The sequence below is a fragment of the Qipengyuania proteolytica genome (assembly GCF_019711565.1).
Classification (GTDB): domain Bacteria; phylum Pseudomonadota; class Alphaproteobacteria; order Sphingomonadales; family Sphingomonadaceae; genus Qipengyuania; species Qipengyuania proteolytica.
Window position 1 is genome coordinate 284,476 of sequence record NZ_JAIGNN010000001.1, and the last position, 454,453, is coordinate 738,928.

439 protein-coding genes, 5 tRNA genes and 1 pseudogene (2 of these 445 running past the window's edge) are annotated in these 454,453 nt (G+C 66.0%); 209 read left to right on the plus strand and 236 right to left on the minus strand.

Annotated elements, in window-relative coordinates:
* Positions 1-2 carry a 2-nt sliver of a class II fructose-bisphosphatase gene (gene glpX / locus K3172_RS01330; RefSeq protein WP_221586680.1) on the minus strand. It extends 973 nt beyond the left edge of the window, so just 2 of its 975 coding nucleotides fall inside the window; its start codon straddles the left edge of the window (only 2 of its three bases are visible, at positions 1-2); its stop codon lies beyond the left edge, outside the window.
* Positions 3-163: 161 nt separating this feature from the next.
* On the opposite strand from glpX, the gene K3172_RS01335 reads away from it, so the two are divergent.
* Positions 164-523, plus strand: a complete 360-nt coding sequence (locus K3172_RS01335; RefSeq protein WP_221586681.1) for a hypothetical protein — start codon at positions 164-166, stop codon at positions 521-523.
* Positions 520-1,122 carry a hypothetical protein gene (locus tag K3172_RS01340; RefSeq protein ID WP_221589161.1) on the plus strand — a complete coding sequence of 201 codons (603 nt, stop codon included), beginning with the start codon at positions 520-522 and terminating at the stop codon, positions 1,120-1,122. The genes K3172_RS01335 and K3172_RS01340 overlap by 4 nt, the downstream gene beginning before the upstream one ends.
* On the opposite strand, the gene K3172_RS01345 is transcribed toward K3172_RS01340, so the two are convergent.
* From K3172_RS01345 to K3172_RS01355, 3 genes are all read right to left on the minus strand, one after another.
* Entirely contained in the window at positions 1,076-2,386 is a 1,311-nt protein-coding gene (locus K3172_RS01345; RefSeq protein ID WP_221586682.1) for a homoserine dehydrogenase, read from the minus strand. The genes K3172_RS01340 and K3172_RS01345 overlap by 47 nt on opposite strands.
* On the minus strand, positions 2,379-2,798 hold the full coding sequence (locus K3172_RS01350; protein ID WP_221586683.1) for an acyl-CoA thioesterase: 420 nt from the start codon (positions 2,796-2,798) through the stop codon (positions 2,379-2,381). The genes K3172_RS01345 and K3172_RS01350 overlap by 8 nt, the downstream gene beginning before the upstream one ends.
* A 72-nt stretch (positions 2,799-2,870) precedes the next feature.
* Positions 2,871-3,701, minus strand: a complete 831-nt coding sequence (locus K3172_RS01355) for a hypothetical protein (RefSeq protein WP_247717895.1) — start codon at positions 3,699-3,701, stop codon at positions 2,871-2,873.
* Positions 3,702-4,068: 367 nt separating this feature from the next.
* Between K3172_RS01355 and K3172_RS01360 the strand changes: the two genes are divergently transcribed.
* The 6 genes from K3172_RS01360 (at position 4,069) to K3172_RS01385 (ending at position 7,840) form a co-directional block, all read left to right on the plus strand.
* On the plus strand, positions 4,069-4,737 hold the full coding sequence (locus K3172_RS01360; protein WP_221586684.1) for a TonB family protein: 669 nt from the start codon (positions 4,069-4,071) through the stop codon (positions 4,735-4,737).
* A gap of 51 nt (positions 4,738-4,788) precedes the next feature.
* The gene (locus K3172_RS01365) at positions 4,789-5,574 is read left to right on the plus strand and encodes a MotA/TolQ/ExbB proton channel family protein (protein ID WP_221586685.1); all 786 of its coding nucleotides are present in this window, start codon (positions 4,789-4,791) and stop codon (positions 5,572-5,574) included.
* 79 nt (positions 5,575-5,653) lie between these two features.
* A complete protein-coding gene (locus K3172_RS01370) occupies positions 5,654-6,184 on the plus strand; it encodes an ExbD/TolR family protein (protein WP_221586686.1) in 531 nt (176 codons plus the stop codon).
* 38 nt (positions 6,185-6,222) lie between these two features.
* Positions 6,223-6,660, plus strand: a complete 438-nt coding sequence (locus K3172_RS01375; protein ID WP_221586687.1) for an ExbD/TolR family protein — start codon at positions 6,223-6,225, stop codon at positions 6,658-6,660.
* A gap of 180 nt (positions 6,661-6,840) precedes the next feature.
* The gene (locus K3172_RS01380; protein ID WP_247717896.1) at positions 6,841-7,269 is read left to right on the plus strand and encodes an ExbD/TolR family protein; all 429 of its coding nucleotides are present in this window, start codon (positions 6,841-6,843) and stop codon (positions 7,267-7,269) included.
* Positions 7,259-7,840, plus strand: coding sequence for an ExbD/TolR family protein (locus tag K3172_RS01385; RefSeq protein WP_221586688.1), 582 nt, complete (start codon positions 7,259-7,261; stop codon positions 7,838-7,840). Before K3172_RS01380 ends, K3172_RS01385 begins: the two co-directional genes overlap by 11 nt.
* Here K3172_RS01385 and K3172_RS01390 read toward each other — a convergent pair.
* The 6 genes from K3172_RS01390 to K3172_RS01415 all read right to left on the minus strand — a co-directional run bounded on the left by K3172_RS01390 (position 7,829) and on the right by K3172_RS01415 (position 14,044).
* Entirely contained in the window at positions 7,829-10,300 is a 2,472-nt protein-coding gene (locus K3172_RS01390; RefSeq protein WP_221588923.1) for a ligase-associated DNA damage response DEXH box helicase, read from the minus strand. The two genes, K3172_RS01385 and K3172_RS01390, sit on opposite strands and share 12 nt — an antisense overlap.
* A gap of 36 nt (positions 10,301-10,336) precedes the next feature.
* Complete coding sequence (locus K3172_RS01395; protein ID WP_221586689.1) at positions 10,337-10,648, minus strand: hypothetical protein; 312 nt, start codon at positions 10,646-10,648, stop codon at positions 10,337-10,339.
* 36 nt (positions 10,649-10,684) lie between these two features.
* Positions 10,685-11,344, minus strand: coding sequence for a hypothetical protein (locus K3172_RS01400; RefSeq protein WP_221586690.1), 660 nt, complete (start codon positions 11,342-11,344; stop codon positions 10,685-10,687).
* Between the two features lie 185 nt (positions 11,345-11,529).
* A complete protein-coding gene (gene pgmG, locus K3172_RS01405) occupies positions 11,530-12,936 on the minus strand; it encodes a phosphoglucomutase/phosphomannomutase PgmG (protein WP_221586691.1) in 1,407 nt (468 codons plus the stop codon).
* Complete coding sequence (locus K3172_RS01410) at positions 12,933-13,235, minus strand: J domain-containing protein (RefSeq protein WP_221586692.1); 303 nt, start codon at positions 13,233-13,235, stop codon at positions 12,933-12,935. Before K3172_RS01410 ends, pgmG begins: the two co-directional genes overlap by 4 nt.
* A complete protein-coding gene (locus tag K3172_RS01415; protein WP_221586693.1) occupies positions 13,232-14,044 on the minus strand; it encodes a division plane positioning ATPase MipZ in 813 nt (270 codons plus the stop codon). The genes K3172_RS01410 and K3172_RS01415 overlap by 4 nt, the downstream gene beginning before the upstream one ends.
* Before the next feature lie 226 nt (positions 14,045-14,270).
* Here K3172_RS01415 and K3172_RS01420 point away from each other — a divergent pair, with 226 nt between their 5' ends.
* Positions 14,271-15,044, plus strand: coding sequence for a CsgG/HfaB family protein (locus K3172_RS01420; RefSeq protein WP_221586694.1), 774 nt, complete (start codon positions 14,271-14,273; stop codon positions 15,042-15,044).
* 79 nt (positions 15,045-15,123) lie between these two features.
* Positions 15,124-15,972 carry a pantoate--beta-alanine ligase gene (gene panC, locus K3172_RS01425; protein ID WP_221586695.1) on the plus strand — a complete coding sequence of 283 codons (849 nt, stop codon included), beginning with the start codon at positions 15,124-15,126 and terminating at the stop codon, positions 15,970-15,972.
* Positions 15,973-15,980: 8 nt separating this feature from the next.
* Here the strand turns inward: panC and K3172_RS01430 are convergent.
* The 9 genes from K3172_RS01430 to pepN form a co-directional block, all read right to left on the minus strand.
* Positions 15,981-16,054 (minus strand) — tRNA-Gly (locus K3172_RS01430).
* 85 nt (positions 16,055-16,139) lie between these two features.
* Complete coding sequence (locus K3172_RS01435; RefSeq protein ID WP_221586696.1) at positions 16,140-16,766, minus strand: OmpA family protein; 627 nt, start codon at positions 16,764-16,766, stop codon at positions 16,140-16,142.
* Positions 16,763-18,628, minus strand: a complete 1,866-nt coding sequence (locus tag K3172_RS01440; RefSeq protein WP_221586697.1) for a cation:proton antiporter — start codon at positions 18,626-18,628, stop codon at positions 16,763-16,765. The genes K3172_RS01435 and K3172_RS01440 overlap by 4 nt, the downstream gene beginning before the upstream one ends.
* Before the next feature lie 98 nt (positions 18,629-18,726).
* Positions 18,727-19,257, minus strand: coding sequence for an adenine phosphoribosyltransferase (locus K3172_RS01445; RefSeq protein WP_221586698.1), 531 nt, complete (start codon positions 19,255-19,257; stop codon positions 18,727-18,729).
* Positions 19,258-19,336: 79 nt separating this feature from the next.
* Entirely contained in the window at positions 19,337-20,179 is an 843-nt protein-coding gene (locus tag K3172_RS01450) for a cytochrome c1 (RefSeq protein ID WP_221586699.1), read from the minus strand.
* 23 nt (positions 20,180-20,202) lie between these two features.
* Positions 20,203-21,498 carry a cytochrome b gene (locus K3172_RS01455; protein ID WP_221586700.1) on the minus strand — a complete coding sequence of 432 codons (1,296 nt, stop codon included), beginning with the start codon at positions 21,496-21,498 and terminating at the stop codon, positions 20,203-20,205.
* Between the two features lie 23 nt (positions 21,499-21,521).
* Positions 21,522-22,109 (minus strand): ubiquinol-cytochrome c reductase iron-sulfur subunit, encoded by a 588-nt coding sequence (gene petA / locus K3172_RS01460; RefSeq protein ID WP_221586701.1) that lies wholly within the window; start codon positions 22,107-22,109, stop codon positions 21,522-21,524.
* A gap of 211 nt (positions 22,110-22,320) precedes the next feature.
* Positions 22,321-22,974 carry a peptidoglycan editing factor PgeF gene (pgeF, locus tag K3172_RS01465; RefSeq protein WP_221588925.1) on the minus strand — a complete coding sequence of 218 codons (654 nt, stop codon included), beginning with the start codon at positions 22,972-22,974 and terminating at the stop codon, positions 22,321-22,323.
* 1 nt (position 22,975) lies between these two features.
* Positions 22,976-25,627 (minus strand): aminopeptidase N, encoded by a 2,652-nt coding sequence (gene pepN, locus K3172_RS01470; RefSeq protein ID WP_221586702.1) that lies wholly within the window; start codon positions 25,625-25,627, stop codon positions 22,976-22,978.
* A 152-nt stretch (positions 25,628-25,779) separates the two neighbouring features.
* On the opposite strand from pepN, the gene K3172_RS01475 reads away from it, so the two are divergent.
* Entirely contained in the window at positions 25,780-27,024 is a 1,245-nt protein-coding gene (locus tag K3172_RS01475) for a M48 family metallopeptidase (RefSeq protein WP_221586703.1), read from the plus strand.
* A complete protein-coding gene (locus K3172_RS01480; RefSeq protein WP_221586704.1) occupies positions 27,021-27,812 on the plus strand; it encodes a Rossmann-fold NAD(P)-binding domain-containing protein in 792 nt (263 codons plus the stop codon). Before K3172_RS01475 ends, K3172_RS01480 begins: the two co-directional genes overlap by 4 nt.
* Before the next feature lie 135 nt (positions 27,813-27,947).
* Here the strand turns inward: K3172_RS01480 and K3172_RS01485 are convergent, their stop codons facing one another.
* On the minus strand, positions 27,948-28,892 hold the full coding sequence (locus K3172_RS01485) for a DMT family transporter (protein ID WP_221586705.1): 945 nt from the start codon (positions 28,890-28,892) through the stop codon (positions 27,948-27,950).
* Positions 28,889-29,884, minus strand: coding sequence for a threonine aldolase family protein (locus tag K3172_RS01490; RefSeq protein ID WP_221588927.1), 996 nt, complete (start codon positions 29,882-29,884; stop codon positions 28,889-28,891). Before K3172_RS01490 ends, K3172_RS01485 begins: the two co-directional genes overlap by 4 nt.
* 50 nt (positions 29,885-29,934) lie before the next feature.
* Between K3172_RS01490 and K3172_RS01495 the strand changes: the two genes are divergently transcribed.
* Entirely contained in the window at positions 29,935-30,234 is a 300-nt protein-coding gene (locus tag K3172_RS01495; protein ID WP_221586706.1) for a GNAT family N-acetyltransferase, read from the plus strand.
* Here the strand turns inward: K3172_RS01495 and K3172_RS01500 are convergent.
* The gene (locus tag K3172_RS01500; protein WP_345725568.1) at positions 30,223-31,776 is read right to left on the minus strand and encodes a PH domain-containing protein; all 1,554 of its coding nucleotides are present in this window, start codon (positions 31,774-31,776) and stop codon (positions 30,223-30,225) included. The two genes, K3172_RS01495 and K3172_RS01500, sit on opposite strands and share 12 nt — an antisense overlap.
* A complete protein-coding gene (locus K3172_RS01505; protein WP_221586707.1) occupies positions 31,773-32,237 on the minus strand; it encodes a PH domain-containing protein in 465 nt (154 codons plus the stop codon). The genes K3172_RS01500 and K3172_RS01505 overlap by 4 nt, the downstream gene beginning before the upstream one ends.
* 89 nt (positions 32,238-32,326) lie before the next feature.
* Here K3172_RS01505 and K3172_RS01510 point away from each other — a divergent pair, with 89 nt between their 5' ends.
* On the plus strand, positions 32,327-33,298 hold the full coding sequence (locus K3172_RS01510; protein ID WP_221586708.1) for an SDR family oxidoreductase: 972 nt from the start codon (positions 32,327-32,329) through the stop codon (positions 33,296-33,298).
* A gap of 59 nt (positions 33,299-33,357) precedes the next feature.
* Here K3172_RS01510 and K3172_RS01515 read toward each other — a convergent pair whose 3' ends face one another.
* The 11 genes from K3172_RS01515 to K3172_RS01565 all read right to left on the minus strand — a co-directional run bounded on the left by K3172_RS01515 (position 33,358) and on the right by K3172_RS01565 (position 43,438).
* Positions 33,358-33,768, minus strand: coding sequence for a DUF3035 domain-containing protein (locus K3172_RS01515; RefSeq protein WP_221586709.1), 411 nt, complete (start codon positions 33,766-33,768; stop codon positions 33,358-33,360).
* Positions 33,765-34,307 carry a signal peptidase II gene (lspA, locus tag K3172_RS01520; RefSeq protein ID WP_221586710.1) on the minus strand — a complete coding sequence of 181 codons (543 nt, stop codon included), beginning with the start codon at positions 34,305-34,307 and terminating at the stop codon, positions 33,765-33,767. Before lspA ends, K3172_RS01515 begins: the two co-directional genes overlap by 4 nt.
* The gene (gene ileS, locus K3172_RS01525) at positions 34,304-37,207 is read right to left on the minus strand and encodes an isoleucine--tRNA ligase (RefSeq protein ID WP_221586711.1); all 2,904 of its coding nucleotides are present in this window, start codon (positions 37,205-37,207) and stop codon (positions 34,304-34,306) included. Before ileS ends, lspA begins: the two co-directional genes overlap by 4 nt.
* Before the next feature lie 145 nt (positions 37,208-37,352).
* Positions 37,353-38,405, minus strand: a complete 1,053-nt coding sequence (locus K3172_RS01530; RefSeq protein ID WP_221586712.1) for a glycerophosphodiester phosphodiesterase family protein — start codon at positions 38,403-38,405, stop codon at positions 37,353-37,355.
* Positions 38,402-39,328, minus strand: a complete 927-nt coding sequence (locus K3172_RS01535; RefSeq protein WP_221586713.1) for a bifunctional riboflavin kinase/FAD synthetase — start codon at positions 39,326-39,328, stop codon at positions 38,402-38,404. The genes K3172_RS01530 and K3172_RS01535 overlap by 4 nt, the downstream gene beginning before the upstream one ends.
* Entirely contained in the window at positions 39,325-40,506 is a 1,182-nt protein-coding gene (locus tag K3172_RS01540; RefSeq protein WP_221586714.1) for a dipeptidase, read from the minus strand. The genes K3172_RS01535 and K3172_RS01540 overlap by 4 nt, the downstream gene beginning before the upstream one ends.
* Positions 40,503-41,009, minus strand: a complete 507-nt coding sequence (locus K3172_RS01545) for a dihydrofolate reductase (RefSeq protein WP_221586715.1) — start codon at positions 41,007-41,009, stop codon at positions 40,503-40,505. The genes K3172_RS01540 and K3172_RS01545 overlap by 4 nt, the downstream gene beginning before the upstream one ends.
* The gene (locus K3172_RS01550) at positions 41,009-42,064 is read right to left on the minus strand and encodes a 5-(carboxyamino)imidazole ribonucleotide synthase (protein ID WP_221586716.1); all 1,056 of its coding nucleotides are present in this window, start codon (positions 42,062-42,064) and stop codon (positions 41,009-41,011) included. The genes K3172_RS01545 and K3172_RS01550 overlap by 1 nt, the downstream gene beginning before the upstream one ends.
* The gene (gene purE / locus K3172_RS01555) at positions 42,064-42,558 is read right to left on the minus strand and encodes a 5-(carboxyamino)imidazole ribonucleotide mutase (protein WP_221586717.1); all 495 of its coding nucleotides are present in this window, start codon (positions 42,556-42,558) and stop codon (positions 42,064-42,066) included. Before purE ends, K3172_RS01550 begins: the two co-directional genes overlap by 1 nt.
* Position 42,559: 1 nt before the next feature.
* Positions 42,560-43,246, minus strand: a complete 687-nt coding sequence (gene gpmA, locus K3172_RS01560; protein WP_221586718.1) for a 2,3-diphosphoglycerate-dependent phosphoglycerate mutase — start codon at positions 43,244-43,246, stop codon at positions 42,560-42,562.
* 36 nt (positions 43,247-43,282) lie between these two features.
* Positions 43,283-43,438: a hypothetical protein gene (locus K3172_RS01565; RefSeq protein ID WP_221586719.1), complete on the minus strand. Its 156-nt coding sequence runs from the start codon at positions 43,436-43,438 to the stop codon at positions 43,283-43,285.
* Positions 43,439-43,551: 113 nt separating this feature from the next.
* Between K3172_RS01565 and K3172_RS01570 the strand changes: the two genes are divergently transcribed.
* Both K3172_RS01570 and K3172_RS01575 read left to right on the plus strand, forming a co-directional pair.
* Positions 43,552-43,626: transfer RNA gene (locus tag K3172_RS01570), tRNA-Thr, on the plus strand.
* 308 nt (positions 43,627-43,934) lie between these two features.
* Complete coding sequence (locus tag K3172_RS01575) at positions 43,935-44,309, plus strand: ATP-binding domain-containing protein (protein ID WP_221586720.1); 375 nt, start codon at positions 43,935-43,937, stop codon at positions 44,307-44,309.
* 475 nt (positions 44,310-44,784) lie between these two features.
* Here K3172_RS01575 and K3172_RS01580 read toward each other — a convergent pair whose 3' ends face one another.
* The 4 genes from K3172_RS01580 to K3172_RS01595 all read right to left on the minus strand — a co-directional run bounded on the left by K3172_RS01580 (position 44,785) and on the right by K3172_RS01595 (position 51,607).
* The gene (locus K3172_RS01580; protein ID WP_221586721.1) at positions 44,785-47,466 is read right to left on the minus strand and encodes an RHS repeat-associated core domain-containing protein; all 2,682 of its coding nucleotides are present in this window, start codon (positions 47,464-47,466) and stop codon (positions 44,785-44,787) included.
* A 20-nt stretch (positions 47,467-47,486) separates the two neighbouring features.
* Positions 47,487-49,322 carry a hypothetical protein gene (locus tag K3172_RS01585; RefSeq protein WP_221586722.1) on the minus strand — a complete coding sequence of 612 codons (1,836 nt, stop codon included), beginning with the start codon at positions 49,320-49,322 and terminating at the stop codon, positions 47,487-47,489.
* A 74-nt stretch (positions 49,323-49,396) separates the two neighbouring features.
* Complete coding sequence (locus K3172_RS01590; protein WP_221586723.1) at positions 49,397-50,068, minus strand: Calx-beta domain-containing protein; 672 nt, start codon at positions 50,066-50,068, stop codon at positions 49,397-49,399.
* Between the two features lie 210 nt (positions 50,069-50,278).
* On the minus strand, positions 50,279-51,607 hold the full coding sequence (locus K3172_RS01595) for a hemolysin family protein (RefSeq protein ID WP_221586724.1): 1,329 nt from the start codon (positions 51,605-51,607) through the stop codon (positions 50,279-50,281).
* Between the two features lie 198 nt (positions 51,608-51,805).
* Between K3172_RS01595 and K3172_RS01600 the strand changes: the two genes are divergently transcribed.
* Positions 51,806-52,498, plus strand: coding sequence for a YiaD family glycine zipper/OmpA-like lipoprotein (locus K3172_RS01600; RefSeq protein WP_221586725.1), 693 nt, complete (start codon positions 51,806-51,808; stop codon positions 52,496-52,498).
* A gap of 78 nt (positions 52,499-52,576) precedes the next feature.
* Here K3172_RS01600 and K3172_RS01605 read toward each other — a convergent pair whose 3' ends face one another.
* Positions 52,577-53,356 (minus strand): 3'(2'),5'-bisphosphate nucleotidase CysQ, encoded by a 780-nt coding sequence (locus K3172_RS01605; protein WP_221586726.1) that lies wholly within the window; start codon positions 53,354-53,356, stop codon positions 52,577-52,579.
* 118 nt (positions 53,357-53,474) lie between these two features.
* On the opposite strand from K3172_RS01605, the gene sucC reads away from it, so the two are divergent.
* From sucC to K3172_RS01625, 4 genes are all read left to right on the plus strand, one after another.
* On the plus strand, positions 53,475-54,674 hold the full coding sequence (sucC, locus tag K3172_RS01610) for an ADP-forming succinate--CoA ligase subunit beta (RefSeq protein ID WP_221586727.1): 1,200 nt from the start codon (positions 53,475-53,477) through the stop codon (positions 54,672-54,674).
* A 478-nt stretch (positions 54,675-55,152) separates the two neighbouring features.
* On the plus strand, positions 55,153-55,899 hold the full coding sequence (locus tag K3172_RS01615; protein WP_221586728.1) for an electron transfer flavoprotein subunit beta/FixA family protein: 747 nt from the start codon (positions 55,153-55,155) through the stop codon (positions 55,897-55,899).
* Between the two features lie 27 nt (positions 55,900-55,926).
* Positions 55,927-56,856: an electron transfer flavoprotein subunit alpha/FixB family protein gene (locus K3172_RS01620; RefSeq protein ID WP_221586729.1), complete on the plus strand. Its 930-nt coding sequence runs from the start codon at positions 55,927-55,929 to the stop codon at positions 56,854-56,856.
* An 81-nt stretch (positions 56,857-56,937) separates the two neighbouring features.
* Positions 56,938-57,816: an energy transducer TonB gene (locus K3172_RS01625; protein ID WP_221586730.1), complete on the plus strand. Its 879-nt coding sequence runs from the start codon at positions 56,938-56,940 to the stop codon at positions 57,814-57,816.
* A gap of 6 nt (positions 57,817-57,822) precedes the next feature.
* Here K3172_RS01625 and K3172_RS01630 read toward each other — a convergent pair whose 3' ends face one another.
* Complete coding sequence (locus K3172_RS01630; protein ID WP_221588931.1) at positions 57,823-59,034, minus strand: DUF445 domain-containing protein; 1,212 nt, start codon at positions 59,032-59,034, stop codon at positions 57,823-57,825.
* 15 nt (positions 59,035-59,049) lie between these two features.
* Between K3172_RS01630 and K3172_RS01635 the strand changes: the two genes are divergently transcribed.
* Complete coding sequence (locus K3172_RS01635; protein ID WP_221586731.1) at positions 59,050-59,358, plus strand: hypothetical protein; 309 nt, start codon at positions 59,050-59,052, stop codon at positions 59,356-59,358.
* Between the two features lie 136 nt (positions 59,359-59,494).
* On the opposite strand, the gene K3172_RS01640 is transcribed toward K3172_RS01635, so the two are convergent.
* The 4 genes from K3172_RS01640 to sciP form a co-directional block, all read right to left on the minus strand.
* Positions 59,495-62,962: an efflux RND transporter permease subunit gene (locus K3172_RS01640; protein ID WP_221586732.1), complete on the minus strand. Its 3,468-nt coding sequence runs from the start codon at positions 62,960-62,962 to the stop codon at positions 59,495-59,497.
* A 13-nt stretch (positions 62,963-62,975) separates the two neighbouring features.
* The gene (locus K3172_RS01645) at positions 62,976-64,166 is read right to left on the minus strand and encodes an efflux RND transporter periplasmic adaptor subunit (RefSeq protein ID WP_221586733.1); all 1,191 of its coding nucleotides are present in this window, start codon (positions 64,164-64,166) and stop codon (positions 62,976-62,978) included.
* A gap of 247 nt (positions 64,167-64,413) precedes the next feature.
* Positions 64,414-64,680 carry a GlsB/YeaQ/YmgE family stress response membrane protein gene (locus K3172_RS01650; RefSeq protein ID WP_221586734.1) on the minus strand — a complete coding sequence of 89 codons (267 nt, stop codon included), beginning with the start codon at positions 64,678-64,680 and terminating at the stop codon, positions 64,414-64,416.
* Positions 64,681-64,816: 136 nt separating this feature from the next.
* Complete coding sequence (sciP, locus tag K3172_RS01655; protein WP_221586735.1) at positions 64,817-65,116, minus strand: CtrA inhibitor SciP; 300 nt, start codon at positions 65,114-65,116, stop codon at positions 64,817-64,819.
* A gap of 83 nt (positions 65,117-65,199) precedes the next feature.
* On the opposite strand from sciP, the gene K3172_RS01660 reads away from it, so the two are divergent.
* The 4 genes from K3172_RS01660 (at position 65,200) to K3172_RS01675 (ending at position 68,733) form a co-directional block, all read left to right on the plus strand.
* A complete protein-coding gene (locus K3172_RS01660; protein ID WP_221586736.1) occupies positions 65,200-65,433 on the plus strand; it encodes a hypothetical protein in 234 nt (77 codons plus the stop codon).
* Between the two features lie 77 nt (positions 65,434-65,510).
* Positions 65,511-66,665 carry a tRNA 2-thiouridine(34) synthase MnmA gene (gene mnmA, locus K3172_RS01665; protein WP_221588933.1) on the plus strand — a complete coding sequence of 385 codons (1,155 nt, stop codon included), beginning with the start codon at positions 65,511-65,513 and terminating at the stop codon, positions 66,663-66,665.
* 44 nt (positions 66,666-66,709) lie between these two features.
* Positions 66,710-67,795 (plus strand): GDP-mannose 4,6-dehydratase, encoded by a 1,086-nt coding sequence (gmd, locus tag K3172_RS01670; RefSeq protein WP_221586737.1) that lies wholly within the window; start codon positions 66,710-66,712, stop codon positions 67,793-67,795.
* Between the two features lie 2 nt (positions 67,796-67,797).
* Positions 67,798-68,733 carry a GDP-L-fucose synthase family protein gene (locus tag K3172_RS01675; protein WP_221586738.1) on the plus strand — a complete coding sequence of 312 codons (936 nt, stop codon included), beginning with the start codon at positions 67,798-67,800 and terminating at the stop codon, positions 68,731-68,733.
* On the opposite strand, the gene K3172_RS01680 is transcribed toward K3172_RS01675, so the two are convergent.
* The gene (locus tag K3172_RS01680; protein WP_221586739.1) at positions 68,730-69,074 is read right to left on the minus strand and encodes a hypothetical protein; all 345 of its coding nucleotides are present in this window, start codon (positions 69,072-69,074) and stop codon (positions 68,730-68,732) included. The genes K3172_RS01675 and K3172_RS01680 overlap by 4 nt on opposite strands.
* 29 nt (positions 69,075-69,103) lie before the next feature.
* Between K3172_RS01680 and K3172_RS01685 the strand changes: the two genes are divergently transcribed.
* Positions 69,104-70,234: a serine hydrolase domain-containing protein gene (locus tag K3172_RS01685; RefSeq protein WP_221586740.1), complete on the plus strand. Its 1,131-nt coding sequence runs from the start codon at positions 69,104-69,106 to the stop codon at positions 70,232-70,234.
* Here K3172_RS01685 and K3172_RS01690 read toward each other — a convergent pair.
* Genes K3172_RS01690 through pdxH form a run of 3 tightly spaced genes read right to left on the minus strand, consistent with a single transcriptional unit; the run spans position 70,231 to position 72,565 of the window.
* Positions 70,231-71,028, minus strand: a complete 798-nt coding sequence (locus K3172_RS01690) for a PhzF family phenazine biosynthesis protein (RefSeq protein WP_221586741.1) — start codon at positions 71,026-71,028, stop codon at positions 70,231-70,233. The two genes, K3172_RS01685 and K3172_RS01690, sit on opposite strands and share 4 nt — an antisense overlap.
* Positions 71,028-71,960 carry a cation diffusion facilitator family transporter gene (locus K3172_RS01695; RefSeq protein WP_221586742.1) on the minus strand — a complete coding sequence of 311 codons (933 nt, stop codon included), beginning with the start codon at positions 71,958-71,960 and terminating at the stop codon, positions 71,028-71,030. The genes K3172_RS01690 and K3172_RS01695 overlap by 1 nt, the downstream gene beginning before the upstream one ends.
* Positions 71,957-72,565 carry a pyridoxamine 5'-phosphate oxidase gene (pdxH, locus tag K3172_RS01700; RefSeq protein WP_221586743.1) on the minus strand — a complete coding sequence of 203 codons (609 nt, stop codon included), beginning with the start codon at positions 72,563-72,565 and terminating at the stop codon, positions 71,957-71,959. The genes K3172_RS01695 and pdxH overlap by 4 nt, the downstream gene beginning before the upstream one ends.
* A 201-nt stretch (positions 72,566-72,766) precedes the next feature.
* Here pdxH and K3172_RS01705 point away from each other — a divergent pair, with 201 nt between their 5' ends.
* The 3 genes from K3172_RS01705 to fabI are packed head-to-tail and all read left to right on the plus strand — an operon-like array spanning position 72,767 to position 75,553.
* Positions 72,767-73,726, plus strand: coding sequence for a DnaJ C-terminal domain-containing protein (locus K3172_RS01705; RefSeq protein WP_221586744.1), 960 nt, complete (start codon positions 72,767-72,769; stop codon positions 73,724-73,726).
* A gap of 4 nt (positions 73,727-73,730) precedes the next feature.
* A complete protein-coding gene (locus K3172_RS01710; protein ID WP_221586745.1) occupies positions 73,731-74,756 on the plus strand; it encodes a YihY/virulence factor BrkB family protein in 1,026 nt (341 codons plus the stop codon).
* Entirely contained in the window at positions 74,744-75,553 is an 810-nt protein-coding gene (gene fabI, locus K3172_RS01715; protein ID WP_221586746.1) for an enoyl-ACP reductase FabI, read from the plus strand. Before K3172_RS01710 ends, fabI begins: the two co-directional genes overlap by 13 nt.
* A 3-nt stretch (positions 75,554-75,556) precedes the next feature.
* On the opposite strand, the gene wecC is transcribed toward fabI, so the two are convergent.
* The 10 genes from wecC to K3172_RS01765 form a co-directional block, all read right to left on the minus strand.
* Positions 75,557-76,822, minus strand: coding sequence for a UDP-N-acetyl-D-mannosamine dehydrogenase (gene wecC, locus K3172_RS01720; RefSeq protein ID WP_221586747.1), 1,266 nt, complete (start codon positions 76,820-76,822; stop codon positions 75,557-75,559).
* Positions 76,823-76,896: 74 nt separating this feature from the next.
* Positions 76,897-78,018, minus strand: a complete 1,122-nt coding sequence (gene wecB, locus K3172_RS01725) for a non-hydrolyzing UDP-N-acetylglucosamine 2-epimerase (RefSeq protein WP_221586748.1) — start codon at positions 78,016-78,018, stop codon at positions 76,897-76,899.
* 43 nt (positions 78,019-78,061) lie between these two features.
* Positions 78,062-78,679, minus strand: coding sequence for a hypothetical protein (locus tag K3172_RS01730; protein ID WP_221586749.1), 618 nt, complete (start codon positions 78,677-78,679; stop codon positions 78,062-78,064).
* An 88-nt stretch (positions 78,680-78,767) separates the two neighbouring features.
* Positions 78,768-79,295: a demethoxyubiquinone hydroxylase family protein gene (locus tag K3172_RS01735; RefSeq protein WP_221586750.1), complete on the minus strand. Its 528-nt coding sequence runs from the start codon at positions 79,293-79,295 to the stop codon at positions 78,768-78,770.
* Positions 79,292-79,768, minus strand: coding sequence for a disulfide bond formation protein B (locus K3172_RS01740; RefSeq protein ID WP_221586751.1), 477 nt, complete (start codon positions 79,766-79,768; stop codon positions 79,292-79,294). Before K3172_RS01740 ends, K3172_RS01735 begins: the two co-directional genes overlap by 4 nt.
* Before the next feature lie 15 nt (positions 79,769-79,783).
* Positions 79,784-81,124: a S41 family peptidase gene (locus K3172_RS01745; RefSeq protein ID WP_221586752.1), complete on the minus strand. Its 1,341-nt coding sequence runs from the start codon at positions 81,122-81,124 to the stop codon at positions 79,784-79,786.
* A gap of 101 nt (positions 81,125-81,225) precedes the next feature.
* A complete protein-coding gene (locus tag K3172_RS01750) occupies positions 81,226-82,446 on the minus strand; it encodes a murein hydrolase activator EnvC family protein (protein ID WP_247717898.1) in 1,221 nt (406 codons plus the stop codon).
* A gap of 18 nt (positions 82,447-82,464) precedes the next feature.
* Complete coding sequence (locus K3172_RS01755; RefSeq protein ID WP_221588937.1) at positions 82,465-82,887, minus strand: 23S rRNA (pseudouridine(1915)-N(3))-methyltransferase RlmH; 423 nt, start codon at positions 82,885-82,887, stop codon at positions 82,465-82,467.
* Positions 82,888-83,052: 165 nt separating this feature from the next.
* A complete protein-coding gene (rsfS, locus tag K3172_RS01760) occupies positions 83,053-83,472 on the minus strand; it encodes a ribosome silencing factor (RefSeq protein WP_221586753.1) in 420 nt (139 codons plus the stop codon).
* A gap of 72 nt (positions 83,473-83,544) precedes the next feature.
* Entirely contained in the window at positions 83,545-84,228 is a 684-nt protein-coding gene (locus K3172_RS01765; RefSeq protein WP_425594697.1) for a nicotinate-nucleotide adenylyltransferase, read from the minus strand.
* A gap of 274 nt (positions 84,229-84,502) precedes the next feature.
* On the opposite strand from K3172_RS01765, the gene K3172_RS01770 reads away from it, so the two are divergent.
* On the plus strand, positions 84,503-85,621 hold the full coding sequence (locus K3172_RS01770) for a M23 family metallopeptidase (protein ID WP_345725569.1): 1,119 nt from the start codon (positions 84,503-84,505) through the stop codon (positions 85,619-85,621).
* 13 nt (positions 85,622-85,634) lie between these two features.
* A complete protein-coding gene (locus K3172_RS01775; protein ID WP_221586755.1) occupies positions 85,635-86,024 on the plus strand; it encodes a bactofilin family protein in 390 nt (129 codons plus the stop codon).
* Between the two features lie 88 nt (positions 86,025-86,112).
* Here K3172_RS01775 and K3172_RS01780 read toward each other — a convergent pair whose 3' ends face one another.
* The 6 genes from K3172_RS01780 to K3172_RS01805 all read right to left on the minus strand — a co-directional run bounded on the left by K3172_RS01780 (position 86,113) and on the right by K3172_RS01805 (position 92,417).
* Complete coding sequence (locus K3172_RS01780) at positions 86,113-87,783, minus strand: AMP-binding protein (RefSeq protein WP_221586756.1); 1,671 nt, start codon at positions 87,781-87,783, stop codon at positions 86,113-86,115.
* A gap of 98 nt (positions 87,784-87,881) precedes the next feature.
* The gene (locus tag K3172_RS01785; protein ID WP_221586757.1) at positions 87,882-88,619 is read right to left on the minus strand and encodes a DUF1013 domain-containing protein; all 738 of its coding nucleotides are present in this window, start codon (positions 88,617-88,619) and stop codon (positions 87,882-87,884) included.
* 103 nt (positions 88,620-88,722) lie between these two features.
* A complete protein-coding gene (locus K3172_RS01790; RefSeq protein ID WP_221588940.1) occupies positions 88,723-89,709 on the minus strand; it encodes a glycosyltransferase family 4 protein in 987 nt (328 codons plus the stop codon).
* A gap of 101 nt (positions 89,710-89,810) precedes the next feature.
* Complete coding sequence (locus K3172_RS01795) at positions 89,811-90,710, minus strand: UDP-2,3-diacylglucosamine diphosphatase (protein ID WP_221586758.1); 900 nt, start codon at positions 90,708-90,710, stop codon at positions 89,811-89,813.
* Between the two features lie 101 nt (positions 90,711-90,811).
* Positions 90,812-91,438 carry a glutathione S-transferase family protein gene (locus tag K3172_RS01800; protein WP_221586759.1) on the minus strand — a complete coding sequence of 209 codons (627 nt, stop codon included), beginning with the start codon at positions 91,436-91,438 and terminating at the stop codon, positions 90,812-90,814.
* Positions 91,431-92,417 (minus strand): NAD(P)H-quinone oxidoreductase, encoded by a 987-nt coding sequence (locus tag K3172_RS01805; RefSeq protein WP_221588942.1) that lies wholly within the window; start codon positions 92,415-92,417, stop codon positions 91,431-91,433. Before K3172_RS01805 ends, K3172_RS01800 begins: the two co-directional genes overlap by 8 nt.
* 132 nt (positions 92,418-92,549) lie before the next feature.
* On the opposite strand from K3172_RS01805, the gene K3172_RS01810 reads away from it, so the two are divergent.
* The 8 genes from K3172_RS01810 to K3172_RS01845 all read left to right on the plus strand — a co-directional run bounded on the left by K3172_RS01810 (position 92,550) and on the right by K3172_RS01845 (position 101,681).
* Positions 92,550-92,750 carry a DUF1192 domain-containing protein gene (locus tag K3172_RS01810; RefSeq protein WP_221586760.1) on the plus strand — a complete coding sequence of 67 codons (201 nt, stop codon included), beginning with the start codon at positions 92,550-92,552 and terminating at the stop codon, positions 92,748-92,750.
* A 129-nt stretch (positions 92,751-92,879) separates the two neighbouring features.
* Positions 92,880-95,267 carry an ATP-dependent Clp protease ATP-binding subunit ClpA gene (gene clpA, locus K3172_RS01815; protein WP_221586761.1) on the plus strand — a complete coding sequence of 796 codons (2,388 nt, stop codon included), beginning with the start codon at positions 92,880-92,882 and terminating at the stop codon, positions 95,265-95,267.
* Between the two features lie 122 nt (positions 95,268-95,389).
* Entirely contained in the window at positions 95,390-96,307 is a 918-nt protein-coding gene (locus tag K3172_RS01820; RefSeq protein WP_221586762.1) for an ABC transporter ATP-binding protein, read from the plus strand.
* On the plus strand, positions 96,304-97,797 hold the full coding sequence (locus tag K3172_RS01825) for an ABC transporter permease (protein WP_221586763.1): 1,494 nt from the start codon (positions 96,304-96,306) through the stop codon (positions 97,795-97,797). Before K3172_RS01820 ends, K3172_RS01825 begins: the two co-directional genes overlap by 4 nt.
* A 45-nt stretch (positions 97,798-97,842) precedes the next feature.
* Positions 97,843-98,847, plus strand: a complete 1,005-nt coding sequence (locus K3172_RS01830; RefSeq protein WP_221586764.1) for a ligase-associated DNA damage response exonuclease — start codon at positions 97,843-97,845, stop codon at positions 98,845-98,847.
* Between the two features lie 3 nt (positions 98,848-98,850).
* On the plus strand, positions 98,851-100,443 hold the full coding sequence (locus K3172_RS01835; protein ID WP_221586765.1) for a cisplatin damage response ATP-dependent DNA ligase: 1,593 nt from the start codon (positions 98,851-98,853) through the stop codon (positions 100,441-100,443).
* A gap of 31 nt (positions 100,444-100,474) precedes the next feature.
* Positions 100,475-101,140, plus strand: coding sequence for a YoaK family protein (locus K3172_RS01840; protein WP_221586766.1), 666 nt, complete (start codon positions 100,475-100,477; stop codon positions 101,138-101,140).
* A 28-nt stretch (positions 101,141-101,168) separates the two neighbouring features.
* On the plus strand, positions 101,169-101,681 hold the full coding sequence (locus K3172_RS01845) for a DUF1993 family protein (protein WP_221586767.1): 513 nt from the start codon (positions 101,169-101,171) through the stop codon (positions 101,679-101,681).
* A 3-nt stretch (positions 101,682-101,684) separates the two neighbouring features.
* Here the strand turns inward: K3172_RS01845 and K3172_RS01850 are convergent.
* The 6 genes and pseudogenes from K3172_RS01850 to K3172_RS01875 all read right to left on the minus strand — a co-directional run bounded on the left by K3172_RS01850 (position 101,685) and on the right by K3172_RS01875 (position 106,245).
* Positions 101,685-101,965, minus strand: a pseudogene (locus tag K3172_RS01850) (DUF167 domain-containing protein).
* Positions 101,946-102,518 carry a gamma carbonic anhydrase family protein gene (locus K3172_RS01855; protein ID WP_221586768.1) on the minus strand — a complete coding sequence of 191 codons (573 nt, stop codon included), beginning with the start codon at positions 102,516-102,518 and terminating at the stop codon, positions 101,946-101,948. The pseudogene K3172_RS01850 and the gene K3172_RS01855 overlap by 20 nt, the downstream one beginning before the upstream one ends.
* A complete protein-coding gene (locus K3172_RS01860) occupies positions 102,515-103,072 on the minus strand; it encodes a GNAT family N-acetyltransferase (RefSeq protein ID WP_221586769.1) in 558 nt (185 codons plus the stop codon). The genes K3172_RS01855 and K3172_RS01860 overlap by 4 nt, the downstream gene beginning before the upstream one ends.
* The gene (locus K3172_RS01865; protein ID WP_221586770.1) at positions 103,065-103,628 is read right to left on the minus strand and encodes a GNAT family N-acetyltransferase; all 564 of its coding nucleotides are present in this window, start codon (positions 103,626-103,628) and stop codon (positions 103,065-103,067) included. The genes K3172_RS01860 and K3172_RS01865 overlap by 8 nt, the downstream gene beginning before the upstream one ends.
* Entirely contained in the window at positions 103,621-104,619 is a 999-nt protein-coding gene (hemB, locus tag K3172_RS01870) for a porphobilinogen synthase (protein WP_221586771.1), read from the minus strand. The genes K3172_RS01865 and hemB overlap by 8 nt, the downstream gene beginning before the upstream one ends.
* A 48-nt stretch (positions 104,620-104,667) precedes the next feature.
* Complete coding sequence (locus tag K3172_RS01875) at positions 104,668-106,245, minus strand: M23 family metallopeptidase (protein ID WP_221588944.1); 1,578 nt, start codon at positions 106,243-106,245, stop codon at positions 104,668-104,670.
* 227 nt (positions 106,246-106,472) lie between these two features.
* On the opposite strand from K3172_RS01875, the gene K3172_RS01880 reads away from it, so the two are divergent.
* The 7 genes from K3172_RS01880 to K3172_RS01910 all read left to right on the plus strand — a co-directional run bounded on the left by K3172_RS01880 (position 106,473) and on the right by K3172_RS01910 (position 112,541).
* Positions 106,473-108,977, plus strand: coding sequence for a helicase-related protein (locus tag K3172_RS01880; RefSeq protein WP_221586772.1), 2,505 nt, complete (start codon positions 106,473-106,475; stop codon positions 108,975-108,977).
* 8 nt (positions 108,978-108,985) lie between these two features.
* Positions 108,986-109,243 carry an RNA-binding S4 domain-containing protein gene (locus tag K3172_RS01885; RefSeq protein ID WP_221586773.1) on the plus strand — a complete coding sequence of 86 codons (258 nt, stop codon included), beginning with the start codon at positions 108,986-108,988 and terminating at the stop codon, positions 109,241-109,243.
* Between the two features lie 51 nt (positions 109,244-109,294).
* Positions 109,295-109,633 carry a ferredoxin FdxA gene (gene fdxA / locus K3172_RS01890; RefSeq protein ID WP_221586774.1) on the plus strand — a complete coding sequence of 113 codons (339 nt, stop codon included), beginning with the start codon at positions 109,295-109,297 and terminating at the stop codon, positions 109,631-109,633.
* A gap of 9 nt (positions 109,634-109,642) precedes the next feature.
* Positions 109,643-110,434 carry a YihY/virulence factor BrkB family protein gene (locus tag K3172_RS01895; RefSeq protein ID WP_221586775.1) on the plus strand — a complete coding sequence of 264 codons (792 nt, stop codon included), beginning with the start codon at positions 109,643-109,645 and terminating at the stop codon, positions 110,432-110,434.
* Positions 110,435-110,650: 216 nt separating this feature from the next.
* On the plus strand, positions 110,651-111,184 hold the full coding sequence (locus tag K3172_RS01900) for a CarD family transcriptional regulator (protein WP_221586776.1): 534 nt from the start codon (positions 110,651-110,653) through the stop codon (positions 111,182-111,184).
* 136 nt (positions 111,185-111,320) lie between these two features.
* Positions 111,321-112,157 (plus strand): head GIN domain-containing protein, encoded by an 837-nt coding sequence (locus K3172_RS01905; RefSeq protein WP_221586777.1) that lies wholly within the window; start codon positions 111,321-111,323, stop codon positions 112,155-112,157.
* 54 nt (positions 112,158-112,211) lie between these two features.
* Entirely contained in the window at positions 112,212-112,541 is a 330-nt protein-coding gene (locus K3172_RS01910) for a hypothetical protein (RefSeq protein WP_221586778.1), read from the plus strand.
* Here the strand turns inward: K3172_RS01910 and K3172_RS01915 are convergent.
* Positions 112,538-113,464, minus strand: a complete 927-nt coding sequence (locus tag K3172_RS01915; RefSeq protein ID WP_221586779.1) for an L-threonylcarbamoyladenylate synthase — start codon at positions 113,462-113,464, stop codon at positions 112,538-112,540. The two genes, K3172_RS01910 and K3172_RS01915, sit on opposite strands and share 4 nt — an antisense overlap.
* A 47-nt stretch (positions 113,465-113,511) precedes the next feature.
* On the opposite strand from K3172_RS01915, the gene K3172_RS01920 reads away from it, so the two are divergent.
* Positions 113,512-115,251 carry an acyl-CoA dehydrogenase family protein gene (locus tag K3172_RS01920; protein ID WP_221586780.1) on the plus strand — a complete coding sequence of 580 codons (1,740 nt, stop codon included), beginning with the start codon at positions 113,512-113,514 and terminating at the stop codon, positions 115,249-115,251.
* 19 nt (positions 115,252-115,270) lie between these two features.
* On the opposite strand, the gene K3172_RS01925 is transcribed toward K3172_RS01920, so the two are convergent.
* Positions 115,271-116,725: a PQQ-dependent sugar dehydrogenase gene (locus tag K3172_RS01925; protein WP_221586781.1), complete on the minus strand. Its 1,455-nt coding sequence runs from the start codon at positions 116,723-116,725 to the stop codon at positions 115,271-115,273.
* Between the two features lie 77 nt (positions 116,726-116,802).
* On the opposite strand from K3172_RS01925, the gene K3172_RS01930 reads away from it, so the two are divergent.
* Positions 116,803-117,285 carry a GAF domain-containing protein gene (locus tag K3172_RS01930; protein ID WP_221586782.1) on the plus strand — a complete coding sequence of 161 codons (483 nt, stop codon included), beginning with the start codon at positions 116,803-116,805 and terminating at the stop codon, positions 117,283-117,285.
* A gap of 116 nt (positions 117,286-117,401) precedes the next feature.
* Positions 117,402-118,256: a glycine zipper 2TM domain-containing protein gene (locus K3172_RS01935; protein WP_247717900.1), complete on the plus strand. Its 855-nt coding sequence runs from the start codon at positions 117,402-117,404 to the stop codon at positions 118,254-118,256.
* A gap of 48 nt (positions 118,257-118,304) precedes the next feature.
* Here K3172_RS01935 and K3172_RS01940 read toward each other — a convergent pair whose 3' ends face one another.
* From K3172_RS01940 to K3172_RS01965, 6 genes are all read right to left on the minus strand, one after another.
* Positions 118,305-119,270 carry a ParB/RepB/Spo0J family partition protein gene (locus tag K3172_RS01940; protein WP_247717901.1) on the minus strand — a complete coding sequence of 322 codons (966 nt, stop codon included), beginning with the start codon at positions 119,268-119,270 and terminating at the stop codon, positions 118,305-118,307.
* Positions 119,267-120,046: a ParA family protein gene (locus tag K3172_RS01945; protein WP_221586783.1), complete on the minus strand. Its 780-nt coding sequence runs from the start codon at positions 120,044-120,046 to the stop codon at positions 119,267-119,269. Before K3172_RS01945 ends, K3172_RS01940 begins: the two co-directional genes overlap by 4 nt.
* Positions 120,043-120,672 carry a 16S rRNA (guanine(527)-N(7))-methyltransferase RsmG gene (rsmG, locus tag K3172_RS01950; protein WP_221586784.1) on the minus strand — a complete coding sequence of 210 codons (630 nt, stop codon included), beginning with the start codon at positions 120,670-120,672 and terminating at the stop codon, positions 120,043-120,045. The genes K3172_RS01945 and rsmG overlap by 4 nt, the downstream gene beginning before the upstream one ends.
* Positions 120,669-122,525, minus strand: a complete 1,857-nt coding sequence (mnmG, locus tag K3172_RS01955; RefSeq protein ID WP_221586785.1) for a tRNA uridine-5-carboxymethylaminomethyl(34) synthesis enzyme MnmG — start codon at positions 122,523-122,525, stop codon at positions 120,669-120,671. The genes rsmG and mnmG overlap by 4 nt, the downstream gene beginning before the upstream one ends.
* 61 nt (positions 122,526-122,586) lie before the next feature.
* A complete protein-coding gene (mnmE, locus tag K3172_RS01960) occupies positions 122,587-123,855 on the minus strand; it encodes a tRNA uridine-5-carboxymethylaminomethyl(34) synthesis GTPase MnmE (protein WP_221588951.1) in 1,269 nt (422 codons plus the stop codon).
* Positions 123,856-123,870: 15 nt separating this feature from the next.
* Positions 123,871-124,137, minus strand: a complete 267-nt coding sequence (locus K3172_RS01965) for a DUF6489 family protein (RefSeq protein ID WP_221586786.1) — start codon at positions 124,135-124,137, stop codon at positions 123,871-123,873.
* A 95-nt stretch (positions 124,138-124,232) separates the two neighbouring features.
* Between K3172_RS01965 and K3172_RS01970 the strand changes: the two genes are divergently transcribed.
* Complete coding sequence (locus K3172_RS01970; protein ID WP_221586787.1) at positions 124,233-124,931, plus strand: dienelactone hydrolase family protein; 699 nt, start codon at positions 124,233-124,235, stop codon at positions 124,929-124,931.
* 3 nt (positions 124,932-124,934) lie between these two features.
* Entirely contained in the window at positions 124,935-126,521 is a 1,587-nt protein-coding gene (locus K3172_RS01975; protein ID WP_221586788.1) for an FMN-binding glutamate synthase family protein, read from the plus strand.
* 19 nt (positions 126,522-126,540) lie between these two features.
* Here the strand turns inward: K3172_RS01975 and K3172_RS01980 are convergent, their stop codons facing one another.
* On the minus strand, positions 126,541-127,677 hold the full coding sequence (locus K3172_RS01980) for an aspartyl/asparaginyl beta-hydroxylase domain-containing protein (RefSeq protein WP_221586789.1): 1,137 nt from the start codon (positions 127,675-127,677) through the stop codon (positions 126,541-126,543).
* 75 nt (positions 127,678-127,752) lie between these two features.
* On the opposite strand from K3172_RS01980, the gene K3172_RS01985 reads away from it, so the two are divergent.
* The 3 genes from K3172_RS01985 (at position 127,753) to K3172_RS01995 (ending at position 129,928) form a co-directional block, all read left to right on the plus strand.
* Positions 127,753-128,154: a nuclear transport factor 2 family protein gene (locus K3172_RS01985; RefSeq protein ID WP_221586790.1), complete on the plus strand. Its 402-nt coding sequence runs from the start codon at positions 127,753-127,755 to the stop codon at positions 128,152-128,154.
* A gap of 69 nt (positions 128,155-128,223) precedes the next feature.
* Positions 128,224-128,991, plus strand: coding sequence for a response regulator (locus K3172_RS01990; protein WP_221586791.1), 768 nt, complete (start codon positions 128,224-128,226; stop codon positions 128,989-128,991).
* Between the two features lie 4 nt (positions 128,992-128,995).
* A complete protein-coding gene (locus K3172_RS01995; RefSeq protein ID WP_221586792.1) occupies positions 128,996-129,928 on the plus strand; it encodes an outer membrane beta-barrel protein in 933 nt (310 codons plus the stop codon).
* A gap of 102 nt (positions 129,929-130,030) precedes the next feature.
* Here the strand turns inward: K3172_RS01995 and K3172_RS02000 are convergent, their stop codons facing one another.
* From K3172_RS02000 to hemE, 9 genes are all read right to left on the minus strand, one after another.
* Positions 130,031-134,194 (minus strand): hypothetical protein, encoded by a 4,164-nt coding sequence (locus K3172_RS02000; protein WP_221586793.1) that lies wholly within the window; start codon positions 134,192-134,194, stop codon positions 130,031-130,033.
* The gene (locus K3172_RS02005; RefSeq protein ID WP_221586794.1) at positions 134,191-134,973 is read right to left on the minus strand and encodes a hypothetical protein; all 783 of its coding nucleotides are present in this window, start codon (positions 134,971-134,973) and stop codon (positions 134,191-134,193) included. The genes K3172_RS02000 and K3172_RS02005 overlap by 4 nt, the downstream gene beginning before the upstream one ends.
* Positions 134,970-135,734 (minus strand): hypothetical protein, encoded by a 765-nt coding sequence (locus tag K3172_RS02010; RefSeq protein WP_221586795.1) that lies wholly within the window; start codon positions 135,732-135,734, stop codon positions 134,970-134,972. Before K3172_RS02010 ends, K3172_RS02005 begins: the two co-directional genes overlap by 4 nt.
* Positions 135,731-138,271 carry a poly-gamma-glutamate biosynthesis protein PgsC/CapC gene (locus K3172_RS02015; RefSeq protein ID WP_221586796.1) on the minus strand — a complete coding sequence of 847 codons (2,541 nt, stop codon included), beginning with the start codon at positions 138,269-138,271 and terminating at the stop codon, positions 135,731-135,733. The genes K3172_RS02010 and K3172_RS02015 overlap by 4 nt, the downstream gene beginning before the upstream one ends.
* Complete coding sequence (locus K3172_RS02020) at positions 138,268-138,654, minus strand: response regulator (protein WP_221586797.1); 387 nt, start codon at positions 138,652-138,654, stop codon at positions 138,268-138,270. The genes K3172_RS02015 and K3172_RS02020 overlap by 4 nt, the downstream gene beginning before the upstream one ends.
* Entirely contained in the window at positions 138,651-141,230 is a 2,580-nt protein-coding gene (locus tag K3172_RS02025) for an ATP-binding protein (protein WP_221586798.1), read from the minus strand. Before K3172_RS02025 ends, K3172_RS02020 begins: the two co-directional genes overlap by 4 nt.
* A gap of 262 nt (positions 141,231-141,492) precedes the next feature.
* The gene (gene rho, locus K3172_RS02030) at positions 141,493-142,758 is read right to left on the minus strand and encodes a transcription termination factor Rho (RefSeq protein WP_221586799.1); all 1,266 of its coding nucleotides are present in this window, start codon (positions 142,756-142,758) and stop codon (positions 141,493-141,495) included.
* A 189-nt stretch (positions 142,759-142,947) separates the two neighbouring features.
* Positions 142,948-143,391, minus strand: a complete 444-nt coding sequence (locus K3172_RS02035) for a CopD family protein (RefSeq protein ID WP_221586800.1) — start codon at positions 143,389-143,391, stop codon at positions 142,948-142,950.
* Between the two features lie 33 nt (positions 143,392-143,424).
* Positions 143,425-144,450, minus strand: a complete 1,026-nt coding sequence (gene hemE / locus K3172_RS02040; protein WP_221586801.1) for a uroporphyrinogen decarboxylase — start codon at positions 144,448-144,450, stop codon at positions 143,425-143,427.
* Between the two features lie 282 nt (positions 144,451-144,732).
* On the opposite strand from hemE, the gene K3172_RS02045 reads away from it, so the two are divergent.
* The 9 genes from K3172_RS02045 to K3172_RS02080 all read left to right on the plus strand — a co-directional run bounded on the left by K3172_RS02045 (position 144,733) and on the right by K3172_RS02080 (position 150,720).
* Positions 144,733-145,611 (plus strand): pyruvate, water dikinase regulatory protein, encoded by an 879-nt coding sequence (locus tag K3172_RS02045; protein WP_221586802.1) that lies wholly within the window; start codon positions 144,733-144,735, stop codon positions 145,609-145,611.
* Positions 145,608-146,204, plus strand: a complete 597-nt coding sequence (locus tag K3172_RS15440) for a Maf family protein (protein ID WP_247717904.1) — start codon at positions 145,608-145,610, stop codon at positions 146,202-146,204. The genes K3172_RS02045 and K3172_RS15440 overlap by 4 nt, the downstream gene beginning before the upstream one ends.
* The gene (aroE, locus tag K3172_RS02050; protein WP_345725573.1) at positions 146,201-147,055 is read left to right on the plus strand and encodes a shikimate dehydrogenase; all 855 of its coding nucleotides are present in this window, start codon (positions 146,201-146,203) and stop codon (positions 147,053-147,055) included. Before K3172_RS15440 ends, aroE begins: the two co-directional genes overlap by 4 nt.
* Positions 147,052-147,657, plus strand: coding sequence for a dephospho-CoA kinase (gene coaE / locus K3172_RS02055; RefSeq protein ID WP_221586804.1), 606 nt, complete (start codon positions 147,052-147,054; stop codon positions 147,655-147,657). The genes aroE and coaE overlap by 4 nt, the downstream gene beginning before the upstream one ends.
* A 50-nt stretch (positions 147,658-147,707) precedes the next feature.
* Complete coding sequence (dnaQ, locus tag K3172_RS02060; RefSeq protein WP_221586805.1) at positions 147,708-148,403, plus strand: DNA polymerase III subunit epsilon; 696 nt, start codon at positions 147,708-147,710, stop codon at positions 148,401-148,403.
* A 70-nt stretch (positions 148,404-148,473) separates the two neighbouring features.
* Positions 148,474-149,046, plus strand: a complete 573-nt coding sequence (gene hpf, locus K3172_RS02065) for a ribosome hibernation-promoting factor, HPF/YfiA family (protein WP_221586806.1) — start codon at positions 148,474-148,476, stop codon at positions 149,044-149,046.
* Between the two features lie 9 nt (positions 149,047-149,055).
* Positions 149,056-149,523, plus strand: coding sequence for a PaaI family thioesterase (locus tag K3172_RS02070; protein ID WP_221586807.1), 468 nt, complete (start codon positions 149,056-149,058; stop codon positions 149,521-149,523).
* Between the two features lie 5 nt (positions 149,524-149,528).
* Complete coding sequence (locus K3172_RS02075) at positions 149,529-149,864, plus strand: DUF1491 family protein (protein WP_221586808.1); 336 nt, start codon at positions 149,529-149,531, stop codon at positions 149,862-149,864.
* A gap of 199 nt (positions 149,865-150,063) precedes the next feature.
* Positions 150,064-150,720 carry a cell wall hydrolase gene (locus K3172_RS02080; RefSeq protein WP_221586809.1) on the plus strand — a complete coding sequence of 219 codons (657 nt, stop codon included), beginning with the start codon at positions 150,064-150,066 and terminating at the stop codon, positions 150,718-150,720.
* A gap of 61 nt (positions 150,721-150,781) precedes the next feature.
* On the opposite strand, the gene xth (K3172_RS02085) is transcribed toward K3172_RS02080, so the two are convergent.
* From xth (K3172_RS02085) to K3172_RS02095, 3 genes are read right to left on the minus strand one after another with little or no spacing between them, the layout of a single operon-like run.
* A complete protein-coding gene (gene xth / locus K3172_RS02085; protein ID WP_221586810.1) occupies positions 150,782-151,567 on the minus strand; it encodes an exodeoxyribonuclease III in 786 nt (261 codons plus the stop codon).
* 38 nt (positions 151,568-151,605) lie between these two features.
* On the minus strand, positions 151,606-151,935 hold the full coding sequence (locus K3172_RS02090) for a HesB/IscA family protein (RefSeq protein WP_221586811.1): 330 nt from the start codon (positions 151,933-151,935) through the stop codon (positions 151,606-151,608).
* Between the two features lie 31 nt (positions 151,936-151,966).
* Positions 151,967-152,395, minus strand: coding sequence for a CBS domain-containing protein (locus K3172_RS02095; RefSeq protein WP_221586812.1), 429 nt, complete (start codon positions 152,393-152,395; stop codon positions 151,967-151,969).
* A gap of 113 nt (positions 152,396-152,508) precedes the next feature.
* On the opposite strand from K3172_RS02095, the gene K3172_RS02100 reads away from it, so the two are divergent.
* Positions 152,509-152,799 (plus strand): hypothetical protein, encoded by a 291-nt coding sequence (locus K3172_RS02100; RefSeq protein WP_221586813.1) that lies wholly within the window; start codon positions 152,509-152,511, stop codon positions 152,797-152,799.
* On the opposite strand, the gene K3172_RS02105 is transcribed toward K3172_RS02100, so the two are convergent.
* From K3172_RS02105 to K3172_RS02125, 5 genes are all read right to left on the minus strand, one after another.
* A complete protein-coding gene (locus tag K3172_RS02105) occupies positions 152,796-153,170 on the minus strand; it encodes a (2Fe-2S) ferredoxin domain-containing protein (protein WP_221586814.1) in 375 nt (124 codons plus the stop codon). The two genes, K3172_RS02100 and K3172_RS02105, sit on opposite strands and share 4 nt — an antisense overlap.
* Complete coding sequence (locus K3172_RS02110) at positions 153,167-155,296, minus strand: alpha/beta hydrolase family protein (protein ID WP_221586815.1); 2,130 nt, start codon at positions 155,294-155,296, stop codon at positions 153,167-153,169. Before K3172_RS02110 ends, K3172_RS02105 begins: the two co-directional genes overlap by 4 nt.
* A gap of 45 nt (positions 155,297-155,341) precedes the next feature.
* A complete protein-coding gene (locus K3172_RS02115) occupies positions 155,342-155,791 on the minus strand; it encodes a DUF2497 domain-containing protein (RefSeq protein ID WP_221586816.1) in 450 nt (149 codons plus the stop codon).
* Positions 155,792-155,855: 64 nt separating this feature from the next.
* On the minus strand, positions 155,856-157,325 hold the full coding sequence (locus tag K3172_RS02120; protein ID WP_221586817.1) for a TolC family outer membrane protein: 1,470 nt from the start codon (positions 157,323-157,325) through the stop codon (positions 155,856-155,858).
* Positions 157,326-157,925, minus strand: coding sequence for a protein-L-isoaspartate O-methyltransferase family protein (locus K3172_RS02125; protein WP_247717905.1), 600 nt, complete (start codon positions 157,923-157,925; stop codon positions 157,326-157,328).
* A gap of 153 nt (positions 157,926-158,078) precedes the next feature.
* On the opposite strand from K3172_RS02125, the gene K3172_RS02130 reads away from it, so the two are divergent.
* The 3 genes from K3172_RS02130 to K3172_RS02140 all read left to right on the plus strand — a co-directional run bounded on the left by K3172_RS02130 (position 158,079) and on the right by K3172_RS02140 (position 161,667).
* Positions 158,079-159,596, plus strand: a complete 1,518-nt coding sequence (locus K3172_RS02130; RefSeq protein WP_221588955.1) for a fumarate hydratase — start codon at positions 158,079-158,081, stop codon at positions 159,594-159,596.
* A gap of 99 nt (positions 159,597-159,695) precedes the next feature.
* Positions 159,696-160,925, plus strand: coding sequence for a sensor histidine kinase (locus K3172_RS02135; protein WP_221586818.1), 1,230 nt, complete (start codon positions 159,696-159,698; stop codon positions 160,923-160,925).
* Complete coding sequence (locus K3172_RS02140; RefSeq protein ID WP_221586819.1) at positions 160,918-161,667, plus strand: LytR/AlgR family response regulator transcription factor; 750 nt, start codon at positions 160,918-160,920, stop codon at positions 161,665-161,667. The genes K3172_RS02135 and K3172_RS02140 overlap by 8 nt, the downstream gene beginning before the upstream one ends.
* A 166-nt stretch (positions 161,668-161,833) precedes the next feature.
* Here the strand turns inward: K3172_RS02140 and K3172_RS02145 are convergent, their stop codons facing one another.
* Positions 161,834-162,136: a UrcA family protein gene (locus tag K3172_RS02145; RefSeq protein ID WP_221586820.1), complete on the minus strand. Its 303-nt coding sequence runs from the start codon at positions 162,134-162,136 to the stop codon at positions 161,834-161,836.
* A 202-nt stretch (positions 162,137-162,338) separates the two neighbouring features.
* Here K3172_RS02145 and K3172_RS02150 point away from each other — a divergent pair, with 202 nt between their 5' ends.
* The 4 genes from K3172_RS02150 (at position 162,339) to K3172_RS02165 (ending at position 164,615) form a co-directional block, all read left to right on the plus strand.
* The gene (locus tag K3172_RS02150; RefSeq protein WP_221586821.1) at positions 162,339-162,605 is read left to right on the plus strand and encodes a hypothetical protein; all 267 of its coding nucleotides are present in this window, start codon (positions 162,339-162,341) and stop codon (positions 162,603-162,605) included.
* A gap of 37 nt (positions 162,606-162,642) precedes the next feature.
* A complete protein-coding gene (locus tag K3172_RS02155) occupies positions 162,643-163,500 on the plus strand; it encodes a diacylglycerol/lipid kinase family protein (RefSeq protein ID WP_221586822.1) in 858 nt (285 codons plus the stop codon).
* Positions 163,490-164,350 (plus strand): metallophosphoesterase family protein, encoded by an 861-nt coding sequence (locus tag K3172_RS02160; RefSeq protein WP_221586823.1) that lies wholly within the window; start codon positions 163,490-163,492, stop codon positions 164,348-164,350. Before K3172_RS02155 ends, K3172_RS02160 begins: the two co-directional genes overlap by 11 nt.
* Before the next feature lie 67 nt (positions 164,351-164,417).
* Positions 164,418-164,615: a hypothetical protein gene (locus tag K3172_RS02165; protein WP_221586824.1), complete on the plus strand. Its 198-nt coding sequence runs from the start codon at positions 164,418-164,420 to the stop codon at positions 164,613-164,615.
* A gap of 93 nt (positions 164,616-164,708) precedes the next feature.
* Here the strand turns inward: K3172_RS02165 and rpsI are convergent, their stop codons facing one another.
* The 5 genes from rpsI to K3172_RS02190 all read right to left on the minus strand — a co-directional run bounded on the left by rpsI (position 164,709) and on the right by K3172_RS02190 (position 167,959).
* Positions 164,709-165,233, minus strand: a complete 525-nt coding sequence (gene rpsI / locus K3172_RS02170) for a 30S ribosomal protein S9 (protein ID WP_247718007.1) — start codon at positions 165,231-165,233, stop codon at positions 164,709-164,711.
* Complete coding sequence (gene rplM / locus K3172_RS02175; protein ID WP_221586825.1) at positions 165,233-165,712, minus strand: 50S ribosomal protein L13; 480 nt, start codon at positions 165,710-165,712, stop codon at positions 165,233-165,235. Before rplM ends, rpsI begins: the two co-directional genes overlap by 1 nt.
* A gap of 159 nt (positions 165,713-165,871) precedes the next feature.
* Positions 165,872-166,603, minus strand: a complete 732-nt coding sequence (locus K3172_RS02180) for a hypothetical protein (protein ID WP_221586826.1) — start codon at positions 166,601-166,603, stop codon at positions 165,872-165,874.
* A gap of 10 nt (positions 166,604-166,613) precedes the next feature.
* The gene (gene cutA / locus K3172_RS02185; RefSeq protein WP_221586827.1) at positions 166,614-166,934 is read right to left on the minus strand and encodes a divalent-cation tolerance protein CutA; all 321 of its coding nucleotides are present in this window, start codon (positions 166,932-166,934) and stop codon (positions 166,614-166,616) included.
* Positions 166,931-167,959, minus strand: a complete 1,029-nt coding sequence (locus tag K3172_RS02190; RefSeq protein WP_221586828.1) for a COX15/CtaA family protein — start codon at positions 167,957-167,959, stop codon at positions 166,931-166,933. Before K3172_RS02190 ends, cutA begins: the two co-directional genes overlap by 4 nt.
* Positions 167,960-168,103: 144 nt before the next feature.
* Between K3172_RS02190 and K3172_RS02195 the strand changes: the two genes are divergently transcribed.
* The 4 genes from K3172_RS02195 (at position 168,104) to K3172_RS02210 (ending at position 170,622) form a co-directional block, all read left to right on the plus strand.
* Positions 168,104-168,508 (plus strand): MerC domain-containing protein, encoded by a 405-nt coding sequence (locus K3172_RS02195; protein ID WP_221586829.1) that lies wholly within the window; start codon positions 168,104-168,106, stop codon positions 168,506-168,508.
* 12 nt (positions 168,509-168,520) lie between these two features.
* Positions 168,521-169,504 carry a sulfur carrier protein ThiS gene (gene thiS / locus K3172_RS02200; protein ID WP_221586830.1) on the plus strand — a complete coding sequence of 328 codons (984 nt, stop codon included), beginning with the start codon at positions 168,521-168,523 and terminating at the stop codon, positions 169,502-169,504.
* Positions 169,505-169,568: 64 nt separating this feature from the next.
* A complete protein-coding gene (locus K3172_RS02205) occupies positions 169,569-170,096 on the plus strand; it encodes a hypothetical protein (RefSeq protein WP_221586831.1) in 528 nt (175 codons plus the stop codon).
* A 34-nt stretch (positions 170,097-170,130) separates the two neighbouring features.
* The gene (locus tag K3172_RS02210; RefSeq protein WP_221586832.1) at positions 170,131-170,622 is read left to right on the plus strand and encodes a hypothetical protein; all 492 of its coding nucleotides are present in this window, start codon (positions 170,131-170,133) and stop codon (positions 170,620-170,622) included.
* Between the two features lies 1 nt (position 170,623).
* On the opposite strand, the gene K3172_RS02215 is transcribed toward K3172_RS02210, so the two are convergent.
* On the minus strand, positions 170,624-172,426 hold the full coding sequence (locus K3172_RS02215; protein WP_221586833.1) for an AMP-dependent synthetase/ligase: 1,803 nt from the start codon (positions 172,424-172,426) through the stop codon (positions 170,624-170,626).
* Between the two features lie 143 nt (positions 172,427-172,569).
* On the opposite strand from K3172_RS02215, the gene K3172_RS02220 reads away from it, so the two are divergent.
* On the plus strand, positions 172,570-174,294 hold the full coding sequence (locus K3172_RS02220) for a gamma-glutamyltransferase family protein (protein WP_221586834.1): 1,725 nt from the start codon (positions 172,570-172,572) through the stop codon (positions 174,292-174,294).
* Here the strand turns inward: K3172_RS02220 and K3172_RS02225 are convergent.
* On the minus strand, positions 174,291-175,325 hold the full coding sequence (locus tag K3172_RS02225) for a quinone-dependent dihydroorotate dehydrogenase (protein ID WP_221586835.1): 1,035 nt from the start codon (positions 175,323-175,325) through the stop codon (positions 174,291-174,293). The genes K3172_RS02220 and K3172_RS02225 overlap by 4 nt on opposite strands.
* A gap of 366 nt (positions 175,326-175,691) precedes the next feature.
* On the opposite strand from K3172_RS02225, the gene K3172_RS02230 reads away from it, so the two are divergent.
* The 11 genes from K3172_RS02230 (at position 175,692) to K3172_RS02280 (ending at position 183,254) form a co-directional block, all read left to right on the plus strand.
* Entirely contained in the window at positions 175,692-176,606 is a 915-nt protein-coding gene (locus K3172_RS02230; protein WP_221586836.1) for a helix-turn-helix transcriptional regulator, read from the plus strand.
* Between the two features lie 101 nt (positions 176,607-176,707).
* A complete protein-coding gene (locus K3172_RS02235; protein ID WP_221586837.1) occupies positions 176,708-177,118 on the plus strand; it encodes an SUF system Fe-S cluster assembly regulator in 411 nt (136 codons plus the stop codon).
* Entirely contained in the window at positions 177,115-178,596 is a 1,482-nt protein-coding gene (sufB, locus tag K3172_RS02240; protein ID WP_221586838.1) for a Fe-S cluster assembly protein SufB, read from the plus strand. The genes K3172_RS02235 and sufB overlap by 4 nt, the downstream gene beginning before the upstream one ends.
* The gene (locus tag K3172_RS02245) at positions 178,593-179,135 is read left to right on the plus strand and encodes an endonuclease domain-containing protein (RefSeq protein ID WP_221586839.1); all 543 of its coding nucleotides are present in this window, start codon (positions 178,593-178,595) and stop codon (positions 179,133-179,135) included. Before sufB ends, K3172_RS02245 begins: the two co-directional genes overlap by 4 nt.
* Positions 179,136-179,885, plus strand: coding sequence for a Fe-S cluster assembly ATPase SufC (gene sufC / locus K3172_RS02250; protein WP_221586840.1), 750 nt, complete (start codon positions 179,136-179,138; stop codon positions 179,883-179,885). It abuts the gene before it with no gap.
* Entirely contained in the window at positions 179,878-180,636 is a 759-nt protein-coding gene (locus K3172_RS02255; RefSeq protein ID WP_221586841.1) for a SufD family Fe-S cluster assembly protein, read from the plus strand. The genes sufC and K3172_RS02255 overlap by 8 nt, the downstream gene beginning before the upstream one ends.
* Positions 180,633-181,862, plus strand: coding sequence for an aminotransferase class V-fold PLP-dependent enzyme (locus tag K3172_RS02260; RefSeq protein WP_221586842.1), 1,230 nt, complete (start codon positions 180,633-180,635; stop codon positions 181,860-181,862). Before K3172_RS02255 ends, K3172_RS02260 begins: the two co-directional genes overlap by 4 nt.
* Positions 181,859-182,365, plus strand: a complete 507-nt coding sequence (locus K3172_RS02265; protein WP_221586843.1) for an SUF system Fe-S cluster assembly protein — start codon at positions 181,859-181,861, stop codon at positions 182,363-182,365. The genes K3172_RS02260 and K3172_RS02265 overlap by 4 nt, the downstream gene beginning before the upstream one ends.
* A gap of 1 nt (position 182,366) precedes the next feature.
* Entirely contained in the window at positions 182,367-182,666 is a 300-nt protein-coding gene (locus K3172_RS02270) for a hypothetical protein (RefSeq protein WP_221586844.1), read from the plus strand.
* Positions 182,663-183,010 (plus strand): HesB/IscA family protein, encoded by a 348-nt coding sequence (locus tag K3172_RS02275; protein WP_221586845.1) that lies wholly within the window; start codon positions 182,663-182,665, stop codon positions 183,008-183,010. The genes K3172_RS02270 and K3172_RS02275 overlap by 4 nt, the downstream gene beginning before the upstream one ends.
* A 7-nt stretch (positions 183,011-183,017) precedes the next feature.
* Entirely contained in the window at positions 183,018-183,254 is a 237-nt protein-coding gene (locus K3172_RS02280) for a hypothetical protein (protein WP_221586846.1), read from the plus strand.
* Here K3172_RS02280 and K3172_RS02285 read toward each other — a convergent pair whose 3' ends face one another.
* From K3172_RS02285 to K3172_RS02295, 3 genes are all read right to left on the minus strand, one after another.
* A complete protein-coding gene (locus K3172_RS02285) occupies positions 183,255-184,184 on the minus strand; it encodes a hypothetical protein (RefSeq protein WP_221586847.1) in 930 nt (309 codons plus the stop codon).
* 75 nt (positions 184,185-184,259) lie between these two features.
* A complete protein-coding gene (locus K3172_RS02290) occupies positions 184,260-184,676 on the minus strand; it encodes a hypothetical protein (RefSeq protein ID WP_221586848.1) in 417 nt (138 codons plus the stop codon).
* On the minus strand, positions 184,669-185,364 hold the full coding sequence (locus K3172_RS02295) for an EI24 domain-containing protein (RefSeq protein WP_221586849.1): 696 nt from the start codon (positions 185,362-185,364) through the stop codon (positions 184,669-184,671). The genes K3172_RS02290 and K3172_RS02295 overlap by 8 nt, the downstream gene beginning before the upstream one ends.
* A gap of 114 nt (positions 185,365-185,478) precedes the next feature.
* Here K3172_RS02295 and K3172_RS02300 point away from each other — a divergent pair, with 114 nt between their 5' ends.
* Entirely contained in the window at positions 185,479-186,474 is a 996-nt protein-coding gene (locus tag K3172_RS02300) for an adenosine kinase (protein ID WP_221586850.1), read from the plus strand.
* A gap of 9 nt (positions 186,475-186,483) precedes the next feature.
* Here the strand turns inward: K3172_RS02300 and K3172_RS02305 are convergent, their stop codons facing one another.
* Positions 186,484-186,894, minus strand: a complete 411-nt coding sequence (locus tag K3172_RS02305) for a hypothetical protein (RefSeq protein WP_221586851.1) — start codon at positions 186,892-186,894, stop codon at positions 186,484-186,486.
* Between the two features lie 314 nt (positions 186,895-187,208).
* Here K3172_RS02305 and K3172_RS02310 point away from each other — a divergent pair, with 314 nt between their 5' ends.
* Positions 187,209-187,547 carry a hypothetical protein gene (locus K3172_RS02310; RefSeq protein ID WP_221586852.1) on the plus strand — a complete coding sequence of 113 codons (339 nt, stop codon included), beginning with the start codon at positions 187,209-187,211 and terminating at the stop codon, positions 187,545-187,547.
* A gap of 53 nt (positions 187,548-187,600) precedes the next feature.
* Here K3172_RS02310 and purD read toward each other — a convergent pair whose 3' ends face one another.
* Positions 187,601-188,875: a phosphoribosylamine--glycine ligase gene (gene purD / locus K3172_RS02315; RefSeq protein WP_221586853.1), complete on the minus strand. Its 1,275-nt coding sequence runs from the start codon at positions 188,873-188,875 to the stop codon at positions 187,601-187,603.
* Here purD and xseA point away from each other — a divergent pair.
* From xseA to K3172_RS02335, 4 genes are read left to right on the plus strand one after another with little or no spacing between them, the layout of a single operon-like run.
* Positions 188,874-190,271 carry an exodeoxyribonuclease VII large subunit gene (xseA, locus tag K3172_RS02320; RefSeq protein ID WP_221586854.1) on the plus strand — a complete coding sequence of 466 codons (1,398 nt, stop codon included), beginning with the start codon at positions 188,874-188,876 and terminating at the stop codon, positions 190,269-190,271. The two genes, purD and xseA, sit on opposite strands and share 2 nt — an antisense overlap.
* A 24-nt stretch (positions 190,272-190,295) precedes the next feature.
* Entirely contained in the window at positions 190,296-190,505 is a 210-nt protein-coding gene (locus K3172_RS02325) for a DUF2093 domain-containing protein (RefSeq protein WP_221586855.1), read from the plus strand.
* Positions 190,502-191,419 carry a M23 family metallopeptidase gene (locus K3172_RS02330; RefSeq protein ID WP_425594690.1) on the plus strand — a complete coding sequence of 306 codons (918 nt, stop codon included), beginning with the start codon at positions 190,502-190,504 and terminating at the stop codon, positions 191,417-191,419. The genes K3172_RS02325 and K3172_RS02330 overlap by 4 nt, the downstream gene beginning before the upstream one ends.
* A 47-nt stretch (positions 191,420-191,466) precedes the next feature.
* Entirely contained in the window at positions 191,467-192,462 is a 996-nt protein-coding gene (locus K3172_RS02335; protein ID WP_221586856.1) for an esterase-like activity of phytase family protein, read from the plus strand.
* A gap of 52 nt (positions 192,463-192,514) precedes the next feature.
* Here the strand turns inward: K3172_RS02335 and rpmB are convergent, their stop codons facing one another.
* Positions 192,515-192,802 carry a 50S ribosomal protein L28 gene (rpmB, locus tag K3172_RS02340; RefSeq protein WP_221586857.1) on the minus strand — a complete coding sequence of 96 codons (288 nt, stop codon included), beginning with the start codon at positions 192,800-192,802 and terminating at the stop codon, positions 192,515-192,517.
* A gap of 156 nt (positions 192,803-192,958) precedes the next feature.
* On the opposite strand from rpmB, the gene K3172_RS02345 reads away from it, so the two are divergent.
* Positions 192,959-193,414 carry a nucleoside deaminase gene (locus K3172_RS02345; protein ID WP_221586858.1) on the plus strand — a complete coding sequence of 152 codons (456 nt, stop codon included), beginning with the start codon at positions 192,959-192,961 and terminating at the stop codon, positions 193,412-193,414.
* 3 nt (positions 193,415-193,417) lie between these two features.
* Here the strand turns inward: K3172_RS02345 and K3172_RS02350 are convergent, their stop codons facing one another.
* The 7 genes from K3172_RS02350 to K3172_RS02380 form a co-directional block, all read right to left on the minus strand.
* Positions 193,418-194,167 (minus strand): SpoIIAA family protein, encoded by a 750-nt coding sequence (locus K3172_RS02350; RefSeq protein ID WP_221586859.1) that lies wholly within the window; start codon positions 194,165-194,167, stop codon positions 193,418-193,420.
* A gap of 50 nt (positions 194,168-194,217) precedes the next feature.
* Positions 194,218-194,943 (minus strand): ribonuclease T2 family protein, encoded by a 726-nt coding sequence (locus tag K3172_RS02355; RefSeq protein ID WP_345725575.1) that lies wholly within the window; start codon positions 194,941-194,943, stop codon positions 194,218-194,220.
* Positions 194,912-195,352, minus strand: a complete 441-nt coding sequence (locus tag K3172_RS02360; protein ID WP_221586861.1) for a hypothetical protein — start codon at positions 195,350-195,352, stop codon at positions 194,912-194,914. Before K3172_RS02360 ends, K3172_RS02355 begins: the two co-directional genes overlap by 32 nt.
* 84 nt (positions 195,353-195,436) lie before the next feature.
* Positions 195,437-195,877 (minus strand): hypothetical protein, encoded by a 441-nt coding sequence (locus tag K3172_RS02365; RefSeq protein WP_221586862.1) that lies wholly within the window; start codon positions 195,875-195,877, stop codon positions 195,437-195,439.
* 45 nt (positions 195,878-195,922) lie between these two features.
* Positions 195,923-196,783 carry a carboxylating nicotinate-nucleotide diphosphorylase gene (gene nadC, locus K3172_RS02370; RefSeq protein ID WP_221586863.1) on the minus strand — a complete coding sequence of 287 codons (861 nt, stop codon included), beginning with the start codon at positions 196,781-196,783 and terminating at the stop codon, positions 195,923-195,925.
* A complete protein-coding gene (locus tag K3172_RS02375; protein ID WP_221586864.1) occupies positions 196,783-197,580 on the minus strand; it encodes a LytR/AlgR family response regulator transcription factor in 798 nt (265 codons plus the stop codon). The genes nadC and K3172_RS02375 overlap by 1 nt, the downstream gene beginning before the upstream one ends.
* On the minus strand, positions 197,577-198,809 hold the full coding sequence (locus K3172_RS02380; protein ID WP_221586865.1) for a sensor histidine kinase: 1,233 nt from the start codon (positions 198,807-198,809) through the stop codon (positions 197,577-197,579). The genes K3172_RS02375 and K3172_RS02380 overlap by 4 nt, the downstream gene beginning before the upstream one ends.
* A gap of 81 nt (positions 198,810-198,890) precedes the next feature.
* On the opposite strand from K3172_RS02380, the gene K3172_RS02385 reads away from it, so the two are divergent.
* Positions 198,891-199,502: an HD domain-containing protein gene (locus tag K3172_RS02385; RefSeq protein WP_221586866.1), complete on the plus strand. Its 612-nt coding sequence runs from the start codon at positions 198,891-198,893 to the stop codon at positions 199,500-199,502.
* Positions 199,503-199,505: 3 nt separating this feature from the next.
* Here K3172_RS02385 and K3172_RS02390 read toward each other — a convergent pair whose 3' ends face one another.
* The 9 genes from K3172_RS02390 to K3172_RS02430 all read right to left on the minus strand — a co-directional run bounded on the left by K3172_RS02390 (position 199,506) and on the right by K3172_RS02430 (position 207,925).
* Positions 199,506-200,189 (minus strand): DsbA family protein, encoded by a 684-nt coding sequence (locus tag K3172_RS02390; protein WP_221586867.1) that lies wholly within the window; start codon positions 200,187-200,189, stop codon positions 199,506-199,508.
* 23 nt (positions 200,190-200,212) lie between these two features.
* On the minus strand, positions 200,213-201,595 hold the full coding sequence (locus K3172_RS02395; protein WP_221586868.1) for a M48 family metalloprotease: 1,383 nt from the start codon (positions 201,593-201,595) through the stop codon (positions 200,213-200,215).
* Between the two features lie 10 nt (positions 201,596-201,605).
* Positions 201,606-202,517: an alpha/beta hydrolase gene (locus K3172_RS02400; protein WP_221586869.1), complete on the minus strand. Its 912-nt coding sequence runs from the start codon at positions 202,515-202,517 to the stop codon at positions 201,606-201,608.
* 5 nt (positions 202,518-202,522) lie between these two features.
* Positions 202,523-203,626, minus strand: a complete 1,104-nt coding sequence (locus K3172_RS02405; RefSeq protein WP_221586870.1) for a phosphatase domain-containing protein — start codon at positions 203,624-203,626, stop codon at positions 202,523-202,525.
* Between the two features lie 59 nt (positions 203,627-203,685).
* Positions 203,686-205,659, minus strand: a complete 1,974-nt coding sequence (locus K3172_RS15815; RefSeq protein WP_221586871.1) for a PAS domain-containing protein — start codon at positions 205,657-205,659, stop codon at positions 203,686-203,688.
* A 117-nt stretch (positions 205,660-205,776) separates the two neighbouring features.
* Positions 205,777-206,226, minus strand: a complete 450-nt coding sequence (locus tag K3172_RS02415; protein WP_345725577.1) for a DUF2141 domain-containing protein — start codon at positions 206,224-206,226, stop codon at positions 205,777-205,779.
* Complete coding sequence (locus tag K3172_RS02420) at positions 206,223-206,939, minus strand: sterol desaturase family protein (RefSeq protein ID WP_221586873.1); 717 nt, start codon at positions 206,937-206,939, stop codon at positions 206,223-206,225. The genes K3172_RS02415 and K3172_RS02420 overlap by 4 nt, the downstream gene beginning before the upstream one ends.
* A 50-nt stretch (positions 206,940-206,989) precedes the next feature.
* Positions 206,990-207,472 carry an MmcB family DNA repair protein gene (locus tag K3172_RS02425; protein ID WP_221586874.1) on the minus strand — a complete coding sequence of 161 codons (483 nt, stop codon included), beginning with the start codon at positions 207,470-207,472 and terminating at the stop codon, positions 206,990-206,992.
* A 54-nt stretch (positions 207,473-207,526) separates the two neighbouring features.
* Positions 207,527-207,925, minus strand: coding sequence for a hypothetical protein (locus tag K3172_RS02430; RefSeq protein ID WP_221586875.1), 399 nt, complete (start codon positions 207,923-207,925; stop codon positions 207,527-207,529).
* Between the two features lie 136 nt (positions 207,926-208,061).
* Here K3172_RS02430 and K3172_RS02435 point away from each other — a divergent pair.
* The 3 genes from K3172_RS02435 (at position 208,062) to K3172_RS02445 (ending at position 210,156) form a co-directional block, all read left to right on the plus strand.
* Positions 208,062-208,138 (plus strand) — tRNA-Arg (locus K3172_RS02435).
* 84 nt (positions 208,139-208,222) lie between these two features.
* Positions 208,223-209,263, plus strand: a complete 1,041-nt coding sequence (locus tag K3172_RS02440) for a diacylglycerol/lipid kinase family protein (RefSeq protein WP_221586876.1) — start codon at positions 208,223-208,225, stop codon at positions 209,261-209,263.
* Positions 209,260-210,156, plus strand: coding sequence for a hypothetical protein (locus K3172_RS02445; RefSeq protein WP_221586877.1), 897 nt, complete (start codon positions 209,260-209,262; stop codon positions 210,154-210,156). Before K3172_RS02440 ends, K3172_RS02445 begins: the two co-directional genes overlap by 4 nt.
* Here the strand turns inward: K3172_RS02445 and K3172_RS02450 are convergent.
* The 5 genes from K3172_RS02450 to K3172_RS02470 all read right to left on the minus strand — a co-directional run bounded on the left by K3172_RS02450 (position 210,147) and on the right by K3172_RS02470 (position 214,818).
* A complete protein-coding gene (locus tag K3172_RS02450) occupies positions 210,147-210,644 on the minus strand; it encodes a DUF2141 domain-containing protein (RefSeq protein ID WP_221586878.1) in 498 nt (165 codons plus the stop codon). The two genes, K3172_RS02445 and K3172_RS02450, sit on opposite strands and share 10 nt — an antisense overlap.
* Positions 210,645-210,761: 117 nt before the next feature.
* Positions 210,762-212,420, minus strand: coding sequence for an ATP-binding cassette domain-containing protein (locus K3172_RS02455; RefSeq protein WP_221586879.1), 1,659 nt, complete (start codon positions 212,418-212,420; stop codon positions 210,762-210,764).
* Between the two features lie 31 nt (positions 212,421-212,451).
* Positions 212,452-214,326 carry an asparagine synthase-related protein gene (locus K3172_RS02460; protein ID WP_221586880.1) on the minus strand — a complete coding sequence of 625 codons (1,875 nt, stop codon included), beginning with the start codon at positions 214,324-214,326 and terminating at the stop codon, positions 212,452-212,454.
* Between the two features lie 36 nt (positions 214,327-214,362).
* Positions 214,363-214,500, minus strand: a complete 138-nt coding sequence (locus tag K3172_RS02465; protein WP_221586881.1) for a hypothetical protein — start codon at positions 214,498-214,500, stop codon at positions 214,363-214,365.
* A 51-nt stretch (positions 214,501-214,551) separates the two neighbouring features.
* Positions 214,552-214,818, minus strand: coding sequence for a PqqD family protein (locus K3172_RS02470; protein ID WP_221586882.1), 267 nt, complete (start codon positions 214,816-214,818; stop codon positions 214,552-214,554).
* Between the two features lie 121 nt (positions 214,819-214,939).
* Here K3172_RS02470 and rpe point away from each other — a divergent pair, with 121 nt between their 5' ends.
* The 7 genes from rpe (at position 214,940) to dxs (ending at position 222,482) form a co-directional block, all read left to right on the plus strand.
* Positions 214,940-215,602: a ribulose-phosphate 3-epimerase gene (gene rpe, locus K3172_RS02475; RefSeq protein ID WP_221586883.1), complete on the plus strand. Its 663-nt coding sequence runs from the start codon at positions 214,940-214,942 to the stop codon at positions 215,600-215,602.
* Positions 215,599-217,464, plus strand: coding sequence for a heparinase II/III family protein (locus K3172_RS02480; protein WP_221586884.1), 1,866 nt, complete (start codon positions 215,599-215,601; stop codon positions 217,462-217,464). The genes rpe and K3172_RS02480 overlap by 4 nt, the downstream gene beginning before the upstream one ends.
* Before the next feature lie 7 nt (positions 217,465-217,471).
* Positions 217,472-219,058: a bifunctional phosphoribosylaminoimidazolecarboxamide formyltransferase/IMP cyclohydrolase gene (purH, locus tag K3172_RS02485; protein WP_221586885.1), complete on the plus strand. Its 1,587-nt coding sequence runs from the start codon at positions 217,472-217,474 to the stop codon at positions 219,056-219,058.
* A gap of 114 nt (positions 219,059-219,172) precedes the next feature.
* Positions 219,173-219,304, plus strand: coding sequence for a hypothetical protein (locus K3172_RS15620; RefSeq protein WP_282098586.1), 132 nt, complete (start codon positions 219,173-219,175; stop codon positions 219,302-219,304).
* Complete coding sequence (gene msrA, locus K3172_RS02490) at positions 219,304-219,984, plus strand: peptide-methionine (S)-S-oxide reductase MsrA (protein ID WP_221586886.1); 681 nt, start codon at positions 219,304-219,306, stop codon at positions 219,982-219,984. Before K3172_RS15620 ends, msrA begins: the two co-directional genes overlap by 1 nt.
* Before the next feature lie 36 nt (positions 219,985-220,020).
* Positions 220,021-220,482, plus strand: coding sequence for a Fur family transcriptional regulator (locus K3172_RS02495; RefSeq protein WP_221586887.1), 462 nt, complete (start codon positions 220,021-220,023; stop codon positions 220,480-220,482).
* A 77-nt stretch (positions 220,483-220,559) separates the two neighbouring features.
* Complete coding sequence (gene dxs / locus K3172_RS02500; protein ID WP_221586888.1) at positions 220,560-222,482, plus strand: 1-deoxy-D-xylulose-5-phosphate synthase; 1,923 nt, start codon at positions 220,560-220,562, stop codon at positions 222,480-222,482.
* Between the two features lie 29 nt (positions 222,483-222,511).
* Here the strand turns inward: dxs and K3172_RS02505 are convergent, their stop codons facing one another.
* Positions 222,512-223,750 carry a DUF4274 domain-containing protein gene (locus tag K3172_RS02505; RefSeq protein WP_221586889.1) on the minus strand — a complete coding sequence of 413 codons (1,239 nt, stop codon included), beginning with the start codon at positions 223,748-223,750 and terminating at the stop codon, positions 222,512-222,514.
* A gap of 187 nt (positions 223,751-223,937) precedes the next feature.
* On the opposite strand from K3172_RS02505, the gene K3172_RS02510 reads away from it, so the two are divergent.
* Positions 223,938-224,735 (plus strand): crotonase/enoyl-CoA hydratase family protein, encoded by a 798-nt coding sequence (locus K3172_RS02510; protein WP_221586890.1) that lies wholly within the window; start codon positions 223,938-223,940, stop codon positions 224,733-224,735.
* 4 nt (positions 224,736-224,739) lie between these two features.
* Here the strand turns inward: K3172_RS02510 and K3172_RS02515 are convergent, their stop codons facing one another.
* From K3172_RS02515 to K3172_RS02540, 6 genes are all read right to left on the minus strand, one after another.
* Entirely contained in the window at positions 224,740-226,536 is a 1,797-nt protein-coding gene (locus K3172_RS02515) for a sulfatase-like hydrolase/transferase (protein ID WP_221586891.1), read from the minus strand.
* A 10-nt stretch (positions 226,537-226,546) separates the two neighbouring features.
* Positions 226,547-227,233: an NnrU family protein gene (locus K3172_RS02520; RefSeq protein WP_221586892.1), complete on the minus strand. Its 687-nt coding sequence runs from the start codon at positions 227,231-227,233 to the stop codon at positions 226,547-226,549.
* A 75-nt stretch (positions 227,234-227,308) separates the two neighbouring features.
* Complete coding sequence (locus tag K3172_RS02525; RefSeq protein ID WP_221586893.1) at positions 227,309-227,815, minus strand: FKBP-type peptidyl-prolyl cis-trans isomerase; 507 nt, start codon at positions 227,813-227,815, stop codon at positions 227,309-227,311.
* 1 nt (position 227,816) lies between these two features.
* Entirely contained in the window at positions 227,817-229,190 is a 1,374-nt protein-coding gene (locus K3172_RS02530) for an amidohydrolase family protein (protein ID WP_221586894.1), read from the minus strand.
* Complete coding sequence (locus K3172_RS02535; RefSeq protein WP_221586895.1) at positions 229,187-230,578, minus strand: amidohydrolase; 1,392 nt, start codon at positions 230,576-230,578, stop codon at positions 229,187-229,189. Before K3172_RS02535 ends, K3172_RS02530 begins: the two co-directional genes overlap by 4 nt.
* 106 nt (positions 230,579-230,684) lie before the next feature.
* Positions 230,685-232,268: a peptide MFS transporter gene (locus K3172_RS02540; protein ID WP_221586896.1), complete on the minus strand. Its 1,584-nt coding sequence runs from the start codon at positions 232,266-232,268 to the stop codon at positions 230,685-230,687.
* Between the two features lie 241 nt (positions 232,269-232,509).
* On the opposite strand from K3172_RS02540, the gene K3172_RS02545 reads away from it, so the two are divergent.
* From K3172_RS02545 to K3172_RS02575, 7 genes are all read left to right on the plus strand, one after another.
* Positions 232,510-232,851, plus strand: coding sequence for a GntR family transcriptional regulator (locus K3172_RS02545; protein WP_221586897.1), 342 nt, complete (start codon positions 232,510-232,512; stop codon positions 232,849-232,851).
* A 158-nt stretch (positions 232,852-233,009) separates the two neighbouring features.
* Positions 233,010-233,291, plus strand: coding sequence for an integration host factor subunit beta (locus K3172_RS02550; protein WP_221586898.1), 282 nt, complete (start codon positions 233,010-233,012; stop codon positions 233,289-233,291).
* Between the two features lie 57 nt (positions 233,292-233,348).
* Positions 233,349-233,433: transfer RNA gene (locus K3172_RS02555), tRNA-Leu, on the plus strand.
* 120 nt (positions 233,434-233,553) lie between these two features.
* Positions 233,554-234,192, plus strand: coding sequence for a PilZ domain-containing protein (locus K3172_RS02560; protein WP_247717906.1), 639 nt, complete (start codon positions 233,554-233,556; stop codon positions 234,190-234,192).
* Positions 234,193-234,270: 78 nt separating this feature from the next.
* Positions 234,271-235,839 (plus strand): NAD(P)/FAD-dependent oxidoreductase, encoded by a 1,569-nt coding sequence (locus tag K3172_RS02565; RefSeq protein WP_221586899.1) that lies wholly within the window; start codon positions 234,271-234,273, stop codon positions 235,837-235,839.
* Positions 235,839-236,255 carry a GtrA family protein gene (locus K3172_RS02570; protein WP_221586900.1) on the plus strand — a complete coding sequence of 139 codons (417 nt, stop codon included), beginning with the start codon at positions 235,839-235,841 and terminating at the stop codon, positions 236,253-236,255. The genes K3172_RS02565 and K3172_RS02570 overlap by 1 nt, the downstream gene beginning before the upstream one ends.
* Positions 236,252-238,066: a hypothetical protein gene (locus K3172_RS02575; protein WP_221586901.1), complete on the plus strand. Its 1,815-nt coding sequence runs from the start codon at positions 236,252-236,254 to the stop codon at positions 238,064-238,066. Before K3172_RS02570 ends, K3172_RS02575 begins: the two co-directional genes overlap by 4 nt.
* On the opposite strand, the gene msrB is transcribed toward K3172_RS02575, so the two are convergent.
* From msrB to K3172_RS02595, 4 genes are all read right to left on the minus strand, one after another.
* Complete coding sequence (gene msrB / locus K3172_RS02580; RefSeq protein ID WP_221586902.1) at positions 238,032-238,538, minus strand: peptide-methionine (R)-S-oxide reductase MsrB; 507 nt, start codon at positions 238,536-238,538, stop codon at positions 238,032-238,034. The two genes, K3172_RS02575 and msrB, sit on opposite strands and share 35 nt — an antisense overlap.
* A gap of 59 nt (positions 238,539-238,597) precedes the next feature.
* Entirely contained in the window at positions 238,598-239,935 is a 1,338-nt protein-coding gene (locus tag K3172_RS02585; protein ID WP_221586903.1) for a cytochrome P450, read from the minus strand.
* Positions 239,936-240,085: 150 nt separating this feature from the next.
* Positions 240,086-241,297: an ABC transporter permease gene (locus K3172_RS02590; RefSeq protein WP_221586904.1), complete on the minus strand. Its 1,212-nt coding sequence runs from the start codon at positions 241,295-241,297 to the stop codon at positions 240,086-240,088.
* A complete protein-coding gene (locus K3172_RS02595; RefSeq protein WP_221588963.1) occupies positions 241,294-242,271 on the minus strand; it encodes an ABC transporter ATP-binding protein in 978 nt (325 codons plus the stop codon). The genes K3172_RS02590 and K3172_RS02595 overlap by 4 nt, the downstream gene beginning before the upstream one ends.
* A 66-nt stretch (positions 242,272-242,337) precedes the next feature.
* On the opposite strand from K3172_RS02595, the gene queG reads away from it, so the two are divergent.
* Positions 242,338-243,393 carry a tRNA epoxyqueuosine(34) reductase QueG gene (gene queG / locus K3172_RS02600; RefSeq protein WP_221586905.1) on the plus strand — a complete coding sequence of 352 codons (1,056 nt, stop codon included), beginning with the start codon at positions 242,338-242,340 and terminating at the stop codon, positions 243,391-243,393.
* Here the strand turns inward: queG and K3172_RS02605 are convergent.
* From K3172_RS02605 to K3172_RS02655, 11 genes are all read right to left on the minus strand, one after another.
* On the minus strand, positions 243,371-244,603 hold the full coding sequence (locus K3172_RS02605) for an NAD(P)/FAD-dependent oxidoreductase (RefSeq protein WP_221586906.1): 1,233 nt from the start codon (positions 244,601-244,603) through the stop codon (positions 243,371-243,373). The two genes, queG and K3172_RS02605, sit on opposite strands and share 23 nt — an antisense overlap.
* 56 nt (positions 244,604-244,659) lie before the next feature.
* Positions 244,660-249,366: an NAD-glutamate dehydrogenase domain-containing protein gene (locus tag K3172_RS02610; protein ID WP_221586907.1), complete on the minus strand. Its 4,707-nt coding sequence runs from the start codon at positions 249,364-249,366 to the stop codon at positions 244,660-244,662.
* Positions 249,367-249,543: 177 nt separating this feature from the next.
* On the minus strand, positions 249,544-250,521 hold the full coding sequence (locus tag K3172_RS02615; protein ID WP_221586908.1) for an LLM class flavin-dependent oxidoreductase: 978 nt from the start codon (positions 250,519-250,521) through the stop codon (positions 249,544-249,546).
* Positions 250,518-251,357 (minus strand): tetratricopeptide repeat protein, encoded by an 840-nt coding sequence (locus K3172_RS15715; RefSeq protein ID WP_221586909.1) that lies wholly within the window; start codon positions 251,355-251,357, stop codon positions 250,518-250,520. Before K3172_RS15715 ends, K3172_RS02615 begins: the two co-directional genes overlap by 4 nt.
* On the minus strand, positions 251,358-252,098 hold the full coding sequence (locus K3172_RS02625) for an alpha/beta hydrolase (protein ID WP_221586910.1): 741 nt from the start codon (positions 252,096-252,098) through the stop codon (positions 251,358-251,360). It abuts the gene before it with no gap.
* Positions 252,099-252,143: 45 nt separating this feature from the next.
* Positions 252,144-253,217 (minus strand): M48 family metallopeptidase, encoded by a 1,074-nt coding sequence (locus tag K3172_RS02630; protein ID WP_221586911.1) that lies wholly within the window; start codon positions 253,215-253,217, stop codon positions 252,144-252,146.
* Positions 253,218-253,221: 4 nt separating this feature from the next.
* A complete protein-coding gene (locus K3172_RS02635; protein WP_221586912.1) occupies positions 253,222-254,313 on the minus strand; it encodes a YjgN family protein in 1,092 nt (363 codons plus the stop codon).
* A gap of 78 nt (positions 254,314-254,391) precedes the next feature.
* Positions 254,392-254,586 carry a helix-turn-helix transcriptional regulator gene (locus tag K3172_RS02640; protein ID WP_221586913.1) on the minus strand — a complete coding sequence of 65 codons (195 nt, stop codon included), beginning with the start codon at positions 254,584-254,586 and terminating at the stop codon, positions 254,392-254,394.
* Positions 254,583-255,182 carry a hypothetical protein gene (locus K3172_RS02645; RefSeq protein ID WP_221586914.1) on the minus strand — a complete coding sequence of 200 codons (600 nt, stop codon included), beginning with the start codon at positions 255,180-255,182 and terminating at the stop codon, positions 254,583-254,585. Before K3172_RS02645 ends, K3172_RS02640 begins: the two co-directional genes overlap by 4 nt.
* Positions 255,183-255,242: 60 nt before the next feature.
* Positions 255,243-255,656 (minus strand): hypothetical protein, encoded by a 414-nt coding sequence (locus tag K3172_RS02650; RefSeq protein WP_221586915.1) that lies wholly within the window; start codon positions 255,654-255,656, stop codon positions 255,243-255,245.
* A gap of 1 nt (position 255,657) precedes the next feature.
* Positions 255,658-255,843, minus strand: a complete 186-nt coding sequence (locus K3172_RS02655; RefSeq protein ID WP_221586916.1) for a hypothetical protein — start codon at positions 255,841-255,843, stop codon at positions 255,658-255,660.
* Between the two features lie 158 nt (positions 255,844-256,001).
* Between K3172_RS02655 and K3172_RS02660 the strand changes: the two genes are divergently transcribed.
* From K3172_RS02660 to K3172_RS02670, 3 genes are all read left to right on the plus strand, one after another.
* The gene (locus K3172_RS02660) at positions 256,002-257,663 is read left to right on the plus strand and encodes an alkaline phosphatase D family protein (protein WP_221586917.1); all 1,662 of its coding nucleotides are present in this window, start codon (positions 256,002-256,004) and stop codon (positions 257,661-257,663) included.
* Positions 257,664-257,986: 323 nt separating this feature from the next.
* Positions 257,987-260,005: a threonine--tRNA ligase gene (thrS, locus tag K3172_RS02665; protein ID WP_221586918.1), complete on the plus strand. Its 2,019-nt coding sequence runs from the start codon at positions 257,987-257,989 to the stop codon at positions 260,003-260,005.
* 7 nt (positions 260,006-260,012) lie between these two features.
* Positions 260,013-260,759 (plus strand): sulfite exporter TauE/SafE family protein, encoded by a 747-nt coding sequence (locus K3172_RS02670; RefSeq protein ID WP_221586919.1) that lies wholly within the window; start codon positions 260,013-260,015, stop codon positions 260,757-260,759.
* 5 nt (positions 260,760-260,764) lie between these two features.
* Here the strand turns inward: K3172_RS02670 and K3172_RS15625 are convergent, their stop codons facing one another.
* From K3172_RS15625 to K3172_RS02680, 3 genes are read right to left on the minus strand one after another with little or no spacing between them, the layout of a single operon-like run.
* Positions 260,765-260,893: a hypothetical protein gene (locus tag K3172_RS15625; protein ID WP_282098587.1), complete on the minus strand. Its 129-nt coding sequence runs from the start codon at positions 260,891-260,893 to the stop codon at positions 260,765-260,767.
* Positions 260,894-260,927: 34 nt separating this feature from the next.
* Complete coding sequence (locus K3172_RS02675; RefSeq protein WP_221586920.1) at positions 260,928-261,920, minus strand: agmatine deiminase family protein; 993 nt, start codon at positions 261,918-261,920, stop codon at positions 260,928-260,930.
* Between the two features lie 26 nt (positions 261,921-261,946).
* Entirely contained in the window at positions 261,947-263,647 is a 1,701-nt protein-coding gene (locus tag K3172_RS02680) for a M28 family metallopeptidase (RefSeq protein ID WP_221586921.1), read from the minus strand.
* 104 nt (positions 263,648-263,751) lie between these two features.
* Here K3172_RS02680 and glnE point away from each other — a divergent pair, with 104 nt between their 5' ends.
* The 9 genes from glnE to K3172_RS02725 all read left to right on the plus strand — a co-directional run bounded on the left by glnE (position 263,752) and on the right by K3172_RS02725 (position 275,129).
* The gene (gene glnE / locus K3172_RS02685) at positions 263,752-266,433 is read left to right on the plus strand and encodes a bifunctional [glutamate--ammonia ligase]-adenylyl-L-tyrosine phosphorylase/[glutamate--ammonia-ligase] adenylyltransferase (protein WP_221586922.1); all 2,682 of its coding nucleotides are present in this window, start codon (positions 263,752-263,754) and stop codon (positions 266,431-266,433) included.
* On the plus strand, positions 266,430-266,900 hold the full coding sequence (locus tag K3172_RS02690) for a peroxiredoxin (protein ID WP_221586923.1): 471 nt from the start codon (positions 266,430-266,432) through the stop codon (positions 266,898-266,900). Before glnE ends, K3172_RS02690 begins: the two co-directional genes overlap by 4 nt.
* On the plus strand, positions 266,900-267,700 hold the full coding sequence (locus tag K3172_RS02695; RefSeq protein ID WP_221586924.1) for a ferritin-like domain-containing protein: 801 nt from the start codon (positions 266,900-266,902) through the stop codon (positions 267,698-267,700). Before K3172_RS02690 ends, K3172_RS02695 begins: the two co-directional genes overlap by 1 nt.
* 177 nt (positions 267,701-267,877) lie before the next feature.
* Positions 267,878-268,516, plus strand: coding sequence for a M23 family metallopeptidase (locus K3172_RS02700; RefSeq protein ID WP_247717907.1), 639 nt, complete (start codon positions 267,878-267,880; stop codon positions 268,514-268,516).
* Positions 268,517-268,673: 157 nt separating this feature from the next.
* Positions 268,674-270,224 carry an acyl-CoA synthetase gene (locus K3172_RS02705; protein ID WP_221586926.1) on the plus strand — a complete coding sequence of 517 codons (1,551 nt, stop codon included), beginning with the start codon at positions 268,674-268,676 and terminating at the stop codon, positions 270,222-270,224.
* An 8-nt stretch (positions 270,225-270,232) separates the two neighbouring features.
* The gene (locus tag K3172_RS02710; protein ID WP_221586927.1) at positions 270,233-271,525 is read left to right on the plus strand and encodes a cytochrome P450; all 1,293 of its coding nucleotides are present in this window, start codon (positions 270,233-270,235) and stop codon (positions 271,523-271,525) included.
* Between the two features lie 171 nt (positions 271,526-271,696).
* A complete protein-coding gene (locus tag K3172_RS02715; protein WP_221586928.1) occupies positions 271,697-272,317 on the plus strand; it encodes an OB-fold-containig protein in 621 nt (206 codons plus the stop codon).
* A 70-nt stretch (positions 272,318-272,387) separates the two neighbouring features.
* On the plus strand, positions 272,388-274,073 hold the full coding sequence (locus K3172_RS02720; protein WP_425594698.1) for a flotillin family protein: 1,686 nt from the start codon (positions 272,388-272,390) through the stop codon (positions 274,071-274,073).
* Positions 274,074-274,157: 84 nt separating this feature from the next.
* The gene (locus K3172_RS02725; protein ID WP_221586930.1) at positions 274,158-275,129 is read left to right on the plus strand and encodes a DUF2268 domain-containing putative Zn-dependent protease; all 972 of its coding nucleotides are present in this window, start codon (positions 274,158-274,160) and stop codon (positions 275,127-275,129) included.
* A 217-nt stretch (positions 275,130-275,346) separates the two neighbouring features.
* Here the strand turns inward: K3172_RS02725 and galU are convergent, their stop codons facing one another.
* Complete coding sequence (galU, locus tag K3172_RS02730) at positions 275,347-276,237, minus strand: UTP--glucose-1-phosphate uridylyltransferase GalU (RefSeq protein WP_221586931.1); 891 nt, start codon at positions 276,235-276,237, stop codon at positions 275,347-275,349.
* 128 nt (positions 276,238-276,365) lie between these two features.
* On the opposite strand from galU, the gene murA reads away from it, so the two are divergent.
* Positions 276,366-277,649 (plus strand): UDP-N-acetylglucosamine 1-carboxyvinyltransferase, encoded by a 1,284-nt coding sequence (murA, locus tag K3172_RS02735; protein WP_221586932.1) that lies wholly within the window; start codon positions 276,366-276,368, stop codon positions 277,647-277,649.
* A 60-nt stretch (positions 277,650-277,709) separates the two neighbouring features.
* Positions 277,710-277,934, plus strand: a complete 225-nt coding sequence (locus tag K3172_RS02740) for a hypothetical protein (RefSeq protein ID WP_221586933.1) — start codon at positions 277,710-277,712, stop codon at positions 277,932-277,934.
* A gap of 7 nt (positions 277,935-277,941) precedes the next feature.
* On the opposite strand, the gene K3172_RS02745 is transcribed toward K3172_RS02740, so the two are convergent.
* Positions 277,942-278,223, minus strand: coding sequence for a ribbon-helix-helix domain-containing protein (locus tag K3172_RS02745; RefSeq protein ID WP_221586934.1), 282 nt, complete (start codon positions 278,221-278,223; stop codon positions 277,942-277,944).
* Positions 278,224-278,308: 85 nt separating this feature from the next.
* On the opposite strand from K3172_RS02745, the gene K3172_RS02750 reads away from it, so the two are divergent.
* A complete protein-coding gene (locus K3172_RS02750; protein WP_221586935.1) occupies positions 278,309-279,043 on the plus strand; it encodes a helix-turn-helix domain-containing protein in 735 nt (244 codons plus the stop codon).
* 48 nt (positions 279,044-279,091) lie between these two features.
* On the opposite strand, the gene phbB is transcribed toward K3172_RS02750, so the two are convergent.
* The 3 genes from phbB to K3172_RS02765 all read right to left on the minus strand — a co-directional run bounded on the left by phbB (position 279,092) and on the right by K3172_RS02765 (position 281,233).
* On the minus strand, positions 279,092-279,817 hold the full coding sequence (phbB, locus tag K3172_RS02755) for an acetoacetyl-CoA reductase (protein ID WP_221586936.1): 726 nt from the start codon (positions 279,815-279,817) through the stop codon (positions 279,092-279,094).
* Positions 279,818-279,962: 145 nt separating this feature from the next.
* Positions 279,963-280,721, minus strand: a complete 759-nt coding sequence (locus K3172_RS02760) for a Rho GTPase-activating protein (protein WP_221586937.1) — start codon at positions 280,719-280,721, stop codon at positions 279,963-279,965.
* A gap of 224 nt (positions 280,722-280,945) precedes the next feature.
* A complete protein-coding gene (locus tag K3172_RS02765; RefSeq protein WP_221586938.1) occupies positions 280,946-281,233 on the minus strand; it encodes a hypothetical protein in 288 nt (95 codons plus the stop codon).
* A gap of 236 nt (positions 281,234-281,469) precedes the next feature.
* Here K3172_RS02765 and K3172_RS02770 point away from each other — a divergent pair, with 236 nt between their 5' ends.
* The 4 genes from K3172_RS02770 (at position 281,470) to holA (ending at position 286,026) form a co-directional block, all read left to right on the plus strand.
* A complete protein-coding gene (locus K3172_RS02770; RefSeq protein WP_221586939.1) occupies positions 281,470-281,916 on the plus strand; it encodes a DUF3576 domain-containing protein in 447 nt (148 codons plus the stop codon).
* A 62-nt stretch (positions 281,917-281,978) separates the two neighbouring features.
* Positions 281,979-284,495: a leucine--tRNA ligase gene (gene leuS, locus K3172_RS02775; RefSeq protein WP_221586940.1), complete on the plus strand. Its 2,517-nt coding sequence runs from the start codon at positions 281,979-281,981 to the stop codon at positions 284,493-284,495.
* Positions 284,495-284,983: an LPS assembly lipoprotein LptE gene (lptE, locus tag K3172_RS02780; RefSeq protein WP_221586941.1), complete on the plus strand. Its 489-nt coding sequence runs from the start codon at positions 284,495-284,497 to the stop codon at positions 284,981-284,983. Before leuS ends, lptE begins: the two co-directional genes overlap by 1 nt.
* On the plus strand, positions 284,980-286,026 hold the full coding sequence (holA, locus tag K3172_RS02785; RefSeq protein ID WP_221586942.1) for a DNA polymerase III subunit delta: 1,047 nt from the start codon (positions 284,980-284,982) through the stop codon (positions 286,024-286,026). The genes lptE and holA overlap by 4 nt, the downstream gene beginning before the upstream one ends.
* Here the strand turns inward: holA and K3172_RS02790 are convergent.
* The 4 genes from K3172_RS02790 to K3172_RS02805 are packed head-to-tail and all read right to left on the minus strand — an operon-like array spanning position 286,023 to position 289,046.
* Positions 286,023-287,171, minus strand: a complete 1,149-nt coding sequence (locus K3172_RS02790; protein ID WP_221586943.1) for a nucleotidyltransferase domain-containing protein — start codon at positions 287,169-287,171, stop codon at positions 286,023-286,025. The genes holA and K3172_RS02790 overlap by 4 nt on opposite strands.
* Positions 287,172-287,181: 10 nt before the next feature.
* The gene (locus K3172_RS02795; protein WP_221586944.1) at positions 287,182-287,736 is read right to left on the minus strand and encodes an LptA/OstA family protein; all 555 of its coding nucleotides are present in this window, start codon (positions 287,734-287,736) and stop codon (positions 287,182-287,184) included.
* Entirely contained in the window at positions 287,733-288,404 is a 672-nt protein-coding gene (gene lptC, locus K3172_RS02800; protein WP_221586945.1) for an LPS export ABC transporter periplasmic protein LptC, read from the minus strand. Before lptC ends, K3172_RS02795 begins: the two co-directional genes overlap by 4 nt.
* Before the next feature lie 24 nt (positions 288,405-288,428).
* Positions 288,429-289,046: a ribonuclease D gene (locus K3172_RS02805; RefSeq protein ID WP_221586946.1), complete on the minus strand. Its 618-nt coding sequence runs from the start codon at positions 289,044-289,046 to the stop codon at positions 288,429-288,431.
* A gap of 42 nt (positions 289,047-289,088) precedes the next feature.
* Here K3172_RS02805 and K3172_RS02810 point away from each other — a divergent pair, with 42 nt between their 5' ends.
* Together K3172_RS02810 and K3172_RS02815 are read left to right on the plus strand one after the other, a co-directional pair.
* Positions 289,089-289,769, plus strand: a complete 681-nt coding sequence (locus K3172_RS02810; protein WP_221586947.1) for a uracil-DNA glycosylase — start codon at positions 289,089-289,091, stop codon at positions 289,767-289,769.
* 57 nt (positions 289,770-289,826) lie between these two features.
* Entirely contained in the window at positions 289,827-291,314 is a 1,488-nt protein-coding gene (locus tag K3172_RS02815) for a serine hydrolase domain-containing protein (RefSeq protein WP_221586948.1), read from the plus strand.
* A gap of 13 nt (positions 291,315-291,327) precedes the next feature.
* On the opposite strand, the gene K3172_RS02820 is transcribed toward K3172_RS02815, so the two are convergent.
* Positions 291,328-292,107 carry an SDR family NAD(P)-dependent oxidoreductase gene (locus tag K3172_RS02820; protein WP_221586949.1) on the minus strand — a complete coding sequence of 260 codons (780 nt, stop codon included), beginning with the start codon at positions 292,105-292,107 and terminating at the stop codon, positions 291,328-291,330.
* Between the two features lie 87 nt (positions 292,108-292,194).
* Between K3172_RS02820 and K3172_RS02825 the strand changes: the two genes are divergently transcribed.
* Positions 292,195-292,977 (plus strand): enoyl-CoA hydratase, encoded by a 783-nt coding sequence (locus tag K3172_RS02825; protein WP_221586950.1) that lies wholly within the window; start codon positions 292,195-292,197, stop codon positions 292,975-292,977.
* 20 nt (positions 292,978-292,997) lie between these two features.
* Here K3172_RS02825 and K3172_RS02830 read toward each other — a convergent pair whose 3' ends face one another.
* The 5 genes from K3172_RS02830 to K3172_RS02850 all read right to left on the minus strand — a co-directional run bounded on the left by K3172_RS02830 (position 292,998) and on the right by K3172_RS02850 (position 301,999).
* A complete protein-coding gene (locus tag K3172_RS02830) occupies positions 292,998-293,507 on the minus strand; it encodes an AAA family ATPase (RefSeq protein WP_221588965.1) in 510 nt (169 codons plus the stop codon).
* A 4-nt stretch (positions 293,508-293,511) separates the two neighbouring features.
* Positions 293,512-294,948 (minus strand): glutamate synthase subunit beta, encoded by a 1,437-nt coding sequence (locus tag K3172_RS02835; RefSeq protein WP_221586951.1) that lies wholly within the window; start codon positions 294,946-294,948, stop codon positions 293,512-293,514.
* A gap of 5 nt (positions 294,949-294,953) precedes the next feature.
* The gene (gene gltB, locus K3172_RS02840) at positions 294,954-299,609 is read right to left on the minus strand and encodes a glutamate synthase large subunit (protein ID WP_221586952.1); all 4,656 of its coding nucleotides are present in this window, start codon (positions 299,607-299,609) and stop codon (positions 294,954-294,956) included.
* Between the two features lie 226 nt (positions 299,610-299,835).
* A complete protein-coding gene (locus K3172_RS02845) occupies positions 299,836-300,756 on the minus strand; it encodes a hypothetical protein (RefSeq protein WP_221586953.1) in 921 nt (306 codons plus the stop codon).
* 13 nt (positions 300,757-300,769) lie between these two features.
* Complete coding sequence (locus K3172_RS02850; RefSeq protein ID WP_221586954.1) at positions 300,770-301,999, minus strand: TIGR04063 family PEP-CTERM/XrtA system glycosyltransferase; 1,230 nt, start codon at positions 301,997-301,999, stop codon at positions 300,770-300,772.
* A gap of 81 nt (positions 302,000-302,080) precedes the next feature.
* Between K3172_RS02850 and K3172_RS02855 the strand changes: the two genes are divergently transcribed.
* The 5 genes from K3172_RS02855 to K3172_RS02875 all read left to right on the plus strand — a co-directional run bounded on the left by K3172_RS02855 (position 302,081) and on the right by K3172_RS02875 (position 306,119).
* Positions 302,081-302,272 (plus strand): hypothetical protein, encoded by a 192-nt coding sequence (locus K3172_RS02855; RefSeq protein ID WP_221586955.1) that lies wholly within the window; start codon positions 302,081-302,083, stop codon positions 302,270-302,272.
* Positions 302,265-303,647 (plus strand): DUF5935 domain-containing protein, encoded by a 1,383-nt coding sequence (locus tag K3172_RS02860; protein ID WP_221586956.1) that lies wholly within the window; start codon positions 302,265-302,267, stop codon positions 303,645-303,647. Before K3172_RS02855 ends, K3172_RS02860 begins: the two co-directional genes overlap by 8 nt.
* Positions 303,648-303,757: 110 nt before the next feature.
* Positions 303,758-304,207, plus strand: a complete 450-nt coding sequence (locus K3172_RS02865; RefSeq protein WP_221586957.1) for a MaoC family dehydratase — start codon at positions 303,758-303,760, stop codon at positions 304,205-304,207.
* A 58-nt stretch (positions 304,208-304,265) separates the two neighbouring features.
* Positions 304,266-305,444, plus strand: a complete 1,179-nt coding sequence (locus tag K3172_RS02870; protein WP_221586958.1) for an acetyl-CoA C-acyltransferase — start codon at positions 304,266-304,268, stop codon at positions 305,442-305,444.
* Positions 305,445-305,510: 66 nt separating this feature from the next.
* Entirely contained in the window at positions 305,511-306,119 is a 609-nt protein-coding gene (locus K3172_RS02875) for a DUF4126 domain-containing protein (protein WP_221586959.1), read from the plus strand.
* 18 nt (positions 306,120-306,137) lie between these two features.
* Here K3172_RS02875 and K3172_RS02880 read toward each other — a convergent pair whose 3' ends face one another.
* Positions 306,138-307,388 (minus strand): polyhydroxyalkanoate depolymerase, encoded by a 1,251-nt coding sequence (locus K3172_RS02880; RefSeq protein ID WP_221586960.1) that lies wholly within the window; start codon positions 307,386-307,388, stop codon positions 306,138-306,140.
* Between the two features lie 163 nt (positions 307,389-307,551).
* Between K3172_RS02880 and K3172_RS02885 the strand changes: the two genes are divergently transcribed.
* The 5 genes from K3172_RS02885 (at position 307,552) to K3172_RS02905 (ending at position 313,219) form a co-directional block, all read left to right on the plus strand.
* Positions 307,552-309,378 carry an ABC transporter transmembrane domain-containing protein gene (locus tag K3172_RS02885; protein WP_221586961.1) on the plus strand — a complete coding sequence of 609 codons (1,827 nt, stop codon included), beginning with the start codon at positions 307,552-307,554 and terminating at the stop codon, positions 309,376-309,378.
* A gap of 124 nt (positions 309,379-309,502) precedes the next feature.
* Positions 309,503-311,644 (plus strand): M13 family metallopeptidase, encoded by a 2,142-nt coding sequence (locus K3172_RS02890; protein WP_221586962.1) that lies wholly within the window; start codon positions 309,503-309,505, stop codon positions 311,642-311,644.
* A gap of 80 nt (positions 311,645-311,724) precedes the next feature.
* The gene (locus K3172_RS02895; protein WP_221586963.1) at positions 311,725-312,534 is read left to right on the plus strand and encodes an undecaprenyl-diphosphate phosphatase; all 810 of its coding nucleotides are present in this window, start codon (positions 311,725-311,727) and stop codon (positions 312,532-312,534) included.
* A gap of 94 nt (positions 312,535-312,628) precedes the next feature.
* Positions 312,629-312,883: a GlsB/YeaQ/YmgE family stress response membrane protein gene (locus tag K3172_RS02900; RefSeq protein ID WP_221586964.1), complete on the plus strand. Its 255-nt coding sequence runs from the start codon at positions 312,629-312,631 to the stop codon at positions 312,881-312,883.
* A gap of 72 nt (positions 312,884-312,955) precedes the next feature.
* Positions 312,956-313,219, plus strand: a complete 264-nt coding sequence (locus tag K3172_RS02905; RefSeq protein WP_221586965.1) for a hypothetical protein — start codon at positions 312,956-312,958, stop codon at positions 313,217-313,219.
* A gap of 73 nt (positions 313,220-313,292) precedes the next feature.
* Here K3172_RS02905 and phhA read toward each other — a convergent pair whose 3' ends face one another.
* Positions 313,293-314,231, minus strand: a complete 939-nt coding sequence (phhA, locus tag K3172_RS02910) for a phenylalanine 4-monooxygenase (RefSeq protein ID WP_221586966.1) — start codon at positions 314,229-314,231, stop codon at positions 313,293-313,295.
* A gap of 47 nt (positions 314,232-314,278) precedes the next feature.
* On the opposite strand from phhA, the gene ppk2 reads away from it, so the two are divergent.
* A complete protein-coding gene (gene ppk2, locus K3172_RS02915; RefSeq protein WP_221586967.1) occupies positions 314,279-315,058 on the plus strand; it encodes a polyphosphate kinase 2 in 780 nt (259 codons plus the stop codon).
* Here ppk2 and K3172_RS02920 read toward each other — a convergent pair.
* The 6 genes from K3172_RS02920 to K3172_RS02945 form a co-directional block, all read right to left on the minus strand.
* Positions 315,055-315,909, minus strand: a complete 855-nt coding sequence (locus K3172_RS02920; RefSeq protein ID WP_221586968.1) for an HTD2 family dehydratase — start codon at positions 315,907-315,909, stop codon at positions 315,055-315,057. The two genes, ppk2 and K3172_RS02920, sit on opposite strands and share 4 nt — an antisense overlap.
* Positions 315,909-317,141, minus strand: coding sequence for an acetyl-CoA C-acetyltransferase (locus tag K3172_RS02925; RefSeq protein ID WP_221586969.1), 1,233 nt, complete (start codon positions 317,139-317,141; stop codon positions 315,909-315,911). Before K3172_RS02925 ends, K3172_RS02920 begins: the two co-directional genes overlap by 1 nt.
* Positions 317,138-318,394 carry a CoA transferase gene (locus K3172_RS02930; RefSeq protein ID WP_221586970.1) on the minus strand — a complete coding sequence of 419 codons (1,257 nt, stop codon included), beginning with the start codon at positions 318,392-318,394 and terminating at the stop codon, positions 317,138-317,140. The genes K3172_RS02925 and K3172_RS02930 overlap by 4 nt, the downstream gene beginning before the upstream one ends.
* A 148-nt stretch (positions 318,395-318,542) precedes the next feature.
* Complete coding sequence (locus tag K3172_RS02935; protein WP_247717908.1) at positions 318,543-319,739, minus strand: acyl-CoA dehydrogenase family protein; 1,197 nt, start codon at positions 319,737-319,739, stop codon at positions 318,543-318,545.
* Positions 319,729-319,947, minus strand: a complete 219-nt coding sequence (locus K3172_RS02940; protein ID WP_221586971.1) for a hypothetical protein — start codon at positions 319,945-319,947, stop codon at positions 319,729-319,731. The genes K3172_RS02935 and K3172_RS02940 overlap by 11 nt, the downstream gene beginning before the upstream one ends.
* Positions 319,948-319,989: 42 nt before the next feature.
* Positions 319,990-320,283, minus strand: coding sequence for a hypothetical protein (locus tag K3172_RS02945; protein ID WP_221586972.1), 294 nt, complete (start codon positions 320,281-320,283; stop codon positions 319,990-319,992).
* Between the two features lie 122 nt (positions 320,284-320,405).
* Here K3172_RS02945 and recQ point away from each other — a divergent pair, with 122 nt between their 5' ends.
* The 7 genes from recQ to asd are packed head-to-tail and all read left to right on the plus strand — an operon-like array spanning position 320,406 to position 325,904.
* On the plus strand, positions 320,406-322,193 hold the full coding sequence (recQ, locus tag K3172_RS02950; protein WP_221586973.1) for a DNA helicase RecQ: 1,788 nt from the start codon (positions 320,406-320,408) through the stop codon (positions 322,191-322,193).
* 59 nt (positions 322,194-322,252) lie between these two features.
* Positions 322,253-323,164, plus strand: a complete 912-nt coding sequence (locus tag K3172_RS02955) for an SPFH domain-containing protein (protein WP_247717909.1) — start codon at positions 322,253-322,255, stop codon at positions 323,162-323,164.
* 25 nt (positions 323,165-323,189) lie between these two features.
* Positions 323,190-323,381: a type II toxin-antitoxin system antitoxin gene (locus K3172_RS02960; protein ID WP_221586974.1), complete on the plus strand. Its 192-nt coding sequence runs from the start codon at positions 323,190-323,192 to the stop codon at positions 323,379-323,381.
* Between the two features lies 1 nt (position 323,382).
* Positions 323,383-323,652, plus strand: a complete 270-nt coding sequence (locus K3172_RS02965; protein ID WP_221586975.1) for a hypothetical protein — start codon at positions 323,383-323,385, stop codon at positions 323,650-323,652.
* Positions 323,653-323,701: 49 nt separating this feature from the next.
* Positions 323,702-324,700: a right-handed parallel beta-helix repeat-containing protein gene (locus K3172_RS02970; RefSeq protein ID WP_247717910.1), complete on the plus strand. Its 999-nt coding sequence runs from the start codon at positions 323,702-323,704 to the stop codon at positions 324,698-324,700.
* 51 nt (positions 324,701-324,751) lie between these two features.
* Positions 324,752-325,015, plus strand: coding sequence for a DksA/TraR family C4-type zinc finger protein (locus tag K3172_RS02975; protein WP_221586976.1), 264 nt, complete (start codon positions 324,752-324,754; stop codon positions 325,013-325,015).
* 28 nt (positions 325,016-325,043) lie between these two features.
* Positions 325,044-325,904, plus strand: coding sequence for an archaetidylserine decarboxylase (asd, locus tag K3172_RS02980; RefSeq protein ID WP_221586977.1), 861 nt, complete (start codon positions 325,044-325,046; stop codon positions 325,902-325,904).
* A 12-nt stretch (positions 325,905-325,916) separates the two neighbouring features.
* Here asd and ribA read toward each other — a convergent pair whose 3' ends face one another.
* From ribA to pabB, 7 genes are all read right to left on the minus strand, one after another.
* Positions 325,917-326,939 carry a GTP cyclohydrolase II gene (gene ribA / locus K3172_RS02985; RefSeq protein WP_221586978.1) on the minus strand — a complete coding sequence of 341 codons (1,023 nt, stop codon included), beginning with the start codon at positions 326,937-326,939 and terminating at the stop codon, positions 325,917-325,919.
* Positions 326,940-326,974: 35 nt separating this feature from the next.
* Positions 326,975-327,766, minus strand: a complete 792-nt coding sequence (gene xth / locus K3172_RS02990; RefSeq protein WP_221586979.1) for an exodeoxyribonuclease III — start codon at positions 327,764-327,766, stop codon at positions 326,975-326,977.
* A gap of 391 nt (positions 327,767-328,157) precedes the next feature.
* Positions 328,158-328,820: a LolA family protein gene (locus K3172_RS02995; RefSeq protein WP_221586980.1), complete on the minus strand. Its 663-nt coding sequence runs from the start codon at positions 328,818-328,820 to the stop codon at positions 328,158-328,160.
* 68 nt (positions 328,821-328,888) lie between these two features.
* Complete coding sequence (gene rpmG, locus K3172_RS03000; RefSeq protein WP_200981879.1) at positions 328,889-329,056, minus strand: 50S ribosomal protein L33; 168 nt, start codon at positions 329,054-329,056, stop codon at positions 328,889-328,891.
* Positions 329,057-329,174: 118 nt separating this feature from the next.
* Positions 329,175-329,579 (minus strand): alternative ribosome rescue aminoacyl-tRNA hydrolase ArfB, encoded by a 405-nt coding sequence (gene arfB, locus K3172_RS03005; RefSeq protein ID WP_221586981.1) that lies wholly within the window; start codon positions 329,577-329,579, stop codon positions 329,175-329,177.
* Positions 329,579-330,241: an RluA family pseudouridine synthase gene (locus tag K3172_RS03010; RefSeq protein WP_221586982.1), complete on the minus strand. Its 663-nt coding sequence runs from the start codon at positions 330,239-330,241 to the stop codon at positions 329,579-329,581. The genes arfB and K3172_RS03010 overlap by 1 nt, the downstream gene beginning before the upstream one ends.
* Positions 330,238-332,049, minus strand: coding sequence for an aminodeoxychorismate synthase component I (pabB, locus tag K3172_RS03015; protein WP_221586983.1), 1,812 nt, complete (start codon positions 332,047-332,049; stop codon positions 330,238-330,240). Before pabB ends, K3172_RS03010 begins: the two co-directional genes overlap by 4 nt.
* 110 nt (positions 332,050-332,159) lie before the next feature.
* Here pabB and K3172_RS03020 point away from each other — a divergent pair, with 110 nt between their 5' ends.
* The gene (locus K3172_RS03020) at positions 332,160-333,686 is read left to right on the plus strand and encodes a helicase HerA-like domain-containing protein (protein ID WP_221586984.1); all 1,527 of its coding nucleotides are present in this window, start codon (positions 332,160-332,162) and stop codon (positions 333,684-333,686) included.
* Here K3172_RS03020 and K3172_RS03025 read toward each other — a convergent pair.
* The 6 genes from K3172_RS03025 to K3172_RS03050 form a co-directional block, all read right to left on the minus strand.
* Positions 333,683-335,089, minus strand: coding sequence for an ATP-binding protein (locus tag K3172_RS03025; protein WP_221586985.1), 1,407 nt, complete (start codon positions 335,087-335,089; stop codon positions 333,683-333,685). The genes K3172_RS03020 and K3172_RS03025 overlap by 4 nt on opposite strands.
* Positions 335,086-335,820, minus strand: a complete 735-nt coding sequence (locus K3172_RS03030) for a response regulator (RefSeq protein ID WP_221586986.1) — start codon at positions 335,818-335,820, stop codon at positions 335,086-335,088. The genes K3172_RS03025 and K3172_RS03030 overlap by 4 nt, the downstream gene beginning before the upstream one ends.
* A 50-nt stretch (positions 335,821-335,870) precedes the next feature.
* Positions 335,871-336,560, minus strand: a complete 690-nt coding sequence (locus K3172_RS03035) for an EF-hand domain-containing protein (RefSeq protein WP_221586987.1) — start codon at positions 336,558-336,560, stop codon at positions 335,871-335,873.
* A gap of 164 nt (positions 336,561-336,724) precedes the next feature.
* Positions 336,725-337,141, minus strand: a complete 417-nt coding sequence (locus K3172_RS03040) for a cupin (protein ID WP_221586988.1) — start codon at positions 337,139-337,141, stop codon at positions 336,725-336,727.
* Positions 337,141-337,536, minus strand: coding sequence for a VOC family protein (locus K3172_RS03045; RefSeq protein ID WP_221586989.1), 396 nt, complete (start codon positions 337,534-337,536; stop codon positions 337,141-337,143). Before K3172_RS03045 ends, K3172_RS03040 begins: the two co-directional genes overlap by 1 nt.
* Before the next feature lie 60 nt (positions 337,537-337,596).
* Complete coding sequence (locus K3172_RS03050) at positions 337,597-339,399, minus strand: aminopeptidase P family protein (protein WP_221586990.1); 1,803 nt, start codon at positions 339,397-339,399, stop codon at positions 337,597-337,599.
* A gap of 150 nt (positions 339,400-339,549) precedes the next feature.
* Between K3172_RS03050 and K3172_RS03055 the strand changes: the two genes are divergently transcribed.
* Together K3172_RS03055 and K3172_RS03060 are read left to right on the plus strand one after the other, a co-directional pair.
* The gene (locus K3172_RS03055; RefSeq protein WP_221588973.1) at positions 339,550-341,616 is read left to right on the plus strand and encodes a S9 family peptidase; all 2,067 of its coding nucleotides are present in this window, start codon (positions 339,550-339,552) and stop codon (positions 341,614-341,616) included.
* Positions 341,613-342,005, plus strand: a complete 393-nt coding sequence (locus K3172_RS03060; RefSeq protein WP_221586991.1) for an acyl-CoA thioesterase — start codon at positions 341,613-341,615, stop codon at positions 342,003-342,005. The genes K3172_RS03055 and K3172_RS03060 overlap by 4 nt, the downstream gene beginning before the upstream one ends.
* Here K3172_RS03060 and ald read toward each other — a convergent pair.
* The 7 genes from ald to K3172_RS03095 form a co-directional block, all read right to left on the minus strand.
* Complete coding sequence (ald, locus tag K3172_RS03065) at positions 342,002-343,117, minus strand: alanine dehydrogenase (RefSeq protein ID WP_221586992.1); 1,116 nt, start codon at positions 343,115-343,117, stop codon at positions 342,002-342,004. The two genes, K3172_RS03060 and ald, sit on opposite strands and share 4 nt — an antisense overlap.
* 80 nt (positions 343,118-343,197) lie before the next feature.
* Complete coding sequence (locus K3172_RS03070) at positions 343,198-344,760, minus strand: DUF389 domain-containing protein (protein ID WP_345725580.1); 1,563 nt, start codon at positions 344,758-344,760, stop codon at positions 343,198-343,200.
* Between the two features lie 55 nt (positions 344,761-344,815).
* Positions 344,816-345,322, minus strand: a complete 507-nt coding sequence (locus K3172_RS03075) for a hypothetical protein (RefSeq protein WP_221586993.1) — start codon at positions 345,320-345,322, stop codon at positions 344,816-344,818.
* A gap of 15 nt (positions 345,323-345,337) precedes the next feature.
* Complete coding sequence (locus tag K3172_RS03080) at positions 345,338-346,516, minus strand: hypothetical protein (protein ID WP_221586994.1); 1,179 nt, start codon at positions 346,514-346,516, stop codon at positions 345,338-345,340.
* A gap of 196 nt (positions 346,517-346,712) precedes the next feature.
* On the minus strand, positions 346,713-350,012 hold the full coding sequence (locus tag K3172_RS03085; RefSeq protein WP_221586995.1) for a calcium-binding protein: 3,300 nt from the start codon (positions 350,010-350,012) through the stop codon (positions 346,713-346,715).
* 132 nt (positions 350,013-350,144) lie between these two features.
* Positions 350,145-352,481 (minus strand): FtsK/SpoIIIE family DNA translocase, encoded by a 2,337-nt coding sequence (locus tag K3172_RS03090; RefSeq protein ID WP_221586996.1) that lies wholly within the window; start codon positions 352,479-352,481, stop codon positions 350,145-350,147.
* A 56-nt stretch (positions 352,482-352,537) separates the two neighbouring features.
* Complete coding sequence (locus K3172_RS03095; protein ID WP_221588978.1) at positions 352,538-353,092, minus strand: thiamine phosphate synthase; 555 nt, start codon at positions 353,090-353,092, stop codon at positions 352,538-352,540.
* Here K3172_RS03095 and K3172_RS03100 point away from each other — a divergent pair.
* Entirely contained in the window at positions 353,091-353,753 is a 663-nt protein-coding gene (locus tag K3172_RS03100; protein WP_221586997.1) for a YggS family pyridoxal phosphate-dependent enzyme, read from the plus strand. The genes K3172_RS03095 and K3172_RS03100 overlap by 2 nt on opposite strands.
* A gap of 45 nt (positions 353,754-353,798) precedes the next feature.
* On the opposite strand, the gene K3172_RS03105 is transcribed toward K3172_RS03100, so the two are convergent.
* Both K3172_RS03105 and K3172_RS03110 read right to left on the minus strand, forming a co-directional pair.
* A complete protein-coding gene (locus K3172_RS03105) occupies positions 353,799-356,558 on the minus strand; it encodes a [protein-PII] uridylyltransferase (RefSeq protein WP_221586998.1) in 2,760 nt (919 codons plus the stop codon).
* Positions 356,555-358,249 carry a class I adenylate-forming enzyme family protein gene (locus K3172_RS03110; protein WP_221586999.1) on the minus strand — a complete coding sequence of 565 codons (1,695 nt, stop codon included), beginning with the start codon at positions 358,247-358,249 and terminating at the stop codon, positions 356,555-356,557. The genes K3172_RS03105 and K3172_RS03110 overlap by 4 nt, the downstream gene beginning before the upstream one ends.
* Before the next feature lie 163 nt (positions 358,250-358,412).
* Here K3172_RS03110 and lgt point away from each other — a divergent pair, with 163 nt between their 5' ends.
* The 3 genes from lgt to K3172_RS03125 are packed head-to-tail and all read left to right on the plus strand — an operon-like array spanning position 358,413 to position 360,794.
* A complete protein-coding gene (lgt, locus tag K3172_RS03115) occupies positions 358,413-359,288 on the plus strand; it encodes a prolipoprotein diacylglyceryl transferase (RefSeq protein ID WP_221587000.1) in 876 nt (291 codons plus the stop codon).
* Positions 359,285-360,358 (plus strand): class I SAM-dependent methyltransferase, encoded by a 1,074-nt coding sequence (locus tag K3172_RS03120; RefSeq protein ID WP_221587001.1) that lies wholly within the window; start codon positions 359,285-359,287, stop codon positions 360,356-360,358. Before lgt ends, K3172_RS03120 begins: the two co-directional genes overlap by 4 nt.
* Positions 360,359-360,380: 22 nt before the next feature.
* Entirely contained in the window at positions 360,381-360,794 is a 414-nt protein-coding gene (locus K3172_RS03125) for a DUF2147 domain-containing protein (RefSeq protein ID WP_221587002.1), read from the plus strand.
* Between the two features lies 1 nt (position 360,795).
* Here the strand turns inward: K3172_RS03125 and K3172_RS03130 are convergent, their stop codons facing one another.
* The 4 genes from K3172_RS03130 to K3172_RS03140 form a co-directional block, all read right to left on the minus strand.
* Positions 360,796-362,331 carry an ABC transporter permease/substrate-binding protein gene (locus K3172_RS03130; protein ID WP_221587003.1) on the minus strand — a complete coding sequence of 512 codons (1,536 nt, stop codon included), beginning with the start codon at positions 362,329-362,331 and terminating at the stop codon, positions 360,796-360,798.
* A complete protein-coding gene (locus K3172_RS03135) occupies positions 362,328-363,095 on the minus strand; it encodes an ATP-binding cassette domain-containing protein (RefSeq protein ID WP_345725582.1) in 768 nt (255 codons plus the stop codon). The genes K3172_RS03130 and K3172_RS03135 overlap by 4 nt, the downstream gene beginning before the upstream one ends.
* Positions 363,092-363,544: a hypothetical protein gene (locus K3172_RS15460; protein WP_247717911.1), complete on the minus strand. Its 453-nt coding sequence runs from the start codon at positions 363,542-363,544 to the stop codon at positions 363,092-363,094. Before K3172_RS15460 ends, K3172_RS03135 begins: the two co-directional genes overlap by 4 nt.
* Before the next feature lie 71 nt (positions 363,545-363,615).
* The gene (locus K3172_RS03140) at positions 363,616-365,142 is read right to left on the minus strand and encodes a GAF domain-containing protein (protein WP_221587005.1); all 1,527 of its coding nucleotides are present in this window, start codon (positions 365,140-365,142) and stop codon (positions 363,616-363,618) included.
* 158 nt (positions 365,143-365,300) lie between these two features.
* Here K3172_RS03140 and K3172_RS03145 point away from each other — a divergent pair, with 158 nt between their 5' ends.
* The 9 genes from K3172_RS03145 to K3172_RS03185 all read left to right on the plus strand — a co-directional run bounded on the left by K3172_RS03145 (position 365,301) and on the right by K3172_RS03185 (position 374,271).
* Positions 365,301-366,464, plus strand: a complete 1,164-nt coding sequence (locus K3172_RS03145; protein WP_221587006.1) for an acyl-CoA dehydrogenase family protein — start codon at positions 365,301-365,303, stop codon at positions 366,462-366,464.
* On the plus strand, positions 366,461-366,763 hold the full coding sequence (locus K3172_RS03150; protein ID WP_221587007.1) for an alkylphosphonate utilization protein: 303 nt from the start codon (positions 366,461-366,463) through the stop codon (positions 366,761-366,763). Before K3172_RS03145 ends, K3172_RS03150 begins: the two co-directional genes overlap by 4 nt.
* Position 366,764: 1 nt before the next feature.
* Positions 366,765-368,372 carry a carboxyl transferase domain-containing protein gene (locus K3172_RS03155; protein ID WP_221587008.1) on the plus strand — a complete coding sequence of 536 codons (1,608 nt, stop codon included), beginning with the start codon at positions 366,765-366,767 and terminating at the stop codon, positions 368,370-368,372.
* Between the two features lie 69 nt (positions 368,373-368,441).
* The gene (locus K3172_RS03160; protein WP_221587009.1) at positions 368,442-369,068 is read left to right on the plus strand and encodes a lysophospholipid acyltransferase family protein; all 627 of its coding nucleotides are present in this window, start codon (positions 368,442-368,444) and stop codon (positions 369,066-369,068) included.
* Positions 369,065-369,865, plus strand: coding sequence for a DUF1295 domain-containing protein (locus K3172_RS03165; protein ID WP_221587010.1), 801 nt, complete (start codon positions 369,065-369,067; stop codon positions 369,863-369,865). The genes K3172_RS03160 and K3172_RS03165 overlap by 4 nt, the downstream gene beginning before the upstream one ends.
* A gap of 76 nt (positions 369,866-369,941) precedes the next feature.
* Entirely contained in the window at positions 369,942-370,568 is a 627-nt protein-coding gene (locus K3172_RS03170; RefSeq protein WP_345725583.1) for a hypothetical protein, read from the plus strand.
* Positions 370,565-371,851 (plus strand): WcaI family glycosyltransferase, encoded by a 1,287-nt coding sequence (locus K3172_RS03175; RefSeq protein ID WP_345725584.1) that lies wholly within the window; start codon positions 370,565-370,567, stop codon positions 371,849-371,851. The genes K3172_RS03170 and K3172_RS03175 overlap by 4 nt, the downstream gene beginning before the upstream one ends.
* 36 nt (positions 371,852-371,887) lie before the next feature.
* Positions 371,888-372,322 carry a hypothetical protein gene (locus K3172_RS03180; protein WP_221587011.1) on the plus strand — a complete coding sequence of 145 codons (435 nt, stop codon included), beginning with the start codon at positions 371,888-371,890 and terminating at the stop codon, positions 372,320-372,322.
* Positions 372,319-374,271, plus strand: coding sequence for a hypothetical protein (locus K3172_RS03185; RefSeq protein WP_221587012.1), 1,953 nt, complete (start codon positions 372,319-372,321; stop codon positions 374,269-374,271). Before K3172_RS03180 ends, K3172_RS03185 begins: the two co-directional genes overlap by 4 nt.
* Here K3172_RS03185 and K3172_RS03190 read toward each other — a convergent pair.
* Positions 374,268-375,335 (minus strand): AI-2E family transporter, encoded by a 1,068-nt coding sequence (locus tag K3172_RS03190; RefSeq protein ID WP_221587013.1) that lies wholly within the window; start codon positions 375,333-375,335, stop codon positions 374,268-374,270. The two genes, K3172_RS03185 and K3172_RS03190, sit on opposite strands and share 4 nt — an antisense overlap.
* Positions 375,336-375,886: 551 nt before the next feature.
* Here K3172_RS03190 and K3172_RS15720 point away from each other — a divergent pair.
* From K3172_RS15720 to K3172_RS03230, 8 genes are all read left to right on the plus strand, one after another.
* Positions 375,887-376,219, plus strand: coding sequence for a Calx-beta domain-containing protein (locus K3172_RS15720; RefSeq protein ID WP_221587014.1), 333 nt, complete (start codon positions 375,887-375,889; stop codon positions 376,217-376,219).
* A gap of 72 nt (positions 376,220-376,291) precedes the next feature.
* Complete coding sequence (locus K3172_RS03200; RefSeq protein ID WP_221587015.1) at positions 376,292-378,175, plus strand: hypothetical protein; 1,884 nt, start codon at positions 376,292-376,294, stop codon at positions 378,173-378,175.
* A gap of 41 nt (positions 378,176-378,216) precedes the next feature.
* On the plus strand, positions 378,217-380,850 hold the full coding sequence (locus K3172_RS03205; RefSeq protein WP_221587016.1) for an RHS repeat-associated core domain-containing protein: 2,634 nt from the start codon (positions 378,217-378,219) through the stop codon (positions 380,848-380,850).
* A gap of 475 nt (positions 380,851-381,325) precedes the next feature.
* Positions 381,326-381,598 carry an RHS repeat domain-containing protein gene (locus K3172_RS03210; protein WP_247717913.1) on the plus strand — a complete coding sequence of 91 codons (273 nt, stop codon included), beginning with the start codon at positions 381,326-381,328 and terminating at the stop codon, positions 381,596-381,598.
* 86 nt (positions 381,599-381,684) lie between these two features.
* Positions 381,685-387,819 carry an RHS repeat-associated core domain-containing protein gene (locus K3172_RS03215; protein WP_221587017.1) on the plus strand — a complete coding sequence of 2,045 codons (6,135 nt, stop codon included), beginning with the start codon at positions 381,685-381,687 and terminating at the stop codon, positions 387,817-387,819.
* A complete protein-coding gene (locus tag K3172_RS03220; RefSeq protein WP_221587018.1) occupies positions 387,813-388,268 on the plus strand; it encodes a hypothetical protein in 456 nt (151 codons plus the stop codon). The genes K3172_RS03215 and K3172_RS03220 overlap by 7 nt, the downstream gene beginning before the upstream one ends.
* 49 nt (positions 388,269-388,317) lie before the next feature.
* The gene (locus tag K3172_RS03225) at positions 388,318-388,854 is read left to right on the plus strand and encodes a hypothetical protein (protein ID WP_221587019.1); all 537 of its coding nucleotides are present in this window, start codon (positions 388,318-388,320) and stop codon (positions 388,852-388,854) included.
* On the plus strand, positions 388,851-389,222 hold the full coding sequence (locus tag K3172_RS03230) for a hypothetical protein (RefSeq protein WP_221587020.1): 372 nt from the start codon (positions 388,851-388,853) through the stop codon (positions 389,220-389,222). The genes K3172_RS03225 and K3172_RS03230 overlap by 4 nt, the downstream gene beginning before the upstream one ends.
* Here the strand turns inward: K3172_RS03230 and virB11 are convergent.
* From virB11 to gyrB, 9 genes are all read right to left on the minus strand, one after another.
* On the minus strand, positions 389,190-390,206 hold the full coding sequence (gene virB11 / locus K3172_RS03235) for a P-type DNA transfer ATPase VirB11 (RefSeq protein ID WP_221587021.1): 1,017 nt from the start codon (positions 390,204-390,206) through the stop codon (positions 389,190-389,192). The two genes, K3172_RS03230 and virB11, sit on opposite strands and share 33 nt — an antisense overlap.
* Positions 390,203-391,327 carry a TrbI/VirB10 family protein gene (locus K3172_RS03240; protein ID WP_221587022.1) on the minus strand — a complete coding sequence of 375 codons (1,125 nt, stop codon included), beginning with the start codon at positions 391,325-391,327 and terminating at the stop codon, positions 390,203-390,205. Before K3172_RS03240 ends, virB11 begins: the two co-directional genes overlap by 4 nt.
* Entirely contained in the window at positions 391,327-391,974 is a 648-nt protein-coding gene (locus K3172_RS03245) for a TrbG/VirB9 family P-type conjugative transfer protein (RefSeq protein ID WP_221587023.1), read from the minus strand. The genes K3172_RS03240 and K3172_RS03245 overlap by 1 nt, the downstream gene beginning before the upstream one ends.
* Positions 391,971-392,693, minus strand: a complete 723-nt coding sequence (locus K3172_RS03250; protein WP_221587024.1) for a VirB8 family type IV secretion system protein — start codon at positions 392,691-392,693, stop codon at positions 391,971-391,973. The genes K3172_RS03245 and K3172_RS03250 overlap by 4 nt, the downstream gene beginning before the upstream one ends.
* Positions 392,690-393,883: a type IV secretion system protein gene (locus K3172_RS03255; protein WP_221587025.1), complete on the minus strand. Its 1,194-nt coding sequence runs from the start codon at positions 393,881-393,883 to the stop codon at positions 392,690-392,692. Before K3172_RS03255 ends, K3172_RS03250 begins: the two co-directional genes overlap by 4 nt.
* On the minus strand, positions 393,883-396,264 hold the full coding sequence (locus K3172_RS03260) for a VirB4 family type IV secretion/conjugal transfer ATPase (RefSeq protein ID WP_221587026.1): 2,382 nt from the start codon (positions 396,262-396,264) through the stop codon (positions 393,883-393,885). Before K3172_RS03260 ends, K3172_RS03255 begins: the two co-directional genes overlap by 1 nt.
* Positions 396,261-396,545: a VirB3 family type IV secretion system protein gene (locus tag K3172_RS03265; RefSeq protein WP_221587027.1), complete on the minus strand. Its 285-nt coding sequence runs from the start codon at positions 396,543-396,545 to the stop codon at positions 396,261-396,263. Before K3172_RS03265 ends, K3172_RS03260 begins: the two co-directional genes overlap by 4 nt.
* Before the next feature lie 268 nt (positions 396,546-396,813).
* A complete protein-coding gene (locus K3172_RS03270; protein ID WP_221587028.1) occupies positions 396,814-397,164 on the minus strand; it encodes a TrbC/VirB2 family protein in 351 nt (116 codons plus the stop codon).
* A gap of 29 nt (positions 397,165-397,193) precedes the next feature.
* Positions 397,194-399,719, minus strand: coding sequence for a DNA topoisomerase (ATP-hydrolyzing) subunit B (gene gyrB, locus K3172_RS03275; RefSeq protein ID WP_221587029.1), 2,526 nt, complete (start codon positions 399,717-399,719; stop codon positions 397,194-397,196).
* 104 nt (positions 399,720-399,823) lie between these two features.
* On the opposite strand from gyrB, the gene K3172_RS03280 reads away from it, so the two are divergent.
* The 10 genes from K3172_RS03280 to K3172_RS03325 all read left to right on the plus strand — a co-directional run bounded on the left by K3172_RS03280 (position 399,824) and on the right by K3172_RS03325 (position 412,211).
* Complete coding sequence (locus tag K3172_RS03280; protein WP_221587030.1) at positions 399,824-401,251, plus strand: M20/M25/M40 family metallo-hydrolase; 1,428 nt, start codon at positions 399,824-399,826, stop codon at positions 401,249-401,251.
* A 49-nt stretch (positions 401,252-401,300) separates the two neighbouring features.
* On the plus strand, positions 401,301-402,683 hold the full coding sequence (locus tag K3172_RS03285; protein WP_221587031.1) for an L-serine ammonia-lyase: 1,383 nt from the start codon (positions 401,301-401,303) through the stop codon (positions 402,681-402,683).
* A complete protein-coding gene (locus K3172_RS03290; protein ID WP_221587032.1) occupies positions 402,677-403,381 on the plus strand; it encodes a ZIP family metal transporter in 705 nt (234 codons plus the stop codon). Before K3172_RS03285 ends, K3172_RS03290 begins: the two co-directional genes overlap by 7 nt.
* A gap of 31 nt (positions 403,382-403,412) precedes the next feature.
* Positions 403,413-404,966 (plus strand): class I adenylate-forming enzyme family protein, encoded by a 1,554-nt coding sequence (locus tag K3172_RS03295; protein WP_221587033.1) that lies wholly within the window; start codon positions 403,413-403,415, stop codon positions 404,964-404,966.
* 101 nt (positions 404,967-405,067) lie between these two features.
* Entirely contained in the window at positions 405,068-407,101 is a 2,034-nt protein-coding gene (locus K3172_RS03300; RefSeq protein ID WP_221587034.1) for a toll/interleukin-1 receptor domain-containing protein, read from the plus strand.
* 32 nt (positions 407,102-407,133) lie between these two features.
* Complete coding sequence (locus K3172_RS03305) at positions 407,134-407,661, plus strand: hypothetical protein (RefSeq protein ID WP_221587035.1); 528 nt, start codon at positions 407,134-407,136, stop codon at positions 407,659-407,661.
* Between the two features lie 393 nt (positions 407,662-408,054).
* Positions 408,055-409,644: a glutamine-hydrolyzing GMP synthase gene (gene guaA / locus K3172_RS03310; protein WP_221587036.1), complete on the plus strand. Its 1,590-nt coding sequence runs from the start codon at positions 408,055-408,057 to the stop codon at positions 409,642-409,644.
* Between the two features lies 1 nt (position 409,645).
* Positions 409,646-410,356: an endonuclease III domain-containing protein gene (locus K3172_RS03315; protein ID WP_221587037.1), complete on the plus strand. Its 711-nt coding sequence runs from the start codon at positions 409,646-409,648 to the stop codon at positions 410,354-410,356.
* Positions 410,357-410,417: 61 nt separating this feature from the next.
* Positions 410,418-411,554 carry an alkene reductase gene (locus tag K3172_RS03320; RefSeq protein WP_221587038.1) on the plus strand — a complete coding sequence of 379 codons (1,137 nt, stop codon included), beginning with the start codon at positions 410,418-410,420 and terminating at the stop codon, positions 411,552-411,554.
* Between the two features lie 3 nt (positions 411,555-411,557).
* Positions 411,558-412,211, plus strand: a complete 654-nt coding sequence (locus K3172_RS03325; protein ID WP_221587039.1) for an endonuclease III domain-containing protein — start codon at positions 411,558-411,560, stop codon at positions 412,209-412,211.
* Here K3172_RS03325 and K3172_RS03330 read toward each other — a convergent pair.
* The 4 genes from K3172_RS03330 to K3172_RS03345 all read right to left on the minus strand — a co-directional run bounded on the left by K3172_RS03330 (position 412,195) and on the right by K3172_RS03345 (position 415,459).
* Entirely contained in the window at positions 412,195-413,160 is a 966-nt protein-coding gene (locus K3172_RS03330; protein ID WP_221587040.1) for an oxidoreductase, read from the minus strand. The two genes, K3172_RS03325 and K3172_RS03330, sit on opposite strands and share 17 nt — an antisense overlap.
* Before the next feature lie 78 nt (positions 413,161-413,238).
* Positions 413,239-413,661, minus strand: coding sequence for a hypothetical protein (locus K3172_RS03335; RefSeq protein ID WP_221587041.1), 423 nt, complete (start codon positions 413,659-413,661; stop codon positions 413,239-413,241).
* A 74-nt stretch (positions 413,662-413,735) separates the two neighbouring features.
* On the minus strand, positions 413,736-415,157 hold the full coding sequence (gene tldD, locus K3172_RS03340; protein WP_221587042.1) for a metalloprotease TldD: 1,422 nt from the start codon (positions 415,155-415,157) through the stop codon (positions 413,736-413,738).
* A gap of 41 nt (positions 415,158-415,198) precedes the next feature.
* On the minus strand, positions 415,199-415,459 hold the full coding sequence (locus tag K3172_RS03345; RefSeq protein WP_221587043.1) for a zinc-finger domain-containing protein: 261 nt from the start codon (positions 415,457-415,459) through the stop codon (positions 415,199-415,201).
* A 54-nt stretch (positions 415,460-415,513) separates the two neighbouring features.
* On the opposite strand from K3172_RS03345, the gene K3172_RS03350 reads away from it, so the two are divergent.
* The gene (locus tag K3172_RS03350) at positions 415,514-416,452 is read left to right on the plus strand and encodes an ABC transporter ATP-binding protein (RefSeq protein ID WP_221587044.1); all 939 of its coding nucleotides are present in this window, start codon (positions 415,514-415,516) and stop codon (positions 416,450-416,452) included.
* A gap of 13 nt (positions 416,453-416,465) precedes the next feature.
* On the opposite strand, the gene K3172_RS03355 is transcribed toward K3172_RS03350, so the two are convergent.
* Positions 416,466-416,654, minus strand: coding sequence for a hypothetical protein (locus tag K3172_RS03355; protein WP_221587045.1), 189 nt, complete (start codon positions 416,652-416,654; stop codon positions 416,466-416,468).
* 137 nt (positions 416,655-416,791) lie between these two features.
* Between K3172_RS03355 and nadB the strand changes: the two genes are divergently transcribed.
* Both nadB and K3172_RS03365 read left to right on the plus strand, forming a co-directional pair.
* Positions 416,792-418,375 carry an L-aspartate oxidase gene (gene nadB / locus K3172_RS03360; RefSeq protein WP_221587046.1) on the plus strand — a complete coding sequence of 528 codons (1,584 nt, stop codon included), beginning with the start codon at positions 416,792-416,794 and terminating at the stop codon, positions 418,373-418,375.
* 226 nt (positions 418,376-418,601) lie between these two features.
* On the plus strand, positions 418,602-419,093 hold the full coding sequence (locus K3172_RS03365) for an energy transducer TonB family protein (protein ID WP_221587047.1): 492 nt from the start codon (positions 418,602-418,604) through the stop codon (positions 419,091-419,093).
* Between the two features lie 72 nt (positions 419,094-419,165).
* Here the strand turns inward: K3172_RS03365 and K3172_RS03370 are convergent, their stop codons facing one another.
* Positions 419,166-419,483: a PilZ domain-containing protein gene (locus tag K3172_RS03370; RefSeq protein WP_221587048.1), complete on the minus strand. Its 318-nt coding sequence runs from the start codon at positions 419,481-419,483 to the stop codon at positions 419,166-419,168.
* 200 nt (positions 419,484-419,683) lie between these two features.
* Between K3172_RS03370 and K3172_RS03375 the strand changes: the two genes are divergently transcribed.
* From K3172_RS03375 to K3172_RS03385, 3 genes are all read left to right on the plus strand, one after another.
* Positions 419,684-420,571, plus strand: coding sequence for an alpha/beta fold hydrolase (locus K3172_RS03375; protein ID WP_221587049.1), 888 nt, complete (start codon positions 419,684-419,686; stop codon positions 420,569-420,571).
* 376 nt (positions 420,572-420,947) lie between these two features.
* Positions 420,948-421,445 carry a hypothetical protein gene (locus tag K3172_RS03380; RefSeq protein ID WP_221587050.1) on the plus strand — a complete coding sequence of 166 codons (498 nt, stop codon included), beginning with the start codon at positions 420,948-420,950 and terminating at the stop codon, positions 421,443-421,445.
* A 623-nt stretch (positions 421,446-422,068) separates the two neighbouring features.
* Positions 422,069-424,093: a ribonucleoside-diphosphate reductase subunit alpha gene (locus K3172_RS03385; RefSeq protein ID WP_221587051.1), complete on the plus strand. Its 2,025-nt coding sequence runs from the start codon at positions 422,069-422,071 to the stop codon at positions 424,091-424,093.
* Between the two features lie 78 nt (positions 424,094-424,171).
* On the opposite strand, the gene K3172_RS03390 is transcribed toward K3172_RS03385, so the two are convergent.
* Together K3172_RS03390 and K3172_RS03395 are read right to left on the minus strand one after the other, a co-directional pair.
* On the minus strand, positions 424,172-425,386 hold the full coding sequence (locus K3172_RS03390; protein WP_221587052.1) for a GGDEF domain-containing protein: 1,215 nt from the start codon (positions 425,384-425,386) through the stop codon (positions 424,172-424,174).
* Between the two features lie 153 nt (positions 425,387-425,539).
* Positions 425,540-425,785, minus strand: a complete 246-nt coding sequence (locus K3172_RS03395) for a DUF2171 domain-containing protein (protein WP_221587053.1) — start codon at positions 425,783-425,785, stop codon at positions 425,540-425,542.
* A 404-nt stretch (positions 425,786-426,189) separates the two neighbouring features.
* Here K3172_RS03395 and K3172_RS03400 point away from each other — a divergent pair, with 404 nt between their 5' ends.
* The 3 genes from K3172_RS03400 to K3172_RS15470 all read left to right on the plus strand — a co-directional run bounded on the left by K3172_RS03400 (position 426,190) and on the right by K3172_RS15470 (position 429,200).
* On the plus strand, positions 426,190-427,251 hold the full coding sequence (locus K3172_RS03400; RefSeq protein WP_221587054.1) for a ribonucleotide-diphosphate reductase subunit beta: 1,062 nt from the start codon (positions 426,190-426,192) through the stop codon (positions 427,249-427,251).
* Positions 427,252-427,323: 72 nt separating this feature from the next.
* Positions 427,324-428,277 (plus strand): toll/interleukin-1 receptor domain-containing protein, encoded by a 954-nt coding sequence (locus K3172_RS03405; RefSeq protein WP_221587055.1) that lies wholly within the window; start codon positions 427,324-427,326, stop codon positions 428,275-428,277.
* Positions 428,278-428,738: 461 nt separating this feature from the next.
* Positions 428,739-429,200: a DUF1294 domain-containing protein gene (locus tag K3172_RS15470; protein WP_247718032.1), complete on the plus strand. Its 462-nt coding sequence runs from the start codon at positions 428,739-428,741 to the stop codon at positions 429,198-429,200.
* Positions 429,201-429,308: 108 nt separating this feature from the next.
* Here K3172_RS15470 and K3172_RS03420 read toward each other — a convergent pair whose 3' ends face one another.
* Together K3172_RS03420 and K3172_RS03425 are read right to left on the minus strand one after the other, a co-directional pair.
* Complete coding sequence (locus tag K3172_RS03420) at positions 429,309-429,722, minus strand: hypothetical protein (protein WP_221587056.1); 414 nt, start codon at positions 429,720-429,722, stop codon at positions 429,309-429,311.
* Between the two features lie 156 nt (positions 429,723-429,878).
* On the minus strand, positions 429,879-430,526 hold the full coding sequence (locus K3172_RS03425; protein ID WP_221587057.1) for a hypothetical protein: 648 nt from the start codon (positions 430,524-430,526) through the stop codon (positions 429,879-429,881).
* 154 nt (positions 430,527-430,680) lie between these two features.
* Here K3172_RS03425 and K3172_RS03430 point away from each other — a divergent pair, with 154 nt between their 5' ends.
* Positions 430,681-430,950, plus strand: coding sequence for a hypothetical protein (locus tag K3172_RS03430; RefSeq protein ID WP_221587058.1), 270 nt, complete (start codon positions 430,681-430,683; stop codon positions 430,948-430,950).
* Between the two features lie 192 nt (positions 430,951-431,142).
* On the opposite strand, the gene K3172_RS03435 is transcribed toward K3172_RS03430, so the two are convergent.
* Positions 431,143-431,664 (minus strand): thermonuclease family protein, encoded by a 522-nt coding sequence (locus tag K3172_RS03435; RefSeq protein WP_221587059.1) that lies wholly within the window; start codon positions 431,662-431,664, stop codon positions 431,143-431,145.
* 100 nt (positions 431,665-431,764) lie between these two features.
* Here K3172_RS03435 and argB point away from each other — a divergent pair, with 100 nt between their 5' ends.
* From argB to K3172_RS03460, 5 genes are all read left to right on the plus strand, one after another.
* On the plus strand, positions 431,765-432,670 hold the full coding sequence (argB, locus tag K3172_RS03440) for an acetylglutamate kinase (protein WP_221587060.1): 906 nt from the start codon (positions 431,765-431,767) through the stop codon (positions 432,668-432,670).
* Between the two features lie 80 nt (positions 432,671-432,750).
* A complete protein-coding gene (locus tag K3172_RS03445; protein WP_221587061.1) occupies positions 432,751-433,044 on the plus strand; it encodes a YggT family protein in 294 nt (97 codons plus the stop codon).
* On the plus strand, positions 433,041-433,940 hold the full coding sequence (folD, locus tag K3172_RS03450; RefSeq protein ID WP_221587062.1) for a bifunctional methylenetetrahydrofolate dehydrogenase/methenyltetrahydrofolate cyclohydrolase FolD: 900 nt from the start codon (positions 433,041-433,043) through the stop codon (positions 433,938-433,940). Before K3172_RS03445 ends, folD begins: the two co-directional genes overlap by 4 nt.
* Complete coding sequence (locus tag K3172_RS03455; RefSeq protein ID WP_221587063.1) at positions 433,937-434,611, plus strand: hypothetical protein; 675 nt, start codon at positions 433,937-433,939, stop codon at positions 434,609-434,611. Before folD ends, K3172_RS03455 begins: the two co-directional genes overlap by 4 nt.
* The gene (locus K3172_RS03460) at positions 434,608-435,231 is read left to right on the plus strand and encodes a MarC family protein (protein WP_221587064.1); all 624 of its coding nucleotides are present in this window, start codon (positions 434,608-434,610) and stop codon (positions 435,229-435,231) included. Before K3172_RS03455 ends, K3172_RS03460 begins: the two co-directional genes overlap by 4 nt.
* Before the next feature lie 112 nt (positions 435,232-435,343).
* On the opposite strand, the gene K3172_RS03465 is transcribed toward K3172_RS03460, so the two are convergent.
* Positions 435,344-435,955 carry an LON peptidase substrate-binding domain-containing protein gene (locus K3172_RS03465; RefSeq protein ID WP_221587065.1) on the minus strand — a complete coding sequence of 204 codons (612 nt, stop codon included), beginning with the start codon at positions 435,953-435,955 and terminating at the stop codon, positions 435,344-435,346.
* 2 nt (positions 435,956-435,957) lie between these two features.
* On the minus strand, positions 435,958-436,869 hold the full coding sequence (locus K3172_RS03470; RefSeq protein ID WP_221588987.1) for a tetratricopeptide repeat protein: 912 nt from the start codon (positions 436,867-436,869) through the stop codon (positions 435,958-435,960).
* A 196-nt stretch (positions 436,870-437,065) separates the two neighbouring features.
* On the opposite strand from K3172_RS03470, the gene K3172_RS03475 reads away from it, so the two are divergent.
* Both K3172_RS03475 and K3172_RS03480 read left to right on the plus strand, forming a co-directional pair.
* Positions 437,066-437,140: transfer RNA gene (locus K3172_RS03475), tRNA-Gly, on the plus strand.
* 124 nt (positions 437,141-437,264) lie between these two features.
* Positions 437,265-439,445, plus strand: a complete 2,181-nt coding sequence (locus K3172_RS03480) for a TonB-dependent receptor (protein WP_221587066.1) — start codon at positions 437,265-437,267, stop codon at positions 439,443-439,445.
* On the opposite strand, the gene K3172_RS03485 is transcribed toward K3172_RS03480, so the two are convergent.
* Positions 439,442-439,900, minus strand: a complete 459-nt coding sequence (locus K3172_RS03485) for a DoxX family protein (RefSeq protein ID WP_221587067.1) — start codon at positions 439,898-439,900, stop codon at positions 439,442-439,444. The genes K3172_RS03480 and K3172_RS03485 overlap by 4 nt on opposite strands.
* 52 nt (positions 439,901-439,952) lie before the next feature.
* Positions 439,953-441,128: a saccharopine dehydrogenase family protein gene (locus K3172_RS03490; RefSeq protein ID WP_221587068.1), complete on the minus strand. Its 1,176-nt coding sequence runs from the start codon at positions 441,126-441,128 to the stop codon at positions 439,953-439,955.
* A 172-nt stretch (positions 441,129-441,300) separates the two neighbouring features.
* Between K3172_RS03490 and K3172_RS03495 the strand changes: the two genes are divergently transcribed.
* A complete protein-coding gene (locus tag K3172_RS03495) occupies positions 441,301-441,972 on the plus strand; it encodes a ferredoxin reductase domain-containing protein (RefSeq protein WP_221587069.1) in 672 nt (223 codons plus the stop codon).
* 7 nt (positions 441,973-441,979) lie between these two features.
* On the opposite strand, the gene dcd is transcribed toward K3172_RS03495, so the two are convergent.
* From dcd to mtnP, 5 genes are all read right to left on the minus strand, one after another.
* A complete protein-coding gene (gene dcd, locus K3172_RS03500; RefSeq protein ID WP_221587070.1) occupies positions 441,980-442,534 on the minus strand; it encodes a dCTP deaminase in 555 nt (184 codons plus the stop codon).
* 105 nt (positions 442,535-442,639) lie between these two features.
* Positions 442,640-442,987 carry a hypothetical protein gene (locus tag K3172_RS03505; protein ID WP_221587071.1) on the minus strand — a complete coding sequence of 116 codons (348 nt, stop codon included), beginning with the start codon at positions 442,985-442,987 and terminating at the stop codon, positions 442,640-442,642.
* A 61-nt stretch (positions 442,988-443,048) separates the two neighbouring features.
* Positions 443,049-446,183: a bifunctional proline dehydrogenase/L-glutamate gamma-semialdehyde dehydrogenase PutA gene (gene putA, locus K3172_RS03510; RefSeq protein WP_221587072.1), complete on the minus strand. Its 3,135-nt coding sequence runs from the start codon at positions 446,181-446,183 to the stop codon at positions 443,049-443,051.
* A 67-nt stretch (positions 446,184-446,250) separates the two neighbouring features.
* Positions 446,251-447,759: a glycerol-3-phosphate dehydrogenase gene (glpD, locus tag K3172_RS03515; RefSeq protein ID WP_221587073.1), complete on the minus strand. Its 1,509-nt coding sequence runs from the start codon at positions 447,757-447,759 to the stop codon at positions 446,251-446,253.
* Positions 447,756-448,628, minus strand: a complete 873-nt coding sequence (gene mtnP, locus K3172_RS03520) for an S-methyl-5'-thioadenosine phosphorylase (RefSeq protein WP_221587074.1) — start codon at positions 448,626-448,628, stop codon at positions 447,756-447,758. The genes glpD and mtnP overlap by 4 nt, the downstream gene beginning before the upstream one ends.
* A gap of 180 nt (positions 448,629-448,808) precedes the next feature.
* Here mtnP and K3172_RS03525 point away from each other — a divergent pair, with 180 nt between their 5' ends.
* Positions 448,809-451,589 carry a phosphoenolpyruvate carboxylase gene (locus K3172_RS03525; RefSeq protein WP_221587075.1) on the plus strand — a complete coding sequence of 927 codons (2,781 nt, stop codon included), beginning with the start codon at positions 448,809-448,811 and terminating at the stop codon, positions 451,587-451,589.
* A 61-nt stretch (positions 451,590-451,650) separates the two neighbouring features.
* On the plus strand, positions 451,651-452,994 hold the full coding sequence (locus K3172_RS03530; RefSeq protein ID WP_221587076.1) for a patatin-like phospholipase family protein: 1,344 nt from the start codon (positions 451,651-451,653) through the stop codon (positions 452,992-452,994).
* A gap of 11 nt (positions 452,995-453,005) precedes the next feature.
* Here K3172_RS03530 and K3172_RS15630 read toward each other — a convergent pair whose 3' ends face one another.
* On the minus strand, positions 453,006-454,453 hold the 3' end of the coding sequence (locus K3172_RS15630) for a calcium-binding protein (RefSeq protein ID WP_221587077.1). Its footprint extends 3,835 nt past the window's final position; the window shows 1,448 of its 5,283 coding nt (coding positions 3,836-5,283); the start codon falls outside the window, past its right edge; it ends in the stop codon at positions 453,006-453,008.

Here is a 454,453-nt window from a genome sequence, read left to right on the forward strand (position 1 = left end):
ATAAGCGGTTCAGTCCCTAGTCGGTGTATCGGTCGGCGAAGTCGGGTGGAACTTCGGGCATGCAATCGTATGCGCGAGCGCCCGATAGACAGGGAGCCGGGCATTGTCGAGACGAGTGCTGTCGCTGGCCCCCACGCTGATAGTGTTAATCCCTTCGGCAGGTATGGCACAGACTGCCGAAAACGACGGCTTGTCGCCGGACGAACGCGACTGCCGGCGAAAGCAGGAAGCTGCCCTTATTTCCGGCGAGATCGTGGTCTGCGGCGACCGCGCGGACCATGACCGTCACCGCCTCGCGCCTCCGGGCGATGCACGCAAGCGGTTTGCGGAAGAAACGATGGACCGCGGACTGGCCCGCGCCCCCGACTTCGAACCGCCGCCCTGCGTCCCAAGCCTGCTGTCGTGGTGCTCGGGTCAGGGAAGGATCGGGGAGGACACGGTCGTCGTCGATTTCGATGCCCTTCCCGAAGCGCCCGAGGGATCCGATGCCGACCGGATCGCAAAAGGCGAAGTGCCCGAATGATCCGCTTGCTGCCGCTTGCCATGGTGCTGCTCACTGCGACGGCCGCGCCAGCCGCGGCGCAGGACGCGCTCCAGCCGCAGACCGGGCAGCCGCCCCAACGCATCGATCTGCTCGCCCCGGTCGAGGGCGACGATGCCGAGCTCGAGGACTGCAGCGCCGAACAGGAAGCCGCCTCCATCTCGGGCGAGATCGTCGTCTGCCGTAGACGGTCCGACAAGAGCGCCTTCGGATACGACGCGGAGCGCGGACAGCGCCGCTACGCGCGCGAGACGATGAACAAGGGCAACCCGCAAGCCCCCGATGTGTTCGGCATCCAGCACCAGGGCGTGACGGTCGCCACGGGCTGCTTCATCCCGCCCTGTCCGCCGCCGCCGGCCTATTACATCGATTTCAGCACGCTGCCCGATGCACCGCCCGGATCGGACGCGGATCGCATTTCCCGGGGGCTGCCGCCCCTGGGCCGCGATGCCGCCACGCCGCAGGCGGAAAGTGCGGCGCGCGCCGAACAGCTCGGGCTGCCGGAGGCGCAAGCCGCTGGCGAGGAGCCGAAGGTCAGTCCTTCAGGATCGGCATCGCCAGCGGCGGAGCCGTCAGGCTAGGCGAGCCTTCGAGCAGCGCCAGCGCCTTGGTCACGCATCGCTCCGGCCCCTCGTGGGTGACCATCGCGACCTGTACCTCGCCCCCGTCGCGGTCGCGGCCGCGCTGGATAAGGCTTTCGATCGAGACGTCGGCATCACGCATCGCCGCGGTGATTTCCGCCAGCACGCCGGGCCGGTCGGCCACCGTGAAGCGGATGTAGTCGCGTCCCACGCGCTCGCCGGGATCGGCTTCGACGCAGGCCTCGAGCTGGCCGACGGGGACCGAGAAGGGCGCGCCGACCTGGCCGCGAGCGATGTCGATGAGATCGGCGACGACCGCGCTGGCGGTCGGCTTGTCGCCCGCGCCCGCCCCCTGGAACAGCAGGCGGCCGGCAAAGTCGCCCTCGGCCACCACCGCATTGGTAGGGCCGGTGACCGCGGCGAGCGGATGGCGGAAGGGGACCAGGCACGGGCGTACGCGCTGGAGCAGGCGGTGGCTGCCGTCCGCGCGGTCTTCCAGCGTGGCCACCCCGACCAGCCGCACGACATAGCCCAGTGCATCGGCCTGGGCGATATCGGAGGCCCTTACCGTGGTGATGCCGGCGGTGCGCACGCCTTCGAAATCGATCCGCGTGCCGAAGCCGATCGCGGCGAGGATGGCGAGCTTGTGCGCGGCATCGACGCCTTCGATGTCGAATTCGGGATCGGCCTCGGCGTAGCCCTTCTCCTGTGCTTCGCGCAGCATGGCATCGAAGTCCGCGCCGGTGCGCTCCATTTCGGAGAGGATGTAATTGCAGGTGCCGTTGAGGATGCCGTAGATTCGCGTCAGCGCATTGGCGGCAGTGCCTTCGCGCAGGCCCTTCACCACCGGAATGCCGCCTGCGACCGCCGCCTCGAAGGCGAAGGCGGCCTGCTTGATCGCGGCCAGCTCCGCAAGTTCCATGCCGTGGTGCGCGACCATCGCCTTGTTGGCGGTGACGAAGCCCTTGCCCGCATCGAGCGCGGCGCGCGCCAGCGTCAGTGCCGGACCGTCGGAGCCCCCGACCAGTTCGACCACCACGTCGACATCGGCACGGGTGGCCATGGCCTGCATGTCGTCGACCCAGGCATAGGGCGCGAGGTCCACGCCGCGATCCTTGTGGCGTTCGCGCGCGTTGACCGCGACCACTTCGATTGCGCGCCCGGCGCGCCGTTCGACCATGTCGCGATTGGTTTCGAGCAGGCGGATGACGCCCGTCCCCACGGTACCGAGGCCCGAAATGGCGATGCGCAGCGGCTCAGCCATGATTGGCCTCCACCGCGACCGCGTGACCGAAAGCAGCCCGCACGGCATCGGGAATCCGTTCGGGCTTGCCGGTCGGCAAGTCGACATGGACCGCGACGAGACGGATCTCCGCGCGCAGCGATCCGTCCTCCGCCCCATGAAGCGTGATCAGCTTCTCCACGCTCGAGTTTCCGATGCGGGTCACCGTCAGGCGGCCTTCGATCAGCTCGTCGAGCCGAATCGGGGCGAGATAATCGACTTCCGCCCGGCGGACGTGAAATTCCAGGTCCCGCGGCATGCCGCACGTGTGACACTCGCGGTAGTATTCGGTGACGAGGACGTCGGCATACTCGAGATAGCGCGAATTGAAGACGACCGCTTGCGGGTCGCACTCCGCATAGCGGACGCGGAACACATGGCTGAAAGGCTTCATGCCGTGCGGGTTAGCCGAGCGGGAGCACCCGTGGGAACCAGTTTGTCTTGGCCTGCGCCAAGGCGAAGCTTCCTAGCCGCGCGTCCGCGGACACGCGCCCAGCGCCCCGATCACCAGCGCATAGTCTTCGGCTGCCAGCCGGCGCGCCTGCGGGTCGCGCGAGAGGTTGGCTTGTGTTGGCAGCGTCGCGGGGAGGAAACACGCGAGGCGGTACCATTCCAGCGAGTCGCGCCGCGGCGGGCGCGCCGCCTGGTCGACGATCTCGGTCCACGACACGCCCCAGCGCGGCGCCTGGTTGGGACGGCGGACCACGGTCACCGACACCGGCCCGTCGTTCTCGGTATCGAGGAACAGCTGCGTTTCCGATTCGCCGGTGAGCGTGCCCTCCACCGCCAGCGCATCGCGCACGCCGGTCACGCGCGGCGGCGCGTCGGGCGCGACGAGCGACGCCAGCACCGAGCGCAGGCTGGCGGCAAACGCCTCGGAATAGGCGAACTGGGCATCGGGCTCGACCAGCTGGATCTGGCCCGGCCGGCCGGGGACCGGTCGCGCGAACAGGATGACGTCCTGCTTCTTGAGCTTGGGCGCCTTGCCTTTCGCATCGAGCGGGAGGTCGACCAGATAGCGCAGCGATTCGCCCATCGGGACGTCGCCGGCGATCAGCGCGGTCGTGCGGGCCTCGACATAGAGGCGGACCCTGCCCGGAGCGAGGCCCGGCGAGCGTTCCGGCTCCACCGTGGCCTGGTCGCGGATCTCGGCGCGGACGACTAGCGGCGCCTGGTCCGCAAGGTCGACGATGTCGGCATAGGTCATCGCGGGCGCGGCTGTTTCCTGCGCCATCGCCGCCGGCCCACCGACGAGCGTGGCAGCCATGGCGAGCGGGAGCAGGGCAGTGCGGATCATGTCAAATTCCAATGCAGGGTATGGTTGCGGGTGCGCGATTCGCTCTACGAACCTTACGGCATGCGGGTTCCCTGCGGGACATCGGCGCAAGGCACTGAATCCGCGGTTAACCGACAAATGGTTTGCGGAGTGCGGGCATCGTAGCTAAGGGTCGAGCGGGCCCGGGCGATGATACAATGTTGCTTGGGGGAGAGGTCTTGGGGTTTCTTTCGGGAACTTCGGGTCTTCTGCATCGGTTGCTACCCCATGGGTCGCGCCGATGTTCTGAATTCAATACGAGGCAGCGGGTCGCATGTGTATCGCACATCCCGTTAAGCCTCTCGATCCCGGCCCCCAGCCGGGACGACCGATGGAGTGAAGCGACCGAATGGCATATGCTGACCAACAGATGAGCGGCAATCGCATTGTCGCGATCATCATTGTTGCCCTCATCCATATCGCTCTCGGTTACGCTCTCATCACCGGCCTCGCATACAATGCGGTGCAGAAGGTGGTTGAGCGTGTGACCACGATCGATATCGAGGAGCCGCCGCCGCCGGAACCGGAGGACGAACCTCCGCCGCCGCCGGAACCCGACAACGCGCCGCCGCCGCCGGTGGCACCGCCGCCGCCGATCAGCATCGCGCCGGCGCCGCCGCCGATCCGCACGCAGACGACGATCCCGCCGCCGGCACCGCCCGCGATCCGGATCCCGGCACCGGCACCGCCCGCGCCGCCGCCGGCGCCTCCCGCGGTGAACAAGGCGCGTGGCGCCTCGCCGAAGGGCCAGGCCGGCTGGGCACGCCGCATCCAGTCGAACTATCCCCGCAAGGCGGAGCGTGAAGGCACCGAAGGCAATGTGGGCGTGACCGTGACGGTCGGGGCCGACGGCCGCGTGGCAAGCTGCTCGGTCAGCAGTTCGAGCGGATCGAGCGATCTCGACGCCGCGGCCTGCGACGGCATGACCCGTTACGCACGGTTCGACCCGGCGCTCGATACGGCAGGCAACCCGATCACGGACACCTACCGCACCACGATCGTCTACCAGCTCAACTAGGCTTTTCCCGCCGGCACGGCGGACCCCAACTACTCAAGAGGACTACTCGCTATGACCTTTGAACTCCTTGCTGCCGCTGCCGATGCGGCCCCGCAGAACTCCTTCGGTTTCATGGAAGCCATGGAACAGGGCGGCATCATCGCCTGGTCGATCCTGACCGTGCTGGTGATCATGTCGGTCGGTTCGTTCTACATCCTGTTCACCAAGCTGCTCGAACAGCGCAAGGTGATGAGCCAGTATGCGAACGTCCGTAACAACTTCTGGAAGGCGAACTCGCTGCGCGAAGGCGCCACCAAGCTCGACAAGAACAGCGCCTGGCGCCAGCTCGTCGACGATGCGCTCGTTGCCGAAGACCAGCACGCCAAGATGACCGACCAGCTCGAAGCGCACGACTGGATGCACGGCTCGCTCGCGCGTTCGGAAGACGCGATCAACTCGAAGCTCGCGAGCGGCCTGCCGTTCCTCGCGACCGTCGGTGCGACCGCTCCGTTCGTCGGCCTGCTCGGAACGGTTATCGGTATCTACCGCGCCCTGATCAACATCGGCATCGCCGGTTCGGCCTCGATCGACAAGGTCGCGGGTCCGGTCGGTGAAGCGCTGATCATGACCGCCATCGGCCTGCTCGTCGCCGTGCCGGCGGTGTTCGCCTACAACTGGCTGCAGGGCCGCAACAAGAAGATCGCCGAGATGCTCAACGGTTTCTCGACCGACCTTCTGGCCAACATCAGCTCGAACGGCGCCGTGAAGCCGGTCGTCACGACCGCACCGGCCCGCACCGCTCCGGCGGCCAAGCCGGCAACGACCGCGCCGGGCGCCAGCGCTGCGATCAAGAAGTAAGCGATGTCCTGGGGGGCGGCCGGTCCGTCCCCCTTGCATCCCCGCTTCGAACCCAGAATTGAACGATAGGATTTAAGCCATGGCGATTTCGACAGGAGGAGGCGGCGACACGCCGATGTCGGACATCAACACCACGCCGCTTGTGGACGTGATGCTGGTGCTTCTGATCATCTTCCTCATCGCGGTCCCGGTCGCGATCCAGACGATCGAGAAGCTCCAGATCCCGGTTTTCGAATCGGTAGAATCGAAGGACAAGGTCGAGAATCTGCTTCTGACCGTGAGCACCACCGACGCCGCCGGCCGCAGTGCGGGCGAACCCGGCTTCGAAGGTGCGTCCCGCAACGGCGAATGCCGCGTCTATTTCAACAACATCTCGCCCGTCTCCTCGACCGAACTGTACGACCAGGCTTTCGAACGTCTCGATGCCATCGTCCAGCGCGCCGGCGGGCCGGAAGCGATCATGGAAGATCCGGAGAAGATCCCGCAGGTTCACATCCGCGGCGACGTGAACGCTCCGTGGTCCTGTGTCGCAGGCGCGATCTACAACGTCCAGGCGGCCGGCTACCCGACCGTCGGCTTCATCTCGAACCCGGTCGACCCCAACGGTTGATCGCGCGGTTCGGCAGAGAAGATTAGGAGTACACCACTATGGCAATGTCAGGCGGCAAGGATGATGGCGCGCCGATGATGGAAATGAACATGACGCCGTTGATCGACGTCCTGCTCGTGCTCCTCATCATGTTCATCATCACGATCCCGGTGGCGACCCATTCGGTCGACATCGACCTGCCCGCGCCCAGCCCGACCCCGCCCGACGTGATCGTCGAGCCGGAGAAGAACAAGCTGATCCTGACCTCGGGCGACCAGATCCTGTGGAACGGCAATGCGATCGACCAGGGCCAGCTGCGCACGCTGCTCGACCAGTCGACGCAGATGGCAGTCGAACCCGAACTGCAGTTCGAGCCCGAGGCGCAGGCCAGCTACGATCTCGCAGCCAAGGTGCTGCAGATCATCAAGGCCAGCGGCGTGACCAAGTTCGGCTTCGTCGGCAACGAGCGCTACCGGACCTTCGGCGGCGCCGGCTGATCAGGCGGGCCAATCGATACACGAGAAGGGGGCGGAGCGATCCGCCCCCTTTTTTGTGTCTTCATTCCGTATCGAGAGCTTGGTCGCGACGCTGTTGAAGAGATGAACCGAACGAATCTTCGAGGATTGCAACAGCCTCTCTGTGATGTTATGCTATCTCATTCACCGTGGGAGAGCGCCATGCCGTACACCTATCGCGCCAAGCCGGTCGCCATGCGGCCCATGTCGGAAATGAACATCACGCCGCTGATCGACGTGCTGCTCGTGCTGCTGATCATGTTCATCATGGTCATCCCGATCGCCACGCACGCGCTGCTCGTCCCCCTTCCCAATGGGCCGGGCGATTTCGAGACCCGCGCCATCAACACCGTCCGCATCGATTACGCCGACCGGCTCTACTGGAACGGCAACGAACTCGATCGCCAGCAGCTGCTGAACCAGCTTGCCGATGCGGCAGCCATGGCCGAGCAGCCGGTGATCCGCTTCGAACCCGACGCGCTGGCAAGCTACGACCGCTCGGCCAAGACCATCACGCTGATCAAGGATTCGGGCGTCGAGAAATTCGCCTTCGTCGGCAATGAGCGCTACCGGGCCTTTGGTGCCGAATAGATCGAATCTCTGGGCCCGCACCCGTCAGCGCACCCCGTTCAATCATGGCGAGCCCATTCGTCGCCCCGACAGCCTGCCGATCCTCCTTTTCATCCTCGTCCTGATCGCGACCATGCTGGCGATGGCGGGGCGCGCTAGCCATGCCCTCGTCATCGACCTGCCCGCTCCGAATCTCGAACCCGAGACGGCCCTGGGCCTCGTGATAGATCGCGTGGCGATCGATGCCGGCGACCGGATTACCTGGAATGGCGTGTCGGTAACGCCGGGCGAGCTCGAACGCATTGCAAGGGATGTCAGCTACTACCCCGGCGTTCGGCGGCTAGAATTCACCCCGGCGGGCGAGGCGTCTTACCAGACCGCGTTCGCGGTCCTCGGTATTCTCTGGCGCGCCGGACTGACGCGCGAAGGTTTCTGCTTCGGCGATCTCGCGCGGCACCGGACATGGGGTGGAACGCGCCGGGGCAGCTCCGGGCGCGAACTTCTGCCCCCCTGCCTATTCAACATGGGTCCCCACCCGATGCCGGTCAGTACCGAACGCGTCCCTCGCCGCGGTTTCTGGTCAATTCCCTAGCGCGTCGATTTCGTCCACCCGCATCGCTGCGCCCGCGAGGCTCTCCGCCTCCAAGAGCAGCTCGTCGTCGACCGAGCCCTGCGGCGTCGCCTCGCGGCCGATCATCACCATCACCGGCACCGCCAGCGGGCTCACCCGGTCGAGTTCCACATGGACCAGCTGTTCGGCCGAGCGGTCGAGCAGATCGCCCAGCCGCCCGACGTCGGTCATCCGCGTCCGCGCATCGGCCCAGGCGGCCTCCAGCAGCACATGGTCGGGCTCGTACTTGCGCAGCACGTCGTAGATCAGGTCGGTCGAGAAGGTCACCTGCTTGCCCGTCTTGCGCTTGCCCGGGTGCTGGCGCTCGACCAGCCCGCCGATCACCGCCACTTCGCGAAAGGCACGCCGCAGCAGGTGCGAATTCTGCACCCATTCGATGAACTCATCCTGCAGGATATCGGGCGAGAGCAGCGGGGCGGGATCGGTGACGGGTTTCAACCCCCATACGGCCAGCGAGTAGTCGTTGGCGACGAACCCGCCCGGCATCAGCCCGCGATCTTCCATCCGCCGCGTGATCAGCATGCCGAGGCTCTGGTTCGCGTTCCAGCCTTCGAAGGTGTAATAGACGCTGTAATGCCGCTTGGCGTGCGGGAAGCTTTCGACCAGCAGCTGGCCCGGCCCCGGCATTTGCGACCGCCAGTCCTGCACCTCCAGCCATTCGCGCACATCGTCGGGAAAGCGCGCCCAGCCCGCGCGGTCGACCAGCATTTCTCGCACGCGTTCGGCGAGATGGGTGGTCAGCGGCATGCGCTGCCCGCCATAGCTCGGGATCATGGCATTGGACTTGGCGGCCTTCACCAGCACTTCCATGTCCTGCAGCTTGACCACCTCGAGGCTCATGCCGGCAAAGGCGAAGGTGTCCCCCGGGCTGAGCGAGGCGGCGAACCGCTCCTCCACCTTGCCGAGGCTACGCCCGCCCCGCCCACGCCCGGAATTGATCCGCACCTCCAGCATCTCGCTGTCGATGATGATGCCGGCGTTCATCCGGTGTCGCGCCGCCTGCTCGGGATGGGTCAGCCGCCACACGCCCTCCTTGTCGCGCACGATGCGCCTGAACTTGTCATAGGCCTTGAGCGCGTAGCCGCCGGTGGCGACGAAGGTGAGCACGCGCTCCCACACCGCTGCGTCGACCCAGGCATAGGCGAGGCTCGAGCGGATTTCGGCGAGCAGCGCATCCTCCTGGAACGGCGCGGCGCAGGCGCAGGCCATGACATGCTGGGCGAGCACATCGAGCCCGCCGGGGCGGAAGTCCTCGCCATCGCGCTGGCCCTCGTCCACCGCCTCGCGCGCGGCGGTCGCCTCGAGGAATTCGAAGCGGTTGCCGGGCACCAGCAGCGCCCGGCTCGGCTGGTCGAGCCTATGGTTGGCGCGTCCGATACGCTGGAGCAGGCGCGAGGAGCCCTTGGGCGCCCCCATTTGGACGACGAGGTCGATGTCGCCCCAGTCGACGCCGAGGTCGAGGCTGGCTGTCGCCACCAGCGCGCGCAGCTCGCCGCGTGCCATCGCGCCTTCCACCTTGCGCCGCGCTTCCTTCGAGAGCGAGCCGTGGTGGACCCCGATCGGCAGTTTGTCCTCGTTCACGTCCCACAGGTTCTGGAAGATGTATTCGGCAAGGAAGCGCGTGTTGGTGAAGATCAGCGTCGTGCGGTTGGCGCGGATCTGCTCGTAGAGCTGCGGGATCGCCCAGGTCGCGGCATGCCCGCCCCAGGGCACGCGTTCTTCGTCCGGGAGGAGGATTTCGACCTCGGCCGGCGCGCCCTCCTCGCCCTCGACCAGCTCGACCGTGTCGATATCGCCCCAGGGCGCGAGCCATTCGCGAAACTTCTCGGGCTCGGCCACCGTGGCAGAGAGCGCCGCGCGCTGCATGGTGGGGGCGATGGCTTGCAGGCGCGCCAGCGCGAGCGCGAGCAGGTCGCCGCGCTTGCCGGTGGCGAAGGCGTGGACCTCGTCGATAACGATCCGCTTGAGGCCCGCGAACAGCTCCAGACTGTCGGGATAGCTGAGCAGGAGGGAAAGGCTCTCGGGCGTGGTCAGCAGCACATGCGGCGGCCTAGTGCGCTGGCGCTTCTTGCGATCGGACGGGGTGTCCCCGCTGCGGGTCTCGATCCGGATCGGGAGGCCCATCTCCTCGACCGGCGTCAGGAGGTTGCGCTGCACGTCATGCGCCAGCGCTTTCAATGGCGAAACATAGAGCGTGTGCAGCCCCTCCGGCGGCGCGGCACCGCCCAGGCCGGAGGGCGTGAAATCGGCCAGCGTCGGCAGGAACCCGGCGAGCGTCTTGCCCGCCCCGGTATCGGCGACCAGCAGTGCATGCCGCCCCGCATCGCTCGCAGCGAGCATTTCTGCCTGGTGCCGCCGCACGCGCCAGCCGCGCCCGGCGAACCAGTCGGCGATTTCGGGGGGGATACGGGCGGCGTCCATAGTCATGACAGCGCCACGTCCGCCGCTCCGTTCCCGCTAGAGCGCGGCAAGATCCGGCGTGGGCACGGACTCGGGATTGTCGAGAGCCGCTTCGACCAGGGCGATGAAGACGGCGCAACGGTTCGGATCGGCCTCGTCGGCAAGAGCGGAGCGGAGGTCCGGATCGTCGAGGCCGGTCCCGGCCCGGGCTTGTCCGACCAGCGAAGCGGGCAGGACCGAGGGCCGCGGCGCACCCTCCCCATAATCGAGCCGACCGCTCTCCAGCAGCCGCCGCGCGAGCGCCTGCTCGCGCCCGGCGATCTCGCCCGGCACGAAGGGGACGCCGTCGAAGAAGCTGCGCCCCGTCACCTCGCGGCATTCGCCCTGCGCCTGCGCGGATCGCAGCTATTCGAGATAGATTTCGGTGATCTCCAGCACATCCTCGCGCGGGCTCAATCGCCGCGCATTGAGGATCGCTGGCCGCAGATATTCCTGCGCCGTTGCGAGCTCGTCCGGCTCGGTGAAGATAGCCCGCGCCAGTGAAGGGTTGAGCGTGGCGACCCGGCTGGCCGACATTCCGTCTCCGAAGAGCTCCTCTGCCAGATTATCGTACTGCCCGATGTTATCCGGGCGCAGCCGCTCCGGGCCGGTCGTTACGCTTTCGGCTCCTTGCGGCTGACGGTTCGTTTGCTCGCGATCCGGGCCATCGGTGCAGAAGGCCAGCGCCAGCAGGAAGGTGAGCAACCACCAGATGCCGTATTTTTCCAGATTGTAGCGCTGCACGAACGGCGTCGGCTGCGCGTCCAGCACGATCTCGCTATTGTCGTGCCGCGCTGCTTCCGCCTCGTAGAGGGGATCGACATATGCGGGGCTCGGCTCCGCGCGAGGGCCGACGACAAGCTGCACCTGCGGCTCCGGTTCCGGTTCCGGTTCCGGTTCGGGTTCGGGTTCGGGTTCGGGTTCGGGTTCGGGTTCGGGTTCGGGTTCGGGTTCGGTAGGGGGCTCCCCCGGCCGCGCTACCTCGTCAAACCCGGCCCCGCCGGAGCGGGCGGCTTCCCGGAGCAATTCCGAGGCAAGAAACAGCGCCTTCTCCCGCGCCGCGGTGAGATCGGCGAAAGCCGAGATCGAGCCGCCGGTGCTCAGCGTCGCGCGCTGCGCCTCATAGGCCGCGCGGATCGCATCCTTGTCGTGGGTTGCGGCAATGCCCAGCGCCGACCAAGGCCAGGCCGCCGGGGCTGGATCGCTACTGCTCAGTGCCCGACACTCTCGCCGCGTTCGAGGCCGCTCAGCGCCAGCTGCTGGTCGATCTGCGCCATCAGGCGGGCGAGCCCTTCCTCGCTCTCGCTTTCGGCGCGGGCGACGAGGACGTCCTGCGTGTTGGATGCGCGCAGCAGCCACCAGCCGTCGGCATTGGTCACGCGCACGCCGTCGGTGCCATTGACCTCGTCAGGACTGTCCTTGAGCCGCTCCTTCACTTCCTCGATCGCGGCGAACTTGCGGCTTTCGTCGACCTGGAAGCGCATCTCGGGCGTGTTGATCATGTCCGGCATGGCGCCGCGCAATTCGGTGACCGACTTGCCGAGCCGCGCCGAGGCGGCAATCAGTCGGATGCCGGCATAAAGCGCGTCGTCGAAACCGTAATATTCGTCGGCGAAGAACACGTGGCCGCTCATCTCGCCAGCCAGCGGCGAACCCGTTTCCTTCATTTTGGACTTAATCAGCGAGTGGCCGGTCTTCCACATAAGCGGCTCCCCGCCGCAGGCCGCGACATGATCGTAGAGCGCCCGGCTGGCCTTCACATCGGCGATGATCACCGGCGTATCGGAGCGGCGCGCGAGCAGATCCTCGGCATAGATCATCAGCAGCTGGTCGCCCCAGATCACCCGCCCCTCGCCGTCGATCGCGCCGATCCGGTCACCGTCGCCGTCGAAAGCGACACCGAAATCGAGCGACTTGGCCGCGACAAGCGCGCGCAGGTCCTCGAGATTGGCCTCGACAGTGGGATCAGGGTGATGGTTGGGAAAGTTTCCGTCGACTTCGGTGTAGAGCAAATGGTGTTCGCCGGGCAGCTGCGCGACCAGCCGCTCGAGCGCGGGGCCGGCTGCGCCATTGCCCGCGTCCCAGCCGACGCGCATCGCAGCGAGCGTGCCGGCATCGATCCCGTCGAGGGCGGAGAGCATCTTGGCGAGATAAGCGTCCATCACGTCGCGCGTTTCGACGCTACCCATACCGTCCGCCCATTCGCCGGCAGCCGAGCGACGGCCCAGTTCCTGGATGTCCGACCCGAAGAAGGGACGCCCCTGGAATACCATCTTGAAGCCGTTGTAATTGGCGGGGTTATGGCTGCCGGTTATCTGGATGCCGCCGTCGATCTCCTCTTCCGAGGCCTCGGCATAATATAGCATCGGCGTCGGGCCCATGCCCACGCGCACCGCATCGCAGCCCGCCGCGGTCAGCCCTTCGACCAGCGCATGTTCGAGCATGGGCGAGGACACCCGCCCGTCATAGCCCACCGCCACGCGCCTGCCGCCCGCCTCGGCCAGCATCGAGCCGAAGGTGCGGCCGATCGCGCGCGCATCGTCCGGGCCGAGGGTTTCGCCGATGATCCCGCGAATGTCGTATTCGCGCAGGACGGTGGGGTCGAACGTGTGGCTCATTGGGGGTTCTCCGGATTCTCGTAAGGCAACGCGTCGAGCAGCAGGTCGCGCGCCGCATTCAGTTCCTGCATCCCGGCGTTGGTGCCGCCCCTGTCGGGGTGGATCATGGCGGTCATCCGCCGATGGGCGTCGCGGATTTCCTTCGCATCCGCCCGGGCGCTGACGCCCAGCAGCTTGCGCGCCTTGAAGATCGCCTGCGAGCGGGTGTCGGGCGCACGCAGGTACTCCCACGGCCACTTGCCGAAGATCCAGCGACACGCGACCGAGACCAGCAGCGCGATGGCGATCAGGCGGATCATGCGGCGTCCCCTCCGGCACTGGCGGCGCTGACCGACCCGGGCAGCCGCAGATTGGCGATCAGTTCGCGCAGCTCCTGCCGCGCGACCAGGTGGCTCGTGCCCAGATCGCCGAGGTGCCCCTTGTCGAGCAGCGTGAGGCCGGACGGGAACAGCTCGCGATAAATCACACGCTCCGACAGACCCTTAGCGACGCGGAAGCCGACGCGCTTGGACATTTCCGTCAAGGCCTGTTCGATGCGGGCCATGTTGCGCGCTTCCGTGTGGCCGGTGCGGTTGCGCACGACCACCCAGTCCATCTGGCGGCGGCTGCCGTCGATGCTGGCGCGGCTGCGCTTGAGGCGGGCCTCCCAGATCAGTTCGGCATAGAAGGAGAGTTTCTTGACCTTGAAGCTTTCGCCTTCGACCTGGCCGATCAGGTCGAAATCGACGAAGCTGTCGTTCATCGGCGTGACCAGCGTATCGGAAGTGGTCGCAGCATGGCGGGCGAGCGGATCGTCGCGGCCCGGCGTGTCGATCACGACGAAATCGGCACCCTTGGAATGCTCCGCGACGAAAGCCTCGAACGCGCTCTCGTCCATCCCTTCCGCCACGTGGCATTCGGCCGTCGGCAATTCGATGTGGCGCCGCGCCATGGTCTCGGCCCGGTTCTCGAAATAGCGGCACATCGTGCGCTGGCGGTGGTCGAGGTCGAAGGCGACGACATTCGCCCCGCGAAAGGCGAGCGCGACCGCGACATGGACGGCGGTGGTAGATTTGCCCGTACCGCCCTTTTCATTGGCGAGAACGATACGATGGGGCGCGGAAGACATGGAACTGCGGGATCCTGCTGGGAAGTGTTGCCCCAGTCCCTATCCAACCGGCGAACGGGCCGCAACGCGTGCGGCCCCGGCAGGCGAACTAATCCGCAGCCATGGCGCAGGTTTACAAGAATGCGACGCAACATATGTTACAAGGCGCAATCCGGGTCGCATCCCGTGGCTGCCAACGGCAAGAACCGGGCGCCTCAGACATGGATGATGAGGGGGAACTCCGATCATGAAGAATTTGGTATGTGGCGCGCTGGCGGTAGCGGTCTCGTTCGCGATGGCGGCCGAACCGGTGATGGCGCAGGGTCGCTCGTCCGGCCGCAAGGAGCAGGACCGGGCCACGATGGAAATCCCGCGCTGCACCCGCAACCTCGGCACGGTGGCGATCGTTGAGCCGGACAACCAGTGGTGGCGTGAATTCAATCTCGGCAGTCCCGAAGCGATCCTGCGCGTGTTCGTGCAGAAATCGGGCTGCTTCACGCTGGTTAATCGCGGCCGCTCGATGCAGAGCCGCGCCATGGAGCGCGCGCTGGCCGATCAGGGCGAGCTGCAGGAAGGCTCGAACCTCGGCAAGGGGCAGGTCAAGGCGGCGGATTACTTCCTCCAGCCCGACATCGTCAGCGCGAACTCGAACTCGGGCGGCGGGGGCGGCCTCCTCGGCGGGGTCGTCGGCGGGCTGTTCGGCCGGACGGCTGGCGCCCTCGCGGGCGGCATCTCGGTGAAGAAGGGCGAGGCCAATGTGACGCTGTCGATCGTCAACGCGCGCACGACGGTGGAGGAAGCGCTGGTCGAAGGCTATTTCCGCAAGAAGGATCTCGGCTGGGCCGCGGGCGGCGGGCTGTTCGGCGGGGGCGGCGGGGCTGCCGGCGGCTTCGGCAGCTACGAGAACACGGCGATCGGCCAGATCATCGTGCTGGCCTATCTCAACGCCTATAGCGACCTCGTCTACCAGCTCGGCGGGCTGCCCGGGGACGCTTCGGCGGCAGCGCCCGAAGCGCAGTAGCGCGGCGAAGTCCAAGCGGTTAGAGGGGCGGGACGGCTTCGGTCGTCCCGCCCTTTTTTCGCATGACAGGAGGCCCCCCTTGCAGACGGTGACAACGCTTGCCGAGCTTCGCCCCGCGACCGATGCCCTGCGCCGCACGGGCACGCTGGCGCTGGTGCCGACCATGGGTGCACTGCACGAGGGGCATCTGACGCTGGTCCGGCAGGCCCAGGCCGCGGCCGACCATGTCACGGTGTCGATCTTCATCAATCCGCGCCAGTTCGGGGCGAACGAGGACCTCGATGCCTATCCGCGCCAGCTCGCGCGCGACAGCGCAATGCTGGAAGCGGAAGGCGTGGCGCTGCTGTGGGCTCCACAACCGGCGGAGGTCTATCCCGAGGGCTATGCGACCAACATTTCGGTCGCGGGCGTTAGCGAGGGACTGTGCGGGGCCGACCGTCCGGGCCATTTCGACGGGGTGGCGACGGTCGTGTGCAAGCTTTTCAACCAGGTCCGGCCCGATAGGGCCTTCTTCGGCGAGAAGGACTGGCAGCAACTGGCCGTCATCCGCCGCATGGCGCGCGACCTCGACCTCACACAGCCGCATGTCGATGCGATCCACAGCGTGCCGATCGTGCGCGAGGACGATGACCTCGCGATGAGCAGTCGCAACGCCTACCTCTCGACAGAACAGCGTGCGCAGGCAGCGGCGCTTCCGCAGGCGATGCGCGAGGCGATCGGGCTGATCCGCGACGGCGCGCCGGTTTCGGAAACATTGGGCAATTTGCGCGACACGCTGCTCGCAAGCGGCTTTGCCTCGGTCGATTATGCCGAGCTGCGCGATGCCGACAGCCTCGCACCGCGCGGCGCAGACACCGGCAACGCCCGGCTCTTCGTTGCCGCACGTATCGGCGGTACGCGGCTGATCGACAACATGGCGGTCGAGTGAGAGAGAGTTGGAGCGGGTAAGGGGAATCGAACCCCTCTAGCCAGCTTGGAAGGCTGGAGCATTACCACTATGCTATACCCGCCCGGGGTACGGCCCGGCGGATGCGCGGACCGAGGCGCCCTTGCCACCAAGAGCGCGGAGTCGTCAACACGGCTTGTGCCGCAGCGTTACGATTCGGGCTCGTCCGTCCCGTTCGCCCCCTCGTCACCGAGTTCGCTCGCGAGTGTTTCGGCCAGCGTCGGTTTGTCGACCGCTTCCGGCGTCGGGCTGGTCGCGACATGGATTTCGACGCGCCTGTTCGCCGCTCGCCCTTCCCCGTTGGGTTTGCCGTCGGGCAGGGCGTTGGGCTCGATCGGGTTCTGTTCGCCGAATGCGATGATGGTGATGCGCTCTTCTGCGACTCCGGCGTCGACGAGGAAGTCGCGCACCGCCTCGGCGCGTTCGCGCGAGGAACGCAGGTTCGCTTCGTCGCTGCCGCCCGAATCGGAATGGCCGCGCAGGATGATCCGCTGCCCCTGCGCCATCTGCGGGGATTCCAGCACGGTCGCGAGTTCGGCCCGCGCGCCTTCGCTGAGTTCGACCCCTTCGGGGAAGTAGACCTGCACGTCGAGGGGGGCGGGAGGCCCGAGGGTTTCGCCACCTCCCTCCTCGCCGCCTTCGGCGAAGATGGAGCGCGGTTCGCCGCTTGCGTCCTGCGCGGGCGGCGGGGTCTGCTCGCGCTCTCCGCACGCCGAAAGGGTGAGTGCGCCCGCCAGCAGTGCGACGCCGGTCAGCGTGGCCCTGGTCCTGATCATGCCTGTGCCTCCGTTTCGCCGGCCCGCGGCTTCTTCCGCTTGGCGCGCTTGGCCGCAGCTTCCTCCGGGCTCCGCTCCTGCGGCGGAGAATAGCTGATGATGATATCGCCGGCGCGCGGTTCGGGGCGCGCCGCGTGGGTGAAGAAGCGGATGGTTCCGTTTTCGCGCACCAGCAGCAGCATATTCGCCGCTTCCGGGAGGCGTTCGCGGGCAGCTTCGAAACCGAACTCTTCGGACAGCTTGGTCCGGCGGAAGACCCAGCCGCGCGCCTGCCGGTCGTTGACGTCTTCCACCCCGAAACCCGATTCGAAGAGCGCGCGTCCGCGCAGGCCGACCGGCAGCGAATGGCGGTCGTCCCCATCGGCGGATTCACCGAGCTGGAAGACCTTGTCGCGCCCGATCTCATGCGCGAATTCATTGCAGACAAGCGCATTGTAGGCTTCGTTCTCGGTCGCCGCGACGAGGTTCTGGTAGGGGGCGAGTTCGAGATTGTGCTCGGTCGCCTCGTTGAGGATTTCGCCGTGATAGAACGGCAGGCCCTTCTGTCGCGCGAGCGCGAGCCGCTGCCAGCTGGCATCGACGATGATCACCGGCGCCTTGAGATCGCGCATCTGTTCGGCGAGCGCGATCGTCCAGGGCGTACTGCCGACGATCAGGATGCCGGGCCGGGTCACCCCTTTCACCTTCAGCCAGCGCGCAACGAGATCGATGGTGAAGCCGTGCGCGACGATCGTCACGACCACGACCGCGAAACTGAGCCCGATGAGCAGATTGCCATCGTTGAAGCCAAGTTCCGACAGGCGCAGCGCGAACAGGCCCGAAATCGCGACCAGCACGATGCCGCGCGGCGCGATCCAGGCGAGGAACAGCCGCTCGTTCCACGGGATCGAGCTGCCGAGCAGGCTGAGGAGGATGGTTGCCGGGCGCACGACAAACAGCAGGGCGACGAGGAACAGTGCGATCTGCCAGTTGATGTAGCGGACATCCGCCAGTTCGAGCGAGGCCGAGAGCAGGATGAAGATGCCCGAGACGAGCAGGATCGCGACATTCTCCTTGAACGGATGGATGCTTCGCAGGCTCGAGACGTTCATGTTGGCGAGCGCCACCCCCATGACCGTGACGGCCACCAGCCCGGCCTCGTGTTCGATCAGGTTGGAGATCACGAAAACGCAGATAACGGTGGTGAGGAGGACCGGTACCTTGAGATATTCCGGCACCGCGCCGCGCGGGAACGACCAGGCGATCGCCAGCGCCGCGACATAGCCTATCAGGCCCGCAATCACGGCGGCGAAGATCAGCGGCGGCACCACCTGGAACAGGGTCGCGTCAGGTGTCTCTGCGACCTTGCGGAAATATTCGTAGGCGATGACAGCGCACAGTGCGCCGGTCGGATCGTTGACGATCGCTTCCCACTTCAGGATCGAGGCGGGCCGGGACTTGACCGAACTCTGGCGCAGCAGCGGGATGACCACGGTTGGGCCGGTCACGACGAGAATGCCGCCGAACAGGATCGCCACTTCGGGCGCAAGGCCGGCAATGTAGATGCCCGCCAGCGCGCCGAAGAGCCAGCCCAGCGCGACTCCGACCGTCGCCAGTCGCATCACCGCGCTACCGGTGTGGCGCAATTCCCTGAAATCGAGGCTCAGGCCCCCTTCGAACAGAATCAGCGCAACGCCCACCGCGACCATCGGCTCGAGCAGGTCGCCGAAGGCATGTTCGGGATTGAACACGCCCAGCACCGGCCCGGCGAGGAAACCTGCCGCCAGCATCAGGACGATCGCCGGCCAGCCGGTGCGCCAGGCAAGCCATTGGGCGCCGATGCCCAATATGCCGACCATTGCTATGACGAGTGTCTGTTCCATGCCCCTCGCAGAATTGCGTCCCCGTGCCGGATGCCTTCAGGGCATCCCGCACCCCCTCAATGCCCGAAGCGGCGAATATATCCAAATTGCGGGGGTTTTCAGTCGCCGTCGAAGTGCATGAGCGCGTGAACGGTAACGCCCTGCTTGGCCAGAACCCGACTGCCGCCGAGGTCGGGCAAGTCGATCACGAAGGCGGCATGCGACACCTGCGCCCCGGCCTCGCGCAGCAGGGTCGTCGCGGCGATGGCCGTGCCGCCCGTCGCGAGAAGATCATCGACGATGGCGACCGGCTGGCCCGCGGTCACCGCGCCGGGATCCATTTCCAGCCGGTCGAGGCCGTATTCCAGTTCGTAATCGACGCCGATCACGGCGCAGGGCAACTTGCCCGGCTTGCGGATCGGCAAAAAGGGCAAGCGAAGGCGCGTCGCCACCGCTGCGCCGAAGATGAAGCCTCGCGCTTCCATACCGGCAATCGCGCTCGCGCCGGTCACGCGTTCGGCCAGCCAGTCGACGGAAGCGGAAAAGCCCTCGCCGTGGCCGATCAGCGTCGTGATGTCGCGAAACTGGATGCCGGTCTTGGGAAAGTCCGGGATGGTGCGGACGAGGGCCTTGAGGTCGGCGGGGGTCATTCGGTCTCTCCCGGAAACGAAAGCGCCCCTCGCATCCGCTTGGATGGAGGGGCGCCTGTCAACGTCGTGAGGAAGCGGATCAGTCGCGCTTCTTGGGTTTCACTGCGGCCCAGATCTGCTGCTTGGACAGGTAAGCCAGTACCGTCGCGAACAGCAGGAAGATCAGCACCGGCCAGCCGGTCTGCTTGCGCTTCACCAGCGTAGGCTCTGCGGTCCAGGTAAGGAAGGCTGCAACGTCCTTGCTCATCTGTTCGACCGTGGCTTCGGTGCCGTCGTCATAGGTCACCTGGCCATCGACCAGCGGGGCGGGCATCGACAGGGCGAGGTTGGGGAAATAGGGATTGTAGTACCCCGTCGCCGGAACTGCGAAGTCGGGGAATTCCGCCTTCAGTTCGGCCGGAACCTCGGTGTAGCCGGTGAGCAGCGAAACCAGATAGTTGGTGCCGTCCGGACGTGCCTTGGCGATCAGCGAAAGGTCCGGCGGGACGCCCGCGCCGGCATAGGCGACATGCGGGAAGTAGTCGGTCGGCAGGCCGGGACGGGTCACGGTCTCGCGGGTAGTGGGATCGATGTCCTGGACCTGCTTCGAGGCCGCGTAGTTCTTCACCTGGCCTTCGTCGTAGCCGATCTGCTCGAGATCGCGGAAGGCGACGAACTTCAGCCCGTGGCAGGCGGCACAAACTTCGTCGTAGACCTTGAAGCCGCGCTGGAGCTGCTGCGTGTCCCATTTGCCGAGCAGACCATCGAAGGACCAGGCATAGTCGTTCGGCTTCTTGTGGTACTCGTGCTCGACCGTAGCCTGCTTGAGCTGGCCTTCGCTGATCACGGCAACCACACCGTTGCCGAATGCCCAGAGGACGGCAAGGGTAAAGCCGAGGCCGATCAGGATGCCGATGACGCGGATGCTGAAAAACTGGCTCATTGTCTCAAGTCTCTCTTTCTCGCTCAGACCGCCGGCGTGGCGTTTTCGCCAAGCACGGCCTTCTTGTCCGAGCCGAGAACGGCTTCGGTAATGGAATAGGGGAGCGGTTCCGGCTGCTCGACCTGCGAGACGATCGGCAGGATCACCAGGAAGTGCAGGAAGTAGTAGGCCGTCGCGATCTGGCTGAGCATCACATAGGGCTCTTCCGCCGGGGCGCCGCCGCAGATGAACAGGACGATCATCGCCGGGATCAGGCCGAACCAGAAGAACTTGCGGAACAGCGGACGGTAGTGGCCGCTACGCACCGGCGACTTGTCGAGCCAGGGCAGGATGAACCACACCAGGATCGCCGCGAACATCGCCAGCACGCCCATGAGCTTCGCCGGGATGAAGAGGAAGTCGGCGGTGAAGGCGCGCAGGATCGCGTAGAACGGCCAGAAGTACCATTCCGGAACGATGTGCGCCGGGGTCGAAAGCGGATTTGCTTCGATGTAGTTGTCCGGGTGACCCAGCGCGTTCGGCAGGAAGAACACCATCGTCATGAAGAACAGCAGCGCGACGCCGAGACCGAAGCCATCCTTCACCGTGTAGTACGGGTGGAAGGGCAGCGTGTCGCTCTCGCTCTTGATCTCGACGCCGGTCGGGTTCGACGAACCCGGAATGTGCAGCGCCCAGATGTGCAGGATGACGCACCCGGCAATCACGAAGGGCAGCAGGAAGTGCAGGCTGAAGAAGCGGTTGAGCGCCGCATTGTCGGGCGCATATCCGCCGAGCAGCCAGACCTGGATCGGTTCGCCGACGAGCGGGATCGCACCAAACAAACCGGTGATCACCTTGGCACCCCAGAAGCTCATCTGGCCCCAGGGCAGGACGTAACCCATGAAGGCGGTCGCCATCATCAGCAGGAAGATCGTGACGCCGAGCAGCCAGATCATCTCGCGCGGGGCCTTGTACGAGCTGTAGTAGAAGCCGCGGAAGATATGCAGGTAGACGACGATGAAGAAGAAGCTGGCGCCGTTGGCGTGCGCATAGCGCATCAGCCAGCCCCAGTTGACGTCGCGCATGATGTGCTCGGTCGTGGCGAAGGCGACCTGCGCGTTCGCAGCATAGTGCATCGCGAGGACCACGCCGGTGACGATCTGCAGGACGAGGAAGAAACCGGCAAGAACGCCGAAGTTCCAGAAATAGCTGAGGTTGCGCGGCACGGGATAGCCCGCGCCAACCGCATTGTAGACGAGGCGCGGAAGCGGCAGCTTCTCGTCGAGGAACTTCGCGACCCCGTTGGTGGGGGTATATTCCTTGGCCCAGGGAAAGCTCATGGTTTCGTCTCTTCTCTCTAAGCTCAGCCGACGCGGATGACGGTGTCGGAAGTGAACTCGTACTCCGGCACCTCGAGATTCGTGGGTGCAGGGCCCTTACGGATCCGGCCCGCCGTGTCGTAGTGCGACCCGTGACAGGGGCAGAAATACCCGCCGAACTCGCCCTTCACCTCGCCTTCGGCGGCGCCCAGCGGGACGCAGCCGAGGTGGGTACAGACGCCCATCGTCACGAGCATGTCCTCATGCCCTTCCTTGGTGCGTTCGGCCAGCGACTGCGGATCGCGCAGCGTGCCGGCAGGAGTGGCGTTGGCTGCCTCGACTTCCGCCGGGGTCAGGCGACGCACGAACAGCGGTTGCTTGCGGAACACGGCCTTGATCGCCTGTCCGGGCTGGATCGCCGAGACGTCGACCTCGGTCGTGCTCGCGGCGAGCACGTCCTTCGACGGCGCCATCTGGCTGATCAGCGGATAGAGCACGGCGAGACCGCCGATGCCGGCAGCGCTGACCGCCGCAATGTCGAGGAAGTCCCGGCGGCGGACGCCGTCGCCGGTTTCGCCAGCCGTTTCGGGACCTGCCGTATCGGGAATTGCGGTTGCAGCCGTGTCTGCCATCAGCGCTATGCCTTGCCTGCCTGTTACTGACACCGGTCCCGGGCGGGCGACGGTGCGATCTGCGATTATCCCCGGCCGGTCCGATAGCGACCGCGCGACGTTCTTGAAGGTTGCGCGAAAGCCCCCGGAAAGCCGGTTTGGTGCGCCCTCTAGCGGCTCAACGGCACCTTGCCAACAGCCATTTTGGCAAGCGCCGTGCCGCGCCAAGCAATCATTCCGGGAGGCCGATTACGCTGAGTTGTCGGCCGCCGGTATCCTCCGCACGGTGGGTGGCCCGACGGAAGGAGAAGAACCGGCCCGGCTGCGCATAGGTGTCCTGCCCAAGGTCGTCGATGCGGTCGATTCCCGCGCACCCGAGCCGGTGCCGGACATAGGCGGGCAGGTCGAACTGCCAATGGCCTTCGCGCCCCGCACCGAAGAAGCGCGCGTCCTCGTCCCCGAACTGGCTGCGGAATGCGCCGTCGACCTCGTAACTCGGATGCGCGATCGTCGGTCCGATAGCCGCGACGGTCGCGGCCGGATCGGCACCGAGCGAGACCATCGCCGCCACCGTGTTCTCGAGCACGCCGCCATGCGCGCCGCGCCATCCGGCATGGGCCGCCGCGACGACACCGGAATGGGGATCGCACAACAGAACCGGCGCGCAGTCGGCGGTCACGATCCCGAGCAGGAGGCCGGGCTGGTCGGTGACGATCGCATCGGCGTGCGGAGCGCCGGTCATGGCCTCGGTCGCAAAGACGACATCGGCCGAGTGGACCTGCTTGACGCGCACGAGGACGCCGCCGGGCAGCACTGCGCCCGGATCGAGCGGATCGCGGGTCGAGAAGGCGTGCGGTACGCCCCCCAACACGTCGGAGCGCAGCATCTCAGCCAAGCGAGCGGCTGACCTGTTCGTGCGTGTCGCGCGACAGTTTCGGCGCGGCGGCGATCCGCTCGAGCTCGGCGCGCATGAGGGCGGCGCGCACGGGTTCGATCCTCCGCCAGCGGCCGAGCGGCGGAACGAAGCGCGCCGCAGTCTGCGGATTGATCGGGTCGAGCGCGAGGATCAGGTCGGCGACCATCCGGTAGCCCTCGCCATTCGCGGCATGGAAGGCGTGCGGATTGCCCGCGAACGCCATGTAGAGAGAGCGCACGCGGTTGGGGTTCTTGAGCGTGAAATCGGCATGGTCCCCCAGCGCCTTCACATGTTGGAGCGCCTGCGGGTGCAGCGACATCGCCTGGAGCGCGAACCACTTGTCGATCACCAGCGCATTGCCCTGATAGCGGTTGTAGAAATCGAGCAGCCGCCCGGTGCGCTCCGCACTGTCGATCCCGGCGAGCACCATCAGCGCGCCCTGCCGGTCGGTCATATTGTCGGCGCGATCATATTGGTGCGCGGCGAGTTCGACCGCCTTCGCCGGATCGCTGGCCGCGGCATAGACCAGCACCTGCGTCTTCACCTTGCGCGCACCGCGGGCGGCAAGGTCGAGCGAATAGGGAACCTGTTCGGCGCGCTCGTAGAGCGCATGGAGTTCTGACCGGAGCTGCTTGCCCAGTTCCGCCTTCAGCGCCTCGCGCTCGGCATGGATGCGGCCCGGATCGGCCACTAGCATCTGCTCCGCGATATAGGTCTGGCCCGGCAACAGCATGAGCTCGCCGCGCATCAGGTCGTCGAGCGCCGCGTCGGTCAGCACCGCCCGCAGCGCCTCGGCGATGTCGGAGACCGAGGCCTCACGCTCGGTCTCGCCCAGCTCGCCCGTCGCCGCCGCGACCAGATGGCCGGTGGTCAGCTCCTGCATCGCCTCGTAGCGCGCGAAGGGATCGTCGTCGCGCGCGGCGAGGAAGACGAGCTCCTCGCGCTCGACCGACCGCTCGATCGTGACCGGGGCGGAGAAGGTCCGGTTGATCGACAGCACCGGCTTGCTGGCGAAGCCGTCGAAGGCAAACGCCGCCTCGGCTGTGTCGAGGACGACCAGTTCCTCGCCCGCATGCGTGCCGCTCTCGCGGTCGAACAGGGCGAGCTTGAGCGGGATCGGCATGGGCTGCTTGTCGGGCTGGCCGGGAGTGGGCGGAACCACCTGCTTCAATCGCAGCGTCGCCTTGTCGCCCTGATGATCGAGCGAGACCGAGACCTTCGGGGTACCGGCCTGCGCATACCACAGGCGGAACTGCGTGAGGTCCAGCCCCGCGCCATCCTCGATCGCGGTGACGAAATCCTCGCAGGTCGCCGCTTCGCCATCATGCCGGTCGAAATAGAGATCGGTGCCTTTGCGGAACCGCTCTTCGCCCGCCATCGTCCGCATCATGCGGATCACCTCGGCCCCCTTGTTGTAGACCGTCGAGGTATAGAAGTTGTTGATCTCGCGATAGGAATCGGGCCGGATCGGGTGCGCCAGCGGCCCCGAATCCTCGGGGAACTGGACGCTGCGCAGGACCCGCACGTCCTCGATTCGCTTGACCGGCTCGCTGCCCATGTCGGCGCTGAACAGCTGGTCGCGCAGCACGGTGAAGCCTTCCTTCAGGCTCAGCTGGAACCAGTCACGGCAGGTGATGCGGTTGCCCGACCAGTTATGGAAATATTCGTGGCCGATCACACCCTCGATCCCGTCGAAATCGCCATCGGTGGCGGTATCGGGGTCGGCGAGGACGTATTTGGTGTTGAAGACGTTGAGGCCCTTGTTCTCCATCGCCCCCATGTTGAAGTCCGACACGGCGACGATGTTGAACAGGTCGAGATCGTATTCGCGGCCGAAGACCTCCTCGTCCCATTTCATCGAGCGCTTGAGGCTCTCCATGGCATGCTCGGTGCGGTCGAGGTCGCCGTCGCGGACGTAGACGTTCAGCTCGACATCGCGCCCACTCATCGTGGCGAAGCGGTCGGTCCGCGCGACGAGGTCGCCCGCGACCAGCGCGAAGAGGTAGGACGGCTTGGGCCAGGGATCGTGCCATTCGGCCCAGTGCGCCTCGCCATCCTCCCCCGTCGCCACCCGGTTGCCGTTGCACAGCAGGACCGGGAATTGCGCCTTCGCACCCCGCATGCGCACGGTGTAGGTGCTGAGCACATCGGGCCGGTCGGGGAAGAAAGTGATGCGGCGGAAACCCTCGGCTTCGCACTGGGTGCAGAGCATGCCGTTCGAGGCGTAGAGGCCCATCAGCTGCGAATTGGACGAGGGGTCGATTTCGGTGGCGATCGCGATCTCGTGCGCCTCGCCCGGCAGGGTCAGCAGCAAATTGTCGCCGTCCATGGCCCAGGCGCTGCTCGGCTCGCCATCGACCAGCACGCTGTCGGCTGTGAGGCCGTCGCCATTGAGCCGGATGACCGGCGATGGGTCGGCCTTCGGATTGCGCGCGACCGTCAGCCGTGCGGTGACCCGCGTCGATTCGAGGCCGAGGTCGAACTCGAGCCGGGTCTCAGGCACGATCCACGCGAAGGGCCGGTAATCCTCGCGCCGAATGGTGGACGGTTCGCTCGGCGCGTGGGCCGCGTCGGCCATTTCCGGGTTGCCATCGGGATTTGCGGGTGTGCGGGCGATATCCATGGGGTCCGTCGATCTCCTTCAAGCGCCTGGCTCTGTCACGTGTTTGAACGCCCGTCGAGCCTTGAGGTTCACTGGTCGGTTGGCGGATCGCCGTGGATTGACAGTTTCGCGCGATGGTCGCAGCCCGCACGACATTGGGAGGGAATGAAACGATGCTCGATCTGCTCGCCGCCGCAGGTGGCTCCTTCGATGTCGAAACCGCGACGCGCGCCTATCTGGACACGCTGCAGGGATCCGCGCGGGCCCAGTCGGACGCCTATTTCGAGGGCGGCTACTGGCTGATCCTGTGGGGAACGGTGGTGTCCGTCCTTATCGACTGGCTGTTGCTCCGCTTCCGTCTCGCCAATGCGTTTCGCAATCTAGGCGAACGGGTGAGCAAGCGCCGCTGGCTCGTCACCGGGATCACGGGTTTCCTCTACCTGCTCGCCGGCAGTCTCGCAGTGCTGCCATGGTCGATCTACGCCGATTTTTACCGCGAGAAATCCTACGACCTGCTCGACCAGTCGTTCGGCGCATGGGCGGGCGAATGGGCGATCGATCTCGCGATAACCCTGATCGTCGCCCCGCTCATCATCATCCTCGTCTATGCGGTCATCCGGCGCGCGCCGCGCACATGGTGGCTGTGGGCGACCGGCGTGATCGGGGCCTTCCTGACGGTCGGCATGATCCTCGGTCCGGTGTTCATCGCGCCGCTGTTCAACACCTATACCGAAATGGAGCAGGGCCCGCTGCGCGAGAAGATCGAGGCGGTCGCGGCGCAATACGACATCCCGGCGGAGCACATCTACGTCTTCGACCAGTCGAAGCAGCACAAGCGCATTTCGGCCAATGTCTCCGGCCTCGGCCCGACGATCCGCATTTCGCTGAACGACAATTTGCTCGAACGCACCAGCGAGGAGGAAATCCTCGCCGTGATGGGCCACGAGATGGGCCACTACAAGCTGAACCACGTGTGGTGGATCGTCGGCATCATGCTGTCGCTCTTCGCGCTCGGCCTGTTCGTCACCAGCCGCATCGCTCCCTGGCTGATCGCGCGGCACGGCCAGCGTTGGGGCGTGCGCGACATCGCCGACCCTGCGTCGCTGCCGGTCCTCGCCATCTGCATGGCAGTGTGGATGTTCCTGATGACCCCTGCCACCAACTCGCTGATCCGCTGGGCGGAGAGCCATGCCGACGCCTTCGGCCTCGACGCGGCGCGCGAGCCCGACGGGTTCGCCAAAGTCGCCATGCGCCTGTCCGAATACCGCAAGATCGAGCCCGGCCCGCTGGAGGAGGCGCTGTTCTTCGACCACCCGAGCGGCGCGACCCGCGTGCGCATGGCGATGCAGTGGAAGGCCGATCATGTGGAGAACCCGCAGGTCGTGGTTCCCGAAGCCGGCTATCTCGACTCCGAATGAGCCGCCTGCTGATCTTCGGGCTCGGCTACACCGCCTCGCGCATCGCAGACGCACTGCGCGAGGACGGGTGGCAGGTCGATGCGACGGGTAGTGCGGGCAATCTCGACTTCGCGGATCGATCCGCGGTCGAAGCGGCGGTGGCTGCGGCCAGCCATGTGCTGAGCTCGGTGCCGCCCGCCGACGACCGCGATCCGGTGCTGGACGCCTATGACAATGTGCTGGACGGCAAGTGGCTCGGCTATCTCTCCTCGACCGGCGTCTATGGCGACGCAGCGGGCGCATGGGTCGACGAGAGCACGCCGACCGGCGGCGGCAGGCGCACGGCGCGCGCCGACTGCGATGCGCGCTGGCTTGGCCTTGGCGCGCGCGTGTTTCGCCTCCCCGGCATCTACGGCCCGGGGCGCAGTGCGTTCGACCGGGTGCGCGAGGGCAAGGCGCACCGGATCGACATTCCGGGCCAGGTCTTCAGCCGGGTGCATGTCGACGATATCGTGGGGGGCGTGGTGGCGGCGGTGCGAGCCGAGGCTCCGGCGGGCGCCTACAACCTCGCCGACGATCTTCCGACCAGCCAGAACTGCGTCATCGAGGAAGCGTGCCGCCTGCTGGGTACGCAGCCCCCGCCGCTCCAGACGATGGAAGAGGCCGACCTCTCCCCGATGGCACGCGGTTTCTACGCCGAGAACCGCCGCGTGGCGAACGGCAAGGCGAAACGCGTGCTGGGCTGGGAACCGGAGTATCCTACCTACAAGGAAGGTCTGAGCAGCCTTATGGCGTCTGATGGCGGCTGACTGCGTCAACCGCTGCGCCCTGTTCCATCCCGCGCCCCCTCCCGGCCACCCATAGAATACCGTGCCGTGGGTGGCCGGGGGGGCGTGGGATGGAACAGCAAGGTCAGGACGGATGTCCAGACCGAAGGCAACACGTTAAGGCTCGGGCGTAGCGCGGCGCGGCGGCGGGGCGCTGCGGCCGCGCATCGCGACGACCATCCCGGCGATCGTGACGATAGCGCCCGCTGCGGGGAGAGGGCCCCAGACGAAGCCTTCGAACAGGGTCGAGAGGATCATCGCCACGATCGGCACCACAACCGAACTGTAGGCCGCCTGCCCCGCCCCCACCTTTCGCACGAGACCGTAGTAGAGCGGGAAGGTCACCACCGACCCGGCGAGGCCGAGATAGAGCACACCGAGGGCATACTCGGGTCGCGGATCGAACTGCGGCGGGCCGTCCATCACCAGCGCATAGGTGGCGTTAAGCCCGACGCCGCAGAGCATCGACCAGGCGAGCAGGGTCAGCAGCGGCTGGCGCTTGGCCCCTTCGGTCGCCTGCACGATGTTGGCGATACTGGCCGAGAGGATGCCACCGACGCATAGCGCCACACCGAGCAGCACCTCGCCCAGAGTGGCGGGGGTCGCACGGTATTCCTGCGCGAACAGCATCGCGACGCCGATGGCGGCAATCGAGGAGCCGAGGACGAATTCGCGCCGGATCGGCTGGCCGAGGAAAATCTTGCCGAGCACCGCATTGGGCACCACCAGCAGCGCAAAGATCACCGCGACCAGGCCCGAGGTGACATAGGCTTCGGCGCGATAGACGAAGCCGAAGTTGAGCGAGAACTGGAACACGCCCAGCGCCAGCACGAACGGCAGCGCGCCCGGCCGCAGCCAGAACGGTTCGCCGCGCAGCCGCGCCAGCGCGAACATGCCGAGCGAGGCGACGACGAAGCGATAGGCGATCGACCAGGCCGGCGGCACGGAAGAAATCTGGTCGCGGATCACCAGCCACGTCCCGCCCCAGATCAGGCTGACGAGCAGGAAGGCGCCGAAATTGCGCGGGGTGAAGAGGCTCTCGCCGCTGCTTGCCGTGCTCATAGGCTGGCGATGGCCCCGGCGAGCGCGCGGGCATCCTCCTCGCGCGTGTTCCAGGCGGTGACGAAGCGCGCGGCATCGGCGCCCCAGTCGTAGAAGCCGAAACCCTGCCCGCGCAGCGCCTCGCGTTCCGCTTCCGTGCAGCGGACGAACAACTCGTTCGCCTCTACCGGATGCATCAGCCGCTCCCCGCAGGCTCCGGCGATCTCGGCCGCGGCCGCGTTGGCGTGGCGCGCATTGGCGAGCCACACGTCGCCGTCGAGCATGGCGTGGATCTGCGCGGCGAGATAGCGGCCCTTGGACTGCAGGTGACCGGCGCGCTTGCGGCGATAGCGCGCGATATCGGCCGCCTCGTCGTCGAAGAACACGATCGCTTCCGCCGTCATCCCGCCGTTCTTCACGAACCCGAAGCTAAGCGCATCGACCGGCCCTGCCGCCTCGCCCGCAGAGCAATCGAGGAAGGCCACCGCATTGCCGAAGCGCGCACCGTCCATGTGGAAGCCGAGCCCGCGCTCCTTCGCCAGCGCGGCGATCGCCTGCACCTCTGCGGGGCGGTAGCTGCGACCGTACTCGCTCGCCTGCGTGATCGAGATCGCGTGCGGCTGGACCTGGTGGACGTCGTCGCGGATCGGGTCGATCACGGCGCGTATCCCCTCGGGCGTCAGCTTCGCGCCCTCGCCTTGCGCCAGCAGCAGCTTCGCGCCGTGGAGGTAGAAGCCGGGCGCGCCGCCCTCGTCCACCTCGATATGAGCTTCTTCATGGCACACGACCCCGCCATGCGGCTGCACCATCGTCGCGAGCGCGAGGCAATTGGCCGCAGTCCCGGTAGCGACCCAGAGCACCGCGCATTCGCGCCCGAACAGCGTGGACATCTTCTCGTCGAGCGAGGCGGAGATCGCATCCCCGTCATAAGGCGCGTCCGGATTGTCCGCCGCGCGCATCGCCTCCCACACGGCGGGATGGACGCTGGCGGCATTGTCGGACAGGAACTGCATCGGAACGCGCATAACCGTGCATGCATTGCTTGCACAGAAAGGAATTTGCGATGAGCGACAGCAACGAAATTACCGTCGAGCGCAAGGGCGACGAAACCAAGGGCGCCTATGTGGTGGACCTGCCCGGCGTCGAACGGCAGGCCGAACTGACGTGGGTCGAGCGTGGCGGGGTGCGCCATGCGAATCACACCTTCGTGCCGCCCGAAATGCGCGGCAAGGGTGTGGCCGCAAAGCTGGTCGATGCGCTGGTTTCGGACGCGCGCGAGCAGGGCTTCAGGATCGCGCCGAACTGCTCCTATGTCGAAGCGGCTTTCCGCCGGAACCCCGAATGGGCCGCGTTACGCGCCTGACTGCTCCATGTCGGGCGCGGCCCCCGATATCTCGGAAAAGTCGGTCGATGAGAGGCTCTCCAGCACCGCCTGTCGCCAAGCCTGTGCGTCTTCGAGCTCCATGCCCTCGATTTCGAACGAGCCGCCGGCAAGGCCGAAGCGCAGGTCGGCATAGCCCCTGCGGCGGGCGAGGGGCCCCTGTGCGAGCTCGACCGACTGGAGCTTGACGCGCGAGCCGATCATCATGCGCGGCGCAAGCCAGCCGTGTCGCGCATAAAGAAAGCGCCCGGACAGGGCGTGCCGGTCAAACCGGTAGAGATAGTATTGGCGCAGCGCGACGATCGCTCCCGGAACAAGCGGCAGCAGGCCGTTCCACGCATAGGGGGAAAAGACAAATACCAGTGCCGAAACCCCGAGCAGGATGCTGCCTTCGATGAGAGCGCTATCGATGCTGGCGCGCGGGCTGCGTCGCTTCCAGTCGAGCCCTTCGGGAGGAAGGGCGAAGCCGGTCGCAGCCGCGATCGGCACGATTTCCCCGATCTGAGCGAAGGGTGCGGCCTCGTGGTTCGAGGATGCCTTGTCGCTCGCAAGGCTCACGACGCTGAGCCCGTACCAGCCGAACCTGCGGCGCAGGAAGCCGGTCGTCAGCTTTAGCGCCTGCACCCGGTGTACCGGCATGACGAGGTCGGTGCGGGTTAATAGGCCGCGGCGGCGGCGCAGGCCTTTCTCCGTACGCTCCAGCCTGAAATCCCACTCGCGCAGCGCAGTGCGCACGACGCCGGTCGTCACGCCCACCCATGCCAGCGTAGCGATTGCGATGGCGATACCCGCCGCCTTCGCCAGCGGGCCAAGACCCGACAGCCATTGCCCCGGCCCCGCGAGCCGTTCCTGCCAGCCGTCGAGATCCCACAGTTCGAAGGGCAGCAGGAATTCGAGCTGCTGCGCAAGACCGCCGAGGACGGCCACGGCGGCGAGCGAGAATTCGAACAATCCGAAGGTGAAGACACGCCGCGGTGGCATGGCGAAGAGCGTTTCGCTAGCCTCTTCGGTGGGGGCCTCGGCAAGTTCGGCTGCGATGCTGCGCCCATCGCGGCGCGCTCGAATCAGCTCGCGCAGCCGGTCACCTTCCTCTTCGGCAAGATAGGCCAGCTTGAGGTCGTCGCCGCCGCCTGCGCCGGTTTCGAACTTTGCCTCGACCAGCCCGAACAGCCGCGGCAGCAACTTCTGCTCGAGGCTGACGTCCTGTATCCGCTCATAGGGAATCGAGCGCGCGGCACGGGACAGCAGCCCGCTCTCGACCCTTATGTCGTTCTCGCGCACGGCATAGGTGAGGCGCGTCCACTGGAGGTATGCGACGGCGAAATTCGCGGCGATCACGAGCAGCACAAAGGGCAGGAAATAGACCGCCAGATCGCCAAGATCGCCATCGTCGAGGATCGTCACCGAGGCGACGCCGATGGGAATGACGAGCTGGGTCAGCATCGTCGCCGCCTTTACCGCGAAGGTGCGCGGGTGGGTGCGCTGAGGCGCATCCATCGCGATTGCAGGCTGGATCGCCGTCACTGCGTGTCGCGCCGGATCGCCGCGCGGATATCCTCGCGGATCGCCACCGCATCGGCATGCGCGAGGCCGGGGAGCGAGACCGAGGCATTGTGCGTGCCCGCCGTGTGCACGGTGAGCGTGGCGAGATGGAACACCCGCTCGAGCGGTCCCTGGTTGACGTCGATATGCTGGACCCGGCCGAAGGGCACCACCGTGTCCGAGCGGAACAATATGCCGCGCACCACGCGCAGCCGTTCCTCCACCAGCGAATAACCGCGCGCGGCATAGCGGCGCATCGGCATGCGGATCAGCAGCCAGAGCGAGAACAGAATGACCGGCAGCCAAACCGCGCCGGTGTATCCGGGAATGGCGATTTCGGCCGCGGTCGCGGCTCCCAGCAGGACCAGCGCAGCGATCGCGAACTGCAGGCGGAGCATGGTGGCGTAGGCCGGGTCGAGCGGCGTGAGAGGCGTGTCGTCCATACCGTCATAGCTAGGCAATACAGCGGCGCGATTCAATCTGGTTTCGCGGCACGTGTGCGCTATGCCTTGCTGCGGAAGAGGAGAGCAGGATGGATATTTCCAAGCTGATGTACCGCGATGGGTTGATGCAGGGCGAGCGCATCCTCGTCACCGGCGGCGGAACCGGGCTGGGGCGCGAGATGGCCGAGGCTTTCGTCAGGCTGGGGGCGGAGGTGCACATCTGCGGACGGCGGCAGGGCAAGCTCGACGAGACCGCGCAGGAACTGATGGATGCGCATGGCGGCACGGTGATCGGCCACGCCTGCGACATTCGCGATCCGGAGGCGATCAGGACGATGGTGGATGCGATCTGGGAGCGCGGGCCGCTCACCGGCGTCGTCAACAACGCCGCGGGGAACTTCATCAGCCGGACCGAGGACCTGTCGGTAAACGGCTTCAATGCGATCAGCGACATCGTCTTTCGTGGGACCTTCTACGTCACGCTGGAAGTCGGCAAACGGCTGATCGCGGAAAAGCGCAAGGCGAGCTTCCTCGCGATCCTCACGACCTGGGTGTGGAACGGCAGCGCCTTCGTGGTTCCCTCGGCCATGAGCAAGGCGGGGATCAACGCCATGACCCAGAGCCTCGCGGTCGAATGGGGCCGCTACGGCCTGCGCTTCAACGCCATCGCGCCGGGCCTCTTCCCGACCAAGGGCATGAGCGCGCGGCTTTCGCCCGGCGGCAGGGGCGGCAATTCGAACGACGAGCTCAACCCGATGGGCCGCCACGGCGAGATGCACGAGCTCGCCAATCTCGCGGTGTTCCTGATGGGCCCGGGCGCGGAATGGGTGAACGGCCAGACCATCGCCATCGACGGCGCGGGTTACCAGGCGACCGGCGGCACCTTCTGGGGCGCCCTCCACGGACTGGGGGACGCGGAATGGTCAGCCATGCGCGACATGATCAAGGGCACGAATGCGAAGGACAAGGCCGAACGCTCGACCTCAGCTAAGGCCGGCCTCTCCCAGAGCACCGAGCGCAGCGAGGCAAGGCCGACCGGCCGCCCGCAGGCGCCTGACTGAGCGCAGCGAAGGAAGAATGGCGCCGAGGACGCACCGACGGAGGTCGGTGCGGAAAACTATCAGCTAGGTATAACCGCCACGGCCGTCGCGCCGTCGCCTTCGGGGGCGGCGATGATGTCGCGGGTGACCGAGCCCTTGGCGACGGTCGCGGTCGCGGGATCGCCGACGCTCGAGCGGATGCCCGGGTCGGCCGCGCCGGCGCGGTCGAGGACGCTGGTTTCGACGCTCGAGCGCGGCGCCGGGCCGCCGAACAGCGCGTCGAGCGCCTGCTCTGCGGTCGAGCCTTCCGCCGGGCGCGGCGCGCCGGGAGCGGGCGGTTCGAGGTTGAAGTCGGGCGGGACCACCAGCGGCGCCTGGCGCTGCACGGCGAACTCGTCCGGACGGTCGCGGTCGAACAGGCCGGTCCCGCCGCAGGCCGCGGTCATGGCGCCGAGCCCGGCGATGATGGCGATACGGGCGAATTTCGTCATTGGGTATTCTCCGCGGCGTCGGGCGCCTTCGTGGTCATGAGATCGTCGACCTCCTTTTCGCGCATGAACACGGCCCGCGCAAGGATGATGACAACGCCGATGGTGATAGCCGCATCGGCGACATTGAAGATGAGGAAGGGGCGGAAGTCGCCGAAATGCAGGTCGGCGAAATCGACCACATAGCCGAGGTCGAACCGGTCCTTGATATTGCCCAGCGCGCCGCCGAGGATCAGCGACAGGCCGAGGATATCGCCGAAGAGCTTCTCGCGCAGCATCCACACGGTCACCACCAGCGCGATCAGCCCGGTGACGAGCACCAGGCCCCAGCGCATTTCGGGCGAGGTCGCCTCGAACATGCCGAGCGACACGCCGAAATTGCGGGTGAAGCGCAGGTCGAAGAACGGCACGATCTCCATCGCCTTGCCGATCTCGTCGATGCCGAGCACCTTGGTGACGTAATTCTTGGACCACTGGTCTACGCCATAGATGCCCAGCGCCAGCAGGCAACCGATCAGGCGGTGCTTCATCACCGGGCTCATGCGGCGCCGTCCAGCTGGGCGACCACGTCCTCGCACCGGTCGCACAGCGCGCCGTCCTCGGGCACGCTGGGCAGATGGCGCCAGCAGCGGCCGCACTTGTTATCGCTGGTCCGGGTCACACTCACCGCGTCGCTATCGCCGCGCGTGACTGACGCGGTGATGAACAGCTCGGCGAGATCCGCGTCGGTGAAGCCTTCGGGCACCGCGCTCGCGGGCACGACCACATCGGCCTCCAGTCCCGAGCGGATGACCTTCTCGCGCCGCAGCGGCTCGATCGCTTCCATGACCTTTTCGCGCAAGTCGCGCAGCTGCTGCCACCTGGCGCCATTGGCGGTAACGCCGGGCACCTTGGGCCATTCGAGCAGGTGGACGCTGCCGCCATCAGGATACCGGCTCTGCCAGACTTCTTCCGCCGTAAACACCAGCACCGGCGCGGCATAGCGCACCAGCGCATGGAACAGCAGATCGAGCACGGTGCGATAGGCATTGCGCTTGGTGCTGTCCGGCCCATCGCAATAAAGGCTGTCCTTGCGGATATCGAAGAAGAAGGCGCTGAGGTCCTCGTTGCAGAAATCGACCAGCAGGCGCGTGTAGGCGTTGAAGTCGTAATCATCGACCGCCTGGCGCAGCTTGCCGTCGAGATCGGCCAGCATGGCGAGCACATAGAGCTCCAGCTCCGGCACCTCGCCCGCATCGCCCATGTCGCCGACGAAACCGTCGAGCGCGCCGAGCAGGTAGCGGAAGGTGTTGCGCAGCTTGCGATACTGGTCGCCGACGCCCTTGAGGATCTCGTCGCCGATACGGTGGTCCTCGGTGAAGTCGACCGAAAGCGCCCACAGGCGGATGATGTCCGCGCCGTACTGCTCCATGACCTTCAAGGGATCGATCGTGTTGCCGAGGCTCTTCGACATCTTCTTGCCCTTGGCATCCATGGTGAAGCCGTGGGTCAGGATCTCGTCGTAGGGCGCGCGGCCGCGCGTGGCGCAGCTTTCGAGCAGGCTCGACTGGAACCAGCCGCGATGCTGGTCGCTGCCTTCGAGGTAGAGGTCGGCCGGCCAGCGCATTTCCGGCCAGCGCCCGCTTTCGAGCACGAAGGCATGGGTGCAGCCCGAATCGAACCAGACGTCGAGAATGTCGGTGACCATCTCGTATTCGTCGGCATCGTAGCCCGAGCCGAGGAATTCGGCCTTGCGCGCCTCGTCCCAGGCATCGACGCCCTCTTCGGCGACGGCGGCGACGATCCGCGCGTTGACCTCGGGGTCCTGCAGATATTCGCCGGTGCCGTTCTTCACGAACAGCGTGATCGGCACACCCCAGGCGCGCTGGCGCGAGAGCACCCAGTCGGGACGACCCTCGACCATCGAGCCGATGCGGTTGCGGCCCTTCTCTGGCACGAAGCGCGTGTCGCGGATCGCGTCGAGCGCGAGTTCGCGCAGGGTCGGCGAACCGGCAGTTGCCGCCTCGTCGATCGTGTTGTCGCCGCCCTCGCCTTCCCAGCGCTGCTCGGCGCGCGAGATGGCGGGCAGATGGGCGAGGTGCTTGTCCATCGGCACGAACCATTGCGGGGTGCAGCGGAAGATGACCTTGGCCTTGGAGCGCCAGCTGTGCGGGTAGGAGTGCGCGTAATCCTCGCTCGCGGCGAGCAGCGCGCCGGCTTCGCGCAGGTCCGCACAGATCGGGCCTTCGGGCGAATTGAACGGCTTGTTGATGACGCTGCGGCGGCGCTCGTCATGCGCACCCAGCCACGGCCAGTCGTCGCGATAGCGCCCGTCACCAATGACCGCGAACTGCGGCTCGATCCCGTTCGCGCGACACAGCTCGAAATCGTCCTCGCCATGGTCGGGCGACATGTGGACGAGGCCGGTGCCGCTGTCGGTGGTGACGAACTCGCCCGGCAGGAAGGGACGCGGTTTGGCGTAGAACCCGCCGAGATGGTGCATCGGGTGGCGCGCGACGGTCCCGGCGAGGTCGGAGCCTTTGCCCGACCAAAGCTCTTCCATCCAATCCGTTGGCTGATGCTCGGGAAGAAAAAGGCGCTGCGCGATGTCCGCAATCAGCTCGCGGGCCACCAGATAGGAGCCGAGCACCTGATTACTTTCACCGCCTCGGACGCGATAAAGGACATATTCGACGTCCGGCCCATAAGCCAAAGCCTGGTTCACCGGGATCGTCCACGGCGTCGTCGTCCAGATCACCGCATGCGCGCCGACAAGTTCCTCGACCGGGCTCTCCACGATCTCGAACGCCACGTCGATCTGGGTCGAGACGATGTCCTCGTACTCCACCTCCGCCTCGGCCAGCGCCGTTTCCTCCACCGGGCTCCACATCACCGGCTTCGACCCGCGATAGAGATTGCCCGCCTCGGCAAACTTCATCAGCTCGGCAACGATGGTCGCCTCGCTGTCGAACTGCATGGTGAGATAGGGATTGTCCCAGTCGGCCATGATGCCGAGGCGCTTCAACTGTTCGCGCTGCACATCGACCCAGTGCTGCGCATAGGCGCGGCATTCGGCGCGGAATTCCTTCGCCGGGACCTGGTTCTTGTCGAGCTTCTTCTTGCGGTACTGCTCCTCGACCTTCCATTCGATCGGCAGGCCGTGGCAGTCCCACCCGGGCACGTAGGGCGCATCCTTGCCGAGCAGGTTCTGCGTGCGGCAGACCATGTCCTTCAGCACATGGTTCAGCGCATGGCCGATATGCATGTCGCCATTGGCGTAGGGCGGGCCGTCGTGGAAGATGAACTTCTGCCGCCCCTCGCGCGCTTCGCGCAGCTGCTTGTAGAGCGCCTCGTTCTCCCAGCGCGATGCAATGCCGGGCTCCTTCTGCGGAAGGCCGGCCTTCATGGGAAAATCGGTCTTGGGCAGGAAGACCGTGTCTCGATAGTCGCGCTGTTCAGACATAGGCTGCGCGCCTTAGCCGTTCGCGTGCCTACTGCAAATACTAGTCATTGCGAGCATAGCGAAGCAATCCAGGTCCTGCCCTCTCTGGATTGCCGCGTCGCCTTCGGCTCCTCGCAATGACTGCAAAGTGACGTAGAGACCTTCGTCAATCGCCCCGCCGCACACGGCGGCGTTCGAGGCCGGCTTGCAGCACTTCGAATTCTTGCGGTCGGCGGTCGTCGAAGCGGGGGAAGAGCGCGGGGATGACGGCAAGCGTGTCATCGACCATGGCATAGCCGTTGAAGCTGGCGGGAATTGCGCCGAGCTGTTCGGGCAGGTCGAGCCCGCGCGGGCGCCCCTCGCCCTGCGGGCCGAGCACCATGATGCGCGCGCCGACCGCGTCCATCCGCGCGATCATGCGGTTGGGCCAGCCCCAGAAGGCCCATTGGTAATTCAGCGGCACGAAGATCGTCCCGCCCCGACAGGCCTCGGGCACGTAGCCGCTCCAGCCGAGCGCGAGATAGGCCTTGGTGCAGGCCTTGCCCTCTTCCATGCTGAAGGCCCAGGCTTCGGGGAAATGGGTGCGGATGCGGTCGACCGGGCCTTGCGCGCCGTAGAAGGCATCGCCCTTCGCACTCGTGTCGCGCCCGGCGGCCTTGAGCGCGGCGGCGAGCAGGTCGGCCTCGGCCGGGTCCTTGCTCTTGAAATTGTAGAGCAGCCGCGCGCGGCCCGAAGCCGCCAGCGCCTCGTCCAGCGTGGGGATTGCGCCGACGCCCTTGCCGCGGAAGGGGAAGGTCTTTCCGCCATCCGCGGTGTAGCCAAAGCCCGCGTCGAGCGCCTTCAGCTGCGCGAGCGTCAGATCGCGCGTCTCGCCGCTGCCATCGGTGCGGCAGTCGACGGTCCAGTCCTGAAACACCGCGATCCTGCCGTCTTTCGTGGGCGCGATATCGACCTCGACGAACCACGCGCCGAGCTTCGCCGCGCGGGCGATCGAGCGGGTGGTGTTCTCGAGGTAATCGTGCACCGGCTGTTCGAGCCGGTCCGCGGTGCAGGTGTCGCGCCCGACCCCGGTCTTGTCATATTGCTGGTAGAGCCCGCGATGCGCGATGAGCTTCACCGAACCCGTCGGATCGGGCGCGAGCCAGCTGGCATTGACCAGCGTCAGCACGAGGAACAGCACCGCCCCGGCGAGGCCGAGGCGCTTGAGCCAGGTTTTCATCCGAGGAGGTCTCTCGCCCTGTCGCAGTCGCGGCCCATCTGTTCGATCAGGGCGTCGAGCGAATCGAACTTCGCCTCGCCGCGCAGGAAGTGGTGGAAGGCCACCTCGATTTCCTGCCCGTAGAGGTCGCCCGAGAAGTCGAAGAAATAGGGTTCGAGCAATTCCTTGGGCGGATCGAATTGCGGGCGCACGCCGATATTGGCCGCGCCCTTCAGCTCCTGCCCGGTGGACAGGATGCGCCCGGTCACCGCGTAGATGCCATATTTCGGGCGCAGGTAATGTTCGACCGGAAGGTTTGCGGTCGGATAGCCGATCTCGCGCCCGCGCTTGTCGCCATGCTGGACGACGCCGCGAATGGCGAAGGGTCGGGTGAGGAGACGCGCAGCCTCCTGCGGGTCGCCTTCGCGCAAGGCATCGCGGACGCGGCTGGAGGAGACGGGCGCGCCGTGGTCGAGGACCGGCGGCACGGCGCGGGCCGCAATGCCAACCTCGCGGCCCAGTTCGACGAGGCGCGTAAAATTCCCGCCCCGCGCCTTGCCGAAGGTGAAATCCTCGCCCGTCACCACCCCCGCCGCGCCGAGGTGTTCGGCGAGCAGCTTCTGCACGAAATCCTCCGCAGTGGTGCCGGCCAGTTCGCGATCGAAATGGAACACCAGCATCGCGGTCGCCCCGGCGGCGAGATAGAGTTCCTGTCGCTGCTCGAGCGTGGTCAGCCGGAAGGGCGGCGCATCGGGCTTGAAATGGCGGACGGGATGCGGATCGAAAGTGGCGATGATCGAGGGACGGCCCTCCTCGCGCGCCCAGCGGATCGCCTCGCCCGCCACCGCCTGGTGGCCGAGATGGAAACCGTCGAAATTGCCGAGCGCGATGATCGCGCCACGCAGGCTCTCTGGCAGCGGATCACGATGGTCGAGAAACCTCACGCCGCACCTCCTTGGGGCACCAGCCCTTCGCCGATGACGCGCAGCGCATTGCCGCCCATAGCCGCGCGGATTTCGTCCTCGCTGAAGCCTTCGTCCATCAGGGCCTGCGTCACCTGGACCAGCTGAGCGGTATCGAACCGCACGGTTGTCGCCCCGTCGTAGTCGCTGCCGAGCGCGACGTGCTCGATGCCGACTAGATCGCGGACATGCTTCATCGCCTTCGCCGCAGCCCGCGGCGAGGTATCGCAGACCGCACCCTCCCAGTAGCCGACGCCGATGATCCCGCCGGTTGCCGCGACGCCGCGGATTTCCGCGTCGGTGAGGTTGCGGTTGACCTCGCAGGTCGCCTGCACCCCGCCGTGGCTCGAGACGACAGGCCGCTGTGCCATGGCGAGAATGTCGGCGACGCACTGGTGGCTGCAATGCGCGATATCGACGATCATGCCCATGCGCTCCATCCGGCGGACGACATCGCGGCCCATGGGGGTCAGCCCGCCCTTCTCCAGCCCGTGCATCGACCCGGCGAGCGCGTTGTCGAAGAAATGCGTCAGCCCCGCCATGCGCATGCCCACGGCGTAGAGCCGGTCGAGATTGTCGGGATTGCCTTCGAGGCTCTGCAGCCCCTCTGCGCTGAACAGCGCCCCGACCGGCCTGTTCGCGTCGGTGCGGGCGCGCAGCAGCCGCTCCAGATCGGTCGGGGACCACACCTGGTAGAGTCGCTCGCGCGCGGTTTCGACCGCCGCCTCCAGCTTTTCGGCATGCCATAGCGAGCGTTCGAGCAGGCTGTTCCACGTGCGGATCGGCTGCAGCTGCGCGACGGCCAGCAGGGTGATGTTGTCGGTATCGGCGCCATTGGCGTCGTAGTTCTGCCCCTTGGGCGTCTTGGTCACGCTGGAGAACACCTGCAGCGCGACATTGCCCTGCTGCAGGCGGGGCAGGTCCATGTGTCCGCGATCCGCAGCGTCGAGCAGGTCGCGCTTCCACAGCAACGTGTCCGAATGCAGGTCGACGATGGTGAGCGTCGCATGGAGCGCCTTTGCCTCCTCGGACACTTCGATCAGCGGCTTGCCATCGATACGGTTCATGCCGCGCTCGACGATACCGGGGCCGAGAGCGAAGAACGCCCCGGCAAGGGTGAGGACGAGCACGCCCGCGCCGATAAGCAGGCGCCGCCTCATCGTGCGCGCTCGAGCGTCACGAAGCTGTAGGCGGGCAGGTCGCCCTCGGCGGCGAAATCCTCGCGCCCGACCACTTCCCATTCGGGGCCGAGCGGCGGCATGAAGGTGTCGCCTTCGAAATCTGCGTGGATTTCGGTCAGCTCCACCCGGTCGGCATGCTCCATGAACACGTCGTAGATGGCCGCCCCGCCGATGACCGCGACCTCGCCCCCGTCTTCGCCCACACCCGCCGCTGCCAGCGCTTCCTCTACCGAGCGAACGACCTCGGCACCCGCCGAATCCCAGCGCTCCCTGCGGGTCAGCACGATGTGGCGACGGCCCGGAAGCAGTCCGGGCAGGCTCTCGAACGTCTTGCGGCCCATGATCATCGGCCGCCCCTGCTTCTCTGGCCCCATGGTCAGCGCCTTGAAGCGCTTCAGGTCAGCCGGGAGATGCCACGGCAGCGCGCCGTCCTTGCCGATGCAGCCGTTCGCCGCGCGCGCATAGATCAGGAACAGGCCCATTACCGCTCCAGCCGGGTGACATGGCCCATCTTGCGGCCCTGGCGCACTTCGGCCTTGCCGTAATCGTGGAGATGCGTGTCGGGCTGGCCGAGAAAATCCTGCGCAGTCGTGATCGCATCGCCGATGATATTGGTCATCGTCACGCCCCGGGCGACCGTCGCCGTATCGCCGAGCGGCAGGCCCGCGACCGCGCGGATGTGGTTCTCGAACTGGCTGGTGACCGCGCCCTCGATCGTCCAGTGACCCGAATTGTGCACGCGCGGGGCCATTTCGTTGAAGATCGGGCCTTCCTTGGTGGCGAAGAATTCGAGCGTGAGCACGCCGACATAGCGCAGCGCATCGGCGACCTGTTCGGCCAGACTGCGCGCTTCGTCGACCTGCGCCTCGATCGCGAGTCCGGCAGGCAGGCTGGAGGTCGCGAGGATCCCGCCCTCATGCGCATTGCGGGTCGAATCCCAGACGCGCATCTCGCCGTCCTGCCCGCGCACGAGGATCACGGAGAACTCGGCTTCGAACTCGACATACCCTTCGTAGATCAGCGGCACGTCGGGCAGGCGCAGCGCGTCGGCGTCGCGGGCAGAGCCGATCCGCCACTGGCCCTTGCCGTCGTAACCGTCGCGCCGGGTCTTGAGGATCCCCGGCGCGCCCAGCCGGTCGACCGCGGCTTCGAGATCGGAGCGGGAATCGACCCGCGCATAGGCGGCAGGCCGTCCGCCGAGCCCTTCGACGAAGCGTTTCTCCGCCAGCCGGTCCTGCGCCGTTTCGAGCGCGCGCGGGTGCGGAAAGATCCGGTCGGCGGGAATGGCCTGCGCCGTGGCGACGGGCACGTTCTCGAACTCCCAGGTGACAACGTCGCACTGGGCTGCGAAGGCCGCGAGTGCCGCGGTGTCGTCCCATTTGTTCGTGAACACGTCGTCGCACACGCAGCTCACGACATTGTCGCCCTCAGGCGCATAGGCGATGCAGCGGTAGCCGAGCTCGGCGGCGCTCATCGCCATCATGCGGCCCAGCTGGCCGCCGCCGAGGATGCCGATCGTGCCCCCACGCTCCAGCATCAGTCGACCGGCCGCTCGGTCACGGCCTCGCTCCGGGCCCGGCGCCAGTCCTGCAGCCTTCGCGAGAGGGCGGGATCATGGTTGGCGAGGATCGCGGCGGCCAGCAGCCCGGCATTGGTCGCACCGGCCTTGCCGATGGCCAGCGTGCCGACCGGGACCCCGGCGGGCATCTGGACGATCGAAAGCAGGCTGTCCTCGCCCGAAAGTGCCCTGGACTGCACCGGCACGCCCAGCACGGGAAGATGCGTGAGGGCCGCGATCATGCCCGGCAGGTGCGCCGCACCGCCTGCGCCCGCAATGATGACCTCGAAGCCCGCAGCCGCGGCACCCTTGGCGAAGTCGTACATGCGATCGGGCGTGCGATGGGCGGAAACGATACGGACATCGCTGTCCACGCCCAGCTCCTCGAGCACTTCGGCGGCGCAGGTCATGGTCTCCCAGTCCGACTGGCTGCCCATGACGATCGCGACCTTGGGTGAGCTTTGGGCGCTCATCTCACGCGTCCTTCAGGTAATAGCGTTCGCCGGCCACATGGGTGCCGTCGAAGTCGTAGATGATCGGCTGGCCGGTCGGGATTTCGAGGCCGGTGATCTCCTCGTCGGAAATGTTCGACAGGTGCTTCACCAGCGCGCGCAGCGAATTGCCGTGGGCGGAGATGATGACGGTCTCGCCCTTGCCGAGCTGCGGCAGGATCGCCTCTTCCCAATAGGGCAGCACACGCTCGATCGTGAGCTTCAGGCTCTCGGTGCGCGGCACGTCGATCCCGGCGTAGCGCGGATCGTCCGACAGGTCGAACTCGCTACCCTGTTCGAGTTCGGGCGGCGGGACATCGAAGCTGCGGCGCCAGATGTGGACCTGCTCGTCGCCGTGCTTCTCGCGCGTCTGCTGCTTGTCGAGGCCGGTGAGGCCGCCATAGTGGCGCTCGTTGAGGTGCCAGTCGCGCGTCACCGGGATCCACAAGCGGTCGCAGGCTTCCAGCGCGATGTTGAGCGTCTTGATCGCGCGCTTCTGCACGCTCGTGAAGGCGGTCGTGGGGAGGACGCCCTTTGCCTTCATCAACTCGCCCGCCGCGCGCGCTTCTTCTTCGCCCTGTGCCGTCAAGTCGACGTCCCACCAGCCGGTGAAGCGGTTGGCGAGGTTCCACTCGCTCTGGCCATGGCGGACGAGGATCAGTTTCGACACAGAAGGCTCCCGTTATTCCCCTAGGAGCAAGGCGCGTTAGCTGCCCGCATCGCCCTTGGGAAGGCTTTGCGCATCCGATTCGCGCATTTCGCGCCCCAGTTCGCGTCCTTGGGCCTTCCGGCGGCGCAGGTTCTCGCGCAATTTCGCGGCCAGGCGTTCCTCGCGGCTCATCTTGTCGTTTTCGGCTGTCATCTTGCACGCTTCTTGCGAAATTCGCGCCGGGGCTCAAGCGAAGGTTGACTTATCCGTGGTCTCTGCCATTAGCGCGCGCCTCCACCCCGCGAGGTTTCCCGCGGCGGATCCGTGCTGCTGTAGCTCAGTGGTAGAGCGCACCCTTGGTAAGGGTGAGGCCGGGAGTTCAATCCTCCCCAGCAGCACCATTTTCTTCCGAGCATGTGATGGGTGGGGTGTAAGCGCCCATGCCGTCTCCACGGAGAGTGCCGCCTGCCTGGTGCGGGCACTAAGGGCTTGGGGTTCGGTGTTAAACCTCCTCTGTGATGGGCCTATCCAGACTTCTTTGGCAACACCCATCGCTTCTTAAATTGGAGCTTCAATCTGCTTGAGAAAGGGGCTCTTGCGCACCGGCAGATCTCGAAAGCTTGAAGTTCGAGTGCGGCTGCTTGCATTGGGATGCGGTGTCGGGCCACAAACTCGTAGAGGCATCGTCGACCTAGTTGGCGCGGGGCGATTGAACGGGCATACCCCCAGCGTGGTCGGGATCGATCCGCAGCGGGGCGGCATTGCCATCGAGCGCGAGGACGGCAAGCAGGAGGCGCTCGATCTCTCCCGGCTCGCCGATCGGCATATTTGGCCAGGTTGGGTCTGCACCATCCATTCCGCCCAGGGCGAAACCGCCGAGCGGGTCATGGCCCATCTGGAAAGCTTCCACGCCAACACCGTCGATGCGCACGCCGTCTATGTTGCGATCAGCAGGGCGAAGGATGCGGTCGCGCTCTATACCGATAGCCGCGCCAGGCTCACTGAGGCGCTCGGACTACGCGACGGCGCGCAGATCGGGGCGATCGACGAGGTCAGGCGGGCGGTGGGGGTGGCAATGGGATAACGGAGACATCCCGTCCGGTGCGCTATACGTAATCCGGCAGGGTCGGATCAATAAGGAGAGTGGTCAACTTGAACTCTCACGAATGATGTTTCTAATTTTGATACTGAGTATCCAGTTGTCTTAACGTATGCGCATCGTGAAGTTAGTTCCGATGCTGACACATCATTATCAAATAATATGGAAAAATATACAGTCGTTCCTTCAGTTCTGTCGGTTTCGACATCAGCAGGGTAATACATGACAGATCCTCGCGCATCGCAAGGGCCGACAGCAACGTAATATTTTCCGCTTTTAGTTAGTTGCCGGACCCCATCTTCGTTTCGAAGCGCAAATGATATTACAGCATTCTTCCCATCGAGCATGACAAGACGAGCGCTTTGAGCTTCGATCTGTGACGTGCACGAAATTGCGAGTGTAGATACCATCCCGAGGCATAGGATTCTAACAGGACCACTCCAATTGTCTCGCATAGACTTTAACATGACTCAGACAGATCAGCACGTTGACAAGGAGCAGGAGTGGTTTCTTGGGCTTCGAAAGCGCGAATGGATGTTTGGACGTTCCCGTCACGCATCATTCCGCCGAACTCATCGTGATTGCGATCGAAGGTCATATTCACATCGGCTTGTCCCGTTCCACGCGTTTTTCCCCCAATAGAAGCGATAGTGTCAGACCAATCTCTTTCTTGAGGGTTTGCCTCGATATTTATCCAATGATCGATTTGATCAGTTGGTATCGACGAAAAGTCATTACCAACGGGATCGACCGTAACGAGCAGATCAACCTTAACCCCACTACTTTCGATGGCTTTTATAGCTCTCGCACCTCCCCAGCTATGGCCGACGATAATTATTTTTTCGCCTCGGTCGGCAGCATCGCGAAGCGCCTGTCTAAAGTCGACCGCTTCGAAATGTTGAACATAGGTGCCGCGCCCCTTCGCATAGTCTTTCACGATTGAATGACCGTATCCATCACCCCCGCCGCCAACATAAAAAGTCTCTCTTCCATTCGGATCGATCGCGTTGATGGGATCATTTCCGACGTATGCGTAAAGGTTGAACTGGTCCTCGTAGCCGATCGGATCGGTTTGCATGAACCTGCCCAGCGTGGGCGAGTAGATGCGGGCCTTGTAGTAATACATGCCCAGCTCGGGCACCCACGCCTGGCCGGTGTAGCGGAACCGGCCCTTGGTCGCGATGTCGTTACCGCTCGTGGTGTCTGGTATACCGTATTCGTCGTAGGTGTTGGTCGCGGTCGCGGTGCCCTGGTAGTCGGTCACCGCGACGATCGAGCCGCGCGGATCCGCGTGGAGGTACCGGCGGCCCGCAGAGGCTACCTGGCTGCCTTCATACCAGATCAGCGGATCATCCGCTTCGACGTTCGAACCATGGACATAGCGCCGCAGCAGCGTCCCCGAACCGTTGTATTCCCCGATCAGGGCATTGCCGTCATAGGCGAAGCGCTGCGTTCCAAGTGCGCCGCCGGACACCTGGTACAGCCTGCCGGTCGGATCGTATTTGAAGGCCGCCTGCAAGGTGCCGCCATAGGCGAGCGCGGCACAATCGGTGTTGGTCTGGACCCGCTTCTGAACCAGGCGGTTCTCGATGTCGTACAGGTACACGCTGGAGCCATCGGCGGTAAGATTGCCATTGGCGTCATAGCAGAAGGCGGCGCTGCCGGCATTTTGATATTGGTTGAGGCCATTGGCGGTGTAGTTGCGCGCCAGATTGACATGTCCATCCCACGCATAGGCGTCGTTGCTCCGCGATGCGATGAGGATCTGCGAGGCGGGATTGCGCGTGTACCCCCAGCTCACATCCCTGCCTGTGCTGTTGAGGTCGATGCCGAGCGAGCTCAGCCGGCCGGCATTGTCATAACCGTAGATCGACCTGTTCGCCGAGGCCGTCGCATAGGTCCATGCGAACTGGGCCGGCAAGCCGCGATTGTTGTAGGCTGCCGTGCCGAGCACGGTGGTGCCTTGCACCAGATTGGTCTGGCGATTGAGGCCATCGTAATCGAAGGTCCAGTATTGCCCATCGGGATGGGTGACCCGGGTCCGGTTGCCGTTGGGGTCATATTGCGACGACACGGTGCGCGTGACGCCGTCGGTGTTCTGGGTCTCGGAAACCAGGCGGCCGAACCCGTCATAGGCATAGGCGACGCCGACGCCTGCCAGGCTGTCGAAGCGCGCCTCGGTCTGGATGCCGCGCAAGTCATAGGCGTAGTAGACGTCCCGCCGGTCGGACGCCGCCAAACCGGCTCTGGCGGGCAGATCCTTGACCGTCATGCGGTTGAGTGCATCGTACCGGTAGATGATCACCGACCCATCGCGCTTGCGCAAGCTCGACCGGTTGCCGTTGGCATCGTAGGCATATTGCTCGTAATCGGCCGCGTTGATCGCGCCCGAGGAAGACAAGGCAGTAGCCTGCGTGCCCGGATTGTAGTTCGATGGCCGGGTCGCCGAGGGGAATATCCACTTGGTCTGCCGGTCGAAGCCGTCATATTCCAGCTTCGCCTTGTTGCCATTGGCATCGATCACATATTCGATCTTGCCATTGCTCGTGTAGCTGTAGGTGACGTCGGCGATTTCGATTGATGTCCCCACCGCCTTGCGCAGCTGCAGCACCTGGCCAGCCGCATCGTAGAGCGTCCTGGTAATTCGATCGGGACCGTTCGATCCCGTCGTGCCCGGCGTACACGCACTGGCAGGCAGGCTGCCGTAAACAGCCGGATTCATCCGCACAGCCTGGCATTCGAGCCGCCCGAGGCCGTCATAACTGTATTGGGTGAGGCTTACCGTAGTGCCATCGGCACCCTTGATGCGATCGGTGACCTTTCGACGATGCGTATCGTAAGTCGTTTCCGCGATCGTTTGGACGCTGAATGCCGTACCCCAGCTTGCAGGCGCAATGGCCTCGCCCTTCCAGATCGACAGCTCGCCGGTTTCAACCTTGGTCGGCAATCCGCGCGCATCATAGGTCGTGCGCGTTGCCAGATACCCGAGCGGGCCCGAACCGTCGGGATCGGGCGAGATGGTGCCGGTGACACGGCCCATCGCGTCATAGCGCATGTAGCTGGTATAGGCAGACTGGGCCGCGAGCTGAACAGGGACCGCCGCCACCACGCCAGCGCCGATCACATAGGCAAATTTACGCATCTGCACCCCTCCAGCCCTGCTCACGGACAACTCGTCAAACCAGCCTTGGGCTGCGTTTCCGAGATCTTTTCGCCAAAGTAATTATAGCCATAGCAAGTGCGCTGCGTTTCCAACTGGCCGGAGCTGTTGACCGCAGTCACGGCTACGCCACGAAGCAGCAGATTGTTGGGGCCGGCGGTCGGGCCGTAATCATATTGCGTCACGACTTCATCCGATGTGCCCTGGCAGTTCTCGACCGTGCGACAGGTCGAGGTGCGCGTGAGCATGGAAACAGCGCTGCCGGCGGGAACATAGCCGCCCGTCGAATTAAGGACCATTGCCGTCCGCATCGTGTATTGATGGCGCGTTACGGGACGCGCGGCTCCGGGGGCGGGTGCCGGTTCGGTTTTGGTCAGAACCTGCCCGCGGGCGTTGTAGGTGTATTCGGTACGATTTCCGCTGGGATCGATCACCGCAGTCGGCAGGTTGCAATAGGCCTGCGTCGCCGTGGTGCAGCTTGGCGGATATTCGTAGGTTGTCGTCAAATACTGGCCGGATACTTTCGATCTGACCTGAGCCGAGATGACATTGAAACGTCCGTCAAATGTATAGGTGACGCCGTTCCCTTCGGGAAACGTTACGCTCGCGACATCCCCTTTGGCGTTATAACCATACCGTTTACCTCTCGACAGCGCATCCTGGACACCTTCCAGAATTAAACGACCTGTAGGCCAGATCGCGCCCGCTTGATACGCTTGCGAAGATTTGTGGCGATTCCCATTTATGGAAGAATCAATAAGAACTTGGAACCCCATAGTAGCGTATTGATTTATACTATAAGGATAGATTCTACTGTTGTAAGTTACAGGGACGCCATCGGCGTATAGGTTGTCGATCAGAATGTCATTGTGAGTGGTTCTATCCACTCCGTTGATACTGGGCTGCCCATGACGCCCGTATATGATGGTGACGTCGGCGGCGGTTGAGCCAGGATACCTGATTTCTGTCGGGTAGTAATATGCCGTCCCGGTGCCGCTGCACCCCCAGGATTGACCACCCCACCCATTACTTATGACGCGGCAAGGATCCCGATCGTACGCCCAGGCAGAGATGAACTTGACCTGGGTGACCTCTCCGTCGGAATTTGTCAGGGACATCGATACGGAGGCCGGCGGGCTCGCGGCGTCCCATCCGGGCGATGTGACCGAAGCAGTCCGATTTTCCGTGAAACCGGAACACGCCTGGTTGAGGTCTGGCGAACAATAATCGCGAGCCATGTTGACCGCCCGCAAGCCTCTCAACCAGAAGCCGAAATTGTTACGCATCTCACGCATGTTGGGCGCAACCGGATCAAATGTCCCGCTGGTGCTCCCGGCCCAAACTTCGCGACCGTCGGGATAGATGAGCTTCATCCCCGGGCCTTCGATAATCTTCACGCCGTACTTGTCGGTGAACGTGCTCCCGTCGAAAGTGTCGCCGGTTGCATACTCCGGCTGCCAGACGGTGGTGCCCGATTTACGACGGAACTTGCTCGCCCCACCCGGATAGCGAAAGACTTTCACATCGTAAAAATCGGGAAGATCGCCAGTCGAGAAATTCACCTGCCTCGTGTCGACGTTGAATGTCGATTGCGTGAAAAGGTATCGCCCATCCTGCGGCGCATAAGTCCACGTGAGGGCATAGGGCGCCGCACCGCCGATGGAGACCAGCGGAATGCTCAATCCGCCATAGCGGCCGGACTTGAGCTCTACCCCGAACTCGTCGACCGCTGGATTCTCGATCGGCGGCGGCAACTCCCCTTCGGCACGCGCGGCGTACGGCAGCGATGCTGCGACAAGAGCGATTGCAACAGCGGGATAATTGAGATCGCAGCGCATAGATTGACCCGTCCGATTTCCGAAAAACAACGTAGAATTGTGAAAGCCTTAAGCTGCAAGGCGGTCGCTTTTACTCAGCACACAAATTCCCCACACGTCGGCTCGCCAACATCATCGTCGTCGGTGATGGTGCCGACGCCCTGGCCGTCGGATATGGTCGCCCCGCCGGTGGGGCTCGACAGATTGAGCGTGAAGGTTTCGTTGGCCTCGACGCGTATGTCCTGCTTGCTGTAAACCGAAACCGTCTGGCTGGTTTGACCTGCCGCAAAGGACAAGGTGCCGGATGCCGGGTATATGTCTGCAGATCCCGCACTGCCGTATGCCGTAGCGTATGCGACGCCGATGCTCGAGCTGTAGGCCGAACTCAGGCTTACGGTGAAGACAAGCACGCCCCCTTCCGGCGCAGAGGCATCACCCACGGAAATCGACGGCGCAGGCGTCGGCGTTGGAGTGGGCGTGGGCGTTGGAATAGGCGAGCCCTCCCCCGTATTGACGCAACCAGAGGCGGCGCCATCGGACCTGCTCACGTAGCTCGTTCGGTTGCCTGCATCGTCGTAACACAGAGAGCGGGTCTCATTGTTGTTCACCCCGCCGCTCGTCTTTACCTCTATAAGTCTGCCCAGCGCGTCATACGTGTATGCCTCCGAACTGGATTGGGCATTAGCGAGCAGAGGAACTGCCAATGCAATAGTAGCCGCCCCCAACATAAGTCGGTGCAGGCCCTTTTCTTTGCCGAATCGCTTCATGCAACCCCTCCCTCAAGATTTTTTTGAGGGCACAATTTTTCGCTTTTCGTCAATGTGATGAAAATCATCCCTGTTGATAAGTAACAGGTCTGATCACTTCTACGAAGGAGGTCCGCATGTCATAGCGATTGGCTTCCCCGCCCGGCGCAGGAGCGGAAGGCAGCGGAATGCGTCGTGCGGGCTGATCGAGCTTGAGTGAATAGCCGGAGTTCAATTCTCTCCGGCAGCACCATCTTCCAAATCGCCGGACTCGCTCGAGACGAGCAGCTTGTCGATCCGGCGGCCGTCCATGTCGACCACCTCGAAGCGCCAGCCCTGGTCGTGGAAGTGTTCGCCTTCGGTCGGCAGGCGCTTGAGGACGTGCAGCGCGTAGCCCGCGGCCGTGCCGAATTCGCGGTCGTCGCCATACTCCAGGCCCAGCCGGTCCGCGAGCGCATCGGCGGAGAGCGAACCGGAGACGAGCAGGCTGCCGTCTTCGCGTTCGACGATGGCGGGCGCCTCGCCGTGGTCCTGGTCGCTGGCGAAGTCGCCCACCAGCGCGGTCAGCAGGTCGACCGGCGTCACGATCCCGTCGAGGTGGCCGTATTCGTCGTGGACCATGGCCATCGCGATCTCGGCCTGCTGCAGGACGCGCAGGGCATCGACCGCATCGAGCTGGTCGGGGACGACCTCCGCCTTTTTCATGAGGGCGGTGAGGTCGACGGTCTCGCCCGCCACCAGCAGCGAGAGGATTTCGCGCACCTTGACCACGCCGAGGACCTTGTCGGGCGATCCGTCGGCGACCGGCATGAGCGAATGCGGGCTGTCCTCGATCGCCGCGCGAATCGCCTCGGCGTCGGCCGTGACGTCGATCCAGTCGACTTCGGTGCGCGGCGTCATCATCTCGCGCACCGGACGCTGGGCGAGCCGCACCACGCCCTGCAGCATCTGGTGCTGTTCGTGCTCGATCACCCCGCTACGCGTCGCCTCGGCGAAGAGCATGTGCAATTCCTCCGCCGTGACCGACCCCTGACCGCCGGACCGCACGCCGAGCAGGCGGATGAGGATGCTGGACGAGGCATCGAGCAGCCACACCAGCGGCGCCGCGACCTTGGCGAGGATGGCCATCGGTCGGGCCATGACCATGGCGATCGGTGCCGCCGCGCGAAGCGCCACCTGCTTGGGAACGAGCTCGCCCACCACCAGGCTGAGATAGGTGGTCACCGCAATCACGAGGGCGAAGCCGGCCTCCTCCGCCCATTCGCCGGGAAAGCCCAGTGCAACCAGCCGCTCCGCGACCGGGCCGCCGAGGCTCGCGCCCGAATAGGCGCCGGCGATGATGCCGATCAGGGTGATGCCGATCTGCACGGTCGACAGGAACTTGCCCGGTTCGGCGGCGAGCGCGATGGCGATCTTCGCCCCGCCATTGCCCTGGTTGGCGGCGGATTTGAGCGTCGCCGTGCGCGCTGAGACGATTGCCAGCTCGCTCATGGCGAAGACGCCGTTGAGCACGATGAGCCCGGCAATGATGAGCAGGTCGGTCCAGGGAAAGGGTGTCACAGCTTCCGGCTAGCACAATTCCGCCGCCGCGCCAGCGCCTCGACCCGTTGGCCTGCACACAATTTTACCGGTGGCTCAGGAACGAGCCAGCCACGCGAAGGTTACAGGCATCATGGCGCGGGTGGGCGCGTCCCACCGCGTGCGGAGAATAATCCGGTCGGGAAGGCCGGAAACTCCGCCTTGAAGGAGGAAAAGAGAATGACAAAATCGCGTATCCTTACAGCCAGCCTTGCAGCCGTCTCGCTGATGACCGTTTCGGCCTGCGTCACCGATCCCAACACCGGTGAGCAGAAGATTTCGCGCACCGTCCTCGGCGGCGCCGGCGGCGCCATCGTCGGCGGCCTGCTCGGCGGCGTCATCGGCGGCAAGACCGGGCGCATCATCGGCGCAGTCGGTGGTGCGGCGGCAGGCGGCTATGTCGGCTACCGCATGGACCAGCAGATCAAGGAACTGAAGGAACAGACCGCCGGGTCCGGCGTGGACGTGTCCGAAGTCGACGGCGGCGATGCGATCCTCGTCAACCTGCCCGACGGCGTCACCTTCGCCACCGGCAGCTACACGATCTCGCCCGGCTTCCGCGACCTGCTCGACCGCGTCGCAACCAGCCTGCGCCAGTATCCGAGCAGCCTCGTCGACGTGTACGGCCACACCGACACGACCGGTTCGGCCGACGCCAACCAGCGCCTGTCGGAACAGCGCGCGCAGGCAGTCGCCAACTACCTGATCTCGCAGGGCGTCGCGTCCTCGCGCATCCGCTGGATGGGCTTCGGCGAAACGCAGCTCAAGGTCCAGACCGGCGACGGCGTGAACGAACCGCTCAACCGCCGCGTCGAAATCAAGATCATCCCGTTCGACCAGCAGGATATCGAAGCTGCCCAGCAGGCGCAGTGACGCGGAGCTGAACAGCGATAACAAGAGCCCTTCGGGCAATCGCACGAAAAAGGGGTCGGCCTTCGGGTCGGCCCCTTTTTACGTCCGCATGCTTTCGGCGCGCCGGGCGAGGCGCTCGACGGCGGCGGCGTGGATTTGCGGGGAGCTGGCGAGGACGCCGAAGGCCCGCGGATCGCGTTTGTTGTAGCCGAGCGTGTTGCCAAAGGCGTCGGTCACCGCCGCGCCAGCTTCACGCGCGATCAGGCCCGCGGCGGCGATGTCCCATTCGAAGCCCCAGCGCAGGGTCGCGACCAGGTCCGCCTCGTCCGCCGCGACCATCGCGATGCGCAGCGCGATCGAGTTGGGCTGGTCGACCGTGACCAGATCGGCGTCGGTCTTGGGCAGCGAGGCTGCGGGAACCCGCGAGCCGCTGAATTCGCTGCGCCTCGATGCCACGAGCGCTTCGCCATTGCGCACCGCCCCGCGCCCGGCGACCGCGCTCCACATCTCGCCGCGCGCCGGCGCGGACAGCATGGCCATCAGCGGCCGGCCTGCGCTGATCAGCGCAACCGAGACCGCCCAGCCGCTGCGTCCGCGGATGAAATCGCGCGTCCCGTCGACCGGATCGACCAGCCAGATGAGGTCCCGGCCGAGCCGCGCCGGATCGTCCGCCGTCTCTTCGGACAGCCAGCCCGCCGCAGGCAACAGGGCACCGAGCTCGCGCTTGAGGAAGGCGTCGACCGCGAGGTCCGCCTCGCACACCGGGCTGTTCGGCTCCTTTTCCCAGCTGCGCACAGAATTGCCCGCGCCCGGCCAGAGGTCGTGCGCGATGCGCCCCGCTTCGGAGACGATCGATTCGAGACGGGTACTGTCGATCATGGAGACGCCCTGCGCCCTGCACGCGAACGCAGCACTTTTCAAGCGAGCCCAGACATGCTTATGGCGCACGCGACTCCCTTTTACCCCACGCGCCAAACGCGAAGGACGAAGCTTCGACATGAACATTCACGAATATCAGGCCAAGGAACTGCTCGCGAAATACGGCATCGGCATCCCCGCCGGACACGCCGCACTCACCGTCGAAGAGGCGGTCGAAGGTGCGAAGCAGCTGCCCGGGCCGCTCTATGTCGTGAAGGCCCAGATCCACGCCGGCGGGCGCGGCAAGGGCAAGTTCAAGGAACTCGGCCCCGACGCGAAGGGCGGCGTTCGCCTCTCGAAGAGCATCGAGGATGTCGAAGCCAACGCGAAGGAAATGCTCGGCAACACGCTGGTGACGATCCAGACCGGCGATGCGGGCAAGCAGGTCAACCGTCTCTACGTGACCGACGGCGTCGACATCGCGTCGGAATACTACCTCTCCATGCTCGTCGACCGCGCCAGCGGCCGCGTCGCCATGATCGTTTCGACCGAGGGCGGCATGGATATCGAGGAAGTCGCCCACTCGACCCCTGAGAAGATCACCACCATCACGATCGACCCGGCGCAGGGCTTCATGCCGCACCACGGCCGCGCGGTGGCCTTTGCGCTCAAGCTGTCGGGCGAGCTCAACAAGCAGGCACAGAAGCTGGCGAAGCAGCTCTACACCGCCTTCATGGACCTCGATTGCGAAATGCTCGAGATCAACCCGCTGGTGGAAACCGAGGACGGCAACCTCCTCGTACTCGACACCAAGATGAGCTTCGACGGCAACGCGCTGTTCCGCCACAAGGACATCGAGGCTCTCCGTGACGAGACCGAGGAAGACCCGGCCGAAGTCGAGGCGAGCGAATACGACCTCGCCTACATCAAGCTCGACGGGAACATCGGCTGCATGGTCAACGGCGCGGGCCTTGCCATGGCGACGATGGACATCATCAAGCTGAACGGCGCCTTCCCGGCGAATTTCCTCGACGTGGGCGGCGGTGCCACCACCGAGAAGGTCACCGCGGCATTCAAGATCATCCTCAAGGACCCGGCAGTCGAAGGCATCCTCGTCAACATCTTCGGCGGCATCATGAAGTGCGACGTCATCGCCAACGGCATCGTCCAGGCGGCGAAGGACGTGAACCTTTCGGTCCCGCTGGTCGTCCGTCTCGAAGGCACCAATGTCGACGAAGGCAAGGCCATCCTCGACAATTCGGGCCTCGCCATCGTCAGCGCCGACGATCTGGGCGACGCTGCGCGCAAGATCGTGGCCGAGGTCAAGAAGGCCGCGTAACCGCAGCTTCGGAAGCAAGCCGGTTCCCCTGCGGCGTGCAGGGCGAACCGGCCTTTCCTACAGCCGCGACGATCGGCTACGGAGGAAGCGGCTCATCGCGGCAGGGCCGCCCCGGCGAAAATTTCTGAAATCGCCCCTCCTGTCGCTTTAGGCCCTCAAGACCGGCCCAAGCGTCTGGTTTTGCGCACGAAATATGAAGGCGACACCCGGTCGCCTTTGTCGCTTTGTCGCCCGCTGGGGAAACGGTGGCGCCTGGAACGAGGCAAGCCGCACTGCCGGGCCGCGCGCGCCTTCTGCACGACCAGCGAAACTTGCCCCGAATCCGGGCGTTGGTGATATGGCCCACCGCAACGTGCCCATCCCGACTGAGAAAAGGGGGAGCGCGAGGGTCCGTTGCATGATGGCGTGCCACCAACTTGACGTTTACGTAAACGCAAGCTAGGCGGGCCGTAGATTCATTCGAGAGGAAGGAAACCCGATGAAAATCCTCGTCCCCGTCAAGCGGGTGATCGACTACAACGTGAAGCCGCGCGTCAAGGCGGACGGCTCCGGCGTCGACCTCGCCAACGTCAAGATGAGCATGAACCCCTTCGACGAAATCGCCGTCGAAGAGGCCATCCGCATCAAGGAAGCGGGCAAGGCGACCGAGATCGTCGCCGTCAGCGTCGGCCCGGCCAAGGCCCAGGAAACGCTGCGCACCGCGCTCGCCATGGGTGCCGACCGCGCGATCCTCGTGCAGACCGACGACGAGGTCGAACCGCTGGCCGTCGCCAAGATCCTCAAGGCCATCGCCGACGAAGAACAGCCGGGCATCGTGATGCTCGGCAAGCAGGCGATCGACGACGATTCGAACCAGACCGGCCAGATGCTCGCCGCGCTCATGGGCCGTCCGCAGGGCACCTTCGCCAACACGGTCGAGGTCGATGGCGACAGCGTCACCGTGAAGCGCGAGATCGACGGCGGCCTGCAGACGGTGAAGCTTTCGCTCCCCGCGATCGTCACCACCGACCTGCGCCTGAACGAGCCGCGCTATGCTTCGCTGCCGAACATCATGAAGGCGAAGTCGAAGCCGCTCGATACGAAGAGCCCGGCCGATTACGGCGTCGACACCGCGCCGCGCCTCAAGACCACCAACGTGTCCGAACCGCCCGTCCGCCAGGCCGGCGAGAAGGTCGAAGACGTCGATGCACTGGTCGCCAAGATCAAAGCGCTCGGCATCGCCTGAGCCATTCGGACGAGAAGGAAGACAGCCATGAAAACCCTCGTTTGGGTCGAACACGACAACAAGACCGTCGCCGATGCGACGCTCGCCGCCGTCACCGCCGCCTCGAAGCTGGGCGAAGTCCACCTGCTGGTCGCAGGCTCGGGCTGCCGCGCGGTGGCCGATGAGGCCGCGAAGATCGCCGGCGTCGGCAAGGTCCACCTCGCCGACAATGCCGCCTACGAACATGCTCTGCCCGAGAACGTGGCGCCGCTGATCGTGGACCAGATGGGCCACCACGATGCCTTCGTCGCCCCGGCGACCACCACGGGCAAGAACATCGCCCCACGCGTCGCTGCGCTGCTCGACGTGATGCAGGTGTCGGACATCCTCTCGGTCGAAGGCGAGAAGACCTTCACCCGGCCGATCTATGCCGGCAACGCCATCGCCACGGTCGAAAGCACCGATGCGAAGCTCGTCCTGACCGTGCGCGGCACCGCGTTCGAAAAGGCCGTGGCAGAGGGCGGCTCGGGCACCGTCGAAGAGATCTCCGGTCCGGCCGATGCTGGCGTGTCCAGCTTCGTCAGCCAGGAAATCGCCAAGAGCGACCGTCCCGAACTGACCAGCGCCAAAGTGATCGTCTCGGGCGGCCGTGCGCTGAAGGACGCCGCTACTTTCGAGGAAGTTATCACCCCGCTCGCCGACAAGCTCGGCGCCGGGATCGGTGCGAGCCGCGCCGCAGTCGACGCGGGCTACGTGCCCAACGATTACCAGGTCGGCCAGACTGGCAAGATCGTGGCCCCGGAAGTCTACATCGCCATCGGCATTTCGGGTGCGATCCAGCACCTCGCCGGGATGAAGGATTCCAAGACGATCATTGCCATCAACAAGGACGAAGACGCCCCGATCTTTCAGGTCGCGGACATCGGCCTCGTCGGCGATCTCTACAAGATCGTGCCGGAGCTTACTTCCAAGCTCTGATTGATTTGTTTGCCAACTATATTAGACCCTCCCGAAATTACTGTTTCGGGAGGGTTTTCTTTGTCGTGGCGTAAAATCCTGTTGGCAGCCGCCGTTTCATCCCTGCCCCTGACTTCCGTCGAAGCTGCGGAGGAACAGGGGCCGCTGGAAATTGCTCCGTCCACGCCATGGCAGGTGGATTTCGCCGAATCGCGCTGCCGCGCGGCCAGGATCTTCGGGGAAGGCGAAGAGCAGACGATCCTGTTCTTGGAGCAATTGAGCCCGGGGGACCAGCCCCGGTGGATCGTAGCCGGCGAAGCCATCAAGGATCTCGGCCGATCGCACAGGCTGGATATCCGGTTCGGACCCGGCAACGCGTCTTTCGAGGAAGAGCTGGAAGAGAGCATAACGCTCGCCAAGTTCGGGCGGGCGTTTCGTGGGTCCCGCATTCGCGAAGACGAAGCGGATGCGGAGGAGGATGACGCCGACCGGGATAACGAACCCGGGCTCGCCCGGCTCGATATTGCCGAAGGAAAGGCGATCGAATGGGTTCAGTTGACGCGCAACAAGCGGCAGCCTCAGCGCCTGATGACCGGCAGTCTGGGTCAGTTGTTCGAAATTCTCAACACGTGCATGGACGATCTGGTCTCGACCTGGGGCCTGGACCTTGCAGCGCAAAGCCGCCGCGTAACCGCTCCCAAGCCGAAGAACATTTCCCAAGTCGCCGCGCGCATCCAGAAATACTATCCGAGCAAGGCGGAGCGCTGGGGCATTCAGGCCGATCTCAGCATTCGCGTCATGGTGGATAGCGAAGGTCGCGCCACCGAATGCAAGATCACCAACATCACCCTGGCCGAGGATTTCGACGACCGGCCGTGCACGGAATTCATGCGCATTGCCGAATTCGAACCCGCGCGTGACAGCGATGGCAACCCCATGGCATCGTATTACGTGAACTCGATCCTCTATCGGATGTTTTGAGCCCGCTCACAAAACATACACGTCGAGTGCGTGTATGGTCAGGCCGACGAGCCCGCCGACCATGGTCCCGTTGATCCGGATGAACTGGAGGTCGCGACCCACCGCGCCTTCCACCCGGTCGGTGATGGTCTGCGCGTCCCACCGGCGCACGGTTTCGGAGACGAGGCGCACGATCTGGTCGCCGTAGCGGGTCGCGATCCCTACGGCGGTGCGGCGGGCGAAGCGGTTGATCTGGCGTTGCAGGCGCTCGTCATCGCGCAGCGCCGTGCCGAGTTCGGCCAGCGTCTCGCTGACATAGCCGGAACCGAGCCCACCGGACTCGCGGATGGTGGAGATGAGATTGCCGCGCAGCCGCTCCCACACGCCCTGCCACCAGTCGGCGATCGCCGGGTTGTTGAGCAGCTCGCGCTTCAGCCGCTCGACCTTGGCCTGCAGCTCGGGATCGTCGCGCAGGCCGGTCGCGAACTCGGCGAGGCCTTCCTCGATCTTGTCGCGCAAAGGGTGGTCGGGGTCGACCAGCACTTCGGCGAGCAGCTTGTAGAGGCCATCGAGAACGGAATTCGCAAGGCGCTCGTCGAGCCCGGTGAAGCGGAGGACGGCATTGGCGCGCTTGTGCACCATGTCGCGCACCATCTCTTCGTTGTCTTCCAGGACGAGGCCCGCCCAGCGGATGATCTTGTCGATCAGCGGCTTGTGGCGGCCATCCGCGATCATGGCGGTGAGCATGCCACCGAGCAGCGGGGCGATCTCCAGCTTGTCGAGCTGCGACTTGATGCCGCTCCTGACCTGTCCGCCGAGGCGGTCGGGGTCGAGCGACTCCAGCACCTCCACCGCCAGTTCCCCGGCGCCGATGCGGATGCGCGAATCGCGCGTGGCCTGCGGGTCGGAGAGATAGGACCCGACCGCTTTTGCGAGATTCATCGAACCCATCCGGCGCCCGACCACCGCGGGAGTGAGGAAGTTTTCGCGCAGGAAGCCCGCCATAGTGTCGGCAATGCGATCCTTGTTTTCGGGAATGATCGCAGTGTGCGGTATAGGCAGGCCGAGGGGCCGCCGGAACAGGGCGGTCACCGCGAACCAGTCGGCCAACCCGCCCACCATCGCCGCTTCGCTGAAAGCATGGAGATAGCCCCAGGCAGGGTGCAGCCCGAGATAGCGGCCGGACAGCAGAAACAGCCCGGCCATCAGCACGATCAACCCGGTCGCAGTTCGCCGCATCACGATTGCGCGATCATGAAAGATGGAAGGCTCGGTCGACTTGCGATCCTTTTTCAAGAGAAACCCGATTGTGCGATTGATTTTATTGCTGGTTCGGACTTAATTAAGTTTCTGTTCCGTCACAGGAACAGTTTCGAAAATAAAGAATCCATTTGGTTAGAGGACAAATACATGAGGAAATCGACCAAACTCTTGGCAACTGCCTTCGCTCTTGCAACCGTTGGCCTTGGTGGCGTAGCGAGCGCTGGCGAGCGTTCGCCGAGTATTTGCGATATGGAACCGACCAGCTTCGAAGTCTGGTTTCTCCAGAAGTTCTATTGCTGATAGCGTCCCTGTCCGACGGGGAACGATCACCCGTGGGGCGGCGCCGCAAGACAGAGGGGCGCTGGCGCAAGCTGGCCCCCTTTTCCTTTGGGCGATTGTCTGTTGCCCGCGAACGGGATCAGTGAGCATCATCACATTACTCGGCCGGCTCGGCTCCTGACGCCGGGGTGCCGGAGGTCAACGACTCATCGCCCGGTCGATAGGTGAGCAGTCGATGCCGCATCCACGGGCCGATCCGCTTTTCGAAGCCGTCGGCGAGGCTGAAGCCTGCGGGAACGATAAGCAAGGTGAGCAAGGTCGAGAGGATCAGGCCGCCGATCACGACCGTGCCCATCGGCGCGCGCCAAGCCCCGTCACCCGAGATCGAGATCGCCGTGGGAATCATGCCCGCAGTCATTGCAACGGTGGTCATCACGATGGGCTGTGCACGCTTGTGACCGGCTTCCATGATCGCATCCAGCTTGCGCTTCCCGGTCGCCATCTCCTCGATCGCGAAGTCGATCAGCAGGATCGAGTTCTTCGACACGATGCCAAGCAACAGCAAGACGCCGATAAGGACGGGCATGGAAAGCGGCTGGCCGACCAGCCAGACGAGGAAGATCCCGCCCAGCGGAGCGAGCGCCAGCGAGCACATGTTCACTAGCGGGGACATGAAGCGCTTGTAGAGCAGGACCAGCACGGCGAAAACCAGCAGGATGCCGGAAACCAGCGCGGTCGAGAAATTCTCCGCCAATTCGGTCTGAAGCTCGTCCGAACCGACCTGATCGCGAACCACGCCGGACGGGAGGTTAGTCAGGGTCGGCAAGTTGTCGATCGCCTCCATCGCGTTGCCACGCAACACGTTCGGCGCAAGGTCGGCGCCAACGAATACGCGCCGGCTCTGATTGTAACGCTGGATCGCGGTCGGCCCGGCACCGAAGCTTATGTCGGCGACCCGGCTCAAGGGCACCGAACCGCCGTTCGCAATGGGAACCGGGAGGTTCTCGATCGTGGTCAGGTCGCGCCGGGAATCCATCGGCAACTTGACGCGAATGGGAATCTGGCGGTCGGACAGCGAGAATTTTGCGGCGTTCTGCTCGATCTCGCCCATCGTCGCGATGCGGATTGCCTGACTGAGGGCAACCGTGGTGACACCAAGTTCGGCAGCGATGTTCGGGCGCGGACGAATGATGATCTCTGGCCGGCTCACGTCGGCGCTGATCCGCGGAGCCACGATCATGTCGAGCCCCTTCATCTCTTCGACCAGTTGCGCTGCGGTCTGGTTCAGCAGGGTCGGGTCGGATCCGGCAAGCATGACGGTGATGTCGCGCCCGCTACCGCCGCCTCCCGGACCGCTCTGGCTCTGGAAGCGTACGCGGGCGTCGGGGAATTGCGCCAGGGCCGGCCCCAGCTCGCGGGTAAGCTCGAACGACTTGCGCTGCCGATCCGGCTTGAGCGATACATAAAGTGTCGCATTGCCTTCCCGCACGACCTCGAGCGCCTGCTCGACCTCCGGCTGCTCGTACATGAGATCTGCCACGCTATCGGCGACCACTTCAGTGGACTGCAGGGTCGTGCCCGGCACCATTTCGATCTCGACGCGGACGTTGTCGTCGTTGATCTCGGGATCGAACTGGAACGGGGTGTTCATGAACAGCAGGACGGTGAGCAGGAAGGAGAAATATCCGAGCGTCAGCATCCATACGCGATGGTCGTAGAAGCGGGCTTCAAGCCAACGCCAGCTTGCGTGAACAGAGCTTCGCACCCGCGTCACCAGCGATAGGAGGACGAGAACGAGGCGTGCCGCGAGAAAGCCGGTTGCGGTGACCGCAGCGAGTTCCAGAAGCAGGATGATGCGCCCGAGCAGGAACCCCGCCCCGGCGGTGGCATCGAGCCCCAGCGAAGCCGGGATCTTGTCCGGCAGGCCGATCCCCGAAATCGCGCCCCAAGCGCTGAATACCACGACTGCGGGAAGCACGATCAGGACGATGATCAGCAACACGAAAGACAAGACATAGAGCCAGCGGCGCTTGGGTCCGGACAAGCCTTCACGGCGAGCGTAGAGTTTGCCGCGATCAAGCGACCACCGCAGGACGCCCATGTAACGATCCATCCACTTGCCCTCGCCGTGCGTGGCATGTCCCTTCGCTTCGAGGAAATAGGCCGCCATCATCGGCGTGATCATGCGTGCGACGGCAAGGCTCATCAGCACCGCCACCACGACGGTCAGGCCGAAGTTGCGGAAGAACTGGCCGGTGACGCCGGGCATCAAGCCAACCGGCAGGAAGACCGCAACAATGCAGAACGAGGTCGCGACGACAGCCAGACCGATCTCGTCGGCCGCATCGATCGAGGCTTGGTAGGCAGTTTTGCCCATCCGCATGTGCCGCACGATGTTCTCGATCTCCACGATCGCGTCGTCGACCAAGACCCCGGCCACCAGCCCCAGCGCCAGAAGCGAGAGGAAGTTCAAATTGAACCCGAGCAGGTCCATGAACCAGAAGGTCGGGATTGCCGACAATGGGATGGCGACCGCACTGATCACCGTCGCACGCCAGTCACGCAGGAAGAAGAAGACCACGACCACGGCGAGGATGGCGCCTTCGATCATCGCAGCGATCGAGCTTTCGTACTGGCTTTCCGTGTATTTGACCGTGTTGAAGAGCGGGATGAAGGTGACGCCCGGATTTTCCTCTTCGATCTCCTCGATGACCCGCTTGGCTTCATCGAAAGTCGTGACGTCGGAAGCGCCCTTGGCCCGCGACATCCCGAAGTTGACGACTTCCTTATCGCGCACCTTGCTGATCGAGCTGCGCTCGGAATAACCGTCACGAACCGTGGCGATGTCGGCCAGCTTGATCGTCCGGCCACCGCCAAGCTGGAGTTGCCGCTGTGACAATTCATAGGCGGTCTCGGTGTCGCCGAGCACGCGGACGGACTGCCGCGTACCGCCCACCTCGGCCACGCCACCGCCCGCGTCGAGATTGACCTGGCGCAACAGGCCATTGACCTGTCCGGCCGTCACGCCGAGTGCCTGCATGCGAGCCGGGTCGAGCAGGACCTCGATTTCGCGATTGACCCCGCCGAAACGGTTCACTTCGGCCATCCCTTCGACTGCGAGAAGGCGCTTGGCGATCGTGTCGTCGATAAACCAGCTCAATTGCTCGATGGTCATGTCGTCGGCCTCGACGGCATAAATACCGAGGAAACCCCCGGCCGGATTGGCCTTGGTTATCTGCGGCTCCAAAATCCCATCGGGCAAACTTCCGCGAACCCCGTCGATCGCGTTCTTGACCTCCGAAACGGAGTCATTGGTATCGATTCCGACTTCGAACGAGACGAATGTATTGGAACTGCCCTCGCGCGCAGTCGAGCTGATACGCTTGACGCCGTCGATCGAACGTACGGCGGATTCGACCCGCTGGGTGATCTGGTTTTCGATTTCGGTGGGGGCGGCGCCAGGCTGAACGATGGTGATATTCACCCCGGGAAATTCGACGTCCGGGTTGTTGACCACATCCATGCGCACGAAGCTGAGTACGCCCGCGAGGAGCAGGGCCAGAAAGACGACAATCGGGATGACCGGGTTGCGGATCGACCAGGCGGAAATATTGCGAAAATTCATGCGCCTGCTCCGCTCAGCTTGCCGCCCGGACCGGCTTGACCGTCTCGCCCGGATTGAGGAAGCCGCCGGCCCGCAGGACGATACGCTCGCGTCCGCTGAGGCCGTTCTCGATGATGATACCGTCCGCCGTCACCGGACCCAGTTCGATGTCGCGGCGCTCGACCTTGTCGCCTTCGCCTACGATGTAGACATAGCTCCCCGCGTCGTCTGAGAGCACGGCGCTTTCGGGCAGGATCGGCGCATTGACGGTGCCGCTCTTGATCACGACCGTGGCAAAGCCCCCCGGACGCAGACCCGGCGCATAGGCGAGCGCAACGCGCGCGGTGCCCTGGCGATCCTGGGTGCTGATGATCGGGGACACCTGCCAGACATTGCCGACATAGGCCTTTTCCGAACCCACCGGGGTCACTTCCGCGGAAACGCCGGCCGAGACCCGTGCGAGTTCCATTTCGCCGAGCCTGGCGAGCACTTCCATCTCCCCGCCACGGGCTATCCGGAACAGCGGGGGGGATCCGGCACTCACGGTCTGACCCAGCTCGACACTGCGTTCGAGCACGAAGCCTGCCGCCGGCGCGACGACGTTGAGCCGGGCATTGCGGGCCTGGAGCTCGCGCAACTGGGCCTGCGCCACGCGGACCCGGGCGACGGCGGCGTCACGCGTTGCGGTAAGGCGATCGACATCAGCCTTGGACACGAACCCGCGCTCTACCAGCTGGAGCGAGCGATTCAGATTGGCCTGCGCGAGGCTGGCATCCGCCTGCGCGACCTGGACCTGCGCTGCGGCACTTTGTGCCTGTTGCGACTGGACCGAGCGGTCGATGACAGCGAGCACCTGGCCCTGGCGCACCCAATCGCCGGCCTCGACCGGGATGGAGATGACGCGTCCGCCTTCGCCGACGACGCCCACGGGCATCTCGCGACGGGCAGCCAGCGTGCCGGTCGCGGTGATCGTTCCTTCGACTGTGCTCTCGCCAGGGGCGATGACCGTCACCGTGGGAAGCTGCGACTCCTCGGGAGCCGCCTCTTCGCCCGCTGCGCCCGAAAGGGCGAAATAGGCGAGAACGGCCAAGGCCAGCGCGACGACAGCGATGATCGCGATCCAGCGGCGCCGGTTACCGCCCGACTGGACATCGACGGTCTCGAAATCAGCGCTTTCGGCCATCGGCTCCACTCGTTCCGCCTCAAAACCAGATTCGTAATTCATCGCCATACTGCCCCGGTACGCGTCCTCAAGGATCGCAGTGTATTATCCTGCTATGTCACTTCGCGCAAGATATAAGCTGTACCGCCGTTAGACCGGGCATCGGGCGCGAGCAATGGAACTATCGACCGGTGTGCGCCCCGAAGGGACGAACGACCAGTTCCCGCGCAGTATATCGCAAAGCGCAAAAAGTAAGAGGGCCGGCGGTCTTGCAACCGCCGGCCCTCCGGTAAGTTAGTTTTGCTATTTCTTAGCGAACGCGTCCGCGCTGCACCAGATTGGCAATCGCGAGCAGAATGATCGCGCCAAGGATGGCGATCACGAAGCCGCCGAGATTGAAGCTCTGGATGCTGCCGCCGAAGCCGAGCAGCGGAGCGAGCACGGCGTTGCCGAGAACTGCACCGATGATGCCGACGATGATGTTCCAGAAGATGCCCATCGAAGCGTCGCGCTTCATGACCATGCTTGCGAGCCAGCCGGCGACACCGCCGACGATAATTGCGATAATCCAACCCATTGCACTTCCTCCTTGATCACCCGTCTACCCGATGGACTCTGAACGGGCCCAGCGGTGCGAGGTTCCCGCTCTGACGTCGGGACAGAATGGAAATGCTTTTCGATGGAGTTCGTTTCCGCTCCTGGCGGAGACGGGCTCAATATTTCAGCTGACGCTCGTAAAGGTCACGATAGTGCTGGATCCGCGTGACCCGCAGGCCCTGCATGCCAGAGCGATCCACAGCGCGTTGCCAGGAGGCGAATTCTTCCAGGCTCAGGCTGTACCGCTCGAGCACTTCGTCGATCGACAGGAGGCCGCCGTTGACGGCCGCCACCACCTCCGCCTTGCGGCGAACGACCCAGCGCTTCGTCTTGGGCGAAGGCAGATCGTCAAGCGTCAGCGGCTCCCCGAGGGGGCCGATTACCTGCGCTGGGCGGATATCCTGGTTTTCAATCATTCCGTCTCTCGTTCGCCTGGTGCCGCATCATCTGCGGCGTCCCCAGTGCCTAAAGCGTCCTGTTTTCCATGTGCTGAAACATCATGGTTAACGGTGCCTTCACCCTTTTCGCAGCCTTCCCGACGCACATCGGCAAAGGCGGTGAAGCCCCCTTCGATACGCGCAATCTCGTCGCGAAGCTCCCGAGTCGCGGCGAGCCGTGCAACCAGATCGGTCCACCGAAAACGGCGGAGATCCGCGGCATCCGCAGTCTCGGCAATGTTCGCCCTGTTGAATTGCCCCTCGAACATGCCATTGTGGATAACGCCACATGGTGAACGAAGTGTAAAACATCGCCTGCGGCTTGCTGCGCTGCCCACTGGTGGCAAGCCCCGATGGCGTGTATGGGGCCGCCATGCCCGACAGCATCGCCCTTTCCCCGGCCGCAGCCGCCGACCTTTTCGACCTGCCGAAGCCGGCTGCCGAGAGCCGCATCGTCGTGGCGATGTCGGGCGGCGTCGATAGCTCGGTCGTCGCCGCACTCGCCGCGCGCAGTGGCGCGGAGGTGATCGGCATCACCCTGCAGCTCTACGATTACGGCGCAGCCACCGGCCGCAAGGGCGCCTGCTGTGCGGGCGACGACATCCAGGACGCGCGCGCCGTCGCTGAGCGGCTCGGCATCGCGCATTACGTGCACGACCACGAAAGCGCCTTTCGTGAAGAGGTGGTCGAAGCGTTCGCCGATTCCTATCTCGCCGGCCAGACACCGGTGCCGTGCATCCGCTGCAACATGGGGCCGAAATTCACCGACCTGTTTGCAATGGCGCGCGAACTGGGCGCAGATTGCCTTGCGACCGGCCATTACGTGCGCCGCGTCGCAGGACCTGCAGGCCCCGAACTGCACCGCGCGCTCGATCCGGCGCGCGACCAGTCCTATTTCCTTTATGCCACCACCGAGGAACAGCTCGATTTCCTGCGCTTCCCGCTCGGCGGTATGCCCAAGTCGGAAGTGCGCCAGCTGGCCGAAGAAGCAACGCTGCGCAATGCGGCCAAGCCGGACAGCCAGGACATCTGCTTCGTGCCAGATGGCGATTACGCGAAGATCGTGAAGAAGATGCGCCCCGAAGGCGTGCGCCCGGGCAATATCGTCCATGCCACTAGTGGCGAGGTTCTGGGTGCGCACAAGGGCGTCATCCATTACACCGTCGGTCAGCGGCGCGGGCTCGAAATCGGAGGCCAGCCAGAGCCGCTCTATGTTGTCGGCATCGATGCGGAGAAGGCCGAGGTTCGCGTGGGGCCGAGGCGCCTGCTGGCGGTCACGGCGGCGCGGATCGGCGAGACCAACCGGATCGGTCCGCTTCCCGATGTCCCCTTGACCGCGAAAGTCCGCAGCCTGGCCAAGCCGGTACCGGTCACGATCGAGGGATCGCTGGGCGACGGGCGGGCGGTCACGCTGCATTTCGACCAGCCCGAGTATGGCGTTGCCCCTGGCCAGGCGGCGGTCATTTATGCCGGTGAGCGCGTTGTCGGGGGCGGCTGGATCGAGTCGACCCAGCCGGTGGAAGCCTGAAAGCGGGGCAATTCCCGACTTGCGGCCTTGCACAGCGCCGGTGAATGGCCAATCCGTTTGGCAAAAGCGATAACGAGGTCGAGGTGGCGGCAAAGCGCGCATTGATAACCGGCGTCACGGGGCAGGACGGGTCCTTCCTCGCGCGGCTGCTGCTGGAGAAGGGCTATGAGGTTCATGGGGTCAAGCGCCGCTCGTCCTCCTTCAACACCGGCCGGATCGAAGACATTTACGAAGATCCGCATGCCGACGACCAGCGGATGCACCTGCACTTCGGCGACGTGACAGACGCCACCAACATCATCCGCGTCGTGCAGGAAGTGCAGCCGGACGAAATCTACAACCTCGCCGCGCAAAGTCACGTCCAGGTCAGCTTCGAGACGCCCGAATATACCGCCAATGCCGACGGGCTCGGCACGCTGCGCCTGCTCGAGGCCATCCGCATCCTCGGCATGGAGAAGACGGCCCGCTTCTTCCAGGCGTCGACCAGCGAGATGTACGGGCTCGCCCAGCAGTCTCCGCAAGACGAGACGACGCCTTTCTATCCGCGCAGCCCCTATGCGGTTGCCAAGCTCTACGCGCACTGGATCACGGTGAACTACCGCGAAGCCTATGGCTTGCACGCCAGCTGCGGAATCATGTTCAACCACGAAAGTCCTGTGCGCGGCGAGACCTTCGTCACGCGCAAGATCAGCCGCGGCGTCGCGGCGATATCGCTCGGAATCGAGGACCGGCTCTACCTCGGCAATCTCGACGCCCAGCGCGACTGGGGCCATGCCCGCGAATATGCCGTTGGCATGTGGCGCATCCTGCAGCAGGAGACACCCGGTGACTACGTCCTGGCGACCGGCGCCACCACCAGCGTGCGCGAATTCACCCGCTGGGCCTTCGAAGACATCGGCGTCGCGCTCGAATATCGCGGCGAAGGCTTGGATGAGAAGGGCTATTGCGCCGATACGGGCCGCTGCCTCGTCGAGATCGATCCGCGCTATTTTCGCCCGACCGAGGTCGACTTCCTGCTCGGCGACCCGAGCAAAGCCAAGGCGGAGCTCGGCTGGCAAGCCTCGGTACCCGTGCGCGAGCTGGCCCGCGAAATGGTGGCCGCGGACATCGCCCTGATCCAGGGCTACTGAAGATGGCGCGCTTCGCGCTCGAAGGCAGGCGCGTCTGGGTAGCGGGCCATGGCGGCATGGTCGGCAAGGCACTGTTACGCAGGCTCGAGCGCGAAGCGTGCGAAGTCCTGACAGCGCCACGATCGGTGGACCTGCGCGACCAGGCAGCGGTCGAATGCTGGTTCGGTGAAAACCGGCCCGACGGCATCATCCTGGCGGCAGCGCGGGTGGGCGGGATCATGGCCAACGCCACCCGCCCGGCGGAGTTTCTCTACGACAACCTGGCGATCGCCACGAATGTAATCGAAGCCAGCCATCGGCACGGAGCCCGTAAGCTGCTGTTCCTCGGCTCGTCCTGTATCTATCCCAAGCACGCGCCGCAGCCGATCGGTGAGGATGCGCTGCTGAGCGGACCGCTCGAACCCACGAACGAGGCCTATGCGATCGCCAAGATCGCCGGTCTCAAGCTCGCGGCTGCCTATCGCGCGCAATATGGCTGCGATTTCATCTCTGCCATGCCGACCAACCTCTACGGTCCCGGCGACAATTGGGACCCTGAGAGCAGCCATGTCGTGCCCGCCCTGATCCGCCGGGCTCACGAAGCGAAGCTTTCCGGCGCGGAGAGTGTGACCATCTGGGGCACCGGGACGCCGCGCCGCGAATTCCTGCATGTCGACGATCTCGCCGATGCCTGCGTGCTGCTCTTGCGGGACTATTCGGAACAGGCCCCCATCAACATCGGGTCGGGCGAGGACATCGCGATCGCCGATCTTGCGGCGCTGGTTGCGCGGGTCGTCGGCTTCGCAGGGCGGATCGACTGCGACCCGACGAAACCGGATGGCACGCCGCGCAAGCTGCTGGATTCGTCGCGCCTGGCCGCACTCGGCTGGTCGCCGCGCATCGAACTGGAGAAGGGCCTGCGCGAGGCCTATGCCGCCTTCCTGCGCGAGGCGGGTTAGCCCTCCCACTCCCGCAGGACACAGCCATAGCCTTCGCGATAGGTGGCCGTGTCGGACGCAATGAGCGGAACCGTGGCTGTCACGCTCTTCGCCGCCGCATCCTCGCTGAAGCGCACGAATTCCATGCCTTCCAGCTTGTCCTTCGCGCAGTCGCCCAGGCTCCGTCCGGCGACGAACCGGCAGGAGCAGGCGACATGCGCGCCATAGGCCGTTCCGGCACCGGCGGTACGGCGTATGCCGTCGCCCCAGACAGCCCAGGCGATCGCGCCGACGCCCGCAATGAGGATCGCGAGCCACAGCCAGAGGCGCAGTTTGGAGGAGCGTTTTTTGGCCGTTGCCAAGCGGGATTCCTTCGTGCGAGTGACGCCGCATGTCCTCGCGGCCCGCACCCCTTATCGCGCTTCTCCTTGCTGTCACAAGCCTTGGTTCCTGTGGCTCCCCCGGGCCCGCGGAAGAGCCGCCGCTGAGCGAGGAAGCGCTCGCCGCGATCAAGGACAACCCGGGCGCGCCGACCAATGCCCTGGCGCGCGAGACCGACCAGCTGTTCACGCTGGACGGGCTGGGCGAAACGCGCGCACTTGTGGTCGTACATGGCGGCCAGATCGCGGCCGAGCGCTATGCCGAAGGCTATGGCCCCGAAACCCGCTTCGTCAGCTGGTCGATGGCCAAGACGGTGACCTGCGTCATGATCGGCATGCTGGTGGCCGATGGCCAACTGCGGCTCGACGCCCCTGCTCCCGTGCCGCGCTGGCAACGGCCGGGCGATCCGCGCGCGGAAATCACCTTGCGCCAATTGCTCCAGATGCGCTCGGGCCTCGAGCATACCGAGGCGGGCGACCCACCTTACGAGAGTGGCGAGGTGCGCATGCTCTTCCTCGATGGGCGCGACGACATGGCCGACTACGCCACGGCGCAGCCGCTCGAGGCGGAGCCGGGCTCGAAGTTCGAATATTCCTCCAATACGACCGTGATCCTCGCCGACATCGCGGCGCGGGCGCTGACCGAGAGCCGCAATCCCGACGTCCGCCGCAAGGCCGTGTCCGACTATTTGCAGGCCCGCCTCTTCGGGCCGCTCGGCATGAGCTCGGCGGTGCCCGAGTTCGACCGATCGGGCACGCTGATCGGGGGCAGCCTGATCCACGCCACCGCCCGCGACTGGGCGAAGTTCGGCGAGATGCTGCGCAACAAGGGCTCGGTGAAGGGCGAGCAGCTGGTCCCGCGTGCATGGGTCGAGGAAATGTTGAAACCCAGCCCCAGATCGCCGCACTACGGGCTGCAGACCTGGCTCAACCGCCCGCTGCCCGATGGCGAAGAGCATCCGCTGTTTCCCGACCGCGCGCCGCACAGTGCTTTTGCCGCCATCGGCCATATGGGCCAGTACGTCTTCGTCTCGCCGAGCCAGCAGCTCACCGTCGTCCGGCTTGGCCACTCAAATGCGGAGGAGCGAAAGGCGATGCTTCAGCAACTGGCCGATGTGATCGAGCTCTACCCCGCAAACTAGGGCAGGAAGAAGCTGCCTTCGACCACGGTGACACAGGGTCCGCCGAGCCATGCCTGGTCGCCCACCCGGCGGCAGCTCGCATGGCCGCCCCGCTGCGAGGCCTGGAAGGCGGTGAAGCTGTCGCGCCCGAGCCGCTCGGTCCAGAACCACGTGAGTGCGGCATGGGCGGAACCGGTGAAGCTGTCCTCGTCTACCCCGCCGCCGGGGACGAATACGCGGCTGACCACATCGGTTTGCGTGCCGGGCGCGGTGCAGATGAACTGGTCGTTCCCCAGTGCCTTGAGGCCGCGCAGGTCGGGGTCGAGCTTGCGGACCTGCTCTTCGTTTTCGAACAGATAGATTCCGTATCGCTCGGGATTGAGCCACACCTCCTGCGGCGTCGCCCCCAGCAGCCTCACCGCTTCGTCCCACGCACCCCGCTCCGTGGGGATAAGCGGCAGGCCGAGCTCGTAGCCTGCATCGCTGCGTCGCACTTCGAGTATGCCCGCCTGACGGGTACGGAAGGTCACTCGTTCGCCGCCATCGCGTTCGAGCAGCGCATGACCGCTTGCCAACGTCGCATGACCGCACAGGCGAACCTCCTCGCTCGGCGTGAACCAGCGAAGCTCCCAATCGGCTTGGCCGCTTTCGTCGCGAATGACGAATGCCGTTTCCGCAAACATGTTCTCTTCCGCAATTGCCAGCAGCGTCGCGTCGTCGAGCCAAGTCTCCAGCGGCATCACCGCCGCCTGGTTGCCCGCGAAGGGCCGGTCGGAAAAGGCATCGACGTGCCAGTAGGGCAACTTGCGGCTCATCACTGCTTCTCCAGCTTGGCGAATTGGTCCTCTTCTACGAGCGGGTTGTCGGGCTCGTCGACGTGGCCTTCGGGATCGATGTGGATGAGCAGCTCCAGACCGGGGAACTGCCGGCACAGGTCCGCTTCGACCCGGTCGATGATGTCGTGCGCTTCCTCGACCGTCATCGTCGGCGGCATGTCGACATGGAATTGCGCGAAGTCGCGATGGCCGCTGGTGCGGGTGCGCAGATCGTGAAGGTTGGAGAGCTCGGGATGCTTCGCCACCGCCTCGACGAAGGCCAGCCGTTTCTCCTCGGGCCATTCGCGATCCATCAGGTCGTCGACCGCATCGCTCGCCCCGCGCCAAGCGCCGAAGGCGAGCCATGCGGCGATCGCGAGGCCGAACAGCGGGTCGGCCTTGGAAAGACCCGCGAACTGGTCGAGCGCCAGCGCCGCGATAACCGCCAGGTTGAGGAAGAGGTCGCTCTTGTAATGCAGGTGGTCGGTCTGGATCGCGAGGCTGCGCGTCCGGCTCATGACATAACGCTGCCAGCCGAGCAGCATGAAGGTGAGCACGATGGCGACCAGCGAGACGGCGATGCCCTCTTGCGCGGCAGCGGTCTCGACCCCGCCCGACAATTGCGTGATCGCGCGCACCGCGATGCCGAAGGCCGATAGCGCGATCAGCATGACCTGGAAGATCGCCGCCAGCGCTTCCGCCTTGCCGTGGCCGAAGCGGTGGTCCTCGTCCGCCGGTTGCGAGGCGATCCACACGCCGGTGAGCGTGGCGAGGCTGGCGATGAGGTCGAGCGCCGAATCGGCGAGGCTGCCGAGCATGGCCGTGGAGCCGGTCCGCCAGCTAGCCCAGGTCTTGAGCGAGACGAGGATCAGCGCGACGCTGATCGATGCGAAGGCTGCGGAACGGGCGAGGCGTGCGCGCTCGTCGGTCATGGGTAGAGCAGCGTGTTCGACCACGCCTCCCCTTCGCTGTCGCGGGTGAACAGGCGACGGTCGTGGAGGCGGAACTCGCGGTCGCTCCAGAACTCGATCCGGCGCGGGCTCAGGAGGAAACCGGTCCAGTGCGGCGGGCGCGGGATATCGCCTTCGGGATAGCGCTCCTCCAGTGCTGTCACGCGGTCGAGATAGACGTGCCGCGCGGGCAGCGGCCGCGACTGGTCGCTGGCGGCGGAGCCGATCTGCGAAACGCGCGGACGCGAGTGAAAATAGGCGTCGGCCTCTGCCTCGCTCACTTCGGAGAGCGGGCCTTCGATGCGGATCTGGCGGCGAAGACTCTTCCAGTGGAACAGGAGTGCCGCGCGCATGTTGGCGCGGATTTGCTCGCCTTTGCGGCTTTCGGCATTGGTGTAGAACACGAAGCCGTCCGGCCCGTGACCCTTCAGCAGCACCATCCGCACCGAGGGAAACCCGTCGGGCGAGGCTGTCCCCAGCGCCATGGCGTTGGGATCGTTCGGCTCGCTTGCCCTGGCCTCGCCATACCACACTTCGAACAGCGCGAAGGGGTCGGTCGCCGGAATGGTGCTCTGGTCGTTCTGCATCGGTTGGCCCTACAGGATCGGAGACATGGACCGCATGGACCACTGTTCAGGAGCAAAAACGTTTGCGGCCCGTTTTTGGCGCAAACCCGGGGCACAGAGGAGAAAAACGCTGGTCATCGCGCATCCCCTAACGCTTCTGCGATGTGTAGGGAACCGCCTGTGCTTGCGCGCAGGCGCTGTTGCACTTAGCTAATACGCCGAATGGCTACGAACGCATCCGATCCCTATTCCATCCTCGGTGTGGCGCGCAATGCGTCCGAGAAGGACATCAAGAGCGCCTATCGCAAGCTTGCGAAGGAGCTTCATCCCGATCGCAACACGGACAACCCCAAGGCGGCGGAGAAGTTCAGCCAGGTCACGCAGGCGTATGATCTGCTTTCGGACAAGGACAAGCGCGCCCGTTTCGACCGCGGTGAAATCGACGCCGATGGCAACCCGGCCAATCCCTTCGCCGGCATGGGTGGCGGCTACGGCGGGGCTGCCGGCGGCCAGCGCGGGTTCCGATCGCAGGACTTCGAAGGCTTCGGCAACGACGGCGTCGACCTCGGCGATATTTTCGAAGGCCTGTTCGGCGGAGGCCAGCGACGAGGGGCCGGCAGCCCGTTCGGCAACGCCGGTCGCAGACCCCCGCCCCCGCCCCGCAAGGGCGCCGACATCGCCTATCGCCTGCGAGTGTCCTTCACCGATGCGGCAACATTGAAGGACCAGCGCATCACCCTGTCCGACGGCAAGACGATCGACCTCAAGCTGCCCAAGGGCGTCGAGGACGGCACCCAGATGCGGCTCAAGGGCAAGGGCCAGCAGGGGCCCGGCGGTGCGGGGGACGGGCTGGTCACCATCGCGATCGACAAGCACAGGCTCTACAAGCGCGAGGGCGACGATGTGCGCTTTGCCCTGCCCATCACGCTCGACGAGGCGGTGAACGGCGGCAAGGTGCGCGTGCCCACGGTCGACGGACCGGTGATGATGACGATCAAGCCCGGAACGCATGGCGGAACGGTGTTGCGCCTCAAGGGCAAGGGGTTCACGCGCAAGGACGGCACCCGCGGGGACCAGCTGGTGACGCTGGAAATCCAGCTGCCGGAAGACCTTGGCGTGCTTGCCAAGCGGCTCGAAGGCTGGAAGGACGAGGGCGACCCACGCAGCAAGCTCGGGGTGTAAAGGTTTGAATCCCCAACTCCTCCCTGATGGCGGCGAGCAGGAAAAGCACCTGCTGTCGCCAGAGGTACGACGCGCCGAAGCCCGGGGACTGGGCAAGCGGGTCGTGAACCAGGTCGGTCCGGGAACGCGCGCCTGGGATGTGGTGAAGCGCACCGCGATCGGCACCTTCAACGACGGTTTCATCCACGCGGGCAACCTCGCCTATCTCGCGATGTTTTCGATCTTCCCCTTCTTCATCCTGGGCGCAGCGCTGTTCTCGCTGGTGGGCGAGGAGAGCGAGCGTGCCGCGACAATTAATGCCGTCCTCGTCGCCATGCCGCCGATGGTGGGCAATGTCATCGAACCGGTCGCGCGCGACGTGATCGAGGCGCGCAGCGGCTGGCTGCTGTGGGTCGGCGCGCTGGTCGGCCTCTGGACGGTCGGCAGCCTGGTCGAGACGATCCGCGATATCCTGCGCCGGGCCTACGGAACCCGCATGACCCGGGCGTTCTGGATGTACCGGCTGTTTTCGTCGGGCATGATCCTGGCGGCCGTGCTGCTGCTCATGCTGTCGCTGATCGCGCAGTTCGTCATCGGCGCCGCACAGGAGGTGATCCAGGCCTATTTCCCGCAACTGGTCGATCGCCTGACACAGCTGCAACTCTCGCGCATCGTGCCTGCGCTCGGCCTGTTCGGCTCGCTCTACCTGATCTTCTACACGCTCACGCCGTCGCGCTACCGCGCGCGGCGCTATCCCAAGTGGCCGGGGGTGCTGTTCACCACGCTGTGGTGGATCGTCGTCACCACCGCCATGCCGGCGGTGCTGCGGAGCTTTTTCACCTACGACCTCACCTATGGCAGCCTTGCGGGCATCATGATCGCCTTGTTCTTTTTCTGGCTTGTCGGGCTCGGGGTCGTTATCGGCGCGGAACTCAATGCGGCGCTGGCGGAATCTCCCGAAGAGGAGATGAACCGGCTGGGGCAGGAAGACGACCGGCGACGAGAGGCGCTGGCCAAGGAAATCGAAGAGGACACGGCATGGTCGGATTGATGGCAGGCAAACGCGGGCTGATCATGGGGCTCGCCAACGACAAGTCGCTCGCCTGGGGCATTGCCAAGAAGCTGGCCGAGCACGGCGCGGAATTGGCCTTTTCCTACCAAGGCGATGCGCTGAAAAAGCGCGTCGAGCCGCTCGCGGCGCAGCTCGGCAGCGACTTCGTCTTCGAATGCGACGTGTCGGACATGGCCGCGCTCGACGCCGCATTCGACACACTCAAGGCGCGCTGGGAGACGATCGATTTCGTCGTCCATGCAATCGGCTTTTCCGACAAGAACGAGCTGCGCGGGAAATATGTCGACACCAGCCTCGACAACTTCCTGATGACGATGAACATCTCGGCCTACAGCCTCGTCGCCGTGACGAAGCGCGCCGCCGAAATGATGCCGAATGGCGGCTCCATCCTTACGCTGACCTATTATGGCGCGGAAAAGGTCATCCCGCATTACAACGTGATGGGCGTGGCCAAGGCGGCACTCGAGACCTCGGTCCAGTACCTCGCCAACGACCTCGGCCCGCAGAACATCCGCGTCAACGCGATCAGCGCAGGGCCGGTGAAGACGCTCGCGGCCAGCGGGATCGGCGATTTCCGCTACATCCTCAAGTGGAACGAACTGAACTCGCCGCTGCGCCGGAACATCACGATCGAGGACGTCGGCGGCTCGGGCCTCTACTTCCTGTCTGACCTGTCATCGGGCGTGACCGGCGAGACTCATCATGTTGATGGCGGCTACCACGTCGTGGGGATGAAACAGGAAGACGCGCCCGATATCGGGCTCGACAAGGGGTAGAATTCAGGCGACGTCCGGCCAGATGCCGCGGGTGTCGTAGACGGCCTTGTTCTGGCGCTCTTCGGGCGGAATGACCTTGAAGACGTCGTGGTCAACCAGCGTGATCAGCACATCCGATTCCTCGAGCGCGGTGTCGATGTCGACCAGTTCAGCGCCGGTGCCGTCGAATTCCGCCGGCAGCTCGCCCGCATAGGGCTCGACCACCTGCACGCGGTCGCCAAACTCGCGCGCGAGGCTGGCGGCGACATAGCGCGCCGGGCTTTCGCGGAAGTCGTCGATATTCGCCTTGAAGGCGAGGCCGAGGCAGGCGACCTTGGCGCCCGGTTGCACCTCCACCAATGCCTTTGCGCGGGCGAGGACGTGGTGCATCTTGGCATCGTTGGTCTCGCGCGCCTGCCGGATGATCTTCGCTTCCTCGGGCGCGCCGTGGACGATGAACCACGGGTCGACCGCGATGCAGTGCCCGCCGACGCCCGGGCCGGGGGTGAGGATGTTCACGCGCGGATGGCGATTGGCGAGGCGGATCACCTCCCACACGTCGAGCCCCTGCCGGTCGGCGATCATCGACAGCTCGTTGGCGAAGGCGATATTGACGTCGCGGAAGCTGTTCTCGACCAGCTTGGTCATTTCGGCACTGCGCGCATCGGTGGTGACACATTCGCCCTTCACGAAGCGCTTGTAGAAGGCGAGCGCCTTGCGCGCGCAGCGCGGGGTGATGCCGCCGATCGAACGGTCGTTATGCGTCAGCTCCTCGAGGATCTTCCCGGGCAGGACGCGTTCCGGGCAATAGGCGATGCTGACGTCGGGCTGGCCGTCGGTAAGGCCCGGCATGGCGAGGTCGGGGCGCCTAGCGGCCATCGCATCGCGCATCGCCTCGGTCGTGCCGACGGGCGAGGTCGATTCGAGGATCACCACGTCGCCCTTCTTGAGCACGCCCGCCACCTTCTCGGCTGCGGCCATGACGTAGGAGGTGTCCGGCGTGTGGTTGCCGTCCTTTTCGAACGGCGTCGGCACCGCGATGACGAAGACGTCGGCGGCGCTGATCTCGGTCGAGGCGCGCAGCAGGCCGCGCTGGACCACCGCCTGCACCAGCCCGTCGAGATCGACTTCCTCGATGTGGATTTCGCCGCGATTGATCGTCTCGACAACCCTTTCCGACACGTCGAGCCCGAGCACCGGACAGCCCGCGCGCGCGATGATCGCGGCGGTGGGCAGGCCAATATAGCCGAGGCCGATGACGCAGACGTCGGGCTTGGTATCACCACGCATGAATTTTCGTGTCCCTGAACCGTGTTGAAGCCGGTCTACCGCCTGTCGGTAAATTTAACAGTAACGCTACGTTCCTAGCGAGCGAGGAGGTCGCAGATGCGCTGCGCCGACAACCCGTCGCCGAAGGGATTGTGCGCGCGGGCCATGGCGGAATAGGCCTCGGGATCGTCCAGCAGGCGCTCGGTTTCGCGCACGATCGTGTCGGCATCGGTGCCCACCAGCTTCGCGGTCCCTGCCGCAACACCCTCGGGGCGCTCGGTTGTTTCGCGCATGACGAGCACCGGCTTGCCCAGTGCGGGCGCCTCTTCCTGCACCCCGCCGCTATCTGTCAGCATGAGCTCTGCAATGTTCAGCAGACGGGCGAAATGCGGATAGTCGAGCGGTTCGATCAGCGCGACATTGTCGAGTCCTGCCAGCTGTTCGTTCATCACGGCGTGGACGTTAGGGTTGAGATGAACCGGAAAAATAACCGCAATATCTCCGCGTGAGGCAATCCGTTTAACCGCATCGGCGATATTCTGCATGCCGTCGCCGAAATTCTCGCGGCGGTGGCTGGTCATGCCGATGATGCGCTTGCCCGCAAACCTGGTCTCGAGATCGGCGAGGCCGGAGACGAGCCCCGGCTCCGCTTCCACCTTCGCGCTGACCCAGTGCAGCGCATCGATCACCGTGTTGCCCGTCACATGCACAGTGGCCGGATCGGTGTTTTCCTTGAGCAGCGCATCGCGAGCGGTATCGGTCGGCGCGCAGTGGAGCGCGGCAAAAGTTCCGACGACGCGGCGATTCACCTCCTCGGGCCAGGGGTGGTAGATGTCGCCGCTGCGCAGGCCGGCTTCGACATGGCAGACGGGAATCTGGCGGTAGTAAGCGGCGATCGCGCCCGCCATGACCGTGGTCGTATCGCCCTGTACCACAACCCAGTCGGGCGTTTCCGCGTCGAGCACCCTGCCAATCTCGACCAGCGCACGCGCCGTCAGCGCGTCGAGCGTCTGGCCGGGCGTCATCAGGTCGAGATCGTGATGCGGCACGACATCGGCAATCGCCAGCACTTGGTCGAGCATGCCGCGATGCTGCGCGGAGACACAGACGCGGCTGTCGAAGCGCGGATCGGCGTCCAGCGCGTGCACGAGTGGGAACAGCTTGATCGCTTCCGGACGGGTACCGAAAACGGTGAGAATCTTGCGGGGTTCAGCCATGAGCGCCGTAGTAAGCGCAAATGGTTAAGCGGCGATAGACGCGTTACATTTCGGGCGGCTGGACCAGATCTTCCTCGCTCGTCACGTCTTCGCTTTCCATGCCTGCGACCGTCGTGTCGTCTGCCGCGGCTTCGTCGGGCGTCTGGCCGGCGCGCTCGCGCTCGAGCCGCTCCATATAGTCACGTTCGATCATTTCGACGCGGTCCTGCTCCTCCGCAGCCTCGGCGTCGATGCCCTCGAGGCGCTCGGCGCGCGCTTCGGCAACGAGCTGGCCGAAGCGGACCTCGGAGGAATTCTCCTTGTCGGCATAAGCGTTGCGAATCAGTTCCTGCGTGCAGCCGGTGAAGCCGCCTGCGCCAACCGGCGAGCAGGACATGATGCCCGAAGCGCCCACATATTCGAGCTGTTCCACGCGCTGCGCCCAGGCCTCATTGGCCGGATTATCGGAAAAGCGCAGGCGCTCGGGGATGCGGAACCGCTCGTTCTCGTTCTTGCGCGCGCACACGACGATCTGGTCGGCCGTGCTCTCGGGGCAGGCGTCATCGCCATAGACGATGACCATGTTGTAGCTGTCGTCACCGGTCTCGACCGGAGTCTGCGCAATAGCGGGGCCAGCCAGAGCAGCGGCTGCCAGGGCGAGCAGGGGGACGGGCTTGGTCATCGGAACCTCTTCGATCTTTCTGCCCGCGCATTGAGCACGCGTGGCGGTGAACGCTTACTGAAGCGCATGACGTGGGCGGAGCGTTCCCTCAGAGCCGCTCCGACACCCGAATCGCCACGCGGCAGCCCAGCCGGATCATGCCGGAGAGCAAGGGGTAGGCCGGCGCCCGTTCGGCCCCGGCAGCAAGCGCCGCGTCACGATGTTCGCGCTCGTCCTCGCGAAACTCCTCGATCATCGCCGCCAGTTCCGGATCCTCGCCGGTTTCGAGCAATTCATCGAGCTGGCGCGAATAATGCTCGTCTATCTCGGTTTCGATCGCGGCAGTGCAGGCCATCGCCGCCTCGGGACCGATCAAGGCGGTCGCCGCGCCCAGCGCAAAACCCGCGCGATCCCACAAGGGCTGCAGCACGGTGGGCCGGACGCCGCGCCGCGCCATCAGCGCGTCGAACTTCGCGCGATGCCCGGCTTCCTGTTCGGCCATGCCGGCGATCTCCGCCGAGTCGGGCGCACGATCGCCCATGACGGCAAGCTGGCCCTCATAAATGCGCGTCGCGCCGAATTCACCGGCCTGGTCGACGCGGATCATGCGAGCGATATGGTCGGGTACCTTGCTCATGCGCGACGATCCTTGCCGAGCAGCAGCAGGATCGCAAGCCCGGACGCAGTCGAGATCAGGAAGTTGAAACCCGCGAGACTGATGCCCAGCAGCGTCCACGCAGGCTCGTCGCAGCGCACCAGCGGCGTGTTCATGATACTGTCGAGCGCGCTGCCGCCATCGTCGGCGACGATCGCGGCGCAGGAGGTGATGCCGTCCCACCACTTGTATTCGACACCCGCGTGGAACAGCCCGATCGCGCCCGAAGTGAGGATCGCGATCGCGGCAAGGCCCGTCCACAGCCGCTGCGGCGGCGCAACGAAGGCCAGCAATCCAAGTGCAACGGCCGCAAAATGCGGCCAGCGTTGCCACCAGCACATTTCGCACGGGTAGAGGCCGAAGCCGTATTGCGACACATAAGCCCCGCCCAGCAGCAGGGCGGGGATTGCCAGTGCGAGCGCCCGCGCGAGGCGCGAATGGGGAGACAGGCTCATGCCCGCCCGTTTAGCTTACTTGGCGCGCGCGGCAACCGCGTTCGGTGCGGTCCGCCGCAATGTCTCGACCGCATAATGCAGCTGGAAATCGTCGATCCCCTGCTTTTCGAGTTCCTCGGCAGTCTGCTGGAAGCGCGGGTCGTCGCGGGTGTCGCGTTCCATCGCCTCGTCGGCCATGCCCGCCTCGTTGACCAGGTGTCCGCGCAGGTCCGATTCGCGCATGGTGAACCGCGATTTCTTCGCAAGGTCGGGATCGGACAGCTGCGGCACGGCGATGTCGGGCTTGATCCCGCCTTCCTGCACCGAATGGCCCAACGGCGTGTAGTATCTCGCGGTCGTCAGCTTGAGCGCGGCATCGCGGCCGAGCGGCAGGAGCGACTGGACGCTGCCCTTCCCGAAACTGCGCTGGCCCATGACCACCGCACGGCGATGGTCCTGCAGCGCGCCGGCAACGATCTCGGAGGCCGAAGCCGAACCGGCGTCGATCAGCACGATGATCGGCAGGCCGTCGGCGATATCGCCGCGGAAGACGGTCTCTGCGTCGTAATAGATGTTCTCGCCCCGTGCGCGACCGCGCTGCGACACGATCCGTCCTTCGGTCAGGAAAAGGTCCGACAGTGCAACCGCCTCGTCGAGCGAACCGCCCGGGTTGGAGCGCAGGTCGAGCACAAGGCCGTTGAGCCTCCCGGTCGCCTTGCTGCGCAGGTCTTCCCATGCGGCGAACACATCGCTGCCGACATCGCGCGAGAACTCGTTGATCATGATGTGGCCGATATTGCCCGGCTGGAGTTCCCAGGTCACCGGCTCGAGTTCGATCACACCGCGGGTCACGGTCACATCGAATGGCTCGTCACGGCCCGGGCGGAAGATCGTGAGGCCGATCGAGGTGCCTTCGGGCCCGCGCATCTGCGCCACTGCCTCGTCGAGGCTGCCGCCGACGATCAGTTTCCCGTCGAGATGCGTGATGAAGTCGCCGGCTTTCAACCCGACCTTGTCGGCGGGACTGCCGCGGAAAGGCGAGATGATCTTTACCGCACCGTCTTCCATGATGACCGAGAGGCCGAGGCCGGAGTAGTTTCCGTCGATCATGGTCTCGAGGCGCTGGAGATCGCCGCCGTCGAGGTAGGCTGAGTGCGGGTCCAGCGAGGCGAGCATGCCGTCGATCATGCCGCGCATCAGCTTCTCGTCGTCGACCTGCTCCACATAGCTAGCCTTGATTCGCTGGTAGACCGCCATGACCTTCGCAAATTCGGGGCCGGCGCGCCCTTCGACCTGCGCGACACCGGCGGTTGTCGCGGGAATGAGCGCCACGGCGGTGACTAGGGCGGCCGAGCGAAGCAGGGCGGCAAATTTCATCGGCAATGTGTCTCCTATGCGCGCGCATTCTATCGCGCAGCAGCGCTTAACACCAGATGAGCACGACATGCCCGTCCCGAAAGGGGAAATCGACGGACCGCCTATTGCAGGTAGTCGAGGGGGTTCACTGGCGAGCCCCCTTTCCGCAATTCGAGTGTGACGGAAGGATTCTCCGCTGCGGCGAGGCCCAGCGGCGATCCTGCGACGAGGGATTGCCCGACCGCGACATCGAGCGAGCCGAGACCGGTGACGAGGCTGGTCCAGCCATTGGCATGTTCGACGATGACGATCCGGCCATAGCCGCGATAGGGCCCGGCAAAGGCCACCCGCCCCGCTCCCGGTGCAACCACTTGCGCGCGCGGCTGCGCGACCAGCTGGATGCCCGCCTCGCGCGGGCCGCCCTCCCCGCTCTCCCCGAAACCGCGCGCGACCCGGCCGGCGACGGGCAGGATATAGCGGGCCGGCGGCGCGGTCGCAGAGGGCATGGGGCGCGGTGTTTCCGAGACTCTCGCCGCTTGCGGATCGGCCGGGCGGATCAGCGGACCGGGCAGCGCGGCCAGCCTTTCGCGCAGGCTGCCGGCAGCTTCCAGTTCGCCGACTAGTGTGTCGAGATCGCGCGCCTGCTCCGCCAGGACAAGCGCTCGCTGCGCTTCGCGGTCGGCCCCGCCCGCAGCCTGTTGCGCCGTCAGCCTTTCGCGTTCGGCCGCCGCGACGAGAGCCTTGCGCCGCTCGATCAGCGCCACCTCGCTATCGCGCCGGTCCGCCAGCGCCTGCTGCGCTTCCGCTTCGAGCGCGCGCGCCCGATCGAGTTCTCCGCGCAACGCCGCGGTTCGGTTGCGCACCAACGGGATCGCGCTGTCGAGAACCGCGCGCGTATGGACGAGGTCCCTGAGCGAACCTGGTTGCAGCGCCGACAGCGTCAGCGGGCGTCGCGATATGCTTTGGAGGGCTCCGGTCAACCGGACGAGCGGTTCGCGGCGCTCGGCAAGGCGGCGATCGAGAGTCCTGCGCTGACGGCTGGCGAGCGCGAAGCGCGCTTCCGCAGCCGCGATCCCCGCCTCCGCCTGCTGCACCCGCGCGGCAAGGGCTGCGGCCTGCTGCACAGCCTTTTCCGCCGCCTCGCGCGATTGTGCGGCCTGCTGTTCGAGCCGCTCGCCCCGGGCACGGGCGTTGCGCTGTTGCTGGCGCGCCGCGTCGAGCGCATCGCGGGCTTCCGCCGTGCTCGTAAACCGTGTGGGCGCCTGCGCCTCCGCCGGGGCCAGCAAGATCCCTGCCCCCAGGAGCGCGCACAGAAGACAGATGGGGGCAAACAGCCGGATCATGGCGTCAGTCCTGCACCATCAGCCGCTGCGATGATAGGGGTGCCCGGAAAGGATGGTGGTCGCGCGGTACAATTGCTCGGCCAGCATGGCCCGCGCAAGCAGGTGCGGCCAGGTCGCCGATCCGAAGGCGAGCAGAAGATCCGCTTCGCGCCGATCCTCGTCCGAATGCCCGTCGGCCGCGCCGAGGACGAACCGGCATTCGCGCGTGCCGTTGTCGCGCCATCGCCCGAGGATGGCGGCAAACTCCTCGGACGAAAGGTCCTTGCCCCGCTCGTCGAGCAAGACCGTTTTGTGCGGGTTTTGCGGATCGGGGATGCGCCCGCCGCTTTCGGGCAGCTCGGTGAACTTCACCGGCCACGTCAGCCGCTTCTCATAGCGCGCGACCAGCTCCGCCTCGGGCGAGCGGGCGATCTTGCCGCGAGCGATGACGTGGAGAAGGATCGGAAAAGCCCCTCGAATGGCAAGGCACCGGTCCGGTTGAGGGCCGGCAAGGGCGGAAGCGAAGTCGAGGACGCCGCTGGCCAAGCACACCCGCAAGTGCTCGACCGAGCAACGCGAGGGAGAAATCGCAGAGGAGGCTCGCGCGGATGCGCGAGCGGACAGCGATTACGCCGTGCCGGCCACCGGCGGTGCGTCGCCGAAAGCCCACATGCGCTCCAGATTGTAGAAGCTGCGGACTTCCGGACGGAAGAGATGCACCACGACGTCGCCCGCATCGAGCAGGACCCAGTCGGCCGCCGGAAGCCCTTCGAGCTTCACCGGGCCGTAGCCTTCCTGCTTGATCTTCTCGGCGAGCTTCTGCGCGATCGCGGCCACCTGCCGGGTCGAGCGACCCGAGGCGATGATCATGTGATCGGCGATCGAGCTCTTGCCTTCGAGCGGAATGGCGACGACGTCCTGCGCCTGGTCGTCATCGAGCTGCTTGAGCACCAGCGCCAGCAGCGGATCGGAATCAGCCTTGGCCAAGGATATCACCTGGGCAGTCGGCTTGCCCGGCTGGGCCGGATCGGTATGCGCCTGGGTCATAGGCGGATGCGGTACTCCTGGATCGTGGGGAAGTGGTTCGCGTGCCCGGAGCCATCATAAAAACACTACGCATCATGGCGCGGTGGTTTCCCCCTGCGCCATCACGAGCCGGTGCGTCAGCTGGTCCCTCGGAGGCGGCCCGGCGAAGCGTGCGGCCCAATCGGGATCGGCGCGGCGGATGGCCGTGGCCGATCGTGGATCGGGATCGAAACGCAAAGTCACCAGTGCCGGTGCACTCCATTCACCCCCGTTTGCAAAGCTGGCGAGCGGCACGCGAAAGCGCCCGAGCCAGGCCATCGCGGGGCTTGCGACGACGGCGTCATCATAGCCGGGCCGCGCAATGACTGCAATCGGCATCGTCCGCGCTATCGTCCGCCAGTCGCGCCATAGGTGAAACTGGGCGAGATTGTCGGACCCCATCAACCAGACGAACTCCTTCTTCGGATAGCGGCGCGCAAGCGCCGCGAGCGTATCGACGGTGAAGCGCGTACCCAGCTCGCGTTCGATCGCGGTGACGCGGATCGGTGCGCGGCGGGCCAGACGGATCGCCGAGCGCATCCTTGCCGGAAGCGGCGCCATCCCCGCCTTGGGCTTGAGGGGATTGCCCGGCGACACGAGCCACCACACCTCATCGAGACCAAGTGCGCGCAGGGCGAACAGCGAAATGCGGCGATGCCCGCCGTGGGCGGGGTTGAAGCTGCCGCCAAGCAGGCCGATTCGCGCACTCATCGTGCGAGTGGCGCCTTTTCGCCTGATTTGTCGATTTTATACAATGCGTTAGGTCGCCCTGCTCCGGCCTATCAAGGAGCCCTGAGTTAACAATAACTTAAACTTTGGATCGAAGATCGGTTCCGAAATTTCCCCGAGTTGAAACGACTCGTCCCGTCCTTGCTTCGACTCATGGATTCCATGGGAACCGCGATTCGATTTTCGCGGGAACCCCTGTTAGCGACCTCGACAAGGGACGTAAGACCATAAGGGACGGGTCGTTTTGGGCAATCATATTTCCGGCAGCGGTTGGGGACACCGCGTGCGCAACTGGTTTCCGGATCGCGAGTTTTTCATGCGCTCCGAAGGCCAGGTTCGCTTCATCACAATATCCTCGAAAATCCAGATGACCGCAGCGGCGATCGCCGTTGCGGTGCTTGTCGTGTGGGCCGTGTCGATGGCCGTCGCGGGCTGGACGCAATATCGCGCCACCGCCGACCGCCTCTCGCTGCTCGACCGCGAAGCCAAGGTGGCCACGGCCGCCGAGCGCGTCGATGCCTACCGCCACAATATCGATGCCGTCGCCAGCGATCTCAAGCAGCGCCAGGACTTCATCGAGGCGATGGTCGAGACACTTCCCGACGACGTGAAGCAGGTCGAAAATGTCAGCGACTCCTCGAGCGAGGCCTCGGCCACGGTCGACAAGGTCAGCATGTCCATTCCCGAAGCGGCCGAGCTCGCCCGGATCGAGGCGCGCCAGCTCGCCTTCGTCGAAAGCCTGACCCGCTATGCCGACTGGCGCGCGCAACGCGCAGCCTCGGCTCTCAAGCAACTCGGCCTCGACCCGCGCAACATGCTCGCCAATGCCGACCGCAGCGCGATGGGTGGCCCGCTCGAGAAACTCGCCACCTCCGCCGACGGCACGATCGACCCGCGTTTCGAGCGCCTCGGCCTATCGATCGCGCGCATGTCGGCGCTCGAGAACGGCCTTGCCGGCGTACCGCAGGTGGCTCCCGCCTCGGTCGAGATGGTCACGTCGAGCTACGGTTATCGCCGTGACCCGTTCACTGGCGCCGCCGCCATGCACTCGGGCCTCGACTTCCGTGGCCCCAAGGGCGCGCCGATCTATGCCGCAGCCGCTGGCCGCGTGACCTTCGTCGGGCGCAAGTCGGGCTATGGGAACACCGTCGAGATCACCCACGGCAACGGCCTGATGACGCGCTACGCGCATATGTCGGCCTTCCGTGCCAAGATCGGCCAGAAGGTCGAGCCGGGGCAGACCATCGGCGCCATCGGCAGCACCGGCCGTTCGACCGGTCCGCACCTCCACTTCGAGGTTCGCATCAACAATCGCGCGGTCAACCCGCGCACCTTCCTGGAGACCGCCCCCCATGTTCTCGAAGAAATCCGACGAGCTCCCCAGCTCGCCCGTGCAGAATAGCGGAGGGCGCACCATGGCTACCCGGAGCAATTCGACCTTCTCCGTCCTCGGATCGGACCTCGCGATCAAGGGCGACATCAAAGCCTCGGCCGACCTGCATATCGACGGTTCGGTCGAAGGCGACATCGCCTGTTCGAGCCTCGTGCAGGGCGAAACCAGCACGGTGACCGGCGCGATCAAGGCCGAGAGCGCCCGCCTTGCGGGAACGGTGAACGGGTCGATCACCGCACGCGAGCTGGTGATCCTCAAGTCCGCCAAGATCAACGGCGACGTGTTTTACGATGCGCTGACCATCGAACAGGGTGCGCAGGTCGAAGGCCGCTTCGCCCACCGCGACGCGAAAAAGGCCGCCGCAGCGCAGCCGCAGGCGGGCAAGCCGGAGCTGCAGCAGGTCGCCAGCTGAGGCCGTCATAAAGTTTGGAGGGCCAAGTTTTTGGAGGGGATGAGGGCCGCCCGCGCAACGACGCAGGCGGCCTTCTCTTTTGCCCAGGTCAGCCGAAGAGCTCTGCGCGGAGCGCCTTGCGGTCGAGCTTGCCGATCATGGTTTTGGGCAGTTCCTCGCGCACGATCACGCTTTCGACGCGTTCGTGCTTGCCGATCCGGGCGTTAAGCCATGCAGCCAGCGCCTCGCCCGTCGCCCCGGATCCGCTGTTGAGCGTGACATAGGCGCGCGGGCGTTCGCCGAGATAGTCGTCCGGCACGCCGATCACGAGCGCTTCCTTGATCGCCTCGTTCTCGAGCAGCACATCCTCGACCTGGCTCGGGAAGACCTTGAAGCCGCCGACCGCAATCATGTCCTTGATCCGATCGACGATCTCGATGAAGCCCTCTTCGTCGACTGTCGCCACATCTCCGGTGCGCAACCAGCGCTTCCCGTCGTGTTCGACGAAGACGTCCTTCGCCGCCTCGGGCCTGTTCCAGTAGCCCTGCATCACCTGGGGACCGTGGATCGCCAGTTCACCGGGCTCGCCGTCGGGTGCGGCCCGGGTGGGGTCCTCCTTGTCGAGCAACAGGATTTCCGTACCGGCAACCACCTGCCCGATCGTGCCGGGCTTGCGCTTCCCGCGATAGGGGTTGGCGGAGACGACGCCCGAACTCTCCGTCAGGCCGTACCCCTCGACGACCCGGATACCTGTGGCCGACTCGAATTTTTCGCGCAAGGGGGCGGCAAGCGGGGCGCCACCGGAGATACAGACCTTGATGGTCGAGACGTCGGTCGTCGCAAGGTCGGGATGGTCGAGGAGCGCCTGAAACATGGTCGGCACACCGGGAAAGCCGGTCGTCTTGTAAGTCTCGATCGTCTGCAGGACCTGCTTCGTCTCGAAGCGCGGCACCATGGCGATCGATGCGCCGGTGACGACGGCATGGTTCAGTAGCGCGGTATTGGCGAAGACATGGAAGAATGGAAGCGCGCCCATGAAGCATTCGTTCTCCGGCGAACCGAACGGGCTGAGGCTGGCCGCCTGCTGCGCGTTGATCGACAGATTGGCATGGCTGAGCATGGCGCCCTTCGGGGTGCCGGTTGTGCCGCCTGTGTACTGGAGCAGCGCAAGATCCCCGGCTGCAACCGCCGGCAGTTCGGGTCCCGGCGCAGCGCCGGCCAGCAAGCGGGACCAGTCCAGCACCGAATCGCCATACGCCACCCTGGCGATCTTGCGCCGCGCGAAGAGCCGCATGGCGAGCCCCTTGACGGTCGGCAGCATGGCCGACAGGCGCGCAACCACCAGCGTCTCCAGCGCCGAGGCACCCAGCACCGCTGCGGCGGTGCCATAGAGTTCGGGCACGTCCACGGTCACCAGCAGGCGCGTGCCGCTGTCGGCGACCTGCGTGCTCAGTTCCTCCACAGTGTAGAGCGGCGAGAAATTCACCACCACTGCGCCAGCCATCATCGCGCCGTAATAGGCCGCAACATAAGTCGGGACATTGGGCAGGAAGAGGCCCACGCGATCACCCGCCGCGATCCCGTGCGCCCGGATCGCATGGGCAAAGGCCTCGGCCTCGCGATAGAGTTCGCCGTAGGAAAAGGTGCGGCCCAGGAAGTGGAGCAGCGGTGCGCCCGGATTGCGCTGCGTGGTGCGCGCAAACATGTCCGGCAGCGCCATCGCTTCGAACTTCGTATCCCACGGAACGGGATGGTGGCTGGGCAGCTTGCTTACATCCATGTCAATAGCATGGCGCTAAACCCGCGAAACGCAAGCAAAAAGGGCGGAAAAGGCACTCTGCCGATCCCGCCCTTTTCACCATTGCTTTAGAGTTCAGCCTAGAAGCCTTCATCCGAAACCGGCGTGGCTTCGCCTGCTTCTTCGGCCGCCCGCTTGGCGCGCAGCCATTCTTCGGCTTCGGCTTCTTGTGCGGCCTCGGCAGCAGCCTTCTCGTTCGCGTCGCGTTCGGCGCGCAGTTCCTCGATCAGCCTGTCGCGATCGCTCACGCCGCTGACTTCTTCGACCGGAGCCGCTTCGCCCTCTTCCTTGGCGACCTTCTTCGCCGCCTTGGCGACAACGGCGTCGAGCTCGCGCTGCGAGCACAGGCCGAGCGTCACCGGATCCTTGGGCTGGATGTTCTGGATGTTCCAGTGGCTGCGATCGCGGATCGCGCCGATGGTGTTGCGCGTCGTGCCGATCAGCTTGCCGATCTGCGCGTCCGAAATCTCCGGGTGGTTGCGCAGGATCCAGGCGATGCCGTCGGGCTTGTCCTGGCGCTTGGACACCGGCGTGTAACGCGGGCCCTTGGTGCGGCTGACCGCAACCGGCGCGCGCTGCATCTTGAGCGAATATTCGCTGTCGGCCTGGCCGCGCTCGATTTCTTCCTGCGTCAGCTCGCCTGCGTGGACGGGATCGCGCCCGGTGTACTTGCTGCCGGCAAGATCGTCCGCCATCGCCTGCACTTCGAGGATGTGGAGGCCGCAGAATTCGGCGATCTGCTCGAAGGAGAGGCCGGTGTTGTCGACGAGCCAGGTGGCGGTCGCATGCGGCATCAGCGGTTTGGGTTGGTCGGCCATGTCTATGCCTTCTCTCGGGTCTGAAAATAGAGAGGCCGCCCCTTGCGGGACGGCCGTTACCGTACGGATGTAGGCGAGGGAGGCGGATTCGGCAAGCAAATCCCTAGGCAGGGGGCAGGTCGATATCTCCGAAGGCGGCGAGGCCTGAGAGGAATTGCGCGGTTGCCGCTTCCCAGCTGAAGCTCGCACCATAGGCGGCGCAGGCCTTGCGGTCGCAGAACAGGGCAGCCGCGATCGCGCGATCGAGTCGCTCGGACAGCGCGCCCACCTCGTCGATGACGATATCCTTGGGGCCCGCCGCCGGAAAGGCGGCGACGGGCGTCCCGCAGGCAAGCGCCTCGATCATCACGAGGCCGAAGGTGTCGGTGCGGCTCGGGAACACGAACACGTCCGCCCCGGCGTAACACCCGGCAAGCTCGCGACCCGCCTTGCGGCCGAGGAAAAGCGCTTCGGGAAATCTGGTCCTGAGCGTTTCCAATTCAGGCCCGTCGCCGACCACGACCTTGCTACCGGGATAGGACCCGGAAAGAAACGCCCCGATATTCTTCTCGATCGCGACCCTTCCGACATAAAGCTGGATCGGGCGCGCGAGGTCGGCATACTCCGGTGGTGACGGGGCGTCGGGGGTAAAGCAGGCGAGGTCGACACCGCGGCCCCAGTGATGAAGCCGCTTAAGACCATGGTCGCGTAGTTCGCCGCGAATGCTCTCGGTCGCCACCAGCACCCGACTTGCCGGTCCATGGAACCAGCCGATGTAGCGCCAGAACCACGCGGCAGGCAGGTGGGTCCGCTTGGCGAGATAGTCGGGAAATTGCGTGTGATAAGCCGTGGTGAAACGAATGCCGTGTTTCGCGCAATACCGCCGTGCCGTCATGCCGAGCGGACCTTCGGTGGCGATATGGATCGCCTCGGGCGCAAAGTCGCGCAACTTGCCGGCGACCTTGCCCGGCGGGGCGAGCGCGAGCCGGATTTCGGGATAGGTGGGACAGGGCAGGCTCGCGAACTGGTCGGGCGATATAACCAGCACCTCGCGCCCCTGTTCCCGCAGCACTTCGCAGGTGGTGGCGAGCGTGCGGACCACGCCGTTCATCTGCGGTAACCAGGCGTCCGTGACGATCGCGATGCGACGCGGCGTTCCGGGGGCGTCCGCCAGATCGGCCCTGTCTCCGAGCGCGTTCAAGGGCAGTGCCGTCACGCCGCCTCCCGCTTGCTCTCGTCGGCCGGGCCGATATCTACCATGTCGCGCCGCGCGACTTCCTCGGCCCAGTGGAGAATTTCCATGCGCCCGTCACAATGTTCGACCAGCGCGTTGCAACCTTCGACCCAGTCGCCGTCGTTCCAGTATTCGACCGTGTTGCCTTCGTGCATGAATGTGCGGAATTCGGCCGTGTGGATGTGACCGCACACGACCCCGTCCACGCCGCGCTCGCCGGCGGCCCGCGCAACGACCTCTTCATACTTGGAAATGAACTCGACCGCGTTCTTGACCTTGTGCTTGGCGGCCTTGGAGATCGACCAATAGGGCAGGCCCAGCGCCTTGCGTGCGCGGGCGACCCAATTGTTGAGCTTCATCATCACGTGGTAGGCGGCGTCGCCGACGAAGGCGAGCCAGCGATGCGCAAGCATCACCGTGTCGAACTCGTCGCCGTGCAGCACCATCAATCGCCGTCCGTCGGCGGTGTCGTGGAAGGCCGCGCGGCGGATCTCGACCCCGCCGAAATTCATGCCGCAGAATGGCCGTACCATTTCGTCGTGATTGCCCGGGATATAGACGATCCGCGTGCCGCGTTTCGCGCGCTTGAGGATGCGCCAGACGATGTCGTTGTGTTCGGCCGGCCAGTAGACCTTCTTCTTCAGGCGCCAGCCGTCGATGATGTCGCCGACGAGGTACATGGTGTCGCTGTCGGTGTGGTCGAGGAAATCGATCAGCAGCTCGTGATTGCAGCCCTTGGTGCCGAGATGGACGTCGCTGATCCAGATGGTGCGAAAGCGCCGCCGCTCGCCCTTGGTGACTTCGGGCACGGCGGGCTTGATGGAGGGAAAACTGGCAACGTTGTGAAGGGCTTCGAAGCCGCTCGGCAGTTCGGTCATGGATACGATCCCCGCTGCATGATGCGGGAATCTATGGCGACAGATTGTTACGCGCTGCGCACAGAGCGGTGACCGATCGGCGACTTTGCGACAGTTCGGGGTCAGGCCATCGGGGCGTAGCCGGGCAGTCCGGCCACCCGCGCGATCCAGCGCTGGATCGCAGGATAGTCGGCGAGGCCGAAGCCGCCTTCCTCCGCGACATGGGTATAGGCATAGAGCGCGATATCCGCGAGCGTCGCACCCTCGCCGACAAACCAGTCATGCGCTTCGAGATGCCGGTCCATCAGCTTGAGCGCCTCGCAGCCGGCAATCCGCTTGGCCATCATCTGCGCCTTCTGCTGCTCGGACAGGTTCGCCTCGCCGACGAAGTGGAGCCAGAAGCGCAGCGTCGCGACATTGGGTTCGTGATTGTACTGCTCGAAGAACATCCAGCGCAGCATGTCGGCCTGCGCAAAGCGGTCCTGCGGGATCAGCGGGCTGCCGCTGGCGAGATACCAGCAGGCCGCATTGCTTTCGGGCAGGAACCGCGCCGTGTCGCCGTCCGCGATCTGCAGGACCGGAATGCGTCCATTGCCATTCACCTTGGCAAGGAATTCGGGCGTTCGCGTCTCGCCTTTCATGATATCGTATTGCTGCACCCCCAGCGGCAGGCCGAGCAGGGCGGCGGTCAGCTTGATCTTGTAGCAATTGCCGCTGCGCGGATCCTCGTGGAGCGTGAACTCAGCCATGCGCGACCTGTAGCACGATCTTGCCGATGTGGTCGCCCGCTTCCATCCGCGCATGCGCCGCCGCGACGTCGGCCAGCGGGAATGTCTCGTCCATCACCGGGCGGATCGTGCCGTCCTCGAACAGCGGCCAGGCGTGGGTGTAGATCTCGTCGGCGAGCAGCGCCTTGAACTCGTCCGAACGCGGGCGCAGGGTCGAGCCGGTCAGCACGAGCCGCTTGCGCATGATCGTCGCCATGTTGATCTCGGCCTTGAGCCCGCCGAGCACGGCAATCGTCACATGGCGCCCATCGTCGGCCAAGCATTCGATATTGCGCGCGACATAGCTGCCCGAAACCATGTCGAGCACCACGTCGACGCCCTTGCCCCCGGTGAAGTCCTTCACCGCCTCGACGAAATCGACGTCCTTGTAATTGATCGCGAGATCCGCGCCGAGATCGCGCGCGGCCTGGCATTTTTCCTCGCTCCCGGCGGTGGTAATCACGGTCATCTCGAAGGCCTTGGCCAGCATGATCGCCATGGTGCCGATGCCCGAGGTCCCGCCGTGGACCAGCAGCGTTTCCCCGTCTCGGGCGAAACCACGCTCGAACACATTGTGCCAGACCGTAAAGAGCGTTTCCGGAATGGCGGCGGCGACGTCCATCTCCATCCCCTCCGGCACGGCGAGGCAATGCGCCGAATGCGCGAGGCAGTATTCTGCATAGCCTCCTCCCGAGACGAGCGCGCAGACCCTGCGGTTGAGCATTTCGGGCGGTGCGCCCTTGCCGACGGCGACGACGGTGCCCGAAATCTCGAGCCCGGGGATCGGCGAGGCGCCCGGCGGCGGCGGATAGAAGCCTTGCCGCTGGATCACGTCGGGCCGGTTCACCCCGGCATGACTGACCCTGATAAGCACCTGGTTCTCGCCCGGCTGCGGCACGGGGAGCGTCTCGGCGCGGAAGACCTCCGGCCCGCCCGGTTCGTCGAAACCCATCGCGGTCATCGTTTCGGGAAGGTTTTCAGCCACATTCACCCCCTGTTCGCGCCTTGGCACCGTGGCGTCGCGGCCACGCAGCGGTGCATTACCGAAGCCCCCCGTTGACAGCAACCGATCAGAATTGGAGACTGCGCGGCAATGGAAGACGACGATCGTCCGCGCCCCAGAGGCGATGCCGCGAGCAAGCTCGCCGGCGAGGACCTCGGCCCCTATTCGCAGCAGGAGCTGGAGGCGCGCATCGCGCTGCTCGAAGCCGAGATTGCCCGGGTCGAAAGCCATCGCCTCAAGGCCGCCGCACACCGCGACGCGGCAGAGGCGCTGTTCGGGCGGAAGGAATAGGCGGTGAGACGGGGGCTGAAATTCTCCGCCTCCGTTCCCATATCGCTGACCTATACAGCTTTGGCTAACCAAGCAGGCCTAGGCTGCTCCCATCTCGCGCCGTGCGAGTCCCACGAAAGAGACCCCTGAATGCCCAGCTTTGCAGCAAACCTCGAAAAGACCCTCCACGCAGCGCTCAGCGACGCGGGCGAGCGTCGGCACGAATATGCCACGCTCGAGCATTTGCTGCTGGCCCTGATCGACGACGAGGATGCCGCGCAGGTGATGAATGCCTGCGGTGTCGATCTCGACGAGCTCGGCAATGTGGTGCGCCAGTATCTGGAGCAGGAATACCAGTCGCTCAAATCGGACGAGAGCGCCGACCCGCAGCCGACCGCCGGGTTCCAGCGGGTGATCCAGCGCGCGATCCTGCATGTCCAGTCGTCGGGCAAGGACACGGTGACCGGCGCCAACGTCCTGGTGGCGCTGTTTTCCGAACGCGACAGCTACGCGGTCTATTTCCTGCAGCAGCAGGACATGAGCCGCCTCGACGCGGTCAGCTTCATCAGCCACGGCATCGGCAAGGGCGGCAAGCAGATCGAGAGCCGCCCGCCGCAGGGCGCCGAGGAAGGCGAGGCGCAGGCGGAAGAGAAGGCCGACGGCAAGGGCAAGAAGGAAACCGCGCTCGACCAGTTCACCGTCAACCTCAACCAGAAGGCGGAAGACGGCAAGGTCGACCCGCTGATCGGCCGCGGCCCCGAAGTCGACCGCACGATCCAGATCCTGTGCCGCCGCAGCAAGAACAACCCGCTCTATGTGGGCGATCCCGGCGTCGGCAAGACCGCGATCGCCGAAGGCCTGGCGCGCAAGATCGTCGAGGGCGAAGTGCCCGAAGTGCTGCAGAACGCGGTGATCTACTCGCTCGACATGGGCGCGCTGCTCGCCGGCACGCGCTATCGCGGCGATTTCGAGGAGCGGCTGAAGCAGGTCGTCAACGAGCTCGAAGGCATGCCCGACGCGGTGCTCTTCATCGACGAGATCCACACGGTGATCGGGGCCGGCGCGACCAGCGGCGGGGCGATGGATGCCTCGAACCTGCTGAAGCCCGCGCTGTCTTCGGGTGCGATCCGCTGCATCGGGTCGACCACCTACAAGGAGTTCCGCAACCACTTCGAGAAGGACCGCGCGCTGCTGCGCCGGTTCCAGAAGATCGACGTGAACGAGCCGACGGTCGAGGACACCATCAAGATTTTGAAGGGCCTCAAGAGCGCCTTCGAGAACCATCACAAGGTCACCTACACGGTGGATGCGCTCAAGACCGCGGTCGAGCTGTCGGCGCGCTACATCAACGACCGTAAGCTGCCCGACAAGGCGATCGACGTGATCGACGAAGTCGGCGCGATGCAGATGCTGGTCCCGCCCAGCCGCCGCAAGAAGAAGATCACCGCCAAGGAAATCGAAGCGGTCATCGCCACCATGGCGCGCATCCCGCCCAAATCGGTATCGAGCGACGACAAGAAGGCGCTGGAAAACCTCGAACGCGACCTGAAGCATGTCGTCTTCGGCCAGGACGCGGCAGTCGAAAAACTGTCGACCGCGATGAAGCTGAGCCGTGCCGGCCTGCGCGATCCGGACAAGCCGATCGGCTCGTTCCTGTTCTCCGGCCCGACCGGCGTCGGCAAGACCGAGGTCGCGCGCCAGCTCGCCTCCATTATGGGGATCGAGCTCAAGCGCTTCGACATGTCCGAATACATGGAGCGGCATAGCGTTTCCCGCTTGATCGGTGCGCCTCCGGGCTATGTCGGGTACGACCAGGGCGGCCTGCTGACCGACGCGATCGACCAGAACCCGCATTGCGTGCTGCTGCTCGACGAAATCGAGAAGGCGCATCCGGACCTGTTTAACATCCTGCTGCAGGTGATGGATAACGGGCGCCTGACCGACCATCACGGCAAGACGGTCGACTTCCGCAATGTCGTGCTGATCATGACCACCAATGCCGGCGCGGCCGACATGGCGCGCCAGGGCATCGGCTTCGGCGACGTGAGCAAGGAGGATGCGAGCGAGGAGGCGGTGAAGCGCATGTTCACGCCGGAATTCCGTAACCGGCTCGATGCGGTGGTGCCGTTCGGCTATCTCGGCAAGGAAACCGTCGGCCGGGTGGTCGACAAGTTCATCCTCCAGCTCGAACTGCAGCTCGCCGAGCAGAACGTCGATATCCAGTTCGACAAGGAAGCGCGCGCCTGGCTGGCCGACAAGGGCTACGACCGCCTCTACGGCGCCCGCCCGATGGCGCGCCTGATCCAGGAGAAGATCAAGCAGCCGCTGGCCGAGGAACTGCTGTTCGGCAAGCTTGCCGATGGCGGCGAGGTGTCGGTGACCATGAAGGATGGCAAGCCGTCGTTCGAACTCACGCCGGCTCCGCCCAAGGCCAAGAAAAAGCCCGCAGCCAGGAAGAAGGCCGCGGCCAAGAAGAAGCCGGCGCCCGGGACGCCCGAAGCGGGTGCCGACGAGGCCAAGGACGGCACCGGCAAGTAAGCGGGTCCAAAGTTGAAATAAAAGGGAGCGGGTGCAAGTCCGCTCCCTTTTTTCTGGGCGACGCAATTCGCTTGAGTGCCCTTCCGTCCCTCTTTAGGCCATGAGCCAACAGGGAGAATTTCATGGCGGTTCTGAGGGTCGAGAACCTCACCAAGCGGTTCGGCGACGTCGTGGCGGTGGACGACCTGTCCTTCGCGGTACAGCCGGGCGAAATCTTCGGCTTCCTCGGCGGCAATGGCGCGGGCAAGACGACGACGCTGCGCATGGTGCTCGACATCATCCGGCCCACCTCGGGCACGATCGAGGTGCTCGGCGCCGCGCCGAACAAGCGCAAGGCGGATGCCATCGGTTTCCTGCCCGAAGAACGCGGCCTCTATGCGCACATGAAGGCGATCGACACGATCGTCTATTTCGGGCGGCTCAAGGACATGTCCCCCGCCGATGCGCGGCAGCACGGCATGGAACTGCTGGCTCGGTTCGACCTGGCCGACCGCGCGAAGGCGGAGATCGGCGACATGTCGAAGGGCATGGCGCAGAAGGTGCAGCTCGCCTGCGCGCTGGTGAACCGGCCTGAGCTGCTGATGCTCGACGAGCCGTTCTCGGGACTCGACCCGGTCAACCAGGGCCTGCTCGAGGACGAAATCCTGCGCGCGTCGCAGCGCGGGGCCGCGGTGATCTTCTCGACCCATGTGATGCAGCACGCCGAACGCCTGTGCGACCGGTTGCTGCTGCTCAAGAAGGGTGCCAAGCGCTTCGAAGGCACTCTGGACGAGGCGCGAGCCACCCTGCCCGCACGGATCGCCGCGGTGGCCAAAGCCGATATCGCCAGTGTTCGGGGCGTCGCAACAGCCACGCCGGTGGAAGAATTGGGCGATGGCTGGCACGCCTATGAGATTGAGCTCGCACCCGGGGTTCCGGCGTCCGCTGTACTCGAGGGATGCAGCACGCAAGGCGTCGCCCTGCGCCGGTTCGAGGAGCAGCGACCTTCGCTGCACGAGGTCTTCGTCCAGCTTGTCGGTAGCGAGGGAGTCGAGCAATGAGCCGCAATATCCTGCTCATCGCCGGGCGCGAATTCCGCCAGATCATCGCCATGAAGAGCTTCTGGCTCACCCTGCTGCTGCTGCCCGCCGCCATTGCCATCGGGCCGCTCTTCGCCAGTAGCCTGGAAGACGACGAATCGAAGCGCGTCGTGGTGATCGACCGGGCCGGTGGCGAGGTGGTCGAGGCGCTCGACAGCCGTTTCGCGCTGGAAAGCGACCGGCACGAATTGCGCGACATCTCGCGCTACGTGCGCCGCCACAAGCTCGAGGCGGCCGATCCGGATGCGCCCTGGGCGCAGCACGACCGCTGGTACAGCGATACCGATGTCGCCACCTATCGCGCTGAGGGCGGCATGGACGGCGCCCTTGCAAAAATCGAGCGCGTGCGGCCCGAAGGCACGCCCGAACTCGACACGCACGAGCCGGCCTATGCGATCCTGCGCGCAGACGAGACGCTGTCAGCTCTCCACGGTGACGCCTTGCAGGCGCGTGTCGATGCGCTGCTCTCCGCGAAAACCGAGGATGGAAAGGCGCAAGCCGATGTCGTCCTCCTCGTCGGACCGGACTATCCGCGCGATCCGGCGATCCGCCTGTGGTCGTCCGAACAGCCCGACGCTGGCTTCGTCACGACGCTGCAGGATACGTTGACCGGCGAACTGCGCCTCGGCCTGCTCGAGGCGCGCGGGATCTCGCGCACCGACGCCCAGGCCATCACCGCGGCCCGGCCCGCCTTGACCGTCACGACCCCGCCCCCGGGCGGCGGTGCGCGCGAGGCCGTGCTCATCCGCTCGATCATTCCGCTCGCGGTCGCCTATATCCTCATGCTCAGCCTGATGCTGTCGGGTAGCTGGATGCTGCAGGGCTCGGTCGAGGAACGCTCGAACAAGTTGCTCGAGGGCCTGCTCGCTTGCGTCCGGCCGGAGGAACTGATGTACGGCAAGCTGCTCGGCGCGCTTGCGGTCGGCCTGTCTATGATCGCCGTATGGGTGGTCTGCGCCGCGGTGGCGGTCTTCGTCGCCCAAGGCGCGGTGGCCGACATCATTCGGCCCGCGCTCGCCCCGTTGACTTCGCCCTTCACCGTCGCCGCGCTGATCTACTTCTTTGTGCTCGGTTATATCGCCATCTCGATCATCTTCGTCGCCATCGGCGCGCTGGCGGATTCGATGAGCGAAGCGCAGGGCTATCTCATGCCGGTGATGCTCGGAATCCTGCTGCCGATCACCTTCCTCATCCAGACGCTGGTGGCGGGCAAGGGCGGCATCCTCGTGCAGGCCCTCACCTGGATTCCCCTGTGGACGCCCTTCGCGGTCCTCGCACGACTGGGGTCGGGAATCGAGTACTGGGTGGTCATCGCCACGGGCATCCTCCTCGCCGCTTTCGTGGCGCTGGAAGTGGTTTTCCTCGGCCGGCTGTTCCGTGCGAGCTTGCTCGCGACAGGGCAGAAACCGGGGCTCAGGCAGCTGATCGAACGGTTCAAACCCGCCCAGTGACGAGAGAGGCGGGAACGTTGCGCGTGCTCCCCGCTTGAATCGGACGTGAGCGCGCCCTTCTCCTGGATCAGACCCGAACCGCACGGCATCCATATCGTTCCCGCCGATTGCTGGGTGGATCCCGCGCGCGCGGTGGACAAGGCACTGGTCACGCATGGACACGCCGACCACGCCCGCGGCGGGCACGGCCAGACGGTCGCCACGCCCGAGACGCTGGCGATCATGAAGTTGCGCTACGCAACTTCCGACGGGGCGACCCCGGTCCACTATGGCGAGACGATCCGCCTGCCCGGCGGGGTGGATGCGACCTACATCCCGGCGGGCCACGTCCTCGGCAGCGCGCAGATCCTGCTCGAACATGCAGGCGAGCGGGTGATCGTGACCGGCGATTACAAGCGGCGCGCGGACCCCACCTGTCCGCCCTTCCAAGTCACCCCTTGCGATATCTTCATCACCGAAGCGACGTTCGGCCTGCCGCTGTTCACCCATCCGCCGATCGAGGACGAGATGGCGAAGCTGCTCGATCGCCTGGCCGCCCATCCCGACCGGTGCGTGCTCGTCGGCGCCTACGCCCTGGGCAAGGCCCAGCGGGTGATCGCCGAATTGCGCCGCGCGGGCCATCACGAGCCGATCTACCTCCACGGCGCGATGGAGAAGATGTGCCGCCTCTATGAAGACCATGGCGTCGACCTCGGTGAGTTGCGGCTCGTTTCGGATTATTCCAAGGAGGACATGCGCGGCGCGATCGTGGTCTGCCCGCCCTCCGCACTCAACGACCGCTGGAGCCGCCGCCTGCCCGATCCGGTCACCGCCATGGCGAGCGGCTGGATGCGCGTGCGCCAGCGCGCCCGCCAGCGCAATGTCGAGCTGCCTCTGGTCATTTCCGACCATGCCGACTGGGGCGAGCTGACGCGCACGATCAGGGAAGTCGACGCGCAGGAAAACTGGATCACGCATGGGCGCGAGGACGCATTGCTGCGCTGGTGCCAGCTCCACCAGAGGCGCGCCCGTGCGCTCGCGCTGGTCGGCTATGACGACGAGGACGATTGAGGCGTGGAGGAATTCGCCGCCCTCATCGATGCGCTCGTTTACACCCGCTCTCGCAACGAGAAGCTGCGGCTGATCGCGGAGTATCTGCGCGCCACGCCCGATCCCGACCGAGGCTGGGCACTGGCGGCGCTCAGCGACGGGCTGGACTTTCCCGCCGTGAAGAGCTCGGCGATCCGCAACCTCATGAAGGACCGGATCGACCCGGTGCTGTGGACGCTAAGCCGCGACTTCGTCGGCGACACGGCGGAAACGGCGAGCCTGCTGTGGCCCGCGCCCGACGATCCGCCCTCCCCGCCGACAGTCGGCGAAACCGTCGACCTGCTCTCGGCCATGACCCGCAAGAGCGTACAGACCGAGCTGCCCAGATTGCTCGACCGGCTCGATGCCTCGGGCCGCTACGCTCTGCTCAAGCTGGCCACCGGCGCGATGCGCATCGGCATTTCCAGCCGTCTCGCCAAGACCGCCTTCGCGCAGGCGTTCGGCGTGTCGGTCGAGGAAGTCGAGGAATACTGGCACGGGCTCCAGCCGCCCTATGCCGAGCTGTTTGCCTGGGCCGCAGGTGGCGAGGCGCCCCCCGATATCGAGAACCTTCCGACTTTCCGCCCCTTCATGCTGGCCCACCCACTTGAGGATACGGTGGTCGATCTTGCCGACTATGCGGCCGAGTGGAAATGGGACGGTATCCGGGTGCAACTGGTCCGCGCAGGGGACGAGACGCGCATCTATTCGCGTTCCGGCGACGACATTTCGGCGACCTTTCCCGAACTGCTCGACGTCCTGCCCTTCCCCGCCGTGCTCGACGGGGAATTGCTGGTGCGCGGCAGCGTGCAGGGCGGCGAGGAAGGCGGGGCGGCGAGTTTCAATGCGCTCCAGCAGCGGCTGGGTCGCAAGACGGTGAGCAAGAAGATGCTCGCCGAATACCCGGCCTTCGTTCGGCTCTATGACGTCCTCTTGACCGAGGGCGAGGATCTGCGCGAATTGCCGTGGACCGGGCGCCGCGCGCGGCTCGAAGCACTCATGAAACGCCTGCCACAAAGCCATTTCGACATCTCACAATTGGTTCAACCGCGCGATTTCGACCACCTCGCCGAAATCCGTGGGGGTAGCCGCGACGAGGCCATCGAAGGGCTGATGCTGAAGCGCAGGGACAGCCCCTATATCGCCGGGCGGCGCGTGGGGTACTGGTACAAGTGGAAGCGCGACCCGCTGCTGGTCGATTGCGTGCTGATGTATGCCCAGCGCGGCAGCGGCAAAAGGTCGAGCTTCTATTCCGATTACACCTTCGGCTGCTGGGACGGCGACCCCGATGCCGGCGCGGACCTGCTGCCGGTGGGCAAGGCCTATTCGGGTTTCACCGACGAGGAGCTGAAGAAACTCGATCGCCACGTGCGCCAGAACACGGTCAACCGCTTCGGCCCGGTGCGTGAGACCGACAAGAGCCTGGTGTTCGAGGTCGCCTTCGACAGCGTGCACGAGAGCAAGCGCCACAAGTCGGGCCTCGCCATGCGCTTCCCGCGCATCCACCGCATACGCTGGGACAAGCCGCCGCACGAGGCGGACCGGATCGACGCGCTGCGGGCACTGATCAGGGATTGATTTCGCGCCCGGGCCAGCCATGGTCTGCTGTGTGCACCGTTACGATCCCGCCCGACAGAAGCTCGCCTTGGGTCTGGCCTTCCTTGCCGGAGCGGCCGACGCGACCGGCTTTCTCGCGAGCGGCGGCTATTTCGCATCGTTCATGTCCGGCAATACGACGAGGCTCGGCCTCGACCTCGTGCCCGATCCTGCCGTGGCGCGGGTCCCGCTCGCGATCATTGGCAGCTTCGTCGCCGGTGTGGTGATCGGCGCACTGATCGCCAACCGCTGGCCCGCCTATCGCAAGCGCGGCCTGCTTGCAGTCGTGACCCTCATGCTGGCCATTGGCGCAATACTGTCGCAGGCGGGCTCGTCTCTCGGCTTTATCGCCGCGACCGCCATGGCCATGGGCCTCGCCAACAACATCTTTTCGAGAGACGGCGAAGTGACGGTGGGCGTGACCTACATGACCGGCGCGCTGGTCCGGTTCGGACAAGGCGTGGCCGCGCGGCTGTCCGGTCGGCCCAACCATGCCATGCGCGGCTATGGCCTCCTGTGGACCGCGCTTGCGATGGGGGCTGCCGCCGGCGCCTGGGCACATGGCGCGGCGCCTACCCTTGCACCCTCTCTATTGTGCGCGATGTCGCTCGCTCTCTTGGCCGTTGCGTCGTTCATCGAGCGCGATGGAGGCGTTGAAGCGGCAAAAAGCGAGCCCTAGTTAGCGGCTGCCACAACGGGAGAGATCGATGTCCTACGCCACTGCTGCGCTTGCCACCTTCGACAACATACTCGGCACGCTCGACGGCCTTGCCGCGAAGGCGCAATCGGCTGGCGTGGGCGATGGCCTGCTGGCGGAGGCCAGGCTTGCCGAGGACATGTTCCCGCTGGAAAGCCAGTTCCGCATCGCCGTGAACCAGGTCTATCTGGCGCTCCCGCGGGTCTGGGACCTCGAGGTTGCGCTCGACGAGGCCCCGTATGCGGACTGGGCGGAGGTGCGCGAGAAGATCGCGCAGGCGCGCAGCCGGGTCGCCGCTGCCGGCGAGTACGACGCTGTTTCATCCGGGAGCGAGATCGACATGACCCTGCCCAACGGCATGCGTTTCGTGATGGCGGCGCATGAGTATCTGCGCGACTGGACGCTGCCCAATTTCTATTTCCATGCCACCACCGCCTATGCGCTGCTCCGGCGCGAGGGTTTGGCGCTGGGCAAGGTCGACTTCCTCGGGTTCATGCTGCGCTACGCCAGACCGGGCGATTGAGTTCTAGCCGAGCACGCGGAACTGCTTCTCGCGAGAAGTCGCGCCGCGCAACATTTCGACGCTGGAGGGAGCGATTTCGAGCGCCTTGGCGAGCAGTCGCCTGACGGCCTCGTTCGCGGCGCCCTCCTGCGGTTTCGCACGAACCTTCACGAGGATATGCCCATCCTCCACCGTCGGCTTTCGCTCCGCGCACCGGGCGTCACTCGCACCGCGAGACGTCCTTCGCCATCGATCAGGGCGCGCAGTGCGGCGGGATCGGGCAGGTCAGCTTTCGAACGCGCCATCGACCGCGGCGGCGTGGTGCTTCGCGTTCTCGGCATAATGCGCCACGCCCATGCGCATGCCCATGATCGCAGCCTCGTCGAGCTCGCGCATCAGCCTCGCCGGGCGCCCGCCCCACAGTTCGCGCGCGCCCATCACCTTGCCTTCGGTCAGCATCGCCCCCGCCGCTAGCATGGCGTCCGAGCCGATCACTGCTTTGTTCATCGCGATCGCCCCGAGGCCGACGAAGCCGCGGTCCTCGATCGTGCAGCCGTGGATCATCGCCATGTGGCCGACCAGCACGTCGTCGCCGATGATGCAGGGCGAGCCGTCGGGATCGCCCGGGCGTTCCGGATCGCAATGGACGACGCTGCCGTCCTGGATGTTCGAGCGTTCGCCGATCACGATCCGGCTGACATCGGCGCGCAGCACGCAATTGTACCAGATCGAGCTATCGGCCCCGATCTCGACATTGCCGATGATCGTGCAGCCGGGCGCGATGAAGGCGCTGTCATGGATGCGCGGCGTGTTGCCGTGGATCGGGATGATGGTGACGCCGGGGCGGCTCGCGGTCATTGGCTGCTCTCCCATTGCTCTCTCGTGAGCGAGTACTGGATCGTCGGATTGTCTTCGGGCGGATAGTCCGGATCGGTGAAGTCGAGATACGCGCGGCGGACCATGCCGAGTTTTTCCATCAGCCTCCAGCTGCCCTCGTTCGCTTCGCTGGTCAGCGCGACGACATGCGGCGCCCCGATGCGGGTGAAGGCCCAGTCGAGCACGGCGCGCATCGCCTCCGCCGCGTAGCCGCGCCGCCAGCGATCCTCGCGCACCAGCCAGCCGATCTCATGATCGCCCTGGTTGGGCGCGAGCGGGTGGTCGACCTTCTTCATCCCGCAATGGCCGACGAGCTCGCCGCTCGCCTTCTCCACCATCATCAGGAAGCTGAAGCCTTCGCGCGCGTAGGTCGCCATGGCCTTGGCGTGCTTGGCCTCGATCTCGTGCAGTTCCTTGACGCCGCCGAGCCGCGCCATCACCGTCGGGGTGTTGAGCAGGCGATATTGCTCCGCCGCATCGCCCTCCCCGATCGTGCGCAGGATCAGCCGGTCGGTCTCGGCGATGATATCAGCCACGGGCCTGCTCCCATGCGGCGCGATCGATCGAATAGACCACGGTGTCGCGCCAGGGCGGATCGTAGCGCGCGTCGGAATAATCGAGATCCTCGCGCCGCCGCATGCCGAGCCTGATCATGAGGCCCCAGCTTGCCGCGTTGTCGTCCACCGTCAGGGCGACCACCTCGTCCGCTCCGAAGCGCTCGAAGGCCGCTTCCAGCGCAGCCTTGGCCGCCTCTTTCGCATAGCCCTTCCCCCAAGCATCCTCGCGCAGGCGCCAGCCGATCTCGAACTCGCCGGTCACGGTCGATCCCGGGGCGTCGGCCCGCTTGAGCCCGCAGAAGCCGAGCAACGCGCCGTCCGCCTTGCGTTCGAGCGCCCAGAAGCAGAACCCGTTGCGCGCGGCGCAGCCCTCGACCCGCTCGCGCTGTCTGGCCCGCCCCGCATCGTCGAGCACGCCGCCGAGCCACTCCATGACCGCGGGCGTGTTGGTGACACGGAAGAACTCTGCCCAATCGGCATCACCGCGCCAGTCGCGCAGGACCAGCCGCTCGGTCTCGTGACGGAACTCAGCCATTCAGGATACGCGCCGCGACCGGCGCATGGTAGGTCAGCACACCGGAACAGCCCGCGCGCTTGAACGACAGCAGCTTCTCCATAAGCAGCGCCTCACGGTCCGCGACGCCGGCGGCCGCGCCCGCTTCGATCAGCGCGTATTCGCCGCTCACCTGGTAGGCGAAGACCGGCACGCCGAAACGCTCCTTCGCGCGCCAGATCACGTCGAGATAGGCGAGGCCGGGCTTCACCATCACGCTGTCGGCACCCTCCGCGATATCCAGCGCGATTTCGCGCAACGCCTCGTCGCCATTGGCCGGGTCCATCTGGTAGCTCTTCTTGTCGCCTTTCAGCAGGCCACCCGACCCCACGGCGTCACGAAAGGGGCCGTAGAAGGCCGAGGCGTATTTCGCGGAATAAGCCATGATCTGGACATTGGGATGGGCATTCATCTCGAGCGCCATGCGGATCGCGCGTACGCGCCCGTCCATCATGTCCGACGGGGCGATGATGTCCGCGCCCGCATCGGCCTGGTTGACCGCCTGGTCGACCAGCACCGCGACGGTATCGTCGTTCACCACATAGCCCTTGGCATCGAGCAGCCCGTCCTGCCCGTGGCTGGTATAGGGATCGAGCGCGACGTCGGTGAGGATGCCGATATCGCTGCCGCAAGCATCGCGCACCGCCTTGATCGCGCGGCACATGAGGTTGTCTGGATTGAGCGCTTCGGCCCCGTCGTCGCTGCGCTTGTCGTGCGGCGTGTTCGGGAACAGGGCGATGCAGGGGATGCCGAGCGCGACCGCCTCTTTCGCGCGTTTCGCGATGCCGTCGACCGACCAGCGCGACACGCCGGGCAGGCTGCCGACCGGATCTTCGATGCCGGTGCCGCCGGTGACGAAGAGCGGCCAGATCAGGTCCGCCGGGGTCATCACCGTTTCGCGGTGCATGGCCCGGCTCCAGCCAGTGGCGCGGGTGCGGCGCAGCCGCGTGAGGGGATAGGAAGCGTCGCTCATGGGCGGCAGATGTGCCGCAAGCGCCCGCACTATGCAATCGGGTGCGGCCTAGCGCAGCGCCTTGGGGGTATCGGCCCTGTCGATCTCGCGCAGCGGCTCTTCGGAAGCAACTTCGTTAGCGGTCGGCTGCAGGTCGGCCAGAGCCGCGCCCGCCTCGACCTGGCGCAGCGTCTCGAGCGTCTGGCGGAAGCGCTGGAGCTCCGCACCCGACAATTGCGCGCGGGTGACGTATTTGACCGAGGACGGATCGACCGCGCGCCCGCCGCGATACATTTCGTAATGGAGGTGGGCACCGGTGGAGAGGCCGGTCGAGCCGACATAGCCGATCACCTGCCCGCGCCGCACGGCCTGCCCCGCGCTCACCGCCATCCGGCTCATGTGGCAATAGCGGGTGTCGATCCCGCCGCCGTGGCGCAGCTTCACGGCATTGCCGCAGCCGCCCGCACGGCCGGCCGAGAGCACGCGCCCGTCGGTCACGGCGACGATCGGCGTGCCGTAGCTCGCCTTGTAGTCGAGCCCGGAGTGCATCCGGCGATAGCCGAGGATCGGATGGCGGCGCATACCGTAGCGCGAGGTGGTGCGGCCCGGCACGGGGGCCATCAGGCCGCCGCGCTGCTCGCCGACGCCCGAAGCCTCGTAGAACTGCCCGTCCTTGCCCCAGCGCATCAGCTGCACCTTCGGCTTTTCGCCGCGGTCGATGCCGGCGAAGAGCAGCTGGCCCGCCTGGCGCTCACCAGTAGCGGCACGGCGATGGGCGAGGATGAAGTCGAACGTGTCGGTCGAGCGGATGTCGCGGTCGAGATTCACATACTGGCCGAGCGTCTTGAGATAGGCCTGCACCGCGCTGGCGGGCGCGCCGGCGGCGCGGGCCGAGCGGTAGAGGCTGTCGCCCACCACGCCGCGAATGCGCAGCGGGGTCTCGTCCACGCGGATGGGTTTGCGGATCAGGGTGAGCGGCCCGCTCTCGTCCAGCCGCGCAACCGAGAGCTCGAGATCGAAGCGTGCGCGGAAGGCCAGCTTCTCCAGCGCGCGCGGCTCGCCGGGCCCGGTGCGGCGGCCGAGCACGATGTCCACCTTGGTACCCGATTCGATATCCGAGAGCGGCATGGCGCGGCCGACCATGTCGGTGACCAGCCGCGTGTCGTCGCTGCCGAGACCGGCGCGGCGCAGCATGCGCTCGAAAGCGTCGCCATTGGCAAGCGTGGCCTCGAGCTCGATACGCGGGCGCTCGGGCGCTTCGGCGAGCGGCTCGACCAGCGCGGTCGCGCCCATGTGACGGCCGCTGTCCGCACCGAGCGCGAGCGGCATGATCATCTGGCTGCGGTATTCCGCCCTCACGGCGTCATCGACATGCGCGGGCGGCGCGGCTTCGAGCGGTGCGAAATCCGGCCAGAAGGCCAGCGCGACCGCGGAGAGGCCGACAAACGTGCCGAGACCGCGAAACCAGCGGCCGCTACCGATATCGCTACCGAGATCGGGGGCGAGATCGAGCGTGTGGAGACGTGCCGAGACTCGGTCGCGCGTGGCCGCCCACGAGAATGCGGGCAGGGCAATGCGGGGCAGGACCTGGTCGAGCGAGAGCGCAGCGGCACTCGCGCCGGGTCCGCCGGTCGCTTGTTCGCCCATGCTCTCGTTGCTGTCCCCGTGGGACGTAAACACGCCAGACCCTCCGTCCATGGCCCAACCTGCGTGATGGTTCGGCCCGACCCTTGCGGGACTTCTGCCCGCATTCCCTGGCAAAACAAAGTAAACACGCGCTTAAGCTGCGGTAATCCGACTCGGTAATGCGACGAAGCGAGGATTGCCCGCGGCCATCGGTTGCAGCGCGGCTCCGGCACTGCCACTGAGGAGAGGTGCAGGATAGCGCGATCAAGGCGGTTCTCGGGCCCACCAACACCGGCAAGACGCATCTCGCGATCGAGCGGATGTGCGCCCATTCAAGCGGGTGCATGGGCTTTCCGCTGCGGCTGCTGGCGCGCGAGGTCTACGACCGGGTGCGCGCGCTGAAGGGTGACCGCAACGTCGCGCTGATCACCGGCGAGGAGCGGATCGAGCCCGAGGGTGCGCGCTACATGTGCTGCACGGTCGAGGCGATGCCGCGCGACGGGGCGGGCGCGGCCTTCGTGGCGCTCGACGAAGCCCAGCTCGCTGCCGATCGCGAGCGCGGGCATATCTTCACCGACCGGCTGCTCAACACGCGCGGCCGCCAGGAGACGATGCTGCTCGGCAGCGCGACGATCGAGTCGCTGGTGCGCCAGCTGGTGCCCGAGGCCGAGATTTCCGACCGACCGCGCTTCTCCACCCTGACCCATATCGGACCGCGCAAGCTGTCTCGCCTGCCGCCGCGCAGCGCGATCGTCGCCTTTAGCGCGGAGCAGGTCTATACAGTCGCCGAGATGCTGCGCCGGTTTCGCGGCGGCGCGGCGGTGGTCATGGGCGCGCTCAGCCCCGAAACGCGCAACCGCCAGGTCGCGCTGTTCCAGAATGGCGAGGTCGACTACATCGTCGCCACCGACGCGATTGGCATGGGGCTCAACCTCGACGTGAACCATGTCGCCTTTGCCGGGCTTACCAAGTTCGACGGCGTCCGCATGCGTCGCCTCCTGCCCGCCGAAATGGCGCAGATCGCCGGGCGTGCGGGACGGCACCAGCGCGACGGGACCTTCGGCACGCTGGCGGGCGGCAACCAGCACGGTGCCTCGCCCGAATTCACCGAGGAAGAGATCTACGCTATCGAGGAACACCGTTTCGCCCCGCTGACCCATCTCTACTGGCGTGACCCCGAGCCGCGCTTCGGTTCGCTCGAACAGCTCATCGCCGATCTCGAGGCGCCGCCGGGCGATCCCGCGCTGCGCCTCGCGCCCGAAGCGATCGACCTCGCCACGCTCAAGCGGCTCGCCGAAGAGGATATCGGCAAGACCATCCGCGGCGCGGGCAAGGTCCGGCGCTTCTGGGAAGCCTGTTCGCTCCCCGATTTCCGCCAGCGCGGCCCAGACGTCCACGCCCGCTTCGTCGCGCGTCTGTGGCAGGACCTCAGCGAAGGCTATCTCGGCGCGGACTATGTCGCGGCGCGCATCAGCGAACTCGACAACATGGCCGGCGACATCGATACGCTGCAGGGGCGGATCGCCGCGATTCGCAGCTGGGCCTATATCTGCCAGCGCCCCGACTGGGTGCTGGCGCGTGACGAAATGGCGTCGCGCGCACGGGCCGTGGAAGCCAAATTGTCGGACGCGCTCCACGCGCGGCTGACCGAGAGATTCGTCAACCGGAGGACCGCAATCCTGATGAAATCGCTGGGTGAAGACGCCGGCCTGCTGCCGATCGAACTCGCCGAGGACGGCAGCGTCACAGTGGAGGGCGAGCACCTCGGCACGGTCGAGGGGTTCCGGTTCACGGTCGATTCCGCCGCCCGTCACGAAGACCGCAGGATGCTGCTCGCCGCAGCCGAGAAGGCCCTGCCGCGCATCCTCGGGCAGAAGGCGGAAGCGTTGGCGGCGTCCGACATGGCGGAGCTCGAACTCGCACGCGGCGCGATCCGCTGGCGCGGACAGGACATCGCCACGCTCGAGCCGCGCGACGGCACCGTGACGCCGTTGCTGCAACCTTCGCGCGAAGTGCGGGCGCTGCCCGATGTGTCGCGCGCCAAGCTGCTCGCGGCGCTGGATGCATGGCGCGCTGCGAAACTTGCCCCGCTCGATACGCTCGAAAAGCTGTACCAGGCGGCGAGCAATCCCGACGCCGGTTCGCAGGCGCGCGCGCTACTGCTCAACCTCATCGCAGGGCACGGCTACACCAGCCGCGAAAGCGCGGGCATCGAGCACCTGCCCAAGGAGATGCGGCCCTTCCTGCGCAAGATCGGCGTGACCTTCGGCGCGCTCGACATTTTCGCACCCGCGCTACTCAAGCCCGCACCGCGCCAGTTGCTCCACGCGCTCGGCATCGACCGGCGCGCATTGCAGGAGGCGATGCTGCCGGTCGTCCCGGGCGGCAGGAAGCTGCCCTCCGGCTATCGCCCGGCGGGCGAGCAGGCGATCCGCATCGACCTTGCGGAAAAGATCCTGCGCGCGGCGCATGAGACGCGGGCCAAGGCACAGGCGAAGGATCGCAAGCGCAAGTTCGTCGTCGATCTTTCCCTGCCGATCTCGATCGGGCTGGAGGAGAACAACGCCATCCGCCTGCTTGGCGTCGCCGGTTTCCGCGTCCAGCGCGCCAAGCCGCTGGCGGAAGGCGCGTTCGGCCCGCCGCGGCCCGATCGCTGGGAATGGCGCCCCTCGCGTCGCAAGCAGCAACGCGCCGCTCCCGCCAAACCGCGCGAAGGCAGCGCCTTTGCGGGACTGGCCGATCTCTTGCGCTGACCGGCTAAATGCGGATCGACCGCCTGCTCTGTCATTTGCGCTTCGCGCGCACCCGGAGCGCGGCGCAGAAGCTGGTCGAACAGGGCTACATCCGCCGTAATGGCGAGCGGGTAACGCGCAGTTCGCTCGACATCCATGTCGGCGACGTGCTGACGATTCCGCTGGGCAATTTCGTCCGCCTGATCGAGATTCTGGAGCTTCCGGAGCGTCGTGGGCCGCCGCGCGAGGCACAGGCCTGTTATCGGGAGCTTGACCCCAAAGGATAATCGGCCCTAGCAGCGCATTTCAGGGAAACACTTCAAGGGACCAGACTACCCATGACCTATGTCGTCACCGACGCCTGCATCAAGTGCAAGTACACCGACTGCGTCGAGGTCTGCCCGGTCGACTGTTTCTACGAGGGCGAAAACATGCTCGTCATCAACCCGAGCGAGTGCATCGACTGCGGCGTGTGCGAGCCCGAATGCCCCGCCGAAGCGATTCTCCCCGATACCGAGGACAATCTCGAGAAGTGGCTCGAGCTCAACACCAAGTTCAGCGCCGAATGGCCGAACATCACCCAGAGCAAGGAACCGCCTGCGGATGCCGACGAGCACAAGGGCGAGGACGACAAGTACGACAAGTACTTTTCGGCCGAGCCCGGCGAAGGCGACTGATCGCCCCACTTGCTCGACCGACTGAAAGCCGCCTGGCGCGCGGGTAGCGAGCATACCATCTCGCTCGTCGCCGCGGGGATCGCCTATTACGCCCTGCTCGCGCTCGTCCCGGCGCTCGGCGCGACTGTGCTCGGCTACGGCCTGTTCGTCAGTCCCGAAACCGTGGTGCGCCATATCGAGCGGCTGACCGACCTGCTGCCGCCGAGCGCCGCGTCGCTGATCGGCGACCAGCTGCAGCAGATTTCCAGCGCTTCGGGTGCATCGACCGGGATCGGGCTGATCTTCGCGCTCGGCCTGGCGCTGTTCGGCGCGCGCGGGGCGGCCAAGGCTCTGCTGACCGGATTCGGCATCGTTTTCGAATCGGAAGAGAGCCGGGGCTTCGTGCGCGGCAATCTGGTGGCGCTGGCCATCACCTTCGCGGGCGCGGCGGGGCTGATCGGCCTCGCCGCCCTGCTTGCGGCCAGTGCTGCCTTGCCCGGACCGGTCGCGCCGCTGGTCGGGCTGCTCCTGCTCGGCCTGTCGGCCACGGCCGGCGCGATGCTGCTCTACCGCTACGCTCCGCCGCAAGCGGAGCCCCAGTGGTCTGCCGCGCTGCGGGGAGCGCTTGTTTTTACTGGCCTTTGGATCGCCGCCACGGCGGGCTTTGCATTCTACGCCGCGAATTTCGCCGACTACAACGCGACCTATGGCTCGCTCGGCGCGGTCGTTGCGCTGCTGACCTGGTTCTGGGCGAGCGGCTTCGCGCTTCTTCTCGGTGCCGAACTTGTCGTGCAGGATTCGCGGGCGCACGGCGACTCATAGGCCCATCGTTACAACGACTCGCAATATCCGCACTTTCGTGCTATATAATGCAACAACCAAACCGGTTTGCTCCCGGTCAGGTGTGATAGAAGAAAGGGCGCGCCACCAGCAACGCCGAAATTCCGTGACCTTCCGCGCCCCTGATTCCCAGCGGCGGCGGACGGGTTTCTTCGACGTTCCTTCCCCCCCGGGCCGCCCGACGAAAGGATGGATTGCATGGCAAGCAAGGCTGATGCCTTCGACGTTGGCGATTACGTTGTCTACCCCAAGCACGGCGTGGGCCGTGTGATCGAACTGCAGAGCGAGGAAATCGCCGGCATGCAGCTCGAACTCTACGTGCTGCGCTTCGAAAAGGAGCGCATGACGCTCCGCGTTCCGGTGAACAAGGTCGAATCGATCGGCATGCGCAAGCTGTCGAGCGACAAGACGCTCAAGGAAGCGATGGAAACCCTCAAGGGCAAGCCCAAGGTCAAGCGCACCATGTGGTCGCGCCGCGCGCAGGAATACGAAGCCAAGATCAATTCCGGCGAAATCGTCCTGATCGCGGAAGTGACCCGCGACCTGTTCCGCCCGGACGACCAGCCCGAGCAGAGCTATTCGGAGCGCCAGATCTTCGAAGCGGCGTCGAGCCGTCTCGCCCGCGAACTCGCGGCGATGGAAAAGACCGACGAGCCGACCGCACTCGAAAAAATCCTCGACGTGCTGCGCGAGCATGCGCCGCAATATTACGAGAACACCGAAGAAGCCTGATCGACAGGCCGCCTTCGGGGATCGACAGAGGGGCCGCTCCGCAAGGGGCGGCCCTTTTTGCATGGGTTGAACTGCGAGCCTCGCTGTATTACATCGCCAATACGGACTGTTCAGGACAGCATGAGGACTTCACCCGATGAAGCTGCACAAGATTTTCAAGGGCCTCGCGCCCATCGCCGCCCTCGCCGGAGCCGCCCTTGTGAGCGGTTGCGACGGCGTCAACATCCAGATCGGCGACAAGGAGGGCGTTCCGCTTGCCGAACTCGACATGGCCGGCAAGGCACCGACCGAACTTGTCCTGGCCAGTCCGGACCAAGTCATCGTGACCGAGGGCGACACGCTCGATATCGCCGTGTCGGGCGATGACGAAGTCGTCGATTCGCTCCGTTTCTCGCTCGATGACGACACGCTCGGCATCCATCGCGAGAAAAACTGGAAGGGCAACGGCATCGCCACCGTGCGCGTCACCATGCCGAGCCTGCGGGCGATCGTGCTTGCCGGATCGGGCACGGTCCAGGCTGCCCGCATGCGCGGGAAGGCGGAAGTCACCGTGGCCGGATCGGGCAGTGTGAAGGTGACGGATATGGCCGCCGAAAGCCTCGACGCGACCATCGCCGGTTCGGGCGATCTCGAGGCGAGCGGCACGGCCGAGACGCTCGACCTGACCATCGCCGGTTCGGGCGAGGCGCGCATGGCGGGCCTGACCGTCGACCGGGCCGATGTGTCGGTGGCCGGATCGGGAGATGCGGTGTTTACGTCGAACGGGAAGGTCGAGGCGAATATCGTCGGATCGGGTGACATCACGGTCAATGGCCGCGCCAACTGCACGGTCAGTGCCATGGGTTCGGGCAAGCTGAACTGCCGTACCGTCTCCGACGCGCCTGAAGCGACCGAGGAAACCGACGCGCCCGCCGCCCCCGAGGCACCGGACGCGCCCGAGGCTCCCGCAGCGCCTGACGCCCCCGCCACCTGAGTTCATCGACGGGCAAACCGAAATCCGCTAGGCGGCGCAGCGAAAGGAATTCCGATGCGCCGCCTGGTCATTTTCGCCCTCCTGCCCGCCACGGTCCTCTTGCAGGGCTGTATCGCCAAGACGGCGTACAATGTCGCCACTGCGCCCGTGCGCGTGGCCGCCAGGGGCGTCGATCTCGCTACCACCAGCCAGTCCGAAGCCGACGAGAAGCGGGGCCGCGAACTGCGCAAGCGCGAGGAACGCCTCGGCAAGCTCGAGCGGGATTACGAGCGGCAGCTCGACGAATGCGAGGACGGCAGCCGCCGCGCCTGCGACCAGGCACGCAACACCTACGCGGAAATGCAGCAGATCATCCCGACCATCCCGGTCGAGCCCGAGGGCTAATCGGGCGGCGTCGCGGCTCGGCGCAGCCGGTCGTTGATCGCTATGCCGATGCCCTCCTCCGGAATCGGCGCGACGGCGATGCGCGGTTTTTCCGAACGCGCCCCTTCGTGGAGGCAGGCATAGAGGCGCGCGGCGGCCTCGGTCAGGCTGCCGCTGGACGATAGGGTACAATCCCCGCCGATCGCGCCGAAGCCGATCATGAAGTCGTCTGGCGCAACTTCGGTCGCGTCGAGGCGCACGGGCTTGCTGGGCGCATAATGGCTGGCGAGCTGACCGGGGGCTTCGATTCCGTCGGCAGAGGCTGTTGTCCCGAAATCAAGCGGACCCGGGCGCAAGACTTCGATCCGACCATCGTCACGCACGGCGACGATCGTCGACTCCAGGCCGCTCTTGCAAGGCCCTCCGTCGAGGATAGCGTCGATGCGGCCATCGAGGGAGGCCAGCACGTGTCCGGCCGTGGTCGGGCTAATGAAGCCGCTTCGATTTGCGGAAGGGGCCGCGAGCGGGAAAGCACATTCTGCGAGCAGCTGCCGCATCACGGGATGAGCGGGACACCGCAGCGCGACCGTAGGTAGTCCGGCAGACACGGAAGAGGCCAGACGCGCATCGTCGCACCGCGGCAAGACCAAGGTCAGCGGCCCTGGCCAATACTTTCTCGCCAATTCCTCTGCTGTGGGGTTGAACGCACCGTGGGTTCTCGCCTGCTCCACGCTCTGCACATGCACGATCAGAGGGTTGAAACTCGGCCGCCCCTTCGCCTCGTAGATGCGCGCCACCGCCGCGTCGTCATCGGCGCGGGCGGCGAGGCCGTAGACCGTCTCGGTCGGCACGGCGACGAGGCCGCCATCGCGCAGTATCCGGGCCGCGCGCGCGATTCCCGTCGCGTCCGCCAGTATCGTTTCCGTAGCGTATTTGCCGACCATGCCCGCGCGCTATATCTGGGCGGAAGGAAAGCCAAGAGGGAAGCCACGTGACCTATACCGCCGCCACCCAGGACCAGCTGCTCGCCATCCGCGTGAATGCCGGAATCGAGGAGCTCGCGCAGTCGGAAAGATACGCCGCCGCCGAACCCGACATGGTCGAGGCGATCGTCGAGGGCATCGGCCAGTTCGCCGCAGGCGAGTGGGCGCCGCTCAACCGCGTGGGCGATCTGGAGGGCGCGAAGCTGGAGAACGGCGTGGTGCGCCTGCCCGACGGCTTCGAGGCAGCCTATCACGCCTATGTCGAGCAAGGCTGGAACGCGATTTCGGGTCCGGTCGAGTTCGGCGGGCAGGGCCTGCCCTTCACCCTGTCGTGCAACGTGCTCGAGAACCTCGGCACGGCGAACATGGCCTTCAACCTCCTCCCCATGCTGAGCGTCGGCGCGATCGAAGCGCTCGAACACCACGGCTCGAAGGAGCTGCAGGACAAGTATCTGCCGAAACTGGTCAGCGGCGAATGGTCGGGGACGATGAATCTCACCGAGCCGCAGGCGGGCTCCGATGTCGGCGCGCTGCGTTCCACCGCGGTACCGATCGAAGACGGCGAACATGCGGGCAAGTATCGCATCACGGGGCAGAAGATCTACATCACCTGGGGCGAGCACGAGCTGTCGAAGAACATCATCCACCTCGTCCTCGCGCGCCTGCCCGATGCGCCGGAGGGGAGTCGCGGCATCTCGCTCTTCATTGTGCCCAAGTATCATGTGAAACCGGACGGCACGCCGGGTGCGCGCAACGACCTGCGCTGCGTCAGCATCGAGCACAAGCTGGGCATCAACGCCTCGCCCACCTGCGTGATGAGCTATGGCGACAATGGCGCATGCATCGGCGAGCTCGTCGGGGCCCCGAACCGCGGACTCGCGGCGATGTTCACGATGATGAACAACGCGCGCATCAATGTCGGCAACCAGGGTGTGCAGATCGGCGAGCGCGCGACCCAACAGGCGCTCGGCTATGCGCGCGACCGCGTCCAGTCGGCGCGCGCCGGATCGCCCGATCGCGCGCCGGTGGCAATTGTCGAACACCCCGACGTGCGCCGCATGCTGCTGCGCATGAAGGTGCTGACCGAAGGCGCGCGCGCCCTGCTCTACTACACCGCCGGACAGGTCGACCGCGGCACGCTGGGCGACGCCGATGCGGCAGCGCGCGGCGAGGTGCTCACCCCGCTGATCAAGGCCTGGGGCACCGATATAGGCATCGAGGTCGCCAGCCTCGGCGTCCAGGTCCATGGCGGCATGGGCTTCGTCGAGGAAACCGGTGCAGCCCAGCATTGGCGCGATTCGCGCATTGCCCCGATCTATGAAGGCACCAACGGCATCCAGGCCGCCGACCTCGTCACCCGCAAGCTGAGCATGGACGACGGAAAGGCGCTGATCGGCCTGACCGAGGCCATTGCACGCGATTGCGCCGACGAACCCGCGCTCTTCGCGCTCGCAGGGGATTGTGCGGCGGTTGCGAAATGGATGCGCGAAGAGGCAAGCCTCGATGATCGGCTGGCCGGCTCGGTGCCCTTCTGCACCATGCTCGCCGTCGCGGTGGCCGGATGGCAGCTCCTGCTCCAGAAGCGCGCGGTCGACGCCGGAGCCGCCCCCGCGATTGCAGCAAGCAAGCAGGCCACGGTCCGCTTCTTCCTCGACCGGATCGTGCCTGAAGCCGCGGGCCTCAAGGCTGGCGCGATTGCCGGCGGCGCGGCGCTCTACGAACTGCAGACCGCGCAGCTCCTCGGCTAGCCAAGTTGCGCCGCGCGACTCAGTCGGCGGTTACCGTGCGCGCATAATCGTCTTCGCCGAAGCTTGCCTCCTGCCCGCGCAATTCGCGTTGCGGGGGCAGGCGGTTGCCGCTGATCTGCTCGATTCCCGGCTGGCCTGCCGCACCCGGCGCGACGACCCGCCAGATGATGCCTGCGGTGTCGTCGCTGACCAGCAGCGAGCCGTCGCCGGCCCATTCGACCCAGGTCGGGCGGCCGCGGGTCGTCCCATCGTCCTTGAGGAAGCCGGTCAGCACCGGAATGGGTTTGCCCGTCGGATTGCCGCGTTCGTCGAATGCCACATAGACCACGTCGTAGCCCGAGGGCGGCTTGCGGTTCCATGACCCATGGCGGGCGATGAAGGCGCCGCTGGCGAAGTTTTCGCCCATTTTGGCGCCTTCCGCGGAGAAGACGAAGCCGAGGGCGGCGACATGCGGACCCAACGCATATTCGGGTTTGCGGACGTAGTTGATGTAGGCGGGGATCGGGTACTTGACCCGGCGGTCGAAATTGTCCCCCCAGTACACCCATGGCCAGCCGTATTGCGCGCCTACCGGCACGTTGGTGAGGTAGTCCGGGACGAGGTCCGAGCCGAGCATGTCGCGCTCGTTGACGGTGGTCCACAGCTCACCCGACCAGGGGTTGAAATCGAGCCCGTTGGGGTTGCGCAGACCGCCCCCGAAGATCCGCCGCTTGCCGGTTTCGAGGTCGATTTCCCAGATCAGCGCGCGGCCCTCTTCGGCCTCCATGCCCTTGTCGGCGATGTTCGTGTCGGACCCGACCGCCGCATACAGCTTGGTTCCGTCACGGCTCAGCGCGAGATTGCGCATCCAGTGGCCGCCGCCGCCGGCGAGATCGGTGACCTTGCGCGGTTCGCCCGACACCGTGGCGGCACCCAGTTCGTAAGGGTAGGCGAGTACCGCGTCATGGTTGGCGACGTAGAGCGTACCGTCGCCCCAGGCGAGGCCGGACGGCGAATCGAGACCTTCGAGCAGCACCTGCTTCACCTCGGCGGCACCGTCGCCGTCGGCATCGCGCAGCAGCACGATCTGGTTGGGCGATTCGCCGGTCGCCCCGGCGCGGCTCATCAGCCAGTCCGCGATCCATGCGGTGATCCCTCCGTCACCCTCCTTTGCGGGTGCCCGGGTCAAGGCAACCAGGATATCGCCATTGGGCAATGCCTGCAGCGTGCGCGGATGTTCGAGCCCGTCGGCGAAGCGCGTGACGGCAAGGCCCTCTGCCGCGACGGGCACTTCGTCGGCGCCCCAGCCCACCGGCTCGGCGATTGCGACCGTCGGGAAAGTCTCGGCCTGCGGTTCCTCGAGCGTCGGATCGGTGCCGACGACCTCGTCCCAGGGAAGGCTGGCGGTATCGCCGCGGCTGACGAACCAGAAACCCGCTGCCAGGACCAGCAGGAAGACGACGAGGGCGATGCCCAGCTTCTTGAGAATGCTCATGCCCTGTCGGATAGGCGAGCCCGCCGACGCGGGCAATGGGGCTTGCCCTTGGCGAAAGCGGCACTAGATCGCTCGCCATGTTCGATTTTCGCCCCGCGCCCGATTGTCCCAAGCCAGAAGCCTATCGCCAGCTGCGCGATGCAGCCGAAGCGCTGACCGCGGACGAGCCCGACGGGGTCGCCAACATGGCCAATATCGCGGCGCTGCTGTGGGACTTCCTCCCCGACCTAAATTGGGCGGGCTTCTATCGCATGGTCGAAGGCGAGCTGGTGCTGGGGCCCTTCATGGGTCGCCCGGCGTGCATCCGTATCCCGCTCGGCAAGGGTGTGTGCGGGGTCTGCGCGCAGGATGCCGCGACCCAGCTGGTCGAAGACGTCCACAGCTTCCCCGGTCACATCGCCTGCGATTCGGTGACCAATTCCGAACTGGTGGTCCCGGTGGTGCGCGATGGCGCGGTTATCGCCGTGATCGACCTCGACAGCCCCCTGAAGGCGCGTTTCGACGCTGAGGATCAGGCCGGCATCGAGGCACTCGCCGCCATGCTGGCGCAGCGGATCTAGGGGCCCTGCCCCGTATCGGCACACTGCAAGTCGCCGTTTTGGCGCATCCTGCGCTTGGTGGTAAGGCCGCGTAAACCATGATTGCGGCCGAGCCGGCCGACATGCGGGAGTGTGCGATGAAGACTAGCCTCGTTCTCGGCCTTTGTGCGGCCCCGATCGCCTTGATGCCCGCCATGGCGATGGCGCAGTCGCAGGCAGGCGTCGATTATCCGACCGACACCTATGAGTATGCCGAGCCGATGCAGGCGGAGGCGGTACCGGTCGAAGCCGTCGAGCCCGACTATAGCGAAATCGGTGCCCAGCGTGTGATCCTGGAACGCGGCTCACCCGAGCCGGAGATCTTCACCCCGCGACCCGTCGTGCAGCCAATTCCCTCGGTGGAGCCCGATGCCTATGCCGCCGACCGGGACTACGCCGAGCCGCCCCGAGCCTTGCATCCGGCGATGCGTCGCACCACGGCTGCCGGCCAGCCCTATGTCTATCGCGCGGGCCGGGTTCCGGCCCTGCCCGCTGGCGGGCGCGTGGTCCAGTTCGACCGGCAGGAGTGGCTCGCAGCCTGTGCCGACCGCCTGACGCCCGCCTATGCCTACGCGGACGAGCGCGACGGCGATGGCAAGATCGCCGGCGCGGTCGTCGGGGCTGTCGTTGGCGGGATTGCAGGCAATCGCATCGCCGGGCGCGGCAGCCGCACGGCGGGTACGCTGATCGGTGCAGGAGCAGGTGCGCTGGGCGGCATGGCCGTCGGTGGCGCGCTCGATCGGCAAGAGGAGCGCGTATCCGGGATCTACGAGGATGACTATGCCTATTCCTACAGGCGCTGCGAGGCCTATCTCGACCAGTATATGGCGAGCGCCTATTCGGGCGGGCTGGACGGGCGTTACTCGGCCACGGGCGACTATTTCCTCGTCCCGGTGACGGTCGTAGTCCCGCAGCGTGCGTATTACAGCGACGGTACCCCCGTGCGGCCCTGACCGCCCGGAAGTCGCGTGGCGCGACTTTCTCTAAACCCCTGATTTAAATCAAATGTCGCCGCCGGTCAGGCGCTGGCACAGCAGGTCCAGCTGGTCGAGCGTGCGGTAGCGGATGGTCACCGTGCCGGTGTTGGGCGAGGCTTCGGTCTTGATCCGCACCTGCATGCCGAGGAATTCCTCGAGATGGCCCTGCACCGCGGCGATATCGGCGTCGTTCGCATTCCCCGTCGACACCGCCTTTCGCGCCGATCCTTCGCGCACCTTCGACGGCGAGCGGGTCAGCTTCTCGACTTCGCGGACCGAAAGTTTTTCGGCGACGGCGCGGCGGGCGAGGCCCGAGGCGTCGTCATTGCCGATCAACGCGCGCGCGTGGCCCATCGACAGCGAACCTTCCGCGAGGAAGGCCAGCACATCGTCGGGCAATGCGAGCAGGCGCTGGAAGTTGGCGACGTGGCTGCGCGACTTGTCGACGAGCTTGGCGATCTCCGCCTGGGTCATGCCCTCGTCGTCCGCAAGTTTTTGATAAGCCTTGGCTTCTTCGAGCGGGTTGAGGTCTTCGCGCTGCAGGTTTTCGATCAGTGCGAGCGCCATGACCTCGCGCTGGTCGAGCTCGCGCACGATCGCCGGAATCTCGTGCAGGCGCGCGCGCTGGGCGGCACGCCAGCGCCGCTCGCCGGCGACCAACTGGTAACGCCCATTGCCGACCGGACGGACGAGAATTGGCTGGATCACCCCACGGGCCGCGATCGAGGAGGCAAGCTCGTCCAGCGCATCCTCGGCGAAATGCGTGCGCGGCTGCCCGGGAAGCGGCTCGATCTTGGCGACCGGGATCGAGGCGAGGCCGGTCGCCGGAGTCGCGGCGGTGCTGGCCGGAGCGTCCGCGGCCACTTCGCCGGTGATCTCGCGGCGGACCAGCGGTTCCTCGCGGCGGGTCTCGCCCAGCAGGGCGCCAAGGCCCTTGCCGAGCTTCTTCTTGCGATCGATTGGGCGCGACATCTGGTTGCTTTCGCTCATGCAGCTTTCCTCGTTTCGGGCAGGCGGCCGATCAGTTCGCGCGCCAGGCCGATATAGGCGCGGCTGCCGGGGCACTGGTGGTCGTAAACGAGCGCCGGAAGGCCGTGACTCGGCGCTTCAGACAGGCGCACGTTGCGCGGAATGACGTTCTCGAACACGAGACCGCCCAGGCAGTCGCGGACGTCGTCCGCCACCTGGTCGGTCAGGCGGTTCCGGCGATCGAACATGGTCAGGACCACGCCGACGATGCCGAGATTGGCGTTGAAGCCCTGCTGGACCCGCTCGACCGTTTGGAGCAGCTGGCTGAGCCCTTCGAGCGCGAAGAATTCGCACTGCAGCGGCACAAGCAAGGTGTCTGCGGCGCACAGCGCGTTGAGGGTCAGCAGGCCGAGCGAGGGCGGGCAGTCGACGAAGCACACATCGTAACCGCGCGAAGGATCGTTCAGCGCCTTGGCCAAGCGGTGCGTGCGATCGTCGACCGACACCAGCTCGACCTCGGCACCGGACAGGTCCTGCGTCGCCGGGACGATATCGAGGCCAGGAATGTCGGTCGCGAGGGCGCATTCGCCTAGCGTCGCCTGGTCGAGCAGCAGGTCGTAGCTGGTGTTCACACGGTCCGCGCTCGCAACGCCGAGGCCGGTGGAGGCATTGCCCTGCGGATCGAGGTCCACCAGCAGCGTCTTCCATCCGGTCGCCGCCATCGCGGTAGCGATATTGATCGCGGTGGTGGTCTTGCCCACCCCGCCCTTCTGGTTGGCGATCGCGATGGTGATCATTTGGCGCCCTTCCATTTGCCGCATCCGGTGATGATGCCCGCCTCCGCATCGGTGAGCGATTGTTCCACGTGAAACATTGCGCGTCGCGATTCAGGAAGCTCTGCCACTTCTTGCGCCGCCGAACGGCCCTTGGGCAACACCCATCGGGTGTCGCTTGTGGAGAAGCGTGCGGATAATCGGAGCAAACGTTCGAGTGGCGCGAAGGCGCGCGCGGAGATTACACCAGCCGCAAAGGTTTCGACCAGCTCAAGCCGCCGGCCCTCTACGCGGCATCCCGAGAGGCCGAGTTCGGCGATCATGCGCTCCATCCACTCGATCCGGCGGCGGCGCGATTCGACGAGAATAACAGGTGCTTGCGGGCGCATGGCCGCGATCACCAGCCCCGGGAAGCCCGCCCCGCTGCCGAGGTCGAGCCACGGCGCATCGCCCGCTTCTGCGTGCTCGAGCAGTTGCGCCGAATCGGCGATATGGCGAAGCCAGACCTGCGGCAGCGAATTTTTCGCGACGAGGTTCTGCCGCTCGTTCTCTTCCGCCAGTGCCGCAACGAGACGGTCGAGCCGCGCCATCGCTGCCGGATCGCATTTCTGCGCGACATAGGCCCGCGCCTCACCCTCGGTGCCGATCACGCGGCCACCTTCGCCGCCCGCCGACGCGCATGGACCAGCAATGCGGCAAGCGCAGCGGGCGTGATCCCTTGCACGCGCGAGGCGGCCGCCATGTTTTCAGGGCGCGCCTGCGCGAGCCGCTCGACCATCTCGTTCGACAGGCCGGGGACGTCGCGATAGGGAAAGTCGGCAGGCAGTGTCAGCGCCTCGCTCGCCCGCAGTTCAGCAAGCTCGGAAATCTGGCGCGCAAGATAGGGCGCATATGAGGCGTCCTCGGACATTTCGATCGCCAGTTCGTCGGTGGCGTCCACATCGGCATAGAGCCCGGCGACAGCGGAGAGGTCGAGATGGCCGGCCGAAAGCCACTCGGCGACCGACTTGCTGCCCGCATCGCGTTTCACGTGAAACCCTGCGTCCGACAGATCCTTCGCCGCCAGAGACCGGGCGAAAATGTCCTCCAGCGTCGCCCGCCGCTCCTCGCGCGCGGCGAACCATGCCTGTCGCTCCGCTCCGACGAGGCCCGCGGCGATCCCCTTGGGCGTCAGCCGCGTGTCGGCATTGCTGGCGCGTAGGCGCAGGCGATATTCGGCGCGCGCGGTCAGCATGCGATAGGGTTCGGTAATGCCGTGCAGCGTGAGATCGTCGACCATGACCGCAATATAGGAATTGGCTCGGTCGAGCTGCACCGGCTCGCGCCCGAGCACCTTGGCCGCCGCCTGCATGCCCGCCACCAAGCCCTGTGCCGCCGCCTCCTCGTAGCCGGTTGTGCCATTGATCTGCCCTGCACAATACAGGCCGGCAATTGCGTGCAGTTCGAGGCTCGCCTTGAGCGCCCGCGGATCGATGTGGTCGTATTCGACCGCATAGCCGGGCACCGCCATCTCTACCCGCTCCAGCCCGGCCATCGCGCGCAGCATGGCAAGCTGCACGTCGGTCGGAAGCGAGGTCGAAATGCCGTTGGGATAGACCAGCGGCGTGTCGAGGCCTTCGGGCTCGAGGAACACCTGGTGCCCGTCGCGATCGCCGAAGCGGTGGATCTTGTCCTCGATCGAGGGGCAATAGCGCGGTCCTGCCGCCCCGATCGCGCCCGAGAAGAGCGGCGACCGGTCCAGATTCGCGCGAATGATATCGTGCGCCCGCTCGTTGGTGCGCGTCACGGCACAGAAGACCTGCGGGTTGACCCTGCCCTGCGTGAGCGCCGACATCGTCCAGCCCTCGCCGTCGGAGGGCTGTTCTTCCAGCGCACCCCAGTCGATCGTGCGCCCGTCGAGCCGCGGCGGCGTGCCGGTCTTGAGGCGGCCCATTGGCAGGGCGGCCTCGCGCAACTGCGCCGCAAGCCGGTGCGCGGCGTTCTCGCCGATGCGGCCGCCCTCGAAGCGCTCCTCGCCGCGAAACAGGATACCGCCGAGGAAGGTGCCGGTACACAATACGACAGCAGGTGCGAAAAGCTGCGTCCCGTCGGCTAGGTCCAGCCCGGCGACAGATTCCCCCTCGAGGATCAGCGCAGCCGCCTCCCCGGACACGAGCTCGAGCTTGTCCTGCGCGGCGATGAGGCGCTGGACCTCCGCCTTGAACAACTTGCGATCCGCCTGGACGCGCGGCCCCCACACGGCGCTGCCCTTCGAGCGGTTGAGCATGCGATAATGGATCGCCCCCGCGTCGGCCGCCCGCCCGATAATCCCGTCGAGCGCGTCGACCTCGCGGACGAGGTGCCCCTTGCCCAGACCGCCGATCGCCGGGTTGCAGCTCATCGCACCGATGGCATCCAGGTCGAAGCTCACCAATCCGGTGCGCGCGCCCATGCGCGCCGCCGCGCAGGCCGCCTCGACGCCGGCGTGTCCGCCGCCGATCACAAGGAGATCGTAATGGTGCATGGGCGCGCCAATACCGTCGCGCCGCGCTCGGGTCAAAGAGAGAAATGTTCCACGTGGAACATCACTTGCCGATACAGAACCGTCCGAAAAGCGCGTCGAGCATATCCTCGGTCGAATTGCGTCCCGATATGCTGTCGAGCGCCATCCGCGCGAGCCGCAACTCCTCGGCCACGATCAGCGGGTCGCCGACCAGCGCCGCGTGCTCCAGGGCCGTCGCCGCTTCCGCGGCGAGCGCCTTCTGCCGCCGGTTGAGCGCAACCCGGTCGGGTGGAGGCAGCGCCGCCTTGCCCCGCACAACAAGCGCATCGGTCAAAGCGCCAAGCCCCTGACCCGTTACAGCCGAAACCAGATGGTCCCCCTTTCCCTCCGTGCCGAGATCGGCCTTCGACGCAACCAGCAGCGCGCCCTCGGGTCTCTCCTCTGCCTCACCGAGCCACAGCACGATATCGGCCCGCGCGAGCTGCTCCTGCGCCCTGCCAATGCCGATCGCCTCGATCTCGCCCGCGCCCTCCTCGCGCAGGCCCGCCGTATCGACGAAGACGAAGGGCACGCCGCCGATCGCCACGGGCCGCTCGATCACATCGCGCGTGGTGCCCGCTTCAGCAGACACAATCGCCACGCCCTCTTCCAGCAAGGCATTGAACAGGGAGGATTTTCCGGCATTCGGAGGGCCGGCGAACACGACCCGTACCCCATCGCGCAGCCGGTCTGCCGACGGTCGCTCGAGCACCCGCACCATCTCGGCCCGCAGATCGCCCACCTGAGCCGCGAAATCGGCCGGGATATCGGCCACATCGTCCTCGTCGCCGAAGTCGATCACCGCCTCGATCCGGGCGGAAAGGCCAAGCAGACGCTCGCGCCAGGCCTCGATCCGTTGCGACAGAATCCCTCCCGCGGCAGTCAGCGCGCCGCGGCGCTGCCATTCGGTTTCAGCTGAAAGCAGATCGGCGAGACCCTCGGCCTCCGCCAGATCGATGCGTCCATTGGCGAAGGCTCTGCGAGTAAACTCGCCCGGCTCCGCTTCGCGAAGCCCCGGCAAGCGATCCAGTGCAGCGAGTACGGCCGTCACCACCGCCCTGCCCCCGTGACAGTGCAGTTCGGCAAGATCTTCGCCCGTCGCCGTCGCAGGCCCGGGAAACCACAGGACCAGTGCCTCGTCGAGCAGCGCTTGCGCCTCGTCGCGCAGCTTGCGTAGCGAGGGCGCGCGCGGCTCGGGCAGGCTCCCGGCCAGCGTGGCCAATGCCTTGCCGGCATGGGGGCCGCTGATGCGGACGATAGCAATGGCTGCCGGCGGCGCGCCGCTCGACAGGGCGAAGATCGTGTCGTCCATCATCAAGAGCTGAAATCAGTCCTCGTCGGAACTCTTGTCGCGCGGGGAACTCGTCCTCGCCGCATTGGCGCCTTCCATGAAGCTCTGGAACAGCTTGAAGCCAGCCTGCCCCATCGGCGCGAGTTGCTTGGCATACTCCTGCAGCTGGTCGGTATTCGACACGCCCTTCATCGCCTTCGACATCATGTCGACATAGACGGCGTTCGCCTTGCCGACGTCGGGCAGGCCCATGAAGCTCCGCGCCTCTTCGGGAGTGCAGTCGATTTCGATATGGACCTTCATGGCGCTTCCTCCGTTATGGCGCTGTACGCCCTATCTGGGTTTGCCAAGCCCGCCAAGCAAGCGCTAGGCCCGGCAACAACGAGGAGAAACACCGCATGACCGAGACCGTCAAGATTTCCACCCTCTCCGGCGACGCGCAGTTCGATGGCTATGTCGCCCGTCCCGCAGAAGCGCCCAAGGCGGCGATCATCGTGATCCAGGAAATCTTCGGCGTGAATGCGGGCATCCGGCGCAAGTGCGACAAGCTGGCCGAGCAGGGCTATCTCGCCGTCGCGCCCGACCTGTTCTGGCGGCTCGAACCGGGCATCGAACTCGATCCCGACGTCGAGCCGGAATTTCAGCAAGCCCTTGATCTCATGGGGCGATTTGACCAGGATCAGGGCATTCGCGATATCGAGGCAACGATCCACCACATCCGCCGCGAAGAAGGCGTCGCCAAGGTCGGTTGCGTCGGTTACTGCCTCGGCGGACGGCTCGCCTACATGACGGCCGCCCGGACCGACGTGGATGCCACGGTTGGCTATTACGGCGTCGGCATCGACGGCCTGCTGGGTGAAAAGCACGCGATCGCGCACCCGCTAATGCTGCACATCCCAACCGAGGACGGCTTCGTCGACAAGGACACGCAGCAGGCCATGCACGAAGGGCTGGACGACCATCCCAAGGTGACACTGCACGATTACGAGGGCCTCGATCACGGCTTCGCCACCGAATTCGGCAAGCGCCGGGCGGAAGAGGCGGCGCAGCTGGCCGACAAGCGTACTGCGGACTTCTTCACCGCGCATCTCGCCTGACGCGTGGAGAAGCTCCCCTTCCGCTACATCGTCCCGCTGGCGCTGCTCGCCCTCTGCGCGACGCTGTGGGCATGGGACGCGGGCCGTTGGCTGCTGTGGCTTGCAGTACCCCTCACGCTGCTCGCATTGTGGGATTTCATCCAGCATCGCCACACCCTGCGGCGCAACTATCCGCTCCTCGCCCGCATCCGCTGGCTTATGGAGGACCTGCGCCCCTTCGCACAGGCCTATATCGTGGAGGACGACCTTGAGGGGCGGCCCTTCAGTCACCAGGCGCGCGCGCTCGTGTATGCGCGGGCCAAGGGCGATCTCGATGCGCATCCCATGGGCACCGAACTCGACGTCTATTCGGACGAATACGAATGGCTCAGCCACTCGATCGCGCCGAAAGATACCGCGCCGGAATATTGGCGCCTGACCATCGGGGAAGGCACATGCGCCAAGCCCTATTCCTCGGCGCTGCTCAATATCTCGGCGATGAGCTTCGGCTCGCTTTCTGCCCGCGCGATCGAGGCGCTGAATGCGGGCGCGGCGCTGGGCGGTTTCGCGCACAACACGGGCGAGGGATCGATCAGCAAGTACCACCGCTCGCATGGCGGCGACCTCATCTGGGAGCTCGGCAGCGGCTATTTCGGCGCGCGCCAGCCCGACGGGAATTTCGATCCCGAACAGTTTCGCGACAATGCGCAGCACGATCAGGTCAAGATGGTCGAGGTCAAGCTCAGCCAGGGCGCCAAGCCGGGCCATGGCGGCGTGTTGCCGGGCGCAAAGGTCACCAAGGAAATCGCCGAGGCTCGCGGCGTACCGGTGGGCGAGACCGTCACCTCACCGGCGGCGCATCCGGCTTTTTCCACACCCATAGAAATGCTTGAATTCGTTCAGCAATTGCGCGACCTTTCCGGCGGCAAGCCAGTCGGCTTGAAACTTTGCGTCGGCCAGCCGCACGAGCTGTTCGCGGTGGGCAAAGCCATGCTGGAGACCGGCATCCACCCCGATTTCATCACCGTCGACGGGGCCGAGGGCGGAACTGGCGCCGCCCCGCTGGAACTCTCCAATTCGGTCGGCATGCCGCTGCGCGAAGGGCAGATCATGGTCCGCAACATGCTCGTGGGCCTCAATCTCAAGGATCGGGTCAAGATCGCCGCCTCGGGGAAGATCCACTCGGGCGCGCAGATGGCCAAGGCCTTCGCGCTCGGCGCGGACTGGTGCAATGCGGCGCGCCCCTTCATGTTCGCGCTCGGCTGCGTCCAGTCGATGAACTGCCACAAGGGCACCTGCCCGACCGGGGTCGCAACGCAGGATGCCTGGCGCCAGCAGGGTCTGGTGGTCGAGGACAAGGCGCCGCGCGTGGCCCGTTTCCAGAAGCAGACCGTCCATTCGCTGCGCGAGATCGTCGTCGCCATGGGTCTCGACAGCCCGTGGGACATCACTCCGCAGGACATGCGCGAACGCCTGAACGGGGCGCGCTCGGATGCGATCGACCGCATTTACGCATTCCTCGAGCCGGGAGAGCTGCTCGCCGATCCCGACTCGACGGCCTATGCGCGCCACTGGAAGGCCGCGCAGGCAAGCAGTTTCCGGCGGGCCTAACCGGCGTCCGTTTCTGGCGTCAGGTCCCGTATTCGCCGATCGCCTCGAAGATGCGCGAAATGGCGTCCCGATCCCCCTCGGGAATCTCGGGTCGCCATATCTCGAACAATAGCACCACGCGCTCCTGCGGCCCCGCATTGCGGGCCTCGTGCTCGATGCTGTCGTCGAAGATCAGCGGGACGCCGTCGTGCCACCCGCGCGTTTCGCTGCCTACGCGCAGCGAGCATCCCGGAGCCGTCTTGATCGGAATATGGCAGATCAGGCGGGTGTTCAGCATGCCCGTATGCGGCGCGATATGTGCGCCCGGCAGCAGGCGCGACCAGTGCGCATTGGGCGAACGGCCCTCGGCCCGCGGCATCGGCGCCATCGCCAGCGCTTCCATCGTCACGGGACAGCGGCGCGCATTCTCCTCGACCACCGCGCCGTTCTGCCAGAAATAGAACGCGGTCCAGGCGTCGTTTTCGAGCAGCGGATTGTTAGGCGCAGGCCGGTTCGCATGCCGCTGGACATAGGGCGCGAAGCCCGATCCGCCCTCTTCCATGACCGCGGCCAGTTCGCGCTGCATCTCCGGCACCAGGGCGAGCATGGGTTCCAGCCAGGGGAACTCCTCGACTTCGAAGAACCTGCGGTGCGCAAGGCCCGGGTAATAGAGCACCGAGGGCTGCTGCAGATAGAGCTCGCGCTCCCCTGTGAGCAGTTCCACGGCCTCGGTCATGGTCGGGCTGAGGCCGCCGGGCAGAGCCTCGCGCAGGTGCGCTTCGAACCCCTTGTTCGCACCGGCGCAGAACCGCACGCCATGCTCCAGCAAGGCGGCCAGGTCCGCCGGCGCACCGCCCATCGCCTGCGCCTGGTTGCGCGCTGCGGTGTAGAAGCTCGTCGCGGCGCGATCATTGCCCTGCTTTTCATGGGCCCAGCCGCTCAGGAGCAGCGCGCGAAGGTCTCTGGGCGCAGACCGGAGGATCCGCTCGAGCGCGTCGGCGGCGGCGCCGAACCGTTCCAGCATGAGTTCGCAATTCGCCAGCGCAACCCACGGGAATTCCGCATCGGGCAAGCGGTCGATTGCCGAACGCAGCAGCTCCGCAGCTTCGGCGGTGTCGCGACGACCCAAAGCGGCAAGCCCGTTTTGGATGGCGATGTGAGGGTCGGATTCGGTCATCGCGGCCTCCTATGCAAAAGCTGGTCGCCGATGGGAATACATGCCATCGTCGATCGGCATATGGGGAGTAATGGAATGTCCGCACGCGAAGGCTTGAAACGCTGGCACGAGGTTATCGAGGGAGGCAGCTCGCCCGCGGCGCTGGCCGCCATCATTCACGAGAACGCGGTGTTCCATTCGCCCGTGGTCCATACGCCGCAGCGCGGACAGGCGATCGTCGTCGCCTATCTTTCGGCCGCCGGGCAGACGCTGGGCAACGACAGCTTCGAATATGTCCGCGAGCTCGTCGATGGCGAGAACGCCATGCTCGAATTCACCACCGAAATGGACGGCATCCACGTCAACGGGATCGACCTGATCCGTTTCGACGAAAACGGAAAGATCATCGATTTCAAGGTCATGGTCCGCCCGCTCAAGGCCGTGAACAAGGTGTGGGAGCAGATGGCCGCGCAGCTGGAGCGCATGAAGGGCGGCTGAGCCGGCGTTCCTGCCGCCTGCGGGCGATCCCTTAGGTCAAGTTTAACCATATCCTGCGATATCGGCCGCGTGTACGAGCCGAAATCTACCACCTGGCCCAAGGCCGGCGTGCCTTCCGAAGCGCTTGCCGAGCCAAGTGCCGCACCCTTGCGTGTGCTGCTGGCGGAAGACACGCCGATCAGCGCCGAGGTCATGCTGGCGATGACGCGCTACCTCTCGATCAGGATGGACCATGCCGCCAACGGCCTCGACGCCATCGCCATGCTGCAGGAAGCTGCGAGCGAAGGGAAACCATACTCGCTGCTGCTGCTCGACGTGAACATGCCGATCCTCGACGGTGTCGAGACCGCACGGCGGTTGCGCGCCGATGGCATCGGGCCCGACGAGCTGCCGATAATCGCGGTCACCGCCGCGACCGACCTCGAAGAGGTGCGCGCCTATCGTGCGGCCGGGATGCAGGCCTATCTCGAGAAACCGGTCGGCCTCGAAGACCTGCGCGCCACGCTGAAAGCCTGGGGTCATCGCACACGCAGCCGCTCGGCCAGGAGCCGTACGGCGGCGATGGAGGCGCTCAAGGGACAGTTTGCGGACCGCAAGATCCGCACGATCGCCAGCATCGAAGGGGCGATCGAGAGAGACACGATCGACGAAGAACTTGTGATGGAGCTGCGCACGCTCCTCCACCAGCTGGCGGGAACGGCCGGGTCGTTCGGCGATCCGGAATTGGGCGAAGTGGCGCGCGAACAGGAAGCCGCCCTGCTCGAAGCATTCTTCGCCGATGCCGATGTCCGCCCGGTACTGAAGGCTGCCCAAAGGGCGCTCAAGGCAAAGGTCTGATACGATGACATTCCGCCCCGCCCCGGCATTCCGGCACATTGCCAGGCTCGCTGCGATGGCAGCGCTCGTGATTATCGCCGTCCCCGCGTTCGCGCAGGACGGCGATCCTGTCGAAGTCGGCGCGAATATCGAATTCGTGGGCGTCCAGTCGGACATCATGATCGAGGACGGCGACGAGTTCGACAGTTCGGGCTTCGGTGCACGCGGCGGGATCGACGTGGACTTCAACCTCTCGCCGCGGACCGTCGCGCGCATCGAAACCGATCTCGGCGTGTTCGATTACGAAGGCGAGGGCCGCGAAACGCTGACCTCCTATGGCGCGGCGGCGAGCATCGAACATGCCGTGTCCGACACCGTGAAAGTGCGCCTGCGCGCGCGGCGGGTCCATAATATCGCGGTGCTCGAGGCCTTCAGTGCCGACCAGACCTCGGTCGCGACCCGCGTCGAATGGGAGGTCGGCGACAACCGCGTCCGCGTCGAAGCGGAGTATCGCGAGCGCGACTATGACACGACCAGCGCAGGGAATGGCGAGGGCTGGCGTCTCGGCGCACAATACAATCGCCGCTTCGGACCCTATCACTGGCTGCGGCTCGACGCGCGCGTCGAGGACATGACCAGCGACGACGAGCCGCGACGTAGCTACGATCGCCGCGTGGTGGCGCTGGAATACAGCCAGCCGGTGGCCAAGCGGTTGCGCGTGCGGCCCTCGCTCGAATATCGCGAATGGGACTACGACGCGCGCATTGCCGAGGGCAATCCCGACGGCGACCTGCGCCGCGACAGCTATGTTGCACCCGGCGTGGAGCTTGCCTGGGGCCGCTCCGCCAGCGGGCCCTATGCGCGGGCGAGCGCCGAATACCGTTTCCGCGAGTCCAACGACACGCGCTACGACGAGAGCGGCGCGCGGTTCGGCCTGATCGTTGGTTACCGCTTCTAGCGTCCGGAAAACGTCCCGCGAGGGACCAGTCGCTGCTCTGCGGCGCAACCTTCGACCTGACGCCGCTCCTTTCACCAATCCCGCCTCTTCCGTAGGAGCGGATCAGGCGGCCTTGCGCTCGCGGCGTTCCTTGATCCCCTTGGCCAGCCACCCGCCCTTCTGGCGCGAGGTCAACGCCTTGAGCTCGGCCGCTGCGCGCTGGTTCGAGATCTGTTCGGCAATCAGCGCGTCGTAGATCCGGTCTGCCGCCTTGCGGCGGCGCACCGCGTCGCCGGCATCGATGAACGCCTCGGTCGCAGTGACGAGGCTCGAGCCGAATTTGGCGAGACGACCGCCCTTATCGTCCGCGCCCGCACCGGTATCGGTCGAAAGGCCGGAGAGTTTCTTCATCTGTTCGTCCAGCCGCGCCTCGAGTATGTCGCATTGCGCGCCCGAAAGCCCCGCCTGCCCGCCCTGCTGGCGGATCTCGGTCAGTGCGCTGCGCAACTCGGCTTCGCTCAGCACGCCGTATTCGTGGAAACTCGCGAGCATGCGGAAGCCGCGTTCGACCGCGGCCGGATCGTCCTCGCGCAGCTGCTGGCACGCCTTCCACGCGGCCTCCCACGCCTGCCAGCGATAGACCCAGTCGAGCCCGGTGCCCTTGATGTTCTGCATGCCCATGATGCGGTTGAGCAGGCCCGGCGGGGTGTTGGCGGCGACCAGCCGCACGATCGCTTCGCCCTTCATGTAATAGTCGCGCACGGGCACGAGCTTGGCGTGGAACGCCTTGCCCAGCAGCGCGCGCAGTGCGGCATCATGCGCAGCGGGATCGCTCGCGCCGCGGACCGCATCGCGCAGCTTCGCATAGTCCTGGTGGAGCGCGGCCATCGCCTCGTAATGCTGCACGATATCCGCGGCATGCGTGACACCGGCCGCCTTGAGCGCGTCGGCCAGCTTGCCCGATTTCGCGGCCGCAAGCGCATCCTCGCGCGCGATCCGGCTGGCCTGCGGGGCAATCATGGCCGCCAGCAGATTGTCGAGCGCCTCCTGGCTCAGCGCAATGCGCTGGTATTTCGCCAGCTCGTCGAGCCGGGCCAGCGGTTCGACCTCCTTCGCCACCAGGCTGATCGATGCCGCATAGGCCTCCCATTCCTCCTCGATGAAGCCGAGCAGGCCTTCGATGTTCGAGCCGATCAGGAAATGCCGGTCGGCCGCCACGTCGCGCACCAGCATGCGCGCGAAGACGCGGCTGCGCGGCACGCGGTCGGCGCGGTTGTTGACCACGGTGGTGACGAAGATCTCGGGATCCTTGTCGAGATCGTGGTCGATGAAGCCCATGCGGGTCCAGTTGCCCATCGCGCCGAAGCGCTCGTTGGCGGACATGCCCATGACGAACTGCAGGCTACGCCCGTCGATCTCGGCGCGCGGATAGGTCTTGAGCACGCCCAGGTCGGCCACCACCCGGTCGGACATTTCCTTGACGCAGAAATCGGGCTCCAGCCCCAGCTCGTCGCCCATCGCGGTGACCAGCGCGATGTTGAACGGGTGCTCTTCGTAAGGAAAGCGGTCGAGCAGGGTCTTGTGGATCAGCCCGGCTTCCTTCCAGCCGATCGAGCGCATCCGCGTACCCGCCTTTTGCGCCCCTTCGGTGAGGATGGGGAGCATTTCCTCCTCGGTGGTCAGCAGGGTCGATCCGTGCGGGATGAATTCGCACATCACCTCGGGGATGTTGCGCCCGGCGGGACCCTGCACATCCTCGTGGTCGGGATAGGTGTTGGTGATCGTCCCGATGTCGTCGCGCATCCAGTCCTGCTGGAGCACGCGCACATAGGCCGGGTTCAACCCCATGCATTCCCACAGGAACACCCGCGCCTTCAGCCCGCGCGAGGTCTTGAGCAGATTGTACTGCTCCCAGATCGTCGCCTTGTCGTAAGGGCGGAACAGGAACATCTCGGTCAGCTCGCCATACGGATTGCCGAGCAGGAACATCGCCTCGCAGCCGGTAGTCTTCGAGACGATCGACGGGCCGAGCGCGTTGATCAGTCCCGCCTTCAGCCGCTCCGTCCCCGACTTGCCGCGCGTCCCCCAGCCGCCCAGCACCAGCGACAGCCCGTCACGCAGCCGCCGCGCGTGCCAGCCGAGCAGGACATGCCGCCCGAGAAACCACGCACTTGCGAGGGCGACGAAGATGCCGAGTTCGACTAGGTTGTTGGCAAAGACGGTCGAAACATAGGCCGACGCGCGGTCCCAGAAGACCGGGAGCGCGGCGAAAATACCGCCTGCGCTGTAGAGCTTGACGATATGCGGCGTCGGCTCGCCCGCACGCTCGTCATAACCGCGGAAGCTCAGCTCGAGACCGAGTTCGCGCAGCGCAGCAATGTAGGCTTCGGGATCGCGGTTGCGCAGCTCGGCGAGCCTCGGAAAGCGCCGGGTTACGCTCCAGAAGGCGCGCGTCCGCGCCAACATGCCCGCAGGGGCAGATATCTCGGTAATCCCCGCGCTGGTGAAGACCTGAGTCGTGCCACCCTTGTCGAGCGCGGAGAGAATCTGGTCGACCAGCGGCAGGTAATTCCGCCAGCCACCCTCGCCGCTTTCGAACAACGGTTCGCCGGGGACCTTGGTCGGCGCAAGCTCGGCCATTCGCGCGCTCGGGGCGATCATGCTGCCGTGATAATGGCGGCCCTTGGTGTGATAGAACGCCTGCCGCTTGTCGGTCGCGCTGTTGCGCCCTTCGAACAGCATGCGCCAGGCGCGGCGGCGGAAGTATTCGCCGCGCTGGATCGAAGGCATGAGGCCCGGCTTGAGCGCGAGGCCGAAATCGCGCTGGGCGAGCACCGCCATCACCCGGCCGACCTTTTCGGCATCGGCCTGCAGCCACCCACGCAGCGCGGGCATCCGCCTGATCGCCCCCTCGCGCATGGTGGAGGCCGTCTCGCCGACCAGCAGCGCAATCGCGCGCGCGTCCGGATCGGACAGCAGCCAGATACGCTCGCGTGCCTCGTCGCTCCAGCGCCACAGCTTGGGCTTCGGGTTGCGCGCACGCAGGCCCTCGATCCCGGCAAACAGCTGCGCGCCGAGCGCAGGGGGCAGCGCAGAGCCGTCGCGGGTGACCGCAACCGCCGTCTGCACCGCCGCATCCAGCGCGATCCGCAGCACGAACTCGTCCTCGTCATGCTTCAACGCGGCGGCGATCACACGGGCGTAGAGATTGGGCGTCAACGGTCCGAGCAGTCCGGCAGGATCGGCGAAAAGCGCGGCCCGTACCTGTGGATCGGGATCGTTGGACAGCAGTTTCGTCACCCGCTGCCCGCGCGGCCCCGGCATGAGGCCAATACACTCGGCGAGGACCTGGCGGACGGCACCATCCGCATCCACGCACAGTTTTTCGAACGACGGCTCCAGCCGCTTGTGCACGCCCATATGGCGGCAAACGAGGCGAACGAGATGGCGCCGCACGAACACTTCCCCGTCGCGTTGGGCGGGCGGCTTGCTGTCGAGGTCGACATCGAGCCGCCGCTCGACCAGCGAATGCACGGTGTGCGGCGACAGGGCGAACATCGCATCGAAAGCTTCGCACTGGGTCCACACATCCTCGCTGTGTTCAAGGCAGGTGCGACGGGTCGCGCTGAGCACGGGGTCGAGCCACAGGCCGCCGGTACGCGGCGGCAGGCGTTCGGCGATCCGGCGCATGCAGGAATGGGCCGCGCGGCGGATGCGAGCATCGCCCCGCCAGCTCCGCATCGCCGGCAGCAGCACGTCGAAAATCTCGACGAAGGTCTCGCTCTCGGTCTCGGCCAGATCGTCCGCCACCGCCTCGCCGGCAAGCCAGCCAAGCCGCTCGAGCGCGAAAGCCAGAACCCGCTCGCGCTCGCCCAGGCGGCGGGTAAAGCGTTCGAGCACGGCATCGGCATCGAAGAAAGCCTTGGTCGCGTCGATATCGCGTTTCATCTGCCGCCCGCGCGAACCGAGCGCACGGGCGAAATCGAGGATCGCCGCGCGCTGCTCGGCACTGTCGAGCGCGCTCGCGTAGCGCGACTGGAACAGCTCCTCGGCTTTCGTGAGGCGCAGGATCTCGCCGCGCTGGAGCAGGCAGAAATCGGTCAGGACGGTCGCGTGACGGCGGGCGGGCGCAGCCTCGGCGCGCTCGGCGGCATAAGCGAGGATTTCCTCGCGCAGATCGGAGGAGACGGGCAGCAGCTTGGGGGCGAAACCCTGGTCGAGCCATTCGCCGAGCGGTGCGACCCGCGGGGCAGTTCTTGCTGCGCGTATGTCCGTGACGGCGTTCATGCGACCGCCTCCTCCAGACAGCCGGTCAAGCGCGCGCGCAAGTCCTTATCCGCGAGCAGGGTTTCGCGCAGATCAAGCGACATTTCTAGATGCGCGAACCGCGCACCACCGGCATCGCGCAAGGCGGCCGCCTGCGCATTCTCGCGCGCGCCGAGTTCTCCGGTCTCGGCCGGGTAGACAAGTACCCGGTCGGGCGCGGCCATACGGCTCAGGCAATCCGCCAGCGCGAACAGGCCGGGACCCGGCGTGCGCGTGCCATCGCTGACGATCATCGCCGCGTCCGCTGCGCGGGCACTTTCCCGCCGATCCCCGTCGAACCCGTGGAACTGGACGATCAGGCCGTCGGGAAAACGATCGGAGAAGCCGAGCGCGAAATCGGTGAAAGGATGAACCGCCGCACGGGCGAGATCGAGGCCGTCGCAGTGCCCGGATGCGCGGCGTGGCACCGAATTCCAAGCCGCCGCCGCAAATGTGCCCTCGCGATAAGCCATGCGGGCGAGTTCGGCGGTGTGGCGGTCATGCACACCGTGCGGTGCGGTTGCCGCGACCGGCACGCCCCCGGTTTGCCGCAGGATATAGTTGCCGCGCGCTCCGCACAGCTCCGGGTCGTGCAGCACGAGTTCGCCAGGCTGTTGGTCGACTGCAAGGCCCAGCGCCTGCGCGGCCGCCGCCTCTGGCTGCCGGGCACCGAAAAAGGCGCGGGCGTCGGGCGCCTGCCCGCCGGCAGAGCAACTTGCCAGCAGGACTACACCTGCCAGCCAGAAGCTCCGCGCCGTCACGAGTCCTCCTCCAGCCCTTGCGGGGACGCACTGTAGACCACCAAGGCCCGGTAATCGCGACCCTCGATGCCGACCGGTCCGACCGGCCGCCACAGGTTGATGGCGAGGTTGCGGATTTCGTCCGGTGTCAGCATTTCGGCAGGGAAGCTGTTGGCGGCGGCGAAGGCTGCGCGCTCCTCCGCGCTGCGCCGGAGAAAGACCGAGCGCTCTTCGCCGGAGCGGATCGGGCGACGCTCGTAGACCCGCACATCCACCCCGTCGACGAAGGCATCGGCATCGACCAGTTCGACTTCGACCCGGGTGAAAGGCGCGCCGTTTTCGACGATCAGCTGGTCCTGTCCCCAGATCGACGCATCCCCTGCACGATAGAAACGCCGCACGCTACCGGTGGCAGTCTCGTCGTCCTGTCTCCCCGACAGCAGGGATCGGTCGTAGCTGGCTAGCTCCGCCCCGTCCGCGTCGAACAGTCGGACCCTGACGGTGTAGCGCGCGCCGAGCGTGGGTCCGGGCGCATCGACCACAGCTGCATGGCTGATGATCTTCACACGGTCGAGCGGCTGGGAGAAGGCGAAAGCCATCGGCCGCTCGCCATCGAGGCGATAGGCGATCGCGCGGCTGGCAATGTCGATCCCGGTCTGGGTCGAATCCTGCGCCGCGATGACATACCGCGCGAGCGGGACGGCCCAGACCCATCCTGCCCAGGCGGCGATTATTGCCAGAAGCGCGAACACGGCCGAGCGACCGAGGAAGCTGAGGCTCATGGCTGGTCCCCAGTCCTCGTCCTCACCCAGCCGATCGCATAGCGGCGGCCGGTGGTCGCACCGAAATAGCGTTCGGCAAGGGCCGGACTGGCCTCGAAGCCGGCATAATCCAGTCCGCCATCGGACACGGTCGGCCGCAGACCGCCCTTGCGCATGGCGGACACCAGCGGCTCAATCTGCGCGTGCGGAGGGCCGACGATGTCGCTCGTCACGACGAGATCGGGCCTGCCGGGCATTATGGCAACGTCTGCGGGATGCGGGCGCAGGTGCAGGGTGAAGTCGCTCCCGTCCGCTTCCTGCTGGCGCACGAGTTCCTGCCAGATGACCGTCATCGAATTGCGCGGCGAACGCCCGTAGCGTTCGGGCTGCGCCGCGATCAGCAAGGCGTCGCCGCCCCATCGGGCATGGATGAGAGCGCCAAATTGCGCGGGCGTCCGGTCCCGGCCGTCGTCCCAGGTCAGCACGCTATGCTGGACAGGGCGACCGGCGGCGAGCAGCAGCTGGCCCTCGTCGCGGCGATTGGAAAAGAGCATCCAGTGGTCGCGGCCACCCAGCTGGCAGAGGGCAACGCCGAAGCCGCCGATGGCAGCCGCTGCGCGCGCCTGCATCGGCACCTTGCCCTCGCGCGACCCTTCGATCAGCGGGGCGGCGATCTCGTAGCGCAGGAAAGCGAGCCGTTCGAGCTGGTCCCAGCCACGATCCTTGCCTGCCCCAGAGACCAGCCGGCAGGCCGCGTCGCCGCGGAGTTTGGGGGCCAGGTTTGCCACGACATCCGCCAGATTCGGTTCGGACAACTTCAGGACGGCGCGGTCGTCGGCCACTTCGCGCGCGCTGATGTCGATGCTTGTTGCGATGGCAGGGGCAAAGGCGCGCAAACTCGCGAGGTCGATCGTCCCTGCAGCGGCATTGGCGTAGGTGATCGACGTCTGCTCGCCGTCCGACGGCTCTACTTCGAGTGCCACGGCCGTACTCGCCTCGGTGAAGATGTCGGCCACGCCGTCGCTGCCGAGCGAACTGGGGGCAGCAGGGGCTGCCAGCACCAGCCAGCGGGCTTCGAGCCGCTGTTTCAGGGCGAGACCGGCAGCGCCGAGCCCTTGCGCGAGCGTGGGATCGCGTACGATCACCGCCAGTGCGCGACTTGCGGCGGGGTCGAACAGCAGCATTTCATGCCCCGCCCCGTCGTCGCGGACGATAGCCATGCGGCCACCGCCCACCGCCAGCAGGCGCCAGCCCTGCGCGCGCAAGTCGAACTCCGGAGATGCAACCGGCAGGCCGCGTTCGACCGAGGCCACCAGCTCGGCGAGGCCCGCTCGTCCGCCTTCCGACAGCGCCGCTGCGGTCCCGCTTGCCGCGCGGATATGGGCATCCCCGATCGCTTCGACCACCAGCAGGTCCAGCCGGTCGTCGACCGAACCCCCTGAAACCGAAGTTTCGTCGTCTGCCCCCGTTCCGCGCGAGACCGCAGCCGACAGTGCGAAACCGACGATGTTGCCGAACACCGCACCCATCAGGCTGACCTGCAGGGTCGAGCGGGCGAGCCGGGGGAAGATGTCCTTGTCGTGCGCCTTGATCGCGATCAGCGTGGAAAGGAGGTAACCGAAACCGTAGAAGTCGGTCGTCTTCACATCGAAGCCCTGCCACACGATGAACCAGCCCAACGCCATCTTCCAGGCGAAACTGATGTTGAAAAACAGCAGCAGCTTGCGCCCGCCCTCGATGGTGGCATTCGCAAGGCTCGGCAGCTTCAGGAGCAGACGGGCAATGACGTAGATGACGATCGCCTCGACGAAGGAGGTGACGATCTTGGCCGGCTGGTACCATTGCAGCGCGATCAGCGCCGGGATCAGGATACCCGAGAAGTCCCAGCCATAGCGCACGTTCATGTGGCTTGCGATCAGCGCGGTCAGCGTCAGGATGATGTAGGCCTTGGGGCTCGCGAGGATCGAGCTCGCGAGACCTTCGTACATGTAGGTCACTGCGCTCATGCGGAAGTTGGTGAACTCCATCAGGCCAAAGCGGACGATCACGAAGGTGATGCCGATGGTGACGAAGGCGGAGACGAGCCCGCGGCCGAGGCCCGGCTTCCAGAACTGGTTGGCGAGCAGCGAGATGATGACGAGGCCGAAGCTCTGCAGGTTGTCCTGCCAGTCGAAACGGCGGTCGAAATTCGCTTCCAGCCAGTCCGCGCCGATCGGCAGGAGCCAGCCGTCGAGCACCAGACGCACTGCGATGCTCGCCAGGATCAGGCCCATGAAACGGTCGCGCCCGAACAGGCTCGGGAAGCGGCCGCGACTGAGCTTCTCGGAGAACAGCCAGACCAGTATGTAGGCAAGGATCGCCTCGACCACGATCACCGCCGCGGCCATCGGCTTCACGATCACCAGCGGCACGATATAGCCCGGCACCACCAGCCCGGAGAGCACCCAGCCGAAGCGCAGGTTGAAGAAGCACAGCACGAACACCCCGACCCACACGGTCGTGATGATCGAGCTGACGAGACCGCCCTCGGGAAAGATGGTGAGCGGGAACGGGGTCATGCGCCGTTCGCGGCTCCCGCCGGCAATGCCCTGGCGATCTCGTCGACCAGCCAGGTGGGTTCGACCGGCTTGCGCGCGATGGCGACGACTCCCAGCGCGCGGAATTCGTCGCTGACCTCATTGCCGGCAGTCGAGGAAATGACGATCACCGGCGGGCGCGCGGCGCCCTGCTCGTTGAGCAGGCGCAAAAAGCGGACGCCGTCCATGCGCGGCATGACGAGGTCGAGCACGACGAGGTCGATGCCGCCCTCGGCTAGCCGCGCCATGCCCTGTGCGCCGTCGAAGGCGGTCGAAACATCGTAGCCTTCGATCTCGAGCGTGAGCTGCAGTAGCCCGGCGAGAATCTCGTCGTCGTCGACGATAAGGATATGCGGTGCTGTCATCCGATGCGCCTCAGCTTGACGTTGAACCCGAACCCGGCGGCTTCGCGCCCCCAGTAGGAGACGCTGCCGCCCCATTTCGACGTGCGGGCAATGCCGCGGTTGATTAGGCGGTATTCGCCGACCGACTGGTCCTCGCCCTTGGTCAGCAGGTAGACGAGGCGGCCGAAGCCGATGCCGAAACCGCCCGACACGGTGACCTGCGTTTCGCCTGCCAGCTCGTCGAGCTTCACGGTGACGCTCTCGCCCTGCGGCGTATCGGCGATCACCACGCGCATCATGGCCTCAAGCATGTCGCCCAGAGCACGCGGCTCGGCGATGGTGAAGCCGCTCATGGCGGGCAGCTGGACGTCGAGCGCGATGTCGAGGTCTTCGGCGAGTTCGGCGACCTTTTCGAGCGTCTGCAGCACCAGGCTGCGCGCATCGACCGGATAGCAGGCTTCGAGCAGATCCTCATGCGCGCCGCGAACGAGCGCGGCAACTTCGTCGAGGCGGCTCGTGGCGCGGCGGGCCGCGTCGCCGATCCGGTTGATGACCGGTCCGACCTTGTCGGGGCCGACGCGCGGATTGGTGGCGAGATCGGTCGCGAGCAGGATCGCTTCGAGGTCGTTGCGCAGTTGCAGGTCGATGAACAGGCCGACGTCGCGGCGCAAATCGGCCGCGGCATGGAGATCGGCAATGTCGATCGCTTCGATCACGATCACCCGGTCGACGCTTCTCGCCATGCTGTCGGGGGCCGCCACCCGCAGGATCCGTTCGCCCGAGCCGAAACTGCGCATCGGCAGGCGCATTTCCCCTCCGTTGAAGACCAGCTCCTGCAGCATGGCCTCGATCCGCTCGACATCGAGCGGGGTGAGCACGGCCAGCGCATCGACGACCGGAGTTTCGTAGATCGGCAGCTCGAATTCGCGGTAGAGCTCTTCCATCCGCCGGTTTGCGTGGAGCGGCGAGCCGATCAGGTGGAACACCATGACGGCGGTGTCGATCGTGTCGAAACCGCGCCGGATCTGGTCCGATTCGCGTGCGACGAGGCTGATCGCGCTCGCTACCTTGTCGTCGATCGGCAGGTATTTTTCCTCCTGCCGCTCGCGCGCGTTGAGGTCGGCGCGCAGGCGGAAGAGCTCGCGGAAGGATGCCGCCACCGCGCGCACCAGCTGGCCACGCTTGCCGCTGCGGCCACCCGGCGGGACGGCGTAGATCCAGAACAGGTCGCGCTCCGCCCCGCCGATCCAGGCGAGGCGTGCCTCCGTCCCCCAGATGGGCACAAGGCTGGCGGCATCGAAGCCGGATTGCCTGCCACGCAGCTTGATCAGCTCTTTCGCCAGCGGCTGCGCGTCCATGGCGAGATCGTCCAGCGAAGCCTGGTGACTGCTGAGCATCCGCAGCTCGCCCGACCTAGAGACATCGAGCAGCAAACTCTTTTCGACCCCGGCGATACGCGCAGTCGGATCGACGAAATCGGGCAGGCGCGCGCCTTCGCGCAAGGCCGAGCGGATGACCGAATGCTGCACAGCACGGGCGGCGGCGCGTTCGAGCCGCTTGTCCTGCCGCCGTTCGCGCAGGAGAATGCACTGGACGGCAACGAGCCACGGAGCGACCAGCAGCGCCGTGACCGGCAGGACGCGCCCGGCAAATTGCATCGCCAGCCAGCTGCCCGCGAGGATGATGGCGGTTGCAAGGAGCGAGGTCGCGAGGAACAGGCGCTTGGGGTCGGTACGGCGATAGGCGACCGCCAACGCAAGGCAGGCCGCCACGAGAATGACCCACACCTCCCAAGCGCTCGCGCGGAAGACTGCTTTACCGCTGCGCAGGTTGTGGACCGCATGGGCCCGCAGGACAGCCTCTGAAGTCGTGTTGCCCGACGGGTCCAGAGGGGTTGCAAATGCGGCGCGGAGGGCAGCGGGCTCCACTATCAACGCGACCACTCCGCCGAGCTGCGCGCTCGCAAGCTCCCGCGAAACGATCTGGCTGGCCGGAAGCACAGGGATCGACTGGCGCTTCGGCATGGCGATGAGATATTCGGCGTTGCGCGACTCTGCTCCGGCGAGAGCGGTTTCGAACACCGCGATCGTGCCGTCCCTACCCTTGAGCCCAAGCCACTGGCTGCGGAATACGCCATATTCTGCGGGGGGCAGAACTCGTGCCGCGACCTCGCTTCCGGTGGACGCAGCAGGATGATCGAGTTGCCATTCATCGCTCAGCGGAAGCGGGGTGGCGCTTGTCGCGGTGACGACGGGTACAGCGCCGCCCGTCCTCCCGCTAGGTTCGCCGAGATAGCCGATCCGCTCGATCTCGAGCCCGCCGAGCGCGGCTTCGAGCTGCGCGAAGCGGTCGGTCCCCAGCGCCTCGAAGGCGGCATCGCGCTCGATCACCACGACTTGCGGCTCGGAACCTCCGGCATAGCGTTGCACGGTATCGAACATCCGCCCGTCGACGTCGCGAAACACACCGGTCTGGTGGAGCGTTGCAAGGGCCAGCGCCAGCACCAGCGGCAACAGCATGCTCGCGGCCCCCTCGCGCGCGAGCAGGCGCGGCGTCGCGCGCGCGGTCGTACCCTTGGGCAGGGTGATGCGCTCCATGACCGACACTCAGGCGGGGTCCCGGGAGATCAGCTGATGGATGCGGGGCACACGAATGCCGGCTGCCGAAATCGCCATGCACTGCCCCCCTTCAAACCTTCGCAGACAGCACGCCTGCCCCGCGGTGTCCGGTCGTCACCGTCCACTGCGGATTTCTACGGGTTTTAGGGTTAATTTTGCGTTAGCCCGTAGGCGTCCCGCTCGCTCGCTTCAGACACGAAGCGAAGCGGCCGCAGTCGGCTTTCGACTGCGGCCGCTTCGCTTACTGGTTCATCGTGGCGAAGAAGTCTTCGTTGGTCTTGGAATCCTTCATCTTGTCGAGGAGGAATTCCATCGCGTCGACCGTGCCCATCTGCATGAGGATACGGCGCAGGACCCACATCTTGGAGAGCTTGTCCTTCTCGACCAGCAGCTCTTCCTTCCGGGTGCCGGACTTGCCCACATCGAGCGCGGGGAAGATGCGCTTGTCGGCAACCTTGCGGTCGAGGACGATTTCCGAGTTACCGGTGCCCTTGAACTCTTCGAAGATGACCTCGTCCATCCGGCTGCCGGTATCGATCAGCGCGGTGGCGATGATCGAAAGCGAGCCGCCTTCCTCGATGTTGCGCGCGGCGCCGAAGAAGCGCTTGGGACGCTGCAGCGCGTTGGCGTCGACGCCGCCGGTCAGCACCTTGCCCGAGCTGGGCACCACGGTGTTGTAGGCGCGGCCAAGGCGGGTGATCGAGTCGAGCAGGATGACGACGTCGTGCTTGTGTTCGACGAGGCGCTTGGCCTTCTCGATCACCATTTCGGCGACCTGCACGTGGCGGTTGGCCGGTTCGTCGAAGGTCGAGGAAATGACCTCACCCTTTACGCTGCGCTGCATGTCGGTGACTTCTTCCGGACGCTCGTCGACCAGCAGGACCAGCAGGAAGACTTCCGGGTGGTTGTCGGTGATCGCCTTGGCGATGTTCTGCAGCAGCACGGTCTTGCCGGTGCGCGGCGGCGCGACGATGAGCGCGCGCTGGCCCTTGCCCTGCGGCGAGATGATATCGATCACGCGGGCCGACTTGTCCTTGACCGTCGGATCGAGCGTGTCGAGGTTGAGCTTCTGCTCTGGATAGAGCGGCGTGAGATTGTCGAAATTGGTCCGGTGACGCACTGCGTCCGGGCTTTCGAAATTGACCTGGTGGAGCGTGGTCAGCGCGAAATAGCGTTCGCCTTCCTTGGGCGCGCGAATTTCGCCCTCGACGGTGTCGCCGGTGCGCAGGCCCCATTTGCGGACCTGGTTGGGCGAGACGTAGATATCGTCGGGCCCGGCGAGGTAGTTCGCCTCGGGGCTGCGCAGGAAGCCGAAGCCGTCCTGCAGCACCTCGATGGTGCCGATGCCCATGATCTTTTCTTCGTATTCCTCGTCCTCGGCCAGCTCGCGCAGGATGCAGAACATCAAATCCTGCCGGCGCATGGTCGAGGCACCCTCGACACCCAGCTCTTCGGCCATCGCGACCAGGTCTGCCGGGGTCTTTGCTTTCAAATCCTTGAGATGCATATGTCTTACTCGGTATTTTCGTTGGATGGCCGGCCGGTCGGTAAGGGCTTGGAGAAAGCGGACCCGGCCCCTGAAACGCGGGGCCTCATGCCGGAAACTGGGTTTCAATTACGGTCGCGGCGAAGAGCCGTCAATTCACAAAGCGATGGGTCGTTGTCCCGTCACCCCCGACGGGCCTTATCGCAAGCCTCAGAAGGGTTTGACGACGACCAGCACGACAATGACGGCCAGCGCGATACCGGGAAATTCGCCCCAGATGCGCAGCTGCTTTTCGGTCAGCGGACGCTCGCCCGCGATCATCTTCTTCGACTGGACGACCATGTAACCATGGAAGCCGGTGAGGGCGACCACGACCAGCAGTTTGGCATGGAACCAGCCCTGGTCCCAAGCGCCGATGGTCCATGCGAGAGCCAGGCCGAGCACCCAGACGACGATCAGGCTGGGGGTGAGGATTATCTTGCGCAGCAGGCCGGTGCGCTTTTCCCACAGCGCCGCCTCGTCCGAACCGGCCGCGGCGGGATGCAGGTAGATCATCTGGCGCGGCAGCATGAATAGGCCGGCCATCCAGAAGGTCATGAAAATGATGTGTCCGGCCTTGAGCCAATAATAGGTCATGGCGAGGATATCCTGCATCGCGCCGCTATGTAGGGATTGCCCGGGCCCACGTCACCCCTCGAAACCGCGCACGGTCTCGATCAGGCGGTGGACATGCTCGATCGGCGTGCGCCGGTCGATGCCGTGGCCGAGATTGAAGACATGGGGACGGTCCGCGAAGGTGTCGAGGATCGTGCGGATGCGCTTTTCAAGCTCCGCGCTTCCCGCCAGCAGCAGCAGCGGATCGAGATTGCCCTGCACCGCCATGCCGGCGGGCAGCTCGCGCGCGACCCATGCGGGATCGAGCGTTTCGTCGACGCCCACCGCCTTGACCCCGGTCTCGCGCGCATAGGCGGGCAGTTTCTCGCCGGCACCCTTGGGGAAGCCGATCACCGGCGTATCCGGATGCCGTTCGCGGATCGCCGCGGTGATGGCTGCATTGGGCGCGATGACCCAGCGCTCGAACTCGTCAGGTGCGAGGCTGCCCGCCCAACTGTCGAACAGCTGCACCGCTTCGGCCCCGGCCTCGATCTGGCCGGAGAGGTATTCGACCGTCTGCGCAACGATAGCATCGATGATCGCCTGCAATGCGCCCGGATCGCGATAGGCCAGCGCACGCGCATCGTGCTGGTCGCGGCTGCCCTCGCCCGCCACCATGTAGGTCGCGACCGTCCAGGGGCTGCCTGCAAAGCCCAGCATCGTCACGCCTTCGGGCAGGCGCTCGCGGCAGAGGCGCACCGTCTGGTAGATGTGCTCGTAGCGCGAAGGATCGGACGTGAGGCTGTCCAGCGTCGCATCGATCAGCGTCGGCGACAGCTTCGGACCTTCGCCCGCCAGGAACTCGAGATGCTGGCCCATCGCATGCGGCACGATCAGGATGTCGGAGAACAGGATCGCCCCGTCGAAGCCGAAGCGGTCGATCGGCTGCAGCGTGATCTCGCAGGCCGCCTCGCTGTCATAGGCCATGTCGAGAAAGCCGCCCTTCTCTTCCCGCAGTGCGCGGTATTCGGGCAGGTAGCGGCCCGCCTGGCGCATGAGCCACATGGGCACGCGCACCCCGCGTTTTCCGTTCAGCGTATCGAGGAGGAGACCGGGCATCGGAGAGTCCAATCCAATATATAAGTATTATTTAGAAGAGTTGATGGAGTCTGTTGGCCCTGTGGATTTCAGGGATAACCCGTCCCTGCCCGAATTCTCCCGCAAAGCAAAGGGTAAGCGGAGATCGCGACTCGCGGCTTGGCTTGAGTCGAGTCAAACTTATCCCTGCTGTCCCCAGCCTGTCCAAAACCCGGCCAGCCTGTGCGGGAATCGCCTGCCGAAGGACTCGTATCGGGGAGGCAATTTGCTCCCGAACTTGTCGGCAGCTTTCTCCCGTGGTTTATGCGAGCGGTTCTCCACAGGGTGCCGGAGCGTCCCATCTCAACTCGAATCCATCTTCACCTGCTGTCCGATTCAACCGGCGAAACGCTCGAAATGCTGGCCAAGGCCGCGCTCGCGCAGTTCGAGGATGCGGACGTCATGCGTCACTTCTGGCCGATGGTGCGCAGCAGGCAACATCTCGAGCGGATTATCCCCGAGCTCAAGGCCAATCCCGGCCTCGTGCTGTTCACGCTGGTCAATCCCGAAACCCGCGCGCGGCTGGAAGAGGTCTGTGCACAGCAGGGCGTGCCCGCCGTGCCGATCCTCGACCATGTCACCGCCGCGCTCGAGAAGGCGCTGGGGCAGGAAGCGCATGGCCGCCCGGGCCGCCAGCACGCGATGGACAAGGCCTATTTCGAGCGGGTCGAGGCGATCCAGTTCACCATCGCACATGACGACGGGGTCGGCTGGGAGAACTGGGAGGAGGCCGACATCGTGCTCGCGGGTGTCTCGCGCAGCTCGAAGACGCCCACCAGCATCTATCTCGCCAATCGCGGCTACAAGGTCGCGAATATCCCGCTGGTGGTCGAAAGCCCGCCGCCGCCCGCGCTCTACAAGCTCAGGAATCCCATGGTGATCGGCCTGACGACCGCGCCCGAGCGGCTGGTCCAGATCCGCCGCAACCGCCTGCTCAGCCTCAACGAGCAGGCACAAACCGACTATGCCGACCAGGAAAAGGTCAAGAACGAGGTCGCCTTTGCGCGGCGCATGTTCGCCGACAACGGCTGGGCGGTGATCGACGTGACGCGCCGTTCGATCGAGGAGACCGCGGCGGCGGTGATCCGGCTCTATAACGAGCGCGAGATGCGCGGGACGACGCAGGGGGCAAAACCGATATGAGCGCACTTGCCGGAAGCGGGATCGTGCTCGCCTCCAACAGCGCCTCGCGCAAGGCCATGCTGGACGCGGCAGGTGTGGTTTTCGCCGCGCAGGCGGCCGATCTCGACGAGCGGGCGCTCGAGGCCGAGATGGCCGATGCCGAGCCTGCTGAAATCGCACAGGCACTGGCTGCTGCGAAGGCGGCCGCAGTGAAGGCGGACGGAATCGTGCTCGGCTCGGATTCGCTGGTCGAGGTCGATGGGCGCCGCTTCGACAAGCCGCAATCGCGCGAGCAGGCTGCCGAACACCTCCGCTTCTTCTCGGGAAGGGTGATGACGCTGCACAGCGCGGCGGCGCTGGCACGCGACAAGCAGATTATCTGGGTCGGCTCCGATTTCGCGCGGCTGCGCGTGCGCGACCTCAGCGAGGCATTCATCGCGGCCTATCTCGATGCCGAATGGCCCGCAGTCTCCTATTGCGTCGGCGTCTTCCGCATCGAAGGCCCCGGCGTGCAGCTGTTCGAGAGCATCATGGGCGACCAGTTCACCGTGCTTGGCATGCCGCTGCTGCAGGTGCTCGAGGCCCTCCGCGAGGAAGGCGTGCTGCCCGCGTGACAGTCTATGCCGAAGTCATCGGCGATCCGATCGCCCAGTCGAAATCGCCGGCGATCCACGGTTTCTGGATCGAGAAGCTCGGGCTCGACGCGGAGTATCGCGCGCATCATGTCGCTGCCGACCAGCTCGCGGCCTATTGCGACGCGCGGCGGGCAGATCCCGATTGGCGCGGCTGCAACGTCACCATGCCGCACAAGCAGGCGATCATGCCGCTGCTCGACCGGCTCGAGCCGCTCGCGAAGCGGGTGGGCGCGGTCAATACCGTGGTGAAGGCGAGCGACGGCAAACTGGTCGGGCGCAACACCGATGTCGCGGGCTTCCTCGAGCCACTGCGCCTCCGGCTGGGGGAAACCCATTACTTCCGGATGGCACGCATCCTAGGGACCGGCGGCGCGGCGCGCGCCATCGTGGCCGGACTGGCGGGCGAGGGCTTCACGCTCGTGCTCGCCGGACGGAACCCGGACAAGGCCCGCGCCCTGCTCGACGAGCTCGATTCCGGCGGCGAACACCATGTCGCCCCGCTCGATCATTTTGCCGATGCGAGCGATTTCCCCTTCGACGATCGCGAGGGCTGCTGCGACCTTGTGGTCAACGCCTCCCCGCTCGGCATGCGCGGCCAGCCGCCGCTCGCCTTCGACTGGAGCCACGCCCCGCCGGGCTCGATCGCCTACGATATCGTCACCGATCCGGTGCAGACCGCGTTCCTGAAGAATGCGCGCGAAGCCGGCTTCGCGACCATCGACGGCCTCGCCATGCTCATCGGGCAGGCGGCCGCGGCCTTCACCCATTTCTTCGGCGTCGAACCGCCGCGCAAAGACGATGCCGAACTGCGCGAAAGGCTTGCCGGATGACGCGGCCCCTTATCATCGGCCTCACCGGCTCCATCGGCATGGGCAAGTCGACCGTCGCCGCCATGTTCGAGGCCGCCGGCGTGCCGGTGTTCGATGCCGATGCCGAAGTGCGCGCCATGCAGGGGCCGGGCGGCGAACTCGTGCCGCAGATCGAGGCGGCCTTTCCAGGGAGCACCGGTCCGGACGGCGTGAAGCGCGACGATCTCGGCGCGCAGGTGTTCGGCGACAAGGATGCCCTCGCCCGGCTCGAGTCGATCGTCCATCCGGCGGTGGCCCGCAAGCGGGAGGCTTTCCTGATCGAACATGCGGGTGCGCCGATGGTGGTGTTCGACATCCCGCTCCTGTTCGAGAAAGGCGGTGCTCAGGCGGTCGACCGGGTGGTGGTCGTTTCCGCCCCAGCGGAGGCCCAGCGTCGGCGCGTGCTCGCCCGCCCCGGCATGACCGAGGAAAAGTTCGCCCACATCCTTTCGCTCCAGGTGCCCGACATCGACAAGCGCGCACGGGCCGATCACATCATCGATACCGGCACCTCGATCGAGGAAACCGAAACCGAGGTGATCGATCTCATCGCACAGCTCAAACGGATACGCATTGGCCGCTAGCCGCGAGTGACCCCTTGAAATCGGCGCGAACGAGGCCGATAGGATAGCTAATGCGCGAGATCGTGTTCGATACCGAAACCACCGGCCTAGACCCCAAGACAGGGGACCGGATGGTGGAGATCGGATGTGTGGAGATGGTCAATCTCGTTCCCACCGGCGCAACCTATCACGCCTACTTCAATCCCGAACGCGACATGCCCGCCGGCGCGGAAGCGGTGCACGGCCTGTCCGCCGCATTCCTCTCGGACAAGCCGCTGTTCGCGGATCTCGCCGAGGAGTTCCTCGCCTTCATCGGCGATGCGCCGCTGGTGGCGCACAACGCCGGCTTCGACTTCGGCTTCCTCAATTCCGAGCTGACGCTCTGCGGGCGTGATCCGGTCTGCACCAGCCGCATGGTCGATACAGTGGCCCTCGCGCGCAAGCGGCACCCGGGCGCGAAACTCTCGCTCGATGCGCTGTGCTCGCGCTACGGGATCGATCGCAGCCACCGTGTGAAGCACGGCGCGCTGCTCGATGCCGAACTGCTGGCGCAGGTCTATGTAGAGCTCAAGGGCGGGCGCCAGATCGGCCTCGAACTCGCCGCCGAAGCTACGGGCACGATCGAGGTGCAGGCGGAAGTCGCGGTGGTGGTGCGCCCCGCACCCGACCGACCGCGTCGCGAACCGCGCCCGCATGCACCGACCGAAGAGGAGCTTGCGCGACACAGGGAATTCATGGCCGGGATCGAGAACCCGCTTTGGGGATAGATCAAGGCCGTGCACCGGCAGACGGGGCCGGATGGGATCGGAACGGGCACGACAGAGGAGAACGACAACAATGGATATCCGCGTCTCTGGCCACCAGATCGACACCGGTGCGGCTTTGCAGGAGCATGTCGGCGATCGCATGAACGCGATCGTCGAAAAGCACTTCAACCGCGCCATCTCCTCGCATGTGACTTTCGGGAAGGCACCCGCCGGGGCCTTCACTGCGGATATCGTCACGCATGTGATGCAAGGGCTGATCCTCAAGGGGCATGCCGAGGCGCATGACGTGCACCAGGCCTTCGACCAGGCGGCCGGCAAGATCGAGAAGCAGCTGCGGCGCTACAAGCGCCGCATCCAGGACCGGCACGAACAGACTGCGCACGCCATGCGCGAGGAAGAGGCTGCCTATACCATCCTCGCCGCGCCCGACATGGATGACGAGGAAGAGGTGACCGTCGACAGCCCGCCCGTCATCGCCGAAACGCGCGCGATCATCCCCGAATGCAGTGTCGCCGACGCAGTGATGATGCTCGATCTCCAGAACGCCAACGCGCTGCTGTTCAAGAATGCGGGCAGCGAGCAGCACAACATGGTCTATCGCCGTCACGACGGGTCGATCGGCTGGGTCGAGCCGCGCGCCTGAGGGCTGGTCATGGCGGATGGGGCGGCAAGCAGCGGGGCCGGGCGGCATTATCGTGCGCTGGAGAGTCTTTACGCCTCTGCGCCGGTCAATGCCCTGTTCGCCTCGCAGCTCGCCATCGTCGGTGAGGGGGCGGCAAGGATCACCTTCGATGTGACCGAAGAGGTCTTCCACGCAGCCGGTGCGGCGCATGGGACGATCTATTTCAAGATGCTCGACGACGCGGCATTCTATGCCGCGAACACCTTCGTTACCGACCGCTTCCTGCTCACCACCTCGTTCAACCTGCACTTCACCAAACCGGTGCGGGAGGGGAAGGTCGTGGCCGAGGGCAAGTGGGTCAGCGGTCGCAAGCGTGTATTCGTGGCCGAATCGCGGTTGGTCGATGCCGAAGGCGACGAGATCGGTCGCGGCACGGGCACGTTCATGCGCTCGCGCATCGCGCTGTCCAGCCTGCCCGGCTATCTTGCCGGCGGCTGAGCCCGATGGACGGTCGCCTTCCCGCGCATCTCGAAGTCGGGGGAATCGTCCGCGCGGTCGAATCCGCGGGGGGCTTTGCGGCGATCGTGCAGCGCGGCGACAGAGATGCCGGCAACATCCTGATATTAACCATGGAGCGTGGCAAGAATGCCGCTTTGTGGGAGCGGATAGCGCAAATGGATGGTTCGCGCAGGTTCGTCCTAAGCCGGGCACAAGACACGGAAAATCCTAAGGAATTTGACGAATATGTCGCCAGAAGGGGCCGTGCGGACCCGGATTGCTGGATCGTCGAACTGGACGTCTCCGATGCGGAACGCTTCGTCGATTCCGGGGAACCTTAACTTGACTTGGTTTCGTTTGCGACTATTTGGCCGCGGAACTTCGATGCGTAGGCGGCCTGCTCCGGCAATGGGGTCGGTAGGCTAGCACGCAGACGGGGGATGGCCGGCAGGCCCGTAACGGATCCGGTATTACGACGCATAGCAACGCGCGTGGATCCCAGCCTGCGACAGACCGTCAACCGCTTAGTCCTCTGAGAACATGGTCCGCAAGTTTACCGGTTTCACCGCGGTTGTCGCGGCGATTGCCCTTACCACGCTGGCTGGAGCGGAAAGTTCTGGCGCAAACGCCCAGGTTGCGGCGCAAGCAACCGAAGTCGCCGCCCAAGTTGCCCCGCTCACCCAAGAGGTTGTGCCGGTTTTCGTCGAGAAAGAGGTGGTGCAGGAGCTTCCCGAGGAAGCCGAACCCGAGATTCCCGTGGTCGACGAAGCCCAGCGCGCCCAGAGCCTGCGCGAGCTCGTCGCTGCGATGCCCGCTACGGGCGAATTGTCAGAAGAACTGCAGTGCCTGGCCGGCGCGATCTATTTCGAATCGCGCGGCGAACCGCTTGCGGGGCAGCTGGCCGTGGCCCAGGTGATCGTCAATCGCGCCGAAGATCGCCGCTTTCCCTCGAGCTATTGCGGCGTCGTCTACCAGCGTTCGCAGTTCTCGTTCGTGAAGGGTGGGTCGATGCCGCGTATCCGTACGGGCTCGGTAGCATGGACGAATGCCAAGGCTATTGCCCGCATCGCCCACCGTGGCCTGTGGGATAGCGAAGCTGGCGACGCGCTCTATTTCCATGCGAAATACGTGCGCCCGAGCTGGAGCCGCAAGAAGGTCGCCACCGCGACCATCGACACGCATATTTTCTACCGCTGACCGGGCGGAACAGGATGCGGGAAGGGCTGTCGCGTGAGCGGCGGCCCTTTTTGCGTGCGCCTCAGTCGCGCAATTCGACCCAGACCGGCGCATGGTCGCTGGCCTTCTCGCGCCCACGGTATTCCTTGTCGACGCCAGCCGCGACCATCCGGTCGGCCGTCTCCGGCGAGAGCAGCAGGTGATCGATGCGGAAGCCATGGTCGCGCTGCCAGGCGCCCGCCTGGTAATCCCAATAGGTCCATACCCCGCCACGCGGATTGAGCGTGTCGATTGCGTCGGTCCAGCCATCGGCGAGCATACGGCGATAGGCATCGCGCGATTCGGGTTGCATAAGCGCATCGTCGGCCATGGCCTTGACCGCCCAGACATCCTTGTCTTCGGGGATCACGTTGAAGTCGCCGAGCACGACGGCGGGGACTTCCTCCGCCCATACAGCAGCCATCCGCGCGCGCAGTTTCTCCATCCAGGCGAGCTTGTAAGCGAATTTGGGTCCGGGATGCGGATTGCCGTTGGGCAGGTAGAGATTGCACATCCGTACGCCGTTCACGTCGGCCTCGAGATAGCGGGCCTGTTCGCCCTCGCCGTCATTGGGCCCATCGATACCGAGCCCTCGCCGGATCTCGACCGGTTGCACACCGTCGGCGAGGATCGCGACCCCGTTGAAGCTCTTCTGCCCGTGCCAGATGGCGTGATAGCCGATTTTTTCGAACTCCTCGGCCGGGAAGCCTTCGTCCATCGTCTTGATTTCCTGCAGGCAGGCGACGGTCGGTCGGGTTTCCTTGAGCCATTCGAGCAGCCGCGGCAAGCGGGCCCTGATGCCGTTGATGTTGAAGCTGGCGATGCGCATGCCAGGCGTGATGCCCGAAAGCCGCGCGCGGGTCTAACCTAAATCCCGAAGCTCGAACCGCAGCCGCAGCCGGCGGCGGCCTGGGGGTTCTCTACCTTGAAGGCTGCGCCTCCAAGCGATTCGACGAAATCCACGATGCTACCTGCCACCAGATCGAGGCTCACCGCATCGACCACCAGCTTCACGCCGCCGGTCTCGCTGACCGAATCGTCGCCGTCGGGCGCTTCGGCCAGGCCGAACTTGTACTGGAAGCCCGAACAGCCGCCACCTTCGACCGACAGGCGCAGGATCGCGGGCTTGGCCTGCTTGGCGGCAATATCGGCGACGCGCTTGGCGGCGGCTTCGGTCAGGGTGGGCGTCGCGGTCATGGCTGTCATGTAGGGAGCGCGCGCGGCAGGCTCAAGCGTGCGTGATATACTCGCGCATCGCTTCGGCTTCGTGCTCGATCTGGTCGAGGCGCGCCTTCACGAGGTCGCCGATCGAAATGAAGCCGCACATCGTGTCGCCCTCGACCACGGGAAGGTGGCGGATGCGCCGCCGGGTCATGAGCGCCAGAGCCTCGAGGACGCTGGCCGACCGTTCGACGGTGATCGGCGGCGACGTCATTACCTCGCCCACCTTGCGCGCCAGGCAGGCGTCCCCCTCGCTGGCGAGCCGGTAGATGACATCGCGCTCGGAGAAGATACCGGCGACCTTGCCGCCTTCCATGATCGGCAGTGCCCCGATGCGCTTCGAGGCCAGCAGGCCGATCGCATCGCGGACCGGCGTATCGACCGTGCACGACACGATATCCGAACTGGTCCGACCATCGATCAACCTGGCGATCATTGCGCTTCTCCTCGCTTGTTATGCGCGGGAGAATGCCACTTTCGCGCAGGAAATGCGAATCCGCGCTGTGGGTACCGTTGAATCTACCGCGCGGAGCGGCCAGATGGGCGGCGATGGCGAAGAAGTCCCCTCTCGACGATCCCGCGCAGGCCGCCTTCGCCTGGGCGCGGTTCCGCCGGATCATGCGTTTCATGTTCCTGCTTACGGCGGGGGTCGTGGCCGTCTCGCTCGCGCTGCTGTGGAAGTTCGGCAGCGAAGCGGTTTCGATCCACTACTACATCGCCGCGGCGCTGGGCATCGGCTTCACCATGCTGCTAGCGAGCGCGCTGATGGGCCTGGTTTTCCTCTCGTCGGGAACCGGCCATGACGAGGCGATCGAAGACCCGCTGGCCGACGAAGATTAGTCCGCCGGCCTCAACCGATATTCCTCGACCGGCACGCCACCGATCAGATGGCGCTGAATGATCGCTTCAAGCACCTGTTCGTCGCACGAATGGTACCAGACGTTGTCGGGCCAGACGACCGCGATGGGGCCCGCCTCGCAAACCTGCAGGCAATCGGCCTTGGTCCGCTGGACCGTCCCGCCGGGGCCGACCAGCTTCAGCTCTTTCATCCGCCGCTTGAGGTAGTTCCAGGCAGCCTTGCCGTCCTCGCGCTTGCAGCACTTCTGCTTTTCCGACACCGCGCACAGGAAGATCTGCCGCTCGACCGTGGCGCCCCCGATCTTGGCAAGTGCCTTCTCCGCCTTGCGAATGTCCTTCGGTTTCGCGCTCATTCTGCCGGCTTCAGCCAGCGTTCGAGCCAGGCGAAGACGGTGTTGTGCCATTGCAGCGAATTTTTCGGCTTGAGCACCCAGTGGTTCTCGTCCGGGAAGACGAGCAGTTGGCTCGGAATGCCCTTCTCCTGCAGCACGGTAAAGCTGGCGATGCCCTGCGTGTAAGGTACGCGGTAGTCCTTCATGCCCGTGATCACCAGCATTGGCGTTTTCCAAGCATCGACGTGGTTTGCCGGGTTCCACTTCTCGTAGTTTTCCGGTCTGTCGATGTAGCCCCCTCCGAAGTCCCAGCGCGGAAACCACAGTTCCTCGGTCGTGTAGTAGAAACTGCGCATGTCGAAGAGGCCGTCGTGCTGGACGAGGCAATCGAAGCGGTCGGGCCATTTGCCGGCGATCCAGTTCATCATGTAGCCGCCATAGCTCGCCCCCATGGCGCAGGCCCGGGTGCCGTCGATCTGGGTGTCGAATTCGAGTGCTGCGGCAAGGCCCTTTTGCAGGTCCTCGAGGGGTTTGCCGCCCCAATCCTGGTTGATCGCGTCCGTAAACGCCTGGCCGTATCCGGTGGAGCCATGGAAATCGACCGAGATCACGGCATAGCCCTGGCTGGCGACGACCCGCGGGTTCCACCGGCTCGACCAGCCATCGTTGAATGAACCCTGCGGACCGCCGTGGACATAGAGGATGGCGGGCAGCTTGCCCTGCACACCCTCGGGCTTGGTGATCTGGCCCCATACCGTATCGCCATTCGCGCCGGCAAAGCTGAAGCGCTGCACCACGACCGGGGCGAGCGCGCCCATCCGGGTCATGGCGACGTCCGTCAGCGGCTTGGCCTGCCCCCAGTTGCGCGCAAGGTAAAGCTCGGCCGATGCCCCGATCGAATCGCGCGTGAAGACCAGATCGCCGCCATGCAGGAGCACGACATTGCCGATATGCGCCTCGTTGCCGGCCATCAGGTCGAGCCGTTCGATCTTGCCATTGCGCGGGTCGATGCGGAAGGCGGGCGTGTCGAGCACGTCTTGCGCCGTTCCCACCAGCCAGCGACCGTCCGGCGTCCAGGCCAGAGACCCGAAGCTGCGGTCGAAACCCTCGGTCAGTGCGGTGGTCTTGCCAGTCCGCAGGTCGCGCAACATGACGACCTGCCGATCGGCTTCGTAGGTCGGTCGCTCCATCGCGACGTAGGCGAGATAGCGTCCGTCGGGCGAGGGGGCGGGCAAGGCGTCGAGTGCCTCGTTCGCCATGGTGAGATTGACAGGCGGCTTGCCCGAGAAATCGCTGAACCAGATGTCGAGGTTGGTCGAATAAGGTTCGCCCTTGTCGGCTTCGCGGGCGGTGAAATAGACGCCCTTGCCATCGGGTGCGAGCGCGACGTCCTCGTTGCCGCCGAAGGGCATGGTCGGCGTATCGCCGCTCGGACCGCCGGCGCCCACCGGCCCGTCGAGCGCCACGGCCTCGCCGGCTGCGCTCCCGTTGTCGAGCGCAAGCGCAAAGACGCGGCTGAAGGTGCCGGGGGTTTCCCACTGATCCCAATGACGGACGAAACCGCGGTCGCCCTCGAACAGCATTCCGGTGCCCGGGCCGGGTGCGAAAGGCTTGGCGCTGTCGTCGCAAGCAAGCGCCGTGCATGTGCGCGGAAGCTCGGTCCAGATGACGACGCGCTTGCCATCGTCCGAAACCTGGAAGCCGTTCACTGCACGCGCAAGGTTCGTGACCTGGCTCTTTTCCGTGACGCTGCCGTCGATGCCGATCCGGGCACGCCAGACCTGACTGGTGGCGGAATCGCCTCCCTCGGCAGCATCGGCCAGATAATAGAGCCAGCCGTCGCCGCCGAAGCGGGCATCGGCGCCCTCGAGATCCAGCGCGACCGGCATTGCCTCCATGTCGTTCAGCAGCCGCATGTGCAGCTTGGATGTGCGCGCGTAGCTCTCGGGATCGGTCGTGGTGACGGCAAACACTGCCATCCGGCCGGAAGGATCGACGCTCGGCGCGCCAAGGCGCGGCATCGTGACGAGATCCTCGGCGCTCATCGGCGCACGGCTATGATCAACGCCGTTGTGGGCGAAAAGCGGCGAGGCGAAGAGCGCGAAGGCGCTGGCGAGCGGGAATGCGGCCCGGTTGCGTGCTGTCATGAGCCGTGGCTTAGGCGCGCCCGGCGATAAAGTTAAGCTGTTAGATCAACTCCGCTTGCCCGCAATCCGCGCGATCTCGGCCTTCACCATGTCCTCGACCATGCCGGGCAGGTTCTCGTCCAGCCATTGCGCCAGCATCGGCCGCAGCATCTCGCGCACCAGCCCTTCGAGCGATGTTTCGCCCGAACGCACGATCTGCGGCTGCTTGCCCGGCTGGGCGAGCATCGCGAGGGCTTCGAAATTCTGGCGCATCGCCTCGCGCGTGTCGCCGCGCGTCAGGGCGTCGGCCCCGTCGTCTTCCCGCGCGTCGTCCGCGACCGCGAAGCCGGCGTCGAGCTCGAGCACTTCTTCCGCTTCTTCCTCGTCGACGGGTTCCGGGGTCGGCACGATCTTGCGACGCCGTTCGGCAATCATCCCTTCGCGATTGTCGCGCGCGATCACCTTCTTGATCGAATCGAGAATCTCTTCGACCGACGGTTCGCCTGAGTTCTGCATTCGTCCCTTCCCCCTGTCCCGAATCGGGAATTGCGATTCGCCTTATGGGGTGTGGATAACCGAATCAGGAAGCGGAATCATCCTCTTCCGGGATTTCCGCGGTCGGAGCCGGGACGGTCACGGTGCTGGTGGCGGCGGCGGAAGGTTCGGGATCGCGGTCCCAGTCCCACACCTTGTAGCGCACGCGATCGTAATTCGTGGCGGGATCGTAAAGCAACCCTTCGCCCACGAGGTTGAGATCGCGCGCTTCGGCGCGGCCCATCGCTGCGAGCAGGGAAAAGCCGGCGACATATGCATTGCGGCGGGCGGTCACGAGCTGGACCTGCGCGGAGAGCAATTCCTGTTCGGCGTTGAGCACGTCGAGGATGGTCCGGTTGCCGATGGAGTTTTCGGCGCGCACGCCCTCGAGGCTCAGTTCGGCGGCCTGCACCGCAACCTGGCTGCTTTCGATCACCGCGAGCGAGGCCTGCCAGCTCGACCAGGCGGCGCGAACATTGGCGATGGCGAGCCGCTCGGCAGCGATGACCTGTTCGAGGGCGGCGGTTTCGCGCGCCTGCGCCTGCCTTTGGCGGGCGGCGGGAAGGCCGCCCTGGAAGATGGGGATGCTGACCTGCACGCCGGCATTCAGGGTCGTCTCGCGCTGGGCGATCCCGCCGGCGCCACCGGCGAGCGTGTCGAAATAGTTGGCGTACTGGCCATTGCCGAACAGCGACACCGTCGGGAGGCGACCGGAACCTGCGGCGCTGGTGTCGAACCCGGCCGCGCTTGCGCGCTCCTTGGCGGCGATCAGGTCGGGATTATTTTCGAGCGCGACGTCGACCGCGGTCGACACATCCTCCGGCAGTCCGGGAAGAGCGGGCGGCGACTGGAGGTTCTCGGGCGCTTCGCCGACGAGGCGAATATACGCTTCGCGAGCATTGATCAGATTGGCCTGCGCATTGCGAAGGTCGCCCTGCGCGACAGCCAGGCGCGACTGCGACTGGGCGATATCGGTACGGGTTACGTCGCCGATCTCGAACCGGTCGCTGGTAGCCTGGAGGTTGACGCCGAGGACCTGGACCTGGTTGGCCCGGAGGCCGACGACGGCCTGGTTCAGCAGGACGTCCATATAGGCTGCGACCACCTGGCTGAAGAGCGCGCTTTCGGTTGCGCGCAGGTCGGCCTGCCCGGCAGCCACCCGCTCTTCCGCGGCCTTTACGCCATTCTTGATCGCGCCTCCTTGATAAACGGGCACGATCAATTGCGGGCTGAGCTGCAGCACGCGGTCGGGCGCGGTGAAGCTGTTTGGCGAGTTCTTGATGAACTCGGTGTAGCGCGCAGTCGCATTCACGCTGGGAATGCCCTGCGCCTCGAGGATGACCACCGCCTCGTCGGTCGCCCGCTGGTTGGCGCGGGCGGCGAGCAGGGTGGGGTTGTTGACGTAGGCCGCGGTCAGTGCCTCCTGCAGCGTGTCAGCTGCCGCCGGCTGGGCCAGGGCGAGCGCGTAGAGCGCCGATCCGCCGGCGAGCGTCTTCAGGAAGGCAGTGGGACTCATTCAGAAACTCCAGCTGGCCGGCCGGTCGAATTGTGCGAGGCGCGGCACGCCGATTTCGGCAAGCGGCAGCAGGGCCAGCGACCCGGCTGCCTTGCGGCCGGTGGCGAGGCGGGTCACGCCGCGCTCGACCATGCCGGTCACGATGCGTCCGCCCTCGGCGACCAGCTTGGCGAGGCCCGCCGGGATATGTTCGACGGCCCCGTCGATCAGGACGAGGCTGAAGGCGCCTTTCTTCTTGCCGCCAGCGACGTCTTCGGGGCTCATCACGCGGACCGAGCCCACGAGCGGCTCGACCAGCGCGGCCAGGTACCCGCTGCCACCGTCGATCACGAGCACCTCGTCCGATGCGGTCGGCTGCGCTTCGGAGAGCATCATGCCGTGGAACAGGGGGGCGGGAAGGACCTTGCCGTCGCCAAGCCGGATCGCACGATCGCTATAGGCAACGCTGCGCATGGCCTCGGGCACGAAATCCTCGCGTGCGACAGTGCCCATGCGCTCGAGCACGAAGCTCTCATTGACGCCGCTGGTGCGCAGCTGGCTGTCGAGCATGGCCTTGCGGGCGGCGGCGAAATCGGTCGAAGGGGCGATGGTGGTGGTCATGGCGGTTGCTGTATTACTCTAATAACACGCTGGGTCAAGCAGGCTTGCTTTAGGCGCAAGCGTTCTTGTGTCCAAGCGCTTTGACCGATGGCCGCAAACGCGCCTATCGGGGAGCGCAATTCTGCAACATGGGAATATCCGGCGATGAGCGACATGACCGTCATCAGCGAAGACGACCTGATCGAGAGCGTGGCCGACGCGCTCCAGTATATCTCCTATTACCACCCGATGGATTACATCCGCGCCTTGGGCAAAGCCTACGAGGCGGAGAAAGGCCCGGCCGCGAAGGACGCGATCGCGCAGATCCTGACCAATAGCCGTATGTGCGCCGAGGGGCACCGGCCGATCTGCCAGGATACCGGCATCGTCAACGTCTTCGTGAAATGGGGCATGAATTGCCGCCTCGCGAGCGACCGCTCGCTGCAGGAAGTCGTCGATGAAGGCGTGCGCCGCGCCTACAACCATCCCGACAACAAGCTGCGCGCCTCGATCCTCGCCGATCCGGCCTTCACCCGCCGGAACACGCGCGACAATACGCCTTCGGTCCTCTCGGTCGAGATGGTGCCGGGCGACACGGTCAGCATCGACGTCGCGGCGAAGGGTGGCGGGAGCGAGAACAAGTCCAAGTTCAAGATGATGAACCCAAGCGACAATATCGTCGACTGGGTGATCGAACAGATACCATCGATGGGTGCGGGCTGGTGCCCGCCGGGGATGCTCGGCATCGGGATCGGCGGTACGGCAGAGCATTGCATGAAGCTCGCCAAGCTCAGCCTGATGGACCCGATCGACATGGGCCAGCTCAAGCAGCGCGGCGCGCAGACCGATATCGAGCAGCTGCGGATCGATATTTTCGATGCGGTCAACGCGATGGGTGTCGGCGCGCAGGGCCTGGGCGGGCTGTCGACCGTGCTCGACGTGAAGATCCTCGATGCGCCCTGCCATGCGGCGGGCAAGCCGGTGGCGATGATTCCCAACTGCGCCGCGACGCGGCACGCGCATTTCACGCTCGACGGGTCGGGCCCGGCCTATCTCGAACCGCCGAAGCTAGACGAGTATCCGCAGGTCACGTGGAAGCCCGATGCGGCGGCCAAACGTGTGAACCTGGATGCACTGACGCCGGCGGAGGTTGCGAGCTGGAACCATGGCGACCGCCTGCTGCTGTCCGGCAAGATGCTCACCGGTCGCGACGCGGCGCACAAGCGGATCCACGACATGATGGAGCGCGGCGAGGAGCTGCCGGTCGATTTCAGGGGCCGCGCGATCTACTACGTCGGCCCCGTCGATCCGGTGATGGGCGAGGTCGTCGGCCCGGCCGGTCCGACCACAGCGACGCGGATGGACAAGTTCACCGAGATGATGCTCGACCTCGGCCTGCTCGCCATGATCGGCAAGGCCGAGCGGGGGCACAATGCGGTCGAGGTGATCAGCAAGTTCAAGGTCGCCTATCTTATGGCGACCGGCGGCGCGGCCTATCTGGTCAGCCGCGCGATCAAAGGCGCGAAGGTCGTCGCCTTCGAGGATCTCGGCATGGAGGCGATCTACGAATTCGAGGTCGAGGACATGCCGGTTACGGTCGCCGTGGATGCCGCGGGCAACAATGTCCACACGCTCGCGCCGGCCGAATGGCGTCGCCGTATCGCCGAAGGGGATTTCGCGCCCGCCGAATAGCATTCCGCTCGACCAACGTGTGAACGGTCTCGACCGCGGCGCTGGCTTTCCGCGCCGCGAGCGGCCACATCACGGCATGGTTTGCAGCATGAACGCCAGATGAATTCGACGACGCCCCACCTTCCCGCCCGAACCGTGCTCGGCTCGATCCTCGGCGTGTGGGTGATCTATTTCGCCCTTACCACGATCCGCGGCGAACTGTCCGGCTTCGGCCTCGAATGGGAAATGCTGTGGCGGCGCGGCGTGGTCTGCCTCGTCGGCGTTGCCGCGACGGTGGGCATGTGGCTCGTCCTTCGCTTGTTCGACCGGCGATCGCTTGCGATCAAGGTGACGGTGGCGGCGCTGGTCTCGATGCCGGCCGCGCTAGTCATCGCGCAGACCAACCAGTGGATGTTCCTCCCTCTCCAGGGCCAGATCGAGCAGAAGATCGGGGAAGAGCGCGGCATTTCGATCCGCCGCGACGAATCGGGCAACCTGCTGGTCGACGTCCCGCGCGCGCCGATCGAGCGGGATGTCGACGAGGCGGAGGCGGCCGAACCGCAAACCGTCGAACCGGCAACCGAAAGCGTCCTGATCTCGCCCGCGCCCACGGCTATGGACCGCTGGCGCATGACCTTCGACATCGCGCTCGGCCGGTACTTCCTGCTGCTTGCCTGGGCGGCGCTCTATATCGCGATCCAGGCCCGCGCACAGGCGCTCGCGGCCGAACGCGAGGGCGAGCGTTTCCGCAGCGCCGCCAAGGCCGCCGAACTGCGCTCGCTGCGTTATCAGGTGAATCCGCATTTCCTGTTCAACACGTTGAACTCGCTCTCGGCGCTGGTGATGACCGGCAAGGCCGACCGCGCCGAGCAGATGATCCAGACCATCTCGCGCTTCTATCGCCACAGTCTTGCCGACGATTCCACCGGCGATGTGACGCTGGCCGACGAGATCGACCTGCAGGAACACTATCTGGAGATCGAGGCGGTCCGTTTCCCCGAGCGGTTGCGGGTCAAGGTCGATCTCCCGGACGAACTCGCGCATTACAAGGTGCCGGGCATGATCCTGCAGCCGCTGGTCGAGAATTCGGTCAAATACGGCGTCTCGGCGAGCGCGAAGCCGGTGACGGTTTCGATCGTCGCGCGCGAGGAGTATGGTCGGCTGGTCCTGACAGTCAGCGACGACGGTCCAGGGACACCGGCGGGTCATGGCGGCGGTTTCGGCATCGGCCTCGCCAATGTGCGCGACCGGCTAGAAGCACGCTTCGGCAACGAGGCGACCGTGACGTCCGGCCCGGCCCTCCAGGGCTACGAAACCGAACTCAGACTACCGATGGTGAAGCATGGCTGACGAAACCCCGGAAAAGCTTCGCACCCTCATCGTCGACGACGAGCCGCTGGCGGTCGAGCGGATGCAGGTGATCTGCGCCAAGATGGACGACCTCGCCGTCGTCGGCACGGCCAGCGACGGCGCGCAGGCGCTCCGCCTGATCGAAGCCCTGACGCCCGATCTCGTGCTGCTCGATATGACCATGCCCGAGGTCGACGGCCTGTCGGTCGCCAAGGCTATGGCCAAGGAAGACAAGCGCCCGGCCATCGTCTTCGTGACCGCGCATGACAATTATGCGGTCGAGGCCTTCGATCTCGACGCCGTCGATTACGTCCTGAAGCCGGTCAAGCCCGAGCGGCTCGAACGCGCGATCAAGCGCGCGATGGCCCGGCAGGGCGATAGCGAACGCGAGGACAGCCGCTGGCTCGAGGAGCTCTGGATACCGCATCGGTCGGAACTGATCCGCATTGCGACCAGCGAAGTGAGCCGCATCGATGCGGAGCGGGACTACGTGCGCCTGCATGTCGGCGAGGGCGACGACGCCCGCACCTATCTGCTGTTGCAGACGATTGCCGGCCTCGAAAAGCGGCTCGATCCCGCCAGGTTCATCCGCATCCACCGCTCCACCATCCTGCGCAAGGACCGGATCACCGGGCTCCGGCACGACGGGCTCGGAGTGTGGTCGGTCGAAATGGGCGACGAGGAAGCATTACGGATCGGGCGCACCTACCTCCCCAAGGTCAAGGCCATGGCGGGGCGCTGAGGCGCCGTTCCCGCCTGTCCCGACGGGCTTCTTATCCTGCACCACAAGAAGACGGCCCCGACCGGGGGACTGCATCCGGTCGGGGCCTAAGGCTTGGGCCGTGCTGGGGGTAACAGCCGCCCGTCATGCGCTGCTCTGGGGCAGCTATGGTCTTGTGCGGCGGGCGTCAGCCGCCCAGCGCCGAGGCTTCGATGGCCGCGGCTACGCGGTCCTGGGCATTGGCGCGTGCCCGGTCGAAACAGGCGCGCGCTTTCGGATCGGGAATGCGGGTTCCGCTGCGCACGGCGTGGTATCCGCAGACTTCGCGTGCGGCATTGTCGATCCGGCGGTCGAGCCGCTTCTGCCCTTCGGGCGAAGCGAGGTTGAGGTCGGCATAGCTGACATGGACGGACTGGGCGTCCTGCGCGAGGGTGGGGGCGGCGGTCATCGCCAGGCCAGCGGCTGCAAGGGCTGCGAATGGGGTTTTCATGGGCGTTCTCCGGTTTGCGGAGGGTCCCGGAAGTTTGGGGGACTGGGGTGGGGGAGGACCCTCCGCAGTCCCTGTATTACCCAGCTACAACTGTAATCGCACGGCGGAATCGACGGACGTTGCGGTTCTTGGACGGGCGCCATCGGATGGCCGACGAACGGCGATTGGCAATCGGCGGGCGTCGAGCCTATGCCTTTTGTCGATGGTCCTCGCTCTGCTCTTCGTCTGCGGCGTGCTCAACTTCGCGCTCGGGAAGGCGATGCTCGAGAGCAAGCACCCGATTCTCGACAGCCTTCCCCCGGCCCTGCGTCGCAACGGGGGGCGCATGTCGCTCGGGTTCGAATTCGCGATCCTGCTGGCGGCGATGGTGCTGGCGGCCAACGGCTGGCCCGCCGCCATCTGGCTTTATGGCGGCTATACCGCGATCAACGGCCTGTTCTGCTGGCTCCTGATCGACGGCCGGCTCTGAACGGGAACCGGATTGGAGCGACGAGCGCTCTTGGATCATGACCACAGATCGAAAGAGCATCCTCATCGCCAATGCGCGCAGCGGCAGTAACAGCGATGCTGCTCTGCAGGCGCTCTGCCAGTGCCTGGGCGAGCATGGCATCGGTCACGACCGCCTGCTCGATATCTCAAGCGAAGGCCCTCCCGCCGCCGCCGAACTTGAGGCGGAAAAGGTCGGTCGGGTGATCGTCTTCGCCGGCGACGGTACGGTCAACGCCGTCGTGAACGGGCTAGCCGGCTGGGGCGGCGAGATCCTCGTCCTGCCCGGCGGCACGATGAACCTCCTGAGCGTCCGGTTGCATGGGGACGCGGTGCGGGAAGACGAGATCGTCGCTCGCGTCGCGCGGGGTGCGTATCGCTTGGTGCGGCCAGAGGTCGCCAGTTGCAGCGCCGGCAAAGCCCTCGCCGGGCTGCTTGCCGGACCCGGGACGGCCTGGGCCGATGTCCGGGAGGCCATGCGCGATGTCGATGTGCTCCGATTCGCGACGGGAGCAGGGGAAGCGGTTTCGCGCACCGCGTCTGGGGCCCGCGTCCGCTTCGGCGAACCCGGGCTGGGCCGTGACGACGGCTATCCGCTCGTCGAGATCACACCGGGTACGCGCGGCCTCCAGATCGACGCCTATAGCGCCGACAAGGCTGCCGATTACCTCCAGCACAGCTGGGCGCTGCTGCGCCGCAGCTTCCGCGAGGGCCCGCACGAGCGCTTGGGGCTGCTCGACCGGTTCGAGCTGGTCAATTGCGAGAGCGAGCCGATCGAAGTGCTGATCGACGGGGAGCCGGCGACCCTCGGCCCGCGAGCCGAATTCGAGGTGGCCCGCTGCGCGGTCGATCTGCTAGCGACCGGCCATGGCTTCTGAATCCCGGCGCATCTTCCATCTGTCCGACATCCATTTCGGCCTCGAGAACAACCGCGCGCTCGATTGGGTGAAGCAGGAAATCGCCGACCAGCAACCCGACGCCGTCGCAATTACCGGCGATCTGACGATGCGCGCGCGCCAGCGCGAGTTCGATGCGGCCACGCGCTGGATCAATTCGCTCGCTGCGCCGGTGACGGTCGAGGTGGGCAATCACGACATGCCCTATTTCAATCCGCTGGAGCGCTTCTTCGCGCCTTATCGGCGGTTTCGCGGCATGGCGGAAAAGGTAGAACGCGAACTGGACCTGGGCTGCCTCGCGATCGTACCGCTGAAAACCGCCGTGCGGGCCCAGCCACGGCTCAACTGGTCCAAGGGCTGGGTGACCGATGCCGCGCTGGAGAAATGCCTTGCGGCGATCGACTCCCTTCCCGCCGGTCGCCGGGCGCTGGTCGCCGTCCACCACCCGCTGCGCGAAGTCGGGACCGAGGGCACTGCCCTGACCAAGCACGGGGAAAAGGCGCTACGCGAACTGGCCAGGCGGCCCGTCGAAGCGGTCTTGTCCGGCCATGTCCACGACGCGTTCGACATCATGGAGCAGACGCCGGAGGGGCCGGTGCGCATGATCGGCGCAGGCACGCTGTCCAAACGCACCCGCTCGACCCCGCCCAGCTTCAACGAAATCCTGTGGGACGGCGAAGCGCTCTCGGTCACCGTGCGCAACCTCGAAGATGTCGAGACACGCGACATGCAGATCGACGACGTTCCCGAAAATGCCCTTCCGCCGCGCCACCCCGGCGAGCCGGTCGCGCCGGTGCGCCAGATCCCGCGGGTCGATCCGCCGGTCCATTAACGAAACCCCTAAAGCTCGCTGAAACCGGATCCCTGCATCCTTCCCTAGGCACAAGCTGGAGGTGGCAATGGAATTCGTGAAGGCCGTACCGCTCGGTGCGATCCTGTCCGGCGTGATCTCGCTGGTGATCGGCTCGCAAGGTGCGCGCGGAGGGCAGATGGCCATTCACATGGCCGAACTCGCCGATTATTCCTTCTACTGGTCCTGGCCGGTGTTCTTCGCGGGAACGGGCCTCGCCTGGGGCATCATGCTGCTCCAGCGCTGAGTGCCTTGCCGGACATAGCCGCGCCCCAACGGAAAAGGGCGGCCCCTCGCGGGACCGCCCTTCCTCGGTGACCGAATAGCTCGGTAATCCGGATTAGCGCTTCGAGAACTGGAAGCTGCGGCGTGCCTTGGCGCGGCCGTACTTCTTGCGCTCGACCACGCGGCTGTCGCGGGTGAGGAAGCCGGCAGCCTTGACGGTGCTGCGCAGCGCCGGCTCGTACTTCGTCAGCGCCTGCGCGATGCCGTGCTTCACCGCACCGGCCTGGCCCGAGAGGCCGCCGCCCTTGACGGTGGCGACAACGTCGTACTGGCCCTGGCGTTCGGTGATGGTGAACGGCTGGTCGATGACCAGGCGCAGCGTCGGACGCGCGAAGTAGACTTCCTGGTCGCGGCCGTTGACGATCACCTTGCCGGTGCCCGGCTTGAGCCAGACGCGAGCGGTCGCGTCCTTGCGGCGGCCGGTGGCGTAGGCGCGGCCCTGGGCGTCGAGTTCCTGCTCGCGCAGGGGCACGTCGGCCTTGGCGGCGATATCCGCGGCGTCACCCTGCGGAGCGTCGGCGGCGATGTCCTTCAGATCGGCGAGATCGGTGACGGTGTCGGTCTTGGTTTCGTCAGCCATCATGCAACAGCCTTGTTCTTGCGGTTCATAGAGGCAACGTCGAGCGTTTCGGGCTTCTGGCCGTCATAGGGATGCTCGGTGCCGGCAAAGACGTGCAGCGCGCGCATCTGCGCACGGCCGAGGGGGCCGCGCGGGATCATGCGCTCGACGGCCTTTTCGAGCACGCGCTCGGGGAAGCGGCCGCCCAGCACCTTGGCGGGGGTCGTTTCCTTGATGCCGCCGGCCCAGCCGGTGTGCTTGTAGTAGACCTTGTCGGTCATCTTCTTGCCGGTGAACTTCACCTTGTCGGCATTGATGATGATGACGTGGTCGCCGCAATCGACGTGCGGGGTGTAGCTCGGCTTGTGCTTGCCGCGCAGGTGGTTGGCGACGATCGCCGCGAGGCGGCCGACGACGAGGCCTTCGGCGTCGACGATGTGCCACTTCTTTTCGACCTCGGCCGGCTTGACCGACCGGGTCACCTTGGTGAGAGCCTTCATGGCTGAGTTCCGTGTCCTAGTGTTGATGCCGCGTTCGACGCGGCGTCCATTCGGCGAATCCGGCCAAGCCAAACCCGCGAAGCGACGCGCAAATGGCGTTCTATCCGCCGCTAGTCAAGCGTTTCCGCGGGTTTCGGGAGCGGTAAAATAAAACCGCAATCAAATCTGGGTCAGCGTCCAGTGCTCGCGCGAGACGCGCATTTCCGCCCCGATGCGGGTTTCCACGTCGCGTTCGATCCGCTCGAGCAGGCCGTCGATGGCCGAGGCCGTTGCTGTCAGCCGAACGGTCACCTCTCCGGTCGTGCCGTCGGCGAGGGGGACGGTACGCGAAAATTCGCGGCTTTCGGCCATTGGAAAGAACAGGTCGGTCGGGATGGCGCTCATGGCGGCGCCTGCCGCGCCCTGCAGCTTGGCCATGAAGCGCCTGGCCTCGTCCCTATCCCGCTGCGCGACGCCCCGCCCGACGAGCGAAGCGAGCGCGGCATCGACAGCCTCTGCGCTCGCCCCCACAGCCAGTGACTGCCCGCCGATGATGCGGCCGTCCGGGCCGAGCAATGCGGGAAAGGGGCCATCTTCCTTTCGCTCTGCTTCCATGGCGGCAATCGCCCCGAGTGCGGGCGGGGCATCGACTTCGCAGGTCTGCGCGAACGCATCGACCCGCAGCCCTCGCCCATTCTCGGCGAACCGGCACGACCAGCTGCGCGCGACGGTCAGCAGCTTGCCATCTGCCAGCGACCGTTCGACCCGACGGGTCAGCCTGAAATCGCCCGCGGGGGCCTGCTTCCGCTCCTCTGCCGCCAGCGCGACACGCGGAAGGCCGATCGCAAACACCGGCGCCAGCGCGCAAACGCCCATCCGGCGCATGGCATCGCGGCGATCGCTCGCTTTCATGGGGCCCCCCTCATTCCTCTGGCGAAACCAGCTCGCCCAGCCACGCCTGTGTCGCCGATCCCGCGGCATCGCAGCGCCAGCCCATTATTGCGGGCGCATCGTAGGGGTGCAAGTCCTCAAGCCGCGCCACGACGCTGTCGAGCAGCCGTGCGTCGGTCTTGAGCAATGCGGGCACTTCCTCGCCCTCCCCGCGCTCGCCCGACCAATCGAAGAAAGAGCGGATCGCGTTGCCGATATTCATGCAGCCGATCAGCTTCTCGTCCAGCAGGATGCGTCCCGCCGTCTCGGCAGACTCCCGGTCCGGGAAAGGGCAATAGATCAGCGCGGTCACGCGCCTCGCCGCCCCAGCACGTGCGCGCCCCAGGCGAAGCTCGCCACCAGCAGCGCACCGACGACCTGGTGCGCGACGGCGATCCACAGCGCGACTCCGGTCAGGACGGTAGCGATGCCGAGCAGGATCTGTGTGCCGAAAGAGGCATGGATGGCGACCGAGGCCCTGCGCTGCAGCGGCTTTACCCGCCGCGCCATCACGACGAGCGCAGCCACCGCGACCCAGGCCCACCACCGATGGAGGAAATGGATGAGATAGGGGTCGTGCGTCACGGCGTGGAAGAAGCCTTCGCTGGCATCGTACTCGGGCACCAGCCGTCCCTGCATCAGCGGCCAGCTATCGCTCGCGAGGCCTGCATTGAGGCCCGCGACCCAGGCCCCGAGCAGGAGCTGGACGAACAGGATCGCACCGACCCAACTCGCGGTCGCGGTCCAGCGCGCCGGTTTCGGCTTCCGTTGTCCGAGCTGCAGCAGGTCGAGCGCAGTCCAGATCAAACCGCCGAGCGTGAACAGCGCGGTGAGCAGGTGGATCGAAAGCCAGAAATGGCTGACGTCGGTCATGGTCCCGGCAAGGCCGCTCTTGACCATGAACCAGCCGAACACCCCCTGCAGCCCGCCCAGCGCGAGCAGGGCGACGAGCCGCGGCTTATAGCCCTGCGGGATCGCCTTGCGGACCCACAACCAGGCGAGCGGCAGCGCGAAAGCCAGTCCGATCAGCCGGCCGAGCAGGCGGTGGAACCATTCCCAGAAGAAGATGAACTTGAAGGCGGCGAGGTCCATGCCGGCCGGGCCGGTGACGGTCCGGTATTCGCCGGTCGCCTTGTAGAGGTCGAACTCGGCCTGCCAGTCGGCCTGCGTCAGCGGCGGGATCGCCCCGGTAATCGGCTTCCATTGCGTGATCGACAGCCCGCTTTCGGTCAGCCGCGTGATGCCGCCGACGGAAACCATCAGCACGACCATGGCGGCGACGACGAAGAGCCAGATTGCCAGTGCCCGCGGGCGGTGGCTCGGAAGAATATCCTGCATGCGCGCCCATCTGCGGGGGGGCCGCGCGTTTCGCAAGTGCAAAGAGGGCAATCGGCATAGCGGCCACAGCACCGGACGAACTGCGTCATTTCGTCCGATCTGCCCTTGAAACATGTTACATCGTCACATAAGTGGCGTTTTGCAATGCTTGAACGCGCCATCTCCCCGATTCGTCGCCGGCTCGACCGCGCCGGGATCCTCTTGTCGGGCGCCTGTGCCGTGCATTGCCTGCTCTCGATCGTGCTCGTCTCGGGCCTCGGCATCGGCGGGGAGTTCTTCCTTTCGCCCGACATCCACCGCGTCGGCCTCGTCCTGGCGACCCTGATTGCGGCGGTCGCAATCGGCTGGGGTGCGCTGCGGCACCGGATGGCCGCACCGTTCGTGGTGGCCATGACCGGCCTCACCTTCATGGGTGGCGCGCTGGCCGTCCCGCATGGCTACAAGGAAGCGATCTTGACCATCATCGGGGTCGCGCTGGTCTCGCTGGGCCACATCCTCAACCTGCGGCATTCGCACTCCGCCGCTTGCAAGGAGCGCTGCGGCGACTAAGTGGCGGGGGCTATGATTGCCCTGACCGTCAATGGCGAGACCCGCCGCACCGCCGCCTCCACCATCGCCGACCTCGTCCGCGAGCTCGACCTCGAACCGACCAAGATCGCGGTCGAGCACAATGGCACGATCGCGCCGCGTAGCGAGCTGGCCAGCCATGCCCTCGCGGACGGCGACGTGCTCGAGATCGTGCATTTCGTCGGCGGCGGCCAGCAAGAGCGGAGCAGCGAAGATACATGGACCGTTGCCGGGCGCACGTTCACCAGCCGGCTGATCGTGGGCACGGGCAAGTACAAGGATTTCGAACAGAACGCCGCCGCGCTGGAAGCGAGTGGGGCGGAAATCGTCACCGTGGCGGTGCGCCGGGTGAATGTCAGCGATCCCAAGGCGCCGATGCTGACCGACTACATCGACCCGAAGAAGGTGACCTACCTGCCGAACACGGCTGGCTGCTTCACCGCCGACGAGGCGATCCGCACGCTGCGCCTCGCGCGGGAAGCGGGCGGCTGGGACCTCGTGAAGCTGGAAGTGCTGGGCGAAGCGCGCACGCTCTATCCCGACATGCGCGAAACGCTGGTCGCGACCGAGACGCTCGCCAAGGAGGGCTTCCTGCCGATGGTCTATTGCGTGGACGATCCGATCGCGGCGAAGCAGCTGGAAGAGGCGGGCGCGGTGGCGGTGATGCCGCTGGGCGCACCGATCGGCTCGGGCCTCGGCATCCAGAACCGCGTGACCATCCGCCTGATCAAGGAAGGCTCGAGCGTGCCCGTGCTGGTCGACGCGGGTGTCGGCACCGCCTCCGATGCGGCCGTCGCGATGGAGCTGGGCTGCGACGGCGTGCTGATGAACACCGCCATTGCCGAGGCGAAGGACCCGATTCGCATGGCCCGCGCGATGAGGCTGGCGGTGGAGGCGGGGCGCGACGCCTACCTCGCAGGCCGCATGGCGACGCGCAAATATGCCGACCCCAGCAGTCCGCTGGCCGGATTAATCTGACGTCCGCTTACGGCTTGTTAACCAAGTTCGGTGACAGTCACCCTGTCAAACGGGGGCACCGATCATGGCTGTTACGAATACCGCTACGCTGACCATCGCCGAAATGCGCGAATTCGCCGGCTTCACCGCCGCCGAACAGCGCTACATCCGCCGCAGCCTCGATATCGGGCTTGGGCGCTGCGACGCGTTCCGCATCTGGGGCCGCAACGCGGTCGAGAATGCGGCGATCCGCAGCCAGTACGTCGCCTACCAGGAACTGAAGGCGCTGCGCCAGTCGGTGCCGCAGACCTCGGGTTTCGACGCGATCGAAGGCTTCGTCGGCAAGCTCACCCGCGTTGCCGCCTTCGACCTTGCCCAGGAGCGGATCGACAGCTTCTCGGCCTTCCGCTTCCTCTACGAGCGCCTGATTTCCGCCGAGGCGCGGCCGTGGCTGCCGAGCGCGTTCTGCGCCGCCGCCGCGCTGCCGCAGATCCGCCCGGAACGCCGCAAGATGCTGCTGCAGAGCCTGAGCGAGGCCGCCGCGACAGCCCCCGGCTGGTCCGACCGCGCACCGAGCTTCTATCCCGAGTTCATCGAGGAAGCGGCGGCTTGACGCGTTGCCGACCTGATGTGCAATTTACAACTCAATGACCGCCCTTCAGCCGATCGAATCTAATCTGGCACAAGATTTCGACCCGCATTGCTGGATGGGGATGGTGCTTGAGCATTTCGCGAGGGCCGAGCAGGCGATCGGCAAATTATCGGTCGCAATTGGCTTGCCGATCAACAACGGCTCACTCGGTTCTTTAAATGAACTGCGGAAGCGATTGGCCGTTCAAGAGGGCAAGAAGTTCAAAGCACTCGACAACCGAATTGCACGTTGGTCACAGAACCGACCGTTTCGCCATTTACTCGCTCATGCCACCATCACCCGGTTATTCGACGCGAATGGAAGGCCTGTGATCATCACGCGCCACCTACCCCGCGATGCAAACGACGTCACTCCGGATCGGCTTTGGACCTTCGAGGACCAGAAGGATTTGCTGCGGCAGGCGAGCAACGACAGCCGTTCCATCTGCGATCAAGTAGCCAACTTACTCGCAGACCCCGCGCAAGTTGCCGCCTTGAGAAAAGCCTGACCTAACCCCGGTACAACCCATCCAGCCGTTCGCCGTAGCGGGCCTTGATCTTGTGGCGGCGGATTTTCATCGAGGGGGTCATTTCCTCGTTCTCGATGGTGAAGCCTTCGTCCGCGAAGGCAAACTGGCGGACCTTTTCGATCACCGAGAGGTCCTGGTTCACCCGGTCGACCGCCTTGCGCACCGCGCCCCGGAACTCGGGATCGTCCTGCAAGGTCTTGAGGTCGAACTTCTTGCCGTTCTCCTTCGCCCATTCGAGCGCCCATTCGGCATCGGGGACGAGCAGGCCGACGATGTAGGGCCGCTTGTCGCCCGCGACCATCGCCTGGCCGATCTCGGGCTGGAGCGTCAGCATGCCCTCGACCTTCTGCGGGGCGATATTGTCGCCCTTGTCGTTGACGATCATGTCCTTCTTGCGGTCGGTGATGACGATCCGGCCCTTCTCGTCGAGATGGCCGATGTCGCCCGTGTGCAGCCAGCCGTCCTTGATCGTGCGATCGGTTTCCGACTGGTTGCGCCAGTAGCCGTGCATGACCAGCTCGCCGCGGCACAGGATCTCGCCATCCTCGGCGATCCTGATCTCGACGCCGCGCATCGGCGGGCCGACGGTGTCCATCTTGATCCCCGCCGCCGGGCGGTTGCAGCTGATAACCGGCCCTGCCTCGGTCTGGCCGTACCCCTGCAACATGGTGAGGCCCATCGATTCGAAGAACACGCCGACTTCCGGGTTCAGCGGCGCGCCGCCCGAGACCATCGCCTTCATTCGCCCGCCGAAACGCTGGCGGATCTTCGGCTTGAGCAGGCGCCCGACGATGAAGTCCTTGGTCCCGTCTCCCAGCTTCTTGCGGCCCTCAGCGCGGCGCTCGCCGACGCCTAGCGCGGTATTCATCAGCTTCTCGGCAAGCCCGCCCTGCTTCTGGACCTGTTTCATGATGCGGGTGCGCAGCACCTCGAACAGGCGCGGGACGACGACCATGATCGTCGGGCGGGTTTCCTCGATATTGCTGGCGAGCTTCTCCAGCCCCTCGGCATAATAGATCTGCGCCCCGACGCTGATCGGCAGGTACTGGCCGCCGGTATGCTCGTAGGCGTGGCTGAGCGGGAGGAAGGACAGGAACCGCTCCTCGTCGCCCAGGCCGAAATCCTCGATCAGGATTTCCGCCGCGCCGGCTACGTTGCACAGGATCGCGCCGTGGTGCTGCATGACCCCGCGCGGTGCGCCGCCGGTGCCGCTGGTGTAGATGATGCAGGCGGTCTGATCGCGGCCGATGCCCGCGATCCGCGCCTCGACGGCCTTGCGCGCCGCGCCGGCGTCGCCCGAGACCATCCGGTCCCAGCCGTGAAACTCGAAACTGCCCGATTGCTGCCGGTGGAGGTCGTCGATCCCGATCACGTGTTCCGCGACGCCCGACGCCTGGAGCGCGCCGTGCAACGGGCCGAGCAGCTTCTGGGTCGAAACGATCACCGCCTTCGCGCCCGAATTGTCGAGGATGTGGACATGGTCGCGCTCGGTATTGGTGATGTAGGTAGGCACCGTGATGCAGCCCGCCGCCATCACCGCGAGGTCGGCGATGCACCATTCGGGCCGGTTCTCAGACACGAGGCACACGCGGTCGCCGTCCTTGAGGCCGAGCCTCCGCAGGTTTTCCGCCAGCAAGCAGACCTGCTCGACGGCTTCGGCCCAGCTTATCGTGTGCCAACCACCGCTGCGCTTGGCGCCGAGGAAGGGTTTGTCGCCGCGCTCGTCGGCGCGCTTCAGGAAAAGTTCGACGAGATTGTTTGCCGAATCGATATCGGACAGCACGGCAGGCTCCTCATGCGATATTCTGTGTTGTCTGCTGCAACGTCTGGCGGCGGGCTTAGGCTCCGGGGGGCGTAGCGGCAAGCCCGGACGGACGCGCCCGGTTGCGTTGCCAGCCGCGCCCCGCGTGCCTAAGGGTGGGGCCCATGACGCTCGCTCGCCTGTGTGCCGCAATGGCCGCCCTAGCCCTGTCTTCCTGCAGTCCCCAGACGGCCGAGCTGGAGCGCGTGCCGGTCCCATCCAGCGAAGAACAACGCGTCGAACCCTTCGTCATCGCCGCCAATCCGCTGGCTGCTGAGGCAGGGATGGACGTGCTGGAGCGTGGCGGTAGCGCAGCCGATGCGGCGGCAGCGGTGCAGGCGATGCTCTCCCTGGTGGAACCGCAATCCTCCGGGATGGGTGGGGGCGCGTTCATCAACTATTTCGATGCCGAAAGCGGCGAGGTCACGATCTACGATGGCCGGGAGACCGCGCCCGCACAGGCCACGCGCGCCCTGTTCCTCGACAGCGCGGGAGAGCCGCTGGGCTTTCGCGAGGCAGTCGTGAGCGGGCGGGCGACCGGCGTTCCGGGCGCGGTGGCGGCGCTGGGGCTATTGCACCGCGAGCATGGCGCGCTGCCGTGGGACGGCCTCTTTTCCGCGGCGATCGCGACCGCGGAGGAAGGCTTCATTGTCAGTCCGCGGTTGGGCCTTTTCCTCGAACGGCCCTTCCCCCAGCTCGCCGTGCCCGACGCGGATGCCTATTTCTCGCGTCCCGACGGTACGCGATTGCAGATCGGCGACCGCCTGGCGAATCCCGAGTATGCCGATTTCCTCCGCCGCTTGTCGCGCAATGGTACCGATGCGCTCTATCGCGGCAGCACCGCCGCCGAGATCGTTCAGCGCACGCGCGCTGCACCGCTCGGCGGGTCGATGACGATGGCGGATCTGGCGGATTACCGCCCGGCCAAGCGCAAACCGGTCTGCCACCCCTGGCGCGCCTATCGAGTCTGCGCCCCGCCCCCACCATCGAGCGGAGCGGCCTTGCTCGAGCTGCTGGCGCTGCTGGAACGCACCGATATCGCTGACCGCGGACCGAGCGATCCGCAAGCCTGGTACCTGTTCGCCGAGGCGAGCCGGCTGATGTACGCCGATCGCGACGCCTATTTCGGCGATGGCGACTTCGTCGATGTCCCCGTCGCGGGCCTGCTCGACCGGGCTTATCTCGATCGCCGTGCCGCCCTCATCGGCGCTACTGCCGCAGCGCAGGTAAGGGCCGGGACCCCGCAGGGTGCGGGCGCAACTATCGAGGACCTGACGCGCGAACCTGCCGGGACGTCGCATTTCATCGTCCGCGATGGGCGTGGCAACGTGGCTTCGATCACCACGACAGTCGAATCTATATTCGGCACCGGCAGGATGGTGGACGGCTTCTTCCTGAACAACCAGCTGACGGACTTCGCCTTCAACCCCTTGCAGCCGGATGGCGCGCTGGCCCCCAATGCGGTGGCGCCCGGCAAACGCCCACGCTCCTCGATGACGCCGCTGATCCTGCTGGATGGCGACGGAAATTTCGCCGGGGCGATCGGGTCGGCGGGGGGCAATTCGATCCTCGCCTATGTCGCCAAATCGCTGGTGGCGGCGGTCGACTGGGGAATGCCGATGCAGGACGCGCTCGCCCAACCCAACCTGGTGGCACGTGGCGACCGACCGATGGGCGAAGTCGACAAGTTCCCTCCTGAAGTCATCGCCGGCCTCAAGGCGCGCGGGATCGACCTTGCGCCGGGACAGGGCGAGGATTCCGGTGTCCATGGTGTGCTGATCCGCAACGGCCAGGTGGACGGCGGCTACGATCCGCGCCGCGAAGGGGTCGTCCTGGTGGGAGGTCGCTAGGCTTCTTCGCTTCCGACTGCTTCGGCAATCGATCCGAAGCCGTCGCGCTTCAACAACCGCTCGAGCCCGTGCAGGATGCGGCGCGGCAGGCCCGGACCTTCATAGACCATCGCACTGTAGAGCTGGACGAGGCTGGCGCCTGCGCGGATGCGCGCGCAGGCATCCTCGGCGCTGCCGATCCCGCCCACGCCGACCAGCGGCAGCGCGCCGCCGGTGGCCTTGCGGAAGTCACGGATACGCTGCTGCGCGAGGTCGCGGAGCGGCGCGCCCGACAGGCCGCCGGTCTCGGCCGCGCGCGAGGATTTCAGCGCCGGACGCGAAATCGTGGTGTTCGACACGATCAGGGCACCGAGTCGCTTGTCGAGCGCGATGCGGGCGATGGCGTCGATATCCGCAGGTTCGAGGTCGGGGGCGACTTTCAGGAACACCGGCGGTCCTTGCGCCCCACGTGCCTCGAGCACCGCGTCGAGCAAGCCGGTGAGCGCCGATTCGTCCTGCAGCGCGCGCAGGCCCGGGGTATTCGGGCTCGAGATGTTCACCGCCAGATAGGAGGCGAGCGGCGCCATGATGCGCGTCATTTCGGCATAATCGGCGGTGCGGTCCTCGCTGTCCTTGTTGGCGCCGATATTGATCCCGACGATGCCGGGACGCTGCCTCCGCGCATCGAGCCGCGCCCGCGCCGCCTGCGCGCCACCGTTGTTGAACCCCATGCGATTGATCACGGCGCGGTCCTCGACCAGTCGGAACAACCGCGGTTTCGGATTGCCCTGCTGCGGGCGCGGAGTGATCGAGCCGACCTCGGCGAATCCGAACCCCAGGCCAAGCAGTTGGTCGGGAACTTCGGCATCCTTGTCGAATCCTGCCGCCATGCCCAGCGGGTTCGGAAAGTCCAGGCCGGCAACACTTGTCGCGAGCGGGCCTGCGGGCGCAGGACCGCTCGCAGGCAGCGCCGCAAGGGCTCGAACGGTCAGGCGATGGGCGCGCTCTGGGTCGAGCAGGAACAGGGCGGGCCGGGCGAGATCGAACAGCATCGCGCGGCCCTATGCAGAACGGCCGCGCGGTTGTCGAGATTGGGCGCTTTCGGGCTGCTGCCGAAGAGAACGTTGCCACTACTATTTCCCGCATTTTGCGAAAGTGTCGCTTGCATACAATCAATTGTAACAGACTCGGCCTATCACACCCTTGCGACCCGAAGGGCTCGGAGCAAGTTTGCGACGAGTTCTCGACTTCAAGGGGCGGCTCCACCGGGGCCGCCCTTTTTTTGTCCGGCGATCAACACCTTGTGCCCGTTGGCAGCCCTTTTTGGGGCCGATGGGTTGCGTGATGACGGCGTATTTGTACAAAAACCGCCTCGCCATGCTATGGGCGTTGCCAGTCGGGGTTCGGGGGAGTCGCACGTGTCAGACAATCAGGGGGCCAGCGACCCACACTCTTTCCAGTTCGTCGCCGCGCCGGCGGATCTCGCGCCCTATCTCAATTCGCTCTACATCTGGCGCTGCGAGGTGCCGGACCTGGTCGACGTCCTGCCCGCCTATTCGGGACAGATGACATCCTTCGTCGAAGGCGCCGGCCGGATGAAATTCGACGACGGGGTGGTCAGCGAAACCAGCGACGCCTTTTTTCTGGCGCCGCTGTGCCAGGCGCGCGAATTCCACATCAAGGGCCCGGCAACGATGTTCGGCGTGTCGCTGAACTTCCGCGGCTGGGCGGCGATGACGGGCCTTTCGGTGAGCGACCATCACGACGCCTTCCTGGCCCCAGAGATGGTCCTGAGCGACAAGCGGGCGGCGGAATTTGCCGATCTTGCACCGCGCTGGCGGGCGGGCGAGCTCGACGACAAGGGTATGCTCGATGCGATGGCCGATATCGTGCGGCACAGCCTCTCGCGCTTGCCGGACACCCACCTCAAAGTCATCGACCGCACGCTCGAATGGCTGTCGAGCTCGTTCCGGCCCGATCTCGAAGAGCTTTACGCGACGCTTCCCTATTCGCGGCGGCAGGTGCAGCGGCTCGTCGCACAATTCTTCGGCCAGTCGCCGGTGCGCCTCGTACGGCGCTATCGGGCCGTACGCGCCGCGACGCTGTTGTCGCTGCCTCAGTTGCCCGAGGAAATCGAGGCCGATATCCATGGCGCGTTCTACGATCAGGCGCACCTTATCAAGGAAATCCGCTTCTTTACGGGCCGCACGCCAAAGCGCCTTGTTCCGGAAGGCAGTTCGCCGGTTCACGACATGCTCGGCCCCGAAGGCTACGGATCGGTCAGCCTGTTCGGTTCGGGCGAGGCCGACCAGCTGGGCAAGAAACCGCTCTAACTGCTAACGACTCGCAACAACCGGAAATCCGTTGAAATGGCGGGTTTCGGGCCTTAGCTGCCAATCGGAACGAATTGGTCCGATTTAGACAGCCGCACGCCATGAGACTATCCAATCTAGCCGATTACGCCATCGTCACGATGTGCGCCGCCTCGCGCCATTGCGGCGGCGGGCGGACGAGCGCGGCTGACCTCGCGGCGGAAACCGGGCTGCCGGTGCCGACCGTGCAGAAGCTGGTGAGCAAGCTGTCTGCTGCGGGCCTGATCCGTTCGACCAGGGGCGCGGGCGGCGGCTTGCAGCTGGCGCGTCCCGCTGCGGCGATCAGCGTCGCCGACATCGTCGAGGCGGTGGAAGGGCCGATAGCGCTGACAGCCTGCGTCGAAGGCGGCGATTGCGCGGTGAGCGAGGATTGCAGCGTCCGCCCGCACTGGCCGGTGGTCAACGATGCGCTGCGCGGAGCGCTGGCGGCGATCCCGCTGACGCAGCTCGCACGAACGAAAGAAATGGCATGAGCGAAGAGATCGACATTCAGGACCGCGAGGCTCGCGAAGCTGCCGAGAAGGCCGCCGAATACGAGCACGGCTGGTCGGCCGATATCGAGACCGAGTTCGCCGACAAGGGGCTGACCGAGGATACCGTCCGCTTCATCAGCGCCAAGAAGGGCGAGCCCGAGTGGATGCTCGACTGGCGCCTCAAGGCCTTTCGCCTGTGGCAGGAAATGGAGGAGCCGGATTGGGCCAAGCTCGGCTATCCGGCGATCGATTACCAGGACGCCTATTATTACGCCGCGCCCAAGAAGAAGGAAAAGCTCGCCTCGCTCGACGAGCTCGATCCGGAGATCAAGGCGGTCTACGACAAGCTCGGCATTCCCGTGGCGGAGCAGGAAGTGCTCGCCGGGGTCGAAGGTGCGCGCAAGGTCGCGGTCGATGCCGTGTTCGATTCGGTCAGCGTCGCCACCACCTTCCGCGAGGAGCTGAAGCGCGCAGGCGTGATCTTCCTCTCGATCAGCGAGGCGGTGAAGGAATATCCCGAGTTAGTGAAGAAGTGGCTCGGCAAGGTCGTGCCGCAGCATGACAATTTCTTCGCCACGCTCAACAGCGCGGTCTTCTCCGACGGCACCTTCGTCTATGTGCCCGAAGGGGTGCGCTGCCCGATGGAGCTTTCCACCTATTTCCGCATCAATGCCGAGAACACCGGCCAGTTCGAACGCACGCTGATTGTCGCCGAAAAGGGCAGCTATGTTAGCTACCTGGAGGGCTGCACCGCGCCGATGCGCGACGAGAACCAGCTCCACGCCGCGGTCGTCGAGCTGGTTGCGCTCGAGGATGCCGAGATCAAGTATTCGACCGTGCAGAACTGGTACCCCGGCAACTCGGAAGGCGTCGGCGGAATCTACAATTTCGTCACCAAGCGCGGCCTCTGTCAGGGAGCACGCAGCAAGATCAGCTGGACGCAGGTCGAAACCGGCAGCGCGGTGACGTGGAAGTACCCCAGCTGCGTGCTCAACGGCGAGGACAGCGTGGGCGAGTTCTACTCGGTCGCGGTCACCAACAACTTCCAGCAGGCCGATACCGGCACCAAGATGATCCACAACGGGCGTGGAAGTCGTTCAACCATCATATCCAAGGGCATTTCGGCGGGCAAGTCGAACAACACCTATCGCGGCCTCGTCCGCGTTGCCGCCAATGCCGATGGCGTGCGCAACCGGACCGAATGCGACAGCCTGCTGATCGGCGACCAGTGCGGCGCGCACACCGTGCCCTATATCGAGGTGAAGAACCCCAGCGCCCAGATCGAGCACGAGGCGACCACCAGCAAGATCAGCGATGACCAGCTGTTCTACGCCATGCAGCGCGGCCTCGACGACGAGGAAGCGATGGCGCTGATCGTCAACGGCTTTGCGAAGGACGTTCTGAAGGAACTGCCAATGGAATTCGCCGTCGAAGCGCAGAAGCTGCTGGCGATCAGTCTGGAAGGTTCGGTCGGATGAGCGACAAGAAAACTCTGAAACTCAAGTCACCCTCGGATACCGCCGAAGACACCCGCGCGCTCAAGAAGAAGGGCCGCGGGTGGGAAATCTCCGAGAAGCGGCTCGATGCGCTGCATGATCGCGCGCGCGAGTTGCGGCGGCATTCGACCCCGGCGCACAAGGCGCTGGCGAAGAAGTTCGCCGAAGCCGACATGGGCAAGTACAAGTTCACTCGCCATGCCGTGGTTGGCAGCGCGATCGTAGATCTCAACTGCCACAACCTCGGCATGGCGATCATGATCGACGAGGAGGGGCAGGACGAGACGCTGGCGAAGCGCCGCGACAAGAGCCTCGAATCGGTCGGGATCCGCGTCGAGCGCGTTGCGGCCGCCGAGATCCTCGAAGACATGGACGGCGTGCTCCAGCGCCTCACCGTCGCGATGCGCGAATGCATCGCCGAAAAGAAACAGAAGGCGCGCGACCACGCGGCGGCCAATCCCAACCAGCACTATTCGCGGCCCAACCGGCGTGACGCCGGGCCGCGCAGGAACGACAGGTAAATGCTCGAAATCACCGACCTCACCGCCGAAGTTGGCGGCAAGCAGATCCTCAACGGCCTGACCCTCACCGTGAAGGCTGGCGAGGTCCATGCGATCATGGGCCCCAATGGCGCGGGCAAGTCCACGCTCGCCTATGTGCTGGGCGGGCGTCCGGGCTACGAGGTTACCGGCGGCAGCGTCCGCTTCAACGGTCTCGACTTGCTCGACATGGAGCCGCACGAGCGCGCCGCGGCGGGCCTGTTCCTCGGCTTCCAGTACCCGGTCGAGATTCCCGGCGTATCGAACCTCCAGTTCCTGCGCGAAGCGCTCAATTCGCAGCGCAAGCAGCGCGGCGAAGAGCCGCTGACCGGCGGCGAATTCCTCAAGCTGGCGCGCGACAAGGCCGCGCTGCTCAAGCTCGACCCCGAAATGCTCAAGCGCCACGTGAATGTCGGCTTCTCGGGCGGCGAGAAGAAGCGTGCCGAGATGGTCCAGATGGGCATTCTCGACCCGAAGTTCGCCGTGCTTGACGAGACCGACAGCGGCCTCGACATCGACGCGCTGCGCGTGGTGGGCGAGGGGATCAATGCGATCATGCGCAGCCCCGACAAGGGCGTGCTGCTGATCACCCACTACCAGCGCCTGCTGGAGGTGGTGCGGCCCGACAAGGTTTCGATCCTGTCTGCAGGCCGGATCGTCCAGACCGGTGGCCCCGACCTCGCCCTGCGCCTCGAAAACGAGGGCTATGACGCGGTGATGGCGGATGCCTGAGGCGGCGACCCTTCCCACCCGGCGCGAGGAGGCCTGGCGCTATTCTGCGGTCGACCGGCTGCAGGGCGTGCCGCTCGATAACTGGCGCGCGATCGACTTGGCGGCGGGCGAGACGTTCCGCGACACGCTCGTCATCGCCGATGGTGCGGGCACCAGGCCGACCGAACTCCACCGCTGGCGCGTCAGCGTGGGCGAGGGCGCGACTTGCGAGCTCTTCGCCGTGCTCGCCTCGGCCGAATACGCCCGCCTCGAAATCGAAGTGACACTGCACAAGGGCGCGCATTTCGAACTGGGCGGGATCACCGTCGGCGGGCGCGAGACCGTGCGCGAGTTCGTCACCCGCGTGGTGCATGCCGAACCCGAGGCGACCAGCAACCAGACCGTCCGCGCGGTCCACTGGGGGCGCGGGACGGGCAATTTCCTCGGCAATATTGACGTCGTGCGCGATGCGCAGAAGACCGACGCGGCGCAGGATTTCAAGGGCCTGCTGCTGGAAAAGGGCGCAAGCGTGAATGCCGTGCCGCAGCTCGAAATCTTCGCCGACGACGTGAAATGCGCGCACGGCGCCAGCGTCGGCCAGCTCGACGAGACCGCACGCTTCTACATGGCCGCGCGTGGTCTTTCACCCGAGCTTGCACGCCGGCTACTGGTGCAGGCCTTCCTCGGCGATGCGCTGGTGGGGCTCGATGACGAGGCCCTGCGCGAGACGCTGATGGACACGGCGCTGGCCAAGGTGGACGCGAACCTGTGAGCGACGTCGCCACCCTTTCGCGCCCGAGCGACCTCAGGGCGGACTTCCCCGGCCTGCTGACGCCCGACGGCGCGCCGTGGCATTACCTCGACACCGCCGCGACCGCGCAGAAGCCGCAGGCGGTGATCGATGCGATGAGCCGCGCGCTGGGCCGCGACTATGCGACCGTCCACCGCGGGGTCTACGGCCGATCGGCGCAGATGACGCTGGGCTATGAAGCCGCGCGCCGCCGCGTCGCGGACTTCATCGGCGCGCGCAACGAGAACGAGATCGTGTTCGTGCGCGGCGCGACCGAGGCGATCAATCTCGTCGCCGCCAGCTGGGGCATGACCCGGCTGGGCGAGGGCGACCGGATCGTCCTCTCCACGCTCGAGCACCATTCGAACATCGTTCCCTGGCAGATGGTCGCCGAACGCACCGGCGCGCAGATCGACGTCTGCCCGCTGACCGAGGATCACCGGATCGACCTCGGCGCGCTCGAGGCCCTGCTGACACCGCGCACCAGGCTGGTGGCGCTGGCGCATGTCTCGAACGTGCTCGGCAGCGTGCTCGATGCGCGCGCGGCGGCGGACCTCGCGCATTCGGTCGGTGCGAAGATCCTGCTCGACGGCTGCCAGGCCGCGCCGCGCATGGCGCTCGACATGGCGGCGCTCGATTGCGACTTCTACGCCTTCTCGGGCCACAAGCTGTATGGCCCGACCGGCATCGGCGTGCTGTGGGCGCGTGAGGACATTCTCGACGCCATGCCCCCGTGGCAGGGCGGCGGCGCGATGATCGACCGCGTGACCTTCGAGAAGACGACCTACGCCCCGCCGCCGCAGCGGTTCGAGGCGGGTACGCCGATGATTACCGAAGCGATCGCGCTCCATGCGGCTATCGATTATGTCGATGCGCTCGGCCCCGATGCACTGTTCGCGCATGAGGCGGCGCTGGCGAAGCAGCTGCGCGACGAACTGCGCAACCTCAACTCGGTCACGCTGTTCGGGCCCGAGGAAAGCGCGGGCATCGTCAGTTTCGCCCTGCAGGGGGTGCATCCGCACGACCTCGGCACCATATTGGACGAAGAGAACGTCGCGATCCGCGCCGGGCACCATTGCGCGCAGCCGCTGATGGATCATCTCGGCGTCCCCGCCACCGCCCGGGCGAGTTTCGGGCTCTATTCGGACGAAAGCGATATCGCCGCGCTGCTGCGCGGCATCGAACGCACCCAGAGGATCTTCGGATGAGCGAAGAAGCGAACAACGATCAGGATTTCATCGCCGCGCCCTCGCCGGCCGATACGGTGGTGGGCAAGCCCCCGCGCGCCCGCGTCGAGGATGCCGTCGATACGGACGAAACGCCTCGGGAAACAATGGAGCGCAAGCGCGACTATCTCGAGGGTTTCCTTGCGAAAAAGCCCGAGAACGTGCCTGCAGGCCATCCCGGTGGCGATCTCTACGAAGCCGTCATCGCCGCGCTCAAGGAAATCTACGATCCGGAAATTCCGGTGAACATCTACGATCTCGGCCTGATCTACGGCGTCGAGGTCGATGACGAGAGCGATGTCACCGTTACGATGACGCTGACCACGCCGCATTGCCCGGTTGCCGAAACCATGCCGGGCGAAGTCGAACTGCGCGCCGCCAGCGTGCCCGGCGTGCGCGACGCCGAGGTCAACCTCGTCTGGGATCCGCCCTGGGGCCCCGACAAGATGACCGACGAGGCACGCCTCGAACTGGGGATGCTTTAGCATGGAGGACATGCTCAAGGCTGCGGATTGCCTGCTCGATCCCGGGCGCGAGCATTGGGAGCGCATGCATGCCGTACAGGACCTCGAATGGTTCGGTCCTGTCGCGCTGCCCTATCTCTTCGAAGGGGCCAATCTCGACTGGAGCCACGATCCCAACATGATGGGACTGATCGGTGACACGATCGCCAATATCTGGAGCAAGGAGGGCGTACTGATGACCGCGCCAACCGAAGGGCTGCCGCAGCTGACAATCGCGCAGATCGAGACCCATCGATCCTTCTTCCGGGAGCCGAAATCATGACCAGTCGTGTAATCCCTGCCGCCGTCAAGCTCACCCCAGGCGCCGAGGCGCGCATCGCCGACCTGATGAGCAAGGCCCCTGCGGACGCCATCGGCGTGAAGCTCTCGACCCCGCGTCGCGGCTGTTCGGGCCTCGCCTATTCGGTCGATTACGTATCCGAGGAAGCGAAGTTCGACGAGAAGATCGAGACCCCCGGCGGCATCTTCTACATCGACGGTGCTTCGGTGCTCTACCTCGTCGGCAGCACGATGGACTGGGTGGAGGACGACTTCACTGCCGGCTTCGTGTTCGAGAATCCCAATGCCAAAGGCGCCTGTGGCTGCGGCGAAAGCTTCATGGTATGACAAGCGCATGAGCGCATTTCCTAAAATCCTGATGATCGCCGCCGGGCTGCTGATCGAGCGTAGCCTTCGCCAGCGCGGCAAGTCGGCACGGGTCGACGGATCGCTCGGTAAGACGATGGCAGACTGGAAGCGCAACCAGCGCCGCCGCAAGCCGCCCGAAGCCGGGATCGCCGTGCCTGCCGTTTCGCCCAAGGGCCCGCTGCCCAAGCAGGGCGGAGCCGAGGCCCCGCTCACTTTCGACTGATCAGTCCTCGGCGAGGAAGTCGAGCAGCGCCTGTTCGTAGGCGTCGACCTTGCCGTCCGCCTCGATTTTCGCCGCAACCCACTCTCGTTCGTCCGACGTGACCTCATGCGCTTCGGCGACCTGTTCGTCGCGCGAGAGCGCTTCCACCTTGCGACCGAAGACCACGCCGAAGGCGTTGGGCGCGGCATCCATCATGCGTCCCAGGAACCCGCCGACACTCGAATGGGTGTCGTTCATGAAGGCTTGCAGCTCGGCCGCGCGCTCGCGGCTGATCTGGGCGTTCGCATTGCTGTAGCCCTGCAGGTAGTTGGCGATGCCCTGCACGAACAGCGTCTTCCATTCGGGCGCATTGTCCGCATCGAGCGTCGCGTCCTTGAGGCGGAACAGCATTTCGGCTTCGTTCGGGCCGACGGCAGCGGGCCGCTCGCTGGCCGGCGCGAAGATCGCGCGGCGCAGCAGCTTGGCCTCGGTCGCATTGACATTGCCCGCTTCGAGCCGGCCGCCGTCGCGGGTCGGGCCGGTGCCTTCGAGCACGGCCTTCTCGACCTGGCGCAGCGCATAGTCCTTGAGCGCGACCGGCACGTTCTGCGCGCGTTCGAACACGCGGACCAGCAGTTCGAGTTCCGCCATCGAGCCGAGCTCACCGTCGGCGTCGATCTGGCTCATCAGCCAGTGGCCGTTCTCGCTGTCGACATAGCCCTTGGGCGCGCGCTGGTTGATCACATATTCGCCCAGCGCCTCGACGAAGAAGTCGACCCATTCGGCGCTCCTGGACTGCAGCTGGTGGTTGAGCGCGAAGATCGCTTCCGCCTCGCTCTGCGAGATCCGCCCGTCAGGCCAGGCTTCGCGCCTGAGGGCGAGTACTTCCTCGCCCGAAATCGCGCCGTCTGCGCCGACCTTCTTCGCCAATTCGCCGAAATGCACGCTCATTGCTTGCCCACTTCCCGTATCTTCAGTCGGGTCGGGCCTAGCGCAACTTGCTTAAGACGGGGTTAGCGGCCCCTGCTAGCGCTTCAATGCGGCGACGCAGGCGGCCCGGTCGACATCGAGGCCGTCGCTGGCGCGGCGTGCATCGACATAGGTTGCGCCCGGTTCTCCACGCGGCTCGAGGGGGTAGAGGTAGATGTCGAGAACGCAGGCCTGACCGACGAACTGCAGCTTGCGGGCATCGCCCTCCTTCACCGTCAACCGGGGCGCGCCGAACATATTGGCGAGCGCGGTCTCGTTCTTGCCGATGACGCCCTCAAGGCCCGGCAGCTTCATGATCCGCGGCGCGCGAAAGGCGCCGCTCGAAGGGGCGGTGCGGACCTCTTGCGGTGGTGGCGCGGTGCGGACGGCGGGTTGCGGCGCGGACCCGTGGCCGGCCGGCGCCGTCGCGCAGGCTGCGAGCAGCGGCAGGAGAAGCAGGATCGAACTACGCATTGACGACGGGCTCCCGGGCGGCGCGGTGGACCAGATGGGTCGCGCTCGCGGCGCCGATAATGGGCGCGAGAAGGTTGAGGAAGGGTATGGCGAGCATGGCCGCGACGATGCCGCCCAGCGCGAAGCGCGTGCCTGCGCCGATCGGGGCGGTTTGCTGCGCTCCCTGGCGATGGCGCAGCCACACCATGTCCTGCAATTCGCGCCCCAGCAGCACGGCGTTGACCGCCCAGAACACGATCGCGGGCCCGATCGCGGTGAACAGCAGTACCAGCGCCACGGGCAGGGCGACGAGGTTGAGCAGGATCACCCGCCCCGTCGCGCGCAGGCTGTTGGCCAGTTCCTCGCGGAAGGGAAGCAAGCGGGCGTTCGCTGCGTGGGCGGGGTAGTGGCGCGCCTCGACCGCGCGGACGACGTCGTCGGCGAAGAACTGCAGCACTGCCAGCGCGACGATGCGGAACAGCAGCCAGCCCGCGATCACGGTGAAGAGAACGGCGGCGAGCGCGCTCAACTCGGCGCTGAAGGCGATGTCGAGTGACAGTAGCCAGTTGTAAAGCGCGGCCAGCACCGCGCCGCCGCCGACCACGAAGATCGCCAGCGTCAGCGCAAGGCTCTTGGCCAGCACCCGCAGGATTGCCGGGTCACCGAGCTGGCCGATGGCAAGGGAAAGGGCGCGGGGGAGCGAGACCATGGGCGGCGGGATGTGGGCGGGGCGTGGCCCCGAGTCAACGCCACGCTTGGCCTATGCCCGATGAACCGCTAACCGCGCCCGACATATCGAGATTCCCGCTTCCCCGGAGTACCCATGACCGAACCCCGCTACGACGTGATCGCCATCGGCAATGCCATCGTCGACGTGATGTCCCCCTGCACCGACGAGCTCATCGACGAGCTCGAGCTCAACAAGGGCGGCATGACGCTGGTCGACGAGGAGGGCGCGCGGCGGCTCTATGCAGCCATGGGTCCGGCGAAGGAAATCTCCGGCGGCTCGGCGGCCAATACGCTGGCGGGCATGTCGGCGCTGGGCGCGCAGTGCGCCTTCGTCGGCCAGGTGGCGAAGGACCAGCTCGGCGACGTCTTCTGCCACGACATCCGCGCGGTCGGCATCGATTTCGACACGCCTGCGCGCGAAGGCCAGCCTTCGACCGCGCGCTGCCTGATCTTCGTGACGCCCGATGGCGAGCGGACGATGAACACCTTCCTCGGTGCGAGCCAGTTCCTGCCGCCCGCCGCGCTCGACGACGAGCTGATCGCCAGCGCCGCGATCCTCTATCTCGAAGGCTACCTCTGGGACCCCGAAGAGCCGCGCAGCGCGATGCGCCACGCGATCGACGTCGCCCGCAAGGCCGGCCGCAAGGTCGCCTTCACCGCCAGCGAAAGCTTCGTGATCGACCGCCACGGCGACGATTTCCGCGCGCTGATCGACGAAGGCCAGATCGACATCCTGTTCGTCAACGAGCACGAATTGGCCTCGCTGACCGGTGAGAGCGACTTCGAAAAGGGCGTCTCCATGGTGGCGGGCAAGGTCCCGGTCCTCGTCGCCACCCGCAGCGCCAAGGGCGCGGTCGCGGTGGCGCATGGCGAACGCGCCGAAGTCGCCGCCGAGCCGATCGCAAAGGTGGTCGACACCACCGGGGCGGGCGACCTGTTCGCCGCCGGCTTCCTTACGGGCCATGCGCGCGGCGAAAGCCTCGAGACCTGCCTGCGCATGGGCGCGATCTGCGCGGCGGAAATCATCAGCCACTATGGCGCGCGCAGCGAAGCGGACCTCAAGGCGCTGGTTGCCGCAAAGCTGGGCTGAGGCCCGTGCTCAGGACACCGGCTTGACGTAATCCGGGTCGCGCAGCCGCAGCATGTGGCGCTCGATCGTGGCGACCTGATCGTCGTCGAGGGTGAAGCTCATCTGCGAAGGATAGTTGTGCGCATTGCGCAGCCACACGTCGAGCGTATCGGCGGTGAGGCCCGGACTGTTCGCCACATCGGCGAAGTTCGGCGCACGCGGATCGGGCGATATCGCCAGCGGCTCGACGGCGTGGCAGCTACCGCAGGCCTGTTTGACGAAAGCGAGATCGGATTGCGGATCGCCTTTGCCCGGCGCGGCCGCGAGCGGTGCGGGCGTCGATTCGACCGGCCCGGCGTAGGAGCCACCCGTGCAGGCGGCGAGCACCAGCGCCGAACTTGCTGCGGCGAAGAAGGCATGGGTGACTGTCGTGCGGGTCATATAGCCATGATGCGCCCGCCGGGGCTGGTCGATCAATGGCAAAGTTGCGCGCCGTGCAAGTTGATCAAATACAACCGACACGCGGTTTTGGAGCGAACGCAAATTGGCGTGCCGAAACGCTGAAGCCCCGCACGGCTGGCGGGCTTCGAGAGGGGGTTCGATATACGCGAATCAAAGAGCGATCCTGACGCTAGCCCAGTGGGTAGTCTGTAGGAAAGTGGCGAAAATGGCCAAACTAGTGCCGAGTTGTTTTTGGCGTTTAGGTAATATCAAGGCCGACTACTTAGACGCGCAGCAATCTCGGAGGGTTGCTTATGTCGTTCGCGCTAAAATTTCCTACCCTCGTCTCTCTGGCGGCTGCTCTAGCTGTGAGTGGGTGCAACGCTCCGGCACAGCCTTCGCAAGAGGCCGTCGAAACGGTGCATTGCGCGATGATGCTCACCTATTTCGACGAAATGGCCGACCGGCTACCAAGCACCAATCCGGATGTTGCCCGTGACATAAAGGTTGGGGCCGTAAAGGCGATGCAAAAGTTCGAGGCGCTCGATTTGCCATACAAGCGAGAATATGCCGCGCGCACAATTGAGGAAATCAAGGACAATCCGGGCAAGGGCGAGGGCTATTTGATGCACTGCATCAAGATCAATCGCTGAACCTCGCGTGCGCGAGCTTCTGATTTCTTGACCCTTCTTCCGATCGACGAGAGCTACCCCCGCTCCCGACGCACTTCCCTCTGCCCGATATCGCGCCTGCAGAACCCGTCCGCGAAGTCGATGGCATCCACCGCGGCGTAGGCGTTCCGCTGCGCCTCGGTGGCGCTGGCGCCGCGGGCGGTGACGTTGAGCACGCGGCCGCCGCTGCTGGTGAGGGTGTCTCCCGCCATGGTCGTGCCGGCGTGGAAGACCTTCGCACCGTTCGCCTCGGCCTCCCCGAGGTCGATCGTGCCGCCCTTCTTCGGCGTGCCGGGATAACCTTCGGCCGCCATCACCACGGTCAGCGCGAAATCGTCCGACAGCCTGGGTGCGGCGACCTCGCCCAGCGTGCCTCGCGCGCAGGCGAGCATCAGTTCGACGAGGTCGCTCTCCAGCCGCATCATCAGCACCTGGCATTCGGGATCGCCGAAACGCGCGTTGTATTCGATCAGCTGGGGGCCGTCCTGCGTCAGCATGAGGCCCGCATAGAGCACGCCCGAATAGGGCATGCCCTCGGCCGCCATGGTGCGCACGGTCGGCTCGACGATCTCGCGCATGACCTGCGCCTGCAGCGCCTCGGTCAGCACGGGGGCGGGCGAATAGGCCCCCATCCCGCCGGTGTTGGGGCCGGTATCGCCCTCGCCCACTCGCTTGTGGTCCTGCGCGGTGCCAATGGGGACGATGGCGGTGCCGTCGGTCAGTGCGAAGAAGCTCGCTTCCTCGCCGGTGAGGAACTGCTCGATCACCACTTCGCTGCCCGCCGGGCCGAACTGGCCATCGAACATGTCGCCCAGCGCTTCCTGCGCCTCCTCGTAGGTTTCGGCGATGACCACCCCCTTGCCCGCAGCCAGCCCGTCGGCCTTGAGCACGAAGGGCGGCTTGAACCGCTTCAGCGCGCCCCATGCCGCTTCCAGCGAGTTGCAGCGCTCGTAGCGCGCGGTGGGGATGCTGGCGCGCTGGCACAGCTCCTTGGTGAAGCCCTTGCTGCCCTCGAGCTGCGCCGCCTGTTTCGAGGGGCCGAAAGTGTCGATGCCGGCCGCGCGGAGGCTGTCGGCAAGCCCGTCGACCAGCGGCGCTTCGGGGCCGATGACGACGAGGCCGATGGCATTTTCGCGCGCGAAGGCGATCACCGCCTCATGATCGGTCGCATCGAGCGCGACGCAAGTTGCATCCTGCGCTATGCCGGGATTGCCCGGGGCTGCCCACAGCTTGTCGCACAGCGGCGATTGCGCCAGTTTCCACGCCAGCGCATGTTCGCGGCCGCCCGAGCCGAGCAAGAGGATATTCATGGCAAGCGAGTTCCCGGATGACGATGACAATGCGGGCTTGGTAGCGAAGGGTCGCACGGGCGACAACGCCGAGCCGCTGACGATCTCGGAAATATCGCAGGCGCTCAAGCGGACGGTGGAGGATCGCTTCGGCTTCGTCCGGCTGCGCGGCGAATTGTCGGGCGTGAAGCGGGCGGCATCGGGCCACCTTTACTGCGCGCTCAAGGACGAGAAAGCGGTTCTCGACGGGGTGATGTGGCGCGGCCAGGCCGATCGCCTGCCGTTCCGCCCGGAGGACGGGCTGGAGGTGGTCGCCTCGGGCAAGCTCACGACCTATCCGGGGCGCAGCAAGTACCAGATCGTGATCGAGCGGATGGAGCTCGCGGGCGAGGGCGCGCTGCTGGCGCTGCTCGAGAAGACGCGGGCACGATTGCAGGCCGAGGGACTGTTCGCGGCCGAGCGCAAGCAGCCGCTGCCCTTCCTGCCGCGCACCATCGGCGTCGTCACCTCGCCCACCGGGGCAGTGATCCGCGACATCCTCCACCGGCTGGCGGACCGCTTTCCCAGCCGTGTGATCGTGTGGCCCGTGCTGGTGCAGGGGCAGGGCGCGGCAGAGCAGGTGGCGGGCGCGGTGCGCGGGTTCTCGGCCCTGCCAGAGGGTCATCCCGACCGGCCCGATCTCGTCATCGTCGCGCGCGGTGGCGGCTCGATCGAGGATCTGTGGAGCTTCAACGAGGAAGTGGTCGTGCGCGCCATCGCCGATTGCCCGATCCCCACGATCAGCGCGGTCGGCCACGAAACCGACACGACGCTCGCCGACTACGCTGCCGACCGCCGCGCGCCGACCCCCACAGCCGCTGCCGAGATGGCCGTGCCGGTGCGCGCCGAGCTCGCCGCGACGCTGAAGGACTTCGCCGCGCGCAAGGAGCGCGCGATCCTGCGCCCGGTGCAGCTGGGCCGTGAGCGGCTGGAGGCGCGCGCCGAACGGTTGCCCTCGCCCGAGACGCTGCTGCAGCCGCAGGCACAGCGGCTCGACGAACTGGCCGAGAAGCTGCGGCGCGGGCTGACCGACAGCGTGGCGCGCGGGCGCGAGCGGCTGCAATCGGACCGCGCGCGGCTCAATGCTCCGTTGTTGAGGAGCCGCATCGACCAGGCGCAGCAGCGCCTGTCTGCCGTCGCGCGGCTCATGGTCTCGCTCGATCCCGACAATGTGCTCAAGCGCGGCTATGTGCGGGTGACGGGGCCCGACGGACGTACGCTGACCGACAAAGCGGCGGCCGCGAAGGAAGCGGCGCTGATGCTCAAGTTCCGCGACGGCGATCTGGCGGTTGCGACCGGCGGCGCGCCTGCGCCGAGGCCGGCGCGGACGGCCCCGAAAAAGGGAACGCCGCCTAAACAGGATGATTTGTTCGGTTAATCGCGACCTGCTAAGATCACGCCCATGCTGATGAACAAGAATTCCTCGCCCTCGAACGGCGAAGCGCGGCTCCACTACGGGCCGAGCGGCTTTCGCGTCCTGCGCGCGGGCCAGCACGTGATCTGCGCGATGAGCGGAGTGCCGATCCCGCTGGAGGAGCTGCGCTACTGGTCGGTCGAGTACCAGGAGCCCTATGCCAGCGCCCAGCTCGCGACGGAGCGGCTGAAACCGTGACCGCCGCAAGGGTCGCGCCACTTCTCCTCCTGACCGCCGCCTGCGTGCCGACCTCCGCCGAGCAGGGCGAGCCGCAAACCGCACCCGTACCTGCTGCCATGCCGCCCGCTTCAGCGATGGAATCCGTTAGCGCCCCGGTCACGCGGCCGGCCCAGCGCGAGCGTTTCAGCTTCGATGGCGAGACAGAGCAGGGCGGCTGGATTCGCGGCCTCGCGCCGTCGGGAACGGTCCGTCTGTCAATCGGCGACACCGAGGTGCCGCTCGACGCTACGGGCCGATTTTTCGCCGGGTTCGACCGCGACGCAGATGGGTCTGCGACGCTGGTCGCGACGCTCGCCGACGGACGGATCGTAAGGGACCAGGTCGCGGTCAAGCCGCGGGCGTGGAATATCGAGCACGTCAATGTTGCGCGGCGCGCTGGCGGGGCTTCCGAAAGCTTCATGCAGCGCCGCGAGCCCGAACTCGCGGCCATCTGGAATGCCCGCCAGCAGCGCACGGGCGCAGAGGGTTGGCGGCAGGATTTCGTCTGGCCGGTCGCGGGACGCATCTCGGGCCGGTTCGGTTCGCAGCGCATCTATCGCGGCGAACCGGGCAGCTACCATTCGGGCCTCGACATCGCGACCGGCGGCAGCGGCACGCCCTATGTCGCGCCCGCCGATGGCGTGGTGGTGCTGGCGGCGGAGGATTTCAGCCTGGAAGGCAAACTGCTGATCATCGACCACGGCAACGGGCTCAACAGCGCCTTCCTCCACTCCTCCGCGCTCTACGTCAAAGAGGGCGACCGGGTGACGCAAGGGCAGCGCATCGGCGCGATCGGTGCCTCGGGCCGCGCGACGGGGCCGCATCTGCACTGGAGCCTGAGCTGGAACGGGGCGCGGCTCGATCCGCTGCTGTTTCTCGGCCCGATGCCGTGATCCGCGCTTGACGCGCCGCCGTCCCGCCCCGACCTGACCGGCGATCCATGCGCCCCAAGCGTCTCCTTCTCGGGCTTGCCCTCGCCGCCGCGCTTGCGCCCTCGCTCTGGGTGCGCAGCGAGCTGCCGAAGGTGAAGCCCTCTCCGCTCGGCGTGATCGAACAGGTTGCGCACGGAGCGGCGCAGGCCGGGCCCTTCACCCTCGTGGGCGCGTGGGAAATCGAAGGCCGCGGGCCGCTGTTCGGCGGCTTCTCGGCGCTCGTATCGCTGCCGGGCGACCGCTTCCTCGCCGGGACCGATGGCGGGCAGAAACTGATCTTCACGCGCCCCGATCGGGCAGGTCCGCCGCCGATCCTCAGCGCCTTCGGCAGCAAGGCCGATGCCGACAAGCTGCTGTTCGACCTCGAATCGCTCACGCGCGATCCGGCGAGCGGAACGCTGTGGGGTGGTTACGAGGCGAGCAATTCGATCCGCCGCTTCGGTGCCGATCTGCTGCCCCAGGGACAGGTGGCACCTGCCGCCATGGCCGATTGGGGCGCCAACAGCGGCCCGGAAGCCTTCGCGCGGCTGGCGGACGGGCGGTTCCTGGCAATCGAGGAGCGTTCGACCGGCTGGAACTCGGAAATCCATCGCGCGCTCGTGTTCGCCGGAGACCCGGCCGAGGGGGCGAAGCCAGAGGCTCTCACCGTTGCGGTACCCGGTGGCTACCGCCCGGTCGACATGCTCGCCGCTCCCGATGGACAGCTGCTGGTGCTCCTGCGCGACTTCGCATTGGGCCTGCCGCCGACCTTTTCTACGGCCATCGCGGTCCTGCAACCTGACACGATTGCGCCCGGGGCGACCGTCAGGCTGGCCCTGCTCGCCAAACTAGGGGAGGCCTTCCCCGCCGACAATTTCGAGGGCATGGCGCTGACCGAAGATGCCGACGGCGTCCACTTGTGGCTGGTCTCGGACGACAATTTCATGGATTACCAGCACAGTTACCTGCTCAAGCTGCGCTGGAAAGATCAGTCGAAGCGACAACGGCAAAAGGCGCGCGAGTGACCCCGCGCGCCCTTGCGTGATTCGGTATCGAAAGCGCCGGAGCGCCGGCCTCTTACGAAGCGGCGGCAGCCTTCTTCAGCTCGCGCTTGACCTTGAGCGCGCTGGCCGAAAGCTTCTCGTCCTTGGTCTTCAGCAGCCAGTTGTCGAGGCCGCCATTGTGTTCGACCGAGCGCAGGCCCTGGGTCGACACGCGGAACTTGAAGCTGCGGTCGAGCTTCTCGCTCAGCAGCGTGACGTTCTGCAGGTTCGGCAGGAAGACCTTCTTGGTCTTGTTGTTGGCGTGGCTCACATTGTGGCCGACCTGGCGGCCCTTGCCGGTGAGTTCGCAAATGCGCGACATGATACGTCTCTCGTTCGAATGGTGGGGCGCGTTCCCTTGGCCGCATTGCGCGGGTGCGGGGCACGTTAATCCCGGAAAGCGGCGCGCATAGCGGCGAGGGTGCGAATCGTCAAGCACGTTGCACCCTTGCCGCCTGCGGGCTAGCGCCACGGACATATGACCGGCTGGACCCTCCCGCAACCCATGCAGCGCGCGCTCGCGCTGGCCGAAGAGGCCGCTGCCGCGGGCGAGGTGCCGGTGGGTGCAGTGGTGACGCGCGGCGGAGTGGTCATTGCCGAGGCGCACAATAGGCCGCGCGAGAGCCACGATCCCACCGCCCATGCCGAAATCCTGGCGATTCGCCGCGCGGCCGAGGCGCTGGGCGACGAGCGCCTGACCGACTGCGAGCTGTGGGTCACGCTGGAGCCCTGCGCCATGTGCGCCGGCGCCGTGGTCCACGCGCGCATCGCGAAACTCTACTATGCCGCGAGCGACCCTAAGGGCGGCGCGGTCGAACACGGCGCGCGGGTGTTCGAGCAAGCGCAATGCCTGCACCGGCCCGAGGTCTATTCGGGCATGGGCGAGGCGCGCGCGGCGGAGTTGCTGCGCGAATTCTTCAGGGAACGGCGCTGAAACCTAGCTATCGAGCCAGGCGATCGCTTCGTCCATCTGCTCGAGCTCGAAAGCCTTGATCTCGGCTTTTACGAAGGCGCTGGTGAACTCGGCGTAGCGCCTTAGCCAACGCGGCCCGCCGACTATGGCATAGCGTTCGAGCTTGCGGGCTATGTCGAGCTTCCCTGCGAGCACGTCGCGGCTGAGCAGGCGATCGAGATCGAAACCGTGCCAACTGCGGATCACAAGCAAGAGCTTGCGACAGGCGGCATCTACGAGCCGCTTCCGGACCATCGCGACACCCCGCTCCGATTCTTCGCGATCAAGGCGTCCGGATAGCTCATAGGCAGCTATAGCCGGCTTGCCGATGTCGAGTTCGTGCAGGGCTCCCATATGTGGCGCATCGGCCTCCTCAAGCACCCAGGCACGCGCCGCGTCCGCCTCGTCCTCGTCATAGACCTCATAGACCACTCCCGGCAGCAGCGCGCTCTCGAGCCTCGACCCGGTCCGGACCCAGTCATCGTCGGAGAGAATGGCGATCCGGTCCAGGCCGTAAACCCACCTGATGAGGCTGGGCATGTGGGCCAGCTCGATCGCGACGGCAGCAAACGTGAATCCGGAAACGGCAGTCACGTCGATCAGCAGGTTGCCGCCGCCGCCGGCCTGGTTGCGCTCTTTCGCGAAGTCCACCAGCCGCTCGGCGTCGGCTTGCTGGAACTCGGCAATCACCACGAGGCGATGGGCCTTCTCGGAAATTCTCTCGATGTCGATCATGCAGCGGGGATAGGGGCGGTGCTGGCCCCCTGTCATTGATCGAGATCAAGTCACAGTCCACGCCAGATCTTCGCCTGCACCCCGTCCCGCGCGCCGAACCGCGCCTTGTCGCAAGCCTTGGGCATGAAGCGTTTGTCGTAGCAGAGGCGCAGTTCCTCCAGCCAACCGCGCGCGTTCAGTTTTACGCCGACCGCCTCGGGCATCCAGCCGGGGTTGGCGTCGACGAAGCGGGTGCGGATCGTGCCTGCGGTGAGGCCATCCTCGCGGCTCACGCGGTCGAAATCGGGCCAGCGCAGGCCATTCCAGAGGATGCGTGTGACCTTGAAATAGGTCGCCGGGCGGCGCGCCATGCAACTGCCGTGCTTCACCCATTGCCGCGCGAGCAGGCTGGCCGAGGGCGAGAGGCACATGTTGGGGCTGAGGTCGCGTGCGGTGAGCTGGCGCTGCGATCCGCACCATTGCGGCCAGCTCCGCCCGCTTTCGGGCCAGAGGCCGTGGACGACCATGCCGAAGCGCCCGTCGCGCCCGGAGCATTGCCGCGCGTGGCGGGCCTGCCGCTCGCGGGTCTTGCAGAACTCGGGGCTCCAGCTGACCGCCAGCGTATAGCCGCTCACGGGCAGGCGGCGAGCGGGGCCGTCGGCGGTTATGGTCGGGACACCCACCTGCGCTGGCACGCGGCACTGGTATGATTGCGCAGCGGCAGGCGCGGACAGCGCAGCGAGCGCCAGCGCGGCGACCGTGCGGCTAAAGCGGATCGACTGGGGTATTGTTGTCACCGGCGAACCACGCGCGCGCATCGGCGCGGAAAAGATAGGCAAGCGCCACGACCGCCGCGACGACCGAAGCGAGGTCCGCGATCATCGCGCCATTGGGCTTGGCGGCGAGCAAGGCGGTGATCGCGCTGTAGCCGGCATAGGCGACCAGCAGCGCCAGCACATAGCGCGCTGCGCCGAGGCGCGAGAGGACGATCGCCGCCCAGAACACCAGCGCAAGGACGCAGAACATGGCGACCGACGACAGCAGCAGCACGAAGCCCATCCCCCGGGTGTTCGCGCCGGTCTGGGTCAGCACGGCGGCATCGGCCTGCTCCGCCAGATTGGCCCAGCCGAGGCCGGTCGACAGCAGGCTGAGCACGACCGAGAGCAGGAACCACAGCTCGAACCGACCGATCGATACAGGTTTCATACGCGCCCCTCTCTCCTGGCGATCGCATGGCGGATTGTGCGGGGCGGGTAAAGCCGCGGGCCGCGACAGGCCACAATTGCCGCGTCAGTCGCCGCCGCGTCCGCGTTTCTCGGCGAACCACGCCTTCGCATCGGGACGGAAGAGGAAGAAGATCGCCGCAGCCAGCAATGCCGTGCCGATGACGCCCGGCACCTGCATCAGGCTGAACCCGCCGGCCATCTCGATCCCGGCGGGGAAGGTGAACAGCGTCCAGGCCAGCATCGCTACAAGGACCCACTTTACCACCTCGATCCGCAGCACGGAGATGAGGAACCACAGTGCGGCATTGAGCGCGAGCCCGAAGGCCGCCCCGCCGAGGATTGTGGCCATGGCGAAATCGCCCGCGTCCGCGCTGACGCCGGAGGAGGCGAGCTCGGCAGCGGTCATTTCGGTCAGCATGTCCCAGCTGAGCAGCAGGCCCAGCAGCCCGACGATGACCGAGGCCCAGTAGAGCCAGTCGAACTTGCGGATTGAATCGGGCTTCATTTGCTCCCCCTCGCGTAGCTTTCTCGCGCGGGAAGTGCCCTGAATTTACAGCGGGGTAAAGTCCAGACCGATGTCTGCGGCAGGCGCGCTTTGCGTGAGGCGACCGACGGATACGTAGTCGACCCCCGTCGCCGCCTTGGCCCTGATCGTGTCGAGGTTGATGCCGCCGCTCGCCTCGGTGGGCACGCGGCCTGCGACCAACGCGACCGCTTCGTGCAGCACGGGCGGCTCCATATTGTCGAGCAGCAGGCGGGTTGCGCCCGCTTCGAGTGCGGGCTCGATCTGGTCGATCCGGTCGACTTCGCAGATGATGTCCTTCACCCCCGCCTCGACCGCACGGCGCACTGCCTCGCCGACCGATCCGGCGACGAGGACGTGGTTGTCCTTGATCATCGCCGCGTCCCACAGGCCCATGCGGTGGTTCGATCCGCCGCCCATGCGCACGGCGTATTTCTCGAGATGGCGCAGGCCGGGAATGGTCTTGCGCGTGTCGAGCAGGGTGCAGTCCGGGTTATCCATCGCGGCGACATACCCGGCGACCATGGTTGCTATACCGGACAGGTGCTGGACGGTGTTCAGCGCGCTTCGCTCCGCCGTGAGCATGGCGCGGGCATTGCCTTCGAGCCGCATCAGGTCCGTCCCGGCGGGAACGCTGGCGCCTTCCTCCACGAGGATTTCGATGGTCATGTCGGGATCGAGCGCACGGAAGAAGGCCTCGGCCACGGGCAGCCCCGCGACATGGATCGCATCGCGCGTGTCCATCACGCCCGAGAAGCGCGCCCCTGCCGGGATCACGCTTTCGCTGGTGACGTCGACCCCGCCGCCGGGCAGGCCCTCGCCGAGATCCTCGGCGAGCGTATCCTGCACGAACTGGTCAAGGTCGAAGCCTTCGAGAGCGAATGCCATCAATGCACGAATCGCGCCACGACGTCGCGGTAGCTCCGCGAAACCTTCACTTCGGCGCCGCTATCCAGCACGAGGAAGCATTCGCCATTGGTATGCGGTTTCACCTGCCGAACCTGGTCGAGGTTGACGATAGTCGAGCGGTGGACGCGCTGGAACTTGCGCGGGTCGAGGCGGCGCTCGAGGTCCTTCATCGTTTCGCGCAGGATCAGCGAATTGTCGCCGGTGTAGATGCACATGTAGTCGCCGGCGGCCTCGATATGCTCGATCGTGTCGGTCTCGACGCGGAAGATCTGGCCGCGGTCCTTGACGTTGATGAGCTTCTCGTAGCGGCTGGCAGCCTCGGATTCGTCACCCGCAAGCTCCTCGGCGGCCTCGGGCGCGACTTCGGACAGCACGCTCTTGAGCTTTTCCGCCTCCTCGGTCGATTTCTTCTCCGCAAGGCGCTGGCGCACGCGTTCGATCGTGTCCGCTAGCTTGTCCTCGTCGACCGGCTTCATCAGGTAATTGACCGCATTGGCCTCGAACGCGCGGATCGCATGTTCCTGGAACGCGGTGACGAAGACGAACAGCGGCGGGTCGATTTCCATCACCCCTTGGACGACCGAAAAGCCGTCGAACCCGGGCATCTGGATGTCGAGGAAGACGAGGTCCGGTTTCAGCGTCTTGATCGCGCGGATCGCCTCGCGGCCGTTCTGGCAGGTTTCGATGATCTCCACGTCCTCGAACGGTTCGAGGCGCAGCTGGAGGCCCTGGATGGCGAGCTTTTCGTCGTCGACGAGGATGGTTCTGATGGTCATGTCGTTTGCGGTGCTTTCGGGGGGCTTTGCAGCGAATTAACGGGTGAGGGGCCCGCAGGTTTCGGGGATGCTGCAGTTTGGGGGGCGCTTTCTGGCGCTGCGGTTAACGCGGCGGGCGCTTCGTCCGATTCCAGGGGCAGTTCGATGAGAACCGAGAACCCCCCGCTTTCGGGCGAGCGGATTTCGAAGCGATGCTCCTCGCCATAGGCCTGGGCGAGGCGGTCGCGAATATTGGTGAGGCCGACGCCGGTCGAATCGCGCCGGGCGCGGCTGGGGCGCACGGCGGGCAGGCCGTCCTCGACATTGTCGACCGCCATGCCGGGTCCGGAATCGGACACGGTGACCCGCAGGCGCGGTCCCACGGCCTGCGCGATCACGCTGATTTCGGCGCCTTCCTCCAGCGGGCTGACGGCGTATTTGATCGCGTTCTCGACCAGCGGCTGGAGCAGCATGGCGGGCAGGCAGGCCTTCGCCGCCTCCGGATCGACGCGGAAAGTGGTGCGCAACCGTTCCTCGAAGCGCATGCGCTCGATATCGAGGTAGAGCTTCAGCGTCTCCACTTCCTGCTCGACGGTGACCTTGCCGCCGGGCTGGGTGACGAGCGTGTGGCGCAGGAAGCTGGACAGCCGCGTCAGCATCGCATTGGCGGTCTCGGTCTGCTTCAACAGCACCAGCGTGCTGATCGAATTGAGCGTATTGAACAGGAAATGCGGGTTGAGCTGATAGCGCAGCATGGCGAGCTGCGCGCTGGTCGCCTGCGCCTCGAGCCGTTCGAGCCGGTCCGCCTGTTCCTCCACCTGGAGGAAGAAATTGATCGCGTAATACAGCGCCGACCAGGCGCCGAGCAGCACGAGGTCGATGAAGTAGATGCCGACGAAGAGGCTGGCGAAATTGCCCGTGCTCGCCCCGCCCGCGACATCGAGCACCCAGCTGTCGATGAAGGCATAGACGCCGGTAGCGAGGCCGAGGACGAGGGCCGTGACGCCCCAGGTGACGATCGGCTTCTGCTTGATCAGCTGGCTGTAGACCACCGCAAGGATCAGGCTGATCGAGAAACCGGTGATCGTCGCGATCAGGATGATGACGAGCCGGTCGGCCGGCTGGCCGTTGGCGAGCGCGGACATGGCGCGCAGCATCGTCGCGCCGCCCCAGCCTGCCAGCTGGAGGTTCCAGAACGCCTGGTTCTTGTTGGCGAAGAACGGCGTCGGACGGATGGGCAACACGGCCATGGCCATGCCCTCTAGCCCAATTGCGACGAACTGCGCCAGTCGCTACACTGCATCCTGCAGGCAGAGCGAGGGAGAGGTGCGATGGGCATTCAGGAAAATATCGAGCATTCGGCCATGGAACGCGCGAAATTCCGCGAGATGAAGGAAGGCACTAAGGAAGACTGGCAGCTGATCGCGGGCGAGTATCGCGAGTTTGCCAAGGGACTGGCCGATCGCGTGCTCGACCACCTGAAGCTGCTCGACGGCGATTTCGGCGGGTTCCCCGTGTGCCGGCTCGAGCATTCGCTGCAGACCGCGACTCGCGCCCATCGCGACGGGCGCGACGAGCGCTACGTCGTCATGGCGCTGCTGCACGACATCGGCGACACGCTGGGCAGTTACAACCATCCCGAAGTCGCCGCCTCGATCATCAAGCCCTTCGTGAGCGAGGAAGAGCACTGGATCTGCCAGAACCACGGCGCTTTCCAGGGCTATTACTATTTCCACTTCCTCGGGATGGACCAGAATGCGCGCGAGAAATTCCGCGACCACCCGTATTTCGAGGCCTGCCGCGAATTCTGCGAGAAATACGACCAGGCGGCGTTCGACCCCGATTACGATAGCGAACCGCTCGAGTTCTTCGAACCTATGGTGCGCCGGGTGATGGAAAAGCCACTCGCCTCGGCCTACGCCAAGGCGCTCGAGGAAGAGTAGGCCTCAGCCCGCCGCGTCGAGCGCTTCGGCGAGGCGTTCGGCCGGCACCAGCCCCTCGATCACCTGATCGCCTGCGACCCAGCTCGGCGTGCCCGAGAAGCCCAGCGTGCGCGCCAGCACCATGGTGTTGGCGATTTCCGCGGTCGCCTCGTCCGACGCGATGAAGGCCTGTGCTGCGGCCATGTCGAGACCTGCGGTCTGCGCGGCGCGCGCGATGGTCGCGTCGCTCGGCGGGCCCTGTTCGAACATGGCGTGGTAGAAGGCGGAGTACCTGCCCTGCTTCGCAGCGGCCAGCGCCATGCGCGCAGCGGTCTCGCTGCCGTCGAAAATCGGCCATTCGCGCACGACGATCTTGAGGTCGGGGTCGGCGGCAATCATCTGGTCGATCTGGGCGATGCTCTGGCGGCAGTAGGTGCAGCCGTAATCGGTGAACTTGACCAGCACCTTCGAACCGTTCGGATTGCCCAGCACCGCGCCGGGGAAGGGCAGGCGGACCTGCGCGTCGACCTGCGCCAGACGGTCCTGCGCCTGGCCCTGCTGATAGGCCTCGGCCATCTCGGGCAGGATGTCGGCATTGGCGAGGAGGTATTCGCGCGTCTGCGCATTGCCCAGCCCGCTGTAGGACCAGATCGCGGCCCCGAGAAAGCCGAAGACGAGCGCCAGCAGCGCGGTGACCAGGTGCTTCATCGTCCCATTCCCCCTCGGCGCCGTCAGCGGCGGCGGTCGCAGCTGCGACCCTTTTCCATCTCGCACTGCTGTTCCAGCAGGGCGCGGGCCTGCATCCCGATATCCTGCGCACGCAGCCAGTCGGGCGAGCCCTGTGGCAGGCCGGCCTCGGCCGCCTGCGCGCTGCGCATGGCGAGGCCGTACTGCCCGCTCATCACTTGCTGCTCCGCACTGGCGAGCCGCGCACGCGGCATGTCGCCCCGCGCCGCATAGACTACGCCGAGCTGGTACCATGCGAAAGGATTGTATCGGTCCCGCCCCACGGCGGCACGCAGGACCTGCTCCGCCTCTTCGTAATTGGTGCGGTCTTCGGTCGCGATCAGCGCGTGACCGAACAGGCCCGCGATCAGCGGTTCCGAATTGGTGAGTTCGGTCGCGCGGCGCAGCGGATCGAGCGCTTCGGCCGGACGACCCGATTCGAGCAGCACCTGGCCCTTCAACTCGAGGAAATAGGGATCTTCCGGATTGCGTGCGAGCAGGCTGTCCGCCGCTTCCAGCGCCCGGTCGACACGCGCATTCTTGTGGTGGGCATAGGCGCGCGCATACAGCGCCGGGACGGTCTGGTCGGTTTCTGGATAGTCGCGCAGCGTCTCGTTCGGCTTCGCGATGTAGCCGGTGAGCTTGGCCTTGATCCGCTCGAACGCCGCCTGCGCCGCGGAATCGGCCGGGCTCTGCCACGCCGGATCCTTCTCGTAGACTTCGGTCAGCGTGCGAATCCGATCGCCCGAAAGCGGGTGGGTGCGGTAGAAGCCGGCCTCGTCCGACTGGCTGTAGCCATAACGGAATTCGCGGTTGAGCAGCTTGCCGAAGAAGCTGAGCGAGCCACGTCCCGAAATGCCCGCCTTGGACAGGTATTCCGCACCGGCAAGGTCGGCGGAAGCCTCTTGCGTGCGGGTGAAGGAGAGGAAGTTCGCCATCGCCGCCTGCTGGCCCAGTGCCATTGCGGCCATCGCGGCCTCGCCGCCGCCCGCCAGCGCGGCGCCGATGCCGGCGATCAGCGAAAGCAGCGAAATCTTGGTAGCGTTGCCGTACCCTTCGCCGAAGCGCAGGATATGGCCGCCCGTGATGTGGCCGATTTCGTGGGCGATCACGCCCTGAACTTCCTCGGCACTGTCGGCAGCCTCGAGCAGGCCGGTGTGGACATAGACTGCCTGTCCGCCAGCCACGAAGGCGTTGATCGAGGGGTCATTGACCAGCACGATGTCGACATTGCCCGGTTCAAGACCGGCGGCGACGATCAGCGGCGCGGCGATGTCGTCGAGAAACCGCTCGGTCTCCGCGTCACGCAGGATGCTCTGCGCGGCTACCGGCTGGGCGGCAAGCGTGGCAGCGGCAAGGAAGGCGAGCAGGCGGGCAAGCAGGCGCATTGCGGCCCTTCTAGGGCTGTCCGGCCTGAACCGGAACTGAAACCTCGGTCACGCGGCGCGCGAAAGCGGCGAAGCGCAGCACGACGTCGCGATCGTTCCGCCAGGGGCTCGCCAGCGAGATCAGCGGAGCGTTGTGATCCATGCCCGGATAAAAGACCGTTTCCACCGGCGCGCCCAACGCCGACAGCGCCTTGGCCAGAGCCCGCGTGTTGCGCGGTTTGACAAGCGTATCCTGTTCGCCGTGGATCAGCAGCATGGGCGGGGCTCCGGCGCGCGCATGGTTGACCGGCTGGCTCTCCTCGCCTGCCCCCACCGAGCCGAAGCTGGCCTTGGTCGAATCCGAATCGAACGGGTAGAAATCATAGGGTCCGGCGAGGCCGACCACCCCCTTGATCACGCCCGGTGCAACCCCTGCCTGCTCCAGCCAGCGCGTCTCGAGCGCGACCTGCGCGACATTGTAGGCACCCGCCGAATGGCCGGCGAGCACGATCCGGGTGGGGTCGCCACCGAAGTCGCCCCCGCGCCGTGCCATGGTGCCGACGGCGGCGGCAGTGTCCTCCAGCATGGCGGGGTAGCGGCCCGCGTCCTCGAGGCGGTAGCCCGCCAGCACGACGACGAAACCCTTGTCCGCCATGGCGCGGGCCACGAAGGTATAGTCGTCCGGATCGCCCCAGCGCCAGCTGCCGCCATGGACGAAGACGAGGATCGGCAGGCCCGCCTCGCCGGGCGGCGCGAACACGCGCAGTTTTTGCTGCGGGTGCGGGCCGTAGCTGGTTTCGGCAAGCAGTTCCGCTTCACCCGATCCGCCTGCCACCCGGTCCACCGTGTCGAGCACCGCAGCCCCGTTGATGCGGATGGCGAGCCACAGGCCCGCACCCACGAGCACGACCAGGCCGAGAAGGCCTCCGGCGATTTGGAGCATGCGTCTCACTTTGCTTGCGTATCCGTCTGTTCGATCGTGTCGACGATCGCGCGTGTTTCCCCGTCGCCCAGCAGGCCGATCGAGGCAAGGAATTCGTGGCCGGTCGCGTAATCGTCGCCGAGCCAGAGGGGAATTTTCGCCGCTTCGATGGCGGCCTTCGCGGCCACCTCTTCGGGGCTGAACGCCTCGCCGACCTTGCGGATGAAGATCGCGCGCACGCGGCCCGGATTGGCGGTGGCGATAGCGGCGAAGGCAGTGAGGTCGCCCTGGCTGTCATCGCCGATCAGAGCAAACTTGATCGTGGGGTAGGTGGCGAGGATGCCGTCGATCGCCGCCCGCTTGTGCGCGCCGTGGCTGCCGGACCCGAAAGTGTCGCGGTTGAGCCCCCAGTCGCGCAACATGATCGGCCCCAAGGGCAAGCCGCGGGTTTCGATATAGGTGACCAGATAGCTGAACAGGTTCCACGGGCTTGACGAGACGTAGAAGAACGGCCGCGTGCTCGCCCGCTTTCGCTGGCCCGCGTGCCCCTCGTCCTCGCCCAGCAGCGGTCCGCCACCGAGCGCGGTGTAGAAGACGTCTGCACCGGGGACGAGAATGCGTTCTTCCGGCATGTCCAGCAGGACGCGGCGCCAGTTGCGCATGACTGCGCGGAAATCGCCGGTGATGCCGGTTTCGATGATCGTATCGTCGATATCCGAAATGACGCCGAGCGCGGTGGCGCTGCCCGGCGCGAGGACATGACCGTCGATGCAGTGGGCGCCGGTCCCGTTGGTCCAGTGGAGCACGACCGTTTCCCATTGCGGATCGCGTGCGAGCGGCCACTCGCCCTCGAGGCGGATGTCGAAATGGACGAAGCCTTCCCCGTCGGTCAGTCCCTGGTGGCGGGATGCGCGGCCATCGGGCCGGACGATCTCGAGCTCGACGGCCAGCTCCGGCACCTCGTGGCTGGCGAATTGCGCCAGCATCGTCTTGGCTGCGAGCCACTTGCTGCGCTTTTCGAAACCGCCATCGCGCGAACGCAAGGCGCGCGCGGTGAGCCGCAGGCGGGTCTCGTTGCGATAGCCGAAATAGGGCTGGATGCGGACGGGCGCAGTGGGAAAAAACGGCATCGCCGGCAGGGCTAGCGAAAGCCCGGCGCCGGCGACAGGGGTTTTCTCCGCAAGGGGGTTCAGCCGAGCAGCTTGCGCGCCGCGCGTTCGAGCGCCGGGATGTCTTCCGGCAGTTCTCCCAGCACGACGATCTCCCCTTCGAGCGTGCGGCGGACCATGACGAGCGCAAATTCGGGGCCGTCGCCGTCGAGATCGGCCAGCGACAGCGGCTCGAGCTTGCGCAGCTTCTTCGCCAGCGCGCCCTTGACCGTGTTCTGGTCGTCGACCTGCTTGCCCTGCTCTTCCTTGCGTGCCCGGCGTTCGGCCTGGACCACGCCCTTGAGGCCGCCTTCGGCCTCGGACAGGAACGTGCCGAGGGCGCCGCGTTCCACGCCCACCCGGTGGGCGTACATCAGGACCGCGGCATATTCGGTGAGGCGGGTCTTGTCGTAATCGGCCCCGAAGACGAGCTTGACCACCGGGGTCATCGGCGCGCGATCCTGCACGCTGAGGCCATTGTCGTCGAGCAGTTCGGCAAAACCGTCCGGGTCGTCCTGCGTCTCCAGGCTGAAGTCGTAAGCCAGCGCGACGGCGGCATAGAGCGCCTTACGGCTGCGATCCTCGGTGTTTTGCGCGGCCTGCGCCTGTTCGCGCGCCGCGGCGAGGCAATCGTAGAGGCCCTCGGGGGCTTCCTCGACCACGATCGCCGGGGCGGGTTCTTCGGTAACATCGTCAATCGACAGTTCGAGCGGGTCGCCCGACACGACCGGGGCCGTGTCTGCTACGACGTCCTCGACTGGTTCCTCGGCCGGGTCATCGTCGTCGGCGAACTCGTCGGTCAGCTCGAAAGCGTCTTCTTCCTCGAGTTCGAACACATCGTCCGCTTCGGCCATCGGTTCTTCGTCGGCCTCGTAGGGCTCGGGAAGCGAGAAGGTAACCGTCGGTTCCTCCGCCTCATAAGCCTGCGGCACCGGCGGCGCCGGTTCGGTGGTCGACAGGTCGACCGCCTTCTTGGTGCGTTCGCCGCGGCTGACGAGCGACATCAGGCTGCTCTCGCCATCCTCTTCGCCGAGCGGGTCGACCAAATCGTCGACATCCTCGCCCTCGGGCTCTTCGTCCCAGTCCGGCAGGCCATAGTCGGCAGCGGTCTTGATGCCGGTGTCGTAGTCGTCGAAGTCCGCAGCTTCGGCGTAAGCCTCGCCCTCGTCGCCGATATAACCGCCGATCGGATTGCCGAGCGCATCGACCCCGCGCAGCTGCCGCTGGGTTGCCGGCTCGGGTGCTTCGTCCTGCCCGAACGCGGGGGCCGGCAAGCCGTCCCCGTCCTCGATCCCGGCCACATCCAGCGCCGCAAGGTCGAGCACGTCGTCGGAGAAGGGGTCGCCGTCGCCTTGCGCAGTCAGCATCTCGGCGGTTTCAAGTTGGGCTTCCGCTTCGGCAGCCTCCTCGTCCTCGTCGTAGTCGCCGAGCGACTGGCCGATCTCAAGCAGCAGCTCGTCCGCCGCCGCCTGGTCGGCCATTTCCTTCCAGTTGATGACGCCGTAGATGAAATCGATCGTCTCGTTGTCAGACGAATAGGGCAGCAGGATGCCGCGATAGAGCACCGTCGCGCCGCGTTCGTTGACGAATTCAGCCTCGAAGCCGATCGGCGCCTGATTGGCGAGGATCTGCATGTAATGGTCGGTGATGCGGCTGAGCACGGAGCGGCTCGGCACGTCCGACAGGCGGATGATCAGTTCGTCGTGACCGCATTCTTCGGCGAGTTCGGCGCCGACGAACGGCACGGCCGGATCCTCGATGCCGTCGCGAAAATCGAGCAGGACCGAGAACGGGCCGAAATCGTCGAGCGCGTCGGGTTCGAGATCCTCGATATCGGGATAGTTGCGGTCGCCCAGCAGGCTTGCCCAGTGGTTGTAGGCGCGCACCTGCATGCGGCGCTCGTCCTGGCCGACGGGCGAGGGCGGCGGCTGGATGTCGGCATCGCCGTCATCGACGTATTCGTCGATCGGTTCGTCCGATTCATGCGCGCCGAAATAGCCGCCAAGCCTGTCCATGGATTCCTACGCCCCCGAAAGAGTTGTGCTCGTTCGGAAACGGTATGGCGGATGCGTGGTAAACATATGGTTAAATACGTTTACCAACCTTTCCTCCGGCGGGGCCGGCAGGGTGGGTCAGAGCATGTAGCGCATGCGGATCGTGAGCGCCTTGTCGGCCGCACCGATGTCGAAGGCGGCGTCCGAAAATTTCGGCGGGGCCATGCGGACCGGGGCGTCGCGCGAAAAGCCGAAGCCCTCCTTGGGCATCATGCCCAGTGCGCGGTCGGCCTTGCCGTTGCCGTTCTCGTCATGCAGCAGCGCGATAGCGTAACGCCCGGGCTTCACGTCGGTGAAGGTAAAGCTGACCGTTCCGGCCTTCGCATCGGCGGTCGCGGCATAGGCATTGGGCACGCCGCGGCAGCGAGGGAATTTGCTTTCGTCGGTCGTCATGCAAGCGCGCACGATCCCCTTGGCATTGCGCAGGTCGGTTACCGTCACCGAAACCTTGGCCTGTTCCACCGTAGGCGATGCGCCGGCCACCAACAGGCCGAGCGGCAGGGCGGCAAGGGCGGTGAGGCGCTTCACAGTTGCGCGCTCAGCCCGCGGTCCGTGCCGCACAGGCGATCCCAGAAACGGAAATAGAGGCCGTAATTGCATCGATACTCTTCATGGTGACGCTGGTGGTGGCTGGCGGTTATCAGCCACCCGCCTAACCGCGAATGAACCAGCCATCGGGGAAACATCTCCCAGCCCATATGGTTGGTGACGCCCATCACGGTCATCACCATCAGCACGAGACCGAGCATGGCGACATGGATCGGGATCAGGAAGACGAGCGCGGGGATGACCACCGCGCCGGTCAGGGCCTCCCACGGGTGGAAGCTCATTGCCGCCCAGGCGGTCGGCGGGCGGCTGGCATGGTGGACGGCATGCGCCACGCGGAACGGCTTCGGCCGGTGCATCCAACGGTGGGTCCAGTAGAACCACGTATCGTGCGCGAAGAGGTAGAGCAGCGGGGCGACCGGGAGATACCACAGCGGATAGTCGTTCCAGCCGGTGTAGATCTGCGTCCAGCCACGCTCCTGCCAGCCCCAGGCGACGACGCCAGCGGGGATGCCATAGATCGCTGCCGAGGCTAGCGACCAGCCGATCTCGCGCCGGATCTGCGGGCCGAGCTTCGCGTGGTAGCCGGGCCGCACGCGAGCCGTGACGAGCGCGAAGACGCCGCTCGCCGCGAGATAGCGCCCGGCGACGATCGCCGTCATCGCCAGTGCGGAAAGGAGAATGGCCGTCCACATGATCCGCGCCACCTATGCCGCATGCGGGCAAGCGCGGACAAGCGCTTCGTTCAGCCGTCCCCACCCCATGGGGCGCAGTGTGGATCGCCGGCCACGGTCATCCGGCGCAGCGAGGCGCGTGCCAGCCGCTCAACCTCGACCTTGCGGCGAGCGGCGGCCAGCGGGTGGAGCGGCGCGGGACGCACGATCTCGCCGTCGTATCCGTCGGCGACGATGATGCCGCAGCAGTCGGGACGGTAATCCGGCCCCTCCAGCGGTCCGCGATCGAGCCCCGGGGGCAGGCCCCAGTAGAAGCGGTCGCAATGGTCGAGATAGTCCGGCCACTTGCCGTCACCCAGCAGGTCCGCGCGCTGGACCTTGATCTCCACGATGATCACCCGTCCCTTGGGATCGACACCCATCAGGTCCGCGCGCCGCCCGTTTCGCAGCGGCATTTCCGCCAGGCACCAGATGTCGTTGCGCGCGAACAGTCGCGCGATGCCGCGTGCGACCATGGCCGCGGTTTCTGCCTGCAGAATTGCCGAATCCGTCATGGCACCGGATTGGAACAGATGGCGAACGCAGTCAAGCTGCGCCTGACCCGGAGCCTATTCGGCGGGAACCAGTGCAAGGATGGCACCGCGCGCGGTGTGGAATTCGCGCCACAGCGTCAGGGCCGCCGCCGTGGTGTCCTGCCCTTGCGCGGTGAGCGAAAGCAGGGCTCGCAGGCCTGGCTGCATGACCGCGGCGAGATCGTCGATCCCGCGCGCCACCATCTCGTATTGCCAGCCGCCCTGTTCTGCCGCGCGAAGCGGTAGCGAAGCGACCTCCTGCGAGACCGTCTCGCGGCCGAGCTGGGCGAGATTGCCGACGGCAGCGCCCGCTTCATGGACCGCGTCCCACCGGTTGGCGAGCTCGCCCACGTCGGGCACCGCGCGCGGGCCGGGTTCCACCGGCGGCAGCATGGTTGCCTGGCTGAGGTCGAATTCGTGGGCAATGGCGCTCATGGCTTGAGGGATTACGCATCCCTCCTTGCCAAATGGCTAACGCCAGGCGCGCAATTCGCGCGCTCGGCGATTTGCACTGGCGAGCGCCCGCACGCCTTGCTAAGCGCCCCGCTCGTCGATAGGCCGATTGGCACAGGCACCCGTAGCTCAGCTGGATAGAGCGCTGCCCTCCGAAGGCAGAGGCCACAGGTTCGAATCCTGTCGGGTGCGCCAGGCCTTCTTGTCCGGGTCCCCGTCCTGCTCGGCGATTTTCCCCTAGGAAAGGCCCTGCCTTCGCGGCTAAGGCCCACAGCGATCATGGACCGCACGATCTATCGTTTCGACCAGTTGCCGATGTCGGCCAGCACCGGGCAGGCGCCTGGGCGGAGCGGGCAGGGTATCGGCGCGGCGCGTCGTGATGCGCCGCGGATCGGGGTGATCTACAACCCGCGCAGCCACCGCAACAAGGGCCAGGACCTCGAATGCACCGAGCGGCCCGACATCACCGTGGCCCAACCGCGCGAGCGGGAGGACATCGCCGCGGCGCTGGCGGCGTTCGCTGCGGACGGGATCGACTATCTCATCATCAATGGGGGTGACGGGACGGTGCGCGACGTGCTGACGATGGGGCAGGGCGTGTTCGGCGACGCCTGGCCGGCGCTGGCAATCCTGCCCAAGGGCAAGACGAACGCGCTCAACGTCGATCTCGGTGCGCCGCCGGGCTGGAACCTGCCCGACGCGATTGCGGCTTTCGCAAACGGCAAGCGCATCGTGCGCCGGCCGCTCTCCGTCGCCCGCGAGGGGGGCGGTGAACCGCCGATGCTGGGATTCATCTTCGGTGCCGGGGCCTTCACGCTCGGGATCGAGACCGGTCAGGACGCCCATGCGCTGGGCTTTTTCAACAGCCTGGCCGTGGGCGCGACCGGGGCATGGGGGGTGATGCAGGCGCTGTTCGGCAGCGACGCCAACAAATGGCGGCGTGGCACCGAGATGAGCTTGGCCTACCTGCCCTCGGGCGAGCCGGTCGAGCGCTCGGCCCATGGCGATCCGGCCCGTCGCAGCCTCTTGCTCGCTAGCACGCTCGCCAAGATGCCGCTCGACATCAAGCTGTTCGCCCCGGATGGCGACGGCATCAAGCTGGCGCTGCTCGACAAGCCGCGCCGCCGGATCCTCGCGTCCGTGCCTGCGATCCTGCTCGGCTGGCGGCCGGACTGGCTGGCGGGCGCGGGCTTCCACCAGCTATCGGCGCACGCGTTTTCGCTCGACGTCGGCGAGCCGGTGATCCTCGACGGGGAGGCCTTTCCGGCCGGCCGGTACCTGATCGGGCAGGGACCCGAGCTGACCTTCGTCACCCCGTGAACGTGACACTGGCCGAGCGCGTGCGCGAAAGCCTGGCGCGCGAAATCCGGCCCGAGGTCGGCGCCTATGCGCGGATGCTCGGTGAAGAGGCCGGTGCGCTCGGCGTGCTGTTCTACGGCTCCAATCTGCGCACCGGTTCGCTCGAAGGCGTGCTCGATTTCTACGTGTTGGTGCCGGGCCCGCAGCGGGAGCGGATCTGGCCGCGGGTCAGTTATCGCGAATGGGAACATGGCGGCGAGGTGTTGCGCGCCAAGATCGCGACCATGTCGCTCGAGCAATTCTCAAGCGCGGCAAGCGGCGAGTCGCGCGACACCACGATCTGGGCCCGGTTTGTCCAGCCGAGCGCCCTGATCTGGGCCCGCAACGACGATGCGCGCGAGGCGATCGCCACGGCGGTCGCCAGCGCCGCGACGACGGCGGCGCGCCTCGCGGCGGCGCTGGGGCCTGCCAGCGGCACTGCGGCGGATTACTGGCGCGCGCTGTTCCGCGCGACCTATCGGGCAGAATTCCGGGTCGAGCAGCCGGGACGCGAGGACTCGATCCTGTCGGTCAATCGCGAGCATTTCGAAGGGCTGCTGCCGCTCGCCTGGGCCGCACAGGACATAGCTTTCTCACGCGCAGGAGAGTGCCTGTCGACGCAACTGGAGCCCGGTGCCCGCAAGGCGACACTCGAGTGGTGGTCCACTCGCGCGCGGGTGGGCAAGGCGCTCAACCTGTTGCGGCTCGCGAAGGCGACGACCACTTTCGACGGTGCGGCCGACTATGCCGCGTGGAAGCTCCACCGCCACACCGGCATCGCGCTGGAGGTCACGCCCTTTCGCGCAAAGCACCCGCTGCTCGCCGCGCCGGGGGCGCTGGTCGAGCTATGGCGCAAGCGCCGCGCTCAGCGATAGCGCATGGCGATGGTGATTGATTCGACCCCATTGCCGACCTTGAACGCGGTCTTCTTGTAGCTCGGCTTGCCGAGGTTCCAGATGTTGATGCTGGGATTGTTCGACATCGCACCGCCGTCGGCGAAGATATCGGTCTTGCCGTTGCCGTTGATGTCGTGGCGCACGGCGATGCCATAGGTGCCGGGTGCGGGTACGGGCATGCAGAAGGTCATCGATCCGGCCCGTGCGGGGGCTTCGATGCGATTGATCCACTTGCCCTTTTCCAGCCAGTCCTGCTGCGTCCCGCGATAGCTCTGGACGCGCATCGTGCCCTTCGATTCCTTGATCCCGGTCACCGTCACGCGGACGGCCGGGCCGGCGCCGGCGGCGCATTTCGCGGGGTTGTCGCTGATGGTCTGGCGGTATTGTGCCTGGACCGGCGCGGCAAGCGCCACGCCTGCGAGCGCGACGCCGGCCATCCCGGCGAGGGTCTTGGTCGTGCTGGTCATAAAAATCCCTGTTCTCATGCGCGACGCCTCACGCGGAGGCGGACCTTGCGGTCGTGATATGGGGCCTATCTACCGGAATGCACTGAATTGCGGCTGAATTGGCCTGTGCCCGCGCGTTCAGCTTGCGCGCAGGCGACCGCCTTCGATGCGGAAGCGCAGATCGGCGATTTCGGTCAGCGTGCCGCGATGCCCGATGACGAGCACCGTGCAGTGGCCGCGCAAGGCCGCGACTGCATCGGCAATCACCGCTTCGCTCGCCCCGTCGAGCGCATTGGTTGCCTCGTCGAGGATCAGCAGGTCGGGCTCGCGCAGTAGGGCGCGGGCGAGCGCCAGGCGCTGGCGTTCCCCGCCCGAGAGCGCGCGGCCCCCTTCGCCAAGCGGGCAGTCGAGCCCCTCGGGCAGGGTGCGAACGAAGCCTGCGGCAGCGCGGTCGAGGGCGCGGTCGAGTTCGACCGGCGTGGCGTCGGGCTTGGCCCACAGCAGGTTTTCGCGCACCGTCCCGCTGAACAGCACCGGCTCCTGCTGCACATAGGCGACGCGGCTGCGCCAGCCCTGGCGCGCCCCGCCTTCGAGCGGGAGGCCGTCGACCAGCACGCGTCCGCTGTCGGGCGAGACGAGGCCGCCAAGCAGGTCGGCAATGGTGCTCTTGCCCGAGCCGGAAGGACCGGTGAGCGCCGCAATGGCCCCGCGAGGAATGGCGAACGAGACGCCTTCGATCGCGGACCGGTCGCGTCCATGGGCAAGCGAAACGGCCTCGAGGGCGAGCGATGTGCCGTGGCGCGGGGTCTTGTCCGCGCCAACTTCCGCGGCGGCTTCGGTGCGGGCGATCAGCGCCTGCGCTTCCTCTAAAGCGGGCGCGGCATGGTTCCAGCCTTGCGCTGCGACTTGCAGCGCTTCGATAAGCGGGATCGCGCGCACCCCGATGGCGACGAATGCGAGCAGGACCGGCGCAGCTACGTCCCACCGCTCGACCGCGAACCACACTCCCAGCGCTAGCATTACGGCGGCGCCCACCTGGAGCGCCGCGCGCGCGATTGCTGCGCTGCGGACATAGGCGGTTTCGGCCACGCGCATCGAGCGGAAGGCATCCGCCAGCCTTTGGGCCTCCGCCCGTTCGCGCCCGAAACTCTTGACCAGCCGCAAGGCTGAGAGGGTCTGTTCGAGCCGCAGGTAAACCTCGTCGTAGCGCCGCGACAGCGCTTCGCCGAGCCGCCGGGCATCGACCCTCAGCCCGCGGAGCAAGCCGAGGGCGATACCGCCCGCCAGGACGCAGCCCAACGCGAACAGCGGCGCGATCGCTAGCGCAGCGAGGGCCAGGGCGACGAGCGCGATTGCTGCCCGGACAAGTCCCGCGAAATGATGCACCGCCTCGCCCACCCGGTCCACCGACGTGACGATCAGGGCGCGATTGCGGCTCTGGTGCATGGTTGAAACCGCGCGCCAGTCGGCATGGAGCAGGGCGGTGACGGCGCGGTCGCGCAGGCCATCGACCACGGCGATCTGCAACCGCTGGGCCAGCAGGTTGCGCCAGATGTCGGCCACGGCTCGCGCCGCCACCAGCGCGACGAACACGGCCAGCATCGTTTCGAGCGACCACTCTGGCAGTGCGATCGGCATTCCGGGGAGTGCGCCCGGACCGGACAGGGCTGCAACCAGCGGGACCAGCAGGACGAGACCGACGCTCTCGCTCAGCGCCATCGCCGCCGTGAGCATGGCGAGGCCGGTCAGGTGCCGCGGTCCGGCGAGGCTTGCGATCGTGCGAAAGGGTCCGGTCATCCCCTCGCCCTACCTGCGGCGATCGCGACGATCAAAAAGCGTTTCTCCGTTCGCTGTGGGCGACGAATGTGGCGGCCGTCAGCGCGCGTGTGAGACCCAGCGCGCGTGGGAGCTCTTCCCCCGGGTCGACGGGCGTACGATCGGGCCATTCTTGCAGGAGAGCCACCATCCGGGGGACGTCGACGATCTGTCCCAGCTGAGGGTGCAGCGCGATGCGTTCGGCGGCGCGCGCCAGCTCCTCGCGCCGCGTCGAGATGCGCGTATGCCAGTCCGCATTGTGCCGTCCCATGCTCGTGTTCCGGCGCTGATCTTCCGGCATGATCCCTTTCGCCATTCGCCGGGCAAGATAGCGAGAGACTCCGTTCCGGACCAACTGGTCCGTCGGAAGACCGTGGCAGAATTCGATCAGGGGGCGATAGGCGGTCACATCCCGAAAGGTGATCCGGTGCATCCGCTCCAGACCAAGATCGAGATCCTCGCCACTGTCGGCACTCGCCCACATCCCGCGAATTGCCTCTTCGCGAGACCGTTCGATAGCGGCCGGATCACCGATCTCCTCCCCTGCGATGGTCCGCGACCGGGCGGACCAGGCGGACTTGGCTGCGTCGGTCAAAAGGGCATAGGGCGGAATGGAGCCGTAGAGGGCCGGGTGAACGAGGCTTCGAACACGGGTCTGCAGGGGTAGGGGTAAGTTCGGAAGGATGCCCTCGGCCAACAGGCGGCGAAACGCGCTCCTGCTATCGCCGTCAGCTTGTCGTGAAACAAGGGCCCAGAGCGCACGGACGCGCATCTTGCGGGCATATTCCGGGGCGGCCCAGCGACCATCCAGGCTGATGGTGAAGTTGCCCAACATCCCGGTAAGCACCGTATCACAGCCGTCTCCCGCGGCGGCTTCCAGGAGGTTATGAAAGAAACCGATGTTGGCGATGTTGGCCGTGGGACTTGCGGTGTAATCGAGCAGTTCGCGCAGCCGATAATCATGCTCGGCGGGAGCGGGATCGGGGAAGCGCGGCAGCAACCGCGGATGTAGCCGCGCAAACTCCCGAACGAAGGGCCGGTCGTCCCCGAAGCTGCCCGGTGGCGAGATGCCGTCCCAGCCCTCGATCGGGCCGTGAGTATAGCTGGGCAAAGGCGCATCCCCGGGCATGGCCCGAAGCAACGCGTCGGCGACGATCGGACTATCGAGCCCGCCCGATAGCATCACGGCGGGTCGGCGTGCGCCCGCCAGGGCGTGCCGCGCCGCCTCGTCCAGCAATTCGCGGGCTGCTGCCACATAGTCATCGTCCTTGGCGAAGCGAACTTCCGGGATCGCGACCGGGTCGTAATATCGGTCCAGCGATATGCGATCGCCTTCCACAAATATGCGCGTGCCGAGAGGAACCCGACCGATGCCTCGGAACCACCCGCGTGGCTCGAGATCGTGGTGGTCGAAGGCGAGCTGGTCGGCAAGGTGCTCGTAATCGATCTCCCGCTCGACACCGGTAGCAAAAAGGGCGTTCAGGATGGGGGACGCGACGATGCCCGAGTCTCGCGCGACGAAATGCAGCGGCGGTGCAGTCCATGGTGAGCGGACAAGCCTGAGGCGCCTTGGCCCAAGGATCGTGACGGCGGAATAATGGCCGATCAGGCGCTTGTCGGCTTCGTCGCCCCAGCATTGGACTGCGGCGTGATAGAGGGCTGCAGGAGCGACCTCTCTTCCAAGACACAGTTGCTCGCGAGCGGTCTCGAAATTGTCGATCCTGCCGAGCAGGAGGGTGCTACTGTCCGGAGCCCGCCGTTCGCCGGCAGACCAGCAATCGAAATTCTCTGAACTCCAGTGCGCGGGGGCCTGTCGGCCGTCGAAGGAGAGAAACGGCCCAGCTAATCCCCGTTTCGCGGCTAGCCCCTTAGACGAGATTAAGAACATGTGTCCTTAGACTACAGCACAAAGGTGATAGGGTCGTCAGGACCTCGCATTCGGTCCGGACTGGAAGCTTCTTCCGCGCGGCCCCGCGATGTCGCGAATGGTGCCGAGGCGGACCAGTTCGGGGGCGACCCATTCGCGCTTGCTGGCCATGGCGTTCTGCTTGTGCTCGGTCATCTTCGTTTCCTTGGCGACTGCTGCCCATAATACCGCAAGCGCAGGATAAATCTAGGCGAGCGCGACGAGAGCGGCATCCTGCAGCTCCTCGAGCAGCGCCCTGACGTCCTGCTCCACTGCGCCTGCCGGGGCTGTAAACTCTTGTTGCAGCGCTTCCACGATCGCGTCCGCACTCCGCTCGCCATCGATCAGGCGCCAGATATCCCGTGCCGTGCCGGAAAGCGAGAACAGTTCGCCACCGTCGAGGTCGACGATCAGCACTTCGCCATCGACCTCGGTCTCGACGAAGTTGGCGGTGAGTTTGCGCAGCTGGGCCATCCCCCCCACGTAACCTGCCGAAGCGGTGTGGAAAAGGCGCGGTGTCCAGCTTGTTAACCGCCGTTTCGCGCGCGTAGGGCTGGCCAAGGCTCGCACAGCACCCAGCACAAGGCCCGCATCCATGGCGACCCCGTTGATCTCCCCCTCAATTCTGTCCGCGGATTTCGCGCGATTGGGGGAAGAGGTGCGCGCGATCGACGCAGCGGGGGCCGACTGGATCCATGTCGATGTCATGGACGGGCATTACGTGCCCAACATCACCATCGGCCCGGCGGTGGTGAAGGCCCTGCGCCCTCACACCGACAAGCCGTTCGACGTGCACCTGATGATCGCCCCGATCGACCCCTATCTCGAAGCCTTCGCGGAAGCCGGGGCCGATGTCATCACGGTCCATCCCGAAGCCGGGCCGCATATCCACCGCACGCTGCAGGCGATCCGCGGGCTCGGCAAGAAAGCGGGCGTGGTGCTCAATCCCGGAACCCCGGCGAAGATGCTCGATTACCTGATCGAGGAAGTGGACCTGGTGCTGGTGATGAGCGTCAATCCCGGGTTCGGCGGGCAGAAGTTCATCCATTCGCAGCTGCGCAAGATCGAGGCGATCCGCTCGATGATCGACAAGTGCGGCAAGCCGATACACCTCGAAGTCGACGGCGGGGTCGATGCCGACACCGCGCGGCTCTGCGTCGATGCCGGGGCGGATGTGCTGGTGGCAGGGTCGGCGACCTTCAAGGGCGGGCCTGCGCAGTATGCGGCGAACATCGCCGCACTGAAAGGCAGCCAATGAGCGACGGCGCCCGCACGCTCCTGCGCGGCGAGGACCAGGCGCTCGAGGCCGCCGATGCGATCGCGTTGCCCCTGACCGACGCCGGCGAGGCACTCGTCGTCGCCAACGACGGCGGGGTCGCGGGTGACGGCACCCCGCTGGAGCCCGGTCGTGCGCTGGTGCTCGCCGATTTCAAGCCGCCGCGTGCCGGTCCCGTCGATTCCGTCCTGCGCTGGGCCTATCGCCTGGGTGTGCCCGGCTCGGTACTGTCCGCGCCCTTGCGCAAGCCGTCCGCGCCGCGCCTGCTGGGAACGGTCGAGAGTCCGCTCAAGGGCGAGCGCGCGGCGGCCATGGCGCTGCGCGCCGGACACCTGCAGGTCCATGGATTGAAGGCGCCGATCGACAAGGTCGATTTCGCCAGCTGTGCACCGCTGACGCCGCCCTTCCTGCGGACGGTCCACGGTTTCACCTGGCTGCGCGACCTCGGTGCCTGTGCCCCGCAGGCCGAATGTGCCGCCGTTGGAGAGAAGCTGCTGGCGCGCTGGCTCAAGCTCAATCCGGTTCCCGCCAAGGGGGCTGCCTGGACGGTGGAGAATGCCGGGCTTCGCCTCCTCGCCTGGTTCACCCATGCGCCGCTGATCCTCGCAGGCGATGCCAAGCTGCGCACCAAGGCGCTAGAAGCGATGGAGACGACCGCGCGCTGGCTCGACCGGCAAGTAGCCAGCGCCGACGACCGGCTGGGGCAGGTCGCCGGCTGGTGCGCGGTAACGGCAGCCGGACTGCTGCTGCCCGATGGCCGCCCGCGCTGCCTCTATGGCGAAGCGGGCCTGCTGCGCGCGCTGGGCGAGCTTGTCAGCGATGATGGCGGGGTGCTCTCGCGCAGTCCGCTGGCGCAGATGGAAGCCATCGCGCTGCTGGTCGATCTGCGCGCCTGTTACGCTGCGGTCGACCGCGATCCGCCGAGCGCGCTCGACACGATGATCGCCTTGCTCGTCCCGCCGCTCCTGACGCTGCGAATGGGCGATCGCGGGCTCGGCAGCTGGCAGGGCGGGGCCAAGGTCTCGGCCGCCCGGCTCGATGTGCTGATCGAAGCGAGCGGTGTCCGCGCCCGACCGGGCAAGGACATGCGCCACTGGGGCTACCAGCGGGTGGATGCAGGCAAAAGCGTGCTGGTGATGGACGCCGCGCCGCCGCCGCGCGCGCGGCATGCCCGGTTCGGCTGCGCTTCCACGCTCGCCTTCGAATTTTCCGCGCGCGAACAGCGCATCATCGTCAATTGCGGCGGTGCCGAGCTCGCTGGCGGGCAGGTGCCCGTGCGCATCGAACAAGGCCTGCGCGGCACGGCGGCGCATTCGACGCTGGTGCTCGACGACGCCAATTCGACCGCCATCCTCATCAAGGGTCAAATCGGCAAGGGCGTCGAGGAGGTCGATATTTCGCGCACCACCGTGAAGCAGCGGGGCCGTGACGCCACGCGACTGGAGGCGGTGCACAATGGCTATGCCGCGCGGCACGGGCTGCTCCACCGCCGTATAGTGCTGCTATCCGCCGACGGGGAGGAACTCCGCGGCGAAGACGTGCTCGAACCTTCGGGTCGCAAGGGCCAGCGCGGCAAGATCGGTTTCGCGCTGCGCTTCCACCTCGGTTACGGGATCGAGGCGGGCCTGTCGGAGGACCGGCGCGGCGCGGGCCTCGCCCTGCCAGACGGAAGCTACTGGCAATTCCGCCTCGGAGGCGATAGCGGCGAAGCCACGATCGGACTCGAGGACAGCCTGTGGGTCGACGGGCACGGCCGCCCGCGCGCCACGCAGCAACTCGTGGTCGAAGGACTGACTGCGCGCAGCGGGGGACGTTTCCCCTGGCTGCTCAAACGAATGGGGTGAAATTCCTGTGACGGATGTGGCGATCAAGCGGGCACTGCTCTCGGTGTCCGACAAGAGCGGTTTGGTGGATCTTGGCAAGGCGCTCGCGGCGAAGGGCGTCGAGCTGGTCTCGACCGGCGGCACCGCCAAGGCGCTGCGCGAGGCCGGGCTCGAGGTGAAGGACGTGTCGGACCTCACCGGCTTTCCCGAGATGATGGACGGGCGCGTGAAGACGCTCCACCCCATGGTCCATGGCGGCCTCCTCGCCGTGCGTGACAACCCCGACCACGCCGCCGCGATGGAGGAGCACGCGATCGGCGCGATCGACCTCGTGGTGGTCAACCTCTATCCGTTCGAAGCGACCGTGATGCGCGGTGCGGATCGTGACGAGATCATCGAGAATATCGATATCGGCGGACCGTCGATGGTCCGCAGCGCGGCGAAGAACCACCAGTTCGTCACCATCGTGACCGATCCGGCCGATTACGACACGCTGATCGGCGAACTCGATGCGACCGGCGCGACCTCGCTCGACTTCCGCCGCAAATGCGCGGCCAAGGCGTTCGCGGCGACCGCTGCCTATGACAGCATGATCAGCCAGTGGTTTGCCTTCGCCGACCAGCAGCAGCTGTTCCCGGATTTCCTGGCGGTGAACGGCAAGGCGCCGGTCGAGCTGCGCTATGGCGAAAACCCGCACCAGAAGGCCGCGCTCTACACGCCCGCCGGCCCGCACGGGCGCGGGATTGCGCAGGCCGAACAGCTGCAGGGCAAGGAGCTCAGCTACAACAATTACAACGATGCCGATGCCGCGCTGGAACTGTGCGCGGAATTCGCCGGGGGCGAACCGGCAGTGGTCATCGTCAAGCACGCCAACCCCTGCGGCGTGGCGCAGGCGGCGAGCCTTCTCGATGCCTGGAACGCGGCGCTCGCCTGCGACAGCGTGTCGGCCTTCGGTGGGATCGTCGCCGTCAACTCCGAACTCGACGGCGCGACGGCAGAGGCGATCTGCGAGATCTTCACCGAGGTCGTGATTGCGCCTTCGGTCACCGACGAAGCGCGCGCGGCTTTCGCGAAGAAGAAGAACCTGCGCCTGCTCGTCACCGGCGACCTGCCCGATCCGCGCCGTGGCGGCTTGCTGGTCAAGCCGATCACCGGCGGCCTGCTGGTCCAGACGCGCGACAATGGCGCGATCACCGCGGCGGACCTCAAGGTCGTGACCCAGCGTGAGCCGACCGAGCAGGAGCTGAAAGACTGCCTTTTCGCCTGGACGGTGGCGCGCCACGTCAAATCGAACGCGATCGTCTATGCCAAGGACGGGGCGACCGCCGGGATCGGGGCGGGCCAGATGAACCGCCGCGATTCCTCGCGCATTGCCGCGATGAAGGCGGCCGAAGCGGCCGAGAAATACGGCTGGGCGCAGAGCCGCACAGTTGGCAGCGCGGTCGCCTCCGACGCGTTCTTTCCCTTCGCCGACGGCCTGTTGGCTGCCGCCGAGGCGGGGGCGACCGCGATCATCCAGCCGGGCGGCTCGATCCGCGACGACGAGGTCATTGCGGCGGCGGACGAAGCGGGTCTCGCCATGGTGTTCACCGGGATGCGCCATTTCCGGCACTGATCAGCGTTCACGCGCGGGCTTGATCGCCTGAACAGATCACAACCATCGCATTAAGGACGTTGCAATCGCAGCGGCTGTAACCACGTCGGCAAAGCTGACGAAAGACCCCCTGACATGAGCCTCTTCACCCCCGACCTCTATCGCAATTTCGGCATCGGCTTCGGCGCCGGAGCCGTCATCGTCCTCCTCGCCAACGGCGGCGAATTGCTGTCCGCCGTGCCGCAAGTGATCGCCTCGCTGTTCTGATGAAGCTGCGCGCCGCTCTCCTTGCCGCGACGCTCGCCCTCGGCGCGGGTGCTTGCCAGGACGCCGCCAATGCTGCCGAGCCGGTGGTCGAAGCGCCCGCGGCCAAGCGGGTTGCGAAGGAGGGCAAGGGCCTCAAAACAGCGGTCTTCGCAGGCGGCTGTTTCTGGGGCGTCGAAGGCGTATTCAGCCATGTGAGGGGCGTGAAAGGCGCCGTCTCCGGCTATCACGGCGGAACCGAACGGCAGGCCGATTACAAGCTCGTCTCCTCCGGCATCACCGATCATGCCGAAGCGGTGAAAGTCGTCTACGATCCCAGCGTCATCCGGTACGACCAGTTGCTCCGCATATTCTTTTCCGTGGTAACGGATCCGACCCAGCTCAACCGCCAAGGACCGGATACCGGCGCGCAATATCGCAATGCGCTTGTCCCCCTGTCCGCCGAACAGAACGCGGTCGCCAAAGCCTATCTGGCGCAGCTGAAGGCGGCAAAGCTGTGGGACCAGCCGATCGTGACGAAGATCGAGCGCGCCCAGGCATTCTACCCGGCCGAAACCTATCATCAGGACTTCATGCTCAAGAACCCGCGGCACGGCTACATCGTGCGCTGGGACGCGCCCAAGGTGGCGGCGCTGAAGGCGATGTATCCGGGCGTCTATACGGCCCGCTTCCAGCCGAACTGACTTGATAGTCGCCCAGCGCGGGCCTACCTCTCGCGCATGGCAGGGCACACCCACAAGGAACATCGAGGCGAGGCGCTGGTCGATGCCGCGCGCCACACGCTGACCGAACATGGCGAACAATGGACCGGCATGCGCCAGTCGGTGTTCGAGGAACTGGCGAAGCACGACAAACCCGCAAGCGCCTACGATATTGCGGACAATCTCTCCGCCGCGCGCGGCAAGCGAGTGGCGCCGAACAGCGTCTATCGCATTCTCGACCTGTTCGTGCGCACCAATCTCGCCAACCGGATCGAGAGCGCCAATGCCTATCTCGTCAACACCCATCCGGGTTGCCGCCACGACTGCATCTTCCTGATCTGCGATGATTGCGGCAAGGCCACCCACCTCGACGACGAGCGGGTGACCGGCGCGCTGCGCGCGGCGGGCAAGGATGCGGGCTTCACCGATGTGCGCCCCGTCATTGAGTTGCGCGGCCTGTGCGACGAGTGCGCTGCTTGAGCGAGCGCCAGGACGTGTTTTTCCATAGATAAAGCGTTCATCGACAGTTTCGTTTTCCCGGTGTAAGGCCTTGTCGCATGACTAGCCGTCCCGAAACGCCGCTGCTCGACACGGTCCAGACTCCCGATGACCTGCGCAAGCTCGACAAGAGCCAGCTGAGGCAGCTGTCCGACGAATTGCGCGCGGAAATGATTGACGCGGTCGGCACGACCGGCGGACACCTCGGTTCGGGCCTCGGCGTTGTCGAGCTGACTACGGCAATTCACTATGTCTTCAACACGCCCACCGACAAGCTCGTCTGGGACGTCGGCCACCAGTGCTATCCGCACAAGATCCTGACCGGGCGGCGCGACCGCATCCGCACCCTGCGCCAGGGTGGCGGCCTGTCCGGCTTCACCAAGCGCGCGGAGAGCGAATACGACCCCTTCGGCGCGGCGCACAGTTCGACATCGATCAGCGCCGCGCTTGGCTTCGCCATGGCGAACAAGATGCTCGGAAAGCCGGGCCGCGGCATCGCCGTGATCGGCGACGGCGCGATGAGCGCGGGCATGGCCTATGAGGCGATGAACAACGCCGAACAGGCGGGCAATCGCCTGATCGTGATCCTCAACGACAACGACATGTCGATTGCGCCACCGGTAGGCGGGCTGTCGGCCTATCTGGCGCGCACCGTTTCGAGCAGCGAGTATCTCGGCCTGCGCAGCCTCGCCTCGCGGATCTCCAAGAAGCTCAGCCGCAAGGTTCACTCGGGCCTCGAAAAGGCCGAGGAATATGCCCGCGGCATGGTCACCGGCGGCACGCTGTTCGAGGAACTCGGCTTCTACTACGTCGGCCCGATCGACGGGCACAATCTCGACCACCTGATTCCCGTGCTCGAGAACGTGCGCGACAGCGAACAGGGTCCGGTCCTGATCCATGTCGTCACCAAAAAGGGCAAAGGCTACGCGCCGGCCGAAAACAGCGCCGACAAGTATCACGGCGTCGCCAAGTTCGACGTCGTCACCGGCGAGCAGAAGAAGTCCAGCGGGGGCCCGCCCGCCTACCAGAACGTCTTCGGCGAAACGCTCGCCAAGATCGCAGACAGCGATCCGCGCATCTGCGCGATCACCGCTGCCATGCCGAGCGGCACGGGCGTCGACAAATTCGCCAAGGCGCATCCCGACAAGGCCTTCGACGTCGGCATTGCCGAACAGCATGGCGTGACCTTCGCGGCCGGCCTTGCGGCGGAAGGCATGCGGCCGTTCTGCGCGATCTATTCCACCTTCCTCCAGCGCGCATACGACCAGGTGGTCCATGACGTGGCGATCCAGAACCTGCCCGTGCGCTTCGCCATCGACCGCGCCGGACTGGTCGGCGCGGACGGCTGCACGCACGCTGGTTCGTTCGATATCACCTATCTCGCAACCCTGCCCAACATGGTTGTGATGGCCGCCGCAGACGAAGCGGAGCTGGCGCACATGACTTACACGGCCGCCGAATATGACGACGGCCCGATCGCCTTCCGCTATCCGCGCGGAAGTGGCACCGGCGTTGCGATCCCGGAGACGCTCGAGAAGCTCGCAATCGGCAAGGGCCGCATCGTGCGCGAAGGCAGCAAGGTCGCGATCCTGTCCTTGGGCGCGCGGCTCGAGGAAGCGAAAAAGGCCGCCGACCAGCTCGAGGCCAAGGGGCTGTCGACCACGGTGGCCGACCTGCGCTTCGCCAAGCCGCTCGACACTGCGCTCATCGAGAAACTGATGCGCAGCCACGAGGTCGTGGTGACGGTCGAGGAAGGCGCCATCGGCGGCCTCGGCGCACACGTACTGACCTTCGCCAGCGACAGCGGGCTGACCGACGGCGGCCTCAAGGTGCGCACCATGCGCCTGCCCGACGTGTTCCAGGACCAGGACGATCCGGTAAAGCAATACGACGAGGCGGGCCTCAACGCGCCGCACATCGTCGACACGGTGCTGAGCGCGCTGCGGCACAACAGCGCAGGTGTTGAGGAGGCGCGGGCCTAGACCGGGGTCAAGCTGCCGCGAGCTCCCGTCTAGCGGTCGAACAGCCGCTTGATCCAGCCCAGGAGACCTGACGGGCTGGGTGTATCCTTGGCCTCTCCGTCATGAGCTTCCGTTAGTCCGCGCATGGCCCTCACCCTTGCCGAAGCGTCGGGTTCGCTCGTTTGTTCTAAGCGATTCGGCGCTGTTCTCGTTGCGCCGACAGGCTCTCCGTCGAAGTTCATGACGGGGCCGCTGCCGATGTCGGAGCCGTCGATATCGAAATAGGCCGGGAAGGTGTCGTAGAGTTTGCTGCTGCGGACCTTTCGACCCGGCAGGCTGGCAACCGTCATGTCGGGATGAATTTTGACGTCGGAGTTGGGGAGATCGCGCTGGCGATCGACCAGTTCCTCGATATCGCTTCGCTGTCCTGCCGAAACTGCCGCTGCAAATCCGGAAGCGGCGCTGTGACCGCGCGCCTCGAGATAATCAAAGGCGATTTCGGAGCGAGGATAGCCTGACGTGTTGAAGCGTTCCGAAATATATCGGAGCATCGGCGCGACCGAATATGGGCTTGCGCCCATTTCCTCGTCATCGGTCTCGTAATCGTACCCGGTTGGCTCGCCTTTCCAGAAGGTGGTGAGGGCGGTTGCCCTGTCGCAATCAGGCTGGCTCACGATCCAGTAAAGGACGTCGAGCTCGTCGTCCCAGTTCCAGTTGTCGGCGATGAAATGCCAGTCATCCGGCATGCCTTTTTCCAGATGCGCAATCTGCAAGGCGGTGAGGTAGCGCTCGCGAATACTCTCATTGTGGAATTCGGGCGGATAGCGTTTCGCAAACTCGCAATCGACCAGGACGGGTTTCCCCGCAATCGCTTGTCTCATGTCCTCGCACAGGGGCATTGGCACGGGATCCAGGGCCCCCACGAGGCCGACTATCTCGTCATAGTCACGCGGTACATAAGGTCCGGGATGGAAGGCGATATTTGACCGTTCATATCCTTCTTCGTCGAGACGGCGCGCTATGAGCTGTGCCGTGCCCAATCGGTTTGGTTGGATGTTGGGCGACCTTCCTTCAGCCATCACGGCGAGGATATTTTGCGGCTCCGTCTTCCAAAACACCATCAGCGCCGTCGCCTTGTCGCATTCTTCCTGCGAGATAATCCAGTGCAGGGCATCCATCGACCCGTCGTTCCTGGTATCGAAGCTGGAGGCCACGCGATGCCAGTCTTCGGGCGATGCAGTCTTCAGCCATTCAATCTGGCGTTCTGTTCGAAGCGCTTCTTCACTCATCGCAGTCCCCGTCCCCTGAATTCAGGTGATTCTGCAAATTTGCACATGAAGATCAAACTATTGTTAAATGCCTCGACAATCCGACGGGCCTCATTCGGCCGATTTTCTGCCTCGAGCCCGCGCTCCCGTTCAGGGTGACGAACCGACCGCTCGGTGGCATGGAGGTGTGCGAAAGGACTTTCCGCCCATGACCCTGCTCACCGCCGAAACCGCCGACCACGTCACCACCTTCACCCTCAACCGTCCCGATACGATGAACCCGCTCGGGGCCAAGGGCGACGGGGACGCATTCGCCGCCGCCTGCGATGCAATCAACGCGGACATGGACGTGCGCTGCGTGATCCTGACCGGTGCGGGGCGGGCGTTTTCGGCTGGCGGCGACATCAAGGCTATGAAGGAGCGGACCGGCACTTTCGGCGGGACCGCCCCGGAGATTTCCGACGGCTATCGCAACAACATCCACAAGGTCCTGCGCGCGCTTTACGGCTTGCGCGTGCCGCTGATCGCGGCGGTCAACGGGCCGGCGATCGGGCTGGGGTGCGACCTCGCCTGCCTGGCCGACATGCGCATCGCGAGCGACAAGGCGAAGTTCGGCGTCACTTTCCTCAAACTCGGGATCATCCCCGGCGACGGCGGCACATGGATCCTGCCGCGCATCATCGGCGAAGCGCGCGCGGCGGAGCTGTTCTATACCGGCGACGTGATCGACGCGCAGACGGCGCTCGACTGGGGGCTGGTCAGCCGCGTGGTCGAAGGCGATGCATTAATGGACGAGGCACGCGCGCTCGCCGCCAAGGTCGCGGCCATGCCCCCGCACGCGCTGCGGCAGGCCAAGAACCTGATGCGGCAGGGCCGCTCGGTGAGTTACGATACGGCGCTCGAGATGGCCGCGAATACGCAGGCGCTCATGCACCTGACGCAGGACCACATGGAAGGCATCGACGCGCTGCTCGAAAAACGGCCGCCGGACTTCAAGGGCAGCTAGGCGGTCAGCGCGCGGCCAGGCAGGACCGGACCTGCGCGGCCGTCTGCTGCTGCGCCGGTCCGGTCACCGGGTCGACCGGCGGTGCCGAGGCTCTGGCCGGAGCGAGGAACTCGCCCTTCCCCTTCCCAGTGACCTCCCACAGCCGTACATCGGCATCGCCGATCCGCGCAGTGAGCACCCGGTTGCCCGTGCTCCCCGATTCCACCGCGCAGCGCCGCGTCGGCTGTTGCAAGGCGATGCCCGCCCACTGGTCCGGGATCGGCGCGCCGATCGCGTGCAGGAATGTTGGCGCTATATCGACCGAGCTTGCCGGCGCGCGATCAGGCCAGTCCTGCGCGCCCCCTCCGTAAACCAGCAAGGGCACGGCCGTAATCGGCCAGGTCGGGGGCTTGCCGTGCCCGGTCAGGCCGTTCTCGCCGAGGTATTCGCCGTGATCCGACGTGATGACGACCAGCGCATCGTCGAGCATCTTTGCTGCGTCTAGCCTGGCAAATATCTGCTCGATCACGCCGTCGGCCTCGCGCAGGCCGATATGGTAGCGACGGACATGGGTCGCCAGCGCATCGTCAGCGGGCCGCCGGCTGCCGCTCGCACCCCAGTCCAGCACCTCGAGATCGCTGTCTTCATTGCGATACGCGAGGCGGTGGGCCCCCATGAGGTGGAACCACATGAATTCGCGCGGGGTCTCGCCGATCGGTGTCTCGTCGAGCCAGTCGAGCATGGCCGAATCTTCGTTGATGTGCCGATCGCCCCGGTTCCACACGTCGCGATAGACATCGATCTGCTCGCCGTAATGTTCGGCCAGCTGGAAATAGGTGCGGTGATGGCCCGAGAGAAAGAACAGGTTGCGATAGCCGTGGGCCTTGAGGGCGTCCGGCAGGTTGCCAAGTTGGCCGGTCATTCCCGACCAATAGCGCGAGGCAAGGATGCCGATCAGGCCGCAATAGGATGACGTGCACAAGGCGTAGGCATCGTCATAGGCGCGCAAGCGACCTTCGGCCCGCAGCCGCGCCAGGAACGGGGTGTTGCGGGTCGCCGCGCCGTAGACCTGCATGGTGTCCGCGCGAACCGAATCGATGGTGATGAGGATCAGCGGTCGCGGTGTGACAGGGCCGGTGTCCGGATAGGTCAGGACCTCGCGCGGGCCCGACGGGGCCAGCATCACGGCCGGTGCGAAATTGCGGGGCTGCGCGCCCTCCAGCCGGTGCAGGAATTCCGCCGCCAGCATTTGCGGCTGCACCAGCAGATATGCGCCCATGCCCAGGACGGACAGTCCGGTGGGTCCGGGCCAGCGCGTCCTGTCCCTCGCCCAGTGCCGCACGATGAGCACGTTCGCTGCGAAGCAGGCGGTGGCCAGCAGGACCAGACCCACGACGGCGGTCAGCGGATGGATGCCTGCCGCCGCGACCATCGGGAGCGGATCGGCGAGATAAAGGGTCACCAGCGAGGCGTCGAAACGCGACGAAATGGTCAGCACGCTGCCGAGATTGGCGAGGTAGAGCAGCAGCAGGACAAGCTGGACCACGGCGGCCAGCAGGGGCCTGCCCCAGCAGCGGCCAGCGCGGCCGACGGGCAGCAGCGTCCACAGCGCAGCCTGGAAGACAGTCAGCAAGCCCAGCAGTCCGAGGTGGAGCACCACGGCCCTGCCGGATACGCCGAAGCCGACGGCGACCTGTCCGAACAGCACGCCCGCCTGGAGCCACAGCATCGCGAGATAGGCGACCCAGGCCGGGTCCAGCCCGAGGCGGTCGATCAGTGCTCCCGTTCCGGCCACCAGCCGGCTGTCATAGATTCGACCCATGGCATGCTGACTAGCCGACCCATCGCCAGATGCCAGCGGGAATACCGTTGGCGTGGATGTGACCGAAGGTGGCGCCGAGCCAGATCGCTATGCCGCCGATCCACGCCGTCGTCCCGGCCTTTCCGAGCTGTCCGGTGCGCGGTACGAAGCTGGTGCTGGACTCCCAGCGCGCCCAGGCATCGCCCATCAGCGCTTCTTTTTTGCGATCCTGCAGCTTTGCCCCGAGCAGGGCCAAGAGTCCGAGCGCACCGGCGAGGACGATCTGCCGCGGCACGGGGCTGACGAGGATATGGGTGCCTGCCCACAGCGCGAAGCCCCACATCATCGGATGGCGAGTGACGTGAAACACGCCATGCGGGTCTTGGACGGCGAACTGCGCGGCGCGCGGATCGGGCAGGGCGGGATTGCGGGCGAAACTGCCCGCGAACAGCACCGATGCCAGCAACATGACCACCGTCGCGACGATCCACGGGATATCGCCCATGCCGTCCCAAAGCGGCGTGCCACCGGGGCCGACCGCACGAAAGGCGAGCCCCGCCCAGATGAAGGTGGCGAAGGCGACGAGGGAATAGACCGCCATGAAACCGCTCGGTCCGAGCGCGCGGACGAGCGGGGCGCGCAGCGGATGCGACAAGGCGAAATGCGTGCCCACGAAGGCGATCGATGCAGACAGCAGCGAAACGAGAGCCTGATCCATACCGACCCCTATGTTTACGGCGTCAACATAAGTAGCAGATTGCAACGCAAGTGCAAGCGGGTTGTGATGTCTGCCCTATTCCGCCGCTTCGAAATCGATCAGCTGGACCTTGAACAGCAGGGTCGCGCCGCCTGGGATCGGACCCTTGCCCGTCACGCCATATGCCAGTTCGGCAGGGATCGCGACCTCGATCGTGTCGCCCACGCCCATCTTCGGGATTGCGACCTGCCAGCCCTTGATCAGGCGGCCGAGCGGGAAAGTCGCGGGCTCTCCCCGGTCGAAGCTGGAATCGAAGGTCTCGCCGTCGATGAAGGTCCCGGCATAATGAACCGTCACGATATCCGCGACGGTCGGGTGCCGGTCACTGCCGCCGTACTCGAGGTAGCGCCAGCGGAGGCCGCCAGGTTCGTAGCGCCAACCATCCTCGGCGGTGAGGCCGACCAGGTAGCTTTGCTGCGCGTTCATCCACGCGATGTCCTGCGAACGGTCCGGCGCTGCATCCTGCGCGGATACCGCGTGGAAGCCGATAGCGAGCCCAGCCGCAGCCAGGGCCAGCACCGTCGTCCGAATCTCGGTCTTCATCTTACCAGTCATAAGCCTCGGGCAGTCTGCTCTCGTCGAGATCGCGATAGCGATCGCGCAGGCGGCTCTGGTGGTTTTCGAGCGGCTGTTCAACCCCGTCGATGAAAACGCGCGTCGGCACCGAGCCGAGTTCGAGCGGGTCGCCGTCCCAGACCACCACATCGCCCATCGCGCCGGGCGCAAGGACGCCCGCTCGCCCGCCAAGGCCGCTAATCCGCGCAGGGACCGAACTGATGCTGGCGAAGGCTTCGCCCCAGCTCAGCCCGTCAGCGCCAGGCATGCGGCTCAGCGCGACCAGATTGCCGGCATACTGGTTGAGGTTGCGCGGGTTCTCCATCGCGGCAGCGTTGATCGCGACCGTGACCCCGGCCTTGACCATGCGCCCGATATTGCTCTGGGTCGCCGCCAGTTCCTCGAAGCTCTGGGGCAGGTCATCGAGACCGTCGGCGATCACCGGCACCCCGGCCGCGGCGATTTCGCGCGCCATCAGCCATCCCTCGCTTGCTCCCACGATGACCAGATCGAGCCGCGGGAATTCGCGCTTCAGGTTCAGGACACTGCGGATGTCCGACGCGCGCTCCACCAGCACGTAGAGCGGCTGTTCCCCGCGCACGACCGGTACGAGCGCGGCCGCGTCGAAGCGGGTCAGCAACACGTCGCCTTCGCGTTCCGAAGCGCCCCCGGCAAGCCGCGGATCGATCGGAACATCGTCGCCCGTCGTCACAGGTGCCCCGCGCGAAGACCGCCCCGGAATGCGCGCATCCTCGCCGAGCCGCGTGGCTTCGCGAAGCGCATTGCGGAAGAGGGCGTGCGCCGATGCCCGGCTGCCGCCCGACAGCCTCGCGCCTGTTTCGCCCAGCGCGACCGTCTGGAACGCGCGCTGCCGCGTGACCGGACTGGCATCGTCGCCAAGGTCGATGATCGCTCCCTGTCCGCCGAAGATGGAGGCCGACGGCATCGTCATCGTCGCCGCCCGCGTGATGCCCGCGGCGCGGTGCACTGCGATGTGCTGCGATTTCGGATTGATGATCGGCGCCACGTCGAGGGCGGCGCTGAAGGGCGAATCGCCTGCGCGAATATCGTTCGATTCGCTCACCCCGCTCACATCCGAAATCCCGAGTGTGGTGACGGTCGCCACAAGGCCCGGCGTGACCCAGGTGCCGCTCCCGTCGACGGTCGGAATGCCGGCGGGAACGGCGACGCCCGGTCCCGCCGCGACGACCTTCCCGCCGCGAATCACGACGGTCGCGTTCTCGACCGGATCCGAGCCGTCGCCGATTGCCACGGTGGCGTTGGTAATGGCGATGTCCTGCGCCGAAGCGGGGGCGGCAGCAAGCGCGAGCGCGCTGGCGGCGAGTACGAGGAGGCGCTTCATTTCACATCTCCTTCACCCGGCTGGCCGAGCTCGAAATCGCTCACCGGCCGGCGCTTGCGGTCCATGGCGTCGAACAGCAGCGCGCCGTCGACCCACACCTTCTCGGGCCGCGAGTAGACGCTCAGCGGGTCGCCGTTCCACAGGACGACGTCGGCCATCTTGCCCGGTTCGAGGCTGCCGGTCATGCCGTCGATGCCCATGGCCTTGGCGGGATTGAGCGTGATCCAGCGGATCACCTCGGCATCGGGAATGTCGATGCCCACGCGCGCGCCCGCCGCCTGTGCCTTGGCCGCTTCCTGGTTGAGGCGCTGGATGCCGTTGGCATCGTCGGAGTGGATCACCACGCAGGCCCCTTCGCGCTGGAGGAAGGCCGCGTTCTCGAGGATGCCGTCGTAGCTTTCCATCTTGAAGCCGTACCAGTCGGCCCAGATCGCGCTGCAGACGTCGTTTTCGCGCAGCAGGTCGCCGATCTTGTAGGCCTCGACCGCATGGTGGAAGGTCGAAACCTTGTAGCCCATCTCTTTCGCCATATCCATGACGAGCGCCATCTCGTCGGCGCGGTAGCAGTGGTTGTGGACGAGGATCTCACCGTCGAGCACGCCTGCCAGCGTTTCCTTGGCGAGGTCCCGCTTGTCCCGATCGCCCTCGGCATAGGCCTTCGCGTCGAGCCAGGTCTGCCGGTTGACGGCGAAATTGCCCATCCGGGTGGAGGGCATTCGGCCCTTGCCGCCATAGACGCGCTTGGGGTTTTCGCCGCAGGCCATCTTGAAGCCATAGGGCGCGCCTGGGAACTTCATGCCTTGGACGGTCCGGCTGGGCACGTTCTTCAGCGTGACCGCGCGGCCGCCCATGAGGTTGGCGGAACCGGGCAGGATCTGCAGCGCCGTCACCCCGCCATTGGCGAGTGCGCGGGTGAAGCCGGGGTCCTGCGGCCACACGGAATGCTCCGCCCAGACCTCGGGCGTGGTTGGGCTGGTCGCCTCGTTCCCGTCGGAATGGGCGTCTACCGAAGGGGTGGGATAGTCGCCGAGGTGCGAATGGATATCGATCACGCCAGGCGTGACGAATTTGCCGGACCCGTCGAACACCGCGATATCAGCGGGCACCGGCGTGTCCGGCCCGCCGATCGACACGATCTTGCCGCCGGAGAAGAACACCGTGCCGTTGTCGATCCGCCCGCCCTTGCCGTCGTAGATGGTCGCGCCGACCAGCGCGGTGGGCGTTCCGGGATAGGCCTTGTAGGTCGAGGGGAAGGGCGCGTTGCCGTCTTCGCCCTTCGGTGCGGTCCTCTCCGCCCTGGAGGCCGAGGCGACATCGCCTCCGCCGGTGGTCGAACAGGCCGACAGGGCGAATGCGGCGGCGCAGGCAAGCAGGGCTGGTTTTTTCATGGATCCCCCAAAGCAGTCGGGCCGGAGCATCGCTGCCCCGGCCCATGCGGTCAATCGTCTTTCGTCGGTGCCTGCCAGCGCTTGGCCGATTGGCACCGCGCCGGAGTTAGCCGGCGGGGCGGGTTTCCGGGTGGACCCCGGCGCCCTGCGCTTCGCCCGGACCTTCGCTCTGGCCGAGCAGGTCGTCGCCAACGCTGTCGTCCTTGAGCGTGTCGAGGTGCATCAGTTTCTTGATCAGCGGGCTGATCACCATCACGCCGACGCCGATCGCCACGGCATACCAGCCGACCGTCGAGTAAACGTCCAGCACGACCTGCTTGCCGGCCTCTTCACCGACGCCTTCAGCCCCAGTCGCCGAGGCGATCAGGCCGGCGGCAAAGTTCCCGGTGGCCGAAGCGAAGAACCAGGTGCCCATGATCAGCGATGCCATGTGCGCCGGTGCCAGACGATTCATGGCCGACAGGCCCACCGGCGACAGGCACAGCTCGCCGGTCGTGTGCAGCAGGTAGATGAGGAAGATGAAGAGCACCGGAACGGCGGCATTCATGCCGACCGACTGCGCGCCCCACACGAGGACGAGGAAGCCGAGGCCGACCTGCACCACGCCCATACCGAACTTCAGCGGCGCGCTCGGCTCCAGGCCCTTGCGGCCGAGGGTCTGCCAGACCACGGCGAACACCGGTGCCAGCAGGATGATGTAGATTGCGTTGATCGACTGGAACACCGAAGCGGGAACACCGCCGCGATCGACGTGACGGTCGGTGAACAGGTTGAGCGAGGAACCCGCCTGTTCGAAAAGCGCCCAGAAGACGATCGAGGTCAGGATCAGGAACATGGCTGCGAAGATGCGATCGCGTTCTTCGCTGGGCAGCTTCACCACTGCGGTGAACAGCACGTAGAGGACGAGCGATCCGCCGAAGATGCCGAGCACATAGCCCACCAGGTCTTGGTACTGGATCGCCAGCCAGCAGATGCCGACCATGGCGATGCCTGCGCCATACATGCTCCATTCGGTATTCTTGGCGAGCGGCTTGGGCGGTTCGCCGCGGCCTAGCAGCAGCGGCTTGCCCCAGATGAAGACGACCAGGCCGGCGAGCATGCCGATCCCGGCAAGCCCGAAGCCATAGGCCCAGCCATAGGTCTCGCCGATGTAGCCGCAGAGCAGCGAACCAATCGCGGCGCCGAGGTTAATCCCCATGTAGAAGATCGTGTAGGCGGCATCGCGACGGGTGTCGGTGCGCGGATAGAGCTGGCCGACGATAACCGAGATGTTCGCCTTGAGGAAGCCCGAGCCCACGATGATCAGGGCGAGCGCGAGCCAGAAGACGTATACGATCGGATTGTTTTCCGTCCCGACGCCGGGGTCGCCCTCGAAGGCCATGAAGAAGTGGCCGAGGGTGAGCAGCACAGCGCCGAACAGGACTGCCTTGCGTTGCCCCAGGTATCGGTCGGCCAGGTAACCCCCGACGACCGGGGTGATGTAAACCAGCGCGGTATAGGCACCGTAGATGACGCCCGCATCGCTGTCCGAAAAGAGCCAGTGCTTGGTCAGGTAAAAGATCAGCAGTGCGCGCATACCGTAATAGGAGAAACGCTCCCACATTTCGGCGAAGAACAGGACGAAAAGCCCCTTGGGATGGCCGAGGAAAGTCCCCGCCGAGTCCCCGTGAACCGGTTGCGATGTGGCCATGTCTGGCAAACCCTCTCGTAAATGCGTGCGGAAGCGCAGCCCGCGCCTCCTCCCCGAAGAATGCGCGCACCCTAGCGGCTCGCGCGCGCATGTGAAGCCTTAGTTACAGTCGTGACCGCATTGCGCTCCGCTGAACGAGGGCCCGGACGGCGACCTAGACGAGGAGAGTGAGCGTTAATGCGGGAACCTTGTGCGCCGCGCTGTATTATGGCACTGTAGCACTCTGCTTCGGGGAATCGCCATGTCCAACCAGAACAAGCCGGTCTATCTCAAGCTGCGCGATATGATCGCGGCGGCGATCATCGACGGCCGCTATGCCGAAGGCGAAATGTTGCCTTCCGTGCGTGCGCTCGCGGCCGAACAGGGCGCCAATCCGCTGACCGTCGCCAAGGCCTACCAGCAATTCCAGAACGATGGCCTGGTCGAGGTCCAGCGCGGTGTCGGCATGTATGTCGTGCGCGGCGCGGCGGATCGCTTGCGCGCCAGCGAACGGCGCGTTTTCCTCGAACAGGAATGGCCCGAAGTCCGTGCGCGCATGGACCGCCTCGGAGTTGCGCCGGCGGACTTGCTCTCGGACGCCTAATAGCCACTGGAATCGCTCGACAATTGCTGGGTTGCGGGCAGGCGGGGCTTCTGCCACTATCCGTCCGTCCGCTCGTTGCAGGCTGCGCGTCGGGCGGGTCGTGCGAAACACAAGCATAGTGCTGGCTGCCCGCTGCGGGAACGGCCGGGAGAGCGACCATGATCCGATCCGAACTTCTCGCCGCCCTGTCGCAGGACAATCCCGATCTGCGCGCCGAAGAGGTGGAGCAGGTGGTCGATATCTTCTTCGAAGAGATCGCCGAGCGCCTCGCCGAAGGTGGCCGTGTTGAATTGCGCGGGTTCGGCGCCTTCTCGACCCGCGAGCGCGAGGCGCGCAAGGGCCGCAATCCCCGCACCGGCGAATCGGTGGAAGTGCCGGCGAAGAAAGTGCCCTATTTCAAGCCCGGCAAGGACATGCGCCGCCGCCTCAACGACGGCTGAAACTCTGCGCAGGGGCAATTGCGCCCGAGGTCCGAAATCCCTAACCGTCGCCGCACTGCGGGTGTGGCGGAATGGTAGACGCCGGGGACTTAAAATCCCCTGAGCCTTGCTCGTGTGGGTTCGAGTCCCACCACCCGCACCACCCCGCGCTGCCTTATATCGGTGTTAACCCCTACCGGCGTATTTCCCACGTTTGAACGGCGTCGGGGCGATAAGCGCCGGCGACGGACAGGAATTCGCCGTCGGCGGCCAAGGGTTGGGAATGATGGATTTCACGTCGGGACGCGTGACAGCAACGGCAGAACAGACGCCCGATAGCGGGCTTGAGCAGCGCTCCGCTCCGCGCTTCACCTCGCTAATCCGCGCGGCCAAACTGGTGTGCGGGCAGGGCGAATTCGTCTGTGTCATCCGCGACGTCTCCGCGAGCGGGGTGAGCCTGCGTACCTTCCACGGTCTGCCCACCGACGCCGATGTCGCGCTGGAGCTGCAGAACGGGGAGAGCTACGAACTCGAGCAGGTCCGCGCCAACGGCTTCGATGCGAGCTACCGCTTCCAGGGCAAGGTGGATGTCGAGCGGCTGATCAGCGAGAACTGGAGCTTCCCCAAGCGCCAGCTGCGCCTGAACATCATGATGCCCGTGCGCGCCTCGACGCTCACCCAGCGCTCGAACGCCTTCATCACCAACATGTCGCAGCAGGGTGCGCGGCTCGAATGCGACAACGTTTTCGCGATCGACCAGTCGATCCGGATCGAGAACGACTACATGCCCGAAGTGCGCTGCAAGGTGCGCTGGCGCCGCGATGCCAATTACGGACTTGCATTCGACAACTTCTTTTCCTTGCGCGAATTCGCCCTGCTCGCCGCTCGCGTTCAGTGCCCGCTGTTGCTGCAAGCCGAATAGGCCGGGCGGGGCACATGCGTTAACCATGCCCTAACCAATTTCCTTCATTCCCGGTCAGGACAGGAACCGGGGGAACTCATGACCAGCACCACAAGCCCGCTCGACGTGGACGTCGCCATCATCGGCGCCGGTCCCGCGGGGCTGACCGCCGCCTACCTGCTGACGAAGCAGGGCAAGTCGGTCGCAATCATCGAGCAGGACGATACCTATGTCGGCGGCATCAGCCGCACGGTGGAGCACGAAGGCTACCGCTTCGACATCGGCGGGCACCGCTTCTTCTCGAAGAGCCAGCAGGTCGTGGACCTGTGGAACGAGATCCTGCCCGACGATTTCATCCAGCGTCCGCGCATGAGCCGCATATATTACGAGGGCAAGTTCTACAGCTACCCGCTGCGGGCGTTCGAGGCGCTGTCGAACCTCGGCATCCTGCGCTCGACCGCCTGCATGGTCAGCTATTTGCGTTACAAGCTCTTCCCGATCGCCGATGTGAAGAGCTTCGAGGACTGGACCACCAACCAGTTCGGCCAGAAGCTCTATTCGATCTTCTTCAAGACCTATACCGAGAAGGTGTGGGGCATGCCCTGCGACGAGATGAGCGCCGACTGGGCGGCCCAGCGCATCAAGGGCCTCAGCCTGTGGAGCGCGGTGGTGGACGGGCTCAAGCGCTCGCTCGGGCTCAACAAGAAACCGAACGACGGGATGGCGACCAAGACGCTGCTCGAAACCTTCCGCTACCCTCGGCTCGGCCCGGGCATGATGTGGGAAGCCGCACGCGACAAGGTGCTTGCCAGCGGGTACGGCCGCCTGCTGATGGGCCACAGCCTCAAGCAGCTCGCTAGCGACGGCCATGGCGGCTGGCGCATGTGCGCACAGGGCCCGGATGGCGAAACCGTCGTCACCGCGCGCCACGCGATCAGTTCGGCGCCGATGCGCGAATTGTCGAAGCGTCTCCACCCGCTGCCCGCATCGACCCTGCAGGCCAACGAGCTCAAGTACCGCGACTTCCTGACCGTCGCGCTGATGGTCGAAGGGGAAGACCTCTTCCCCGACAACTGGATCTACATCCACGACAGCAAGGTGAAGGTCGGCCGCGTGCAGAACTTCCGCAGCTGGTCGCCCGAGATGATCCCGGACGACGATATGGCCTGCGTCGGGCTCGAATATTTCTGTTTCGAAGGCGACGGGCTGTGGTCGATGGCGGACGACGATCTGGTCGCGCTGGCCACCGACGAGATGGAAATTCTCGGCCTGGTCGACCGCAGGAAGGTTAGGTCGGGCGCCGTCGTGCGGCAGGAAAAGGCCTACCCCGTCTATGACGAGGACTATGCCGCCAATGTCGCTGCGATGCGCCGCGAGCTCGAAGACAGGCACCTGACGCTGCACCTCGTCGGCCGGAACGGCATGCACCGCTACAACAACCAGGACCACGCGATGATGACCGCGATGCTCACGGTCGAGAACATCCTCGCCGGCGAGCGGGTTTACGACACCTGGTGCGTCAATGAGGACGCGGAGTATCACGAAGCGGGCGACGAAGGCGCCGAGAAGGCGCTCCCGAGCCGCGAAGTGACCGAGGATCAGGCCGCCGCGCTCGCTTCGGTTCGCGACGTGCCGGAACGCATCGCCAGGGACCGCGAGGCCGCCTGATGGTCGCGACGCTCGCCCGGCTGCGCGACGTGCGCTTCCTGCGCTACCTTGCTGCGAGTGTCGGTGCGCTGGCGGTCGACTTCGGCAGTTTTCTGGCGTTCCTCTCGCTGGGTCTGGCAGCCGCTGCGTCCTCGGCCCTGGGCTATGCGCTCGGCATCGTGGCGCACTGGCTGCTCTCGAGCCGGACGGTGTTTGTCGGCGACGTCGCAGCGCAGGGAGCGGAGCGGACGCGGCAAAAGGCGCTGTTCGTGGGCTCGGCGCTGGTCGGGCTCGGCCTCACGACCGCGATTGTGGGTGCGGGCGACATTGCCGGGTTCGACCCACGGGTTGCCAAGCTCGGTGCAATCGGGGTCAGCTTCCTTGCCACCTGGCTGATGCGCAGCCAGATCGTCTTCCGCCCACGGAGCGCGCAGTGACCTTTCAGCACGAGCGCAGGCGGTCCGGCTGGCCCGGCGGCCTGCTGCTGCGCGGCGGGCTGGCGTGGGTGCTGATTTCGCTGCTGCTGCTCGCGACCCATGCTGCGGGCATCGCGGCACGGCGTTTCCCCGATCCCGACGATATCCTCCGGCTGGTGCAGGTCCGCGACTTGCTGGCGGGCCAGAGCTGGTTCGACCTGACCCAGTACCGCCTCGATGCGCCGAACGGTGGCGTGGCGATGCACTGGTCGCGGCTGGTCGATATCCCGCTCGTCCTGACGATCCTGGCCTTGACGCCGCTGGTCGGGGCGGCAACGGCCGAGACGATCGCGCTGGTTGCGGTGCCGCTGCTCACATTGCTGTGCGCAGTGCTGCTGGTCGCACGGCTGGCGTGGCGCGTGCTGGGCGAGGAAGAGGCGGGCCTTGCCTGCCTCGTCATGGCGCTGTCGGTGCCGCTGCTGTTCCAGTTCGCCCCGCTGAGGGTCGACCATCACGGCTGGCAGGTCGTCTGCGCGCTGCTCGCCGCCAACGGCCTGACCGCGCGCAGTTCGCGCAAAGGCGGCACGATCGTCGGGCTCGCGCTGGCCGCATGGCTGGCGATTTCGGTCGAGGCCCTGCCGATGATCGCTGCGTTCTGCGCGCTGCTGGCGCTGCGCTGGTTGCGCGACGACAAGCAGCGCGTGTGGCTCGCCCATACGCTGCAGGCGCTGGCGGCAGGATCGCTCGCGTTCTTCGCGCTGACCCGCGGGTTCAGCGATCTCGGCGTCCACTGCGACGCGCTGTCGCCGCCGCATCTCGCCATCCTCGGCTGGGCGGCGTTCGGCGCGACGGTGCTTGCCGCGCGTCATTATCCCTTCGTCGTCGTGCTGGGCGGCTTCGCCCTGATCGGCGGTGGAGCGCTGGGCATCGCCCTGCTCACCGCACCTCAATGCGCGGCGGGCGGTTTCGCGGATGTCGACCCGCTGGTGCGCGATGTCTGGCTGTCGCGCGTCATGGAAGGCCGGCCGCTCTGGCGGCAGGATCTTGCGGTCATCGCGCAGAACCTCGTGCTTCCGGTGCTGGGCCTGCTCGCAGCAATCAAACTCTTCGGCCGCTCGGTCGACTGGCTGCGCGGCTGGTGGATCGGATACGCCCTGCTGCTGCTCGCCGCGCTTGCGACCGCTGTGATTGTGACCCGCGCCGGGGCGGTTGCGTCTGCGCTCGCTGCCGTGCCGCTCGGCTGGCAGCTCAAGGAATGGCTCGCGCTGTTGCACGCCCGCCGCCGGACCGGTCCGCGCGTCGCGGCGGTGGCCGCGCTGGCGCTCGGCTGCCTGCCGGCGTTGCCGCTCGGGATGATCGGTTGGGGTGCAGCCGCCCGTGCCGATGCCCCGTCTTCGATCGCTCCCGGCCTCGCGCCGAAGCGCGCATCGGACTGCCGCATCGCGGATTTAGCGCCCTATCTGGCACAGCAGCCCATGGGCGAAGTCGCCGCCCCGCTCGATCTCGGCCCGGCCTTACTGTTCGATACCCGCCACAGCGTCATCGCCAGCGCGCATCATCGCGGGCACCAGGGCATCGCCGCCACGATCCGCCTGTTCACGGCTTCGGCCGACGAAGCGCGTGCCATGCTCGCCGAGCGCGGCAGCGCCTATCTCGCGCTCTGTCCGGGACTGATGGAAACCGCGACCTATGCCGAGCGCAATCCCGAGGGGTTCGCAGCGCGGATGCTATCGGGTCAGGTCCCCGAATGGCTCGAGCCGGTTCCGCTGGAGAGCGACACCATGCTGCTGTGGCGCATTACGCCGGACGGAAATCCATCGCCGCGCCGTTGATGCAATGCCGCTTGCCCGTCGGGCGCGGACCGTCGTTGAAGATGTGGCCCAGATGCCCGCCGCAGTCGGCGCAGTGCACTTCGGTGCGCGGATAGCCGATCTTGTAGTCGGTCGAAGTGCCCACCGCACCCTTGCCGATTGCCTGCCAGAAGCTCGGCCAGCCGGTGCCGGATTCGTATTTCGCCTTCGACGAATAGAGCGCGTTGCCGCATCCCGCGCAGGTAAAGGTGCCTGCGCGCTTTTCCTCGTTGAGCGGCGAGGAATAGGGCCGCTCGGTCCCTGCTTCGCGCAGGATGTAGAATTCCGACTTGGTCAGTTTCTTGCGCCATTGCGCTTCGCTGAGCGAGACGGGAAAATCCTTCGCTTCCGCAGGCGAAGCCCCGCAGGCCGCCAGCACGGGGACGGATGCGCCGACGATCAGCCCGGCGAGGATGCTGCGGCGCGAGACGGATTGGGGATCGAAATGGTCCATACGCCTAGATACGGCGCTCGCGGGCAAAAGGTTTCACCCGCGGCGCCGCGTCATGGGTCTCAGAACTCGGTGATCTCGACCTCGAGCTTGCGGAAGCCGTGAACGAAGTTCGCCCGCACCCGCTCGATATCGCCTGCGACATGCACGCGAATGCGGCGCTTATGCATTTCTTCCAGCAGCACGCGCAACTGCAGTTCGGCAAGCCGCGCGCCGACGCAGCGGTGGATGCCGTAACCGAAGGCGATGTGACGGCGGGCATTCTCGCGCGTGAGGTCGAGCTTGTCGGGGTTCTCGAACACTTCCTCGTCGCGATTGGCGGAAATGTACCACAGCACGACCTTGTCGCCTGCCTTGATCGTCTGGCCGAACACCTCCGTATCCTCGGTACAGGTGCGGCGCATATGCGCGAGCGGGGTTTGCATGCGGAGCATTTCCTGCACCGCGTTGGGGATCACATCGGGGTTCTGTTCGAACAGCTTGCGCTGGTCGGGGTTCTTGTCGAGCTGGTAGACGAAGCCGCTCATCGAATTTCGCGTGGTGTCGTTGCCGCCCACGATCAGCAGCACCAGGTTGCCCATGAATTCTTCGGGTCGCATCTGGTTCATGGCGGGCGAATGGATCATCATCGAGATGAGGTCGTCGCCCGGTTCCTTGTCCATCGTGCGCTCGATCCAGAGCGACTGGAAATAGGCGCCCATCTCCTTGAGGATTTCCCAGCGCACATTGTCGAGTGCGCGGACCGAGGCGAGCTCGGTATCGCCCGACCAGTCGGACCAGAAGGTCAGCAGGCGGCGGTCCTCCCAGGGGAAGCCGAACAGGATCGCGAGCATGCCGGTGGTAAGCTCGATCGAAACCTTCTCGACCCAGTCGAACACCTCGCCGCGCGGCAGGCTGTCGAGCAGCTCGCCGGTGCGCTGGCGGATCTCGCCCTCCATCTCCGCCATGCCGCTTGGCGTGAACTTGGGGGCAACCGTGCGCCGCTGGCCGGTGTGCTGGGGCCGGTCCATGGCAATGAACATGGGCAATTCGCGGGTGTCCTCGCCGGCTGCTGCCAGCTCTTCCTCGGTCAGGCGGTTGAGGATGGTGATCCCGCCATGCTCCCAGCTGGAGGAGAAGATATCGGGCAGCGCCTCGATATGCTGGATCGCCTTGTGGCCGACCACCGCCCAATAGGGGCCGAAGGGGCTTTCGGGGATGTAGTGTAGCGGCCCTGCCTCGCGCATTTCGCGGAAGATCGGCTGCCAGCGATTCTCGAAATATATGTCGCTGCGGCTGACGTCCCACTTGTGCGGATGGTCGAAACGCTCTTCGGGATGCTCCTCGAAATGCTGCTTCAACGCTTCATAGGCGCTGGGGCTCGAACGGACCTGCGGGCGTTCAACTGCGGCAGTGGCCATGTCTCTCTCCTCGTCGGAGCGACTCCCGGGCTGGGCCGCTCTCCTCTCGCCTGCATCCTGCCCTAACTGACAGTCGTGTCAATAGTGCGTTGCAAAACGGAACCTATCTATTAGGATTCGCTGCGCTATCGCTTGGATGAAAGCGACAGGTCAGGCGATCTTCGTCGCGCCGATCCGTTCCTTGCCCGCGCGGCCCGCCTTGCCCGACTTCATCACCCGTCGCTTGAACAGCAGCGCGCCGAAACGGATGAAGAGGATCACGCAGACTGCCTGCCAGCCGAGCGCGAGCAGGTGCGGCCAGATCGCGTCCGACTGCGCGGCGCGCGCCAGCATGGCGAAGGGGGAGGACAGCGGGAAGATCGCCGCGGTCAGCTCCAGCGGCGATCCGGGGCGCGTGATCGAAGAGGCGGCGAGGAAGAACACCAGCAGCTGCATCATGGTCACCGGCATGGACAGCGTCTGCACCTCGCGCACGGTCGCGGCCATGCCGCCGATCGTCAGGAACAGCGAGCCGAGCAGCAGGTAGCCCATGGCGAAATAGGCAATGCCGAGCGCGATGAAGGCGGACCAGCCGAGCGCAGGCTCGGGCAATTGCGGCAGCTGGTTGCCCAGCAACAGCGCCGCCGCCCCCCCGAACGTCGCCCAGACGGCGATGCCGACGAAGCTGACGCCGAGCATGGCGAACAGCTTGCCGAGGAAGACCGCGTCCATCGGGATGGCGGCGGCGAGCACTTCGATGACCTTGTTGGCCTTTTCCTCGACGAGGTTCGACAGCACCATGCCGGCGAGCAGCATCATCAGCAGGAACAGCAGCAGCTGGCCCGCCTGCGCGGTGCGGATGCGGTCGGTCCGTGCTTCGGCGGTGCTGGTCGCGACGGGGTCGGCGGCGACCGCGGGGAAGGTGTTGGGGGAGCTGCCGCGCGCAGTGGCGGCGATCAGGCCGACCGGGCCGCTCCACCGCTCGATCTGGCTTTCGGGCGCGGTCACGACGGGGGCTTCGATGGTGCCGCTGACCACGGCGGCGAAACTGGCACGATCGCGCTTCAGCACCTGTGCGGGCGGCTCGCCGCTCGTGTCGGGAATGAATTGCGGCAGGACATAGCCGAGCTGCGGGGCGAGCGTGTCGCGCGCGGCCTGCATCGCGGCATTGTCCTCCGCGCTCATCGACAGGGCGACCATGTTGGTCACCGCCTCGCGCTGGACCTGCCCGCCGATCCCGCCCGCGAGCCCGCCGATGACCAGCGGGAAGAGCGGGCCGAGGAGGAAGAAGAAGAACGCGCGGCTGAACAGGATGGCGCGGAAATCGCGGCGCGCGACGACGCGCGCGGCTTCGAGCAGCGAAAGGCGGGTGGTGTCGCTCATCGGACGGACTCCAGGGCATCTTGCTCCAGCGCGCGGGCGGCCGCCTCGCCGGCGATCTCGACGAAGGCGTCGTGCAGGCCGGCGCGTTCGACCGACAGCGAGAGAATGCCCGCCTTGCCGTCGATCAGCCGCTCGAGCAGCGCTTCGATCCCGCTGTCGGGGACGGGGAAATACCAGAAATGGCCGCCACCGGCCTTGACGTCATGGCGCGCATCGTCGGGCAGCGCGCTGCGCCATTCGCCGCTCTCGGCGCGGGTTTCGAGCCGGACCTGCGCCGGGATGCGATCACGCGCAACGTCGACCGAGCCCGCATAGGGCACCTTGCCGCCGGCGATGATCGCGACCTCGTCGCACAGGCGTTCGGCGTGGTGGATAACGTGGGTCGAGAAGATGACCGTCGTGCCGTCACGCGCCAGTTCGCGGATCATCACTTCGAGCTTGCCCTGGTTGATCGCGTCGAGCCCGCTGAAGGGTTCGTCGAACACCACCAGTTTCGGGCGGTGGACCAGCGTGCCGAGCAATTGCACGGTCTGCGCCATGCCCTTGGACAGCTGGCGGATCTGCCGGTCGACCGCATGGCCCATCCCGTGCCGTTCGAGTAGCTCGCGCCCGCGGGCCTTGCCTTCTTCGAGCGGGAGGCCGCGCAGCGCGCCGAGAAAGGCGATGGCCTCATCGCATTTCATCGCCGGGTACAGCCCGCGTTCCTCGGGCAGGTAGCCGATGAGCTTGGCGACCTCGTGCGGACGGTCGTTGCCGAACACGCGGCGCACGCCCTCGTCCGGGTCGATTATGCCCAGCAGCATCCGCAAGGTCGTGGTTTTGCCCGCGCCATTGGGGCCAAGGATGCCGTAGATCGCGCCCTCGGGCACGGAGATGTCGACCCCGTCGACCGCCAGCGTGTCGTCGAAGCGCTTCACGAGCCCGCGCGCCTCGATCGCAAGCGGTACAGTGAGGCCAATCTCGGGTCGCGTCATCGTGCCAGTCTCGGTAAGCATGCGGGCGGTCATAAGGGCTGGCAGTGAACGGGAGCACACGCAAGCGTGGTTAATTCGCAGTTGCAGACGGACTTGCGCGAAGAGGCCGCGCGGCTGGGGTTCGTCGCCTGCGGCTTCACCTCCGCGGCTCCCGATGCGGCGCGCGTGGCGCGGCTCGACCACTACCTTGGAGAAGGCCGCCACGGCGCGATGGACTGGATGGAAGCGCGCAAGGAGCAGCGCGCTTCACCGCAGGGCCTGTGGCCCGAGGCGAGGAGCGTGATCGCACTCGGCATGAGCTATGCGCCCGATGGAGATCCGCTGGCGCTGGCGCTGGAGCAGGAGCCGGAGAAGGCGCGGATTTCGGTCTATGCCCAAGGGCGCGATTATCACGATGTCGTGAAGAAGGCGCTCAAGGCGCTCGCGCGCTGGCTGATCGAGCGCGAACCGGAAAGCGAGCTCAAGGTCTTCGTCGATACCGCGCCGGTGATGGAAAAGCCGCTGGGCGAGGCGGCGGGAATCGGCTGGCAGGGCAAGCACACCAATCTCGTCAGCCGCGAGCATGGCAGCTGGCTGTTCCTCGGCGCGATCTATTCGACGCTCGAGTTCGCCCCCGACGCACCGGGCAGCGACCGCTGCGGATCATGCCGCGCCTGCCAGCAGGCCTGCCCGACCGACGCCTTTCCCGCGCCTTACCAGCTCGATGCACGGCGCTGCATTTCCTACCTCACGATCGAGCACAAGGGGCCGGCTCCGGAGGAATTCCGCGAGGCGTTAGGCAACCGCATCTATGGCTGCGACGATTGCCTCGCCGTGTGCCCCTGGAACAAGTTCGCCGACGCGGCGCATCGGCACCTGAAGCTTGCTCCGCGGGAAGAGTTGCAGGCGCCGGAACTCGCCGCCTTCCTCGCGTTCGACGACGCGGGGTTCCGGCAGTTCTTCTCCGGCTCGCCGATCAAGCGGATCGGGCGCGACCGGTTCGTCCGTAACTGTCTCTATGCTGCGGGCAATAGCGGCGCGGCATCGCTGGTCGCGCCGGTCGAGACCCTGCTGGAGGATCCAGATCCCGTGGTCGCCGAAGCCGCGCGCTGGGCGCTCGTCAGGCTGCGCCCATCTCCTTGAGCGGGGTGTCCGCACTGGCGAGCAGCTCGGGGTCGATCTCGGCCCGGTCAACCACCAGCTGGCGGCCCTGGACATAGTCCTTCGTCGCGTTGACGCAGTCGAGCGCGATCACGCGGCCTTCCTTGAGGTAGATCACGCTGAACTTGCCGTTTTCCGGATCGCCGCGCAGCACGGTTGCATCATAGCCCGCCGAAATACCGACCGTCTGCAGCTTGAGATCGTACTGGTTCGACCAGAACCACGGCACGGCGTTGTAATCCTGCTTGTCGCCCATGATCGCCTTGGCGGCGCAGGTCGCCATGTCGTTGGCGTTCTGGACCGATTCCAGCCGGATGACGGCATTGTCGGCGAAGGGATTGGCATGGGTCGCGCAGTCGCCGATGGCATAGACGTCGTCGAGCGTCGTGCGGCAATAGCTGTCGACGTCGACGCCATTGGTGCCGGCCGCGCCCGCCGCGATCAGCGGGCCGACGGCGGGCACGATGCCAATCCCGACGATGACGATGTCGCAGGCTATCCGCTCGCCGGAATCGGTCAGCACCGCGGCCACCTTGCCCTCCGCGTGCTCGATCGAGTCCACGCCGGTCGAAAGCCGCAAGTCGACGCCGTGGGCACGATGCTGCGCGGCGTAGAAATCGGACAGCTCCAGTCCGGCAACGCGCGCCAGCACCCGGTCCTGCATTTCGACCACGGTGACGTCGCAGCCCAGCTTGCGCAGGACGGCCGCCGCTTCGAGCCCGATGTAGCCCGCGCCGACGATGGCCGCGCGCTTCGCACCGGCCTCGATCTCTGCCTTCAGCGCGTCGACGTCGCGGCGCGAGCGGACGTAGTGGATGCCGGTCGCGTCGCATCCCGGGCAGGACAGCCGCCGCGCATCGCCGCCGCCGGCCCAGATCAGCTTGCGGTAGGTCACCTTGGTCTCGTCCGACAGCGTCAGCTCGTGCGCGACCGGATCGACTTCGTTGACATTGCAGCCCAGGCGCAGCTCGACGTTGCGGTCCGCCCAGAACTTCTCGGGCCGGATCATGATCCGCTCGAACGGCTTTTCGCCCGAGAGATACTCCTTCGAGAGCGGCGGGCGCTCGTAGGGCGGATTGCGGTCGCGGCTGACCATGAGGATGCTCTCCTCATGGCCGTTCTGGCGCAGGGCGATCGCGGCCTGGGCACCACCGTGCCCCGATCCGACTATGACGACGTCGTAATGCTCCATCGCGGCGCTGGCTGGCGCGAAAACGCCCGCCGGTCAAGCGCGGCCTGTGGGCCGGTTCAGCGACCGAGCATGTTGCGCGCCATGCTCGCGACCTGAGCCAGCATGGCCGGGGCGACTGGGGACTGTGCCTGTGCACGGGCGATCATGCTGCGGAACGACCGGACGGCGGCGTCCTGTTCCTCGGCCCATTTCGCCACCGTGCCCGGCATGTCCTTCTTCGCATCCTTGCGCCGCGACAGCTTGCGCAGCAGTTCCAGTCGCATCTGCTGGAAATCGCGCGCGAGGCCGGAGACGAGCAGGCGCTCCCACACGTCCGACGGGCTCATCAGTGCGGCGATCGCCTGCGCCCAGTCGAGGCCGAGGCGCTTGCCGACCTCGGTGAAGCCGAGCGTGAGCGACTTGGGATCGATCCCCGTCTCGCTCGCGAGCTTGGCGAGGCCGACCGAGCCGTCGAGGTCGAACATGTGGCTGACCCGGGCGGCGATCTTCTGCGGTGCACCCGCGTCGACCAGCCTCTGTTCGAGCTGCGCTGATTGCTTGCGCGAGTCCGCCGACAGCAGCTCGTCGGTGGCATCGGACAGGATCTTCACGCCCTTTCCAAGCTCCGCGACCATGGCGCTTGGCTCGACCTTGCCCGAGGCGCTGCGCAGCACGTCGGACATGAGATTGCCGGTCGCGCCGGCAAGGCGGTCGAACAGGAGCAGACGTGCGCTTTCGGGCATGGCCGCCGTGTCGAGCGTATCCCACAGCGTGCGCAGGTCGAACAGCTCCTCGACCATCACGAAGGCCGCCGCGACCTGCGCCAGCTCGACGCCTTCTTCCTCGGCAAGTTCGAAAGGGTGCACCATGCCGAGCCGGTTGACGATGCGGTTGGCCAGCTTGGTCGCGATGATCTCGCGGCGCAGGCGGTGGCCCGCAATCTGCGCCTTGTACCTGCCGCGCATCGGTTCGGGGAAGGCCTCGAACAGCGTCGCTTCGAGCAGCGTGTCGTCAGCCAGGTCGCTGTTCTCGATCGCGGCCTGCAGCACCAGCTTGGAGGAGGACAGCAGCACCGCGAGTTCGGGCCGGGTGAGGCCGTGGCCGTCCGCCGCGCGCCGCATCAGCGACTGGTCGTCGGCGAGCCCTTCGGTCCGTCGGTCGAGATTGCCGCCCGCCTCGAGCGTTTCGATCAGGTGCCGCTGCGAAGCCATCGCCCGCGCGCCACCGATTTCGGCGATCGACAGCGCGAGCGCTTGCAGGCGGTTGTCCTCGAGCACGATGTCGGCGACCTCGTCGGTCATCGATTCGAGCAGTTCGACGCGCTTGGGTTCGGACAGCTTGCCCGTACGCTTGGCGGCGGCCAGCGCGATCTTGATGTTGACCTCGTTGTCCGAGCAGTCGACGCCTGCGGAATTGTCGATGAAGTCGGTATTGCCGCGCCCGCCGCCCTGGGCGAATTCGATGCGCCCGGCCTGCGTGATGCCGAGATTGGCGCCTTCGCCGATCACCCTGGCGCGGACATCCGCCGCATCGACGCGCAACGGATCGTTCGCCGGATCGCCCACCGCCGCATTGTTCTCGGCGCGGGCCTTGATATAGGTGCCGATGCCGCCGAACCAGATCAGGTCGACCGGCGCCTTGAGGATGGCCGAGATCAGCGCCTCGGGTTCCATCTCGGCTTCTTCAACGCCGAGCTTGGCCTGCATCGCCTTCGACAGCTTGATGCTCTTGGAATCGCGGGGGAACACGCCGCCGCCGCGCGAGATCAGCTCGCTGTCGTAATCCTCCCAGCTCGAGCGCGGCAGGTCGAACAGGCGCTTCCTTTCCTTCCAGCTCTTGGCCGGATCGGGATCGGGATCGAGGAAGATGTGGCGGTGGTCGAAGGCCGCCACCAGCTTGATCGCCTTCGACAGCAGCATGCCGTTGCCGAAGACATCGCCCGACATGTCGCCGCAGCCGACGACCTCGACGGGATCGCTCTGCACGTCGACGCCCATTTCGAGGAAGTGGCGCTGCACGCTGACCCAGGCCCCCTTGGCGGTGATGCCCATGGCCTTGTGGTCGTAACCCTTGGAGCCGCCGCTGGCGAAGGCGTCGTCGAGCCAGAAATCGCGGCTTTGCGCGATGGCATTGGCAACGTCGGAGAAGGTCGCGGTGCCCTTGTCGGCGGCGACCACGAAATAGGGGTCCTCGCCGTCGGTGATGACCACGCTACCGGGATGGACGACCTTGTCCTTGACGATGTTGTCGGTGACCGAGAGCAGCGTGCGGATGAAGATCTCGTAGCTGGCGCGACCTTCGGCGGCCCAGCCCTCGCGGTCGTTCGCCGGGTTGGGCAACTGCTTGGGATAGAACCCGCCCTTCGCGCCGGTCGGCACGATGACGGCGTTCTTCACGCGCTGGGCCTTCATCAGTCCGAGGATTTCGGTGCGGAAATCGTCGCGCCGGTCGGACCAGCGCAGGCCCCCGCGCGCGACCGGGCCGGCGCGCAGGTGGATCCCCTCGACGCGGCGCGAATAGACGAAGATCTCGCGATAGGGGACCGGCTTGGGAAGGCCGGGGACGCGGGCGCTGTCGATCTTGAACGCCAGTGCCTCCTGCGCTGCCGGGGCGAAGGCGTTGGTCCGCAGGATCGCGTCGATCAGCGCATTGTAGAGCCGCAGCAGGCGGTCGTCGTTGATCGCCTTGACCTTGGAAAGCCCGCGCTTGATCGCGGTGCGGGCGTCCTCGATCGCCTTGTCGCGGCCGCTGCCGAATTCGGGATCGTGCCGCGCGGTGAACAGTGCCACGAGTGCGCGGGTGACGTCGGGCGCAGCCGCCAGCGCATCGACCACCGTGTAGATCGTGAAGCCCACGCCGATCTGGCGCAGGCAGCGGTAGAAGGCGCGCAGCCAGTTGGCTTCGCTTGCCGACAGGCCGGCTTCGGGCACCAGACGGTTGAAGACGTCGTTCTCGGCCTCGCCATTCAGCACGGCGGCGATCGCTTCCTCGATCGCGTCGGCGCGTTCGATCAGTCCCTTGGGATCGCCATCCTGCTTGAGGTCGAGCCGGAAGTCGTGGATCGTCCCGAGCCGCCCGTTGTCGAGCACGGTCGGCATTTCGGACTGCACGTGGAAGCCGAAATTCTCGAGCGCGGGCACGCCTTCTGACAGCGGCAGGCTGCCTTCCGACTGGTAGAGCTTGAGGCGCAGGCAGCCGACGGGGTCGCGATCGCAGTAATACATGCGCGCACCGCGCACGATCTCCTCGTTCTCGATACTGGCGCCGAGCTGGTGGAGCCGGGCAATGTCGATCGCGGCGTCGTGGGGGCCGAAGCGGCCACGGAAGGCGGTCGGGAAGCTCTCGGCGAAGCGCAGCGCGAGTGCGGCGGCGCGCGAGGGCTCCTCGATCTTCGCCAGTTCGGCCTCGACCGCCTCGCTCCAGCCGCGCAGCAATGTCTGCAGGCTCTCCTCCAGCGCCTCCTCGTCGGGCGCGGTCGAGCCTTCGCGAATGTCGAGCACGAAGCGCAGCATGGCGAGGTTGCCGCCCTCGACCTCGAGGCTCCAGTCGAGCAGGCGCGCGCCGGCGGCCTGTTCGAGCATGGCCTTGATTTCGAGCCGGACCTGCGTCGCGAGCATGTCGCGCGGCAGCCAGACGAAGGCGAACAGGTGACGCGCCAACGGCGCGGCGACCAGCGTCAGGCGCGGGCGCGGTCGGTCGACCAGGCTCATCATGGTGGTTGCGACGCGCTCAACGTCTTCTTCTGGGAAGCCGATCAGGAGGTCGTGCGGCAGTGCGGTCATGGCATGGACCAGCGCCTTGCCGCCGTGGCCGGTCTCGTCGAAACCATACCGGTCGTGCAATTCGTCCAGCTGGCCGCGCAGGCGCGGCACGGCGCGCGGCGGTGCGGCGAGCGCGGCGCTCGTCCAGACGCCGGCATGGATCGACAGCGCGGCGAGCTTGCCGCCTTCGCGCACCGGCACGATGAAGAGGTCGAGCGGGACTCGGCGGTGGACCTGGCTCATGTGATTGGCCTTGATCACCAGCGGAATGCGGGTGTTGGCCGTGTTCTCGAACCACGCGAAGGCGCGTTCGAACGAGGCTTCCGCCAGCAGTTCGGGGGTGCTCTTGCGGCAGATGCCGAGCGGCTTGTCCTGCGTCCCGTCGCGATGGCGGGTGACGTGGCCGAGCTGGGTCAGCATGCCCGAGTTGAGCCATTCGAGCAGAGCGGCACCTTCGCTGTCGGCATCGGCGATGCGTTTGGCATCGGTTGCCATGGCCTTCTGCAGCTTGGGCCAGTCGGCCACCGCCGCCCGCACGTCGGCCAGCGTTTCCCTGATCGTGGCCTCGAGCGTGCGCCTGGTCTTCGCATCGACGCGGGCGGTCTCGATGTAGATCATCGATTCCCAATAGGCGTCATCGGGATCGCCTTCGGGCAGCACGGACAGCGCGCCATCCTTCTTGCGTTCGACTGGCACCACGGGGTGGACGAGGCGGTCGATCGAAAGGCCGAGCGCGGCAATCGCCGCGGCGATCGAATCGACCAGGAACGGCATGTCGTCATTGACGATGGCGATCCGCGTGAAGCGGCGTTCCTCGGTGGCGCTTTCGATGTGGATCGTCGACTTGCCGAATTCGCGCACGGCGGCCGTGTCGCCGAGGAAACGCGCCGCTTCTTCGAGCCGGTCCTTGGCAAAGGGCGTGTCGCCGCGCAGCAGCGACTGGCGCATCCGCTCGGTCAGATCGCCGAGGAGCTTCTTGGGGAGTGCGGCCGACTTGGCCTTGGCTACGCTGTTCGAACCCATCGGGGGCCTCTCGTCTATCGCCGTATTATCGTATCACAGCCGCGCAATTTCCGAGTCGTGCCGCTGCAATGTCAGGAGCCGCGCCTAGGCCTCTTGCCGGACCGCCGCAAGGTGCCGCGCGCGTCATCGTGCAATCCTATGCAGAAAGGCGGCCGGGGCGCGCTGACGTTACGGCGCTCAGGCGCTCAGCGCATCCAGCGTGAGTTCCAGCGAACGGATGCGGGCGGCGGGATCGAAGGTGCTGCCGCCGAAGATGATCTCGTCGGCCGCAGTGCGCGCGACGAACGCCTGGACGGCCTCCTTCGCCATGGCGGGTGTGCCGATCGCCGCCGCCTGGCCGATGTGTGCGAGCATCGCCTGTACCTGCGCGGGCAGGCTGTCGCGATAACCCTCGACAGGGGGCGGCAGCTTGCCCGGGCTGCCGGTGCGCAAGGCGACGAAGGCCTGCAATTGCGAACTCGCGACGAATTCCGCCTCCTCCGCCGTATCGGCGACGAACAGGTTCATCGCGGCCATCACATGGGGCTTGGCGCAGGCTTCGGAAGGCTGGAAGTCGCGCCGATAGATTTCCAGCGCCGCATCGAGGTGATCCGGCGCGAAATGGCTGGCGAAGGCATAGGGCAGGCCGAGCCTTGCGGCGAGCTGCGCGCCGAACAGGCTCGATCCCAGCATCCAGAATTCGGGCTTCGCGCCGAGGCCGGGCGTCGGGTGAATGGTCGTTTCGCCGGCCATCAGCGCCATCAGCTCGACCACGTCCTGCGGGAACATTTCGGCGGCGCGGTGGAGGTCCTTGCGCAGCGCGCGCTGCAGCTCGGGCCCGGCGCCCGGTGCACGCCCGAGGCCAAGATCGACCCGTCCCGGGAACAGCGCGTCGAGCGTGCCGAACTGCTCGGCGATCTGGAAGGGCGTGTGATTGGGCAGCATGATCCCGCCCGATCCGATACGGATGGTCGAAGTGGCATTGCCGACATGCGTTAGCACCACCGAGGTCGCGCCGCCCGCAATGCCTTCCATCGCGTGGTGCTCGGCCACCCAGAAGCGCTTGCACTCGGCGGCTTCGGCAGCGCGGGCGAGATCGGTGGCAGAGGCGAAGGCGTCGCTTGGCGTGCCTCCCTCGCGCACGGGGACGAGATCGAGGACCGAGAAATCCGTCATTCGGCAAGCTGCTCCAGATAGGCGCGGGCGCGGTTGGCATCGTCGCTGTCGGGCGCGACCACCAGCACCGATTCGAAGCTGCGCCGCGCATCCGCATCGCGTCCGCTGAGCGCGGCGATCACGCCCGCCTCGAGCCCGATGGGTGCGCTGCGCGGGTCGAGCTCGGCAGCGCGTTCGATCTGCTGCTGTGCTTCGCCAAGTCGTTCGAGCCGGCGCGAAAGCGTGGCGGAGAGCAACCAGACGCGCGCATCCTCAGGCGCCAGCTCGCGCGCCGAGGCAAGCGCAGCGACCGCGTCGTCGGGCCGTTCTGCGGCGACCAGTGCGCGGGCGCGGTCCATATGCAGACCGGCCGCCAGCGCAGGGTCTCCCGCCGCCACCGCATGGGTGATCGCCTGCGCGAACAGCGGGTCTGCGGTCGCGGGCTTGCCGTCGGCCAGCGCCGCATTCCCGGCCATCGCCGCGAGCCGCGCGCGATAGGCGGGAAGCGTGTCGGGCGCTTCCGCACTCGCGACCTCGAAAATCTCGCGCGCCTCGGCAAAGCGTTCCAGCCGCACGAGGCCGAGGCCCAGGCAATGCGCCGATTGCGCCAGCTCGAGGTCGCTCTCGACCTGGCCGCGCCAGGCATTGGCGAAATCGAGCGCGGCCTCCGCATCGTCATTGGTCAGCGCAAGGCAGCGAGCGAGGTAGTCGCTGCGCTGCGAAACCGTCGCGGCAGGCTCGCTCTCGCCCTCGCGCGGTGGCCGGTTGCGCAGCTCGTCGGGCACATCCCCGATCGTGCCGAGCGAGGGATTGGGGCCGACCTGCATCAGGAACAGGGCAAGAAGGGAAGCAAGCACTCAGGCGTCTCCGGATAGCGCGGCGACCGTGCGCAGCAGCAGGGCGATGTCCTGCGGGCGCGACAGCCGGTGTTCGCCGTCCTTTACCAGCGTGACCTGTACGTCGCCCGAACGCAGCGCCTCGGCCAGCCGCATGCTGATGGCCCAGGGCACATCGGCGTCGCGCTGGCCGTGAAGCAGGCGCACGGGGACGTCGATCGGCACCGTGGCGTCAAGTTGGCGCAGCGCCTGCCCGTCGGCGAAGAAGGAGGGGTGCATCGGCGTCGGTTCGGGGCCGTAGGGATTGGGGTCATGGACCGTTTCACCCGCGGCCAGTTTCGCCTTGTCGGCGTCGGAACGGCCCCAGTCGGTGAAGTCGGGCGCCGCTGCGATGCCGACCATCCCGGCCAGCCGCTCTTCCAGCGCCTGCGCCACAAGCAGCATCAGCCACCCGCCCATGGAGGAACCGATCATGAGCACCGGGCCGCCCACGCTGGCATCGACCAGCGCCACCACCTCGTCGCGCCAGCGTGAAAGCGTGCCGTCGGCGAAGGTGCCGTCGCTCATCCCGCAGCCCGAATAGTCCAGCAGCAGGCAGGCCTGCCCGCGCGCGGTTGCCCAGTCGAACAGCGCGGTCGCCTTGCCGCCCGCCATGTCGGACATGTAGCCGGGCAGGAAGACCAGCGTCGGACCGCGACCCTTGGCATGGCGGAAGGCGATCCGGCGTCCGTCCGGCATCGTGTGGAACTGCGTGTCGCTCATGGCGTCACGCTGTCGAGCGGCTGGCGCGCGAATGCAAGCCCGGCGTCAGAAGAACTCGAATTCCTCGACGTCGGGATCGTCCTTGCACATCGACTCGAGGGCGGCGAATTCGCTTTTCGTCAGCACGGGCGGGTAATCCTTGCCCTTCCTTGCCGCGGCCTTGAATGCCTTGGCGCGTTCGCCCGCCGCCGGGTGGCTGGCGAGCCAGCCGACCATCGCATTGTCCTCGCCGTCGCCATATTCTTCCGCCATGCGCTCGAAGAAATCGGCGGCACCAAGCGGCGAGACATTGCTTTCGGCGAGGCGCGCGCGGGCGTAGCTGTCGGCCTCGCGCTCGGCATCGCGCGAATAGCCCATCGAAGCGACGCCGAAGACCGTGTCGCCCACGCCCGAGTTCGCGCCGGCGAGCAGCACCGACATGCCGAACTGGCGCAGCAGAGCGGTCATCACGTGCCGCTCGCGCACATGGCCGACCTCGTGGGCCAGCACGCCTGCCAGCTCTTCCGGGCTTTCGGCCTGCTGGATGATCCCGTCGAACAGCAGCACCTGCCCGCCAGGCAGCGCGACCGCATTGACCATGTCGATGTTGGCGACGCCGGCGGTGACCTGCACCTTTGCCGGATCGACCTCGTCGAGCAGCTTCGCGAGCGCGGCATCGCCCTCGGGCGTGTGACATAGGCGCCCCCCGAAATCGCCGATCATCGCCTGGCCGAGATTTCGCTCCCAGCTTTCGGGGATGCGCGGGCCGAGCCACTCGGGCGCGGTCATGAACAGTGCCACGGCGGCCGCGCTGGCGACCGCGAAGATCGCCACCGCCTTGCCCAGGCCGAGCCGGTCGATCCACCCGCCATAGGTGCTTTTCGCCGGCAGATGCCGCGCGAAGCTAGGCGGCATGTCGGTGGGCAGGGTGAGCCGGAAATCGGGCTCGCTATCGCGCCGGTAGATCACCCGATCGCCATGGCTCTCGCCGAAGCGCAGATCGTCGAGCGGCACGTCGAGCGCCGAATGGGCGGAGCGGAGCGACAGGCGGTCGAGCCCGTCCCAGCGCGCCATGCCTACGTGGCGGACGGCGCTGTGCCCGTCGTACCAGCTGGCCGCGACTTCGAAATTGGGCTCCATCGGCTCAGATCGCGCCCATGTCGAAGGCGTCGAGCAGGCCTTCGCCATGCTTCACGGTCTTCGTGGTCGACTGGGTCAGCTCGTCGAGCATGATTTCGCCACGCGCCTCCATGTGCGTCATGAAGAACTTCCAGTGGCGATAGGACAGGAAGATGAGGCCGATGCCGAGCGTCAGCACCACCAGCAGCGCATCGCCCAGCAACAGCTTCACCCAGTCGAGCGTCGAAGCCTCGAAGCTGAATTCGAGATCCTTCCACCGCGTCGCGCCGACCACCTCGCGGTAGAACTTGGCGTAGAAGGCGACCGCGATCAGGCCGAGGCCGAGGTAGAAGAAGAGAAACAGGCCGATGATGCCGAACACGCCGCCCACGGCCATGCCGTCCTCTCCGCCGATGCCATAGCCTGCCAGCATGCCCATTCCGGCCATGATCGCACCGCCGATAAACAGGACGAAGGGGGCGAGGTAGAACAGGAGATAGCGCCCGAAGATATTCCCCGCCTCGGCATGGGCTTCGAAGCCGTAGGGGCCGAAGCTCATCTTGCCCCAGCGCTCGTTCCACAGGCTGGTCATCGACCAGGGCACGAGCAGGCCGAACGGGACCCAGGCGACCACGGTCTTCCACATGTAGGACAGGCCGAAGACGAAGCCATTGTCGTCGCTGCCGCCGCGGATGCCCCGCCAGCGGGTGCGCGAGAGGCGATACCGCAAGGCGCGGAAGCGGGCGACGCCCATCAGGTAGAAGATCGCCACGAGCGCGCCCAGAAAGAGCGCGCCGCCAAGCGCTTCGTAGCCGCGGGCAATGAGCGCCTGCGCACCGAACGACACGATGAAATAGGGAATGCCGAACAGTGCGAGGACGATCAGGAAGCCCAGGAACAGCTCCTTGCCCGTGCCCGCCCATTCGAGCCGTTCGTCGACGAAGCGGCTGCGCGACCACAGATACTGCCGCTCGCGGGTGGTCGCCCAGAAGCGATAGATGCCCAACGTGACGATGGTCAGCAGCAGGTTGGTGAAGGCGATCGGGGCGAATTCGCGCCAGTTGCCTTCGAACGCGAAAGCGCTGTCGCCGCCTTCGGCTTCGTAATGTCCGTGCATGTGGAAGAAATAACCCCTTCGATCCCGTGCACCAAATGCTCCGGTATCGAAGGGGGAATGTCAATCGCCGTCTTGGCACTATACTTCGCGCTGAAAGATGTCTTCTATCGGGAGGCCGAAGACATCGGCGATCCTGAAGGCGAGCGGTAGCGAGGGATCGTAGCGACCCGTTTCGATCGCATTGACGCTCTGGCGGCTGACCGCGAGCCGTTCGGCGAGGTCCTGCTGGCTCCAGTCACGCTCGGCGCGGAGCACCTTGAGGCGGTTCTTCATGGCCGCAGCTCGTTGACTAGGCGGCCGATGCCGAGGCCGCCGAACCATACGAGGATCACCATGCCGAGCGAACCGCCTGTCAAGCCGCTCGCGCTGGCGACCATTTGCCAGCCGATGACTACCATCAGCGTGACGAAGCTCGCGACGAGCAACTGGCGGATGGACTGGCTACGCAGGTATTCGTCGGTCTCGTCCAGTGCATATTGGTGGATCGACCAGGCCATGCCGGCAAAACCGAGCAGGGCTCCGATGTAGGCCGCACGTTGTGCTGCCGGGCCCCAGTCGGCCGCCATCTGGCCATAGGCTAGCACGCAATAGCTGGCGAACATGAAACTGGCGGAGAGGACGATGCGCCGCCAGAACTTGCGCACCGCACCGCTCAGCGTGCCGAGCATCCGGTGGCGTTTCCAGCTGGTGAAAATGATCATCGCCGTGCAGCCGAGAATGGGGACCCAGAACAGCGCGGCATAGCGCGGTTCGGTGATGAGCCCGGTGGCGGTGGCGGCCATGGCGACGCCGAGCGAGATGACGTAGCCGATGATCCACGGGCCGGTCCGGGGGGTGCTAGCGGCGACTTGGCGGGAGTTGGAGGACATTATCGCTGGTCCCTTGTAAGGCTGACCCGGCCAACGGCGCGGAGCAGGGGGCGGGGGATGTCAGGCGCAGGCCTGCCGGTGACCGGTCAGCCGATTGACGAGCTGGCCGAGGGCGAGGCCGAGGCACCAAATCGGGAAGATGAAAAAGACTGGCAGGGCGGGCACGTCGGCGAACAGCTCGATCAGCCCCCACCCGCCACTGATCCCGAGCACCAGCGCCGTCGCGACCAGCGCCTTGCGTGTCTCCAGCATGCGGATGTACTCGTCCTCCAGCGCGAAGAGATAGGTGCCCATGTTCCAGATCCAGCCGAGCACGACCAGACCGGGCAGGAGCGCCCACAGGATCACACCGGGCGTCGGTGCCGCATCGTCGGGTACGAAGCGCGAGGCAAGCAGAACGAGAGCGACATAGAGGATCGACAGCGCGATGTGCACACGCATGTAGCGCCGCGTTGCGGGAGACTTGTGCGCCATCTCAGCCCGCCTTTGTGCTTACAGCAGAACAGGAACGACCACGACGGAGCCACATCGAAGGGAACAGGGCGAGGAGGAGAAAGGGCGCAAATTGTGCCACCTCTTCGGGCACGATGTCGAATACCGCGAGAAGCGCGGTGCCGATCATGGCAGCGGCGAGGAGGAGAGCTTTCTGGGTCTGGGTCATGGGAGGCTTCCTTTTCCTTATGTAAAGTCTCATTTACATGACACGCGGCGATTGTCAAGCACACTTTCCAAAATGCCGTGGCTACTTTCCACGTCGCGATTTTGGCTTGTCATGGCGGTGTCACCCGGCGCAGGCAGGTGGGCGAAGAGGAGACCCCGATGATCGCGACCGACCCGCCTGCCCCTGCCGCCCTGCCACCGCTCGACCGCCGCAGCCTCTTGAAGGGCGGGTTGTTTGGCGCGGGCCTCGCTGCGGCGCCGCTCTCGGCGCAGGCCGGCGGTCGCGGGTTCACGCATGGCGTGGCGAGCGGAGAGCCGGGTGTCGACAAGGTTATGCTGTGGACCCGCCATGTCGCCGACCAGGATGTCGCGCTCGAATACCAGGTGGCGGAAACCATCGATTTTGCCGACCCCGTTGCCGAAGGCAGTGCGATTGCGAAAGCCGGTTCCGACTGGTGCGCGAAATCGTGGGCGGACGGGCTGCGCGCCGGCACCTTCTACTATTATCGCTTCATCGCCCCCGATGGCACCACCTCCGACATCGGCCGGACGAAGACGCTTCCCGAAGGGCCGACCGAGCGGTTCCGCATGGCGGTATTCAGCTGTTCCAACATCGGGTTCGGCTGGTTCAACGCCTATGCCCATGCTGCCGAGGCGAACGAGTTCGACTGCGCGCTGCACCTCGGCGATTATGTCTACGAATACGGCCCGGACACCTATCCGGCACGCGAGCAGGCAGCGCGGCAGGCGCTGTTCCCCTCGCACGAACTGGTCGCGCTGGCGGATTATCGCGCACGGTTCGCGCAGTACCGGTCCGACGCCGACCTGCGGCGCCTGCACCAGCTCTACCCCGTGATCGCCGTGTGGGACGATCACGAGACGGCCAATGATTCGTGGGAAGGCGGCGCGGAAAACCACCAGCCCGATCGCGAAGGCGAGTGGTCGGCGCGCAAGGCCGCGGCGATGCAGGCCTATCGCGAGTGGATGCCGGTCTCGGACGAACCCTGGGCGCGCTACGACATCGGCGACCTCGCCACGCTCTACCGGCTCGAGACGCGCCTGACGGCGCGCGCGAAGCAGTTCAGCCTCGGCGAGATTCTGCGCACCGGTGGCGGAACGCCCGAAGAAGCGCAGGCGGCCATGGCCGCGTTCCGCGACGACGATTATCGCGACCCCGCCCGCGAGCTGCTCGGTGCGGCCCAGCAGGGCTGGCTGGCCGAAGGCCTAAAGGCTTCGACGGGAGCCGGCACGGTCTGGCAGGTGCTCGTCCAGCAGGTGCTGATGGGCAATCTCGTCTCCTCGCCCACGCTCGCCGAGGCGCTGCCCAAGGACACGCCCGGCTATATCCGCCAGCGGGTGCTTGCGGGTGCCATGGCGGGTGCGGAGGGCGTGCCGTTCAACATGGACGCATGGGACGGCTATCCGGCGGCTCGCGCGCGGCTGTTCGAGGCCGCCCTGGCTGCCGATGCCAACCTCGTCAGCCTGGCGGGCGACACGCACAACGCCTGGGCCTTCGATCTCGACCTCGACGGAACCGCGGTGGGGGTCGAATTCGGTGGCCAGTCGGTGACCTCGCCGGGTATGGAAGGCTACCTGCCGCAGATCCCGCCGGAGGCCTTCGCCCGCGACACCGTGGCCAACAACCGCCAGCTCCAGTGGATGGATTCCTCGCGCCGCGGCTACATGGCCGTGGAACTCACGCCGGGCAGTGCGACCAGCGAATACCGCTTCCTGTCCAGCGGGCGCGAAAAGGGCGCCGGCGTGGTCGCAACCAAGCGCGTCACCACCCTCGCCGGCAGTCGCAAGCTTTCGGCGGGTTGAGAAATTAACCGCGCGGCGCTATCTCGCCGCTGATGACGCAGATGGGCCTCACGACCACGACTACCACCACCCCGGCGCTCCGGGGGCGGTCGGTCGCGGCATAAGCGCACCACCGCCGCCCGGTTTCGGGCGGTCGGCGTTTCCTCCCGAAATCGGTTCTTCGACGGGGCGGTGCCAGCCCTCTCCCCCTCCCGGCCACCCGACAGGATAATTCCATGGGTGGCCGGGAGGGGGAGAGGGCCGGCGCCGCCACAAACCAAAAACGCCGCTTCAAGCGCGTGCCCCTTTGTGTCATGGGCGCGCGCAAGGAAACGGATGAGACGATGACGGAACTGCTCAAGATCAGCCTGCCCGATGGTTCGGTGCGCGAAATGGAACCGGGCTCGACGCCCGCCGATGTCGCCGCCGCGATCGGACCGGGCCTCGCCAAGGCCGCCATCGCTGCGCGCGTCGATGGCGAATTGCGGGACATCAACCGGCCCTTCGAAGGCGATGCCGAGCTGGCGCTGGTGACCAGCCGGGACGAAGAGGACGCGCTCGAACTCGCGCGCCATGATTTCGCGCATGTACTGGCCGAAGCTGTCCAGTCGCTCTTCCCCGGCACGCAGATCACCTTCGGTCCGGCGACGGACGACGGCTTCTATTACGATGTGAAAGCGCCCGATACGCGCGAGCCGTTCTCCATGGACGACCTCCCCGCGATCGAGGAGGAAATGCGCCGCATCATCAGGGCCGACAAGCCACTGACGCGCGAAGTCTGGAGCCGCCAGCAGCTGATCGACAAGTGGGAAGCCGAAGGCGAGGTCTTCAAGGCCGAATGGGCGAAGGAATTGCCCGAAGGCGAGGAACTCACGGTCTATCGTTCGGGCGAGGACTGGCTCGACATGTGCCGAGGCCCGCACCTTGCCAGCACGGGCAAGCTCGACCCCGATGCCTTCAAGCTGATGCGCGTTGCCGGGGCCTACTGGCGCGGCGACCAGAAGAATGCGCAGCTAACGCGCATCTACGGCACCGGCTGGCTCAACAAGAAGCAATTAAATGCGCACCTCACGCGCCTGGAAGAAGCCGCCAAGCGCGACCACCGCAAGCTGGGGCGCGAAATGGACCTGTTCCACTTGCAGGAAGAGGCGCATGGCAGCGTTTTCTGGCACCCCAAGGGCTATCGCATCTGGCGCGAGCTCGAGGCCTACATGCGCCGCAAGATGGACGGCGCGGGCTATCGCGAGATCAAGACGCCGCAGCTGATGGACGTGCGTCAGTGGACCCAGTCGGGCCACTGGGGGAAGTATGCCGAGAACATGTTCGCGGTCCCTGACATCGTGCCCGAGGTGGACGATAGCGGCGCGGCTTCGGCCCATCCCAAGGTGGCGGACGACGCCGACTGGATGGCGATCAAGCCAATGAACTGCCCGGCGCACGTGCTGGTCTTCAAGCAGGGCATCACCTCCTATCGCGACCTGCCGATCCGGCTGGGCGAAATGGGCTGCTGCCACCGCAACGAGCCGCATGGCGCGCTCCATGGCCTGATGCGCGTGCGCCAGTTCACGCAGGACGATGCGCATATCTTCTGCACTGAGACTCAGGTGGTCGAAGAGGTTCGCGCCTTCTGCAAGCTGGCGGAAAGCGTCTACAAGGACTTCGGCTTCACCTTCGCGATCAAGCTCGCGCTGCGCCCCGAAAAGCGGCTCGGCAGCGATGCCGACTGGGACAAGGCCGAACAGGAGCTGCGCGACGCCGTGCGCGAAGCTGGCATGATGAGCGAGGACTTCGGCTGGGAGGAACTGCCCGGCGAAGGCGCCTTCTACGCGCCCAAGCTCGAATGGCACTTGACCGATGCGATCGGCCGCACCTGGCAGGTCGGCACGATCCAGGGCGACCGCGTGCTGCCCGAACGGCTCGACGCGAGCTACATCGGCGAAGATGGCGAGAAGCACCGCCCGGTCATGCTGCACCGCGCGATCTTCGGCAGCTACGAGCGCTTCATCGGCATCCTGATCGAACACTACGCGGGGCGTATGCCCGTCTGGCTCGCCCCGGTGCAGGCAGTGGTCGCGACGATCGTTTCGGACGCGGACGACTACGCGAAGGAAGCGGTGGCCAAGCTGGAGGCCGCGGGCATCCGCGTGGAAAGCGACCTCAGGAACGAGAAGATCAACTACAAGGTGCGCGAACACAGCCACGCCAAGGTCCCGCACCTGCTGGTGGTCGGCAATCGCGAGGCCGAGGAAGGCACGGTCGCGGTCCGCACGCTCGGCGAGCAGCACCAGAGGGTGATGCCGCTCGACGAAGCGATCGCCATGCTCAAGGCAGAGGCTACCCCGCCCGACCTGCGCGAGGGCTGATCGCGCGATGGACCTGCTGGCTGGCTACGGCACGGCGGCCATAGTCGCCGCCCTGCTTGCCGCCTTCGGCTCGGCCTTCGTGCGCGGGCTGACGGGGTTCGGCATGGCCATCCTCATCGTGCCGGTGCTGGCGCTGGCCCTGTCGCCCGTCGATGCGGTTTTGCTGACCAACTTCCTCTCGGTCTTCATCGGCCTGTCGGAAATCCGCCGCCTGCTGCGCGAAGCGGAGCGGTCCGCCTGGGCGATCATTGCGCTGGTTGCGGTGACGACGCCGCTGGGGCTGTACCTCCTCAGCGTGACGACGCCGGACATCGCCCGCGTCGTCATCGCCTTCATCGCGCTGTCGGCCTTCTTCGCCATCCTTCTGCCGCGACGCGGCGCGCTGGACCATCATCCGGCGACGACGGCCGGGGTCGGCGTGCTGAGCGGGCTGATGACGGGCTATGCGGGCATGCCGGGGCCGCCGGTCGTGCCCTATTACGTCGGACGCGACATCCCGCGCGAGACCGCCAAGGCGTCGATGCTGCTGATCTTCACCTGCGCGTCCAGCACGGGCCTGGTGAGCGGCGCAGCGATCGGCGTGCTCGACTGGCGGCTCGTGCCGCTCGCCGTGTTGCTGTTTCCTGCGGTGCTATTCGGTAACTGGCTGGGCAACCGGGCTTCGGGCCGGATCGAGGACCGGACCTGGCGCATCTGTGTCGGCGTGGTCCTCGGCGGCGCAGCCTTGGCGGCCCTGTGGAAGGCGTTCGGCTGAGCCCGTCAGAAGGGCAGCACAGGTCCGGCCAGGATCAGTGCGAGGCCGCATCCGCTCACGATCAGCGCGCGCGCGATCTCCATCCCCGGAAGCGGGGCGACATGCGTACGGGCGAGAGCGATAGCCTTGGCCATGGGGCCATTCTCCGCCCAAATCACTAACGAAGCGTTAAAGAATCGCGCGGACCGCAGGCATCTGCTGGCTGGCACAGTGGAATCCGCCGCCGCCCGCCAGCACGGCATCGCCCGGCAGGCCGACGGTCGCGCGGTCGGGGAAGAGCTTGGCGATGGCCGCAACCCCCTCTTCGTCATACGGGCTGCCGAAGGTCGGCACCACGACGAGATGGCTGGTGATCGCGAAATTGACGTAGCTGGCGGGCTCGACGTGGTCGCCGCTGGTGACGAGGCCGGGCGACGGCACCTCTTTCACCGTCACTCCGGCTGCCTCGGCACGCCGTTTCGCATCGGCATAGATCGCGGCATTCGGATCGTTGCTGCCGGTCGCGCGCGGCAGGCAGAGCGTGTTGGGACCCACGAAGCGCGCGAGATTGTCGACATGGCCATCGGTGTGATCGTTGACCAGCCCGTCGCCGAGCCACAGCACGCGGGTGAAGCCGAGGTCACCCATGAGTCGCGCCTCGATTTCCTCGCGTGAGAGCTGCGGATTGCGGTTGGGGTTGAGCAGGCATTGCTCGGTCGTGACGACGAGGCCGGTGCCGTCGCCGTCGATCGCGCCGCCTTCCAGGATCCAGTCGCAGACCTCGAGCGGAAGGCCGGCATCCTCGGCGAGCTGCGCCCCGACCGTCTGGTCGCCCTCCATCAAATACTTCCCGCCCCAGCCGTTGAAGCCGAACCGGCGCGCCGAGCGGTGACCCTGCGCATCGGCCAGCACCAGCGGGCCGGTGTCGCGCAGCCAGACGTCCCCATAAGTCCGGCGCTCCAGCTTGACGCCACCCGTTACCAGTTGCCGCGCGCGGGCCTCGTTCGCCCCGTCGCGCACCAGCAGGCGCACTTCCTGCCCGCTCTCGGCGACGGCATTGGCGAAGGCCGCGATCTGCTCCTGCGCGCGCGGAAGCACCGCGGGCCATTCGTCGGCGTCGTGCGGGAAGCCGATCCACAGCCAGTCCTGCGGCGCCCACTCGGGCGGCATCCTCATGGTCATGGATCGGCTCTCCGGGTGGCCAGTCATCAAGCCGGGGCGCAGCCCGCGCCTTCTGCGGCGCAGGCCTCGTCGCGGGTGGCCTTGAACTCGTCGCCCTCGTTCCAGTTCGGCCAACTGCTGCTGTCGGCGAGCATGCGGCCGATCCGGTAGAAGAGCTTGAGATCGCCCATCACGCCGGACCAGTCCCAATCGGGATTATATTCGTCCTTCGGCCCGTGATAGCGGTTGGTGGTGTAGTCTTCCGCCACGGCTGCCCCGGCTTCGGTGCCGCCGTCGATCAGGTCTTCGCCGCCGTCGACATAGAGCATCGGCACACCGCGCTTGGCGAAGGCGAAGTGGTCGGAGCGGTAGTAATAGCCGTTCTCGGGCTTGGAGTTTGGCGTTGTGACGCGGTTGTCCGACATCAGCGCCTTGTCGAGGAACAGGTCGAGCTGCGACTTGCCCGGCCCCACGACGGTCACGTCCTTGGCGGGGCCCGCGATCAGGAAGGCGTCCATGTTCACGCCGCCGACCGTGCGGTCGAGCGGGAAGACCGGGTTCGCGGCATAATAGTCCGCGCCCAGCAGGCCCGATTCCTCTGCCGTGACGGCAAGGAAGACGAGGGTGCGCTTGGCTGGGCCCGCCTTGGCGTGCGCTTCGCCGAGCGCGACCAGCGCGGCGGTGCCGGTCGCATTGTCGACCGCGCCGTTGCAGATGTCGTCGCCATCGGGCGCCGGGGTGCAGCGGCCGAGATGGTCCCAGTGCGCGGTGTGCAGGACGTATTCGTCGGGCCGCTCGCTACCGGGCAGCATGCCGATGACGTTGCGCGACTGGAAGGTGCGGATGTCGTTGGCAAAGCTGGTCGAGGCGGTGACGCCGAGCGGGACGGGTTTGAAACCCTCCTTCTTGGCCGCCGCCGAAAGATCGGCGAGGCTCTTGCCCGAAGCTTCGAAGATGCGTTCGGCGACCGGCTTCTGGACCCAGCCGTTCACCTGCGTCATCGGCGGCGCATTGTCCCCGCGTGCGGCATAGGCCTGCGGGCCAGACCAGCTGCTTTCGACGACGTTCCAGCCATAGGCCGCGGGGGCGGTGTCGTGGATGATGATGGCGCCTGCGGCACCCTGGCGGCCGGCCTCTTCGAACTTGTAGGTCCAGCGGCCGTAATAGGTCATCGCCTTGCCGCCGAAGGGCCCTTCGAGCGTTTCCGCCCCGAAGTCGGGATCGTTGACCAGGATGACCGCAGTTTTCCCGGTCATGTCGAGGCCTTCGTAATCGTTCCAGCCCTTTTCGGGCGCGTTGATGCCGTAGCCGACGAAAACCAGTTCGCTGTCTTCGAGCGCGGTCTCGGCGTCCTCGCGATAGGTCACGCCGACCCAGTCCCTGGCGTATTCGAGCTCCATCGGCTCGCCATCGGCGCCGGTGATGGTCAGCGGCGCGTAATCCTTGCCGGTGATCTCCACCAGCGGCACTTCCTGCACCCAGCTGCCGTTATTGCCCGGCTGCAGGCCCGCCTTCTCGAATTCCTCGATGAGGTAGGCGACGGTCTTTTCCTCGCCTGCCGTGCCCGGCGCGCGCCCTTCGAACTCGTCGGAGGAGAGGCGCTCGGTCACGCGCTTCATCGTTTCTTCCGACAGCGTGCCGTCGGCGACTTCGGGGATGTCGAGCGTGGGGTCGACGCCAGCGTCGGCACCCAGCGAACAGGCGGACAGCAGGAGCGCGGCCGTGGCGGCAATGGCGAGGCGTTTCATCGGGGGTCCTCTCGTGTGACTGATCGTGTTGCGCGCGCTTCTTGCAGCATGGCGGCAGAAGGGCAAGCTTGCGCGTGGCAGGCTGCGGCGGCAGGAGAGTGGCGATGGATGCCGACTGGACCTCAGCCCTCGCCCGGGCCCGTGCGCATGCGCCGTTTCTTGCGCGGGCGCTGGAGCGGCGCGGCGATCTTGCCGCCATGCTAGAGCGCGGCGAGGGCGATGCGGCACTAGTGGCGGCGAAGGGAGAGCAGCAGGGTGACGTCGCGGCGGCGCTGCGGCGCGAACGGCTGGGCCTCGCGCTGGTGCTGGCGGTGGGCGACCTCGCCGGAGCCTTCGACCTGGGCAAGGTCATGCGCGAGCTGTCGACCTTCGCGGACCGGGCGCTGCATGCCGCCATCGGTGCCGCGATCGCCCGGCGCGTGGAGGAGGCACCGAACGAGGGCATGATCGGTCTCGCGTTGGGCAAGCACGGCGCGGGCGAGCTCAACTATTCCTCCGACATCGACCCGATCCTGCTGTTCGATCCCGAGACTTTGCCGCGCCGCGAGCGCGACGAACCGGGGGAGGCGGCGCAGCGTTACGCCCGCGAGGTCGTACGGCTGCTGTCGGAAGTCACGGCGGAGGGTTATGTCTTTCGCGTCGACCTGCGACTGCGCCCGGCGTCGGAAGTGAGCCCGCTCGCATTGTCGGTGAACGCGGCGACATCGCATTACGAAAGCTCGGCACTGGCGTGGGAGCGGGCGGCTTTCATTCGCGCGCGCGCCTGTGCGGGGGACATCGCGGCGGGGGAGGCCTTCCTCGACCACATCCGGCCTTTCGTGTGGCGCCGCAGCCTCGATTTCGGGGCGATCGACGAGATCCGGCGCCTCACCCGGCGCATCCGCGACAAGCAGAGCGGGCCGGCTGCGCCCGAACCCGGCTACAATCTCAAGCTCGGCCGTGGCGGGATCCGCGAAATCGAGTTCTTCGCCCAGACGCACCAGCTGATCCACGGCGGGCGCGACCCTTCGCTCAGGGTGCGGGGGACACGGGCGGCACTCGACGCGCTGGCGGCAACGGGTCGCATTTCGCCGCAGGACGCGCGCGTGCTGGGCGAGAGCTACGATATGCTGCGCACGATCGAACACCGGCTGCAGATGGTGCAGGACAACCAGACGCATTCGCTCCCCGCGGGCGAGGCGCTGGACAATGTCGCACGGCTGCACGGCCTTGCCGGCGGCCCGGCGCTGATCGACTTGCTGCGTGACGTCACGACGCCGGTTGGCGAACGTTTTGACGCCCTGCTCGACGAGGACCGCGTGTCGGTTCCGGGTCACGCGCTGCACGTTGACGGCGGGGGCGCCGCTCTTGCTCAGGTGCCCGAGGCCGTGTCCGCGCGCGTCTCTGCATGGACCGACGGACGCTATCCGCCGCTGCGGAGCCCGGCGGCGCTCTCTGCCTTCGATGCAATCCGGCCCGAACTGCTACACTCGATCGCAGTCTCCCCCGATCCCGAGCAGACGATGGCGCGCTGGGAGACGCTGCTCGGCCGGCTGTCGAGCGCGATCAACCTGTTCCGCCTGCTCGAGGCGCGGCCCGGCCTGTTCGACCTGCTGGCCAATTGCCTCACCCTCGCCCCCCCGCTGGCGGACGAACTCTCGCGGCGGCCCGAGCTGCTCGACGCGCTGATCGACCGGACCGCGCTGGACCTGCCGGGCGACGTCGATGCCCTCGTGGCGGCGATGGCGCAGCGCGAGCGCGGCGATTCCTACGAGGACCGGCTCGACCGCATCCGGATCGTCACCGGCGAGGCGCGCTTCGCGCTCGGCGTCCAGCTGATCGAGGCGGCGCAGGACCCGCTGGCCGTGGCCGAGGGCCTGTCTCGCACCGCCGAGGCTGCGCTCAGGGTCGCGCTGGCCGCGGCGGAGGAGGAATTCGCCGCGAAACATGGCAGGATCGCGGGGGCCGAACTGCTGATCCTCGGCCTCGGCCGGCTCGGCGGGGGATTGCTGACCCACGCTTCCGATCTCGACATCATCTACCTCTTCACCGGCTCGCACGATGCCGAATCCGACGGCGAGCGCCCGCTCGGCGCGACGCTTTATTTCAACCGCCTCGCCCAGCGCGTCACCGCCGCGCTCAGCGTGCCGACCGCGCAGGGCGCCCTGTACGAGGTGGACACGCGGCTCAGGCCGCAAGGCGCGCAGGGTCCGCTTGCGGTCAGCGTCGAGAGTTTCGCGCGCTACCAGCGGGAGGATGCCTGGACCTGGGAGCATATGGCGCTCGAGCGCGCGCGTGTGCTCGCAGGTAGCGAGGCGGCGTGCGAAGAGCTTGCCGCTGTCGTGACGGCGATCCTGATGCAGGAGCGCGATCCGGCCAAACTGCGCGCCGACGTCCTGACGATGCGCGCCGAGATGGCGCGGCACAAGCGGGCCAAGGGACCGCTCGACGCCAAGCTGCTGCGCGGCGGGCTGGTCGACGTCGAATTCCTCGTCCACTTCCTGCAACTCAGGCATCGCACCGCGCTGACGCCGCATCTGGGTGACGCCATTGCGCAGCTGGTGGAGGCAGGGCACCTTCCGGAAAGCCTCATCGCCGCGCGCGACTTGATGACGCGGCTGCTGGTGGGTACGCGCCTGCTTGCGCCCGACCTCGCGCGGCCCAGCGACGCGGCAGCGGCGATCCTCGCGCGGCAGAGCGGATGTGCGGATTACAACTGCCTGACCGACCGGCTGGCTGCGGCGCGGCGTGACGTCGCGGCAGCATGGCAGGACGTGTTCGGCGAGAGACTGGAGATGGACGAATGAGCAAGACCCCCGGCGAAGGCGACCCGATGCCCGACATCGCGATGGAAACTCCGGATGGCGGCACCGTGCGCCCGTCCGACTTCAAGGGAAAGAGGGCGGTGATCTTCTTCTACCCCAAGGACAATACGCCCGGCTGCACGACGGAAGCGAAGGATTTCACCGCCCTGAAGCCCGAGTTCGACAAGGCGGGTGTGGCGCTGCTCGGCGTCAGCAAGGATTCGGCGAAGAAGCACCTGAACTTCATCGCCAAGCATGACCTCACGGTCGATCTGGCAACCGATGCCGAGGAGGGCGGCCTCTCGGATGCACTCGGCGTGTGGACCGAAAAGCAGATGTACGGAAAGACCTACATGGGTATGGTCCGCTCGACCTACCTGCTCGCCGAGGACGGCACGATCGCGCGCATCTGGCCCAAGGTGAAGGTCAAGGGCCACGCCGAGGAGGTGCTCGAGGCCGCGCGCGGCTGATGACCCCGCCGCGCCTGTCTGTCGCCGCGGCGATCCGCGGCGCGCTGCTCACCGCCGATCCCATCGCCAAGGTTTTCGCCGCGCGGCAGGTCGCGCGCGACTGGCGGCTGGGACGGCTGGCCTTCGCCTTCGACGTCGCCATGCCGGATCGCCCTGCGTGGCCCGCAGAAGTCGAGCTGTTGCCGCCGCGCGCCATGCCCAAGCGCGGCAGGATGGGGTCGCCGCGCAACCGCATCGCGCTGTGGCATTCGCTCGCGCATATCGAATTCGTCGCCATCGACCTCGCGCTCGACATGGCCGGACGATTCGGCGCGGAGATGGGCCAAGTCTTTGTTTCCGATTTCCTTTCCGTCGCCGCGGACGAGGCGATGCACTTCGCCTTGCTGGCCCGAAAACTCGATTCGCTCGATTCGCACTACGGGGCGTTGCCTACGCACGACGGGCTGTGGAGTGCCGCCCATGACACCGCGCATGACGTCGCAGCGCGGCTCGCGATTGTGCCCATGGTGCTGGAGGCGCGCGGGCTCGACGTTACACCGGCCACCCTGGAACGGGTGCGCGCACAAGGTGATGAAAACGGGGCGAAAATTCTCAAACGAATCCTTGACGACGAAATCCGCCACGTCGCCTTCGGCTCAAAGCATTTTCATGAGATTTGCGCGGAGCGCGGCGAAAACCCACGGGAAACATGGCAAAATCTTGTCGGAATGCATTTTGCAGGGGCGCTCAGGCCACCGTTCAACGACTCAGCGCGTTTGGCAGGCGGACTGCCGCGCGAGTACTACCGGGCTATTGCCTGATTAACTTTTTCGCCGATAACCCAAACTCACGAGACGCCGGGGGGTTCCGGCAAAGTTTGACAGGTGATCGTCAGGGCAGGGACGTCCTTTCAGTCGCCAGGGATAAAGGCGCCACGAAGCGCCGGATGGACGGGTTTAGCAATGGCAACCAAGCGCACTACGCTTGCACTGGCGATTATGTCTGCAGGACTTACGATCGCCGCCGCACCGGCTCACGCTGGCGAGACCAACACCGCGGCTGCGGTCGGCGCGATCGACATGGGGAAGGTGTCCGGCGCTACCGAGGCCGGTGACGACGCCCAGTTTACCCAGCTGTTCGCCAAGTGGGAAGAGCTCGACCGTCCGGTCGCTGCCCGCTCGGTCGTTGCGGTGCCTTCGCGCATGCCGCTCGACGGTGCCCATCTTACCAGCGACTACGGCATGCGGACCCACCCGGTCCTCGGCGGCCGCCGCAGCCACAATGGCGTGGACCTTGCTGCGCCGACCGGCACCCCGATCTACGCCACGGCCGACGGCTACGTCAGCAAGGCCGAATGGTTCTCGAGCTACGGCAATTTCGTTTCGATCGAGCACGGCGCCGAACTGCAGACCCGTTACGCGCACATGTCGCGCATCGCGGTCGCCCCGGGCACCCGCGTCAAGAAGGGCGAACTGATCGGCTATGTCGGCTCGACCGGCCGCTCGACCGGCCCGCACCTGCATTACGAAGTCCGCATCGACGGCGAGGCGGTGAATCCGGTTCCCTACATGGTCGAATCGGAAGCCCAGCGCGCCTATGCGCTCGCGATGGGCGAAGGCGGCCAGGGCGGCGAATAAGCCGCGAAAAACAGTTCCGATCCTTGGGGGGTCGGTAAAGCGGGGCGATGGCGGGATCCATCGCCCCTTTTTTCTTGCCCGTTGCCGTCGCTTGGGTAGGTTTCTTCTCGCAACCGGACGAGTCCGCAAAGGACCGGCGGCTTAAGAGAGGACAGCCATGCACCCCATCGCCCACGCCCAGGCGCGCCCCGATCATCCCGCCATCATCATGGCCGGCAGCGGCGAGACCATGACCTATGGCGAGCTCGACGCCTATGCCAACCGCTTCGCCCAGCTGATGCGCGCGCGCGGGCTGGGCCAGGGCGATCACGTCGCGATCCTGATGGAGAACAACCGGCATTATCTGCCGTTGGTCTGGGGCGCGCAGCGGTGCGGCATCATGATGGTGCCGATCTCCACCCGGCTGACCGCGCCGGAAATCTGCTACATTTTGCAGGACAGCAATGCGAAGCTGCTGCTGACCTCGACCTATTTCGCCGGCGAGGTTCTCGACGGGGTGCGGGCCGAGTGCCCGGACCTGCCGCTGCTGATCGTCGGCGGCGAAGGCGCAGAGGACCTCGAGGCTGCGCTCGAAGCCCAGCCGGCCGAACCCATCGCCGACCAGCAGCCGGGGCAGTACATGCTCTATTCCTCCGGCACCACCGGCCGCCCAAAGGGCGTGCGTCCGGCGCCGCCGACCGATCCCGACATCCAGCAGGCCACACCGCTCACCGGGCTGGCCGTCATGGGTGCCGGCTGGCCGACCGACGGGAGCATGGTCTACCTCTCGCCCGCGCCGCTCTATCATGCCGCGCCGCTCGCCTGGTGCACCACCGTCCACCGCCTCGGCGGGACGGTGATCGTGGTCGAGAAATTCGATCCCGAGCAGGTGCTGGCGACGATCGAGAAATACCGCGTCACCGACAGCCAGTGGGTGCCGACGCATTTCGTCCGCATGCTCAAGCTCGATCCCGCCGTGCGCACCAGATACGACCTCTCCTCGCACCAGCGGGCGATCCACGCCGCCGCGCCCTGCCCGGTGCCGATCAAGCGCGAGATGATCGAATGGTGGGGCCCGATCATCATCGAATATTACGCCGGTTCGGAAGGCGTCGGCATGACGATGATCAAGAGCGAGGACTGGCTCGCGCATCCCGGCAGCGTCGGCAGGGCGATCTATGGCAAGATCCATGTCTGCGACGCAGACGGCAATGAATTGCCTGCCGGGACCGACGGGTTGCTGTTCTTCGAGAACGACCTCATCCCGACCTATCACAACGATCCCGAGAAAACGCGCGAGGCGATGCATCCCAAGGGCTGGATGACGCTGGGCGATATCGGCCATCTCGACGAGGACGGCTATCTCTTCCTCACCGACCGCAAGAGCCACATGATCATCAGCGGCGGGGTCAATATCTACCCGCAGGAGATCGAGAACCTGCTCGTCACGCACGACAAGGTGATGGACGCCGCGGTGATCGGCGCGCCGTGTCCCGACTTCGGCGAGAAGGTCGTCGCGGTGGTGCAGCCCCGGGACATGGCGGACGCCGGCGAGGCGCTCGAGGCGGAACTGCGCGATTTCCTCGCGCCCCAGCTGGCCAAGATCAAGATGCCCAAGCTGTTCGATTTCCGCCCCGACCTCCCGCGCGAGGCGAACGGCAAGCTCTACAAGCGCGAGCTGCGCGACGAGTACCAGCGGATGGCCGAAGAGCAGACGGAGCAGGCGTGATGGCAACGATGGACAGACCCACTCTCGACCGCGAGACCGCCCGCGAGGTCGTCGACCCGGCCAGCTATGCCGCCTGGGACCCGCTGCTCGACACTTTCGACCGGCTGCGCGAGCAAAACCCCGTCGCCTGGGTCGAGCCGGGGGAGGAGTATGTCCACCCGCCGTTCTGGCTCGTCACGCGCTATGACGACGTGATGCGCATGTCGAAGGACAATGCGACCTTCCTCAACAATCCGCACACGGTGGTCTTCAGCCTGACCGAGGGGATCGAGTTCGCCAAGGCGATGACCGGCGGCAGCGAGCACATGGTCGCCAGCCTCGTCACCTTCGACGGCCCGATCCACATGAAATACCGCAAGCTGACGCAGGAATGGTTCATGCCCAAGAACCTGCGCACGGTGGAGGACGAAATCCGCGAAATCGCCAGCGCCGCGGTCGACCGGCTGCTGGCCGAAGGCGCGGAGGTCGATTTCGTCAAGGCGGTCAGCGCGCCCTATCCGCTGCATGTCGTGATGCAGATCATGGGCGTCCCCGAAGAGGACGAGCCGCGCATGCTGATGCTGACGCAGCAGCTGTTCGGCGGGCAGGACGACGATCTCAACCAGTCGGGCATCAAGGACCTGCCGCCCGAAGCGATCACCCAGCTGGTTGCGGGCGCGGTGGCCGATTTCGAGGCCTATTTCGCCAAGCTCACCGCCGAGCGGCGCGCCAATCCGACGGGCGATGTCGCCAGCACCATCGCCAATGCCGTGATCGACGGCGAGCCGCTCAACGATCGCGACATGATGGGCTATTACATCATCCTCGCCGCCGCCGGGCACGACACGACCAGCGCCAGCACCGCGGGCGCGATGCTCGCACTGGCGCAGGACCCCGAGCAATGGGCCAAGGTCAAAGCCGACCGCTCGCTGCTGCCCGGCATCGTCGAGGAAGCGATCCGCTGGACCACGCCGGTGCAGCACTTCATGCGCACCGCGGCGGAAGACACCGAAGTCGGCGGGCAGGCCATTGCCAAGGGCGACTGGCTGATGATGAACTACGTCGCGGCCAATCACGACCCGAGCGTGTTCGACAATCCGCGCAAGTTCGACGCGGCGCGCAGCCCGAACCGCCACCTCGCCTTCGGGGCAGGCGCGCACCAGTGCCTCGGCCTGCATCTCGCGCGGCTCGAAATGCGCATCCTGTTCGAGACGCTGCTCGACCGGATCGCAAGCGTCGAACCGGCAGGCGAACCGGCTCGGTCCAGATCGACTTTCGTGGGCGGATTGAAGACGCTCCCGCTGCGGATCACGCCGGCCTGATCCAGCGCCCTCCGGGCCCCGAAATCGAACTCGGTTCGTCGCATATTCCTGTCGGCTCACCCCCGGAATTGCTACATTTCGGGCATGGAAAAACACGATTGAAGACAACTTCTCGACACCGGTCGGGAAGGCGGCCTCTTTCGCCCTAAGAGAATAAGGAAAGGGGGGGCGATGACATTATTCGAACCGTACAACATGCCGTTTGCGGTGGCTCTGATCTTGGTGGCGGCGCTGTTCGTCATCCAGCTGTTCGGTTTTCTCGATATCGACCTCGATCTCGACGCCGATGCGGATGGCGGCATCTCCGCCAGCCCGGTCGGCGGACTGCTGACCCTGCTCGGGCTCGGCCGCGTGCCGCTGACGGTCTGGCTGGTCGTGTTCTTCGCGCTGTTCGCGGGGGTCGGCTTGGGCATCCAGCAGCTGGCCGACAGTTTCACCGGCGCGCCGCTGGATCGCTGGCTGGCCGCGGTGCTGGCGGCGGGCGGAGCCTTTCCGGCGACGGCGGCGATCGCGCGTCCGCTCGGCCGCGTGCTGCCGCATGACGAGACGACTGCGGTCGATACCGGCACCCTGCTGGGGCGCCGCGCCACGATCACCGATGGCGTTGCTCGCAGCGGCTCGCCCGCCCGCGCGCGGGTCAAGGACATGCACGGCCAGGACCATTACGTGATGGTCGAACCGCACGAGGAAGCGTCCGAACTGCATGCCGGCGACGAGGTCCTGCTCGTCCGCCGCGACGGCAACCAATTCTATGCGACCGCGCTCGCCGAGCGCCGCCTGTCGCCCAACTGAGTTTCGTGAAGGAGTGGAAATGGAAAGTCTGACAACATACGCCATCTACGCCGGGATTTTCGTCCTCGTCATGCTGACGATCGGGCTGATGCTGGCGAAGCTCTATCGCCGCGCCTCGAAGGAAGTCGCCTTCGTGCGGACCGGTGTGGGCGGCGAGAAGGTCGTGATGAACGGCGGCGCGCTGGTGCTGCCGGTGTTCCACGAAACCATGCCGGTCAACATGAACACGCTGGTGCTGCCGGTGGTCCGCCGCGACAGCGAGGCGCTGATCACGCTCGACCGCCTGCGGATCGACGTAAAGGCCGAATTCTACGTCCGCGTGCGGCCCGATGCCGGGGCCATCGCGATGGCCGCGCAGACGCTGGGCCAGCGCACGATGCAGCCGGAAATGCTCAAGGACCTGGTCGAAGGCAAGTTCGTCGACGCGCTGCGCTCGGTCGCGGCGGGCATGAGCATGAACGAACTGCATGAACAGCGCGCCGACTTCGTCCAGAAGGTGCAGCAGGTCTCGTCCAACGACCTCGCGATGAACGGTCTGGAGCTCGAATCGGTCTCGCTCACCGGGCTCGACCAGACGAGCATCGAGCACTTCAACGCCAACAATGCCTTCGACGCCGAAGGCCTGACCAAGCTGACCGAGCAGATCGAGGCGCGCAAGAAGCTGCGCAACGACATCGAGCAGGACACGCGCGTGCAGATGGAGACTAAGAACCTCGAGGCGGACGCCCGCAGCTTCGAGATCAGCCGCGACAAGGAATACGCCCGGCTGGAACAGGAGCGTGAGGTCGAAATCCGCCGTGCAGCGCAGGCTGCGGAAATCGCCCGCGAACAGGCCGAGCGCACCCGCGAAGCCGATTCCGCGCGGATCGAGGCGAAGAAGCAGGTCGACGCGCAGCAGATCGAGGCCGACCGCCTCGTCGAAGAGGCGCGGATCGACCAGGCTCGCGCGCTCGAGATCGCCCGGCAGGAGCAGCAGATCGCGGTCCAGAACAAGAGCCGCGAGGAAAGCCAGGCCAAGGCCGAGGCCGACGAGGCCCGCGCCAAGGCGGTCGCGGCCGAGGAACAGGTCACGACCAGCCGCGAAAGCGAGGTGGCCGAGCGCCAGAAGAAGATCGAGCTGATCGAGGCGGCCAAGATCGCCGAACGCGATGCGATCAAGATCAAGGTCGAGGCGGAGGCCGAGAAGGACGCCGCCACCAACCGCGCCGAAGCCATGCGGCGCGAGGCGGAAGGCGAGGCCGAGGCCGAGAAGTTGCGTGCCGAAGCCGCCCGCGTGCGCTTCGAGGTCGAGGCGGCGGGCCAGCGGGCGATCAACGAGGCGGCGAATATCCTGTCCTCGGACCAGATCAGCCTGCAGACCAAGCTGGCCCTGCTCAAGGTCATGCCCGATCTGGTGCGCGAAAGCGCCAAGCCGCTGGAAGCGATCGAGAGCATCAAGATCGTCCAGGTCGACGGGCTCACGAATGGCGGCGGCAAGTCGTCCGGCGGTGCCGGCGGCAGCGGCAACCTCGCGAGCGATGCGGTGAGCGCGGCGCTGGCCTACCGCGCGCAGGCACCGGTGCTCGACGGACTGATGAAGGAACTGGGCCTCGACGGCTCGTCGCTCGACGGCCTCGTCAAGGGCCCGGCGGCAGCGGAAGCGGCCAAGCCCGCCCGGCTGACCGAGGTGCTCGAAGACATCGCGGATCAGGTCGGGGATGCCGAGGCCAAGGCTGGCAAGACGGCGAAGAACGAAGGCGACAAACCCGACGCCTGATCGCCAGTCGAGAAATAGGGAAGGGGGCGCTCCGGCGTCCCCTTTTTTGTTCGCATCCCGCAGGTGCATGGGTAGAACACGCCTGTGACGAAACACTTTCTCGCCGTTCTGGCGCTCGCCCTGCCTGTCCCCCTTGCTGCACAGGCGCAGCCAGAACCGGTCGATGCGCTGACCGCGGAAATTCAACTCGCCGATGCCGACCGCTTCGTCGCCATGTTCGAGCAGACCGAAGGACGGCCGACTGCGGAGGAGGTCCAGCGGCTGTATCTCGATCCGGGTTCATACGGCGTCGCCGTGTTCACGCCCTATCGCATCACCAGTGCCGAAAACCTCGCCGCGGCGATTGCCGCCGACCCTGCAAGCTACCGCAAGGCCATCGATGTATGCCTGCCGCAGGTGCGGGCCGCGAATGGCGACCTGCGCTCGATCTATCTCGGCCTACAGGGCGCGTTGCCTGACGCGAATCTGCCGCAAGTCTACGTCCTGTTCGGCGCGGGCAATTCGGGCGGGACGGCAGACCTGGGGGCGCAGGTGCTCGGTCTCGAGGTGCTGTGCGGTCTCGCCGAAGACCATGGCGGCCTGCGCCGCTGGCTGCGTCATTTCTTCGCCCATGAGACGATACACGCGCTGCAACAGGAAGCCGGCGCGAATGCCGACGACGATGCGCTCCTGCGCAATGTGCTGGCGGAAGGCGCGGCGGATTTCATCGCGCGGCTCGTAACCGGTCAGGAGCCCGACGAGGCGAAGGCCGAGTTCGGGATGGCGCGTGAAACCGAGCTATTTGCCCGCTTCCTTGCCGACATCGACATCGTGCGCGATCACGGCGAGAACGATGCGGGAGATCATGCCACCGCCTCGCAGGCAGAACGACGCTGGGTGGGCAATTACGGGACCGCCCCCGACGGATGGCCGGGTGAACTGGGTTACTGGCTCGGGCTGCGGATCTGGGAAGCCAACTGGAATGCGGCCGAAGACAAACGCGCGGTGTTGCAGAGGATGCTCACGCTCGAGGATCCGCGCGGCGTGCTGGCCACGTGGGCCGCTCGGTCCGACTGAGGCCTGCTAAAACAGGCCTGTCCTACAGCCTGGCACCGGTGATAGGCATTGCGGCCACGCCCCCACTCAGCTTCAGAATAGCGGGGGGGGGCGGCTGGGGTCGACTGAAATCTGGTGCTATGCCCTACCAAGGCACTGATTCGGAACGATTAAACGGTGATCCGGTCCGGGCGACAGGGTGTCGCCATTGTCGCCCGGGTGTCGCCCGGTTGCCGTACTAGTCCGCCAGCAGGCGCTCGGCGATGGCGCGAACTTCTTCGCCCATATCCTCGCGCTCCAGCGCCAGTGCCAGCGTCGCCTCGACGAAGCCAGTCTTGCTGCCGCAGTCGAAGCGACGGCCCGCGAAGGTCACCGCGTGGAAGGGCTGGTTGCCGATCATCTTCGCCATCGCATCGGTCAGCTGGATCTCGCCGCCTGCGCCCTTCTCCTGGTCTTCCAGCACGCGCATGACCTCGGGCTGCAGGATATAGCGGCCCGAGATGATCTTGTTCGACGGCGCCTGGTCGACCGGGGGCTTCTCGACGAGGCCGGTCACTTCGGTCAGCGTGTCCGACTTGGTCTCGCCCGGCGCGATCACGCCGTAGCTCGATACCTCCTCCTGCGGCACTTCGAGCACCGAGATGAGGTTGCCGCCGACTTCGTTATAGGCCTCGACCATCTGCTTCATGCAGCCGGTCCCGCCGCCCTTGGCCGCGACCATCAGCTCGTCGGGCAGCAAGATCGCGAAGGGTTCGTCGCCGACGATGGCGCGCGCGCACCAGATCGCATGGCCGAGGCCCATAGGGACCTGCTGGCGCACCGTGATGATGTCGCCCGGCGTAGCCCGCGTGGAATCGAGCACGGTCATGTCCTTGCCCCGCTCTTCCATGGTCGACTCGAGTTCGTAGGCGACGTCGAAATGCTCGACGATGGCGGTCTTGCCGCGGCCGGTAACAAAGATGATCTGCTCGATTCCCGCCTCGCGCGCCTCGTCGACGGCATACTGGATCAGCGGGCGATCGACGATCGGGAGCAGTTCCTTCGGGATCGCCTTGGTCGCGGGCAGGAAGCGGGTGCCGAGGCCCGCGACGGGAAAAACGGCTTTCCTGATCGGTTTATGCTGGGTCATGGCCGCGTGGGGTAGGTCCGCAATCGGGGTCGGTCAATCGACATAGGTTAAGTCCCGCGGGCCTTGGCCGGTTTTTGTAACAGCTCCGTGACGCTTGCCAGCGGCGCTATCCCGTTTAAGGGAACGGCATGGACAAGCTACTCGTACGCGGCGGCAACCGCCTTTCAGGCACGATTCCCATTTCCGGCGCGAAGAACGCGGCCCTCACGCTGCTTCCCTGCGCCTTGCTGACCGACGAGCCGGTGACGCTGCGCAACCTGCCGCGGCTGGCGGACATCGACGGGTTCCAGCACCTGATGGGCCAGTTCGGCGTGGCGCATACCATCGCCGGCCACCGTCCGCAGGACTTCGGGCGCGTGATGACGATGGAAACGCCGCGGATCACCTCCACGGTCGCGCCCTACGAACTGGTGCGCAAGATGCGCGCCTCGATCCTTGTGCTCGGCCCGATGCTGGCGCGCATGGGCGAAGCGACCGTCTCGCTGCCCGGCGGCTGCGCGATCGGCAACCGCCCGATCGACCTTCACCTCAAGGCGCTGGAGGCGTTCGGCGCCCATATCGAACTGGCGCAGGGCTACGTGAAGGCCTCGGCCCCGGACGGCGGCCTGCCCGGCGGCGAATTCGATTTCCCGGTGGTTTCGGTCGGCGCGACCGAGAATGCGGTGATGGCCGCGGTGCTGGCCAACGGCACCAGCCGACTGATCAACGCGGCGCGGGAGCCCGAGATCGTCGACCTGTGCAACCTCCTCGCAGCGATGGGCGCAGAGATCGAAGGGATCGGCACCTCCGAACTGACGATCCACGGCGTGAAGCGCCTGCATGGTGCGACCTACCGCGTGATGCCCGACCGGATCGAGGCGGGCTCCTATGCCTGCGCGGCGGCGATCACCGGGGGCGAGGTCCTGCTCGAAGGTGCCGATGCCGACGACATGGCCTCGACCATCCACGCGCTGCGCAACATCGGCGTCGAGTGCGAGTCGGTGAAAGGCGGTGTCAGGGTCGCGGCCCACGGTCCGCTCAAGGCTCACAACCTCACCACTGCGCCTTTCCCCGGCCTAGCCACCGACATGCAGGCCCAGCTCATGAGCCTGCTGACCCAGGCCGAAGGGGCGAGTGTGCTCAAGGAAACGATCTTCGAAAACCGGTTCATGCACGTGCCCGAGCTCGCGCGGATGGGCGCCAACATCGAGACCACTGGTCGTACCGCCGTGGTGCGCGGCCCGGTCGAACTGACCGGCGCCGAAGTCATGGCAACCGACCTGCGCGCCTCGATGAGCCTCGTGATCGCGGGGCTCGCCGCCAAGGGCGAGACCACTGTTCGACGCCTCTACCACCTCGACCGCGGCTACGAGCGGCTGGAGGAGAAGCTTCAGCTGGTCGGCGCGGATATCGAACGGGTCGGCGACGACTGAGGGCTGGCTGCGGACCTTTTGCACGATCCATTCGTTGGGTCGCAAAGGAAGGATCACATCATGCTACTCAAACTCGCAGCACTCGGCGCGCTCGGCTATGTCGGTTACCGCGCCTATGAAAAGAACCGTCTCGACAGGAATGGCGTCGCCTTCGCCGATGGCGAACCCAGCGGCGCGTTCCGCAATGCAGGCGCGGAATCGACCAGTTCCCACACGCCAATGAGCAAGACCGACGAGGCACTCGACGAGACGTTCCCGGCCAGCGACGCGACCGCGAAGTATTGACCTCGCGCTAGCGTTCCGGAAGGGCGTATTTCGAAGGGGCGGCGGGCCAGATCCCGTCGCCCCTTTGCTGTGTGACGAGCCAGATGCGGATCGCGCCCGCTAGCCCGGGCGGATTGTCGGCCCGGATGCGCTCGGCATCGATCTCGGCGACGAGCGCGTTGATGGACTTGTCGCGCGCGGCGGCGGCTTCTGTCAGCATCTCCCAGAACAGCGGCTCCAGGCTGATCGAGGTGCGATGGCCAGCAATGCGGACGGAGTATTTCTTCGGCGGGTGGTAGGGGGGAATCATCGGGGGCCCTCTACATATCCTATGCCGCGAGCACACGAATTTTTTGGGGTGGTTGGCGAACCCGCCGTTTCCTAGACAAGCGCGCATGGTGGAAGCCCTCGACGACCTGACCGATAAGGAGAAGGAAACCCTCCGCCTGATCGTGCGCGGGCACGACGCCAAGAGCATGGCGAGCGAGCTCGACCTGTCGGTCCACACGATCAACGAACGCCTGCGCGTCGCGCGCCGCAAGCTCGGCGTAACCAGCAGCCGCGAAGCCGCCAGGCTGCTGTTCGAACGCGAGCGCGGGACCTACGAAAATCTTGCAGACAAGGATTTGGGGGACGACCGGTCGCTCGGTTCCGGCGAAGCTGACGGGGTCGCGACAGGCAGGCCTGCCCGTCGCATCCTTGCAGGAGTAATCGTCATGATGACCATCTTCGCCGCCGGCCTCATCCTCACCTCCCAAATGGGCGAACCCGTCGCGGAGCCAGTTCCGGTCGAAGTGCCGTCAAGTGACGCGGCCATCGTCGCAGCCGCAGAAGGCTGGCTTGCCCTGACCGACGCGGGAGATTGGGAAGCCAGTTTCGATGCGACTGGACGAACCTTCAAACAGAGCAATACGCTCGCAGGCTGGACGAATGCAGCTACTCAGGTGAGAGGACCCCAAGGCGCATTCCTTTCACGCGAGCTGCAGACGATCCGCTTTCTCAACGCGCCTCCCCACGGTTACCAGGAGGTCGTCTTCGCTACGCGCTACGCGAATGCCGACGTCATCGAGACCGTCACTCTCCAAGAGGAAGAGGGCGAATGGAAGGTCGTCGGAATCATGGTGGATTGAGCGAAGCAAGCGGGGCGCGGCTGTCCGCCAGCCGCGCCCCGAACGCGATCAATACATGTGCTGGCCGCCATTGATGCTCATGGTCGAGCCGGTGACGAATTCGGCGTGTTCCGAGCACAGGAAGCTCACCCCGCGGGCGATCTCGCTCGCCTTGCCGAGGCGGCCGACGGGGATCTTGGCGACGATCTTCTCCAACACCGGCTCGGGCACGGCGGCGACCATGTCGGTGTCGATGTAGCCCGGGGCGATGGCGTTGACGGTGATGCCGAAGCGCGCGCCTTCCTGCGCCAGCGCCTTGGTGAAGCCGTGGATGCCGCTCTTGGCCGCAGCGTAGTTGACCTGGCCGTACTGGCCCGCCTGCCCGTTGATCGAGCCGATGTTGACGATCCGGCCCCAACCGCGCTCCTTCATGCCGGCGAAGGTCGCCTTGGCCATGTTGAAGCACCCGCCGAGGTTGGTGCGCATGACCGCGTCCCAGTCCTCGTAGCTCATCTTCAGCAGCGTGCCGTCGCGGGTGATGCCGGCATTGTTGACGACGATATCGATCGGGCCATGCTCTGCCTCGACCTGCTGGCAGGCCTCTTGTACCGCATCGTAGTCGCCCACGTCGAACTTGACCGTGGGAATGCCGGTTTCCTCGGTGAAGGCCTTTGCCGCCTCGTCATTGCCGGCATAGTTGGCGACGACCGTACAGCCGCGTTCGTCGCGCAGCCTTTCGCAGATCGCGCGTCCGATACCGCGGGTGCCCCCGGTTACGATGGCAACTCGTCCCATACTCGATTCTCCCAAGCTTTCCGTAGCGTTCGCAGCGGTCTTAGGCGTTCAGGCATGATTGTGCCAAGCGATGCATACGCATGCTCGGCGCAGCGACGCGGCGTTCAATCGTATTCTTGAGGTCGGTGAACGCGCGGGGCGCGGGTCAGAAGCGCAGCTGGGTTCCGACGTAGACTGCCTGATCGTCCTCCACCCCGTCGGTCAGGGGTGCAAGGCGATTGCGGTCTTGCGAGAGGCGGACACCCGCCGTCACGTTGAGATTGCCCTTCACGCGGTAAGAGCCCTGGAGGTCGACGCTCTGGTCAGCCAGCGCTTCAAGCGTGCGCGGCGAACGGCCGACGCTCGTTTCGCTTTCGACTGCGATGCGCGAGCCGAACCGGCTCGGCTTGCCGGGCTTCGCTTCGGCCGGGCGGTAGGTCGCCAGGTCGGGCATTGCCAGATCGCGTACGCTTTCGGGCAGGGTGGCGGTCTTCTGCGGCTGGACGAAGCTCTGATAGCCCCGGGCGATGCCGAGGTTGTAGCGCGTCGGCGCGATTTCGAGAGCCCGTTCGCGGCCCTGCTCGGCAGCGACGGTTTCGATGGCACCGCGCACCGAGATGGCGCGGGCGGTTGCATCGTCGACCCGGACGGCGACGGTGACCGTGCGTTCGGCCGAGCGCTGGATATTGGTAGCAGGCGTGAACTGGACCCCATCCGAACCCATGATCGCCGCGACCTTGCGGGCCAGCTCGGGATCCACATTGGCCGGTGTGAACGGCAGGCCGCCCAACTCGGCGGGCAGGCTAACGTTATCGGTCGTCCCGATGGCAAGGCCGGCTCCGGGAAGCGCGATCGCCAGACCGGCAGCAGCCAGCGCGGCGGGGATCGCCCGCTTGCCGTTCCTACCTGTCTTCAACCGTGCCATGTGCCGTCAAATCCTCGCCAATCACCCTTGTTCCACCCTGCCTTTGAGCATCATGCGCCTGAACCGGTGCTGACGCGACTCGCGCAGGGTGCGAGCGTTCTCAGCCTTCAAGCTATGGAGCCTGTTCGCGTTTGGCCAGCTTTTCCACAGCATGGCCTGACCGATTGGCTGGAAGTGTTGCCCTTTGCCCACAAGCTGTTGGGCCGGAATCGAAAACCGGCGCGTCAGTCGATGGAGTAGCGTCTCTTCAGATCGGCGATGTCGCTGCGCATTGCAGCCAGATGTTCAGGGCTCAGCACCCCGCCGTTGGCCTCTTCGAGCGCGAGATATTTGCGCAGCAGCTGTGTCCGTTCGGCCTTGTAGGCTTGCGCGACCCACGTGTCTGCCGCAGGCATTGCGATAGGATGGGGAGGCGCAAACCATCCCCCTTGCGGCGTTGCATAGGTGAGCGGAGCGAGCGTCGGATTCGGAGCTGACGAATTTGCCTGGGCAGCACCGGCTGTCATTGCCATGGCCCCTAGCGCAACGATCCAAACCGTTCTCATCAAATCCTCCCCGTTATGTTGGCGAAGCAATCGAACCTTATCCAGCCTTGCCACACGATGAATGCAGGCGCCGGATCGCAGGATGCGAGGCGCAATTCAGAACCGGTTCACGCGCTTCCGGGAGAAGACTGGCTTTGCGCAGAGCTTGCCCGCGCGCCCGCAGGCTTTATAGAGCCCGAAACGGATACAGACCAAGGAACGACATGAGCGCCTTCGCCAATCTTCGCCGCCCCGCAACCCTCGCTTTGGTCATTGCCGCGACGGCCGGCCTCGCGGCCTGCGGCGGGCGCGATCGTCCGAAGGCCGACCTCGCTGCCTCGCAGGTCACCACGATCGGCGTGAATTCCTACCTCTGGCGCGCTGCGCTCGAAGCGGTCAGCTTCGCTCCGCTGCTGCAGGCCGACAGCAATGGCGGCGTGATCGTGACCGACTGGTATGCCAACCCGAGCAATCCGGGCGAACGCGTGAAGGTCACCGTGACCATCCTCGACCAGGACCTGCGCGCCGATGCGCTGCGCGTGGCGGCCAGCCGCCAGGTCTCGCAGGGCGGGGCATGGGTCGATGCGCCGGTGCAGGCGGCGACCGTGCAGAAGCTCGAAGACATCATCCTCACCAAGGCACGCGAGCTGCGCCGCCAGGCCGTCGGCTGATTGCCCTCGAGGGCGGGCAAAACCGCCTTTAAATCGCGCGCAAAACGGCTAAGGCCGCTCGCATGAGCAGCGATACCCGTTTCGATCCCGCCAGCGCCGATGCGCGCTGGCAAAGCGCGTGGGACAAGGCGCAGACCTTCCGCGCCGACAGCAATTCGGACAAGCCCAAGAGCTACGTGCTCGAGATGTTCCCCTATCCCAGCGGGCGCATCCATATCGGCCATGTGCGCAACTACACGATGGGCGACGTGCTGGCGCGCTACAAGAAGGCGACCGGACACGAGGTGCTGCATCCGATGGGCTGGGACGCCTTCGGCATGCCGGCGGAAAACGCCGCGATGGAAAAGGGCGTCCATCCGGGCGGCTGGACCCGCGCAAACATCGAACACATGAAGGCGCAGCTGAAGCGCCTCGGCTTCGCGCTCGACTGGAGCCGCGAGCTGGCGACCTGCGAGCCGGACTATTACGGCCACGAGCAGGCGCTGTTCATCGACCTTTACGAAGCGGGCCTCGTCTATCGCAAGGAGAGCGAGGTCAATTGGGACCCGGTCGACATGACCGTGCTGGCCAACGAGCAGGTGATCGACGGCAAGGGCTGGCGCTCGGGCGCGGAGGTCGAGAAGCGCAAGCTCAACCAGTGGTTCCTCAAGATCACTGATTTCGCCGAGGAGCTGCTCGACGGCCTCGGCAGGCTCGAGAACTGGCCGGACAAGGTCCGGCTGATGCAGGAGAACTGGATCGGCAAGTCGAAGGGGCTCGAATTCAGCTTCGACCTGTCGAACGGCGAAAAACTGCCGGTCTACACCACGCGGCCCGACACGATCTTCGGTGCGAGTTTCGTTGCGGTCGCTGCCGACCATCCGGTCGCGCAGGGCATCGACAGCGACGAAGCGAGCGCGTTCATCGCCCTGTGCAAGAAGGGCGGGACGACCGCGGCCGAACTCGAAACCGCTGAGAAACTCGGCTTCGACACCGGTATCACCGCGAAGCACCCATTCACCGGCGCCGACCTGCCGGTGTATATCGCCAATTTCGTGCTGATGGACTACGGCACCGGCGCGATCATGGCGGTCCCGGGCCACGACCAGCGCGACTTCGAATTCGCCACCAAGTATGGCCTGCCGATCCCGCGCGTCGTGGCGCCCAGCGTCGAAGATGCGGGCAGGCCCTTCGAAGGCGAAGCCGAGGCGGGCGAAGGCGTCATCGTCAACTCGGACTTCCTCGACGGCATGAGCGTGGAAGATGCCAAGCGCGCAATCATTGCCCGGATCGAGGAACAGGGCCGCGGCCAGGGCAAGACCGTCTGGCGCCTGCGCGACTGGGGCGTTTCGCGCCAGCGTTACTGGGGCACACCGATCCCCTTCATCCATTGCGGGGCCTGCGGCGTGGTCCCCGCGCCCAAGGACAGCTTGCCGATCACCCTGCCCGAGGATGTCGACTTCCAGACGCCTGGCAATCCGCTGCTGCGCCATCCGACCTGGAAGCATGTCGACTGTCCCAAGTGCGGCGGCAAGGCCGAGCGCGAAACCGATACGCTCGACACTTTCGTCGATTCGAGCTGGTACTTCCTGCGCTTCGCCAGCCAGCCCGCGGACAGGCCCTTCGACCGCGACGAAGTCGCCAGGTGGATGCCGGTCGAACAATATATCGGCGGCATCGAGCATGCGATCCTGCACTTGCTTTACGCGCGCTTCTGGACCCGCGCACTGGCGCATATGGGACAGCTCGAGGTGAAGGAACCCTTCGCCTCGCTGTTCACGCAGGGCATGGTGACGCACGAGACCTATTCGCGGCAGGAAGGCGGCAAGACCGTCTATTTCGCGCCCGACGAGATCAGCCGGGAGGCGGAGCGGGCGCTGCTGACCGCCGATGGCGGCGAGGTCGAGATCGGCCGTGTGATCAAGATGTCGAAGTCGAAGAAGAACGTCGTCGATCCCGACACGATCATCGATACCTACGGCGCCGACGCGGTGCGCTGGTTCATGCTGTCCGACAGCCCGCCCGAGCGCGACCTGCCGTGGTCGGAAGCGGGCATCGAAGGCTGCTCGCGCTTCGTTCACCGGTTGTGGCGCCTGTTCGCGGCACATGATGCCGGGGCAGAGGGCGCGGACAAGGCACTCGATCGCAAGACGCACCAGACGGTCGATGCCGTCGGTCGCGATATCGAGGCGCTCGGCTTCAACAAGGCGGTGGCGCGCATCTACGAACTGACCGGCGCGGTCGAAAAGGCCGCACCCTCGGCCAGTCGCTCGACCGCCATCCGCACGCTCGTCCAGCTGACCGCGCCGATGATGCCGCATCTGGCAGAGGAAGCCTGGGCCGGGATAGGCATGGAAGGCATGGTCGCCGATGCGCCCTGGCCCGAAGTCGATTCCGCGCTGCTGGTCGAGGACGAGGTCACCATCGCCGTCCAGCACAAGGGCAAGCTGCGCGACACGCTGACCGCTCCCAAGGGCGCGTCGAAGGAAACTCTCGAGGCGATGGCGCTAGCGAGCGAGAACATGCAGCGTTCGATCGACGGGGCAGAAATTCGCAAGGTCATTGTCGTGCCCGACAGATTGGTGAATATCGTCACCTGATGCGTCGCGCCCTGCTCCTCCTCGCCAGCCTCGCGCTCTCCGCCTGCGGGCTCCAGCCCATGTATGCGGGCGGTGGTAGCGGCGACGTCGCGCGCGGCCTTGCCGCGGTCGAGGTGCCCGCGATCGAGGGGCAGGCCGGCTGGCTGGTGCGCAATGCGCTCAACGACCGTCTCGGCGCTGCCGGTGCCGCAAGTCCGCAATACCGGCTCGACGTGCGCCTCGACGATCAGCTCGAAGGGCTGGGCGTCCTGCGCGACGACACGATCAGCCGCGAACGCCGCACGCTGCGCGCGCGCTACCAGCTGATCGACCTCGCAAGCGGCGAAATCTTGCTCGATGCGACCGCCGGATCGGACGCGGGGATCGATGTCGTCTCGAGCGAATATGCGACCATCGCCGCCGAACAGACCGCGCTCGAAAACCTCGCCGAAGACGTGGCGCAGCGGATCGTGACGCGCGTCGCGCTGACCCTGCGCAAAGAGCAGTGAAGCTCACCAGCCGCGATTTTGCCGCCAAAGGCCGTAGCGCGGCGCAGGATTGCGGCATCTTCTTCTTCTGCGGGCAGGACGAGGCGGGCGCGAGCGCGGCGGCCGGCGACCTCGTGACATGGCTGAAGGAGCCGGGCGAGCGGGTCGAACTCACCGGCGGCGACCTGCGCGGCGATCCGGCGCGGCTGGGCGACGAGGCGCGCTCGACATCGCTGTTCGGCGACAAGCGCCACATCTGGGTGCGCGCCGCGGGCGACGAGGCCTATGAGGCGCTCAAGACGCTTACCGAAACGGGCGACATGGGCGCGGGCGCGGCGTGTCCGGTAATCGTCGTCGCGAGTTCGGCGACCGACAAGTCGCGCTCCGCCAAGCTGCTCGAAAAGCGCAAGGATGCGGTGGTCGCGCTGTTCTACCCGCCCGACCTGCGCTCGGTCTCGCAAAGCGTGCGCGGAATGGCCGATGCAGCAGGTGTGCGGCTTGGCGGAGACCTAGCTGAACGGATCGCGCGCGCCGCCAATCTCGACGTGCGGCTGGCGCAGAGCGAAGTGACCAAGCTCGCGACCTATCTCGATGCGAGCGCGCAGAGCCCCCAGCCGGCGACGGCGGAAGACCTCGATGCCGTCGGCGCGACGAGCGAGGAGGATGGGTTCATGCCGCTCGTCAATGCGGTGATGGGTGGGCAGGGCGGCAAGGTTGCGCCCGAGATCGCGCGGATGAAGCAACTCGGCCTCAATCCGGTCGGCGTGCTGCTGGCGTTCGAACGGCGCGCGGCGCAGCTGGCACGGATTGCCGCTGCGCTCGGCAACCGGCCCTATGGCGATCTCGACAAGGGCGAGAAGGCGCGGCTGGGAATCTTCTGGAAGGAAGAGCGCGAGATCGGCCAGCAACTGTCGCGCTGGCGCGCTCGGGGACGGCTCGACCGGCTGACGCACGGCCTCACTCGCCTGCACCGCGAACTGCTGACGAATAGCCAGGCCTCCGAACTGCTGCTGGCTCAGGGGCTGACCAGCCTCGCGCAGCTGGCGGGTGCGGGCCGCCGCTAGGCGCGGAGCCAGGCGTCGAGGCGGGCGATCGTTTCGCCTCTTGCCCGGTCGGAGGCGGTCGCACGGCTCTTCAGGGTGCCGCCGATTTCCTGTCCGACCCACCTTGCATAGCCGCGCAGGCTGTCATGGCGTTCACGCCGCGCCAGGACGCGTCGCAGCTTCTCGCTGAGCGCCAGGTCGCTGCGTCCAAGCTTGGCTAGCGCGATATCGCTTTCCCGCGCGGAAAGGGGTTTGGCGAGCAGGGCAGGAATCGCATCAATGATATCCGGTGGGATATCGATCGGGCATTGCAGCGCCGCAGCAGTTCCGGGCGCGGTCCAGTGGTCCGTTGCCGCGATGCATAGCGCCGCGTGGCGGAGCCAGTCATCCCGGTCGGCCCGGTGCCAGAGCTCGCCGAGATCAAGTCGCTCCGGCTGCTCCGCCAGTGTCGCGAAGTCGACCAGCATGAGCGGTCCGCCGTCGAGCCGGTGGAAGGCGGCGTGGACGGCGAGGTGCATGACGGCATCGATCGGATCGAGCACGCGAACGCCGGCCAAGGCGGCGGCAGCGACGCTACGGTCGAGCAGGCCGTGGGGATGCGGCGGCATGCGGCCGTCATTATCCCACAGGCGGGTATGGATCTCGAGCACCAGCCCATCGGGCGACTCGAGCGCCGGAAGGTGTTTGAAGCGCGCCGCCCATTCGTCCAGCGGCAGCGCCGTCTCCTCGCAAGCCGTGTAGCCGCTGGCGAGCAGGGCCGCATGGGCGTCCAGCGACCTGTCGGCGGGCACCAGAATGTCGAGGTCACGCATCGGGCGCATGCCGGGTTCGGGGTAGCAACCCCACGCCAGCCACGCGCCCTTGAGCGCCGCCATGGGGATGCCCGCGTCAACAAGCAGCCGAGCGATGCGGACGAGCTCCGCCCGCTGGGCCAGCGCAACCAGGGAGCTCTCGCGAAAAGCCCCGGCCCAGCCTTTTCGGATTGCCCCCGGTACCAGCGTCTGGTCGCCGCGGAGCCGGTGCAGCGCCGGCCGGCACCGGTGCTCGTGGGCGCGCTCGTCCAAGGTGCGCCAGTCTTCTTCCGACAATTGCTGCCACTGCGGCCCATCGAGCGGCCTGCGCCCGACCAGTTCGGTCAGCAGTGTTTCGATCGGCAGCCCGGACACGGGCGCGGCCTCAGTTTTCGGGGACGGAGAAGGTCCCGCTCACCCGGCCGCCGGAGCTGCTGCTGCTTTCGCCGGTGACGGAGGACGACCCGCTGGCTTGGCCATCGACGCTCGACACGCCGGAGCGCAGGTCGATCACCAGCCGCCCGCCGTTGAGCGTGTCGCCGCCGCGGTTGAGCCGGACATTGCCCGCCATCGTGATTATGCGGCGGTTGAAATCGTAGACCGCGGTGTCACCGCGCGCCCGTTCGTTGCCGCGTTGCACATCGACCCCGCCGGTCGCCATGATGCGCTGGATCTGCAGGCTGCCGGCATCCGAATAGTTCACGATCGTGCGCGCCGCATTGAGGCTGAGGCCGGCCTGCGTGATCCGCACGTTGCCCGACAGGACGACGCGGTTCTGCCGGTCCTGCAGCTCGATCCGGTCCGCCGCATAGGACACCGGTGCGTTCGAATTGTGCCCCGCAATCGCCTGCGCCTGCAATTGCATGCCACCGACCGCTGTCAGCGTAAGGGCGAAACCGGCGAGCGCCCAGCGGGCCATCGAGGGAACGAGCTTGGTCATCTGGGCATCCTCAGTTCGCCCGGGTCCATGCGCAGGCGCGCATTGCCGGACAGGGCAATCGTACGTTCGTTGAGATCGGCGGTCAGGCGGTTGGCGCTGAAGGTTCCGGCGGGAATCTCGCCTTCGACCCCGTCGTCACCGCGCAGGGTCTTGTTTTCCAGATTGACCGATACGCCGCGCGCCACCATGCGATAGCCATCGGCGGCGACCATCAGCAGCGGTCCGTCGACCGAGACCACCTGCTCCTCGAGAGAGTATTGCCCGCCATCGGCGGATACGCGCGCAGGCCCGTCGTTAAGCAGCAGCCGCGCCACCACTTCGTTCATGCGCACGATCCCTTCGGCGCTGGAACGTTGCACCGCCTCGCCCGCGGTGAGCGAGAAGGGGCGGCCGTCATTATCCTCGCCGCGGTAGAGCGCATTGTCGACGCGCAGGCGTTCGTTGATGACCGCCACCTTGTCGCGATCGAGCAGGAAGCTCACTTCGCCGCGCGGACTGAGCGGGGTGATCACCATCAGCGCGGCGAGCACGCCCACGCCCATCGGCAGGGCCTTGGCGAGGAAGCGCACCAGCCGGTCATGCGTGCCGCCCGGCTCGGCCCAGTGCTGCCGCTCGTTGCGGCGCGCCTTGGCCTCCTGCGTCTCGATCCTGCGTTGGCGGACAACCATGGCGGCGGCTTGAACCCCTGCTCCTTACGCGTGGCTGAAGATGTCGTGATCGGCCCAGCCGGCGAGGTCGAGCCGCGCGCGGGTGGGCAGGAAATCGAAACAGGCCTGCGCCATGTCCATCCGGCCTTCGCGTTCGAGCCGCCGGTTCAGTTCCTCGCGCATGCGGTGGAGGAAGCGCACGTCGCTGGCGGCATATTCGCGCTGCGCCTCGCTGATCACGGGGCCGCCCCAGTCCGAGCTCTGCTGGACCTTCGACATGCTCTCGCCGAGCAGTTCGTCCACGAGGTTCTTGAGGCCGTGGCGGTCGGTGTAGGTGCGGACCAGCTTGCTCGCGATCTTGGTGCAATAGCAGGGCGCGGCGGTGACCCCGAGGTAGTGTTCGATCGCCGCGAGATCGAAGCGCGCGAAGTGGAAGAGCTTGAGCCGCTGCGGATCGCCCAGCACGGCCTTGAGGTTCGGCGCGTCATAGGTGCTGTCGGGGCCGAAGCGCACGAGGTGCTCGTCGCCTTGGCCATCGCTGATCTGCACCAGGCACAGCCGGTCGCGCGGCGTGATCAGGCCCATGGTTTCGGTATCGACGGCCACCGGGCCATCGGCGAGCACGCCTTCGGGGAGGTCTTCTTCGTGGAAATGCACTGCCATGGCGTGGGCCTTAAGCCGTTTGCGCTCTAGAGGGAAGGGACGATGGCGGAGATGGTACCCGACAGCTGGAAGCCGGTCCTGGACCCGGTGCTGGATACGCCCGAAGCGCGGCGGCTGGGCGGCTGGCTGCGCGCGGAAGAAGAGGCCGGCAAGGATGTCTACCCGCCGCCCGGTTGCCGGCTGAAGGCGCTCGAACTGACCCCGCTCGAGGCGGTGAAGGTCGTGATCCTGGGGCAGGACCCGTACCACGGGCCGGGGCAGGCGATGGGCCTGTGCTTTGCAGTCCCCGAAGGCGTGAAGGTGCCGCCGAGCCTGCTGAACATCTACAAGGAGTTGGAGGCCGATCTCGGTAAAGCGCGGCCTACGCACGGCGACCTCACCAGATGGGCGCGGCAGGGCGTGCTCCTGCTCAACAACACGCTGACAGTCGAGGCGGGGCAGGCGGGCAGCCACGCCGGGCGCGGCTGGGACGCGATCACCGACGCCTGCGTGGGTGCGGTGGCGGCGCGGCCAGAGCCCAGTGTCTTCATGCTCTGGGGCAGCCACGCGCAAGCCAAGGCGAAACGCATCGACGGCTTGCGCGGAGGCAGGCATTGCGTGATCGAAAGCCCGCACCCTAGCCCGCTGTCGGCCCATCGCGGCTTCTTCGGCTCGCGCCCGTTCAGCCGCGCCAACGCCTTTCTCGAGGCCCGGGGCCGGGGTCCCATCGACTGGACGGTTTGACTTGCCATGCCCCTGCCGGCGTGAAAGGCTCGTACGGCAAGGCAGGGGAGACAGATCATGAAGGCGATCTTCGGGGCAGGCGCGGCGCTCGCGGTTCTGGGCATGATGGTTCCGGCTCAGGCGGAGACCGGCGGCGACCATCACCAGACGGCAGCAGCGCCCGACGATTCAGCAAAGGCAGCGGCGCTCTCCGAAGCCATGCGGGCGGCGGAACTGTGGGTGGAGGGGCAGCGGCAATACCGCAAGATTCCCGCCATCTCCGCTGCGGTGGCGCAGGGCGATCGCACCGTCTGGGCCACGGGCTTCGGCACGACCGACCGCGCGCAGCGGACGCCGGCGACGGCGGACACGATCTATTCGATCTGCTCGATTTCCAAGCTCTTCACCGCAGTCGCGCTGATGCAGCAGTGGGAACAGGGTAAGGTCGCGCTCGATGTGCCGATTACCGATTATTTGCCCTGGGCAAAGCTGGCCGCCGACCCGCGCGACAGCGTGCCCGTCACGCTGCGCGGCGCGCTGACGCATTCGGCGGGGCTACCGCGCGAAAGCGACTATCCCTACTGGACCGGACCGGACTTCCCCTTCCCCAGCCAGGCGCAGATCCGCTCGCGCATCGGCGAACAGTCGCCGCTCTATCCGGCCTCGACCACCTGGCAATATTCGAACCTCGGCCTGACGCTGGTGGGCGAGACAGTCGAAGCTGTCAGCGGAGAGGCGTTTGCGGACTACGTCAGCGCTAGGATACTTACCCCGCTTGGCCTCGACGACACGCGTCCGGCCATACCGACCGATCTCTACGGCAAGCAAATGGCTGTCGGCTGGGGCGCGCTCGCAGCCGACGGGACGCGGCCCGCGGTGAAGCTGTTCGACCCGGCCGGCATCACGCCCGCGGCCGGTTTCAGTTCGAGCGCGGCCGATCTTGCCAAATTCGCCAGCTGGACCTTCCGTCTCGCCAAAAGCGGCGAGGCCGAGGTGCTGCGGCCGTCGACGCTGCGCGAGATGCAGCGGGTGCATTACGTCTCGCCCGACTGGAACACCAGTTGGGGCCTCGGCTTCTCGGTCCGCAACGAGAACGGCACCACCGTTGTCGGGCATGGCGGTTCCTGCCCCGGCTATCGCAGCGCGCTGATGATCGCGCCCAAGGAAGAGATGGGTATCGCCGTTGCGATGAATGCGATGGACGATCCGGGCTATCTCGCTCGCGGAATCGCCGCTCTGGTCAACGCACGCGGTGGAGCGACGGCGTTCGATCCGGTCGAAGGCGTAAAACTCGACGACTACGCCGGCGTCTATGACGGGCAGCCGTGGGATTCGGACTATTTCCTCGTGCCCTGGGCGGGCGGGCTGACCTGGATCGGGCCCGACGCCAAAGAGCCGGCCGACGGCTTATGGCGCCTCAAGCCGCTGGGCGGTGACCGTTTCCGGGTGGTCACCGACAAGGGCGAGGAGCGCGAGGAGGTCGTGTTCGAACGCGATCGCGCGGGCAAGGTCGTCCATTATCGCCAGCATTCGAACTTCAACCGCAAGGTTAGCCCGCTCCCCTGATCGGCGGATCGCTTCAGAAGATCGAATAGCCGCCGTCGATCACCACCGAATCGCCGGTGTGGAACTTGCTGGCATCACTCGCGAAATAGACCGCGATGCCGGCAAAATCCTCGCCTTCGCCCCAGCGGCGCATGGGTACCCGGCCGATGGCCTTTTCGTTGAAGGCGTCCCACGACTGCAGCCGCTCGGTCATTTCGGTGGCGATCCAGCCGGGCAGCACCGCATTGGCGCGGATGCCGTGACGGGCCAGTTCGACCGCCGTGCCGCGCACCATCGCGAGGACGCCCGCCTTGGTCACGGCATAGGCCTGGTTCTGCGGCGCGCCGTGGATCGCCGAGACACTCGACGTCACCAGCAGCGAGCCGCCCTTGTCCCCCGCCTCCGCACGCGCAACCATGTGTTTCGCGGCTTCGCGGAAGGTCCAGAATACAGCGTCGAGATTGACCGTCGTAACCTTGCGCCACTGCTCGGTGGTCTGCTCGGTCAGCGGCGCGCCACCGCCGACCCCGGCGTTGGCGATGCAAGTGTCGATCCGGCCGAGTCGCGACAGGCTCTCGGACATGGCATCTACCACGGCCTCTTCGTTCGACACGTCGACTTCCAGTGCCTCGACCCGGCCGCCATGCGTCTTGAGCTTCTCCAGCGCTGTGGCATTCTTGCCCGCATTGCGCCCCCAGATCGCAACATCGGCACCGGCTGCGGCAAGGCCTTCCGCCATGCCCAGGCCGATCCCGCCATTGCCCCCGGTCACAACTGCCACCTTGCCAGTAAGGTCGAAGGGTTTGAATGCCATGATCGCGTGTCTCCTCTCTCGTGCGCCCCACTCAACGCCAGCGCGAGGACGATTGCAAGATGCAACCGACCCGCTAGTCTGCGCGGCATGACCGACCTTATCCTGACCGACATCGCCGACGGCATCGCCACCGTCACCCTCAACCGCCCGGAAGCGATGAATGCGCTGTCGAAAGCGCTGCGGCACCGGCTCTACGAAGTGATGACCGCGCTGGACGCGGACGATACCGTGCGCGCGGTGATCCTGACCGGTGCGGGTGAGCGGGCCTTCACGGCGGGCCTCGACCTCAAGGAACTCGGCAGCGAGGCGGGCGCGCTCGGCGCAGCCAATGCGGAAGGCGCGGACGAAAACCCGGTCAAGGCGATCGAGGTCTGCCGCAAGCCGGTGATCGGCGCGATCAACGGGGTCGCGATCACCGGCGGGTTCGAGGTCGCTCTCGCGTGCGACGTGCTGATCGCCAGCACCAATGCGCGCTTCGCCGATACGCACGCCCGCGTCGGCATCGTGCCGGGATGGGGCCTGTCGCAGAAATTGAGCCGGATGATCGGGATCAGCCGGGCCAAGGAGCTGAGCTTCACCGGCAATTTCCTCGATGCCGGCACGGCCGAGCGCTGGGGCCTCGTCAACCGCGTCGTCGCGCCCGAAGATTTGCTCCCCGAAGCGCGCAAGCTAGCCGCGGACATGGCCAGCATCGATCCCGCCTTCCTCGCGCAGTACAAGGCGCTGATCGACGAAGGCTATGCCGCGAGCTTCGGCGAGGGGCTCGAGATCGAGCACAGGCTGTCCTCCGCCGCGAACTCCGCCGTGAGCCCGGAAGAGGTCGAGGCCCGCCGCGCAGACGTGCAGGCGCGGGGCCGCACACAAGGCTAGGTTCGCAGCAGGGCGAAGACTCAAGCCAGCCCTAGCGTTGCGAGGACGAAGTCTGCCCGCGCGGCTAGCGAAATGCGCGGCAGTTCCGCGGTTCTGTAGCCGAGACTTGGCAGCAGGTTGGAAAGGTGTTCGTATTCGACTCTGGCGGTACCCAGATCGTGACGCCGCATCGAATCCTGGCAAAAGATTTCGGGCCAGGGTGGAACAAGAAACACTGCGTCATAGGGCCGATACGAACCCAGTTCCGCCACAGCCGGCCTTGCGTCCAGTCGCTCCAGTCCGGCCAGCGCATCGATCAATCCGCGGTCGTAGAACACCGGTTCCTGGTCTTCCAGATGCTCGGCGAGGTCCGCGCGCGCCATATCGGCAGCGGCCCACAGGAAGGCGCGGGGGTCTTCCCATGGCGTGATGCCCGCGGCAATCAGTCTGCGCCCGGGTTCGGGCACCGTGCAATAGCCACGCTGCGCGAGCTCTTGGAGTAGCGACGATTTGCCGCCACCCGAACAACCGGTGATGAGTATGTCGGCCAGGCGCCTAGCGCGGCAGGTCGGAGAGGCCCATCAGCGCCTTGTCGACCGCATGGGCGCACTGGCGCCCTTCGCGGATCGCCCAGACGACCAGGCTCTGCCCGCGCCGCATGTCGCCGCAGGAGAAGACGTTTGCCTCGCTGGTGAGGTACCATTCGGTATCCGCTGCGACATTGCCGCGCCCGTCGAGATCGACTCCGGCACGATCGAGCAGTCCGCGGCGCTTGGGACCGGTGAAGCCCATGGCGAGCAGGATCAGGTCGGCCTTCAGGGTGAAGGTGCTCCCCTCCACTTCCTGCATGCGGCCATCCTTCCATTCGACGCGGACGCATTCGAGGCCGGCGACGTCGCCGTTCTCTTCGACCACGCGCTTGGTGAGGACAGCCCAGTCGCGATCGACGCCTTCCTCGTGGCTCGAGGAGGTGCGCAGCTTCAGCGGCCAGTCGGGCCAGGTCAGCGCCTTGTCTTCCTTCTCCGGCGGCTTGGGCATGATCTCGAGCTGGGTGACGCTGGCCGCGCCTTGCCGGTTGCTCGTGCCGACGCAGTCGCTGCCGGTGTCGCCGCCGCCGATCACGATCACGTGCTTGCCGGTTGCGGTCAGCGAGCCGCGCGGCGCGGCACGTACTTCCTCGTCGCCTGCATTGCGCTTGTTCTGCTGGGTGAGGAATTCCATCGCCAGCCGCACGCCGGGCAGCTCGGCGCCGGGGATGTCTAGCTGGCGCGCTTCTTCCGCGCCGCCGGCCAGAACCACCGCGTCGAAATTTTCCTGCAGGGCGGTGAAGCTGACCTCGACGCCGACCTCGCTCGAGGTGCGGAACTGGACGCCTTCGGCCTCCATCTGCACCGCACGGCGGTTGATGAGGTGCTTCTCCATCTTGAAGTCGGGAATGCCGTAGCGCAGCAGTCCGCCGATCCGGTCGCTCTTCTCGAACACGGTCACGGCATGGCCCGCACGGGCCAGTTGCTGAGCGCAGGCGAGGCCGGCAGGTCCCGAGCCGATCACCGCAACCGACTTGCCGGTGCGCTTGTCCGCGATCTGCGGTTTGACCCAGCCTTCCTGGAAGCCGCGGTCGATGATCGCACATTCGATCGACTTGATGGTGACCGGGCTGTCGATGAGGTTGAGCGTGCAGGCTGCCTCGCACGGGGCGGGGCAGACGCGGCCGGTAAACTCGGGGAAATTGTTGGTCGAGTGCAGGACTTCGAGCGCGTTCTTCCAATCGTCCTCGTAGACGAGGTGGTTCCAGTCCGGGATGATGTTGTTCACCGGACAGCCGTTGTGACAATAGGGAATGCCGCAGTTCATGCAGCGCGACGCCTGCGTGCGCAGCTTGTCCTCGCTCAGCGGGACCACGAATTCCTTGTAGTTCCCGAGGCGCTCCTTGGGATCGCGATAGCTGCGATCCTCGCGCTCGAATTCGAGAAAGCCGGTTTCCTTGCCCATGACCCTTACTCCGCCGCTTCCATGGCGGCCTGTTCGCGTTCGCCCTCGAGTGCCTTCAGCGCGCGCTGGTAGTCGCGCGGCATGACCTTGCGGAAGTTCTTGAGCGCGTTGGTCCAGTCGTCCAGCAGCGCCTTGGCCTTGGCCGAACCGGTGTGCAGCTGGTGCCGTTCGACCAAGATCTTGAGCCGTTCCGCATCGTGGTAGAGCGGGTCGCCCATGCCGGAATTGTCGACCGAGACGGACCGCTGCTGCGGCGCGCCCCAGCTCTTCTCCGCGCCTTCGCCGTCACCCGGTTGCACATCGAGTATGTCGACCTGCGCGTGGTTGCACAGCTTCTCGAACTTGCCGTCGGGATCGTAGACATAGGCGATACCGCCGCTCATGCCTGCGGCGAAGTTGCGGCCGGTGGGCCCGAGCACGCAGACGGCGCCGCCGGTCATGTATTCGCAGCCGTGGTCGCCCGTGCCCTCGACCACTGCGACGGCGCCCGAATTGCGGACCGCGAACCGTTCGCCCGCGACGCCGGCGAAATAGGCTTCGCCCGCGATCGCACCATAGAGCACGGTGTTGCCGACGATGATGTTCTCGCCCGGCTGGCGGGGCGCGCCTTCCGGAGGACGGATGGCGATGCGGCCGCCCGACAGGCCCTTGCCGACGTAGTCGTTCGCATCGCCGGTGAGGCTGATGGCGACCCCGTGCGCGAGCCAGGCGCCGAAGCTCTGGCCGGCGACGCCGGTGAAGTCGATGCGGATAGTGTCCGGCGCGAGACCCGCGTGGCCGTGCGCCTCGGCAATCCGCCCCGACAGCATCGCGCCGACCGTGCGGTTGACGTTGCGGATCGATCGGCTGAGCTGGACCGCCTGCCCGCTTTCGATGGCGGGCTTGCAGGCCTTTATGAGTTCGACGTCCATTGCGGCGGCAAGGCCGTGATCCTGCGTCTCGGTCTGGTGCAGCGCCTGCCCTTCCTGCAGCGGGACCGCGTGGAGGATGCGCTTGAGGTCGACGCCTTGCGCCTTCCAGTGGCGTTCGACACGGCGCATGTCGATCCGGTCCACCCGGCCGACCATCTCCTCGACCGTGCGGAAGCCCATTTCGGCCATGATGGCGCGCAGTTCCTCGGCCACGAAGAAGAAGTAGTTGATGACGTGCTCGGGCGTGCCGACGAAACGCTTGCGCAGCACCGGGTCCTGCGTCGCCACGCCGACGGGGCAGGTGTTGAGATGGCATTTGCGCATCATGATGCAGCCCGCCGCGATCAGCGGGGCGGTGGCGAAGCCGAACTCGTCGGCACCAAGCAGCGCGCCGATGGCGACGTCGCGCCCGGTACGCAGCCCGCCGTCGACCTGTACCGCAATCCGGCTGCGCAGATCGTTGAGGAGCAGTGTCTGCTGTGTTTCGGCGAGGCCGATTTCCCACGGGCTGCCGGCATGCGTCAGCGAGGTCAGCGGGCTCGCGCCCGTGCCGCCTTCGTAGCCCGAGATGGTAACGTGATCCGCCTTGCACTTGGACACGCCCGCAGCGACTGTGCCGACGCCGACTTCGGACACCAGCTTCACCGAAATGCGCGCATCCGGCTTCACGTTCTTCAAGTCGTGGATCAGCTGCGCGAGATCCTCGATCGAGTAGATGTCGTGATGCGGCGGCGGCGAGATCAGGCCGACGCCGGGCGTTGCGTGCCGCACCGCGCCGATGCGCTTGTCGACCTTGTGGCCGGGCAGCTGGCCGCCTTCTCCGGGCTTCGCGCCCTGCGCCATCTTGATCTGGATGTCGTCCGAATTGACGAGGTATTCGGTCGTCACGCCGAAGCGGCCTGAGGCCACTTGCTTGATCCGGCTGCGCATCGAATCGCCATTGTCGAGCGGGCGGAAGCGCTCGGGCTCCTCGCCGCCCTCGCCGGTGTTGGAGCGTCCGCCGAGCCGGTTCATCGCGATCGCGAGCGTCGAGTGCGCCTCGTGGCTGATCGAGCCGAAGCTCATCGCCCCGGTGCTGAAGCGCTTGACGATTTCGACCGCCGGTTCGACCTCGTCGAGATCGAGCGGCTGCTCGGCAGGCTTCAGCTCCATGAGGCCGCGGATGGTCAGCAGGCGCTCGCTCTGTTCGTTGATCGAACGGGCGAATTCCTCGTAATTCTTCGGATCGCCCGCGCGCACCGCGTGCTGCAACTGGGCCACCGATTGCGGCGTCCAGGCGTGCGCTTCCCCGCGGATGCGGTACTGGTAGATCCCGCCGACATCGAGCATCCCGGCGTAGAGCGGGTTGTGCCCATAGGCCTGCGCGTGGCGCTGTACGGCTTCCTCGGCCACTTCCTTGAGGCCGATGCCTTCGATGGTGGTTGCGGTGCCGGTGAAATAGGTGTCGATGAACGCCGAATTGAGGCCCACCGCATCGAAGATCTGCGCGCCGCAATAAGACTGGTAGGTCGAGATGCCCATCTTGGACATGACCTTGAGGATGCCCTTGCCGACCGCCTTGACGTAGTTCTTGGCGACCTGGCCCGGTTCCAGTTCGGGGAAACGTTCGGCGCGCAGGTGCTCGAGCGTTTCGAAGGCGACATAGGGATTGATCCCTTCCGCCCCGTAACCCGCGAGCGCGCAGAAATGGTGGACTTCGCGCGCCTCGCCGGTTTCGATGACGAGCCCGGTCTGCATGCGCAGGCCCTGCCGCACGAGCTGGTGGTGCACCGCCGAGGTCGCGAGCAGGGCGGGCATCGGAATGCGATCGGGGCCCTGGTTACGGTCGGACAGGATCAGGATATTGGCATCGCCGAGGACCGCTTCGGTCGCCGCCCAGCACATTTCCTTCAGCGCCATAGCGAGGCCATCGGCCCCCGTGCCGGCATCCCAGGTGATGTCGATCGTCGCGGTCTTGAACGCGCCGTCGAGCGCCACCTCGACCGAGCGGATCTTGGCGAGATCGGCATTGGTGAGGATCGGCTGGCTCACTTCGAGCCGCTTGTGCGTGCCCCCGTCGCGGCCCAGCAGGTTCGGGCGCGGACCGATCATCGAGAGCAGGCTCATCACCAGCTCTTCGCGGATCGGGTCGATCGGCGGGTTGGTGACCTGCGCGAAGTTCTGCTTGAAATAATCGTAGAGCAGGCGGCTGCGATCGCTCAGCACGGCGATGGGCGTGTCGGTGCCCATCGAGCCGATCGGGTCCTCGCTCCCGCGCGCCATCGGCTCGAGGAAACGGGCGATGTCCTCCTGCGTGTAGCCGAAGGCTTGCTGCCGCTCGAGCAGCGTGGTGTCCGCAACCGGGATTTCGGACAGGTCGGGCTCGATGTGGTCGAGGTCCTCGAGCTTGTACTGCGCCTTTTCCAGCCACGCCTCGTACGGCTCGGCAGCGGCGAGTTCGGCCTTGAGCTCCTCGTCCTCGACGATCCGGCCTTCCTCGAGGTCGATCAGCAGCATGCGGCCCGGCTGGAGGCGCCACTTGCGGGTGATGTCGGCATCGTCGAACGGCAGGACGCCGCTTTCCGAGGCGAGCACGACGAGGTCGTCCCTGGTGGTGCACCAGCGTGCGGGGCGCAGGCCGTTGCGGTCGAGGCAGGCGCCGATCTGGCGACCGTCGGTGAAGCACACGGCGGCGGGGCCGTCCCACGGCTCCATCAGCGCGGCATGGTATTCGTAGAAGGCGCGGCGGGCGGGATCGATCAGCGGGTCCTTGGCCCAGGCTTCCGGCATCAGCACCATCATCGCATGGGCGAGGCTGTAGCCGCCCGTCACGAGCAGCTCGAGCGCATTGTCGAGGCAGGCGGTGTCCGACTGACCGTGCGGGATGAGCGGCCACATCTTGTCGAGGTCCGCACCCAGGAGGTCGCTTTCCATCGTGCGGCGGCGCGCCTCCATCCAGTTCACGTTGCCGCGAACCGTGTTGATCTCGCCATTGTGCGCCATGAAGCGATAGGGGTGGGCGAGCCGCCAGCTGGGGAAGGTGTTGGTGCTGAAGCGCTGGTGGACGAGGCCCAGTGCGCTGACGCAGTCGGGATCGCGCAGGTCGTCGTAGAAACTGCCGACCTGGTTTGCCAGCAGCAGGCCCTTGTAGACCAGCGTGCGGCTGGAGAAGCTCGGAATATAGGCCTGGCTCAGGCCCTCGATCCCGTGCTTGGCCTCGAGGGACTTGAGCGGATTGAGCGTCTGTTTGCGAATCACGATCAGCTTGCGCTCGAACGCGTCCTGGTCGGCGCAGTTGGGGCCGCGCGCGATGACGCATTGGCGGATGACCGGCATCGAATCGACCACCGCCTTGCCCAGCCCGTCGAGCGTCGTGGGCACGTCGCGCCAGCCGACGACGCGCTGGCCTTCCTTGGCGGTGAACAGTTCGAGCTGCTTTTCGACGAACTCGCGCGCCTCGTCCTGCTGCGGCAGGAAACACATGGCGACCGCGTATTCGCCCGTCGCAGGCAGGTCGTGCCCCTTGTCTTTCGCCCATTTGCGCAGCAGCGGATCGGGAATCTGCAACAGGATGCCTGCGCCGTCGCCCAGCAGCGGATCCGCACCGACCGCACCGCGATGGTCGAGATTGGCCAGAATCTCCAGCGCCTGGGTGACGATGCCATGGCTTTTCGCGCCCTTGATGTGCGCGACCATGCCGACGCCGCAGGCGTCGTGTTCGTTGCGGGGGTCGTAAAGACCCTCAAGTCCCAGGGGCGGCGTGCGTCCCATAAGCGAAGCGTCCTCCTCCGTGCCCACCGAACCGCTCGCCATGAGGGGTCGGGTGACCAAATCCAATGGTGCCACAGCGGCACCGCAAAATTGCGCGAGCGATCGTCATGGCGGGAGGATTGTGGTTTTGCAACTGCGAGAAGCGAAGCAATATTTCACGCGCACCAAGTTTTCCGCGCGGGAAGGCGGATGGGCGCGGGATAAATTCGTATTCGCCGCTACGGCACTAAGGGCGCTTGCCGTCCTGCGACAGGCGTTCGAGGGCACTCCGCAGGCTGGCCTGGGGATCGTCCGTGCCGGCTTCCGCGCTGGCGGGCGGGGCCGAACGATCGGCCTCGCGGCGCAGGAAAGCGATCACCGGATCGACGTCACCATCGGCGGGCGTCGTGCCCCGTTCTTCGGCGGCGCGCTGCGCGGCTATGGCCTGTGCCAGCCGGGCAGTCAGATCGGCGAGGGAGAGATCGCCGATTGCATCGACCGCAGCCTTGGACAGCGGTGCGGGCAGGGGTTCGGGACGTGTGCCGGCCGTCGCCTTGCCGACCTCCGTCCATTCGAGTTCGGTCTCCGGCATTTCGGCCGTATTGCTGCGGTCCGCCTCCGGTGCCGCCGGCACGATCGGCCCGTCGCCCCCCGTTTCTTCGACGACTTCCTCGAAATCGGCGTCCACGACCTCGATCGGATCCTGTGTCGCCGCCTCGTAGCCTTCGTCGGTCAGGTATTCGCGCGGATTGAACGGTCGGCGCGGAGCCTCCTCTCCGGTGGCTTCTACGGGCGCTTCGTCAACCTCTTCGAGCCACGGTCCGGTGGCTTCGAGGACATCCTCGTCCCGGAGGTCGTCCTCACTCCAGGCCTCGGGCTCGTCCCGCTCCTGCGCGTCACCGAAGGCGGTCACGCGCATGGCGATCACCAGGCCGAGCAGCAGGCCGAACAGTCCGGCCAGTGCGGACAGGACCAGCCGCGCCAGCAGCGCATTGCCGACGAAGCGATCGATGCCGAGGGCACCGCGCAGGCTCGCGACGACCGGGTCGGGCATGACGAAGGTGCCACCGGCCAGCAGGGCTGCGAACCACAGCGCCACCAGCCATCGGAATGCCGGATGGCCGCTGATCGGTCTTGTGTCGGTTGCGCCGGACATCGGTGCTGTCATCACCCCTTCGAAATCAGCCGACCGCAGAATGCCGTCGATCCGGCTTCGCGCCTAGCAGTTCTTGGTAAACATCGAGATAACGCTCCACGTTCCGCGACCAATCGTGCCGCTGGGCGACATGCTCGCGGCCCCGCTCGCGCATGGCAGGCCAGCCGGCTTTCGCATCGATGAAGCGGGCCAGTGCGGCGGCCATGGCCGGGGGATCGTCTGGCGGAAAGAGCAGGCCCGTCACCCCGTCCTCGATCAATTCGCGGTGACCGCCGACATCGCTTGCGGCGACGATCTTACGTTCTGCCATCGCCTCGAGCGGCTTCAGCGGGGTGACGAGATCGGTCAGGCGCGATTTCTTGCGTGGGTAGGCGAGCACGTCGACCAGCGAGTAATAGCGTTCGACTTCGGCATGGGGCACGCGCCCGGTGAAGACGATCGCCGCGCTGGCGGGAGAGGCCGCGGCTTGGGCGCGCAGGGCTTCGTCCATCGGGCCACCACCTACCAGCAGGAGCTGCGCCGCCGGATGCAGCTCCTGCAGCAAGGGCATGGCGGCGATCAGGTCGTCGAGCCCTTCGTAGTCGTAGAAGCTGCCGATGAAGCCGATGACCGGGTCGGTGCCGATGCCGATTGCCTGCACGAGCGCATCGTCGCGCGGCGGTGGATCGCCGAACAGCGTGAGGTCGACGCCATTGGGCGAAAGACCGATCTTGTCCCCGTCATGGCCGCGGGCGACCAGATCGTCGCGCAACCCTTCGCAGATCGTGAACACGGCATCGGCGCCCGCCACCACGCGGTTTTCGAGCGCGCGGGTGAGGCGGTATTTGAGCGAGCCTTCGGTGCCGGTCCCGTTACCGACCGCCGCATCCTCCCAGAAAGCGCGGATCTCGTAGACGAAAGGCAGGCCGATGTTTCGTGCGGCCCGCAGGCCCGCCATGCCGCAAAGCGCGGGCGAATGGGCATGGAGCACGTCGGGCCGCCAGTCGGCGGCTACGCGCTCGATCTGGGCGCGCAAACTCTCTATCTCGCGCCATTCGCGCAGGCCCGGGGGTCCCGAGGTTGCGCCCGGTGTGCGGTGAAACGTCAGCCCTTCGACGGTCTCTACGTCCGGTCCCTCGGCCAGATGGCGTGCGCCTGTGATCCCGCGCACCTCGACGCCCTTCCCCTGGAGGCTCTTGAGGATGGCGCGCGTGCGAAAGGTATAGCCCGAATGCAGGGGCAGCGAGTGGTCGAGGATGTGCAGGACGCGTGTCATGTGGCAGGGCTTGTGACACACCAGGCTTAACACCGCGTCAACCACAAGCTGCTAAGTCTGCGCGCAAGGAAGACTGCCCGCTTGATCGATTACATCGCCCTCGGCCTGACCCATGCGCTGATCATGCTCGCCCTGCTGCGCGTCCTCGTGCGGCCCGAGCTCGATCGCGAGGACATGATGGCGGACGAGCCGGACGGGGATGCGGAGCCCGAAACCACGCCGCGCGCGAGGCGCCGCGGGCGGCGGACGCGCAACGGGGGCGGCCATGCTTGACATCGCGCTGTTCCTGACGGTGATGATCTTCTTCGCCATGGGTATCAGGCGGCCCTTCATCTGGGTGCTGGCCTATCTCTACATCGACATCCTCGCGCCGCAGAAGATCAGCTGGTCGCTGCTCTCGTCGATCCCGGTTTCGCTCATCGCCTTCCTGCTCGCCTTTGCCGGCTGGATCATCGGCGACACCAAGGCGAACACCCAGTTCACGCTGCGGCAGGGCATCCTGCTGGCGCTGCTGGTGTGGTGCTTCATGACCCTGCAATGGGCCGACTTCCCCGAATTCGCGCAAGCCAAGTGGGACTGGGTGTGGAAGGCGCTGGTCTTCGCGATCTTCCTGCCCGTCACCTTGACGACACGGCTCAGGATCGAGACCGCGATCCTCGTCATGGTGCTGACGGCGGGGGCGATCATCATCTCGGCCGGGATGAAGACGGCAGGCGGCGGCGGCGGCTACGGCAATCTCTACCTGTTCGTGAACGACAATTCGAACATGTACGAAAGCTCGACCCTCGCCACGGTCGCGATCTCGATCATCCCGATCATCCTCTGGCTGGCAAAGCATTCGACGATCTACCCGACCGTCTGGCGGGTGAAGACCTTAGCGGGCCTGCTGATCTTCGCCTGCCTCATGATCCCGATCGGGACCGAGGCGCGCACCGGGCTCGTCTGCATCGGCGTGCTCGGTTTGCTGATGCTGCGCGATGTGAAGCGGCGCATGCTGTATATCGCAGGGGCGGCAGCGCTCGGCCTTGCTGCCCTGCCGTTCCTTCCCGCGAGCTACTACGAGCGGATGTCGACGCTGGGTTCGGTGCAGCAGGACCAGTCGGCCTCGACCCGGATGCAGGTGTGGATGTGGACGCTCGACTACGTCGGCAGCCGCCCGCTCGGCGGGGGTTTCGACGCCTTCCGGGGGAATAGCTTCACCTACCAGCTGCCGGTCGTCGAGAAGGACGGCGCGACCGTGTCGGTCGAATACCAGGAAATCACCGACGGCGCGCGCGCCTATCACTCCTCCATCTTCGAGATGCTGGGCGAACAGGGCTGGCCGGGCCTGTTCCTCTGGCTGGCCCTCCACGGCGTCGGGTTGTGGCAGATGGAAGTCATCCGCAAGCGGTGGATGCACCGCAAGGCCCCGGCCGAGCAATGGCAGTCCCCGCTCGCCAGCGCGCTGCAATTCGCGCAGATCATCTACCTCGTGGGTGCGACCTTCCAGGGGATCGCCTTCCAGCCCTTCGTGCTCATGCTCGTGGGCCTGCAGATCGGCCTGTGGACCTATTGCAGGAAGCGCGAGTCGGCGAAGGTCGAGGCAGTACGCAAGGCGGCGCGCGACGCCCGCCGTGCCACAGCCTCGGCCAATCCCGCAATGCCGTAACGGCAGCGTCCGGGCGGGTTGCGCGCCCTCTCTCGTTGCGCCATGAGTCCGCCCGCGAGCGCGGCCGGAGTCGCGCAAAACCACGGTTTTTCGAGAGAGAGGAGGCGCGCATGAGCCCGCAGGAACTGGCAGAGAAAGTCGGACAGCACATCGGCACCAGCGAATGGGTCGAGATGAGCCAAGAGCGCATCAACCAGTTCGCCGACGCGACCGGTGACCACCAGTTCATCCACATCAACGAGGAAGCGGCCAAGATGACGCCCTTCGGCGGCACCATCGCGCATGGCTTCCTGACGCTGTCGATGATCCCCTATCTCGGCGCCCATTCGGATACGCCCAAGCTCGACGGCGTGAAAATGGGCGTGAACTACGGCGGCAACAAGACCCGCTTCATCTCGCCGGTCCGCAGCGGCAAGCGCATCCGCGGTCACTGGAAGCTCCTCGAAATGGTCGAGAAGCGTCCGGGCCAGTGGCAGCAGACCTGCGAGATCACCATGGAGATCGAAGGCGAGGAAAAGCCCGCCCTGATCTGCGAATGGATCACCCAGATTTTCGTCTGATTTCCCCCTCCTCCCCGGCGAGGATCAGGCACTTTCATAGCAATCCAAGGAAATACCCATGCGTGACGCAGTCATCGTCTCCACCGCCCGCACCGCCATCGGTCGCGCCTACAAGGGCGGGTTCAACGACACCAAGGGCCCGACGCTCGGCGCCTATTCGCTGAAGCCCGCGATCGAGTGCGCCGGCATCGAAGCCGGCGAAGTCGACGACGTCCTGTGGGGCGCCGCGCTCCAGCAGGGCACGCAGGCCGGCAACCTCGCCCGGCAGGTCGCGCTGCGCGCCGGTTGCCCGATCGGCACCAGCGGCATGACGATCGATCGCCAGTGCTCGAGCGGCCTGATGACCATCGCCACGGCGGCCAAGCAGATCATCGTCGATCGCATGGATGTGGTCGCTGCAGGTGGCCAGGAATCGATCAGCCTGGTGCAGACCAAGGAAATGCGCGTGATGCCCGATCCCGAGCTGATCAATATGCACGGCGCGATTTACATGCCGATGCTGCAGACCGCCGAAACGGTCGCCCAGCGCTATGGCATCAGCCGCGAAGCCCAGGACGAATACGCGCTCCAGTCGCAGCAGCGCACGGCACAGGCGCAGGAAGAAGGTCGCTTCGACGACGAAATCGTCGCGGTTTCGACCACGCACAAGGTCCAGAACAAGGAAACCGGCGAGATTTCGGACGTCGCCATCACCATCGACAAGGACGAAGGCAACCGCCCCTCGACCACGCTCGAAGGCCTCGCCTCGCTGCAGCCGGTCATGGGTCCGGGCACCACGATTACGGCCGGCAACGCCTCGCAGCTGTCGGACGGGTCCTCGGCCAGCGTGCTGATGGAAGCGAAGGTCGCCGAACAGAAGGGTCTTGAACCGCTCGGCCGCTATGTCGGCATGGCGGTCGCGGGGACCGAGCCCGACGAGATGGGCATCGGCCCGGTCTTCGCGATCCCCAAGCTGCTCAAGCGCTTCGACCTCAGTGTCGACGACATCGGCATCTGGGAACTCAATGAAGCCTTTGCGGTGCAGGTACTCTACTGCCGCGACAAGCTCGGTATCGACAACGACAAGCTCAACGTCTCGGGCGGCTCGATCTCGATCGGCCACCCCTATGGCATGACCGGCGCCCGGTGCACGGGCCACGTCCTGCTCGAAGGCAAGCGTCGCGGCGCGAAATACGGCGTCGTCACCATGTGCGTCGGCGGCGGCATGGGTGCAGCGGGACTGTTCGAGATCTTCTAACTCCCACTTGTCCAAAGCATTGAAAGCGCGCATCCTTCGGCCCTAACGGTCGGAGGATGTTCGTTTATGGGCATCATGGAAATCATCGGGATTGCAGGCAGCGTGAGCCTGCTGGCGGGTTGGAGACTCTATCTCTGCATCTTCGCGACCGGCCTTGCGATGCGGATGGATGTCTTGCCCCTGCCCGAGCACCTGGCGGCGCTCGACGTGCTGGCGAGCCCGTGGGTCATGGCCATCGCCGCACTGGCCGCCGTGGCCGAGTTCTTCGCCGACAAGGTGATGTGGCTCGATAGCGCCTGGGATGCGGTCCACACCCTGGTGCGGCCGATCGGCGGGGCGCTGCTGGCGCTGGCCATCGTCGACCCTTCCGACCCCATGACGCAGGTGATCGCCTTCATGCTCGGCGGCGGCGCGAGCCTGGCCGCGCATGCCGGAAAGGCGGGCGCGCGCGGTGTCGTCAATGCCAGCCCCGAGCCGGTGAGCAATGTCGCGGTCTCGACCGTGGAGGACGTCGCGACGATCGGCCTGCTCTATTTCGCTTACGAATACCCGGTTGCCGCAGCCGGCATCGCGCTGGTGCTGCTGGCCCTGACGATCGGGCTGCTGGTGCTCGCGCGGCGGGTGATCGGCAAGCTGCTAGGCAGGCGCCGACCGGCCGGGGGAGAGCGGATCTAGCGGGGCAAGTCCGGCGCCTCACCCATGTGCGGCGATGAACTCCTCGACCACCGGCGCGATCTTGGTGCGCCAGCGGCTGCCGTTGAAGATGCCGTAATGGCCCGCGCCTTCGGCCATGTAGTAGCGCTTCTTCCTGTCCGAGAGTTTCGGAGTCAGGTCGAGTGCGGCCTTGGTCTGGCCCAGGCCCGAAATGTCGTCGCGCTCGCCCTCGATTGCCAAGAGCGCGGTGGCGGTGATGTCGCCGAGGTCCACCCTCTTGCCGCGGTGGACGAAGGTGCCGTTGGGCAGGGCGTGGGTCTGGAACACTTCCTCGACCGTCTGGAGATAGAATTCCGCCGTCATGTCGCACACGCTGCGGTATTCGTCGTAAAAGTCCTTGGTCGCCTGCGCACTGTCCTGGTCGCCGACGGTGAGGTGTTTGAACATCTCGTAGTGGCTCATCATGTGGTTGCCGAGATTCATGCTCATGAAGCCCGCAAGCTGCATGAACCCGGGATAGACTCTGCGTCCTGCGCCGCGATACTGCATCGGCACGGTGGCGATGACGTTGTGGCGGAACCACTCGATCGGGCGCTCCATCGCGAGGTCGTTGACGCTGGTCGGCGAACAGCGCGTGTCGATCGGGCCGCCCATCATGGTGAGGGTTTTCGGCGTGCAAAGATGCGCGTCGCGATTCATGATCGCGGTCGCCGCGAAGACGGGGACCGAAGGTTGGCACACCGCCATGACATGTGCGCCACCCCCAGTTTCATCGGGCCCGATATGTTCGAGGAAGCCGATCACGTAGTCGATGTAATCGTCGAGGTCGAAGGTCCCTTCGTGCAGCGGGACGGTCTTGGCGTCGGACCAGTCGGTGACGAACACGCGGTAGCGCTCCAGCATCCGCTCGACCGTGCCGCGCAGCAGGGTCGCATAATGGCCGCTCATCGGCGCAACGACCAGCAGGCGCGGCGCGTCTTCGGGCAGGCTTTCGCGGTAGAACTCCTTGAGGTCGCCGAACGGGCGGTTGACCACGGTGGATTCCACCACCGGATGGCTGGTGCCGTCGAGCTCGACTGCCTCTATTCCCCAAGCGGGTTTCCCGTAGGGCGCCGCGGCATGGGCGAAGACTTCGAGTGCGCTTGCGGCCATCGGGCCCAGCCCGAGATAGCCCAGGGGCCCATAATTGAATGGGTTGGCCGGATTGGAGAGCATTTCTGCCCCGATCGAAGCCCAGGAACTGGCCGAGTTGAGCCAGCTGCGCTGCAGCTCATAGGCGTGGTAAAGCATGCGTATCCCCTGCTGGCCGACCGGTTGTTATAGTGCCGTGCCTCTCCGTAGACCGTCCATCCTGACGGGATTGGTTGCATTGTGCAATGCACAATCGTCCCAATTGTGCCGAACGGCGCCTTGCCCTGTGGATTTTCGGCCCGGTCGGACCTAGGTGGGGGTCATGGACGGGCAAATCGACGACAAGGCGCAAAAGCGCCGCCGCTTCGGGCGCAAAGGCAGGGCCGGCGAACCGCGCGAACGGTCGCTCAAGCCACTGCGCATGGTGTGGCAGTCGGCCACGAAATACCCGGGTCATGTCGCGCTGGCGGTGATCGCGCTATTCATCACCGCGGCCGCAACGCTGGCGATTCCGGCCGGGTTCAAGATGGTGATCGACAAGGGCTTCGCGGAAGGGGCCGATCCTGAAGCAATGGGCCGCTGGTTCCGCTATCTGCTGATGATCGTCGGCGTACTCGCGATAGGTACGGCCATGCGGTTCTATTTCGTCAGCTGGCTCGGCGAGCGTGTGGTCGCCGATATCCGTCTGCGCGTGCAGGAAAACCTGCTGCGGCTGGCACCGGGGTTCTACGAAGAGAACAGCCCCAAGGAAATTTCCAGTCGCATGACCAGCGATACGGCGCTGATCGAAACCGTTGTCGGCACAACCGTGTCGGTGGCGCTGCGCAACACGCTGATGGCCATCGGCGGGACGGCCTATCTCTTCTGGCTTGTGCCTAGCCTGACGCTGGGCCTGTTCCTGATCATCCCATGCGTCGTCGTTCCGATCACCTATTTCGGGCGGCGCCTGCGCAAGGTTAGCCGGACCAGCCAGGACCGGGTGGCCGATATCGGGGCGATGGTCACCGAAGTGCTCGGCGCGATGAAGATCGTCCAGGGCTTCAATCAGGAAACCCGCGAGCACCAGCGGTTCGAGGAAGCGGTAGAGCGAACGTTCAGCGTCGCCAAGCGCCGGGTGATCATCCGCGCGATCATGACCGCAGTCGTGATCCTGTGCGTTTTCGGCGGCATTACCATGCTGGTGTGGCGCGGCGCGGAAGCCGTGGGCGAAGGCACGATCTCCGGTGGCACCATCGCCGCTTTCGTCCTGACAGCCGGTCTGGTGGCGGGTGCGTTCGGTGCACTGACCGAGGTCTATGGCGACTTGCTGCGGGGCGCGGGAGCGGCGAGCCGCCTTGCCGAACTGCTCGAGGAAAAGCCGACCATCACCGCGCCGGCGCGGCCGCAGGCTTTGCCGGCACCACCGCGCGGCAGCCTGTCTTTTCGGAACGTTACCTTCCGCTATCCTACGCGGCTCGAAACCCCGGCGATCAGCGATTTCAGCCTCGAGGTCGAACCGGGCGAGACCGTCGCTATTGTCGGCCCCTCGGGCGCGGGCAAGTCGACCATATTCCAGCTCGCCGAACGGTTCTACGACCCGCAGGCGGGCTCGATCCGGCTCGACGGCGTGCCGCTGACCAGTGCCGATCCCGCGGAAATCCGCCGTCGCATGGCGTATGTCCCGCAGGAAGGGGTGCTGTTCAGCGCCAACGCCCGCGACAACCTGCGCTACGGCAACTGGGACGCGAGTGACGAGGATATCTGGGCCGCCGCGCGTGCCGCCAATGCAGCCGAGTTCCTCGAAAAGCTGCCGCAGGGTCTCGACACCTATCTCGGCGAAAGCGGCACGCAGCTTTCGGGCGGCCAGCGCCAGCGCATGGCGATCGCCCGTGCCCTGTTGCGCGATGCACCCATCCTGCTGCTCGACGAAGCGACCAGTGCGCTCGATGCGGAAAGCGAGAAGCTGGTGCAGGACGCGCTCGAGCACCTCATGGAAGACCGCACGACGCTTGTCATCGCCCACCGGCTCTCGACCGTTCGCGCTGCCGACCGGATCGTGGTCATGGAAGACGGGCGGATTGTCGAACAGGGTACGCACGACGCGCTCTCGGCCAACGGCGGCCTGTATGCTCGGCTCGCCAAGCTGCAATTCGTGCTCGAAGAGACCTGATTTCTCGGCCAATGACGTCACGAAGCCGATGAACGCCTTCGCGACTGCGGTGGATGGTGGTACCGCTGCGCCATTCTGATTCCGGCCCGTTCGGGCCGCGATCCTGTATTGGGAGACTGCATCGATGATCCGTAACCTGCTTGCCGTCGGCGCAAGCGCCCTGGCGCTTACCCTCGCGACGCCGGCTCTTGCCGACCACCACGAAGAAAAGAAGACTGAGCAAGCTACCCCGCTGCCGACGATGAGCTTCGGCACCTGGGGCTTCGATCCGGCCTCGCTCTCCCCTGACATCGATCCGGGTGACGACTTTTTCGCCTATGCCAACCAGAAGTGGCTCGACGAGAACCCGCTGCCGCCCGAATTCAGCCGCTTCGGTGCCTTCAACCTGCTGCGCGAGAAGTCGACCAGCGACGTCAAGGCTCTGGTGGACGAACTCAACGCCAAGGATCCCGCAACGCTGACTGCCGACGAGCAGCGCATCGTTGCGGTATATGATTCCTATCTCGATACGGCTGCGATCGATGCGAATGGCCTCGCGCAGGCGCAGCCCTACCTCAATCAGATCATTGCCGCGGATTCGCTCGACAAGCTGCTGACCTTGTGGGCCATGCCCGGCATGCCCTCGCCGCTCGGCGGCCAGGTCGAAGTCGATGCGAAAGAAACCGATCGCTACTCGGTCTATCTCGGCACCGGCGGGCTGGGCCTGCCCGATCGCGACTATTACACCGACACCACCGAAAAGGGCGAGAACATCAAGGCGAAGTACAGGGAGTACCTCGCCTTCCTGTTCGGCAAGGCCGGCTATGCCGATCCTGAAGCGGCCACCGCTGCAGTCTATGCCTTCGAAGACAAGATCGCCCGCAACGTTGCTTCCGACCGCGCGGCAAGCCGCAACGCGGATCTTTTCTACAGCCCGTTCACCCCGGCAGAGCTGTCGGATCTGGCCGGCGATTTCCCGTTGCAGACCATGATCAGTGCATCTGGCTTCGGCGATACCGATCGCTACATCGTCACCGACCTGAGGCCAAGCGCCGAACGCGCCAAGGAACTCGGCCTGACGGACGAAACCATGGCCAAGCTGGGTTCGGGTTTCGAAGGCATGCTCGAGCTGCTCGAGAACACCCCGGTCGCAACGCTGCAGGCTTGGACCATCAAGGAGTTCATGGAGAACAATTCCTCCATCCTCGGCTCGGAAATCGATGCGGCGGACTTCGCCTTCTTCGGCACGCTGCTAAACGGCACGCCCGAACAGCGCCCGCGCTGGAAGCGGGCGATCGGGGAGACGGAGAGCCTGTTCGGCGAACTGCTCGGCAAGTCGTATGCCGCGCGCTACTTCCCCCCGTCGAGCAAGGAATCGATGGAAGAGCTCGTCGCGAACCTGCGCAAGGCCATGGCTGCCTCGCTCGACGAAATCGACTGGATGGGCGACGCATCGAAGACGCAGGCCATGGCCAAGCTCGCCAGCTTCGACCCGAAGATCGGCTATCGCGACAATCTCGAGACCTACGAGGGCCTCGAAGTCGAGGCGGGCAATCCCCTGGCCAACCGGTTCGCGGCGGCCCGCTGGAACTGGCAGGACAATCTCGATAAGCTGGGCGAACCCATCGATCGCACCGAGTGGGGCATGCTGCCGCAGACGGTGAATGCCTATTACAACCCGCTCAAGAACGAGATCGTCTTCCCGGCGGGCATCCTGCAGCAGCCGTTTTTCGGGCCGGATGCGGACCTGGCCGTTAATTACGGCGCCATCGGCGGCGTGATCGGCCACGAAATGGGCCATGGATTCGACGACCAGGGTTCGAAGTTCGACGCCACCGGTGCGCTGCGCAACTGGTGGACCGACGAGGACCGCGCCAATTTCGACAAACTGACCGATGCGCTTGTCGCCCAGTACGACAAGTTCTGCCCGCTCGACGAAGGCAAGACCTGCGTCAACGGGCGCCTGACCCTTGGCGAGAATATCGGCGATCTCGGCGGGCTCAGCATGGCCTATCGCGCCTACAAGCTGGCAACCGCGGGCAAGGATGTGCCGGTGATCGACGGCCTGACCGGCGACCAGCGCTTCTTCCTTGCCTGGGCTCAGGTATGGCGCGCCACCCAGCGCGAAGACGCTCTTCGCCAGCAGCTGCGTACCGATCCGCACAGCCCGTCTTATTACCGGGTCAACGGCATCGTCCGCAATTTCGACGAGTGGTACGAGGCGTTCGGTATCACCCCGGACGACGAACTCTATCTGCCGCCGGAACAGCGCATTCGCATCTGGTAAGGCCGGTTCGTCGCTAAAACACCCGAAGGGCGGAGCAGGTCGCTTGACTTGCTCCGCCCTTTCTTCATGGACCGCCGCTAATGACTACGACCATAACTGCGATCCTGCTCGGCATCCTGGAAGGCCTGACGGAATTCCTGCCCGTTTCTTCGACGGGACACCTGATCCTTGCCCAAGGCTTCTTCGGTTACGATCCCGCACAATGGAGCCAGTTCAACGTCGTAATCCAGCTGGGCGCCATCCTCGCGGTCGTCGTGTCCTATCGTGCGCTGTTCTGGCAGATGGGAACCGGCTTTCTGCGGTGGGAACCCGCGTCGGTGCGCTTTGTGCGCAACATCGTGCTGGGCTTCCTGCCAGCGGCCATCATCGGCTTGCTCGCGAAGGACGCGATCGAGCTCATGCTGGGCAGTCCCGTGGTCGTGGCGGTTGCGCTGATCGTGGGCGGTATCGCGATCCTCGTGCTCGAAAAGATCATCCCGCCGGGCGAGGATACCGGTGTGGCGGCATTGTCCTGGAAGGTATGTCTGGCCATCGGGCTCGCTCAGTGTCTCGCCATGATCCCCGGAACCAGCCGCTCCGCATCGAGCATTCTCGGCGCGCTCGCGATGGGAGTGGGCCGCAAGACAGCTGCCGAGTTTTCCTTCTTCCTCGCCGTTCCCACCATGCTCGGAGCGGCAACGGTAAAGATCGCTGACGATCCGGCGATGTTCGCTGGAGGGTCGCTGATCGGATGGGATGAGATCGCCCTCGGCTTCACGGCCGCTTTTCTCACCGCTCTTGCGGTCATTCGCCTGTTTGTCGCCTACGTCGCAAGGCACGGCTTTTCACCGTTTGCTTGGTACCGGATCGCGCTGGGCAGCGTCGGCCTGTACTGGTTCGTCCTGGCCTGATTGCGCCATCCGCGGTCTTTTTTTTGACACAAACGCGGAACCATAGCGCGTTCGGGGATTTGATGTCCGGAGAACGAGTATTGGGGATTGTCCGATGGGCCTTTTGATTCTGATCGTCGTAGGAGCCGTCCTCGGATGGCTGGCGACGATCATCCTGCGTATCGAAGACGGGCGCGGCATTCTTGCCAATGCTGGTGCTGGTGTCGTCGGTTCGCTGGTCGCCGGCCTGGTCGGCGGAAACGGCTCGATCTTCGGTGCGGTCAGCGGCATTGCCCTGTTGTGGGCCGTGCTGGGGGCCGTTATCGCGGTCGGGGTCCTGAACCTGGTTCGGCAGCGCGCGTTGCGCTGATCCCTAGTTCCATATTTACCACAGAGGAGTTCCGGGGGGAAACCCGGCTCCCAATTCAAGGGGAAGTACACCATGAAGTTCAACAAGCTTACTCTCGTCGCTTCGGCTGCCGCTCTTAGCCTCGGTGTCGCTGCATGTGACGGCGCAAACGAAAATGCCATGGAAGACGCCGGCGAACAGCAGGCCGAAGTCGTGAACGAGCAGGCCGAAGCCATGGAAGACGCCGGCCAGATCACCGACGCCCAGGAAGACGCCATGACCGACGCTGCCGAAGACCAGGCCGACGCCATGGAAGAACAGGGCGAAGCGATGGACGAAACGGCTCCCGCCGAATAATCGCCCGCATCGAAGTCGAAAAGAAAACGGCCCGGGAGCGATCCCGGGCCGTTTTTCTGTGGCGGGCGGGCAATCAGACGGGCTTTGCGCCGCTCCCGCGTCCGCCGCGCAGCGTATATTCGAGCGTGCCCTCGTTCACCACGTAATCGACGTCGATCACCGCGGTATTGGCATAGGTGAAACCGGGGCCGAGGTGCCGGTAGAGCTTGTCGAAATCGCGTTCTACCGTCTGGCGGTAAAGATCCTCGAAGGTCTCGATCACGAAGTATGTCGGCTGCAGGTCGCTGATCACGTAATCGGTGCGCATGACCCGGTCGACATTCAGCATGATCCGGTTGGGGCTCTGTGCCTCGGTCGCGTAGACCACTTCAGTAGGGCCCGAGAGAATCCCGGCACCATAGGCCTTGATCCCGTCCTGCTCCTGGATCAGCCCGAACTCGACCGTGTACCAGTAGAGGGAGCCGAGCGCCTTCAGCCGGTTGTAGCGCATCGCCTTCCACCCGGCGCGGCCATATTCCTGCATGTAATCCGCATAGACCGGGTCGGTCAGCATCGGCACGTGGCCGAAGACGTCGTGGAAGACGTCGGGCTCCTGGATGTAATCGAAGGTCTCGCGCGTGCGGATGAAATTGCCTGCCGGGAACCGCCGGTTGGCGAGGTGCCAGAAGAACACGTGATCGGGGATCAGCATCGGCACCGGCACGACGGTCCATCCGGTCAGCGCGTTCAGATCCTCCGACAGCTTGCCGAATTCGGGAACGCCGCCGCGGTCGAGATTGAGTTTCTGCAGGCCGGCCATGAACGCGCTCGCCGCGCGGCCCGGCAGGACCTCCATCTGGCGGGCGAACAGGTCGTTCCAGATTGCGTCGTCGTCGCTATCGTAGACTTTCTGCTTGGGCTCGAGCCAGTCGTCGCCGACATGCTCGGGCTTTTTCAGCGGTGCGGTGAAGACATCCGCCGGAAGATCGGGCAGACGGCTAAAGTCCTGTTCGGGTTCTGCAAGTGTCGCCATATCGTTGCCGATGATACTAGCTTTCGGCGCGGCGCACAAATCGGGAGATGGAGCCGATGAATCGCAAGGAATACGAAGCCGTGCTCGATCCGATGGAGGAAGAACTCGTCGGCATGGCGCGCTGGGCGCGCAGCACCGGCCAGCGGATCGTGGTGATCTTCGAAGGGCGCGATACGGCCGGCAAGGGCGGCGCCATCCAGGCGGTGCGGGAGCGGCTCAATCCCCGCCAGTGCCGCACGGTTGCGCTGTCGAAGCCGACCGAGGCTGAACAGACCCAGTGGTACTTCCAGCGCTATGTCGCGCACCTGCCGAGCGCGGGCGAGATCGTCCTGTTCGACCGCAGCTGGTACAACCGCGCGGGCGTCGAGCGGGTGATGGGTTATGCCAGCGAGGCGCAGGTCGAGGCTTTCCTGGAACAGGCGCCGACCTTCGAGAAGATGCTGGTCGAGGACGGCATCCTGCTGTTCAAATACTGGCTCGCGGCAGACCAGGCGCAGCAGGAAGAGCGGTTGCGCGAGCGGCTGGAGGACCCCCTCAAACGGTGGAAGCTGTCGCCCGTGGATCTCGCCGCGCGCGACAAATACGATGCCTATACCCAAGCGCGCGAGGCGATGCTTAAGGCGACGCATACCGAGTGGGCACCGTGGACGCTGGTCGATTTCAACGACCAGAAGCGCGGGCGGCTGACGCTGGTGCGCGACCTGTTGGACCGCCTGCCCGACCTGCAAGTCGAGCCCGTGCCGATCGACTTCCCCGAGTTGGGGCGCGAACCGCAAGCCGAGCGGTATTCGGTGCTGAAGCCGATCGCGCCGTTCCCGATTCCCTAGGCGAGCGAGGCGCGCGCCTTCAGGCACTCGCGCCCGTCGGACGCGATAGCCGCCATCTCGATTCCGGCACTTTCCTGCCGCATGACGAGGTGGAGCGGCTCGTCCGCGATCGCCGGGCTCATCGCGCGGAAGCCGAACCCGGCCAGGCGGTTCTCGCCGAACTCGGCGGCAGCCAGCTGGAGCAGCAGGCTCGCCATCAGGGGCCCATGGACCACCAACCCGCGATAGCGTTCCACCTCCTGCGCATAGGGCGCATCGTAGTGGATGCGGTGCGTGTTGAAGGTCAGCGCCGAATAGCGGAACAGCAGGCGAGGGTCGGGGGTGATCTCCCTGTGCGCGTCCCAGCCCGACGAATCGAAGCGCCCTTCGCCCGGCGGCGGGGGCTGGAGCGGGGCATCGGCAGTGGCCGCCTCGCGATAGACCAGCGTCTGGCGTTCGTTCACGGCCAGCGCGCCATTCGCGCGGGTTTCGTGCTCGATTTCGACGAACACGAGCGTGCCGCTGCGCCCGCTCTTTTCCTCGATCGCCGCGATGCGCGAGGTCCGCTCGATCGCGTCGCCGATGGCCAATGGCTGGTGGAAGCGCATGTTGCTCGAGGCCCACATGCGGCGCGGCAAGGGAACCGGCGGCAGGAACCCGTCGGGGTTGTCGTCGCGCAGCGGATGGCCGTCCTCGCCGAGTGCTGCGGTGGGTGCCTCGGGTGTGCAGAGGCACAAATGGATACCCTGCGGCATGCGACCGCTGTCCGGGACATCGCGGTCAAGCGTCGCTGCCCAGCGCGCGGCAAGGGCGGAGTCGAGCGTGTCGCGGGCGACCTGTTCGCGCCCGAGCCAGTCGTTCCAGGTGCCCATCAGGCGGCGCGTTCGAACACGGCGGCCATACCCTGCCCGCCCCCGATGCACATGGTCTCTAGGCCATAGCGCGAACCCCGCCGCTGCATCTCGTGCGCCATGTCGGCGAGAATGCGGATTCCGGTCGCGCCGATCGGGTGGCCGAGCGAGATGCCCGAGCCGTTGACGTTGACGATCTCGCGGCGGCTATCGTCATCGGCAAAGCCCCAGCCCTTGAGCACCGCGAGCGCCTGCGGGGCGAAGGCCTCGTTCAATTCGATGAGGTCAATGTCGTCCCAACCCAGCCCATTGCGCGCGAACAGCCGCTCGACCGCCGGGACCGGGCCGATGCCCATGCGGCTGGGATCGCAGCCCGCCGCGCTCCACGAATGGAACCACAGGATCGGTTCGAGCCCGAGTTCGGCAACCTTGTCCTCCGCCACGACGAGGCAGGCCGCCGCGGCGTCGTTCTGCTGGCTGGCGTTGCCTGCCGTCACGATGGCATCGGGGTCGCGCTTGAGGTCGATGGCGCGCAAGGTGCCCAGCGTCTCCAAGCTCGCATCGGGGCGGAAGCCTTCGTCCTTGGCGAAGACGAGCGGATCGCCCTTGCGCTGCGGGATTTCGACCGGAACAAGTTGCTCGTCGAATTTGCCCTCCTCCCACGCGCGCGTCGCATTCCGGTGGCTGCGCACGGCAAAGGCATCGGCTTCCTCGCGGGTGATGCCATAATCCTTGGCGAGATTCTCCGCCGTCTCGATCATGCCGGTGATGACGCCGTAGCGTTCGATCGGCTGGCTCATCAGGCGGCCACGCGTGAGGCGGTCCCATAGCTGCATGTCGCCCATCCGCACGCCATTGCGCACCGCAGTCGTGTAATGCTCGACGTTCGACATGCTCTCTACGCCGCCCGCGAGCACGCAGTCCGCAACGCCGGTCTGGACCATCATCGCCGCCGTCGCGACAGCCTGCAGGCCCGAACCGCAGCGCCGATCGAGCTGGAAGCCGGGCACCTCCTCCGGGTAGCCCGCTGCGAGCCAGCTCCAGTGGCCGATCGCGGGTGCCTCGCCGCTGCCGTAACCTTGCGAAAACACGACGTCGTCGACGCGGGTCGGATCGATGCCGCTGCGCTCGACCAGCGCCTTGATGATGATGGCGCCAAGCTGCCCGGCCTCGAGCGGGGCGAGGCTGCCGAGAAAGCGTCCGACGGGGGTTCTCAAGGGCTTGCAGATGGCAACGCGGCGGTTTGATGTCATGGCATGATCCTGGTCTTGGAATAGTCGTGGCCCTCGTCGCTCGGGGCGGCGATGCCGCGCTCCACGAGCTTGCCGATGGCTCCGGATGAAAGGCCCAGCGTGTCGGCGAGAACTTCCTCGGTGTGTTCGCCGAGATAGGGCGCGCGCCTGGGTTCGCCGCGCGGCTTGTCGGGCATGTTGGCGAAGCTGCGCGCCACCGGGTAGTCGAAGCCGCTGGGGTTGTCGGGCGTGCGCCCGAACAGCGGGTTGGTGTCGACCAGCACCGGATCCTTCGAGGCCTCGTAAGGCGTGCGATACCGTTCATACGTCGTGCCCGCGGCGGCCATGCGTTTCTCGAGCTCGGCATAGTCGTGCCGGCTCGCTACGGCCTGGAACAGGGCCAGCAACCGGTCGCGATGCTGGAAGCGCGGCGTGTCGCCTTCGGCGAAGCGCACGCCGAGCTCGGCTTCCAGCGCGGCGATCTCGTCCGCCAGCCCGAAGGCCTCGACGATGCCGTCCCACTGCTTGGCGGTGAGCGCGGCGACCATGAAGCGCACCCCGTCCCGTGTGATCATGTCGCTGCCGAACGCGCCCCAGATCGCATTGCCGAGTCGCTCGCGGTCGCCGCCGCGGAACAGCATCTCGGCCATGGTGCCCGAATTCGCCAGCGTCCCGATCGCCACGTCGCCCAGCGGGACGCGGATTTCCGCGCCTTCGCCAGTGGCGTCACGGTGCCGCAGCGCCGCAAGCAGGGTGAAGGCGCAATAGGCTCCGGTCAGGAAGTCCCAGGCGGGCATGAGCTGGTTGACCGGCGGCGCAGTCGCAGGGTCCCAGTCGGCCGGCCCGGTCATCAGCGGATAGCCGGCGGCGGCATTGACGGTGAAATCCATCGCCTGCCTGCCGTCGTGCCAGCCCATGATGCGGACCGAGACCATGTCCTCGCGCCCCTTCGCCATCGCGGCGTGGCTGAGGAAGCTCTTTTCGGGCAGGTTGGTGACGCATTGGCCGATCTTGCTGGCGAGTTCGACGCATAGTTCGCGCCCTTCGCCGCTGCGCAGGTCCAGCGCGACGGACTTCTTGGTACGGTTGAGGTTTTCCCACGCCAGCGAACGGCCGTTGTCCGCCAGCATGAAACGGTCGTAATCGAGCCCGCCTTCCTTGTGGTCGACGCGGATCACCTCCGCACCGAACTGCCCGCAATAGAGGCCGACGGTGGGCGAGGCCACGAAGCTCGAGACCTCGAGGATGCTCAGACCCTTGAGAAAGTCGTACATCAGCGAGTCCCTGTTGCGTGCGGGTCCGACATCCGTCCGACCCTTGCTGCGCCATCCCACGCCCCCTCCATGCCACCCATAGAATACCGTGCCGTGGGTGGCCGGGAGGGGGCGTGGGATGGCACAGCCGAGCCGTCAGGCGAGCAGATCAAAGACCGCTCGCGAAATCGCGCAGCATGTGCTTGGCGATCTGCAGCTGGAGGATCTGCGTCGTGCCTTCGTAGATGCGGTAGATGCGTGCATCGCGGAAGAAGCGTTCGGCGTCATATTCGGCGAGATAGCCCGCCCCGCCGTAGATCTGCACCACGCGGTCGACCACGCGGCCGCACATTTCGGATGCGAAGACCTTGAAGGCGGCAGCGTGCTTGACCGTGTTCTCGCCGCGATCGACGCGGGCGGTGACGTCGGCCATCATGGCTTCGGCGGCGTAGATCTCGGTCCAGCTTTCGCTCAGCATCTGCTGGATCAGCTGGAAGTTCGCGATCGGCTCGCCGAAGGCCTTGCGTTCGTTGGCATAGCGTAGCGCGGAATCGAGTGCGCGTCGCGCGTAGCCGGTCGAAGCGGCTCCCACCGAGATGCGGCCGTTGTCGAGGCTCATCATCGCGAAGCGGAAGCCCTGGCCGGTTTCCCCACCCAGCAGTGCGTCGCCCGGGACATGGACGTCATCGAGCATGACATCGGAGATATGGCTGCCCGACTGGCCCATCTTCTTGTCGGGGCTGGAGGTCGATACGCCCGGCGTGTCCATCGGCACGATGAAGGCGGAGACATGCGCGTTCTTGGGCAGCGCATCCTTCTCTGTGCGCGCCATGATCAGGCCGACATCGGCATGCGGCGCGTTGGTGATGTAACGCTTGGTTCCGTTAAGGATCCAGCCGTTGCCGTCCGGGTCCGGACGCGCGATGGTTGCCATCGCTGCGCTGTCGCTGCCCGAGCCCGGTTCGGTTAGGCCGAAGCAGGCGATCGCGCCGGCGGCGATCTTCGGCCACCATTCGGCCTTCTGCGCTTCGGTGCCGCCATTCTTGATCGCCGAATTGAACATGCCGACATTGATCGAGAAGATCGAACGGAAGGCGGGCGCGGCATAGGCCATCGCGTGCACCACCTTGGCATATTGCGTGCAATTGAGGCCCGCGCCGCCGAACTCTTCGGGCACGGTCAGGCCGAACAGGCCCATGTCCTTCATTTCGGCGACGATGTCGGCCGGGATCGCGTCGTTCTCGATCACGTCCCTTTCCGCCGGGATTAGGCGTTCGCGGACGTAGCGGTTCAGCTGGTCGAGAAACTGGTCGAAGATATCCGCGTCCATGCCGGGGTTGGGGCCGGGGTCGGGTTCATTGCTCATCTTCGTTGTCCTCTTCGGCTGCGGTGCCGGTTTCATCCTGCGGAGCGAGCGCCTCGGGAGGCAGGCGGCGCTGTTCGATCATCTCGGCCGCATCGTCCAGCGCTTGCTGCTCGGTCGCGGAAATGGGATCGACCGCTTCCGGCTGATCGCCGGAACAGGCCGCGAGCAGCCCGAGTGCGGGCAGGGCGAGAGCCAGACGGATGGTCATGTCATGCAAAAAGGGCGGGCATTGCGCCCGCCCTCATGGATCTCAGTTTTCGAGATCATCGGCCATGGCATCCATGGCGGCTTCGGCGGTCGCGGCGGCATTGTCGCCCGCTTCCTGAATGCTGGCGGCCTCGGTCGCCTCCGTGTCCTCGCCCGCTTCGACATCGGCTTCGGTTGCGGAAGCATCCTCGACCGGCTCGGCATCGACATCGACCAGCGCTTCGTCTGCGGCGACTTCGACGGTGTCGGCTTCGGCTTCGGTCGATGCGTCGTCGGCGCTGCCACAGGCGGCGAGGGCCATGCTGGCGGCGGCGGCAAGGGCGATACGGAACTTCATGTCGGGCTCTCCTGACGAAATGACTGTGTGCGCCGCTCTAAAGCGCGACTTACGCGTGCGGGGCAAGGGGAAAATCGCCCGCCAGCGGTTGCGCCGCGGCAGCGCGACGGCGATCAGGGGCCATGGTCGCGACCCTGTCCCCTCCGCTCGAGTCCGCCCGCGAGCAGCTCAAGGCCGTATTCGGCTTCGACGAATTCCGCGGCCGGCAGGCAGAAGTGGTGGAGCGGGTGCTCGACGGTCGCTCGACCCTCGCCGTCATGCCTACGGGGGCGGGCAAGTCGCTGACCTACCAACTGCCGGCGACCATGCTGCACGGCACCTGCGTGGTCATCAGCCCGCTGATCGCGCTGATGCACGACCAGCTGCGCTCGGCGCGGGCCAACGGCATCCGGGCGGCGACGCTGACGAGCGCCGATGCCGACCGGCGCGAGACGCAGGCCGCTTTCCGTGCGGGCGAACTTGACTTGCTCTATGTCGCGCCCGAGCGGGCGAGCCAGCCGGCTTTCCTGGATTTCCTGACCGCAGCCCCGCTGGCGCTGTTCGCGGTGGACGAGGCGCATTGCGTCTCCGAATGGGGCCACGACTTCCGGCCCGATTACCGCCTGCTGCGCGGGTTGATGGACGCCTTCCCCGATGTCCCCCGCCTTGCGCTGACCGCGACGGCAGACCAGCAGACCCGCGCCGATGTGATGGCACAGCTGGGTATCCCGGGGGACGGGCTGGTGCTGGCCGGCTTCGACCGGCCGAATATCCGCTACGCCATCCGCCATCGCGACAATCCGGTACGCCAGCTGGCGGTGCTGATGGCGGAGCAGCCGGGACCCGGCATCGTCTATGCGCCGACCCGCCGCAAGGTCGAGGATCTGGCGGAAAAGCTCGCGGCGGCGACCGGGCGGCCGGTGCTGCCCTATCATGCCGGTCTCGATCCGGAAGTGCGCGCGGCCAACCAGTCGGCCTTCGTCGCGAGCGAGGATATGGTGATCGTCGCGACGGTCGCCTTCGGCATGGGGATCGACAAGCCCGACGTCCGCTTTGTCGCCCATGTCGGCGTGCCCAAGTCGATCGAGGGCTATTACCAGGAGACCGGCCGCGCGGGACGCGACGGCGATCCGGCGCGCGCGACGATGTTCTGGGGCGCGGGCGATTTCGCCACCGCGCGCCAGCGGCTGGCCGAGGTGGACGAGGCGCGGCGCGGGGCGGAGATCGCGCGGCTGAATGCACTCGCCGGGCTGGTCGAGACGGCGGAGTGCCGCCGCGCCGTGTTGCTGCGGCATTTCGGCGAGGACCCGCCCGCCGAATGCGGCAATTGCGACAATTGTCTCGAAAAGCCGGGCGTCACCGACGTGACCGAGCTTGCGCGCAAGCTGCTGTCCGCCGTTTACCGCACCGGCCAGAGCTTCGGCATGGGGCATTTGCAGAAAGTCCTGACCGGCAGCGGGGACGAGCGCGTGCGCCAGCGCGGGCACGACCGCCTGAGCGTGTTCGGCATCGTCGAGGGCGAGGATGCGCGCCTGCTCCAGCCGTTGGCGAGAGCCTTGCAGGCGCGCGGCGACCTCGTCGCGACCGAGCATGGCGGGCTGGCGCTGGGCGGATCGGCGCGGGCGATCCTCAAGGGCGATGCGAAGGTGGAGATCGTCCTGCCGCCCAAGCGCGAGCGGCGTGGGCGCGGTGGCGGAGGTGCTTCCAACCCGGTCGGCGATCCCCTGTTCGATGCCTTGCGCGAATTGCGCCGCGAATTGGCGATCGAGGGGCAGGTGCCGCCCTATGTCATTTTCCACGATGCGACCCTGCGCGAAATGGCCGCAGCGCGCCCTGCAACGCTTGCACAATTGGCTCAACTCCCCGGGGTCGGGGCAAAAAAGCTCGAAGCCTATGGAGAGCCGTTCCTGCGGGCGATCGCCCGCCATTGACGTCCCCCGCTCCGCGATATAAAGATGATATCATAATTATATCGGAGGAATGATTCGTCATGACCATGGAACTGAAGGGGATGAAGACGAGCCGCGAAGTGCCGGCCTCGTCCTACAACGGCTACATCATGCTGATCGTGCTCGTCGCGCTGCTGGCGTTCGCGGCGATCGCCCTGCCCGGCATGGTGCCCGCCTCCGGTGCCGCCAAGGCGGCCAAGCTGATGTTCGTCGGCACGCTGGTCCTGACCATCATCGGCCTGTGCATCGTCGCGGCGGGCTTTTTCATGATCCAGCCTAACCAGGCGGCGGTGATCACGCTGTTCGGCGAATACAAGGGCAGCGAGCGGACCGAGGGGCTGCGCTGGGTCTGGCCGTGGATGGGGCGCAGCAAGGTTTCCGCGCGCGCACACAACATCCATTCGGAGCGGGTGAAGATCAACGATCTGCGCGGCAACCCGATCGAGATCGCTTGCAACGTCGTGTGGCGCGTGCAGGATACCGCGCAAGCGAGTTTCGACGTGGACGACTACAAGGAGTTCGTCGAGATCCAGATCGAGGCAGGGCTGCGCACCGTTGGTTCGCGCCACCCTTATGACGACTTCGAGAACGAGGAAGTCACGCTGCGCGGGAGCGGCGATGTGGTCAATCGCGAGTTGCTCGAGGAGCTCAACGACCGCCTCAAGGTCGCGGGTATCGTGGTCGACGAGGCGGGTCTCACCCACCTTGCCTATGCGCCGGAGATCGCCAGCGCCATGCTCAAGCGCCAGCAGGCCGACGCGATCATCGCGGCGCGGGCCAAGATCGTGCTCGGCGCGGTCGGCATGGTCGAGGACGCGCTGACCAAGCTGAGTGCCGACGGGATCGTCGACATGGACGACGAACGGCGCGCGGCCATGGTGTCGAACCTGATGGTGGTGCTGTGCGGCGAACGCGAAGCGCATCCCGTCGTCAACGCCGGTTCGCTGTACTGATCTGGCGGCACGCGGAGCAGGTTCGATGCAGAAGAAGGCCTTTGCCCTCCGTCTCGATCCGGCGGTCCATGCCGCGATCGAGCGGCTGGCGGCGGCCGAATTGCGCAGCGCCAATGCGCAGATCGAGATGCTGCTGCGCGAGGCGCTGGCGAAGCGCGGCGTGGACGTCCCGAAGAGCAAGCCACCGAGGCGCGGCAGGCCGGCGAAGGAGGATTGAGATGACCGAGAAACACGACAAGGCCTGGTTCGCGCAGAAAACCCACGGCTATGGCGCCGGCCTGCCGATCGCGTGGCAAGGGTGGGCTATACTGGCGGCCTATGTCGGCATCGTGCTGCTGTCGGGTCTGCTCATCGAATGGGACCGTGAGGTGGGGCTGCCGGCCGCGATCGCCATCATGCTGCTGTCCACCGTGCTGTTCACTGTCGTTTGCGCCGCCAAGACACGTGGCGGCTGGCGCTGGCGGTGGGGCGGGGACAAAGAGCGCTGACGGCGAATCTCTTGTCGGGCCGTTAACCAATCCGCGCTATGGCGTCCCGATGGACATGCCCATCGCCTCGCCCATCATTTCGCATAGCGATCGCACGCCGCGCTGGCTGGTGGCCGGGGTCGCAGGCTTCGCCCTTGCCATCATCCCGCTCGCTGCCGTCATGGCGCAAGAGCCGGCCGAAGCGCCGTTCACTGTCGCGGAAACGGGCCAGGCCTTCGGTTCGCTGCAACAGGCGGTCGACGCGGTCGGCGACGGCGAGGGCACCATCGTGGTCGCGCCGGGCAACTGGCGTGAATGCGCGGTCCAGAGCGCGGGGATCATCACCTACCGTGGCGCCGTTCCCGGGGAATCGCTACTCGGCGGCACCGCCTGCGAAGGCAAGGCGCTGCTCGTGTTGCGCGGTCGCGGTGCGCGGGTCGAAGGCCTTGTGCTGGCCGACGTGTCGGTGGGGGACGGCAACGGCGCGGGCATCCGGCTCGAGCAGGGGCCGCTCTCCGTCTCGCAGACCTGGTTCCGCGACAGCCAGCAAGGCATCCTCACGGTCAACGGGGTCGAGAGCGAAATGGTGATCGACAAGTCGACCTTCACCAGGCTCGGCACCTGCGAGCATTCGGCCGGCTGCGCCCATTCGATCTATGCCGGCGACTATGGCAGCGTCACCGTAACACGCTCGCGTTTCGAACAGGGGCGCGGCGGGCACTATTACAAGTCGCGCGCGGGCCGGAACGTCGTCGTCGACAACAGCTTCGACGATGCGCACGGACGCGGCACCAATTACATGATCGACCTGCCCAACGGCGGCGGCGGCGAGATCCGCAACAACTGGTTCGTGCAGGGCGAGGACAAGGAAAACTGGTCCGCCTTCATCGCCATCGGGGCGGAAAGCCCGCAATACAGCGCCGACGGGCTGGTTATCGAAGGCAATGACGCGCGTCTCGCGCCGGGCCTCAGCCGCAATCCCGCCTTCGTGGCGGACTGGACCGGCGACGCGATCGCAATCGGCGAGAACGCGCTGGGCGTGGGCCTCAAGCGGTACGAACGACGCTGATGCGAAACCTCTGCCTGCCCGCTTCGTTGGGCAGGTGAAGGAGCTTTCACGATGGCCGGTGGCTGGGCGCGCGATGGCGCGGTGCAGGACCAGATCGACGATACCGTCAGCGACGCGGTGAGCGCCGCCCGCGCACGCATGCCGCAGGGCGAGAGCGCGGAGTATTGCGACGAGTGCGGCGAGCCGATCCCCGAGAAGCGGCGCGCGGCCCTGCCCGGGGTGCGCACCTGCGTGGAATGCCAATCGGCGCGCGACAGCGCGGTGCGGCAGAGCGGCATCAACCGGCGCGGCAGCAAGGATAGCCAGTTGCGCTGACCGGTCGCAGCCGCCAAAGCCTTCGCCCATGGCTTCACCCTTCATCCTGCTCCAACATGTCCTGCCGCACCACGCGGTCTCGCGGCTGGCGGGCAAATTCGCGTCGAGCGAGACACCGTGGCTCAAGGACCGGCTGATCCGGCGCTTCATCGATGCCTATGACATCGACATGTCGCAGGCGGCGCGCAGCGCGGAGCAATTCACAAGCTTCAACGACTTCTTCACCCGCGAACTGAAGCCCGGCGCGCGTCCACTGGCCGATGCGGGCGAGTACATCCTCTCGCCTGCCGACGGCGCCATCAGCCAGATCGGCTGGATCGAGCAAGGCCGCATCTTCCAGGCCAAGGGGCGCGCCTTCACCGCGCAACAACTGCTTGGCGGCGATGCGGACGCTGCGGCGCGATTCGAGGGCGGCACCTTCGCGACCATTTACCTCAGCCCGCGCGACTATCACCGCGTGCATATGCCTGCCGCAGGAGAATTGCGCTCGACCACCTATGTGCCGGGCGAACTGTTCAGCGTGAACCAGGTGACGGCGGAGAATGTCGACGGCCTGTTCGCGCGTAACGAACGCCTCGCCTGCCTGTTCGACGGGCCCGACGGGACATTCGCCAGCGTCATGGTCGGGGCGATGATCGTGGCCGGCATCCAGACCGTGTGGTCGGACAAGGTCGAAGCACACGCGCCCAAGCTGGTGTGCGAGGACTTTCCGGCGGGTGCGCACACTTTCGCTGCCGGTGACGAGATGGGCCGCTTCTTCCTCGGCTCGACCGTCGTCATGCTGTTCGAACCGGACAGGGTCGAGTGGCTCGACGGGCTTGCTGCCGGAGACACCGTGCGGATGGGCCAGGCCCTGGGGCGCAGGCTGGGCTCCAATCCCCGCGCCTGACGCGCAACCGCTTCAGGGCAGCAGGTGTCCCGCCCGGTCGCGCTTGGTGGCGAGGTAGCGGGCATTGTGCGGATTGTCGGGCAGGCTGTGCGGGACACGTTCGGTGACTGCCACACCTTCCGCCTCGAGCGCGGCGACCTTGGCCGGATTGTTGGTCATCAGCCGGATGGCGCCCACGCCGAGCAGGTCGAGCATCCGCGCGGCGGTGGGGAAATCGCGCGCTTCGTCGGGCAGGCCGAGCCGGGTGTTGGCGTCGACCGTGTCGAAACCCTGGTCCTGCAACCGGTAGGCGCGCAGCTTGTTGACGAGGCCGATCCCGCGCCCTTCCTGCCGCATGTAGAGCAGCACGCCCCAGCCGCCCTTGTCGGCCTCCTCCGCCATGGCGTGCAGCGCCGCGTCGAGCTGCGGCCCGCAATCGCATTTGAGGCTGCCGAGGATATCGCCGGTGAGGCATTCGGAATGCAGGCGGACGAGCGGCGGCGTGTCGCTGTCCTGCCGCCCGATGACCAGCGCGACATGTTCGCGCGTATCATCGGGGCTGCGGAAGGCGACGATGCGTGCGCCTTCGGCTGCAGCGACGGGCAGCTTCGCGCGGGTGGCTATCTGGAGCCGCGAGGCGTCCGCAAAGGCAGCCACATCGCCCGCCTCGAGCGCGACGGGCTCGCCCGCACCATGCGGGTCGACGATGAAGGCGGGTAGCACGCCGGCCATGCGCGCCAGTTCGAGCGCGGCCCTGGCCTGCTCCTCCCAGTCGCAATGGAGCGCCTTGAACGGGCCCTTGAGCGGCGCGGCGAGGTCCAGCGCGGGATCGGCAATGGCCAGCGCATGCGGCAGGTCGAACGGCTCGGCGGCGCGCATCAGGACCGGCTGGCGCGGCCTGGCCGCCTCGAGCTGGTTTGCGAGCTTGAGCGTCGCGGCGCGGCTGGCGGAGAGCAGCATCGCCTCGCCCGTGATGTCGCCGAATGCGGTCTCGACCGGCTGAAGCAGCGGCGCGCCCGCGATAGCCAGCGGCCAGCCGTGGCGCAGCGCATCCACCGCCTGCGCCGCGCGGCGGGAGGCCGAGGCTTCGCTCAGAGCGTGAACTCCGTCACCAGCGGCACGTGGTCGGAGGGCTTGTCCCAGTCGCGCGCATCCTCGTGGACGGCGTGGGCGGTGGCCTGTTTTGCGAGGTCGGGGCTGGCCCACATATGGTCCAGCCGGCGCCCGCGATCGTTCGCCTTCCAGTCCTTCGCACGATAGCTCCACCAGCTGTAATAGCGCTCCGGCGCCTTGATATGCTCGCGCCCGATATCGGCCCAGCCGTGCGCGTCCATGAAGCGTTGCAGGCTCTCGACCTCGACCGGCGTGTGGCTGACGACCTTCAGCAGCTGCTTGTGGTTCCACACGTCGCTTTCGAGCGGCGCGATGTTGAAATCGCCCACGATCAGCGTCGGCCGGTCGACAGTGTCGGCCCAGCGCGTCATCCGCTCGAGGAAGTCGAGCTTCTGGCCGAACTTCACATTGATCTCGCGGTCCGGCTCGTCGCCTCCGGCAGGGACATAGACGTTTTCGACGATCATGCCCTGGTGATCGGTCAGCTCGACGCCGACGTGGCGCGCCTCGCCATTGTCCTGCCAGTCATGCCGCGAGAACTCGCGCAGCGGCGTTTTCGCGACCGTCGCCACGCCGTGATAGCCTTTCTGCCCGTGCACCGCGAAGTGCTCGTAACCGAGCGCGCGGAAGGCCTCGAACGGGAACTGCTGCTCCTGGCACTTGATCTCCTGCAGGCACAGTACGTCGGGCGCCTGTTCCTTCAGAAAGCGTTCCACGATCGGCATCCGCAGGCGGACCGAATTGATGTTCCAGGTAGCGATAGAGACCATGGAAGGGGCTTTAGGTGCGTTGTCCGGCAGCAGCAAGCTGCTGCCTCGCGCTGTTCCATCCCACGCCCCCTCCCGGCCACCCACGGCACGGTATTCTATGGGTGGCCGGGAGGGGGCGTGGGATGGAACAGCAAGGTCAGGACGAAGGTCCTGACCGCGCCCACAAGATACCCCACAACAAAAAACCCTCGCGCCGGGGGCATTGGCACGAGGGTTCCTTGTGAGCGTTCGTCACGCTTGGAACGAGGCGAACCAGGATGAGGGGGTCAACAGGGGGGAAACCCGCCTCTCGTCGTCTCGCAAGAAGGAAATTACGCCCGTTGCGCTTGCTCTGCAATGAACAACCGACCGCAAAATGTCGGAATTATACAACCGACCGGGGACGAGCCGTTCACCCCGGGCGACGGGACGAACGACGGGGGTCGCGGAAGGTGAATGCGCTGTCCGCGACCGACACCCCGTAACGCTGGTTGCGCAGGCGCACGGTGGTGCGGTGATTCTGCGCATCGAGTGCCACCCAGTGGGTCAGCCTGAGCCCGCCGGGGGCACTTGCGTCACGCGCGAAGATCAAAGTGATCGCGCCGAATTCCGGCCGCTTGGGGTCGCGCACGGCGATGCTAACCACGTCATCGTGGTTCGACGGCAACAGCTTGCCATAGGCCTTCACGTCCCGACTGGGATCGAGCAGCGCGCCGAGCGGCGAGTTCTTGATCGGCCAGCGCTGGACCTGGTTCACCTCGTAATCGACCATGTACATCGACTTGCCGTTCGAGACCACGAGCAGGGGCACGCCCTTTTCGTATTCGAAGCGGATCTTGCCGGGGCGCTTCAGCGTCATGACGCCGCCGACCGACTGGCCGCTGCGGTCGGTCTGGACGAAGTCCGCCTTCATGGTCGAGATGCCGCGCAGCGCGGCGACCGCCTTGTCGAGATCGCCGGCGGCGGCCTCGACAGGGGCGGGCGCGAGGATGGCGGACGCAGGAAGCGCCGCGGCCAGCCCTAAAGCCAGCGCGGCGCGAATCGGTTTAGCGGTTTTGAAGGACAAGATGTTCATGCTCCGTGATCTAGCGTTGGAGCATTGAACCGTCACTGAATTGGGGAAGTTCCCCGCATTCAGGAAGATTACTTGATCTTCGCTTCCTTGAACTCGACGTGCTTGCGCGCGATCGGGTCGTACTTGCGGAAGGTGAACTTCTCGGTGTGGTTCCGGGGGTTCTTCTTCGTCACGTAGTAGAAGCCCGTGTCGGCGGTCGAGACGAGCTTGATCTTGACGGTTGCGGGCTTCGCCATGGCGTGTTCCTAAAGATCCTGTGAGGCCGGTTTGCGGCCGAAAAAATAAGGGCGGCGCGTCGAGCACCGCCGTCCGGCGCGCCCATTGGGTGATTCACGGGGAAAAGTCAAGCGCGAGCTAGAGCTTCACCGGCCCCCGGTTGGCCTTGACCTCGCCGCGGGCCTTCTTGGCCTTGATGCGCTTCACCTTGCCCACGCGGTTGACGCGGCTCTTGGCGCGCTTCTTCGGCGGGGTGAGCGCTTCGGAGAGCAGCGCCAGCAGCCGCTCGCGCGCCGCTTCGCGATTCTGCTCCTGCGTGCGGTATTCGTTGGCGGTGAGCACGATCTCGCCGCCCTTGGTCAGCTTGCTGCCGGCGATCTCCTTGAGCCGCTCGAAGGCTTCTGGCGGCATGCCGAGCTGGAATACGTCGACCCGCAATTGCACGGCTGTGGCCACCTTGTTGACGTTCTGGCCGCCGGGTCCGGAGGAGGCGATGAACTTCTCCTCGGCGATATCGAGCGCCTTGTCGGCGATGCGGCCCACTATTCCGGGCCGTCGCCGAAGCCGAGCGCGGCGAAATCGCGCGGCAGCGGCGCGCTGGCTTCGACCGGCGGCTTGCCGTCGCGCGGGACGCTGAGCGCCGCGGCGTGCAGCATCGTGCGCTGCGCACCCTTCCCGTCGCCATAGACGGGATCGCCGAGCAGCGGGATGCCGAGCCCGGTCAGCGCATGCACGCGGATCTGGTGGGTGCGCCCGGTCTCGGGGCGGAATTCCACGAGCGCGCGGCCGTCCCGCTCGTCCAGCACTGTCCAGTGCGTGACCGAAGGCTTGCCCTTCTTCGCCGCAATCATCCGCCAGCCCTTCTCGGCGCTGCTGATCTTGGCGAGCGAGAGTTCGATCGTGCCTTCGCTGCTGTCCGGCACGCCGGCGAGGATGCCGAGATAACGCTTGCCGACCAGCCGGTCCTCGAAGGCCTTGGCGAAGCGCTTCAGCGCTTTGGGATTGCGCGCCAGCAGCAGGCAGCCGCTGGTATCGGTATCGATCCGGTGCACCGGCACGGGATCGCGCTGGAAGCCGAGGCGGAGCTGTTCGAAACGGTCCTCGAGGCTCTGGCCGCCCCGCCGCGGCCGTTCGATCGGCAGGCCGCCGGGCTTGTCGATGATCAGCGCCTCGCCGTCTTCGAAGAGGATGGGAATGTCTGTCATGTTTTGAGCCTTGCTTCCATCGTCAGGCGCAGGCCGTTGCCGAGCAGGAAGCCGCCTTCGAGATCCTCGATCCGCAGCTCCGACTCGCGCGCCTCTCCGCTTTCAAGCAGCGACTGGCGCAGCACGCCGGGCAGCAGGCCGAGGCGGGCGGGCGGCGTGAGCAGCACGCCATCTGCGCCGCGCACGAACAGGTTGGTGACACAGCCTTCGGTCAGAAGGCCGTCCTCGCGCACGAAGATAGCCTCCTGCGCGCCGTGCCCGCGGGCGACGGCCTGCGCATCCTCGTAGAACCCGCGGTCGGTGGTCTTGTGGCGCAGGCGCCAGTCGCCCGGATCGACCGGCAGGGGCATGACGATGGCCGTCGCGGGCTCGGGCCAGGCTGCGGGCATGTCGAGCGCCTCGAGCGCGATCGCGCCGCGCCGGGAGGCGAGCAGGCGGACGCGGCTCGGCTTTTCCAGCACGAAACACAGCGCATGGAGCTGGTTGCGCGCCTCGTGGCGGTCGAAGGCAAAGCCCAGTTCGGCGGCGCTCGCCTTCATCCGCGCGAGGTGCGCTTCGAGGAAGACGATCCCTTCGTCGGGTGTGAAGCGCATCGTCTCGATCAGGTCGAACTGCGCGGCGGTATGGTCGGGCGAAGAGGTGCGGACGAAGGCGCCCTTGAGCAGCGCCTCGCGCCATTCGGTGCGCGCCTCGCTGTCGGCTACGATCGCGCCGCCCACGCCCAGCACGGCCTTGCCGCGCCCGTTCTCGATCTCGGTCAGGCGCAAGGTGCGGATGGCGACGTTGAAGGCGGCGTCGCCGTCGCTCCCGATCCGCCCGATCGCGCCGCAATAGGGCCCGCGCGGATCGCGCTCGACCGCATCGATCAGCTCCATTGCGCGGATTTTCGGCGCGCCGGTGATCGAACCGCAGGGGAAGAGCGCGCGGACGAGGTCGATGGCGCTTTCGCCGGCCTTCAATTGCGCGCGGACCACGCTGACCATCTGGTGGACCGTCGGATAGCTCTCGATCGCGAAGGGTTCGTCCACCCGCACGCTCCCCGGCTCGGCCACACGGCTCAGGTCGTTGCGCATGAGGTCGACGATCATGAGATTCTCGGCCTTGTCCTTGGCCGAGGTCGCGAGTTCTTCGCGTAGCGCGGTGTCGGCGGTGGCATCGCCGGCGCGCGGCCGCGTGCCCTTCATCGGCTTGGCCTTGGCCTCGCGGCCCTTCAGAGAGACGAACAGCTCCGGGCTGAGGCTGAGCAGCCAGTGCGCGCCGTCGAAGATCACCCCGCCATAGCCCGCCTGTGCCGCCGGTCGCAGCGCGGCATAGAGCCCCAGCGGATCGCCGGTGAAATTGCCCGCGAGCGGGAAGGTGAGATTGGCCTGGTAGATATCGCCCGCGGCAATCGCCTCCTGCAGCCGCGCGAAGACTTCTCCATACCCGCCCGGCGACAGCTGCGGTTCGAGCGGACCCACCCCGCCGCCGCCCTGTGCATGCTCGGAGAGCCACTGCGGCATGTCCTCGGCGGGGATGCGCTCCGGCTCGCCGAACAGGCCGAGCCAGACGAGTGGCCCCGCGCCGCCCGTACGCGCCGCTGCCAGCTTCGCGAGCTTCGGCTCGAGCGCAAGGCCCGCCTCATAGGCGATATAGCCGGCCAGCTCGCCGCCCTTTGCGCGCGCGGCCTCGGCTGCGGCCAGCACCGCCTCGACCTCGTCGGGGCGCCGCGCCACGAACACTTCGCGCGGGTTCTCGAACAGCAGGGCATCGGCCGCGCCGCTTTCGCGTGCATCATCGAGCAGGACGAAGGGATGCCGGTCGGTCATCGGGAACAAGCCTTTAGCCGCTGGCGCGCCGCTGTCCATGCATAGCTTGACCTTGACCGCACGCCTGCGCCACACCGCCGTGACGGCAAGAAACAGGAGCGGGCGCGGATATGGGCGAGATTTTCCTCGGACTGGGCGGGAATGGCGAGTACCAGAAGCTGCTGCTCGGGCAGGCCAACCGCCACGGGCTGATCGCGGGTGCGACCGGGACCGGCAAGACGGTCACGCTGCAGGGCCTTGCCGAAAGCTTTTCCGCCGCCGGGGTTCCGGTCTTCCTCGCCGATGTGAAGGGCGACCTGTCGGGCATCTCGATGGCCGGTTCGCCGCAGTTCAAGCATGCCGACAAGCTCGAAGGCCGGGCGAGGGAGCTCGGCATGGAGGACTACGCCTACAAGGACAATGCCGCGGTCTTCTGGGACCTCTACGGCGAAAAGGGTTTCCCGATCCGCACCACGATCTCGGAAATGGGGCCGCTGCTGCTCGCGCGCTTGCTCGACCTCAACGAGACGCAGGAAGGGGTGCTCAACATCGTCTTCCGCTTCGCCGACGAACAGGGCCTGCTGCTGCTCGATCTCGGCGATCTGCAGGCCATGCTCGCGCATACGGCGGAGAATGCGAAGGAGCTCTCCGCGAAATACGGCAATGTCACCAAGGCCAGCGTCGGCACGATCCAGCGCCAGCTGCTGAGCTTCGAGAGCCAGGGCGCGGACATGTTCTTCGGCGAACCTGCGCTGGAGATCGACGATTTCCTCAAGGTGGACGATCAGGGGCGCGGGGTGATCAACATCCTCTCGGCCGAAAAGCTGATGCGCGGGCCCAAGCTCTACGCGACCTTCCTCCTTTGGCTGCTCGCCGAACTGTTCGAAACGCTGCCCGAAGTGGGCGACCCCGAGAAACCGAAGCTCGTGTTCTTCTTCGACGAGGCGCACCTGCTGTTCGACGGCGCGCCCGAAGCGCTGGAGGACAAGGTCGAGCAGGTCGTGCGCCTGATCCGCTCGAAGGGCGTGGGCGTCTATTTCGTCACCCAGAACCCGATCGACATTCCGGAGAAGATCGCGGGCCAGCTCGGCAACCGCATCCAGCACGCGCTGCGCGCCTTCACCCCGCGCGACAAGCGGGCGATCAAGGCGGCGGCGGAGACTTTCCGCATCAATCCCGATCTCGATGTCGAGCAGGCGATCACCGAGCTGAAGGTGGGCGAGGCGCTGGTCTCGACGCTCGACGAGGACGGCGCGCCGTCGGTGGTCCAGCGCACGCTGATCAAGCCGCCGCATTCGCGGCTCGGCCCGGTGACCGACAAGGAGCGCGCGATCATCAATTCGGTGAGCGAACTCGACGGCAAGTATGACGACGCGGTCGACCGCGAGAGCGCGGAGGAGGTGCTGGCCGCCAAGACTGCCGATGCCGCTGCGACTGCCGCAGAGGTCGAGGTAAAGGGCCGCGAGGAGGTTGCGAAGCGGCCACGCAAGACCACGTCGATGTGGGAAAAGGCGGGCAAGGCGGCAGCCACCGCGGCGGCCGGGTCGCTCTCCTCGATCGCCGTGGCGACCGTGCTGGGCAAGAAGTCGAGCGCCGACCCGATCCGCACCGGCGCGACGGCCTTCGTGCGCAATATCTTCGGGAGCCTGATGCGCTAGAGCGGCAGGCGGATTTCCGCGCTCAGGCCGCCTTCGGCGCGGTTCATCAGCACCAGCCTGCCGCCATGCTGCTCCGCCACGGCGCGTGCGATGGTGAGGCCGAGGCCCGCGCCGCCGGTCTCGCGATTTCGGCTCGCCTCGCCGCGCGTGAAGGGCTCGAGCATTTCGGCCAAGCGGGCTTCGGGGATGCCGGGGCCGCGGTCCGCGACGCGCAGCACGGCTTCGTCGCCTTCGCGCACGACGGTGACCTCCGCCGATCCGCCGTAGCGCAGGGCATTGGTGACGAGGTTCCTGAGGCCTCGCTTGAGCCATGTGAGGTGGACCGGCGCGGCGACGCGGCCTGTCGTCTCCAGCGTAACCGGTTGCCCCATGTCCTCGAATTCCTCGACCACCGAGGCGGCGAGCGCGCCGAGCTCGGTCACTTCGGGCGGCGCACCCGCACGGCCGACGCGGGCCAGCGAAAGGATGTCGTCGAGCGTCTGCGTGATCTCCTCGATCGTCGCGGCCATCCTGTCGCGCGCGGCATCGTTCTCGACGCTTTCGATCCGCACGCGCAGCGCGGCGAGCGGGGTCTTGAGGTCATGCCCGATCGCGCCGAGCATCACGTCCTTCTCGTCCAGCATTGCGCCGATCCGGGATTGCATGGCGTTGTGCGCTTCGATCAGGTGACGCACATCGTCGGGGCCGGTTGCGGGAATCGGTGCACCCGGCGTTCCCGCGCCGGCGAATCGGGCAGTGCTGTCCGCGAGTGCGGCGAGCGGCCGTGTGATGCGGCGCAGGACGAACCACAGCAGCCCGAACAGGACGATGAACAGGATCAGGGTCTGGAAGACCAGCGTGCCCATGATTGTGCGGTCGCGCGCCGGGATGGGCAGGCGCGCGATCTGCCACGTGTCGCTACCCTGCTGGCGCAGGCCCACGACCAGCAGTTCGCCGGGAGCCTCGCGCAAGCGGCCGGCAAGGCGCGGGAAACGATCGCGCGCGCCGGCAACGATCGGGTCGCTCAGCATCGGACGGCGGATCACGACCAGTTCCGCAATAGCGACACCCTGTGCTTCGAGCACCTCGCGCACCGTATCCTCGCGGTCGGTCATGCGGAGATCGCCGGCCGCGAGCGGGCTCGCGGTGCTTTCCGCGTAGCGCAGGCGGCGCGGCAGGCGAAGGCCTCCGAAGTCGCGCCCGCCGTCACGGACCAGTCGCGGTCCGCGCTCGCCGCGCCCCCGCTCCCCGCGTGTCTCGCCGGTAACGAGTTGGAAGGCTGCGGTATTGGCGATTGCCAGTTCGCGGCGCTGTTCGGCGGCGCGATAGAGGAGGGTGGTGGAGATCGCCTGCGCAATAAGCAGCGCGGCGGCGGTCGCCAACATGACCTGGCCGAACAGGCTGCGCGGGACCAGTCGCATCATGCGCGCTCGCGCGGCTGGCGGGTGACGTCGGCGGAGAGGCGATAGCCGCCGCCGCGCACGGTCTGGATCAGCTGCGGATTACGGCTGTCGACCTCGATCTTGCGGCGCAGGCGGCTGACCTGGTTGTCGACCGCGCGATCGAACAGTTGCGCTTCGCGGCCCTGCACGAGATCGAGCAGGCGGTCGCGGTCGAGCACCTGGCGCGGATGGTCGCAGAAGGCGCGCAGCATGCGAAATTCGGCGGTCGAAATGGGTACGGTGGCCCCTTCGGGATCGGTCAGCTTGCGCTTGAGCGGGTCGAGCGTCCAGCCCTCGAAGGCATATTCCAGCTCCTCGTCGGGCGTGGCAGGGGGGCGTTCGGCGCGGCGCAGGACGGAACGGATTCGGGCAACCAGCTCGCGCGGCTCGAACGGCTTGGTAACATAGTCGTCGGCGCCGATCTCGAGCCCGACGATCCGGTCCATCGCCTCGCCGCGCGCGGTGACGAGGATCACCGGCAGGTGGCGCGCCTCGGTGAGATGGCGGCAGAGCGACAACCCGTCTTCGCCGGGCATCATGATGTCGAGCAGGACGAGATCGGGCGTGTTGCCGACCAGCCAGCTGCGCGCGGCGGCGGCGCTCTCCGCCTCCTGCACGATGAACCCCTGGCCGGTGAGATACTCGGCCAGGGGTTCGCGCAAGGATCGCTCGTCATCGACCAGGAGGAGGGTGGTGGGCGCGGTTTCAATCATGGTGTGTCGTTACCGCGCCTACCGTTTGTCGGGCGAGGCGATCAAGCGCCTTACTGAGCGCGACGTTCGGCCCGGCGCTCCTGCCAGGCGGCGCGCCTCGCCTCGCGGGCGGCCTGGCGTTCTTCCGCGGTTACCTTGCCATCGCCGTCGGCATCGAGCTTGGCGAAGCGGGCCGCAACGCCAGTGTCGAACTCGGCCTTGGTGATGGCCTTGTCGCCGTTCGCGTCGGCCATGCCGAAGCCGTGCTTGCCGCGCATGCCGTGATGGCCCCGCTCGCCGCGCGCTTCATGCATCGCTTGCATTTCGGCCATCGTCAGGCCGCCGGAGCTGTCGGTGTCCGCCGCAGCGAAGCGTTCGGCCATTTTGGCAGCGCGGTCACCGCCGCGCTTGCCCATGCGTTCGCGCGGTTCGGCTCCGCGTTCGGCCATGCGTTCCGCGCGGCGTTCCTTGCGGGCTTCGTGGGCTGCCTGCATTTCGGCCTGGGTGACCTCGCCGTCATTGTCGGCGTCGATCCGGGCGAAATGCTCGGCCATCTTCGCTTGGCGGTCGGCGGCGTCGAGAACGCCGTCGGAATTGGCGTCCATGCGAGCGAAGTGCTCGGCCGACTTGGCCTGCATTTCGGCCAGGGTCACGACGCCATCGGCGTTCGTATCGGCGCGTTCGCCGCGGGTCTGGGAATAGGCGACGCCGCCGGTCAGGGCGACCGCCGCAGCGGAAAGGGTCAGAATGGTCTTGCGCATGGCACATCTCCGTAAGTTGATATCGGAGAGCTGCGACGGCGGGGGAGGGAGGGGGAGACCGTTTATCCGCCGCAGCTCGTGTGCCTCTTCTAGGCCCGCATTGTCGCAGGATTATGCCGGGCAGAAAGCGAATTGTATCGCTTTGTCGCGTGATCGCGTGGGCGTTAATCGACCGGAAATGCGGATCGCTCGCGCATCTGCGTCCCTTCGCCCGCAGTGATGAAGATCGCGGTCGCGCTCTCGGCGACATCGGCGATGTGCCAGACGCCGGGCGGGTTGATGGCGTATTCTCCTGCAGCAAGCGTTACGGTTGCGCGATGCCCATCAGGAAATTCCTGCGTCAGCACCATCTCGCCTGCCGTGCAGATGACGACCTCTGCGCCGAGCGGGTGCATTTCCCATGTGTCCCACCCCTCGGTGAAACTGTGCTGCGATACCAGCCTGCCCTCGGCCCCGTCCGCGCCATGCCGCGCGCCGTATTCGTCGTACCACTGGTACCCGTCGAACGGCGGCTGCGGCACGGCGGTGGCGCCGAGGCCGAGATGCAGGAAACTCTCGGACAGCTTGCGCTTGCCCTCCATCAGGCGACCTTGTCCATCAGGAAGGCGTTGAGCTTGTTGCCGTCGGGATCGCGGAAATAGGCGGCGTAGAAGACCATGCCGTTCTCGTCGGGCTCGCCGCGCGGGCCGGGCGCACCTTCGTCACTGCCGCCATTGGCGAGCGCGAGGTCGTAGATCCGCTGGACCTGGCCGCGGTCCTTGCATTCGATCGCGACCATCGTGCCGTTGCCCACGGTCGCTTCCTTGCCGTCGAACGGCTTGGTCGCGGCGATCCCGGGCCCGCCGTCCCATGCGCCCCAGGCGATGAAGGTGTCGAAATCCATCATCCGACCGACGCCCATTTCGGCGGCGATGGGATCGTAGAATTGCGCAGCGCGCTCGAGGTCGTTGGTCCCCAGCGTAACGTATCCGATCATGGCAATGCTCCTCTGCTCGCGACTCGCGACCAGTAGAACATTACGCGAACATACAGAGTCCTACAAGGGCGCGCACTCGCGCTGCAGCCAGGCGAGGTCCTCGCCCTCCAGCTGCGGCGCAAGGATCGCCTCGACCTGTTCGTGATAGCGGTTCCACCAGCCGATCTCGGCCTCGCTCAGCAGGCTCTTGTCGACCAGCTTGCGGTCGAGCGGCACGAAAGTGAGCGTTTCGAAGCCGAGGTACTTGCCCTCGCTCGCAATCGGCGCCTCGACCACCAGCACGAGGTTTTCGATCCGGATGCCGTATTCGCCGGTCTTGTAATAGCCGGGCTCGTTGGAGAGGAACATGCCCGCCTCCAGCACCGTGCCGCTGCCCGGATAGGGGCCGTTGGGCTTGGCGATGCGCTGCGGGCCTTCGTGGACCGAGAGGAAGCTGCCCACGCCGTGGCCGGTGCCGTGGCCATAGTCGACCCCGCCCTGCCACAGATGCATGCGCGCCAGCGCGTCGAGCGCGCCGCCGGTCGTGCCATGCGGGAAGTACTGCATGGCGAGCTGGATGTGCCCCTTGAGCACGCGGGTGTTGCGCTCAATCATCTCGGCCGTGGGCTCGCCCGGGCCGATCCACACGGTGCGGGTGATGTCGGTCGTTCCGTCGGCATACTGGCCGCCCGAGTCCACGAGGTAGATCGAGGACGGCGGGATCGGGATATTGCTGTCCTCGTCGACCTTGTAGTGCGGCAGCGCGGCATGGCCCGCAGCGGCGCTGATGGTGTCGAAGCTGAGGTCGCGCAGGATGCCGCCCTGTTCGCGAAATTCGCGCAGCTTGGCGGCGGCGGCGAGTTCGTCCACCCCGCCCTTGGGTGCTTCGATTTCCAGCCAGCGCAGGAAGCGCGTCACCGCCGCGCCGTCGCGCGCCTGCGCGTCGCGGTGCCCCTGCTGTTCGGCGGCGTTCTTGATCGCCTTGGGCAGGACGGTCGGATCGCCCTCGCGCACGACCTTCGCCCCGCCAGCTTCGAGCGCGTGGAAGATACCGGCGACCGCGTGTTCGGGATCGACCGCCACGGTCTTTCCGGCAAGATCGGCGAGCGCGGGCACGAATTCGTCGCGCGGACGGATGCTCACCGCGTTGCCGAGATGCTGCGACAGCTCGGGCGTGACCTTTTCGGGCGCGATGAACAGCTCGGCGGTCCCGTCGGCATGCGCAAGGACATAGGAGAGCGCGACCGGCGTGTTGTCGACATCGGTGCCGCGCATGTTGAGCAGCCAGGCGACCGAATCGAGCGCGCTGATGACGGTCGCGTCAAAGCCCTCGCGCTTCAGCCAGTCGGCCACTTCGGCGCGCTTGTCCGCGCTGGAGCGCCCGGCAAGCGTCTCGTCATGCGGCGCGGCGGCGGCGAGCGAGGCCTCCGGGCGGTCGTCCCAGATCGCGTCGATCGGGTTGCCGTCGACCGGAACCAGCGTGATGCCCTTCTTGGCGAAGAGCTTTTCCGCAGCCTCTGCCCAGTCGATGCCGTGAAGCCAGGCGTCGTAGCCGATCCTTGCGCCCTGCGGTGCGTGCTCGGCGATCCATTTGGCGGGCGAGGTCGCAGGCACGTCCTCGTAATCGTAGAGCTTGCCGTCGACCTGGTCGCGCACCTGCACGGTGTAGCGGCCGTCGGTGAACATGGCTGCCTTGTCCTTGAGCACCACCGCGCTGCCCGCGCTGCCGCCGAAGCCGGTCAGCCATTTGAGGCGCTGGGCATAGGAGCCGACATATTCGCTCATGTGCTCGTCCGAAATCGGGATGACGAAACCGTCGAGCCCCCGCTTGCCCAGTTCCTTGCGCAATCCGTCGAGGCGGGCTTCATAGGTCTGCATCAGCATGGGTTCGGTTCCTCTCTATCCGGTTGGCAGCGCCGTGGCGCTTGCAGCGCACCCGTCGCGATCATAGATCGGGGGCGCGCATGGTCATGCGCCCCACTTAGGCCCCTCTGCCGCCCTTTTCCACCCGTTCGCCAGACGAGGAGTTGTCCCATTTCGACCAGCCGACCCGCCGCGCCCCCCAAGGCCGAGAAGCGCGACTCTTCCTATTCGCACCACGGGATCACGATCGCCGATCCCTATGCCTGGCTGCGCGATCCCGGCTACCCGGACGTGACGGACAAGGATGTGCTGGCTTACCTCGAAGCCGAGAACGCCTGGTTCGAGGCGCGGATGGAACCGCACAAGGATCTGGTCGAGACGCTGTTCAAGGAGATGAAGGCGCGCATCAAGGAGGACGATTCGACCGTCCCCCAGCGTCGCGGCGACTGGCTCTACTGGTCGGAATTCGAAGAGGGTGCGGAGTATCGCAAATATTATCGTAAGCCCGTGGCAGGCGGCGAGAGGGTCCTGATTCTCGACGAGAACGAACTGGCCGCGGGGCACGAGTATTTCCGCCTTGGCACCTTCTCGATCTCGGACAATGCGCGCCTGCTTGCCTATTCGGTCGACACCAACGGGTCGGAGCGGTTCACCGCGCGGGTCAAGGATCTCGAGACGGGGCAGCACCTGCCCGACGAAATTCCCGGCACGCTGTCCGATCTCGTCTGGGTGATGGACGACACGGCGCTGGTCTACGGCCTCGCGGATGAGAACTGGCGCGTCCACGACGCCACGCTGCACGTGCTCGGCACGCCGCTCAGCGAGGATGTCGAGCTCTATCGCGAGTCGGCGGACGAGGGCTTCCGCGTCGGTGCTGGGCTCAGTGCGCAGGAAGACTGGCTGATCATTGCGACCGGCGACAACGAAACTTCGGAAGTCCGCTTGGTGCCCGTGGCGGATCCCAAGGCAAAGCCCATCCTCGTCGCCCCGCGCCGCAAGGGCGTCGAATACGATGTCGATGTGCGCGACGGGACCTTGTGGGTCCACACCAATGACGAGCACGTCAATTTCCGGCTCGCCACGGCGCCGCTCGACAAGCCGGGCGAGTGGACCACGCTGATCGAGGGATCGGACGAAGTCTACCTCGACGGCTTCTCGCTGTTCCGCGATTTCTACGTGACCGAGGGGCGCATCAAGGGGCTCGACCAGATCCAGCTGCGCTCCTACGCGGACCCGAACCTCGTCAAGCCGATCGCCTTTGCCGAGGCGAGCTTCACTACCGGCCTCACCAACAATCCCGAATACCATCAGGACAGGCTGCGCCTGTCCTACCAGAGCATGGTCACGCCGGATTCGGTCTATGATTACCACGTCGAGACCGGCGAGCTCGAACTGCTCAAGCAGCAGGAAATCCCGAGCGGTTACGACCCCGCGCTCTACACCACCGAGCGGGTCGAGATCGCAGCGCGCGACGGGACGATGATCCCGGTCAGCGTGGTGATGCGCAAGGACCGCGAACCGGGCGGGCCGCTGCATCTCTATGCCTATGGCGCCTATGGCTATGCCGTGCCGCCGGGCTTTTCGACCACGCGCCTCAGTCTCGTCGATCGCGGGTTCGCCTATGCCATCGCGCATATCCGCGGCGGCGACGATCTCGGGCGCAAGTGGTACCTCGCCGGCAAGCTCAACGAGCGGGTGAACACCTTCACCGATTTCGTCGATGTGGCGAAGGGGCTGGCGGCCAGGGGCTACACACAGGAAGGCAGGATCAGCATCTCCGGCGGTTCCGCCGGCGGCGAGCTGATGGGCGTCGTCGTCAACACCGATCCCCAGCTGTGGGGCGCGGTGGTGGCGCATGTGCCCTTCGTCGATGTGCTTGCGACCATGCTCGACGACAGCCTGCCGCTGACGCCGGGCGAATGGCCCGAATGGGGCAACCCGATCCTCTCCAAGCAAGCCTTCGCCTATATCCTGAGCTACTCGCCCTACGACCAGGTGGTCGCGCAGGACTATCCGCCGATGCTGGTGACTGCCGGGCTGAACGATCCGCGCGTGACCTATTGGGAACCCGCCAAATGGGTCGCCAAGCTACGCGAGCTGAAGACCGACGACAACGAGCTCCTCCTGAAAACCAACATGGGCGCGGGCCACGGCGGCAAATCGGGGCGCTTCGAAAGCATCCGCGAAACGGCGGAGGAAGTCGCCTTCGTGCTGTGGCAGCTGGGGGTCGAGGGGTGAGCAATCGCTTCACCAAGACCTACACCGCTCTGCCGGACCACATCGACGAGCTCGGCCACGTCAACAATGCCGTCTGGGTCCAGTGGATTCAGGACATGGCGACCGCGCATTGGGAGACGGTCGCACGGCCGGAGGATCGCGCGGCCTTCTTCTGGGTCGTGACCCGGCACGAGATCGACTATCGCGGCAATATCGACGCCGGGCAGAGCGTCACCGGCGAGACCTGGATCGAAGGCCCCGCACACGGTGCTCAATCGACGCGGCGGGTCGAGTTCCGCAATGCCGCGGACAAGGTCATCGTCTCCGCCACGACCAGCTGGGCCATGCTCGACAAGGCCAGCAACCGTCTCGCGCGCGTGCGGCCCGAAGTGCTGGCGCCCTTCGCTTAAGCCAGGACGTCGGCGACGCTGCGGTAGTCGTAACCCAGCTCGCGCGCGACCGCTTCGTAGGTCACCGCGCCCTTGTGCACGTTGAGCCCTTCGGCGAGATGCGGATCGCGGCGCAGCGCTTCCTTCCAGCCGAGGTCGGCGATGCGCAGCGCATGCGGCAGGGTCACGTTGTTGAGCGCGTAGGTGCTGGTGCGCGCAACCGCGCCGGGCATGTTGGCGACGCAGTAGTGGACGATGCCGTCGACCACATAGGTCGGATCGGCATGGGTCGTCGGTCGCGAAGTCTCGAAGCACCCGCCCTGGTCGATCGCGACGTCGACCAGCACCGCGCCCTTCTGCATGTCGCCGAGCATTTCGCGGGTGACGAGCTTGGGTGCCGCCGCACCGGGAATCAGCACCGCACCGATCACGAGGTCCGCACCGCAGACCGCATCGTGCAGGTTCGAGGCGTTGGAGAAGCGCGTCGAGGCGCGGCTTTCGAAATGGGTGCCGACCTTTTCGAGCACTTCGGGGTCGCGGTCGAGGATGGTGACGTCCGCACCGAGGCCAGCGGCCATCTGCGCCGCGTTGAAGCCGACCACGCCGCCGCCGATGACGACGACCTTGCCCGGCATCACGCCCGGCACGCCGCCGAGCAGCACGCCGCGTCCGCCATGCGCCTTCTCGAGCGCGGTTGCGCCCGCCTGCACGCTCATGCGACCCGCCACCTGGCTCATCGGCTTCAGGAGGGGCAACTGGCCGCGCGGACCGGTGACGGTCTCGTAAGCGATCGCGGTCACGCCGCTCGCGACGAGATCCTTGGTCTGCTCCGGATCGGGCGCGAGGTGGAGATAGGTGTAGAGGATCTGGTCTTCGCGCAGCTTGGCGCGCTCGACCGCCTGCGGTTCCTTGACCTTCACCACCATTTCGCATTCGGCGAAGATCGGGTCCGGTCCGTCGACGATTTTCGCGCCGGCGGCCTCGTACTGCGCATCCGTCGCATCGATGCCGAGGCCCGCGCCGGTCTCGATCCAGACCTCGTGGCCGTGATTGACCAGTTCGCGCGCGCTCTCTGGCGTCAGGCCGACACGGTATTCGTGGTTCTTGATTTCCTTCGGGCTGCCGATGCGCATGGCCGCTGTCTCCTTCTCTCAGGACAAGCCGTTACAAGTGAGACCAAATCGCGGCAAGCGCCCAGCGCCCGTGCGCATGCTTATTGCGGCATGCTGGCCCAGCTGACGTCGATCCTTTCGCCCGGACGGGTATTTACCTGCCCGATCGTTACCCCGGCCTCGCGCATGCGGGCGGCAAGGGCCCGCACCTGTTCTTCGGGGCCGGTCAGGTCGAGCGGCAGGCCGATTCGCTTCGCCGCCCAGATCGCGGTTCTTTCGGCGCGCTGCCCGGCAGCATCAGGACCCTCCTCGCCCAGCGTGATCGCGGGGATCGGGGCGGGCGGCGGGCGCAATTCGATGTCCCAGCCCGGCGCCTCTTCGGCGAGCCGTCGTTCGAGCTCGGCATAGCCTGCCAGCGTCAGCCCATCGAGCCGCTTCGCGGTCGCCATCGCCCGGCGGTTCTCGCGGTCGAGCGTCACATCCTTGCGTGTCACCCCTGCGGCGAGCGCCATGCGGTCGACCATCGAAGAGATCTGGCGTTCGGTCGCCGCCGCCTGTTGCTCTGCCCGGGCGCGCGCCAGTTCGGCCTGTTCCGCCGCCCCCGGGTCCGCGCCGACGCGGAACTGTTCGATCGCGACCTCCACCTCGCGCCCGAGCCGGCTTTCGAGCGTGCGCTTGATATCGGCCTGCGCATCGGTCTCGAATTCGGGGGTCAGCACGGTCGCGCTGACCGCGAGCGGGTCGGCTTCCCAGTTGATTTCCTGCTCGCTGATGCGCGCGCGCGGGTCGAATTCCGCCTCGATCGTGTTGTGGACGATGCGCTGGGCGTTGGATTCCCACGCGATCTGCCGCAGCGAGAGGCCAAGCGGGATCGCCATAGCGACGAAGATGATGAAGATGCCGACATTCTGGAACCAGCCCTGCCGGGTCGAAAGGTCGGTGCGGAAGCCGTAGAGGCGCGCCATGACCGTGGCGGTCAGCGCGATGGTCAGGAAGTTGGTGACGTAGAGGCCGAGCGCGCCGAAGAACACCGTCCAGTTGAAGGTCGCAAGCCCGAAGCCGACCACCGCGAGCGGCGGCATCAGCGCGGTCGCAATGGCGACGCCGACGATCGTGCCCTCGCGCCCGCGGATCATGGCATAGGAGCCGGCGAGCGAGGAGAACAGCGCGACCATCAGGTCGAACAGGTTCGGGCGGGTGCGCGACGCGATCTCCTCGGTCACCGTCTGCAGCGGCGAGACCAGCACGATCAGCGCGGTGAACAGCACCGCCGCCACGCTGCCGAGAGCGAGCGAACGGGCGCTGATCTTGAGCCATTTCTGCTTGCCCGTGGCGAGCGCGAAGCCGACCCCGAGGATCGGGCTCATCAAGGGCGACAAGAGCATGGCGCCGATGACGACCGCCGGCGAGGACAGCAGCAGGCCGAGGATCGCGATCCCCGCCGACATCATTACCATGAAGATATAGCGCGGCGTCGCCGGGCACTCGGTCGCGACCTTGGCGACCACTTCCGAATGGTCGACGTCCGAGACCACCTGCGTGCGCCAGTATGTACGCAGCGGCGCCAGCGAGCGGCCCAGCGGACCATAGACCCAGCGCGCCTTGCGCTCCGCGGGTTGGGTGGGGTCGGCGGCTTTTTCGGGCTTGCTGGCGATCTCGTTCACGCGCCCGTCCTAGAGCGCTTTGCGCGCAAGGTCGCGCAAAAAACCCGCCGTCCGGTCAGGCCATCGTCTCGCCGGTGGGGCGGGCGCTGCCGGCGAGCCATTCGTCGACGGCCCTTGCCGTGTCGAGCGCCCTGAGCGCACCATCGGGCGCGACATCCACCTTCGCGGCCACATTGGCGCGGGCGAAGACGACGCTTGTCGACGGGTCCTGCGCGAAAGCGACATCGCCCACGTCGTGATCGCCGCCAAGGCGCTCGACGAGGGGCGACTGCATGTTGGCCAGCAGTTCGAGCAGCACTTCGTGCGCCTTCTCGACCGAACCGCATTCGCGCAGGTCCAGCCGGTTGACGCCTTCGCCGCCTTCGGCCTGCCAGGTCGCGCGATGGAGGGTGGTTCCGTCGTCGAGCGCGACCACGCGGATGCGCGCCGGGTCGAGGCCCGCGATCGTGCCATCGGGGATGGCGATTTCGCGCAGGGTTGCCGCCGCGCCATCCCGGCTCTTCCCGCGCCATTCGTCGAAGCCGAAGCGCTCCGCGATCGCTGTCAGATTTTCGCTCTCCATGTCAGAGCTCCTACATCAGAATACGCTGCGCCGGACGCGCGTGCCGGGCTGCGGATCGCATGTGCCCGCTGGCGACAGCCTGTCGCGATAGCCGCCGCTGCCGGGCGTGCCGAACACCATGTTGACCGGCAGGAGCGGCGTATGCGGCGCGGTGGTGGGGTCGGCATCGCCATCGACCTGCAGGCAGGCGTCGTAAACCCGGTCGCTGGCGGTGCAGCCGCCTTTCCACGGGACCTCGTGATAGCTGAAACCCGGCCAGCCGCAGGCGGTCTGCCAGATCGACGAGCCGATCGCGAGGATCGGATTGAGGTCGAAATAATAACCCATGCGCGACTGCCACAGGTCGCATCCCAGCGCGTTCGAGAACGTCGAAACGAAGGTCGCGCAGTCGGTGCAGTTGACATACTGGCCGTTGCCCGGCCCGCCGGCGATCCGTTCGAGGAAAGCGGTGCAGTCGAAGTTCGGATAGGCATATTGCGTCGCGCCGCCGTGCGGGCAGTCGTATTCGATCACCGAATTGCCGAGATCGTAGACCCGTTCGGTGACCTTCGCCGCCGCAGTATCGCGATCGACCGCGCCGATCGCCCAAGTGCAGGACTTGTCGAGCACGTCGGTCCACGGCAGCTGCGTGTTCGACGCCTGGTAGGGGGCCTGCTGCCACGGCGCGGTCGGCGTTTCGAGCAGGACGTAGATCCGGTGGCGGGAATCGTCGAAATCCTGCCAGCTGCCGCCATCCTTGTATTGCCACTGCCAATGCGTGGTGCGGATGCCGATGCCGACCTGGTCGAGGCGGGTGTTCTCCAGCTCGAAAGTCTCCCATCCGCCCAGGCCGGGGCCGTTGAAGCTGACCGTCTTCTCCCTCACTTCGCCCAGCACATTGCCGAAAATGGCGTTGAGGAAGCGGCGGATGATGCCGAGGCAACCCGAGCCGTGCGCGGTCGGATCGACGGCACGGATCTTCACGCGGCCGTGGCTGTCGCCGGTCCAGCGGAAGCGCGCCTTGATCAGGATCGTCTGCCCCTGCGTTTCCTTTTTCACATAGGCCGCAGGCGAATCGGCCGCACTCACGCTGATCCCGGCGCGCCATTCGGGCACCGAAACGAAGGTCGTGTTGTTCTTCCTGATGTTGATCGCGCTGTTATGAACCGATGCCGGATCATGATTGAGCTGGATCGCATCGAGCCGGACACTCATTTTCTGCTCTCCAAGACCATTTAGATCATGAAAGAGTCGTAATTCAATATTTGGCAAATTTCAATTAGGCGGAAACTTTATCGTTATTTTACAGGTCAAAAACTTTAGTATTAATTCAAATGGATATTGCGTGACCCGGGCGATTGTATCCGGCGGACCGGCGGTGTCGATCGCTCGCCACCGCCTCCGTACAGGATCAGAGTACGAAATCGTCGGCGCCGAGAATCCATTCGCCGCCTATGCGGATCATGAAGTCTGACGTGCCGTCGCCATACGTATCGCCGAAGACCAGCGTGGCCCCGTTGACAGTCTCGTACCGCAGTTCGCCGGCGGTTCCCGAAAAGGCGTCCGATCCGATGAAGGTGAAAGCCTGATTGCCGGATGTTGTTGTGTCGGCATCCATGGGTGCCAGCCGGATGATATCGCCTTCTTCCTGATCGAAATCGGTGATGCGATCCGCAGTGTCCCAGGTCCGCCCACCCATATCGCCGTCGACGAAAGCGAATTCGTCGGCCCCGGCACCGCCGGTGAGGACATCGGTCCCCGCGCCGCCGAACAGCTTGTCGTTTCCGCCATCGCCATAGACGATATCGTTGCCGTCATTGCCGAGGATGATGTCGTTGCCGCCGAGCCCGCGCAGCAGGTTGATACCGATATTGCCGGAAATGCGATTGTCTCCGGCATTATCGGTGCCCGCCAGATCGTAATATCCGAGCAGGAACAGGTTCTCGACATGCGTGCCGAGAGTGTAATCGACATAGGCCATCACGGCGTCGGTTCCTTCGCCTGCATATTCGATCACCTGGTCTCCCCAGGCGTCGACGACATAGGTGTCGGAACCCTGGCCGCCGCGCATGGTGTCCCATCCCTGACCACCGTCGAGCAGGTTGTTGGCGCTGTTCCCGATCAGAATGTTGTCGGTACCATTGCCGGTGCCGTCGATCGCAGCAGTACCGGTCAGAGTGAGGTTCTCGACCCCGTCACTAAGCGTGAAGCTCACCCGAGCTTTCACGAGGTCGATACCATTGCCGTTGGTTTCGTCGACAATATCGCCGACATTGTCGACGATATAGGTATCCTCGCCCGCGCCCCCGGCCATGTAGTCTGCGCCGCCATAACCGTTGAGCGTATTGGCTCCGCTATTGCCGATCAGGCGGTTATCGAGCGAGTTGCCGAACCCGTTGATCGCGTAATAGCCGGTGAGCTCGAGGTTCTCGACATTCTTCTGCAGTGTGAAGGTGACCGCACTGCGGACGAGATCGGTGCCGCCGTTGACGCCGTTCTCGACAGCAAGATCGCCGAGGTCGTCGACGATGAAGATGTCGTCGCCCTGGCCGCCGACCATTCGGTCAGCCCCCGCAACGCCATCAAGGTAGTTGTTTCCGGCATTGCCGATGATCCGGTTATCGAGCTCGTTGCCGAAACCTTGCAAGGCTCCTGTTCCGGTCAAGATTAGCTTTTCGAGATAAGACTGCAAGCGATGGTCGATGGACGAGACCACCGTGTCGTATCCACCGTCCGCCCGCTCGGACGTCGTGTCGGCTGCATCGACGTAATACGTATCGTTGCCAGCACCGCCCACGAGGTAGTCGTCACCCGCCCCCCCGTCGAGGATGTTGTCGCCAGCGTTTCCGTAGATCTGATTGTAAAGATCGTTGCCGTATCCGCTGATGTTTCGCGATCCTTCGAGATAAAGATAATCGACATTCGTCGGAAGGGTGAAGGATATGCGCGAGTAGACGGTTTCCGTTCCGTTTCCGCTCCCTTCCACGATCACATCGCCACTATCATCGACCCAATATGTATCGTCACCCGTCCCCCCGCGCATGGTGTCCGCACCCAGGCCGCCATCGATTCGGTCGTTACCTGCGAGCCCGTTCAGAATGTTGGCCGCGTCGTTGCCGGTGATCACGTTGTCGAAACCGTTGCCGGTCCCGTTGATGGCCTCGGCACCGGTCAGCGTCAGATTTTCGATATAGGCGCCGAGGGTGAAGGTGGTGGACGCGAGGACCGTGTCGATGCCGTCGTAATAGTCCTCGATCACGCGATCGTTCGCCGAATCGACCACGTAGGTGTCGTTGCCCGATCCGCCGCGCATCGTGTCGTCGCCCGTGCCGCCGTCGATGAAATCGGCGTCCGCGCCGCCCCACAGCAGGTCGTTCCCGCCCATGCCGAAGAGGAGGTCTTCGCCGTAATTGCCATCGATCCGGTCGACCCCGGCGCTGCCGGTGATCACGTCGTGGCCATATCCAGCATCGAACGCGTTGGCGTTGCTGAAGCGCACGCCGGTCACCAACTGGGTGCCATCGGGGACAAGCGTGACGATATCGTCCCCGCCCATCGCATCGTACATGTTGTCGAGCCGACCGGCACGATAAAGGGCGTCGATCGCTGCCGATCCGTGGTCGGTCAGGGCATTGAAGTCGACCACGTTGGAATAGGCATTGAAGAGCAGCGACGCGGGCGATGGCGATCCGTCGAGCCCGGCGACATGCTCCACACCCGAAAGCGAAACCGTCGCCATGACTTCGCCCGCCGCGTCGAGATACTCGGCGTAGAGGTTGCGGCCGTCCGAAATATACTCGGTCCCATCACCGCGCGCCCAGACGGTCACATTGTTGGCATTCACGATCCGGTCGGGCGATCCGATGTAGACGGTGTCGTAGCCGCCGCCCCCGTCGATGCCGCCGCCGAAGCGCGTGCCGCCTACGTCGTCGAAGGGATCGTCATAGATGATGTCATCGCCGCCACGGCCGAATATCACGTCGAAGCCGGTACCTCCACTGATGCGATCCCCGCGCATGCTGCCATAGACCGTGTCGTTGCCCGAACCCGCGTTGAAGGTGACGTCGTAATTCCAGATCACCGACGGGTGCAGGACGATATTGGCTTCCTCGGGCAGCCAGACCGTGTCGTCGCCTGCGCCGGCGTTGTAGATGTCGGGGAAGTAGCGCGAGGAATTGTACCCGCCGCCGAGCCACTGTTCGATAACGAAAACCCCCGCCTGCGCGCCGGTGAGGTTGTTGTAATCGACCACGCTGTTTTCGCGGGTGAAATATTCGTACTGGCGATAATCGCCGTCGTAAAAGGTGCTGACCCAATACGGTGCACTGCGCGGATCGGCAGAGGTATCGTCGAAAAACGGGTCGGCAAAGAACTCGTAATAATAGCCCTGGAAACAGTTTATCCGGATCAGCTCGACGTTGACCACGTGGAAGATCATCCCGTAGTCGCCGTAGTAGATATCGAGCCCTGTTTCGGTCGATACGAATTCGAAACCGCCAAACCAGCCATCGGGCAAGATAAAGATATCGAATCCGTCGCCACCGTCGATCGTAATCGGCCCGACCCCCGGAACAGACCCGTAGATATAACTCAGCAGGTAATCGTTTCCGTCTCCGCCCGACAGGCCAGTGTAAATGACATTGGTCGGAAAAGGATTGGCCAGGTAATCGTCGCCACTGCCGCCGCTAAGCGTACCTCGAATTTCGACCATGTCTTGTAAGCCCCCACTTAAACGCCGGAACACTTTGCCCCGGCTTTTCCCGCGACCCACGGGTGGGCGAGATATATTGTCCAGGCATCAGACTACATTGTAGGATTCCGACACGGTCGGCAAAACTCGTGGCTAGATCGGATTGCCGTCCTGGTCGCGGAAGATTTCGCGGCGGCCGACGTGGTTGGCAGGGCCGACGAGGCCTTCGCCCTCCATCCGCTCGATCCATTTGGCGGCGGTGTTGTAGCCGACGCCCATCTGGCGCTGGAGCCATGAGCCCGAGGCCTTCTGGTTCTCGATCACGATCTGGCACGCCTGGCGGTACTTGCGCTCGTCCGGGTCGTCGCTCGCGGTGAACTCGTCCTCGAAGGAATAGCCGCCCTCTTCTGGCTCCTCGGTCACCGCGTCGACATAGTCGGGCTTGCCCTGCGCACGCCAGTGGTCGGCCACGCGTTCGACTTCCTCGTCGCTCACGAAAGGGCCGTGGACGCGGATCATCGCGCCGGTGTTGGGCTTGTAGAGCATGTCGCCCTTGCCCAGCAGCTGCTCGGCACCCTGTTCGCCCAGGATCGTGCGGCTGTCGATGCGGCTGGTCACCTTGAAGCTGATCCGCGTTGGCAGGTTGGCCTTGATGACGCCGGTGATGACGTCGACCGAGGGCCGCTGCGTCGCCATGATCAGGTGGATGCCGGCGGCGCGCGATTTCTGGCTGAGGCGCTGGATCAGCACCTCGATTTCCTTGCCGACGGTGACCATGAGGTCGGCCAGCTCGTCGACGATCAGCACGATCAGCGGCAGCGGTTCGTAATCGAGCTGCTCTTCCTCGTAGATCTCCTCGCCCGTTTCGGGATCGAACCCGGTCTGCACCCGGCGGCCGAGCGGCGTGCCCTTGGCGGCGGCGGTTCTGATCTTCTCGTTGAAGCCCGCGATGTTGCGCGAATTCACGCTCGACATCATGCGGTAGCGTTTCTCCATCTCCTCGACCGCCCACTTCAGGGCGCGCACGCTCTTGTGCGGCTCGGTCACCACGGGGCTGAGGAGGTGGGGAATGTCGTCATAGGTGTTGAGTTCGAGCACCTTGGGATCGATCAGGATCATCCGGCATTCGTCGGGCGTGAAGCGGTACAGCAGCGACAGCAGGATCGCGTTGAGCCCGACCGACTTGCCGCTGCCGGTGGTGCCCGCGACCAGCAAATGCGGCATGGCGGCAAGGTCGGCGACGATCGGCTCGCCGGCGATATCCTTGCCGAGGATCATCGGCAGGCTGCCCTTGTGATCGACGAAGGCGGCGCTCTGGGCGAGCTGCTTGTAGCTGACCATCTGGCGGTCGGCATTGGGCAGTTCGATCCCGATCACGGTCTTGCCGGGAATGGGCGAGACGCGCGCGGAGATGGCGGACATGTTGCGTGCGATATCCTCGGCCAGGCCGACCACGCGGCTGGCCTTGATGCCGGGTGCAGGCTCCAGCTCGTACATCGTCACGACCGGCCCGGCGCGCACCGCGGTGATCTCGCCCTTGACGTTGAAATCGTCGAGCACGTTCTCGAGCAGGCGGGCATTGCGCTCGAGTGCCATCTTGTCGAGCTTGGGCGCGGCATTGGCCGGAGGATCGTCGAGCAGGTCGTGCGTCGGCAGCTGGAAGCTGGCGAACATGTCGCGCTGCTTGGCCTTGGCCGGCTTGGACTGCGCGGGCATGGGCGCGGGATCGGCGATCTCGGGCGCGCGGCGCGGTTCGCGGAATTCGACCGGCTCGGCGGCCTCCTCATCTTCCTTCGCGGATTTCGCGCGCTTCTGGCGCTTGGGCATCAGCGGCAGGTCGGCATCGACGATCGCCGGGCGGCGCTTGAGGAATTCGGGCAGGGTCAGGAACTGCGCCCAGTCGATCGCGAAGACCCGGGTGACGAGCGCGATCCCGCCCGCCAGCGCCACCAGCGCGAGCACGAGCACGATCCATCCCGAGACGGCCTCGCCGAAGCGGCCCGCGACCGCCTCGATCCCGAGGCCGCCGAGCTGGCCCGAAAGCCCGCCCAGCCCTGCGGGCAGGCTCCCCGTCGCCGGGTCGAACAGCAGTGCGAGCACGGTGCCGAGCAATACCATCGCCGCCAGCAGCATGGCGAAGGGGCCCCACCAGCGGCCGGGCGTTTCCTGCTCGTCCTCGTCCTCGACGCCGGTCCACAGCCGACGCGCGGAGATGTAGAGCAGCGGCAGCAGCAGCGCGGCGGTGATGCCGAAGAAATTGAGCGCACGCTCGGCAGCCCAGGCGCCGCTCTGGCCCATCCAGTTGCCGATGTCGGTGCCGGCCGCTGCGGTCGAGGGGCTGGGGTCGGTCTGCGTATAGCTCGCCAGCGCCAGCGCCAGGAACAGCAGGAGCGCAAACAGCAGGCCCGCCCCCGCCATATGCGTGGCGCGGCGGAAACTGCGGCGAAACGCCGCCCGCCAATCGGGTGCTGCGCCTGCGCGCGTAGCCATGAATGTTCCCCTGATCCGTCGAGAGCGCGCAGTATGAATCCTCGGGGACTCCGAGGTCAAGCGGCGTTCGTCGAACCGAGTCCGTCGATTGCGCCCCAGCGCGGCCAGCCGAGCTCACGGGCGCGTTCGTAGGTCATGCCGCCTAGCGCGATGACCGGGACGGGCGATTGCTGCGCGAGCACATTGAAGCCGAGCGGGCCGAGCAGTTTTGCGCCGGGATGTGAAGCGGTGGGAAAGACCGGCGAGAGAAAGATGCCGTCGGCCCCTGCATCGATGGCCGCCTGCAGCTCCTCGCCGTTATGAGCGGTGGCAAGACGCAGGCCCTCGCCGAGGTTCTCGGGCGGTCCGTAATGTCCGTCGGCGCCCCAGTCGTCCTTGCCCGATAGGATCACGAGGTGGCCGCACGCGCGCGCGACTTTAGCCAGCTCGTCGAACCGCGCGCGGCGGGCGACGGGATCGAGATGATAGTGCCGGAACACGAAGCCCGAACCACGCGGCAGGGCGCGCAGGGCATCCTCCAGCCCGGCATCGTTGCGGGCGTCGGAGAGGAGCCACAGCAGGGGCAGCGAGGGCTGGCGCGCGGTCACACCTGCGCTATAGCGCCTCGCGATGGAAAAGGCAGAGACTCCGCTCCAGCAGGTACAGGCGAATATCGCCAAGGCCTGCACAATCGCGCGCCGCGAGCCGGGCGAGGTGACGCTCGTTGCCGTCAGCAAGACGCATCCGGCCGAGGCGATCCGGCCCCTGCTGGTCGAGGGCCAGCGCCATTTCGGCGAGAACCGCGTGCAGGAAGCGCAGGGCAAATGGCCCGCACTGCGTGAGGAATTCCCCGCAGTGCAGCTGCACCTGATCGGCCAGTTGCAATCGAACAAGGCCGAGGACGCGGTCGCGCTGTTCGATGCGATCCACTCGCTCGACCGGCCGAGCCTCGTAAAGGCGCTGGCGAAGGCAATGGACAAGACCGGCCGCCGTGTGCCGTGCTTCGTACAGGTCGACGTCGGCGAGGAAGAGCAGAAGGGCGGCTGCCCGATCGCCGACCTGCCCGCGCTGCTCGACCAGGCGCGCGAGGCGGACATTCCGCTGGCCGGCCTGATGTGCATCCCGCCTTTCGCAATCGAACCCGCACCCTTCTTCGCCCTGCTCGACAAGTTCGCCCGCGATCACGGACTTGAAGGCCGCAGCATGGGCATGAGCGGCGATTACGAAACCGCGATAAAGCTCGGCGCAACCCATGTCCGCGTGGGTACCGCGCTGTTCGGCGAGCGGGGGTGAGTCGGCGCGCATCGCCCTCAAGAAGCGAAGCGGTAGGGCGAGAGGTTACGCGTTCTCCAACCGGTCCTGCGTCTCGTCGCTGACGGCCTCGATCAGATCGCGCTCGATGCGGTCCATGCGCTCGCCCGCCTCCAGCTTGTGGCCGGTGAGATCGGTGACATAGAAGGTGTCCGCCGCGCGCTCGCCGTAGTTGGTGATATGCGCCGAATGGACGACAAGCCGGTTCTCGAACAACGTGCGCGCTACGCGGTTGAGCAGGGCCGGGCGGTCGCGGGCGTTGACCTCGATCACGGTGAAGCGGTTCGAGGCCTTGTTGTCGAACAGGACGCGCGGTGACACGTCGAAGGCGCGCGCGCGGCTGTGCGTGAGCGGACGCTGGGCGAGGCGCGGAGCAAGGTCGACGCGGTTGGCAAGCGCATCTTCAATGCTTTTCTTGAGGCGTGCGAGCTGACCCTCTTCGGCAAAGGCGCCGCCATGCGGGTCCTGCACGAGGAAATTGTCGAGCGCCCAGCCTTGCCGCGTGGTGTGGATGCGCGCGTCGATGATGTTGCCACCGGCGAGGTGGATGCCGCCCGCGATGCGGTAGAACAGGCCGGGGTGGTCGGCGGCGATGACCGTCACCAGCGTCGCGCCGCGCGCCTCGTAGAATTCGCAATGGATCGAGAGTTCGTGTTCCTTCTCGCGCGCGGCGGCATAATGGACGAGGTTGAGCGCGATGATATCGACCGGCTCGGCGACCCAGTAGGCATCGCCCATGGTCGGTCCGACGGTTTCGGTCAGCTCCGCCTTGTCGCCCAGCAACTCGGCGACCTGTGCCCGCTTGGCGGCGACCTTCTGTTCGCGCCCTTCGCGCATGTGGCCGAGGCGCAGGCGCTCGCTCGAGACGTCGTAGAGCTCGCCCAGCAGTTGGCCTTTCCAGCTGTTCCACGTCCCCGGCCCGACCGCGCGGATATCGACCGCGGTCAGGATGGCGAGGTGGCGCAGGCGCTCGGCGCTCTGCACTTCGGCGACGAAATCCTCGATCGTCTTGGGATCGGTGAGGTCGCGCTTCTGCGCGGTGCGGCTCATCAGCAGGTGGTGGAGCACCAGCCAGGCGACCAGCTCGGTCTCGCTCTCGGTCAGGCCGAAGCGCGGGCAGAGCTCGCGCGCGACATCGGCGCCGAGCACCGAATGGTCGCCGCCGCGGCCCTTGGCGATATCGTGCAGCAGCGCCGCGACATAGGCGACGCGGCGCGAATTGACCTTGTGGATCAGGCGGGTGGCGCGCGGGTGGTCGCCCTGCAATTCGCCCTTCTCGATCTGGTTGAGCAGGCCGATCGCGCGGATGGTGTGCTCGTCCACCGTGTAGTGGTGGTACATGTCGAACTGCATCTGCGCGTTGACCTTGCCGAAATCGGGCACGAACTTCCCGAACACGCCGGTCTCGTTCATCCAGCGCAGCACCATCTCGGGATCGTTGCGGCCGCACAGCAGGTCGAGGAAGAGGGCGTTGGCGCGCGGGTCGTGGCGCACGGCATGGTCGATCAGCCCGCTGTCGCGGTCGGCCATGCGCATGGTTTCGGGATGGATCTCGAGGCTTTCTGCCTCGGCCACCTGGAAGACCTCGATCAGGCGCACCGGGTCCTTGCGGAACCAGTCGTCCGATGGGGCGGCGATCCGGCCGCCGAACACGCGGTAACCCTTGACCTGCCGCGCCTTCTGCTTCCAGCCGGCGAAGAAGCCCGAGCGCGCGGTTTTTGCCTCGAACTGCTCGTCGATATGGGCGAGGAAGATGCCGGTGAGCGAGCCGACGCGCTTCGCGTGCAGGAAATAAAGCTGCATGAACCGCTCGACCGAGCTCTTGCCGGGGCGCTCGGCGAACTTCATCCGCTCGGCGATCTGGCGCTGCATGTCGAAGGTCAGCCGGTCCTCGGCGCGGCCGGTGAGGACGTGCAGGTGGCAGCGCACCGCGAGGAGGAAGTTCTCCGCGCGGCGGAAGCTGCGGTATTCGGCGGGGGTGAACAGGCCGACGTCGACCAGTTCGGCCGCCGCGCGCACGCGGTGGATGAACTTGCCGATCCAGTAGAGCGTGTGGAGGTCGCGCAGGCCCCCCTTGCCGTCCTTGACGTTGGGTTCGACGACATAGCGCGTATCGCCCATCCGCTTGTGCCGCGCGTTGCGCTCGGCCAGCTTCTCGGTGACGAAATTGCGCTCGTTGCCGCGCACGACCTCGGCCTGGAAACGGCGTGCCGCCTCGTCGTAAAGCAGCTGGTCGCCCCAGACATAGCGCCCCTCGAGCAGCGAGGTGCGGATGGTGAGATCCTCTTTCGACAGGCGCAGCGCCTGCTCGATCGTGCGGGTCGAGTGCCCGACCTTCAGCCCCAGGTCCCACATGATGTAGAGCATGGCCTCGATCGCCTGCTCGCACCACGGCGTGTTCTTGCCTCCGGTGAGGAAGGCGATGTCGACGTCCGAATGCGGCGCCATTTCCGCTCGCCCATAGCCGCCGACCGCCATCACCGTCAGCCGCTCGGCGCTCGAGCGGTTGGCGTTGGGATAGACATGGGTGGTCGCATGGTCGTGGATCACGCGCACCAGCTGGTCGATCAGGAAGGCATGCCCGCCGGCGCATTCGTGCCCGGCGGAGGGCTTCTCGGCGAGCCGCGCGGCCAGTTCGGCACGCCCCGCCTCGAGCGCGCCCTTCAGCAGTTTGACGACGTGCGGCCGCGCCTTCGCGCCGTGTTCCCCGGCCAGCGCGTCGATCTCGGATGCGATCGCGCGCCGGTCGAAGATGGCGCGCTGGCGGGGAATACGGAAGGTGCTCAAGCGGACAGCAGCTCCTTGGCATAGGTCGCCTTGACGGTGCGCTTGTCGACCTTCTGCGTGCCGAGGCGCGGCAAGTGGTCCTTGGCGACCCACAGGTGCGCGGGGACCTTGAAGCCGGCGATGTGCTCGCGCAGGAATTCCTGCAGGTCTTCCGGATTCAGGTCCTTGCCCGGATGCGGCATGTAGACCGCCGCAGGGATTTCGCCGAAGCGCTCGTCCGGCACGCCGAAGACCGAGCATTCGGCCACCGCCGGGTGCGCATAGATCGCCTCTTCCACCTCGATGCAGGAGATGTTCTCGCCGCCGCGGATGATGATGTCCTTCTTGCGGTCGACGATGAACAGGTACCCGTCCTCGTCGAGATAGCCGAGGTCGCCGGTAAGGAAATAGGCGCTGTCGGTATAGGCGGCCCTCGTCGCTTCCTCGTTCTTCCAGTAGCCGAGGAAATTGGCGACCGAGCGGATCGCGACTTCGCCCACTTCGCCCTGGGGCAGCGGGTTGCCATCATTGTCGAGGATGGCGAGATCCACCAGCGGCTTGGACGCCATGCCGGTCGATCCGGGCTTGGCCATGTAGTTCTCGTTGAGGTTGCCGCAGCCCACCGCGTTCGTCTCGGTGAGGCCGTAGCCGAGCAGCGGGAAACCTTCGGGGAAGGCATCCTTGATCTTCTTCACATGTTCGGGCGGGCGCGCCGAGCCGCCGGCGGCGAAGCTCTTGCAGCTGGTGAGGTCGAACTGGTCGCGCTCGGGATGGACCGCGATCTCGTAGCTCATCAGCGGCACGCCGACGAAATAGGTGATCTTCTCCTCGTCGATCAGGCGCAGCGCCTCGCGCGCGTCCCATTTCGGCATCAGCACCAGCTTGCGCCCCAAGGCAAAGCTCTGGAGGAACAGCGGGATCTCGCCGGTGACATGGAACAGCGGCACGGCGACCAGTGCGCTCGGCTGGACGGTCGGCGCTTCGCCGCGTTCGGTCAGCAGGCCGAGGATCATGGCGGTCTGCGCGACATAGTTCATCGTGCCCGAAACCACGCCCAGATGATCCGAATAGGCGCCCTTGGGATGGCCGGTCGAACCCGAGGTGTAGAGGATGGTGGCAAGGTCGCTCGGGCCCAGCTCGCCCAGCATCTTCATCGCCGTATCGCCTTCGGCCCACACGGGGGCCAGGCCGCTGGCCGGATCGCCATGGTCGAAGATCACGACCTTGGCCTTGATATCCTCGTCCTCCATGCGCGCGGCGCGCTGGTGATCGGCAAGGATCAGCGAACAGTCGCACAGGTCGATGCCGTAGGCGAGTTCCTCGCCGGTCCACCAGCCGTTGAGCAGGGTGGCGCAGCCGCCGGCCATAAGGATGCCCATATAGGCGATCATCCAGTTGGCGGAATTGCGCGCGGCGATGCCCACCCGGTCGCCCTTCTTGACGCCGTGGAAGGTGGCAAGGCCATGCGCCACCCTGGTCGCGGCGCCATAGACTTCGCCGAAGGTCAGCCGCAGGTCGCCGTCGACAAGGAAGAGCACATCTTTCTTCTCGTTGGCGAAATGGGCGAAATAATGCGCCAGCGTCGGCGGTGCGTTCTTGAACGCCGGCATGGCGACGCCGCGGCGCGTCACCTCGGTCAGTTCGAACATCTGCCCGGGGGCGGTGACGGCGGCGGTGAACCGCTCGATATCCTTGTCGAGTTCTGTCGGCATGGGTGGTTTTCGTCCTCTCCAAAACGGCGCACGGCCCCGATTCGAGGCTCGCGCATGAATTGCGGCTCGACGCAGGCTTTCCCCAAAACCCCTGCTATGCCAAAAGCCGCCGCCGATGGGTCGTCGGATGCGGCCTTGGACATGTCTCTAAGAGGATAAACCCTTGCTGTCACTACTCGCCGCCAGCGGCGCCTCAGACCCGATCTACTGGCAGGATCTCGGCCTCAGGCCCTATCTGTTCGAAATCGGCGGCTTCCAGCTGCGCTATTACTCGCTGGCCTATCTCATCGGCATCTTGCTGGCTTACTGGCACCTGTCGAAGATGATCAAGGCACCCGGCAGCCCGATGGCGCAGCGCCATGCGGACGACCTGTTCTTCTATTGCACGCTCGGCGTGATCCTCGGCGGGCGGCTCGGCTATGCGGCCTTCTACAAGCCCGAGCTGTTCGGCAGTCTCGAGCTGTTCCAGCTGTGGAACGGCGGCATGAGCTTCCACGGCGGGGTGATCGGCGTGCTGGTGGCGATCAGCTGGGTCGCCTGGCGCGGGCAGATCAACTGGCTGCGCGTGTGCGACTATATCGCGGTCAACGTGCCGCTCGCCTACATGCTCGGCCGGATCGCCAACTTCATCAATGGCGAGCTGTACGGCCGCCCGGTCGAAGGCGATTTCCCGCTGGCGATGGTGTTCCCCGACGATCCGCTGCAGCTGCCGCGCTACCCCAGCCAGCTGTTCCAGGCGGGGCTGGAAGGGCTGCTGCTCGGCGTGCTCCTGATCGCGCTCTTCTGGAAGACCCGCGCCCGCTATCGCCCCGGACTGCTGGTGGGCCTGTTCACCATCGGCATGGGCATCGGGCGTTTCGTCAACGAGTTCTTCCGCGAACCCGACGCCCACCTCGCCTACGTCGTGACGGAAACCGGCCTTTCGCGCGGTCAGTGGCTGAGCCTGCCGATGATCGCGGTCGGGCTTGCGGTGCTGGCCTACTCGTTGGCCCGCCCGGCAATCGGATCCGCCAAGCCCGCCAAGCCCGCGGCGGCATGAACGGGGGCGGGGCGACCACCCTCGCGGACAGCTTCCGCCGCCTGATCGAACGGCACGGGCCGATCCCGGTCGCGCGCTACATGGGCGAGAGCAACGCGCGCTATTACAGCTCGCGCGATCCCCTGGGCGCTGACGGGGACTTCACCACCGCTCCCGAGATCAGCCAGATGTTCGGCGAGATGGTCGGGCTGTGGCTGGCCGATGTGTGGGTGCGGGCGGGGCGACCCGCCGGTGCGATCTACGTCGAGCTCGGCCCGGGGCGGGGCACGCTGGCACAGGACGCGCTGCGCGCCATGGCGAGCCAGGGACTGCGACCCGACGTGCATCTGGTCGAGGGATCGGAGGCGCTTCGCCGGCTGCAGTCGGGTGCCCTCGCCGGGGCGCAGTTCCACGACAGCCTGGACACGCTGCCAGAGGACCGCCCGCTGCTGCTCGCCGCGAACGAGTTCATCGATGCGCTGCCGATCCGGCAGCTCGTGATGACCGACCGTGGCTGGCGCGAGCGGATGGTCGCGCTGGACGAGGAGGGCGCATTCGCCTTCGCCGCCGGACCCAATGCGATGGACGATGCGGTGCCCGAAGCGCAGCGGGCGGCGGAGCCAGGTACGGTGATCGAGACCTGCCCGGCAGCGGCGGCGCTGGTCGGTGCGCTCGCGGAGCGGCTCGACCGGCAGGGCGGCGCGGCGCTGTTCGTCGACTACGGGCATCTGGCGGCGCGCACGGGTTCGACCCTGCAGGCGGTGCGCGCGCATGAGAAGGTGGGCGTGTTCGATGCGCCGGGGGAGATGGACCTCACCGCGCATGTCGATTTCGCGACGCTGGTCGCCATCTCCAAGCAGGCCGGCCTCGCCACGGCCACTGCGACGCAGGGCGCCTGGCTCTCCGCCATGGGGATCGCCCTGCGCGCGCAGGCGTTGGTAACCCGGTCGCCCGAACGCGCGAAGGATGTTGCTGACGCGCACGACCGGCTCGTTCAGCCGCAGGCCATGGGCGAGCTGTTCAAGGTGCTCGCAATGACCCCGCGCGACTGGCCGCGCGGCGCAGGATTCGACGAAGGCCCGGCTCGATAGCTGACGGCCCAAAGGAGCAGGAATGAAGAAACTGGTCGCACTGGCCCTCGCCCTCCTCGCCGCTGCTCCCGCTTCGGCGGCCGAGCCGGTGCAGGGTCGCTGGATCACCGCGGAGAAAGACGCCGTCATCGCCATAGCACCCTGCGGCGCGAAGCTGTGCGGCAGGATCGACAAGTTTCTCGTCCCGCCGCCGCAGGGCCTCGACCAGCGCGACGTCAACAACAAGGATGCTTCAAAGCGCAGTCGCAAGCTGCTCGGCATGCCGGTGCTGAGCGGCTTTACCGAGGATAAGGATCAGTGGCGCGGCACGATTTACGATCCCAAGAGTGGCAAGACCTATCGCTCGATCATCAAGCGCAAGGGCGCCTCCATGCTCGAGGTGAAGGGCTGTATCGGGCCGTTCTGCCAGACCCAGGTCTGGCGCAAAGCCGGCTGAGCTAGAGCCCGGCGCGTTCGCCCAGCCGACGGGCGGCTTCCTCGAAAGACAGCTTGTCGATTTCGCGGTCGACCGAAAGATTGGCCTCGCGCATGGCCTCCACGTCGATGGCGCCGATCAGCGGGCGCAGCGCGGCAGACACTCCCGCAGGGTCGGCGATGTCGGGCGCGAGCAGCACGATCGCGTGGTAATTGGGAAAGGCGCCGCGCGGGTCCTCCAGGATCGCCAGCCCGTCCGCCGCGATGCGCCCGTCGCTGGTATAGGCGCTGATGACATCGGCTTCGCCCGACTGCAGGGCGTTGTACATGAAGGTCGGCGCGAAGTTGCGCTGTTCGCGAAAGCGCAGGCCGTAGGCATCGCGCACGGCGATCCATTCCGGCCGCTCGAAAAATTCCGGATCGCCGCCGATGGTCATCCGCGGCGCGAGGGAGGCGAGGTCGGCGATGGTTTCGACGCCGGTGCGGGCGGCGGTTTCCCCGCTGACCGCCAGGCCATAGGCGTTCTCGAACCCCAGCCGGCCGAGCACCTTCGTGCCCGAGGTCTGCGCCTCCCATTCGGTGATGGCTGCCAGCATCGCATTGCGGTCGGGAGTGTCGCTGCGTTTCATCTGGTTGGTCCAGATGGTCCCGGTATAGTCGACGAGGATGTCGATCGCGCCGGTCGCCACCGCCCGGTGCGCCACCGCCGAGCCGAGCCCGTCGCGATATTCGACCGCATAGCCCGCGCCTTCCAGCTGCTGCCCGATCAGGCGGGCCAGGATGTATTGTTCGGAAAAGGTCTTCGCCCCGATGACGATCCGCCGCTCGTCGCTGTCGCCGAATTGCGAGGCCAGCGCGGCGAGGACGCCCAGCGCCACCACCACCAGCCCGCCGAGCGAGAGTGACCGCCGCCGCGTCGCGAGACCCTTCTCGATGGTGCCGAGCAGGGCGTCTGCCACCAGTGCCAGCCCGGCACTGGCAATGCAGCCGGCGAGCACCAGCACCCAGTTCTGCGTCTGCAACCCCGCGAAGATCGGATCGCCGAGGCTCTTCTGGCCGATGGTGGTGGCAAGCGTCGCCGCGCCGATGGTCCATACCGCCGCGGTGCGGATTCCGGCCATGATATAGGGCGCAGAAAGCGGGGCTTCGACCAGCCGCAACCGCTGCCAGTTGCTCATGCCCACCCCGTGCGCCGCCTCGATCACGCCGGGGTCGAGATTGGCCTGCGCGGTAATCGCGTTGCGCAGGATCGGCAGCAGCGCATAGAGCGCCAGCGCGAGCAGCGCGGGGAGGAAGCCGAGCGTTGGCAGACCCTCCCCGAACACGCTGCGGAGGCTCAGGAGGATCGGGAAGAAGAGGGCCAGCAAAGCGAGCGCAGGAATAGTCTGCACGAGGCTCGCAAAGGACAGTGCGATGCGCGCAACAGCGGGCGAACGGCTGGCCCAGATTGCAACCGGCAAGGCCAGGGTTACACCGAGCGCAATAGCCGCAGCGGACAGCACCACATGCGCTGCAAGCTGGTCGCCGAGGCCGAGCATGGCCTGCCAGATATCGCTCACCGCGCCAGCTCCGCCAGCCGCTCGGCCTGCGCGCGCGGGACAGCGACGAGGCCCTGCGCGGTCGCTCCGCCCCTGCCTTCGAGCAGCGCATGCGGGGTCTCGTCGGCAACGATTACGCCTGCCTCCATCACCAGCACGCGGTCGGCCAGCAGCAGCGCCTCGGTCATGTCGTGGGTGACCATTACCGTGGTGAGGTCCAACTCGCCGTGCAGCTTGCGCACCCGCTCGCCCAGCGCATCGCGAGTCACCGGATCGAGGGCTCCGAACGGCTCGTCCATCAGCAACAGCCGGGGCTGGCCCGCCAGAGCGCGCGCCACGCCGACCCGCTGGCGCTGCCCCCCCGACAGTGCATCGGGCTTGCGCTGCGCCATGCCTTCTTCGAGCTCCACCAGTTCGAGCAGTTCCGCAACCCGGTCCTGCGACAGTTTCTCGCCCGCCAGCCGCGGCCCGATGGCGATGTTTTCGGCTACGGTCATGTGCGGGAACAGGCCGATTGACTGAAATACGTAACCCACCCTCCTCCGCAGCGCGGGGAGCGGTAGCCCGGCAACATTCGCGCCTTCGAACAGCACGCTACCGCCATCGAGATCGACCAGCCGGTTAACGGTCTTGAGCAGGGTCGACTTGCCCGAGCCCGATGCCCCGACAAGGGCTACGAATTGCCCCTTGGGTATGGCGAGCGAAACCCCGCGTACGGCCTCGGTTGGGCCATAGCTCTTGCGGACCTCGAAAAATTCGAGCGTGGCCGGTTCTGTGTCGATCACTCGCCCTCGCTGTCCGGCGCTTCGGGCAGCTGATATTCGGCGCGAGCCAGTTCGACCCTCCGGTCGGGACCCGCGGTGGCGATCATCGAGTCGTCCTTCATCGCCCCCGGGGTCCAGCACCGTTCGACGCCGTTTTCCGCCTCCGGCGTGAAGCACAATCGCCCGTCCCCGGTCGAGTTGAATGTCCACTGTCCGGTTTGCCATGCCTCGCCGTTGCGCAAGTCGCGATACGTCCCGTCGCGATCGAGATAGGTGGTGTAGCGGGCACCATCTTCGCCCACGGACCGCCACGCCGTGCCGGCTAGGTCAGTAGGCACTTGGTCTTTGTCCGCCTCCGCCTGATCGCCCTGATCGGCGGCTTCGGTCGCGTCTTGGGCGGGGGACTCTTGCTCTTCCGCGTTGCAGGCGGCGAGGGCCAGCGCCAGTCCGATCGGCAACAGGTGTCGCATTTGCAGGCTCTCCGTCAGTGGAAGGCCGGCCACCCTAGCAGGCTGGCTCGGGGACGAAAGGTCTGCCGCCCTCAGGGCAGGATCTTGGCTTTCGGAAACGCCAGTTCGATGAGCATCCCTTCCGGACCCAGATCCCGCACGAAGCGCCCCCCCAGCTGGCTTTCGACAGCCATGCGCAGCAGGCGGGAGCCAAAACCTTCACGCTCTGAATCGAGTGTCTCGCATTCGCCGGCCATCGTTTCGCGCCAGGTAACGCGAATCTCGCCGTCGGTCTCGCCGTCGACAGCGATCGCGATGCCGATCGCCCCGTCATCGCAGGTCAGCGCGCCGTATTTCGCGGAGTTCGTCGCCAGTTCATGGAAGATCAGCGCCAGCGGCGTCGCCGCGCGGGGCCCGATCTCGATATCGTCGCCGGCAATCTCGAAGCGTTGGCTGTTACCGTCGCCATAAGGACGCAGAAGATCGCGCAACAGGCCCTGGAGATTTTCGCTCCGGGGCCCATCGTCCGGGCGAACGTAATCATGTGCCGTACCGAGCGCGCGGATGGCCGAGCCCAATTCGCTGGCGAACTCCGTCAATTCGGGCTTGCCGCGCGAACGTATGGCGATGAGGCCGGAGATCACCGCGAAGATGTTCTTGATCCGGTGCGACAGCTCGCGGGCGAGCAGGTCGTTGCTTTCCGACAGACGATGCGTCTCGTCGATGTCGATGCCCGCGCCGAACCAGGTCTCGACATTGCCCTGGGCGTCACGCATCGGCCACGCGCGCAGGACCATCCAGCGGTATTCGCCGTCGGCACGTCGTAGCCGCGCTTCGGCCTCCCAGCGTTTCTCCGTGGCTCGCGAATTGGCACGCAGGGCTGCCACGAATTCGGCCTGGTCCTCGTGAACCAGCGATTCGAGATCGATCGCCGCGACGTCGCTCGTGCCGCAATACTCGTAGAACGCCTCGTTACCGAACTCGATCGAGCCATCCGGTCGGGCCGCCCAGGCGAGCACGGGGATGTGTTCGGCCATCCGGCGCAGGCGCAGGCTTTCGCGGACGAGCTTTTCCTGCACCGCAAGATATTCGCGGCGCGCATTCAGGCGCCGCATGACCGAAGCGGCAAGCACTTCGAGGCCTTCGCGCTGAAACTCCGTCAGCCCGGCCGGACGCGGTTCGGTGTCGATAACGCACAACGAGCCGAGCGGTGCGCCTTCGGACGACAGCAGGGGGGCGCCCGCATAGAAGCGGATCTTCGGTTCCCCCGTCACCAGCGGATTGCGTTCGAAGCGCGGGTCCAGCAACGCGTCGGGCACCACCATCGGTTCGCGTTCCATCATGGCGTGCGCGCAGAAGCTGGTAGGGCGAGGCGTCTCGCTCGCCTGCAGGCCGGCCCTTGCCAGGAACCGCTGGCGCTGTTCTTCGACCAGGCTCACCAGCGAAATCGGCGCACCGCAAAGCTTCGCTGCAAACTGCACGATCTGGCGGAGCTCTGGATCGTTCTCGAGCTCGTCGAGCCCATAGGACGCCATGACGGTCAGCCGGTCCTGCTCTCCGCAGAACGCTGGATTGGGGCCGTTCGCGGGCGGCCAGGTTGTCGGCGTATCAAGTAGCATGGTCGGCAGACGCTTTTAGTTTCACGCACTTGTTTTACAAGCGGAGACGCCCGTGCCTCTTCGTCGTTTTTCCGATCATCGAAAGCGGGTTTGCCCGCCGCGCCGCGTTTCGCTATCGCGCGCGCAACGATATTACGCGAGCCATGCGAGGAGAGACCATGCGCGCGACCCCCGATTTCGACTTCCATCTCGGCGAAGCCGCGGACATGATCCGCGAGAGCGTGAGCCGGTTTGCCGACGAACAGATCGCCCCGCTGGCCGAGAAGGTCGACCGCGAGGACTGGTTTCCCAAGGCGGAACTGTGGCCCGCCATGGGCGAGCTGGGCCTCCACGGCATCACCGTTCCGGAGGCGGACGGCGGCCTAGGCCTCGGTTATCTGGAACACGTCATCGCGGTCGAGGAAGTGAGCCGCGCCAGCGCCAGCATCGGCCTCAGCTACGGCGCGCACTCCAACCTCTGCGTCAACCAGATCGCGCGCTGGGGCAATGAGGAGCAGAAGGCAAAGTACCTGCCCAAGCTGATCAGCGGCGAACATGTCGGCAGCCTTGCGATGAGCGAGGCGAGCGCCGGTTCGGACGTCGTCTCGATGAAGATGAAGGCCGAGGAGGTGCAGGGCGGCTACCTGCTCAACGGGACCAAGTTCTGGATTACCAATGCTCCTTATGCCGATACGCTGGTGGTCTATGGCAAGACGGGGGACGGCAGCCGCGGGATCACCACCTTCCTGATCGAAAAGGATTTCGAAGGCTTCTCGATCGGCCAGAAGATCGAAAAGGTCGGGATGCGCGGTTCGCCCACGGCGGAACTGGTGTTCGACGACTGCTTCGTACCGGAGGAGAACATCATGGGGCCGCTCAACGGCGGCGTCGGCGTCTTGATGAGCGGGCTGGATTACGAGCGCGTGGTGCTCGCCGGATTGCAATTGGGCGTGATGCAGGCCTGTCTCGACACGGTCATCCCCTACCTTCGCGAGCGCACGCAGTTCGGGAAGCCCATCGGCAGCTTCCAGCTGATGCAGGCTAAGGTCGCCGACATGTATGTCGCGCTGCAATCGGCGCGCGCCTACACCTATGCCGTGGCCAAGAGCTGCGATGCCGGACAGACCACCCGTTTCGACGCGGCGGGCGCGATCCTGCTTGCCAGCGAGAATGCCTTCCGCGTCGCCGCCGAAAGCGTGCAGGCGCTGGGCGGCGCGGGCTATACGCTCGACTGGCCGGTCGAACGCTACATGCGCGACGCCAAGCTGCTCGACATCGGTGCGGGCACGAACGAGATCAGGCGCATGCTGATTGGGCGCGAGCTAATTGGGGCGGCAGGATGAGCGACGACGACTACGTTTACGACGAGGATAGCGGCGAGTGGATGCCGGCTTCGGAGCTGGCGGCGAAGCGGGTAGCTGCCAATCAGGTCGAGGTGCGCGATGCGGTCGGCAACCTCCTGGCCGATGGCGACGCTGTGACGCTGATCAAGGATCTCGAGGTCAAGGGCGCGGGGCAAACGCTGAAGCAGGGCACACTGATCAAGTCGATCCGCCTCACCGGTGACGCGCAGGAAATCGATTGCAAGTATCCTGGTATCAAAGGCCTCGTCCTGCGTGCCGAATTCGTAAGGAAGCGCTGACGTGAGTGCACCAGTCCTGACCAGCAAGCTCGACCGCGAAGGCACCGAGGCGAAAGTGCGGTTCGCGCATAACCAGGGTCTTGCGCACGACCTGCGCGCCAAGGTGGCCGAGGCGGCGCTCGGCGGGCCGGAGAAGCATCGCGAACGGCATGTCAGCCGTGGCAAGCTGCTCCCGCGCGAGCGGGTGGAACGGCTGCTCGATCCGGGCTCGCCGTTCCTCGAAGTAGGGCAGCTCGCCGCCAATGGCATGTACGAAGGCGATGTTTCGGGTGCCTCGATGATCTGCGGCGTCGGGCGCGTGTCGGGTCGGCAGGTGATGATCGTCGCCAACGATGCCACCGTGAAGGGCGGCACCTATTACCCGATGACGGTGAAGAAGCACCTCCGCGCGCAGGAAATCGCGCAGGAGAACCGCCTTCCCTGCATCTACCTCGTCGACAGCGGCGGGGCGAATCTGCCGCACCAGGCCGAGGTCTTCCCCGACCGCGACCATTTCGGGCGCATCTTCTTTAACCAGGCGAATATGTCGGCGCTGGGCATCCCGCAGATCGCCTGCGTCATGGGCAGTTGCACGGCGGGCGGCGCCTATGTGCCCGCCATGTCGGACGAGACAGTGATCGTGCGCAACCAAGGCACGATCTTCCTTGCCGGACCGCCGCTGGTGAAGGCTGCTACAGGCGAGGAAATCAGCGCCGAGGACCTCGGCGGGGGCGACCTGCACGCGCGGAAGTCGGGCGTGGTCGACCACCTCGCCGAGAACGACGAGCACGCGCTCACCATCGTGCGCGATATCGTCAGCCACCTGGGCGCGAACCATGCAGCGGCAAAGGACGTGGCGCTCAAGGACCCGCGCCCGCCGAAGTTCGACGCCGAGGACCTCTACGCCCTGATTCCCGACGATGTCCGCGCCCCCTATGACGTGCACGAGGTCATCGCCCGGATCGTCGACGGCAGCGAGTTTCACGAATTCAAGCAGCATTACGGCAGCACGCTGGTCTGCGGTTTCGCCCATATCTGGGGCATGCCGGTGGCCATCCTCGCCAACAATGGCGTGCTGTTTTCCGAGAGCGCGCAGAAGGGCGCACACTTCATCGAGCTCGCCTGCCAGCGGCGCATTCCGCTCCTGTTCCTCCAGAACATCTCCGGCTTCATGGTCGGCGGGAAGTACGAGGCGGAAGGCATCGCCAAGCACGGCGCAAAGCTGGTTACCGCCGTCGCCACCGCCACCGTGCCCAAGGTCACCGTCGTTATCGGCGGCAGCTTCGGGGCGGGCAATTACGGCATGTGCGGCAGGGCCTACTCGCCGCGCTTCCTGTTCACCTGGCCGAATGCGCGCATTTCGGTGATGGGCGGCGAGCAGGCTGCATCGGTCCTCGCCACCGTCCACCGCGACGCCGATAGCTGGACGCCCGAGCAGACCGAGGAATTCAAGGCCCCGATCCGCCAGAAGTACGAGGATGAGGGCAATCCTTATTACGCCACCGCCCGCCTGTGGGACGACGGCGTGATCGACCCTGTCCAGACCCGCGACGTGCTCGGCCTCGCCTTTGCCGCCACGCTCGAAGCGCCCATTCCAGACAAGCCGCAGTTCGGCGTTTTCCGGATGTAGGCCGGGCAATGCGTGCATCCCCCTCGCATTCCGCTGCGTAGCTGCTAGGTCCGTCGCAGGGGAGAAACAATGCCACCTACTTCGCGTCGCAAGCGATCCATCCTGTCGCGCATCGTCCGACGGATCATCTGGGTGATCTACCGCCTGCAAGGGTGGAAGATCGAAAGCAGCCTGCCGGACATCCCGAAATTCGTAATTGCCGGTGCGCCGCACACGTCGAACTGGGACTTCGTGTTCTTCACCGGTGCGACCGCGGAAGAGGGCGTCGAGCCCAGCTTCATGGGCAAGCACACGTTGTTTCAGGGCGTGATGCGGAATTTCATGTTCGACATGGGCGGCGTGCCGATCGACCGCACACGGCGGGCGAACTACGTCGAGCAGGTGGCCGACGCCTTCGCCGCCGCAGACCGGCTTGCGCTCGTCATCGCGGCAGAGGGCACGCGCAAGTCGGACGGCGAGTGGAAATCGGGCTTCTGGCACATCGCCCGCGCGGCCAATGTGCCCATCGTGCTGGCCTGGGTCAGCTGGAAGACCCGTCGCCTCGGTTTCAGCGAACCGATCACGCCCAGCGACGACTATGCGGCCGATCTGGCAAGGATCGCCGAATGGTTCCGGTCGAAACGTCCGGACTATGCCCGCTACAAGGTGCTCGAAGCGCAGGCGCAACGCTTGCTTGCGGAAGGGGGAGAAGCATGATCGTCGAGGCACTTATCGCGAATGCGGCGATCCTTCTGGGGGTGACGCTGATCCTGTGGGTCGTCGCCGTGCAGGTGGACGACGTCTCCTTCATCGACAGCTTCTGGGGCGGCGGCATGGCGCTCATGGCGTTGACCAGCTGGCTGCAGCTCGATGCGCCCGGGCCGCTTGCCACGCTGCTGATGGCGATGGCGGTAATCTGGGGGCTGCGGCTGTGCATCTACCTGTTCATCCGCTGGCGGCGCGAGGGCGAGGACAAGCGTTACGAACGCATGCTCAGGAAGGATCGCGAGAAGGGCCGCTTCGCTTTTGCCGCGCTGACCAAGATCTTCCTCGGCCAGGCGCTGCTGCTGTTCATGGTCTCGAGCCCGGCGCAATACGGCATCCTCGAAGCCGCCTCGATCGAGCCGATCAGCGGGCTGGCGCTGGTCGGGCTCGCGCTATGGGCGGTGGGCATCCTTTTCGAATGGGTCGGCGATTGGCAGCTTGCCCGGTTCAAGGCCGATCCGGCGAACAAGGGCCAGGTCATGGACAAGGGCCTGTGGCGCTACACCCGCCATCCCAATTACTTCGGTGATGCCTGCGTGTGGTGGGGCATCTGGATCGCTGCGGCCTCGGCCGGCTGGTGGGTGCCGGCCTTCACCGTGATCGGCCCGCTGTTCCTCACTTTCACGCTGACCCGCTGGTCGGGTGCACCGCTGCTCGAAGGCGGGATGAAGAAATCGCGCCCGGGTTACGAGGAGTACAAGCGCCGTACGTCGGGTTTCTTCCCGCTCCCGCCGCGCAAGCAGGGGTAAAAAAGCCGCGCTTTGGGTTTCAACCTCCCGCCCGAGCGTCTAAATGGGGCCTGGGCCGAGACGGGAGCGCCGTGCCGTGAGCGAAGAGACCACCGACGAGCTGCGCACACGCTTTGCGCGCGAAGCCATGGCGTTGATGGAGCGTCGCGGCGAAGAGGTGAATCGCGCCAAGCTGGCCCACGAACTCGGCATTGCCCGCGCCCGGGTGGACAGCGTGTTCCCCGAAGAGGCCGACCTGCTCGAGGCGGTGACGGGCGAGTGGTTTGCGCCCAAGCTGGCTGTCATGGACGAGGTCATGCAGACCGACCTGCCGCCACGCCGCAAGATGTACGAATTCTTCGCTCGCCGCTTCCTGCTGCTGCGCGACAATTTCAAGAGCGATCCGGCGACTTTCAACCTCTATGTCGAGATGGGCGAGCGCTACTTCGCCTATGCGCAGAGCTATATCGACCTGGCCGACCATTACCTGTGCGAGCTGATCGTGCAGGCGCAGGCAGAGGGCCATTTCGAAGGGCTGGAGATCGACACCGCGCTGTCGCTCATCAACCAGTCGGTCCTCTGCTACATCCAGCCCTATCTGATCGCGATGATCGATGAACGGCTGACCGAGGCGAAGCTCGCGCATCTGATCGACGCGCTGTTCGACGGGCTGTCGGCCAAGGATCGCGGCGCGCGCGGCACGGCAGGCCTGCGCGCAGCGTGAGGCGCGCGCAGCCGCGGCGGATACTTTTCATCGGGCTGAACTACAGGCCCGAACCGATCGGTATCGGGCCCTATTCGGCAGGTCTGCTGGAGGCGCTGGTCGAGCGCGGGCACGAAGTCCGCGCGGTTGTGGGCCAGCCCTATTATCCCGAATGGCAGCTTTACGAACGCTTCAAGGGCAGCTGGAAGACGAACGTGGAGCGCGGCGTCCAGATCACGCGCTGCCCGCATTACGTACCGGCCAACCCCACCGGCTCGCGCCGCCTTGCGCACCACCTGAGTTTTGCGAGCAGTGCCTATCCGCCGGCGCGCGCGGTCCGGCGGGAATTCGACCCCGAACTGGTGCTGACGGTGGCGCCGTCCATGGTCGCCGTGCCCGTGGCGGCGCGCATGGCGCGGCGAGCGGGGATACCGCTCTGGCTCCACATCCAGGATTTCGAGGTCGGTGCGGCATTCGCGACCGGGCTTATCGGCGAAGGCGGGGCCGCGGCGTCGGCCGCGCTTCGCTTCGAACAGCGCATGCTGCGCGCAGCCGACGTCGTTTCGACGATCAGCGAACCCATGTGCAGGCTGGCCGCTGCCAAGGGCGTCCCGCGCGAACGGATCGTGGAGATCCGCAACTGGGCGAACCACGCGCACCGCGTGGCGCTGGCTTCGGGGGATGCACTGCGCCGCGAATGGGGGCTCGAGGGCAAGACCGTGGTGCTTTATTCGGGCAATATCGCGAACAAGCAGGGCCTCGAGATCATGATCGAAGCGGCGAGGGCGCTGGGAGACCGCGAGGATCTGGCATTCGTGGTGTCCGGCGAGGGGCCGAACCGGGCGCGCCTCGAGCGCCTGGCGGGCGGCCTCGCCAACATCCAGTTCCGCGACCTGCAGCCGCCCGAGAAAGTCGGCGACCTGTTGGCGCTGGCCGACATCCACCTGCTTCCGCAGCTGCCGGGCGCGGCCGATCTCGTCCTGCCCTCCAAGCTTGGCAATATGCTAGCCTCGGGGAGGCCGATCATCGCGACGGCGGCGGCGGGCACGGGCATCGGCCGCGAACTTGAAGGCTGCGGCGTAGTCGTGCCCCCGCAGGATCCGCAGGCTTTTGCCTGGAGCATCGAGCAGCTATCCCGCCAGCCCCGGCTGCGCGCGCGGCTCGGGCGGGCTGGCCGCCAGCGTGCCGCGCTTGCGTGGTCGAAAGACGCGATCGTCGATGCCTTCGAAGACCGGATGGAGGCCCTGCTCGGCACAGCCGCAGAGCCTGAGATTCCATTTTCCTACACGGCATCGTCTGATTAACCGATCTGGCTCCTTTCCGATTCGGGAGCCAACCAAATGATTTCTCAATCCGTGCCTATCGAAGCGCCGGGCGGCTTTGCTCCGGTCATGGCGCTCGGCCGTGACAACGGCCAGGGGCAGCTGACCCTTGTGTCGTCCGACGCACCCCTGCCGACCATCGTGCTAGCACCCGACACGCCCACGGCCTTCACGGGAGAGGCGAGCGCCGCGCAGGTCGTCGGACCATTCACGCCCGCGCCGCTGGTGCCGGTCTACCTGACCCTGGCTGGTGACTGGACCGGTTCGGTCCGCGTCCTGCGCTCGGTAGACGGCGGAACGACAAGACATCCGCTCACGCTCGGCGGAAGCGGCTGGGCCTGTTTCTCCGCCAATGCCTGCGAACCGGTCTGGGTCGAAAGCGAAACGGGGGCACAGCTTTACCTCGACCTCGTGCCGGCCTCCGGCACCGTAATCTACCGGATCGCCCAATGAGCGCGCTGGCCGTGCCCGCACTGGGTCTCGCCAATCGTTCGGCTCAGGCCCTGCCGGGCCTCTTCGCCGATCTCGCACATCGCTCCCCCGCAGTCGACATCACCCGGATCGAGAGCGCCGGGCATCATGCCTCGGGCGCGGGCGCAGGGACCTACATCGCCGACGCCCTGGCCGATGACGCGCTGGCGAGCGCACACCCCCGGTTTGTCGTCCGTACCGCCAACGGCCGGCTGTTCAGGCTCCTGCCCGAGGCGGGCTCGATCGCGGTCGAGCAGGGCGGTGCGCTTGGCAATGGCACCGCCGACGACCAGCCCGCGATCCAGGCCACGATCGCCTATGCCGAAGCCATCGGCGCACGCGAGGTGCGGTTCGAAAGCGAGATCTACCGGCTTCACTGCCCGGAGCGCTTTTCCCCGGCCGATCAGACCCGCGCTCTCGACGGGCACGCGCTGGTGGTGCGCGGCTCGCTGGCGCTGCGCGGTGTCGCGCCCGGCCGAACCGTGCTCGATTTCCGCGGCCTCGACGGGGCCGATCCCGACACCGCCTGGCAGACCGTTGCCAAGTCGGCGAGCGATCCCACGCCGGCGGTCTGGCGCGGCGGCGGCTTGTTCGTCGAAGGCGACTGGCCGCGCCCCGACCCCGCCCCGCGCGCCATTGCGCGGCTGGAAATCGACCGGCTCGTCTTCCAGGGCAATCGCAGCCGCACCGGCCAATCGAGCTACCCTGCCGACGTCACGACCGGCGATGGCTGGGACATTACCGACCGCGGCTTCTGGCTGCAGGACGTCTTCGTCGGCGATGTGATCTGCCGCGACACCGACTTCATCGGCTGGCGCGGCGAACTGTTCTATGCCGTCGGCGCAGACGACGCGATCGAGCGCATCACCATGACCCGCTGCCGCCTGCTCACCGGCAATGGCAACGGCTTCAACCTCGGCTGCGACCCGATGGTGATGGCCGAGGATTGCGAGTTCGGCGATTGCACGCTGGCGCAGGAAGACACGGGCAAGACGCATGGCCATTTCCGCAACTGCCTGTGGCGCGATTGCGACTATGTCTGGCTGGGTGGCGGCTCGACCAATGGCCGCCTCTATACGTACAAGTATCCGACGCGCGACGACACCGTACCGGTGCCGGCAACTGTGCTCGACAATTGCCGGTTCGAGGACTGCGGGATCGTGTGGGTCAACAGCTGGGTGTCGGGGCGCATCCGCACGGTCGATACCGCGGTCGGGATCAACAGCATCCACGGCTTCGCCCTGCGCGATATCGATCTCGAGATCGACGCCTGGCTCGACCGGCGCGACAATTACTTCGCCGTGGCGCTGCGCGGTCCCGCGACGCTGACCGATCCGGTCGAGGGGGCGCCGGCGGGCGTATACCAGCAGCCGCCCAAGCAAATTCGGCTGAAGGTTCGCCACTTCCGCTCCGCGCTCGCACAGGACCAGGGCCGCGAATGGATCGGTGTAACATGGAGCGGCTATCTCGACCGCTCCTGCCGCATCGTGGTCGAGGGCGAATTTGCCAATGCGCGATCGCCCAATGGCGGGGACAATCCGGTCTCCTTCCCATACGTCCGCTTCGACGGGGGTAATGCCTCGACCGCCTACACGGCGCAGGGCCTGTATCGCCCGGCGAATCTGACCGCATCGGGCAGCTTTGCCCCCGCCGGGCCGGCGCTTGCGCTCGGGGTCGCCAGCGCCATCGCGGTCGCAGTCACCCTGCGAGCGAGCCCGGCGGGCGGGGCCGCATACGGCTACGCCGACGGCCAGCCCCTGCGGATCGTCAAGAACACGGCGACTGGCTCGATCGCCTTCACCAAGGGCGCAGCGGCGAGCATGGCGATGGTCGCCACGCGCACCCTCGCGGCGGCACACGACTGGATCGAGTTCCGCTACAACCGCGCGCTGTCGCGGTGGGAGGAAAGCGGCTTCGGCGGCTACAGCTAGGCAGCTGCGGGCGCGCCCTCGCGCTGTTCGCGCAGGATCGTCCATCCGGCCAGGAACAGGCCGGCGACCAGCGGCCCGACCACGATCCCCGACAGGCCCATCAGCGCGATGCCGCCGAGCGTCGTCACGAGGATGAGCCAGTCGGGGATTCCGGTGTCTCGGCCAACCAGTATCGGGCGCAGGACATTGTCGGCCATACCGATCAGCGCCACGCCGGACACGATCACGACCACCCCCTGCCAGATGGCGCCGGTCGCCAGCAGATAGATTGCGGCGGGCACCCAGACGATGGCAGGCCCGATCGCCGGCAGCAGCGAGGCGATCGCCATGATCACGCCGAGCAGCAGCACCGAGGGGATGCCCACGATCCAGAAAGTGATCGCGCCGAGCGCCCCCTGCACGAGGCCGACCACGACCGAACCCTTGATCGTCGCTCGAACGATACCGAGGAAGCGGGTGGATAGCCGATCGGCGATGGCGCGCTCGAAGGGCAGCGAACTCAGCACCGCCTCCCCGATCTGACGGCCGTCACGCAGCAGGAAATAGCTGACGTAGAGCCCGATCCCGAAGGCGAGCACGAAACCGAAGACGCTGCCGCCGATGGCGATGGCCTGTTGCGCGATCAGGCCGAGGCTGTCCTGCAGGAATCCCTGCGCCCGCAGCTGCAGGTCGCCCAGATCACCCCACCCCTGGGCATCGAGCGAGGCGCGGACGTTGGCCGGGAGAGCGCCGAAGACCTGCTCGAACCAGTCCGAGACATTGATCCGTCCCTCCTGGAACGCGATCACCAGCCCGGCCGCCTCGTTCACCACGGCACTGCCGATGAGGAAAGCAGGCAGGATGACGGCAATGGTGATGACCAGCAGCGTGCCGAGCGCGGCCTGATTGGCGCGGCCCGGCAGGCGGGCGAGAAACCAGCGGAACAGCGGCTGGAACATGATCGCGGCCAGCGACGCCCATAGCAGCGGCTGGAGGAACGGCATCACGACGACGAGCAGAGCGACCGTGACGAGCAGGAGGAAAAGCAGGAATCCCCCGCGTTCGAGACCTGGTTGCACAGTCATGATCGACAATCATCCCGTAAATTGCGCTCCCGAACTCGGCAGCACCTGGGCGATTTGTAGTCGACAGACCGCTGGCATTGCCAAGCAACACCGCCTTTCAAGGTCCTTTATCCACAGCCAATGATCATCAATGTAAAAAAAGCATCTTGCATTCGAAAAATCCGGCTCTAGCCAGAGCGAATATTCAGGGGACACGGGGTCGCATGATAAAAACGAAGTTGTTGGGCTCTACGGCCCTAGCATTGGCGTGTGCCGGTGTCTGGTCTGCCAGTGCATTTGCCAGCGAAAGGCGCAGTTTTACTTACGACTCTCTCGGACGCCTTGTCGCTGTTCAGTCGAGTAAGGGGGAGGCGCGCTCGATTTGCTACGATGCTGCAGGGAACCGCACGGAATACCGGGCCGACGCGGCGGGCGTGCTGAGCGACTGCAGCGGAGGCGGTTCCACACCCACTCCAACACCCACGCCCACTCCGACGCCCACGCCCACTCCGACACCGACGCCCACTCCCACACCGACGCCGGCTCCTGCGATTTCGGTCGGCGATGCGTCCGTGTTCGAAGGCGGTACGCTCAACTTCACCGTGCGTCTCAGCGCGGCCCATTCGTCCAGCATCTCGGTGTCCTATGCGACGGCCTATGGCAGCGCGGGTTCGACCGATTTCACCGCGGTGTCCGGCACGGTCACCATTCCGGCCGGCGCGACGGCCGCGACCGTTTCGGTCGCTAGCAGGCAGGACGCGCAGATCGAGGCCGACGAGACATTCACGCTCAATCTCTCGTCACCGACTGCGGGAGCGACCATTGCGGACGGTCAGGGGATCGGGACCATCTTCAACGACGACGAAGATATCGGCGAGCCGACCTGCGGCAAGTACGTCTGCTGATAGCGATTTTCCGGGCCTCTCCGAGCCCGCCACCCACCCAGTTTTGCATCTTTCCATCCGACGAGGCTCGCAATGCGTCGTAAGACTTCTCTCTCCGTGTCCCTGATCGCCCTGGCGCTCGGCGCCCTTGCGCCAGCCGAGGCGTCGGCCGACGAATACAAGACCTACGCCAGCCATTTCGGCATCCCAGAATTCGACCGGATCGACGAGAATGGCGTCGATCTGACCACCGGCACCTGGCGTGTCCGCACGCCCGTAGTCACGATCGGTGCGGGAGAAGACGCGATGATGCGTGGTCTCGAGTGGACCGGCCAGGCGTGGTCGCAGCTCGGCCTGCCGGCCCTGTGGCGCGACGACGAGAAATATACCGTCGTTTTCAACGGTCGTGGCCATGAATTCGAACTCAAGAGTAGCGGATTCAAGAAGCTCGCGCCGGACGATGGATCGACTTTCGAATGCGAAGGCTATGGCGGCTATTCGATCGCCTGGTGCACCTTCCGCGGTCGCGACGGCGACATCGTGATCTTCCAGGGCTTCAGCCCCTACAACACCTGGTTCGGTCCGGATTACGGGTTCTCGGCGCTCCAGTTCGGCAACTCGGGCATCCAGTACGTCCTCGTGAGCGAGGGCCGACGCGGGGCGAAGGAGCCGTGGAGAAGCACGCAAGACGGCACGTGGTATGGCGGCAACGAGTCGTTCGGCTACAACAACTATTACGGTACGCCGACTTTCGACACCAAGTACAACACGGTCGAAAAGAAGATGGACGCCGGCTCTGCCTACATGTCCGTAACCACGCCGAACAACAATGCCGACGACGAGCACTACCAGCGCCCGAAGGACACGACACAGACCGTCAAGGACCAGTTCGGCAACAGCTGGAGCTACCAGGTCAACAACGACCGCGAACTGATCAAGGTCACGCAGCCGGGCGGCGCGGCGTCGGTATCGGCGACGTACTACGACAATCACAAGGTCAAGACGATCACGACGCCGGCCGGTACCTGGAATTACAGCTACACGACGCCGGGGGATTACGGGACCACCACCGTCACCAATCCGCAGGGCGAGACGACCTATGTGAAATATCATCGCAAGCGCGGCTACGTCACGGAATCGCGCGATGCGCTGGACCGGATGACCTATTACACCTGGAACGGGACGACGCGGCGGCTCGACAGGGTTACCTATCCGGACAATAGCTACGACAGCTTCACCTACGATGCCCGCGGCAATGTTCTGGTTCGCACCCATGCAGGCCCTGGCGGCGTCGATCCGGTGACCTGGCAGGCGCAATACGCGGCGAGCTGTACCTCCGCCAACCGCGCCAACTGCAACCAGCCGAACTACATCATCGATCCGCGGGGCAACCGGACCGATTTCACCTACACCGGCAACAGCCCCGGCCCGACCACCGTCGTCCAGCCTGCGCCGGCCGCCGGACAGCCGCGGCCCACGACGATCAACGAATACGGCACCGAGGGCGAATTGCTGACCGTCCGTCAGTGCATGACCCTCGCCACCTGCGCGGGGACGGCCGACGAGATCGTGACGCAGATGAAATACTACAAGCAGGGCCATTACGGCGGGCTGATCGAAGGGACCAGCACCAGCGATATGGCGAACACGTTCAGTGGCGGCGCGATGCTGATGTACGAGAAAGCGGTAACGGCCGACGGCCAGACCCTGCGGTCCTGCATGCAATACAGCTATCAGGGCTGGCTCGTCAGCGAGACACCGCCGGCTGCGGGCGTGGCCGCTTGTCCGCAGGGATATGCGGTCGTCTTTTCGCGCACCGGCAATGCGCCCGAAGCCGGGCCGGGACGTTCCGCGCCCGTTTTCGCGACGGATCCGAACACCACGAGTCCCGATCCCGATCCGGGTCCCATCAATCCATGCGAACCCTTTGCGGAGGACCTGAAGGGCACGACCAAACTCGCGCCGCTTTGCCCGTGACCCGTGTGTTCAAACTGCGTCCTACTGGAGGTCGTACGTCGATGAAATCTCTCTACCGTTCCGCCAGCCTCCTCGCCCTCGCCGTGTCCAGCGGTGTGGCGACCCCGGCCCTTGCCCAGTTGTCCGATCACTCCACGGGGATCCGCTACGACGGTGCCGGGCGTGTGGTCGGCGAAATCGGCGCCGATCCCGACGGTTCGGGCGTGCAGAAGCGCCCCGCAACGCGCAAGGCCTACGATATCAATGGCCTCCTGATCCGCGAAGAAACGGGCACGCTCGGCGCCTGGTCGACGGTGAGCCCTTCGAGTTGGACCGACTTCACCATCCTCAGTCGCAAGCATTATTACTACGACACGCTCGGCCAGCTGGTGAAGACCGAGACGCGGGACCAGGACAACACGGTCATCGCGGTGACGCAGCAGAATTACGACCGGATGGGCCGTGAAGGCTGCGCCGCGATCCGCATGAACCCGGCGAACTTCGCAGCGCTTCCCGCCGATGCCTGCCGGCAATCCGGACAGGGCGAGTTCGGGCCGGACCGGATCAGCTACAACAGCTACGACAAGGGCGGGCAACTGCGCCAGGTCTGGCAAGGTGTCGGCACGGACGACAAGGTGCGCTACGTCGCCTATGACTACGACAGCATGGGCCGCAAGACCTATGTCCTCGACGCGAACAACAACCGCGCCCAGCTCGGCTACGACTGGCACGGCCGGCAGACGTACTGGTACTTCCCGTCCAAGACGCAGCCGGGGGCGGTCAATTATCAGGACTTCGAGGCCTATCAGTACGACAAGGCCGGCAACCGCACGCGGCTGACGAAGCGAGACGGTTCGGTCATCAATTTCACTCACGACAATCTCGGTCGGGTCACGTTCAAGGACGTCCCCGCGCGGGCAGACCTTGCCGCGAAATACCGCCGCGATGTCCATTACGGCTACGACAATCGCGGGCTGCAGACCTACGCGCGCTACGACAGCCCGACGGGCGAGGGCGTGACCAATGCCTATGACGGTTTCGGGCGGCTCACGTCGACCACGCTGGTCATGGACGGGCAGTCGCGCACGTTGACCCATGATTACGATCCGAACGGGAATCGCACCCGCCTGACACATCCGGACAACCAGTATTTCACCTTCGGCTACGATGCGCTCAACCGCATGACGAACGCCACGCAGAACGGTGGCTGGCTGCTGGGCGTGTCTTACGACGAACGCGGCATGCCCAGCCGCCTGGACCGCGGCGCGACCGTCCTCGCGACCGACTGGTCGCGCGACCGGGCGGGGCGTCTTTCGTCCATCGTGCATGCGCCGGGCAACGCCGTGGCACGCGTCGACTACGACTATGCCTACAATCCGGCCCAGCAGCTAAGCAGCATCGAGCGCGACAACGACGCCTACCGCTACGTCGCTTCGAGGCCGAACGAAATTTTGGCGTATGAGGTCAACGGACTCAATCAGTACACATTGGTGGGGACCAACACATATTCTTATGACAACAACGGCAACCTGACCTCAGATGGCGGGTGGTCTTACAAGTACGACATTGAAAACCGATTGGTCGAGGCACAAGGCGAAGGCAAGGCTATCACTCTGCGCTACGACCCGCTTGGTCGCCTCTACGAAACCGTCGGTTCGGATAGTGGCGTGGTTCGATTCCTCTATGATGGGGATGCGCTGGTCGGCGAATACAATTCTGCTGGCGCCCTGCAGCGGCGCTATCTGCACGGAAATGCTGCAGGCTTTGACGATCCCTTGGTTTGGTTTGAGGGCGCGGGATTTGCCCTCTCAAGCCGTCGACATCTCGTGCAAGATCACCAGAGATCGATCGTCGGTGTGCTCGACGGTACGGGCAACCCTGTAGCCTATAATCGATTTGATGAGTGGGGGGCACCACAGGCAGGTGCTTCGGGTCGTTTCCTTTACACCGGCCAGGCATGGCTGCCCGAACTGGCGATGTATCACTACAAGGCCCGCATTTACGCGCCCCGCCTCGCTCGATTCCTGCAAACCGACCCCATCGGCTATCAGGATCATATCAACCTTTATGCATATGTCGGGAATGACCCGACTAACACAGTCGATCCAAACGGCACGTGCGGGCGCGATGGCCGCCACATAGCAGGCTGCACGGTGTTCGCGGATGACCCGGGACAAATCCCTGCCAGCATGCAAGAAATCGATCCCACGAGCATGAGGGAAGTCAACGGGCATGCGATTTGGGGTGATGGTTCCGATCGAGGCGCAGACTTCACCAAGGTGTCTCTGGCGGACCTGGGCCACAGCCTGGCGAGCCTCTCCAGGCAAGATGGCCAGCTCAAGGATGCTATTGCCAAGATGCTTGAAACAGGAGAGGCCGTGCCAATCAATCTTACCGGCGTCCGTGCCGGAGGCGGATTCGAGGGCCGAACCGGCTTGGCGCAGCAAACAGCGATCGGGCGCTTCTCAGTAAGTGTCTCGGGCTACATCCGTCCTAACGGAAACGGTCAATGGTTCCTGGATGGACGAGTAAGAGGTGAAGTCGACAGGCAGGATTATCCGGATGACTCGCGCAGAACCGGTATCGGCCCGGCGGGCAACACCCTTGGCCAGCGCCTGCAGGGTTACGCCGGCGGCAACGACTACAATATCTACTTTTACGGAAGTCAGAGAATTCTAATGGCGCTGTGGCCTTGACGAGAAATAAGTTAGCCTTCGCGACTTTCGTCCTGCTTTCCTTCTGCCTTGTGGGGACTGTCCTCTATGCCTTGCGCATACGGGACGCTTCCTGCTCTGACTACACTCAGCTTGATGCTGTAAATTACGTGAAGCGGAATGTGGATGATTTCGCGCTAAATGGTAGTCGCCCGATGGTCTGCGCCGATCAAGGATCGGGCGATGTCTATGCCAGCGCCAACCCATATGTAGTCCAGCTTTGCTCGCCGGACGGAGATCAAGTGGTCGCTTACGCCGAGGTGTATCCAGACTGCGGACTGGAATGGCGGCTTGGCGATAAATAAGTCTAAAGTTCTGATATAATCCCCACGATGCGTGAGGTCATTTACGCAACAGGCGTAAAATAGCCTTGCGTATTCGTGATACGAACATATAAATCCCATCTCATTGGAGAAGGACAGGAATCGGGTCTTCTCTGATATTAGGGGAGGGGCGCATGAAGACTGCACTAGTCACGTCTGTATTGTTCGGGTTTGGCCTTTTAATGGCCGCGCCCGCGCAGGCGGGGGAAATTACCTATCGTTACGACGAACTCGGCCGGCTGGTCGAGGTGCGGTATCCGAACGGATCGGTCATGGCCTATTCCTACGACGCCAACGGCAACCGCTCGCTGGTTTCGGTGACGGGGGCGCCCGCGCCGGCGGCGCCAGCCAACGCTCCTTCCGCGGCGCAGGCCCCATCGGCCTCGGCCCAGCAAACCGCCGGGTAGAACCCGCACTCAAGGCGCCCGGCGGGCGCCTTTTTCATGTCCAGACAGATGAACGACGCGCGCGTGCGCGAACAGGGGTAGTCCGTATGAAATCGAGGTCTTTTGCTTCCGCCCTTCTCCTCACTTCGGCGATGGTGGCGGTCCCCGCGCTGGCGCAGACCGCACCCGCGCAGGTCGCGGGCACGGCCCCGCAGGCGATCGACGAGGGCCAGCCGGGCAACGGCTTCACCGCGCGGGAGATGCCGGCGGTGCCGCTCGACGAGTATGTTGCGACGATGGCGGCCAAGCAGGCCTCGCCGCTTGCCGCGCAGGCGATCGTCGCGCCCGATGCGAAGCCCGGCAAGCCCGGTGCGAAGGCGGACAAGCTGCAGGCGACGGCGGCCGGAAGCACGGCCAGTGCCTCGACCGTGTCCACGCCGACCGCGAACGCTCCGGCCGAAATCGCCGAGCTCGCCCGCTCGCTGAAGAACGATCCCGACCTCATCTTCGAATTCGTCCGCGACAACATCGAACTCTACCCGATCTATGGCATCCACAAGGGCGGGCGCGGGGCGCTGCTCGACGGGCGCGGATCGAATTTCGACCAGGCCGACCTGCTGGTGAAGGCGCTGCGCGCTGCCGGGTACCAGGCGGACTATGTCCTCGGCGTGATCGAGCTCGATGCCGCCGAGTTCGAAAACTACTACGGCATGCCGACTGCCAGCGCCTGCCGGGTCCAGCGCTTCCTCAACAACGGGCAGATCCCCGCCGATATTTTCCTCGTGCAGGCCGCGCCGACCTGCGAGGAGCAGGTCTCTGGCGTGCGCCTGATGCACATGTGGGCGCGTGTCCAGACGCCCGAGGGTACGTTCGATTTCGACCCCTCGATCAAGGATCACGTCGAGATCCCGGGTATCGATCTGGCCGCGGCCGCCGGTTACGACCGGGCGCAGCTGCTCCAGGCGGGCGCCGAGAATGCGACGGTCACGGCGGACAGCATCGAGGGCCTCGATCGCGCCGCCGTGCGCGCGAAGCTGGACGAGCTCTCCATGAACCTCGTCGAGCATATCCGCACCACTGCCCCGGCCGCCGGGCTCGACGAGATCGTCGGTGGACGGCGGATCGTCGCCAAGGATCCGTGCTTCAAGGGGCAGGACCCCAACTGCCCGGCGCGCACCACGCGCCTGCCCTACCAGAACACCGGCTATTCGGAGACGATCTTCACCGGCGACATCCCGACGAATTACCGCGTCCTGTTGCGCCTGACCTTCGCCGGGATCGCGCCGGTGATCGTGGCCGATTCGGTCTATGGCAAGCGCCTCACCATAACGCCCAATGCCCAGCTCCAGCCGGAACTGCGCGCCGATGGCCTGTTGCTCGCCACCGGCAATCCGATCCCGGCCGGGACCGAAACCAACTTTCGGATGGAAGTCTTCCACCAGGCCTACGGCGTCGCGTTTGCGAACGAGGGGGTCAACAACACGATGAAGTCGGGCGAGACCCACACGGTCATGCTGGGCCTCGGCGGCACCTCCCCGCGCATGCAGGGCCTGTTTCTCGACCAGCTGGCCGCGGCGCGCGCGGCCGACCTGCCGGCCGATTCCGAACCCGCGCTCGGTGCCTCGCTCGCAGCAATGGGGGCGGATTATCTCGCGCAGATTTCGCAGACCATCAGCCTGACCGAGGCGATCTCCAACACCCATGTCCACCGGCACCACTTCATCGGCCTCGTCAGCGAACGGCAGGCACCCTATTTCGATCTCGACCTGTTCCGCGTGACCTATGTCCAGAAGGACGGCGACGTGGACCGCGAGAGGGGCCAGTTCCTGACGCTCGGCATTGCCGGCAGCGCCTTTGAATCGGGCGTGCTGGAGCAGACCGTGCCGGCGCAGGGCATGTCCACGGTCAGCCTGATCGACAAGGCGGTCGGCGAAGGGCAGCGCATCTTCCGCGCCAGCACATCGAATTACGGCACCATCGAACCGCAGCTGGTCAATTGCGACGCCAAGAAGTCCTCGTTCAGCAATTTCGTCAATGCCGGGCTTTATGTGCTCACCCCGCAGAACTGCTCGTTGACCGAGGATGAGTGGACGGGCGTGGGCTACCTCGCGGCCTATGCCAACAACGACAACGCGCGTGTGGCCGCGCTGATCGACGGGGGCTATTCGGGCGGCTATCCCTCCCTCACTCTCGATGCGCTCGGCTGGGGCGCGGACGCCATCGAGCGATCCCGCGACCGCAACCAGCGCGACCAGAAGGACCGCGGCGATCCGGTCGAGATGACCACCGGCGCCTTCCTCTACACCCACCGCGATCTGCGCGTGGGGACCGGGGGCTTCCCCTACGAGCTCGAATTCTCGCGCTCCTACAGCTCGCGCTCGGCCGGACGCGACGGCGCGCTCGGGCGCGGTTGGTCGCACAATCTGGAAATGGGCGCGACGCCGACGACGCTCGCGCTGCAGGGGCTCGGCGCGGATTCGCCGATCGATGCCGCGACGAGCATCGTCCACGTCCTCACCGCGATCGACATGCTGTCCGATCCGGTGCTCGACGTCACCACGCTGGCGACGCAGGCGGTCGCGGCGAACTGGTTCGCCGACCGGCTGCAGGACAATGCGGTGATCGTGCGCGGCGAAGGCCCGCTGGAGGTGTTCACCCGCCTGCCCGACGGCAGCTTCAACCCCTCGCCGGCCAGCGCCGCCTCGCTCGAGGAGCTGCCGCAGGGCGGCTTCGTGATGACCGGCCTCAACAAGGAGACGATGGTCTTCGGGGCGGACGGCAAGGCGCTCGAGTGGTCGGATCCGAGCGGCATGACGATGACCTATGCCTATGCGGGCGACAAGCTTACCCGCGTGTCGAACAGCCTCGGCCGTGCGCTGACCCTGAGCTATCTCGGCGATCGCCTCGACCGCGTGGCCGACGAAACCGGCCGCGCGGTGTCTTTCGCCTATGATGTGGACGGCAATCTCGTCGGGGCGACCGACGCGATGGGCGAGACCACCATTTTCACCTACGACCGGCCGGGCCGGATGCAATCCTTCTTCGCCCCGGCGACGCCCGGCGTCGCCCAGGTCACCAACACCTACGACAGCCTTGGACGGGTCGCCTCGCAGATCGATGCCGACGGCTACGAGTGGACCTATCTGATCGCCGGCACGCGGTCGGAGCTGGTCTCTCCACTGGGTCGCGGGCTGATCGACTATTACGATGCCGAGGGGCAGACCGTGGCGACCTTCGAGAACGTCGAAATCGGGACCGCCAAGGCCGCCTGGGACGTCAAGCGCACCTTCTACACGCACGACGGCAGGGGCCGGGTCGCGCGGGTCGAAAGCAATTTCTCGCCCACGCTCGTCTACAGCTACGACGATGCAACCTGCGCCGGTGGCGGATGCACGCACCAGATCCGCGAGGAGCGCCAGATCGCAACCCGCCGCGGCGCTGCACCCGCACTGCTGCCCGACCGGGTTCGCAGCTTCACCTACGAGCCGACCTTCAACAAGGTCGCCAGCGCCACCAATGTCTATGGCGGGGTCACGAATTTCGCCTACGACCAGGCGACGGGCGACCTGCTCTCCATCACCGGGCCGGCACCGGCGGGCGGCGTCGCCCCGCGGGCGGACTTCACTCATGGCACTTTCACCGCGGCAGGCGGGACCGGCAGCTTCACGCTCCCGACCGGCATGGTCGAGCGGATCGATGCCACGCGCTCGCGCAGCACGCAGTTCGGATATGATGCGGCGAACAAGTTCGTCCGCAGCGGGTCGAGCACGACGGCGAACGGCGTGACCGTCGCCGACAGTTTCGAATACGACGCGGTGGGCAATCTGGTGGCGATCGACGGGCCGCGGCAGAACGTCGCCGACCGGAGCGAATTCGCCTGGGATGCCGAGCGCCGCCTGCTCGGCGCGACCGATGCGCTCGGCCGCCAGACGGTCTGGACGCGCGATGCCGAAGGGCAGGTCACCGCGGTCGCATCGCAGCGCGCCGGCGGCTGGGAAGTAACCTGCCGGACAATCCTCGCCTCGGGCAAGGTCGCGCAGGAAACCGGCCCGGCCTTCTCGAGCGATGCGGCGGCCTGCCCGGCAGCGGGCGACACGGTTGCGCTGGTGACGGCGGGCTATGACGCCGAAGGCAACCTCGCCACCCGCACCCTCGCGCGCGCCGATGCCGACGGGCCGGACATGACCACCCGCTGGAGTTACACCCCCAATGGCGAAGTGGTTGCCGAACGCAATGCCGTCGGGACCGCGCTCGAACAGGTGACGATCGGGAGTTCGGAAACCTTCGGTTCGTTCCCCGGAACCAGTCCGCTCGATCCGACGGACTACAAATCCTATTACATGCCGCTCGACACGGCTGGCGGCGGCGGCTCGCGCTCGCGGGTGTTCGATGGACACGGAGACATGAAGTCCTTCGTCGTCGAATGGTGCGTCCAGCCCATCGCGGGCGGCGGCTGTTCGCTGTGGAGCACCCAGTCGGACCGCTACCAGTACGATGCCGCCGGCCAGCCGACCTCCGTCACGCGCCGCGACGGCGATGTCATTTCGCTGAGCTACGACACGCTCGGGCGGCCGCTCGAATTTGTCACCACCGAACAGCCCGGCAGGGCGGGCTTCGCCTATGACGCGCTCGGCCGCCTTACGGCAGCCAATCCGCTGACCGGCAAGGGCAACCCCGTCAGCTTCACCTATGACGAGCTCGGGCGCGTGCTGAGCGAGACGAGTGCGGTGGGCACCGTCACCTTCGCTTACGATGCCGCGGGCAACCGCACGCGCATCACCTGGCCGGACGGCTTCTTCGCTACCTACGCCTATGACGCGCTCAACCGCGTGACCGAAATCCGCGGGCGTGGCACCGATCTGATCGCCGCCTATGCCTATGACGAATTGTCGCGCCGGACCGCGATCGCCTATGGCAACGGCACGTCGACCAGCTTTGCCTATGACGACCAGTCACGCCTGCAAAGCCTCGCGATCGACCTTGCGGGCACGGCGAATGACGTCAGCTGGACTTACGGTTATGACCAGCGCGGGGCGCTGACCACGCAGACGTCGAGCAACGGGGCCTACGACTGGGCCGGCCAGGTCAATGTCGAGCGCGCCTATGCGGTCGACGGCACCGACGTCTACCTGAGCTCGGGCGCGAACGCCTTCACCTATGACGACGGCGGCAACCTCGTCGCCGACGGCACCTGGACCTTCGGCTACAGCTCGCAGGACCAGCTGACCAAGGCGGCCGTCACACGCGGTCCGCAGGCGAATTACCAGTACGATACGCTGGGCAGGCTCCACGCGCGCTTCCCGAAATCGGCCAAGCTGACGGTGAAATACCTCTATGCCGGGGCCCAGCGCGTCGGCGAGTACGACGTCAATGGCGCGATGATCCGGCGCTACATCCCGGGCGCGCTGCTCGACGAGGTAGTTGCGGCAGACGAAGGTGCAGGCGGCGCGCTGCGTAGCTATCTCTACACCGACCGGCTGGGTTCGACCGTGGCCGTGGCCGATGCGGCCGGCGCGATGACCGCCCGCTACACCTACGGTCCTTTCGGCGAGCCTGACACGACCGGCGGCATGCCGATCCGCTACACCGGCCGCCCGCTCGATCCCGATACCGGCCTCTATTACTACCGCGCGCGGTGGTATTCCCCCAACCTCGGCCGCTTCCTGACCCCCGACCCGATCGACGTCGGCGATGGCCTGCAGCTCTACACCTATGTGGAGAACGACGCGGTCAATTTCGTCGACCCGACGGGGTTGAGCAAGGAGGGGCGATGCGGTCGCGCTCCGGGCGATGTGGTGAAGGAATTTGCGTGGGGTGCTGCGGACTCTGTCCTATTCGGATTCGGAGACGAGGTGAGGGAGTTCGTCGGGGCAGATCCAGTTGATACGGAATCGCTGGGCTATCAGGTCGGAAACGGCGTTGGTACTGTTGCCGTTATCGCCACAGGCGTCGGCGGCGGTATCAAGGCAGCAGGCACTGCCGGGAAGGGGATCGAGTTTTCCCACGCCATTCCCAAGCGAATGGGAGGACCTCGTACTATCTGGAATGGCAATTACGTTCCCGCGAGGACACATATTCTCTCCGACCCTCATCGCTATCGATTTACTCCCCGAAATTGGAAGCCAGACAATCCGATGTGGCCTCGTCCGAGGCAGCTTTATGAGCGGACACCGAATACCATAAAAGGCACCGCTGCGGGCGCTGCAGTTGGCGCTGCCGGGTACGGGACCTCCGGGTGCTGACTGTTTCGCTTGATCGATTTGTGGCTTGGTTTCGGGGTGGTTACCGCCACCCCGCCAAGCTCGAGCGCCATATTATTGAGGCCGTCGCGTCCAGTACTGAAAGACAGCTCGGAGAGCGCCTGCTTGAACACGTGCGGCGGGCCAATCTGATACAGCGGCTGGATCGAGGACGCGAAGTAAATTTCTACACGATCGAGAACGGGAAAGTACGGCACCACGACGACTTGCGATTGAGCGAGGGAGATGGAGAGGCCCTCTTCGCCACCGTGACATTCGTTGGATCGAACGGCGTGAAGAACCGCTGCAAGCTATGGACGGTCGATGGCCGCTTCTTCTCGCTCGAATTCGATGTACCGACTGAGAAGATGCGGGGTGACGCTCCGACCGACGTTAGTGTTACCTGCGCTCAATTGCTTCCGCATAGCTGTGAAAGCGATCTGAGTTCGTGAAGCCCGAAGGGACCTGTCCATTCAGCGTCTACAAGGATGCGATTAAGCGTTGGCGAATCTTGACCGCAAATCCATGATCGTGACAGCGCTTCGGAAGGAGGTTCTCCCGAAATTCGTCGAACGGGGCTTTGAGAAACACGACTGGTGGGAACTGGTAAGTGCCGATCGAGCATTTCTTTCAAATGCGCCGTTCGGTCAGCTGCGAAGGCCATCCGAATCCGGGACACAGCTGGTCGAGATCTTGATCGAAAAGTGGGGCGACGGATTCGGGATAAGCGCTGGAACCGTAGATCCGGCAGGAATAGTAGGACCGGAAGGTCGTATTCCTGCCGATCAGGTCCTCTCCACCTGGCTTGACGAATGGGTGAGCGCATACGCCTGGCCGCGGTATTTCGTGCCGTTCAGGCCCGATCGTTTCTGGCGTCGGGTGAGAACGCAGGAGGATGTCGATCGCTATGTCGCCGGGTGCGCCGGGGTGGTGGACGAGATCGTCGCCTTCCTCGACCACGGGATTGTCGGCAGGCGCTTGCGGCACTCGGTAATCGACCGGGGCTATGGGCCTGTGCGGGTGGCCGAGGCGCGATGACTACCAAGGTGTTCCTCTACTTTGCTTGTCTGGTTGGTCCCTATGGGTTCTACCAGATGTTCTATCCGATGGGCGGCTTGCGCCCGGATTTTAGCCGGTATGGACCGCTCGCGCGGCTGGCCGGGAGGCTCGTCAAGCCGCTCGTTGTCGGAAGCGGGATCGTGCTTGCGCTGGCCGCCTACCTTCGCGGCTCTGGCCATTCCGAGCCGGCGTTCTGGCTGGCGATGGCCGGTGTTGGCGGGGTCGCCCCGCTCATGGTGCCGGGCCTGCTGGCCTATGTGCAGCGGATACGGAGCAGCCGGGACGCGCGACGATTGGCGCCGGGGCGCGCAAGGTCAGGTCCCGTCTACCATGGGCATCAGGATTGAGGCGACGCTGCGCTTGCCGCCTTCGTGCTTGAGCTGGACGATCACGTCCACGGTCGCGCGGATGTAGTCGGCGGCATCGTTGCGATCCATCGCGAGGCCCTGGCTCGCCAGCAAAGCGAGCTGGTCGATCGCGTGGCGCGGGGAATTGGCGTGGATCGTGGTGAGCGAGCCGGGGTGGCCGGTGTTGATCGCACGCAGGAAGGTCGCCGCCTCTTTTCCGCGCAATTCGCCCAGGATGATGCGGTCGGGCCGCATGCGCAGCGAGGCGATCAGCAGGTCCTCCGCGCTGACCTTGGTTTCGCCCAGCTCGCCGCGTACGCTGACGAGGCCGACGGCGTTGGCGTGCCGCATCTGCAATTCGGGCGTGTCTTCGATGAACAGCAGCCGCTCGGTCTCGCCGATCTCGCGCAGCAGCGCGTTGAGGAAGGTCGTCTTGCCCGTAGAGGTGCCGCCCGACACCATGATCGTCCGGCGGCCGCGCACCGCCTCGGCCAACAGGCGCGGCCAGTCGCCGGCGATGTAATGCTCGCGCAGGCGGTCCGATGTCGTGTCGGTCGGCTCGCCCCGCGACGTCCCCTCGAAGGCCCCCGCCGCGACGTAATCGTCCAGAGCGAGGTTGGAGCTGACATGCTTGCGGATGGCAAGGGCGAGCGGCCCCCGCGTCGCGGGCGGCGCGATCACCTGCACGCGCGAGCCGTCGGGCAGGCGCGCGGACAGCAGCGGTTCGGCGCGGCTGATGCCCTGGTTGCTGAGGCTGGCGACCTGCCGCGCCAGCCGCCACAGCAGGCCTTCGGTCAGGTCCGGTGCCGGTTCGCAGGCGATCCTGCCGCCCAGCCGCTCGATCCAGATCTCGCCCGGCCGGTTGACATAGATGTCGGTGACGTCGGCCTGGCCGAGCTGCCCGATGAAGGGCGCGAGATAAACGGAGAGGTAGGAGTCCGCGGCGACCTCGTCATTGGCGGCACGGGCCGCGCCGCTGCTCATGCGCCGTCGTCCGCAAAGTCGATCGGGTGGTTGACGAAGGCGTTGACCACTGTGCCTGCCGGGATGGTGATCCGGCGACGCGAAACCTGTTGCCCGGCCTGCGACACCTGCGGAACCGGCGCACCGACGACAACGGTACCCGACGTCACCCGGTTCATCAGGCCGAAGCTTGCCGTGTTGAGCGCGGTCTGCAACACGGCCCCGGCGAAGCGGCCCAGCGTGTTGTTGTGCACCTTGCCCTCCACCCCGGCTGTGCCGTTGCGGTCGGTGGAGGGATAATCGATCCGCACCTGCCGCCCGTCGGGCAGCAGGATCCGGTTCCAGTTGATCAGCACCCGCTTGCCGTTCTCCGCACCTGCCGCATATTCGCCCAGCAAGGAAGAGCCCTTGGCAATCAATACTTCGCGTCCGTCGAAGCCGCGCACGTCGGAGGAAACGAGCGCGCGTACGGGGCCGCCGCGCGACGTGTCGACCGGCGTCTCCAGCACTGCCGGGATCAGGCGGCCCGACGGCAGCAGGAAAGGGCCGCGCGCCATGACCTCGGGGCGGAGGGGACCGTCGGGGTCGATCATGCCCGGTTCGGCGTTTGCGGTCTTGCGCGCCGAAGACCCGGCTCGCGCGAGATTGCGCTGGACGCCGCGGTCCAGCACGAGCGCGGGAACCGGCGCGGACGGCTCGGCAAAGCTGGGGCTCGGGGGCACCTCCTCATATGGCATCGGCGGGGCGGCCTCTGCATAGTCGGCGACAGGACGGGGCGCGGGCGCTGCGTAGGACGGGGCGAGCGCCGGTGCCATCGGTTCCTGCCGCACCACCGCGTAAGGCGGCGCCGGGCGCGGATTATCGTCATAGGCGAAGGGGGGCATGCCGGGCCGTGCCTGCGCGTTTTCGAGCGGCAGCACGAGCGGCGGCGGAGACACGATCGCGGGGCCCGTCGTGGCCGCAAACGGGCTACTGTCGCTCCCGGAACCGCGCTGGCCCGCGAGCACGGAAAAGACGCCGAGGCCCGCCAGCCCGGCGAGCGCGATCCATGCCCAGTCGGGCAGGCCCGCGCGTGGCGGGCGGACGCTCAGCACGGTCCGCGATCGATCGGCGGTATCCGGGTTTTCGGCGGCGCTAGCCATTACTTCGCGCTCCGGCGGGTGGCGGTGGCTTCCTGGCGGTCGCGCCTGAAGACGAGGCGATCGTGCACGCCCTCGACAATCAGGCCGTCCCCGGCGGCGCGATAGGACGCGGGGATCTCCGAGCCGCTCGCATCTGGTACGAAGATCGCCGGGAAGGGCGTGGCGCCGGACCAGAAGATCGAGGTCGTGCGGCCATTGTCGGACACCAGCCGCGGGTAGAGGTCCCGGTCGCCGCGCATGCGGTAGGTCGATTGCGGCGCAGCTTCGACAGGTTCCGCCATGCCATAGTCGAACCGCATGACGAAGACGTCGACGCCGCCGAAGGCATCGAGGGTGAAGGTGTAGCTGCGCTTGGTCGTCAACACGACCATATTGGTGCGGCGCGCGTCGGGCGTGGGCTTGATCACGACCCGGTCGGCACTGGCGGTCGCTTCGACCAGCCAGCCTTCGGGGTCGCCGACCACGATGCTCTCGACCACTTCGCCCGTTTCGAGCTGGACGACCGAGGCGTGTCCCGCCGAAATCGAAATCGCATAGACTGCGTCGGGGCTGTAGCGCTCCTCGACGATCCGCGGGTCTTCCTGTGCGCTCGCCGCGCTTGGCAGGGCGGCGACAAGGATGGCGATGGGAAGGATGCTGCGTATCACAGCCCGTCTCCTGCGACATCGAGCGGCCGGGCCAGCGGCACCGCTTCCGCCGGGCGCTCGGCATCGCGCCGGTACCCCGTGACCTGCAGCCCGAGCGGATTGAGCAACCGGTCCTCATATGCCATCGGCGCATCGGAGAAGCGATAGCGGACGAGCGAAATCCACGATCCGTCGGGTACCCGGCGCCCGTCGCCGGTGGTCAGGAAGCTGTCGAAGCGCACCAGCGCGCGGCCGCGTTCGACCTGCGTCACGCTCTTGACCTCGACTTCGCGGACCTCCCGGCTGCGATAGAGGTTGAAGGGGCTGCGCGGGTTGGTGGCGGCCATCGATGCGGCATAGGCCCGCCCGACGGTGCCGTCCGACCAGAGCGAGGCCTTGCGGTAATCCTCCTGCACGGTGTCGCGATCGAAGCGTTCGCGCGCGGCAACGTACTGCGCCAGCATGGATTCGAGCAGGGCGTCGTCGGCGCGGATGCCGTTCGCCTGCGACGGAGAGATTTCCTGCACGTAGCCGGTCGTCCGGTCGACCAGCAGCATGACGCTCTCGGTCTCCTTGAGCGGGACGAGCATGACGAGCGCCAGCGCCTCGAGCGCGGCCACGCCGGCGGCCACCCCTGCCACGGTCCACGCGATCCGCCGCGACTTGTTCTGGCGGGCATCGCTTTCGAGCGCCCAGCTCTGGGCGAGCTCGAAATACTCGTCCTGTTTCTGCTCCGTCATCCGATGCGATCCCTGCGTAGCGCGCTGCGGTGGCGGCGCCCGAGCGCGCGCCGTGCGCCTTGTCTGGTAGAAGAACTGGTGGCCGGTTGGCCGGCGGCCTGCGGCTGTCCGCCTGCTTGTGTGCCCGCGACGTGCCGGAAGGGACCGACGCCGCCGCCACCGCCGAACCCGTCGGAGCGCCGGGCCGACCGGTCGAACGCCTCGACGATGCGGGCTGAGCGCGAGATGCTGGAAGTAGCCGTGCCGGTGCCGCTTACGCTGGCCGGGACTCCTGCCGCGACCGACTGCCGGGCCGCCTCGCGCGATGTGATCCACTGGCCGGATGCGCCCTGCGCGGCGGGAACCTGCCACAGCCGTTCGGCAAGGCCCGCGGCGATCTTCGCGCTCAGCCAGACGATCGCGAGCGAGGCGAGGATGAACAGCAGGACGAGCGCCATGGGTGCCTGCTCGTCGATCAGTTTCCGGCTCGCGATGCCGAGGCCCTGCATGCGCGCGATCTCGGCCTCGACCGCGACCAGCGTGAGGGCTCCGGTAAGGGCTAGGCCCGCTGCGGCGAAAACGGTTGTCAGCAGCGCGCGCAGCCAGCCGGCGAAGATCCCCATGGCGGGGCCGAACAACAGGGCGAGCGCCGGCAGCGGCGCAATCGCCAGCAGGAAGGCCGCCGCCAGCTTGGCCGCGCCGCCGAACCCGATCGTGACGAGCAGGAACATCACCGCCGTGATCGGCAGCGCCGGCTGGGTCTGGTATTCGCTGGCATCGGCGACACCGGCCACCGGAACGTCGAGCCCCAGCCGCAGCGAATCATAGGCGCGCTGGAGGCGCACCGCGCTCTCGTCAAAGGCGATGCCGCTGGCGCCCGCGATGCGGCCCGCGATCTCCGCCGGCGCGCCGAGGGCGAGGTCGTAGAACACGGTGCGGAAGGCGATCCACCCGGTGAGCATGGTGAGCGCGATGCCGAGCTTCGCCGCCCAGCCCGTCGCATCGCCAAGGTCGACCCTGCCGCCCAGCAGCAGGCGATACCCGATCAGGGCGATGAAGATGGTCAGCGTCGCGGTGAGCAGGCCGCTGTCGACGGTGTAGCCGGCAAGACCGAGGAACCCGTCGCGCCCGATGGTTGCCGCCTGGCAATCGATCCAGCCCGCGTATCGCTGCGCGGTGCCGAGCACGATATTGGGCGCACCGCAGGCCATCAGGCGGCGGCCCGTTCGAGGATGCGCGGCAGCCAGTCGCTCGGCAAGTCGCCGCCGTCGCCGCGCATCTCGTCCAGCATCCGGATGGTCGTCTCGCGGCCGGAAAGGATGGTGATGAGGTCGGGCTCGCCCGAAAGGTCGAGCCGCACGACGACGCTATGCTGGCCATGCTTGACGAGGAAGGCGCGTGCCGTGTCGGGCAGCGAGCGGATGATCTCGTATTCGTGTTCGGTCAGGCCGAACCCGTCCTTGTAGGCGGCCGCAGGGGCCTTGGGGTTGGCCATGAAGATCTGCGTTGCCGCCTGTTCGACGATGGCGGAGGCGATCTTGCTGTCGAGCGCATCCTCCGCGCTCTGCGTGGCGAAGCCGACGATGCCGTTGCGCTTGCGGATGGTCTTTTCCCAGTCGCGGATCCGGCTGGTGAAGGCTTCGTCGTCGAGCGCCTTCCAGCCTTCGTCGACCACGATGATCGTCGGCGTGCCGTCGAGCCGCTGTTCGATCCGGTGGAACAGGTACATCATGGCGGGCGTGCGGACGACCGGATCGTCGAGCAGGCGGGTCATGTCGAAGCCGACGACCTTCTGGTCGAGATCGACGAGGTCGTGCTCGTTGTCGAACAGCCAGGCGCGCTCGCCTTCCCCCCACCACGGCGCGAGCCGCGCGGCAAGATCGCCGGGATGCGGCCGCGCGCCGCCCTTCAGCAATTGCGCGAAATGCGCCAGCCGGCGGAAGCGCATGGGCGCTTCCATATTGGCGTCCACGCCCTCGCGGATGCGCGCGCGATCCTCCGCCGTCAGCGGCACGCCGGGCTCGGTCACCAGCTGGCCGATCCAGTCGGCGAGGAAGCGCCGGTTTTCGGGCGTATCCTCCATCGCGAGCGGATTGAGGCCGCTCGGCAGGCCGGTGCGCAGCTCGTCGTAACGCCCGCCGGTCGCGCGCAGGAACAGCTCCGCGCCGCGATCCTTGTCGAAGAAGACAATCCGCGGATCGAACTTGCGGGCCTGCGCCAGCAGGAAGTTCAGCACCACCGTCTTGCCCGACCCCGACGGCCCGATGACGGTGAAATTGCCGAGGTCGCCATGGTGGAAATTGAAGTGGTAGGGGCCGGCCGAACTGGTCTCCAGCACCGAGACCGCGGGGCCCCAGTGATTTTCCGACGCGGTGCCGGTGGGGAAATTGTGCAGGCTCGCGAGGCTGGCGAAATTGCGGCTCGAGATCAGTGCGCGGCGGGCGATATACTTGAAATTGCCCGGCATCTGCGCCCAGAAGGAGGGCTCGAGCGCGAGATCCTCGCGGGTCGACACCACGCCGAGATCGGCCAGCGTCGCCTGAACCTCGGACGTATTGCTCGCCAGCTCATCCTCGCTCTCGCCGAAGACGGTGATGGTGAGGTGGTGTTCGCCGAAGATGGTCCGCCCGGCGGCGACGGCATCGCGCGCTTCGGCCAGCTCGTCACGCAGGCTCAGCGCCTCGTCGTCCGCCGCCCGCATGCGCCTGAGAGCCAGGTTGATGCGTCCCACCGCAGCCTGCCGGTCGACGATCGCGAAGCTCTGCGAAATCTGCAGCTCGAACGGCAGGCGCATGACATCGTCGAGGAAGCCCGAGCTGGTCTGGGCCGGATATTCCTTGATCGCGATCAGCGCGGCAAAGCGGCGCGGCAGGGTGCCGTCGCTGGACAGTTCCACGCTGTGCGCGCCGAAGCTCACCCTCCGGCGCGGCAGATAGTGCCCGACATCGCTTTCGGGCAGCGCGACCGGGCGCGCCGGGCCGTCGAGCAGCATGGAAAGAAACTCGAGCTGTTCCGAAAACAACACGCCATTATGCTCGTAGCTTTCGAGCACGCGCGCGCCATAATGGCCCAGCGACGCCTCCAGCGCGTCGACCGCTGCGGCCAGGCGGTCGCGATCCTCGCTCAGCAAGGCCTCGCGCTCGACGGCAGAGGTACTGCGGAACAGGCGGCCGATCCCGCTGACCTTGCCGCCCTTCCCCTGCAGCGGACGCAGGATCACACACAGGAACAGCTGGTTCGAAAACAGCGCCTTGCGGTTCAGCCGTTCCCGCCAGCGCCGATCCAGCTGCGCGGTGAATTCGTCGGGAAACTCGCCGTCCAGAACGGGTTCGACCCGGCGGCGCACGACATGCTGGTACAGCGCGAAGCGCGAGGTGCCGAGCGATTGCAGCATCGCGTCGCGCAGCGCCTTGCGATAGTCGAGTTCCTCGCTGTCGAGCGTCTCGAAGGCGATACCTTCCAGCTCGATCACCTGCATCAGCCGCCCGTCGCGCAGCCGCAGCGTGCGCGGGTCGATCTGCGCGGCATAGGGCAGGTGTTCGCCGACACCCTTCTCCTTGCTCCAGACCGGCGCGACCGTCTTCGCGTTCATGGGCGGTAGCTGTTGCAGCGCCAGGCGCGGAAATTGGGGACGCGCGGGCAGGTGCGGACCTTGACCAGCCACTGGTCGAAGCGATGCGGATCGTCGAGGGTGACCACCCATGCGCCGAGATGCGCTGCGGCGCCGACCAGCAGGACCCACCACGCCTTGAAGACCAGGAACAGTTCGGTCACCAGCACGCCGTTCAGCACGACGAAGCCGAACGGCACCCCGAGCAGGAGTTGCGGGCGGGTCAGCCCGGTGAAAACCGTATCTCTTTCCAACGCGCTCATCGTGCGACCTTGCCAAAACGATCGGGTCCGGATCCGAGGAGGAGCGTGTGCGCGGCCGTGTTGCGGCAACCGCAAGCGCGACACATGATTCCCCAACCGATCCCGTATTTCCAATCTAGCCGACTGCACCGCTTTGGCAAGCGCACTTCACCGATACGTGGGCGTGGTCCGCAAGTATTTTCGCAGACAAGTATTGCGCTGCGCGAACCACCAAGTTCTACTTTGCCGCAGTGCCGGATTTACTGCGAGCCGGCAAGACGAGCGCGCGTCAGTCCTGGAGCCAGCGTTCCTCGGCGCTCGACCTGTCGGGGACGGCGGCACCCGCATAGGGGTCATATCCGCCAGCATCGGTGTCGGGCGGGACATAGGCGGGCGGCGGCGGAAGCGTAGCCACCTGTGCGCTCCGGTCGCTCGCGCCGCTGGCGAGATCGGTGAGGCCGGCTGCAATCACCCCGGCGCCGAAGATCACGAAGCAGCCCAGCACCACGCGCATCGTCCGGCTGACGTCGACCCGGCCGGACAGCAGCAACAGGCCGATTACCGCCACCGCAAGGGTCGCGACGATCGAGGCCGCTGTTCCCGTCAGCAGGTTCGCGATCCAGATTGCCGCCTCGGTCACGCTGCCCGTTCCATCAGTCCGTCAGGAGATCAGACGTCGAGATTGGCGACGTTGAGCGCGTTCGACTGGATGAATTCGCGGCGCGGTTCGACCACGTCGCCCATCAGGCGGGTGAAGATCTCGTCGGTCACGTCCGCATCCTCGACCTTGACCTGCAGCAGCGCGCGGTTGTCGGGATCGAGCGTGGTCTCCCACAGCTGCTCGGCGTTCATCTCGCCGAGGCCCTTGTAACGCTGGATCTTCTGGCCCTTGCGCCCTGCCGCCATGACGGTTTCGAGCAATTGCGTCGGCAGGGTGATGGCATCGTCGCCGAATGCGGCGGGCGCATCGGTATCCTCACCCTCGTCGGCGTCGCTGTCGTCGAGCGCTTCGGCGGTGCTGCGGACGAGCCGTACGGGAGCGCCGTAGACATCGGCATGTTCGGCAGCCACGCGGTGGAGCTTGCGCGCCTCGGCGCTGTCGAGGAAGGCGGCGTCGATCTCGTGGACGTCGGTCACGCCGCGCCATACGCGGCTGAGGCGGACCTTGCCGTCGTCACCCATGGCGGCGGACCATCTGGCTTCCGGATCGCCCATCTGGAGATGCGCCGCCGCACGGTCCAGCGCCGCGCTGCGGTCGCCGCCTGCCGGGTCGAGCGCGCCGGCGAGCGCCAGCGCTTCGATCAGCTCGCTCTTGTATTTGCGCGGCACGAAGGCGAGCAGGTTGCGCATGCGCAGGCCGTGTTCGACGAGCGCGTTGAGCCCGGTTTCCGGGATCGCGCCCTCGCGGGTTTCGAGCACGCGGCCGGTCAGGCCCTGTTCGATCAGATAGCGGTCATAGGCCGCCTGATCCTTGAGATAGACCTCGCTCTTGCCGCGCGTCACCTTGTAGAGGGGCGGCTGCGCGATGAAGAGGTGCCCGGCCTTCACGATCTCCGGCATCTGGCGATGGAAGAAGGTCAGCAGCAGCGTGCGGATATGCGCGCCGTCGACGTCGGCGTCGGTCATGATGACGATCTTGTGGTACCGCAGCTTCTCGAGGTTGAATTCGTCGCGCAGCCCGGTCCCCATAGCCTGGATCAGCGTGCCGACTTCCTTCGACGAGATGATCCGGTCGAACCGGGCGCGCTCGACGTTGAGGATCTTGCCCTTCAGCGGCAGGATCGCCTGCGTCTTGCGGTCGCGGCCCTGCTTGGCGCTGCCGCCTGCGGAATCGCCCTCGACCAGGAAGAGTTCGCAATTCGCGGGATTGCGATCCTGGCAATCGGCGAGCTTGCCGGGGAGCGAGGCGATGCTCATCGCACCCTTGCGGCTCATCTCGCGCGCCCGGCGCGCGGCTTCGCGCGCGGCGGCGGCATCGATCACCTTCTGGATGATCTGCTTGGCGTCGTTGGGATTTTCCTCGAGCCACTCGGTCATCTTCTCGCCCATCAGGCTTTCGAGCGGCTGGCGGACTTCGGAGCTGACCAGCTTGTCCTTGGTCTGCGACCCGAACTTGGGGTCGGGCAGCTTGACCGACACGATCGCGGTCAGGCCTTCGCGCATGTCCTCGCCCGAGAGGCTGACCTTTTCCTTCTTCATCAGGCCCGACGCGCTGGCGTAATTGTTCAGCGTGCGCGTCAGCGCGGCGCGGAAGGCGGCGAGGTGGGTGCCGCCGTCACGCTGCGGGATGTTGTTGGTGAAGCACAGGACGTTTTCGTAATAGCTGTCGTTCCACTCCAGCGCGACGTCGATCCCGATGCCTTCCTTCTCGGCGCTGACCGAGATCGGCTCGGCCACCAGCGCCTGCTTGTTGCGGTCGAGATATTTCACGAAGGCCGCGATGCCACCTTCATAGAACAGGTCATGCTCCAGCGGCTCCTCGTGGCGGTTGTCGCGCAGCTTGATGCGCACGCCCGAATTGAGGAAGGCGAGCTCGCGATAGCGATGCTCAAGCTTCTCGAAGTCGAATTCGGTGACGTTCTTGAACGTGTCCTCGCTGGCCTTGAAGGTGACGCGGGTGCCCTTCTTGAGGCCGTTCGCATCGCCGTTGGAGTCGACCGGCGGGGCATCGCCCACGACGCGCAGCGATTCCACCGCATCGCCGTGCTCGAAGCGCATCCAGTGTTCCTTGCCCTCGCGCCAGATGACGAGTTCGAGCCATTCGGAGAGCGCGTTGACGACCGAGACGCCCACGCCGTGGAGGCCGCCCGACACCTTGTAGGCATTGTCGTCGCTGGTGTTCTCGAACTTCCCGCCCGCGTGCAGCTGGGTCATGATGACCTCGGCCGCGGAGACGCCTTCTTCCTTGTGCATGTCGACCGGGATGCCGCGGCCGTTGTCCTCGACGCTCACCGATCCGTCGGCATTGAGTTCGATCAGCACGAGGTCGCAGTGACCCGCCAGCGCTTCGTCGATGGCATTGTCCGACACCTCGAACACCATGTGGTGCAGGCCCGATCCGTCGTCGGTATCGCCGATATACATGCCGGGGCGCTTGCGCACGGCGTCGAGGCCCTTCAGGACCTTGATCGAATCCGCGCCGTATTCGCCGTTCTGGCGCTGTTTTTCGGGGGTTGCCGGGGTGTCGTTTTCCATGCCGATTATATAGGCACAGGGGGACGAAACCGAAAGGTGCGAGGGCGGCTTTCATCCACAGGCAAATCCGCTAGGGTCGCAGGTCTCTGAAGGGGAGAAGAGATATGCGGAAACTCGTGCTGGCCTCGATGGCTGCAACCTTGGCGCTGCTGCCCGCGCAGGCGATGGCGCAAGGCTATACGCCGGGCGAACTCAGCGCCGACCAGCGCGATTTCCGCGACCTGTTCGAAGAACTGGTCGAAACCGATACGACGCTCAGCAAGGGGAGCTGCACGCTGGCCGCCGAGCGCATGGCCGGGCGGTTGCGCAAGGCCGGCTTCACCGACGACCAGCTGACCCTGTTCGCCACCGCCGAGGCCCCGCGCGAAGGCGGTCTGGTCGCGGTCTATCCGGGCACGTCGGATACGCTGAAGCCGCTGCTCGCCATCGCGCATATCGACGTGGTCGAGGCCAAGCGCGAGGATTGGGAACGCGATCCCTTCACGCTGGTGGAGGAGGATGGCTATCTCTATGCGCGCGGCGTCGCGGACGACAAGGCGATGGCGGCGGGCCTCGTCGATACGCTGATCCGCTTCCGGAAGGCCGGCTATCGCCCGCAGCGCACGGTCAAGGTCGCGCTGACCTGCGGCGAGGAAACCAATGGCGCCTTCAACGGTGTCGAGTGGCTGGTCAACAACCGCCGTGAGCTGATCGACGCCGAATTCGCGATCAACGAAGGCGGCGGCGGCACCGCCGACGAGACCGGCAAGGTGGTCGAGCAGACCATCCAGGTGGGCGAGAAGATCTTCGCCAATTACGTCCTCACCTTCACCAATCCCGGCGGCCACAGCTCGGTCCCGCGCCCCGACAATGCGATCACCCAGCTGGCTGAGGCGCTGGTGAAGATCGGCGCGCACCGCTTCCCGCTCGAGTTCAACGAGACCAACCGGACCTATTTCAGGGTCGCAGGCGCAGGGCGCGGCGATGCGATCGGCGATGCGATGGTCGCGCTGGCGGAGGACCCGACCAATGCCGAGGCCGAGGCGGTGGTGAACGCGGATCCCTTCCTGCATTCGAACCTGCGCACGACCTGTGTGGCGACGATGCTCGAGGCAGGTCACGCGCGCAACGCGCTGGCGCAGCGCGCGCAGGCGAACGTCAACTGCCGCATCTTCCCCGGCAATTCGATCGAATCGGTTGGGGAGGAACTGGCGCGGATCGTCGGTGACGAGGGCCTTGCGATCACCATCCTCGAACCGCGCCGCCCGGCCCCGCCGCAGCCGCCGATGGACGAACGCATCCTCGGCCCGGCGCGCGCGCTGGTGGAGCGATACTTCCCTGGCGTGCCGCTCGTTCCGGTGATGTCGAACGGCTACACCGATTCCACCTTCCTCACCGCCACCGGCATCCCGAGCTACGGCGTGCCCGGCGGCTGGGGCGATCCCGACGGCAACGGCGTTCACGGCCTCAACGAACGGATCAGCGCGGCCTCGCTCTATGTCGGGCGCGATTTCCTGTTCGATCTGGTCAAGGCCTTGGCAAATCCCGATTAATCGCGAGTTTGCTTGACGCTACGGCAGGCGGGGCGCAGGGGCGCGATCCATGCTTTCGGTGCTCGACATCTTCCGGATCGGGATCGGTCCCTCCTCCTCGCACACGGTCGGCCCGATGCGGATCGCGCGGACCTTCGTGCGGGCGCTGGAACGGGCTGGCAGACTGGAGCGGACGGCGGCAGTCAAGGTGGAGTTGCAGGGCTCGCTCGCGCTGACCGGCATCGGCCACGGGACTGTCGATGCGACCGTGCTCGGGCTCGCTGGCTTTGCGCCCGACGCCACCTGCCCCGACGAGGCGGCGGCGGCTCTGGCGGCGATTCGCGAGGGTGGCTGGCTCGATCTCGGCGGCAGGCACACCATCGCGTTCGACGTCTCAGGCGATATCGACCTTGCCGGCCACATCATCCCAGCATTGCACCCGAACGGTATGAAGCTGGCCGCGCAGGATGCAACCGGCGCCACACTTCTGGCGCGCACCTACTACTCGACCGGCGGCGGTTTCGTCGCCTCCGAAGCGCAGCTCAAGCGCAAGCCCAAGGGCGACCGGATCAACACCGGCACGAAGGTCCCGCACGACTTCGGCTCCGCAGATGACCTGCTGACGGCTTGCGACGCGACCGGCCTGTCGATCGCCGAGCTGGTGCTCGCCAACGAGGATGCGTTTCGTCTGCGCGACAAGACCTGCGCGGGGCTCGACCGGATCGCGCAGGCGATGGACCAATGCATCGATCGCGGCCTGACCCAACGCGGCGTCCTGCCGGGCGGCCTCAAGGTCGCGCGCCGCGCGCCGGACCTGTGGGACAAGCTCTCGGCCAATCCCCTCTCGAACGAGCGCGAGCAGCTGTTCGACTGGCTCAACTGCTACGCCATGGCGGTGAACGAGGAGAATGCCGCAGGTGGCCGCGTGGTCACCGCACCCACCAATGGCGCGGCGGGTATCATCCCCGCGGTCATCCGGTTCTACTGCGAAGTGGAAGGCGCCCCCTGCGCCGACAAGCGCCGCACCTTCCTGCTGACCGCCGGCGCGATCGGCCTGCTCTACAAACAGCGCGCCAGCATCTCCGGCGCCGAAATGGGCTGCCAGGGCGAAGTGGGCGTCGCCTGTTCGATGGCGGCGGGCGGCCTCGCTGCGCTGTGGGGCGGGACGCCGCATCAGGTCGCGAGTGCGGCGGAGATCGGCATGGAGCACAACCTCGGCCTCACCTGCGATCCGGTTGGCGGGTTGGTGCAGGTGCCCTGTATCGAGCGCAATGCGATCGGCGCTGTCAAGGCGGTCAACGCCGCCCGCCTCGCGCTCCACCGCACCGGCGCGGAAAGCGCGGTCAGCCTCGACCAGGTGATCGAGACCATGCGCCAGACCGGCATCGACATGTCGAGCAAGTACAAGGAAACATCGCAGGGTGGCCTCGCGGTCAACGTGATCGAATGCTGATGCTGTTCACCGTCGTCCTCGTGGTGTCGGGTGCGCTCGTACTGGGGGCGATCTGGGGAATTTACGGCAAGCTGCCGAAGGGCGTCGAGGGTTTCCTCGTTGCGCTCGCCGGCGGCGCCTTGCTGCTGTCCGTCACAAGCGAACTGATCCAGCCTTCGATCGACAGGACCAGCATCTTCCACGCCATGCTGGGCGTGGGGGCGGGGGCGGCGGTCTTCGCGCTGTGCGACTATCTGATCGACGAGAAATGGGGCAGCGATTCGGGCGGCGGCCTGCTCGCCGCGATCACGCTCGACGGTATCCCGGAGAACCTTGCGCTCGGCGTCGCCCTGATCGGCGCGGGCGGGCTGGAGGTGGCGGCGCTCGCCGGTTCCATCCTGCTGTCCAACCTGCCCGAGGCGGCGGGCGGCGCGCGCGCGATGGCGGAAGGGGGACGTTCGAAAGCGAAGGTTCTGTGGCTATGGGTGTGGACCGCTGCGATCCTTTCCGCCGCCGCGATCATCGGCAATCTGGCGCTCGAAGGGGTCGGCGAAGGTCCGCTGGCGATCATTCGCTGCTTTGCCGCCGGGGCGGTGATCGCGAGCCTCGCGACCGAGGTCTTTCCGCAAGCCTACAGGGAAGACCGCCACTGGGCAGGCGTGGCGACCGCGCTGGGCGCCATCCTCGCTTTTTCGCTCGGCAGCCTCGCTGGCGGCTAGACACGGGAAAACGCTGCGATAGTCTGCGGAAATGGGAGAGACACAGACAGCAGCGCTGACCGAACCATTCGGCAGCTTTCCGCAGATCATCGCCGACAACGCCTCGGCGCTCGGCGATCAGGTTGCACTGCGCGACGATGAGGGCGAGCTCGGCTGGGCCGAACTCGGCGACCGGGTCGAGCGGATCGCGGCGCGCTTGCAGGACGACGGGTTGGCGCGCGGGCAGTCGGTCGCGATCCTCGGTTATTCCTCGATCCCCTATGCGCTGGTGTTCCTCGCCGCAGTGCGCGCGGGCGGGGTGGCGGCGCCGCTGACAACGAGCGCCAGTCCCGAGCAGCTGGCGGGCATGGCAGCGGACTCGGGCGCGAAGCACATCTTCATCGACCGGGCCAAGCTTGCCGAATTGGGAGACGACTGCTTTCCCGGGATGGTCCGGGTAGTGCTGGACGAGGATGTGGACGACTGGATGGCGCCCGCAGGCACCAAGGCAGCGGCTTTCGATCCGCAGCCCGGCGATCCCTTCAACATCATCTATTCCTCCGGCACGACCGGCGTTCCCAAGGGGATCGTCCATTCACACCAGATGCGCTGGCGGCAATTCGCGGCGACCGCTTCCAGCTGGCTGGAGAATGGCCTGCCGGTGCGCAGCCTTGCCTCGACGCCGCTCTATTCGAACACCACCATGGTTGCCTTCCTCCCGCCGCTGCTGGCCGGCGGCACGGTCCGGGTAATGCGCAAGTTCGACGTGCTGCGCTGGCTGGAATTCGCGCAGGGCGATCGGACAACGGTGACGATGCTGGTGCCCGTGCAATACCGCCGCCTGATGCAGGAACCGCGCTTCGACGATTTCGACCTGTCGGCGCTGCAACTGAAATATTGCACCTCCGCGCCCTTCCCGGCGCACCTCAAGCGCGAGGTGCTCGACCGCATGCCCGGCGCGCTGATCGAGATCTATTCGATGACCGAGGGCGGGGTCGTCTGTCTGCTGGAAGCACACAAGTTTCCCGACAAGCTGCACACCGTCGGGCGGCCGGCACCGGGCAGCGAACTGAAGGTGCTCGACGACGAGGACCGACCGGTCGCGCCGGGCACGCCGGGCAACCTGATCGGCCGCAGCCAGACGATGATGATGGGCTACAAGAACCAGCCCGAGAAGACGCGCGAGGGCTACTGGAGCGATCCGGAGACCGGCGAGGTGTGGCAACGCATGGGCGATATCGGGCGCGTCGATGCGGAAGGGTTCGTCGAACTGGTCGGCCGCGCGAAGGACATGATCATCTCGGGTGGATTCAACATCTTCCCGGTCGATCTGGAGGACGAGCTGGCCAAGGAAGCGGATGTCGTGGAAGCGGCGGTGATCGGCGTGCCGAGCGAACGGTGGGGCGAAACCCCGGTCGGCTTCGTGACGCTGAAGCCCGATGCGCGCGGTTGCGATGCGATCATGGCGGCGGTCAACTCCCGGCTCGGCAAGACCCAGCGCCTCGCCCAGCTTCATGCCATCGCGGACATGCCACGCAGCCATATCGGCAAGCTGCTCAAGACCGAATTGCGCGAGGAGGCGACTCGGCGCGGCCTCCCGGCCTGACCGGCCCCATTTGCAATCCGCCCGTCCGGCGCGGATAGTGGGCGCAACAACAGAACCTCCCCTTCGAGTCGCTTGCCGCACGCCGAATTGGGGGGCACGACTTGGAGCAGCGCCGCTACAAGGCATTCCTGAGCTACAGCCATCGCGACCGCGAGGTGGCCGAGTGGCTACACGAGCGGCTGGAAAGCTACCGCCTGCCCGAGGAAATCGCCGAGGACGGGGAGGGCCTGCGCCCGATCTTCAAGGACCGCGAAGAGCTGCCGGCATCGCAGAACCTCGGCGCCGCGATCGAGAGCGCGCTGGCGGCCAGCGAAGCCCTGATCGTCCTGTGCTCGCCTGCCGCCGCCGTCTCGCCCTGGATCGCGCGGGAAATCGAGCTGTTCCGCGCAGGTCATGGCGACGACCGGATCTTCCTCGCCGTCGTCGATGGCGAGCCGCCCTACAACATTCCGCCCGCGCTGCTGGTCCGCCACGAGAACGGCGAGCCGACCGACGATACGATCGAGCCGGTGGCGGCGGATCTGCGCCCGCAGGCGGACGGTCGCAAGCTCGGCATGCTCAAGCTGGCGGCCGGTCTCGCGGGTGTCGGGCTCGACCGACTGGTGAACCGCGAAGCGCACCGGCGGCATCGCCGGATGGCGGTCACGGCGGGGGCGTCCTTCGCCGGCATGGTCGTCGCCATCGCCCTGGCGCTGTTCGTCACGCAGCAGCGCGATGTCGCGCGGGCCGAGCGCGCGGAAGCGAACGGCCTCGTCGAATACATGCTCACCGATCTGCGCGAACAGCTGGAACCGGTCGGGCGGCTGGACCTGCTCGACGGGGTGGGGTCGCGTGCGCTCGACTATTACGCGCGGCAGAAGATCGAGAACCTTACGCCGGACGAGCTCGGCCGAAGGGTGAAGGCCGTGCAACTGGTGGCCGAAGTCCAGAACCTGCGCGGCAAGAACGACGTCGCCCTGCCGGCCGTCCGCGAAGCGGCGCGGACCACGGGCGAGCTGCTGGCGCGCAGCCCGGACGATCCCGAGCGGCTCTTCGACCATGGGCAGAGCCTCTACTGGGTCGGCTATCTTGCCTGGCAGCGCGGCGAGCTGGCCGAGGCCAAGCGTGCGCTGGGCGAATATGCCGCAATCTCGCAGCGGCTTGCCCGGCGCGATCCGAAGAACCTCACATGGCAGATGGAAGAATCCTACGCGCTCAGCAATCTGGGAACGCTGGCGGTCGGCGAGGGGCGCTACGAAGACGCGCTGCCGCAGTTCGAGCGCAGCGTTGAGATCGTCGAAGGGGTTGCGGAGGCCGAAGGACGGCCTGCGGCGCGCGTGATCGAGCTGGGCGAAGGGCTCAGCTGGGTGGCGACGACGCGGCAGTATCTGGCCGATTTCGCAGGTTCGGCGAGAATCCGCCGCGAGGAGATCGCGCTCTATCGCGAGGTGCTGGCGAAGGACCCGAACAATTACGACGCCCGCCGTATGGCGATCTTCGCACGGCAGCGGATGGGCTGGCTGCTCGCCCTCTCGGGCAAGCGCGGCGAGGCGCGGAGCGTGCTCGACCTGGCCGCGCGCGAGGCCGATGCCGTGATCCGCCACGATCCGGAGAACACCGTCAGCCGCGAAGTCGCGATCGGCGTCTTCCTCGAGCGCGGGTTCCTCAACTGGCGCGAGGGCAAGGTCGCCGCGGCCACGTCCGATTTCGATCGCACGCAGGCGCTGGTCGACGATCTGCGCAAACGCGATCCGGAACACGCCAGCTGGAATGTCGAACGCCCCGCCGGCCTCCAGCTGGCCCGCGCGCTGACCGACCGGGCCGACCAGTCGCCCGCGGCCCTCAAGGCGCTTGCCGCGCGCTGGCTCGAGAAGCTCGATCCGGACGATCCCGACCACGTCTGGCCGATCGTTGCCGCGCATATCGTCGAAGCATTGGCGAATGCCCGCAGCGGAGACCCGGAGGGCGAAGCGACCGCCTATGCGCGCGCGCTGGCGGTGGACGACAGACGTAGCGGTTTCAACATCAACGCCACGGCCTTGCGGGCGGTAGCGGCCGAACGGCTCGGACAGAAGGCACTCGCGACGCGGCTCAGGGCGCGCTTCCGGGCCAAGCAGATCGATCCGGCAATCGACGACCGGATAGCGGGCGCATGAACCCTGCAGACAGCATGGAAGGGAGAAGCGGGATGGTACTCGAAGTCAAAGTGAACGTCTTCGTGCGCGATGTGAAGGAGAAGGGCAACACCGGGGAATATGAAGGGAAGTTCCACTTCCAGCAGGTCCTCCCGCTCAAACCCACGATCGTCCACAAGAACGGCACGGTGAACCTCAAAAAGGCAGGGGTGACCGAGGAAGTCGCGATCACCTACGTCTGGTGCTCGCCGGCGGTCGAGCTCGATGGAGAACTGGTCCCTACCAGACTGGCCGAACCGGCGGGCAACAGCTTCTGGGTCTTGCCGAATGACGCCAAGCCCGGCCCATCGCATGGGGCAAAGTCGTCGGGCGAGGTGATCACGGTCACTGGCGGCGCGACCATCGACGACCTGGTGATGCATGACACCAATGCCATCGGGAAGCACTTCACCTATTGCTACGCGGTGAAGCTGGGCATCGTGGGCGAACCATGGCTCGTGTGCGACCCCAAGATCATCAACACCGGCTCCACGCGAACCCTCTATTCCTACAGGCCGGATTCGGGAGATGCGGCTGCCTGAATGCGGTCGATGCGCTTCGAGGCGCGGTGCCGGTTCCGGGGGGGGGGGGAGGGGAGAGGAGGAACCGGCAGCCGCGTCTCTACTCGCTGCCATATCGCCTTGCCGGGCGGCGGGGCCGGAAGAGCCGGGCCGCGGGGCAAGGAAGGCCAGTCCGGGCGGGCGCTCATTGGGGGAGGAGGCGCGGGCCCGACTGTTCTTGCTCCGGAAAGGCGCTAGGAGATCGCCGTGCTTCCGAATGTGAGACTGTAATAATATTACGGTTCCGCGAACAAAAGTGAGAAAACGGAGAGGGGTGTTGCGTTTGGCGCAACGATCGCGCAGCCCTGTCTTTTGTCGCGCCGGCATGGTCCTGCCGCTGGACAGAACACCGGCCCCTGCCTAACCGCTTGCGCCATGGACGACGCACACATTCCCGATTCCATCCTCCCAGACACTATCCTGATCGTCGATTTCGGCAGCCAGGTCACCCAGCTCATCGCCCGCCGCGTGCGCGAAGCCGGGGTCTATTGCGAGATCGCACCCTTCACGCAGGCCGAGGATGCGTTTCTTCGCCTGAAGCCGAAGGGCATCATCCTCTCCGGCTCGCCAGCCGGGGTGCCCGAGGAAGGCAGTCCGCGCGCGCCGGAAATGCTGTTCGAGGCAGGCCTGCCGATCCTCGGCATCTGCTACGGCCAGCAGGTTATGAGCCACCAGCTGGGCGGCGAGGTCCGCCCCGGGCACGAGACTGGCGAAGGCGGCGAATTCGGCCGCGCCTACCTCACGGTCACGAAGGATTGCGCCTTGTTCGACGGCCTCTGGCAGGTCGGCGAGCGCCACCAGGTGTGGATGAGCCACGGCGACAAGGTGACGAAGTTCGCCCCCGGCTTCGATATCGTCGCGATTTCCGACGGCGCGCCCTTCGCGGTGATCGCGGACGAGAGCCGCAAGTTCTACGGCACCCAGTTCCATCCCGAGGTCGTCCACACGCCCGACGGCGGCAAGCTGATCGCCAATTTCGTGCGTCACGTCTGCGGGCTCGCGGGCGACTGGACCATGGCCGCCTATCGCGAGACCAAGGTGCGCGAGATCCGCGAGCAGGTGGGTGACGGCAAGGTCATCTGCGGCCTCTCCGGCGGGGTCGACAGCTCGGTCGCCGCGATCCTCATCCACGAAGCGATCGGCGAACAGCTGACCTGCGTCTTCGTCGACCACGGTCTCTTGCGCCTCAACGAGCGCGAGCAGGTCGAGACCATGTTCCGCGACCATTACAACATCCCGCTCGTCGTCGTGGATGCCGAAGAGCTGTTCATGAGCGGCCTCGCAGGCGTCACCGACCCCGAAGCCAAGCGCAAGTTCATCGGCAAGACCTTCATCGACGTGTTCGAGGCCGAGGCGCAGAAGATCGGCGGCGCGGACTTCCTCGCGCAGGGGACACTCTATCCCGACGTGATCGAGAGCGTCAGCTTCACCGGCGGGCCGAGCGTGACGATCAAGAGCCACCACAATGTCGGCGGCCTGCCCGAGCGCATGAACATGCAGCTGGTCGAACCCCTTCGCGAACTGTTCAAGGACGAGGTCCGCGAACTCGGCCGCGAGCTTGGCTTGCCCGACATGTTCGTCGGCCGCCACCCCTTCCCCGGGCCGGGCCTCGCCATCCGCATCCCTGGCGAGGTCACGAAGGACCGCTGCGACATCCTGCGCAAGGCCGACGCGATCTATCTCGACGAGATCCGCAAGGCTGGCCTTTACGATGCGATCTGGCAGGCCTTCGCCGTGCTGCTGCCGGTCAAGACCGTGGGCGTGATGGGCGATTATCGCACCTACGACAGCGTCTGCGGCCTGCGCGCGGTGACTTCGACCGATGGCATGACGGCGGACGTCTACCCCTTCGACGCGAGCTTCCTAACCGGTTGCGCGACTCGCATCGTCAACGAGGTGCAGGGCATCAACCGCGTCGTCTACGACTATACCTCGAAGCCGCCGGGCACGATCGAGTGGGAGTAAGTTGCAGCTAGACCTCGGCTCCGACCCGCGCACCGAGACGCTGCGCCGCCTGCAGGCGCTGCTGGTCCAGCGCTTCGGGCGGATCGAGCGGGCGGCGGCGGAATGGCGCAGGCCCGAGTGGGTGCTGGTGCAGGGCGTCATTGGCGCGCGGACCAAATCCGAGGTCTCGAATGCGGCGACCGACCGGCTGCTCAGGCGCTACGGCTCGTGGGAAGAAGTGGCGCAGGCTCCGCTCGATGACCTCCAGGCCGAGCTTGCGACGCAGACCTATCCCAACATCGCCGCCGAGCGGCTCAAGGCGAGCCTCACCGCGCTGATCGAACGACGCGGGGCGGTCGACCTGGCGCATCTCGCCGAGATGGAGACTCTGCCCGCCATGCGCTGGCTCGAACAGCTTCCCGGCATCGGTCGCAAGATCGCCGCGGGCGTGATGAATGCCTCCACGCTCGACCGGCGCGCGATCGTGCTCGATGGCCATCACACCCGCATCCTCCAGCGCATGGGGCTGGTCCCGCCCAAGGCCAGCACCGATCGCGCGTTCGAGGCGATCATGCCGGTCATGCCGGAAGAATGGGACGGTGGCGATTTCGACGAGCATCACCTGCTGATGAAGAAGCTCGGGCAGACCTCCTGCCGCCCGGCATCGCCCGATTGCGCGCACTGCCTCGCGCTGTCGCTATGCAAGACCGGGCAGGCGCGCGCCGGAGGTTGATTTTCGGAACGCAGCGCGGCCCTGTCCCGTTGGGAGGAAAACCCCCTCAACGGAGATATCCATGCCCAGCAACGCCCCCCTCTTCGACCCCGTCACCATCGGCGCCTTCGAGGCGCCCAACCGGATCTTGATGGCGCCGCTGACGCGCAGCCGGTCGACCGCGAAGACGAACGAGCAGACGGGCCTTCATGCCCTCTATTACGCCCAGCGCGCGGGTGCCGGCCTGATCGTCAGCGAAGCGACGCAGATCAGCCACCAGGGTCAGGGCTATGCCTGGACGCCCGGCATCTTCACCGACGCGCAGGTCGAAAGCTGGAAGCCGGTGACCGATGCGGTCCACAATGCGGGCGGGCGGATCGTCTGCCAGCTGTGGCACGTGGGCGCGGTCAGCCATCCGGTCTTCCAGCCCGACGGCGGCGCGCCGGTTTCGTCCAGCGCCTGGACGCCCGAAGGCGAGGCGTTCGTGGGCGATCGCCATCCCGACGGCCCGCAGGTGCCGTTCGAGGAAGCGCGCGCAATGACCAAGGAAGACATTGCGAAAGTGCTCGAAGATTACAGCCATGCCGCGCGATGCGCCGCCCAGGCCGGGTTCGACGGGGTGGAGCTGCACGCGGCGAACGGCTATCTGATCGACCAGTTCATGCGCTCGGGCGTGAACCGCCGCGAGGACGAATACGGCGGCAGTCTCGACAACCGCCTGCGCCTGCTGGGCGAAGCCATCGAGGCGGTGCTGGCGGAGCTGCCCGCCAACCGCGTCGGCGTGCGCCTGACCCCCATCGGCGGGGCCGGCGGTAGCGCGGACGAGAACCCGGGCGAAACCTATCCCGCCGCGGCAAAGCTGCTGGCCGGGCGCGGGCTCGCCTATCTCCACACGGTCCGGGCCACCGATCACGGCGGGGCCGACGGCGAGAAGGGCAAGGGCGACCAGATCATCCATGACATGCGCGCAGCCTTCGACGGGCCGTTCATCGCCAATGGCAATTTCACGCCGGAGATGGCGGCGCAGTGGGTGGCCGACGGTCATGCCGATGCCATCGCCTTCGGCCGGATGTTCATCGCAAATCCGGATCTGCCCGCGCGCATCGCGCAGGACGGTCCGTACAACGAAGACGATCCCGACACCTATTATGGCGGCGGGGCCGAGGGCTACACCGACTATCCGAGCCTGGAAAAGGTCGACGATCCGATCCCGGCCTGACCCTTGCTGAGCGAGGTTCAGGTCGAGGGGGTCTATCGCATCCTCGCCAATGAAATGCCCGGGCGAACGCGCGGGGCCAAGGGCCCGAAAGGCCAGCCCGACGCGTTCCGCTCGTGCATCTCGTGCATGCTTTCGGCCCAGTCGCTCGACCGAAATACGGCATCGGCGGCGCGCGCCCTGTTCGCGCTTGCGACGACGCCCGAGGAGATGCTCGAGCTCGACGACCGCGCCATTGCCGCTGCGATCAGGCCTTGCGGTCTCTACAACATGAAAACGCGCAATATCCGGGCCTTCTGCGAGGCGCTTATCGCCGAACATGGTGGGGTGGTGCCCGATACGCGGGCGGAGCTGCTGAGCCTGCCGGGGATCGGCCGCAAATGCGCCGATATCGTGCTGAGCTTCACCTTCGGGAAGGACGTGATCGCGGTCGACACGCATGTGCACCGTGTGTGCAATCGCATCGGCCTGACAGAGGCGAAGACGGCGGACAAGACCGCGCAGCAGCTCCAGGATCGCTCACCGGAATGGGCGCTGCGCGACGGGCATTTCTGGCTGATCCAGTTCGGCAAGCGCATCTGCAGTGCCCGAGCCCCGAAATGCGCAGGCTGTCCGGTCAACGACCTGTGCGAATATTATGCGGCTAGCCGGGGAAGCTGACCCCGGTCATCTCTTCGGACTTGCGCCACAGCGCCTCGGCCAGGTTCTCGTCGCGGACATGCGGGCACACCCCGCCGGCGCGCGGATTCTCGGGATCGGCGGGTTTGGCCACATCGCAATCCTCGCAATAGACTCCGCCCATGCCATCAAGCAGCGGCGAGACCGCGCACCAGACGCTTGTTGCGGCGCCTTCCTCGGTGGACTTGAAGGCTTTGTGGACGTTGCCCTCCTCGTCGTACCAGCCCATTGCCTTCTGCTCCTCCATCGTGAGGTGGCGCTGGAGCGGGGTGGCGATGCCGCCCGGGTGCACGGCGAAGGCGCGCACGCCCTTTGCCTCGCCGAATTTGTCGACCTGCAGCGCGAACAGCGCGTTGGCCGATTTCGCCTGCCCGTAGGCGAGCCACTTGTCATAATCGCGCGCCTTGAAATTCGGATCGTCGAGATCGAGCCCGCCGAGCCGGTGGCCGATCGAGGAGAGCACGACGACCCGCGCCCCGCCGCCCGCGACCAGCAGCGGCCACAGCCGCGCGGTGAGCTGGAAATGGCCGAGGTGGTTGGTGGCGAACTGCATCTCGTAGCCGCGGGCATCGCGGGCGAGCGGGCTCGCCATGATGGCGGCGTTGTTGATCAGGATATCGATCGTGTCGGTTTCACCCGCGACCGCCTCGGCGAAGCTGTCGATCGAGGCGGGATCGGAAAGGTCGAGCGCGAGGATCGCGATCTCGCCCTCCATCCCGTCCAGCACCTCATGCGCGGCATCGGCCCGCCGTGCCCCGACCAGGACCCTCGCACCGGCACCGGCGAGTGCGCGGACGGTTTCGGTGCCGATGCCGGAATAGCCGCCAGTAACAACCACGGTCTTGCCCGAAAGGTCGATTCCCTCGGCCACCTCTCGCGCGGTCGAGCGGTAGCCGAAGGGCGAATCTACGGGGGTCTGCGGACTGATCATAGGGGTCTCCTCTCGAAAACCCCTATGCGCGCTGCGGGTTGGGCCTGCCAAGCTCCGCCGCGCTGGCTGCCGCTCGGTTCAGCCTTCGCCCTCGCTCTCGGGCACGCGATAGGGGATGAAATCGTCGAGGAAGATCACGCCCGAGAAGAAGCCGCCAAAGCGTTCGCGCAGCGTGATCTGGTCGGTGCGGCAGAGGCTGCTGCCGTCGAACCGCTTGATCACCATGATCTCGTCAGAATCGATCTGGTCGGGCGAACGCGTGTAGTTCACCCAGATCGTGTTGCCCGACTTGTAGACGAGCGCGGTGCCGTCGATCTGCTGGATGTTGCGGCTGCCGAAGGTGCGGATGCAGTTCTCCGGCTCTCCGGCCACGCGGCCTTCGAGCATCCTAGCGAGCTTGGCTTCGCCCTTGGTCATTTCGGCTTCGCCATGATCGTCCGCAAAGGCGGGCGCGGCGAGCAACGTCAGGGCGGCACTGGCGGCAATCAGGGGTTTGAACATGGCGAGTCTCCTGTGACTTGCGACGGTGTAATCGAAAACGCCTGAACCTGCGATGAGTTGCCTTCCCGGCGCGGTCAGGCGGTGCCGCCGACCGTGATGCCGTCGATCAGGAGCGTCGGCTGGCCGACGCCCGCAGGCACGCCCTGCCCGCCCTTGCCGCACATGCCGATGCCTTCGTCGAGCGCCATGTCGTTGCCGATGCCTGTGACGCGGGTGAGCACGCTCGGCCCGTCGCCGATCAGCGTCGCGCCCTTGATCGGCGCCACGATCCTGCCCTTCTCGACCTTGTAGGCTTCGGTGCAGGCGAAGACGAACTTGCCGCTCACGATATCGACCTGGCCGCCGCCGAAGCTGGTAGCGTAGATACCGTCATCCACACGGCTCAGCAGCTCTGCGGGATCGTCCTTGCCGCCCTGCATGAAGGTGTTGGTCATGCGCGGCATGGGGGCATGCTGGTAGCTTTCGCGGCGGCCGTTGCCGGTCGGCTCCACCGCCATGAGGCGCGCGTTGAGGCGGTCCTGCATGTAGCCCTTGAGGATGCCGTCCTCGATCAGCACGGTCTCGCGCGTGGGCGTGCCCTCGTCGTCGATGGTGAGCGAACCGCGCCGTTCGGCGATGCTGCCGTCGTCGATCACGGTCACGCCGGGGGCAGCGACGCGTTCGCCGATGCGGCCGGAAAAGGCGCTGGTGCCCTTGCGGTTGAAATCGCCTTCCAGCCCGTGGCCGACAGCCTCGTGCAGCAGGATGCCGGGCCAGCCGGGGCCGAGCAGCACAGTCGTTTCCCCTGCCGGTGCTGCAACGCTTTCGAGATTGACCAGTGCCTGGCGCACGGCCTCGTCGACCGCGCGCATCCATCGGCCCTCGTCGAACAGGCGATCGTAGAGATAGCGGCCGCCGAAGCCGAAGCTGCCGGTCTCGCGGCGGCCGTTCTGCTCCGTGACCACCGAGACGTTTAACCGCACCAGCGGGCGGATGTCGCGCGCGGTGAAGCCGTCGGCGCGAATGATGTCGACCACGCTCCAGCTGGCCGACAGACCGGCGGTGACCTGGGCAACGCGCGGGTCCTTGGCGCGGGCGACGGCGTCGATCTTTTCGAGCAGCGCGACCTTCTCGGCGAAGGGCACGAGATCGAGCGGGCTGGCGTCGGTGTAGAGATGCGTGTTGGTGCGCACCGGCGGGGCGCTATGCGGCGATTTGGTCGCATCGAGTAGCTGCAAGGTCTCGCCCGCGCGGGCGATGGCTTTCGCGCTGATCTCGTTGGCATGCGCGAAGCCGGTGGTCTCGCCAGCGACGCCGCGCAAACCGAAGCCCGAATCGCGACTGTAATCGGCTGTCTTGAGTCGTCCGTCGTCGAACGCGAACATCTCGCTCGCCATGAACTGGAGGTAGAGCTCGCCATCGTCGCACGGCTGCAGGAGCCGTGCCGTCAGCGCAGTCGCTTCTTCGGGGTCGAGATGGCTGTAGAGCAGGGCGTGCGGGTCATTCGCGTCGGTCATGCGCCCCTATGTAGGTGCACCGCGCCCGTTACGCGAGGGGCTTAGCGATGACCCGGGTCGCCGCCTTCGGAAATGTCCATGAGCGTCGACTGGTCGACGCCGTCCGCCGGCCCGCCTTCGAGCACGAAGCGCCGGTCGCAATAGCCGCAGTCGACATAGCCGTGCTCGTCGATCTCGAGATAGACCTTGGGGTGGCCGAGCGCAGCGGCGCGATAGTTCTCGCCCGTGCGGATGTCGGTTGCACCGTCGCACCACACGCGGCGCGTGGTGACCTTGGATACTTCGGGGGGAGGCAGGCTCATGCCGAGCGCCGATAATGGGTTTTTATGTGGGCCTCAAGCGCCTAGGTGAACCGCATGACCACTCCGCCCGCCATTCGCATCGACAATCTCGTCAAGGAATACGCCCCCCCGGGGCCGGGAGAGAAGCCAAAGCTGGCGCTGAAGGGGGTGAGCTTCGACGTGCCGCAGGGCGGCATCTTCGGCCTACTAGGCCCGAACGGTGCGGGCAAGTCGACCCTGATCAATATCCTCGCCGGGCTGGTCACCAAGACGAGCGGCAGTGCGGAAATCTGGGGCTTCGACATCACCGAGAACCCGCGCAACGCCAAGCGCAGCATCGGGATCGTACCCCAGGAGATCGTTTTCGATCCCTTCTTCACGCCCTTCGAAGTACTCGAGAACCAGGGCGGCTTCTACGGCATCCCCAAGTCAGAGCGCCGGAGCGAGGAGCTGCTCAGGGCGGTCCACCTGTGGGACAAGCGCGATGCCTATGCGCGCACGCTATCGGGCGGGATGAAGCGGCGCCTGCTGATCGCCAAGGCCATGGTCCATTCGCCGCCGATTCTCGTGCTCGACGAACCGACCGCCGGCGTCGATGTCGAGCTGCGTCGCCAGCTGTGGGAACTGGTCACCGAACTCAACCGCGAGGGCGTGACCGTGGTGCTGACCACGCACTATCTCGAGGAAGCCGAGCAGCTGTGCGACCGGATCGCGATCATCAACCACGGCGAACTGATCGCGGAAAAGCCGACCCGCGAACTCGTCGGCATGGCGCGCGAAAAGGTCGTTTCCGTCACGGTCGACAAGGACCTCGGCGGGCCGATCCTCGAGCAAGGCTTCGTGCGCGCCGAGGTGATCGAGCCGCGCAAGCTCGAGATCACCTACGACCGCGACAAGGCGAGCGCCGGACAGGTGCTCTCGATCGTGCAGTCGCACGGCTATGCGATCGAGGATGTGACCACCCGCGAGGCAGATCTGGAAGACGTGTTCGTCCAGCTTACCGGCGCGGGCTAGTCCCCAACCAACCTCAGTATATGGCGCGGCGGCCCAGCCCCGCATCCTTGACCCGCATCGCGGCCCAGTTGTGCGGTTCGATCTCTTCCAGCGGCGTCTTGCAGTTGCGGCAACGCCCGACCTGCTGCCCGCCGGCGCGTTTGACGCCTTCGCGGTCCACCTTGTGCTTCCCGAACGCGCAGGCGATTCTATTCAGTCCCATGTGAATGCGACCCTCCGATCCCGTTGTTTTATCCCCTGTCGATTCGTCCCTTAACCCTATGCGCGGCCAACTGAAGTTGTCCTGCGCCGAAGCGTTCCCTGCTTGCCGCATGGCGAATGCGGAGGCATGACGCGCGCATGACAACGACACATGACGTTCTCGTGATCGGATCGGGCGCTGCGGGCCTGACGGCGGCTTTGGCCTTGGCCGAGCGCAGGAAAGTGCTCGTGCTCGCCAAGGGCGATCTGAGGAGCGGGTCGACCGCCTGGGCGCAGGGCGGTATTGCCGCAGTGCTGGACGCGGGCGACACCTTCGAAAACCATGTGCGCGACACCATGATCGCCGGCGCGGGCCTGAACGATCGCGAGACGGTGGAGTTCGTGATCGAACGCGCGCCCGCCTCGATTGACCGGCTGTGCGAGCTGGGTGTGCCGTTCAACCGCGAGGAAGGCGATCTTCACCTGACGCGCGAGGGCGGACATTCGCATCGCCGGATCGTCCACGTCAACGATGCGACCGGCTGGGCGGTGCAGGCGGCGCTGCTCAAGGCGGCGGAGGAAAATCCGAACATCACGCTGCTGCCCGGCCAGAGCTGCGTCGACCTGATCACCGGGCGCAACCAGAAGGATTATTCAGGGTCCGGCCGGGTGTGGGGCGCCTATGCGCTCGACGAGGGGAGCGGGAAGGTCGTCACGCATGTCGCACGCGCCACCGTGCTGGCGGCGGGCGGCGCGGGCCGCGTCTACCTGTTCTCCACCGCGCCGCGCGGCGCGACGGGTGACGGGATCGCCATGGCCTGGCGGGCGGGCGCGCGCGTTTCCAACATGGAGATGATGCAGTTCCACCCGACCTGCCTCTACAATCTGGAGGTCAAGAACTTCCTCATCACCGAAGCGGTGCGCGGCGAGGGCGGGCGGCTGTTCAACCCGGTCACGGGCGAACGCTACATGGAGAAGTACGACCCCGAGCGCATGGAACTTGCCCCGCGCGACATCGTGGCGCGCGCCAACGACGACCAGATCAAGCGCTACGGCCTCGACTACGTCCATCTCGACATCAGCCACCAGCCGCCCGAATTCGTGATGGAGCATTTCCCCACGATCCACGAGAAGCTGCTGGGCCTCGGCATCGACATGACCAAGGGGCCGATCCCGGTGGTGCCCGCGCAGCACTACACCTGCGGCGGCGTGAAGATCGGGCTCGATGCCAGGACCGACCTGCCGGGCCTTTGGGCCGCAGGCGAATGTACCGAGAGCGGTCTCCATGGCGCGAACCGCCTTGCCTCCAACTCGCTGCTCGAGTGCTTCGTCTTCGGCGAGGCGGCGGCGAAGGACATCCTCGAATGCTGGGACAAGCTCGACGACCCGCCCGAAATCCTGCCGTGGGACGAAAGCCGCGTGACCGATTCCGACGAGGAGGTGGTCATCAAGCAGAACTGGACCGAAATCCGCCGCTTCATGTGGAACTATGTCGGCATCGTGCGGACCACCAAGCGACTGGAGCGCGCGGCGCACCGCATCCGCATGATGCGTGACGAGGTCGAGGATTATTACGGCCACTTCCGGGTCACAACGGACCTGATCGAACTGCGCAACCTGCTCGAATGCGCCGACCTGATCGTGAAGAGCGCGCTGCGTCGGCACGAGAGCAGGGGACTGCATTTCATTCTCGATTATCCGGAAACAGACACGGTCGCACGCGACACGGTGCTGGTGCCCTGACGCCTCGCCGCTAATCGATCACATATGTCGCTGATGGACATGAATTGCCCATCCATCGACTTGCGGTTGTAACTTAGTTTCGAAAATGGTCTCCACGAAGACGGAAATTGTCGCAGAGCGCGGCAGTCCGATCGACCATTCTAGCCTTTGCACGAGCTTATGGGACTGTGCTCGGCTGCTGGTCCGACATGGCCGTTCATCCCTGTTCCCCAAGGAGGATGATCCGATGAACACCCTGAACAAGCTTCTTTTCGCCCCCGCCATCGCCATGGCCGCATTCGCCATTCCGGCTTCGGCCGGCGACGATCCCGACATCGTCGTGACCTCGCCGGGCAAGATGAGCGAATGGAAGGCCGCCATGAACGCCAGGCTCGACCGCCACCTCATCCGGGCCGACGGCGTGCGCGGCGAGCGGCCGATGACAGCCATCGTGCAGGTCCGTTTCTCGCTCGACGAGGAGGGCAAGCCGACCGATGTGACGACGCTGCACCATTCCGGTGCGCGCCGTGCCGAGCGGGCGGCCACGATTGCGGTGCAGAACCTGCGCGGTTTCGAGGATGCGCCGCTCACCAATGTGCGCGACGCGACCTTCCAGGCCAATATCGTCTTCGCCCCCAACCTCGCGGAGCGCGACCGCCTGCGCGCCGAGATGGCCCGGCTGGACCGGGCACGGTTCGCCGCGAGCGGGGTGCGCAATGTGATCGTGCTGGGCGGCTAGGCGCGACGCCTCCCGATCAGGTCCGGACGCTCGGCGCATTCGTCGCCGGGCGTTCGTTGCCGTTTGATAGCCCTAATCTCCCGCCTGGCTCCAGTCGGCGCGCAGTGGCCAGTCGTCGAGGGCGAAGCCCTGCACCACGCTGAGCGGGAGGGGCGCCAGGAAGAAGATGCCCATGCTCTCGCCGAGTTGCCAGGCGACCTCGCCTTCGACCGTCAAGCCGGGCAGCAGATCGATCGCGACGGGCGCGCCGATATCGCCGGGCAGGGCCGTGCCATCGATCAGGCAGCCCGATTGCGACAGGTTGCGCATGACGCAGGCGACCTCGATGCCTGCGATCCGCGCGCGAAGGCTCTCGCGCGTCTGGCTGCGATTTTCTTTCCTGCGGTCCAAGCTCGCATCCCGGCCAAGTGGCACACCCTGCGTAGAATGCCGTAGTCCCCGGTCCTCCGCTTGTATGCCTGCGACAAATGCAGGCGTGTCGTAAGTCCATGTTAACCATCGCGAATATCGCTTTGCCGATATTCCGGATGGACATTCGCCCTGCTTTGCGGTGAATTTCAGGACCATAGGCCGAAACGGGGAGGAAACGGGTGCCCAAGGCAACTGCGAACGGAATCGAGATCCATTACGAAGAGCACGGCGATCCGGCCCACCCGCCGATGCTGCTGATCATGGGATTCGGTGCGCAACTCACCCTGTGGCCGGACGAACTGGTCGAGGCGCTGGCCAACCACGGCTTTCGCGTCATTCGCTACGACAATCGCGACATCGGCCTCAGTCACAAGTTCGACGGGGTGAAGGCCCCCGGCCTCATCAAGATGACGCTGCTGTCCAAGCTCGGCTTCACCCCGAAGGTGCCTTACACGCTGGCCGACATGGCCGATGACGGCGTCGGCCTGCTCGATGCCCTCGGGATCGACAAGGCGCATATCGTCGGCGCGAGCATGGGTGGGATGATCGCCCAGCATGTCGCCGCACGGCACGGCGCGCGGTGCCTGTCGCTCACCTCGATCTTCTCGACCACCGGTAATCCCAAGCTGCCTGCAGCTAAGCCCGAAGCGCTCAAGGCGCTGGTGACGCGGCCCAAGAGCATGGAGGAGGACGTGCTGGTCGACCACGGCGTGATGCTGGCCCGCACGATCGGTTCGCCGGGCTACCCCTCCGACGAGGAACGCCTGCGCGAGCGTACGCGCGCGAGCATCCGCCGCAGCATCTACCCCGAGGGGCCGACCCGGCACCTTTCGGCGATCGTGGCCGATGGCGACCGGCGCGGGATGCTCAAGGATGTCAGCGTCCCGACGCTGGTCCTTCATGGCGAAGACGATCCGCTGGTCCCGGTGGAAGGGGGGCGCGACACGGCGGCGAGCATTCCCGGCGCGCGGCTCAAGACGATCCCCGGCTGGGGTCACGACCTGCCGCTCGAGCTGGTCGACGAGGTCGCCGACGCCATCGCGGCGCATGCACGGGTCGCTGCCTGACGCGAACCGTGCCTCGCTTGCGGCGAAACGTGCGGTGCGCTCTGCCCGCGCTCGTCCGCCGCAAGTTTGTCTGACCGAGTCGGTCCGCGTCCCACCCTCGCAAGGTTGCCAAGCGCGGTTGCGATATTGGCAATCCCCGACACGAGCGAAGCCGGCGCAGAAGCAATATTCCAACTTTGCATCGGCGCGACAGGCTTTCTGACGCTTTCTTGACATGCCTCTGCATCGGCGTAGCCTCATGCACGCCGAGCACGTCCGCAGAAGCTTCGGTGCCGATCGACCCTAGACCGTCATCGCCCACGTACACATCAAGAGTCGCGCCCTGTGTGATACTCTCTGCGGCCGATCATCCTCTTTTGAATGGAAGGATGATCCCATGAACAAATTTGCCATTTTCGCCATTTCCGCTGCCGTGACGGCCTCGGTGCTCGCCGTACCGATCGCCTCGCAGGAAATCGTCGTGTCGCCCAGAGCGGCCACGGCCTTCGCTCAAACCGTCGAAGCCGACCTCGGCGTCCAGTTGCAGCGGGTTCATTTCGTCGCCCCTAGCGGCATTACCGGCTTCACCAGCGTCCGCTTCCAATGCGGCCCCGACGGGAAGGCGCGCAATATTGCGACCTTCGGCGGTACGGGTTCGAGGCGGATCGACCAGCTCGGGCGTCGCGCCGTTGCGCGCCTGACCAGCCTCACTCCGCAATCCTACGGGATCGACGAGGGCCAGCTGATCCAGGCCAACATTATCGTCGCCCCGAACGACAAGCAGATGAAGCGCATGCGGGACAAGCTCGAGCGCGCGGAAGCGGACCGGCTGGCGCGCTCCCCGCGCGAGAAGGCAGTGCTCGCCCTGACCATGGCGGGCCACCCGGTTTCCTGACCGCAAAGGCCAGGAGCCGTCTCGGTACCGGGGCGGTTTTCATCTGCGGGAATGCCGCCCCGTGCCGGGATCGCATCGAGTGAGCTAAGGGGCTCCGGACAGTATCCGGGGCCCTTCATGCGCTCGCCAAGGGCCCGTCGAATATCCCGCCCCGATTCCAAAGTTTCGCGGCAGGATTCGATTGAATCTCAACCCGGCATGATCCTTTTTGCCCGCATAATTTTTTTCACGGATTCATTTTCCGGCTTGCGCACCGGCCAAGTCCAGCTTTCTCCACGCGTCGCTGCGTTGCAGCAGCATAGGACACCTGCTTCGGGCGCCCTCGCGAGCAGTTAAATCTTTGTTGACCCTCTTGCGCGCGAGTCCCGTCTGATTCAGTATCTAGTGGTCGGGTACGTGGGGGCACCCACTAGACCTAGCTATCACGGCGTTCATTCCCATATGGGGTGTGCGCCGATTGTGTGCCGGTCTGTGGGGAAAAAGGGGATAAGTTTTCACCCCCGGCGACACGAAAATTGCTAGGTGGGTCTTCGGCCTGCCGACTCGAACACAAGCGGAACGCGGGGCCTAAGCCCGCTTCACGCACAGGGCACAAACTGCGGCTACGAACGGCGGGGCACACGATGGATTTCAAAAGCGGGGACGACACGGCGATGGCACTGGATCTGGATCTGCAGGACACCGCCGAGGATACGGGCACGACCGACAGCAAGGCCAAGAAGGCGGTGGCGATGGACAAGGGCGATACGGGTAGCGAAGCGCTGGTGAGCGCCGCCGCGGGCGAAGCCCTGGCCGGCGCGATGAAGGCTGCTGCCGAGAAGGAAGATTCCAAGAAGGTTCTCGACCGCCGTTTCGACGTGCAGACCGACGAGAGCCGCGATTCCCTGCTGACCGATTTCGGCAAGGAAACGCTGACCGACCGCTACCTGCTCCCGGGCGAGAAGTACCAGGACCTGTTCGCCCGCGTTGCCGACTATTTCGCCGACGATGCCGAGCATGCGCAGCGCCTCTACGACTATATCTCGAACCTGTGGTTCATGCCGGCGACCCCGGTGCTGTCGAACGGCGGCACCACGCGCGGCCTGCCGATCAGCTGCTACCTCAATTCGGTCAGCGACAGCCTCGACGGCATCGTCAACACCTGGAACGAGAACGTGTGGCTCGCTTCCAAGGGCGGCGGCATCGGCACCTACTGGGGCAATGTCCGCGGCATCGGCGAACCGGTCGGCCTCAACGGCAAGACCAGCGGCATCATTCCTTTCGTCCGCGTGATGGACAGCCTGACGCTGGCGATTTCGCAGGGCTCGCTGCGCCGCGGTTCGGCCGCCTGCTATATCGACATCACCCACCCGGAGATCGAGGAATTCCTCGAAATCCGCAAACCCTCGGGCGATTTCAACCGCAAGGCGCTCAACCTGCACCACGGCGTGCTGGTGACCGATGCCTTCATGGAAGCGGTCCGCAATGGCGAGGAATTCGACCTCGTGTCCCCGCGTGACGGTTCGGTCCGCAAGACCGTGGACGCGCGCTCGCTGTTCCAGAAGCTGGTGGAAACCCGCCTGGCAACCGGCGAGCCCTACATCGTGTTCTCCGACACCGTGAACCGCATGATGCCCAAGCATCACCGCGAACTCGGCCTCAAGGTCTCGACCTCGAACCTGTGCGCCGAAATCACCCTGCCGACCGGCATCGATCACCTCGGCAACGATCGCACCGCGGTGTGCTGCCTCTCCTCGCTCAACCTCGAAAAGTGGGACGAGTGGAACACCGACAAGCGCTTCATCGAGGACGTGATGCGCTTCCTCGACAACGTGCTGCAGGACTACATCGACCGCGCGCCCGACGAGATGGCCCGCGCCAAGTATTCGGCCATGCGCGAACGCAGCGTCGGCATGGGCGTGATGGGCTTCCACTCCTTCCTCCAGTCCAAAGGCATCGGCTTCGAAAGCCCGATGGCGAAGGTCTGGAACCTCAAGATGTTCAAGCACATCAGCGCCAAGGCCGAAGAGGCTTCGCTGGTGCTGGCGACCGAGCGCGGCCCGTGCCCGGACGCGGAAGAAACCGGTGCGATGGAACGCTTCAGCTGCAAGATGGCGATCGCGCCGACCGCGTCGATCAGCATCATCTGCGGCGGGACCAGCGCCTGCATCGAGCCGATCCCGGCCAATATCTACACGCACAAGACGCTGTCGGGCAGCTTCATCGTGAAGAACCCGTATCTCGAAAAGATCCTCGACAAGAAGTCGAAGAACTCGACCGCGATCTGGAACTCGATCCTCGAAAAGGGCGGCAGCGTCCAGCACCTCGACTTCCTGACCGCGGAAGAAAAGGCCGCGTTCAAGACCAGCTTCGAGATCGACCAGCGCTGGCTGCTCGAATTCGCCGCCGACCGCGCGCCCTATATCGACCAGGCGCAGTCGCTGAACCTGTTCATCCCGGCCGACGTCGACAAGTGGGACCTCATGATGCTGCACTTCCAGGCGTGGGAGAAGGGCATCAAGTCGCTCTACTACCTGCGCTCCAAGAGCGTGCAGCGCGCCGGCTTCGCGGGCGGGGTGGAAGCGGACAACACCGCCGATGCGGCCAAGATCGAACTGTCGGCCGGTGCCGAGCAGACCGATTACGAGGAATGCCTCGCCTGCCAGTGAGGCGATCCTGATCTAAGGACAGGATAGGGGAGGGGCCGGTGTCCGGAAGGGCAACCGGCCCCTTCCTCGTTGCCTCGGTCACCCCAGCTCTTCCACCGCCGCATAGGCCAGTTCGACGCGGTTGCGGCCGTTGTGCTTGGCGCGGTAGAGCGCCTCGTCGGCCCGCGCGAGCAGCTCGCCCATCGTGTGCTCGCCGCGCGAGCGGGCGATCCCGATGCTGGCGGTGATCCCCGCCTCGGCCTTCGGCCCCACCGCAATCGCCAGGCCGGCGATCGTCTGGCGCATTTCCTCGGCCACAATCACGCAGTAGCACTTGCCCGTTTCGGGCAGCAGCGCGACGAATTCCTCGCCCCCGAAGCGCGCGACATGGCCGCCGTGCGGCTGGATGCAGCGGTCGAGTGCGCGCGCGACTTCCATCAGGCAGCGATCCCCGGCCTGATGGCCGTAGCGGTCGTTGAAATCCTTGAAGCGGTCGAGGTCGATCATCATCACCGCCATCGTGCCCGTGCCCGCCTTGGCGCGGCACTCGTCGAAGGCGCGCTCAAAGGTGCGGCGGTTGGGCAGGCCGGTCAGCGGATCGCTTTCGGACAGCTCGCGCAGCAGCGCATTGCTCTGTTCCAGCGCCTCACGATCGAATTGCTGTTGCAGGCCGCGCAGGAAGTCCCGCGCTTCATAGTCCCAGATGCGCCGGGCCAGCACGAGGCCGCCGACCATCGCGATGGCGCAGAAGATCATGTGCTGCAGCAGCAGGATCGGCGGCAGCGGGTGCGGGAAAATCCCCGCGACGAAGGTGGCGAGCGAGAAGACCAGCGCGAAGCGCACCTTCTCCGTCATGGAGAACGGCAGGGTCTGCAGCCCGATCACCATCAGCACGACCACTGCCATGCTGAAGCGCGCGATCACGTCGGACGTGGCGAAGCTCGACAGCCAGATCGTGCTCGCCGCGAACAGCGACATGGTCACCGTGATTATCGCCTTCGCCGGGCCGGGCCGCCCCTTGTGCAGCAGCACCAGTGCGACGGCGGTGAGGGGGGCGATGGTCAGCAGGCGGAACAGGAGCGCCTGAAAGGCCACCTCGCTCACCACGAGAAAGTCGACGACGCTCGAGGCCAGGGCCACCGCCAGACCCATCCTGGCGAGGAAGGCGAGCTCAGCAGCGCCCTTCCGGTCGCGCTTCGCGTCCCACGCTTCGCGCAGCTTCGCCGGCCACGCGGCGACATCGCCGGGGCGGGCAAGTGCCGCCTCGGCCATCTGCCGCAATTGCGGCTCGCGCGTGGGAAGATCCCGGTCCATGCTGCGGGAACTATCGGGCGCGGGTTAAGCCGGTCCGCAGCGAAGTGGTAAGGATTGTCCTAACGGCCCGTTCACCACAACGCGAAACCCCGCCGATCGCGGGGATCGGCGGGGTTCTCGCTCCGTACGAAGGGAGCGGGTAAGGATTTACGCTCAGGCGTTTTCCATCACGGCCTTGTTGCCGAGGCCTTCCGGAATGCGCGCACCTTCGGTCAGGTAGATGCGGTTGTCGTCGATCTTCTCGACGTCATCCAGCTTGAGGAAATGGTGCATGTCGTCGGCGCTGTCCGACTTGGTGAGCTTGATGGCGTCGTCCTTGACCTCGTCCACGGTGCCGACGTGGCGGCCCTTGAAATCGACGACCTCCATGTGTTCCTTGATGCGAATACGTTCAAACATTGTTTCCCTTTCTTCTGAGTGGGTTATGTCTAAATAACGGGTGGGAAGGGGCATCCGTTCCTCGGCTCGTCGAGGCTCGCGCACGGCTCGTTGCGCCCCCGCAAGAATCATCGCCTGTTGCCGGAAACCTTAGTGCCCCGCCCCTGAGGGAGGGACGAGGCACCGGGGTGCGGGCTTTTGCCCGCAAAAGGGGAAACCGGACTAGGGCCCGCACTTCCCGGAACCGGTCTGCGCCGGTCTGTCTGCTCAACGGCGCAAACCCGCATCGCGTTCCCCGCCGCGCGGCACTTTGCCCGATGCAAAAAACCGCACAGCTTATCCCCGCCGAATCGATACCCCTTGCCTTCGAATCCGGCCTGTGATTCCCTATATGAGTCGTCCACGCGGAACCCGGAGACCACAAGATGTCGTTGCTCGAAGCCAGAAAGACCTACAAGCCCTTCGAATACCCGTGGGCCTACGAGTTCTGGAAGCGCCAGCAGCAGATCCACTGGATGCCCGAAGAAGTGCCGCTGGGCGAAGACTGCCGCGACTGGGCGCAGAAGATCACCGAGCACGAGCGCAACCTGCTCACCCAGATCTTCCGCTTCTTCACCCAGGCCGACGTCGAGGTGCAGGATTGCTACCACGACAAGTACGGCCGCGTGTTCAAGCCCACGGAAGTGAAGATGATGCTCACCGCCTTCTCCAACATGGAGACGGTGCACATCGCGGCCTACAGCCACCTGCTCGACACGATCGGCATGCCCGAAAGCGAATATTCGGCCTTCCTCGAATACGAGGAAATGAAGGACAAGCACGATTATCTGCAGGTCTTCGGCGTCGACACGGACGAGGATATCGCCCGCACGCTGGCGGCGTTCGGCGGCTTCACCGAAGGCATGCAGCTGTTCGCCAGCTTCGCCATGCTGATGAACTTCCCGCGCTTCAACAAGATGAAGGGCATGGGGCAGATCGTCAGCTGGTCGGTCCGCGACGAGAGCCTGCATTGCGAAGGCATCGTGCGCCTGTTCCACGAATTCGTGCGCGAGCGCGACTGCTACACCAAGGCGGTCAAGGAAGACATCATCGACATCTGCCAGAAGTCGGTGCGGCTGGAAGACAATTTCATCGACCTCGCCTTCGAAATGGGCCCGGTCAGCGGCATGACGCCGAAGGAAATCAAGAAGTATATCCGCTACATCGCGGACTGGCGCCTGGGCCAGCTGGGCCTGCCGCCGATCTACATGATCGAGGACCACCCGCTGCCCTGGCTCGCCCCGCTGCTCAACGGCGTGGAGCACGCCAACTTCTTCGAACAGCGCGCGACCGAATATTCCAAGGGCGCGACCCGCGGCAACTGGAACGACGTCTGGTCGAGCTTCGACAAGCGCAACAAGGCCAAGGCCGCGAACGAGGAAGACGGCGCCGGCGACGAAGGCCCGGGCCTGTTCGGGGATGAGGCCGGGAGCGTGGCGGCGGAGTGAGGCTCTCCTGATGGAGCGAAGTGCGAACGGGCTGGGTTCACAAGGAGAGCAGACAAATCTATTAGCTTAAAAATGATGAAAGCTTTCATTTCCTATTGTCATACCGACGAGACTATCCTCGACAAGCTGCATAAGCATCTCGCGCAACTTCGACGTGATGGGACGATTGATACTTGGTACGATAGAGAAATCTTGGCGGGGGGTCGTTTTGATTCTGAAATATCGGCTCAATTGGCTGACGCCGATATTTTTCTGGCTTGTGCGAGTCCAGATTGGATCGCTTCTAATTATGCTTATGAGCAGGAATTCGAGAAGGCGATCGAGCGAGAACTGGACGGCTCTATGCGAATTGTGCCAGTGATCTTTCGTCCATGTGACTGGCTCGCCACTCCCCTCGCAAAGTTTACAGCTCTACCTAAAGATGGGAAAGCGATTACTGAGTTCACCAATCAAGATGTGGCATTCTTAGAGGTTGCGCAGAAGCTCAGGCGTCTTTGCGCGGAAGCTAGAAAGTCATCTAAAGTTATAACCGAGGTGGGTGAGAACTCTTTGGAAAAAGCTGAGGGTTACAAACCTCCACGTTATCGCGCGAAACGCGAATTTGACGCGGTTGATAGGCGCGACTTCATTGAGCAGTCCTATGAGGAAGTATTTCGCTTCTTTGAGGCATCAGCCGCCGAGATCGCGAACCTTGACTCAGTCGAGTGTCGGCTAACTCGGTCCGAAAGGCACTTCTCGTGCACGGTGATCAACCGTGGGTACGGAAGAGCGTTCGAAACCGTACACATTCGCCAAGGTGGCATGTTTGGCGGTATCAATGTTCAATACGGCGAACGATTTGAAGAGAACGTCTCGCACGGAGGATTTTCGGTCAAATCAGATGAGTACCAGCTCTTCTGGAGCGGGGGTGGCTTTGCTCATATGTACGGTGATCAAAGTGGGCTTATGACGGCGAGAGACTTGGCACAACAGATTTGGGATGACCTTCTGGCCAAGGTTGGGATCACATATGCCAAGGATGATTAGATACAGGTGCCTCAGCTGCGGTCATCGTTTTGAGACTGAGGTTATGGATCGGCAAGAAGCAGATTTGAGACGAGTACGATTGGTCCCGGTGCGTTGCGAACGCTGCAATCGAGAGGATTTGCGTGAAGGGTGGGAGTAGTCGTCCTATTTCCCAAATGATTCTGAGAGCAAATACGTAGATTGTCGCAAAAACCACCCCGCATCAGCGAAACCGTCTTCACCGACAGTGGTCTGCGCCTCCCGCTGCCACCCGCCCTCAAGCGCGCGCGGTGGCCGTGGGTCGTGTTGGGCTTTGCACCCTTCGTCGGCTTGGGCGTAGGGTGGCTTTGGCATTTGGTCGAGCGGTAAAGGCACTCACTCCGCTCAAACCGCGCCCCAATGGCGAAAATCGCCAATCCCTAGCCGCGCATTCCCGCTAACCGCATCGCCCTCGGGAAAAGGGACCTCTCACCGTGACGCTGATGCAGTTTCTGGAGCTGGCGACCTATTGGCTGATCATCGCCAATTTCGTCGCCTTCATGCTGTTCGGCTACGACAAGACGCAGGCGGAGAACGGGGGCTGGCGCATTCGCGAGGATACCTTCGTCCTGTGGGTCATGCTGGGCGGGCTCGGCGGCGCGCTCGCGGGGCGGGCACTGTTCCGGCACAAGACGCGTAAAGCAGGGTTCTCGGAGAAGCTGTGGACCGGGGCGATCGCCAATGTCCTGCTGATCGCGCTGGGCACCTATTTCTACTTGAGCATCCCCACGCCGCTCACACCCGAGCAGCGGGCCGAGGTCGATGCGCTGATGGCCAGCGCCTATTACCCCGGCTGCGACCAGGTGCGCGCGGCGGGCAAGGCGCCGCTGCGCTATGGCGAGCCCGGCTATCGCCCCGAGATGGACGGCGACGGCGACGGCCTCGCCTGCGAACCGATCTACTGATCCCGGCGCGCACGAAAAGGGCGGCAGTCGCCTGCCGCCCTTCGGGGTGTGGAGCGGACGCGGGGGGGGAGGGGGAACCCGTCGCTCCATCGGATTGCGTGACCGGAGTCAGCGCTTGGGATCGGCCTCCGCCGCGACGTCGGCCTGCACTTCGGCAGAGGCGCTGGCAGCGGGCGTTTCCGCAACGATCACGGCATCGCTGCCGACGCCGGCCTTCGCCTTGCGATCGAGCGTCGCATCGGCGCGCTCCTGCGCCCGCTCGGCAGTGGTGTCGAGCGCCTCGCTGGCGCGGGTCGTGGCGGTTTCGACGCGGGTCTTCGCGCGTTCGGCAGCCTGCTCGGCAGTGCCCTGCACCCGGGTCGTGGTCCGCTCGACCCGGTCGAGCGTGGTGGCGGGATCGACCGAGGCGCCGACGCCCGCGCTCGCGTTGCCGGTTACCTGACCGACGAGCTGGGCACTGGCACCGGTGGCCATGCCGGCGGTGATGAGGGCGGCGGCGGTAATCGTGGCAAACTTCTTCATGACGGCAACTCCTGTTTTTCTGTCATGGAGCAATGCTAACGAGGGATGGCCGCAACGGCCCCGCAAATTGCGACAAAACGCGCCCCGAAAATGGCCGGAGGAGCCCGTTCATCCGCGGTTTAGCGCAGGTTTATCTGCCGTTCATCCTGGCGGGCCTCACCAGCCCCAGGCGGGCGGCGGCACGGGCACCGGCCGGCTCGCGTCCAGCTCCACGCGGAAGCGGCGCGTGGGGTCGTTGCGGCGGGTCAGCTGGTAGGCGAAGCGCGCATCGGGCGTGCCCTCCGGGTCGACCTCGATCCGCCATACGTTTGTGAGCGAGGCGGCCAGCCCCTCGCGCTCGAACAGCGCGATCGACATCATGTCGACCGGAAAGTCCTGCGCGCGGGCAGAACCCCGGTCATGCGTCAGCCCGCCATATTGGGTCACCGCATCGGTATGGCCGTCGGCATGGCGGTGGTCGTGCCTGAGGGTAAGGACGGTCGTGGTTTGCGCGGCGTTCTCGTAGATTTCGCGCGTCACGATCCAGGTGCGGCTGCGGTTCCAGCCACCGGGCGCTTCCGGGTCCTCGACATGGAAGGCGATGGCGACCCGGTCGGCGCTGCACTGCGCCCAGTGGCCGATCATGCGCTTGCCCGCCCAGTCGGCATCGCGCGCATCCTCGCTCACCAGTTCGCCCGCATAGGCCGTGCCGCAATGGCTCTGCAGCGCGGACCAGAAGGCGTCCTGCGGGGGAGCGGCTGGGGTGTGGGCGCAGGCGGACAGGGCTAGTGCGGCGAGCGGGGCGATGAGGCGGGCGAGGGTCATGGCATCCGCGCTATCCCGCCTGCCGGACTTCGCAAAGCGCAAATTGCCGGGCCTCGGGAGCCATCCGGACACGCGGCGGGCCCGCGCCGTATCAGGAACCCCCGTCCCCGGCACCCGTTGGCAATTGGGTCCACCTGGCGTGAGGAGACAAGATATGATCCGCAGATTCGCACCCGCCGTCCTGCCGCTGGCAGCCGCCCTGTCGCTGGCCGCCTGCGGCGAACCGGCGGACACCACCTATGAAGCCGACGCGACCGACGAAGGCGGCGGCGAGCTGATCGTCAGCGATGTCGATCCCGCCGCGGCCCCGGTCGACGCGCCCGATACGCCGATGACCAACGTGCCCGATGCGCAGGCGACCGGCACCGCGCCTGACAGCACGGTGGGCGAGGCAGTCGACCCGATGAATACGCCGGCGGAATAGATCGCCGCTTTCCTACTGCGGTCCGGATATGCTCCAAGCGGGGCATGATCGCGACCCGTCACGGCCCGTGTCCCCACCCGGATGCGGGCCGTTGTGCGTGCGGGCGGCTTTTTTGCCGATGGACCGTGTAACAGGCGGTCCATGTCGCGGGACTGGCCGGAGGCGGCTCCTACAATTGTCCTACATGCGGGCTCAGCTGCACCAGTCGATGGCGCGCTCGCCCCAGCCGTCGCCTGCGGCGAGGCCGGCTGCGACCATGTGGTCGGCGAGCCGGTCGTCGCCGCGCCGCGCCTCGCGCAGCTCGCGGCCGTACTTGTCGCGCGGCGGGTCGCTGCCGCCGCTCCACGCGAACGGCCCCTCGGCCAGCCAGCGGTGGAGCTCGGCCTGCGCCGCGCGGGCCCGGGCGCGCTCGGCCTCGCACAAGCCGTCCATCTCGGGCGCGTCGAAGCCGGTCAGGCGTACCCGCCGGTCGCTGTGGAGGCGGCCGAAGCGCAGCGTGTCGCCATCGACCACGCATGGTCCGGTGGGGCCGGGGCCGCAGAGCGCGAAGTGGGTGCGCACCGTGCTCCACTCGCGCTCGCGCAGCGGCTGGCCGACGAACAGCCATACGCCCACGAGCACGCCGAGCAGCGCGAAGGGCAAGGCCGTGCGCCATCGCGCGCGCCAGCGGAGGCGGCGCTGCCAGGCGGCATCGAAGCGGGGCGGGCGCGGCATGGCGCCCTCCTGCCACCGCGGTGGCGCCCGCGCAAACGGGCTTTCCCGCGCCCCTGCACCCCGCTAGGGGCACCGCAGCGCATTACCGGAGACGCCATCCATGGCCCCTGACAGCCCCATCGGCCCCGAGATCCACGCCAAGGCGGAAACGCTGATCGAGGCGCTGCCCTACTTCCAGCGCTATGCCGGCAAGAGCTTCGTGGTGAAATACGGCGGCAACGCCATGGGCGACGAGAACGCCGCGCGCGAATTCGCTGAGGACGTGGTGCTGCTGAAGGCGGTCGGCATCAACCCGGTGGTGGTCCACGGCGGCGGTCCGCAGATCGGTGCCATGCTCGAAAAGCTGGGGGTCGAGACGACCTTCGTCGACGGCCTGCGCGTGACCGACAAGCAGACCGCGGATGTCGCCGAAATGGTCCTCTCGGGCGCGATCAACAAGGCGATCGTCGGCTCGATCGCGCGCGCCGGCGGCAAGGCCATCGGCATCAGCGGCAAGGACGGCGGGCTGGTGACGGCGACCAAGCTGGCGCGCACGGTCAAGGACCCTGACAGCAACATCGAGAAGGCGCTCGACCTCGGCTATGTCGGCGAGCCATCACAGGTCGACACGACCGTACTCGAAACCGCGACGGCGGCGGGCATGATTCCGGTGGTCGCGCCGATCGGCGTGGGCGAGGACGGGCACACCTACAACATCAACGCCGACACCATGGCGGGCGCACTCGCAGCGGCGCTGGGCGCGGCGCGCCTGCTGCTGCTGACCGACGTGACCGGGGTGCTCGACAAGGCTGGCAAGCTGCTCACCGACCTCACCCCGGCGGACATCGCGCGCTTGCGCGAAGACGGCACGATCAGCGGCGGGATGATCCCCAAGCTCGAAACCTGCGTGAAAGCGGTCGAGGCGGGCTGCGAGGCGGCGGTCGTGCTCGACGGGCGCGTGCCGCATGCGATGCTGCTCGAGTTCTTCACCGCCCGCGGCGCGGGTACGCTGGTGAGCGCGGGATAGCGCGGCAAGAAGGCTTGGCGCGCGGTGCGTCAGGCGTGTAGGGCGGTCGCCAACCAGGCCAGTCAAGGAAACCGGGTCCGATGCAAGCTCTGATTACGATCTACAACATCATCGACATGCTCGCGAGCGCGCTGATCATGCTGGTGATCATCCAGTTCATCATCGGCCTGCTGTTCGCCTTCAACGTGGTGGGGCGCAACGAATTCCTGATGAGCTTCTACGACGCGATCAACCGCCTGCTCGAACCGATCTTCCGCCCGATCCGGCGGATCATGCCGAACACCGGCACCATCGACTTCTCGCCGCTGGTGCTCATCCTGCTGATCAACGTCGTCCTGATCGTGCTCAGCGGCATCATCGGGGGCATGGCATGAGCACGGCGCAGGTCATCGACGGCAAGGCCTTCGCCGCGAAGCTGCGCGAGCGGGTCGGCGAACAGGCGGCGAAGTTCGAAGCCGCGAGCGGTCGCAAGGCGGGTCTCGCCGTGGTGCTGGTGGGCGAGGACCCGGCGAGCCAGGTCTATGTCCGCAGCAAGCACAAGGCGACCGTCGAAGCCGGGATGGAAAGTTTCGAGCATCGCCTGCCCGCCGATACCTCCGAAGCGGAGCTGCTCGCGCTGGTCGAGCAGCTCAATTCCGATCCGGCAGTCGATGGCATCCTCGTCCAGCTCCCGCTGCCCGGCCATCTCGACGAACAGGCGGTGATCGCCAGCATCAGCCCGGACAAGGATGTCGACGGGTTCCACGTCACCAACGCCGGCCGCCTCGCGGTGGGCCAGAGCGGGTTCGTGCCCTGCACGCCATTGGGCTGCATGATGCTGCTGACCGACAGGCTGGGCGACCTGTCGGGGCTGGAGGCGGTCGTGATCGGCCGCTCGAACATCGTCGGCAAGCCGATGGCGCAACTTCTGCTCGACGCCAACGCCACCGTCACGATCGCGCATAGCCGCACGAAGGACCTGCCCGCCGTGGTGAAGCGCGCGGACATCGTCGTCGCGGCGGTGGGCCGGGCCGAGATGGTCAAGGCCGAGTGGCTGAAGGAGGGCGCGACCGTGATCGACGTCGGCATCAATCGCATGCCGCCTGCGGAGGGCGAGGAGAAGGGTCGCCTTGTCGGCGATGTGGACTATGCCGGCGCGCAAGGCGTCGCCTCCGCGATCACTCCGGTCCCCGGCGGCGTCGGCCCGATGACCATCGCGGTGCTATTGCGGAACACCGTAGTGGCGGCCTATTGCAACGAAGGGCTCGACCTGCCCGAGGGTACGCTATGAGGATCGCGCTGCCCCTGCTGGCGCTTGCCCTCGCATCCTGCACCGCCGCCGGACCGCGCGACCGCTATGAGCGCCTGCTCACGCCGACCGCCAACCCCAGCAGGGTGGTGGCCGCGGAACTGGCTTTCGCCCGCGCGGCGCAGGAGGACGGGCAGTGGACCGCCTTCCGCGACTATTCGACCGGCGATGCGGTCATGTTCGTGCCACAGGCGGTCAATGCCCATGAATGGCTCGCGAAGCAGACCGATCCGGCGGAGGCCGTAAAGTGGCAACCGCACCAGGTCTGGTCGAGCTGCGACGGAACACTCGCGGTGACCAAGGGCGCCTGGCAGCGCCCCGATGGCAGCTCCGGCTATTTCACCACCGTCTGGCAGCGCCAGCGCAATGGTGAATACAAGTGGGTCCTCGACCAGGGCGACACTCTGGCTGTTCCCCTCCCGGCGCCGGATTTCGTGCAGACCCGCGTCGCGAAATGCAACGCGGAGCAGGGCGTCGGCGTGACCACTTTCGAACGCGCCGCCGAGACCGGTCGGGGCGCTTCGCAGGACGCATCGCTGTCTTACGAATGGGCGGTGATGGCCGATGGCGCACGCCGCGTGCTGGTGCGGATGCACACCGACGAGGGACTCGCCGAAGTGCTCGACAGCGAAGTCGCGGCGCCCACTGAATGACCCAGCTCTTCATCTCCGCTTTCATCACGCTGTTCGTGGTGATCGACCCGCCCGGCTGCGCGCCGATCTATGCGGGGCTGACGAAGGGCGCGACGCAGGTGCAGCGGCGCAGCATGGCGATCCGCGCGACGCTGATCGCGGGTGTCATCCTGCTTGTTTTCGCGCTGTTCGGACAGGATTTGCTCGGCGCGCTCCATATCGAGCTCGACAGCTTCCGCATCGCGGGCGGGTTGATGCTGTTCTGGATCGCCTTCGAGATGGTGTTCGAAAAGCGCACCCAGCGCCGCGAGGAGAGGGCCGAAAAGCTCGCCGCGACGCCCGAGGTGGAGGACGTCTCGGTCTTCCCCATGGCTATGCCGATGCTGGCCGGGCCGGGTGCGATCGCCGCGATCATGCTGCTGATGAACGAGGCGACGGGTCTCGAGCAGTCGCTGGTCGTGCTCGGCGCGCTCGGCTCGGTGCTGCTGCTCACGATGCTCGCCCTCATCGCTGCAGGCCCGCTGATGCGCCTGTTCGGCGACCGCGTCGAAGCGGTGATTACGCGGCTGCTCGGCGTGCTGCTGGCAGCGCTCGCCGCGCAATATGTGATTGACGGGCTGAAAAACAGCTTCGGGATTTGAGCACTCACCGGGCCGGCGGAGGCCCGGCAAGCGCGACCGCCCGCCCGCAGCGGTTGCAGCTTTGCTGCACGTCTAGCGATGACGAACCCGCGGATGCGGGTTCGCAGAACAATCATTGGAGCGTGACAATCTCGTCGCCGTCGTCCCTCAGCGCGAAAAACTGCATGAGCTGGACCATCAACTCGCAGCGCTGCGACAAATTCGGGGCTTCGAGCAGCGCCTGCTTGCTCGCCGTGTCGAACGGGATGATCTGCGCGACACCGTTGATCAGCGTCTCGTCATCCAGCCGCGCGACCGACTCCCAGTCGACCGAATAGCCCTGCATGTCGGCGAAGCGGCGCGCCTCGAATTCGAAGCTGCCGCGCTCGACGCTGGAAAGGAACTCGTCCTGCGGGTCCTCGAGGATCTCGGCCTCCACCTGGCGGAAGGCGGTGTTGACGTCGAGCTCGCGGATCACGCGGAAGCGCGCCTCGCCGTCGAGCACGATGTTATAGCGCCCGTCCTCCAGTGCCTCGACATCGCCGATGCGACCGACGCAGCCGATCTCGTAGAGCGGCGCGCCCTCACGCGACTGCTGAGGCTGGATCATGCCGATGAGGCGATCCTTGGCGAGCGCGCTGCCGACGAGCTCGCGATAGCGCGGCTCGAAGATGTGGAGCGGCAACTGCAATCCCGGGAACAGGATCGCGCCGGGCAGGGGAAAGATGGAGAGGCGCTTGGCCATGCTCAGCCGAACAGCAGCCGGGAGAGGCGGCGGCGGGTGGCGACGACCCACGGGTCCTCAAGCCCGACGGCCTCGAACATCTGGAGCAGCTTGGTTTTCGCCGCGCCCTCGTTCCACTCGCGGTCGGCCTCGAACATACCGAGCAGCTCGTCCGCCGCCGCATCGCGCTGACCGGCGGCGAAGGCGGCTTCGGCGTAATCGTAGCGCGCCTGCATGTCGCCGCCCTCGGCCTTGGCCTTGAGCTCGGCGAGTTCGCCATCGTCCACCTTGTTGCCGGCAAGGTCGAGCGCGGTCCGAGCCTGCTCGATCAGCGGATCGGCGGCGATCGCGGGATTGGTCTCGGCGGCCTGCAACGCAGCCTGGGCGGCTTCCGTATGTCCGGCCTGCAGTAGGGCGCGGACGAGGCCCGCCTGCGCGGCGGCATTGTCGAGCGCCATCTCGACGACCTGCCCGAAGATGCCCGCCGCGCGCTCGGCATCGCCCTCGGCGAGGATCTGTTCGGCCATGGCGACGAATTGCGAGACATCCTGCTGCTGCTGCCCATCGGCAGCATCGCCCGCCTGCACCGCTAGCTGCGCGAGAATCTGGTCGAGCGTTTGCTTCAGCTGCGATTCGCTGCGCGCATTGGTGAGGTCCGCGACCGGCTGGCCCTGGAACATCGCATAGACGGTCGGGATCGACTGCACCTGAAACTGCGCGGCAATGAACTGTTCCTTGTCGACGTCGATCTTGCGCAAGGTCACGCCCTTGTCGGCGTATTCGGCGGCCACCTTCTCCAGCACCGGGGCCAGCGCCTTGCAGGGGCCGCACCAGTCGGCATAGAAATCGAGGATCACCAGCTTGGTCATCGACGGCTCGACGATGTCCTGGCGGAAGCGGTCGACCGCCTTCTGTTCGTCGATGCTCAGCCCCATGCTTGCCACGTTCAAATCACCTTCTGATGCGTAATCGGTTGCGCCCCATGTGGGCATTCTCAGGCGAATGTGAAGGAGCGGACCGGCCACGGCAAGGGCGATGCATTTTGTGCGTTTTTTGGGCTTGCGGGACTCGCAGGCCGCTGCTAGTTGGCCGCCTCCCCACCGGGCCACAGGGTTCGGCGAGCGTCAGTGAGCGGGCGTAGCTCAGGGGTAGAGCACAACCTTGCCAAGGTTGGGGTCGGGCGTTCGAATCGCCTCGCCCGCTCCATTTTCCTCCAGGTCGGTCATCTTGTCGTCGCGTGTCGATGTCGTTCGTCGCGCGTTTTGCGGCGTTCGTCCAGCAGGAGGAATTTCGCCTTGCAAAGCCGATGTCCGCCGCTAAGTGCCGCGGTATGTTGTATCATCATCGCAAACTCGCAACCCTTCTCTCGACCGCCGCCTTCGTCGGGTTTGCGCCCGCGCATGCCCAGGACGCGCAGGCGCAAACTCCGCCCGCCGCCACCGGCGACGAAGCGCGGACCGACGATGTCCACGACCGTCGCAGGGACCCGCAGAACGTGATCGTGGTAAGCGCTCAGGGCCTTCGCCAGTTCGACCTGCTCGCAGGCACCAGCGTGGTCGAGGACGTCGAACTGCAGCGCAATCTTGACGGCCAGCTGGGCGAGGTGCTCGAGCATTTGCCCGGGGTTTCGGCTACCGGTTTCACTCCCGGTGCATCGCGCCCGGTGCTTCGCGGCTTCTCCGGCGAGCGGGTGAAGGTGCTGGTCGATGGCGTTGGCGCGATCGACGTGTCCAACACCTCGGACGACCACGCGGTCTCGATCGATCCGCTCAATGCCGAGAGCATCGAAGTCTTGCGCGGCCCTGCCGTCCTCCTGTTCGGCAGCCAGGCGATCGGCGGCGCTGTCAACGTGATCGACAAGCGCATCCCGCGCCGCATCCCGGACGAGGTGCTGCACATCGATGCGCTCGTGCGTGCGGATACCGCTTCCGACTTGCGGGAAGCAGGCGCGTCGATCGACGTGCCCTTCGGCCAGTCCGGCCTTGTTGCACACTTCGGGGGCAGCTGGCGCGAAAGCGGAGACTTGGAAATTCCCGGCTTCGCCGTGGCCCCCGCGTTGCGCGCCGAATTGCTCGAGGAAGCCGACGAGGAAGAAGCCGAGGGTGAATTGGAGGAAGCCGAAGAGCTTCGCGAAGCTGCCAACCAGAGCGGTTTCGTGCCCAACACCGGCAGCGAGACGTGGAGCGGGAATGTCGGCCTCGCCTTCATCGACGGCGACAGCTCCATCGGGGCATCGTTCGGCGTCTATGACACCAGTTACGGCATTCCGGGACGACCCGGCGCCGGCCATCATCACGGTGAAGAGGAGGGCGGCGAAGAAGAGGCCGAGGAAGAAGGCGCGGAAACCGTGTCGATCGGCCTGCGGCAGTACCGGGCGGACCTGCGCGCCGACGTGGCGCTGGGCGATGGATTCTGGGAGCGCATGAAGCTGCGCGTCGGTTATTCCGATTACACCCACACCGAATTCGAAGGGGACGAGGTCGGCACGGTGTTCGATGTCGCCGGTGTCGAAGCACGCTGGGAACTCATCCAGAACACTCAGGGTCGCTGGCGCGGATCGATGGGAGCGCAGTATTACGCCCGTGATTTCGATGCGGCAGGTGCCGAAGCCTATGTCGCGCCCAATCGTACCGAACAATACGCCCTTTTCGCGTTGCAGGAATATGGCGACGGCCCGCTCCAGGTCGAAGGTTCGGCGCGGTTCGAAACCACCTCCGTCGATTCGGTGCCGCTGGGCATCGAGCGTAGCTTCGATACGCTCTCGGGGGCGCTGGGCCTCGCCTATGACGGCCCGGAAGCGTTTCGCGCCGGCGTCAACCTGTCGCGCGTCGCGCGCGCGCCCAGCGCGGAAGAGCTGTTCTCCAACGGCCCGCACATCGCCACGCAGGCCTTCGAGGTCGGCGATCCCGACCTGCGGACCGAACGCGCGTGGGGCGGGGAAATCTACGCCCGCGGCCGGATCGGGCGCGCAGAGTTCAGCGTCGCCGCCTACAGGAGCTCGTTCGACAATTACATCTACCTGTCCGAAACCGGCGAGGAAGAGGACGAGCTGCCGGTGTTCGAATACCTGCAGCAGGACGCGACCTACACCGGGGTCGAGGCGGAGGTGACCTATACCTTCCTCGACACCGGAACCTGGGCCTTCGGCACCGAGCTGACCGGAGAGTACATCCGCGCGAAGCTTTCCGACGGAAGCAACATCCCGCGCATCCCGCCGCTCAGCCTATCGGGTGCGATCGAGGCATCGAGCGAGGCGTTCGACCTTCGCGCCGAGGTAGAATGGTTCGACGGCCAGGACAAGGTCGCCGCTTTCGAGACGCCGACCGAGGGGTTCACCTTCGTCAACGCATCGGTGGCCTGGCGTCCGATCCAGGCCAACCCGGCGGTGACGCTGATGCTCAAGGCCGACAACATCTTCGACGTCACCGGCCGCCGGCATGCAAGCTTCACCAAGGACTTCGTCCCGCTAGCCGGCCGAAATTTCACCGCGAGCGTGCGGCTGAGCTTCTAGTCAGCCGTGGTCGAGGCGGCGGCCTCCGCCTTCGCCTCGGCCCGCGCGGCGCGGATTTCGGCCTCGTTGGCGCGGTCGCGTTCCTTCCACACGCCCAGCTGGCCGCGGACCTGGCCATAGGCGAAGACCATCAGCAAGCCGCCGATCACGGCGAGGTTCTTGAGCGCCATCGCCGCCTGCGTCGGATCGGTCACCTGTTCGTGGAAGAAGAGCGTCGCGATGGCCGTGAAGCCGATCAGTAGCGCAGCGGTGATGCGCGTCATGAAGCCGCTCGCCAGCACCAGCCCGGCGACGATCTCGAACACGCCGGCCGCGAAGGCGAGGCTGCCGGGAATGGGCGACTCCGCTTCCATGTAAGCCGCGGTCCCGGCGGGATCCATGACCTTGCCGAAACCGGCGAAGATGAACAGCGCGCCCAAAAGGATGCGCCCGAGGATGGCAGCGATTGTAGCCATTGGTTTCTCTCCCTGTTTGCCGTCTAAACCGCGATGGCAGCCGCGCGGTTCCTCAATCCTCGACTTTGAAGGTCAGTGCGGCGTGCTCACGCAGGCGCTCCACCAGCGCGTCGCCGAGGAAGGCGCCCGGCGTCCCGATCCCGCCTTCGGCCTTGCAGTCGAGCAGCGCCATGCCGGTTTCGGCAAGCATGCGGCTGGTCGAGCCGTAGCCCGGATCATACTTGCCCTTCACGCCGTAATGCAGCGTTTCGCCATCCGGCATCTCGGCCACGAACAGCACGTCGTAGAAGCCGTTCTCGCGCTCTTCCGGGGTCGGCCCTTCGCCCGGCTTGGGGGGTTTGACGCCGAAGGGGTTCTTCATCATGTCGGTCATCGCCTTGGCCGCCGCCTTGCCGGCATCACCGGGGCTGGTCAGCACCATCTCGTCATAGCGGAAATCCTCGCCATACGGATGGCCGAGCAGGAAGTTGGTGCGGTGCACGTTCTTGGTGTTGATCGGCGCCATCACGAAAGGCGCGGCCCACTTGCCGAGCTTCTCCTCGTAGCGCGGGATCATGCCGTTGGGCTGGTCCGGTCCCTCGAACCCAGGTGTCAGGCCGAAACTGCTGGTGAGGATGGGCACGAGCGACGGTTTCTTCGCCACCGCCTTCATCGTCTCGGTCAGGCTCGCCACCGTGCCGCCCGAAGCACCGCCCGCCATGCCGCGCACGCGGCCCTTGATGCGCGGCGCGGGCTTGCCGAAGCGTTCTTCGCAAACCTTCTGCGTCATCAGCACGCCTAGGTCGAAGGGGATGGAATCGAAGCCGGAGGAGAAGCAGATCCGCGCGCCGCTCGCCCTGGCGGCGTCCATGTGCTCGTCGATCTTCTGGCGCATCCACACCGGCTCGCCGCACAGGTCGGCATAGTCGGTGCCGGTCTTCACGCACGCCGCGACCAGCGCGTCGCCATAAAGCTGGTAAGGGCCGACCGTCGTCAGCACCACCTTGGTGCGGTTGCACATCATTTCGAGGCTTGCGGAATCATCCGCATCGGCAACCACCAGCGGCGTGGACTTGGGCGCACCGATCTCGTCGCGCACCGCCTCCAGCTTGTCCATGCTGCGGCCCGCCATGGCCCATTTCGGCCCGTCGTCCCGGCTCCCGTATTCGCGCACGAAGTGCTCGGCGACGAGGCGTCCGGTATAGCCGGTGGCGCCATAGACGATGATGTCGAATTCGGGGTCAGCCATGGGTTCTCTCCTTCGGCAGGAGGAATGGGACCGGGGGGCGGAGATGTCAAAGCCGCAGTTGGACGCTCACATCCACGGGAACCGGGGGCGGCCAAAACCCATTCGATGCATGACCATGCGGCGCGATGCGTAACATCATCCTTGCCGCTCCAGCCATTCGAGGAGCCTTCCGATGTCGCACACGCTTACCCTCAAGGCGATCCGCCCGATCACCCACAACGTCAACGAACTCACCTTCGAGCGGCCGGAGGGCTACGACTTCCAGCCCGGCCAGGCGACCGATTTCGCGCTCGACCGCGACGGCTGGCGCGACGAACAGCGCCCGTTTACCTTCACCTCGCTCCCCGAGGCGGAGCATCTGCAGTTCACGATCAAGTCCTACCCGTCGCATGATGGCGTGACCGAACAGATCGGCATGATGCAGGGCGGCGAGCAGGTGATCATCGAGGATCCGTGGGGCGCGATCGAAGACAAGGGGCCGGGCACGTTCATCGCCGGCGGCGCGGGGCTCACCCCGTTCCTAAGCATCCTGCGCGCGCGGCAAGCATCGCACGGCACGCTGGACGGGTATCGCCTGATCTTTGCAAACAGCGAGGAAAAGGACATCATCCTGCGCGAGGAGCTGGAGCGGATGCCCGGGCTCGAGCTCGATCTGGTACTGAGCGACGAGAAAGTCGAGGGCATGCACCACGGGCAGGTCGATGGGGACTACCTCGACAAGGCAGGCCTCGACTTTGGCGGCACCTTCTACCTCTGCGGCCCGCCGCCGATGGAGGAGGCCGTCGCCAGCGCGCTGAAGGTGCGCGGGGTGAGCGACGACCGGCTGGTGATGGAGGAAGGCTGAGCGCGGTTCAGAGCCGCGGCAGCGTCACACCGCGCTGGCCCATGTATTTGCCTGCGCGGTCGGCATAGGTGACTTCGGGCCGCTCGTTGCCCTGCAGGAACAGGAACTGGCAGGCGCCCTCGTTGGCATAGATCCTGGCGGGGAGCGGCGTGGTGTTGGAAAATTCCAGCGTCACATGGCCTTCCCAGCCCGGCTCCAGCGGGGTGACGTTCACGATGATCCCGCAGCGCGCATAGGTGCTCTTGCCGAGGCAGATCACCAGCACGTCCTCTGGGATGCGGAAGTATTCGACCGTGCGCGCCAGTGCGAAGCTGTTGGGCGGGATGATGCAGACATCGGTCTCGCGGTCGACGAAGCTGTTGCTGGCGAAATCCTTGGGATCGACCACCGCGCTGTCGACATTGGTGAAGATCTTGAATTCGGGCGCGACCCGCGCGTCATAGCCGAAGCTCGACAGGCCGTAAGAGATGCACCCCTCGCGCCGCTGCGCCTCGACGAAGGGCTCGATCATACCCTCGTTCGTCGCCTTGTCGCGGATCCACTTGTCCGAAAGAATCGCCATGAGAGAGGGATTCCCGATTGGGTGGGCGGGGGCAAGCTTGGGGCGGGGAATATCCCCTTTTGCACACTCAATGGCAGACCAAGGGAGGGCGAGCAGACAACCGAACTAAGCTGGTGGAAGCCCGCTTGGATAACTCACAGCGCCTTGGCGGCGGAATGCTATTTTAATGAATCCGGCATTTCTGACGGTGGAGTGTGCGCTCATGGCGCATGGTTCGGCACCGATTGCTACGACCAAGTCTATCCGCCGTGACTTATCTGGAAGATCCATCATCCATTCGGAAAGCTGCTTTCTGCTAACTCTCATATCCTGAACCTGAAACCGACAATCCGATCCGTCGCTATGAACGAATACCGGATAGCCCGCCTCCAAATCACTAGGGGCGTAGGTCAAATTCGGGGTGGTTACGCAGCCAGCAAGGCCAAGAGCCAAAAAGCAAGCGAATGACTTCATCGCCCACTTGATAACACGTCAGAAATTGTCCGCAATCGGATCGATGGCGGACATTCTGTTCCTAACTCGCCAACAACGTCGCATTCCCGCCCGCCGCGGTCGTGTCGATGCACACCACGCGCTCGGTGGCGAATCTTGCGACATAGTGCGGGCCGCCCGCCTTGGGGCCGGTGCCTGACAGGCCCTCGCCGCCGAAGGGCTGGCTTTCGACCACCGCGCCGATCTGGTTGCGGTTGACGTAGAAGTTGCCGACCCGCGCGTGGCGCTCGACATATTCGCGGGTCTCTTCGAGGCGGGAGTGGAGGCCCAGCGTCAGGCCGTAACCGGTGGCGTTGATGTCGCGCACCACTTGCGGCAGGTCTTCCGCCTTGAAGCGCACCACGTGGAGGATCGGGCCGAAGTTCTCGCGCTTCAGGTCGAGAATCGAATCCATCTCGATGATCGTCGGGGCGACGAAGCAGCCCTTGCCGGTCTCAGGCGCGAGGTCGCGGCGCCAGATCGTCCGGCCCGACTGTTCGCGGCGGGCAACATGGCGTTCGAGCGCGGCCTGCGCGTCCGGGTCGATCACGGGGCCGACGTCGGTCGCGAGATCCTCGGGATCGCCCACGCTCAGTGCCTCGAAGGCGCCGCGGATCATCTCGATCATACCGTCGGCGACGTCCTCCTGGACGTAGAGCACGCGCAGGGCCGAACAGCGCTGGCCCGCGCTCTGGAAGGCGCTGGCGACGACGTCGCGCGTGACCTGTTCGGGCAGGGCGGTGGAATCGACGATCATCGCGTTCTGCCCGCCGGTCTCGGCGATGAAGGTGGCGATGGGGCCGTCGCGCCCGGCAAGGCTGCGGTTGATCGCCTGCGCGGTCTGGGTCGAGCCGGTGAAGGCGACGCCCGCGATGCGCGGGTCGGAGGTGATCATCGCGCCGACATCACCAGCGCCGGTGATCAGCTGGAACACATCCTCCGGAATGCCCGCCTGGTGGCACAGCTTTACCGCCAGCGCGGCGATCAGCGGGGTCTGCTCGGCGGGCTTCGCGACCACCGTATTGCCCGCGGCGAGCGCGGCTGCGGCGGGGCCGATGAAGATCGCGAGCGGGAAGTTCCAGGGGCTGATCGTGGCGAAGACGCCGCGGCCCGCGAGGCTGAGGCGGTTCTCCTCGCCGGTCGGGCCGGGCAGGATGATCGGCTGCGCGAACAGCCGTCGCGCCTCGCCTGCGTAATAGCGCAGGAAATCGACCGCTTCGCGCAGTTCGAGCACGGCGTCGACGAGCGTCTTGCCCGCCTCGCGCTGGCACAGGCTGAGGAATTCGTCGGTGTGCTCTTCGAACAAATCCGCCGCCGCTTCGAGCAGCAGCGCGCGCTTTGCGCCGCCGAGCGCGTTCCAGCCGGGCTGGATTTCCTCGGCGCGGGTGATTGCCTCTTCGACCTCGAACGGCAGCGCGTCACGACGGGTGCCGACCTCCTGCGTCAAATCGTGCGGCTTGGTGATCGGCGCGGTTTCGCCCTCGGCGCCAGAAACGAAAGTCGGCTCGGCATGCCAGCGCCGGCTTTCCAGCGCGGTAAGGCGTTCCATAAGCGGCTCGCGCACCAGCGGGTCGGCGAGATCGACGCCGGCGGAATTGGCGCGGTTCGGGAAGATGTCGGTCGGCAGCGGGATCGCCGGATTACGATAGGGCTCGAGCGAGGCGAGGTCGGCGACCGGATCGGTTACCAGCTCGCTCACCGGCACATCGGCATCGGCCATCCGGTTGACGAAGGAGCTGTTGGCCCCGTTCTCGAGCAGGCGACGCACGAGATAGGCGAGCAGATCCTTGTGCGTCCCGACCGGTGCGTAGATCCGGACATTGGTGCGCGCATTGCCCTCGACCTGCGCCAGCGCGCCGTACACATCTTCGCCCATGCCATGCAGGCGTTGGAACTCGAACGGCTTCGATCCTGCCAGAGCCTTGATTGCACCAATTGTATAGGCATTGTGGGTGGCGAAAGCGGGGTAGATGGCATCGTTCGCGGCTAGCATTTTCTCGGCGCAGGCGAGGTAGCTGACATCGGTCGCGAGCTTGCGGGTGAAGACCGGATAGTCCGTGTAGCCGCCGACTTGGCTCAGCTTGATCTCCGTATCCCAATACGCGCCCTTGACGAGGCGGACAAAGAACTTGCGATCATGCTTGCGCGCCACGCGGGCGACCCAGTCCACCATCGGCGCGCCGCGCTTCTGGTAGGCCTGGATGGCAAGGCCGAAACCGGTCCACTGCGAGCCGTCGGGACGGGTGAACAGGTCGTCGTCTGCGGCCAGCGCCTCGATGATATCCATCGACAATTCGAGCCGCTCGGCTTCCTCGGCGTCGATAGTGAAGTGGATGTTCGCATCGCGCGCCTTGATGGCGAGATCGCGCAGCATGGGCACGAGATCGGCCTTGGCCTGCGCGGCGTGGAGGAAAGTGTATTTCGGGTGCAGCGCGGAGAGCTTGACCGAAATGCCGGGCGAGCTCTCGACCTTGCCGGTGGCTTCCTTGGCCAGCCGCGCGATCGCCCGTTCGTAGCTCTGGCGATAGCGTTCGGCATCGGCATAAGTCATCGCGCCTTCGCCCAGCATGTCGAAGCTATGCGTAAGGCCCTTGGCGCGCTCCGGCGCGGCACGCTTGAGCGCCTCGTCGATCGTCCGCCCGAAGACGAACTGCCCGCCGAGGATGCGCATCGCCTGCAGCGTCGCCTTGCGGATAACCGGCTCGCCCAGCCGGTTGACCGTGCGCTTCAGCGTCTTGCCGAGACCGCGTTGCGCCTCTTCCGGCCGATCGAGGACTTCGCCCGTGAGCATCAGCGAGAAGGTCGCCGCATTTACGAAGGTGGACGAGCTTTCGCCCATGTGTTCTGCCCAGTCGATATCGCCGATCTTGTCGCGGATCAGCGCGTCGGCGGTCGCCGCGTCGGGGACGCGAAGCAGCGCTTCGGCGAGGCACATCAGCGCGATGCCCTCCTCGGTGGCGAGGCCATATTGCTGCAGGAAGGCGTCGATCCCGCTCGCCTTGCGCGATCGCGCGCCCTCGATCAGCTTCGCCGCGAGAGCGGCCGCCTCACCATGCTTCTCCGAGGCTCGCGCGGCCTGCGCCATCCGCTGGGCGACGCACGCGTTTTCTTCGGCGCGATAGGCTTCGCGCAGGTCCTGTCGGGAAATCGTCTTCGGGGCGGGGTCTTGCAAGGCCATGCGACTCGTATGTTCGATTGCGGGGGTCGGGGTTCGGGGCCGCATGTGGACCCGCGCCTGCCCGCAATCAAGCGAAGTCGAAGCTTGCCGTAACGTTCGCGGCCATCCACTCCGCCACGCGTGCCTGGGCATCGGCGGGCAGATGCAGGCCGAGCTTGCTCCGCCGCCACAGCACGTCTTCCGCAGTCCGCGCATATTCGTGCTCGACCAGGTAGCGCAGTTCCGCTTCGTAGAGATTGCCGCCCAGGCACGAGCCGAGGTCGGCCAGCGAGTGCTTGTCATGCAGGATTTCGGCGAGCCGGGTGCCATAGGCCCGTCCCAGTCGCAGCAGCATTTCGGGGGGCACCCAGTCGTAATGCTCGCTGGACTTCCACAGGAAGCGGGCGAAATCGCCGTCCTCGAATTCGCCCCCGGGCAGCTTCGCGTGGGCGGTCCAGGGCGCGCCGGGGACCTCCATCACCTTGCCGAGCTTTTCCAGCGCATGCTCGGCGAGCTTGCGAAACGTGGTGATCTTGCCGCCGTAAACCGACAGGATCGGCGCACCGCCCTCGCTGTCTAGTTCGAAGACATAATCCCGCGTGACGGTCGAATTGCTCGCGGCATTATCTTCGTAGAGCGGGCGCACGCCCGAATAGGTCGAGGCGATTTCCTCGCGCGTGATGCTGCTCGTGAAATAGCGCGACGCGGCTTCGCACAGGTAAGCAATCTCCTCGTCGGAGATGCGCACGGCGTCGAGGTCGCCCTCGAACAGCAGGTCGGTCGTGCCGATGAGCGTGAAGTCCCGCTCGTAGGGGATCGCGAAGACGATGCGTCCGTCGGGCTGCTGGAAGATATAGGCGTGCTCCCCCGGGAAGCGCCGCGAGACGATGATGTGGCTGCCCTTCACCAGCCGCAGATGCGACGGCGTTCCCTGTCCGAGCGCCTGCCGCGCCAGACGGTCGACGAAGGGGCCGGCGGTGTTGATCACCGCCTTTGCCTCGACGGTCTTCTCGCCCGCTGCGCCTCGCAAGGTTGCGGTCCAGCTGTCATCGCTGCGTTGCAGCGCGACGCATTCGGTCCGCGTGGCAACCGTCGCGCCGCGCGCTTCGGCGTCCATTGCGCTCAGGACCACGAGGCGGGAATCCTCGACCCAGCAGTCGGAATATTCGAAGCCCGACTTGAACCGATCCTGCAGCACGCCGCGATGCGGAGCCGTATTGAGATCGATCGCGCGGCTCTTGGGCAGGCTCATCCGCCCGCCGATGTGGTCGTAAAGCAGAAGGCCGGCGCGCAGCATCCATTTGGGACGCATGCTCGGCTCGTGCGGCATGACGAAGCGCAGCGGCCAGATGATATGCGGGGCGCAATGGAGCAGCACCTCGCGCTCGCGCAGGCTCTCTGCGACCAGCCTGAACTCGTAATTCTCGAGATAACGCAGGCCGCCGTGAACCAGCTTCGTGCTGGCCGAGGATGTGTGCGAAGCCAGATCGTCCTTCTCGACCAGCATGACACGCAGGCCCCGGCCCGCGGCGTCGCGCGCGATCCCGGCGCCATTGATGCCCCCACCGACGACGACGAGGTCGTACGGTCTGCTCATGTCTGCCGCAGCAGGCGACCGGCCACCGCGTCGAGTTTGCCGAGCAGCGCCTTGTCGTGCTTGTCGGGCGCCGTGATCACCGCATCGGTCAGCGCATGGTCGATGGGCGAGGGATTGCGCTTTTTCGGCAGGCCCTTGCAGAATCCCTCGACTGCCTTGCGGGCGAGGGCCGAATTGGCATTCATCTGTTCGATCACCTGCGCGACATCGACGCTTTCCTCGTCGTCGCGCCAGCTATCCCAGTCGGTCACCATGGCGAGCAGGGCGTAGGGCAGCTCCGCTTCCCGGGCGAGCTTTGCCTCCGGCATGCCGGTCATGCCGATCACTTCCGCGCCCCAGTGGCGGTAGAGCTTGCTCTCCGCGCGACTGGAAAATTGCGGGCCCTCCATCGCGAGATAGGTCGCGCCCTCGCTGCAATCTCCGCCGACCTTGGCGACCGCCTTGGCGGCGTGCTTGGAGAGGCGCGGGCAGGTCGGCTCGGCCATGCTGACATGCGCAACGAAGCCGTCGCCGAAAAAGGTCGATGGCCGCCCCCTGGTGTTGTCGATGAACTGGTCGACGGTGACGAAGCGGCCCGGCGGCAGTTCTTCCGACAGCGATCCGACTGCGCTGATCGCGAGGATATCGGTGCAGCCGGCGCGCTTGAGCGCATCGATGTTGGCGCGCGAGTTGAGGGTCGAAGGCAGGACGCGATGCCCGCGGCCGTGGCGCGGCAGGAAGCGCACCCGCACGTGGCCGATGGTCCCGCACAGGATTTCGTCCGACGGTTCGCCCCATGGCGATTTGACGCGGATCCATTGCGCATCCTCGAGCGCATCCATCGCATAGAGGCCCGAGCCCCCGATGATGCCGATGGTCCAGTCGCTCATGTATCGATCCTGTAAAATGTCGTGGTCGGCTGCATGGGTGGAGCCTTGCGCAGGCGCTGTCCAGCCCCCAGTCTTGCCCTTGCACCGCATGCGTATTCATCGCCTGCGAAACCGGCCCCGCCTTGACTCGGGCGGCACATTGCCGCCGAACGGCCACAATATCCAGCCAGAGGACCGACCATGCCAGACCAGCCGCTCCAGATCACGCTCGATGGGCTCAGCGATCGGCTGCGGGACCTGCATCGCAAGACGGCCGAAACGCCGCTGTTCAACCCGGTCTTCCAGCTTTCGCTCGACCTGTCGCGGCGGCTGGAACGCGGCGACACGACGATTTCGGACCTCGCCCGGCTGGTCGACGAACTGGAGGCGAAGTCGCTCGAGGCGCGTGCCGAGCGGCTTCGATGCCTGGTCGCGCCGGAGCAGGGAAGCGAGCGGCTGGCAGCGGTTACGACACCCCGGGAAGAGTTCGGCGGCTTCAAGGCCTTCTGGGAGCGCTCACACCTGCATGCGGTGTTCACGGCACATCCGACCTTCCTCCTGACCCCGGCGCAATCGGCGACGGTCGCCAAAGCCGCGTCCGACGGAACGCCGATCACCTCGAGCGAAGAGGGCGAGCGGCCCCAGATCACGCTGCGCTACGAGCATGAGCGGGCCATGGCGGCGATCGCCAATGCGCAGGACGCGCGCGACCGGATTTTGGCGCGAGTGCTCGAGACCGCGCGGACCAACTGGCCGGACCGCTGGCTCGAGGTTGCACCCTTGCCGTTCCGCTTCGCCAGTTGGGTCGGCTACGACATGGACGGGCGGACCGATATCAAGTGGTACACTTCCATCGCCTTCCGGCTTTCGGAAAAGGCCGAGCGGCTGGAGCGCTATGCGACGCAGCTCGAAGCGATCGACGCCGGACACGCCCTGCTCGGCACGCTGCGCGCTGCTGCCAGACGTACTGCCGAGAGTGCGGAAGAATTCGCCGGCGACCTTTCGCAGGCAGCGGATCTCTCGGCGGCGGCCAACCGGCTGACGGCGGGCGGGGATGACAAGCTCCTCTCGCTCGCGCCCCTCATCGAGCAACTGGAGGCTGAAGCCGCCTCTGCCACGAATGGCCGCGCCGTCGCCCTGCGCACGCTCGCCGCTGCCATGCGCGCCGACGGGCTCGGCATGGGCTGGATCCACTTCCGCGTAAACGCCAAGCAGTTGCACAACGCCATCCGCCAGCGGCTCGGCGACGCGGCGGATATCGACCTCTCGAGCCGAGGTGCGGTCGCCGCGTTGCGCGACTTGCTTACGCAGGTCGAGCCGACGAGCGCGAACTTCGCCAGCCTCGCGGTCGAAAGCTCGACTGCGGTGCGCCAGTTCCTCGTGATGACACAGATCCTGAAGCACATCGACGCCGATGCGCCGATCCGCATGCTGGTGGCCGAGTGCGAGCAGCCCGCAACGGTGCTCGCCGCACTCTATTTCGCCAAGCTGTTCGGGATCGAAGACAAGGTGGACGTCTCGCCGCTGTTCGAAACCGAAACCGCGCTGGAGCATGGCGGGCGCTTCCTCGACTCGCTCCTCGCAGAGGAAGAATACCGCGCCTACGCCAGGCTGCGCGGGCGCGTCGCGATCCAGACCGGTTTTTCCGATGCCGGCCGCTTCGTCGGCCAGATCCCGGCCAGCCTCGCGATCGAGCGCCTGCAAGGTCGCCTCGCCGAGGCGATGAGCGCGAATGGCCTCGACGACGTTGCAGCACTGATCTTCGACACGCATGGCGAGGGCATGGGACGCGGCGCCCACCCCTCAAGCTTCGAGGACCGGATCGAATGGCCGCTCAGCCCCTGGGCGCAGCGGCGTTTCACGCGGGCCGGTATCCGGTTGGAGGCGGAGGCGAGCTTCCAGGGCGGCGACGGTTACCTCTTCTTCGCCACGCCCGAGCTGGCGCTGGCCACCCTCACCAGCATCATAGAGTGCACCCCGGCACACACCGACGCAAGCGTGCCGACCGACCCCTTCTATCGCCGCACCGATCTCAGCCTCGACTTCTACCGCGCGATCAAGGACCACCAGCGCGACCACCTCGAAAGCCGGACTTACAGCCGCGCAGTAACCGCCTTCGGGCTCGGCCTGCTCAACCAGACCGGCAGCCGCGTCTCGCGCCGCCAGTCGGACCTGGCGGCAGATCGCGAAATGAGCCTGCGTCAGATCCGCGCGATCCCCCACAACGCCATCCTCCAGCAGCTCGGCTATCCGGTGAACATCATCGCCGGCGTCGGCAGCGCCGCGGAAAGCAATATCGAGGATATCGCCGCGCTCCTGACCGAAAGCGCGCGCGGACGGCAGATCATGCGGCTGGTGCGCGCATCCAACGCGCTCGCCAGCATCAAGACGGTCGCCGCTTTCGGTGAGCTGTTCAACTCGGCCTATTGGGCGAGCAGGCCCTATCGCGGGACCGAGGATCACCTCGGCGAAGCCTGCGAGACGCTCGCCGAATACCTGATCTCGGATGACCGGAACGGCGTGTTCCGCCGCCTCGCCTCGCGCTTGCGCGTCGACGCGCTCAAGCTCCATCGCCTGTTCGACCTCGTTCCGAACGAGGAACCGCATCCCGACCGCGAGAACGTGCGCCGCATCATCGGTGTGCTACAGGCCGTCCGCCTGGCGTTGCTCCAGCACATCTTCCTCAAGGCCGTCTCGGTCCCCGCCTTCAGCCGCGCCAACGACATCAGCCGGTTCGACGTGCTCGAGATGGTTTTCTCGCTCCGCATCGACGAAGCGCTTGCACAATTGCGCCGCGCCTATCCGGTCAGCTTTCCGCGCAAGGACGATTTCGCCATCGACGAGCCGGGCGAATACCCGCGCGGGCAGGGCGAAGGCTACGCAGCGATACGCGACCAGTTCATCGACCCGATCGACCATGCCTATGGCCTGTGCCTGCGCATTTCGACCGCGATCGCCAATGAATTCGGCGCGCATGGCTGATTGATTTAGCCCGCCACCCAATTACCATGCGCCCCTCAAATCATCGGGGTGGGCGGTTTTCATGAATTTATTGCTGTGTATCGGCGCGGTCTTGCTGGGCGAGCTCGTCCTTGGCCTTATCCTGTTCAAGATCTTCAGGCGCGGCGCGCTGACTTTCAGGATCGACGGATTCTACACGCATGTGATGGACGGCGACCCCGGCCCGATCATCCGCGACGTCCAGCGCGATGCGCGGGCGGTGATGGAATGCCGCCTCGACGACCCGATGAGCTGTTCGATCGAGGAAGCGGTCGAATGCCACGTCCAGGCCGATGCCCCCGAATGCAACGTGCTGCTGCTGTCGGGCGGGGGCCAATGGGGTGCATTCGGAGCGGGCCTGTTCGACACGCTGAGCAAGCAGAGCGGCCCCCAGGAGTTGGGCCTCGAGGGCATCGGGGTCATCACCGGTATCTCGACCGGGTCGCTGCAGACGCTGATGCTCATGGTCGCGCTCGATCCTAAGCAGACGCCCGACATGCGCCGCCATGCGCTGAACCGCCTCTTGTGGGGATATTCTCCTGCGAAGGAGAGCGAGGTGGTGCGCCGTACCGGTCTAGGCTTCGTGCCTTTCTTCGGATCCGCGGCAGGCACCGCGCCGCTCAGGAAGCGGATCATCGAAGCGCTCTGTCCAGACGGCGATTGCAGGCTCGTCGAGGCAATCGGGAATTCGAGCATCGCGGGCTTCGCAGGGTTCGTCGAGGCGGACGACGGGACCTTCCGCTACGCCGACTTGCGCGAACTGGTGAACAAGGCGCCGAGCCTCGAGAAAGCGGCAGAGGCGCTCGCGGCGGCGACCATGGCCTCTTCCGCCATGCCGGTGTTCCACCAGCAATTGCGCGTCGCCGGTTCGAATGGCGAGGCGATCTCGCTCTACGACGGCGGCGTGCGCCGCTCGGTTTTCTTCGACCGTACCATGGCGATCGTCGATACGCAGGTGCGCAAGAACATGGCCAGCCGAGGGCTCACCAAGGCCTCGATGCCGCCTGAGGACGGCTTTGCCGAGGAGTATCGCAGGACCGCCCCCAAGGTTTATGTCGTTCGCAACGGCCCGACGATGCGCAAGCCCGCGCCCGAGCTGAACCGCAAGTCCGGCCCGCTCAAGAACGGCCAGCGCGGTTACGATTTGCTGGTCAACGAGAGCGAGATCGGCGCAATCGCCGCGCTGCGCCTCGCCAATCCCTATGGCGAGATACTGCTCACCACGGCGGACCAGTACGACAGTTTCCCGAGCGATGTCGGCGAGAACTTCAAGGACGCGGAAATGTTCAAGCCCGCTTTCATGGCGCGCCTGCGGGACCTTGGCCGCTACAAGGCCGAGCGTGCCGGCGGCGCGTGGTGGCCCCTCAGCACGCTCTCGCAGGTGTGACCGTCAGCTGATCAGAGGAAGAAGTCCCCCGCTGTCAGGTTGACGAGTCCATCAAGCTGGATCGCGAAATCGGCCAGCCCATCGCCATCGACATCGCCGAAGATCGTCGTGTTGCCGCCAGATTGGGTATAGCGCAGCTGGCCCGCGACACCGGTGAAGGTGGTTGCGCCGATGAAGCTGAAGTCCTGGTTGCCAGCCAGGTTCACGTTCGCATCGAGGGAGTTGAGGCTGATCATATCGCCTTCGGCTCTGCTGAAGCCGATTATGCGATCGGCCGCGCCGCCGGTGTTTCCGGAGAAATCGCTGTAGTCCCGGAAGAAGTAGATATCCGCACCGGCTCCACCGGTCATCGTGTCCTGGCCAGAGCCACCGAACAGAACGTCATCGCCGTCGCCACCGAACAGATCGTCCGCGCCCAAGCCGCCAGAGAGCGTATCGTTGCCATTGCCACCGAATAGGTCGTCTGCATCGTCTTCACCGGAGAGGTCGTCATTGCCATCTTCCCCGTAAAGCATGTCGTTTCCAGCGCCACCTTCGACGATATCATCTCCGATTCCGCCATGGATTTCGTCATGTCCATCTTCGCCATCGAGGAAATCCGCACCGGTTCCGCCGTCGATCAGATCGTCGCCGGTTCCTCCGCGAATGCCGTCGTCGCCATCTTCGCCATAGAGGAAATCAGAGCCGGTGCCGCCGTATATCTCGTCCCAGCCGGAGCCTCCGAAAATCGTGTCCGAGCCACCTTCGCCGTAGAGCCGGTCTCCGCCACCTTCGCCGCGCAGGACGTTATTGAGTTCGTTTCCGATGATGTCGTTATTGGATGAGTTCCCGGTGCCTTCGGTCGCCGTTCCATTGAGGTAGAGATGTTCTACCTCGGCCGCGAGCACATAGCTCACCGATGCGTAGACCCGGTCGTTGCCGCCGCTGGCGAACTCGGTCACGGTGTCGCCGATGTTGTCGACATAGAAGGTATCGTCGCCCGAGCCACCGGCCATGGCGTCCGCGCCTGTGCCGCCGTCGATCGTATCGTTGCCGGCCCCGCCGCGCAGGTCCTGCGAACCCGCGATGCCGACGATCGTATCGTCGCCGTCGCCCGCATCGAAGATGATACGACCGGTCAGGATCGGATCGGACAGGCCGCCCCCGGTCATGGAGGCGATGTTCCAGAAGTCGTTGAACACCGTGCCGATGATGCTGAAGGCATTCACACCCGAGGCATCGATCTCCTCGATGTTCGTGATGTTGCTGCCGTTCCACACCAGCTTGGCACGATTTAGGTTGGCGCGGATGATGTCGTATCCGGTGCCGCCGTCCATCATCGTATCGTATGTCCGACCGACCTGGATCAGGATCAGATCGTCGCCGGCACCGCCATTGATGGAATTGCGCCCGCCGCCGGCAGCGAAAATGTCGTTGCCGTCGAGGCCGACGAGCGTGTCGTCGCCGCCGCCGCCGAACA

Coding starts and splice junctions, on each gene's coding strand:
- K3172_RS03350 (WP_221587044.1), top strand. CDS start 415,514: ATGACCACTCCGCCCGCCATTCGCATCGACAATCTCGTCAAGGAATAC.
- K3172_RS02655 (WP_221586916.1), bottom strand. CDS start 255,843: ATGACCCAGACCCAGAAAGCTCTCCTCCTCGCCGCTGCCATGATCGGC.
- K3172_RS02225 (WP_221586835.1), bottom strand. CDS start 175,325: ATGCTGTTCGATCTCGCCCGGCCCGCCCTGTTCCTGCTCGACCCAGAG.
- K3172_RS02570 (WP_221586900.1), top strand. CDS start 235,839: ATGGTCGCGACGCTCGCCCGGCTGCGCGACGTGCGCTTCCTGCGCTAC.
- K3172_RS01915 (WP_221586779.1), bottom strand. CDS start 113,464: ATGGTCGGCAAATACGCTACGGAAACGATACTGGCGGACGCGACGGGA.
- K3172_RS02565 (WP_221586899.1), top strand. CDS start 234,271: ATGACCAGCACCACAAGCCCGCTCGACGTGGACGTCGCCATCATCGGC.
- K3172_RS03040 (WP_221586988.1), bottom strand. CDS start 337,141: ATGGAGGGCAAGCGCAAGCTGTCCGAGAGTTTCCTGCATCTCGGCCTC.
- rpe (WP_221586883.1), top strand. CDS start 214,940: ATGGCGACCCCGTTGATCTCCCCCTCAATTCTGTCCGCGGATTTCGCG.
- K3172_RS01845 (WP_221586767.1), top strand. CDS start 101,169: ATGTCCTACGCCACTGCTGCGCTTGCCACCTTCGACAACATACTCGGC.
- rpmB (WP_221586857.1), bottom strand. CDS start 192,802: ATGTCGCGCATTTGCGAACTCACCGGCAAGGGCCGCCAGGTCGGCCAC.
- K3172_RS02550 (WP_221586898.1), top strand. CDS start 233,010: ATGATCCGATCCGAACTTCTCGCCGCCCTGTCGCAGGACAATCCCGAT.
- K3172_RS01370 (WP_221586686.1), top strand. CDS start 5,654: ATGGCGATTTCGACAGGAGGAGGCGGCGACACGCCGATGTCGGACATC.
- K3172_RS01445 (WP_221586698.1), bottom strand. CDS start 19,257: ATGACCCCCGCCGACCTCAAGGCCCTCGTCCGCACCATCCCGGACTTT.
- gltB (WP_221586952.1), bottom strand. CDS start 299,609: ATGGGACGCACGCCGCCCCTGGGACTTGAGGGTCTTTACGACCCCCGC.
- nadC (WP_221586863.1), bottom strand. CDS start 196,783: ATGGCATTCGCTCTCGAAGGCTTCGACCTTGACCAGTTCGTGCAGGAT.
- K3172_RS01675 (WP_221586738.1), top strand. CDS start 67,798: ATGGCGCGCTTCGCGCTCGAAGGCAGGCGCGTCTGGGTAGCGGGCCAT.
- K3172_RS02885 (WP_221586961.1), top strand. CDS start 307,552: ATGGACGGGCAAATCGACGACAAGGCGCAAAAGCGCCGCCGCTTCGGG.
- K3172_RS01420 (WP_221586694.1), top strand. CDS start 14,271: ATGAAGAATTTGGTATGTGGCGCGCTGGCGGTAGCGGTCTCGTTCGCG.
- K3172_RS02615 (WP_221586908.1), bottom strand. CDS start 250,521: ATGACGGATTTCTCGGTCCTCGATCTCGTCCCCGTGCGCGAGGGAGGC.
- K3172_RS02820 (WP_221586949.1), bottom strand. CDS start 292,107: ATGGCATTCAAACCCTTCGACCTTACTGGCAAGGTGGCAGTTGTGACC.
- K3172_RS15440 (WP_247717904.1), top strand. CDS start 145,608: ATGAGCGCACTTGCCGGAAGCGGGATCGTGCTCGCCTCCAACAGCGCC.
- K3172_RS01910 (WP_221586778.1), top strand. CDS start 112,212: ATGCGCCGCCTGGTCATTTTCGCCCTCCTGCCCGCCACGGTCCTCTTG.
- K3172_RS02295 (WP_221586849.1), bottom strand. CDS start 185,364: ATGGTCTCGCTCCCCCGCGCCCTTTCCCTTGCCATCGGCCAGCTCGGT.
- K3172_RS02715 (WP_221586928.1), top strand. CDS start 271,697: ATGACATTATTCGAACCGTACAACATGCCGTTTGCGGTGGCTCTGATC.
- coaE (WP_221586804.1), top strand. CDS start 147,052: ATGACGCGGCCCCTTATCATCGGCCTCACCGGCTCCATCGGCATGGGC.
- K3172_RS02100 (WP_221586813.1), top strand. CDS start 152,509: ATGGCGAAGAAGTCCCCTCTCGACGATCCCGCGCAGGCCGCCTTCGCC.
- K3172_RS02470 (WP_221586882.1), bottom strand. CDS start 214,818: ATGGCCCAGCTGCGCAAACTCACCGCCAACTTCGTCGAGACCGAGGTC.
- K3172_RS03125 (WP_221587002.1), top strand. CDS start 360,381: ATGAAGAAACTGGTCGCACTGGCCCTCGCCCTCCTCGCCGCTGCTCCC.
- K3172_RS01690 (WP_221586741.1), bottom strand. CDS start 71,028: ATGAGCCGCAAGTTGCCCTACTGGCACGTCGATGCCTTTTCCGACCGG.
- K3172_RS02350 (WP_221586859.1), bottom strand. CDS start 194,167: ATGATCGACATCGAGAGAATTTCCGAGAAGGCCCATCGCCTCGTGGTG.
- K3172_RS02150 (WP_221586821.1), top strand. CDS start 162,339: ATGGTCCTCGCTCTGCTCTTCGTCTGCGGCGTGCTCAACTTCGCGCTC.
- K3172_RS02835 (WP_221586951.1), bottom strand. CDS start 294,948: ATGGGCAAGGAAACCGGCTTTCTCGAATTCGAGCGCGAGGATCGCAGC.
- K3172_RS02080 (WP_221586809.1), top strand. CDS start 150,064: ATGGTCCGCAAGTTTACCGGTTTCACCGCGGTTGTCGCGGCGATTGCC.
- K3172_RS03400 (WP_221587054.1), top strand. CDS start 426,190: ATGTCGTTGCTCGAAGCCAGAAAGACCTACAAGCCCTTCGAATACCCG.
- gmd (WP_221586737.1), top strand. CDS start 66,710: ATGGCCAATCCGTTTGGCAAAAGCGATAACGAGGTCGAGGTGGCGGCA.
- K3172_RS15460 (WP_247717911.1), bottom strand. CDS start 363,544: ATGCGACACCTGTTGCCGATCGGACTGGCGCTGGCCCTCGCCGCCTGC.
- K3172_RS02020 (WP_221586797.1), bottom strand. CDS start 138,654: ATGACAGCACCGCATATCCTTATCGTCGACGACGACGAGATTCTCGCC.
- K3172_RS03395 (WP_221587053.1), bottom strand. CDS start 425,785: ATGTTTGAACGTATTCGCATCAAGGAACACATGGAGGTCGTCGATTTC.
- K3172_RS01355 (WP_247717895.1), bottom strand. CDS start 3,701: ATGATCCGCACTGCCCTGCTCCCGCTCGCCATGGCTGCCACGCTCGTC.
- K3172_RS03080 (WP_221586994.1), bottom strand. CDS start 346,516: ATGAGTGTCCGGCTCGATGCGATCCAGCTCAATCATGATCCGGCATCG.
- K3172_RS02450 (WP_221586878.1), bottom strand. CDS start 210,644: ATGACCAGCACGACCAAGACCCTCGCCGGGATGGCCGGCGTCGCGCTC.
- K3172_RS02640 (WP_221586913.1), bottom strand. CDS start 254,586: ATGAAGAACCGCCTCAAGGTGCTCCGCGCCGAGCGTGACTGGAGCCAG.
- K3172_RS02070 (WP_221586807.1), top strand. CDS start 149,056: ATGGCGGATGGGGCGGCAAGCAGCGGGGCCGGGCGGCATTATCGTGCG.
- xth (WP_221586979.1), bottom strand. CDS start 327,766: ATGGTCTCTATCGCTACCTGGAACATCAATTCGGTCCGCCTGCGGATG.
- K3172_RS02190 (WP_221586828.1), bottom strand. CDS start 167,959: ATGCAGGATATTCTTCCGAGCCACCGCCCGCGGGCACTGGCAATCTGG.
- K3172_RS02455 (WP_221586879.1), bottom strand. CDS start 212,420: ATGACCGGACCCTTTCGCACGATCGCAAGCCTCGCCGGACCGCGGCAC.
- K3172_RS03215 (WP_221587017.1), top strand. CDS start 381,685: ATGAAATCGAGGTCTTTTGCTTCCGCCCTTCTCCTCACTTCGGCGATG.
- K3172_RS03190 (WP_221587013.1), bottom strand. CDS start 375,335: ATGACTGTGCAACCAGGTCTCGAACGCGGGGGATTCCTGCTTTTCCTC.
- K3172_RS03305 (WP_221587035.1), top strand. CDS start 407,134: ATGGTACTCGAAGTCAAAGTGAACGTCTTCGTGCGCGATGTGAAGGAG.
- K3172_RS01600 (WP_221586725.1), top strand. CDS start 51,806: ATGACAAAATCGCGTATCCTTACAGCCAGCCTTGCAGCCGTCTCGCTG.
- K3172_RS02930 (WP_221586970.1), bottom strand. CDS start 318,394: ATGTACGACTTTCTCAAGGGTCTGAGCATCCTCGAGGTCTCGAGCTTC.
- K3172_RS03435 (WP_221587059.1), bottom strand. CDS start 431,664: ATGCCGCGCCCGCCCCGCTTCGATGCCGCCTGGCAGCGCCGCCTCCGC.
- glnE (WP_221586922.1), top strand. CDS start 263,752: ATGGATGCCGACTGGACCTCAGCCCTCGCCCGGGCCCGTGCGCATGCG.
- K3172_RS02365 (WP_221586862.1), bottom strand. CDS start 195,877: ATGAAGCCCGATTCAATCCGCAAGTTCGACTGGCTCTACTGGGCCTCG.
- K3172_RS01585 (WP_221586722.1), bottom strand. CDS start 49,322: ATGCGCTGCGATCTCAATTATCCCGCTGTTGCAATCGCTCTTGTCGCA.
- K3172_RS01390 (WP_221588923.1), bottom strand. CDS start 10,300: ATGGACGCCGCCCGTATCCCCCCCGAAATCGCCGACTGGTTCGCCGGG.
- K3172_RS03290 (WP_221587032.1), top strand. CDS start 402,677: ATGCTGATGCTGTTCACCGTCGTCCTCGTGGTGTCGGGTGCGCTCGTA.
- K3172_RS01740 (WP_221586751.1), bottom strand. CDS start 79,768: ATGAGCCTGTCTCCCCATTCGCGCCTCGCGCGGGCGCTCGCACTGGCA.
- K3172_RS02975 (WP_221586976.1), top strand. CDS start 324,752: ATGGCCGGTGGCTGGGCGCGCGATGGCGCGGTGCAGGACCAGATCGAC.
- K3172_RS03295 (WP_221587033.1), top strand. CDS start 403,413: ATGGGAGAGACACAGACAGCAGCGCTGACCGAACCATTCGGCAGCTTT.
- K3172_RS02130 (WP_221588955.1), top strand. CDS start 158,079: ATGACCGTCATCAGCGAAGACGACCTGATCGAGAGCGTGGCCGACGCG.
- K3172_RS01705 (WP_221586744.1), top strand. CDS start 72,767: ATGGCTACGAACGCATCCGATCCCTATTCCATCCTCGGTGTGGCGCGC.
- argB (WP_221587060.1), top strand. CDS start 431,765: ATGGCCCCTGACAGCCCCATCGGCCCCGAGATCCACGCCAAGGCGGAA.
- K3172_RS02115 (WP_221586816.1), bottom strand. CDS start 155,791: ATGCAGAACTCAGGCGAACCGTCGGTCGAAGAGATTCTCGATTCGATC.
- K3172_RS01620 (WP_221586729.1), top strand. CDS start 55,927: ATGAAAACCCTCGTTTGGGTCGAACACGACAACAAGACCGTCGCCGAT.
- K3172_RS03490 (WP_221587068.1), bottom strand. CDS start 441,128: ATGGCTGACCCCGAATTCGACATCATCGTCTATGGCGCCACCGGCTAT.
- K3172_RS02270 (WP_221586844.1), top strand. CDS start 182,367: ATGGAGGACATGCTCAAGGCTGCGGATTGCCTGCTCGATCCCGGGCGC.
- K3172_RS03240 (WP_221587022.1), bottom strand. CDS start 391,327: ATGGCTAGCGCCGCCGAAAACCCGGATACCGCCGATCGATCGCGGACC.
- K3172_RS02165 (WP_221586824.1), top strand. CDS start 164,418: ATGGAATTCGTGAAGGCCGTACCGCTCGGTGCGATCCTGTCCGGCGTG.
- K3172_RS02690 (WP_221586923.1), top strand. CDS start 266,430: ATGAGCAAGACCCCCGGCGAAGGCGACCCGATGCCCGACATCGCGATG.
- K3172_RS02285 (WP_221586847.1), bottom strand. CDS start 184,184: ATGAGCGTGCATTTCGGCGAATTGGCGAAGAAGGTCGGCGCAGACGGC.
- K3172_RS01490 (WP_221588927.1), bottom strand. CDS start 29,884: ATGCAGTTCCTGTCCGACAATGCCGCCAGCGTCCATCCCGCCGTGTGG.
- K3172_RS02810 (WP_221586947.1), top strand. CDS start 289,089: ATGGCGGAGATGGTACCCGACAGCTGGAAGCCGGTCCTGGACCCGGTG.
- K3172_RS01495 (WP_221586706.1), top strand. CDS start 29,935: ATGAGCGACAGCAACGAAATTACCGTCGAGCGCAAGGGCGACGAAACC.
- K3172_RS03165 (WP_221587010.1), top strand. CDS start 369,065: ATGATCGTCGAGGCACTTATCGCGAATGCGGCGATCCTTCTGGGGGTG.
- K3172_RS01350 (WP_221586683.1), bottom strand. CDS start 2,798: ATGAAGCCTTTCAGCCATGTGTTCCGCGTCCGCTATGCGGAGTGCGAC.
- K3172_RS02390 (WP_221586867.1), bottom strand. CDS start 200,189: ATGAAGCACCTGGTCACCGCGCTGCTGGCGCTCGTCTTCGGCTTTCTC.
- K3172_RS02180 (WP_221586826.1), bottom strand. CDS start 166,603: ATGAAAGCGAGCGATCGCCGCGATGCCATGCGCCGGATGGGCGTTTGC.
- lspA (WP_221586710.1), bottom strand. CDS start 34,307: ATGAGCCCGGTGATGAAGCACCGCCTGATCGGTTGCCTGCTGGCGCTG.
- K3172_RS02900 (WP_221586964.1), top strand. CDS start 312,629: ATGGGCCTTTTGATTCTGATCGTCGTAGGAGCCGTCCTCGGATGGCTG.
- K3172_RS01605 (WP_221586726.1), bottom strand. CDS start 53,356: ATGATCGACAGTACCCGTCTCGAATCGATCGTCTCCGAAGCGGGGCGC.
- K3172_RS02290 (WP_221586848.1), bottom strand. CDS start 184,676: ATGCGTAGTTCGATCCTGCTTCTCCTGCCGCTGCTCGCAGCCTGCGCG.
- K3172_RS03255 (WP_221587025.1), bottom strand. CDS start 393,883: ATGGCCTGCGGTGCGCCCAATATCGTGCTCGGCACCGCGCAGCGATAC.
- rplM (WP_221586825.1), bottom strand. CDS start 165,712: ATGAAGGCTCTCACCAAGGTGACCCGGTCGGTCAAGCCGGCCGAGGTC.
- K3172_RS01345 (WP_221586682.1), bottom strand. CDS start 2,386: ATGGCTGAGCCGCTGCGCATCGCCATTTCGGGCCTCGGTACCGTGGGG.
- mnmG (WP_221586785.1), bottom strand. CDS start 122,525: ATGCACCATTACGATCTCCTTGTGATCGGCGGCGGACACGCCGGCGTC.
- K3172_RS03085 (WP_221586995.1), bottom strand. CDS start 350,012: ATGGTCGAAATTCGAGGTACGCTTAGCGGCGGCAGTGGCGACGATTAC.
- clpA (WP_221586761.1), top strand. CDS start 92,880: ATGCCCAGCTTTGCAGCAAACCTCGAAAAGACCCTCCACGCAGCGCTC.
- K3172_RS03110 (WP_221586999.1), bottom strand. CDS start 358,249: ATGCCGACAGAACTCGACAAGGATATCGAGCGGTTCACCGCCGCCGTC.
- K3172_RS02155 (WP_221586822.1), top strand. CDS start 162,643: ATGACCACAGATCGAAAGAGCATCCTCATCGCCAATGCGCGCAGCGGC.
- hpf (WP_221586806.1), top strand. CDS start 148,474: ATGGATATCCGCGTCTCTGGCCACCAGATCGACACCGGTGCGGCTTTG.
- K3172_RS02385 (WP_221586866.1), top strand. CDS start 198,891: ATGGGCATTCAGGAAAATATCGAGCATTCGGCCATGGAACGCGCGAAA.
- K3172_RS01410 (WP_221586692.1), bottom strand. CDS start 13,235: ATGATCCGCCTGATCGCCATCGCGCTGCTGGTCTCGGTCGCGTGTCGC.
- phhA (WP_221586966.1), bottom strand. CDS start 314,231: ATGGCGACACTTGCAGAACCCGAACAGGACTTTAGCCGTCTGCCCGAT.
- K3172_RS01550 (WP_221586716.1), bottom strand. CDS start 42,064: ATGCTGGAGCGTGGGGGCACGATCGGCATCCTCGGCGGCGGCCAGCTG.
- K3172_RS01660 (WP_221586736.1), top strand. CDS start 65,200: ATGGTTAACGGTGCCTTCACCCTTTTCGCAGCCTTCCCGACGCACATC.
- K3172_RS01795 (WP_221586758.1), bottom strand. CDS start 90,710: ATGACCGAACTGCCGAGCGGCTTCGAAGCCCTTCACAACGTTGCCAGT.
- K3172_RS02645 (WP_221586914.1), bottom strand. CDS start 255,182: ATGTCCTCCAACTCCCGCCAAGTCGCCGCTAGCACCCCCCGGACCGGC.
- K3172_RS01750 (WP_247717898.1), bottom strand. CDS start 82,446: ATGATCCGGCTGTTTGCCCCCATCTGTCTTCTGTGCGCGCTCCTGGGG.
- K3172_RS02880 (WP_221586960.1), bottom strand. CDS start 307,388: ATGCTTTACCACGCCTATGAGCTGCAGCGCAGCTGGCTCAACTCGGCC.
- K3172_RS02865 (WP_221586957.1), top strand. CDS start 303,758: ATGAGCCCGCAGGAACTGGCAGAGAAAGTCGGACAGCACATCGGCACC.
- K3172_RS01530 (WP_221586712.1), bottom strand. CDS start 38,405: ATGAAAACCTGGCTCAAGCGCCTCGGCCTCGCCGGGGCGGTGCTGTTC.
- K3172_RS02965 (WP_221586975.1), top strand. CDS start 323,383: ATGACCGAGAAACACGACAAGGCCTGGTTCGCGCAGAAAACCCACGGC.
- pdxH (WP_221586743.1), bottom strand. CDS start 72,565: ATGCAGAACGACCAGAGCACCATTCCGGCGACCGACCCCTTCGCGCTG.
- K3172_RS02160 (WP_221586823.1), top strand. CDS start 163,490: ATGGCTTCTGAATCCCGGCGCATCTTCCATCTGTCCGACATCCATTTC.
- K3172_RS01730 (WP_221586749.1), bottom strand. CDS start 78,679: ATGACCAAGCCCGTCCCCCTGCTCGCCCTGGCAGCCGCTGCTCTGGCT.
- K3172_RS01450 (WP_221586699.1), bottom strand. CDS start 20,179: ATGAGCCAGTTTTTCAGCATCCGCGTCATCGGCATCCTGATCGGCCTC.
- K3172_RS02960 (WP_221586974.1), top strand. CDS start 323,190: ATGCAGAAGAAGGCCTTTGCCCTCCGTCTCGATCCGGCGGTCCATGCC.
- thrS (WP_221586918.1), top strand. CDS start 257,987: ATGACGGAACTGCTCAAGATCAGCCTGCCCGATGGTTCGGTGCGCGAA.
- K3172_RS02205 (WP_221586831.1), top strand. CDS start 169,569: ATGGCTGTTACGAATACCGCTACGCTGACCATCGCCGAAATGCGCGAA.
- K3172_RS01875 (WP_221588944.1), bottom strand. CDS start 106,245: ATGGGCGAACAAGCGACCGGCGGACCCGGCGCGAGTGCCGCTGCGCTC.
- putA (WP_221587072.1), bottom strand. CDS start 446,183: ATGGCCTTGCAAGACCCCGCCCCGAAGACGATTTCCCGACAGGACCTG.
- K3172_RS02425 (WP_221586874.1), bottom strand. CDS start 207,472: ATGACGGATTCGGCAATTCTGCAGGCAGAAACCGCGGCCATGGTCGCA.
- dxs (WP_221586888.1), top strand. CDS start 220,560: ATGACTAGCCGTCCCGAAACGCCGCTGCTCGACACGGTCCAGACTCCC.
- K3172_RS02535 (WP_221586895.1), bottom strand. CDS start 230,578: ATGAAAAAACCAGCCCTGCTTGCCTGCGCCGCCGCATTCGCCCTGTCG.
- K3172_RS01945 (WP_221586783.1), bottom strand. CDS start 120,046: ATGATCACCATCGCGATCGCCAACCAGAAGGGCGGGGTGGGCAAGACC.
- K3172_RS02075 (WP_221586808.1), top strand. CDS start 149,529: ATGGACGGTCGCCTTCCCGCGCATCTCGAAGTCGGGGGAATCGTCCGC.
- K3172_RS01800 (WP_221586759.1), bottom strand. CDS start 91,438: ATGGCTGAGTTCACGCTCCACGAGGATCCGCGCAGCGGCAATTGCTAC.
- K3172_RS02920 (WP_221586968.1), bottom strand. CDS start 315,909: ATGGGCACCTGGAACGACTGGCTCGGGCGCGAACAGGTCGCCCGCGAC.
- K3172_RS02905 (WP_221586965.1), top strand. CDS start 312,956: ATGAAGTTCAACAAGCTTACTCTCGTCGCTTCGGCTGCCGCTCTTAGC.
- K3172_RS02515 (WP_221586891.1), bottom strand. CDS start 226,536: ATGGGTCGAATCTATGACAGCCGGCTGGTGGCCGGAACGGGAGCACTG.
- K3172_RS02590 (WP_221586904.1), bottom strand. CDS start 241,297: ATGAGCGACACCACCCGCCTTTCGCTGCTCGAAGCCGCGCGCGTCGTC.
- rho (WP_221586799.1), bottom strand. CDS start 142,758: ATGCATCTCAAGGATTTGAAAGCAAAGACCCCGGCAGACCTGGTCGCG.
- rpsI (WP_247718007.1), bottom strand. CDS start 165,233: ATGGCTGACGAAACCAAGACCGACACCGTCACCGATCTCGCCGATCTG.
- K3172_RS01510 (WP_221586708.1), top strand. CDS start 32,327: ATGGATATTTCCAAGCTGATGTACCGCGATGGGTTGATGCAGGGCGAG.
- K3172_RS02000 (WP_221586793.1), bottom strand. CDS start 134,194: ATGAACGCCGTCACGGACATACGCGCAGCAAGAACTGCCCCGCGGGTC.
- K3172_RS03180 (WP_221587011.1), top strand. CDS start 371,888: ATGATTTCTCAATCCGTGCCTATCGAAGCGCCGGGCGGCTTTGCTCCG.
- K3172_RS02195 (WP_221586829.1), top strand. CDS start 168,104: ATGCTTGAACGCGCCATCTCCCCGATTCGTCGCCGGCTCGACCGCGCC.
- K3172_RS02770 (WP_221586939.1), top strand. CDS start 281,470: ATGAGCGCCTTCGCCAATCTTCGCCGCCCCGCAACCCTCGCTTTGGTC.
- K3172_RS03390 (WP_221587052.1), bottom strand. CDS start 425,386: ATGGACCGGGATCTTCCCACGCGCGAGCCGCAATTGCGGCAGATGGCC.
- K3172_RS01480 (WP_221586704.1), top strand. CDS start 27,021: ATGAGCCGCCTGCTGATCTTCGGGCTCGGCTACACCGCCTCGCGCATC.
- K3172_RS02860 (WP_221586956.1), top strand. CDS start 302,265: ATGCTTGACATCGCGCTGTTCCTGACGGTGATGATCTTCTTCGCCATG.
- K3172_RS01505 (WP_221586707.1), bottom strand. CDS start 32,237: ATGGACGACACGCCTCTCACGCCGCTCGACCCGGCCTACGCCACCATG.
- K3172_RS02850 (WP_221586954.1), bottom strand. CDS start 301,999: ATGACACGCGTCCTGCACATCCTCGACCACTCGCTGCCCCTGCATTCG.
- K3172_RS02210 (WP_221586832.1), top strand. CDS start 170,131: ATGACCGCCCTTCAGCCGATCGAATCTAATCTGGCACAAGATTTCGAC.
- K3172_RS03185 (WP_221587012.1), top strand. CDS start 372,319: ATGAGCGCGCTGGCCGTGCCCGCACTGGGTCTCGCCAATCGTTCGGCT.
- hemE (WP_221586801.1), bottom strand. CDS start 144,450: ATGCCCGGTCTCCTCCTCGATACGCTGAACGGAAAACGCGGGGTGCGC.
- K3172_RS02095 (WP_221586812.1), bottom strand. CDS start 152,395: ATGATCGCCAGGTTGATCGATGGTCGGACCAGTTCGGATATCGTGTCG.
- guaA (WP_221587036.1), top strand. CDS start 408,055: ATGGACGACGCACACATTCCCGATTCCATCCTCCCAGACACTATCCTG.
- K3172_RS01810 (WP_221586760.1), top strand. CDS start 92,550: ATGGAAGACGACGATCGTCCGCGCCCCAGAGGCGATGCCGCGAGCAAG.
- K3172_RS02345 (WP_221586858.1), top strand. CDS start 192,959: ATGACCGGCTGGACCCTCCCGCAACCCATGCAGCGCGCGCTCGCGCTG.
- K3172_RS01805 (WP_221588942.1), bottom strand. CDS start 92,417: ATGACCGCGATGGGTTTCGACGAACCGGGCGGGCCGGAGGTCTTCCGC.
- K3172_RS02710 (WP_221586927.1), top strand. CDS start 270,233: ATGGACAGACCCACTCTCGACCGCGAGACCGCCCGCGAGGTCGTCGAC.
- K3172_RS03505 (WP_221587071.1), bottom strand. CDS start 442,987: ATGAAGTCATTCGCTTGCTTTTTGGCTCTTGGCCTTGCTGGCTGCGTA.
- K3172_RS02220 (WP_221586834.1), top strand. CDS start 172,570: ATGACGCTCGCTCGCCTGTGTGCCGCAATGGCCGCCCTAGCCCTGTCT.
- K3172_RS02375 (WP_221586864.1), bottom strand. CDS start 197,580: ATGACCATCAGAACCATCCTCGTCGACGACGAAAAGCTCGCCATCCAG.
- K3172_RS02970 (WP_247717910.1), top strand. CDS start 323,702: ATGGACATGCCCATCGCCTCGCCCATCATTTCGCATAGCGATCGCACG.
- K3172_RS03485 (WP_221587067.1), bottom strand. CDS start 439,900: ATGGCTACAATCGCTGCCATCCTCGGGCGCATCCTTTTGGGCGCGCTG.
- K3172_RS01640 (WP_221586732.1), bottom strand. CDS start 62,962: ATGAATTTTCGCAATATTTCCGCCTGGTCGATCCGCAACCCGGTCATC.
- K3172_RS02140 (WP_221586819.1), top strand. CDS start 160,918: ATGGCTGACGAAACCCCGGAAAAGCTTCGCACCCTCATCGTCGACGAC.
- wecC (WP_221586747.1), bottom strand. CDS start 76,822: ATGCGTGGTGATACCAAGCCCGACGTCTGCGTCATCGGCCTCGGCTAT.
- K3172_RS03280 (WP_221587030.1), top strand. CDS start 399,824: ATGCGGAAACTCGTGCTGGCCTCGATGGCTGCAACCTTGGCGCTGCTG.
- K3172_RS02025 (WP_221586798.1), bottom strand. CDS start 141,230: ATGGAGCGCATCACCCTGCCCAAGGGTACGACCGCGCGCGCGACGCCG.
- K3172_RS02695 (WP_221586924.1), top strand. CDS start 266,900: ATGACCCCGCCGCGCCTGTCTGTCGCCGCGGCGATCCGCGGCGCGCTG.
- xth (WP_221586810.1), bottom strand. CDS start 151,567: ATGCGCATCGCCAGCTTCAACATCAACGGCATCAGGGCCCGCTTGCCG.
- K3172_RS03460 (WP_221587064.1), top strand. CDS start 434,608: ATGACCCAGCTCTTCATCTCCGCTTTCATCACGCTGTTCGTGGTGATC.
- K3172_RS03465 (WP_221587065.1), bottom strand. CDS start 435,955: ATGGCCAAGCGCCTCTCCATCTTTCCCCTGCCCGGCGCGATCCTGTTC.
- K3172_RS01375 (WP_221586687.1), top strand. CDS start 6,223: ATGGCAATGTCAGGCGGCAAGGATGATGGCGCGCCGATGATGGAAATG.
- pgeF (WP_221588925.1), bottom strand. CDS start 22,974: ATGCTGCGCTCCGACGTGTTGGGGGGCGTACCGCACGCCTTCTCGACC.
- pabB (WP_221586983.1), bottom strand. CDS start 332,049: ATGACCGACCGGCATCCCTTCGTCCTGCTCGATGATGCACGCGAAAGC.
- ileS (WP_221586711.1), bottom strand. CDS start 37,207: ATGTCTGAACAGCGCGACTATCGAGACACGGTCTTCCTGCCCAAGACC.
- K3172_RS01645 (WP_221586733.1), bottom strand. CDS start 64,166: ATGAATTACGAATCTGGTTTTGAGGCGGAACGAGTGGAGCCGATGGCC.
- K3172_RS02525 (WP_221586893.1), bottom strand. CDS start 227,815: ATGAAGACCGAGATTCGGACGACGGTGCTGGCCCTGGCTGCGGCTGGG.
- K3172_RS02120 (WP_221586817.1), bottom strand. CDS start 157,325: ATGAGTCCCACTGCCTTCCTGAAGACGCTCGCCGGCGGATCGGCGCTC.
- recQ (WP_221586973.1), top strand. CDS start 320,406: ATGGTCGCGACCCTGTCCCCTCCGCTCGAGTCCGCCCGCGAGCAGCTC.
- K3172_RS01885 (WP_221586773.1), top strand. CDS start 108,986: ATGCGGATCGACCGCCTGCTCTGTCATTTGCGCTTCGCGCGCACCCGG.
- K3172_RS03420 (WP_221587056.1), bottom strand. CDS start 429,722: ATGAAGAAGTTTGCCACGATTACCGCCGCCGCCCTCATCACCGCCGGC.
- K3172_RS02650 (WP_221586915.1), bottom strand. CDS start 255,656: ATGGCGCACAAGTCTCCCGCAACGCGGCGCTACATGCGTGTGCACATC.
- K3172_RS02605 (WP_221586906.1), bottom strand. CDS start 244,603: ATGGAGCATTACGACGTCGTCATAGTCGGATCGGGGCACGGTGGTGCC.
- K3172_RS03355 (WP_221587045.1), bottom strand. CDS start 416,654: ATGGGACTGAATAGAATCGCCTGCGCGTTCGGGAAGCACAAGGTGGAC.
- K3172_RS03380 (WP_221587050.1), top strand. CDS start 420,948: ATGAACAAATTTGCCATTTTCGCCATTTCCGCTGCCGTGACGGCCTCG.
- K3172_RS02135 (WP_221586818.1), top strand. CDS start 159,696: ATGAATTCGACGACGCCCCACCTTCCCGCCCGAACCGTGCTCGGCTCG.
- K3172_RS01360 (WP_221586684.1), top strand. CDS start 4,069: ATGGCATATGCTGACCAACAGATGAGCGGCAATCGCATTGTCGCGATC.
- leuS (WP_221586940.1), top strand. CDS start 281,979: ATGAGCAGCGATACCCGTTTCGATCCCGCCAGCGCCGATGCGCGCTGG.
- K3172_RS01335 (WP_221586681.1), top strand. CDS start 164: ATGGCACAGACTGCCGAAAACGACGGCTTGTCGCCGGACGAACGCGAC.
- K3172_RS02670 (WP_221586919.1), top strand. CDS start 260,013: ATGGACCTGCTGGCTGGCTACGGCACGGCGGCCATAGTCGCCGCCCTG.
- K3172_RS01900 (WP_221586776.1), top strand. CDS start 110,651: ATGGCAAGCAAGGCTGATGCCTTCGACGTTGGCGATTACGTTGTCTAC.
- K3172_RS01340 (WP_221589161.1), top strand. CDS start 520: ATGATCCGCTTGCTGCCGCTTGCCATGGTGCTGCTCACTGCGACGGCC.
- K3172_RS03455 (WP_221587063.1), top strand. CDS start 433,937: ATGAGGATCGCGCTGCCCCTGCTGGCGCTTGCCCTCGCATCCTGCACC.
- K3172_RS01435 (WP_221586696.1), bottom strand. CDS start 16,766: ATGATCAGGACCAGGGCCACGCTGACCGGCGTCGCACTGCTGGCGGGC.
- K3172_RS02510 (WP_221586890.1), top strand. CDS start 223,938: ATGACCCTGCTCACCGCCGAAACCGCCGACCACGTCACCACCTTCACC.
- thiS (WP_221586830.1), top strand. CDS start 168,521: ATGATTGCCCTGACCGTCAATGGCGAGACCCGCCGCACCGCCGCCTCC.
- K3172_RS03100 (WP_221586997.1), top strand. CDS start 353,091: ATGGAAAAGGCAGAGACTCCGCTCCAGCAGGTACAGGCGAATATCGCC.
- K3172_RS15620 (WP_282098586.1), top strand. CDS start 219,173: ATGAGCCTCTTCACCCCCGACCTCTATCGCAATTTCGGCATCGGCTTC.
- K3172_RS01855 (WP_221586768.1), bottom strand. CDS start 102,518: ATGACCGCGAGCCGCCCCGGCGTCACCATCATCCCGATCCACGGCAAC.
- K3172_RS03385 (WP_221587051.1), top strand. CDS start 422,069: ATGGATTTCAAAAGCGGGGACGACACGGCGATGGCACTGGATCTGGAT.
- K3172_RS02955 (WP_247717909.1), top strand. CDS start 322,253: ATGACCATGGAACTGAAGGGGATGAAGACGAGCCGCGAAGTGCCGGCC.
- pgmG (WP_221586691.1), bottom strand. CDS start 12,936: ATGAGCCACACGTTCGACCCCACCGTCCTGCGCGAATACGACATTCGC.
- dnaQ (WP_221586805.1), top strand. CDS start 147,708: ATGCGCGAGATCGTGTTCGATACCGAAACCACCGGCCTAGACCCCAAG.
- K3172_RS01790 (WP_221588940.1), bottom strand. CDS start 89,709: ATGAACGGCGTGGTCCGCACGCTCGCCACCACCTGCGAAGTGCTGCGG.
- K3172_RS03025 (WP_221586985.1), bottom strand. CDS start 335,089: ATGATGCGACTGGTCCCGCGCAGCCTGTTCGGCCAGGTCATGTTGGCG.
- K3172_RS02560 (WP_247717906.1), top strand. CDS start 233,554: ATGATGGATTTCACGTCGGGACGCGTGACAGCAACGGCAGAACAGACG.
- K3172_RS02460 (WP_221586880.1), bottom strand. CDS start 214,326: ATGTTCTTAATCTCGTCTAAGGGGCTAGCCGCGAAACGGGGATTAGCT.
- K3172_RS03525 (WP_221587075.1), top strand. CDS start 448,809: ATGCCAGACCAGCCGCTCCAGATCACGCTCGATGGGCTCAGCGATCGG.
- K3172_RS03345 (WP_221587043.1), bottom strand. CDS start 415,459: ATGAGCCTGCCTCCCCCCGAAGTATCCAAGGTCACCACGCGCCGCGTG.
- K3172_RS01940 (WP_247717901.1), bottom strand. CDS start 119,270: ATGAGCGAAAGCAACCAGATGTCGCGCCCAATCGATCGCAAGAAGAAG.
- K3172_RS02870 (WP_221586958.1), top strand. CDS start 304,266: ATGCGTGACGCAGTCATCGTCTCCACCGCCCGCACCGCCATCGGTCGC.
- K3172_RS01980 (WP_221586789.1), bottom strand. CDS start 127,677: ATGACCGAATCCGACCCTCACATCGCCATCCAAAACGGGCTTGCCGCT.
- K3172_RS03145 (WP_221587006.1), top strand. CDS start 365,301: ATGCGCGCGACCCCCGATTTCGACTTCCATCTCGGCGAAGCCGCGGAC.
- K3172_RS03425 (WP_221587057.1), bottom strand. CDS start 430,526: ATGACCCTCGCCCGCCTCATCGCCCCGCTCGCCGCACTAGCCCTGTCC.
- K3172_RS02310 (WP_221586852.1), top strand. CDS start 187,209: ATGTCGTTCGCGCTAAAATTTCCTACCCTCGTCTCTCTGGCGGCTGCT.
- sufB (WP_221586838.1), top strand. CDS start 177,115: ATGAGCGAAGAGATCGACATTCAGGACCGCGAGGCTCGCGAAGCTGCC.
- K3172_RS01695 (WP_221586742.1), bottom strand. CDS start 71,960: ATGACCGACGAGCGCGCACGCCTCGCCCGTTCCGCAGCCTTCGCATCG.
- K3172_RS02945 (WP_221586972.1), bottom strand. CDS start 320,283: ATGAAGTTCCGTATCGCCCTTGCCGCCGCCGCCAGCATGGCCCTCGCC.
- K3172_RS02405 (WP_221586870.1), bottom strand. CDS start 203,626: ATGCCGTTTTTTCCCACTGCGCCCGTCCGCATCCAGCCCTATTTCGGC.
- K3172_RS02420 (WP_221586873.1), bottom strand. CDS start 206,939: ATGTGGACGGCCATTCTCCTTTCCGCACTGGCGATGACGGCGATCGTC.
- K3172_RS01515 (WP_221586709.1), bottom strand. CDS start 33,768: ATGACGAAATTCGCCCGTATCGCCATCATCGCCGGGCTCGGCGCCATG.
- K3172_RS02045 (WP_221586802.1), top strand. CDS start 144,733: ATGCGAGCGGTTCTCCACAGGGTGCCGGAGCGTCCCATCTCAACTCGA.
- K3172_RS15625 (WP_282098587.1), bottom strand. CDS start 260,893: ATGGCCAAGGCTATCGCTCTCGCCCGTACGCATGTCGCCCCGCTTCCG.
- K3172_RS03495 (WP_221587069.1), top strand. CDS start 441,301: ATGTCGCACACGCTTACCCTCAAGGCGATCCGCCCGATCACCCACAAC.
- K3172_RS01905 (WP_221586777.1), top strand. CDS start 111,321: ATGAAGCTGCACAAGATTTTCAAGGGCCTCGCGCCCATCGCCGCCCTC.
- K3172_RS02610 (WP_221586907.1), bottom strand. CDS start 249,366: ATGGGTTCGAACAGCGTAGCCAAGGCCAAGTCGGCCGCACTCCCCAAG.
- K3172_RS03250 (WP_221587024.1), bottom strand. CDS start 392,693: ATGACGGAGCAGAAACAGGACGAGTATTTCGAGCTCGCCCAGAGCTGG.
- K3172_RS03285 (WP_221587031.1), top strand. CDS start 401,301: ATGCTTTCGGTGCTCGACATCTTCCGGATCGGGATCGGTCCCTCCTCC.
- K3172_RS02585 (WP_221586903.1), bottom strand. CDS start 239,935: ATGGCCACTGCCGCAGTTGAACGCCCGCAGGTCCGTTCGAGCCCCAGC.
- K3172_RS01965 (WP_221586786.1), bottom strand. CDS start 124,137: ATGAAGGTCCATATCGAAATCGACTGCACTCCCGAAGAGGCGCGGAGC.
- K3172_RS01735 (WP_221586750.1), bottom strand. CDS start 79,295: ATGAGCAAGGTACCCGACCATATCGCTCGCATGATCCGCGTCGACCAG.
- K3172_RS03265 (WP_221587027.1), bottom strand. CDS start 396,545: ATGAGCGCGTTGGAAAGAGATACGGTTTTCACCGGGCTGACCCGCCCG.
- K3172_RS03405 (WP_221587055.1), top strand. CDS start 427,324: ATGATGAAAGCTTTCATTTCCTATTGTCATACCGACGAGACTATCCTC.
- K3172_RS02105 (WP_221586814.1), bottom strand. CDS start 153,170: ATGAGCGCGAAACCGAAGGACATTCGCAAGGCGGAGAAGGCACTTGCC.
- K3172_RS01865 (WP_221586770.1), bottom strand. CDS start 103,628: ATGGCTGAGTTCCGTCACGAGACCGAGCGGCTGGTCCTGCGCGACTGG.
- K3172_RS02360 (WP_221586861.1), bottom strand. CDS start 195,352: ATGAAACCTGTATCGATCGGTCGGTTCGAGCTGTGGTTCCTGCTCTCG.
- K3172_RS03430 (WP_221587058.1), top strand. CDS start 430,681: ATGATCCGCAGATTCGCACCCGCCGTCCTGCCGCTGGCAGCCGCCCTG.
- K3172_RS01780 (WP_221586756.1), bottom strand. CDS start 87,783: ATGGATGTAAGCAAGCTGCCCAGCCACCATCCCGTTCCGTGGGATACG.
- msrB (WP_221586902.1), bottom strand. CDS start 238,538: ATGGACCATTTCGATCCCCAATCCGTCTCGCGCCGCAGCATCCTCGCC.
- K3172_RS02255 (WP_221586841.1), top strand. CDS start 179,878: ATGCCTGAGGCGGCGACCCTTCCCACCCGGCGCGAGGAGGCCTGGCGC.
- K3172_RS02680 (WP_221586921.1), bottom strand. CDS start 263,647: ATGAAACGCCTCGCCATTGCCGCCACGGCCGCGCTCCTGCTGTCCGCC.
- K3172_RS02765 (WP_221586938.1), bottom strand. CDS start 281,233: ATGGCAATGACAGCCGGTGCTGCCCAGGCAAATTCGTCAGCTCCGAAT.
- K3172_RS02540 (WP_221586896.1), bottom strand. CDS start 232,268: ATGGCCACATCGCAACCGGTTCACGGGGACTCGGCGGGGACTTTCCTC.
- K3172_RS03205 (WP_221587016.1), top strand. CDS start 378,217: ATGAAATCTCTCTACCGTTCCGCCAGCCTCCTCGCCCTCGCCGTGTCC.
- K3172_RS02705 (WP_221586926.1), top strand. CDS start 268,674: ATGCACCCCATCGCCCACGCCCAGGCGCGCCCCGATCATCCCGCCATC.
- asd (WP_221586977.1), top strand. CDS start 325,044: ATGGCTTCACCCTTCATCCTGCTCCAACATGTCCTGCCGCACCACGCG.
- K3172_RS02875 (WP_221586959.1), top strand. CDS start 305,511: ATGGGCATCATGGAAATCATCGGGATTGCAGGCAGCGTGAGCCTGCTG.
- K3172_RS02090 (WP_221586811.1), bottom strand. CDS start 151,935: ATGACCGCGACGCCCACCCTGACCGAAGCCGCCGCCAAGCGCGTCGCC.
- K3172_RS01970 (WP_221586787.1), top strand. CDS start 124,233: ATGACCGAGACCGTCAAGATTTCCACCCTCTCCGGCGACGCGCAGTTC.
- K3172_RS02675 (WP_221586920.1), bottom strand. CDS start 261,920: ATGACCATGAGGATGCCGCCCGAGTGGGCGCCGCAGGACTGGCTGTGG.
- K3172_RS03335 (WP_221587041.1), bottom strand. CDS start 413,661: ATGTTCAAACCCCTGATTGCCGCCAGTGCCGCCCTGACGTTGCTCGCC.
- glpD (WP_221587073.1), bottom strand. CDS start 447,759: ATGAGCAGACCGTACGACCTCGTCGTCGTCGGTGGGGGCATCAATGGC.
- K3172_RS01630 (WP_221588931.1), bottom strand. CDS start 59,034: ATGCGGCGAACTGCGACCGGGTTGATCGTGCTGATGGCCGGGCTGTTT.
- K3172_RS01825 (WP_221586763.1), top strand. CDS start 96,304: ATGAGCCGCAATATCCTGCTCATCGCCGGGCGCGAATTCCGCCAGATC.
- K3172_RS02520 (WP_221586892.1), bottom strand. CDS start 227,233: ATGGATCAGGCTCTCGTTTCGCTGCTGTCTGCATCGATCGCCTTCGTG.
- galU (WP_221586931.1), bottom strand. CDS start 276,237: ATGACCCAGCATAAACCGATCAGGAAAGCCGTTTTTCCCGTCGCGGGC.
- K3172_RS02305 (WP_221586851.1), bottom strand. CDS start 186,894: ATGACCCGCACGACAGTCACCCATGCCTTCTTCGCCGCAGCAAGTTCG.
- K3172_RS01650 (WP_221586734.1), bottom strand. CDS start 64,680: ATGGGTTGGATTATCGCAATTATCGTCGGCGGTGTCGCCGGCTGGCTC.
- K3172_RS01545 (WP_221586715.1), bottom strand. CDS start 41,009: ATGGGCCTGTTCCTGATCTATGCGCGCGCGGCGAACGGCTGCATCGGC.
- K3172_RS02480 (WP_221586884.1), top strand. CDS start 215,599: ATGAGCGACGGCGCCCGCACGCTCCTGCGCGGCGAGGACCAGGCGCTC.
- K3172_RS01935 (WP_247717900.1), top strand. CDS start 117,402: ATGAAGACTAGCCTCGTTCTCGGCCTTTGTGCGGCCCCGATCGCCTTG.
- K3172_RS01615 (WP_221586728.1), top strand. CDS start 55,153: ATGAAAATCCTCGTCCCCGTCAAGCGGGTGATCGACTACAACGTGAAG.
- K3172_RS03365 (WP_221587047.1), top strand. CDS start 418,602: ATGAACACCCTGAACAAGCTTCTTTTCGCCCCCGCCATCGCCATGGCC.
- K3172_RS03050 (WP_221586990.1), bottom strand. CDS start 339,399: ATGCTGATGCAGACCTATGAAGCCCGCCTCGACGGATTGCGCAAGGAA.
- K3172_RS02740 (WP_221586933.1), top strand. CDS start 277,710: ATGCTACTCAAACTCGCAGCACTCGGCGCGCTCGGCTATGTCGGTTAC.
- K3172_RS03320 (WP_221587038.1), top strand. CDS start 410,418: ATGCCCAGCAACGCCCCCCTCTTCGACCCCGTCACCATCGGCGCCTTC.
- K3172_RS02400 (WP_221586869.1), bottom strand. CDS start 202,517: ATGCTCCAAATCGCCGGAGGCCTTCTCGGCCTGGTCGTGCTCGTGGGT.
- K3172_RS01415 (WP_221586693.1), bottom strand. CDS start 14,044: ATGTCTTCCGCGCCCCATCGTATCGTTCTCGCCAATGAAAAGGGCGGT.
- fabI (WP_221586746.1), top strand. CDS start 74,744: ATGGTCGGATTGATGGCAGGCAAACGCGGGCTGATCATGGGGCTCGCC.
- K3172_RS01635 (WP_221586731.1), top strand. CDS start 59,050: ATGAAAGATGGAAGGCTCGGTCGACTTGCGATCCTTTTTCAAGAGAAA.
- K3172_RS01785 (WP_221586757.1), bottom strand. CDS start 88,619: ATGGCCGACCAACCCAAACCGCTGATGCCGCATGCGACCGCCACCTGG.
- K3172_RS01485 (WP_221586705.1), bottom strand. CDS start 28,892: ATGAGCACGGCAAGCAGCGGCGAGAGCCTCTTCACCCCGCGCAATTTC.
- K3172_RS02825 (WP_221586950.1), top strand. CDS start 292,195: ATGACCGACCTTATCCTGACCGACATCGCCGACGGCATCGCCACCGTC.
- rsfS (WP_221586753.1), bottom strand. CDS start 83,472: ATGACCCAGGCGCATACCGATCCGGCCCAGCCGGGCAAGCCGACTGCC.
- K3172_RS02325 (WP_221586855.1), top strand. CDS start 190,296: ATGCTGATGAACAAGAATTCCTCGCCCTCGAACGGCGAAGCGCGGCTC.
- msrA (WP_221586886.1), top strand. CDS start 219,304: ATGAAGCTGCGCGCCGCTCTCCTTGCCGCGACGCTCGCCCTCGGCGCG.
- K3172_RS01440 (WP_221586697.1), bottom strand. CDS start 18,628: ATGGAACAGACACTCGTCATAGCAATGGTCGGCATATTGGGCATCGGC.
- K3172_RS01985 (WP_221586790.1), top strand. CDS start 127,753: ATGTCCGCACGCGAAGGCTTGAAACGCTGGCACGAGGTTATCGAGGGA.
- K3172_RS03470 (WP_221588987.1), bottom strand. CDS start 436,869: ATGGGGCTGAGCATCGACGAACAGAAGGCGGTCGACCGCTTCCGCCAG.
- K3172_RS01745 (WP_221586752.1), bottom strand. CDS start 81,124: ATGAAATTTGCCGCCCTGCTTCGCTCGGCCGCCCTAGTCACCGCCGTG.
- K3172_RS02895 (WP_221586963.1), top strand. CDS start 311,725: ATGACTACGACCATAACTGCGATCCTGCTCGGCATCCTGGAAGGCCTG.
- K3172_RS03530 (WP_221587076.1), top strand. CDS start 451,651: ATGAATTTATTGCTGTGTATCGGCGCGGTCTTGCTGGGCGAGCTCGTC.
- mtnP (WP_221587074.1), bottom strand. CDS start 448,628: ATGAGCGACTGGACCATCGGCATCATCGGGGGCTCGGGCCTCTATGCG.
- K3172_RS02380 (WP_221586865.1), bottom strand. CDS start 198,809: ATGGCCGTGTTGCCCATCCGTCCGACGCCGTTCTTCGCCAACAAGAAC.
- K3172_RS03200 (WP_221587015.1), top strand. CDS start 376,292: ATGCGTCGTAAGACTTCTCTCTCCGTGTCCCTGATCGCCCTGGCGCTC.
- K3172_RS02925 (WP_221586969.1), bottom strand. CDS start 317,141: ATGACATCAAACCGCCGCGTTGCCATCTGCAAGCCCTTGAGAACCCCC.
- K3172_RS01820 (WP_221586762.1), top strand. CDS start 95,390: ATGGCGGTTCTGAGGGTCGAGAACCTCACCAAGCGGTTCGGCGACGTC.
- ppk2 (WP_221586967.1), top strand. CDS start 314,279: ATGGAGCCGATGAATCGCAAGGAATACGAAGCCGTGCTCGATCCGATG.
- K3172_RS02805 (WP_221586946.1), bottom strand. CDS start 289,046: ATGGCAGTGCATTTCCACGAAGAAGACCTCCCCGAAGGCGTGCTCGCC.
- K3172_RS02545 (WP_221586897.1), top strand. CDS start 232,510: ATGTCCAACCAGAACAAGCCGGTCTATCTCAAGCTGCGCGATATGATC.
- K3172_RS01775 (WP_221586755.1), top strand. CDS start 85,635: ATGGCTACCCGGAGCAATTCGACCTTCTCCGTCCTCGGATCGGACCTC.
- K3172_RS02625 (WP_221586910.1), bottom strand. CDS start 252,098: ATGAGCGACACGCAGTTCCACACGATGCCGGACGGACGCCGGATCGCC.
- K3172_RS01590 (WP_221586723.1), bottom strand. CDS start 50,068: ATGAAGCGATTCGGCAAAGAAAAGGGCCTGCACCGACTTATGTTGGGG.
- K3172_RS02430 (WP_221586875.1), bottom strand. CDS start 207,925: ATGAGCGCCATTGCCCACGAATTCGACCTCAGCCAGGCAACCATGCTG.
- K3172_RS02595 (WP_221588963.1), bottom strand. CDS start 242,271: ATGACGCGACCCGAGATTGGCCTCACTGTACCGCTTGCGATCGAGGCG.
- K3172_RS02265 (WP_221586843.1), top strand. CDS start 181,859: ATGAGCGAAGAAGCGAACAACGATCAGGATTTCATCGCCGCGCCCTCG.
- K3172_RS02395 (WP_221586868.1), bottom strand. CDS start 201,595: ATGCGCCTGCTTGCCCGCCTGCTCGCCTTCCTTGCCGCTGCCACGCTT.
- purD (WP_221586853.1), bottom strand. CDS start 188,875: ATGAATATCCTCTTGCTCGGCTCGGGCGGCCGCGAACATGCGCTGGCG.
- K3172_RS02280 (WP_221586846.1), top strand. CDS start 183,018: ATGAGCGCATTTCCTAAAATCCTGATGATCGCCGCCGGGCTGCTGATC.
- K3172_RS02995 (WP_221586980.1), bottom strand. CDS start 328,820: ATGAACATCTTGTCCTTCAAAACCGCTAAACCGATTCGCGCCGCGCTG.
- K3172_RS01475 (WP_221586703.1), top strand. CDS start 25,780: ATGCTCGATCTGCTCGCCGCCGCAGGTGGCTCCTTCGATGTCGAAACC.
- virB11 (WP_221587021.1), bottom strand. CDS start 390,206: ATGAGCAGCGGCGCGGCCCGTGCCGCCAATGACGAGGTCGCCGCGGAC.
- K3172_RS02235 (WP_221586837.1), top strand. CDS start 176,708: ATGAGACTATCCAATCTAGCCGATTACGCCATCGTCACGATGTGCGCC.
- K3172_RS02010 (WP_221586795.1), bottom strand. CDS start 135,734: ATGAGCCTCAGCTTCCTCGGTCGCTCGGCCGTGTTCGCGCTTCTGGCA.
- xseA (WP_221586854.1), top strand. CDS start 188,874: ATGGCAAGCGAGTTCCCGGATGACGATGACAATGCGGGCTTGGTAGCG.
- K3172_RS03150 (WP_221587007.1), top strand. CDS start 366,461: ATGAGCGACGACGACTACGTTTACGACGAGGATAGCGGCGAGTGGATG.
- pepN (WP_221586702.1), bottom strand. CDS start 25,627: ATGGATATCGCCCGCACACCCGCAAATCCCGATGGCAACCCGGAAATG.
- K3172_RS02700 (WP_247717907.1), top strand. CDS start 267,878: ATGTCTGCAGGACTTACGATCGCCGCCGCACCGGCTCACGCTGGCGAG.
- K3172_RS02720 (WP_425594698.1), top strand. CDS start 272,388: ATGCTGACGATCGGGCTGATGCTGGCGAAGCTCTATCGCCGCGCCTCG.
- K3172_RS03330 (WP_221587040.1), bottom strand. CDS start 413,160: ATGATCAGTCCGCAGACCCCCGTAGATTCGCCCTTCGGCTACCGCTCG.
- K3172_RS02145 (WP_221586820.1), bottom strand. CDS start 162,136: ATGAAAACCCCATTCGCAGCCCTTGCAGCCGCTGGCCTGGCGATGACC.
- K3172_RS02465 (WP_221586881.1), bottom strand. CDS start 214,500: ATGACCGAGCACAAGCAGAACGCCATGGCCAGCAAGCGCGAATGGGTC.
- K3172_RS03210 (WP_247717913.1), top strand. CDS start 381,326: ATGAAGACTGCACTAGTCACGTCTGTATTGTTCGGGTTTGGCCTTTTA.
- K3172_RS02015 (WP_221586796.1), bottom strand. CDS start 138,271: ATGACCCCGTTCCCGCTCACCATCTTTCCCGAGGGCGGTCTCGTCAGC.
- dcd (WP_221587070.1), bottom strand. CDS start 442,534: ATGGCGATTCTTTCGGACAAGTGGATCCGCGACAAGGCGACGAACGAG.
- K3172_RS03445 (WP_221587061.1), top strand. CDS start 432,751: ATGCAAGCTCTGATTACGATCTACAACATCATCGACATGCTCGCGAGC.
- ald (WP_221586992.1), bottom strand. CDS start 343,117: ATGCGCATCGGCAGCCCGAAGGAAATCAAGAACCACGAATACCGTGTC.
- phbB (WP_221586936.1), bottom strand. CDS start 279,817: ATGGGACGAGTTGCCATCGTAACCGGGGGCACCCGCGGTATCGGACGC.
- lptC (WP_221586945.1), bottom strand. CDS start 288,404: ATGGTTGTCCGCCAACGCAGGATCGAGACGCAGGAGGCCAAGGCGCGC.
- sucC (WP_221586727.1), top strand. CDS start 53,475: ATGAACATTCACGAATATCAGGCCAAGGAACTGCTCGCGAAATACGGC.
- K3172_RS01925 (WP_221586781.1), bottom strand. CDS start 116,725: ATGAGCATTCTCAAGAAGCTGGGCATCGCCCTCGTCGTCTTCCTGCTG.
- K3172_RS15815 (WP_221586871.1), bottom strand. CDS start 205,659: ATGGACAGGCTTGGCGGCTATTTCGGCGCGCATGAATCGGACGAACCG.
- K3172_RS02630 (WP_221586911.1), bottom strand. CDS start 253,217: ATGGAGCCCAATTTCGAAGTCGCGGCCAGCTGGTACGACGGGCACAGC.
- K3172_RS02660 (WP_221586917.1), top strand. CDS start 256,002: ATGATCGCGACCGACCCGCCTGCCCCTGCCGCCCTGCCACCGCTCGAC.
- K3172_RS03140 (WP_221587005.1), bottom strand. CDS start 365,142: ATGCTACTTGATACGCCGACAACCTGGCCGCCCGCGAACGGCCCCAAT.
- petA (WP_221586701.1), bottom strand. CDS start 22,109: ATGGCAGACACGGCTGCAACCGCAATTCCCGATACGGCAGGTCCCGAA.
- nadB (WP_221587046.1), top strand. CDS start 416,792: ATGACAACGACACATGACGTTCTCGTGATCGGATCGGGCGCTGCGGGC.
- K3172_RS02505 (WP_221586889.1), bottom strand. CDS start 223,750: ATGAGTGAAGAAGCGCTTCGAACAGAACGCCAGATTGAATGGCTGAAG.
- K3172_RS03045 (WP_221586989.1), bottom strand. CDS start 337,536: ATGATCGGATACGTTACGCTGGGGACCAACGACCTCGAGCGCGCTGCG.
- K3172_RS02935 (WP_247717908.1), bottom strand. CDS start 319,739: ATGAGCAATGAACCCGACCCCGGCCCCAACCCCGGCATGGACGCGGAT.
- K3172_RS01930 (WP_221586782.1), top strand. CDS start 116,803: ATGTTCGATTTTCGCCCCGCGCCCGATTGTCCCAAGCCAGAAGCCTAT.
- K3172_RS02245 (WP_221586839.1), top strand. CDS start 178,593: ATGAGCGACAAGAAAACTCTGAAACTCAAGTCACCCTCGGATACCGCC.
- wecB (WP_221586748.1), bottom strand. CDS start 78,018: ATGGCTGAACCCCGCAAGATTCTCACCGTTTTCGGTACCCGTCCGGAA.
- K3172_RS03480 (WP_221587066.1), top strand. CDS start 437,265: ATGTTGTATCATCATCGCAAACTCGCAACCCTTCTCTCGACCGCCGCC.
- K3172_RS02815 (WP_221586948.1), top strand. CDS start 289,827: ATGAAGGCGATCTTCGGGGCAGGCGCGGCGCTCGCGGTTCTGGGCATG.
- K3172_RS03030 (WP_221586986.1), bottom strand. CDS start 335,820: ATGATTGAAACCGCGCCCACCACCCTCCTCCTGGTCGATGACGAGCGA.
- K3172_RS03035 (WP_221586987.1), bottom strand. CDS start 336,560: ATGCGCAAGACCATTCTGACCCTTTCCGCTGCGGCGGTCGCCCTGACC.
- K3172_RS01540 (WP_221586714.1), bottom strand. CDS start 40,506: ATGAGGCGGCGCCTGCTTATCGGCGCGGGCGTGCTCGTCCTCACCCTT.
- K3172_RS02940 (WP_221586971.1), bottom strand. CDS start 319,947: ATGACCATCCGTCTGGCTCTCGCCCTGCCCGCACTCGGGCTGCTCGCG.
- gyrB (WP_221587029.1), bottom strand. CDS start 399,719: ATGGAAAACGACACCCCGGCAACCCCCGAAAAACAGCGCCAGAACGGC.
- K3172_RS01455 (WP_221586700.1), bottom strand. CDS start 21,498: ATGAGCTTTCCCTGGGCCAAGGAATATACCCCCACCAACGGGGTCGCG.
- K3172_RS01365 (WP_221586685.1), top strand. CDS start 4,789: ATGACCTTTGAACTCCTTGCTGCCGCTGCCGATGCGGCCCCGCAGAAC.
- K3172_RS01580 (WP_221586721.1), bottom strand. CDS start 47,466: ATGCGTAAATTTGCCTATGTGATCGGCGCTGGCGTGGTGGCGGCGGTC.
- K3172_RS15470 (WP_247718032.1), top strand. CDS start 428,739: ATGCAGTTTCTGGAGCTGGCGACCTATTGGCTGATCATCGCCAATTTC.
- folD (WP_221587062.1), top strand. CDS start 433,041: ATGAGCACGGCGCAGGTCATCGACGGCAAGGCCTTCGCCGCGAAGCTG.
- fdxA (WP_221586774.1), top strand. CDS start 109,295: ATGACCTATGTCGTCACCGACGCCTGCATCAAGTGCAAGTACACCGAC.
- K3172_RS03160 (WP_221587009.1), top strand. CDS start 368,442: ATGCCACCTACTTCGCGTCGCAAGCGATCCATCCTGTCGCGCATCGTC.
- K3172_RS02440 (WP_221586876.1), top strand. CDS start 208,223: ATGGACCGCACGATCTATCGTTTCGACCAGTTGCCGATGTCGGCCAGC.
- lptE (WP_221586941.1), top strand. CDS start 284,495: ATGCGTCGCGCCCTGCTCCTCCTCGCCAGCCTCGCGCTCTCCGCCTGC.
- murA (WP_221586932.1), top strand. CDS start 276,366: ATGGACAAGCTACTCGTACGCGGCGGCAACCGCCTTTCAGGCACGATT.
- mnmE (WP_221588951.1), bottom strand. CDS start 123,855: ATGGACGACACGATCTTCGCCCTGTCGAGCGGCGCGCCGCCGGCAGCC.
- hemB (WP_221586771.1), bottom strand. CDS start 104,619: ATGAGCGACGCTTCCTATCCCCTCACGCGGCTGCGCCGCACCCGCGCC.
- K3172_RS02300 (WP_221586850.1), top strand. CDS start 185,479: ATGACCGAACCCCGCTACGACGTGATCGCCATCGGCAATGCCATCGTC.
- K3172_RS01685 (WP_221586740.1), top strand. CDS start 69,104: ATGTCCTCGCGGCCCGCACCCCTTATCGCGCTTCTCCTTGCTGTCACA.
- K3172_RS02275 (WP_221586845.1), top strand. CDS start 182,663: ATGACCAGTCGTGTAATCCCTGCCGCCGTCAAGCTCACCCCAGGCGCC.
- K3172_RS03230 (WP_221587020.1), top strand. CDS start 388,851: ATGACTACCAAGGTGTTCCTCTACTTTGCTTGTCTGGTTGGTCCCTAT.
- K3172_RS02110 (WP_221586815.1), bottom strand. CDS start 155,296: ATGACAGCACGCAACCGGGCCGCATTCCCGCTCGCCAGCGCCTTCGCG.
- K3172_RS03260 (WP_221587026.1), bottom strand. CDS start 396,264: ATGAACGCGAAGACGGTCGCGCCGGTCTGGAGCAAGGAGAAGGGTGTC.
- sciP (WP_221586735.1), bottom strand. CDS start 65,116: ATGATTGAAAACCAGGATATCCGCCCAGCGCAGGTAATCGGCCCCCTC.
- K3172_RS02750 (WP_221586935.1), top strand. CDS start 278,309: ATGGTGGAAGCCCTCGACGACCTGACCGATAAGGAGAAGGAAACCCTC.
- K3172_RS02530 (WP_221586894.1), bottom strand. CDS start 229,190: ATGAAGCGCCTCCTCGTACTCGCCGCCAGCGCGCTCGCGCTTGCTGCC.
- K3172_RS02745 (WP_221586934.1), bottom strand. CDS start 278,223: ATGATTCCCCCCTACCACCCGCCGAAGAAATACTCCGTCCGCATTGCT.
- K3172_RS02335 (WP_221586856.1), top strand. CDS start 191,467: ATGCGCCCCAAGCGTCTCCTTCTCGGGCTTGCCCTCGCCGCCGCGCTT.
- K3172_RS03120 (WP_221587001.1), top strand. CDS start 359,285: ATGAACGGGGGCGGGGCGACCACCCTCGCGGACAGCTTCCGCCGCCTG.
- K3172_RS02795 (WP_221586944.1), bottom strand. CDS start 287,736: ATGACCAAGCTCGTTCCCTCGATGGCCCGCTGGGCGCTCGCCGGTTTC.
- K3172_RS02125 (WP_247717905.1), bottom strand. CDS start 157,925: ATGACCACCACCATCGCCCCTTCGACCGATTTCGCCGCCGCCCGCAAG.
- K3172_RS03090 (WP_221586996.1), bottom strand. CDS start 352,481: ATGGCTACGCGCGCAGGCGCAGCACCCGATTGGCGGGCGGCGTTTCGC.
- K3172_RS02035 (WP_221586800.1), bottom strand. CDS start 143,391: ATGCAGGATATCCTCGCCATGACCTATTATTGGCTCAAGGCCGGACAC.
- rpmG (WP_200981879.1), bottom strand. CDS start 329,056: ATGGCGAAGCCCGCAACCGTCAAGATCAAGCTCGTCTCGACCGCCGAC.
- K3172_RS03020 (WP_221586984.1), top strand. CDS start 332,160: ATGGGCGAGATTTTCCTCGGACTGGGCGGGAATGGCGAGTACCAGAAG.
- tldD (WP_221587042.1), bottom strand. CDS start 415,157: ATGACCGACGCGAATGACCCGCACGCCCTGCTCTACAGCCATCTCGAC.
- K3172_RS01380 (WP_247717896.1), top strand. CDS start 6,841: ATGCCGTACACCTATCGCGCCAAGCCGGTCGCCATGCGGCCCATGTCG.
- K3172_RS02635 (WP_221586912.1), bottom strand. CDS start 254,313: ATGCACGGACATTACGAAGCCGAAGGCGGCGACAGCGCTTTCGCGTTC.
- purE (WP_221586717.1), bottom strand. CDS start 42,558: ATGAGCGCCCAAAGCTCACCCAAGGTCGCGATCGTCATGGGCAGCCAG.
- K3172_RS03010 (WP_221586982.1), bottom strand. CDS start 330,241: ATGACAGACATTCCCATCCTCTTCGAAGACGGCGAGGCGCTGATCATC.
- K3172_RS03075 (WP_221586993.1), bottom strand. CDS start 345,322: ATGGAGAGCGAAAATCTGACAGCGATCGCGGAGCGCTTCGGCTTCGAC.
- K3172_RS02890 (WP_221586962.1), top strand. CDS start 309,503: ATGATCCGTAACCTGCTTGCCGTCGGCGCAAGCGCCCTGGCGCTTACC.
- mnmA (WP_221588933.1), top strand. CDS start 65,511: ATGCCCGACAGCATCGCCCTTTCCCCGGCCGCAGCCGCCGACCTTTTC.
- K3172_RS02760 (WP_221586937.1), bottom strand. CDS start 280,721: ATGGCACGGTTGAAGACAGGTAGGAACGGCAAGCGGGCGATCCCCGCC.
- K3172_RS01995 (WP_221586792.1), top strand. CDS start 128,996: ATGACATTCCGCCCCGCCCCGGCATTCCGGCACATTGCCAGGCTCGCT.
- sufC (WP_221586840.1), top strand. CDS start 179,136: ATGCTCGAAATCACCGACCTCACCGCCGAAGTTGGCGGCAAGCAGATC.
- K3172_RS02495 (WP_221586887.1), top strand. CDS start 220,021: ATGGCAGGGCACACCCACAAGGAACATCGAGGCGAGGCGCTGGTCGAT.
- K3172_RS01565 (WP_221586719.1), bottom strand. CDS start 43,438: ATGACAGCCGAAAACGACAAGATGAGCCGCGAGGAACGCCTGGCCGCG.
- K3172_RS02845 (WP_221586953.1), bottom strand. CDS start 300,756: ATGACAGCACCGATGTCCGGCGCAACCGACACAAGACCGATCAGCGGC.